We start from the raw sequence: 453930 nt of genomic DNA, 5'->3' as shown, positions 1-453930 counted from the left end.
CTGCACGAAACTGCGGTCTGCGCCGCCCTGCAGGATGTTGCCAACCACGGCCGAGTATTGCTGACGGTAGATGCGGTAGATCGCATTGCGGTTGGTACCGCCGTCGTTATAGGTGCCGACGATGCGGGTATAGTCGTCGACCGGAAGTTCGGTGAGATCGAAGGCCTTGCCATCGCCCGGGGTGTAGGTCACATTGTCATAGCTGAAAGACCCCTTGTAGATCGCGCTGCTGAGCGTGAAGTCGTCCAGCGTGGTGTTTTCGAAGTCGAACGCCTGGGCGGCCTGGCTGCCCAGCGCCAGCATGGCGGCGATGAGCGCGGGAACGAGGGTTTTTTGACGCAATTGCATGTTTCTACTCCATGTGTGAGGAGATATGAGGGATGAAACAACAGGAGAGCGTCAGAAAGCTTTGCATTGAATTTCCTGGTGGTGGGACCGGCAGGGGCTGTCCTATAGAAGACGCACGAAGACGGGGATCCGACACCTAGGAAAAACATTGTTTTTTCCAATGACCAGAAAATTCCAATAGGTCGATGAGGATTGGCCGTTCCTGGGCGGCCCGACCCCTCGGGCAAATCTGCGAAATTGATTTGCCCGACAAAGACGTAATGGCCTGCGGACGGCAGATCGTGATCCCCGGACGTTGAAATAAAAACTGCCCCTGGTGTGGACTGATCCCCATAAGTTGGACATTGATCCAACCTTTTGGGGACAGTGCAGGGGCAGTTGGCGGTGCTCAGTCCAGCAATCAGGAGAGTTTGATGTGCTGGATGAAAATTTCGCTGCTTTCCTTGTCCTTGAGCACTTGGGTGCCGGCTGCCGTGCCATCTGTCAGCCAGTATTGCTGGTTGATGCTGGCACCCTGTGTTGTATTGCTGTCTTCGGTGCTGGTGCGTACGGTGATCAGAACCTTGTTGCCTATGGTGTTGACGCTGCTCAACGCGCATTGGGCAGCGGCGCAAGCGCCGATAGCAGGGACGATGTGATTGCCGGCCACGTCAGGGAACAGGCGTTGGGTGCCATTTTTGCTGCCGTCCGATCCGTAGAGGTGCCCATCGGTGCCGGTGAATACCACACGGTCACCCGCCGCATGCAGGGATGAGCGCGTCAGATAAGCGGGAGCGCTGGAGTCGCCGGTCAGGACGATATCGGGAGAGGCCGTTTCCGCTGGCAGGACGGAGACCGTACCTGCGCTGTCCACCTTGTGAAGCAGGTTGCGGGTTTGATCATTGACCAGGAAATAGATGGCATTGGGGGTTTCTGTCAGCAGCGTGATCTGTTCACCGTTGCCGAACGTTGTCAGCGGGATGGTGCCTGCTGGCGTGCCGTTGGTTTTGTAGAGTTGTTGCGGCGCCTTGTCCTTGAGGGTTTTGACATCCGTGCCCTTGACGAAGTAAAGCTCGTCTTTAAGTGTTGCCAGGGTGTTGCCATAGTAGCCGGGGATCAGGTCGTAGGCCGGTGCCAGCAGCGTGCTTGCATCTTTCGGTGTGCCCGCCTGCGTGCCGTCTGTGGTGCCCAGGAACGTTAAGTTTCCCGGCTTGCTCCCTGTGGAGCTGTAGTTGCCATAGTAGGTCGTGGCACCTACGCGTTTCACGAAAGTGAGTGATTTGTAATCCGGGCCCAGGTCGGTCTTGGGCGTCAGGAGCAAGGTGGCATTTTCGCTGTTGTCGAGGCCGCCGTTGTCATTGAGTTTATTAGCGTATAGCTTGCTGCTGGCATAGATGAAGGTATTACCAGCAATCTCGCAGCTCGAAGGGGTGTAACTGCAGAATGGTGCCAGTGTCTTGCCGGTGTCGTTTTTCATCGTCACGGCATCAAAGTCGGTGCCATTCCTGGATTCCAGCGCCTGCGTGGCAATGGTGTACACCCAGATCCTGTCGTTCCAGATATTCGTGATCCGGAAATCGGATGAGCCCGAGCCTGCAGCAAAATCGGCGGCCAGCCGGGTCTGTGCCGGCGAGCCGTCGGATGACCAGAGCTCGCGGCCATGCGCTTCATCCGTTGCGTCAAAGTAGGCCTTGCCCTGGAAGTAATCCGTGACGGGGACTGTTTGCAGGCCGGTCGCACCAGTACTGCCATACATGACTTCATGACCTTGTGCATCCTTGAGCCATTGCACCGTTGCGTTGTCGGTATCTATGGATAGATAACCGACGAGCGCCTGGCGAAAGCCGGTGGGGCGTCCGCCGTCTGCTTTCCAGTCTCGTACCAATTGCACTTGGCTGCAGCGTATGTCGATGACGTTGTCTGTGGCGGGCAGTGCGCTCAGCGTCAGGCTGCCATCTTCGTGTACGGAGCCCAGTCCGGTATCGGCAAACTGGCATTGCAGCAGATAGCGTTGCGGTTGTGCCGGCTGGACGCTGGAGATCCGCAGGATGCTGCCGCTGCTGGCATGGGCCAGCTTTCTGGTGGCCGTGGTGTCGAAGGATTCGGTGGCAATGACTTCCTCGCCCGCAAGCTGTTGCAGCGTCATGCTGGCGCCGGCCGGTAATTGGCTGACTGACACGGAAAGGGAGGCAGTCGTGGGTTCCGGCTTGCCGCCGCCGTTGTCTCCACCGCCATCATTGTTGCCGTTATTGTCGCTGCCACTGCTGCCGCCACCGCAGGCGGCCAGCAAAACGGCCAGCGAGAGCGGCGCCAGCCGGGCAATTTTCGGAAGATAAGGAGTATTCATGGATATGGTTCCAGGAATGAAGGGAAAGGGGAAAGACTGAAGGCGTTGCCTGGATATGCCAGTACGCTGTTGATGCCAGGCATGTCTGATGCACCACGGCTTGTGGCGCATCAGGGATTTGCGAGCGTCTCAGTAGAAAGAGGCATAGCTGAAGCGGCTGCCGTCCGGGGCGGTCACGGGGACGGTCCCTTCGGGGGACCCGTCACTCAGCCAGAAAAATACGCGGTTCTCGTCGCCTTTATCGGTTTCCAGCAGATTGACAGCACGGATGAGCAGGCGGTCATTGAGTACCGCCAGCCGGGAAGTGAGGCAGGTCAACGGACATTCTGCTGCGGTGTAGGTCATGGATACTTCGGCTTTCGGGAACAGGCGCATCGTACCGGCGTCGGTGCCGTCCGTACTCCATAGGTGGTTGGTCACGCGGGTGAAGTTGGCGCCGTCATCGCTGAAGATAACGCGCTTGCCGATGGCGAACAGTTTCATGCCGTTGTATTTGTCCGATTGGGTGTTGGGCATGACGACCGAGGGGGAGATGATGGTACGGGTTCCGGCGGAGGTGCCATCACTGCGGAACAGCGCCCGGATTGGCGTGCCTGATTGGCTGTCCACGACGGCGCTGAATGCCAGGAAATCTTCCGTCGCGACGATTTCTGCGATTTTCGCCGCGTCGTAATTGGCGTAGTCTTTCAGGTCAATCACCATCTCCGTCCCTTCAGGCGTGCCATCGGTACGCCATAGCTGGCTTGCATTCATCCTGAAGTACTGATGCTGGCCGAACTTGGTGTATAGCCCTGGAAGGTCTCCGTTCCGGGTGCCGCTGCGGGCAAGCTGTTGCGTGCCTTCAGACGTGCCGTCCGTTGCATAGAGGTCATATTGGACTGGACGCGTGGTGTTCTTGTTCGTGCGATAGATCAGTTTCTCACCTAGTACGGGAGGCTCACCTTCGCTGCTGATTAACGGTATGAGGTTTTCCAGGCCGGCAGTGACTGCGCCAGTGGCGAGATCTTTGAAGTGCAAGCTCAAGAACACGCTGCCATCAGGCCGGGTACGCCGTGTCTGGAACCAGAGTTTGTCATTGGACAGCTGATAACGTGTGACGACGGCGCCAGGTATGTTTACTTCTAGCAGACTGCTGGGTACGCTGCCTGGGCTGGTCCCATCCGTCTGCCAGGCCCCGGCGGCTTCCGTATAAAGATGCGCGACTTCAGGCGCGTTGCCGGTTTGCATAGCCTCAGCATATCCATAGGTGCCGCTTGTCCAGCTGTCCTCTAGGCCGGGGATATATCGCGGTTGGGTGACGCCATCCTTATTGGTGAAGTACAGCAATTGCTGGTCGCCGTCTTGCCCCTGCGTGGCGGCGTTGCGGCGCTGGCCGGAGATCGGGTCATTGATGTGAATGAGTTGCCGTCCGCCGGCAAATCGGGAGTACGCGCCAGCGAGGTAGTTGGTCTGGATGCGCTGTCCTTGCGGGTCTAGCAGCCAGGATGCCTGAGCGGTATCCAGATTGAGACGCAGGGTGTAGCCCTGACCGACATCTGCGCGGGCCGTGGAAATCACAGTACCGACGAGGCGCACGCGTCCACAGCGTATCGTTTGTGTTGCGGTGCCTAGGTCATCCTTGAACTGCAGGCTGCCGTCATCCTGCAGCGTGCCGTTTTCGCGGTATTGCGAGAAGGCGCATTGCACCAGGTATCGCTGCGGCGCAGCCACGGAGACGGGTCCGAGTATCAGGGTGTCGCCTCCTTTGGCATCGACAGGAACTCCCTGCGGGATGCCGCTGCCTTGGATTTCCAGATCGTGTCGTGTACTGCCGCTGGCGTGGGTAATGGGCAGGATGCTGCCTGGGGGCAAGTCGCAGATTTTCAGGGTCAGTCCTGCGGCGGTATTGCTTAGGGCGCATTCCTGCGGCGCGGGCTGCGTGCCGTTGTCGCCGCCGTCGTTGTCCGTGCGCCAGGCATCATCGCCGTCACCTCCGACGCAGGCGGCCAGAACGAGGCTCATCCCGATGCTGGCGAGGAGCGGGGCAGAGAAGGGAGCTTTCACAATTATGCTTTCCGGAATATTCAGAATTTGAAGTTGAGCGACGCCGAGACATTGCGCGGCGAGCCGTAGTAGCTGGAGGCGTTGTTGGCGAAATAGACCTTGTCGAACAGGTTGCCGATGTTCAGGCCTAGCGTGGCGTGCTTGTTCAGGTCGTAGCGCGCCATCAGGTCCCAGACGGCATAGCTGCCTTGCGAGAAGTTGTAGACCTTGCCGGAGTAGTCGTTGTATGTCTGCTGCCAGGTGTGGCTTTTCCAGCGAACGCCGCCGCCCAGCGTGAGACTGTCGGTCAGCTTGTAGCTGGTGAACAGACTGAAAGTGTGTTTGGGACGGTTGAAGTCGTAGCTGGTCATGACGTCGTCGTAGGACGGCGGCACATAGGTTTGGTAGTCATATGACTTCAGGTGCAGGTAGGCGTAGCCGGCATTGATCATCCAGCGTTCGCTGATTTGTCCGGCAATGGACAGTTCCAGCCCGCTCAGCGTGGGGCCGTCGGTCGCTTCCACCGGCGTGCAGTCGCCATTCGCACTGTAGGGGTTGCGGCAGGACAGGCGTGCCGGGTCACCGTTCGAGATTACCGTCTGGTAAATGTAGGGCACGTTCCGTTCGTGCATGCGGAACAGGGCGGCCTGTAGATTCAGGTTGTCGTCGAGCAGCGCGCTTTTGACGCCGAGTTCCACGGTATTGCCTTCGCGTGGCGGCATCAGGCGGAAGCGCACGCCGTCTTCGATTTCCTTCTGGGTGACGCCGCGGACAACCTGTTGGGTTTTATAAATGCCGGTGTAGCTGAGATAGGCAGAGGTCACCGGGGTCAGTTCGTAGATCAGGCCGGCATATGGAATGAAGCGGCTGGGGTAATGAATGCTTTGCGGATAGTTGTCGAGCCCGGCGCTGCGGTCTGCGGTATAGCCTTTGACGTCCAGGCCATACTTGTGCATACGCGCGCCCAGGATGAGTGAGACGCGCTCCAGTGGCTGTATCTTGGTGCTGAGAAAGGCGCCGTATTGCTTTTCATGGTTTTCATAGATGGGGCCGTGCAGGTCAACCAGATAGTTGCCTCGGCACTTGGGCAGGGCGATACCACCGTTGTTCCAGTCGTCCAGGTTGATCGAGTCGGACTGGTTGCAGTACCAGTTCCGGTCCTCAGTGAACCAGCTCGGGTTGACGACCTTGCCTTTGTATCCATTGAAGCCGACGGCCAACTGGGCGTCGCGGCCAAACAGCTGGAACTTGCCGAGCAGGGTGACATCCAGGTTGTGCAGCGTATTGTCGGTATTGATGCGGCCGTAGCTCAGGCTGGCCGCATTGTTGACAGGGTTGTAGTAGTTCACGCCTATCATGCCGTACACACGGTCTGGCGAGGATGAGGTGTGCTGGTAGGATGCGTTCAGTTTCCAGTCGTCATTGAAATGATGGCGGGCATCGACGAACCATTGGCGAGTGTCCTGCTTGGCATAGGACCATTGCGTGGCCGAGTTGAAGTGCCGCCCTTTGTCGCGGAACAGTTCATAGACACTGTCGGTATCCGTGCGCATCGAGGAGCCGTGCGGCGTGGCATCGTCAACGTGCTTGCCAAAACCGGTGAACCCGGCCGAAACCGTGGTGTCTTCGGATAGGTCGGCCTCGAGGATGCCGTAGAACATGCGTGTCTTTTCATGGACGCGCTCCATCCAGTGATTCCCTTCCGCAGCGACGGCGACCATGCGGCCCCTGAAGCTGCCAGACTCATTGAAGGGTTGCGACAGGTCGACTTCAGCGCGGCGTTTGGCGTGCGTGCCGTAGCTCAGGCTGACCTGGCGTAGCGGTTCGTAGCCAGGGCGCTTGCGCACGAAGTTGATACTGGCTGACGGATCGCCGGTGCCGGTGGTCAGCCCGGTGGAACCCCGGATAATTTCAACGCGCTCATACAGGGCGGTATCCATGCTGGCCAGCATGTCGGCGCCGCCGAACATGCTCGCAGTGGTCGGCATGCCGTCAATCTGGAAGTTGTTGATGGCGTAGCCACGCGAATAGAAGGTGGCGCGGCCGGCGCCAGGCACGCCGAACTCCTGTACCGAGACACCAGGGGTGTTTTTCAGGATGTCCACCACCTGGAACAGGTTCTGGTCCTCGATTTGCTTCTGGGTGAAGATGCTCAGGCTTTGCGGTGTTTCCTTGATGCTCAGGTCCAGCTTGGTGGCATTGCTGGAACGGCGCACGGTGTAGTTGGTGGCGGCCTCTTCCGCCGTGGTCGGGAGGTAGGCCCCGGCTACGGTAATCGCCGACAGGGTGCGTGTTTCGTCGGTATCCTGGATGTGCGAGGTGTCCAGCCGCCGGATGAGGATGTTGGTGCCGTCTATGCTGCCGCTCAGGCCGCTGCCGGCCAGTAGTTGATCCAGTGCCTGGCGCAGACTGTAGTTGCCGTGCAGCGCGGGTGCTTGCAGCCCTGACAGCATGTCCGGCGTGTAGATCAGCTGCATGTCCGCTTGCCGTGCAAGTTCATTCAGGGCGCGGTTCAGGGGTTGGGACTCCAGGGCCAGGGCGATGGTGCCGGAGGACGCACTGTTTTGGCTCCAGGCCGGTTGCAGGGCGTCATGGGTATAGGCCAGGGTCAGCGCGACCAGAATCGGGGCCAGGGAAAACCGGAAGGAGGACAAACCCTTCTCCTAAGTGGATCGGAAAGAAAATGAGAACGCCTATGCTTTCTTAAGATGAAGACGCACGAGCGGGTCTTTCGGACACCTGGAGGGGTGATTGTTTTTTTTTATCGAAATTGAATTTCGATTTTTGGCGGGGGTTCCTGATGTGAGGTCCGGGTATGCCGGCGTATTTCCGTCAGCGGCTGCGGATTTCCAGGCCCTGGTCGGTCTGCCTCAACTGTACCGGCAGCATGCGTGGCAGCAAGTGCGCAAAGTTGTCGAAATCCTTGCTATTGAAACTGCCGCCGATACGCAACGAAGAGACGGCGGTGCTGGCGACGGTGACCTGGACGGGGGCATAGCGCTGGAATTCTTCGATGGCCTGGGTAAGTGGCGTATCTTCGAAAGTGATCCGGCCATGGCGCCAGTTGGCGATGCTTTCCGGGGCGATGCGCGAGAAGGTGAGGCGGCTTTGACCGGGGGCCAGACTGGCGCGCATGCCGGTCGTCAAGGTATCGCCAGCCGGGGTGATCCAAGGCCAGTCCGGCCACCAGGTTCGAGTGGGGGCGACGGCAACCTTGCCAGTGGCAACGGCAACGCCTGCGCGCCCTGGCGCCACGCCAGTGGTGCTGTAGCGGACGGCGAATTGCGTGCCGAGCACGGTGGCTTGCAGCACCGGGGTCCGAACGGTGAACGGGCGCGCGGGATCAGGAACAACTTCAAACCAGGCCTGGCCATCTTCGAGCACAATTTTTCTGTGCCTGGCGTAGGTGGTAGCGGTGAGGCGCGTTGCGCTGTCCAGCACGATGACGCTGCCATCGGGCAGGACGATGCGCTCCTGCTCGCCGACGCCCGTGGCATAACTGGCCTGAAACTGCGGATATTCATACTGATGCCAGATATAGCCGGCGATGGCAGTGACCAGAAAAGAGAATGCCATACAGGCGAACAGCGGACGCCGGGTGGAGGGCGTGGGCAAGAGCAGCTGGCGCAGGCGACGCATGCAGGCGGGTCGTGTTTTCCGTGGGCGTGGATGCGGTTGCGCCTGCGTGTCGGGCTCCAGATGTGCGCGGGGAATCCGGCGCAGATCCTGCATCAGGGCGGCAAGGTTGTCGTAGGCTGCCCGATGCGCGGGGGCGGCGTCCAGCCAGTCAGCCAATGCCTGCGCCTGGGCAGGGCTGAAATCCGGTTGGCTGCTTTGCAGCAGCCAGTCGGCGGCGACATCGTCGATAGCGCCAGCCTCGGGAAGTGTCGGACCAGGGTTACGGCTCATGCTGATCTCTGCATGCTTTGCAAGCCATCATGGCGCGCAAGATGTGTTTTTTTACCATGCTGCTGGAGATACCCATGCGTTGCGCGATCTCGTCATTGGAAAGATCGTCGTACAAGTGCATCCGGAAGGCCTCCTGGCAGCGTGGCGGTAGCGACCGGATGGTATTGATATAGCTTTCGGCCGCACGCTTGCGTGCCAGTATCGCCGCAGGTTCTTCATGCTGCGCCTCGCCAGCCTGCAGGTCTTCGTCATCCCAGTTGTCCAGTGGCTCTTCCGCGCGGATCTGGCGGCGGCGGGAGGCATCCGCCAGCAGATTGCGCGCGACATGGTAAAGGAGACCACGAGGGTTGCGGACTTCGGTGCCTGTCTGGGATGCATGCAGGATGCGGGTGACGCTTTCTTGGGCAATATCGTCAACGGTATGGACGTCTTCGCCTTGGCGCAGCAGAAATCGCCGCAGCTCTTGATAATAACGAAGTACAACATCAACCATGAGATTTATAGCGCCGTGACACGTGACAGACTTCAGGCTTGATGACGAGATACCGCTAACGCCCAAGAATGAAAAGAAGAATCAATTCTATTGGTGGCGATTATATGCTATTAATCTAAAGGGATTCTCCCGCTGCCGGGATGGGGCCAGGTTCCCTGAGCAGGTGCTGCTAGCGGGCCAGCGCCTCAAGCAGCGCCTGGCGGCAGGCGGCCAGTTTTGCACGCCTGGCGGATTCCCGTTGCGGGTCGGGTTCGCGGTGTGGCGTGGCCCAGATGGCATCGGGAAAGTGGGGGTCGTCGCGCCAGCGCGGGATGATGTGCCAGTGCAGGTGCGGCACCATATTGCCCAGTGCCGCCAGATTGACCTTGTCGGGCGCCAGGGTGTCCCGCAGGACGCGCTCGGCGAGCATGACCGTGTCCATCAGCTGCGCGCGCTCGGCCTCGGACAGGTCGCTCATCTCGGCGCGGTGCTGATTCCAGATGACGCGCAGATAGCCGGGGTAGCCGGGCATATCGACTTCTATCACGCGCAGGGCGTCATTGCGCCAGAGCAGGGTGCCGCCCGCCGATGAGCACAGCGGGCAGGGCGGGGAAGGGGGACAGGCGGGGCAGGCGGAAGCGGGGGCAGTCATGTCGTCAGCGTTGGGGGTCAATGTTTGAGCGCTTTTTCGAGCACGGTGACGATGTGCTGCAGCAGCGCGACACGCGCCTGGCGCTTGTCGTTGGCGGGCAGCACGCACCAGGGGGCATGTTCGGTGTGCGTGAGTTGTAGCATGTCCCTGGCGGCTTTTTCATATTGCGACCAGCGTTTGCGGTTGCGCCAGTCGTCAGGCGTGATTTTGTAGCGTTTGGCGGGGTTGTGTTCGCGTTCGTGGAAGCGGCGCAGTTGTTCGTCGCGGTTGATGGACAACCAGACCTTGATGACGATGGTGCCGTGTTCGTGCAACTGGCGCTCGAAGTCATTGATTTCCGCATAGGCGCGCCGCCTGGCGGATTCATTGATCAGGCCTTCGACACGTTCGACCAGGACGCGGCCATACCAGGTGCGATCGAACACGGTTGTGCGGCCGTTGCCGGGAATATGGCGCCAGAAACGCCACAGGTAGGGGTGCGCCAGTTCTTCGTCGGTAGGTGCGCTGATGGGGACGACTTCATAGCTGCGGGCATCCAGGGCGCGTGTGACGCGGCGGATGGAACCGCCTTTGCCGGAGGCATCCATGCCCTCCAGCGCAAGCACGAGGCTGCGCTTGCCGAACGCCGCTTCGCGGACCAGCCGGCCCAGGCGTGCCTGCCATTTGAGCAGGGTTTTTTTGTACTGTTTGCGTGACAGGCGCGGCGTGTCGGCAGGCAGGTCCAGCGTGACCGGCCGCTTGCAGGGCACGGAGGAATCGGCCGGCGGCGTGATGCGCTTGCGTGGCGGCGCCTGCAGCGCCTTGAGCACGATGCTGGCGGTTTCGATGGCGCGCACGCGTTCGTCCGCACTGGGGATCACATGCCAGGGGGCATAAGGCGTCTGGGTTGCTTCGATAGCGGCGGCGCCAATGTCGCGGATGGCCTTGAAGTTTTCGGCCACCTGCTTGTCGGTGTCCGTGACTTGCCATGCGGTCATCTTGTTGGACAACAACTCCAGGGTGCGTGCGCTCTGGGCTTCGCGCGACATATGGAACCAGAGTTTGATGATCTGCACCCCTTCGGCAGCCAGCAGGGCTTCGAAGGCGCGAATTTCGCGGATGCCGCGCAGCAGGTCCGTTGAGGTCATGTCGCTGTGGGCATACTGGCGCAGATGCGCTTCGTACCATGAACCAAAGACGATGCCGGTGCGACCGCGCGCGGGCAGGGCATTCCAGTAGCGCCACAGCGGGGGGCGCATGGCCTGTTCTTGCGTCGGCTCGCCAAAGGCGATGGTGTTGATGTGGCGCGGGTCCATCCATTCGTTGAGCTGGTTGATGGCCGCGCCCTTGCCCACCCCATCGAGCCCCGTCACGACGATCAGCAGCGAGCGCTGGTTTTCCTGCAGCCGGTCGTACTGGGCCTGGATCAGGCTGGTACGCAGCCGGGCTTCGCGTTCCTTGGCGAGCGCCTTGGGCAGCGCTGGGTCGGCTTCGGCGGCGGAAAACAGATCGTCCGCACCGCGCGTATAGGCGCGCGGCACGTTTTCCAGCAGTTCGGCTGCGCTCGGCAGGCCATCGTTTTTCTGGTTGTTGCTGCCCATGGAGGCTCCCCGGGTTTGTTTAGTTTTCAGGCTAACAGACCCGGGGCAAGCATGCCAGAGTCCTGGACGGCCGGCAGGGCGTAAAGGGGTAACGGCGTCAGGGTTGTCAGGGCGTGGGCTTCCCTTATGGGCGTGCCGCGCGCGGGCGAGATGCCATCAGTCCTGGCCGCACATCAGGCGTACCATGCGGGCGTAGATGGCGGTGGCGCCGTGCAACTGTTCCACGGCGATGGATTCGTCGATGATGTGCGCGTCCTCTTCGTTGCCGGGGCCCAGGCCGATGGTGGGGATGCCGCGCCTGCCGGCAGATTCCGAGCCATTGGTGCAGAACGGCCAACTGCCCACGATGGGTTCCCGGCCGGTCTGGCGGACGGCTTCGCGCGTCAGCCGCAACAGGCTGGAATCGGCTTCGCAACGCCAGGCGGGCAGCCAGCGGGGCGGGTTGGCATGACAGCCGGTGAAGGTGGAAACGCTGTCTTCGCTGACCTGCAGCGTGAAGCCGTCCAGGCCGTGCTGCTGCAGGTGGTGGCGGATTTGCCCGAGGACGTCGTCCAGGCTTTCGCCCACGATGGTGCGCCGGTCGAAACGGAGGGTGGCGCTCAAAGGAATCATCGAAATTGACGGATACGGGTCGGAAATGATGTCCGTGGGAACCAGCAGTGCCGGGCCCAGAACCGGATCCTGCGGCAGCGGCAGGCTTTCCAGCGCAGTCAGCGCCCGGGCGGCCGCGTGCAGCGGGTTGACGCCCATGTGGGGGTTGGCCGCGTGGGCGGGCTTGCCATGAAAACGCAGCAGGATTTCCACGCGGCCTTTCTGGCCGGCGCGTATCTGTAGTTTCGACGGTTCGCAGATCACGACGGCGCCAGGCTGGCAGGCATCCAGCACCGGTGCCAGGGCATGCCCTTCGATGACTTCTTCCAGCACGCTGGCGGATACCGCCACGCGTTGCCTGAGCCCCTGCCTTGCCGCCTGGGCGACGCCGCAGATGGCTGCGGCGACACCGCCTTTCATGTCGGTGCTGCCGCGCCCGTACAGGCGGCCGTCATGGATTTCTCCACCGAAGGGATCGAAGCGCCAATTGCCGGTGACGGGCACGACATCCATGTGACCATCGAACAGCAGGGCGATGTCGGTGCCTGCGGGGCCGACGATACCCAGCACGGAGCCGTTGGCATCGGTGCGCACTTCATCGAAGCCGGCGGCACGCATGGTGTCGGCCATCAGGCGTGCCATGCCGGCCTCCTGGCCGGACAGACTGGGAATTCTGACCATGGCTTGGGTCAGGGCTACGACGTCCATGTCCATTTTTGTGTCCATTGTTGCAAGGGGTGCGGACGGTGCCGCCCGCGCCCGGGTTAAAGGAATCAGCGGAAATCAGCGGTTCACCAGCTCGCGCGGCACGCGGTAGACCAGAATGGCGCCCAGGACCGTGAAGCTGGCAAGGAAGTACATGCCGCCATCGGTGGAGCCGGTCAGCTCCTTGATCCAGCCGATGGCGTACGGGCTGACGAAGGCGGCCAGGCCCGCAAAGGAGTTGATGCCGGCAATCCCCGCCGCAGCGCTCTTGCCATCCAGAAAGGCGGTGGGCAGGCTCCAGAACAGGGGCGAGCAGACCATGCAGCCAGCGGCAGCCACGGACAGCATGGCGACGGCCAGCATCGGGTTGTGGCTGAACAGCGTGCTGAGCGCCAGCCCGGTGCCGCCGACCAGGAACGGAATGATCATGTGCCAGCGGCGTTCGCGGCTGCGGTCGGAGTGGCGGCACACCAGGATCATCGAAATGACGGCGCAGATGTTGGGGATGGCGGTCAGCAGGCCGACATCCAGCAGGGAACTGACGCCGGTGGACCGGATGACGGACGGAATCCAGAAGGCGAGGCCTGACAGGCTGGAGACGGTGCAGTAGCAGATGAGCGCCATGTGCACCACGCGACGGTCGCGGAATAACCGCAGCAGCGAGACATGTTCGGTCTTGGTGGCGCGTTCGGCGCTCAGGTTGCCATTGAGCCGCGCCTTTTCCTCGGGGCTGAGCCAGCGGGCGTCGTCGATGCGGTCATCCAGGTACCAGAGCACAGCCACGCCAAGCAGCAGTGAAGGCACGGCTTCGATAAGGAACATCCATTGCCAGCCGGCCAGGTTGTGCGTCTCGTGGAACGCTTCCATGATCCAGCCCGATAGCGGCCCACCCAGGATGCCGGCGAACGGCACGGCGGTCATGAAGACGGCAACGATCTGGCCGCGGCGGTGGGAAGGGAACCAGTAAGTCAGGTAGAGGATGATGCCGGGATAGAAACCAGCTTCGGCTGCGCCCAGCAGGAAGCGCAGGATATAGAACTGGGTGGGCGTCTGGGTGAGCGCCATGGCGGCGGAAATCAGCCCCCAGAGCACCATGATCCGGGCCAGGGTTTTCTTGGCGCCTATCCGGTGCATCAGGACATTTCTGGGAACCTCGAAAAGAAAGTAGCCGATGAAGAAGATCCCGGCGCCCAGGCCATACACGGCTTCGCTGAATTGCAGGTCGTCGAGCATTTGCAGCTTGGCGAAGCCGACATTGACCCGGTCGAGAAAGGCCGCGATGTAGCAGGCCATCAGGAAGGGCAGCAGGCGCCAGGCGACTTTGCGGTACAGCGTGTTGTCAGTGGCGGCCGAGGTGGCTGAGGCAGCGGCAATGCCAGGCGTCGCGACGCCTCCTAGTGATTGATTCATGTGGTCTCCTTTGGTGGTGTATGTTTTTTCAGGCAAAGCGTCCCCCTGCGTGCCGAGATGGCCGCATGCCTTGTTTGTTGTTGGGGGAAGACTGGCCTGCCCGGGCGGCTCTCCTCAAAACCGTCCGGGCCGGGGGTCAGGCGTCAGTCATGCGGGCAGGGCCTCCGGTTCGATGGCGCCGCGCCGTTCGGTGATCAGGCCATAGGCCTCGGGGCGGCGGTGGCGCTCGAAGTTGAAGGTGGTGGTTTTGTAGGAACGGCACAGGTCCAGGTCGCAGCGCGCGATGGCCAGTTCGTCGCCCTTGGTGGAGCAGGCGGCGACGATTTCCCCGGAAGGGGCGATGATGCAGCTGCCGCCTATCATTTCGCAGCCTTCTTCATTGCCGGCCTTGGCCACGCCCACGACCCATGTGCCGTTCTGGTAGGCGCCGGCCTGCATCACGAGCTGGTTGTGGAACATGGAGAGGTCGTCGTGTTCCGGCGCGGGCGGATTGTGCACCGGGGTGTTGTAGCCCATCATGATCATTTCCACGCCTTGCAGGCCCATGACACGGTAGGTTTCGGACCAGCGCCTGTCGTTGCAGAGCGCCATGCCCATGATGCCGTCGAAGCCGCGCCAGACATCAAAAGACGAACCCGGTTCGAAGTAGTATTTTTCCAGGTGCTGAAAGGCGCGCCAGGGCTCGTTCTGGGCATGGCCAGGCAGGTGAACCTTGCGGTATTTGCCGATGATCTTGCCGCTCTGGTCGACCAGGATGGAGGTGTTGTAGCGACGCTTGACGCCATTTTCCACTGCCAGCTCGGCATAGCCGATATAGAAGCCGATGCGCAGCTGCGCAGCGGTTTCGAACAGGATGCGAGTTTCCGGGCCGGGCATTTCGGCTTCGTAGTAGGCGTCCATTTCGGCCTGGTCCTCCACATACCAGCGCGGAAAGAAGGTGGTCAGCGCCAGTTCGGGAAAGACGACGAGCTGGCAGCCCATGGCGTGCGCGTTGCGCAAGTGTTCGAGGAGCCGTGCGACGACGGCGCGGCGGCTGTCGGTACGGTGGATGGGGCCAAGCTGGGCGGCGGCGACATTGACGATGCGGGACATGGTGGAAGCTCCTTGCGGTTGTTTTTTTCGGTAGGTGTCAGGCTTGCGCCAGTTCAAGCAGCAGGTCGAGCAGGATGGCCGCGCCTGCGCCGATGTCCTGGTCCTGCGTGAATTCGGCGACGTTGTGCGACAGGCCGCCAACGCTGGGGACGAAAATCATGCCGGTCGGGCACATGCGCGCCAGCATCTGCGCGTCATGGCCGGCGCCGCTGGGCATGCGGCGCACGCTGTGGCCGTGGGCACGGGCGAGCGCCTCGACACGGCCGACAATCCGTTCGTCGAAGGCGACCGGTTCGAAGTCCGCCAGCACCCGGTGCGAAATGCGGATACCCTCCTGGCTTGCCAGTTCCCCGGCATAGGCCAGGCAGTCGGCGACGGCCTGGCGCAGTGCAGCGCCGTCTGTGTTGCGCAGGTCCAGCGTGAAAGTGGCGCGGTTGGCAATGACGTTGATCAGGCTGGGGTGCAACTGCATGTGGCCGACGGTGGCCAGTTGCCCGCCACCCATGCGGCTGGCCAGATCGCGGGCGAAGCAGGCCATGCGCGCGGCCGCCAGGCCGGCATCATGGCGCAGTGCCATGGGCGTGGTGCCAGCATGGTTGGACGTTCCTTCGATGCTGAACTCCAGCCAGTGGATACCCTGCACGCCGGTGACCGCACCGATGGTGATGCCTTCGTGTTCCAGCAGCGGGCCTTGTTCGATATGCAGCTCGACGAAGGCGTGGACCCGGTTGCTGCCAACCGGGGCCGGGCCGTCATAGCCGATGCGGCGTAGGTTTTCGCCGACTGTCGTGCCGTCTATGCCCACGGTATCGAGCGCCTGTTGCAGGGGCAGGCCGCCCTGGTAGACCAGGCTGCCCATCATGTCAGGGGCAAAGCGTGAGCCTTCTTCGTTGGTGAAGAAGGTCACTGCCAGCGGCCGACGTGTCCGTATGCCCGCGTCATTGAGTGCGGCGATGACTTCCAGGCCGGCCAGCACGCCCAGGTTGCCGTCATAGCGGCCCCCGGTGCGGACCGTATCTATGTGTGAGCCGGTCATGACAGGCGGGCCGTCCTCCCGCCCGCGGCGCAGGCCGGTGACGTTGCCGATGGCGTCCACCGTGATTTCCAGGCCCAGTTCGCGCATCCAGCCGGTAACCAGGTCGCGGCCCTGGCGGTCTTCCTCCGTCAGAGCGAGGCGGCACACGCCGCCACCCTCGATGGCGCCGACCTGGCCCAGCGCGGCAATGCGTGCCAGCAGGCGGGGCAGGTTGATGCGGGCTTGTGTCATACAGGTTCTCCGATTTCCGCTGGCTTGCGGCCGACGATCTGTTCATACAGCACGGGGTCGGTAGCGCCTTCACTGCCGAACAGCAGCACCCGGCTGTGCGCATCCAGGCCCAGCGCCTGGCGGGCGGCGGGGTCGGCCAGTGCCGCCAGCGCGCCAGCCAGTCCGGCGACAGCCGATTCGCCCGCGACCAGGGGAGCGTCGCCATAGGGGCTGTCGGCCAGCAGGCGCACGGTGTCCAGCGCGGCTTCGTCATCGACGGTGAGGAAGGCCTGGACGCCTGGATGAAGGATTTCCCAGGCCAGCAGCGACACTTCGCCGCAGGCCAGGCCAGCCATGACGGTATCCAGTTCACCATGCACCGCCACGGGCTTGCCCGCCTTGGCGCTCTCGAACAGGCAGGCCGCTTTGTCGGGTTCGACGACGATGAATCGGGGTCGGCGCGCGCCGAGCTGTTCCCAGAAGTGGGCGCAGACTGCCGCAGCCAGGCCGCCGACACCGCCTTGCAGGAAGACATGGGTGGGCAGGTCGCCATCCCCGTTTTGCGCCAGTTGCTGCAAGGCTTCGTCGGCCATGACGCCATAGCCTTGCATGACATCCTTGGGCACTTCCATATAGCCGGGGTAGGAGGTGTCGGACACGACGAATCGGCCCAGGCGTGCGGAATCTTCGGCCGCCTGGCGCACGGAATCGTCATAGTTGCCGGGCGTGCGTACTACCTGCGCGCCATAGCTTTCGATGGCGGCCTTGCGGCCTTCGCTGACGGTGGCATGGATATAGATGACACACTGGCAGCCGAAGCGCTCTGCGCCCCAGGCGACGGAACGGCCGTGGTTGCCGTCAGTGGCGCAGGTGACAGTAATGTCCTGGGTGGTCTCGCGATATTTTCCGGACAGCAGGTCGTCGATGCCGAGGTCGTCGCGGCCCAGGCGTTGTCCGAGTTCGCGCAGCAGCAGGCGGCTGACGGCATAGGCGCCGCCCAGTGCCTTGAAGCTGCCCAGACCGAAGCGGTGCGCTTCCTGTTTGTAGAGGAACTGGCGCACGCCGGCGGCTTGCGCCAGCCCGGCGAGATCGCGTAGCGGCGTCGGGCAGTAGCCGGGCCAGCGGCGTATCTGAGCATCGGCGCGGCGGAAGGCTTCGCCGCCGAGGATGGCTTGCTGCCTGGGGCCATAGGGCGCATCGGCGTCGAAGGCGGGGTTGAGGGTCCAGTGCAGGCGGACATCGGGCAGGATGGTGGACAAGGGAAACTCCTTTTTTATAGGTATGGTCGGGATCAGCGATGCAGGTCGCCGTAAAGGTCGTGCAGGGATTCGATGTGCTTGAGGCGCTGTCGGGCGGCGTCGCCCAGTGTGCGCGCGAGCACGGAGCACAGGTGGTTGATCAGGCTCATGGCTGCAATGTAGGAGTCGAAGACGGCTGGGCTGCGGTTCACGCAGCGCAACACGACATCGGCGCGTGCGGGCAGTTCGGTGGCGGTGGGGTCGGTCAGCACCACGACCCTGGCGCCGATGCGGCTGGCGTGTTCCACCACAGGCTTGAGCAGTGTGACGCGGCGGCGGAAGTCCATGACCAGCAGGACATCGTCGGGCCCCATGTCGGCCAGATCTTCGGCCAGGTTCAGGCCGGCACCAGGGGCCAGCGTCACGCCGTCGCGCAGTTGGGTGAGCAGCGCCCAGGCGTACTGCGCCAGCACGCGTCCGTTGCGAAAGCCGGCGATCCAGACGCGGCGCGATTGGGCCAGCAATGAAACCGTGGTTTCAACATCACGACTGTCCAGGCGTTCGAAGGTCTGCGCCAGGTTCTGCAGGTCGGTAGACAGGTGGGCGGCCAGCGCATCGCCCGATGCATCGGGCGGCCGGACCCCGGCCATTTCATAAAGAGGGGAGCCGCGTTCGGCATCATCGCGGGCCTGGGCGCGGATTTCATTGAAGTTGTCGTAGCCCAGGCGGCGGAAAAAGCGGCTGGCAGTGGCCTTGGACACGCCAGCTTTCTTGGCCAGGTCAGCGCCGGACCAGGCTGCGATATTGCCCAGGCACTCCAGCGTGACATGGGCCAGGCGCTGCTCGCTCTCGGTAAAGGTGTCCTGGAGGGACAGGATGCGTTCCTGCAAAGTGGAAGTCATGATCGCCATGCTCAAATGAAACTGTGGTTTCAGTAGAATAATTTTGTGAAATTATAGTGTCAATAAAAATTGAGCAGGCGCGACTAGGGAGTTATCCCAGGGGGCGCAAGGGGGAATCAGGCGGGAAAGTGTCTCGCAAGGCCCGGGGTGGACGCGGGCCTTGCCGTGTTGGCAGGAGACTGGGAGGACTGAAAAGAAAGGAAACGGGGTTGGCCGGGTGTGCGAGTGGCCGGCAGGTCGTCAGGCGACCAGGCGCGCCAGCTCCGCGCCCGGCTCGGCGGCGCGCATGAAGGTTTCGCCGATCAGGAAGGCTTGGACGCCGTGTTCGCGCATGCGGCGGATATCCTCGGCGCTGGCAATGCCGCTTTCAGTGACGACGCGCCTGCCTTCGGGAATGCGCGGCAGCAGGTCCAGCGTGGTCTGCAGGCTGGTTTCGAAGGTGCGCAGGTTGCGGTTATTGATACCCAGCAGGGGCGTGTGCAGTTTCAGCGCGCGCTCCAGTTCCTCGGCATCATGCACTTCGACCAGGACATCGAGGTCGAGCGCACGGGCGCAATCTTCCAGGTCGCGCATCTGCGCATCGCTGAGGGCGGCGGCGATCAGCAGCACGCAGTCGGCGCCCATGGCGCGGGCGGCCACGACCTGATAGCTGTCGATGACGAAGTCCTTGCGCAAGACGGGCAGGCTGCAAGCGGCGCGGGCCTGGCGCAGGTGGTCGTGCGAGCCCTGGAAGAATTGCACGTCGGTCAGCACCGACAGGCAGGCGGCGCCATGGGCCGCGTAGGAGCCGGCGATTTCGGCCGGGGAAAAGTTCTCGCGGATGATGCCCTTGGAGGGGGATGCCTTCTTGATTTCCGCGATGACGCCAGGCCGGCCGACCGCAATGGCGTCCTCGATGGCGCGGGCGAAGCCGCGCACGTCCTTGCGCGCCTGGGCTTCGCGCAGCAGTTCGGCTTCGCTGCGCAGTTGGCGCGAGGCGGTGACTTCTTCTTTCTTTACTTCCAGGATACGGGTAAGGATGTCGTTCATTCCTGTCGTCCTTTGCGCGTGAATGCGCAGAATTCTTCCAGTTTGGCGCGGGCCGCGCCGCTGTCCAGCACCGAACCGGCCAGGCGCAGGCCGTCCTCGATAGAGGTGGCGCGGTTGCCGGCGTAAATGGCGAGGCCGGCATTGAAGGCGACGATGTCGCGCGCGGTGCCGGGTTCATTATTCAGGGCGGACAGTACCATGTCGCGGGATTCTTCGCGGCTGGAGACGCGGATGCTGCGGTTGGACACCATGTTCAGACCGAAGTCTTCCGGGTGTATCTGGTATTCGGTCACGATATCGTCCTTGAGTTCCCCGACCAGGGTAGAAGCCCCAAGGGATGCTTCGTCCATGCCGTCCATGCCATGGACGATCAGGACGTGACGCGAGCCCAGCCGTTGCAGCACGCGGACCAGGATGCCGACCAGGTCGGGGTGGAACACGCCCATCAGCTGGTTGGCGGCCTTGGCCGGATTGGTCAGCGGCCCCAGGATATTGAAGATGGTACGCACGCCCAGTTCTTTGCGGATGGGCGCGACATTCTTCATGGCGCTATGGTGATTGGGGGCATACATGAAGCCGATGCCGGTCGCGGCCAGGCATTCGGCGACGGCAGGCGGCGGCAGGTCGATGCGAGCGCCCAGGGCTTCCAGCACGTCGGCGCTGCCTGAGGATGACGAGGCGCTGCGCCCGCCATGCTTGGCGATGGGCACGCCGGCAGCGGCGGCGACGAACATGGCCGCAGTGGAAATATTGAAGGTATTGCTGCCGTCCCCGCCGGTGCCGCACATGTCCAGCAGGTCTTGTGTGTCGGGGGCGGTGACGGGGGTGGCGAATTCGCGCATGACCTGCGCGGCAGCCGTGATTTCGCCGACGGTTTCCTTCTTCACGCGCAGGCCCATCAGCAGGGCGGCCATCATGGGCGGTGAAATTTCGCCGCGCATCAGGCTGCGCATGAGCGTGAGCATTTCATCGTGGAAGATCTCGCGGTGCTCGATGCAGCGGACCAGGGCTTCTGTCGGAGTAATGGGCATGGGTTGGCTGGCTGGCTGGTTCATGGCGGTCAGTCCTGCGTCAGGAAGTTGCGCAGCAGGGCATGGCCGTGTTCACTCAGAACCGATTCGGGATGGAACTGTACTCCGTATATCGCTAATTCTTTATGTCGGATACCCATGATTTCCCCATCTTCCGTTTCCGCCGTGATTTGCAGGCAGTCCGGCAGTGATTCGCGCTCGATGGCCAGGGAGTGATAGCGGGTGACGGTGTAGGGCGAGGGCAGGTCGCGGAAAATGTCAGTGCCGGTGTGGGTGATAGGCGAGGTCTTGCCATGCATGATCTGCTTGGCGCGGATGATCTTGCCGCCGTAGGCTGCGCCTATGGATTGATGCCCCAGGCAGACGCCCAGGATGGGAATGCGGCCGGCGAAGCGCTGGATGGCGGCAATGGAGATGCCAGCCTCGGCCGGGGAGCATGGGCCGGGCGACACGCAGATGCGCGCGGGCGCCAGGGCTTCGATTTCATCGAGCGTGATTTCGTCGTTGCGGGCGACTTTCACTTCCTCGCCCAGCTCACCGAAGTACTGGACCAGGTTGTAGGTGAACGAGTCGTAGTTGTCTATCATCAGCAGGGCCATGATGGCGATCCTTGTATCTTTGCGGTATTCGGTTGCCGGCCGGTTGCCGGAACTGGCATGGCCGGGAATGTCTGTGCAAGGTTCAGTGCTTGCCTGGGGTGGGCAAGCTTCGCCATCGGGGGACCAACGCGGGATATGCGCGCGCGCAGCCATCCTGCCGGTAAAGGCCGGGGAGGTATTGGGCTGTGGGGGCGTGTGGCACTGGGCAATCTCCTGAGCGTTGGAGCCGCCGTACCGGGAATCAGAATAAAAAAACGCCTTGTATCCACCCGAAACGGCGGCAAGGCGTGGTGTGAAACCGTAACGTCGAGCCGCTTCCTATTGGAAGCGCCACCACTGGCAAGTGAGGGACGTTGCGTAACGGTTCATGGATTCAGTCTGTTGCTTGATGAAAACCGGGCGCGGGGGCCAGCAAGGCCGCAGGCAACCCGGATAATGCGTCGATTGTAGCGGCAGCCTTGGCCGCTGTCGAGCGTGGTGGCCAAGGCTGCTGGCGGCCGTTGCCGGCAGGCCGCACTTGCTGCCTGGGCGGGCAAGTGCGGCGCCGGCCTCAGGGTTGCAGGGCCTCGGCGCGGATGCGCCAGTCGCGCAAGGCCAGCAGGGCGCGCTGCTTCTGCCATTGCGCCTGCAGGGGTTGCGATGGCGTGGCGGCAGGCAGCAGCCGGCCGTCGCTGTTCCAGTGGTAGAACTGGGGATGCGTCATGCCCACCACTGCGCCTTCGGCGCTGATGAAAATGCCGGGGCCGGCGCCGGACTCGTCGCCGATGAAGGACAGGGCAATGGGGGCAGTGGTATCGGCATACAGGTCGCGGCCGCGCTTGGCAACGCTGGTGTCTTGCAGCGAATGCGCCATCAGCGTGGCGAAAATGTCCTGGTGGCTGGCCCATTCACCAGTGTGGGGGATGCCACCCAGGCGATAGGGCTCAGGGACCCACATGATGATGGGCACGCCGTACTTGAAATTCAGCTGGCTTGCGTCGGGATAGGTGAATATCTGGCGCGTGTTGTGGTCACCGGTGGCAGCGAACAGGGTATGTTCCATGACGCCGTCGCGTTCCAGGTTGTCCAGGAACTGCCCCAGGGCATTGTTGGCGTACTGGTAGGTAGAGAGGATGGTCCGGCCATGCTCGGCATCCACTGCCATGGCAGTTCCCAGGGTATCAGGGTCCAGGACGGCCGGCTGGTAGCCCGGCGGCGAACGGAACGGCGGATGGTTGGTGGTGGTCAGCATGACCAGCATGAGCGGTTGGCCGGCTGCTTCCGCCTCGGCCACGATATCCTGCGCGTAGCGGAACATCCACTCATCATCCACGCCCCAGGTATGGGTGGTGGCCTCGGGATAGCGCTCCGTGATCGCGCTTTCGCCCAGCACCTGGTCGAAGCCCTGCTGCAATAGCGCGGTATCCAGCTTGCGCCAGCTATCCTGGCCGGCGCTCAGGAACACGGTGCGGTAGCCTGCGTCACGGTAGGCCTGGGCCACCGAGGTGGAGTAGCCGCGATAGCCGTAGCGGCTCTGCATCAGGGGGGTGACCGGGCTGTCCAGCAGCAGGCCTTCCAGGCTCTGGTAGGTGCCATGCTGGTAGGACAGCGCCTTGTCGAAGTAATCCGCCTTGCCGTGCAGCCAGGGGCGCAGGTGGCCCAGCAGGTCGTTGCGTTCCGGGTCGTCGTATTCCAGCAGGTGCCGGCCCCAGCCTTCCATGACAGCCACCAGCACATTCGGCTTGCGCGCCTGTTGCCAGGCGGCTTGCGCCGGCAGCGGCTGCAGCAGCGCCTGGTGGGCGCGTTCGGCCGCCTGTTCCGCGCCCAGGGACTCGCCTGGGGATTGCAGGCCGGCCTGTTGCAGCGCGTCTTCGAGGGATTGCAGGCCATAGAGCTTCATGCCGGCCTCGGGCGTACTGCCCATGTCCGAGGCATTGCGCTCCTTCCAGGCCATTTGCAGCGCCACCCAGCCATTGGGCACCAGGTTGTTTACCAAGGCGTCGGTGGACACGGCCATGTGCATGGTACGCAAGGGGAACGTGCCCAGGCTGCCGCGCGCCAGGCCTGCCGTCAGCAGCAGGCTGGCAATGGCCAGCGCTGCCAGGCGCCAGCCCGTGGGGCCGCCAGGCTGGCGCCTGGCCCACCAACGGGCGATGGCGACTTGCACGAAGGTCAGCAACAGAATGCCGATGACCAGCCGGATGACAGGCAGGTCGTTCCACAGTGTGCGGGAAATCGCGGCCGTGTCATCCTCGGCAAAGCCAAAGACCAGGCCGTTGATGGGGCCGTTGTAGAACTGGAAGTAGTAATAGTTGACCACCATCAGCAGGTTGATCAACAGCATGACCAGCACTTGCCAGCCGGCCAGCAGCTTTTGCCAGAAGTTGCGCAGCCGGGCTGGCATGAGGAAGGCCAGGAACAGTGGCAGGCCGAGCAGGACTGCCAGGTTCTTGACGTCGAAGCGGGCGCCCATCCAAAAGGCGCGGGTAAGGTCCTGCCCGGCAGGGTGCCATTGCACCGGCGCCTGGATCATGATCACGGCCATGCGTCCCAGCGCCAGGCCGATGACGGCCAGCACCAGTAGCATCCAGTACTGGCGGTGCAGCCGCAGCCAGGGGGTCCAGGTTTGATTTTCTTTTTTTGCGGCACGCTTGGGCGCCCTGGTGCCGGGTGATGCACTCATGCTTCAGTTTGATGACAAGTCTCGAACGGAAGCTGATTCTACCCCTTGCCCAGCACGGCGCCAGCACTGGTTTGCAACAGAAAAAGAAACCGGCGGCCTCAGTCGGCGTTGTCCAGCCCTTCCTGTACTTGTTCTGCCGCGCGCAGTACGGCGCGCGCCTTGGCTTCAGTTTCCCTCCATTCCATTTCAGGATCGGAGTCGGCAACGATGCCGGCGGCGGCCTGGACATACAGGGTGCCGTTCTTGATCACGCCGGTGCGGATGGCGATGGCGAGGTCCATTTCGCCGCCGTAGCTCAGGTAGCCGGCTGCGCCGCCATAGATGCCACGGCGCACCGGTTCCAGCTCGTCGATCAGTTCCATGGCGCGCACTTTGGGAGCGCCGGTCAGGGTGCCTGCCGGGAAGCTGGCGCGCAGCACATCCATGTTGCCTATGCCGGGGCGCAGCGTGCCGGCGACGTTGGAGACCAGGTGCATCACGTGGGAGTAGCGCTCGATGGTCATGGTGTCGGTGACGACCACGCTGCCCGGCTCGGCCACGCGGCCGATGTCATTGCGCGCGAGGTCGATGAGCATGACGTGTTCGGCGCGTTCCTTGGCATCGGCCTGCAGTTCGACGGCCAGTTCAGCATCTTCTTCGGGCGTATTGCCGCGGCGGCGGGTGCCGGCCAGCGGACGGATGGTGATGCGGCTGCCAGCCTCCAGTGGCGTAGCGGGGGGAGCGCTGGAGAAGGCGGGCACCGGCCCGGCGGACTGCGGCAGGTTTTCCTGGCGCACCAGGATTTCCGGCGAGGCGCCAACCACGTGGAAGTCGCCAAAATTCCAGAAGTACATGTATGGCGACGGATTGAGCGAGCGCAGGGCGCGGTACAGCGAAAGCGGCGCGTCGCGGAAAGGCTTGGCGATAACCTGGCCGACCTGTACCTGCATCAGGTCGCCAGCCGCGATGTATTCCTTGGCCTGGAGCACGGCCTTGAGGTAATCGGGCTTGTCGAAATCACGGCGTTCCTGGGTGCGCGTGCTGGCGTGGCTGTAGGGCACTTCGACGGGGCGGCGCAACTGGGCGCGCAGGGTCTTGAGCCGTTGCTGGGCGCGGGCGTAGGCTTCCGGCTGGGCCGGGTCGGCATAGACGATCAGATACAGTTTGCCGCTGAGGTTGTCCACGATGGCCAGTTCATCGACATGCAGCAGCATGATGTCCGGCACGCCTTCTTCCATGCCCGCCGGGAAGGGCTTGACTGCCGGGCCCAGGCGCTTTTCGATGTGGCGGATGGTGTCGTAGCCGAAATAGCCCGCCAGGCCGCCTGCGAAACGGGGCAGGCCGGGGCGCAGGGCAACCTTGAAGCGTTTCTGGTAGTCCTCGATGAATGCCAGCGGGTCGCCGGTATGGCGTTCGATGACCTGGCCGTCGCGCAGGACTTCCACCTGCTCGCCGCTGGCGCGCAGCACGGTGCGTGCCGGCAGGCCGATGAAGGAGTAGCGGCCGAAGCGCTCGCCGCCGACGACGGATTCGAGCAGGCAGCTCATGCGGCCCTGCGTGCCGCCCTGGTGCGCCAGCTTCAGGTAGAGCGATAGTGGCGTATCCAGATCGGCATGGCTTTCGGCGATCAGCGGGATGCGGTTGTAGCCTTGTGCGGCCAGGGCTTGGAATTCAATCTCGGTCATGGGGACTCTCCGTGGGATGCTGGGGAGGCCGGGCGCGCACAAAAAAGCCCGGCCTGAAGGTGGGCCGGGCGTGTGATCTTTTGCTGCGTAGGGCTGGCATACAGGAGCGCCAGCCGAGAGGTCGTCACCAACACCCGGACATGCTGCGCCACCAGCGCCAGCTGGCGCGTGCGGAACGGGATGCGGGTGCGATGAACATGGAATTCGGGTCTGGTCTTTTCTGTGGTCAGGGCTGGTTGCGGCGGGCAATCCACCCGGCGGCTTCCAGCAACGTGTCAACTATACCATCGACATCCAGCGTCTGCACATCCAGCCCTTCGTTGTAGCCGTAGCTGACGGCCAGCGCGGCGCAGCCTGCGGCGCGCGCCGCCTGGGTGTCGTTGATGGAGTCGCCGATCATGAGCGCCTCGGCCGGTGCCACGCCTGCCAGCCCGCAGGCATGCAGCAGCGGTTCGGCTTCCGGTTTCTTGCGTGCGCAGGTGTCGCCGCATACCACGATGGGGAAGTACCCATCCAGGCCCATTCGAGCCAGCAGCGGCGGGGTATAGGCCTGGGGCTTGTTGGTGACCACGGCCAGCGGCAGGCCCTGGGCGCGCATGGCATCCAGGCCGGCGATGACGCCGGGGTAGACACGGGTATCGGCGCCGTTGAGTTCGCGGTAATGCCGTTGGAAACACGCCAGCGCATGCTCGAACCCGTCGGGCAGGGGGCCTTCAAGACTGGCGTCGCCGGTCATGGCCCGCCGCACCAGGACCTGCATGCCCTTGCCGACGAAAGTCGCCAGCAGCGCCAGGGGCAGCGGCGGCAGGCCGAGGTCGGCACGCATGCCGTTGGCGGCGTTGGCGAGGTCTGGAATGGTGTCCAGCAGGGTGCCGTCCAGATCCAGCAGGACCAGCTTGATGGCGCTCATGTCAGCTTCCGGCTCAACAGGTTTGCAGGCTGCCGTCCACGCGTGCCATTTCGGCGCGCATGGCGTTGATCACGGCGGCGTAGTCGGGCTTGCCGAAAATGGCCGAGCCTGCGACGAAGGTGTCGGCACCGGCTGCGCGGATGGCGCCGATGTTGTCGACCTTGACCCCGCCGTCGATTTCCAGGGCGATTTCCTGGCCGCCCTGCGCCGTCCAGGCGTCAATGCGGGCACGCGCCTGGCGCAGCTTGGGCAGGCTGGACGGCAGGAAGGCCTGGCCGCCGAAGCCGGGGTTGACCGACATCAGCAGGACGAGGTCGAGCTTGTCCATGACATGGTCCATCCAGTCCAGCGGCGTGGCAGGGTTGAAGACCAGGCCGGCCTTGCAGCCATGGTCGCGAATCAGTGACAGCGTGCGGTCCACGTGGCGCGAACCTTCGGGGTGGAAACTGATGATATCGGCGCCCGCCTTGGCGAACATCGGGATCAGGGCATCCACCGGTTCGACCATCAGGTGCACGTCGATCGGCGCCTTGACGTGCGGGCGGATCGCTTCACAGACCAGCGGGCCGATAGTCAGGTTGGGAACGAAATGGTTGTCCATGACGTCGAAGTGGATCCAGTCCGCGCCAGCGAGCAGGACATTGCGCACTTCTTCGCCCAGGCGGGCAAAATCGGCGGACAGAATGCTGGGAGCGATGCGGGCGGGCGGCAGGGACGTTTGTTCTGGCATGATAGCGGCCTGGAAGGCAATGAATGGCGGTGCAGTGCGCCGCGCTGTAATGGCGGATCATATCTGGCGGACGGCGGCCCATTGGCCGCGATCCTGCTGTATTGCCGCCGGGCATGGCTGGGCACCGGTTTGGCCGGTGACGCCAGATGGGCCAGGCAGGCAGCCGACATTATTGCAGTTTTGGGGGGCAGGGGTCGCGTTTTGCGCCGTTCGCAGGGCGGCCGCGGCCATGTGAGGGACTAGGGGGAAGATTTTCATGCGAGACAAAACATATGACCTGACGGTGACCGTCGTGCCGCGCTATGTGCCCGAGCAATCGCAGCCGTCGGCGGACGAGTATCTGTTTGCGTATACCGTGACGATCGCCAATACCGGTACGCGCCCGGCGCAGGTGATCGCGCGCCATTGGGTGATTACCGATGCGCAGCAGCACCAGCACGAAGTGCGCGGCCTGGGCGTGGTGGGCAAGCAGCCACTGCTGGCACCGGGGGAGTCCTTCGAGTACACCAGTGCCTGCCCCTTGCGGACTCCTGCGGGAACCATGCGTGGCACGTATCATTGCGTAGGTGAGAACGGCATCCCCTTCGATGTCGCGATACCGGAATTCATGCTGGCAGTGCCCAGTACGTTACATTGACCCTGAGCCACGGCACGCGGAAAAACTTCGCGCGCCGCTGTTATGGCGGTCCTATAATTGTTCAAGAACTTACCGGGCGGTTCATGAAGCTGACGCGTTTACTTCCATTTTTGATAGGTGGCGCCGCATTGCTGGCGTCTTGTAGCACGACGGGGCCTGTGCCCGAGGGCGGCCCGCCCTCGGGGCAGCCGGCGACCGATGTGGTGACGGGCGAGGCAGCGCCTGAGGCGCGCAGCCTGTTGCCCTTGCGGGTGCCCCCCTTGTCCAGCCTGCGCGATACCACGGCACGCCGTCTCGATGGCGGCTGGACGCGCGCCGATTGGTCGGAAATGCCTGGCTGGAGCACCGAGCCCATGGACCAGGCCTGGGTGGCCTTCCTGCGCAACTGCGCCGGCCTGATGCGGCCCACCGGCGGTTCGCTGACGGCGCCAGCGCGTGCCGCGCCGCGCCCCTGGCATGCGGTGTGCGCTGCCGCCGCTGATGCTTCCAAGGCGCCGGACGCCAACGACCCCGCCGCCATTCGCCGCTTCCTGCAACAGCATTTGCAGCCCTGGCGCCTGGACGAAGGCAAGGGCGCTGCCGCCAATACCGTGACGGGCTATTACGAGCCGCTGGTGCGCGGTTCGCGCGAGCGCGGCGGCGTTTACCAATGGCCGCTGTATGCCGTGCCGGCCGATCTGCTGACGATAGACCTGGGCGCGGTCTATCCCGAACTGGCAGGTAAGCGCGTGCGCGGCAAGCTCGTCGATGGCCGCCGTGTGGTGCCCTATGACACCCGCGCCGAGATCGCCGCCGACAGCGCGCGCCAGCCGGCTGCAATTGTCTGGGTGGATGATCCTGTCGATGCCTTCTTCTTGCAGATTCAAGGCTCGGGCCGGGTGCTGCTGACCGACGGTCCGGACAAAGGCAAGACCTTGCGCCTGGCCTATGCGGATCACAACGGGCGGCCATATGCGTCGATAGGCCGCTGGCTGGCGGATCAGGGTGAGCTGACGCTGGCCCAGGCTTCGATGCAGAATATCCGGGCCTGGGCGCGCCGCAATCCGGCGCGTGTGCAGGAAATGCTCAATGCCAACCCCGCCATGGTCTTCTTCCGCGAGGAAACCATCGTCGATCCGTCCGAGGGCCCCAAGGGTGCCTATGGCATTCCGCTGACGGGGCAGCGCTCCATCGCAGTGGATACCCGCTATGTGCCGTTGGGCGCGCCGGTGTATCTTGCCACCACGCTGCCGTCGTCCAACCAGCCGCTCAACCGCCTGGTCTTCGCGCAGGATACCGGCGCGGCGATCAAGGGTGCGGCGCGGGCGGACTTCTATTGGGGCTTTGGCGACGAAGCGGGTGAACAGGCCGGCCGCATGAAGCAGCGCGGCCGCATGTGGGTGCTTTGGCCCAAGACGGCCGGGCAGCCGGCAGCACGATGATGGGCGGCATTGTTATCTGCGGCGCCGGCAATGCCGGGCTGGCAACAGCCCTGGCCCTGGCGCGCCAGGGCCAGCGTCCGGTGATTCTGGCGCCACGCCGGCCCGTGCCGCCGCCCCAGGCGGACGTCTATCATGCACGTGTCTATGCCATTTCTCCCGCCAGCCAGGCATTCCTGCAGGAATTGGGGGTCTGGGAGGCGATGGAACCCGGGCGCGTGGCACCCGTGGCCGGTATGGACATCCATGGTGATGCCGATGGCCGCCTGGACCTGCACGCCTGGCAGGCGGCACGCGACGCATTGGCCTGGATCGTCGAATCCAGCGAAATAGAGCGTGCGTTGCAGCAGGCCGTGAGAGTGTTCGGCCTGGAATGGCGCGACGAGGAAGCCGTGCGCTATGACGCCGGGGTGCTGCATACCAGCAAGGGCGCTGCCTTGCAGCCGGATCTGCTGATCGGTGCGGACGGCGCGCGCTCGCTGCTGCGGGCGCATGTTCCCGACGTCAGTTCGCGGGCCTATGGCGCCACCGGCCTGGTGGCGCACCTGGATGCCGAGTTGCCGCACGGCGGTATCGCCCGGCAGTGGTTCCGCGATGATGGCGTGCTGGCCTTGCTGCCCATGCCGGATACCGCGCAGGGGCCGCAGGTTTCGATGGTCTGGTCGATGAAGGATGAACACGCGCAGGCCATGAAAGCCTTGCCGGCGGACGAGGCCGCGCAGGCCTGGTCGCGCCGCCTGGCGCAGGCCACCGAAGGGTGCCTGGGCAACCTGGCCCTGCGCAGCGCCGTGCACGGCTTCCCTCTGACGCTGGATCGCACCGGCATGATCGGCGAGCGCCTGGCGCTGGTGGGCGATGCTGCACATCGGGTGCATCCGTTGGCCGGGCAGGGCTTGAACCTGGGCCTGGGCGATGCGCGTGAACTGGCGGCCATTGTTGGCGGCAGGGAAGATTTTCGCACCGCTGGCGACCCGCTGCTGTTGCGGCGTTATCGTCGCAGGCGGGCTGAGGCCGTGGGCGCGATGGCGCTGGCGACCGACGGCCTGCAACGCCTGTTCGATGCGCAGCCAGCGCCGCTGGCGTGGCTGCGCAACACCGGCATGTCGCTGGCAGGGCGCCTGCCAGGGGTGCAGCGCTTGTTGATCGAACAGGCGTCGCGCTAGGAATAACAGGGATGCGTCCCGGGAAGTCTCAGGAGAAACCCGTTCATGTCAGTCAATTCAATCCGGCGCTGGCGCGCCGCTGCCGCAGCCGCTTTCGTGGTCTGCATGATGGGCGTGCTGGCGCCGGCGGCCCAGGCGGCGAAGGCCACCGAGCCTGCGGTTGCCGAAGCGGCCACGATCAGCCGCCTGTTCGCGCAGCGTTTCGACGGCGTGCAACCGGACGAAGTGCGCAGCGTCGGCTATGGGCTCTATGAGGTGCGGATTGACGACAGCCTGTTCTATACCGATGCCGGCGTCAGTTACTTGATGCAGGGCTACCTGGTGGATGCGGCGACGCGCCGCAACCTGACCCAGGAACGCATGGATCAGTTGTCCGCCATTGACTTCGACCAGCTGCCGCTGGACCTGGCGATCAAGCAGGTGCATGGAGACGGCTCGCGCCGCCTGGCTGTGTTCGAAGATCCGAACTGCCGTTTTTGCAAGCAATTGCGCCAGACGCTGGCGGATATCGACAATGTGACGGTCTATGCTTTCCTGTTCCCCATTCTGTCCCAGGATTCGCATGACAAGTCGCGTGCGGTGCTGTGCGCCAAAGATCCTGGGGCGACCTGGGACGCCTGGATGCTGAAGGGAATCGCGCCCCGGGCCGAAAACTGCGATGCGCCGCTGGATCAGTTGCTGGCGCTGGGAAAGCGCCTTAATGTGCGCGGTACGCCCGCCGTTTTCTTCGAGGACGGAACGCGCGCGCCCGGTGCGCTGCCCGCCGATGAATTGCGGGCGCGTCTGGATCGCGCCCAGCAAGCCACACGCTGAACCTTCAGCTGCCCCCGCCAGATATCAGGAAGCCGAATATGTCTTTGCCACCAGTTTTTCCCGCGCAAGTCATCGCGCGATGGCTCTTGATACTGGTGTTGGTTGCCGGCGTCTATTTCTTCGGCAGCTTCCTGGTGCCGGCGCTGGCCGCGCTGATCATAGGCATCGCTTCCTGGCCCCTGTATTCACGCTGGGTGAGGGTTTGCAATGGGCGCACTGCGCTGGCGGCGACCTGCGCGCTGCTGGTCGTTATCCTGGTGTTGATCGTGCCGCTGTCGCTGGCGCTGTCCTACGCCATCCAGGAGGCAGGTAATGTCCTGGGCTGGCTGCAGGGTGCCAACCGCAACGGCCTGCCCGTGCCGGAGTGGCTGCCGGCCCTGCCGGTGGTCGGCGAGCGCTGGGCGGGCTATTGGCAGGAACACTTGGGCGAACCACATGCGCTGGGCTACTGGGTGCAGGTTCTGAGCGGGCAGCATCTGGGCAACATCTACCGCTGGGTGCTGTCGGCTACCGGCAATCTGTTCCATCTGGCGCTGACGGTACTGTTCATGCTGATCACGCTGTTTTTCGTTTACAAGGACGGGACCGCTGTCGTGGCGCAGCTGGACCTGGCCGGCGAGCGGATTTTCCCGGCGCGCTGGCAACAGTTTTCGCGCATGGTGCCGGCGACCATCGGTTCGACTGTGACCGGCATGGGGGTGATCGCCATTGGCGAAGGCGTGGTGCTGGGTATCGCGTACTGGGTGGCGGGCGTGCCGTCGCCGGTGCTGCTTGGCGTGATCACCGGTTTCATGGCCTTGATTCCTGGCGGCGCCCCGTTGTCCTTCACCTTGGTCTCGCTCTACTTGATGGCGTCTGGCGACATCGTTGCCGGCGTGGGTCTGCTGGCCTGGGGTAGTATTGAGCTGTTCATCGTGGACAAAACGTTGCGGCCGCGCCTGGTGGGCGGCCCGGTCAAGCTGCCGTTCCTGCCGACCTTCTTCGGCCTGGTGGGCGGGGTCAAGACCATGGGCTTCGTCGGTCTGTTCGTCGGGCCGGTACTGATGGCGCTGCTGGTAGCGATGTGGCGCGAATGGCTGCGCAATATCCGCGCCGAGCGGGCGCGCAAGCAACAGGGCCGGCTGCCGCAGGAGCGCGGCAAGGTCCAGGCGGAAGGGCAGGACGAAGGGATTTGACCTGTTCCGGTGTCGGGGCGGGAATTTTTCACATCGCGAGGACAGCATGAGTATCAGCATTCGCCAGAACGACAAGGACGCGCTGCGCCTGACCGCAGTCGCGGCAGGGCACGAGTTGGTGCTGGATATGCCCGCACCCCAGGGCGAGGGGCCGGATCCGCATGATTACTTCGATACCGCGCTGGGTGGCTGCAAGGCCATGACGGTGCTGCTGTATGCGCGCCGCAAGGGCTACCCGCTGGAACATGTCGCCGTGAATGTCGAGCGCGACGCCAGCCGCGAACGCGAGGGTGTCTATGGACTGTCCGTGACCCTGACGCTGCAGGGGACGCTGGACGAGGCGCAACGGCAGGACCTGCTGGCCATTGCGGACCGCTGCCCCATTCATCGCCTCATGACCCAGGCCGACATCGAAGTCAGCACGCGCCTGGGCTGAACCCCGCAGAGTTGGCTGCGCCCGGACGCGGCCCCGCAAGGCGGCCAGGCGCTTGTCGGACCTTCATGAAACATGGCGCAGGAGCATGCAGCTCCTGCGCCATGTTTCATTGCTGCAAGGCAGTCGGTCAGGCCTGCATGCCGGGCACTACCGTGGAGAAGCCTGCATCGACGTGGGTGATTTCACCCGTGATGCCGGCTGCCAGGTCGGACAACAGGAAGGCGGCGGCGTTGCCGACGTCTTCGATGGTCACGTTGCGGCGCAGCGGCGCGGTCTGTTCGACGAACTTCAGGATCGAGGAGAAGTCCTTGATGCCGCTGGCTGCCAGGGTCTTGATCGGGCCGGCGGAAATACCGTTGGCGCGGATGCCCAGCGGGCCGAGGTTGTTGGCGAGGTAGCGCACGCTGGCTTCCAGCGATGCCTTGGCCAGGCCCATGGTGTTGTAGTTCGGCACGACGCGCTCGGAACCCAGATAGGTCAGGGTGAGCAGCGAGCCGCGACGGGCTTGCAACAAGGGCAGTGCGGCCTTGGCCAGTGCCGGGAAGCTGTAGGCGGAGATGTCGTGCGCGATGCGGAAACCTTCGCGCGACAGGCCGTCAAGGAATTCGCCGGCGATGGCTTCGCGCGGCGCAAAACCGATGGAATGCACCAGACCGTCCAGGCCGTCCCAGCGCTCGCTCAGTGCCGCGATGGCGCCGTCGATGCTGGCATCCTCGGCGACGTCGCAAGGCAGCACGATATCGCTGCCGAAATCGGCGGCGAATTCCTTGACGCGGTCGGCGAAGCGGTCGCCGACATAGGTGAAGGCCAGTTCCGCGCCTTGCTGATGGCAAGCCTTGGCAATGCCGTAGGCGATGGAGCGGTTGGACAGGACGCCGGTAACGAGAATGCGCTTGCCGCTAAGAAAACCCATGTGTGTCTATCCTGAAAATTAACGAAGGCAGAAGGGCCGGGCAGGGCCGGCCGCATGGCAATCATACCGCCCGGCTTGCGCCGGGGGCGGGAAAGGCGCGCTCAACCGCGCGAATTGGTGCCGGGGATGCGCAGCTTGCGGCCGACGGCCAGGTTGCTGCCCTTGAGGTTGTTGAGGCGGCGCAGCGTGCTGACATCAGTGCCGTAGCGGCGTGCAATGGCGGACAGGGTGTCGCCCCGGCGTACCGTGTGCGAGCGCACGGTCGCAGCGCGGGAGTTGCTGGCAGCCACCGGTGCGACCGGCGCCAGCGAGGCGAACTTCACCTGGTTGCCCGGCTTGGCAGGCAGCAGCAGCGGCTGGCCGCTGGCCGTGCGCTGGCGTGCGCCCAGGCCATTGAGGCGGCGCAACTCGGCTTCGGAGATGCCGTGTTCGCGGGCGATGTCGCGCAGGGTTTCGCCGCGTTTGGGGTGGTAGGTCTTCCAGGCGCTCAGTTCACCTTTGTAGGTGTTGAGATTGGCATAGAACACCTCGACCCGGTCCAGCGGCAGGATCAGCGTCGTGCTGTCCGAGCCCGGAATGATAGGCAGGTTGTAGGACGGGTTCAGCGCACGGAATTCGTCCAGCGGCATTTCCGCCAGCTTGGCGGCGATGTCGATGTCGATATCGCGCGTTTTGGCGATGGTCGTGAAATACGGCGAATTGGGGACTTCCGGCAAGGCGATGGCGTACTGCTGGGGCATGGCCACGATGTTCTTGATGGCCTGCAGCTTGGGCAGATAGTTGCGCGTCTCGTCCGGCATGTTCAGCGACAGGTAGTCCGTCGGCTTGTTGTCGGCTTCGTTGCGGGCCATGGCGCGGCGTACCGAGCCTTCTCCCCAGTTGTACGAGGCCAGCGCCAGGTGCCAGTCGCCCTGCAGTTCGAACAGGTATTCCAGGTAATCCAGCGCTGCCCGAGTGGAGGCGATGGGGTCGCGGCGTTCGTCACGCCACCAGTCCTGTTTCAGGTTGAAGTTCTGGCCGGTGGCCGGAACGAATTGCCACAGCCCGGAGGCATGTGCGCGGGAATAGGCGTCCGGGTTGTAGGCGCTTTCGACGAACGGCAGCAGCGCCAGTTCGGTCGGCAGGCCGCGGCGGTCGATTTCATCGAGGATGTGGTACAGGTACTTGCCGGCGCGGTCTGCCATGCGCTGCACATATTCGGGGTGGGCGGCGTAGTAGTCCGTCCACTTCTGGACCAGCGGCGTATCCAGGTTGGGGATCGCGAAGCCCAGGCGGATGCGTTCCCAGGCGTCGGAGGCCGGGCGCGTCAGGTCGATGATGCGCGAGCTGTCGGCCATGCGTGCCTGGAGCAGCGTGGCGCGGTTGGATCTCTGCGGGGGCGGGGAAGAACGGGCGATCAGCAACGATACCGGGTCGTTGTCCTGGGCAGCCTGTTGTTGGGGGGCGCTGGCGCAACCGGCCAGGACTGCCAGGCACAACGGTAGGATGAATTTGATCAGGTTCATGCAGATAGGTGGCGAATTCGTTAGGCGCAGCAGGTACGGCCAAGGCCGCGCTCAGGCTGCATTCTTCCATTCACGCAAGGCGGCGAAGATGTCCACACTGTTGGAAAGCGAGCGCTGCGCCCATTGTTGGGCAGCCTGCATGACCTGGGGATCGCCAAGGCGGAGGAAGGGATTAATCTCGTATTCTAGTGCGAGCTGTGTGGGTAATGTTGGAATTCCGTGTTTTCTGAGCTCGGATGCACGATTTTTCCATTCTTTTAACGTCTGATTACCCGGATCGACGCTAGCTGCCCAGGCCAGGTTGGATAGCGTATATTCATGGGCACAGCAAACCAGGGTCTCTGGCGGCAGACCGCTGAACTTCGCCAGAGAGTCATGCATCTGGCGCGGTGTGCCTTCGAACAGACGGCCGCAGCCGGCGGAAAACAGGGTGTCGCCACAGAACAGCAGCGGCTGTCCTGCCAGTTCTCCGGCATAGGCGATATGCCCGGCGGTATGGCCGGGAACGTCCAGCACGCGCAGCGCCAGGGCCGGGTCCTCGAACACGACGCTATCGTTCTCGCGCAGCAGCACGTCACAGTGCGGCAGTTGTTCCGTTGCCGGGCCATAGACCCGGGCACCGGTGGCCTGAACCAGTTCCAGCACGCCTCCGACATGATCCGCATGGTGATGGGTGAGTAGAATGGCAGCTAGCTGAAAAGGGTGGCGTTCCAGGAAATCGAGCACAGGACGTGCTTCGCCCGGGTCCACCACGACGGCCTGGCTTGAACCGGCGGCCAGCCAGATATAGTTATCCCGCAGTGCGGGCAGCGGGATCAGCGCGCCGGGAGCGACAGCGTCGGCGGTAGGGGGCGTTGTCTGAAGAATCATGGGGATATGTTCCAGTGACTGACGAAAGCACAATCAGTAAATTGGGCGAGTGGCTGGCCACGCCGCCAGGGGAATATGTCCGCGCCTGGGAGCAGGCCCAGTTCGATGCCATGGTAGCCGATGTTTTTGGCTATCAGGCCTGGCAAGTCGGTATGCCGCAACTGGATGCGCTCAAGGATAATCGCATGCCTTTCAAGGCCTATGCCGGCCTGGTGCTGCCGGGTAAGGGAACAGGCGCATGGCAGGCGCAAATCCAGGCCGATCCGGAGGCCTTGCCATTCGATGCGCAAAGCATAGACCTGCTGGTGCTGCCGCACGTGCTTGAATTCGCCAGCCGTCCGCACGAGGTGCTGCGCGAGGTCGATCGCGTGCTGGTGCCGGAAGGGCGGGTCGTGATTTCAGGTTTCAATCCGTGGAGTCTCTGGGGATTGCGGGAGTCCATTCCCGGTATCGACCCGTGGCTGCCGCATGCCCAGGCCGCGCAGGTGTCGCTGGTGCGCCTGCGGGATTGGTTCAAGTTGCTGGGCTTCGAGGCGGAACGCGGCCGCTACGGCTGCTACGCGCCGCCGTGCCGGACGGAAACCTGGTTGCAGCGCTGGCACTTCATGGAATCGGCGGGTGAGCGCTGGTGGCCGTTCTGCGGTGCGGTCTATGCGGTATCGGCAGTCAAGAAGGTGCAGGGCGTGCGTCTGATCGGCCAGCCCTGGAAGAAAAAAAAGCGGCGTATGCCGCGTGGCGCCCGGGTGGCCGGGGCCGCCAGCATGGAGCCGGCGGTTGCGCCGCAGGCACTGCCTGCGCGTGACATGCCGGTGGACAAGGATAATCGGTGAAGGCAATGGCAGGAAATACGGCAGCATCGGCCCAGACGGCCAAGCAGGTGGAAATCTGGACCGACGGGGCCTGCAAGGGCAATCCCGGCCTGGGCGGCTGGGGCGCGCTGTTGCGCTATGGCCGGCACGAAAAGCCCATGTGCGGGGGCGAGCGGGAAACGACCAACAACCGCATGGAAATGATGGCCGTGATCCGGGCGCTGCAGGCGTTGCGCGAACCGTGCCGGGTGACCTTGCATACCGATTCGCAGTACGTCATGAAGGGCATCACGGAGTGGATGCCCAACTGGAAGCGCCGGGACTGGCGTACCGCAGACAAGAAGCCGGTCAAGAATGCAGATCTCTGGAAAATGCTCGACGAGGAAGTCGGCCGCCATGATGTGACCTGGCGTTGGGTCAAGGGGCACGCCGGGGACCCGGGTAACGAGCGTGCCGATCAGCTGGCTAACCAGGGAGTGGACTCGGTGCGCGGCACTGCCGGGCAGGCTGCTGCCGAGGCGGCGCCGACGGCTGCCGGTGACTAGCCAGGCGGCCCAGGTGCGGCGGCGGGCAATCAGCGCGGCGCCCGGCTTGTTTTACACTGATGTCTTTCCGGCAGTGCCCTGCCTGTTTCTATGAGTGAGGAGTCTTGCCCGCATGCGACTGATCGTACTGGATACCGAAACCACCGGCCTGGAACCGGCGCAAGGGCATCGCATCGTTGAAATCGGTGCCGTGGAGGTCGATAACCGCATGGTTACCGACAACTACTACCATCAATATCTGAATCCCGACCGCGACAGCGACCCCGAGGCCCTGGCGGTGCACGGCTTGACCACGGAGTTCCTGTCCGGCCATCCCCGTTTCGAGGAAGTGGCCAGGGATTTCGTGGAGTTCATCCGCGACGGCGAGCTGTTGATCCATAACGCGGCCTTCGATATCAAGTTCCTCGATGCCGAACTGCAACGGGTAGGCCTGGGCAAGGTGCGGGATTATTGCGCCAAGGTAACGGACAGCCTCATGGTGGCGCGCGAGATGCATCCGGGCAAGCGCAATTCGCTGGATGCGCTGTGCGACCGCTACGGCATTTCCAATGCGCACCGTACGCTGCACGGGGCCTTGCTGGATACTCGCCTGCTGGCGGAAGTCTGGCTGGCCATGACGCGTGGCCAGGAGTCGCTGCTGGGTGATGTCGATGCTGCGGATAACCAAGCCAGCGGCAACGCGATCCAGTTCCGCAGCGGCAGCGACGATTTCGACCCGTCCAGGCTGGCTGTCCTGCCAGCGGGCGCCGACGAGATACAGGCGCACGCGGATTACCTGGCGGCGCTGGACAAGGCGGTCAAGGGGGAGTGCGTCTGGCGGCGCTATGAACCGCAGTCCGAAGCTGCGCAGTCCTGACAGGCCGATGTGAGACCAGTGCCGATTTGTGTTTCTCTGTGCTGGCCGTCCTGTGGCGCAGGCTGGTTTGTCGGCCATGCAAGAAAAAACTTGCTGCTTCGGTGATTACGATGCTATTATTTCTTTCTCTTCGAGGTTTGAAGAAATCTGGGCGGTTAGCTCAGTGGTAGAGCACTGCCTTCACACGGCAGGGGTCACAGGTTCGAACCCTGTACCGCCCACCAGATTCATGTACGGAAACGTACGGCAGAAACCTGTATGGCATAGCCATGCAGGTTTTTTTGCGTCTGCGGCACTGTATCGGGCCATGAAGCATGGGCACGATGGTCGCGCCTGTCGAAGATACCAAAGGGATGAGCCCGTAATCGCAGCGGTTCGGCATGGAGTGGCCCAAGTGGCTGCGTTTCGCACTGGTGCTGGCCGGAAGCGGTATCCTGGCCTGTGTGCTGGTCAGATTCGCCGAGCTGCTGTGGAAGTTCGTTCTGTGCCTGATTGTGATCGGCGTGGTTTGGGTCATCGGCGCGGTCATCTGGCGCATTGTGTAAGGGCGCATCGTCTAAGCGTCTTGCCTCGGCAGGCAGGCGGAGCCTGCCCGGCTGCGCGAGGCAAGACGCCGGGCATGGTGTCGCTGTTTGACTGGTGCGTGCCGGTTGGTGGTGGATAGGTGCCGGGATAGATCCAACCTTGGCCAGGCTCTATCAGCCTCTACCGCCCTTTAGTACTCTTTACACGGCCTGAGCGCCGCCATCCACGGGCAGGGCGATACCGGTCACGTAATCGGAGGCCCTGGATGCCAGGAAGATCACGGCGCCATCCAGGTCTTGGGGATCGCCGGGCCGACCGGCGGGAATGCGGCGCTGGGTGCGTTCCAGCCAGGCCGGATCGCTGAACATGGCCGATGTCATTTCGGTCTTGAACCAGCCGGGCTCGATGGCATTGACCTGGATGCCCGCCGGTGCGAATTCGATGGCCAGGCTTTTGGTCATCTGTCGCAGGCCGCCCTTGCTGGAAGCATAAGCGACGCTTTCGGGCAGGCCGTTGGCGCTGCCATATGAACAGAAATTGATGATCTTGCCGTGTCCGGCCGTGCGCATGTGGCGCAGCGCTTCGGTGGCGCAGATGAAGCTGCCATGCGTGTTGACAGCATGGACGGCAATCCATTCCTCATCCGGGAAATCCAGCGACGGGCACTTGCGGTGGATGCCCGCCGCATTCACCAGAATATCCAGGCGGCCGTGGCGGGCGACCACTTCCTGCATCACGGCGCTGACCTGCGTGCGTTCGCGCGTGTCGCAGCGCATGGCTTGCGCACCCAGGCGGTCAGCCTGTTCCTGCAGTACGTCTGCGCGCCGGCCCAGGATGATGACAGTCGCGCCGGCGTTGCGCAGCGCGCGAGCGGCGGCTGCGCCCAGGCCGGAGCCGCCGCCGGTCACGACCGCGACCTGGCCGCTCAAATCAAAAAGTTGCTGTGCCGGGTTTGCCATGGTGATGATGTCTCCTTGTTGATGGCGCCAGTGCTGGCAGTGGGGGAAATCCACGGCCCAGACTGGTTCTGGAATGGTATTCCATTTTTGGGTGGCAAGGGGACGGGTGCCCCGGTCGCGGTGGCGGGCAGGCACGGGCAATGGCGTTGCCGCGGCAGCGTCGCTGTTGGTCCTGGCGCTGCCGGCTGGCCGCGCTGGCCGGGTTCAGTCAGGCGTGTGCAGCAGGCCGTCGATACCCATGGTGAGGCTCAGCAGCACGACCAGCAGGATGGAGAAAAGGAAGAGCTTGCGTGCCCAGGGGCCGGGGTTGCCTGGGTCGCAGGGCGCCAGCGTCAGCCTGAGCCAGTAGAGCCCGCCAGCCAGGGCCGTGACCAGGTAGAGCCAGCTGGCGGCGCTGAAAAGCGGCAGCATCAGGCTGCAGGCGGCGAAGGCGGCGGTATAGCCGATGATCTGACTGCGGGCCGAAGCGAGCCCGTATTGCAGCGGCAGCACCGGGATTCGAGCGGCGCGATAGTCTTGCGCCCGGAAGATGGCGATGGCGTAGGAGTGCGGCATTTGCCACAGGCAGAACATCAGCAGCAGCATCAGCGCACCCATGTCGAAACAGCCGCTGGCCGCACAATAGCCGATCACGGGCGGCATGGCGCCCGACAGGCTGCCGATCAGCGTGCCGTGCACGGTATTGCGCTTGCCGTAGAGGCTGTAGGCGCCGACATAGACGGCAAAACCCAGCAGTCCCAGCAGGGCGGCGAGCGTACCGCCGCCCTGGGTGCCCAGCAGCAGCAGGCCGGCCAGCCCCAGCAATGTGCCGTACAGCAGGGCGTGGCGGGGGGCGATGAGGCCGGTGACCAGGCTGCGTTGGCGCGTGCGCGTCATCGCGGCGTCGATGTCGCGGTCGATATAGTTGTTGAAGACGCAGCCCGAGGCGATCACCAGGGCCACGCCGGCCGCAGCCGCCAGCAGGGTGGCGAGGCTGGCGTGGCCGGCGGTTCCCAGGAGGAAGCCGCCGACAAAGCTGACCAGGTTGCCGGCGATGATGCCGGGTTTGGTCAACAGCAGGTATTGCCTGAACATGCGCACGGCGGGCCTTGCCTTTACATCATCATGTGGTCGTTCATGCTCCAGATGATCCAGAGCGACAGGCCGACCACGATCAGCAGAATGACTATCGTGAAGACAAAACTGGACAGGTTCCAGCCGCCTTCCGAGTGCCGGTTCATGTGCAGGAAGTACACCAGTTGCACGATGGTCTGCACGATGGCGAAACCGAAAATCAGCAGCAAGGTGGTGGAACGTTCCAGGCCGGTGGGGTACATCACCAGCGCGAACGGAATCAGCGTCAGGATGACCGCCAGGATGAAGCCGGTGTTGTACGAGCGCAGCGTGCCGTAGCTGGCGCCAGCGCTATCGGTATCAGTGTGGCCGTGTTGGGACATGATTACAGGGCTCCCGTCAGATAGACAACAGTGAAGACGCAAATCCAGACCAGATCCAGGAAGTGCCAGAACAGGCCCAGGCAGGCCAGGCGGGTCTGGTTGCGCGGCGTCAGGCCATCCATCGAGGTCTGGTGGATCAGCACGGCCAGCCAGATCAGGCCGGCGGTAACGTGCAGGCCGTGCGTGCCGACCAGACCGTAGAAAGCGCCCAGGAAGGCGCTGCGGCTGGGGCCGGCGCCTATGCTGGCCAGATGCTGGAATTCATAGATTTCCATGGCGATGAAGAGCGCGCCCAGCACGAAAGTCACGCACAGCCAGCGCAAGGCGTTGCTCTTGTCGCCACGGTGGATGGCCAGTGAGGCATAGCCGAAGGTGATGCTGGAGAACAGCAGCACGAAGGTTTCGCCCAGGACAAACTTCAGGTTGAAGATTTCCTGGCCGGTCGGGCCGCCGGCATAGGCGTTCATGAGCACGACGTAGGTGGCGAACAGGCTGCCGAACAGTACGACGTCGGACATGAGGTAGATCCACAGGCCGAAGACGGTGTTGTCGCCGTGTGCTTCGTGCCCGTGGTGGTCATGGCTGTGGCCGTGGCCTGTGTGCGGCTTGGCGTGCGCGCCGGTACTCGGGTTCAAGGTATGAGTGGACATATTCAGGCCTGGCTCGCTTGGACTTGGGATTGGGCAGCTTGGGAGTGGGCAGCTTGGTAATGGGCGTTCTCGATGCGCTCGATTTCCTTGACCGGCACGTAGTAGTCCGTGTCCTTGTCATAGGTACGCCAGATGAAGGTGATGATCGTGCCTGCCAGCCCGGCAATGGCCATCCACCAGATATGCCAGATCAATGCGAAGCACAGCGCCAGCACGAAGGCCGACATGATGAAGGGCAGGCCGCTGTTGCGGGGCATATGGATGGGCTCGTAGTGCGCGGGGCGCGCAATGCCGCCATGCTTCTTGGCTTCATGGAAGGCATCGAGCGTATCGGCGCGCGGCGTGACGGCGAAGTTGTAGAACGGCGGCGGCGAGGAAGTCGCCCATTCCAGCGTGCGTGCATTCCAGGGGTCGCCCGTCAGGTCGCGGTTCTTGTTGCGGTCGCGGATGCTGACCACCAGCTGCAGCACCATGAAGAAGATGCCCAGCGCCACGAAGCACGCGCCCACGAAGGCCACGTACAGGTAGGGTACCCAGGCGGGGTTGTCGTAGTGGTTCAGGCGGCGCGTCATGCCCATGAAGCCCAGCATGTAGAGCGGCATGAAGGCCAGGTAGAAACCGATGATCCAGCACCAGAAGGAGTAGCGGCCCAGGCGCTCGTTGAGCTTGAAGCCGAAGACCTTGGGGAACCAGTAGGCGTAGCCGGCGAAGTAGCCGAACAGCGCGCCACCGATGATGGTGTTGTGGAAGTGGGCGATCAGGAACAGGCTGTTGTGCAGCAGGAAGTCGGCGCCGGGGATGGCCAGCAGCACGCCGGTCATGCCCCCGATGGCGAAGGTGACCAGAAAGCCGATGGTCCACAGGATGGGCGTGGTGAATTCCAGCCGGCCGCGGTAGATCGTGAACAGCCAGGTGAAGATCTTCACGCCTGTCGGGACGGCGATGATCATCGTCATGATGCCGAAGAAGGCATTAACGTTGGCGCCGGACCCCATGGTGAAGAAGTGGTGCAGCCAGACGATGAACGACAGAATGCCGATGGCAACGGTCGCGCCCACCATGGACTTGTAGCCGAACAGCTTCTTGCGGGCGAAGGTTGCGGTAACTTCGGAGAACACGCCGAAGGCCGGCAGCACCAGGATATATACCTCGGGGTGGCCCCAGGCCCACACCAGGTTCGCGTACATCATGGCGTTGCCGCCAAGATCATTGGTGAAGTAGTGGGTGTCCAGATAGCGGTCCAGCGTCAGCATGGCCAGCGTTCCGGTCAGAATGGGGAAGGAGGCGATGATGATGACGCAGGTGACGAGCACGGTCCAGGTGAACACGGGCATTTTCATCAGCGTCATGCCGGGGGCGCGCATCTTGATGATGGTCACGAACAGGTTGACCCCGGTGAGCAGAGTGCCCAGACCGGATGCCTGTAGCGCCCAGATGTAGTAATCCACCCCCACGCCCGGACTGAGCTCGATGCCGGACAACGGCGGATAGGCGACCCAGCCGGTCATGGCGAATTCGCCTATGCCCAGCGACAGCATGACCAGCACCACGCCCACCACGAACAGCCAGAAGCTGAATGCGTTGAGGAAGGGGTAGGCCATGTCGCGCGCGCCAATCTGCAGCGGCACGACGATATTCATCAGGCCCACGACAAATGGCGTGGCCACGAAGAAGATCATGATCACGCCGTGGGCGGTGAAGATCTGGTCGTAGTGGTCGGGGTGCAGGAAACCTTCGCTGCCGCCATTGGCCACAGCCAGCTGGGCACGCATCATGATGGCGTCGGCAAAGCCGCGCACCAGCATGACCAGCGCCACGAAGATATACATGATGCCGATCTTCTTGTGATCGACGGAGGTGATCCATTCAGACCAGAGATAGCTCCACTTGCGCAGGTAGGTGATGCCGCCGACCACCGCCAGGCCGCCAATCAGGATGGCGATCAGGGTGATGACGACGATGGGTTCGTGTAGCGGTATATCCGCCAGGCTGAGTTTTCCTAACATGTCCGGTCTCGGTTACAGGGCATTCGGGTGCGTTTCCGGGGCGGCATGTCCGCCCTGGAGGCTATCGTGGCTGGGGGCGTCGTCCTGGGCATGGCCGTGCCCGTCTGCCGGTGCGGCGGCGTGGTGGCTCATATCGACGAACTGGCCGATGATGCGTTCGAACAGCTTGGGCTCGAGGCTGGCGTACTGCTCGATCGGGTAGCGGTAGGGCGGGTTTTCCGGGCGCTTGGCAACTTGCAGGAAACGCTCGAAATCGAAGTCTCCGCTGCCGGCGCGGGTGTGCTGCACCCACTGTTCGAATTGCTCTGGCGGCAGCGCGTGGGCGACGAAGTGCATGTCGGAGAAGCCATTGCCGCTGTAGTTGCCGGAAAATCCGCGATAGTCGCCCGGTTCGTTGGCGATCAGGTGAAGCATGGTGCGCATGCCGCCCATGGCATAAATCTGGCCGCCCAGCTGCGGGATGAAAAAGGTATTCATCGAGCTGTTGGAGGTGATTTCGAAGGCGACGGGGGTATTGGCCGGGATATACAGTTCGTTGACGGTGGCGACGCCCTGTTCCGGATAGAGGAAGATCCACTTCCAGTCCGCCGAAATGGCCTGCACGGTGATGGGCGGCACCTCCGAGTCCAGCGGCCTGTATGGATCAAGTTTGTGTGTACTTTTCCATACAACTACTGAGAGTATGCAAATAATAATGATGGGGAAGCCCCATACGACCACTTCGACTGCGGTGGAGTGTGACCATTCCGGCATATAGCGGGCCTTGGCCGAGGCGCGGTATCTCCACGCGAAGACCAGGCTGAGGATGATGGCAGGCAGGACCACGATCAGCATCAGGCCGACAGCCGTGAAGATCAGGTTGCGCTCCTCTATGCCGACCTGGCCCTTGGAGTTGATCAGTTCCCAGTCACAGCCTGACAGGCCGGCCAGCGCCAGCAAGGCTGGAAGCATGCATAGGTGTCGTATTTTCAACGGTTTCATCGTCATTTCTTGGACATGGGCGGGGACGCCGGATGAGGAGTCGCAGGCGGGGGGCCGGACGCGGACGCCGAGAGGGCGTGTCCTGGCGTGACATGCTCTATGATTGGGGCAGGCTGCAGGACCGGGCCGGACGAGGCTTGCGAGATTTGTATGTATTTATACATATAATGTATGCATACAATATTCTGCAGGATCGGAATATATCACAAACAATCACCATACGATTCGCATGAATGACAAAAGCGATGCGTCGATGGCTGCGCCTGCCTGGCTGGATGCGCTGGTCGACGGCGGCGGACCGCGCTACCTGCAGATTGCCGATGCCATTGGCACGGCGGTGGATGAAGGACGCCTGCGGCCCGGGGATCGGCTGCCACCGCAGCGGCACCTGGCCCGGCAACTCGGGCTGGATCTGACGACAGTGACGCGTGCCTATGCGGAGGCTCGCCGCCGTGGCCTGCTGGACGCGCGTGTCGGGCAGGGGTCGTTTGTGTCCCATGGCCCCGCCGACGACGGCCGGGTGGCCGACCTCAGCATGAATATTCCGCCGCCGCCGCCGGGCGACAAGCTGGAGCGCATGTTGCGCCAGGGCATGAACGACGTACTGGCGCGTGCCGATGTCGACACACTGATGACTTACCACTGGGGGGCGGGCAGCCTGGCCGACCGCGAAGCGGCGGCGGCATGGCTGGAAGCCAGCCTGGGCCGGGTGGACCCGGCGCGTATTGCGGTGGTGCCGGGGGCCCAGGTGGCGCTGGCAGGACTGGTGCTGGCGCACAGCGCCCCGGGCGATGCCGTGGCAGCCGAGGTATTGAGTTACCCCGGCCTGATGCAGGCGGTGCGGCAAAGCGGCAGGCGCATGGTGGCGGTGGCGACCGACGAGTGCGGCATGCTGCCGGACGAGCTGGAACGCGCTTGCCGCACCCAGCGTGTGCGCCTGTTGTATCTCAACCCGACGATTCAGAACCCGACCGCCATGACCATGCCGGCCGGGCGCCGCCAGGACATCCTGGCCGTGGCGCGCGCACATGGGGTCCATGTCATCGAAGACGACCCCTACAGTTTCCTGGCAACGGAACGCCCGCCTGCGCTGGCGCAGCTCGCGCCGGATATCGTGAGCCATGTGGCGACGCTGTCGAAATCATTGACGCCGGGCTTGCGCACTGCTTTCGTCGCTTTGCCGGATGCCGCCACCCAGGACGGGTTTGCGCTGGCCATGCGGGCGCTCACGCTGATGGGCGCACCGCTGATGGCGGCGTTGGCGACGCAATGGATACGCAGCGGCGTGGCGGATGCTTTCCGCGATGCCGTTGCCGCGGAAGCACGCATACGCTATGAGCTGGCGGAAGCCGTGCTGCCCTTCGCGCACCGTGAAGGACCGCGTGGCTTTCATATCTGGCAAGCTGTGCCGGCGCAATGGAGCCTGAACGGTCTGCTGGCGGCGGCCAGCGCCCATGGACTGGGCATTTGCACTTCCGAGTTTTTCACGGTGGAAGGCGTGGCGCCCAAGGCCATACGGATTTCGCTGGGTGCGGTGCCGGACCGGCGCCGACTGGAACGCGCACTCAAGGTGCTGGCGGATCTGCTGGCGCAGCAGCGCCCGGCCTTGCCAGCCGTGGTGGTGTAGGGGGGGCGGTGCAGACGGAGGGGCGGGCCGTGCGCCCGCCGGATTGTGCTCAGGGCCGTTTGACAGCGGTGACTTCGATTTCAACCAGCCAGCCGGGGTTCACCAGGCCGGCCACCTGCATGGTGGAGCGGGCATTCAGGATGGCCGGGCTGCCGCCGAAGAATTCGGCATAGCCGGCGCTGAATCCGGCGAAATCCATTTTGCCGGTCGCCGGGTCGGCAACCAGATAGGCCTGGACCTTGACGACATCCTCCAGCCCCAGTCCCAGCGCGGCAAGCTGGCTCTTGATCTTGCCCAGGACGCTGATGGTCTGGGTTTTCGTGTCGCCGAACGCAGCGGCGCTGGTAGGCGGCGCGTCCTGGTTCTGCACCGATGGCACCTGGCCGCTGAGATAGACGGTTGCCAGGCCGGGTGCGACTTCCGTGGCGGCGGCGATGGGAGATTGCGGATTGCCGGAGGCATGGCGCGTAATGCCAGTGGCGCTGGCAGGCGTATGAACCAGCGCGGCGGCAATGAGGGCGGCGGGAATCAGCTGGCGGCGGAAGTGGGCTTGCATGGATAGACCTCGTCTGAGTGGCAGGGGAAAGGGTCGGCAGCGCGCCGGCCTGCGGGCCGGCGTGCAGGGATGGGTTCAGGCCGCTTGCGCGTGGGCGTGCAGCTTGGCGATCTGTTGCCAGGCGGATTCGATGGCACCGGAGAGCCAGCCGGTCTGGTAGCTCAGGTGTTCGCCGGCAAGATAGACCCGGCCTTCCGGCTCCAGGAGCAGGGGATAGGTGGTGCGGCGTCCTTCTTCGCTCCAGTGGGCCCAGCCGCCCCGGTTGTAGGGTACGTTTTGCCAGGCAATGGAAAAGCTGTTGCGGAAGCTTTCCTGGTATTGCGGAAATATCTTCTGGCCGTTGGTCAGCGCGAAGGTGGTGCGTTCGGCCGGGTCAAGCTTGCCGATGGTTTCGGCGTTGCCGCCGAAGTTGTAGTAGCCCAGGATGATGCCTGCCGCACCCTGCCAGTTGTTCGAGGGCAGTGTAATGTTGCCTATGCCCTTGATATCGGTGCGGACGTGGCCGCCATAGATGGCGTCATCCACTTCCCAGAACCGGTTTTTCATCTGCAGGCCGATTTTGCCGGCGGGCATGTAGGGCACCGAGGCGATGGCGGCCTTGAAGGCAGCGGAAAAATCGGTGTCCAGGTCTTTCAGCACGGGCAGCGGGATCGTGCAAATGCAGTAATCGGCCTGCAGCGTTTCGGCCGTGCCGGAGCGGGTGTCCTTGACGACCACGGTGACGCCCGCATCGTTCTGGCGCAGCGATTGCACTTCCGCCTGGTAGCGGATCAGGCCGTTGAGCTGCCGTGCAAAGGCGGCGGGAATCTGGTCCATGCCCTCCAGCGGATGGAACATGGTGATCTGCTGGTTGAAGCTCTGCACCGATTGGTAGATATGCCCCAGCCTGGAACCCAGTAGTTCTGCGAAGCCCAGCGGGTCGGATGGCGTGCCAGGGCCGGGTTCGGTGCCCGCGCCCGGATTGACGGCGTAGCCACGGCCATTGGTGCCGTGATAGCGCAGGTCGTCCTTGCCCAGATAACCTTCCTGCGCCAGGTAGTCCAGCAACAACGCCTTGTCGGCGGCGGTGATTTGCTCGTCCAGCTTGCCGTCCACGATGCTTTTGGCCAGCAGTTCATTGACGTAGCCACGCATGTCCGCCTTGACCTCGCCCTGCCGCAGGCGCTGGCCTGAAAGCGCACCTGCGTTTTCATGGTAGACATAGGCAGCGTCGTTGTCGTTGACGAAAATGCCCAGCGGCACCTTGAATTCGCGCGTGTAGTACAGCGTGGAACGATGGTGGTAGGGGATGCGCATCGGCCCCAGATTGAAGAAATCTCCGCTGTCGAAGTCGCAGACAGAGGGATTGCCGGGTTCTTCGCTGCGCGTCCCTTTGCGGGCGGTGCGCGCCCGGCCGCCAGCGATGGGCCGGGCTTCCACGATCATGCAGTCATAGCCCGCCTTGCGCAGTTCGTAGGCGCTGGTCAGCCCGGCGATGCCGGCGCCCAGTATCAGCACGCGCTTGCCCTTGCCGCTGCCTTGCAGCCTGGGGGGCTGGTCGCTCTGCGATGCCAGCGTCAGGCCCCAGGCGTTCATTGTTGCCATGGCCAGGCCCAGGCCGCCCAGTGCGGCGGCACGGTAAAGAAATTCCCGGCGGGTGGGGATAGCGGAAGAAGGGGTGCGGATGCTGTCTGACATGGATTTCTGCCTTGCGGGTGGGTGAGAACTCCACATGCAAAGCAATATCCATGCCATCTTCCGGTCACTGTGGGCAGGCCCAGGGCAGGCACCAGAATGACGCAACCCGCACTGTGACGAGGCCTTGCGGCAGTGCGGGCGCGCCGCCAGGCGGCCCTGGGGTCAGGCTGCGCGCAGTAACGCCATGGGCGGGGTATTCAGGATGCGCCGTGTCCCGGCCAGGCCCAGCAAGGTGATGACCAGCGCCGCCAGCAGGGCGGTGCCGGCCAATTGCGCCCAGGGCAGCGGTACTGCCGCCATGCGGAACACGCTTTGCCCCAGCCAGCTTCCGGCACCTGCGGCGCCCATCGTGGCGGTCAGTGCGGCAATCAGTCCCAGGACCAGGAATTCGCATAGCGCGGCCAGGCGCAGTTGGCGCCGCTGGGCCCCCAGGGTACGCAGCAGCGCGGCTTCGTGGCGGCGTTGCTGCGTGCTGGCGGCCAGCGCGGCAGCCAGCACCAGTGCGCCGGCCAGCAGGCTGAAGGAAAGCACCCAGCTCACTGCGCTGCTGACACGCTCGATGATGCTGCGCACGCGTTCCAGCAGGTCATTGACGTCCAGCATGCTGACGTTGGGGAATTGTCGGGCCATGTCCGCCAAGTGGTTGTTCTGCGCTGGCGGCAGGTAATAGCTGGCGATCCAGGTATGCGGCATGCCGTCCGCGTGGGCCGGGTCCAGCAGCAGGAAGAAATTGACGCGGAAGGAGCTCCAGTCGACTTCCCGCACGCTGTCTATGGTGGCGGTGACGCTGCGCCCGCCGCTCTCCAGTGTCAGGCTGTCGCCCAGCTTCAGGCCAAAGCGTTCCATCCAGCCCTTTTCCACCGACAGGCCGGCCGCTCCGGCCTCAGGCGCCTGCCAGGCGCCGGCGACCAGCCGATTGGCCGAGGGCAGCGTGGCGCTCCAGGAAAAACGCAGTTGCTCGGCGGCGCGCTCGCGCTGTTCCGGGGTCTGGTAGAAGCTCTCAGCAAGCTCGCCGTTGATGGCAGTCAGTTTGCCTACGGCCAGCGGCAGCATTGCGACCTGGGAGGCACTGGCCTGGTCCAGGGCGGCCCGGTAATCGGGCACTTGTTCCTCCAGGACATTCAGGGCGAACCAGTTCGGTGTTTCATCCGGCAGTTCCGAACGCCATTCCTGCAACAGGGCCGGGGCGGCCACGGCCAGTATCAGCAGCGCGCACAGACCCAGGCTCAGCGCCACGGCCTGGACGGCGCTGGTGAAGCGGCGGCGGGCCAGCGACGCCAGGCCCAGGCGCAGGGCGGGGTGGATGCCGGCGGCGACACGGCGCGCCAGCCACAGGGCCAACAGCGCCAGGATGGCAGCCACCAGGGCTACGACCGCAAGGCTGATGGCAAGGATGATGGCCAGCCTGGCGCTGCCGGCCTGCATCCAGATCAGTCCCAGCGCGGTAGCCAGTGGCAGCAGGTAGAACAGGTCGAAACGGCGCACGCGGGGTGCCACGCTGCGGCGGAACACCGCCGCTGGCGGGACGTCCGCCAGCCGGGCCAGCGGCGGCAGGGCGAATCCGGCCAGGATGGCCAGGCCCATGGCGGCAGCGGCCAGCGACGGCAGGACAGGTTGTACGGTTGGCAGGGCGCCGCTGAACAGCTTGCCTGCGACTTGCCAGGCCAGGGCGGACAGCCCTTGTGTCAGTGCGATACCCAGCAGGGCGGCGGGCAGGGCCAGTGCGGCCAGCGTGCCAGCCAAGAGCTTCAGCACGTCGGCGCGCGGGGCGCCCAGTGCGCGTAGCAGCGCCACTTCATCGGTCTTGCGTTGCGCATAGCGCTGAGATGCCAGTGCGATGGCGACGCCGGCCAGCAGTGCTGCGAGCAATGCGCACAGGCGCAGGAAGGCGTTGGCGCGCTCGAAGGCGCCGCCCAGGTTTTGTTGCGCGTCTTCCAGTTCAATGAGGCGAGCGTTGTCTGGCAAGGCCTGGCTGGCCGCCCATTGCTTCCAGTCCTGCACGGCGCCGGGCGCGCCGGCCAGCAGCAGGCTGTAGCGGGCGCGGCTGCCGGGCCCCAGCAGGCCGGCGCGTTCGATGTCGGCAAGCGGGGCCAGGGCCGTGGGGGCCAGTGCGAAGACGTTGCCGCCGTCGGGCTGGCGCAGCAGTTCACCGGCAATCCGCAGATTGGCGTCGCCGATCTGCACGGTGGCGCCTATGTCGACGCCCAGTGCGGCAAGCGCGCGCGCATCCAGGTAAATTTCACCGGGCTGGGGAGCGGGGGCGGTGTGTTGCCTGCCGTCCGCGTCGCGCAGCGTGATTTCCCCGCGCAGGGGCCATTCGGGCGAGACGGCCGCCAGGTTCAGCAACTGGGCCTGTTCCTGGGCGAAGGCCATGCTGGGAAAACGCACGGCATGGGCCGTGGCGAGCGCCATTTCCCGGGCCTGGATTTCGTATTCGGCAGGGATAGGGCTGGGGGCGTTGATGCCGCCATCGCCGCCGACCAGCTCGGCGGAACCTGCGGCAATGCTGTGTTCAACCCGTAGTGCCAGGGTGGCGACCACTCCCAGCGCAACAATCGAAAGCACCAGCGCGAGCGCCAGGGTGCGCAATTCCGCCAGGCGCCATTCACGCCGGACGGTACGGAGAGCCAGGGGGAGGATATTCATGGATGTCGGGCAACAGCGGGAGTGGGACGACACGGGAAGCAGGGAACAGGCACGGCGGCGGCCTCAGGCGGCATCGACCAGGCGGCCGGCTGTAATGTGCAGGGTCTGCTGGCAGCGCTGCGCCAGTGTCAGGTCGTGTGTGACCAGCACCAGCGTCGTGCCATGCTCCTGGTTGAGACGGAACAACAGGTCGCTGACGGCGCCGCCGGTGCGGGCATCCAGGTTGCCGGTCGGTTCATCGGCAAACAGGATGCGCGGTTCGTTGACGAAGGCGCGAGCTATGGCAACGCGCTGCTGTTCTCCACCGGACAACTGTGCCGGATAGTGCCCGCGGCGGTGCGACAGGCCGACGGCATCGAGTGCGGCCTGGGCGCGTTCACGCGCGCGCGCGGCACCTTCCAGTTCCAGCGGCAGCATGACGTTTTCCTCGGCACTGAGCGCCGGCAGCAGATGGAACGATTGGAAGACGAAACCGACCAGGCGGCGGCGCAATCCCGCTCGGGCCTCTTCATCCAGGGTTTCCAGCGCGTGGCCGTCCAGGCGTATGCTGCCGCTGCTGGGAACATCCAGCCCGGCCAGCAGTCCCAGCAGGGTCGTCTTGCCGGAACCGGATGCGCCGATGATGGCGGCGCTTTCTCCGGCATGGATGCGCAGCGAGATATCCTCCAGGATATCGAGTCTGCCGGTGGGGCCTGTCACCGACTTGCTAACATTCAGGCTTTCCAAAAGTACCTGTTCCTGGGATGAACCGCTCATGCGTCGTTTCCTTTGCTTGCTGTGCCTGTGGATGGCCGCGCCTTTCGCGCATGCGGCTGATCCGGTGATTCTGGTAATGGGGGATTCCCTATCTGCTGCGCATAACATTCCTGCGGAGCAGGGCTGGGTCAGCCTGCTGTCCCAACGCCTGGCCACCGAGGCGCCGGATTGGAAGGTCGTCAATGCCAGTGTCAGCGGCGCGACCAGCGCCAATGGCAAGGCGGCATTGCCCGCGTTGCTCGAAGAGCACCACCCCGAGATACTCGTGCTGGAACTGGGCGCCAATGACGGATTGCGCGGCCAACCGTTGGCCGCGCTGGAAGGTAACCTGGCCGACATGATAGAAGATGCGCGTACGGCCGGGGCCGAAGTCCTGCTCATCGGTATCGAACTGCCGGTGAATTATGGGCCGCGCTACCGCGATGGCTTGCGCCAGGTGTATGCCGGGTTGGCGCAGCGCTACCAGACCGGCCTGGTGCCGTTCCTGCTTGAAGGGGTGGCGCTGGACTCGGCGCTGATGCAAAGCGATGGCCTGCATCCGGTGGCGGCGGCCCAGCCGCAGGTGCTGGAAAACGTGTGGCCGGCGCTGCGTGAATTGCTGCCCTGATGCTTGTACCGGCTCGCAGCGGCGCCATTCCAAACCGGATGCTAGGCGGCTGCGGGGCCTGGCCCCGGCCATGAGGCCAGCCACCATGGCGCCTGTGGGCAGGCGCCATGCCGGTAATGCCGGCGGAAATGGCGGTGTGTCCATGGTTTGTTAGGGACGCTCGGAAGCAGGCAGTATAACGGGCGGCTGGCGGGCAGCCAGCGGCCTTTTCAGGTGCTGCATTCCGCCGGATTTCAACGAATTTCAGGCCTGCTGCCGCAGCCACCAGCCCAGCCAGGCACCGACCAGGCAGAAGAGGGCGAAAATCCAGCCGGATGCGGCTCCCGCCATGATGCCTGACAACAGGGTGCCTACCGTGCAGCCCAGCGCCAGCATGCCGCCCCAACCCATCAGCAGGCCGCCCAGCGCATGGCGCAGTGCCGTGCCGGGGTGCAGTCGCACCGGCCGGAAATCTCCTGCCAGAATGGCGCTGGCAAAAGACGCCAGTACCAGGGCCGCGACAAATACCCCGTTGTTGGACAGCAGGCTTTGCTTGATGACCGTGGCGCAGCCTGCGAAGCCATCCAGTCCTTCCAGCCTGGCGGGTAGCGCGCCCAGGCTGTCGGCCAGTGTGCGGGCGATGCTGCCCAGTTCGGCCGTGACGCCCAGCGGCGCAACGCGGAAGTAGGCCATGGCGCCCAGGCCGGCAATCAGCAGGCCGCCGGCATAGGCCGGCCAGCGCCAGCTGAACAACAGGGCCAGCAGGCTTACCGGTGCGGCTGTGCCGCCGGTGGCGGCGTGATGGCGGCCCTGATTGCGCAGCAGCCAGGCGGCCAGTGCGGCCAGCAGTGTCAGTTGCAGGGCCAGCGAACCGCCGTAGCCCAGGTGATGGGGCAGCCAGATGACGGGGGCGTCGCGGATGACAGCCGCATAAAGCGGGTTCCAGGTGGCGAAGCCCAGGCCGAAGCCAGCCAACGCGCCCAGCAGGGCGAACAGTGAATGGAACGCGCCTTCGCCCAGGCGGTAAAGGTGTGCGCTGATGCAGGAGCCCGAAATGGCCATGCCCAGGCCGAAGGTTGCCGCGCCCAGCGCCAGCACCCAGCTGACCGGCCCGATATGGGCGCCCGGCGGCAGCCGTCCGGGCGCAGGCACCGGCAGGAAAGCGCCGAACACGGCGTAATAGCCCAGCAGCCCCAGTGCCAGCGCCGCAATCAGGCCCAGCAACCCGCGTGCGTCACGATGGGCCAGGTAGTCGCGCGTGATGCAATAAAAACAGAAGCGCGAGCGTTGCAGCGCGAAGCCGAAAAATGCACCAGCCAGCAGCGAGAACGCCAGCCCCCGGCCGGTGCCGGGAATGCCCTGTAACTGCCAGGCCCACCAGGCCAGCCCGCCGGCAACCAGCGTGGCCGCAGCGAGTGCCGGCAGCCGGGGGCGACGCCAGGCGGCAGGTTCCTCTGCCGTCTGGGTAGCGCCGCTGGCAGGCGGGGGATGCGTGGCCGCCGGCAGCAGGGCGGCGGGCGGCTGGGACAACACGGTCATGCTCAGGTCTGGCCCCAGATGGTGCCTGCCGGGTTCTCGATAGGTGCGCCGACGCTGTTGCCGTACTCGGTCCACGAGCCATCGTAGTTGCGCACGTCATAGCCCAGCAGCTTGCTCAGCGCAAACCAGGAATGGCTGGAGCGTTCGCCGATGCGGCAGTAGGTGATGATGGGCTTGTTGCCGTCGATGCCGACGGCGCTGTAGATCGCCTTGAGCTCCTCGACCGGCTTGAAGCTGCCGTCTTCGGCCACCAGCTTGCTCCAGGTGACATTCACGGCGCCGGGGACATGACCGGCGCGCACGGCCAGCTCGGGCACGCCGTTGGGGGCGAATATTTTGCCGCTGTACTCATCGGCGGAACGGATATCCACCAGGGCCACGTCTGCTTCCTGGCGGGCAGCGGCCAGCACATCGGCCAGGCGGGCCCGCAGGGCTGTATTGGCGGGTTTCACGCTGACGGTGCCGGCGGACGGGGTGGCGGCAGCCGTGCTCAGCGGGCGGCCTTCCGCTTCCCACTTCTTGCGGCCGCCATCAAGCAACTTGACGTTGTCGATGCCGTAGATGTCGAAGACCCACGCACCCCAGGCGGCGAACCAGTTGTTGTTGTCGCCATAGAGGATGGTGGTGGTGTCCGGGTTGATGCCGGCCTGGCGCAGCAGTGTCTGGAATTTCTCGGGGGAAGCGATATCGCGTTGCACCGTGTCGACCAGGTCAGTGTGCCAGTTGAAGTTGACGGCGCCAGGCACGTGGCCGCGTTCGTAGAGGCCGGGGTTTACGCTGACTTCCACCACGCGTACTGCGGGGTCGTTCAGGTTCTGTTCCAGCCAATCGGTGGAGACCAGATAGGGGTTGCTGGCCAGCGCAGGGGCAGAGGAAAGGGCCAGCGCAGCCAGGGCGCTGGTCCACAAGGTACGAAGTGACATGGACATCTCCGGTTGCAGTGCTAGGAAGCCAGACAGTAACTTTCTGCTTCGCGAGCCGGAAATATCTATTGGTGATGAGCAGATAACCTATTCAGGAATTAGTCAGCTTTTGGCTGCCAGCCGGCGCAGCCTGGGCAGCAGCGCCGGCCGGTGCGCGTTCAGCGTGGCGCAGAGACGGCGCGGCGTCGCATCCAGGCCAGGGCGGCCAGCAGGCCCAGCCCCAGCGCGCCGCCGCCGCTTTTGTCATCGGAACCGGGCGACGGTTCCGGGGTTTCCGTTTCACCGCCACCGTTGTCGTCGGGTTTGGACAACGCCAGGTCGATCACGACCGGGTCGTGGTCGGAGGAACTGTAGGGATCGGCGGCATAGAACGATGCCTGCTGCTGCGTGCTTTTGTATTGCAGCGAATACTGCAGTGCCGGCGGCTCATCGGCATTGATGTGCCAGGCCTGGGCTTTCAGCGCCTTGGCCGCCAGGGTCTTGTCGGCCAGCGCATGATCCAGGTAGCCCGACATGCCATTGAAGACGTAGCTGTACTCGGCGCCGTCGCCGTCACGTGCCAGCAGGTCGGCATAGCCGGCGTTGGCCAGCGCCACGATGGGGTCTTCCTTGGCGTAGCTGTTCAGGTCGCCGATGATCAGCTGGCCCGCAGTGTTGATGCCCGTGGGCTGGGTCGCGAGCCAGTCGCTCAGTGCCTTGGCGGCCTTGAGGCGTGTCGGGTTCCAGCAGCTCTGGCCATCGTTCTGGTCGGCATCGCCGTCCGTGGCATTGTTGCAGCCCTTGGATTTGAAGTGGTTCACTGCAACCGTAACCGGCAGCCCGCCGCGCACCGATTCAAAGGTTTGGGCCAGCGGCATGCGGTTCTTGTCGTCGATTTCCAGCGTGGCAACCTTGCCCGTCTCGCGAACCGTGTCATTGCGGTACATCATCGCGACCGTGATTTCGTCGGTGCCGAGGCGTTCGCTGCCGGGCTGGATGTAGCTCCAGTTGCTGCCCATGCGGCGCGTCAGCTGGCTGATGGCGCTGGTATCGTCATAGCCGTCGTTCTCGATTTCCATCAGGCCGATGATGTCGGCATCAAGCTGCTTGAGCGCAGCCACGATCTTGTCTTCCTGCCGCTGCAGTTCTTCGGCGCTCTGGGCGCCACGCGACGTGGGGAAGCCGCCGCCCTTGCCGTCGCCATTGAAGTAGTTCAGAACGTTGAAGGAAGCCACGCGCACGTCGGTGTCGCCAGCGCGCGCCGGGGCTTCGGGGCGCGGATTGCCTGCGCTGCTGAAGGAGGGCGCCTCGGCGCCCGGAATCGGCTGGATGCGCCAGGCGCTGAAGCGTTTTTCCACCACGCCGCGTACCGGGGACGTCGTGGTGTAGCCGCGCCGCAGTGTATTGGCCGCCGAGAGTTCCGGGGCCGGGTAGGGGACGGAGGCCGGATTCTGGTGGTTGTAGCCGTCATCCAGAATGATGCTGTTGCGGGTATTGGCGTCCAGCAGCGCTTGCGCGCCAGTGCCGGGAGCGACGGCGTGCGTAGGGGTTTGCAGCAGGCCGTTGCCCAGCAGGATGCTGCCATAGCGGCCCAGTTCGTAGACATTATTGACAGTCAGGCCGGGCGCCAGCTCCACCAGCATGCCTTCGTATTGGGAGTGGTCGCTGCCTTCGGGCAGCGGCAGGGCCAGCGTTTCGGCCTGGACGGCCTGGCCGGTGGCGCACACGGCGATGTCGCTGGCCAGTGTCAACTGCGTCTGTTCGTACTTTTCCTCGATCCTGCCGACCAGATGCACGCGCTGGCCTGCTGCAACCGTCTTGCCCGGGGCATAGACGAACAGCCCTTCGGAAACCCCGGGGCGGCGCAGCCGTTCGGCGTCGGCCGTCTGGATGAAGAAACCGGAAAAGCCGTTGCTGTAGGTGTAGCTTGCCGTGACGATGGCTTCTACATGGACGTTTTCCAGCGTGGCGCCGTCGGCGCGGCCTTGCAGGTCAGCAATGGCGGTGGCGGGTGCGCCGCACTGGGCCGTGGCGCCGCCGCCGGTTTCCGCCAGGTCAGGGTGCGCGCCCAGGCCGTCGAAACTGTCGACCGGGAAGGCATCCCATTGCTGGTCAACGTCGAAAACGGTGTCTGCGGCGGCATCGCCCGTCTTGATGCTGGCCTTGCGGCGCAGCGTGTTGTCTTTCGTCGATGCGCCGCTGGCGCCGGTCCAGGCGTCGGCAGGACGGAATCCGACCTGGCCGATGCGGTCGACGATATTGCCCTGGTGACTCAGGATGACGGCATCGTCGCCGTTGTAGTTCAGGCCGGCGGTCAGGTTGATGCGGCTGCCGAGGGTGTCGGCCATGTACGAGTGGGCGATGACATAAGTCGCTCCCGCTGCCAGGTTGCCGGTGGGCTTGAAGGTGGATGACACCGTCTTGGAACCGTTGGCATACACATGAACTTCATACTGGCTCAGGTCCACCACGCTGTTGCCTGAGTTGTGCAGTTCCAGCGCCTTGTTGTTGGACGAGCCTTCGACATATTCGCTGAATATCACGTCAGCGGCAGCGGGCGCGGCCATAAAGGCGGTCAGCAGGGCGGCATAGCAAGGGGCAAGGCGTCTGTGGCTCGTCATGATGGAGGGTTCCATGGCATCCTGGGAACCCGCAAAGTAAACGCCATCGGTGACAAGGACATTAAATCGCCGCAGCCCGTGGCGGCCGCATGGCGTTAACATGCTGGCACGTACCCTGGGTAGCGGGCGCCGCGCCTGGAAGCCCGCCGTGTGGCGGCCACCTGGGCCTTATCTGGAATGTTTTGATTATGCTGACCTTTTTGCTTTACCTTGTGCTCGGGGTGTTCTCCGGCGTGCTGGCCGGCCTGTTCGGCATCGGCGGCGGCCTGATTATCGTCCCGGTGCTTGTCTATAGCTTTACCGCCCAGGGGCTGGACCCGAACGTCCTGACTCACATGGCAGTCGGTACATCGCTGGCTACCATCGTATTTACCTCCATCAATTCCATCGCCGGGCACCAGAAGCGCGGCGCGATCAACTGGTACCTGGTGCGCTGGATGACAGTAGGCCTGCTGGTAGGCGCTATCCTGGGTGGCCGGGTGGCGTCGCTGCTGCCAGGAACCGACCTGCAAGTAATCATCGGGGTCTTTGCCATCTGCATGGCCATTCAGCTGTATTTCGGCCTGGGCACCAAGAACGCGGCGGGCGAGCCTTTCCGTCAGCCCAGCAAATTGTGGCTGGGCATCAGCGGTGCGGTGGTGGGGTGCGCGTCCTCGATTTTTGGCATTGGCGGCGGGTCGCTGACCGTGCCCCTGTTGTCCTGGCGTCGCCTGCCTATGCAGCAGGCGGTGGGAACATCGGCAGCCTGCGGCCTGCCCATTGCCATTTTTGGCGCCTTGTCGTTCATCTACTTCGGCTGGAGCGAGCCCAACCGGCCGCCGCACAGCTTCGGCTATATCTATCTGCCGGCCTTGGTCGGCATTGCCGTGACCAGCATGTTCTCAGCCGGTCTGGGCGTGAAGCTGGCGCACAAGCTTTCCCCGGTCATGCTGAAAAAGCTGTTCGCCGTCTTGCTGCTGTGCGTGGGCCTGAACTTCATTCTTTAAGGCGCCTGGTTGTCGCGCAGCCAGAGATCGTTCCGGAGGTATTCATTCATGCCGCATCATCCGTCACATGACACGTCGGCCCGCATGGGCGAGCCGGCGCACCGGCCCGATGGCCTGAGGCTGAGGCCGCGCCGGTCCGTGCTCTATATTTCCGGCGCCAACGAACGCGCACTGGAAAAGGCGCGTGGCCTCGATGCAGATACGCTGATATTCGACCTGGAAGACGCCGTCGCGCCTGAAACCAAGGCGCTGGCGCGCCAACGCATCGGCACGGCCTTGGCTCAGCCGCAGGGTTATGGCCATCGCGAGCGTATCGTGCGCATCAATGGCCTGGCGACGGCATGGGGCGTGGCGGATATCGAATGGCTGGCCAGCCAGGATATCGACGGTGTGCTGTTGCCCAAGGTGGAAAGCGCGGCCGCCGTGCGCGAGGCCCGCCAGGCCCTGCATGCAGCGGGTTGCCGGCAAGACCTGCCACTGTGGGCCATGGTGGAAACGCCGCTGGGCGTGTTGCGTGCCGATGCCATCGCGGAGCAGGGCGTGGCCGCGCTGGTGGCCGGAACGTCGGACCTGGCCAAGGCGCTGGATGCGCGTCCGGCGGCAGACCGCCTGCCCTTGCTGTTTGCGCTGTCGCAGATCGTGCTGGCGGCTCGAGTCTGGGGCTGTGTCGCCCTGGATGGCGTGCATGGTGACCTGGAAGACGACGCCGGGTTGGCCCAGGTCTGCCGGCAGGGCCGGGATCTTGGCTTTGATGGCAAAACCTTGATCCACCCCCGCCAGCTGGCGGCGGCCAACGAGGCCTTCAGCCCTTCGGACGAAGACGTGGCGCAGGCGCGCAGACGCGTGGCCGCCTGGGCTGAGGCCCAGGCACAAGGCCTGGGCGTAGTCGTCGTCGATGGCGTGCTGGTGGAACAACTGCATGTGGACGCCGCTGAAACGCTGCTGGCGCGCGCTGACAAGATTGCCGGGCGAGGCCCCGGCTGAACGGCATGGCGCCATCATCTGGCGCAGGCCATGAAAAAACCCCGTTCACGACCGGTGGGGCGTGAACGGGGTTTTTACTGGCTGCCCATCCTCGGCCGGCGGGCCGGATCAGGGCAGGGTAGCGGTGTATTGCCTTAGTTGACGGACACGCGCTCGACGCGGATCGTGGCCGGGTGGCTGCGCAGCAGTTCCAGCACGTCGTCGCCCACGGGGCCGTCGACGTCGGTCACGACATAGCCCAGCTGGCCCTTGGTTTGCAGCGTCTGGCTGACGATGTTCAGGCCCTTTTCCGCCAGCGTGTTGTTGAGCGCGCTGACGGCGCCCGGCGCATTGCGGTGAATGTGCAGGACGCGGGTTTCGCCGTTGGCTTCCAGGTAAGGCAGTTCGGGGAAGTTGACGGCGCCCTTGGTGGTGCCGCTGAGCCAGTAGCGCACCAGCTTTTCCGCTACTTCACGGCCGATGTTTTCCTGGGATTCCTGGGTGCTGCCGCCGATGTGCGGCGTCAGGATCACGTTGGGCAGGCCGACCAGCGGGCTTTGCAGCGGTTCGTTCGGACCCTTGGGCTCCGTCGGGAACACGTCCAGCGCCGCACCAGCGATGTGGCCGCTGACGATGGCGTCGCGCAGGGCCTGGATATCCACCACCGTGCCGCGTGAGGCGTTGATGATGATCGCGCCCTTCTTCGTGCGCGCCAGGCGCTCGGCATTGATGATGTTGGCCGTACCCGAACCGCCGGGAACGTGCAGCGTCACGACGTCCGATTCTTCCAGCAGCTGATCCAGTGACAGCGCGGCGCGGGCATTGCCCAGCGGCAGCTTGGCTTCGATGTCATGGTAGATGACGCGCATGCCCAGGCCTTCGGCCAGCGTGCTGACTTGAGAGCCGATGTTGCCGTAGCCGACGATACCCAGCGTCTTGCCCCGGGCCTCGAAGGCACCGGTTGCCGTCTTGTCCCAGTGGCCGCCATGCACGCGATCATTCTTTTCGGGAATGCGGCGCAGCAGCAGGATGGCCTCGGCCAGCACCAGTTCGGCGACCGAGCGGGTGTTGGAGAAGGGGGCGTTGAACACCGGGATGCCACGTTGGGCCGCTACATCCAGGGCGACCTGGTTGGTGCCGATGCAGAAGCAGCCGATCACGCGGATGTTGGGGAACTCGTTGAGCAGGCCTGCATCGAGGTTGGTGCGGGAGCGGATGCCGACGATGTCGGCAGTCTTCAGGGCCGCACGCAGCTCATCGGGCGGGAGCGCGATGGCATGCGAGACGATGTTGGTCAGGCCGGCCTGCTTGAACACTTCGCGGGCGCTGGGATGGATGTTTTCGAAGAGAACGATATTTGCCATGACAGACAAGAGCCTAATTGAGGAAGTGGCGGCGCGTCGGCTGGGCGCGTCGGGAAGCGATCCATTGTAATCGCTTTGCCGGCCGCATAAGGGATTCCCCTGTCGCGGGGCAAGGCCCGCGGACGTTTACTTCACGCCAGATTCCCTGCTGCACCAAGGATGTGCGGCTGCCGGCCACAGGCGGCGGCTGTTGTTTTCCTGTCGGCTCAGCGCCTGGCGACGATGCGGTCGGACGGGAAAACCAGGGAAAAAGTGCTGCCTTGGCCAGGTTTGCTTTCAATCTGGAGTTCGGCGTCGTGGCGCATGGCGATGTGCTTGGTGATGGCCAGCCCCAGTCCGGTGCCGCCGACCGCGCGCGAGCGGCCGCGGTCCACCCGGTAGAAGCGCTCGGTCAGGCGCGGGATGTGCACGGCGGCGATGCCGATGCCGGAATCGCGTACGCTGTAGCGCGCGCCGCCATCGGGCAACTGGCGCCAGGCGACATCTATGGTGCCACCGTCCGGTGTATAGCGCACGGCGTTGGTCAGCAGGTTGGTGAAGGCAGAACTCAGTTCGGTTTCCGATCCCAAAAGCGCCAGGCTGTCGTCTATCTGCCAGGAGAAGGTATGGCGGCCCGCCGATAGCCCTTCGGCCTGCAGCCTGGCGGCCTGCACCAGTTCGCTGACGGAGATCTCCTGCGGGTCTGCCGAGGGCGATGATTCCAGCGCGGACAGCGTCAGCAGATCGGCGACGATGGTTTGCATGCGCTGCGCCTGTTCGTGCATCAGGGACAGGTAGTAGTCGTGCTGCTCCGGCGGAATTGCTTCGGCCGGCAGCTCGCGCAGCGTTTCCAGGAAGCCGCTCAGCACGGTGAGCGGGGTGCGCAGTTCGTGCGAGACGTTGGCGACGAAGTCGCGCCGCGTGGTCTCGAGCTTTTCTATCTGGGTGACGTCGCGGGTGATCAGCAGGCGCTGGTCGCTCGCATAGGCCGTCAGTTGCATCATCATCAGCCGTTCCTGGCCTTCCCGCACCAGGCGCACCAGAATGGGCTCAGGCCATTCTTCCTGCTGGGCATAGGCGACGAATTCGGGTTCGCGCAGCAGGTTCAGCAGATATTGCCCGCGGTCGGCGGGCAGGCGCAGCCCCAGGTGGCGGCGCGCCATGCGGTTGCACCACTCGATGTGCAGGGTTTCGTTGAGCGTGACGGCGCCATCGGGCAATGCTTGGGCGGCGGCGATCATGCCTTGCAGCATGCGCTGGTTTTCTTCGAATTCACGGATGCGGCGGCGCTGGTAGCGGTATAGCATGGCCGCGCTGTCGTCGAGCACGCCCAGCGCATAGGGCGGCGCGCTTTCCGGGGTCTTGAGCCACTGTGAAAAGCGCTGAATCTGGCGCGCCTGGCGGAAGGTCTGCAAGCCGGCGCCGCAGGCGAACACCAGCATGCCGCTGCTGCCGCCCAGGCGCCAATGCACCAGTGCGGCAACGACAGCCCAGGCGAGCAGGGTGGCGAGCGTGCGTATCCAGATCATAGTGGCATCCATTGTCGCATTGCCGCAGCGCTGCGGGGCGCGTCAGCCCGCCGCCTGTGGCAGGCCGGGCCGGCGCTCGCCAAGGGGGGGCGGGCTCAGTTGCTGGTGATCTGGTTGGTGAAGCGGTAGCCGCTGCCGCGTACTGTTTCCACGTGCGCGTCATGGCTGGTGGGTTCAAGCGCCTTGCGCAGGCGGCGGATATGAACGTCCACCGTGCGCTCTTCGACGAACACGTGGTCGCCCCATACCTGGTCCAGCAGTTGGGCGCGTGAAAAGACGCGCTCCGGATGGGTCATGAAGAAGTGCAGCAGGCGGAATTCCGTCGGCCCGATATGCAGCGCCTTACCGTTGCCGGTCAGGCGGTGGGTGACGGGGTCCAGGCGCAGGCCGGACACGTCGATGACGTCATCGGTCAGCTGCGGTGCGCGGCGGCGCAGGACTGCCTTGATGCGCGCCATCAGTTCCTTGGGCGAGAAGGGCTTGGTGATGTAGTCGTCGGCACCGGCTTCCAGGCCGTCCACCTTGTCCTGCTCTGAGCCCTTGGCCGTCAGCATGATGATGGGCACGCTGCGGGTACGCTCGTCGGCACGCAGGCTGCGCGCCATGTTCAGCCCGGATGCGCCGGGCAGCATCCAGTCGAGCAGGATCAGGTCTGGCAGTTCGGCGCGGATCAGGGTGTGCGCCTGTTCCACATTGAAAGCGCGCAGGACCTTGTGTCCGGCGAAGGACAGATTGACGGCGATAAGCTCCTGGATGGCGGGTTCGTCTTCAACCACGAGAATAGTGCTGGACATGGCGATCAGGCAGTAGGGAAAAGGCGCCGTATGGCGCGGACGTTGCCATAATATGGCGGCAATGTTTCAGGTCTGTGACTGTCTTGTGCTTTCCTTGAGGGGCATGGCGAGAAAATCGTGTCCTGAGGTGTCAATTTGCGCCACGCTGATACTTCCGGCTGCCATGGAATCGGCTACGATATCGGGATGAGCGAAAAACAGATTTCCCCCGCACAAACGGACGCTGGCACGGCCCCGGGCGCAGCGGACCAGACCACCCACTTCGGCTTCCAGACCGTCGCCGAGCATGACAAGGCGCGGCGTGTGGCCGGCGTGTTCCATTCGGTGGCCAAGCGCTACGACATCATGAACGACATGATGTCCGTCGGCCTGCACCGTGTCTGGAAAACCTTTACCGTCGGTCGCGCTGCCATCCGTCCTGGCATGAAGGTGCTGGATATCGCGGGCGGTACTGGTGATTTGGCCCGGGCCTTCGCGCGTCGGGCGGGCCCGCAGGGCGAAGTCTGGCTGACGGACATCAATGATTCCATGCTGTCGGTCGGCCGCGACCGCATGATGGATAGCGGTCTGGTACTGCCGGTGGCGGTGTGCGACGCTGAAAAGCTGCCGTTCCCCGATGCCTATTTCGACCGCGTGAGCGTGGCCTTCGGCCTGCGCAACATGACGCACAAGGATGCGGCCCTGGCGGAAATGCACCGGGTGCTCAAACCAGGCGGCAAGCTGCTGGTGCTGGAGTTCTCGCGCGTGGCCAAACCGCTGGAACCGGCTTACGACTGGTATTCCTTCAACGTGCTGCCGCGCCTGGGCAAGGTGATTGCCAAGGACGAGGAAAGCTACCGCTATCTGGCTGAATCCATCCGCATGCACCCTGACCAGGAAACCCTGGCCCAGATGATGCGCGATGTCGGCCTGTCGCGGGTGCGCTACTTCAATCTGACCGCCGGCATCGCGGCGCTGCACGAAGGCGTGCGTCTGGACGGCTGAGTCCTGCTACCGCCTGCGCGCAGGCCTGTAACACGGTAAAACCACTTTCTGCACCCTGCCCGCAGGGGCAGCGCCAGCTTCGTTTACGCTGGAACTGCCCGCTGCTGCTGCGGCAGCGCCTGGTTGCCGGCCCCTGTTCATTGGCGCCGCCGATATGCGGGTTGGCCAGAATCAACACAGGTCTGGCAAAAAAATTAAGCTTCTAGTAAGCTTTGTCCATGTCCCCCAAAAAACGGGGGGCGGAACCGTTGCCGGCAGGCGTCGCTATGCATTACGCCTGGGTTCATCTGCTGCCGGCGCACGCCGGGTTCCGCCAGGTCGCTCGTAGGCAGCGTCTCCTTTTCTGGGGCGTGGTGGCCGGACGCAGCGTGGGGGTGTTTCAGGGGCGGCCGCATTGCGTGCGGCGCTCCAATACGGGGAAAATTGTCCATGTCTCGACGTTTTACGAAATTCTGTGCTGCCGCTGTGATCGCCCTGACCGGCGTTGCCATGGTGGGCGCTTCCTTTGACGCCGATGCGCGCCGCATGGGTGGTGGCGGCAGTTTCGGCCGCCAATCCAGCAATGTGATGAAGCAGCGCCAGGCCGTTACGCCGCCGGCAGCCAATACCGGCGCCAACAGCGCCCGTTCGGCCGCCGCACCGGCTGCCGCTGGCGCTGCAGCAGGTGCCGCCGCCACGCGCAGCGGCATGTCGCGCTTCCTGGGCCCCATCGCTGGTATCGCGGCCGGCCTGGGCCTGGCAGCCTTGCTGTCCAGCATGGGCCTGTCCGGCGCCTTGCTTGAATTCCTCTCCAGCGCCCTGCTGATCGGTCTGGTCGTGTTCGCCATCATGTTCATCGTGCGCCGCCTGCGTGGCGCCGGTGCGCGTCCTGCGATGCAAGGCGCGAGCGCCGGCGCGGGTGCCGGTACCGGTGGCCGTGGCGCCCAGCCAGCTGCGCCGATGTGGCGTGAATCCGCACAGCCCGCCGTTGCACCGGCAGCGGCTCCGGTGGCTGCCGCAGCGCCTGCTGCCGCTGCTGCTCCCGTGGACCCCAGCTGGTTCATTCCGGCGGATTTCGACACTCACGCCTTCCTGCAAAATGCCAAATCGCAGTTTGTCGCCATCCAGAAACTGTGGGACAGCGGTGACGTCGAGTCGCTGCGCGAATACCTCACGGACGATCTGCTGGCCGAACTGCGTTCGCAGATCACCGCCAATGCTGGCGGCGAAACCTCGGTGGTGCTGCTGAACGCGGAACTGCTGGGGGTCGAGCAGGTGTCCGGCGGCCACCTGGCCAGCGTGCGTTTCTCCGGCATGCTGCGCGAGGAAGCGGGCGCCGAAGCATTCCGTTTCGAAGAGGTCTGGAACCTGTTCAAGAGCGCGGACGGCGGCTGGATGCTGGCAGGTATCCAGCAGATGAACGTCGATCAGCAATCCTGATGCCGGCCTGACGCCTGCCTGCTGCTGCCTTTTCCTGCTGGCAGTGGCGCGGCGGCAGGGCGGGTCATGAAAGCCCTGGCCGGGTGATGCCTGCCAGGGCTTTTTGCCGCCTGCGCTGGGCAGGAGTGAAAGCGGGCCGGCCGCCGGTGCAGGCATGTGCAGTCAGGCCAAAGCCGTTAAACTGCTCGCTGTACCGGGATTCCCCATCAACTCCTTTCAGATTCATTCGGGCGGCAAGCCCAGGATTGTCTTCATGTTGCCAGCATTTTTGCCTCATCCTGTCGATCTGGCCGTTCGGGCGTTCAATGCCTTGACGGAGCAGGAGCCCTGGGCCCGGGAAAAACTGGCGCGTCATGCAGGCAAGCGCATTACGCTGGTTGCCGGCGGCATGCGTGCGGTATTCCTGGTGGCGCCGGACGCATGCCTGGAGTTTCTCGAAGGCGAAGATGGCGTTGCATCCGACGTCATCCTGACACTGCCGCTCGAGCGCCTGGCCTTGCCCCGCCCGGGTGTTGTCAACCCGCCGCTGGCGGAGATCATGCATATCTCGGGCGAAGCCGGTCTGGCTCAGACGCTGGCCGAACTGGCCCGGGGCCTGCGTTGGGACGCCGAGGACACCCTGGCGCGCTGGATCGGCGATGTGCCGGCCGTCCGCCTGGTTGCCGGGGCGCGCCAGCTGCATCGCGGCATGAGGGAGTTCATGTTGCGCCTGGCGGGCAATACCGCCGAATATCTTTCCGAAGAAACAGAAACCGTGCTGGGTGCTTCGCAGTGGAGGCAATGGCAGCTGGACCGCCTGCAGGCAGAGCAACAGCTCGATAGCCTGGGGGTGCGCGCCGATGCCGCATTGCGCCGCCTGGAGCGCCTGGAAGCCGCTGCCAAGCGGGGAGGCCGTCCGTGAATTCGATGTTCCGCCTCTGGCGTATCCTGTTTGTCTGCCTGCGTTACCGGCTGGATGAAATCGTATTGTCCGGCCTGCAGTTCCGCTGGGCGCGGATAGCCCTGCGCTGCGTGCGTTTCGGGCGACCGCCGCGTCAGCCCCGGGCGGTGCGCCTGCGCCTGGCGCTGGAGTCCCTGGGCCCGATTTTCGTCAAGTTCGGGCAGGTGTTGTCGACTCGCCGGGATTTGATTTCTCCGGATTTCGCCGAGGAACTGGCGCGCCTGCAGGACAACGTGCCGCCATTTCCTTCCGAGCAGGCCGTGGCTTCCATCGAAAAGGCGCTGGGCGCGCCGCCGTCGCAGCTGTTCGCGCAGTTCGAGATGACACCGGTGGCGTCGGCTTCGGTGGCGCAGGTGCACTTCGCCGTCCTGCACAATGGACGGGAAGTCGCGGTGAAGGTGTTGCGGCCAGGCATGCGCAAGGTCATAGACCAGGATCTGGGCCTGATGCGGCGCCTGGCGACGCTGCTCGAGCGCATGTCGGCCGATGCGCGCCGGCTCAAGGCGCGCGAAGTCGTGGGGGAATTCGACAAATACCTGCACGACGAGCTCGATCTGTTGCGCGAAGCCTCGAATTGCAGCCAGCTGCGCCGCAACTTCTCCGTCGATAGCGTGCGTGCCAGCCAGTTGATCGTGCCTGAGGTTTTCTGGGACTACACCTCGTCGACCGTGTTCACGATGGAGCGCATGCGCGGCATTCAGGTCAGCAAGGTCGAGGCCCTGAAGGCGGCAGGCGTGGATTTGCCTACGCTGGCCCGCACCGGCGTGGAGATTTTCTTCGCACAGGTGTTCGACGACGGCTTTTTTCATGCCGACATGCACCCGGGCAATATCTATGTTTCCGATCAGCCGGAAACCCTGGGGCGCTATATTGCGCTGGATTTCGGTATCGTCGGTTCGTTGTCCGATTTCGACAAGAACTATCTGGCGCTGAACTTCCTGGCGTTCTTCCAGCGGGATTACCGCCAGGTCGCCAAGCTGCATATCGAATCGGGCTGGGTACCGGCCGACACGCGTGAAGAAGAGCTGGAAGGCGCGGTCCGGGCGGTTTGTGAACCGCACTTCGACCGTCCGCTTGCTGAAATCTCGCTGGGGCAGGTGCTGCTGCGCCTGTTCCAGACTTCGCGGCGCTTCAACATGGAAGTGCAGCCGCAATTGGTGCTATTGCAGAAGACCTTGCTGAACGTCGAGGGCATGGGGCGCGAACTGGACCCCAACCTGGACCTCTGGAAGACGGCCAAGCCCTACCTGGAGCGCTGGATGCACCGGCGCATGGGGTGGCGCGGGCTGCGCGAGAAACTGCACCAGGAAGCCGGGCGCTGGGCACAGACGTTGCCGGAGTTGCCGCGCCTGCTGCACGAGAACCTGGCGCGCCAGAACCTGATGCCCGAACTGCTCGACGAAACCCAACGCCTGCGCAAGGCCAAGGAAACCGGCAACCGCCTGCTGGCGGTACTGACCGGCGTGCTGGCCGCGGCGCTGGCAGTCGGGCTGTGGGCGTTGACCCGCTAGGCACGACGGCACCGACACGATACGCATAGGGCTGCGGGCGCGTCTGCCCCGGCCGAACTGGACGCAAAGCATGACCATCCGTTTCGAAGCGAAAATCCTGACCCGCGAAGCCTGCATCCAGGCGGCCGGCCGTGGCGAGCTGCCCCGGCCGCTGGTCTTCACCAACGGCGTGTTCGATATCCTGCACCGTGGGCATGTCAGCTATCTGGACGAAGCCGCGCAGCTGGGCGCTACCCTGCTGGTCGCGGTGAACAGCGATGCGTCCGTGCGCATGTTGGGCAAGGGCGAGGAACGGCCGCTCAACAATCAGGACGACCGCATGGCCATGCTGGCCGCGCTGGCCAGTGTGGACCTGGTGACCTGCTTCGAGGAAAGCACGCCGCTGGCGCTGATCCAGGCTTTGCGCCCGGATATCATCGTCAAGGGGGGGGACTATGACATGGAAGTGCTGCCGGAGACGGCTGCGGTGCGCAGCTGGGGCGGCAAGGCCGTGGCGATTCCCTTTGCCCATGACCGTTCCACCACAAGGCTGGTGCAGAAAATCATGGCGGCGGCCAACAAGGGCTAGGTACGCTGTTCCCGGTCGGGACGCTTGCCATACGCCCGGCAGCCGGAAGGCAGAAAGACAAAACGCCAGCCTGGCAACAGGTTGGCGTTTTCTGGTAGGGGCTGGGGCTTGCCGTGGCGCGGCAAGCCTGGCCTCAAGGCATGGTGGTGTTCAGAACTTGAACTTGGACACCGTTGCGCCACGCAAGGGCTTGATGATGGTTTCGAACAGCGGTTCGGTTTCGAAGGTCGCTGCCGTGGTGCGCGTGATGCGACAGGCTGTCATGACCGGATGCTGGCCGACGACAGCCACCAGGCGGCCGCCGATGCGCAGTTGATACTTCAACGCGTCGGGCACGACGGGCACGGAGCCCGTCAGCAGGATGGCGTCATATTCCGTGGAACCCCAGCCGGAACGGCCGTCGCCGGTTTCAACCTTGACGTTGCCGACCTGGTTCTGTTGCAGGTTCTGCTGTGCGAAGGCAGCCAGGCGCGGGTCGATTTCCACTGACAGGACTTGTTGGCCGAGACGGCCCAGCAGCGCGGCCTGGAAGCCGGAGCCGGTGCCGATCTCGAGAATACAGTCCGTGGGCTTGAGATCCAGCGCCAGCGCCAGGCGGGCTTCGATCTTGGGGGCCAGCATGACCTGGTTGCTGTCGATGCCGTCGATGACCAGCGGGATTTCCAGGTCGGAGAAGGCCAGCGCACGCTGGGCGGCAGGTACGAACTGTTCACGGCGCAGCGCGTAGAGTGCGTCCGACAGGGTTTCGTTCAGCGCTACCCAGGGACGGATCTGCTGTTCGATCATGTTGAAGCGAGCTTGCTCGAGGGCAGGCAGGTTTGCAGCGTTCATGGCGTGATTGCGTCCAATGCAGGCGGCACGGGGTCAGCCGCGCCAGTGCGGGGAATGTGAGATACCTCCCGATTGTACCGGTTGGGATGGTGCAATGGGGAGGGCTCGTGCCTGGCCGCCGGTGTTACCACCAGGCGTGGAAGTGATGCACCGGCCCCTGGCCGTTGCCGATGCGAAGGCGGTCGGCCTGTTCCAGTGCCGTCATCAGATAGGCCTTGGCCCGGCGCGCCGCTTCGGGCACGTCGCTGGATTGCGGCAGCAATGCGGCCAGCGCGGCCGAGAGCGTGCAGCCGGTGCCGTGCGTATTGCGGGTGGCAATGCGCCGGCCGGGCAGCTCCAGCATGACGTCGCCGTCGTGCAACAGGTCCACGGTATCGTCGCCCGGCAGGTGGCCGCCCTTGAGCAGCACCCAGCGGTGGCTGCTGGTGTCCATCAGGTTGCGCAATTTTTCCGCCACGCGGCGCATGTCGCGGACATTCTCGACCGCGCTCTGTTCCAGCAGCACCCCGGCTTCCGGCAGATTGGGGGTAATGATGGTGGCCAGCGGCAGCAGGGCCTCGCGCAATGCACCTACCGCCTCGGTTTCCAGCAGCATGTCGCCACTCTTGGCAACCATGACCGGGTCCAGCACCAGGTGCGGTACTGGCCGCGCCGCCAGTTTTTCGGCGACGGTTTCCGTCACGCGGCGCTGGCCCAGCATGCCGATCTTGGCGGCGTCGATGCGCACATCGTCGAACAAGGTGTCGAGCTGTTGCCCGACGAAGGCGGGGTCCACCGGCAGAATGCCGGTCACGCCTTGCGTATTCTGCGCCGTCAGCGCGGCAATGACACCGCAGCCATAGGCGCCCAGCGCGCTCATGGCCTTGATATCGGCCAGGACGCCGGCACCGCCGGACGGATCGACGCCGGCGATGGTGAGCGCATGCGGTGCGGAGCCGGGCTGACGGGCGGGCGGGGCAGTGCGTACCATGGCTTTCAGCCTCCCTTGCGCGGCGTCAGCAGGCCTTCCGTGGGCGAGCTCGGGTCGGCGCTGTAGAACTTGCGCGGCATGCGGCCGGCCAGATAGGCGTTGCGACCAGCCTCGACGGCCAGCTGCATGGCGCGGGCCATGCGTATGGGTTCGCGTGCGCCGGCGATGGCGGTATTCATCAGGACGGCATCGCAGCCCAGTTCCATGGCCACTGTCGCATCCGAGGCCGTACCCACGCCTGCATCGACGATGACGGGAACGCGCGACTGGTCGATGATGAGGCGCAGGTTCCAGGGGTTGAGGATGCCCATGCCGGAGCCGATCAGCGAGGCCAGCGGCATGATGGCGACGCAGCCGATATCTTCCAGCATGCGTGCCTGGATGGGGTCGTCAGAACAGTAGACCATCACCTTGAAGCCATCCTTGACCAGGGTTTCGGCGGCCTTCAGGGTTTCGGGCATGTTGGGGAACAGGTTCTGCGCGTCACCCAGGACTTCCAGCTTGACCAGGTCATGGCCGTCCAGCAGTTCACGCGCCAGGCGCAGCGTGCGCACGGCATCGTCGGCGGTGTAGCAGCCGGCGGTATTGGGCAGCAGCGTGAATTGCGAAGGCGGCAGGTAGTCCAGCAGGTTGGGGGCGGATGGGTCCTGGCCGATATTGATGCGGCGGATGGCCAGGGTCACGATCTGCGCGCCACTGGCGTCGATGGCCTCGCGGGTCTGTTGGAAGTCGGCGTACTTGCCGGTGCCCACCAGCAGGCGGGAGCTGAATTCGCGTTCGCCGATGCGCAGGATGTCTTGTTCTTGCTTGCTCATGGTCGTCAGAGTGTGGTGTTTTGTCGTTGAAAGGAATAGGGAGCGCCGCCGGCTGGCCAGGGCAGGCACGGCCTCAGGCCGGCGTGATCTCCACGGTGGCTTCGCCGGCTTCGGCTGAAACCCAGGCGGCACCATCCTGGATATTGATGTTGAGCGTCATGCCCCGGCGCGCCAGGGTTGCCAGGCTGGCAGTGGCGTCGGCGGGCAGCAGGTAAACGCGCAGCTTGCCTTCGGCCTTGCGCAATTTGTTGCGCACGCCGCTCCACCAGAGCGGCGCATTGCGCCCGTAGGCATAGATGATGACCTCGTCGGCGCGGCCGCAGGCCTTCAGTATCCGGCGTTCGTCGGGTGCGCCGACTTCGATCCAGGTCTGGACGGCGCCGGTCAGGTCCAGGCGCCAGAGTTCGGGCTCGTCGGCTTCGCTCAGGCCCCGCGTGAAACGCAGGTTCTCGTCGGCATCGGCGTTCAGCGCATAGGCCAGAAGCCGGACCATCAGGCGCTCGTCGGTTTCTGATGGGTGCCGGGCCAGGGTCAGCGAATGGCTGCCGTAGTAGGCGCGGTCATTGTCGGCGACGTTGACGTCGGCTTTGTAGATGGTTGCGGACAGGGCCATGTAGGAAGCTGCGTGGAAAGTGGAAGCCGGCGCCGCGCACTGGGTACGCGGCGCGGCCAAACAGGCATTGTAGGCACAGGTGACAGGCCACGCTCGCTGCAATGCAGCAAGCGTGGCCTGGCGGGTACGCGGCAAGGCCTGCATCTGCGGCTTCCCGGGCCAGGGTGTCAGACGGTCTGGTAGATTTCTGCGCCACGTGCGCGGAATTCGACCGCCTTTTCCTGCATGCCGACCGCCAGCGCCTCCTTGCCGGCTTCCAGTCCCTGGCGCTGCGCATATTCGCGCACATCCTGGGTGATCTTCATGCTGCAGAAGTGCGGCCCGCACATGGAGCAGAAGTGTGCCACCTTCATGGAGTCCTTGGGCAGGGTTTCGTCGTGGAATTCCCGTGCGGTGTCCGGGTCCAGCCCCAGGTTGAACTGATCCTCCCAGCGGAACTCGAAGCGTGCCTTGGACAGTGCGTTGTCGCGGATGGCCGCGCCAGGGTGGCCCTTGGCGAGGTCGGCGGCGTGGGCGGCGATCTTGTAGGTGATGATGCCGTCCTTCACATCCTTTTTGTTGGGCAGGCCCAGGTGTTCCTTGGGCGTGACATAGCACAGCATGGCCGTGCCATACCAGCCGATGAGCGCCGCGCCGATTCCGGAAGTGATGTGGTCGTAGCCCGGCGCGATATCTGTCGTCAGCGGCCCCAGCGTATAGAAGGGGGCTTCATGACAGTGCTCCAGCTGCAGCTCCATGTTTTCGCGGATCATCTGCATGGGCACGTGGCCAGGGCCTTCGATCATCACCTGGACATCGTGCTTCCAGGCGATCTGCGTCAGTTCGCCCAGGGTTTTTAGTTCGGCGAACTGGGCTTCGTCATTGGCATCATAGGCCGAGCCGGGCCGCAGGCCGTCGCCCAGCGAGAAGCTGACGTCATAGGCCTTCATGATGTCGCAGATGTCTTCGAAGTGTGTGTAGAGGAAGCTTTCCTTGTGGTGCGCCAGGCACCATTTGGCCATGATCGAGCCGCCGCGCGACACGATGCCGGTCATGCGGTCGGCCGTCAGCGGAATGAAGGGCAGTCGCACGCCGGCGTGGATGGTGAAGTAATCCACGCCCTGTTCGGCCTGTTCGATCAGCGTGTCGCGGAAGATTTCCCAGGTCAGGTCTTCCGCCTTGCCGTTGACCTTCTCCAGCGCCTGGTAAATGGGCACGGTGCCGATGGGTACGGGCGAATTGCGGATGATCCATTCCCGCGTTTCGTGGATATTCTTGCCCGTGGACAAGTCCATGACCGTATCCGCACCCCAGCGGATCGCCCAGGTCATTTTCTCGACCTCCTCGCTGATGCCGGAGCTGACCGCCGAGTTGCCGATATTGGCGTTGATCTTCACCAGGAAATTGCGGCCGATGAGCATCGGTTCGATTTCGGGGTGATTGATGTTGAGCGGCAGGATGGCGCGGCCCCGGGCGATTTCGTCGCGGACGAATTCCGGCGTGATGCTCGCCGGAATGCTGGCGCCAAAACTTTGGCCGGGGTGCTGGCGCAGCAGGCGGCGGACCATTTTTTCGCCTTCCGGGCCGCTGGCGCGCAAGGTTTCGATGGTTTGTTCACGCCGCAGGTTTTCGCGGATGGCCGCAAATTCCATTTCCGGCGTGACAATGCCGCGCCGCGCGTAGTGCATCTGCGTGACGTTGGCGCCAGCCAGTGCCCGCCGGGGCGGACGTTGCAGGCCGAAGCGCATGGACGCCAGCTTGGGGTCGCGCAGGCGCTCCTGGCCGTAGGCGCTGCCGGGGCCGTCGAGCTGTTCGGTGTCGCCTCGTTCGGCGATCCAGCCTGCACGCAGGGCCGGCAGGCCCTGGCGGATGTCGATCTGCACATCTGGGTCGGTATAGGGGCCGCTGGTGTCATACACCGTCAGGGGCGGATTTTCCTCTCCGCCGAAGAGCGTCGGGGTGCGCTCCTGGGTGATTTCCCGGAACGGGACGCGGATGTCGGGCCGCGAGCCGGTCTGGTAGATCTTGCGGGATTGGGGAAGCGGTGCGATGGCTGCCGCGTCGACCTGGGCCGTGGCGGCCAGGAAGTTGGCTTTTTGATTCAAGGTGAAGCTCCATGAAGAAGGAATCGTGGAGCCGAGAGGGAAAGGATACCGGGCGCGCAGAGACGCCCGGCATACGCTCCCAGCGTCGGCATTATCCGTACTGGTACGAAGGGACTCTCTCAACAATCACGCCGCGATAAGCGGCGGGATGTACCCCTGCGTGGCGCCCAGTATAAGCGCAGCTGGCGAATCAGGGGAACCTGCATGTGCCCAAAGGCGACGTACGGATTTCCGTACGAAAAAAACCGGGTTTGTCCGGTTTTTCGGATAGTGCGCTGATGGGTAAACAGCTTTTATTATTTTTTTCAATGGGTTGGGTTTTTTTGTCAGGTCCTGGAAGTTGGCATGAAGCTTGCTAGATATCTGCGTCCGGTCACGGCCGGTATCTACAGGTGGAGAGAAAACAATGACGACACGCCATAGCGCAACCCCCACTGCCCAGCATGCAGCCGAATTGACGGGTTCCAGGAAGGAACTCGGTGCCGCGCAGCAGGGCGGCGGGGCTTCCATGCCGCCCGCACCGCCTGCCCTGGGCAAGAAACCCAAGATGAACCGGCTGACCCAGTGGATACTTATTGCCCTGGTCGTGGGTATCGTTGTCGGCTATGCCTGCCATTTGTGGGCGGGCAGCGCAGCGCAGGCCAAGGAAATCGCGGGCTACTTCGCGTTGCTGACCGAGCTGTTCATGCGCATGATCAAGATGATCATCGCCCCGCTGATTTTCGCTACCCTGGTGGCGGGCCTGGCCAGCATGGGCGACGGCCGGGCGGTGGGTCGCATCGGCGGCAAGGCGGTCGGCTGGTTCATGATGGCATCGTTCATTTCGCTGCTGCTGGGCCTGTTGTTCGCCAATTTGCTGCAGCCTGGCGCCAATGTCGGCGTGCCTTTGCCCGACGTTCACGCCAGCTCCGGGCTCAGCACCGGTTCGCTGAATCTGCATGATTTCCTGCTGCACGTGGTGCCGCGCAACTTTATCGAGGCCATGGCAAACAACGAGATCCTGCAGATCCTGGTGTTCGCCGTCTTCTTTGGCCTGGCGCTGGGCCATTTGCGCGACAAGACCTCGCTGGTGCTGGCGCAATCCATCGAAGGGCTGGTGCCTGTGATGCTGCGCGTGACGAACTATGTCATGCGCTTTGCGCCGCTGGGTGTGTTTGGCGCGGTCGCCAACATCATTACCACCGAAGGGCTGGGTATCCTGCTGGTCTACGGCCGTTTCATGCTGTGCTTTGCGATTGCGCTGGTGGCCTTGTGGATCGTGTTGATCGGCGCGGGTTTCATGGTGCTGGGCCGCGATGTCTTCCGCCTGGTGCGCGCCGTGCGCGAGCCCATGCTGCTGGGCTTTTCCACGGCATCCAGCGAAGCGGCCTACCCGCTGGTCATGGAAAAGCTGGAGGCCTTCGGGGTGCGCAAGCGCCTGATCGGCTTCGTTCTGCCGCTGGGCTATTCCTTCAACCTCGATGGTTCGATGATCTACACCACCTTCGTGGCGCTGTTCATCTCGCAGGCCTACGATATTCCGCTGTCCCTGCAGCAGCAGTTCCTGATGCTGCTGGTGCTGATGGTTTCCAGCAAGGGTATCGCCGGCGTGCCGCGCGCTTCCCTGGTGGTGGTGGCCGCCGTGCTGCCCATGTTCGGTTTGCCGGAAGCCGGAATCCTGCTGATTCTGGGGATAGACCACTTCCTGGATATGGGACGCAGTGCTACCAATGTGCTGGGCAATACGATTGCAACGGCAGTCGTGGCCAAATGGGAGCGGGGGCTGGGCGGGCCCGATGAAGCGCTGGCGGATGGCCTGGAGGACGAGGTGGCTGCCGAAGGGCTGGCGCCAGCCGGCGCGGCGGCTTCCGCCGTTGCCCACGGCGAGAGCCGGGCTGCGTGATCCGCATGCGTATGCCGGCTGTGCGTCGGCATACGTCCGATCCCGGGCTTGCGTTGGGGGCCGGCTGCGCGCTGGCCGGCAGGCCCAGGGAAGGCCAGGCATGTCCGCCGCCAGGGGCGGGTGGGAAGGCTCTGCTATGATGCCCGGAGCGTTTCCTTTCTGGATCAACCTGATGCCCGTATCCCGTTTTTTCCGCAGACTGGGGCTGTTGTTGCCGGGGATCGCGCTGTTGGCCGCGTTGGCGGGCTGGGCCGGTTATCGCCATAGCCTGGGCGTCGATCTCGATGCGTTGCAGCGCGCCGGCCAGGGCCGTCTGGCCCTGTATGCCGCCAGCCTGGAGCGGCAAATCGACAAATATGCCTTCCTGCCCGCGACACTGGCGCTAGAGCGGGATGTGAGTCTGTTGGTCGCACGCCGGCCGGTGGATACCCACGACCCCATCCTGGGGCTGGACCCTGAACCCGGTCCCGGCCCCGAACTGGCACATGCGGTCAACCGCTTCCTGGAACGCTTGAATCAACTGGCTGGTACGCGGGTCATCTATATCCTGGACAAGCAGGGGCAGGTGCAGGCCACCAGCAATTGGCAGCAAGCCGACAGTTTCCTGGGCGAAGACCTCTCCTATCGCGATTATTTCCGCGAGGCTGCCGCCGGCCGTGCCGGCCGGTTTTTCGGTGTCGGCACGACTCGTGGCGACCCCGGCTATTACCTGTCTTCCCCGCTCTATGAAGATGGCGAGGTGGCCGGCGTAGCCGTGGTCAAGGTCGGGCTGGAACAGCTGGAACAGTCCTGGAGCAAGGCAGAGGTGCCGGTGCTGGTGAGCGATGCCAACGGCATCGTCATCCTGGCCTCGACGCCAGAATGGAAATTCACGGCCTTGCGGCCGCTGTCCGATGCGGACCGCGAGCGCTTGCGCGCCAGCCTGCAGTACTTCGACCAGCCCCTGGACCCGCTGGGGCTGGGCGACGCCGGAGGGCTGCCCGGCGGCACCCACCTGGTCAGCCTGCCTGCAGCGGAACCCCGCCAGGGCGGCGCCCGGCGCGTGCCGCCCTACCTGGCCCAGGAACAGGCGCTGGACGGAACCGGCTGGACCCTGACAGTGCTGTCACCGGCTGGGCAACTGGCCTGGATGGCATGGACACGGGCGGCGCTGGCTGCCGCCGCGACCGCCCTGGTGTGCATTTTGTTGCTGCTGTGGCAGCAGCGTCGCGCCTACCTGCGCGAACGCCTGCAGGCGCGCGAGGCCCTGCAGCGTGCCCATGACGAACTGGAACTAAAGGTCGAGGAGCGCACGCGCAATCTGCGTGCGGCCCAGGATGAGTTGGTACATGCCGGCAAGATGGCGGTGATCGGCCAGTTGTCGGCGGAGCTGGCGCATGAACTGAGCCAGCCGCTGGCGGCCTTGCGCACGCTGTCGGGCAATGCGGGCCGCTTCATGGAACGGGGCGATCTGGACGCCGCGCGCGGCAACCTGGACCGTATCGGCACGCTGGTCGATACCATGGGCGGGTTGACGAGCCGGCTCAAGTTGTTTGCGCGCAAGTCCGATGGCGCGCCGCAGCCGGTGGACGTGCGCCGTACCATCGACAATGCGCTGTTCCTGCTGGAGCCGCGCCTGCGCCAGGTAGGCGCAGGCATGCGCATGATGGTCGCCGGGGGAGTGACAGCGCTGTGTGATGCCAACCGCCTGGAACAGGTGCTGGTCAACCTGATAGGCAACGCGCTGGATGCGGTTGAAGGCCATGCGTCGCCGGCGGTACGGATCAGTGCCAGGCGCGACGGCGAGCGCGTGCGCATCGAAGTGGCGGATAACGGCCCCGGTCTGCCCGAAGAAGTGCTGGCGCACCTGTTCGAACCCTTTTTCACGACCAAAGAGGCCGGACGCGGGCTGGGCCTGGGGCTGGCGATTTCTGCCGGCATCGTGCGTGATTTCGGCGGAACGCTCAGTGCGGCCGCAGCGGCGTCCGGCGGCGCGATGTTTGTCGTGGACCTGCCTGCGGCGCAGGCGATTGCAGCCAAGGAAGGTGCACTATGAAAAGCGATCTCGCGAGCGGTTCGGGCCTGGGCGTCCTGTTGGTCGAGGATGACGAGAACGTCCGCCTGGGATGCGTCCAGACGCTGCAATTGGCCGATATTGAAGTGGAGGCTGTCGCCAGTGCCGAACAGGCGCTGCGGCGCCTGGAGGCTGGCGCGACGCCTGGGCTGGTGGTGACGGACATGCGCCTGCCCGGCATGGACGGCATGGCCTTGCTGCGCCAGCTGCGCGCGCAGGACCCGGAGCTGCCGGTCATCCTGATGACCGGCCATGGCGACGTGGCCCTGGCAGTGCAGGCCATGAAGGATGGCGCGCATGACTTCATCGAGAAGCCGTTTTCGCCCGACTATCTGGTGGAGCTGGTGCGCCGTGCGCAGGAGCACCGGCGGCTGTCGCTGGAAGTGCGTGCATTGCGGGCCACGCTGCAGAATCGCGACACCATCGAGGCACGCATCCTGGGGGAATCGGAACCCATGCGACGTGTGCGCCGATTGGTGGGAGAACTGGGTGACAGCGAGGCAGACGTTCTGATCCACGGAGAAACCGGCACCGGCAAGGAACTGGTGGCGCGCTGCCTGCATGATGCTAGCGCGCGGCGACATGGTAATTTCGTTGCGATCAATTGCGGCGGCCTGCCCGAGCACCTGTTCGAAAGCGAAATCTTCGGCCATGAGGCCGGCGCCTTCACCGGGGCCGGCCGGCGCCGTATTGGCCGGATCGAACACGCCAGCGGCGGCACGCTGTTCCTCGATGAAATCGAGAGCATGCCGATGTCCATGCAGGTCAAGCTGCTGCGCGTTCTGCAGGAGCGCACGCTGGAACGGCTGGGCTCGAATACGCCGGTATTGGTGGATTGCCGGGTCATCGCCGCAACCAAGGTGGATCTGCTGGCGCTGGCGGAAAGCGGTGGCTTTCGCGCCGACCTTTATTACCGCCTGAGTGTGGCGACGCTGCCCCTGCCTCCCTTGCGCGAACGGCGCGAAGACGTCAGCATTCTGTTCGAGCACTTCGCGCTGCAGGCCGCGACGCGGCATGGACGCACGCCGCTGGCGCAGGACCCGGGCCGGCTGCGCAGCATGATGGCCTATCACTGGCCGGGCAATGTGCGCGAGCTGCGCAATGCTGCCGAACGTTGCGTACTGGGCATTGCTGCCGGTTTTCCGCCGTTTTCCGCCGATGGCGGCGCGGACGATGGCAGTACCCAGGAGCGTCCACTGGCCCAGGCCGTGGCGGAGTTCGAGCGTGCGCTGATCGTCGAGGCGCTGCGTCGGCATGACAACAACCTGACGCGCGCCAGCGCGGCCTTGCAGGTTCCCAAGACCACCCTGCACGACAAGGTACGCAAGTACGGGCTCAATCTGTCCTGATGGCTGTGGCCGGCTTTAGTTGCGGCCGGGCAGGATCAGCAAGGCGCGGAAATCATTCACGTTGGTCAGTGTCGGGCCGGTAATGACGCCATCACCCAGGCGCTCGAAGAAGCCATGGCCGTCGTTGTCGGCCAGGCAGGCCGCCGGGTCCAGGCCCAGCGTACGGGCGCGTGCCAGCGTGGCGGGCGTGATGATGGCACCCGCCACGGGTTCCTGGCCGTCTACGCCGTCGGTATCGGCAGCCAGTGCATGGATGCCGGCTTGCCCGCGCAAGGCCAGGGCAAGCGCCAGCAGGAATTCGACATTGCGGCCACCGCGTCCCTGGCCACGCAGCGTGACGGTGGTTTCGCCGCCGGACAACAGCACGCAGGGCGCGGCAAAGGGTTCCCCGTACCGGGCGCACGACAGCGCAATCCCCGCCATGGCGCGGGCCACTTCGCGGGCTTCGCCCTCGATGGCGTCACCCAGTATCCAGGCTGGTATGCCGGCTTCCCGGGCGGCCGCTGCTGCCGCCAGCAAGGCCATGCGTGGCGTGGCGACCAGGTGGGTGCTGATGGCGGGCAGGGCCGGATCGCCGGGTTTGCAGGATTCCGCGGCCTGGGATGACAGCACGTGCTGCACCGGGGCGGGAGGCTCGATGCCATAGCGCTGCAGGATGGCCTGCGCCTGTTCACAGGTGCTGGCGTCGGCAACCGTCGGGCCGGAAGCTACATCGGCAGGATCATCGCCTGGTACGTCGGAAATCAGCAGGTTGATGATCTGCGCGGGGCGGCAGGCGGCAGCCAGGCGTCCACCCTTGATGGCGGACAGGTGACGCCGCACGCAGTTGATTTCCGAAATCGAAGCGCCGCTGGCCAGCAGCGCCCGGCTGAGTGCCTGTTTGTCTGCCAGGCTGATGCCGGCCAGGGGCGCTGCCAGCAGTGCGGAACCGCCGCCCGAAAACAGACCGATGACCAGGTCGTCAGGCCCGAGTCCTGCGACCTGTGCCAGCATGCGCTGTGCAGCGGCAGCGCCGGCGTCGTCGGGAACGGGGTGGGCGGCCTCGATGATTTCTATCTGGCGGCAAGGCACGGCGTGGCCGTAGCGCGTGACCACCAGGCCTGAGAGCGGGCCATCCCAGGCCTGTTCCAGCGCGGCAGCCATGGCCGCCGAGGCTTTGCCGGCGCCGATGACCACGACGCGTCCGTCCGTGGCGCAGGCGCGCAGCCGGGCGACCAGCGGAGGGAGGCAACGTGCCGGATCGGCGGCATCGACGGCTGCGTCGAACAGCCTGCGCAGCAAATGTTCTGGCAGGTGTTCGGACAGAAACTCGGGCGGGTCGTGGCGGGTCGTCATGGCAGCGGGCCGGGCAGGCTGCCACCGCAGACCGGCTTGCCTGCGCCGGTCGGCGGCAGGCGGCGGGTTAAAGGAACAGGCGGTAGGCCGGGTTATCCGTTTCGTTGGCGTGGGGATAGTCCAGCGCTTTCAGGAATTCACGGAAGGCCTTGCGGTCGGCGCTGGGTACCTGGATACCGACCAGCACGCTGGCGGCGTCGCCGCCCTGGTTGCGGTAGTGGAACAGGCTGATGTTCCAGTCGGGTTGCATGGCGGCCAGGAATCGCATCAGGGCGCCTGGACGTTCCGGGAAGTCGAAGCGATACAGCAGTTCATCAGTGGCCTGGGTGGATTTGCCGCCCACCATGTGCCGCAAATGGGTCTTGGCCAGTTCGTTCTGGGTCAGGTCCAGGATCTCGAAGTCATGCTTGCCCAGGTTGACGGCCAGCTTCTCCGCTTCGGCGGGCGAGCTGACCTGCAGGCCGACGAACACGTGGGCGCGGTCGCTGTCTTCCATCCGGTACTTGAACTCGGTCACGGCGCGGTCACCCAGCAGCGCACAGAAGCGGCGGAAACTGCCGCGCTGCTCCGGCATGCTGACAGCGAACAGTGCTTCGCGCTGTTCGCCTATGGCGGTGCGTTCGGCAACGAAGCGCAGCCGGTCGAAGTTCATGTTCGCGCCACAGGCAATCGTGATCAGCGTTTTGTTCTTCAGCTTGTTGTCGGCTGCATACTTCTTCGCGGCAGCCAGGGCCATGGCGCCGGCGGGTTCCAGCACGCTGCGGGTTTCCGTGAAAACGTCCTTGAGCGCGGCGCAGATTTCGTCGGTATCGACGACCACGAATTCATCCACGACTTCCCGCGCAATGCGGAAGGTTTCCTGGCCCACCTGCTTGACGGCGGTGCCATCCGAGAACAGGCCGACGTCGGTCAGGTTGACCCGCTTGCCTGCCTGCACACTGCGCAGCATGGCGTCGGAATCCACGGTTTGCACGCCGATGACCTTGATCTCCGGCCGCAGCGCCTTGATATAGGCGCCTACGCCGGAAACCAGGCCGCCGCCGCCGATGGCGACGAATACCGCGTCGATGGGGCCGGGGTGCTGGTGCAGGATTTCCATCGCAACGGTGCCCTGGCCGGCGATGACGTCCGGGTCATCGAACGGGTGCACGAAGGTCAGCTTCTGTTCCTTCTCCAGCGTCAGGGCATGCTGGTAGGCGTCGGAATAGCTTTCGCCTGCCAGGACGACCTCCGCGCCATGCGCCAGGACAGCATCCACCTTGATGCGCGGCGTGGTCACCGGCATCACGATGACGGCGCGGCAGCCCAGCTTGCGCGCCGACAGGGCCACGCCCTGGGCATGGTTGCCGGCGGATGCAGCGATCACGCCACGCGACAGTGCCGCTGGCGATAGATTGGCGATCTTGTTGTAGGCGCCGCGCAGCTTGAAGCTGAAGACTTCCTGCATGTCTTCGCGCTTGAACCAGACCTTGTTCTGAATTCGCTCTGAAATCAACGGGGCATATTCCAGCGGCGTTTCGACCGCGACGTCATAGACCTTGGATGTCAGGATGCGTTTCAGATAATCGGTGTTCATGGTTTTCGGCGCTTGGGCCTGGGTGGGTTGAGAAAAATGGAATCAGGAAACCGTCCAGAGTAGCACAGCGTCCTATAAACTTCGGCTATGGAAAGCACCTTGATGTCCGCGATCAATAGCCTGTTGGAAATGTTCGCATTGCCACAGGTCGGGCTGAGCGCGATTTTCATTGTCAGCCTGGTTTCGGCGACCTTGCTGCCACTGGGGTCCGAGCCAGTCGTGTTCGGCTACCTGAGCCTGACCCCACATATGTTCTGGCCCGCGATGCTGGTGGCGACGGCCGGCAATACCATTGGTGGCGGCATTTCCTATGCCATGGGGCTGGGCGCGCGCAGGGCTTTTGTGCTCTGGCGCCGGCGCAAGCGCCTGGCGGCTGCGCAGGAAGGCCTGCCGCGAGACGGTGACAGTGATGACACCGGGGACGACGCCCAGGCGGCCGATGGCGTGGGGCAGGGCAAGGAGGGGCGCTGGGATGTGCGCGCCCGCAACTGGATGCGCCGCATCGGCCCGCCCGCCTTGCTGCTGTCCTGGCTGCCGGCTGTGGGCGACCCCCTGTGTGCCGCCGCCGGCTGGCTGCGTTTTTCCTTCTGGCCGTGCATGTTCTATATGGCGATCGGCAAGTTCCTGCGCTACGTCCTGATGACGGCCTTCCTGATGTGGGTATCGGGGCAGGCGCTGCCAGGCCTCTGATTCTGGGGGCGTGCTGGCGCCGCCTGTGCGCCGCCGAGGTTCGTGCCGGCGCGGTGCCGGGTGCGTTTGTTGCCTTGCTGCTTGTTTTCGGGGCTGCGCGGCCGCCAATCCGCCGGCAAAGGCGTATGATGAATGTTTCCCCTGGTTACAGTGGCCGTGTCCGGCCGGGCTTGATTGCACCCCGCACGCCCTGACCGTCCGCTTGCCTGTCAGTGCCTTTTCGCCCATCCTGCCACTACGCTGCTTTCCATGAAAACTGTCGTTTCCATACAGTCGCAATTGGTGTTCGGCTATGCCGGCAACAGTGCGGCAGTGCCTGTTTTGCAGTCTGCCGGACTGACCGTGTATCCGGTGCCGACTACCTTGCTGTCCAATACCCCGCATTACCCGGAATGGGCTTGTCTGCCGGTCCGGGCGGAAGACGTTCGTGCCCTGTGCGCGGGCTTGTCGCAGCGGGTGGCGGCGCAGGAACTGGACGTGGTCCTGACCGGCTGGATGGGCAGCGCCGCCATCGTGCGCGAAGTGGCGCAGTGGCTGAAGGAGCTCAAGCGTCTTCATCCCGGCCTGCTGTATGTCTGCGATCCCGTCATGGGGGATGCCCAGAAAGGCCTGTATGTCGATGCAGCCTGTGCCCAGGCCATCGCGGACGAACTGGTGCCGCTGGCGGATGTCCTCACGCCCAACACCTTTGAATTGCAGCGGCTGGTGCCCGAGCCGGCAGGCCTGGCCGGACGCATGGCGGTGCTCAGCGGTGAGCGCCAGCGCGTGGTCGTCGTCAGCAGCGTGGAAGATGACCAGGGCGGCATCATCAATGTGGTGGGCCGGGGCGGCCAGGCCTGGCAGGTACGTACGCCGCGCCTGGCGGTGGATCTCAGCGGGACGGGCGATGTCATGACGGCACGTTTCCTGGTGTCGCTGCTGCGCGGGGCGGAATTGGACCGGGCCCTGGCCGACGCTGTCAGTGGGGTATATGCCGTCATTGAACTGGCAGCGGCGACAGATGCCCATGAAATGCCCCTGACACAGGCGATGCCGGCGATTCAGACGCCGACGCGGCGCTTTCCGGCAACACCCCGGCCGTCCTGAGGCCGAGAGCGCCTGTCTGGTTATTGCGCCAGGGATGTCAGGATGGGGTAAAGCGATAGCACCAGCAGCAGTGCCATGGCCACGTTGAAACAGCGCACGGCCAAGGGGGCAGTCAGTACGGTGCGCAAGGCCGTGCCGCACCAGGCCCAGACACTGATGCAGGGCAGGTTGACCACGCCGGACAGCAAGGTGGCCTGGGCCAGGTTGGCGAAGAAATTCTGCTGCGGCACATAAGTGGCGATCGCGCCCACGACCATGATCCAGGCCTTTGGGTTGACCCACTGGAACAGCAGGGCCTCAAGCAGTGTCATGGGGCGGCCGCGCTGGTCGGCGTCGTCCATGCCGCCGGCCGTGGCGATACGCCAGGCCAGATAAAGCAGATAGGCAGCGCCTGCATAGCGCAGTACGTCATAGAACCACGGAAACCTGAGGAAGACGCTGCCCATGCCGGCGCCGACCAGGATCAGCATGCTCATCATCCCCAGGCTGATGCCCAGCATGTGCGGGATGGAGCGGCGGAAACCGAAGTTCAGGCCCGAGGCTGCCAGCATGACATTGTTGGGCCCGGGGGTAATGGATGAGGCGAACATGAACAGCGCCAGGGAGCCGGCCAGGGCCGGGGTCATCAAATCAGTGGGAAGCATGGCGTCCATGGTCAGTTTCCTGCGGGAATCTCGGAAAATCGGAAAACGGCCCGGCGGAAAAAATTCCGGCAGATGCAGCGGGCATGGCTTCCACTGTAAGCATCAATGGCGGTACAGTACCTGTACAGTTGATCAAACAGTTATCTGAACTGGCCTGGTGATATGACCATGACACTTGAGCAAGCCGAAACGCCCGTTTTTTCCTGGCGCCTGGCGCGCAACAGCAGCGTGCCGCTGGCGCAGCAGTTGGCCGACAAGGTGGCCGAACAGATCGGGCAGCGCGCCCTGCGCGTCGGGGCGCGCCTGCCGTCGATTCGCGACATGGCAGCGCTGGCGGCGGTCAGTCGTTTCACCGTGGTCGAAGCCTATGAGTTGCTGGTTGCCCATGGCTTGATTCAGTCCCGCCGAGGGGCGGGGTTCTATGTGCAGGCGCCGGCTTTGTCGGCCGATAGCGCCCAGGCGCCGGCGATGCCGTCAGCCCGCGCCGGGCTGGATGTCAGCTGGCTGTTGCGCAGCATGTTCCAGGAAGCGCCCGCAGGCGACGTGCTGCCCGGCAGCAGCGGCATGCTGCCGCCCGCATGGACCGACCCGGATATGCTGTCTGCTGCCATGCGCCGGCTGGGCCGCCTGCCGACCGGCTATCTGCTGCACTATGGCGTGCCGGAGGGCTATTTGCCGTTGCGTCAGCAGGTGGCGCGCATATTGCAGCGCGACGGCGTCGAACTCAATCCCGCCAGCAACCTGATGACGACTGGCGGTGTCACCCATGCCTTGGGGCTGGTGACGCGCTACCTGGCCCGGCCTGGTGACACCGTGCTGGTCGAGGACCCTTCCTGGTTCGTCGGCTTTGCCAACATTGCGGCCCAGGGCATCCGCCCCATCGGTGTACCGCGCAGCGTGCGCGGACTGGACCTGGCTCGGCTGGAAGAATTGGCGCAGGTGCACAAGCCGCGTTTCTTCCTGTGCAATTCCGTCGTCCACAACCCGACGGGCAACGTCATGACGGCCAGGATGGCGCATGAAATCCTGCGTTTGGCCGAGCGCTACGATTTCATGGTGGTAGAGGACGACACCTATGGCGACCTGTCCAGCGGTACGCCGGTGCGCCTGGCCGCGCTGGACAGCTTCAAGCGCGTCATTCTGGTGGGCGGTTTTTCCAAGCTCATGGCGGCCAATTTGCGGGTGGGCTATCTGGCGGCGGCGCCCGAACATGTTGCTGCACTGTGCGACTTGAAAATGCTGAGCGGCCTGAGCTCGCCGGAAATGGGTGAACGCCTGGTCTATTCGGTATTGGCCGGCGGACAATACCGGCGCCACGTCCTGCGTGCACGGGAGAAGACGGATACCGCCAGGCGCGTCAGCCATGAGCGCTTGCGTGCGCTCGGGCTGGGCCCTGGCGACCTGCCGGATGCCGGCCTGTTTCTGTGGACGGATTGCGGCGTGGACGCCGAGCGGCTGGCCATGGCAGCCGCCGACCAGGGCCTGCTGCTGGCGCCTGGCTCCCTGTTTTCTCCGGCGCAGCAGCCATCCACCCATATCCGTTTTTCCATTTCTCTGATGCAGGATGAAAAGGCCTGGCCGCGCCTGAACCGTGCGCTGGCCGCGGCCAGGGGCTGACAGGGAAAAGGGGGCGTGCGGGCCGGGAAAGTGGCTTCGGAAAGCCAAGGACTGTGCTACTGTGCGACTGAGGAATTTATTTAATTGATTGCAGGATGATTCGCCTTCCTGCCTGCTGGAGTTTCAGTATGTCTGTACCCATCAATGCCCTGTCCGACAATTTCTCCGTCGCCCCGCAATTGCAGCCTGAAGACATGGCTGCGGTGGCGGCGGCCGGTTATCGCAGTGTCATCATCAATCGTCCGGATTTCGAGGCCGGCCCCGAGCAGCCCACGGCCGAGGCCGTTGCCGCCGCCGCCCAGGCCGCGGGCTTGCAGTGCGTGTATCAGCCGGTGGTGAGCGGCGCCATGACGGCAGCGGACGTTGCCCGCTTTGCCGAATTGCTCCAGACGCTGCCGGCGCCGGTCCTGGCGTATTGCCGTACCGGCACCCGCTGTAGCGTGCTGTACCGTGCCGCCGTGGGCAATTGATTTGCGCTGGCTCAAAGAAAACTGAACAAAATCGCTTCGGACCGGATGGAATTGCCGTGCGGTGGCTGGTTTTCCGCTAGCATGAAACAGTATGATTCTCAGCTGCGCGGGCTCGCGCAACCGGGTTGCACCTTTCAATCAATACAGAACAAGGAGTAGGGTTATGTTCAAAAAGATTCTGATCCCGACCGACGGTTCCCCGCTGTCCATCCAGGCAGTCAATGCCGGTATTGCGTTTGCCCGTTCCGTCGGCGCCGAAGTTCTCGGCCTGTATGTGACGCAACCGTTCGCTGCCACGATCGGCTTCGATGGCATGGCCGCAGCCTATGCGCTGACGGATGAAAACTACGAGAAGGCCGCTGCCGAGCAGGCCGACAAGTACCTGAAGCAGATCGGTGAAGCCGCACAGGCTGCTGGCGTGCCGGTGCAACTGAAGGCCGTGACTCACTTCAACGTCGCCGAAGGCATCGCCGAAGCCGCCAAGGAACACGGCGCAGACCTGATCTTCATCGGCAGCCACGGCCGCAGCGGCCTGTCGCGCCTGTTGTTGGGCAGCGTGACCTCCAAGGTCCTGTCGCTGTCCTCGACCGCCGTGCTGGTGTACCGCGTCAAGGACGAAGACTGATCTTTCCGGTTCAGGCATGTCCGGTCTGCCAGTACAGGCCGGACATGCCCGACTGACGTGTCCGGTGACGGGCATGAGTCAAAAAATTCCCGGCTGGGTTCAGCCGGGAATTTTTTTTGCTGCAACGGTTTGTCATGGGTTATTCGCTGACCGCGCGGCTGCGGGCAAGGGCTGCCGCCAGTGACAGGGTGGCGGTCGGCCGGCAACTCGGGCCATAATGCTTGCAGGCGGGGCAGCCGAGCATGGCGCCCCGGTTTCTGGGACGCCCATTGCCAGGAAGCAACTGTCCGTGGCTGGCAGAATGGACTGGGCGGACTGCTGGCCTGGGTCCTGCACGGACCGTCTCACGCCTGAGGAGCGCGCCTTTCATGTTGTCCACCCTGACGTCCTTCTCTGCCCTGTATGTCGCCACCCTGCTGATGCTCCTGGGCACCGGCATGTTCAATACCTACATGGCGTTGCGCCTGACGGCCCAGTCTGTCAGTGAAATCTGGGTTGGTGCCTTGATCGCGGCGTATTACCTGGGCCTGGTTGGCGGTGCGCGCCTGGGCCACAAACTGATCATCCGGGTGGGGCACGTGCGGGCCTATGTGGCTTGCGCGGCAATCGCCACCGTCATGGTGCTGGCGCAAAGCCTGGGCGATTCGCTCTGGCTGTGGCTGCTGTTTCGCCTGATTTCCGGGCTTGCCATGGTGACGCAGTTCATGGCGATCGAAAGCTGGCTCAACGAACAGACGGAAAACCATCAGCGCGGCCGAGTGTTCGCTTTCTACATGCTGGTGTCCGGGTTGGGCACGGTGCTGGGCCAGGTGGCCTTGAGCGCGTATCCGGTGCTGGACCTGCGGCCGCTGACATTCGTGGCCATCTGCCTGTCCATTTGCCTGGTCCCCATCGCTCTCACGGCTCGTTCGCATCCGGCGGCGCAATTGCCCGCACCGCTCGATGTTCCTTATTTCGTGCGCAAGGTGCCCCAGGCGCTGGCTGCCATCCTGGTGTCGGGTAACCTGACGGGCGCGTTCTATGGCCTGGCGCCGGTCTACGCCGCCAAGCAGGGCATGGATACATCGCAGGCGGCGATTTTCGTGGCCATCGCCGTGGCCGCTGGCGTGCTGTTCCAGTGGCCCATGGGCTGGCTGTCCGATCGCGTTAACCGGGTGGCGCTGATCCGTGTCAATTCGATCCTGCTGACGGTCATTGTGGTGCCCATGTGGTGGGGCAGTTACCTGCCGACCATGGCGCTGATGATTCTTGCCGGCCTGGCGGGCATCCTGATGTTCACGCTGTATTCTCTCAGCACCGCGTTTGCCAATGACCACGTTGACCAGGAGCGGCGCGTGGGCCTGAGCGCGGTGCTGCTCATGGTCTACGGGCTGGGCGCCTGTATCGGCCCCTTGCTGGCCGGCGTGCTGATGGATAAAGTCGGGCCGTCCTGGTTCTTCGTGTTTGTGTCGGCATGCAGCGTATTGCTGGTGTTCATCATGAACCCGCGCCGGGTGACCAGCATGCGTCCGGCAGGCGATGCGCCGGTGCAGTTCGTTGCGACGCCTGACATTTCGCATGGTTCGCCGCTGGCCACCGCGCTGGACCCGCGCAGTACGCCCGAAGACGATGTCTATATCGAGACCGTTGCGGTGGACAATACACCGGTGACCGAGCAGGCGGGCCCGCAGCCCCAGCCTGCGGCTGAGCAAGAGGACGATGCGGCGCGGGCTGAGCCCGTGGCGGCACCTCAAGCCGAGGCTGCTAGCGATGCGTCGTCTGCTGTATCGCTGGCCGTATCTCCTGCTGCCGCGCCCGCTGCAGGTGCCGGGCAGGCTGCATCAGCGCGGCCAGAGCGCGACGATGGCGAGGGCCGCAAGGGCGACACCGGCCCAGCCGCGTAACCCTGGACGTTCGTGGAACAGCCAGGCGCCAGCCAGGGCGCCAGCGGCAATCACGCCGATATTCATGGCGGTGAAGATCAGCGCCGGGTTGTCCGGATAGGCGCGGTGGGCGCGCAGGTAGAACACAATATTGCTGAAGTTCAGCAGTCCCAGCGCCAGGCCCCAGGAGAGGTCACGTGTTTGCAGGCGTTTGCCGCGCCAGTACAGGTAGCCTGCCATGATGATGCCTGCCAGGACGAAGCAGGCCAGCAGTACCGTGGAAAAGTGGTCGTGGTGGCGCGCAACCTGCTTGAACAGTGTATCTACGCTGCCATAGGCCAGCCAGACGGCCAGCAGCAGGGCCCAACTGCCCGGCGCGTTCGCGCCTGAACGGGTTGCCGTCAGGTCGGCCGCAGCAGCGCCGCGAGCCGGCTGCATCAGGAGCAGCAAGGCCAGCAGGGCCAGCGTGATGCCCAGCATCAGGCCGGGCGTCAGGGGTTGGCCGAATAGCAGGAATGCCGCCAGCAATGGCAGGCAGACAGATAAGCGCTGGGCGGCATCGCTGCGCACGACGCCTGCATGCTTGACGGCCGCGCCCATGACCAGGAAGCCTGCGGGAAGCAGCAACCCCAGGGCCAGTAGAATGCCCCAGGGTGTCTGCAAGTTCTGCCAGCCCGACAGGCTGGGGGGCAGCCAGATGAAACACAGCAGGGATGCCAGCAGGTAGTTCACTGCAATCATCGTGGCGTGGTCACGGCCACGCCGTGCAGACACCTTGAGCAGCAGCGTGACGGCCACGCTGCTGCAAACGGCCAGGATCAGCGCGAGCATGTGGTGTGGCAGGCTTCTCGTGCCGGGGCTGGCTGCCCATTCGTGGCGCTGCCGGCGTCTTCGTGCGCATGTACGGCTCCCGGCAGTTGCGCGCTGGTACGCATGCCCAGGCGGTCGAGCAACCTGCGGTCGACATCCGTCTGCGGGTTGGGCGTGGTCAGCATCATGTCGCCGTAGAAAATGGAATTGGCACCGGCCAGGAAACACAGCGCCTGGATGCCTTCCGGCATTTTTTCCCGGCCGGCGGACAGGCGTACGCGAGTCTTGGGCATGGTAATGCGGGCCACGGCGATTGTGCGGACGAACTCGAAGGGGTCCAGTTCATCCAGGCCAGACAGCGGCGTGCCGGCAACCTGCACCAGATTGTTGATGGGCACGGATTCCGGATAGGGCGACATATTGGCCAACTGGGCGATCAGGCCGGCGCGCTCGCGGCGCGATTCGCCCAGCCCGACAATGCCGCCACAGCAGATCTTGATGCCGGCGTCGCGGACGTGCTGCAGTGTATCCAGGCGGTCCTGGTAGGTGCGCGTGGTGATGATGCGGCCATAGAACTCGGGCGCGGTATCCAGGTTGTGGTTGTAGTAATCCAGCCCGGCTTCGCTCAGTTCCTGGGCCTGTTCGGCTTCCAGCATGCCCAGGGTCATGCAGGTTTCCAGGCCCAGTCCGCGTACCGCCCGCACGATGCCGGTCAGGGCGTCCATGTGACGGGGCTTCGGCCGGCTCCAGGCCGCACCCATGCAGAAGCGGGTGGCGCCTGAGTCCTTGGCGCGCTGTGCGGCCGCGATGACGGCGTTCACGTCCATGAGTTTGTCGGCCTGCACCGGGGTGTCATAGTGGGACGATTGCGGGCAGTACGAGCAATCCTCGGCACAGCCTCCGGTTTTGATGGAGAGCAGGGTGGCCAGCTCTATCCTGGCGGGATCGAAATGTTCGCGGTGTGCTTCCTGGGCGCGGAACAGCAATTCGGGGAAAGGCAGGTCGTAGAGGGACAGAATGGCTTCCCGGCTCCAATTGCGTGCCGGCGCCAGCGCGTCGGCCTGGCGCGGCGTCAGGGGAAGGGGAACGGCAGCCGTCGTGGCCGGGGTCTGTTGGGATAGGGACATGATGACCTCCTGTAATCAGCAGATCGTAGGAGTTCGCCAAATTAAATCTCAAGCTGGATTTTTAGAGGTTTTTGGCTGCATGTTGCCGTCAATAGAATGGTTTTTGTCTTCTTATTGGTCAATTCCAGTTATCTTCGTTGATATTTTCCTCGTTGATGGCCCGGGTATTTTGTGACAAATTGTGATAATCGGCTGCTTTTTTGCGGTATTTCAGCGCTGGATCGACGGCAAAGCCTTTCGGTGCAGGACGCATGGGGCTGTCTGCCTGGGGCCGGGGCGTATAATCCCGCCATGGGCATTGTCAACATATTCGAACCTATGCACGCCAGTCTGCGTGCCGCAGGCGCTGCGCTCCGCCGGGCCACACATGCGCAGGAAACAACACCCATTCAGGGCGCCATGGTTCAGGGAGCAGGCTTGTGAGCAGGAAAATCGTCATCAATACCGAAGCAGATCTTGAAAAACTGCGCATCTCAGGGCGTCTGGCCGCTTCCGTTCTGGAAATGATCACGCCTCATGTGAAGCCTGGCGTTTCCACGGAAGCGCTGGATGATATCTGCCGTGAATACATCATCAACGAATTGCAGGCAACGCCGGCCAATATCGGCTACCACGGCTATACCAAGACGTCCTGCACCTCGGTGAACCACGTGGTTTGCCATGGCATTCCGTCGCCCACGAAGATCCTCAAGGACGGCGACATCGTCAATATCGACGTCGCGCTGATCAAGGACGGCTACTACGGCGATACCAGCCGTATGTACTTCGTTGGCAAGGTCGGCCCGCTGGGCCGCCGCCTGGTGAACGTGACCTACGAGGCAATGCGTGCGGGCATCATGGTGGTCCGTCCGGGCGCGACCCTGGGTGACGTGGGCCATGCCATCCAGACCGTGGCGCATCGCGAGGGCTTTTCCGTGGTGCGCGAGTATTGCGGGCACGGCATCGGCCGCGTCTATCACGACGAACCGCAGGTGCTGCACTATGGCAGCAAGGGCCAGGGCCTGAAACTGGTCGAGGGCATGGTGTTCACCATCGAACCGATGATCAATGCCGGCCGCGCTGGCGTGAAGGTGCTGGGCGATGGCTGGACGGTCGTGACCAAGGACCATTCGCTGTCGGCGCAGTGGGAACACATGGTGGCCGTCACCGCCGATGGCTACGAACTCTTGACCCCGTGGCCCGAAGGCACCGGCGATTATCCCGAGATTCCCCTGGTGCATACCGTCGCGGCCTGAGGCTGGCTGCGGGCGCCGAATTCTTGTCTGAGGAGACTCTTCGACGTGGCTTACGATAACAATAATGTGTTTGCGCGCATTCTGCGCGATGAATTGCCCAGCATCCGTGTCTATGAAGACGAGTACACGGTTGCATTCATGGACATCATGCCGCAGGCGCCCGGGCACGTGCTCGTGATCCCCAAGGAAGCCGCCGAGACACTGCTCGACTTGTCCGACGACGGCGCGCGCGCCGTGATCAGCACCACGCGCCACCTGGCCATTGCGGCCAAGCAGGCATTCGCACCGCAGGGCATCCTGGTGGCGCAGATGAATGGCGCCGCAGCTGGGCAAACCGTGCCGCACATCCATTTCCACGTCATTCCACGCAACGCAGGGCAAGAAGTGCTGGCCCATGCCGCCGAGAAAGGCGATATGGCGGAATTGGTGGCCAACGCGGAAAAGTTGCGCAAGGTGCTGGCCGAAATGGCCAAGGACGAGGCCTGACTTTTCGCCTGCGGCGCATGCCGCAGGCAAGGGTAAGCCGCTGCCGGTGTTTCGCCGGCAGCGGCTTTTTCATTTCAGTCCGGCTGCACGGCCTGGTACAGCGCCTGCAGCAGGTCGGATTGGGTGACGATGCCCGTGAGTTGGCCGCTGGCGTCCAGTACGGGGATATGGCGCAGACGCTGCTGGGCGAAGAGCGGTATCAGGCTGCTGATCGGGGCATCTTCGCTGGCATGGGTGACGGGCGAGGTCATGATGTCGGCGACAGTGGGGGCGTCCGGTGTCTTGGGTTTGCGCCGTCCCAGCAAGGCGCGCAGGCCGCGCGGGCCGGGCGCTGGCGTGGCGGATGCCAGCGATGAATCGGCAAAATCCGAGGCGGTGGCGATGCCCAGCAGGTGATGTCTGTCGTCAACGATAGGCAGCGCCTTGAGCTTGTTGCTGCGGATGATTTCCCAGGCTTGCGGCTGGGGGGTGTCCGGCGAAACGGCGATGGGGTCGCGGCTCATGATGTCGCGGCACAGCGTGGCGCCCAGGATGCGCTCGTAGGTGGCGTTCTCGGTGTACTCCAGTACCTGTGCCAGTTCGCTGCGGCTGATATTGAGGGCCTGGTTGTAGCGCGCCAGTGCCCGGTCCAGGTCTTCGTCGGTAAAGCGGCTGGAAGCAGGCTTGGCTGGCGAGGCAGGTTTTTTCGGCTCCATGTGGGGGTAGGCCTTGCCCGTCAGGTTGTTATAGATGGCGGCAAGGATGACCAGCAGCAGGGTGTCCGTGAAGATGGGCACCAGGGCAAACGAAATATCGGTAATGTGCGTCAGCGAGGCAAATAGCGCCACTGCTACGCCTGGAGGGTGCACGCAGCGCAGGATGAACATGGCGGCCATGGCGCCGGATACCGCCAGCGCGGTGCTGGGTACTGGCGGCAGGCCTGCATGGGCACACAGCACGCCGATGCAGGCGCCGGCCGTATTGCCCAGCACGGCGGCATAAGGTTGGGCCAGCGGGCTGCCGGGCAGCAGGAATACCAGCAGGGAGGTTGCCCCCAGCGAACCGACCATCCAATAGGTGTGCAGGTCGTCGCCAATCATCCATTGGCTGAGCTGGGAGGTGATCAGAATTGCCAGGCCGGCGCCGATGAGGGCGCGCAGACGTTCACGATTGTTGATCTGGAAGGGGGCGGGCTTGAGTGCCAGCAGCAGGCGATGCATTAAACCGGACATGATGATAAATAATAGACCGCTTCGACCCCCGCCGTGAAGAAATTCATGCCGGGCCCGAGCCGGACAGGCGCCGGATGCCGCACTAAATATCCCACCCGGGCACCGTGGTATTCATGCAGCAGTTTTCAAGGGCATGTTAAATTCTTTGAGTAATAAGAATAATTCTCATACAATTCTTGCGTTCACCTATCTTTGACCGAATGGCCAATCCCCGCTGTTGCCCCAGGGATCTGGTCGCCGGAGCCCGCCTGTGTCAGTCAAAGCCCTTACGCCCGCCGATCCTGTAGATGCCCTGTACCAAGACCACCAGGGGTGGTTGCATGGCTGGCTGCGCCGTCGTCTGGGCAATGATGCCGATGCGGCAGATCTGGTGCAGGACACCTTCCTCAGTGTGATCTGCTCAGGCAAGGCGGGGGAGATCATCGAGCCGCGCCCCTACCTCACCACGATTGCCCGTTGCCTGGTGGCGCACCGGCACCGGCGCAGGCAGCTCGAAGAGGCCTACCTGGCCGCTTTGGCCGCTTTGCCTGAAGAGATGGAAATGTCGCCGGAAACCCGGGCGCTGGCGCTGGAAACCCTGCTGCGCCTGGACCAGATGCTCGACGGCCTGCCGACCAAGGTGCGCGAGGCATTCATGCTCGTGCACCTGCAAGGGGCCTCCTACCAAGACGTGGCGCAGGCGCTGGGCGTGTCGACCAGCTCGGTCAAGCAATACCTGATGCGAGCCAACCAGCAGGCTTTCCTGGTCTTGCTGGGATGAGCGGCATGGTGTCTTCCTGGCTCACTGGTGTCGATGGCGGGCGCGAGGAAATTGCGCGTGCCGCCGCCTACTGGATGACTGAACTGATGGCCGACGATGTTTCCGCCGATACCCGGCGGCGCTGGCGGCAATGGCTGGAGGCCGATCCGGCGCATCGTGAAGCCTGGGCGCGTTTCGAGAGCCTGGGGGTCGGCTTGCGCACCCTGAATCCGGCCGCGGCGCGCCAGGGTTTGTCGACCCTGCGCGATGCCGGGCGCCGGCGGGCGTTCAAGCGTGCCGCTGTTGTGGCGGTCGGTGGCGCCAGCCTGGGTACGCTGATGCAGGTTCATGGCTGGCAAAGCCTGGTGGCGGATTACAGCACCGGTGTTGGCGAACAGCGGGTGCTGACGTTGAGCGATGGCACCCGGCTGTTGCTCAATACCGATAGTGCTGTGGACGTTGATTTCACCGCCGGGCTGCGCCTGATCCGGCTGCGTCAGGGCGAAGTGCTGATAGAAACCGGCAAGGACACGCTGGACCGCCCCATGCGGGTGGAAACGGCGCAGGGTTGGGTAGCCCCGTTGGGCACGCGGTTCATCGTCAGGCAACGCGAGGCCGATACGGTGGTAAGCGTGTTCGAGCATCGCGTCGTGTTGATGGCAGATGGCTGGTTGCGTTCCTATGTGCTGGAAGCCGGGCAGCGTGCCGTGATCCAGCCTGGCACCGGGCCGCAAGCCCGTCCGCTGAAGGACGAGGACGGTGCCTGGGCGCGCGGCGAGCTCGTGGCCGACAATGTTCGCCTGGCCGATTTCGTCGCTGAGCTGGGCCGCTACCGTCGCGGTTGGCTGCTGTGCGATCCGGCGGTCGCCGACCTGCGCCTGACCGGGCTCTTTCCCTATATGGATACGGAAAGGGTACTGACCGCCATTACCCAGGCGCTTCCCATCCGGGTACAGCGCCGCAGCCGCTACTGGCTCAAGCTGGTGCCTGCCTGATTCCGTTCGCTTGGCGTGCCGGTACCCAGGGCGGGGGACAGCGCAAGCGACCCGGGTTACTGCATTCAAGATACTATTTGTTTCAATTTCCGGGCCGGATAATCTGACCATTTCTCGTTCTCAGTCCACCTACACCATAGATGGCGCCGCATTGCGTGGTGTCTGTGAATCGGGTCGTAGAGGAATACGGAATGGAAGGAAAGCGCAGCGCTGGCCGTCAGGGAAGTCGGGTCGCCAGCCGGGGAAGGACCGGTAAGCGCGGTTTGCGTGATGCGAGCTGGAGGGCGCTGGTGCTGGCCGCCGGCTTGGCGCTGCAACTGGGGCCGGATACGGTACAAGCGCAGGACGGCAGCGTGGCGGCGGCCGGCGTGCACGAGTTCGATATTGCGCCCGGGCCGCTGTCTCAGGCGTTGCGCCAGGCGGCCAGCATTTCGGGTGAAGCCATCACCTTTGTACCGGCACTGACGGAAGGCTTGAGCAGCCCCGGCTTGCACGGTACGTATTCGACCAGCGAAGCATTCCGCCGACTGCTGCTGGGCAGCAACCTGGAGGCCCGGCGCCAGATGGACGGCACCTATGTGCTGCGCGCGCTGCCACCGCAATCCGCGGCTGGCGTGGCGAACCTGGATGCGGTGGAAGTGGTGGGCACGCCGGACGATCCCAAGGATGAGGTGTACCGGACATCACATTCGGTCAGCGTTCTGACCCGTGACGATATCGAGCGCTTTCGCGGAACGTCGGTAGGCGATATCTTCCAGGGAGTGCCTGGTGTGCTGGTCGGCGAAAACCGCAACTCGGGCGGCCTTGATGTGAACATCCGCGGCATGCAGGGCCAGGGCCGGGTGCCGGTGCTGATCGACGGTTCGCGCCAGGAAACCACGGTATACCGGGGCTACGCCGGCGTCTCGTCGCGTACCTATGTTGACCCCGACCTGATCGGCGGCGTGCGCATAGACAAGGGCCCCAGCATGGATGCGGGCGGTACGGGCGCGGTCGGCGGCCTGGTCAGCATGCGTACCCTGGAAGCCGATGACATCCTGCGTGATGGCGAATCGTTCGGGCTGCGCATGCGCGGCACCGCGATAGGCAACAACAGCGGCTCGCCGTCGGAACCGGGGCAACGTGCCGGCCTGGCGGACAGCGGCAAATACCGCATCAACTGCGTATCCGAACTGCTGTGCTCGGGCGAACATGACTTCGCCAATGCCCTGGGCCCGGAAGAAACGCTGGACCGTCCCGGCACGTTCACGCCCAAAAGCTGGGCGGGCAGCCTGGCGCTGGCCGGTCGCTTCGACAAACTGGAGCTGGTCGGGGCCATTGCGCATCGGGAACAGGGCAACTACTACGCTGGCAACCATGGCCCCAAGGCCAAAATGGAAGTCGTCGACAGCTATGACGGTGGCTTCTGGACGGAGATCATTACCGAGCGCACCGGGGCATCGCGCTTCCGTGGCGGCGAACGTGTCGTCAATAGCAACTACAAGAGCGATTCGGCATTGCTCAAAGGCAAGATCGAGCTGGCGCAAGACCAGGAGCTGAAACTCAGCTGGCTGCGCTACCGCAGCACCTACGGCGAACTGATGCCATCGCAGCTGATCTGGTACAGCGTGGTGCGACAGACCGCCAACAGCGAGGTCACGGCCAACACCTGGACCAGCCAGTACCGCTGGAACCCGGCGGCAACGGACCTGATCGACCTGCAGGCCAATCTTTGGCTGACGCGTACGCGCAGCATGAACAACAACTACTCCGATGACCTGAAATACATCGGCTCGGAAACCGAGCGCTATCGCCGCTGGGGGCTGGATGCCAGCAATACCATGCGTTTTGAATGGATGGGTGCAACGGAAATCCGTTATGGCGGCGCGCTGCAGAAAGAGCATGTCACGTCCAGTCCCGATGAGGGCAGTTCAGCCTTGCCGCAAGGCCGCCTGGGCGAGCGTACCGAATACAGCGCGTTCGCGGCGTTGAAGTACAAGCCCGTGGAAAGCGTGACGCTGGATGCCGGCCTGCGCTACACGCGCTTTCGCTCCAATGACAACAAACCGATGCTGTTGACGAGTGCCAGCACCTATTGCGTCGGCGGCGCAGCGAGCGGCGACTGCGAGGAAGTGTTCCTGACGTCCCGTGGCAGTGGCTCCGCGCCGATGATCGGGCTGACCTGGGAACCGGCCTATGGCCTGCAGTTCTATGCGCGCTATGCCGAAGCCTTGCGCATGCCCAGCCTGTTCGAGACCACGTCCGGTTTTTCCGTCAGTGCCACGCCGGACGCGAATCTCAAGCCCGAGCGTGCCGTCAGCCGCGAAGTGGGCATCAACTACATGCTGGATGGCGTGCTGACCGATAGGGATAGCCTGCGCCTGAAGCTGGCCTATTTCCGCAATCACACGCGCAACTACCTGACCCGGACCATTCCCAATACGAACGAAAACAACAGTTCGCCACTCTTTCGTCTGCGCAATATCGACAGCGTGAACGTCAATGGCGTGGAGCTGGGCGGTTCGTATGACATCGGCCCGATGTGGGTGGAATTCAGTGGCACCCGCTACAACAAGATCGAAGTCTGCCACGAAGGCAGCTATCGCAGCGAAGAGTGCACCGACTACGGCCTGGCCAACAGCTACATCAACAACATGATCCCGCCCAATTGGCACGCCAGCCTGCTGGTTGGCACCCGTCTGTTCGACGAGCGCCTGACCGTAGGGATGCGCGGGACCTTCATGGGCAAGCGCAATCCCATGCCCGAGTATGACAGCCAGGGTGTGGATACGATCTTCGCAAGGCCGGTTGCCTGGCATGCCTACAAGGTCTTCGACCTGTTCGCGTCCTATCGCTTCAACGACAACTTCAGCGTCGATTTCAACATCGACAACATTACTGACCGCTATTACCTCGACGCGCTGAGCCTGGGCCTGGTGCCCGCGCCCGGACGGACGGCGAGATTGAGCGCCACGATGCAGTTCTGAGCCACGCTGGCGTCCACCGATTTACGTCGCGGGAATCCACAAGCGAAGCAGGCTTCCACAGTGAGATTCGCGCGCACCATTCATCAAGAGGAAAATACCTATGAAATCCGGAGCAAAAAAGCTGCTGCTGGCTTTTGGCGCCGCGCTCGTGCTGTCCGCATGTGGCGGTGGTACTGACAGTGGCTACGATGGGGACAGCGATAATCCCGCAGGTGTGAATCAGCCCAAGCCTTCGATTCAGGTGCTGGCTGGTGACGAGGTCGTGCCATCTGGCAGCCCGATCCAGCTGGGCCAGACGGTCGTCCTGGATGGCAAGGCCAGCAAGGGCGGCATTATCGGTTACCAGTGGGTGCTGAACGGCAAGCCCATCAACAGCCAGGCGACGCTGAGCAATGCGGGTGATTCCGTGGCCCGCCTGCAGCCCGATGTTCCGGGGGAATACCAGGTGGCGCTGATGGTCAGCAATGGGGCGTCGTCTGCGACGGCGTCCGTCACAGTGCTGGTGGTCAATGAGGACCCGGTGGCGGTCGTGCCTGCCAGCATCGAAGCATTGCTCGGTGCCGTGCAACTCGATGGCAGCGCCAGCGTTCCGCCCATTAACGGTGATGCCCGTCAGTTGGAATATGCCTGGCGGTTGGTTGGGGTGCCGCCGGAAAGCGCGCTGCGCTCCATGGACGACGCGGAAGCAACGCGTGCCGTGGCGCGCTTCAAGGCTGACAGGGTCGGCAAATATGAATTCGAATTGACGGTCAGGTATGGCGAGCGTGTCAGTGCGCCCGCCCGCGTGACGGTGAACGTCAATGAACCCTTTAGCCGGCCGGTTGCGAAAATCACCATCCCGTCCGGGATGGACACCGTACAAATCGGCCAGGAAGTCACGATTGACGGACGGGACAGCCTGAAAGGGGCGGGTGACCACCTGGAGTATCGCTGGAAGGTCGTTGCCGGCAAGTCCGGCTTGCCGGGCAGCGCCCACGACGCGATCGTCTGGGATACGAACGAGCCCGTCCTGCACTTCCGTCCGCAGGCGGCCGGTTCGCACCGGGTGGAGCTTTTTGTTTTTGACGGGCTCTCGCGCAGTGGGGATACGCCGGTGCAGGCGTTCGTGAAGGTCATGCCGGTACCTGGACAGCCCAATATGGCGCCCATTGCCCGCATTGGTCTGGAGCAGGCGCCTGGCGGCATGGTGGAAACCGGCACGAAACTCATGTTGCAAGGTAATTTGTCCTACGACATCGACGAATATGATCCTTACCAGCTGAAGCACCATTGGGAGCTGGTGAGCGCCCCGACGGGGTCGGATACGGACGCCATAAAGGCCGCACTGGCCTCCGGCGGCAGCATGCCGATGGTTCTGTTTGATGTGAAAGGCGACTATGAAATCGCCTTGACGGTGGAGGATCAGCACGGGGCGAAATCCGAACGCCTGGTGCAGAAATTCACGGCTACCAACGGTGCCAACCGCCGTCCGTCTGCGGTGATCTACGAATCGCGCGGCAACACCAATGCTGCCGTCGGTGCCCTGGTGACGCTGGATGGATCTCAGAGTACCGATCCTGATCGCAATAAGCTGATCTACGAATGGACCCTGACCGACCGCCCTGACGGCAGCCAGGCCGAACTGAAGCCAGTGGGCAAGGACGGTGACCGCGCGCAGATCCAGGTGGACAAGGCCGGCCCTTATTCCGCTTCTCTGGTCGTGGTGGACTCCCACGGCGCACGCAGCGCACCCTGGCCCTTGACCATCTTCGCCAAGAGCCGAAACCATGCGCCGCAGGTTCGGCCGTCGCTGGGAGATCTTCAATACACCAACATCGGTTCCACCGTTTATGACGCGGAGCAGCCGCTGCTGATTGCACCGCTGATCCAGGACAAAGTGTTCAGGGTGTATGTCAATGGCGTGGAGCAACAGCACAAGCTGACGTTGTGGCACGGTTTTGCCTTGGGTGCCAATGCCGTGGACCCTGACGGCGACAAGCTCACATACCTGTGGACCATGAAGAACCAGCCCAATGGCGCCACCTGGGAGCTGGGTGAAAAGCTGTGCTCGGTGGGCGGCGACTGGACGGCTGCCAAGGGAGATTACCCGACGTGGCGCCGAGAGCAGGCCAATCTGGGCCAATGGACATGCTCGGACCTGACGCTGGCGCCGACGGTAACGGGCAACTACAGCATCGAGTTGATGGTCAGCGATGGCGTGGAAGCGACAGGGCCGTTTACCCTCAATATGAATGCGGCGACACGCGAGCAGTACCCAACCTTGCTGCTGGAAGACCGGCTGATTTCCCATCGCTGGAGCAATGCCCAGCAGCAGGCAATTGCGCAGCCTGATGCCGAAAAGGCGTTCAGGCAAGAGCTGTTCCCCTATCGTGCGACGTATGAATTGACGCCCAAGCAGGCGACCCTGCCGGTCGAGACAGGGTTGACGGCTGCGTACGGGTTCAATGAGGACGCGGTGCTGAAGACCTTCCGTCTGACGGCCAATGATCAGGACTACACCATCGTCAACCTCGAGGCCTATGACAAGGACAACATCGAGACGCCCCGTTTCGAGGGCCTGGACAACGGCATGGTGATTCGGCGCGGACAATCGGTAGAGTTCCAGTTGATCTGGCCGATCAACAACCTGCCAGGTTGCGGGACGAGCACGGGGGATCAGAAAACCTTCGTCAACAAGAACGGCCTGGTATGGAAGTTTGGGTTGAAGGAGCGTCCGGACTGGGTCTTCGAATACAACCCGGGTAACAATGTCGTCGGTACACAGGAAGCGTTCGACTTCCGGGGCAGGCCATACCAGGCTTGCGTCAAGGCGCAGTAGTGGCGCCAGCCCGGGCGAGTGCATCATGCGCCCGGGCGACAGTCGGCCCGCCTGGACTGTGGCCAGGGGGGGGGGGCGCTGTCCTCGGCAGGAAAAAAAGCCAGGGCAAGTCCTGCAAGCGTGAAAACAACAAAAATGTTGTATTTGTGCAAATATGAAAAATATTCGACACGGCGCTTGCATACGGATTTTAGTTCGTGCATAATTCAATTCTTCGCTGCTGACACAGGGCAGCCAACGAAAGAAACGAAGCGAAAGCCGAGTGGAAACGTTGGTAGAATGTAGAAGCAAATGGGGGTATAGCTCAGCTGGGAGAGCGCTTGCATGGCATGCAAGAGGTCAGCGGTTCGATCCCGCTTACCTCCACCAAAAAAGCGAAGAGGTTCTTGAAAAAGAACTTGCAGTAAATCGAAGAAATGCCATATAATCTTCGATCTGTTGTTTGGTCCTGTCCCCTTCGTCTAGAGGCCTAGGACATCACCCTTTCACGGTGAGTACAGGGGTTCGAATCCCCTAGGGGACGCCACTAATTTTGTGGTACCGCTGCGGAGCGGTAGTTCAGTTGGTTAGAATACCGGCCTGTCACGCCGGGGGTCGCGGGTTCGAGCCCCGTCCGCTCCGCCAAAAGATTCCAGAAGAAAAGCACCTTGAAAAAGGTGCTTTTTTTTCGTTCTGATGCTCGTAATTCCCCATATTTCCATGGCGCAGCCCCGGGATATCTTCGACGAGGAATGCGTGGTGACCGAGAAGGCATTCGAACTGGCACAGGTGCGTCAGGAGATTGATCGTTGGATTGGACAGAAAGAAGGCGCAGGGAGCAGTTCCAGGCGAATCTGGACAATCTGAGGGCTCAGATCGTCGCGTTACGCGAGCGGCGTGGCGAGCCTGATCGTACGGTGACGTTCACACCTATTGCGCCTTCAGGGAAATGAGCGGATGCGAGACGCCGTGCGCCAGGCCTTGCTCGAATGCAACGCTGAAGGTTGCTGGCGGCTCATTGCCTGAGTGTGTGTTCAGTTGTCTGTGACCGGCTAAGGTGCCTGGGCATCGCGCCAGCTGACTATCAGCATCACGGCAAGCCGCTCCGGGGGATGTTGTTTCCCTCGCCGCGCAGGTATTCTGTGCGTCATCCCTGTTCGCACCCGCTGGCAGGGCGACGGACGCAAGGAAATCATGCACTTTTATTCCGGCATCAGCCTGTCTGCCAGATTGACGGGCCTGTTCCTGGCCATGGCCATCGTCAATCCTGCCACGGCGCAGCAAGGGCAATACCTGGTCAAGACGGATGAAGCGACCCGCGCCCGGGTGGAGGCGATTATTGCCATGCCTACGCTGTCCGAACCTGGCTTGGACCATGGCGCAAGGCTGGCCCAGGTGTCCTCCCTGTTCCTGGGTGTTCCATACCGGGCCAATACGCTGGTGGGATCGCGTGATACCAATGAAATGCTGGTTGTGGATTTCAACCGGGTCGATTGCTTTACGTTTATTGATTACGTTGAGGCCCTGAGCCGCGCCACGGACGGCAATGACTTCCTGACCCGGCTGGCTGCTGTCCGCTACGCGAATGGCAATGTTGATTTCCGGCATCGCCGCCACTTTTTCTCCGACTGGGCGGCCGTCGAGCCGAGGAATGCCACGGATGTCACGCGTGAGGTCGGTGGCATCTATGTTTCGGTGGACAAGGTGTTGAACCGCAAGGCCGACGGCACGGAGTATCTGCCCGGCCTGGGCGAGACGCCGCGCACGATAGATTACATTCCGGCGTTTGCCATTGACGAACAGGTGCTGGCCAAGCTGCAGACTGGCGATTATGTCGGTGCCTATACCCCGCTCGATGGCCTGGATGTGACGCATGTGGGCATCGTGGTCAAGGCCGCCGGCCAGGTCTGGTTCCGCAACGCTTCGTCCGTGCAGGCCAATATGAAAGTGGTCGATGTGCCCCTGCGGGACTATATGGCGGCCAAAACCGGCATGGTGGTTCTGCGCGCGCCCTGAGTTTTATGAGTGGGGGGCTTATGGCGGTCACAGGTGGTCCATATGGCCCACAGCAGGCAACGAACGGCATGAACTCGCGCTTATGTGGAGCGCAGCACCGGGCTCATTGATATAGCCTCTTCAATGTATTCATTATCCGTATAGTTGGCATTCAGTATCTGCATGATATGGCATCCGGCGTCAGTGTATAGTCCTTGCGAATCCGGCCGCGCCTGGCTGGGCCTGTGCATCTGTTCCGTATCGAGACCGCATGTCGACGAATTTCTCCTATACCATTCATCCCGAAATCTTCCAGGACTATCCGGAATACCGGCGGGGCGTGGTCGTATTCACGGACCTGGACAATTCGCAGCCCGACGCCGGATTGACGGCCTTGCTGCGTGCCAGCGAAGCGGCATTGCGCGAGCGCATCACCGGTAATCCGGCCGAGTATCCGCAGATCGCCGCCTGGCGGGATGCCTATCGCCGGTTTGGCGCCAAGCCCTCCGAACACCGCAGCGCCATCGAAGCGCTGAGCCGCCGCGTGCTCAAGCCGGATACGCTGCCGGATATCAATCCGCTGGTGGATATCGGCAACTTGCTGTCTTTGCGTTATGTGCTGCCGGCCGGGGTGCATCCCATCGGAGCGCAATCGCAGGAGATCTGCCTGCGCAAGGCTGCGGAGGCTGACGGTTTTCTGGCCGACCCCGGCAAGGCGCCTGAAAGCATCGCCGCCGGCGAAATCGTGCTGGCTGCCGGCCAGCGCGTGCTGACGCGGCGCTGGACCTGGCGCCAGGCTGCCGATACGCGGACGCTGGCAGATACCTCATGCGTGTTTTTCGATATCGACGGTTTGCCGCCGACCAGCCGAGCTGACGTCGAAAGTGCCGTGGCGGATGTCGTGGCCCTGGTCGGCCGTTATTGTGGCGGACGTTGCGTGGGGCAAGCCGTGCTGGATGCTGCACAGCCCGCCATGCAGATAGCGCTGGACTGAGCGCGCGGCCATGAATCTGGCCTTCAATCACCTGAGCGTGTCTCAGTTGATGGCGTTGGCGGCCATACTCGAAGTGCGTAACCTGAGTCGGGCAGCAAGGCTGCTGGGCACGAGCCAGCCTGCCCTGAGCCGCCACCTGGCGCAGTTCCGCGAGGCCTTGGGCGACCCATTGATGGTTCGGCGCGGGCGCGAGTATGTACTGACTGAACGCGGGCAGGCCTTGCTGGACCCGCTGCGTGACGTCCTGGCCGGACTGGAGCGCCTGAGCTCTCCTGCCGAGTTTTCCCCTGCGCGCTGCGAGCGGCGTTTTTGCCTGGCAGGTTCCGATTATGTCGCGCAATACATCCTGCCCGGCTTGCTGCATGACCTGGCCTTGCAGGCGCCCGGCGTCAGCGTGGAGTTCCGCATCTGGCAGGCCGACCGCTATGACTGGCTTGAGGACGGCAAAGTCGATCTGGTGACGACCATGCTGGAAGACACGCCGGCCGATTATCACGGCCGGGTGCTGGGCGAGGATACTCCGGTTTGCTGCATGCGCAAGGGCCATGCGTTGGCCCGGCAGGCGCGGATATCCCAGGCGCAGTACCTTTCCTGGCCGCATGCCACGATCAGCATGGGGGGCGACAAGGACAGTTTCATCGACGCGCACCTGCGCCGCCAGCACCTGCGGCGCGACCTGAAACTGGCGGTGCCGTTCTACAGCGCCGCGCTCAGCGTCATTCAGCAAAGCGATATGTTGCTGACGCTGCCCGAACACATTGCCCGCCAATGGGCGCAGCAGGCGGATGTCTGTGCCCGGCCCCTGTCTTTCATCGAACACCGTTTCCGCTACTGGGTGGTCTGGCACAGTCGCATCCAGAGTTCACCCGAGCAGCAGTGGTTCCGGCAATTCGTGTTCGATCATTGCCGCAGTTCGCGTTTCCTCAGCCCTGGCGATGCCTGGCCGCCGAATCATACTGCCTGAATATTTTTCCCGCAGCCGGGGTATGCCTGGCTGCGGCATCCATCCCGGAATTCACCGAAAAGACCACCGTAATTGGCCAGGAGGCAAATGACATGCAAAAAGACCCGAACACCGCTTACCCCATGACAGGGGGGGATGCCCTGGTGCATAGCCTGCAAACCCATGGCGTCGATACCGTATTCGCGCTGCCCGGTGCGCAGATTTATGGCTTTACGGACGCGTTGGCGCGCAACCAGGACAGCGTGCGCACCATCGGAGCGCGTCATGAACAGACCAGCGCCTACATGGCCTTCGGTTATGCGCGCTCCAGTGGTAAGCCGGGGGTTTTCGCAGTCGTGCCCGGCCCCGGAATTCTCAACGCCAGCGCGGCGATGCTGACGGCACATGGCTGCAATGCGCCGGTGTTGGCCATCACGGGTGACGTCATGAGCGGCTTCAAGGACCGTGGCCGGGGGCAGCTGCACGAACTGCCCCGGCAGCTGGAAATCCTGCGCGACCTGGGCAAGTGGGCCGCTCATATCGAGCAACCCGCCGATACGCCCTGGCAGGTCGCGCGTGCCTTTCAGGAAATGCAGTCGGGGCGGCCGGGCGTCGTGTCGCTACAGGCTTCATGGGATTTCTTTACCCAGCCAGGGCGGGTGCGTACCCAGGCGCCGTTGCCGCTGCAGCCCAAGCCGCCGGTGGACACCGATGCCATTGCACGCGCGGCAACGCTGCTGGGCCAGGCCAAGGCCCCCATGATTTTCGTTGGATCTGGTGCCCTGGAAGCCAGTGTCGAAGTGCGCGATCTGGCGGAAACGCTGGGCGCGCCCGTCGTGAGTTTCCGTGGCGGCCGTGGCGTGGTGGGGGACGATCATCCGCTGGGTTTCACAGTGGCTTCCGGTGCTCGGCTCTGGCCGCAGACAGACGTGGCCGTTGTGATCGGCTCGCGCTTCGAGCTGTTCGATATCCGCTGGCGTCACCGCCCGGCAGGCCTGAAGCTGATCCGCATCGACATAGATCCGGCGGAAGTGCGGCGCATCAGCGCGGATGTCAGCGTGCTGGCCGATGCCGCCGAAGGGGCGGCGGCGTTGGCGGCTGAAGTGCAGCGCACCGGCACGCCGCCGCGCCGCGATGCCGAGCTGGCCGCCGCGAAGGCGGCGGCGGAACAGGATATCCAGTGCATCCAGCCGCAGCTGGATTACCTGCGCGTGATCCGCGATGTGCTGCCGCGCGACGGTTTCTTTGTCGAGGAAATTTCACAGGTCGGTTTTACGTCCATTTTCGGCTTTCCGGTCTATGAACCGCGTACCCTGGTGACATCTGGCCAGCAGGGCACGCTGGGCTTTGGTTTCCCGACGGCGCTGGGCGTGAAGGTGGCCAATCCGGGCAAGGCGGTGGTCTCCATCTGCGGGGATGGTGGTTTCATGTTCGCGGCCCAGGAACTGGCGACCGCCGTGCAGTACGGCATCAATGTCGTGACGATCGTGTTCAACAACAGTGCATTCGGTAATGTCTACCGTGACCAGCAGGAAGCTTTTGGCGGCCGTTTGCTGGGTTCGGAACTGGTGAACCCGGACTTCATGAAGTTCGCCGAATCGTTCGGCGTGCAGGCGCACCGGGTGCATGCGCCCGACGCCTTGCGTGGCGTGCTGGAACATGCATTTGCCGCTGACCGGCCGGTCCTCATTGAAGTGGTGGTGCCGCGTGGCAGTGATGCCAGCCCATGGAAATTCCTGCACCCGGACTTTTCCAAGGCAGCCATATAAAGCCATAGGCGGATTCTGGTTGTGCGGTGCGCTATCGCCGGCGGGCCGCTCAATGTACAAAGCCCTGCCAGCACAAGCTGGCAGGGCTTTGTTTTTTGCTTGTAGCCCCCGTCACGGTGTAGGCAACGGAGGCTGCAAGTCTGGCCTTACTGGGCCTGTTGCACCCAGTTCGTGACGTAGTTGTCGCAGCCGCCGGCCATGAACTGGTCCGGGGTCGTCAGGTTCTGCACCTTGAACGACTTGATGACGCCTTGTTCAGCCGTCAGCGAAACCTTGCACTTGACCAGGCGGCGTTCCGCCACATAGTTCAGGCCGCTTTCCGGATAGGGGTAGGGGCCGTCGAATTCGGGATTGCCGAAGGCTGCCAGGGGCGGGTAGTAGTCAGGGCCTTCGAATTGGTCGAAGGGCGGCTGGTAGTAGCCCGGGTCCATGAAGTAGCCCAGCGGACGGTCGTAGGTGCGGTCATACAGGCCGTACCAGGCGTAGTCGGTCGCGCCATTGGGCAGCGCCTTGGTTGCGGAAGGCTGGCCGAAGACCTTGGTGGCCGTCGCCACGGGCTTGCCTACCCAGGCTTGCGCAGAATAAGGCTCGGGGCCGCCCAGCGAAGCGCAGCCGGCGGCGAGCACGCAAACCGTGGCGGCGCCCGCGAGCTGCAGGCGTTTCTTTGCTTGATTCAGCGTATTTCCGATCATGATGAAGACTCGTGAAAGTGAATGAACAGGCTTCCGGGCGCGGCGCTCGGCCGGGCATCGGGATGGGTACGACGATACCGTCCGCAAGGACGGCGTGATGACTGCATTAGAACTGTTGCGGAAAGAATTAACTTCCATGATTTGTAAAGGATTGTGCGTCAGGATTAGCACATTTGCAAATAGGATTGCGACGCAATATTGATTTGTCGCATCTTCAGCGGGAATACCGCACTGCAGCAGGCTGTCCGCCCGTTTTCCAGTTGTTCACGAGGCTATCTCGGCAGGCCGTTTTCTCTTTTGTGCAACTAAATGGAATCAGATTCCATTTATGAATATAATTCCATAAAATTATCTGGACGCCTGCCGTGCGTGTCATTTTCCTTTCCGGCAGGAAGCAAAAAAAGGGATGGAGGCTGCATGACGGATCAAGGCAAGGCGGGGTTTGACCAGGAGGTCGACCTGCTGGTTTTCGGCGCGGGTGCGGGCGGAATGACTGCTGCGCTGGTGGGGGCACTGAGCGGGTTGGATGTCCTGCTGTGTGAAAAGACTACGCAGGTAGGGGGCAATACTTCTACCTCCGGCGGCACCACGTGGGTGCCTGGCAATTCGCAGGGCGGGCGCGTCGGGGCGCAGGACTCTCTGGAAGATGCCGCGGCCTTTCTGCGTGCCATCGTGGGGGACCGTGGCGGCGATGATGTCAGGGCTGCGTTCCTGGAGTCGGGGCGCCCGGCCATTGATGAGCTGGAACAGAAAACTGAAGTGAAGTTTGCCGCCGCCGCGGCGCATCCGGATTACCTGGATGGGCCGGGTTCGGCCTTTGGTGGGCGCGCATTGGGGCCCTTGCCCTTCGACGGCCGATTGCTGGGTGCGGATTTCGATCGTGTCCGGCCGCCGCGCCCCGAATTCATGGGCTTGGGCGGCATGATGGTGGGGCGCGCCGAACTGGCGCCGCTGCTGCAACCTTTCGCATCGCTGGGAAACCTGAAACTGACCCTGGGCATCGTCGGCCGCTATGCGCTGGACCGCCTGCGCTACCGGCGTGGCACGCGGCTGCTGATGGGCAATGCTTTGGTGGCGCGGCTGTTCTATAGCCTGCGCCAGCGCAAGGTCCCCGTGCTGTTCGAGACCCCCTTGCGCGAGCTGCTGCTCGAGCAGGGTAAGGTTGTGGGGGCCGTGGTGGATACGCCGCAAGGCCAGAAGCGTATACGCGCCCGTCGCGGGGTAGTGCTGGCTACCGGCGGCGTGGCCTGGAACGAAGCGCTGCGCAAACAGTATTTTCCGCCGGAAGTCAGCCTGGAATCCCAGGCGCCGGAAACCAATACGGGCGACGGGATTGTGCGCGCCATGCAGGCCGGGGCGGCATTTGATGATGGCCATGACAGCCCGGCCCTGTGGATGCCATGTTCCTTTATCCAGCGTGCCGATGGCACGCGTGGCATCTGGCCGCACATCCTGCTGGATCGCGCCAAGCCAGGTTTGATTGCCGTGGGTCGGGACGGCAGGCGTTTCGTCAATGAATCGGACTCCTACCATGACTTCTGCATGGGCATGCTGCGCCATGGCCTGAGCGAGGCATGGCTGGTCTGCGACGCAGATTTCATCAAGTCTTATGGGCTCGGGCTGGTCATGCCCGGTGGACGCGGGCTGGCGGAAAAGCTGCACAAGGGCTACCTGACGGAAGCCCCGACACTGGAAGCACTGGCGGCCAAGGTTGGCCTGGATGCGGACGCTTTCCGGCAGACGGTCAAGCGCTATAACGAGCAGGCGCAAACTGGGGTGGATGCCGATTTCGGTCGAGGGACCAGTGTCATGAACCGCTTCAATGGCGACGAGACGCAGCAGCCCAATCCTTGCCTGCGCCCGATCCGGGAACAGGGGCCGTACTATGCATTGCGCGTCGTCCCCATGGACCTGGCTTGCAGTGCCGGCTTGCGGGGCGATGTGAACGGCCAGGTATTGGATCAGCAGGGGCGGCCCATCGAGGGCCTGTATGCCTGCGGCAATGACCTGACTTCGCTGTTCAGGGGCACTTACCCCGGCCCCGGCACCACGATAGGCCCGGCCATGGTGTTTGCCTGGCGTATTGCCAAGCACGCCGCGCGGAAGACCTGATCATCCGGGTGCTTGCCCGTGAGCAGTAAAAAGAACCGCCAGGTTGCCTGGCGGTTCTTGGATTCAGGCCGCGTCGTGCTGCTTGCGATGAGGGCGTTGCAGATTGGCGTGGTAGCGCGCCACGTATTCGTCGAAGCTTTCCTTGCGGTCGGCTTCCAGTGCATGCTGCTCGGCCAGTGATCGGGCGGCCAGTTCCTGGTAACGCGCCTGGGTGGCGGCATCCAGCGCCTGGCTGCGCAGGGCGTCGGCGTGGGCGCGGCTGGTGCTCAGGCCATATTCGAAGAACGATGCCTGGGTGTCGCGCATGCCTGCCAGCAGGCGGGCCGATGGCGTGAGCGCCGGGTCTTCCAGCTTGGCACGCTGCATGGCGACGGCCTGGCGGTGCAACGTACTGCCGTGAACGCGGTCCAGCAGTTCTGCAGACGCCTCGACGCGGTCCAGGATGTCCTTGCCCCACTGCTGCAGGGAAACGGCTTCGCAGTTGCGTTCCAGCATCAGGCCGGGTTCGCGGCCCTGGCGCACGACCTTGGCGAAGTTCTGGCTGCTGCGCTCGCAATAACCCTGCGGCGCGAATGCCGGGCTTTCGTCCAGCGTGCAATACAGCAGGAAGGCATCCATGAATCGCATGGTGTCGGCGCTGATGCCGGCGGGCTCAAAGGGGTCAATATCCAGGCAGCGCACTTCCACATATTGCACACCGCGCTCGTCCAGGGCGGTCAGCGGTCGTTCGCAGCGTTTGGTGCTGCGCTTGAGACGGATATTCGAGTAGTACTCGTTCTCTATTTGCAGGACATTGGTGTTGAGCTGGATCCACTCGCCGTCGCGCTTGGTGCCGAAGGCCTCGTAGGCCGGCCAGGGAGTGGTCACGGCGTTGTAGAGGCGGTCCAGAAAGGTTTCCAGGTCGTTGTAGTTCAGCTTCAGCTGAGACTGGGCCTTGTTCTGGTAGCCCAGGTCGCTCATGCGCAGGCTGGTGGCATGGGGCAGGAAGCAGGTATCGGCGTCCCAGCGTTCCAGCCCGCCGTTTTGCACGGCGGGGAAGTTGCTGGCGATGGCGGGCGAGGCGCCGAACAGGTACATCAGCAGCCAGCTGGCTCGCGTAAAGTTGCGCACCAGCGCGATATAGCCTGCGTCACGTTGCTCGCGCAGGTTGGCGCCGGGCAGGTCCAGCAAGGGCCAGATCGCGTCGTCCAGCGAAAAATTGTAGTGAATGCCTGCGATGCACTGCATGGAACGGCCATAGCGCACCGCCAGGCCACGACGATAGACATGCTTGAGCATGCCGCTGTTCGAGGTGCCGTACCAGGCGATGGGAATTTCCTGGTCGGCTGGCAGGCGGGCCGGCATCGAGTGATTCCAGATCAACTCGTCGCCCAGGGCGGCATAGGTGGCGCGATGGGTGTCCAGCAACGCAGACAGGACATCGTCCGTGCGGGGGAAGGGATCGGTGATGAGTTCCAGCAGGGCTTCGGAATAATCGGTCGTGATATGCGGATGCGTCAGCGCGGCACCCAGCGCAGCAGGGTGGGGTGCCTGCGACAACTGGCCCTGTGCATTGACGCGCAAGCCTTCCTTCTCGATGCCACGTTGCGTGTTCTCAAGAATATTGCGGTGATTGTCCAGGCGTTGCAGGCGGGATAGCAGAAGATCGGTCACATCGACTCTTTTTATCGTATTCACAGGGAGCCGATTTTACGGGTTTGCTGGCCGCACGGTGCTTAATCCCTATCAGTTGAGGGTAAAAAAGCAAGGTTTGTCCGGCATGGCATGACGCAAACCGGCGGCTGATCAGTGCCGACGTGCTTGTTTCAGGCCGGCATGGCGCTATGATGCCGGGAGGCAGGCATATCGGCGCCGTGCCAGGGCGGAAGCGGATGGATCAGCCTTCTGTGCATGGCCAGCAGGATGGCAGCGCGCCTGCCATTGACGCGCAGCTTCCGGCAGGCGTTCTGCAGGTGGAAATTGACTGTGCGTTCGCTGATTCCGAGGATGACGCCGGTTTCCCAACTGGTTTTTCCATGCGCCGCCCATACCAGACACTCCTGTTCCCTGGCCGACAGGATGTTGTGTGTGACGAGTGTCATATGCCTATGTTTCCAACCTGCCGCATGACAGGAGGCGGCAGTGAGAAAGATTATTGTTACGTTGAGATGACGGGGCAAGGGACCATGCACGCATGCATAAATCCTTGCTGCCAAGGATACGCATGGCACCTTCCTCGATGATGCAGTTCTATCTGAACGCGCTGGCCCTGCTGGCGCCGACCATGGTCGTGGTGGGCGCCGGTTTTGTCTGGGGGCGGCGCAGCCTGCCGTTCGCAGGTCAGTTCATCTCCCAGTTGGTGACGCAGGTGGCGACGCCTGCGCTGGTATTCCATACGCTGATGACCAGCACGCTGGATAACGCCCTGCTGGCCGACGTCGTCTTACTTACGCTGGCCTGTATGGCGGCCGTGACACTGGTGTCCGCTGCCGGGCTGAAACTGGCCGGGCTGCCGGTGCGCAAGCTGCTGCCGACCACTAGCATGCCGAATGCGGGCAATATCGGGCTGCCGGTGTCCTACATGGCTTTTGGCGAAACCGGGCTGGCCGTGGCGGTGGCGATCTTCACTGTGTCGTCTTTCCTGCAACATACCGTCGGTTTGCGTATCTTGCCGGGGGGCGTGGCGCGTGGCGGCGCCTGGCGCAATCCGACGATGGCGCTGTGCGTGCTGGCTGTACTGCTGCGCGCGCTGGGCCTGGGCCTGCCGGACTGGTCACTGGAATCGGCGCGCCTGCTGGGCAGCCTGGCGGTACCGCTGATGCTGCTCAGCCTGGGCCATGCGTTGTCGCAGATTCCAGCTTCGGGCCTGCGTGCGGGTTCGTTGATGGCAGGCATGCGCCTGATCGGCGGCTGTGCCACGGCGCTGCTGGTGACCTGGGCCATGGGCGCGCCGCCGCTGATCGCCAATGCCGTGGTCCTGCAGATGTCCATGCCCTGCGCCGTGATGAGCTACATGTACGCACGTACTTACACGGACCGCGGTGACGAGGCCGCTGGCGCGGTTCTGGTGTCCACCGGCATATTCCTGGTATTCGCACCTATTCTGCTGTGGTTCCTGAGGGTGTAGGCCGGACGTTCTGCTATGGGCCATTCTTTTGTCGGGGAAGCGGGGCGGGAAAGTGATGCCGCGCGACAGGCTCTGCGCCAGTGGTGGTTCGTGTTCCCGTTCATACCGAATGCCCTCGTACCGTCGTAACCCTGCTTGCGGCGTGGCCGATGCGCCCCGTTCCGGGATGTCGGTGTTAGAATTCTTTCTCATCTTCATGGCGCCGATTTGCTTGATCTGCTTGCGGGCGCCCGATAAATCCCGCTAAAGAGGTCCATGTGACTCCTTCATCCGTATCTTCAAACGCCACCGGCATTGGGTCGTGCGTGGCTCAGGACCCATTGCAGGCTGCCATTCCGGCGGGTTCCGTCGGCGTGGTCCGGGCACAGAAAATCGCTTTCGATGAACCGCTGCAACTGGTCAGCGGCCAGGTGCTGCCCAGCTACGAGCTGGCCATCGAAACCTATGGCGAGCTCAATGCCGACCGTTCCAATGCTGTCCTGATCTGCCATGCGCTGAACGCCTCGCACCATGTGGCCGGCATCAATGCCGACAACCCCAAGGACGTGGGGTGGTGGGACAACATGGTAGGCCCCGGCAAGCCGGTGGATACCAACCGTTTCTTTGTCATTGGCATCAACAACCTGGGTTCCTGCTTCGGTTCCACCGGGCCTGCCAGCATCAATCCGGCGACTGGCAAGCCCTGGGGCGCGGCCTTCCCGGTGGTGACTGTCGAGGACTGGGTGCACGCGCAGGCTCGCGTGGCCGATTATCTGGGTATAGAACGCTTTGCTGCCGTGATGGGGGGCTCGCTGGGTGGCATGCAGGCGCTCAGCTGGGCCGTTACCTGCCCGGAACGGGTGGCCCATTGCGTGGTGATCGCCAGCACGCCGCGCCTGTCGGCGCAGAATATCGGCTTCAATGAAGTAGCGCGGCGCGCCATCATCACCGACCCTGATTTCCATGGCGGTGATTACTATGCCCATGGCACGGTGCCAGCGCGGGGCCTGTCGGTTGCGCGCATGGTGGGGCACATTACCTATCTGTCGGACGACGACATGGCCGAAAAATTCGGTCGGGTCCAGCGCGAGCCGGCGGCCAATGGCGATTACCACTACGGCTATGACGTGGAATTCGAGGTGGAATCCTACCTGCGCTACCAGGGCGAAAAATTCTCGCGTACCTTCGACGCGAATACCTATCTGCTGATTACCCGAGCGCTGGATTATTTCGATCCGGCGCGGCGTACCGGGGGCGACCTGGCGCGTGCGCTGGCGCCTGCCACGGCGGATTTTTTGCTGGTGTCGTTCACGACTGACTGGCGTTTCCCGCCCGAGCGTTCACGCGAGATCGTCGGCGCCTTGCTGCAGAACGACCGCTCCGTGACCTACGGTGAAATCAATGCGCCGCATGGCCATGATGCGTTCTTGCTGACGGATTCGCGCTATCACGCGCTGGTATCGGCCTATTTCGACAGGGTGGCGCGGGCATGCCGCCTGGGTGAACGCCAGGCGCCGGCGCAGGCAGGAGAACAGGCATGAGTGAAATTGTCGGCGTCAATGGCATGATCGTGCGTGGCGGCACGGCGCTGCGTCCCGATCTGGCGCGTATCGCCAGCTGGATCGAATCAGGCAGCCGCGTGCTGGACCTGGGTTGCGGGGATGGCACGCTACTGGCGGAATTGCGTGATCGCCGCCAGGTGCGCGGCCGTGGTGTGGAACTGAGCGACCAGTGCGTGATTGCTTGCGCCCGCCGTGGCGTGGACGTGATCCAGCAGAACCTGGAGGACGGCCTGGCATTGTTCGGCGACCAGGCTTTCGATACCGTGGTGCTGTCCAAGACCTTGCAGGCCATGCACAATACCGAGCATATCCTCAAGGAAATGGCGCGGGTGGCGCGCTATGGCGTGGTGTCCTTCCCCAATTTTGGCTATTGGCCCCATGGCTGGTCCATTCTGCGCGGCCGTATGCCGGTGACGGGTGAAATGCCCTACCAGTGGTACAACACGCCGAATATCCATCTTTGCACCCTGAGCGATTTCGAGGATCTGGCGCAACAGTGCGGATTGCGCATCCTGGAACGCGCCACCTTCGACCACAACCGCGAAGTACGCTGGTTGCCGAGCTGGCGCAGCACGCTGGCGGTCTATCGTTTCAGTTCGGCCGGCGCCTGAGGCGTGCGGCGGCCGGCACCAGGAGATTCCCATTCGTTTTGCCCGCCTGTTCACCAGCCGCCGAGTCGCTCCTCTTTTCCTGCTGGGCATGGCCAGCGGCCTGCCGCTGGAGCTGACCAGCAATACCCTGCAAGTCTGGCTGACGGTCGCGGGTGTATCGCTGCAGGAAATCGGCCTACTGACGCTGGCCGGTGCTGCCTACACCCTGAAGTTTCTGTGGTCACCGCTGGTGGACCGCTATGCGCCGCCCGGCCTGGGCCGCCGCCGTGGCTGGATTTTCCTGACGCAATGGTTGCTGGCGTTGGCGCTGGTCGGCATGGGCCTGCTGTCGCCCAGGGAGTCGCTGGGCACGCTGGCCCTGCTGGCCGTGATGGTGGCTTTTTTTTCCGCGACGCAGGATATCGCCTTTGATGCCTACCGGGCCGACCTGCTGCAACCCTATGAGCGTGGCGCCGGTGTGGCCCTGTCCGTTCTGGGGTACCGCCTGGCCAAGGTGGTCTCTGGCGGCCTGGCGGTGGTTGCCGCCGAAAAATGGCTGGGCTGGAACAACGTTTACATCCTGATGGGTGTTTGCATGGCGGCGCTGTCTGCCGTCACGCTGTTCGCGGTGGAACCGCAGCGCGATGTGCAGGCACCGGTATCGCTGCGCGCGGCCGTCATGGAGCCATTCCGCGAGTTTTTCGGGCGCAACGGCGCCTGGGAAATGGTGTTGTTCATCATTATCTACAAACTGGGCGATGCCTTTGCCTCGGCGCTGTCCAATACTTTCCTGATTCGCCATGGCCAGTTCAATGCCGAGACGGTCGGGTGGGTCAACAACGTCCTGGGCATTGCTGCGACGGTGGTCGGGGCGGTGCTGGGCGGTGCCTTGCTGGCGCGGCTGCGGTTGTTCCGTGCGCTGCTGCTGTTCGGCGCCCTGCAAGGCGCATCCAACCTGGGCTATGCATTGATTGCCTGGTATCCGGGCGAGCTTGCGCTGATGGTGCCGGTCGTGGCGTTCGAGAATGTCTGCAGCGGGTTGGGTACGGCGGCATTCGTGGCTTTGCTGCTGGCCGTATGCGACGCTCGCTATTCCGCCACGCAGTTTGCTTTGCTATCGGCACTGGCCGCGATCGGACGCACTTATATTGCCGGACCCTTGACGCCGCCGCTGGTAGGCTGGTTGGGCTGGCCGGGGTTTTTCCTGCTGTCCGTGGCGGTGGCGGTTCCAGGCCTGTGGCTGCTCTGGCGGCGCAAGACCGAAATAGAGCACCTGGATACGCGGCAGGACCCGGAGTCGGGTGATCCGTCCTGAGATGAAAAAATCGCCGCCAGGCCTTGTAGCCCGGCGGCGATGTTACGCATGGCGCGTTATCCGGATGGGATCAGATTTCGTCGTCAGCGTCGTGGGGCTGGCGTACCACCAGTACGTCGCAAGAGAGATTTTCCAGCAGGCTGGCGGCGATGCTGCCGATGGCCGTGCGCAGGATGCCAGTCAGGCCGTGGGTGCCGACGGCAACCAGATCCACATGGTTCTTGTAGGCGTATTCGGACAGCAGCGAGACGGAGTCGCCGATTTCAATCAGGATTTCCGGACGCTGGCCGTCCTGCAGGCCGGCGGTGTCGTCCAGGAATTCCTCGCCGGTCTGTTTGGCAGCCTGGCGGAAACCGTTGATGAGCGTCTGGGTGTGCAGCACGCCGGTCGCAGTGGGCAGTTCCAGGGCGTGATAGAGCTTGAAAGGCGTGCCTGGTAACAGGTTCACCACGGCATCGACGGCGTGGCGCGAGCCTTCGGAGAAGTCTGTGGCGACCAGCACGTTGCGGTAGGGGTGGCGCGGACGCTCCTTGACCACCAGTACCGGAACGGGAATGTGGCGCACCAGTTTTTCCACCGTGGTTCCCAGCAGCAGGCGGCCCAGGGTTTCATCCCGGGCGACGCCGGCCACGACCAGTTCGGCCTGGGTTTCTTCTGCCACTTGCAGGATGACATCCAGCGCCTTGCCCTGTTCCACGCGGACTTTGATGTCCACCCCGCTTTCGGCCAGGTCATCAAGCAGACGGCGTTCGGCCAGGCTGCGGTGATCCGGCGCCAGCTTGCGCCAGGTGGGCGTGATTAATTGCGCCGTCAGGGACGGTTCGATGACGTGCAGGGCGACCAGACGTGCCTGGCGGGACCGGGCCAGCTGGACGGCGCGGTCCAGGGCTCGGTCACAGCGGGCGCTGAGGTCGGTGGTCAGAAGGATGGTGCGCTGCGGTGCAGCGTCGGAATGGGGCATGGAATTGTCTCCGGCAAGGGGGCCAAGCTGAACACGGGCTCTTGACGATATCATGCCGCGTCGGCGCAATCCGTGTTTTGACGTGTATCAAGCGCCAGGAACGCAGGGCGCAGTTCCGGCCCTGCCGGGCGTGAAAAATGGCCGGTAGCAGGCGTGGCTTTAGTTGCCAGATAAGTGAAACAGCCCCGCACCGGTAGTTCCGGTGCGGGGCTGTCTTGGTGCTATCCAGGGTGGGAACATGATGGCGGCGCGATGGCTCTGCCCCTGTCCCTATTTCATGATGCCTGATCGGCGCGCCCGGCGATATGCCAGGCTTGGTGTGGCAAGGCCGGCAGGGCCTTGCCGGGCCAGGATCAATACAGGCCTTGCTGCAACATGGCGTCGGCGACTTTGACGAAGCCGGCGATGTTGGCGCCATCCAGGTAGTTGACCTTGCCGGTCGTGTCGCTGGTGCCGTAGCGCACGCAGTTGGCGTGGATGTCGCTCATGATGGCTTGCAGGCGGGCATCGACTTCGTCGCGGGTCCAGGCCAGGCGCATGGCGTTCTGGCTCATTTCCAGGCCGGACACAGCCACGCCGCCGGCATTGCTGGCCTTGCCGGGTGCGTACAGCACGCCAGCTTCGATGAAGGCATGGGCGGCTTCCAGCGTCGAAGGCATGTTGGCGCCTTCGGCAACGCAGATCACGCCGTTCTTGATGAGCGTGCGGGCGTCTTCGATTTCCAGCTCGTTCTGCGTGGCGCAGGGCAGAGCCACGTCGACGACCACGCCCCAGGGGCGCTGGCCGGAATGGAAGGGCAGGCCGAAGCGTTCGGCATACACCTTCAGCGGCTGGCGTTCGACGTTCTTGATGTGCATCAGCGCCTGCAGTTTTTCCGGCGTGAAGCCTTCGGCATCGAACACGAAGCCCTGGGAATCGGAAACCGTCAGTACCCGGGCGCCGAGCTGCATGGCTTTTTCCACAGCGTACTGGGCCACGTTGCCCGAACCGGAGACCGCGACGCGCAGGCCGTCGAATGACTTGCCCTGGGCTTGCAGCATGTGCTGGGCGAAGTAGACCGTGCCGTAGCCGGTGGCTTCCGGGCGGATCAGGCTGCCGCCGAAGCTCAGGCCCTTGCCGGTGAAGACCGCGCCGGTCTGGTTGGAAAGCTTTTTCATCATGCCGGCCATGAAGCCGACCTCGCGAGCGCCCACGCCCATATCGCCTGCCGGTACGTCGGTATCGGGGCCGATGTGGCGGAACAGTTCGATGACCAGGGCCTGGCAGAAGCGCATGATTTCAGCGTCCGAGCGGCCCTTGGGGTCGAAATCGGAACCGCCCTTGGCGCCACCCATCGGCAGCGTGGTCAGTGCATTCTTGAAGGTTTGCTCGAAGGCCAGGAACTTCAGGATGGAGAGGTTCACCGACGGGTGGAAGCGCATGCCGCCCTTGAAGGGGCCGACAGCGGAGCTGTGCTGGATGCGGAAACCGCGGTTCACATGGACTTCACCCTTATCGTCGGTCCAGGAGATGCGGAACTGGATGGCGCGCTCGGGTTCGACCAGGCGTTCCAGCAGGCCTTGTTCGGCGTAACGAGGGTTGGCTTGCAGGAAGGGCCAGAGACTGGAGGTTACTTCTTGCACGGCTTGCAGGAATTCCGGCTGGTGCGGATCACGACGGGCGACTTGTGCCAGAAAATCGTCCAGGCTCTTCAAGGTCTTCAAAATGCGAGCTCCCTCTTGGGTAGGCGCAACAATTTGGTGCGCAAAATGGTGCAAAACGGTGCGAGAGACGCATTCTATTACCAAAAAAGGCTTTTGCGTGAATGACTTACGATAAAAATAAATGGGGACGGATTGAAATCAAAATGCCTGTTTTGCTAAAAACAGGGACAGTCTTTTGATAAAGACTGGTGCTGCTTGTTGCTGTTCGTTTGGAAATACGGAAAACCCTGTCATGACAATGCGTTGCGGGATTTCTCGGGGGGCGTTTGCCGTGTCTGAGCGCTGGCTGGCAAGAGCACGCAGGTGCTGGCGGAGCGGGAACGGACGGGAATGGGAGGGTTTGGGGCGGGCCAGCAGCCCGGAGACGCGCCGGCGCATGCAAGCGCCGGCGGAAAAGATGGCATCAGACCAGCGAAAAGTCGTAGTCGATGGTCAAGGGAGCGTGATCGGAGAAGCGTTCGTCCTTGTAAATGGACGCGGAACGGGCTTTTGCAGCGATGCCAGGGGTTGCGACATGGTAGTCGATACGCCATCCGACATTTTTGGCCCAAGCCTGTCCCCTATTGCTCCACCAGGTGTAGCATTCATCGGTTGTCTCTGGATGCAGACGCCGGTAGACATCGACAAATCCTTTTTCATCAATGACTTGTGTCATCCACTCGCGCTCTTCCGGCAGGAAGCCGGAGTTCTTGCGGTTGCCTTTCCAGTTCTTCAGGTCGATCTCATGGTGGGCGATATTCCAGTCGCCGCAGATGATGAACTCGCGGCCGTCTGCACGGTTTTCGTGCATGAGGGCATCTAGCCATGCACCGAAATGATCCAGGAACCGGTATTTGGCCTGCTGGCGTTCGTCGCCGCTGGAACCGGAGGGCAGATAGGCGCTGATGACGCTGAATCCGGGCCAGTCGGCGCGGATGATGCGGCCTTCACGGTCGAATTCCGGCGATTCCATGCCGGCCACCACCAGTTCCGCAGGACGCGACAAATACAGGCCGACACCGCTATAGCCTTTTTTCTCGGCGGCGTGGAAATGTCCGGAGTAGCCCGAGGGATGGCGCAGTTCATCCGTCAGGTCGGCATCCTGGGCCTTGATTTCCTGCAGGCAGACGATATCGGCGCTTTGCCGGGCGAGCCAGTCGGGCAGGCCTTTGCGGAAGGCGGAGCGTATGCCGTTCAGGTTGAGCGAGGTAATGCGTAGCAAGCCGTTATCCTTTTGTGCGGGTTGAGGGGAGAGGGCATCATTGGCCCCGGGTGGGGCAGGCAAGGGTGAAGAACTTCGGCCTAAAGGCCGAAGCTTCTCCGCCACGATATAGGCGCGCCTGCGGCGCCGTATGGATATTGCCTCGCTCGACCCCGGCCTGAAGTCCGGGGCTTGCGCTTAGGCACGTGGTCAATTTAACCGATGTCGTCACGCCAGCATGGGGTTTCCCGGTGCGCCGTCATGGCATGGAAAGCGCATCCGGTCGTTGGCAAGGCCGCTGGTTGGCCGGCAAATAGGGGATAATTGCGGTTTTCATCGCCTATCGCCGGTTTTTCTATCATGAGCACGACTTTCCGCACTGATTTCGTCCGTTTCGCCCTGGAAGAGGGTGTCTTGCGCTTTGGCAGCTTTGTCACGAAGTCGGGGCGGGTCAGCCCGTATTTCTTCAATGCGGGCCTGTTCAACACCGGCCGCAGTGTGGGCCGCCTGGCGGATTTCTATGCGCAGGCGCTGGAAGCGTCGGGCCTGGGCTACGACATGCTGTTTGGCCCGGCCTACAAGGGTATTCCGCTGGCGACCGCAACTTCCGTGGCGCTGGCCAGCCGTTCGGCCGCGCGTGGCGGCGACCTGGAAGTGCCCTTCGCCTACAACCGCAAGGAAGCCAAGGACCATGGCGAAGGCGGCGTGCTGGTAGGTGCGCCCCTGGCCGGCAAGGTGGTCATCATCGACGACGTCATTACGGCGGGCACTTCGGTGCGCGAATCCGTGGCCATGATCCGTGATGCCGGTGCAGAACCGTGCGCCGTGCTGATCGCGATGGATCGTATGGAGCGCGCCGGCAGTGATGATTCCCTGGCGCCGCATTCGGCGGTAGAGGAAGTACAGCAGCGCTATGGCCTACCCGTAATCAGCATTGCGTCGCTGGAAGATATCCTGTCGGTGCTGGCCGAGCGTGGCGAGATGGAAGCTTATCGTGCCGATGTGCTGGCCTACCGTGCCCGCTATGGCGTGACGGTCTGACGCCTGTCCGGGGTGTGGGGCGCGGGTGGATATCCATTCCCGCGGCCGCCATACCGGCTGGCCGGATTTTTTGCCGCCGCCCATGGTTCACCGATCAGGCGAGCCGGGTAGATTGCAGTGCAGTGGCACAGAGGCCATGGCTATCGCGGTGTTCGCGCCGCAGCCATGGCTTTTTGCATTGCGTCTCCGGCAGATAAGTGTGGCGTAGATGCGATAGGCGAGAGTTGCAAGCGTTCTTCAACATATAATTGAGACTGATTTACATTCGTTGACACGAATATCAGGAGCTTTACGTGCCCACGCCCGATCTGTCCATGCAGGCCTTGTACCGTGAACACCACCAGTGGCTGGTGGCGTTGTTGCGGCGCAAGCTGGGGGGCAACGTGGAAAACGCGGCGGATCTCGCCCAGGATACGTTCGAGCGGTTGTTGCGCGCACCGTCGCCGTCACTGATGCAAATCAAGGAACCGCGAGCCTACCTGACGACCGTGGCGTCGCGCCTGGCGGCTCAGTACTTCCGGCGCCAGGCGCTGGAGCTGGCCTACATGGAAGCCCTGGCTGCCCAGCCGGAGCCTAGCATGCCTTCGGTGGAAGAGCAGGCGCTGGTGCTGGAAGCCCTGGCCCAGGTCAGCCGGGTTCTGGAGGGCTTGCCCGAGCGCTCCCGCGCGGTATTCCTGCTGTCGCAGCTGGATGGCTTGAGCTACCCGCAGATAGCGGAGTCCATGGGTATCAGCATCAATATCGTGCAGAAGGCGATGTCCCAGGCGCTGCGCCATTGCTATCTGGCTGTCTATGGCTGAGCGCGCGCTGTTCGACCCCAGCGATGACCGCCGCGAAGTGCCGGAAGCCGTGCTCGATCAGGCTATCCACTGGGTGACCATTCTGCAATCCGGCACGGCTGGCGAACCGGAGCGCGAGGCCTGTAGGCGCTGGCGTGCAATGAGCGCGGACCACGAATTGGCATGGCGGCGCTTGGAAGGCTTGCGTGGAGACGTACAGCGCAGCGCCGCCGGCACGCCGGCACCCATGGCGCGCCAGGTGCTGGCCGGCGGCGCGCGTGCCAATGGCCGGCGCAAGGCAGTGAAATGGATGCTGGGCTCGGCCGGTACCGGCGTGTTGGCCTGGAGCGCACTCTGGCGCATGGATGCTGGCGTGACGACCTTGATGGCGGATTACCGTACCGGCACAGGCGAGCGCGAACACATTACCTTGCCGGACGGCAGCCGCCTGGTACTCAATACCGACAGCGCTGTCGATATCGACTTCGATGGCAGTCAGCGCATGCTGTCTTTGTTGCGCGGTGAATTGCTGCTGGAGACTGCCGCGGACAACCTGGGGCGGCCGATGCTGGTGCGCGCCGGGCAGATGGATATCCAGCCGTTGGGCACGCGCTTTGCCGTGCGCCGGTTCAACAGCGGCGATGTCAGGGTGGCTGTCCGTGAAGGCGCCGTGGCTTTGCGCCATGCCACACTGGCCCAGGCCCAAGTGGTGCACGCAGGGGAGCAGGGCAGGGGGCGCCCGGCGGGCTGGGATGCGATCCGGCCGTTTGAGGATATCTGCGACTCCTGGGAAGCGGGCATGTTGGTGGTCGAGCGCATGCCGCTGGGCGAATTCGTGGATGAACTCGGACGCTATCGTCCCGGCCGGTTGCGGTGTGATCCGGCAGTGGCCGGTTTGCAGATTTCCGGGGCATTCCCCCTGGCTGATACCGATGCGGTGCTGGCCAGCGTGGCCGCCATCCTGCCGGTGTCGGTACGCAGCATGACGCCTTATTGGGTCACGCTGGTGCCGCCGTGAACGACGTCAGAGTCATTCTTATTTGTAACTCAGTGTAAATAAGCGGCAGGTTTTCTTCTTTCGCGCATCAAGCCCATCAGAAGCAGCTCCTGTGAGCTGCCACAGGGCTGATACAGAAAGGGAAGACGCAGGCATGGCGCAGAAAATTTTGCCACCGGTGATGGCGCGGGCGGTGCTGTGGGCAGCATTGGTGCCGATGCTGGGCCTGGCCAGCGGGTTTGCGCTGGCCGATCAATCGGCGGGCGCTGCGGTGGCTGTGCGGCACTATGACATCGCGCCAGGGTCGCTAGACCAGGTGCTGGGCCGTTTCGGACGTGACAGTGGCGTGCTGGTGGCGATAGATCCGGCATTGACGCAGGGCTTGAACAGCCAGGGCCTGAATGGCGAGTATGGCGAACGCGCTGCGCTGGAGCGGCTCCTGACTGGCAGCGGCCTGGAGGCCGTGGCGGCACCCCAGGGCGGCTACCGTCTGCAACGCGTGCCCATGGGCAGGAATGATGGCGTTTCAGCGCTGGCCCCCGTGCTGGTGACGGCTGAACTGGACCGCGCCGCTGCCGTCTATGAAACCCCTGGGTCCGTGGCGGTGGTCACGCGCGAACAGATGGATCGCATCCCGGCGCGCAGCATTGGCGATGTGCTGGCCGATGTACCCGGTGTTTACTCAGTAGGCTCCCGCCAGGGCGGCGGGCTGTCGGTCAACATCCGCGGCATGCAGGACTTCGGCCGTGTCAATGTCATGATAGATGGCGCCCGCCAGAATTATCAGCAGAGCGGCCATGGCAGCAATGGCTCTGCCTATATAGACCCGGAATTGCTCGCCGGCGTGGACGTGTCCAAAGGCCCCAGTTCCACCACTGGCGGCGCTGCCGTCATTGGCGGGGTCGTGAATTTCCGCACGCTGGAAGCCAATGATCTCATGGTAGCGGACGAGAGTTACGGTGGCCAGGTCACGGCGACCACCGGCAACAATGCTTTTCATTTTTCCGGCAGCGCGGCTGTCGCGGCGCGGCTGGGCGAGGATGTTGATCTGATTGCGGCAGTCAGCCGCCGCAAGCTTGGCAGCTTCGAGCCGGGCAAGCACGGCGGGCTGGCCGACGATGCCTATGCGCAGCTGATCTGGCCGGGCTATATCCTGTCGCAGGAATACTGGTCGGGCCTGGCCAAGCTGGGTTGGCAGGTGGCGCCCGGCCATCACCTGAAACTCAGCTACCTGGGTTTTGAATCGCGTCGCGACCTGAGCCGGGAAAGCAGTGCGAACAGCCGCGTGCGCCGCGATACGCTGATCGGCAATTACCGCTGGACACCGGACAATCCGCATGTCGACCTGGCCGCCGCGCTGTACTACACCCGTACCCGGAACTCGGAACAGCGCGATGGCAGTGAACAGCTGGGCTATGGCGCCTACAACGTCCGCTATCAAACCAGCACGGTGGGCGGTTCGCTGGAAAATACCGCACGCTACGACCTGGGCGATTACGCGCTGTCCTGGCGGTTGGGCAGCGAATTCTTCCATGACTGGACCGATCCCGAGGCCCAGAGCAGCGATACCTCCCTGAGCGGGCAGCAGAACTACAACTCGGTCTGGTTTACCGGCAGTACGCCGGAAGGCAAGCGCACGGTGGCCAGCCTGTTCAGCGAAGCCACGCTGTCCTACCGCGAATGGCTGGAATTGACGGCCGGCCTGCGCTATGACTGGTATGGCCTGGAAGGCAATGGCAAGATCATGATCGGTGACATTGCCAACCCGCCGGGCGTGCGGCCGGGAACCACCTACGTGTGGACGGCCTTTGGCGTGAACCGTCATGCCAGCGCGGTGTCACCCCGGTTTTCCGCTGCGTTCAAGCCCTGGGAGCCCGTGCAATTGTTCGCGAGCTTTGGCAAGGGCATGCGTCCGCCGGCGATCACCGAAACCCTCATCGGTGGCGCACACCCCGGCAACATGATGCTTTATTACCCCAATCCCGGCCTGCTCGAAGAGCGGGCGACCAACTGGGAACTGGGCAGCAACCTGATCCTGGATGGCCTGCTCACGCCGCACGATAGCTTCAAACTGAAGGCGGCCTGGTTCGAGAACAAGGTGCGCAACTACATGGCCATGGCCGTGGTGAAGTCGCCGGATGGCAAATCCGGCGAGGGCACGTTCGCGCCGCGCGCCTATGTCAACCTGGACGACCCGTTCCGTTCGCGTGGGCTGGAGCTGCAAGCGGATTACGACGCCGGTGTCGTGTTCGCCGGGGTGTCCTATACCCACATGCTTGTCTATCCCGGTGATGGCGGCTATGACCCGTTCCCGCTGGGCAGCATGGTGGGTGAAGGCAGCACCTCGCTGGGCAAGCCTGGCGACGGCAATATCGGCTACATGCTGCCGCCCAGGAAGATGGCGTCGCTGACCATTGGCACCCGCTTGTTCGAGCGCCGCCTGACGCTGGGCAGCCGGATGCGCTGGCGTTCGCCGCAACGCTACCAGATTTCCGAGCAGTTCCAGGAAATCAGCGTGGCCAATGCTGCCAACGCGCAGATCGTCGATCTGTGGGCCAGCTATGAATTCAGCAAGGCGCTGACGCTGCGCATGGCGGTGGACAACCTGACCGACCGCAACTATTCCGAGATGAGCGGTGGTTCTTATTTCCTGGCACCGGGCCGCACGATCAGCGGCACCGTGTCCGTGCGTTTCTGAGCTTGCATTGCCGCGTTCCCTGGGGCGGGCAGGCCGTGATTTCTACCGGCACCAGCCAACCCATGCAGGTTCGCAGCGCTGCCGTGTTTGCCGCTGTGCCCGGCTATGCCGCCAGCGCATCCCAATCCTTTTCCGAGAGACTGATCTGATGCCGCGACTTTCCCTAATGAGTGCAGTTCTCGTGCCGGCACTGGCCATGGCCGGCGTGGCGTATGGCAGTACCAGCCCCGCTGTCAGCGTGACGCACCTGACGTCCTTCCACTCCTCGGGCGAGGACACGACCACCGGCGACAACCCCAAGGGCTGGCCTGCCGTGGCCTATCCTTCCGCGCCTCCGGTCCTGAGCCTGGACCCGGTGCGCAAGCGCAGCTATCTGTTTGGCGGCTTCAAGGGCATGGGGCCGCTGCGCGGCCTCGAAGGGGAAATACGGAACACGATCTTCACTGCAGCCGGCCTGTACTGGCTGCAACCGTCGCCTGGCCTGTATGAGCGCCTGGAACTGGAGGCCGACCGGTTGTATGGCCTGATTCCCGGCACGCCCGTGCGTGCGCCCGACGGCAAGAGCCTGTATGGCGTCATGACCAGCGTGAAGGGCGAGGAATATGCAAACAAACCGGATCTGCTGGATGCCGACGGCAACGTGACCACGTACTACATCCTGAACTACAGCAAGGGCGTGGGCCAGGGCATCGTTTTCCAGGCGGATCCTGATGGCACGCATTTGCGAGCGGTCGAGTCCACGGTGGGGCAATTGCATACCCCCAACGGCGCACTGGTCATGGACGCAGCCGGCAATCTCTATGGCGTGGATAAAGGGCCCAAGGGCCATGGACGGATATTTTCCGTGCGCGCGGACGGCAGCTTCGGCGTGATCCATGAGTTCGGCCCCGGCCCGGATGGCAGGCGCCAGGTTGCCAATGAACTCACGCTGGGCAGTGACGGGTTGCTGTACGGCGTGACGGGCTACGACCGAGGCATGCCGTTCGATGCCGGCACGCTGGTGGCGCCCGATACGCAGGTCGGTTCGTTGTACCGCATAGACCCGGCCCGGCCGGCATCCTTCACGGTGCTGCACACCTTTACGCTGGCGGAAGGTGAAATCAATGTCGAAGACAACGTCACCAGTCACGGCAACCGCGATTATCCTTCACGGGAACCGACGCAATCCTTGTACGGCAAGCAGGTGTTCACCAGTTACGACGAAACGAGCGTCGGCCTGTCGGCCTTGATCGAAGGGCCGGATGGTTGGTTGTATGGCACGACTTCCGTGTCGCAATGCCAGTTGTATTCGCCGGCCCTGATTCCCGCAGGCACCTTCACCGTCGTCAATGCCGCGTCGCCCCTGTGCGGCCGCGCGCATAATGCGGCGCGCCAGTATGGCGCGCTGAGCTATCCCTACTATGACGGCCCCTTGCCTCATGGCGCGATCTATCGCATGCGCAAGGACGGCACCGGCTTCGAACTATTGCACCGCTTCAGCGGTACCGACGGCAGCACGCCGCGCGGCAGCCTGGCGATTGGCCAGGATGGTGCCATTTACGGCACCACGGCCAGCGGCGGAGCCAACCGGCACTGGGGCTTCTCCTATGCCGCCGATGGCCGCCTGCGACTGGATCGCAAGCCGACCTGCGAAGATTTTTGGATGGATACCTTTCGTCGGCGTTGCCTGGAAGCGGGCGCGGAAAACTATGTCTCGCTACAGCAAAGCGGCCAGGATGTCAGCAATGGCGTGCTGTACCGCATCGTGCCGGCACGCATCGGTACCGAGGCCGGGCCATTCGAGTTGCTGCACTCCTTCAAGCATGACATCGAAGGCTATCACCCGCTGGGCGTGAAGGCAGCCTCGGACGGCCGCCTGTACGGCGTGACCGGCCTGGGCGGGCAGGGCTACCAGTCGCGCAATGGCATCAATTTCCTGGCGGACGACAAAGGGGCGGTGTTCACGGTGGACCTGAACGGCAATACGCCTTCGGGCGCAGTCACGCTGGTGGCAGCCCCTGGGCAGGTAGCAGTGGGCCAGAAGGCCGAGCTGACCTGGACCAGCTTCCAGGCCAAGGACTGCCAGGCCTCCTCGTCGGATGGCAGCTGGAGCGGGCCGGTAGAGCCGCAGGGCAGCATTGACCTGGAGAAGCCGGCGGGCACTTACCGCTACCGCCTGAGCTGCACCGACAGCGTCAAGCTGACGGAAGTCTCAGCCACTGCCGTGCTTTACGTGGATACCGCTGCCAATGTGGACGACGGCAACAGCGTGGAATACGGCAATGGCGGCGCTGGCGGGATGCCGCTGGGCCTGCTGGCGCTATTACCGGTGGCCTGGGCCTGGCGCCGCCAGCGCCACACGTACTGAATTCAAACTTTCTATGTGATCCATCTCGAGGAGAGGACATGAGCTATAGCATTTCAGCGCGTCAGACCGCGCGCTTGGCCGGCGGTGCTGCCGGGCTTTTGATCGCGCTGGGCGTTTCGGCCCAGGAGCAGGCTGTCCAGCCGCATGCCATCGTCGTCTTCAGCGGCGTGGGGGTGGCGGGCGAGGCCGATCCGGGCGACAAGCCCGGCCGCTGGATGCGGATGCCGCCGACGCTGGGCCCGGATGGCAAGCTGCACGGCATGACGGCGGGCTCGAGTTATTTCAAGGACAGCCGCTGGTTCAGCGTGGCGGCCGACGGGCAGGGCTATACCGTCCGTCAGCCGGATGATGTGATCGCGATGGTGGCAGGACCGCTGGTCAGCACGGGCCAGGGGAGTGCGGGCAAATTGTTTGGCAGTACTGGTACGGCTGCATTCGAAATGGTGCCCGGCCAGGCTGCCGTCAAGCTTGAGCCTGCCACGCCGGCTGGCGAGGCATTGAAGATTTCCTCGTTATCTTCGGCCATGGCTGCCGGGGCCGATGGCTCGGTGTTCTTTGGCGGCCGTACGAGCAACACCAATCCGCAGGTGTGGCGCCGTCTTGCCGCTGGCGGCTTTGAACTGGTAGCGGACTTCGGCCGCCCGGAATATGTCGTCAGCAAGGAAATCATTCCTGGCATTTCGATGGTGGACAAGTACCTGAAGGGCGACAGCACGATTGCCCTGGTCTGGAGCGAGGCCGACCAGGCCCTGTACGGCGTGACGGAGGATGTGTCTTCCACCGGCAAGAACGGCGATGCGCAGACGGTACCGGGTGACAAGCCGGCGGGGACGATCTATCGCATCAAGGCCTCCGGATTCAAGGCAGACGGCAGCAGCCCGATAGAGATCCTGCATACTTTCGCCGCCAGTCGTGACGGCGCCGCCAAGAGCTTGACCTATCGCGCGCCTGCGCTGCTGGAAGTCGGCGAGTGGCTATACGGCACGACGACGGCCGGCACCAAGGTTGGCAATGCCAACGACAAGCAGGATGGCCGCATTTGGCGCATGCGCAAGGATTGCGTCAGCACGGCAGAGAGCAGCTGCCTGGAAATCGTGTACCGCTTCGATACGGCAGGCGTGCTGACGGCCGCCAATGGTGGCGCGCTGCCCTTGGGGCCGTTGGTCTATGCGGCTGACGGCAATGTTTACGGCACCACTTTCCAGGGCGGCAAGGATGCCACCAGCGAGCAGAATGGCCAGGGTACCCTGTTCCGCATCGCAAACCCCACCGCAGCGAAACTGGAAGATGTCGAGTTCGCCCAGTTGCATGCCTTCGACGCCAGTTCGACAGGCAGCCGGCCCAGCGGCCTGGCATTGGCGACCAAGGCAGATGGCAAGCAGACCATCGTCGGCGTGACGGAGTTCGGCGGCAACGCGTCGGATACCTATAACGCGGTGGACAATATCGGTACCGGTTTTGGCACGGTGTTTGCTTTCGAGGTCGCACTGCCTGCTGCCGCCATTACGCGCTTCCAGGCCGATGGCAGCCAGGCCGCCAAGGTGGCAGAGGGCAGCAAGGTGACGCTGGCCTGGGCTTCTTCCGGCGCCTCGGTTTGCGAGGCCGGTGGTGATTGGAGTGGTGCCCAGCAGACCGAAGGCAGTGCGCAAGTCGGGCCGCTGGCCTATCGTGCCGAGCCTTACCGTTACACGCTGGTGTGCCAGAGCGCCGATGGCGCGGCATCGCAGGAACAGGCCGTGACTGTCAGTGTCGAGCAAAAGGCTGTCACACCGGAACCTGGCGAGGAAAGTGGCGCGGGCAATGAAGGCAAGGGGGGCGGTGGCGGTTCGCTGCCATGGCAGGCCCTGGCCCTGTTGCCGCTGGCCCTGCTGCGCCAACGCCTGCGTGCTGCACGCAAGGGGACGGTGTTGCTGTAAAAGGCTGCAATCCCGTACCCGGTGACGCCGCGGCGTCACCGGGCCGCTTGTCCCACAGCAAAAAAACTCCCCGCTGGTTCAGCGGGGAGTTTTTTCATGGCGATTCAGGCCTGATCGTGTCGCGGATCGTCCAGCAGGTCTTCGCGGAACAGTTCGTACTGGCTGTCCAGGTCGCTGCGCAGGCCGCAATCCACCGTGACGGGGGTTTCCAGCGTGCAGCAGCAGGGCAGAACCTCGCTGGGGCCGACGAAGGCCAGGGGCAGCGACTCATAGGTCACGTTCCCCTGAATCAGCGTCATGCGGCACATGCCGCAATAACCGCTGCGGCACTGGTATTCAACCTCGTGACCTGTCCGTTCCAGGCCTTCCAGCAGGGTTTCTCCCTCTAGCAGATGAAAGTGCTTGTCGCGCGTAGACACCGAGGTGACGCGCGTTTTGGTACTGCTCATAGTTCAAAGTCGTTCAGGTCGTCGGCAGACACTTCGGCGTCGATCTGGCCCACCAGGTAGGAGCTCAGTTCGACTTCCTGCGGCGCCACCTGCACCGTATCGGATGCCAGCCAGGTGTTGATCCAGGGAATGGGGTTGTTCTTGGCATTCGGGAAGGCCGGCTTCAGGCCCACCGCGCTCATGCGGATATTGGTGATGTATTCCACATATTGCGCCAGGATGTCCTTGTTCAGGCCGATCATGGAACCGTCCTTGAACAGGTAATCGGCCCAGCGTTTCTCCTGTTCCGCGGCATCGCGGAACATGTCGAAGCATTGCTGCTCGACTTCACGGGCGATGGTGGCGAATTCCGGGTCGTCGTGGCCGGAGCGCATGATGTTCAGGATATGCTGCGTGCCGGTCAGGTGCAGCGCCTCGTCGCGGGCGATCAGGCGGATGATCTTGGCATTGCCTTCCATCAGCTTGCGTTCGGCGAAAGCAAAGGAACAGGCGAAACTGACGTAGAAGCGGATGGCTTCCAGGATATTGACGTTCATCAGGCACAGATAAAGCGTCTTCTTCAGCTCGCGCAGATCCACGCGCTGGGTTTCGCCATTGATGACATGTTCGCCGGCGCCCAGCTGCGAATACAGCATGGTCTGGTGGATCAGGTTGTCGTAGTAGGACGAGATATCGTTGGCCCGCAGCTTGATGTTCTCGTTGCGCACGATGTCGTCGAAGATGATCGAAGGATCATTGACGATGTTGCGGATGATGTGCGTGTACGAGCGCGAGTGGATGGTCTCGGAAAAGGCCCAGGTCTCGATCCAGGTTTCCAGCTCGGGCAGGGATACCAGCGGCAGCAGCGCGACGTTGGGGCTGCGGCCCTGGATCGAATCCAGCAGCGTCTGGTATTTCAGGTTGCTGATGAAAATGTGCTTTTCGTGCTCTGGCAGGTTCTGGTAGTCGATGCGGTCCTGCGAGATATCGACTTCTTCGGGGCGCCAGAAGAAGGACAGCTGCTTTTCGATCAATTTTTCGAAAATCGGGTACTTCTGCTGGTCATAGCGTGCGACGTTGACGGGCTGGCCGAAGAACATCGGTTCTTTCAGCTGGTCGTTATCGGTGCGGGAAAAAATACTGTAAGCCATGATGGTCAGTGTTGCTTCGGCAATACGGCGGCAGTGGCCGCGGCGCGCTGCCTGAGGGCAGCGCGAGCTGTGGGCGCGCGTCAGGCTGGCGGACGGCGCGCGACGGGCGGGCAATGGTGACAGCACCGCCCGGATGATGGCCGTCCCGGGCCGGACGGCCATCGGCTGCCGCCGCTTTGCAGGCCGGCAGCCCGGAATTTCTTGTCAGGCGGCTGGTACCAGTGTCCAGCCGCCCGGGGCCTGAAACCGGTGGTGTGCCGCCCGGCAGCATAGGTCATGCTGCCGGGCGCCGCACCCCGCTCGGCGTCAGATCTTGCAGGCGCCACCCGCGCAGGAATCGTCCTCGGCTTCTGCCTGGGCATCTGCGGCGCCGTCGCGGGTGTTGTGGTAGTACAGCGTCTTGAGACCGTACTTGTAGGCTTGCAACAGGTCCTTGAGCAGCTGCTTCATCGGCACGCGGCCGCCTTCGAAGCGTTGCGGGTCGTAGTTCGTGTTGGCCGAAATCGACTGGTCCACGAACTTCTGCATGACGCCCACGAGCTTCAGGTAGCCCTCATTGCTGGGCATCTGCCACAGCAGTTCGTACTGGTTGCGCAGGCGCGGGAAGTCCGGCACCACCTGGCGCAGGATGCCATCCTTGGATTGTTTCACCGACACCAGGCCGCGCGGCGGCTCGATGCCGTTGGTGGCATTGGCGATCTGGCTGGAAGTCTCGGAGGGCATCAGTGCGGTCAGCGTCGAATTGCGCAGGCCATACTGCTGGATGTCGCGGCGCAGCGATTCCCAGTCCAGGTGCAGCGGCTCGGTGCAGAAGGCATCCAGGTCGCGCTTGTAGGTGTCGATCGGCAGGATGCCCTTGGCATAGGTCGTTTCGTCGAACGCCTTGCAGGGGCCGTACTCGCGCGACAGTTGCATCGACGCCTTCAGCAGATAGTACTGAATGGCTTCGAAGGTGCGGTGCGTCAGGCCGATGGCGGCGGCGTCGGAATAACGCGTGCCGTTCTTGGCCAGGTAATAGGCGTAGTTGATGACGCCGACGCCCAGCGAACGGCGTTTTTCCGTGGCGTTCAGGGCTGCCTTGACCGGGTAGTCCTGGTAATCCAGCAGCGCATCCAGCGCGCGTACGGCGAGGTCGGCCAGGCCTTCCAGTTCGTCCAGCGATTCCAGGGCGCCCAGGTTGAAGGCCGACAGCGTGCACAGCGCGATTTCGCCGTCCGGGTCGTTGATGTCGTCGAGCTCACGGGTAGGCAGCGCGATCTCCATGCACAGATTGGATTGGCGCACCGGTGCCACAGCCGGATCGAAGGGGCTGTGGGTGTTGCAGTGATCGACGTTCTGGATGTAGATACGGCCGGTACCGGCGCGTTCCTGCATGACCAGCGAGAACAGTTCGGTGGCAGGCAGGCTGCGCTTGCGGATGGACGGGTCGGCTTCGTATTTCAGGTATAGGCGCTCGAATTCATCCTGGTCGGCGAAGAAGGCGTCGTACATGCCCGGCACGTCATGCGGCGAGAACAGCGTGATGTTCTGGCCCTTGATCAGGCGCTGGTACAGCAGGCGGTTGATCTGCACGCCGTAGTCCAGGTGGCGGATACGGTTCTCCTCGACGCCACGGTTGTTCTTCAATACCAGCAGCGACTCCACCTCCAGGTGCCACAGCGGGTAGAACAGGGTGGCGGCGCCACCGCGCACACCACCCTGCGAGCAGGATTTCACCGCTGCCTGGAACATCTTGTAGAACGGGATGCAGCCGGTATGCTGGGCTTCGCCGCCACGGATCTCGCTGCCGAGCGCGCGGATGCGGCCACCGTTGATGCCGATGCCGGCGCGTTGCGACACATAGCGCACGATGGCGCTGGTCGTGGCGTTGATGCTGTCCAGGCTGTCGCCACATTCGATCAGCACGCAGGAACTGAACTGGCGGGTCGGCGTGCGCACGCCGGACATGATGGGCGTGGGCAGGGAAATCTTGAAGCGCGACACGGCGTCGTAGAAGCGCTTGACGTAATCCAGGCGGGTCTCCTTGGGATACTTGGAGAACAGGCACATGGCCACCAGGATATACAGGAACTGCGGGCTCTCGTAGAGCTGCTTGGTCACGCGGTTCTGCACCAGGTACTTGCCTTCCAGCTGCTTCACGGCGGCATAGGCAAAATCCATGTCGCGCCAGTGGTCGATGTACTGGTTGAGTTCATCGAACTCGGCTTCGTCGTAATCCTTCAGCAGGTGCTCGTCGTACTTGCCCAGCGCCGTCAGCTTGCGCACGTGTTCGAGCAGGTGCGGCGGCTCGAACTGGCCGAAAGCGATCTTGCGCAGGTGGAAAATCGCCAGACGGGCGGCGAGGTACTGGTAATCGGGAGTGTCTTCCGAAATCAGGTCGGCAGCCGACTTGATGATGGTTTCATGGATATCGTCGGTGCGGATCCCGTCGTAGAACTGGATGTGGGATTTCAGCTCCACTTGCGAAACCGAGACATTGTCCAGGCCTTCGGCGGCCCAGGTAATGACACGATGAATCTTGTCGAGGTTGATTGACTCCTGGCGCCCGTCGCGCTTGGTCACTTTCATCGTCTCGTATTTCGTCATCAGGAAAACCTTTCGTCGGTAGAACAGCCCCGGCCTGCGAAGCAGCGGCAGGCGGAGCGCAATAGTTCGTCAAAATATCTGTGTTGCAGCTAACAGTGTTGCCGTGGCACCGGTGCGGTGCCTTATGTACCTGTCCACAAAAAAAAGCCCCCCTCGTTGCGCTGGCCTGCCGTTCCGGCAGCAGGCTGCCTGGTCATGGGGAAACGGCGGTACGACATCAACGGAGAGAGTCCCTTTGTTATAGACAGGCCGCATCCAACTCGCCTGAACGCCGGGTGGGGAACATGGCTCTGTCATCAGTTCACGGGAAGCGTACTCTGCCGGAAAACACAGCGCTGCGGCGTAGGTGGTGAACAGAGTCGAAGCGAGTTTATCGCGTGGCTCGGTAACTTTAAAGACTGGTTTTTCCGTGCCAAAAGATGTAGGCGAACACGGGCATGACTCGTCGAAAACCGCGTAAGCCCCATGGGTGCTGGGATTGCGCCTGGTCAGACCATTTCCTTGGCTGGGAAAATGCTCAAAGAAGGAGCAAAAAAATAATCAAAAAATAAATGGGGCTCGTGATGAAAATGACGACATCTAGGGTTTTTTTTATAGAAAAACCCATATGTAGTATTTCTTAACAGGGGCTGACGGCATTTCAATATATGAAAAATAGGGCGAAATCCGTCGGCGAACTCCTTGAGGAATGGCCTCAGCCTTGCTCTCGTTCCGACCGGCAAGCGCTGTGTTTTCGGGCCGTCAAAAGGCTGGCCAGGCCAATCGAAATGCCGGGTTTTTTCCATCTTTGCAGTGCCTTGAATACCGGTCGCGCTTGCATCATTACCGGACTCGGATGGCGATGGAAAACGGTCATGAATCCAGGCCAAGTTGCCAGCCGTATCGGATGCCTCCCTTCCGCCAGTACAACGCCTTGCCGAAGCCGGGCGCGACTCGATCGTTCAGTGTGGTGCGGTATGTCTCAGCGCTGCCTGCATCAGCGGGAGCAGGCATCAGCGGCCAGAGGTGACAAGCCTGGGCCGGGGCGTGGAGCATGCCGTCATCCCGCAGGCAAATGGGGAGAAGAGGTTGCGCATGTCTGAGCGAGTGCATGTCAGCAGTCCGGGGGACTGCTGACCTCGCGAGTTGCGCGGCCGCCCCATTTGCCTGCGGGATGACGGGTAGTTCTGGCGCAGCCAGAACCATGCGATCGCCCCGGCCCAGGCTTGTCACCTCTGGCTGCGGCTTGGCAAGGGCAGGCGCATGATTGCCTATGCGCCTGCCCTTCGCTCTTGCCGCCAGGCGACCGCCGCCGGCCCCTGGCAGTGGCGTTTTTAGCTATCGAGCTTTTCCTTCAACAGGCTATTGACCTGCTGCGGGTTCGCCTTGCCCTTGGCGGCCTTCATGATCTGGCCTACCAGCGAGTTGAACGCCTTCTGCTTCCCGGCGCGATACTCCTCGACAATCGCCGGATTGGCCGCCAGCACTTCGTCGATCATCGCGCCGATCGCACCAGAATCGCTGATCTGCTTCAGGCCGCGAGACTCGATGATCGCATCGGCATCGCCATTGCCTTCGCCGGCCCACAGCGCCGCGAAAATCTCGCGGGCGATCTTGTTGGATACCGTGCCGTCGGCAATGCGGGTTACCAGCTTGGCCAGGCTCGCGGCGCTGATCGGGCTGTCCGCAATCGTCTTCTCCTCGCGGTTCAGCGCAGCTGCCAGTTCGCCCATGATCCAGTTGGCTAGCGTCTTGGCATGGCCTTCCGGCACGGCTGCAGCGGCCTGCTCGAAATAGGCGGCGGTGTCGCGGTCTGCGCCCAGTTGGGAGGCATCATAGGCCGTCACGCCATACTGCTCCTGCAGGCGGGCCTGCAGGGCGGCGGGCAGCTCGGGCATGGCCGAGCGCACTGCCTCGATCCATTCCGGTGAAATCGCGATCGGAGGCAGGTCGGGATCGGGGAAGTAGCGGTAATCGTGCGCATCTTCCTTGCTGCGCATGCTGCGCGTTTCGTCGCGGTCGGCATCGTACAGGCGGGTTTCCTGCACCACGGTGCCGCCGTCCTCGATCAGCTCGATCTGGCGGCGCGCCTCGTAGAGGATGGCGCGTTCCAGGAAACGGAACGAGTTCACGTTCTTGATTTCAGTACGGGTGCCGAACTCCTTCTGGCCAACCGGACGCACCGACACGTTGGCGTCCACGCGGAACGAACCTTCCTGCATGTTGCCGTCGCAGATGCCCAGCCAAACTACCAGGCTATGCAGGGCGCGGGCGTAGCCCACGGCCTCGGCTGCCGAACGCATTTCTGGTTCGGAAACAATTTCCAGCAGCGGCGTACCGGCGCGGTTCAGGTCGATGCCGGTTGCAGGCGTGCCATTGGCAAACGCGAAATCATCATGCAGCGACTTGCCGGCGTCTTCTTCCAGGTGGGCGCGGGTCAGGTTGACCGTCCTGCGCTCCTCGCCCACGAAAAAGCTCAGGCTGCCGCCCTGCACCACCGGGATCTCAAACTGCGAAATCTGATAACCCTTGGGCAAGTCCGCGTAGAAATAATTCTTCCGGGCAAACACCGACAGCGGCGCGATATGCGCGCCAACGGCCAGGCCGAAACGGATGGCACGCTCCACGGCGCCATAGTTGGGCACGGGCAGGCTGCCGGGCAGCGCCATATCCACCAGGTTGGCCTGGGTATTGGGCGCGGCGCCGAAGCGGGTGCTGCTGCCAGAGAAAATTTTGGAATGGGTGGAAAGCTGGGTATGGGTTTCCAGCCCGATGACGATTTCCCAGGCCATTAGAGCGACTCCGGTTTACGTTGATGCCAATCGGTGACTTGCTGATAACGCTCGGCGATGGCCAGCAAGCGGCCGTCCTGGAAATGGTTGCCGATCAGCTGCATGCCCACGGGCAGCGGCTTGGCGCGGGTGGTATCGAAACCGCAGGGAATGGCGACGGACGGCAGGCCGGCCAGGTTCACGCCCAGCGTATAGATATCCGACAGCCAGTCGGCGCGCGGGTCATCGCTGTTCTCGCCGATGCGGCGGGCAGCCTGGGGCGAGACTGGGCCGAGGATCACATCGCACTCTTCGCGCAAGGCCTTCTGGAAGTCTTCCGCGATCAGGCGGCGCAGGCGCTGGGCCTGCAGGTAATAGGCATCGTAATAACCATGCGACAGCACATAGGTGCCCAGCAGGATGCGGCGCTGGGTTTCGGTGCCGAAACCCTCGGCGCGCGAGCGGCTGATCATGTCGTTCAGGTCGGTGAACTGCTCGGCACGGTGACCGTAGCGCACGCCGTCATAGCGGGCCAGGTTGCTGGAGGCTTCTGCCGGGGCGATCACGTAGTAGGCCGGAATGGCCAGTTCGGTGCGCGGCAATGAAATGTCCACGCGGCGGGCGCCCAGCGCTTCGAATTCGCGCAAGGCGGCTTCGATGGCATCGGCCACCTGGGGGTCCAGCCCGTCGCTGAAATATTCGCGCGGCAGGCCGATACGCAGGCCTTCCAGCGGGCGGGCGCCAGCAGCGGCCTGGGCCGCCTGGCTGGCATCGTAGTCACGCGACAGCCAGCCATCCGGGATGTCGTGGCTGGTGGCATCCTTGGCATCGAAACCGGCAATGGCGTCCAGCATCAGGTAGACGTCACGGGCGCTGCGCGCCAGCGGGCCGGCCTGATCCAGGCTGGAGCCGTAGGCGATGATGCCGAAGCGCGATACCGCACCATAGGTCGGCTTGATGCCGCTGACGCCGCACAGCGCGGCCGGCTGGCGTACTGAGCCGCCGGTATCCGTGCCGGTGGCGGCAGGCACCAGGCCCGCCGCCACGGCGGCGGCCGAACCACCCGACGAACCGCCGGGGACGGCATCCTGATCCCAGGGGTTGCGTACCGGGCCGAAGGCCGAGTTCTCGTTGGCCGAGCCCATGGCGAATTCGTCGCAGTTGAGCTTGCCCAGCGAGACTGTGCCGGCTGCCAGCAGCTTCTCGACCACGGTGGCGTCGAAGGGGCTGACGTAATTGGCCAGCATGCGGCTGCCGGCTGTCGTGCGCCAGCCCTGGGTGACGAAAGTATCCTTGTGGGCGATGGGCACACCGGTCAGCGGGCCGGCCTGGCCGGCGGCGATGCGGGCATCGGCGGCACGGGCCTGGGCCAGGGTCAGGTCGGCATCGACATGCAGGAAAGCGTTGAGGGTGTCGGTGCGGCCGATGGCGTCCAGCGCACTCTGGGCCAGTTCGGCGGCGCTGACCTGGCGCTGGTCCAGGGCCAGGCGCAGGCCGGCAATGCCGTCGAACCCGGCATGGAGGGGAGATTGGGACATGATTATTCGATCACCTTGGGAACCAGGAACAGGCCGTCGGCCGCTGCGGGAGCGTTGGCCATCAGGGCGTCGCGCTCCGCCGGCGTGGCCGGGGCTGCGGTGACGGCATCTTCGCGCAGGCGGGCCACGACTTCGCCATTCACCGCCAGCGGGTGGGCCAGCGGTTCCACGCCGCTGGTATCGGCCTGGCCGAGCTGCGTATAGATATCCAGCAGACGGTTGAGTTCATCCTGGGTGCGGGCAGTCTGCTCCGGGGTCAGGGCGATGCGGGCCAGCCGGGCGATGCGTGCCACGTCTTGTTGATTGAGCGCCATAATTCTCTGCAGCGACGGGGGGGCGAAAAACGCCGGCCCGGACTGTCTGTCAAGGAAGTTGGAAGAAAATGAGCCCGACAAGAAGTAAGAAAGTCGCAAAACTCTTTGCTTCTTAAAGGGCGTGCGAAAATTATAAGTTATGATTCATGATCCATTCGGCCTGGCCAGGATGGCGTGCCCGTGTGCGTGTCCGCCCGACGCCGATCTGGTCTCCTTGCGGCGCCATGACTGACAGCTGGCGTCCGTTTCCCGTTTTCCCCCGCAATCCTGCTAGCTGAGTTCCCATGTTCGGATTCTTGCGCAGTTATTTTTCCAGCGATATGGCGATCGACCTGGGTACCGCCAACACGCTGATTTATGTTCGTGGCAAAGGTATCGTGCTCGATGAGCCTTCCGTTGTCGCCATCCGCCATGAGGGCGGCCCTCACGGCAAGAAGATTATCCAGGCAGTGGGCCAGGAAGCCAAGCAGATGCTGGGCCGTGTGCCCGGCAACATCGAGGCGATCCGGCCCATGAAGGACGGCGTGATTGCCGACTTCACCGTTACCGAGCAAATGCTCAAGCAGTTCATTCGCATGGTGCATCCCCGCAACATGCTGGCGCCCAGCCCGCGTATCATCGTGTGCGTTCCCTGCGGTTCCACGCAGGTCGAGCGCCGCGCGATCCGCGAGTCTGCCCAGGGCGCAGGCGCAAGCCAGGTGTTCCTCATCGAGGAACCCATGGCTGCCGCCATCGGCGCGGGCCTGAATGTGTCCGATGCCAGCGGCTCCATGGTCGTTGACATCGGCGGCGGCACCACCGAGGTAGCCGTGATCTCGCTGGGCGGCATGGTCTACAAGGGCTCCGTGCGCGTCGGCGGCGACAAGTTCGATGAAGCCATCGTGACTTACATCCGCCGCAACTACGGCATGCTGATCGGCGACCCGACGGCCGAGCTGATCAAAAAAGAAATCGGTTCTGCTTTCCCTGGCTCCGAAGTCCGCGAAATCGAGGTCAAGGGCCGCAATCTGGCCGAAGGCGTGCCGCGCAGTTTCACGGTATCTTCCAACGAGATCCTTGAATCGCTGACCGACCCGCTCAACCAGATCGTATCGGCCGTCAAGGTGGCGCTGGAAAACACGCCTCCGGAACTTGGCGCCGATATTACCGACAAAGGTATCGTGCTGACTGGCGGCGGGGCTCTGTTGCGCGATCTGGATCGCTTGCTGCAGGAAGAAACCGGCCTGCCGGTCGTGGTGGCCGAGGACCCGCTGACTTGCGTGGTGCGTGGCTGCGGCGATGCGCTGGAGCACCTTGAAAAGCTCGGCGCGATCTTCGTTAACGAATAATCCTGGCCTGACGTGCGGGCCGGGTCGGTTTCTGGCCTGATATGCAACACGCTCCTGCACCGCGCCTGTTCAAGCATGCGCCGTCGCTCGAAACCCGGATGATAGCCCTGGCGCTGTTGGCGCTGGCGCTGCTGGTGGCGGACGCCCAATGGCGTCCGGCGCTCGAACCGGTGCGCCAGGGCCTGAGCCTGGCCATCTATCCTTTCCAGCGTGCGGTACTGTTGCCGCGCGACCTGGTGCGTTCGGTCAATGATTGGCTCAATGCGGCGGCACTGGTACGTTCCGAGAACGAGTTGCTGCAGCGCCAGCGCATCGAACTGGCTCAGATTTCCACGCATGCGGCCCAGCTCGCGGCGGAAAATGCGCAGTTGCGGCGCCTTCTGGGCGTTGGCGACCGCCCGGCAGGGCGGGGCGCTGTGGTCGTGCAGGTCATGTACGAGCCCTTGAGCGTCTACAACCGCCGGCTGGTATTCGATAAAGGCGCCTCCAGCGGCATTGCTGCCGGCATGCCTGTCATCGACGAAGGCGGCGTGGTTGGGCAGATCGTTCGCACCACGCCCATGACCTCCGAGGCCGCGTTGCTTACCGACGAAGGGGTGTCCATTCCCGTGCAGTCTCTGCGCAATGGCTTGCGCCTGATTGCATTTGGCGGCAAATCGCCTGGCAAGGTGGAAGTCCGCTACCTGTCCGCTGATGACGACATTACCGAAGGCGACATCCTTGTCACCAGCGGCCTGGGGGGCTTTTTCCCGGCGGGCCTGCCAGTGGCGCGCATCGAACGGGTGGAGCGGGATACCGAGTCCGGCTTTGCCAGCGCCGTTGGCGAACCCTTGTCGCATCCCGAGCGCTACCGGCACTTCCTGGTGCTGCTCGATGGCGAGGCGGCGGCCCAGCCGGATGGCGCGACACCTGAGGAGACGCCATGAGCACCCGGCGCGAAGAGGCTGCGCTGCGCTCGCGGGCGCGCTCCGGCAAACCACCAGTGCCGCGCTCGCGGATTGTCGAGGACGACATCCTGGTGCCGGCGCGGGGCTGGTTTGTCTGGGTGACGCTTATTGGCTTCTGGCTGCTTTCCCTGTTGCCCTGGCGCGCCTGGCCAAGTTCGCCGGACTTGCTGCTGCTTGCCCTGGCCTTCTGGGCCGTGCACGAGCCTGCGCGGGTAGGGATGCTGGTCGCCTTCGTCTTTGGCATCCTGATGGATGTGCACGATACCGTGCTGCTGGGGCAGCATGCCCTGATCTATGTGCTGGTAGTCTACGGCGCGCAGGCCCTGCATCGCCGCCTGCAACGGTTCGACCTGTTGCGGCAGGCGCTGCATATGCTGCCCATTTTCGTGGCCGCCACCTTGCTGGGGCTGATGGTTTCCGCCTGGCTGATGGGCGCCTGGCCGGGCTGGGTCTGGCTGCAGGGCGCCGTGCTGACCGGCGTATTGTGGCCAGTGCTGGGTTGGGTGCTGCTGTTGCCGCAGCGCCGTATTGACGATACCGACGGCACGGTGCGCTGACCCCCGCCATGTTCGAGTTCAAGCACACATCCAAGCAGCTGAAAGAGCGCTTCGGCCTGCGCGTGCTGGTGGCAGGCGTCTTCATCCTGGTGCTGTTCGGCATTCTGGTCTGGCGTTTCTATTACCTCCAGGTGGTGCGCTATGACAATCTGTCGGCACGCGCCGAAAGCAACCGTATCTCGGTGGCGCCGATTACACCCAGGCGCGGCGAAATACGTGACCGCAATGGCGAGGTGCTGGCGCGCAACTACCGCAGCTACACGCTGGAGGTCGTGCCTGCCCACGCCGGGGATATCGACAAGATGCTCGATGACCTGGGGGCCGTGGTGCATATCGGTGAATCGGAGCGGCGGCGTTTCAAACGCCGCGTCGGCGAAAGCGGGCGCTATACCAGCATTGTCCTGCGCAATAACCTGAACGATACCGAGGCTGCCTGGTTTGCCGCGCAGTCCTTCCGTTTTCCTGGCGTGGAAATCAAGGCGCGCTGGGTGCGCGAGTATCCCTTTGGTGAAGTGGCGGCCCATGTGATCGGTTATGTCGGCCGGCTGTCGGAGCAGGATTTTGCCAACCTCGAAGAGCGCGGCCAGTTGGGCAACTACCGCGGTACAGATGTCATTGGCAAAAAAGGCCTGGAAAAAACCTGGGAAGAAGCACTGCACGGCCGTACCGGGATAGAGGAAGTGGAAGTCACGGCGCGCGGCCGGCCGGTACGGGTGCTGCGCCGGACCATGCCCGAGCCGGGACGCAATTTGTATCTGTCCCTGGACATCCACCTGCAGAAGGTGGCCGAAGATGCATTCGAAGGCCGTCGGGGCGCGCTGGTGGCGATAGAACCCGAGACCGGCGACGTGCTGGCATTTGTCTCGCAGCCTTCTTTCGACCCGAACCTGTTCATCGACGGAATAGACGTGGCCAACTGGCGCCGCCTGAACGAGTCGCCGGACCGGCCGCTCATCAATCGCCCGCTGTTCGGCACCTATCCCATTGGTTCGACCTATAAGCCGTTCGTGGCGCTTGCGGCGCTGGAAATGGGCAAGCGCAAGGCTTCGGACCGCATGTTCGACCCCGGCTACTACGAATTCGGCGGCCAGCGCTTCCGCAATGCCGGTTCGGCCGCCTACGGCTCCATCGACATGACGCGCGCGCTGATTGTGTCCTCGGATACCTACTTCTATTCGCTGGGGCCGGAGATCGGCGTGGATGCCTTGCATGATTTCATGCAGCCCTTCGGTTTTGGCCGCCTGACCGGCATTGACCTGGATGGAGAAAAAGCCGGGGTGTTGCCGTCACGCGAGTGGAAGCGGCGCGCCTACCGCGACCCGGCTCAGCAGCGCTGGTACGCTGGCGAAACCGTGTCCATCGCAGTGGGGCAGGGCTATAACTCCTTCACCCTGCTGCAACTGGCGCAGGCCACGGCCGTGCTGGCCAATGGCGGCAAGTACATGACGCCCAGGCTGGTGCAGGCGCTGCAGAATGCAGCCACCGGCCTGTTGCAGCAATTGCCCAACAAGCCGGAACACGAACTCGGCCTGAAGCCCGAAAACGTGGACGTCATACGCAAGGCCATGGTCGAGACGGTACGGGCCGGCACGGCGCGTTCGGCATTCGCCAATACGCCCTACCAGGCTGGCGGCAAGACCGGGACGGCGCAGGTATTCAGCCTGCGCGGCACCAAGTACCGTGCCGAAGCCATTGACGAGCGCTTGCGCGACCACGGGGTCTTCATTGCCTTTGCGCCGGCGGAAAAGCCAGCCATCGCAGTGGCCGTCCTGGTGGAAAACGGCGGCTGGGGCGGACGTTCTGCGGCGCCCATTGCCCGCAAGGTGCTGGATTACTGGTTGGTGGAGCGCCCGGCGCTGGAGCGCGAGGCCGCCGAAGCCCAGGCCCGGACGGTGCAGTCTGCCGATGTGGCTGCGCCGTCAGCTTCTGCTGGCGACGCTGCCGGGGCGGCTGCTGTTTCCCCGGCCGGCGGCAAGACGCAAGGACAAGGGAGCCGCGGATGAAACGTTTCCTGGCCGGTGTCCGGTATATGTTCAGCGTGCTGGATTGGCCGTTGCTGATGATCCTGTGCATGATGGCGGCGCTGGGCCTGATTGTCATGCATTCGGCGGTGGGTAGCACGGATTGGCGTTTTGCCGACCAGGCGCGCAACTTCCTGATCGCTTTTTGCGCGATGTGGGTGGTTGCCATGGTGCCCCCGCCACAGCTGATGCGTTTTGCGGTGCCGGCCTATATGGTTGGCGTGGCGCTGCTGATGGCGGTCGAACTGTTCGGCGAAACCAGCCTGGGAGCGCAGCGCTGGCTGAATCTCGGTTTCATCCGGGTGCAGCCGTCGGAAATGATGAAAATCGCCGTGCCGCTGATGCTGGCCTGGCATTTCCACCGTGGCGATGGCGTCCTGCGGGCGCGCGACATGTTGCTGGCAGGCTTGCTGCTGCTGGTGCCGTTCCTGCTGATCGTGAAGCAGCCCGACCTGGGCACGGCGCTGCTGGTCTTTGCCGCCGGTTTCTGCGCCATCTATTTTGCCGGGCTCTCGTTCCGCCTGCTGGCCCCTGTGCTGATCGTCGGTGTGCTGGCGCTGGGAGCGCTGATCTACAACGAACCCTATCTGTGCGAGCCGGAAGTCGATTGGGTGGTTCTGCATGATTACCAGAAGCACCGGGTCTGCACCCTGCTCAATCCCGGCTCAGATCCGCTGGGCCGGGGCTTTCATACTATTCAGTCCATGGTTGCGGTGGGTTCGGGCGGCCTCTATGGCAAGGGTTATATGCGCGGTACGCAGACCCACCTGGATTTCATTCCGGAACGGACGACGGACTTCGTCTTTGCGGTTTATGCCGAAGAATTCGGCATGTACGGCGGCATCCTGCTGCTGGTGCTGTACGGCTTGCTGATTGCGCGCTGCCTGGTTATCGCAAGCGGCGCCGCCACGCACTTCGGCCGCCTGATGGCGGGGGCGCTGGCGATGATGTTTTGCGCCTATGTCTTCGTCAATATCGGCATGGTGACGGGGATACTGCCCGTGGTGGGTGTTCCCTTGCCCTTCATGAGCTATGGCGGAACGGCACTGGTTACGCTGGGTGTGGCCTGCGGCATCATGATGAGTATTGCGCGCTACCGGCCGCCCAGGGATTAGCGGCGGCAGGCGGGGGATGCGTCAGGCGGGCAACAGGCTGGGGGTATTGCCGTAAAGGCCCAGCAATAGTTTCTCGACCGGGCGCGGCAGCGCCAGCTGTTCCAGCGTGCTGATATCGAACCAGCGGCAATCGGCAGGCGCGTCGCAGGGCTGCGCCAATTCGGCCAGGCAGGGTTGCGCCAGCAGCCGGTAATGGGTGAAGACATGTGAAAAGGGTGCCAGCGTGACGAAGTCGGCCGGCACGGCGCCGCACAGGGCTTGCAGGGCATGTACCGGGGCTTCGCCGCTGCCGAATTCAGGCAGGCTCCACAGGCCGCCCCAGATGCCGCGCTGCGGCCGCTGCTGCAGAAGCAAGCGATCACCGCAACGAATAAGCAGCATGGACGTGCTTTTCTCGGGAATGGCCTTGCGCGCCTTGGGGGTGGGCAGCTCCAGCTGGCGCCCGGTTTTCAGGGCGACGCAGCCGCTTGCCAGCGGACATTGGCTACAGGAGGGCGTGCCGCGCGTACAGACGGTGGCGCCGAGATCCATCAGCCCCTGGGTGTAGGCCGGCATGCCGGCATCATGCATGCCGGTGCCCGGCAGTGCGGCATCGGCAAGGTCCCAGAGCCGCTTTTCCGTTTCGCGTTTCGACGGGTCGCCATCAATACCGAAATAGCGGGCAAAGACGCGCTTGACGTTGCCGTCGAGGATGGCGGCACGGCGGTCCCAGGAAAAGGCAGCAATCGCTGCTGCGGTTGAACGCCCGATGCCTGGAAGGGTTTCGATATCGGCAGGGTTCCGGGGGAATTGCCCATTCCATTCGGCTGCAATGGTTTGCGCGCAGCGATGCAGGTTGCGCGCCCGGGCGTAGTAGCCCAGCCCCGCCCAATAGGGCATCACTTCTTCCTGGTCGGCGGCGGCAAGCGCAGCAATATCGGGAAAGCGGGAGAGAAAACGCACGTAGTAGCCCAGGACAGTACTGACCTGGGTTTGCTGCAGCATGATTTCGGAGAGCCAGACCCGGTACGGGTCGCGGGTCTGCTGCCAGGGCAGGCCGTGGCGGCCGGCCCTGGCCTGCCATTCGATGATACGGGGCGCGATATCCATGGCAGGGATTATCGCACCGGCCCGGGCTGGCTGGATACTGCTGCCAGCCCGGACTCCCGCTCAGGCCTGGGCCTGGGCTTCGGGGAAGGTGCCGACCAGGCCACCGTCCTTGCGCCAGATCACCACTGTCGCGGGGCGCGGGCGCGTGGCCTTGGCGCCGTCCGGCCAGGTGGAAATGGCGGTGGGAGCGGCTTGCGACTCGGCAACGCCAGCGCCTTCGCCGGGGTGCTGGATATTGATGAACAGATACTTCATGTCCGGCGTCCAGGTCACGCCTGTGACCTCGCAGCCCTTGGGGCCGACCATGAAGCGGCGGATTTCCTTGGAGACCGGGTCGGCCACCAGCATTTGGTTGTTGCCCTGGCCTTCGTAGTCGCCGCTATTGTCATAGCTGCCATCGGTCTGGATCCACAGCAGGCCGCGTGGGTCGAATGCCAGGCCGTCCGGGCTGTTGAAGGTGTTGTCCTTGGTAATGTTGGCCGAACCGGCGCGCAGATCACCTTCCGGGTAGACATTGGGGTTGCCGGCCAGTACGAAAATGTCCCATTCGAAGCTCAGGTTGGCGGGGTCGCCGCCGGCTTCGCGCCAGCGCACGATCTGGCCGTACTTGTTGCCGTCGCGCGGATTGGCGTCGTTGGCTTCCGGGTGCAGCGGGCCGCCCGGATAGCGTTCCTTGCCATTGCCGCGCGAGCTGTTGTTGGTCAGCGTGACATAGGCCTCGCGGGTGTCGGGGTGCACAGCCACCCACTCGGGTCGGTCCATGGGGGTGGCGCCTACGGCGTCGGCGGCCTGGCGCGTCTTGATCAGCAGCTCACCCATGTCGTTATTGAACAGGTCGCCCAGGCGTTTGCCGTCGAGTGTCGGGGTGTCCAGCGTCAGCGGGATCCAGCGGCCCACACCGGCGAAGTCGCCGCTGGTGTCGCCGTTGTCGAAGATCGCCACGTACAGCGTGCCTTCGTGCAGCAGCCGGTGGTTCAGTTCCGGCGTGGCGGGGTCGTACTTGCCGCTGGAGACGAACTTGTAGATGTATTCGCTGACCTGGTCATCGCCCATATAGACGACGACGCGCTTGTCGTCCGCCAGGGTGATGGCGGCGTTTTCATGCTTGAAGCGGCCCAGCGCGGTCAGTTTCTTGGGAGCGGAAGAGGGGTCGAAGGGGTTGATTTCCACCACCCAGCCGAAGCGGTTGGCTTCGTTGGGTTCTTCGCTCCAATCGAAGCGCGAATCATGTGTGTCCCATTTGTAGGAGCTGCTGGAGGTCTTGCCACTGCCCTTGTAGCGCTGCAGGTGGGATTTCTGTTCTTCATCGACGTAATCGACGGCGTTGGCGTCCTTGTTGCCCACGCCGAAGTAGTCGGTGAAGTTTTCCTCACAGGTCAGGTAGGTGTTCCAGAACGTATGGCCGTTGCCGCAGTTGCCGTAGGTGCCGTAGGCGTAGCGGCCTTCCGGGTCGGCGTTGGTCTTGGCCAGACGGCTGCCGGCGGCGGGGCCGACCAGCTGCATCAGCGTGGTGGCATTGACACTGCGGTTGTAGCGCGAATCCAGCACCATTTCCCAGTTGCCCTGGCCATTGAGGCGGATGTGCTTGACCGAGGCGCCCTGGGCATGTTGCGATTTGCGCACCCAGTCCAGGTTCCAGCCAGCCTTGCCTGGCTCTATGCCTTTGGGGAAGAAGAAGTGCGGGGTGATGTATTCGTGGTTGGTGACCAGCAGGCCTTCCGTACTGCTACCCGAAATGCTGTTGCTGCCGTCGATCGGGAAGAAGTGCATGCCATCATGGTTGTAGCCGATCTGCAGTGACTGCGCGGTGCCGCCGTCGCTGGCATCACCCTTGAATATGGGCGAGTAGACGTGCAGGGGATCGCCCCAGCGCGTGATGACGGCGCTGGCGTAGCCGTCCGGCAGGGTGATGGCGTCGGCGGTGTTGTGGGGAATGCCCTTGAACGCCTTGATTTGTTCGGCATCCAGCTTGGGCAGGGTCGAGCCGTCCGTGTCGCCGCCGCCATGATTGTCGTCGTCTTTGTCGCTGCTGCTGCCACAGGCTGCCAGGGTGCTGCCGAAAAAGCCGACGGCACCCATGCCCAGGCCGGTTTTCAGGAAGCCACGGCGAGCTTGGGCGATGCTGACTACCTCGTTGAATGAGCGGGCTTTGGAAGGGTTGGACGGGATATCGTCGAGATCGAGTTCGTTCATTCGGAAATCATCCTTGGCGTGCGGGTGGAGAACAGCGGCAAGTGAAATGCCGCGCAGGCCGCATGATGCGTGTCCGATATGACTCGTCAGTGACGAAGCGTTATCTGATTGTCATGTCTAGCAATGAGAATGATTTGTTTATTTGATTGGGTGGGCAGCGTCAGGCGGGGCCGAGTGCGACTGCCGCAGGGTGACAGGCTGCGGAAGGTGGGCGGCGGGCCGGAGCCGGGCCGCCGCCGGCGCTTCAGAACCGGGTGCTGCGGGTGACCGACCAGCGTGCCGCTAGGGCGCATAGCGCGGCGGTGATGACGATGGCCGGCAGAAGATCCGCCACGGCGGGCAGCTGCAGGGTAATGGTGGTGTTGTAGCTTTGCGCCAGGCGCGTCAAGGCGCCGTTCATCGGGCGCAGGGCAAACACGGCGAAGACGATTGCCAGCAGCGAAGCCAGCAGGCCGCTCAGTGCACCCTGGTACAGGAACGGTCGGCGCACGAAGGATTCCGTGGCGCCGACCAGCCTGGCCACGGCGATTTCCTCGCGCTGGGTCAGGGCCTGCATGCGAACGGTATTGAACACGGTGGCTAGCACTACCAGGCCAACGGCGATGGCCAGCAGCAGCAGGGCGATGCGGGCAGTGCTGGCCAGGGCCTCCAGTCGTTGCATCCAGTCGCTGTCGAGCTGGACGCGGTCCACGCCAGGCCAGGACTGCCACTGCTGGGCCAGCTGCGTGGCCGTTTCGGTGGCCTGCGGGCCAGCGGCAAAGGTGACCGTGATGGCATCCGGCAAGGGGTTGTCGGGCAGTACCGCCAGCGCATCGCGCCAGCCAGGGGTACGCTGCAGTGCAGCCAGTGCATTTTCCTTGGGCACCAGCCGTGCAGACTGGATCTCGGCACCGTTTTCACTGCGCACGCGTTCCAGCGTTTTGGTGCTGGCATCGCGTGGCGTGCCTACCTGCATGAAGACAGTGACTTCCGGTGTGACGGAAAGATCTCGGGTAACTGGTCGGGCAGCGTCGAGGATGGCCGCGCCCAGCAAGGGCAGGCACAGTGCCAGCGCCATGATGCACAGATTGGCCAGCGACGAGAAAGGCTGGCGCGCCAGCCGCTGCAAGGCGATGCTCAGGGCGTAGCGGTGTTGTCGCAGCAGGCTTTTCATGGGCGGGCCTCCATGCGGCCGGCGTCGCGGAAGCGTCCCCCGGCTTCCAGTACCAGCTTGCGGCTGGCATAGTGCGCCATCAGGGCTTCGTCATGGGAGGCGATCAGCAGGGTCACGCCGACACGATTGAAATCCCGGAAGACGTTCATGATGCGGCGCGCATTGTCCTGGTCGAGGTTGGCAGTGGGTTCGTCGGCGATCAGGATGGCGGGCCGGTTGACGATGGCGCGCGCAATGGCCAGGCGTTGCTGCTCGCCACCGGACAGTGCGATGGGATTGAGCATTTCCTTGTTGGACAGGCCGACTTTCTCCATGGCAGCGCGGGCCCGTGCGGCGGCCTGCGTGCGCGGCAGCCCCATGACAGCCAGCGGCAGCATGACGTTTTCGAAGGCGCTGCGGTCGTACAGCAAGTGGGTGTCCTGCAGGATCACTCCGACGGCGCGGCGCAGGTAGGGGCGCGCGCGGGCCGGCAATGATTGCAACTGCTGTCCGCTGACGATGATGCGCCCGCGGCTGGCGTCTTCCAGTCCGCCCACCAGTTTCAGCAGTGTCGATTTGCCCGCGCCGGACGGGCCGGACACAAAGACGAATTCACCCGCCGTGACGTGAAAGCTGACGTCGGCCAGGATATTGGCGCCTTGTCCGTAGGATTTGAATACGTGCTGGAATTCGATCATGTCATGCCTGGTGCAGGCGGACGCGTAATAAAGCGGACGCAGGGTTGATTAATGATTCTACTCACAGCCGCGCCAGAGTTAAAGGTGCGCCGCAGGAGGGCAGGCTGCGCCGGAAGGGGGCGGACAGTGCGGTTCGGACTGCCCGGCGGCCGCTGGCGTGCAATGGCCTGCCGAGCGATTTGCCTGGCGGCCTTGCAGGTCCTTGAAATGATGGGGAATCCACGCAGCGCCGGGTGATTGCCAATATGTCCGTATCGGGCCGTGCAGGCCATCAGGGTGAAATTTGATATGGAACAAATGGTATCAGCGCAGCCGTTCGTATGATGCCACTGTTGCCGGAATGCCGCGTCCGGGAAACGAGTTGCGCCGCCAGTGCTTCGCGGCCCGTCAGCCGTATGCCGGTGCTGTTCCCGTTGCGGTCTTGCGGTCTGTTGTCTGCCTGGAATCCTTGTTCCATGGAACGGCCTGGTGGCAAAGAATTGTTGCAACCGCACATCGCTGCCCTGGCGTCTTGATGTGAGTCAAGGCTCAGGTTTGCGTTCCATGATTGAATGTTCGATAATTTCAGTAAATACAGAAATCAGTGTAACAAGAGATTAAAAAGGACCTCCGTATGCAGGAGCTCAGCCCGCAGATTCAACGCTTCATTCTCCATTTTGGTGAGATGGGCAGCCGCTGGGGGGTCAACCGCACCGTCGGCCAGATTTACGCATTGCTGTTCCTGGCGCCCGACCCGTTGTGCGCGGACGACATTGGTGATGCGCTGGGTTTTTCCCGTTCCAACGTCAGCATGGGCTTGAAAGAGCTGCAGTCCTGGCGGCTGGTGAAACTGGTGCACAAAGTAGGAGACAGGCGCGATTTCTTCGAGTCGCCCAAGGATGTCTGGGAAATTTTCCGCATCCTGGTGGAGGAAAAGCGCAAACGCGAAATTGATCCGACCATGTCATTGCTGCGCGATGCTTTGCTGGAACCGCCTGCGGACGGCAAAGAAGCCTACGCGCAGCAGCGCATGACGGAAATGCTGGAACTGATCGAACTGTCTACCGGCTGGTTCGATGAGGTCCACCGGCTGCCGCCGGAAACTCTTGAGAGCCTGATGCGCCTGGGAAGCCGGGTGCAGAAGGTTCTCGGCCTTGCCGGAAAACTGAGTGGAAAAGCACGCGCGAGTTGACATCATGCACACCCTTTTAATTACGGCTGCCCCGCAGGCGACCCGGACCCGGGCCTCGGCAGCTACCTGTAGCCGGGCCCGCATGCAAGAAGAGGCCGGCCATGTTTGAATTCGACGTCGTAGGTCTGTCGCGCCTGCAGTTCGCCGCGACGGCGCTTTTCCACTTCATCTTTGTGCCATTGACGCTCGGGCTGTCGTTCCTGCTCGCCATCATGGAAACGATCTACTTCGTTTCCGGCAAGGATATCTGGCGTCGCATGACTCTGTTCTGGGGCACGCTGTTCGGTATCAACTTCGCCATTGGCGTCGGCACCGGCGTGGTCATGGAATTCCAGTTCGGCATGAACTGGTCCTACTACAGCCACTACGTGGGCGATATCTTCGGGGCGCCGCTGGCGATCGAAGGTCTGATGGCATTCTTCCTTGAAGCGACCTTCATCGGCCTGTTCTTCTTCGGCTGGAACCGCATGTCGAAGCGCGCCCACTTGATCGTGACCTGGCTGGTCGCGCTGGGCACGAACTTCTCCGCATTGTGGATTCTGGTGGCCAACGGCTGGATGCAGTATCCGGTGGGCGCCATCTTCAATCCCGACACCATGCGCATGGAGATGACCAGCTTCGTCGAGGTCATCCTCAATCCGGTGGCACAGGCCAAGTTCCTGCACACGGTCATTGCCGGCTACATCACCGGTTCCATGTTCCTCGTGGCCGTCAGCGCCTGGTATCTGCTGCGCCGCCGCAACGTCGACCTGGCCAAACGTTCCATCCTGGTCGGTTCGGCCTTCGGCATGCTGGTGTCGCTGGGTTCCATCACGCTGGGCGACGAAAGCGGCTATCTGATCGGCGAACACCAGCAAATGAAGATTGCTGCGCTGGAAGCCATGTGGGAAACCGAACCCGCGCCTGCGCCCTTCAATGTGATTGCCATCCCCAACCAGGCGGAAATGAAGAACGACTTCGCCATTCAGATTCCCTGGGTCATGGGCCTGATCGGCACGCGTTCGTTCACCGAAGTCATGCCTGGCATCCATGAGCTGATCGAGCGCGCCGAAGGCCGCGTGGCAGAGGGCATCAAGGCCTACTCCGCGCTGGAAGCCGTGCGTGCCAATCCTGCTGATATCGAAGCCAAGACCTACTTCACCGAGAACTGGCGCAACCTGGGCTATGGCCTGTTGCTGAAGAAGTACCGCGACGACATCGCCAACGCCACGCCTGAAGAAGTCGCCATGGCTGCCCGCGATACCCTGCCGGATGTCTGGCCGCTGTTCTACGGCTTCCGCATCATGGTTGCGCTGGGCTTCTACTTCCTGATCTTCTTCTCGATCATGTTCTGGCTGAGCGTGAAGAACCGGGTTGGCGCCATGACGCCGGGCCGCCTGAAGTTCCTGATGTGGAACATCTTCACCCCCTGGGTGGCGATTGAGTGCGGCTGGTTCGTGGCCGAGTATGGCCGCCAGCCCTGGGTGATCGACGGCATCCTGCCGACCGCCTACGCCGCCTCGGCGCTGAGCGTGACGCAGCTGTCCATCAGCCTGGCGATCTACGTGACGCTGTATGTAACGCTGTTCATCATTGGCACCAAGGTCATGTTGCACGCGATCCGCAAGGGCCCGGATTACTACGCGCCCGTCATCGCCAACAGCAAGCCTGACACGGCAGCCGGACGGGGCGTCAAGCCCGCGGTCCAGCATTGAACTCGGAGCACGGAAATGGAAAACTCCCTGATACTGCTTGACTATCCAACCCTGCGTGTCATCTGGTGGCTGCTGCTGGGCATCCTGCTGATCGGCTTCACCATCATGGACGGCTTCGACCTCGGGGTGGCATCGCTGCTGCCCGTCATCGGCCGCACTGACGAAGAGCGCCGCATCATGATCAACCTGGTCGGCCCGGTATGGGAAGGCAACCAGGTATGGCTGATCACCGGGGGCGGCGCGATCTTCGCCGCCTGGCCGGCGCTGTATGCAGCCTCGTTCTCGGGGCTGTATCTGGCCATGATGCTGTTGCTGCTGGCGCTGATCACGCGTCCGGCCGGCTTCAAGTACCGCAGCAAGTTCGAAAACACCAAGTGGCGCAATACCTGGGACGGCGTGTTGACGTTCTCGGGCGTCGTGGCACCGGTAGTGTTCGGCGTCGCCTTCGGCAACGTCATCCTGGGCCTGCCGTTTGCCATCGAACCCAATACCCTGCGTCCGCTGTACCACGGCAGCTTCTTCGCGCTGTTCTCGCCGTTCGCACTGATGTGCGGTGTGCTCAGCCTGATGATGCACGTTACCCATGGCGCCACGCTGCTGGCCTGGCGTACCGTGGACCCGGTGGCCTCGCGTGCCCGCAAGCTGGGCATCTGGACCGGCGTGCTGGTGGCCGTGCTGTTCGTGGTTGGCGGCTTCTGGGTGGCTAACATGGATGGCCATATCGTGACCTCCGCGCTGAGCGTCGACGGCCCGTCCAACCCTGCCGGCAAGACGGTGGCGCTGGAGCAAGGCGCCTGGCTGCAGAACTTCGAAACCTGGCCCCTGATGTGGATTGCTCCTGTGGTGGGTGTGGCGGCTGCGCTACTGGCCAGCCTGCTGCTGGTGGTGCGTCGTCCGATGCTGGCCTTCCTGTCGTCGTGCGCCAGTATTGCCGGTATCATCCTGACTGTCGGCTTTGCGCTGTTCCCCTTCCTGCTGCCTTCGTCCGTGCAACCGGGCATCGGCCTGACGGTCTGGGATGCATCGTCCAGCCATCTGACGCTGTGGGTCATGCTGATCGCCACGATTATTTTCCTGCCCATGGTGCTGGCCTACACGTCCTACGTGTACCGTGTCATGCGTGGCAAGGTGTCGGCAGCGACGCTGTCCGAAACCACCAATACCTATTAAAGGAGTCTGTCCATGTGGTATCTCACCTGGTTACTCGGATTGGCGCTGGCATGCGCGTTTACAGTCGGTTGCGGCCTCTGGTACGAAGTGCACCAGAAGGACCTGGATGGCGCCGACCCCGGCGGCGTCGGACCTGCCGTCAAGCGTAGCTGAACATGGCGGGCGTCGAGCACGATCCTTCGGCAGTCCTGCTGAAGCTGCCGCGCGAGCAATCGAGCTGGCTTTCGGGCTTGGCGCGCCAAGCCCGCGGCGCCCTCGGGCTGGCAGTGGCTGCGCCACTGCTTGCCGGGGCGCTGTTGGTTTTCCAGGCCTGGCTGTTGGCCAGCGTGCTGGACAAGGCGATAGTCCAGGGGGCGGGGCGTGAAGCCCTGTTGCCGGGCATCGCTGCCATCGCCGCGTTGATTGTCGTGCGCGCCATCCTGACATGGGTCGGTGAGCGCGCCGGCATACGCGCTGCAGAACGCATCAAGGTACTGGTACGCCAGTCCCTGTTTGCCGATATGTTGTCCCGTGGTCCGCAATGGACGCGCGGGCAGGCTTCAGGCTCGCTGGCCAGCGTGATGGTCGAGCAGGTCGAGGCCTTTGACGGCTTTTTCTCCCGTTATCTGCCGACCATGGTGTCGGGAACCTTCCTGCCGGTGGCTTTTGCCATCGTCGTGCTGCCGGTCGATTACGTCGCCGGACTGCTGCTGTTGCTGACTGCGCCGCTGATCCCCGTGTTCATGGCTCTGGTGGGCTGGGGCGCGGAAGCCGCGAGCCGCCGTCACCTGGAAGCATTCGCACGCCTGTCCGGCTTCTTCGCCGACCGCCTGCGCGGCCTGTCCACCCTGAAGCTGTATGGCAGGGCGCGCGCGGAGGCCGAAGCGGTACAGGAAGCCAGCGAAACCCTGCGTGGCAAGACCATGTCGGTGCTGCGCATTGCGTTCCTTTCGTCCGCCACGCTGGAGTTCTTCGCTGCGCTGGGCGTGGCGGGCGTGGCGCTTTATGTCGGCCTGACCTATCTGGGTTTCGTGACAATCCGCTCGGATATCCTGACCCTGCAGGCTGGCATGTTCTGCCTGCTGATGGCGCCGGAAGTCTATAACCCGCTGCGCCAGTTTGCCGCGCATTACCATGACCGTGCCGCTGCGCGTGCGGCAGTGGCGGAAATCGCGGCCATCTATGAAAACCTGCCGGCTGTCAGCGCGGACAGCGCCGCCACGCCGGGGGCCGGCCAGGGTGGTGTGCCTGATCCGGCTTCCGGCCAGCCAGCCCAGGGGGCGGCCGGCCTGATCATGCGGCAACTGGAGGTCCGTGCGCCGGGCCGTGAAGCGCCGTTGCTGCAGGGCTGTGACCTGAGCGTAGCCCCGGGGGAACGCATTGCCCTGATGGGCGACAGCGGCATTGGCAAATCCTCGCTGCTGGAAACACTGGCCGGGCTGCGTCCGGCTGCGGCAGGCGACATTCTGCTGGATGGCCAGATGCTGGCGCAATGGCAGCCAGCGGCGCTGCGCCGCCGCATCGCCCTGATCGGCCAGCATCCCTACCTGCACCAGGACAGCATTGCCGGCAACCTGCGCCTGGCTGCGCCCCAGGCCAGCCACAGCGAACTGCTGGCGGCGGCGGCCCAGGCCGGCATGGACGATTTCCTGGCGGAGCTGCCCCAAGGGCTGGATACCCGCCTGGGCCAGCGCGGCTATGGCCTGTCGGGCGGCCAGGCACAGCGCGTGGCCCTGGCCCGCCTGTTCCTGCGCGATCCCGGCCTGATCCTGCTGGATGAGCCCACCGCGCACCTGGATGGCGTCACCCGTGACCGGGTCATGGATGCCATCCTGGCGTTTGCTCGCGGCCGCACCTTGTTGGTTGCCACGCACGATATCGACGTCGCCCGGCGTCTGGACCGCATCTGGCGGTTCGGCACTGACGGCCGTCTGCAGGAAGTCTCGCCGGAGGCGCTGGCATCCCTGCAGGGCGAGATGACGGAATCCCTGGAGGTGCGCTCATGAAGTCCCTGTGGCGCCTGCTTAGTCCCATGTATCGCCAGCGCCGCGACGGCCTGCTGGTGGCGCTGTTGCTGACCATCGTCGCGCTGCTTGCCGGCGTCGGCCTGTTGGGTGTGTCCGGTTGGTTCCTCACTGGCGCCGCCCTGGCGGGCGCTGGCGCGGCGTTCAATCTGTTCGCGCCCTCGGCGCTGGTGCGAGGCTTTTCCTTTATCCGCATTCTGGCGCGCTATGGCGAACGGCTGACCGGCCACGACGCGACGCTCAAATTACTGGCGGACCTGCGCGGCAACATCTTTCGCCGCCTGCTGAAGCTGGACCCGGCGCAACTGGCGCGCTATCGCGATGGCGACCTGGTGGCGCGTCTGACCGGCGACGTCGACGCGCTGGATACCGTCTATCTGTTTGCAATCGCGCCCATCATCACCGCCTTGTGCGTGGGCGGCATCCTGGTTGCCGTTCTCGGCGCCTGGGTGCCTGCGGCTGCGCTGGTGCTGCTGGCCGGCATTCTGCTTGCCACGCTGGTGGTGCCGGCTTGGCTGGCGCGCAGTGCCAGGCGTCCGGGCGCCGTCGTGCAACAGACCTCAGCCGCGTTGCGGGATGGCGTGCTGGAAGCCGTGCAGGCGCACGCCGACCTGCTGGCGCTGGATGCCGCTGAAGAGGCGCGCAAGGCCTTTGCCGCCAATTGCCTGGAGGCGGCCGTGGCGCGTGAGCGCCAGGCTGCCATTGGCTCGGCGGGCCAGCTGGTGTTGCAGGCCGTGGCCGGACTATGCGTTGTGGCAGTGCTTTATTTTGGTATCGAACCCCTGCGAGCCGGTACGGTAAGCGGCCCGGTGTTGGCCGGTATGGTGCTGGCCGTACTGGGCGTGTTCGAGGTCATTGGCCCCATCATGCGCGGGGCCTCGCGCCTGGGCGCTGCCGCCGCTGCCGCGCGCCGCATCGAGGCGCTGGCGGAAGAGCCGCCACAGATCGTCGACCCCGCTCATCCGGTGGCCTTGCCGCAACAGGGCGAGGTTGTCTTCGACAAGGTATTTTATGCCTATGGCAAGGCCGGCGACGAACGTGGTGGCGACGTCCTGCGCGGGCTGGACTTGCGCCTGAGGCCTGGCGAATTGGTGGCGGTGGTTGGCGCCAGCGGCGCCGGGAAATCGACCTTGCTGAGCTTGCTGCTGCGCCTGGCCGACCCGCGCCAGGGCACCGTGAGTTTTGGCGGCGTGGCGCTGAGCGATACCCGTCAGGAAGAGGTGCACGCCAGGGTGGCCTTGCTGTCGCAGAACGAACCGGTATTCCTGGGCACCATACGCAGCAATCTGCAGATCGGTGCGCCAGAGGCGGACGATGACACGCTGTGGCGTGCGCTGGACGATGCGCGGCTGGGCGATTTCGTGCGTACGCTGCCCGATGGCCTGGATACCTGGACGGGTGAAACTGGCCGTACCCTTTCGGCAGGGCAGGCACGCCGGTTGTGCCTGGCGCGTGCTTTGCTTTCGCCCGCACAGGTGCTGGCGCTGGATGAACCGACGCAGGGCCTGGACGCCGAAGCCGAACGCGCCTTCCTGTCGGACCTGGCCAGCGCGGCCAGGGGGCGAGCCGTGCTGCTCGTGACCCATGCGCGCCTGCCCGAAGGCGCGGCAGACCGTGTCCTGGAGCTGCGCGATGGTGTCCTGCTTCCGCTGATGCCGCGCTGATCTTGCCGGACGGCCAGCCTGCAGGTGGCCGCCGGCAAGATCAGCTTGAACACTCCCGACTGCCGGCAGCCATGCTACCGGCATCCCTGCGGCCTGCGCACCACTGTTGCTAAGTGGTACGGCGCCGGTAGTCATGTCATGTCCAGAGGGTTATAGTGGCGCAGTCCTGAGTTTTTCTATCAGTTTTTCCTTTTGTGACAGCAACATGCAAACCGATCTTGAGATCCTGATTCGTCGGACGATACGCAGCGTGCCGAACTGGCCCAAACCCGGCGTGACGTTCAGGGATATCACGCCGGTCCTGCAGGATCCGCGCACCTTTCGTATCCTGATCGACCTCTTCGTATACCGCTACATGCGCCAGCGTCTGGATCTGGTGGCAGGGGTGGATGCGCGTGGCTTTATCGTGGGCAGCGTGCTGGCCTATGAACTGAATCTGGGTTTCGTGCCGGTGCGCAAGAAAGGCAAGCTGCCTTTCGAAACACTGTCGGAAGACTATTCGCTGGAATACGGCAATGCCACTGTCGAAATCCACGCAGATGCGGTCAAGACAGGGCAGCGCGTGTTGCTGGTGGACGACCTGATCGCCACGGGCGGCACCATGCTGGCTGCGATCAAGCTGCTGCAACGCATGGGCGCGAACGTGGTCGAAGCCGCTGGCATCATCGACCTGCCGGAGTTGGGCGGTTCGCGTTCCATTGCCGGGACCGGTACGCCGCTCTATACGGTCTGTTCGTTCAACGAAGATTCGGTCTGACGAAGTTCAGTCTGACCAAGACCGGGCACGCGTTGTGCGTGCCCTTGTCCTGAGGCAGCAGCGCCGTGCTACAAGAAGAAGATATCCGATACCGAGCGCTTGCTGCCCGGTGCATCGTTGCCATCTGGGTTCAGTGCCTGTTGCAGGAAGGTGAGGAACGCCTTGGTTTTGGCGGGCAGTACCCGGGAAGGCAGCAGCGCGTAGAGCGGCAGTTTGTCCATTTCCCAGTCCGGCAGGATGCGCACCAGATGCTTGGCCTCCAGGCGCTGTGACAGGTTCAGGTGTGGCAGTTGCAACACCGGCAGGCGCGTGATGCCCAGGCCGCATTCGGCCAGGCGCAGCAGCATCGCGATATTGTTGACGGCGATGGGGCCGTGCACTTCCACCTGTTCCTGCTCCTCCCCGCGTGACAGGTGCCAGACGGCCTTGTCGGGGTTCTGGTCGGGCCGCAGGCACACATGCTTGCTGAGGTCGGACGGATGGCGCGGATAGCCATGGCGGGCCAGGTATTCCGCTGACGCGTAGAGCTGGTGCGGCATCGAATGGATGTGATGCAGAACCAGGTCGGAGTCAGGCTGCGGGCCCATGCGCAGGATCAGGTCATAGGGATTGCTGATGCTGTCGACCGAGACGATGTTCATGTCGAACTCGAATTCCAGGCGCGGATAGGCCTGACGCAGCGAGGGCAGCAGGTCGGGTAGCAGCAGCGTTCCCAGGCTGACCGGCATGGAAATATGCAGCAGGCCTTGGGGTTGCGACAGCTGGCCGAGGATCTGCTCATGCGCGATGCGCGCTTCGTCGATCAGGTAGCGGCAGCGCTGGTAATACAGGTCGCCGGCTTCGGTCAGCTCGATGCGGCGCGTGCTGCGGTTGAGCAGCTTCAGGCCCAGGACCTTTTCCAACTCGGTAATGCGGCGCGACAGCGTGGATGTCGGGATGCCCAGGGCCTCGCCGGCGCGGGAAAAGCTTTTGCGCCGGGCGACCTCGACGAACAGCGCGATGTCATTGAGCGGGATGTTCGGCAGGTCGGCAGGGCGTTCCATATCTTTCTGGGAGACCGGTGCGTCAGAAAATCCTAATTGACGAGCACCATGTTGTCGCGGTGTATCAATTCGGGTGAAGTGGCTTCTTCTCCCAGGATATCAGCAATGCGGGAGGACGGCTGGCGCAGCAGGCGCCGCGCGTCGGAGGCATTGTAGTTGACCAGGCCGCGAGCGATTTCGCGGCCGGACTCATCGACGCAGGCCACTGCATCGCCACGTTCGAACTCGCCTTGCGCGCGGATGACGCCGATGGGCAGCAGGCTTTTGCCTTCCTGCTCGACGGCGCGGGCGGCGCCGCGGTCCAGCACCAGCCGGCCGCGCAGGCGCAGGTGGTCGGCCAGCCATTGCTTGCGTGATGACAGCGACTGCGCGCTGGCATGCAGTTCAGTGCCTATGCATTCCCCGCTGGCCAGGCGGATCAGTACGTCGTTTTCCCGGCCGGAAGCAATCAAGGTATGGGCGCCGCTATGGGCGGCGCGTTTGGCCGCCAGGATTTTGGTCAGCATGCCGCCGGTGCCGACGTTGCTGCCCGCGCCGCCGGCCATGGCCTCGAGCTCGGGTGAACCGGCTTCCGCATGGGAAATGAAGCGTGCATCGGGGTTCTTGCGCGGGTCGGCGGAATACAGGCCGCGCTGGTCCGTCAGGATGATCAGCGCATCCGCGTCGATCAGGTGGGTCACGAGCGCGCCCAGCGTATCGTTGTCGCCCACGCGGATTTCATCGGTCACGACGGTGTCGTTTTCGTTGATGATGGGAACGACGCCCAGGCGCAGCAGCTCGAACAGGGTGGAGCGTGCATTCAGGTAACGGGTGCGGTCCGCCAGGTCTTCGTGGGTCAGCAGAATCTGCGCGGTCCGCAGCCCATGGCGGGCAAATGCGGCTTCATAGGCCTGGGCCAGGCCCATCTGGCCCACAGCCGCCGCTGCTTGCAGTTCATGCATGACTTTGGGACGCTGCAGCCAGCCCAGCCGTGCCAGGCCTTCCGCAATGGCGCCGCTGGACACCAGCACCACCTGCTTGCCGGCAGCATGCAGCGCGGCGATCTGGCGGGCCCAATTGCCCAGCGCGGTCAGGTCGAGGCCGCGGCCTTCGTTGGTGACCAGTGACGAACCCACCTTGACCACCAGGCGGTCGGCGGAGGCAATAACGGAAACAGGAGCGGAAGCCATGGAAGCAGCAGCGCAACAGCGTAGAAGATGGATGGCGGAAAACCCCGGCGTGTATTCACAGGCCGGGGAGGGCAAGCAATGATTATGACTTATCGTGGCGTGGCCGGGGGCTCGTCAGTGCTGGCGCTGTCGTCGGCGGGCGACGGCGTGTCGGACAGCTGGCGGGCTTCGTCAAAGCGCGGGTCGGATTCGACATAGGTGCCTTCCGCACGGGCCTGGGCTTCGTCAGCCTCGCGGCGCGTCTGGTCGACGTAGTCCTGCAGTGCCCACAGCAGTGCCTGCACGCCATCGCCAGTCAGCGCGGAAATGCCGTAGACCGGGCCTTCCCAACCCAGCTCGCGCACGAACGCGTCGCGCAGCGCATCCGGGTCGGCATGCATGTCCAGCTTGTTGAGCACCAGCCAGCGCGGCTTGGCATACAGTTCGGGGTCGTAGCGGCGCAGTTCTTCCACGATGGCGCGGGCGTCGGCCACGGCCTGGGGCAGCGGGTCGATGTCCGGATCGGGGGAGGACACATCCACCAGATGCAGCAGCACGCGCGTGCGGGCCAGGTGACGCAGGAAGCGGTGGCCCAGGCCGGCGCCTTCCGAAGCCCCTTCGATCAGGCCGGGAATATCGGCCACGACGAAGCTGCGCGATTCAGAGGTGCGCACGACCCCCAGATTGGGGTGCAGCGTGGTGAACGGGTAATCCGCGATCTTCGGGCGGGCGTTGGAAACGCGCGTAATGAAGGTGGATTTACCGGCATTGGGCAGGCCCAGCAGGCCGACGTCGGCCAGCACCTTCAGTTCCAGGCGCAGGCGGCGTTGTTCGCCTTCCTTGCCATAGGTGAACTGGCGCGGTGCGCGGTTCACGCTGGACTTGAAGTGCAGGTTGCCCAGGCCGCCCTGGCCGCCTTCGGCCAGCGTGACGCGCTTGTCATGGTGGTCCAGGTCGAAGAGCTGTTCACCAGTATCGGCATCGTAGAACACCGTGCCGACCGGCACGCGCAGCACGATGTCTGGCGCAGCGGCGCCATACTGGTCGGAGCCACGGCCGTTCTCGCCGTTCTTGGCGCGGTGCAGGCGGCTGTAGCGGTAATCTATCAGTGTATTGATATTGCGGTCGGCGATGGCATAAATGCTGCCGCCGCGTCCCCCATCGCCGCCGTTGGGGCCGCCGAAGGGGATGAATTTTTCACGGCGGAAACTGGCCACGCCGTTGCCGCCTTTGCCGGCGATGACCTCAATGGTCGCTTCATCTACGAATTTCATGATTGCGGGGCCTTGGAGAGGCGATAGTGGGGAAAATTCCCAGAGAAGAAATGCAAAGTCCCCGCCAGCGACGAGCGCTGCGCAGGGACCGGGCCCGTGGCTGGCACGGGAAGCGCCGGCGGTTCACACCGCCAGGCGCCGGCATCCGTCGATGCGTCGTGGCTTATTCAGCCGCGACGATGGAGACGGTAGCCTTGTTCAGCTTGCCCTTGACGCCGAATTCGACAACGCCGTCGGCCAGTGCGAACAGGGTGTGATCCTTGCCCAGGCCCACGTTGACGCCCGGGTGGAAGCGGGTGCCGCGCTGGCGCACGATGATGGCGCCGGCGGAGATGGCTTGACCGCCATAAACCTTGACGCCAAGTCGTTTAGCTTCTGAGTCGCGGCCGTTGCGAGTTGAGCCGCCGCCCTTTTTCTGTGCCATGTCTGGCTCCTGATATTCAAATTCCCGCCGCAAGCGCCTGGCTGCGCCGGGAATGGGTTGCTTGCAAGAAACGTGACCTTACCGGAGAGCCTGTATGGCTCAGGCGGAGATCGTCTCGATGCGGATCTCGGTGTAGTTCTGGCGATGGCCTTGATGCTTCTGGTAGTGCTTGCGGCGACGCAGCTTGAAGATCTTGACCTTGTCGTGACGACCGTGCGCAAGAACCGTTGCCTTGACCACTGCACCAGCGACGACCGGCGTGCCAACCTTCAGCGACTCGCCTTCGCCCACGGACAGAACTTGATCCAGGGTGATTTCTTGCCCGATGTCTGCAGGTATCTGTTCTACCTTGAGTTTTTCGCCAGCAGCAACACGATATTGCTTGCCGCCGGTTTTTATGACCGCGTACATGGGATGAACCTCGTAAAAATGGAACGACAGAATGTCGAACTCCCGATTATATCTTGCTAATTGTTTGATCGTCAAAGGGAAAGTCGGGAAAGCCCTGGGTCGGCGAGTGTGGATGCAGGTATGGAAGCGGCATCTCGCGTACTTTCCGTGGAAAGCAGCGGGGTATGACTGTGTTCATCCCTTGCCTCGGCAAGGAGGTGTTGTCGCATCCACGCGACGGCAGGTATCCTGCCAGGCACAATGGGGCAGGGCCAGGAGGATGCCGTCTGGCGTGTCTATCGGGCGCTGCGCTCCAGGCCGGCTGGCATGGCTAATGCCAGACATGTTCCAGCGTCTGGGCTTCCAGCAGACGTTGGGCCCAGCGGTGCAGGCGGGTCTGGTCGGCTTGTTGCAGGCGCGCCAGGTCTGCGTCAGACAATGGGCCGAAGCGTGTTTCCAGTAGGGCACGCAACAAACCCGCCATGCCTTCGTTGCGTCCTTGTTTCAGTCCTTGCTGCAACCCTTTGCGGATGCCGATGCGTTCGACGCTGCTGATGTAAGCCATGTTTCGTTCTTCCTCGAAGCTTGCCAGGGATTGCCAGAAATCATCGTCCAGCTCGGGCGGCAGGGCCAGGATGCCGTCGATGAACAGGAACAGTTGGCGGATGCGCCGGGCCTGCCAGCCATATTGGTACAGCTGGCGCACCAACTGCTTTTTTTCTTTCAGCAGCGTCTGCGGCGTCGAACGCCTGGCGGCGGCGAGTTCGGCAAGGACGACGAGGGCAAACGGGTTGTCTGGCGCCAGCGCCAGCAGTGCCTGCTCTCGCCCGGCCCAGTCCTGCAAATGTACCACCGGTACCCGGTAGCTCAGACTCAGAAAATCCTGACCTTCCTGGGCGTAACCCTGCGGCGCGTAGTGATAGTGCAGGTAGGACGTTTGCCGCGGGCTACGGGTGACGATGGCAAATTGCAGGATGAGGCTATCGGGGAATGTCTCCTGAAGCCGGGCGAAGTAGGTGTACATGCGCCGGGCAAAGTGGCTGGCCAGGCGTTGTTGGATTTCCAGGTGCAGCAGCATCAGCGCGGGAGCGCCGCTACGCAGGCGGACACGCACGAGTTTGTCCAGGTAGCGGCGGTAGCGACGGCGGCCAGGAGCCAGGGCGCGCAATTCCTTGTCAAGGAAGTCCGGCGGGCAGGACCAGTCGATAGCCGCATGCAGGCGCGGCCAGAAAAGGGCAACGCACGGAGCCAGCAGGGCTTCGAGGGCGTCTTTCCAGTGTCCATCGAAATCGGTGGCTTGGGTATCGTCTGCCGACATGACGGGCATGGCTGTTTCATGGCCGTATGGCGTCTCGGGAGCCCGTAGCATCAGGTTGGGAAAAGGTAGCACCTGGTAGCGCAAGAGCGGCCGTCGTGGCGGGGTTGCCTGTGCCGGATGGTGGTCTGTCGAGTGAGCAGGCGGCAGCTCGGGCAGCGCTTGCCGGAGGGGCGAAGTGCACGAGGGGAAGAGGGGGGGCATGGCTGAGATCATGCGCTCTCCTGGCTGGACGAACAGGCATAGCCTACGCCCGGGCGCGGATGAGTGGCGTCATGGCGGGCTCAAAAGAGCACACCCTCAGACCTGCACCGGCCCGTTGTTTCTCCTGATCCCTGGCCAGCGGCGGACGGCTTGGCCAAATTGCGCCAGCTCGCGGCGGCGGGCAGGATACCGTGGGCATGCTGGATTTTCGGCCCGGTGGGAGGCGCCGTACCCCTGGAGGGCCAAGGGTATTCAGCAGGCTCGGAGTGACAGGGCAGCCATCAAATGATAGCTATAATTGTTCTCGATTTTGTTTGGTGCGGGCCGTGCGGGCAGGCGCTGGATTTCCTTTTTTTGCTCACGAGATAGCTATGTCTGCGGGTCGCTGCTTTTCAATCTATGGTGCCAGGGTGTTGCTTGGCGGTTTGCTGGGTGGTCTGGCGGGAAGTGCTTGGGCGCAATCGGCGGCAGTGCAAAATCCGGCCCCAGCACCGCTTCCGGCCTTGGCCGTCCGTGCCCTGGAGGCCGTCGAAGTGCTGGGCACGGCAGAGGAAACGCTCAAGCAGGCGCCGGGGGTATCCATCATCACCGCCGAGGATATCGCCGAGAACCCGCCCAGCAATGACCTGGCGGATATCATCCGCCGCCAGCCAGGCGTCAATCTGACCGGCAACTCCACCAGCGGCCAGCGCGGCAATAGCCGCCAGATCGACATCCGTGGCATGGGGCCGGAAAACACGCTCATTCTGATCGACGGCAGGCCCGTCAGCAGCCGCACCTCGGTGCGCTATGGCTGGCGTGGCGAACGCGACACGCGCGGCGACACCAATTGGGTGCCGGTCGATGCCGTCGAACGCATTGAAGTGCTCCGCGGCCCGGCCGCAGCGCGCTATGGCAATGGGGCGGCAGGCGGTGTGGTGAACATCATTACCAAGGGCATCCCGGAAACCCTGCAAGGTTCGCTGACGCTGTACGCCAACCAGCCGGAAGCCTCCAAGGACGGCGACACGCGCCGGGCCAGCTTCGGCTTGGCCGGGCCGATTTCCGAGACCCTGGGCTTTCGCCTGAACGGCAACATCGCCAAGACCGATTCCGATGCCTGGGATATCAACCGTGGCCATGCGTCCACGCGTACCGGTTTCCATGAAAATACCTTCCCGGCCGGGCGCGAAGGCGTGCGCAACCGCGACGCCGCTGGCCGCCTGACCTGGAAACCGGTGCAGGGCCACACCATCGAGTTCGATGCGGCCTTCAGCCGCCAGGGCAATATCTATACCGGCGACACGCAGAACACCAACAACTACATGCATGGCAACCCGACCCTGGAAGACCTGACCAAGCTGGTCGAGGAAAACCTGGGGGCGGAAACCAATATCCTGTACCGCGAGACCTATGCGCTGACGCATCGGGGCGATTACGATTTCGGCACCTCGCACGTCTACGCGCAGTATGAAAAAACGCGCAACAAGCGCCTGAAGGAAGGTCTGGCCGGAGGTACCGAAGGCTTGTTCTCTTCTGGTGAATTCGGCCAGGCCGTGCTGCGCGCCTATAGCCTGCATGGCGAAACCAGCCTGCCGGGGCATGTGCTCGGCCGCCAGCAGGTACTCACCCTGGGGATGGAATGGGTACGTAACGAACTGGACGACGCCAACTCCATGACGCAGGGCTTCATGGGTGGCGCCCAGGTGCCCGGTGCTGTGTCCATGGGGCGCGCCAGCAAGACGGCAGCCAATACGTTCTCAGTGTTTGCCGAGGACAATATCGAATTGACGGCGGACACCATCCTAACGCCGGGTGTGCGCTACGACCATCACAGCGTGACGGGCAGCAACTGGAGCCCGTCGCTGAACCTGTCGCACCTGATCACCGATCGCTTCACCATCAAGGCTGGCATCGCACGCGCCTACAAGACGCCGAACCTGTACCAGACCAATGACAATTATCTGCTCTACAGCAATGGTAATGGGTGCTGGGGCGCCGGCGGCCCCTGCTATCTGCAGGGCAATCCCGACCTGAAGGCGGAAACCAGCGTCAACAAGGAACTGGGGGTGGAGTACCAGGGCGATGCCCTGCAGGCCGGGCTGACCTACTTCCGCAACGATTACCGCGACAAGATCGAAGCAGGCATGGTGCCCGCAGGTGGCACGCAGGGAACGTCGGCGAACATCTTCCGCTGGGAAAATGTGCCCAAGGCGGTAGTCGAGGGCCTGGAAGGCAATTTGGGCTACACCTTCACGCCGTCCGTATCGCTGAGCAACAACTTTACCGTCATGTTGACGAGCAAGAACAAAACCACGGGCGAAGTGTTGTCCGTCATTCCGAAGTACACCTTGAATTCACGCCTGGACTGGCGCGTGAGTAACAGCCTGGGGCTTAATGCCACGCTGACCTGGTACGGCAAGCAAAAGCCCAAGAAATACGATTACCACGGCAAGCCGCTGACGGGCGAAGCCACGGAGTCGCTGTCGCCCTATGCGCTGTTTGGCCTGGGGGCGAACTATCGCGTGTCGCGCCATCTGTCCGTGACGGCGGGCGTCAGCAACCTGTTTGACAAGCGCCTGTACCGGCGCGGCAATGCCGTTACGGTGAATTCCCCGGTGGGTAATCTCACGGGCGCCGGGGCGGCCACGTATAACGAACCCGGGCGGGCATACTACCTGTCGGTAACGTCTTCGTTCTGATGCCTTGAGCACGGCCAAAGCGCCAGCCTCGGCCTTCAGGCCGAGGCTGGCGAGGCATTCCCCAGACGGGCTCAGCCTGGGCCGGCGGTTTGCCTGCCTTGCAGGCGCATGCCCAGCAGCATCAGGCTCAGGCTGATCGCAGCAGCCACCACAGCCATGGCCATGCCTTGGCCGATGGTGCCCTGTTCAAACTGACGCCAGACGAAGATGGATACGGTCTGCACCCCGGCGGGAGCCAGCAGCAAGGAGGTCACCAGTTCTCGCGATGCCACGGCGAACACCATCAGCATGGCCGCCACCAGACTGGGCAGCGCCAGCGGCAGCGTGACATGCCGCAAACTGCGCATGACCCCGGCGCCGTGCACGCGTGCGGCGGCTTCCAGGCTGGCGTCTATCTGTGCCAGGGCCGCAGACACATAGCGCACGGGGTAGGGCAGCAGCAGGCAGGTGTAGGACAGCAGCAGAATCACCCAGGTGCCGTAGGGCGTGACTGGCCAGAAGGATTGGTTCCAGGCCAGGATCAGGCCGACACCGACCACCACGCCAGGCAGTGAAGCGGGCAGCAGTGACAGCGCGTCTATCCAGCCGGCGGCGCGTATGCGCTGGCCGTGCACGCACCAGGCCGAGGCAAAACCGACCAGGCCTGCCAGCAGAGCCGTGCCGACTGCCAGCGACAGGCTGGTGGACAAGGCTTGCAGTGGTTCTCCGCCTTGCTCCAGCAGGGCGCTGAAGTGGTCCAGGCTGAAGTTTTGCAGGCTGAGCCCGCCGGATAGCGTGCGTGTCAGCGCAGAGGCCAGCATGGAAGCAATGGGCACGGCGACCGCCAGCAAACTGATCAGCGTGAACAGCAGCAGCACTGGCACGCGCCATGGCCCGAGCTCGCGGCGCGCGGATTCCACCGGTTTGCCGTTGGTCGTTTCGAAACGCCGGCCCGCCAGCATGGCGCGCTGCAAAGCGTAGGCCAGCAGCGCCAGGGAAACCAGCAGCAGCGCCAGCATGGCCGCGCCCGACAAGTCTATGGGCCAGTCCGACAGGCGCCTTTCGATGGCAGTGGTCAGCACCAGAAAACCTGCCTGGCTGCCCAAGGCCGCCGGGACACCGTATTCCTCGATGGCCAGCGTGAACGTCAGCAGCATGCAGGCGGCCAGCGCGGGTAGCGCCAGCGGCAGCGTGATGCGGAAGAATGCGCGCCAGGGCGTGGCGCCACAGACGCGGCCGACATCGGCCAGTCGGCCGCCCGCTGCCGCGAGGCTGCGGGACACCGCGAAATACACCACTGGAAACGTGCCCAGCGCCATGATGAGGATGATCCCCGTTGGCGAAAACAGCAGGGCGCCCAGATGCAGGCCAGTCAGTTGCATGAGATAGCCGCCGGGCTGTAGTGCCATCATCCAGGATAGCGCGGCAATATAGGGCGGCAGCAGGAAAGGCACGAGGAACAGCAGGTCCCAGAGGCGCGCACAGGGCAGGCGGAACAGGCCGCGCAGCGCACCCAGCGGCGCACCGATCAGCGTGCTGGCCAGCATGACGCCCAGCCCCAGGCGCAGGGTGTTGCCCAGCAATGGCGCGACGTTTTCCTGGCCCAGCACCGGCAGGATATTGCTGAACGCACCGTGCAGGGAAGCTTCGCCCAGATGTGGAAATATCGCCTGCAGAACGATAAAACAGATAGGCAATGCCACCAGCACGGCCAGGGCCGCGAGAGTGAGCATTGCCAGCATGGACATGCCGCGCATGATCTCTCCAGTTCCGGCGCGGCCAGCGGCCGCTGCCGGAGACGACAATCAGAAATCAGCGTTGGCCGAACAGGGTGCTGAAGCGTTGCAGCACATCGGCGCGCAAGGTGCTCGAGCCGCCGTCAGCGGCAGCGGGCAGCAGCGTCAGCTCCTGGAACAGCGGGCGGCTGGCGGCCACATCCTGACGGGCCGGCATGAGCCAGGCCTCGGCCACGGCAGCCTGGCCTTCCGGCGATAGCACGTAGTCGATGAACTGGCGCGCAGCTTCGGGGCGCTTGCTTTCCTTCAGGATCATCATCGGGCGCGGCGCGATCACCGTACCGCTGGCGGGGAAAATCACCTTGATGGATTCGCCCTTGGTGATGCCGGCATAGGACACGTAATCCACGCCGCCGAACACGGCGGCCTTGGCGCCTTGCAGCACCGGCGTGAGCGCCTGGGCGTTGGGGCCGGAGACGGTCATGCCGTTATTGCGCAGCGAAGCCAGCAGCTCCCAGGCCTGGTCGCCACGGGCGGCGTACAGGCCCAGGATCAGATCCAGCGTGGCGCCGGACAGGGCCGGGTCAGGCATGGTGACCAGATCCTTGTACTCCGGTGTGGCCAGATCACTCCAATCCTTGGGTTCGGGCTTGCCGCTCTGGGTATTCCAGACAATGCCCAGCGCCGAAATGCCTTGAGCCACGTAGTAGGGCGTCTTGAAGGTGGCGGGTACTTCCGCGGCGTTCGGGCTTTCATAGGCCTGCAGCCAGCCACGTTGTTCCAGGTCTTGGGCAGTATCCCAAGAAGCGGAAATCAGTACGTCGGCACGCGGGTTGGCGGCTTCGGCCTCCAGTCGTGCCATGACCTTGCCGGTTGTTGCCTGGAAAACATCGACCTTGATGCCGCTTTGCTGCTCGAAGCCGGCAGCAAGTTTCTTGATCAGGCTGCCGGGCCCGGCGGTATAGACCGTCAGGCTGCGTTCGCCTTGCTGGGCGTGGGCCGTCGAAACAAATGCGGGCATGAGGGAAAGGGCCAGGATAGGCAGTAGCAAACGGGAAACAAAAGAGTGTGTCATGGTTATCTTGCAATCAGGTTACAGGAGGATGTCTTCGTGGACATTGCCGGCCGACAGGCGCACGATGCGGTGCGCCAGCGTGTGGGCTTCCTGGGGGTCATGGGTGACATAGACGGCTGTGGTTCCCAGGCGCCGCAACAGCGTCGCCAGCTCGGCGGACAGGCTTTCGCGCAAGTCGCGGTCCAGGTTGGAGAGCGGCTCATCAAAAAGCAGCACCTGGGGGCGCGCCACGATGGCGCGCGCCAGGGCGACACGCTGTTGCTGGCCGCCGGACAGATCGGCGGGGCGGCGCTTGCCGTAGCCTTGCAGGCCAACAAGTTGCAGCGCTTCTTCCACGCGCCCGCGCTGTTCGGCCTTGGGCACGCCGCGCATTTGCAGCGGAAAGGCAATATTGCCCGCGACCGTCATGTGCGGCCACAGCGCGTAATCCTGGAACACCATGCCCAGGTCGCGCTGTTCGGGGGGCAACGTCCGGCGCGCCTCATGCACCACGCGTTCGCCAAAGCGGATGCTGCCGGCGTCCGGTTGCAGCAACCCGGCCAGCGACTTGAGCAAAGTGCTCTTGCCGCAGCCAGATGGCCCCAGCAGGGCCAGGATGGTGCCTGCCGGGATATCCAGGTCTATGCCGTTGAGCACCGTGTTGCCGCCGAAAGCATGGCGCAACTGGCGGATGCCGATGGCGACGCCGTGGCGCGGCGCGCTGGCGTGGGAAGCGTGGGGGGCGTGGGAAGGGGACATCAGAAGCTGTGGCGCATGCCGATATTCAGGCCGAACTGGTTCGCCCCTGGGTTGACGTTTTCGCCGAATTTGCCGCCGATCACGCTCAGCGACGAGTCATGGCGGTTCAGGGCATAGGCGCCGGTTGCGTAAAACGTCGTGCGTTTGGACGCCTGATAATCGGCGCCCAGCACGAACAGCCAGGGCTTTTGATCCTTGCCCGCCTGTTGCGCGGCAGGGCAGGCGGCGGCATTCAGGTTGTCGCAGGTCGTGCCATCCAGGTAGTACAGCGCCAGCGACAGCGTGGCCGGCTTGCTCATTTGATAGCTGGCGCCGGCCCAGTACATATTGCTGGTGTAGTTCTGCGTGGTGAGTTCTTGCTTCAGCCAGCGGTAGCCGCCGTAAACCTGGAAGGCGCCGGTCTTGTACGACAGGCCGGCGGCAAGGCGCTGTTCGCGGTTATTGCTGTCGGCATTGAGGCCGGGTTTGTTGGCGTGTTTGACGTGATACAGCACGGCGGCATCCAGGCCGTCCTGCTGATACCGCACCCCGGCGCTATACATGCGGCCGACCTTGGAATCTTCAGCGTCCTGATCGTTATTCCAGCCGAAGCTGTAGAGCGCGCCCAGACTGAATGCGCCGAATTTGCCGGTGTATTTCAGGGCGTTGTCGGCGCGATCCGAGAAGGCGCCATCGACACGCTTGGCGGAGTAATTGCCATTGCCGAAAGGGTTGTACTTGCTGATCCAGTCGATCATCAAGGTATTCTGGCGGCCGGCCATCAATTGCCCCCAGGATTTGTCGGATAGCCCGATATAGGCCTGGCGTCCGAACAGGCGGCCGCCTTGCAGCAGGGTGCCGTCGGAGACGTCGAAGCCGCTTTCCAGCGTATAAATGGCATTCAGCCCGCCGCCCAGATCTTCGCTGCCCTTGATGCCCCAGCGTGACCCGCTCAGGCCGCCGGAAATCATATTGGGCTTGTTGGTTGGCCCAGGGCCGTTGGACAGCTTTTCCACGGCCACATCAATCGTGCCGTAAAGCGTGACGGAAGAAGGGGAGGCCTGTGCGGAAGCAGAGCCGAAAGGCAGCGCGCAAAGCGGCAGGGCGCAACAAAGCAGACCCGCGCGCAGGCGGGGGAACGGCATCGACATATTGTTATCCTCTTTGGGACTTGAATAAGAGACGCCAGCGTAAGGGGCGGGCATGACAGCGCCATGACCAAGAGAAAAGTCGGGCGGCGCGCAGAGTGAACGCAGCCTGGCGGCAACAAATACGGGAAAAAGACACACTGCCGCACGAATGCGCCGCCTTCTGCTAGAATTATTGTCTTCTTTCCTGCTGCGGTACGTTGGCAGCACGGTCAAATGCGGGTGTAGTTCAATGGTAGAACGGCAGCTTCCCAAGCTGCATACGAGGGTTCGATTCCCTTCACCCGCTCCAAGTAGTTTCAAAACTCCAGCACCAAATTGCTTGCGCATCCTCTGCGCTTGTTTCCATGGCCTTCATGCGCTCACCGACTGATGGCAATGCCGGTCTGCCGTGGCAGCAGGGACGATACGGTAAAGGTCAAAAGGGGCAGAAGAGGCACGTGTCACCGAGGCTCAGGCCAAGTGCTTGGGATTGAATGAATCGTAACGCTGGTGTCAGCAACCGGTCCGTCTCTGGGCGGCATGCGCTACATGCTCGGGCGGTGCATATCGGTGGGCCGTTGGCAATGAGGCGCCAAGAATGTACTGTAGGGAATAAATACTTGATATTTTTAACTAATTGATCAGATATGGTAGTTTATATAAAATTAAATATCATATCTGAGTGGTAAATTTTATGCGGCCCTCTACACAGAAACGCTCTGGCGCACAGGTTGCCTTGCCTCTGCCTGTCGAACGCGCACTGCAGCGTATGGGGCAGGACATCTCCATGGCACGTCGCCTGCGACGCTTGAGCCAAGAGGACTTGGCACTGCGCATCGGCACATCGTTGAGCACAGTCAGGCGCATGGAGAATGGCTATCCTGGCACAGCCCTGCACACTTTTCTACGCGCCTTGCAGGTGCTTGGCCGCCTGGATGCTGTGGTCAAGGCAATGTCCATGGAGAACGATGCGCTGGGTATGGATCTGGTGCGCGAGCAATTACCGCAAAGGGTCAGAACATCTTCAGGAAACAAGCGGCAAGCCAGCCAGTCTGTCGCGGCCAGCGAAGGCAGCACCCGTGTTGGCTCCGATGATCTGGAGGGCTTCTGATGGCAATGAACCATTCATCCAGACGCGGTGATCTGGAAGTGCATCTAGGGTCCGGTGGACAGATTGTGAGGCTATTTCAGGCGGGACGCCGAACAGGCGAGGGCGATCTGGATTGAGGTGGCGCAGGCCGTGGCGAATTGGCGGGCAGTGGCACGGGGATTGGGCATGCGTGCTACAGACTTGTTGGACTTCGAATCGGCCTTTTTCCTGGACAGCGGCACAGGGACATAAGACGGCGCGGGTTGCGTAGCAAGTACTGAGTAAGCCGGGTATCAAAAAAATTTCAGTTTGGCCTCGAGTCGGTCAGGATCTCAAGAGAGACGCTGGCGACGTTTGCATCGCCCCGGAATGATGGCACCATGAATACCGGAGAGTGTTCATGCCACCCTTCACCGCCATTCCCCACCCTTTCTTTCCAGCGCACGCAACACGCTCGCCAGCTTCTTGACGGCGATTTCCATTTCGCCCGGCGTATGCGCCGCAAACCCGGTCAGGAACCCGGCCTGGTGCTGTGCGGAAGCGTGCAGGGCGGTCAGGCCCAGCAGGTCTATGCCAGCCCGGCGTGCGGTGGCGACGGCCTCGGCTTCCGGGATGTCCTGGGTCAGCAGGCACGGCATTTGCATGCCGCCGTCGGGGATGCGGGGTTCCAGGAAGCTGCCAAGGTGTTCGCGCACCAGCCGCGCCAGGACATCGCGCCGCTCGGCATAGACGGCCCGCATCGTGCGGACATGGGCGCCGAAATGCCCGCCGTCTATGAAACGCGCCAGGGTCAGTTGGGGGATGGGGGCGCTGTGCCCGTCCAGCAGGGTGCGGGCCACGCTCATGGGGGCGACGAGCTGCGGCGGCAGGACCATGTAGCCGATGCGCAGGCCGGGAAACAGTGATTTGCTGAAGGTGCCGATGTAGATCGTGCGTTCATGCGGGTCCAGTCCTTGCACGCAGGCCGTGGGTTTGCCGACGTAATGGAATTCGCTGTCGTAGTCGTCTTCGATGATCCAGGCCTGTTCGCGCTGAGCCCAGTCGATGATGGACAGGCGCCGTTCCAGTGCCAGTGTCGTGCCGGTAGGAAACTGGTGTGAGGGCGTGAGGAATACCGCCAGGGCCGGTGCTTCCGCCGACGCGGCTGGTTTCAGGTATTCCGTCCGCATGCCTTCGGCATCCAGGGGCACAGGTATGCAGGTCAGGCCCGCAGCATCGAAGGCCTTGCGGGCGCCGTGGTAGACCGGGTCTTCAATGTAGATGCGGTCACCGGCATCGAGCAGAACATTGGCGCATAGGGTCAGGGCCTGTTGGGAGCTGGTCAGTACCAGCACGCGGTCCGCCGAGGCGTGCGCCCCGCGTTCAAGATTGACGTAGTCGGCAATGGCCTGGCGCAGTGCTTCCATGCCTTGCGGCGGGCTGTGCAGCAGGATGCTGGTGCCATATTCCTTGATGACCTGACGCTGCAGGCGTTCCCAGGTATGCAGCGGAAAGTTGCGTGTTTCCGGTACGCCGGGGGCAAATGCTCGCGGTGCGACGAAATCGCGCAGGCCGCCGCCTTCCAGCATGGCACAGCCGCGCCGGCTTAGGCGCAGCAAGGGGCTGTGCACGGCAGCCTGCTGCGTACGCTGGCGGCCGGGCCGGCGTTGTATCTGCGCCGAGACGAACGTGCCGCTGCCCACCCGCCGTTCGATGAAGCCCTCGGTTTGCAGCTGGCTATAGGCTTCCTCTACCGTGCCGCGTGAAACGCCCAGCGAACGGGCCAGCAGGCGCGATGCGGGCAGGGGGCGGCCGGCTTCCAGCGCACCGTCGAGTATCAGTTGCCGTATCGCCCGGCGGATGCGGGCATGTAGCGGCAAGGCGTTGTGCGCAGGGTCGGCGATCCACGCTTTGACGGATTCGAGTTGGGCGTGCTTGAACAATTGGTCTATATGTCTTTGAAAAAGTGGTCAGGTTTTATGGGCCATTTCAGATATATAAATCAGTCATGAGTCTGGAGCAATCGCATGTACCTCAGGAGCCACAGTCAAGCCATGTCGGAATCAACAGGAACTCAAACTCGGCACGATCAGCATGGCCGCTATCCGCAGGCCGCCACCGTCGAAGACTTTCGCCAGAATATCGCTGACGTGCAGGCCCGTATTGCGGCCGCCTGCCGACGCGCGGGACGTGAGCCCGCCAGCGTCCGCCTGCTGCCGGTCAGCAAAACCAAGCCCGAATCCAGCCTGCGCCTGGCCTATGCCGCCGGTTGCCGCCTGCTGGGGGAAAACAAGGTCCAGGAGGCCTACGGCAAGTGGGAAGCCATGCAGGATCTGACCGACCTGCGCTGGTCGGTGATCGGCCACCTGCAAACCAACAAGGCCAGGCTGGTGGCACGCTTTGCAAGCGAGTTCCAGGCCCTGGACAGCCTGCGCCTGGCGGAAGCGCTGGACAAGCGTTTGCAGGCAGAAGGACGGTCGCTGGATGTGTTTGTCCAGGTGAATACCTCCGGCGAGGAAAGCAAGTACGGCCTGGCGCCGGAAGATGTCGAAGGTTTCGTCAAACAGTTGCCTGCGTTTTCCGCGTTGCGGGTGCGTGGCCTGATGACCCTGGCACTGTTTTCCGCCGAAGCCGAGCGCGTGCGCCAATGCTTCATCCTGTTGCGCAATCTGCGCGACAGACTGAGGCAGAGCGCGCCGGCAGGGATAGACCTGGCGGAACTGTCCATGGGCATGTCAGGCGACTTCGAAATCGCCATTGAGGAGGGGGCCACGGTGGTGCGCGTGGGCCAGGCCATCTTCGGTGCCCGTCCCTTGCCGGACAGCTATTACTGGCCGTCGGCCAATGCCGCTGCCGATGGCACGGCCCAGGCCGCAGCAGGGGATCCCTCATGAAAACCGTCATTGCCATTCGTCACGTCCATTTCGAGGACCTGGGCACGCTGGAGCCCGTGTTGCGGTCCCGGGGGTATGCCATCCGCTATGTCGATGCCGCACGCGATGACCTGAGCCTGCTGGAGGGCGAAACCTCGGATCTGCTGGTGTTGCTGGGCGGCCCGATTGGCGCCTTTGATGAACTGATGTATCCGTGCATCAGCCAGGAACTGGCGCTGGTGCGTGCGCGCCTGACGTCGGGTCGGCCGCTGCTGGGTATCTGCCTGGGGGCGCAACTGATCGCCCGCGCCTTGGGGGCGGATGTCGTGTCCATGGGGGCGAAGGAGATCGGCTTCGCACCGCTGAGCCTGACTTCCGAAGGGGAAGATTCGCCGCTGGCAGCGCTGGCGGGCGTGCCCGTGCTGCATTGGCATGGCGACCGTTTTGATATTCCCGCCGGTGCTGTCCGATTGGCGGAAACTGGCACCTGCGCCAACCAGGCATTTGCGTGGGGGAGTAATGTGCTGGCGCTGCAATGCCATCTGGAGGCCGATCCGCGCCGGCTTGAATCCTGGCTGCTCGGGCACGCTTGTGAACTGGCTCAGGCGGGCGTGGACCCCCGCCGCTTGCGCGCCGATGCACAGGCATTGCTGACACGCCTGCCGCAAGCCGCGACTGCCGTGTTCCGGCGCTGGCTGGATGGCATCGCCACCGGGCCGGAGCGCGAACCGTCATGAATCCACTGCCGATAGATGTGGTCTCCGTACAATCTCAGGTGGTCTATGGCCGCGTGGGCAATAGTGTGGCCGTTCCCACCCTTGAAGCCCTGGGGCTGTCCGTGGCGGCGGTGCCGACCGTGCTGTTCAGCAATACGCCGCATTATCCGAGCATGCATGGCGGTGCGGTGCCGGTGGAATGGTTCGCAGGCTATCTGCACGATCTTGCGGCGCGTGGCGCGCTGCATGCCTTGCGCGCGGTGCTGGTTGGCTATCTGGGCGGGCCGGCACAGGCCGGCGCGCTGGTGGGCTGGCTGGCAGAACGGCTGCGCCAGCAGCCGGGCGTGCGCATTGTGGTAGACCCGGTGCTTGGCGACCACGACCATGGTATCTATGTCGATACCGGTCTGGTGGAAGAGTACCGCCGCGACATCTTGCCGCTGGCCGACGGGCTGACGCCGAACGGATTTGAACTGGCCCAGCTGACCGGCCTGCCCGTGAGCAATACCGATGATGTCATCGCTGCCGCGCGTACCCTGTTGACAGGGCGGACCGAATGGGTTGCCGTGACCAGTGCTGCACCTGATTCCTGCGCCAGCGATGAGATGCAGGTGGTATTGGTGACCCGCGCGCAGGCCGAAGTCATCACGCATCCGCGCGTAGCGCTTGCGCCCAAGGGAACCGGCGATATGTTCTGTGCTGCCCTGACCGGCCATTGGCTCAATGGTGCCAGCCTGCCTGAAGCCGCGGCCATGGCGTGTGCTCAATTGGTCCAGGTTTTGCGCCGTACCAGCCGTGCGCAGTGCGACGAGCTGCTGTTGCCGCCGGTCTGCCGCCAGGGGGCGGCGCATGGTTTGGGGCAGGGGCCGGAGCAGGGTTCGGCACATTGTTCGATGCATGAGGTGGCGCAAGAATCGACACATGAAGCGGCGCATGATTCAGCGCAGGAAGCGCCCGCGCCGGCGTTTCTGCGCCACTTCACCTATCAGATCTGCGACTGAGCCGGAGGCAAGGCCATGGGGCGGATAGCAGCCACGTTCGAGCGTTTGCGCGCGCAGTCCCGCAAGGCTCTGATTTCCTCAGTCACGGCAGGTTATCCGCATGCCGATATCACGCCGGCGCTGATGCATGTATTGGTCGAGGCCGGTGCGGATATTATCGAGTTGGGCATGCCGTCATCGGCACTGCCGGCCCGTGGTGCGTCTTTGCATGCTCTCTCGTCTCATTCCGCGGGAAATGGCGGCCCGGCCCGGCCGCAGGCTGCCGGGCTACAGCAGTTGTTGGAGCAGGTCGCACAGTTTCGGCTGTCCGATAGCTCTACGCCGGTCGTGCTGTCAGGCACTGCGCAGAGCATCGAAGGTGGCGGGGGCTTGCGCCATCCGGTGGCGTTTGCAGAATCGGCGGCCGTTGCCGGGTTGGACGGCGTGCTGGCCTTCGACCCGTCGCCCGCCTTGTCGCACGCCCTGGCGCGGCCCTTGCGGCGCTGCGGCCTGGACTGGATTGCCAGCCTGGCGCCTACGGTAACGGATGATGACATCCGCCAGCTGGCAGCTTGCACCAGCGGCTATGTCCATGGACGCTTCTTTCCGGACGGGATAGATGCTCAACCTGCTGGCCAGGCACGGGACTGCATATGGCGCATCCGCCGCCATATTGCCATTCCCCTCGGGCTGGCCGCCGGTATCGGGGATATGCATACAGCCCGCCGGGCCGCCAGCATGGCCGATGCGTTGATTGTCGGCCCATGGCTGGCCGCACGCCTGGCGGACAAACCCGCTGCTGCCGCGCTGGCCGCGGCCAGTGATCTTTTTCGGGAGCTTCGCGGCCAGCTGGATCAGGACATTCCCAGCGTGCCACGTATCTCCAAACATGCACCTTTCCGACGATAGGACTTTCATCATGTACGACCCATCCCTGACTCTTGCCGAATTCGACCCCGAACTTGCCGCCGCCGTGCAGCGCGAAGAGCGCCGCCAGGAGGACCATGTTGAGCTGATTGCTTCCGAAAACTATGCCAGCCCGCTGGTCATGGCGATCCAGAATTCAGTGTTTACCAACAAATATGCCGAGGGCTACCCCGGCAAGCGCTACTACAGTGGCTGTGAGAACGTGGATGTGGCCGAGAGCCTGGCCATCGAGCGCCTCAAGTTGCTGTTCGACTGTGATTATGCCAACGTCCAGCCTCATGCCGGCGCGCAGGCCAATGCCGCTGTGTTCCTGGCGCTGGCACAGCCCGGTGATACGGTCATGGGCATGAATCTGGCCCAGGGCGGCCACCTGACCCATGGCAACCCGTCGAATTTTTCTGGCCGGCATTACAAGATCGTGCCTTATGGCCTGGATACGGAAACTGGCTTGATCGACTATGACGAGATGGAACGCATTGCGCTGGCTACCCGGCCCAAAATGCTGATCGGGGGCTTTTCTGCCTATTCGCGCTACAAGGATTGGGCGCGCATGCGCGCCATTGCCGACAAGGTGGGGGCCATCTTCTGGGTGGACATGGCGCACGTTGCCGGCCTGGTTGCTGCAGGCGAATATCCGAACCCGCTGCCGCACGCCCATGTGGTGACCAGCACCACTCACAAAACCATGCGCGGCCCGCGCGGCGGCATTATTCTTGCCAAAGGCCAGGATGAAGATTTCTACCGCAAGCTCAATTCCGCCGTCTTCCCCGGTGTTCAGGGCGGCCCGCTGATGCACGTGATCGCAGCCAAGGCCATCGCCTTCAAGGAAGCCCTGCAACCGGCGTTCAAGACCTATCAGCGCCAGGTCGTGACCAACGCCCGCGCCATGGCAGCTGTGCTGATGCAGCGCGGCTACCGCATTGTTTCTGGCGGTACCGACAACCACCTGATGCTGATCGACCTGTCGAGCAAACCCTACACCGGCAAGGACGCCGATGCCGCCCTGAGCGATGCCTACATCACGGCGAACAAGAACTCAGTGCCCAATGATCCGCGCTCGCCTTTTGTGACGTCGGGGCTGCGCATCGGCACTCCGGCAGTGACGACGCGCGGTTTCGGCGTGGCCGAATGTGAGCAGCTTGCAGGTTGGTTGTGCGATGTGCTGGATGCCCTGGAAACAGGGCGCCTGGATTCGGTGGTGGCGCAGGTGCGCGAGCAAGTTGTGGCGCTCTGCCGCAGGCATCCCGTGTATCGCTGACACGGCGCCAGGCAGTACTGGCGCGGCGCCTGCAGATCAGGCAAACGCCGCGCCGGTGTTCCACTGGGGTTGCTAACCCAGGCTGCGCCGGATATCCCGGGCCAGCTGCGCGCATTGCACCGGGTTGATGCTTGAAATGGTGATGCGCAGCCCCTGGACGGGATCATCCACCGAGAAACTCCTGCCTTGGCGTACCAGCCAGCCCCGGCGGGCCAGGTCCAGCGCAACCGCCTGGTCGTCCGTCTCCAGGGGGAGCCAGAGGTTGAGGCCGTCGCCGCCGGGCAGGAATGCCACGCCTTCCTTGTGCAAGGCCTGTTCCAGCGCCTGGCGTCGCTGGCGGTAGTCCGCCCGAGCGCAGGCCAGCAGGCTGGCGGTTTCAGCTTGTGTGATGATGGTTTCGACGATGTCCTGCAACAGATGGCTGACCCAGTTCGTGCCGGAAGTCAGCCGCAGGCGCAATTGCCGTGAGGTGGCGCTGTCGCTGGCGATGGCCGCCATGCGGATATCCGGCCCCAGCGCTTTGGTGAATGAACGGATCACGGCCCAGCGCGCCGCATCCTTCGGAATGACGGAGTGATAGGCGGCATCGGACAATAGTGCAAAGTGATCGTCCACAATGACCAGCACGTTGGGATGCCGGGCCAGTACACGGGAGATGGCGCGGGCGCGCTTTTCGCTCAGGCTGCAACCGGTGGGGTTGTGCGCCCGCGGAGTCAGAATGACCGCCCGTGCGCCTTTTTCCAGGGCGGTTTCCAGTTCGCCGGCCATCATGCCTTCGGTATCGACGGGAACGCCGGTTGGCTGGAGTCCCAGGGTGCGCAAGGTATGGATGCTGCTCAGGAAGCAGGGATTTTCGACAGCGACCTTGTCGCCAGCGACCAGATAGGAAATCAGCAGTCTTTCAATGGCGTCGACGGCGCCATGCGCCAGGTCGATCTCGAAGCCCTGTGGCGGGCAATCCGGCGCCATCCACTGCTGTAAGTGTTGTTTCAGGCCAGGGTTGACGGAAGGTTCTCCATAGAGCCTGGGCTGGTAGGGCTTGCGCTGCAAGGCTGCGGCGACATCAGGCAGCCAGTCGAGATTGGGGTTGCCACTGGCCAGGTCGGTCAGCGGAGAGCCTGCCAGTGTGCCTTCCTGTTCGCCAGGGTCGTACTGGTTGCGGATGATCGTGCCGAGACGGCCATGGGTGGATGCGATACCTGCCACGACCAGCCGGCGGTAGGCCGCAGCCACCGTATTTCTGCCTATGCCCAGCTCCGCTGCCAGATCCCGGACCGGCGGCAGGGAATCACCGGGGCGCAGTTGTTGCGATTGCGCCAGGGCGCGCACGCAGTCGAAGAGTTCCGCGGCGGTCTTGCCTTGTATAGCCATATCGTTCCGTGACAAAGATCTGTTCCAGACAGGCCAGAACTCATATTGGCCCGCCAGGCTGAAAGACTGGATTTTGCCATAGCCCGGTCTGGGGCAATGGCTCAGGGAACTGGCTTGTGGAGGCGCGGGTTGGAATCGAACCAACCTGAATGGATTTGCAATCCATCGCATGGCCACTTTGCTACCGCGCCGTGTTTTGTCATGGTACAAAACATATTATGATCCGTGTCAAAGATTTGGGCAAGCGTTTTTTCAACATCATCGCGGCCAGCAGGCGACGGAACACAGCGCTTTCCCGTTTTAGAACCCTTTCCCCTCGACAGGACATGTCATGCCGTTCCACTTTCCCATCGTCATCATCGACGAAGACTTCCGTTCAGAAAACACCTCGGGCCTGGGCATACGCGCACTGGCGCAGGCGATCCAGTCCGAAGGGTTCGATGCCCTTGGCGTCACCAGCTACCATGACCTCAGCCAGTTCGCCCAGCAACAGAGCCGGGCCAGTACGTTCATCCTGTCCATAGATGATGAAGAATTCACACAGGACGCTGAAACCGCCCCGGCGCTGCAGAACATCCGTACATTCATTCGCGAAGTGCGGCGGCGCAATGTGGATGTGCCGATCTATGTGTACGGAGAAACGAAAACAGCGCGCCACATGCCGAACGACATCCTGCGCGAACTGCACGGTGTCTTGCACATGTTCGAGGACACGCCGGAATTCGTTGCACGCCATCTGATCCGCGAGGCGAAAAACTATCTCAACGGCATCAAGCCGCCATTCCTGAAGGCCTTGCTGGACTATGCGGAAGACGGCTCCTATTCCTGGCACTGTCCCGGACACTCCGGCGGCGTGGCCTTCTTGAAGAGTCCGGTGGGACAGGTGTTCCATCAGTTTTTCGGGGAGAACATGCTGCGTGCGGATGTTTGCAATGCGGTGGAGGAACTGGGCCAGTTGCTCGATCACAATGGCGCCATCGGCGCCAGTGAGCGCAATGCGGCGCGCATCTTCAACGCCGACCACTGCTTTTTTGTGACCAACGGCACCAGTACGAGCAACAAGATTGTCTGGCAGCATGCGGTGGCGCCTGGCGATGTCGTGGTCGTGGACAGGAATTGCCATAAGTCCATCCTGCACAGCATTGTGCTGACCGGCGCGATTCCGGTTTTCCTGCGTCCCACGCGCAACCATCTGGGCATCATCGGCCCGATTCCGCGCGAGGCGTTCTCCCCGGCAGCCATCAAGGCCAGGATGCGTGCGCATCCCTTGCTGGCCGGCATGGACACGGATGCGGTCACGCCGCGTGTGCTGGTGCTGACGCAGTCCACCTATGACGGCATCATGTACGACACCGAGGTCATCAAGTCCGCGCTGGATGGCTATGTCGAGGCATTGCATTTCGACGAGGCCTGGATTCCCCATGCGGCCTTTCATCCGTTCTACAGCACGTATCACGCCATGGGCAAGAAACGCGCACGGCCGGTCAGTTCCGTGGTGTATTCCACGCAATCGACTCACAAGCTCCTGGCCGGCATCAGCCAGGCCAGCCATATCCTGGTGCAGGATGCGGCGAATCCGCGTTTTGATCGACACCTGTTCAACGAGGCGTATCTCATGCATACGTCCACATCGCCGCAGTACGCCATCATTGCCAGCTGCGACGTGGCTGCGGCCATGATGGAGCCGCCGGGCGGCCAGACGCTCGTCGAGGAAAGTATCGCCGAAGCGCTGGATTTTCGTCGTGCCATGCGCCAGGTGGGCGAGCAGTTTGCTGCCGGGGACTGGTGGTTCAAGGTGTGGGGACCGGCGACGCTGGAAATGGAGGGCATGGGCAGCGCGCAGGACTGGGTATTGTCCAGCGACGGCCAGGAAGCGCCGTGGCACGGTTTTGGCGGGATAGCGGCGGGCTTCAATATGCTCGACCCGATCAAGGCTACCATCGTGACGCCGGGACTGAGTCTGGACGGGCGTTTTGACACCACCGGGATACCTGCGCCCATCGTGACCAAGTTCCTGGCAGAGCACGGCGTGATCATCGAAAAGACCGGGCTCTACAGCTTCTTCATCATGTTCACCATCGGCATTACCAAAGGCCGCTGGAATTCCCTGGTAACGGCCTTGCAGCAGTTCAAGGACGACTATGCCCGCAATGTGCCGATGTGGCGCATCTTGCCGGATTTCTGCCAGAAATATCCTTGCTACGAAGAAATGGGTTTGCGCGACCTCTGCGAACATGTCCATGCCATTTATGCGAGCCACGATATTGCGCGTCTGACGACCGGCATGTACCTGGAAGAAGCGGTTCCGGCGATGAAGCCCAGCGAAGCCTATGCGCATATCGCCACGCACCGGACAGAACGGGTGGAAATCGACCAGCTGGAAGGCCGCATCACGACCAGCCTGATTACGCCTTACCCGCCAGGAATCCCCTTGTTGATTCCTGGCGAGGTTTTCAATCGGACGATTGTCGAGTATCTACGGTTCTCTCGCGAACTGCACCGTCTGGCGCCGGGCTTTGGCACCGATATCCACGGTTTTGTGGAAGTGAAGGATGCTGCTGGCCAGATGCGTTATTTCGTGGATTGCGTGGCCTGAGCGCAGAGGCAGCAAGGGGCGGTGGGCGTTGGCAAGCCTCACCGCCTGGCGGCGCGTCCGCCCAGAATGCCAGCAAGCACACTCAGCAGTCGCGCTGACTGCTGATCCGTGCCGACAGTGATACGCAGGAATTGCCCTATCCGTTCCTGGGGGAAATGGCGCACCAGGATTCTTGCCTCGCGCAACTGGCCGGCCAGCCAGGCGGCATCGTGCTTCGGATGCCGGACAAACAGGAAGTTCGTACAGGAAGGCAGCACGTCGAAGCCCAGGCCGGCGAGCTGCCTCGCCAATTTTTCCCGGGTGGCGATGACGGCTTTGCGTGTTTGTTCGAAATAGGTCAGGTCTTCGAAGGCGGCAATGGCTCCCTGCTGGGCCAGACGTCCCAACGGATAGGAATTGAAGCTGTCCTTCACGCTTTTCAAGGCGCTGATCAAGCCTTCCTGGCCGATGGCAAAACCCACGCGCAGGCCTGCGAGCGCGCGCGATTTCGACAGGGTCTGGACGATCAGCAGGTTGGGGTGCTGCGCCACCAGGCCGACTGCCGAATGGCCACCGAAATCGACATAGGCTTCATCCACCAGCACCACGCGCATGGGGTTGATGGCGAGCAGATACCGGATCGCGTCCAGCGTGAGGCCCTCCCCGGTCGGGGCATTGGGGTTGGCAATCACGATGCCTGCGATAGTGCCATCGGCACGGGCCTGTACGGCAAAGTTCTCCAGGCTGATGCGCAGCGACGGGTCGACCGCCACCAAGCCGGGTGGAATGCCGAACAACTGGCAATAGACTTTATAGAAGCCATAGGTGATGTCCGGGATCAGCAGCCTGGCGTTGCCGTGGCGGAAAAAGGCGTTGAACGCGTGGGCCAGGACTTCATCTGAACCATTGCCAACGAAAACCTGGCCTCGCGCAACGCCGTAAAAAGAGGCGATCGTGGCGCACAGCATCTCGGATTCCGGGTCCGGGTAGCGCGCCAGGTTGCGGTTCGCTTCATCGCAGATGCTGTCTATGACGCGGGGTGAGGGCGGGTACGGGTTCTCGTTGGTATTGAGCTTGAGGAGCCCGCTGTCCAGCGGCTGTTCGCCGGGTTGGTAGGGACGCAAATCACGGATCAGCGGGCTGATGAAAGACGAGTTTTCCATGGTCATGCCTGCCTGCGTTCGAAATCCTGGAGATAGGCGATCAGGGCATCGACACCCTCATCGGTCATGGCGTTGTAGAGGCTGGCGCGCATGCCGCCTACCGAGTTGTGTCCCCTGAGCTGAAGCAGTCCGCGCCGGGCTGCGCCATCGAGAAACGCCTCGTCGCGCTGTGCGTCGGCCAGCGTAAAGGGGACGTTCATCCACGAGCGCACAGCCGGATCGACCCGATTGATATAGAAATCGCTGGCGTCCAGGGCAGCATACAGCTTGGCTGCCTGCCGCTGATTGCGTACTTCCAGCGCCGCCAGGCCGCTCAGGTCTCCTTCACGCTGACGCAGCATCCAGTCCACCATCAGGCCGACCAGATAAATGCCCCATGTCGGCGGGGTGTTGTACATGGATTGGTTGCGCGCCACCAGCTCGTAATTGAACGCGCTGGGACAAATGGGCAAGGCCCGGCCGAGCAAGGCCTCGCGCACGAAGACCAGTGTCAGGCCCGCCGGCCCCAGGTTCTTTTGCGCCCCGGCAAACGCCATGCCTATCCGGCGCCAGTCAAAGCGCCTGGAAGCAATATCGGAGGAGCAGTCCACGACCAGCGGCACGTCGGCGCCCAGCGCGGCCAGATCCGGCAGTTCCTGGAACTGCACGCCCTGGATGGTCTCGTTGCTGCACAGGTGCACATAAGCCGCGTCAGGGCTGATATTCCAGCTTGCCGCTGGTGGAATGCAGGTATGGCCAGAGGCTTTGCCGTTGGCGGCGATACGTGTGGCGCTGGCGTAGCGGCCGGCTTCTTCATAGGACTTTCTGCTCCAGCTGCCGGTCAATACGAAATCGAGAACGCCGCCTTGTGAAAGGTTCAGCGGTGCAATGGCGTTCTCGCCGATGCCGCCGCCTTGCAGGAACAGGATGTGAAAGTCGGGCGGTACATCCAGCAGCGTGCGCAGCCCGGAGACCGCATGCTCGTAGATGGCGATGAACTCCGGGCCGCGATGGCTCATTTCCATCACGCTCATGCCACTGCCGTGCCAATTCGGCAATTCGTCAGCAGCCTGCTGGAGGACTTCTGCGGGCAGTGTTGCCGGGCCGGGGCCGAAATTGAAGGGGCGCTGCTGTGTTGTCATGGTTTCCGCTCAAAGGGTGTCACCCGTCGGGGTGGTGGGCAGGCGCGGACCGGATCAAGGCGACGTGCCTGTGTAAAAAGAAGGTGCTGCCAGAGCCGCCGTGCGGCGCGCCTGGCGCTGCGCATGGCCGATGATGTGTGCTGATGGGATGGCATTTTTCAGGCCGCCATTTTGTCACGTGTCATTATATATTATGTACCGGTACAATAATGATTGTCTGAAAATCTGCCTGTGTCGTCCATGCGATGTCCGTTTCCGTCCTTTTGCAGCATCTCCTGCCTTTGCGCCTGTTGACGCGCGTGGTCGGCCGCCTGGCGCAGAATCGCCATCCCCTGGTCGCGCAGGCGCTGATCCGGTCTTTCATGTGGCGGCATGGCGTCAGCCTGAAAGAGGCTTGCCGCCATGCGCCGGCCGACTACCCGAGCTTCAACGATTTCTTCGCCAGGAAATTGCGTCCTAGCGCACGTCCTGTTGCCAGGGCCAGCTGGGTCAGTCCCGCCGACGGCACGGTGAGTCAGCTGGGCTGGATAGGTGCCGGGCGAATGATCCTCGCCAAGCAGCGGGCCTATGGTGTCGGCGAACTGCTGGCCGATGCGGCATTGGCTCGTCATTTCGAAGGCGGACGCTTTACCACTGTGTACCTGAGCCCGCGTGATTACCACCGTGTCCACATGCCATGTGCCGGGCGCTTGTTGGGCATGCGCCATGTGCCTGGTACGCTCTTTTCAGTGCGGCCGGATATCGTGCGCGGCATGGATGGCCTGTTGGCCCGCAATGAACGGCTCATCTGCTGGTTCGAGCATCCGCAGCATGGAATATTCGCCATGGTGCTGGTCGGCGCAGCCATCGTCGGCAGCATCTCCACCGTTTGGCACGGCTTGGTCACCCAGCCGGGCCGGGGGCCGATACGCCAATGGGATTACCAGGATGGCGAGCCTGCTCCCAAGTTGGTGCAAGGGGCGGAAATGGGGCATTTCCAGTTGGGTTCGACTGTTGTCGTATTGATGCCGCAGACTGCGCTGGGCTTTCATCCGGGCTGGCAGGAAGGACAAAAAGTGCGCCAGGGCCAGGCCATGAGCAATATGTAAAACGCAGCGGGCCTGCCGCACGGGTTCCGACAATTGCCGGTGCCGGGCTATGCTTGGTTCCCCTCTCATGACGAGTCATCGCTATGTCTGAACACCACCAGTTCCTGTGTCCGCGCGACATGCACCTGCCACCGCCGGACTGGCGCGCGCTGCAAGCCCGCTTGCTGGCGGGCGGGTATGTGCTGGAGCCGCGTGGCGCGATGATTCCCCGTCCTGCTCTGTTGAACCTGAGTTTCGCGCTGGCGGCCCTGAATGCCGGGTCGTACCAGTATGACGAGCGCCAGCGCACGACCGGCGATGTGCTGGCGCAGTATGTGCGGGCCGGCTATCTGCCGGCGGACCTGCCGATTCGGCATGACGCGACGATAGAAGAAACGCAGGCCTTGCTGGCCAGCCGGGGCATCGAGTTGGCACGCCTGTATTCGGATGATGAAGGCAGTGACTGGCACAGCGCGCAGTATTGCCTGGGGCCGGCAGCCCGGCCCTGGCTCAGTCAGGAAGTGCAGGCTGCCCATGATGCGCAGCCCGCCGATTTCCCATTGATGCTGTTGGCTTACGACGGCCCGGCACCCGCAGTGGCCGTTGGGGAAAACCTGGGCAATCCCTGTTTGCCCGGCACGCAGGAAGCATTGGCTAGCCTGCCTCCGTTCGATTCGCCGGCCGATTTCATCGGTGCAGCCTACGATGATCCTGCGGCGCAGTGGTATTGCACGGCCAACGGACGCAGCTATCGCATCCTGGAGCTGGATTGGCAATACAGCCTGGCGATGGGGTTTCGCATGGTGCGGCTGGCAGGGCTGGATCAGTCCAGCGCCGAGGGGATGGCGGCCATGATCGGCCAGCTGGTGGGTGTGCCGATGGTATGCAGCCATCGGCATTTGTAATCATGAATGAAGAAAAGGCGGCGGCTGGCCCGGATGCCGTCGATGGTATCCGGGCCAGCGCGCGTCAAGGCTGTATCGGCGGGAAGTAGGTCAGGGTCTGGCCCAGCCCCCAGAGCAGCAGCAGAACCAGCGGAATGTGGACCAGCAACTGCACGAAGGTGAAGCCGATCAGGTCGCGGGCCTTCAGGCCGAGCACGCCCAGCAATGGCAGCATGTAGAACGGATTGATGAGGTTGGGCAGCGCTTCGGCAGCGTTGTAGATCTGTACTGTCCAGCCCAGGTGGTACTGGAGCTCGTTGGCGACCTGCATGACGTAGGGCGCTTCGATAATCCATTTTCCACCACCCGATGGAATGAAGAAGCCCAGCACGGCGGAGTATGCGCTCATCAACACCGCAAAGGTGTCATGCGAAGCGATCTTCATGAAAAAGGCGGAGATGTGGTGGGCGATGGTTTCGCCACCGCTGCCGGGCACCTGCGTCATGATCGCTGCAATGGAGCCATAGAGCGGGAACTGGATCAGCACGCCGGTGGTGGTGGGTACGGCGCGGGCCACTGCATCCAGGAAGCTGCGCGGCCGCCAGTGCAGCAGGGCGCCGGCCATGATGAACATGAGGTTATAGGTATTCAACCCGGATATCGCCAGGATGGCGGGCTTTGACGCGAATTCCTGCAGCAGCCAGCCGGCGGCCAGGGCGACTAGCAGGATGATGAGCAGCGGGCTGTGCTCCAGCCATTCGCCCGGGCGCGTGGGCTTGTGCGCCTCGGGCATCGAGAAGGCCGGGTCTATGCCGCAGTCCTGCGCGCTGCGCGCCGAGGCGGCGCTGGGAGCGGTGAGATAGGCAATGATGAGCGACGCGATGATGAGCACTAGCAGCATCAGGCCCGATTGCCACAGGAAAATGGTTTCCGTGAAGGGGATGACGCCGGTGATGGCCAGGATGGATGGCGGCAGGCTGCCAGGGTTGGCCTGCAACTGGGCGGCGGATGAGGAGATGCCCAGCGCCCAGACGGCGCCCAGCCCGAGATAGGCGGCAGCACCAGCAGCACGGTAATCCATCTTCAGGTCGGCGCGCCTAGCCATGGCACGGACCAGCAGGCCGCCGAATACCAGGCTCAGGCCCCAGTTGAGCAGCGAGGCCAGCATGGAAATCAGCGCTACCCAGCCGACGGCCGAACGGCCATTGCGCGGCAGCTTGGCCAGCATGTCGATCAGGCGCGACGCCGGGCTCGATGTGGCGACCACATAGCCGCCAATGACGACAAAGGCCATTTGCATGGTAAACGGGATCAGGCTCCAGTAGCCGTCGCCAAAGGCCTTGGCGGTGGCAGCCGGCGTGGCGCCTATGGCCAGTGCGGCGATGGCGACCAGCAGAACGCCTATGGTTGCGAACACCCACGAGTCTGGAAACCATCGTTCCGCCCAGGCCGCGCAGCGCATGGCGAAACGGGCCGAGCGGCTTTCCTGCAGAGTGCTTGTTGTCATCTCCTGCTACCCCTATTGATTTGTGGTCTTGATTTTGAGGAATGCTGCCCGGCCATCAGCCTGGTGGGCGCCAGCCAGGGCAGTGCAGGATAGTCTAGCCGCAGGACACGGCGCCGCACAGACGGAATATGCATAAATACTGCATTACCGCGGGTATATAGGGATACGTGCGTCTGCAAGCGGGCCTGTGGCGCCGTGGATGCCCGGCTCAGCGTGGGCTTTGCCCGTCGTTGGAGAGGGTGGTCAGAAAGTGCTCGACCAGCAGGTTGGAACGCCTGCCCTTGCGGGTGGCGATGGCCAGCGGAACGGTGAATTGCATGCGTTCGGGCTGCAGGGCCACCATCAGGCCTTTTTCGACCCAGGTGGCGGCATAGTGGCAGGGCAAAAAGCCGATGTATTCGCCCGTGAGGATCAGGAAGGCGATACCTTCGCGGTCGGTAGCGCGCGCGACGCAATTGAGATCCTGGTGCAGCCGCAAGGCTTCGGCGGTCATGCGATAACCCGGGGCCACGGTACCGGCCTGTTGGATCTGCGCCAGCGTCGCCTGGCCGCCGGTTTGCGCCAATGGATGCAGATGACTGCAGTAGAGCAGGGAAATTTCGTCATAGAGCGGCAAGTACTCCAGTCCGGAAAGTGGCGTGATATCGGGCAGGGCGCCGATGTGCAGACGTCCGTCGAGCAGGCCGCGCTCGATGTCGCCGGGCGTGCTCATGCTGATGTTGATGCGGATGCCGTCGCTCTGGCGACGCAGGTCGCGCAGTGTGTTGGTGATGCGGGTGCGGGTCTGGGTCACGAGGTTGTTCATCAATCCCAGGTTCAGTTCGCCGCGCAGATGGTTGTGCAGCTGGTTGACTTCGCGCCGGAAGTCTTCGATGGATGCCAGCAGGGCCTCGCTGGCCCTAAGGATTTCCCTACCCTGGTCAGTCAGGGCAAACCCGGCACGGCCGCGTTGGCACAAGCGCATGCCCAGGCGCTTTTCCAGGTCTGACATATGCTGGCTGATGGCCGAGCGAGTGATGCCCAGCGCGCTTTCTGCGGCGGCGAAGCCTCCATATTCGGCCACGGTGCGGAAAACCAGCAGCATGCGTAGATCGAAATCCGTGACCTGGGCCAAAAAGTTCTTTTCCATTCAGGTTAGAAAACCGATAAGTATTGTTGAGAACATTTGTATTTTACTCATCTAACCTGCTGGGCATAATGAGTCGCATCCTTCCTTACAACAAAGGGGTATCGCGATGAATTTGCAGACATTTTCCCCATCCGAGACGGAGACGGGCCTGAACTTGAAGGCGCATTGGATGCCGTTCAGTTCCAACAGGAATTTCCAGAAGGACCCACGCCTGATCATTGCGGCATCCGGCCATTGGCTGATCGACGCCACGGGCCGCAAGGTGTTCGATGGCCTGTCCGGCCTCTGGACTTGCGGCGCCGGCCATAGTCGGACGGAAATCCAGGAAGCGGTCGCCCAGCAACTGGGCACGCTGGATTATGCGCCGGCCTTCCAGTTCAGCCATCCGCTGGCTTTTCAGCTGGCGGAGAAAGTGGCCGAGCTGACACCGGGCCAGCTGAACCATGTGTTCTTCACCAATTCGGGTTCCGAATGTGCGGATACTGCCGTGAAACTGGCACGTGCCTATTGGCGTATTCGTGGCCAGGCTTCCAAGACGAAAATGATAGGCCGTGCGCGCGGATACCACGGGGTGAACGTCGCAGGCACCAGCCTGGGGGGCATAGGTGGCAATCGCAAGATGTTCGGTGTGTTGATGGATGCGGACCACCTGCCGCACACCTTGCAGGCCGGTTGCGAATTCACGCGCGGTCAGGCCGAGACTGGCGGTGTGGCATTGGCCAACGATTTGCTGCGCCTGATCGAGCTGCATGATGCGTCGAATATCGCCGCCGTGATAGTCGAGCCTATGTCCGGGTCGGCCGGCGTGCTGGTTCCGCCGCAAGGCTATCTGCAACGCCTGCGCGAAATCTGCGACCAGCATAATATCCTGCTGATTTTCGACGAAGTGATCACCGGTTTCGGCCGCATGGGCCGCACGACTGGTGCGGAATACTTCGGCGTGACGCCGGACATCATGACGGTCGCCAAGCAACTGACCAATGGTGCCATCCCGATGGGCGCCGTGATCGCCAGCGATGCTATCTATGACACTTTCATGGGGCAGGACATCGGCGAGCATCTGGTCGAGTTCGGCCATGGCTACACCTACTCTGCGCATCCGGTGGCTTGCGCGGCGGGGCTGGCCACGCTGGAACTGCTGGAACGCGAAAGCCTGATCGAGCGCGCTGCCGCGCTGGCACCGCACTTCGAACAGGCGCTGCATGGTCTCAAGGGCACCCGTCATGTGATAGACATCCGCAATTGCGGATTGGCTGGCGCCTTGCAACTGGCGCCCCGCGACGGCGATCCCGCCATCCGTCCGTTCGAGGCCGGGCTGGCGCTGTGGCGCAAAGGGTTTTATGTGCGCTTCGGTGGCGACACCCTGCAGTTCGGGCCGCCCTTTAGCGCCACGCCTGCCGAGCTCGACAGCCTGTTCAATGCTGTGGGTGAAGTCCTCAACCAGGTGCCTTGAGTTCCTTGAGTTTCTTGGGGCTCCTGGGCTTTTACCAGGCGCTCACGCAGCAAGACCATGCGCGGACGGGCCAGGCCCGCCTGCGCGGCCGGGCAGCCCGGGCCATAGGCCATTCAGGGGCGGCTCGGACACAACAACGCAATAACAAGCAATTTCCAAGATTCAGCCTAGGAGACAATAGTATGTCGATCATTCCGCATCTGATTGATGGCGTTCGGGTTCAGGGGGGCGGCCGCCAGGCGGATGTCTATAATCCTTCGACAGGCGAGGTCACCGGGCAGGTGGCGCTGGCCGACGCCGCAACGCTGCAGCAGGCCATTGCTTCGGCCAGCGCCGCTTTTCCCGCATGGCGCAATACGCCGCCGGCGCGCCGGGCCCAGGTGCTGTTTCGTTTCAAGCAACTGCTGGAGCAGCACCAGGACGAAATCTCGCTGCTGATCAGCCAGGAGCATGGCAAGACGATCGAAGACGCGGCAGGCGAGCTCAAGCGTGGCATAGAAAACGTTGAATATGCCTGCGCCGCGCCGGAATTGCTCAAGGGCGAATACAACCGCAATGTCGGCCCCGCCATCGACGCATGGAGCGATTTCCAGCCGCTGGGTGTCGTGGCCGGCATCACACCATTCAACTTCCCGGCCATGGTGCCGCTTTGGATGTATCCGCTGGCCATCGCCTGCGGCAATACCTTCATTCTCAAGCCGTCGGAGCGTGATCCCAGCTCGACATTGCGCATTGCCGAACTGTTCCTGGAAGCGGGCCTGCCCACGGGGGTGCTCAATGTGGTGAACGGCGACAAGGAAGCCGTGGACGGGCTGATCGCCGCGCCCGAGGTCAAGGCCCTGAGCTTTGTCGGTTCCACGCCGATTGCCGAGTACATCTATGCCGAAGGCTGCCGCCATGGCAAACGGGTGCAGGCGCTGGGTGGCGCGAAGAATCACGCCGTGCTGCTGCCGGACGCGGATCTCGACAACGCCGTCAATGCCTTGATGGGCGCCGCCTACGGTTCCTGCGGCGAGCGTTGCATGGCGATATCGGTCGCCGTGTGCGTGGGCGATGCGGTCGCGGATGCGCTGGTGGAAAAACTGGTGCCCAAGATCCAGGCGCTCAGGATAGGGGCAGGGACGACCTGCGGGCTGGACATGGGACCGCTGGTGACGGCGGCAGCGCGCGACCGGGTGCGAGGCTATATCGACGCCGGGGTACAGGCTGGGGCGAAGCTGGTGGTGGATGGCCGCAATCTGAAGGTGGGAGGTTATGAGTCGGGTTTCTTTGTTGGCGGCACGCTGTTTGATCACGTCAGGCCAGACATGAGCATCTATACCGATGAAATTTTCGGGCCGGTGCTGTGCATTGTGCGGGTCGATAGCCTGGAAGCCGCCATGCAGCTCATCAATGAGCATGAGTATGGCAATGGCACCTGCATCTTCACGCGCGACGGCGAAGCGGCGCGTTTGTTCTGCGACGAAATCGAAGTCGGGATGGTTGGGGTCAACGTGCCCTTGCCCGTACCGGTTGCGTATCACAGCTTCGGCGGCTGGAAGCGTTCGCTCTTTGGCGATCTGCATGCCTATGGCCCCGATGGCGTGCGCTTTTATACGCGCCGCAAGGCCATTACCCAGCGCTGGCCGCAGCGCGCCAGCCACGAGGCCTCACAGTTCGCATTCCCCAGCCTCTAGGAAAAACCAAAAACAGGCATGGCCCGCAGGTCATGCCTGTTTTCGTTATGGGAGGTGCACCGGAACACACGGTAGTGCAGTCGCAGTGAACAAAAGGAGAAAAGGCCTGCAAGGCCTTGGCGAGACAACAAATGATGGCGGCAATCCACCTTATCAATCATGCGCCGCCGCACGGCGGGCAGCGTTCCGGCGGTATTACCGTACCGTTGCCGTATTCACGCGGGACGTGGCCCTGTCGATGCACACAGGAGACAAGAATATGTCAAAAGTCATTTTGGCTTCGCAGCTCAACAAGGGAGGCAATGCGTCCCTGGCGCCAGGACTGAAGCAGCGCCACGTCACGATGCTGTCCATTGCCGGCGTGATCGGTGCCGGCTTGTTCGTCGGTTCTGGCCATGCAATCGCGTCCGCCGGGCCGGCGGTGCTGCTGGCCTATCTGATTGCCGGCACTCTGGTGGTTCTGGTGATGCGCATGCTCGGCGAAATGGCGGTCGCCGCGCCGGATACCGGCTCGTTTTCCACCTACGCCGATCGCTCCATCGGGCGCTGGGCCGGCTTTACCATTGGTTGGCTGTACTGGTGGTTCTGGGTGCTGGTGATTCCGCTGGAGGCCATCGCGGCGGCAGCCATCCTGCATGCCTGGTTCCCGGTAGTTGATACCTGGGTGTTCGCCCTGGCCGTGACCACCTTGCTGACGGTGACAAACCTGTTCAGCGTGGCGCGCTATGGCGAGTTCGAATTCTGGTTTGCGCTGCTCAAGGTGCTGGCCATCATCGCCTTTATCGTGCTGGGCGCCATGGCGCTGGCAGGCGGATTGCCGGATCACCGCGCCAGCGGGCTGGCCACGCTGATGGCGACTACCGGCGGCTTCATGCCCAACGGCGCGGCGGCTGTGCTGGGCGCTTTGCTGACGACCATGTTCAGTTTCATGGGCACGGAAATCGTGACCATTGCCGCAGCCGAGTCTCGCGACCCGGCGCGCCAGATCACGCGTGCGACCAATTCGGTGATCTGGCGCATTGGCCTGTTCTACCTGGTGTCCATCTTCATTGTGGTTTCCATCGTGCCCTGGAACGACCCGACGCTGCTGCAGGTCGGGTCCTATCAGCGTGCCCTGGAACTGCTCAACATCCCGCATGCCAAACTGATTGTGGACCTGGTGGTGCTGGTGGCCGTGGCCAGTTGCCTGAACTCCGCCATCTACACCTCGTCGCGCATGGTGTTTTCGCTGGCGCGCCGTGGCGATGCGCCGGAAGCGCTGCAAAGGACCAGCGTGAACCATGTGCCCCGGGCGGCGGTGCTGGCGAGCACGGCGGTCGGTTTTCTGACGACCATCGTCAATTACTTCATGCCTGAGAAGGTCTTCACGTTCCTGCTGGCTTCGTCTGGCGCTGTCGCCTTGCTGGTGTATCTGGTCATTGCGGTTTCACAGTTGCGGATGCGGCGTCAGTTGATCGCCGGCGGCCATCCGATCGAATTCCGCATGTGGCTGTATCCCTGGCTGACCTGGGCGGTGATTGGTTTCATCGTGCTGGCGCTGGGCATCATGCTGACCCTCGAAAAACATCGCAATGAGGTGCTGGCGACGGCATTGCTGACGGTCATGATCGTGGCATTGGGTGTTTGGAACGCCCGCCGCAGCAGGGCAAGGGATGCCCACCACGGCGTCACGGCAGCACGACCCGCAGGATCGGTGGTGTAACGCTGGCCGCTGGCGCTGTCAGGCCTGCTAGGCGGGTGCCAGCCTACCACTCGGGCCGGTCCGTTCCAGGCGGAACGGAGGGCCTGTCGTAACCGGCAGGCGTGCGCAACAGTTGCGCGCTGGGACGTATGGCGCGCAGCAGCCCGAAACCGGAGGGCACGCTGTCCAGCCACGGGGTGTCGTCTGGTTTTTCCGCCGCCAGTCCATGTTCGACACGCCCCAGGCTGCGCAGCCATTGGCCGGTCTGGGCCAGGGATACCTCGACATGCCAGCTGCCGCCTTCCTGTTGCTGGCGCCATAGCGCGCAAGCCGCGCCGAAGGCCATCAGGAAGCCGCTGGCCTGGTCAAGAATCTGCATGGGAAGCGCGCGCGGTTTGCCGTCGCCCTCAGCGGCGCCTTCTGCGTGGTTGAAACCCATGGCGGTCTGGACCAGCGAATCAAAGCCGCGCCGCTGGCTCCAAGGGCCCTGGGAGCCATAGGCAGTCAGCGACACCGCCACAATGCCGGGACGGCGGTGCGCCAGCGCTGCCGGTGAAAAGCCGAGATCCGCCAGCCCGCCGGGCCGGTAGCCCTGCGAGAAAACATGTGTGTCACCGATGAGCCGCCACAAGGCGTTGCGTCCGTTTTCGGTGCGCAGGTCGAGGTGGACAGAGCGCTTGCCACGGCTGGTCTCGGCGATGGCTGCGATATTCGGTAGCTGCGGCGAATTGACCAGCATCACGTCAGCGCCAAAGGACGCCAGCGCGCGTCCGCCAACCGGGCCGGCCAGGATGCGTGTCAGGTCCAGCGTGCGCACGCCTGATAGCGGACGCTCATTCTGGGCCAGCGCCGGCAGCGTCCGGGGTGGTGCATCGCCAATGCGGGTGATGCTCAGCAGCGGCTGGGCGCTGATGGCTTGGCCTTGCGGCGAAGCGTCCCATTGGTCGAAGCTGCGCAGCGCCGTCGCCACCAGCCCGCGTTCAGCGGTGGCACGTTCGAAGTCCAGCGCGCGCCAGTTCAACATGGCGCGTTCGGCGTCCGCGCGCGTGGCCGTGTCCGGGTTCAGGCCCAGCAGGCGCAGGGCGCCGTCGCGATGATGGCGGAAGTTGGTATGCACGCGGACATGGCCATCGGCGCAGCGGTACAGGCCGGCGAAGGGGTCCCACAGGTCTGGCGCGGTGCCGTCCAGTGAAAACCAGCCGGTGCACTCCACGGCGGCATGCGTCATGTCTACCGCAACGTTCTGCCGGGGGACGCCTCGCGCATGCCCCAGTTCACAGGCGGCAAGCGCGGCGGCTGCAATACTGGCCTGGGCGGCAGCGCCTACTGCGAAAGAGGACGGGAAGACCGGGTCGCGGCCGGTCAGGGAAATGCGCTCCAGTGCGTCGGATGGCAGACCACTCAATTGCCACAGTGCGTTCAAGGCGGCTCGGGAATTCATTGGCAGACTCCTGGCGGATGGTCGTCCGGCAACAGTAAGCAAGCCTGGCCGGCACTGGTTGGGAAATGGCGTCACGGGCAGGAAAACAAACGCGCCACGTGGCTGCGCCGTTTAATTTACCAGGGGTGGTTGCGCCGAAGGGCGGCGTGGTCGGCCATCCTGCTGAGAGGCCATCTGCAGTGCACCAATGATCAGCGCTTGCATGCTGAGATCGAATTCCTCATGCAGGGCGGCATCACTGGCTAGCAGCCCAGTGCTGGAGCCTGCCGGGCAGGCGTAGACGGTGTCGGCCAGCGCGATGCAGTGGTAGGCCACGGTGGACAGCAGCCACCCTGCGGTTTCGGTAGGGATGGCGTAGGCGCTGGCGACCTGGGCGTGGTGATCCAGGATCCGGGCCAGCATGGCTGGTGTTTTCTGGTCATGGCGGGTCAGATAGCCCGCCAGGCCGGGGTTCTGGTGCACGAGTTGGCGCAGGGAGCGCGCAAATTCGGCCAGATAGTCAGCCAGGCCGGCGGTATTTGCCATGCAGGGAGCAGGCATGCGCCACTGGCCGAAGATGGCATCGGCGACAACCTGCTTGAGCACGTCGAGGTTGGAGACGTATTTGTACAGGGCCACGTGGCTGACGCCAAGACGTGCGGCCACACCGGTGAAGGTGATCAGCGGCAGCGTCATTTCCATGCCGGCTTGGGCAATGCGTGCCAGGGTGATCGTGGGCGGCCGGCCGCGTGGTGGGGAAGCACTGGTCATGGGTGTCTTGAGTGGAGAAAGGCTCGCGGTAGCGGCATGGTAAGCCAGCAGCGAAATATTTTCATTTCCATTGCGCAGTACAATTAGTTTACTATGGTGTAACTAATTATCGAATCCATGCAAGGAAAGCGGTCATGACGACATTGAATCAGACGCCCGGGAAAGCGTCGGGCATGCTCAGCACACCGGACCACGACCGTGGTTTGATCCATACGACAGCGCGGGTCGAGGCGCTGGAGCGCCCTACGCCAGGCGTGGTGCGCATCCGTGCGCGACTGGAAGAATCCCGGCTCAGTCCTGAGTGGCAACTGCCCAATGTCGCGATCCGGTTGAGGCTGGGCAGCGATTATGACGATGCGTCGCGAGTCTATACCTTGCGCACTTTCGCTGCGGATAGCGCCACGATGGTGTTTGACGTAGTGGTGCACGGCTACAGCAGTCCGATGATGCGCTGGGTGGCGGATTTGCAGCCTGGCAGTTGCTTCGCGCTCAGCGGCCCGCGGCCGCACTTCCTGATTCCGGCGGTGGATGGCCGTCCGGTCGCCTTGTTCCTGGATGCTACCGCCATTCCCGCGCTGTATGCGCTGTTGAGCCAGCGCCCGACGGGCTTGCACGGTGTGGGCTGGGTGGCTACGCCGGATGTCGCCGCCTTTGCCGAGCTGCCTGTCATTGCGGGACTGGACCTGCAACATGTGAATGAACAGGGGGTTGGCGCGGGGGGCGTGCTGGCTCGGCGTGCCCGTGAATTGCCAGACCCCGGACGCTATGTTGTGTGGGGAGCAGGTGAGCGTGACGAAATGCGGGCCATCCGCCAGCATTTCAGCGCGGCCGGTCTGAGCAAGAGCGAGATAGCCATTGCCGGGTACTGGACGCGTGGCGTCAGCAATACGGAACTGGACGAGCGGCGCCGGCGCAACTATGAAAAAATCGTGGCGGCGGGTGGCAGCCTGGCGGACGTGGATGATCTTGCCGTAGGGGCCTGAGGGCCGACTGCAAGCCGCAGGGCAGCCGTCGGGATTGTGCGCAGTGGGCCGGGTTCGGTAGCATGGCGGTTTTCGTGCGTAAGGGCTGCCGTGTTGCTGCCGTGATGCGGTGGCGCTCCGGGCGCGGGCCGCCAGGGTGGCGGGCAGGCCAGGGAACAGGACCATGAATGAAGTGACCGCCAGCAACGGGCTGGTGACTCGGTGCTTGATGCGCACCGAATTGCCGGCGCTCTGGACCATAGACCGCCGCGAACGGGTCGATGAGGTATATGCCGTGGTGGATGGGCAATTGACGCTGCGCCGCGAGTTTTACGATACGCGGGGTTGGCCGGAAGGCGAACCGGAAAGCCAGGCGCCGCTGCTATTGGCTTGCTTTGACCGTGGCGGGATATTCCGTGGCGTGTTCGATGGGGGGCGCCTGGTGGCCGCCAGCGTGCTCGATAGCGCACCAGTGGCGGATTGGCCGTCGCTGCGGCAGATGGCTTTTCTGCATGTCAGCCATGACAGGCGCGGGCTGGGGCTGGCCTCTATGCTGTATGACCGTTGTATGGAAGATGTCCATTCACTTGGCGGGTCAGGCCTGTATATCTCGGCAACCTCCACGCGCCGGACGGTGGATTTCTACCGTGCCAAGGGTGCTCGGCTGGCTGCTCGCCCGGACCGGCATCTGCATGGCCTGGAGCCGGACGATATTCATTTGATCCATGACCTGGCGGCCATGCCGCCACGGTCGTGAATTGACACGCTGCGCGGACGGTTGCCCATGAACCGGACTTTCGAGCTGGAAACCTTGCGCATGCAGCTGGCGCAGCCCGGCCAGCAGCGGCAGGCCCTGCATTTGCGCCTGCAGCGCGCTTTGCGCGCGCTGATCCTGGATGGCGCCCTGGCACCTGGGGTGAAGTTGCCGGCCACGCGGGTGCTGGCGGAGTCCCTGGGCGTGTCGCGCGAGACGGTGGAAAACGCCTATGTCCAGCTACAGCGTGATGGCTTCATTGCGCGACGCGGCGGTTCGGGAAGCTATGTGTCTGCAACGCTGGGTACCGAATTGCGTGGCGCGGCGCCGCGTCGGACGCGGCGGTCGGGGGCGTTGGCATCCGGTGCCGCAGGCGTGGCGGGGCTGAGCCGGCGGGGCCAGGACTTTCTGCAGGGCGGCGGCGTGCAGGATACGCGCGCCATCCAGGCGTTTGCCACGGGCTTGCCGGAAACGCGCAGTTTCCCGACCTCAACCTGGGAACGCCTGCAGCGCCAGGCCTTGCGTGAACATCGCGGCAGCCTCTTGCTGCATGGTGATCCGCAAGGTGAAGCGCCGCTGCGCGAAGCGATCGCGGCTTACCTGAACCTGGAGCGCGGAGCCAGGGTAGCGCCGGCGCAGATCATCGTGCTGAGCAGCACGCGGCAGGCGCTTTACCTTTGCGCGCAGGTGCTGGCCGACGCGGGGCAGTCCATCCTGATGGAAGACCCGGGCTATTTTGGCGCCCGCCAGGCCTTTGTTGCCGCACAGACCCGGGTCGTTCCCATTGCGGTGGATGGGCAGGGGCTTCGGACAGACCTGCTGCACGCGGACAGCAGTGGCGCCAATGCCGTGTACGTGACGCCGTCTCACCAGTACCCGACTGGTGCCACCTTGCCACTGGAACGCCGGCTGGATCTGATCAATTGGGCGGCCGGTAATGGCAAGTGGATCATCGAGGATGACTACGACAGCGAATTCCATTACGACGGGCTGCCTACCGCCTGCGTGCAGGGGCTGGACCGCCATGACCGCACCTTGTATGTCGGTACGTTCAGCAAGACGCTGTACCCGGGATTGCGCATGGGCTACATGGCCGTGCCCGAGGCGCTGGTCGGCGCATTTGTGAATGCGCGCAGCATCATGGACGGCCATACGCCGCAAATCCTGCAGCTGACGCTGGCGCGTTTCATGGAAGATGGTTACTACAACACGCATGTGCGGGCCATGCGCAAGCTCTATGCGGCACGGCGGGAAGTCATGCTGGAGGCCATAGGCAGGCACCTGGGCGATGTGGCCGTGGCGGCGCGGCCAGCTGGCGGCCTGCAGGTGCCCTGCTTCCTGTTGCCGGACTGGCAGGAGGCCGAGACTATCCGGCGCGCGGCCGAGGCCGGCATCCGCCTGCCCGGACTCAGCCGTCTGTACCGGGGACAGGCGCCGCGCGAAGGATGGTTGCTGGGCTATGCCGCGCTGACCGACAACGAAATCCGCGAGGCTATGGGAAGGCTGGCCGCAGCGCTGCGGCCTGTGCGGGGGTAGTCTGAGTCAGTCGGATGATCAATGGGTCGGGCTGGTCGCACGGGGGCGCAGCCGGCCGTGGATCAAGGCATGGGCGCCCAGCCCCGCCAGCAGTCCCCAGAAGGCGCCGCCCACGCCCAGCAGCGTGATGTTGGCGGCTGTCGCCAGGAAGGTAATCAGCGCGGTTTCGCGGGTCCGGGCATCAGACATGGCATGCGCGAGGCTGCCACCTATGGTTCCCAGCAGCGCCAGCCCTGCCAGCGTAGTGATGAACGCCTTGGGCAGAATCATGAAGAGCGTGGCTAGTGTTACGCCGAAGGTTCCGACCAGGATGTAGAACACTCCGCAGGCCAGGCCGGCGATATAGCGCTTGCGCGGGTCGGGATGGGCATCGGGGCCGGTACAGATGGCGGCGGTAATGGCGGCTACATTGAAGGCGTGGGCGCCGAAGGGAGCCATCAGCAGCGAACCCAGGCCGGTCACGCCGAGGATGGGATTGGCGCTGGTCTTGAAGCCGTCATTGCGCAGTACCAGCATGCCGGGCATATATTGTCCGGTCAACGTGATGGTGAACAGAGGCAGGGCCACGCCCAGCAGCGCATGCAGCGAAAACTGCGGGGTTTGGAAGACCGGCATGGCCAGGCTCAGGTGGATCGCAGAGAAATCCACGCGTTGTTGTGCGATCAGCATGGCCAGACCGACCAGCAGGATGCCCAAGACCGCGAAGCGCGAGGTATAGCGCTTGAGTATGGCATAGGCGATGACCATGGTGATGACCAGCCGCGGGTCGGCGCTGGCGCCGCCAAAAGCATTCACACCGAATTGCAGCAGGATGCCGGCCAGCAGCCCGGCGGCGATGCCGGCGGGAATCATGCGGACCAGCTTTTCGAAAGCGCCTGAGAGGCCCAGCAACATGAAGCCCAGCGCCGACAACATGTAGGCGCCTACGACTTCGCCGTAAGGGGTGAAGGGCATGACGGTGGCCAGGAACGCGGCGCCGGGGGTAGACCAGGCCGTAATGATGGGTTCGCGGTAGCGCCAGCTGAGCAGAATGCCCGTGACGCCGACGCCGATGGACACGGCCCATACCCAGGACGCGGTCTGTGCGGGCGTCAGGCCGGCCAGGCCCGCGGCCTGGAACACCAGCACGAAGGTGCCGCCATAGTTCACGAGGACGGATACCAGGGCGGCGATGCAAAGCGGAAAGAAATCAGCAGTTCGGAGACTGGCGGACGGTGTATTCATGGGCGATACCCAAAGCAGTAGGAGATGTTGCAGAGGCGGTGGCAGGCGGCCTGCACGGTGGCGGCCAGGTGGCCGGCGGCAGGTTTGCTGCTGGCGGAACTCGCATTCTAGGAGGGCAATGGCCTGTATTTACGTACCACATCCAACTCAATTTTCAGTCCACTTTTCCCATCCTTGCCGCGCCGTTCAGGGTAAGGACTGTGGCGCCCGGGACGCCAGGCTCTGCTGCGCTCAGGCACGGCTGGCGGGCCGCGGCAGCGGAGAGGTGTTGCAAGGGCGGTGCGCAGGCATTTCCGTGCGCCCACGGCGCCGGAGTGGGCATATACTTAGTCGGATAAGGATGGATCAGCGTGGCGCAGGTATTTCTGGCGCCGGGTGCTGACTGCCCATGACGTATCCGTTCCGCCCCTGTTCAATTCCGCATGCCTTCGTTGCAACGGCTCAGGCCGCATTGCCGATCCGCCTGCAGATTTCCTGATGCGCCGCAACCATGAAACCGATCAATAAATCCCACAAGCTTGCTCACGTTCTCTACGACATCCGCGGCCCCATCATGGAACGAGCCCGGCAGATGGAAGACGAAGGGCAGAAGATCATCAAGCTGAATATCGGCAACCTGGCCGTGTTCGGTTTCGATGCCCCCGAAGAGGTGCAGCAGGACATGATCCGCAATCTGCCCAATTCGGCCGGCTATTCGGACAGCAAGGGGATTTTCGCCGCCCGCAAGGCGGTAATGCACTATACCCAGCAACAGGGCATCAAAGGCGTGACGCTGGAAGATGTCTACCTGGGCAATGGTGCATCGGACCTGATCGCGATGGCGACCAATGCCTTGCTCGACGATGGCGATGAATTGCTGTTGCCCGCGCCGGATTACCCGCTGTGGACGGCAGTGACCAGCCTGTCGGGCGGCACCCCCGTGCATTATCTCTGTGATGAAAGCAAGGGCTGGATTCCCGATCTGGACGATATCCGCAGCAAGATCACGCCGCGCACCAAGGGCATCGTCGTCATCAATCCGAACAACCCGACCGGCGTGCTGTACCCGGACTACGTGCTGCAAGCCATTGTCGAGCTGGCGCGCGAGCATGGCCTGGTAATTCTGGCGGATGAGGTCTATGACAAGGTACTGTATGACGACAACAAGCATACGGCGCTGGCCAGCCTGTCCACCGATGTCCTGACGCTGACCTTCAACTCCTTGTCCAAGAGCTACCGCGCCTGCGGTTATCGTGCCGGCTGGATGGTTGTTTCGGGCGACAAGCAGAACGCCCGCGATTACATCGAAGGGCTGAACATGCTGGCCAATATGCGGTTGTGCTCGAATGTGCCGGGGCAGTGGGCCATCCAGACGGCGTTGGGCGGCTATCAGAGCATCAACGATCTGGTGTGCGAAGGCGGGCGCCTGCGCCGCCAGCGCGACCTGGCCTATGAAATGCTGACCGCGATTCCCGGCGTGAGCTGCGTCAAGCCACAGGCGGCACTGTATATGTTCCCGCGCCTGGACCCGGACATTTATCCGATCAAGGACGACAGGCAGTTCTTCCTGGAGCTGCTGGAAGCCACACGCGTCATGCTGGTTCAGGGCACGGGTTTCAACTGGCCGGCGCCGGATCACTTCCGCATGGTTTTCCTGCCGCATGAGCCGGACCTGAAGGAAGCCATTACCCGCATTGCGGATTTCCTGGGCAAATATCGCGCCCGGGTGGCGCAGCAGAAAGTCCAGGCAACGGGAGGCGCAGTGGCGCCGTCCGGCAAGAAAAAGGCCGCCGAAGTGGCGCCTGCAGTGACCGAAGCCAGCGCCTGAGCCGCCTGGCGCCAGGGCAGCATAGCGGCGGAAGCGGGTTGCCGCGCTGCCCTCAGCCTGTCGTGGCAGGGTTCAGCGTAGCGTGAGGAAATGCTGCCCGAACGCGTCCACGCTGGCCCAGTCGGTGAAGACGACGGGGGCTGACGCGGATGTCGGCCCTTGGGTCAGCCACATGATGAAGCGGATCATGGTCCGGTCCAGCGGGCCGTAGCTGGCGTAATCGAGACGGCCGGCGAATACGCCGGCCAGCGGTGGCTGCCAGCCGGAACGCTCGATGAACTTGCGCATATAGGGGCTGCCTTCCGGCGTATCCTTGCCCGGCTTGCGCGCGACCAGATTGACGGTGAAAAACGCAGCAGGCCGGCTTTCCAGCAGCGCGCGATGCTGCTCGATGAAACGGAATACGGGTGGGCGATGCTTGCCGTAGCGGATGCTGGCACCAATGAGCAGACGGTCGAAATTCTGGACGTGCGCAAACGCCGGGTCATCCGGCTGGTCCAGCGAAGCCAGCGTGACTTCATGCCCGGCCGCCTCCATGGCAGCCTGCAGGCGGGCACATATCGTGCGGGTATGACCGTCGACGGTCGAATAGAAAATGGCGATGCGTTCCATGGCGGCAATGTACTGCATCCGCCGCCATGCGTGGCCCCGCAGGGCTCAGATGACGCGATCGGTGCGCACGATTTCACGCAGGGCGCTGCTATCGAGCACATAGAGCGAGGCGCGCTGGCTGCGGATGAAACCCTGGCGTCGCCACTTGGCCAGTAGCCGGCTCAGTGTTTCGGGGCGCATGCCCAGTTTGGTGGCGATTTGCGCCCAGGACAGCGGCAGTTGGATGCGGGCGTCGTCGCTTTGCGGTTTGCCGAAACGCAGGATGTAATCCGCCAGGCGCTGTTCCGCGGTGCTGGACGTCAGCCAGTCGATCTGCTCCGTGTGGTGACGCAGGAGCCGGGCGCCGTGCTCGATGACGCTGAGTGCCAGCGCTGGTGCGGCAAGACAGGCTTTGCGCAGCGCGCCGGCTTCCAGCAGGCAGCCGTTGCCGGTGGTCACGGCACGGATGGTATGCCAGTGCAGGGGGGGCTGGGCAAACAGCGAGTGCAGGCCGATGAAGGCCCCGGGCGAGATGTGTCCGAAGATTTTTTCCTCGCCTTCCTGGGTATAGCGCAAGCCTTGCAACTGGCCTTCGAAGACCAGCATGCATGTGTTGCAGGGGTCGCCATGGCTGAAGATTTCCTGCCCGGGCTGGAAGTTCAGGTCGCGGCAATGGCTGGCCAGGGCCTTGAAAGTGTTCTCGTCCAGGGCGAGAAACCATGGATGCTGGCGCAATCGTGCCGCCATGGCGGGTGCCGCAGCCTGGCACTTGACAAACGTCATTTCAGAAATCGGGTCCGGTTGGTTAACATTAAAAGCACTGATTCTTATTTCTGATTTTACGACTGGAATCGCTCGCGGGTGGCATGGCCAGGTCATCAGCGCGGGGTTCTTTCCCAGGAAACACAGCAAACAGTTCCGGCAGCCAGATTGTCTGCCGGGCCGGACGCGCACGGGGTGATCCTCCGGCGTCCAGGCCCGGCCGCCGGCCTGGCGCGGCGGAGCCGTGCGCCCGGATTTTTTCAGTACTCACCGCATTCATCGACGATCATGATACAGACACCCTTGAAATCACCGCTGCGCGAGGCGCTGTGCGCCACCATCGCGGCTGGCGCGGCAATTTACTGGCCTGCCGCGCAGGCGCAGGTCAGCACCTTGGAAGCCGTTACCGTGCAGGGCGACGCAGGCGATCCGAACTGGCAGAAGCTGCGTCGCAGCGAATCACGGGTACGTGCGATCGGCAGCGAACCGGAAACGGTGACACTGGAAACGCTGCCGTCGCAGCATACCTCCGTGGTGACACGCGATGAACTGGATATGGTGAGCGCGATGAACACGCTGGACGTGCTTGAGCGCGTGCCTGGCGTCACGATTTCCAGGACCGGCAGCCTGGACGGCACCATTGTGCTGCGCGGCATGGACAGCAGCGGCTTCCGGGTCCCCATGTTCATCAATGGCGATCGTTTCCGCGGGCGGCCGGCCTTCCAGTTCATGATGGTGGGGCCGACGGAACTCGAACGCGTGGAAGTCATCCGTGGCCCGGCTTCCATCCGCTATGGCAGCGACGGCCTGTCGGGCATGGTGAACTTCGTGACGCGCAAACCCAAGGGGACGCTGGGCGATACCTTTACCTTCCAGGGCGGGCAGGCTGAAGCGACCTACCGTTCCAACGGCAACGGGCTGCAGGGCAGCGTCAGCCTGGAAGCGGCGGGCAACAATTTCGACTTCATGGCCTACGTGACGGGCCGGCGCGCGCAGGACTACAAGACGCCGGCGGGTGATATCGCCAACAGTCACTACAAGACGGCCGGCGGCGGGTTTGTCGCGGGCTACATGCCCAATGCGCGCGAGCGCTATGAGTTCGGTTACCGCTACGGCGAAATCCGCGATGGCACGTCCAATGCCAGCACGACGGAAACGGCCTGGAGCCGCCGTGATCCGCTCAGCATCCATCAGTTGCGGCTGGGCTACGAGGGCACTTATGACGACTGGCTGTTCAGCCGTATGGATGCCAGCCTGTACCTGAATTTCTTCGAGTCCAAATTGCCGGCTACCACGGTCAGCAACAACGGCAACACCATCCGCACCCAGACCAGCAACGTGCGCGGGCCGAATATTTTTGGTGGCCACATCACCTTCGAAACACCGAAGAATGCCTACGGCATGGATGCAGCCTTTGGCGTGGATTTCGCGCATGATCACTGGCTGGGCAACAAAACCCGGGTGCAGGTGACAGACGTGGCTGCAGGCACGACGACGGACACTGGCTATCAGCTGACGGGCCGCTCCATGACCCAGAGCAACGTCGGGATGTTCGTGCTGGGCAACTGGGAAGCGCGTCAGGGCTGGACCTTGAATGCCGGCGGCCGTTTCGATTACTACCGTTCCGACGTGGAGATCGCCTTCCTGGAAAACGAAGCGCTGCGCCCTTTGTTCGAAGATGCGAAGAACAGCAGTACGCACGCCTGGACCGGCAGTGTGGGAACCTCGTACTTTCTGACGGACGTGGTGGAATTGACCGCCAGCTACGGGTCGGGGTTCCGCATGCCCTGGCACTCGCAGATGTTCAGTTCGGGCTGGAACGCCAACACCGACACCTACACGATTCCGAATCCGGGCCTGAAACCTGAGTATTCCAATACCGGTGAAATCGGCCTGCGCCTGCATATGACCAAGGCATTCGTGGATTTTGCCGCCTTCGATGCCCGCTATCGCAACTTCCTGGAGACAGTGCAGACCACCTACGAAGGTTCGCTGGCCAACCAGACCCGCAACGTGGGCAGGGCGCGTATCAAGGGTTTCGAACTGGCCGGCAAATGGCAGATCGACCCGCAGGTCAACCTGCATGGCAGCGTGGCCTACGTGCACGGCACCAACCGTCGTACGGACGTTCCGCTGGCTGGCCTGGCGCCCTGGAGCGGTTCAGCCGGCGTGCAGTACGTCGGCGCCAACGAGGCATGGGCGGTCACGGGTGAAGTGCAGTACGCCAAGGGCCAGAACCGCTGGAATCCGGCCAGCGAATACCGCACGGCAGGCTACGCGCTGGTCAATCTGTACGCACAGCTGCAGCTGGACCGCCTGGGGCTTAGTCCGGCGCGCAATACCCAGCTGGTGTTCGGCATCACCAACCTGTTCGACAAGGAATACCGTTCGGCCAGTACCAGCTCTGTCGTGAGCCGGCCGATGTCTGCACTCAATCCGCTGGTGTCGCCGGGCCGCAGCTTCAACCTCACGCTGCGTACCAGCTTCTGATCGCGATGAACGTCATCATGCCAGGCATCCTTCCGTGTGCGAGTCGTGCCAAGATCGGCCGGCAGGTGCTGGCCTGGCTGGCGCTGGCCCTGCTGCCCCTGCCGCCGGTCCTGGCCGGCACCGGGGCGGGGCCTGGCCAGGCAGGCATCGACCTGCAGGATATGCTGGGCCAGCCGGTGGCGTTGGCGGGGCCGGTGCAGCGTGCCGTTACCCTGCCCATGCCTGCGGGGTCCATGTTTCTGTCGCTGGCGGGTGACGCTCGCCGGTTGGCCGGCATGCATCCAGATGCGCATGCGTTCATGCAGCAAGGCCTGCTGGCACGGATATTCCCGGATAGCGGCCGGATTCGCGCAGATGTGACGCGTTCAGGTTTCGTGCCGAATGTAGAAACCCTGCTGCAGATTGAACCCGATCTGGTCTGGCAATGGGGCCATATGGGCGACGACCTGATTGCCCCATTGCGCAATGCCGGCTTGCCGGTGGCTGCGCTGTTGTATGGCGACGAAGCCCGCACGCGGGAATGGATCCGATTGATGGGGCAGGCGCTGGGCCAGGAGGATCGTGCCGCCGCGCAACTGGCCTGGCGCGCGGCGGTCGAACACGGCATCCGTGCCGTGACTGCCGCCATCGCACCGGCGCAGCGGCCGCGCGTCATGATGTTTTCGCGCTATGCACCGCAGTATGCGGTGGGCGGCGGCAGTGGCAATTTTCAGTTCGATGTCGAACTGGCTGGCGGCCGCAATGTCGCAGCCGGTATCGGCAATGCCAACATCGTCAACGTGGAGCAGATCCTGGCATGGAACCCGGAGGTCATTCTGCTCAACAATTTCGAACCGGGGCTGACGCCCGATACCATTTATGCCGATCCCATGCTGGCCGAATTGGAGGCGGTACGGCAGCGACGGGTCTACAAGATACCGGCGGCGGGATACCGCTGGGACCCGCCCAGCCAGGAGTCGCCGCTGTACTGGCAATGGCTCAGCCTGATCCTGCAGCCGGCGCATTTCGACTGGCCCTTGCGCGCGAATATCCGCACTCAGTTGCAGCAGTTGTATGGCTATGACGCGACGGAGGACGATCTCGATGCCGTGTTGCATCTGGCGGAGAACCGCGGTTCGCAGGGCTATGAAAGGTTCTCAAGATGAAGCATGAAAGAGCGTCAGGTGTTGCTGGCCTGTGGGCCTGGCTGCTGCTGTCCGGCCTGTTGCTGGCCATGGTGATGCTGGCGCTGGCAACCGGCCGCTATGCGCTGTCGCTGGACCAGATTGCGACCATGCTGGCCGAGCCGGTCCTGCCGGAAAAATGGTTGCCGCTGTTGCCGGACATTACCGACATGCAGCGCCGCGTCCTGTGGCAGGTGCGCCTGCCACGCATCCTGATGGCGGTGCTGGTCGGGGGCAGCCTGGCATTGTGCGGCGCGGCCCTGCAGGGGGCTTTCCGCAACCCGCTGGTCGGGCCGCAGGTGCTGGGTATTTCTTCGGGGGCGGCGCTGGGCGGCTGCCTGGCGATACTCCTGTTCACGTCTTTGCCGCTCATCATGGGGGGCGCATTTGCCGGGGGGCTGCTGGCGGTTGTGGCGGTCTACTACATGGGGCGTTCGCAGGGGCGCACGACGATGCTGATGCTGGTGCTGTCCGGTGTGGTCTGCAGCGCGTTCTTCGCTGCGCTGATCTCGCTGGCGACTTACTTCGCCGATCCCAACGATTCCCTGCCGGCCATTGTGTTCTGGCTGATGGGCAGTTTCGCCACGGCATCCTACTTCAAGCTTGGCGTCATTCTGCTGCCGGTGCTGGCAGGCAGCCTGCTGCTGTATGCCTTGCGTTTTCGCATCAATGTCCTGTCGCTGGGCGACGAGCAGGCCAGTGCGCAGGGGGTGGCGGTGGAACCCTTGCGCTGGGGCCTGCTGGCCTGTGTCACCTTGGTGGTGTCGGCCAGCGTCGCGGTGTCCGGAACCGTGGGCTGGGTCGGTCTGGTGGTGCCGCATTTCGCGCGCATGCTGGTCGGCCCGGATCATCGGGTACTGCTGCCGGCATCCGCGCTGGTCGGCGCCGTCTATATGGTGGCCGTGGATACCCTGGCACGCAGCATCAGCAGCGCGGAAATTCCGCTGGGCGTGATGACGGCCTTGATCGGTGCACCGGTATTTGCATGGCTGCTGCGCCGCACGCACGCACGAGGATGGCGTCATGATTGAAGTCCGAGATCTCGATGTCAGGGCAGGCGGCAACGGCCGCTGCCTGTTGAGCGGCCTAAGCCTGGACGTTGCGGCCGGGCAGGTAATGGCGGTGCTGGGCCCCAACGGGCGCGGCAAGACCACTTTGCTGCGCACGTTGCTCGGGCTGTTGCCTGCGGCTGTGGGCAAGGTGCGCCTGGGCGGCCATGCCGCCTACGTTCCCCAGCAGGGTGAATCCACGTTCCCCTATCCGGTGCTCAGCATGGTGGCCATGGGGCGGGCGCGTCATCTGCGCTGGTGGCAGTCGCCGGGCCGGGAAGATATGAGCGTGGCACAGGCCTGCCTGGAAGCCGTGGGGCTGGGCGGGCTGGCAGGGCGCAGCTTCCATGAGCTGAGCGGCGGGCAGAAGCAGCTGGTGCACATTGCGCGCGCGATGGCGAGCGCCAGCCCTATCGTCGTGCTCGACGAACCCATGGCGGCGCTGGACCTGCGCAATCAGGACCTGGTGCTGGGCATCCTGGCGCGGCTGGCGCGCGAGCAGCGCTTGTGCATTGTTTTTTCCACCCACAGCCCACAGCATGCCCTGCATATCGCCGACCAGACCTTGCTGCTTTATCCGGACGCCTGCGAGGCCGGGCCGACGCAACAGGTGTGCGAGGCCGAGCGGCTGGGGCGTGTCTACCAGATGCCGGTGGCGCTGGGCGAGGCGCAGGATGCCTCGGGGCGTCCGGTACGGGGAGTGATCCCCTTGTTCCAGGGAGCATGAACATGAAACGCGTGGCTTATCTCAACAGCCGGCAGGGCAGCGGGCCGGAAGCGCTGACCGGAGGGGACGCTCCGCAGGCGGCCAATGTCTATCTGTATGACCTCGAAGTGGAGCCGGACCGGCAACTGGCGGACTGGGATGCGCTGTTGTTGCCCGCCCATGCCGACCAGCGTTTCCTGGCGACCCTGCGGCGGCCCCTGGAACGATGGTTGCTGGCAGGCGGCACGATGGTCATCAACGGCCATATCGGCCATCCGTTCCTGCGCTGGTTGCAGCCTTTCGAAGTTCAGCCCTGTCCCGGGCTGGCCGGTTTGCAGGTGCATCGCCACGCCATGCATCCGGTTTTCGAGGGTGTCGAGGCCGAGCATCTGACCTACCGCCGTGGCGTGGCCGGCTTCTATGCCCGGGGGGCCAATCCGCCGCCGCCGGATGCTCGGGTGATCAATACCCTGGGACCGGATCACCAGCCCATAGACTGGTTGCTGCAACTGCCTGGCGGCGGGAGGCTGCTGGTGCATTCGGGCAATGACCTCTGGATGTATGCCCATGGGCAGGATTCGGCAGCGCGTATCGTGCCGCAGCTGTTCGCCTGGCTGAATCAAGGAGACGCTGCATGAGCGCGCCTGTCATTGCGGCACTGGATGCCGGCACCTACTACCACCACCGCACGTTCCAGACGCCCGGCTTGGCCGCTTGCCTGGATTACACCGTATATGTCCGTGAACTGGACGCCGCAGCGCTGGCGGGTTGCGACACTTTTATCGTTTCCTGCGCATCGCCGGTTGACCAGCTGGTGAGCCGGCGCAGCCTGTTCCGGGATTTCCTGCAGCAGGGGCGCACACTGGTGGTCATGGGAGGCAACGGCGCGGAGCAATGGCTCGATGGCGTGCGGCACGTGCCCAGCCCGGTCAATTTCTGGTGGTGGAAAGAGCCTGGGGCTGACTCCGGACTGCGCCTGGTGGCGCCGGAACATGATCTTTTCCAGTGCCTCACCCTGGCCGATGCCACCTGGCACCAGCATGGCGCCTATGAGCCGCCGCCAGGGGTTCGGTCACTCATAGACAAGGTGGGTGCGGGGTCAGTGCTGTATGACGACCGGCAGTCTACGCCTGGCCGCCTGATCCTGACATCGCTGGACCCGATGTACCACCACGGCAGCCATTTCATGCCGGCGACCACGCGCTTTCTGCATGCTTTCCTGCCCTGGCTCAAGCGCCAGCAGCCTGCCGGGCGCATCTGAGTTTCCCTGTGGATTGTTTGCCCTGTCGGGCCCGGGCAGACCGTTGGCGCGTTGATTCGCAGCCTGGACCGCCTTGCGTCCGACGCTGGGCGGCAGCAGTCTGACGCCGGCGTTGTGCCTACTGCCATTCGTAATTTTCCCTCGTTTCCCTTCTCTGTTTTTTTCTGGATTTTCCATGCAGACCACTTCTCCGTTTTCCGATACTTTTCCCTGCCGCCACACCGTACAGGTGCAAGGCGAAGAAGGCGTCATCAACATTCCATTTGATGCGGTCGCTGCCTATCACGGCCATGGTGCGTTGGCGATGCTGGCAGTGACCTACATGGGCATGCATGGCGCGCTGGCACGGCTGCCGGGCGACCTGCCTCGGCGCAATGAACTGAGCGTGCTGAGCGGCCATCCCGGCCCTGGCGTGCGGGATGCTTTCGAGTTCATCACGCGTGCCGCGACGCGCGGCTGTTATCAGGTCGATACTGCCTTGCCCTGGGCACGTTACAGCCAGGATGGTTCGCGTTCCTACAGTTTCGTGTTGACCTGCCGCGAGCAGTCGGTACGCGCCGTTCTCCGCGCTGGCGTGCTGCCGCCGGCCTTCTTCCAACTGCTGTCCTCACGGCGCCAGGAGGATGCCGAGCCATTTCGCCTGTTGCGCCGGCAACTGGCACACCAAATGCTGGATGCCGAGCCTGAGGCGCTGTTCGACTACACCGTCTCTGACGTGGAGGTGCCGCTGCCAGCTTGATGGGGCCTTGTTTTCGCCTGATCCGACAGGCTCGGACACGCCGGACGCGTTTGCAGGAATATGCTGGGTTTTGTTTCATATGGTTTCATGTTGGTCAAAAGCTGATATACCCGTTGAACCATAATGAAGCTGCTTTGGCGGCTAGGCGGCTGCCAGGCGCATCATGTTTTTTCGCTTTCGCCCACAGCGGTGGAAGGTTGCCATGCCGTATCGAACGGGTGCCCAGGCGCCCGTTCCCGCATCAATGTTCGTCCTTCGCCATTGCGCCCGCAGGCCGGCCGCAAAGGTGAAGTCAACCGCATGTTCCGAGGACCTGCGGCAGCGTTCCATGCCTACTATCCGGTGAGTCGACCATGACTGATGTGAAAAAGACAGGTGTTTCGGCCAAGCAGCTTTCCTTGCTGGGCTTCTTCTCCATCACCGCCTCCATGGTGATGGCTCCGTATGAATATCCAACCTTCGCGACTTCCGGCTTCAGCCTGGTATTTTTCCTGGTGCTGGGTGGCTTGCTGTGGTTCATTCCGGTCGGGCTGTGTTCGGCCGAAATGGCGACAGTCAAGGGCTGGGAAGAGGGCGGGGTCTTCACCTGGGTTTCCAACACCCTGGGTGAGAAATGGGGCTTTGCGGCAATCGTGTTCGGCTATTTGCAGATAGCGGTCGGCTTTGTGACGATGCTGTATTTCGTCCTGGGCGCCCTGTCATATATTCTGGCCTGGCCGGCCCTGAACCAGGACCCGGTAACCAAGACCATCGGTGCGCTGGTGATCCTTTGGGTATTGGCCATCACGCAGTTTGGCGGCACCAAGTACACGGCGACCATCGCCAAGGTGGGTTTCTTTGGTGGGATATTGCTGCCGGTATTCATCCTGGTGTGCCTGGCGATCAGCTACCTGATGAGTGGCGCGCCACTGCAGATCGAGTTCACCGCCAAGACCTTCTTTCCCGACCTGACCAAGATCGGAACGCTGGTGGTGTTCGTCGCCTTCATCCTGAGCTACATGGGCGTCGAGGCTTCCGCCACGCACGTCAATGAAATGGCCAATCCCGGCCGTGACTACCCGCTGGCCATCTTCGTCCTGATGATCGCGGCCATCCTGTTGAGCTCTATCGGTGGCCTGGCCGTGGCGGCCGTGATCCCGCTGGACAAGATCAATCTGTCGGCTGGCGTGGTCCAGACGTTCGAGGTTCTGATCCTGCACCATGGCCCGAACCTGGAGTGGGCGGTGCGCGGGGTGTCCGCCTTGCTGGTGCTGGGTGTGCTGGCGGAAATTGCTTCCTGGATCGTTGGGCCGTCGCGTGGCCTGTTCGTTGCGGCGCAACGAGGCATCCTGCCGTCTGTGCTGGCCAAGGTGAACAAGAACCAGGTGCCGGTCAATCTGGTGATTGCGCAGCTGTTGATCTCCACGGTGGCGGTGATCGTGCTGACCAACGTCGGCGGTGGCAACAACATGTCCTTCCTGGTGGCAATGGCCTTGACGGTGGTGATCTACCTCAGCAGCTATTTCATGCTGTTCCTTGCCTATATCCACCTGGTGCGCAAGCAGGAAGACCTGCCACGTGGCTTCTCCATTCCGGGCAGCAAGGGCTTGAAGCTGGCCATTGCCGTTGTCGGTTTCCTGGTGTCGGCCTTTGCCTTCGTGATCTCCTTCGTGCCGCCCAGCACGCTGCCGACGGCAGAAGATGGCCGGGTCTACGTCTGGCTGCTCGCGGTCAGCTTCATCGTGGTGTTCCTGGTTCCCTTCATCATCTACGCCCTGCATGACAAGCGCGGCAAGAAGCTCAATGTGAGACTGGTGCCGGTCACGACCGAGAACGCGCCGTCCGGGCACTTCTTCATTCGCCCGCGCGCTCGCGCTACCCACCATCTGGTCGTGGACAATACGCAGCATAGCGATCCGAAGGCTTGACCGGTGGGGGTCCGAGCGGTCTCAACCGCACGGAAATGAACGCAGCCACTGCTTCCCGTCAGGGTGGCAGTGGCTGTTTTTCATGGGCGGTTCACCGGTAAGTTCGGCCTGCGTGTGAATGGCTGCTCCTGGCGCTTCGCCCGCTCAGCTTTCCGCCAGGGCGGGTTGTTGCCAGCTGGCGGGCTTGAAGATGGGTTCGCGGGCCAGCAGGCGCACGCCTTCCGGGGTGCTTTCCAGCAGGCGGCGTTCGCCGTCTTCGGCCAGCAGTTCCAGCTGGTAGCCCGCCGTGGCTGGCAGGCGGCTGGCGATTTCCTCGATCGCGGCACGTGACCAGGAGGCGGAAGATTCAAAATGCCCCAGCAGCTTGCCGTGCTGCTGAATGATGAGGCGGTAGGTTGGCATATCGGCTCCTGGAAGCGGTTTATCGGCGAGAGTGGGAGGACTGCCCAGGTGATCCAGGGGGCCGGACGCGATCGCCGGCCTCGGTGGATGCCGCTATGGCCATTCCGCTGCATGGGCAGGCCTGCCTGCGGGAACGCATGGTCGCGTGGGCAACGCGATCTTCAGGCATTGTTAAGAACCGTTATTCCGTCTAAGGACGGCACAAGGGTTCCTATAAAATCATCTTGTGCCAAATTATATATTGTCATAGGTCAAAATGAATATTACGGGCAACACCGTCACCAGCATTTTCGAAAGCATACGTCTGCAGGTGCTGGCCGGCGATTTGCCCCCCGGACAGGTGCTGCCGCCGGTACGTGACCTGGCCGTGACGCTGGGCGTCAACCGCAATACCGTCGCTGCGGTCTACAAGCGGCTTGCCGCCGCTGGCCTGGCCACGGCGCATGGGCGGCGCGGCACGGTGATACGCGGGCAACTCGATGCCGGCGAGCAGGAAGGCTGGATGGCAGGCACACCGCTGGTCGATTTCGCCAGCGGCAATCCCAACCCGGCATGGTTGCCGGACATCAATCAAGCCCTGGCTCGCCGCCCCTATGTGCCTCAGCTTTATGGGGCAGCGCCGATACAGGCTGATCTGGCGGCTTATGGCCGGAAATGGCTGGGGCCGGATTGCCCCGGCGAATACGCCCTGGATGTGACTCATGGCGCCGTTGATGCGATAGAGCGTTTGCTGGCGGCCTATCTGGTGCCGGGCGATAAAGTCGCAGTGGAAGACCCCTGTTTCCTCAGCAGTATCAATACGCTGCGCATCGCCGGTTTTCAGGCCATGGGGGTCGGGATGGATAGCGAGGGCATGTCCCCGGCCGCGCTGGAACATGCCCTGGAGCAGGGGGCACAGGCTGTCATCGTGACGCCGCGCGCGCACAACCCCACTGGGTGCAGCCTGACGTGCGGCAGGGCGCAGGCCCTGCGCAGCGTGCTGGAGCGCTACCCTCATGTCCTGGTCATCGTAGACGATCATTTCGCCTTGCTGGCGTATACCCGTTACCGGCAGCTGATTCCGGCCAGCAGCATGCATTGGGCGCTGGTGCGGTCGGTATCGAAGGCGCTGGGGCCGGACCTGAGGCTGGCGCTGGTGGCCAGTGACCTGCAGACCTCGCAACGTCTGCGACTGCGCCTGGCGCCGGGCACGGGTTGGGTCAGTCATCTGCTGCAGGAGGCGGCCAGCGCCTGCCTGCAAGTGCCGGCACTGGCAGGCCGCATGGGCCTGGCGACGCAGGAATACTGCTACCGCCGCAATATCCTCAAGCAGGCGCTGGAAGCTCAGGGCGTGGCCGTGGCGCAACCGGTGGATGGCCTGAATCTCTGGCTGCCCCTGCCGGGCGAGGCTGCCCAGCCATATGCGTCGCGGCTGGCCTGCCACGGTTGGCTGGTGCGCAGCGGCGAGGTATTTGGCGTGCAGGCCCCGGCCTGTGGCCTGCGGGTGACGATTTCAACGCTGAGGGACGATCAGGTCGAGCGCTTCGCCGCCGATGTCGGCAAGGTGCTGCAAGGTCGCCACTGACCGGCGGGCCGCCGGCGTGGCGGGCTTCCTGCGCCTAGGCCGGCGCGATCATGTCGTGCAGGCGGCGGCACAGACTTGCCAGTTCCGCTGCCGGGGCGTCGGCGAGTCCCTGGTTGCGCAGTTGTTCCTGCAGGGCCACGCTGGCCTCAGCCAGTGCCTGGTTATCGACCACTGCCAGTCCGCCACTGATCCGGTGCAGGTTTTGCAGCACCTGAGGCAGGTCCTGCGCCTGTATATTGTGCTCCAGTTGGAGCAGGTCCGCTGTCATGGTGTCGCGGAACAGGGCACGGTATTTTTCCGGAACCGGTGCGATAGCGACATCATCCATGGCCGGCGTGCATGCGCTGGCCGGCGGCGAAGCCGGAGGGGACGGCTGGGTAGGCGTCGGAGGGGCCGCTGGAGCGGCGGTGCCGACCGCAGCGGGGCAAAGCCGGGCCAGTTGCTGATAGAGCGCATCCAGCGCAATGGGCTTGACCAGCCAGGTGTTCATGCCGCTTTGCATGCAGTTCCTGCCGTCGTTGCGGGTGGCGTTGGCGGTGATGCCGATGATGGGTTGCTGCACGCCCATGGCACGCAGCGCCCGGCTCAGTTCATAGCCGTTCATGCGCGGCATATTGACGTCCGTGAGAACGACATCGTGCGCTTGCCGGCGCCAGAGTTCCAGTGCCGCAGCGCCATCATCCGCCATACTGACACGACAGCCCAGTTGTTCCAGCTGATTGGCCAGCGTGGCCTGGTTGATGGGGTTGTCGTCGGCGATCAGGACGTGCAGCGCCAGCTGGCGCGATGGTTGGGCTGGCGTGTCTTCCGCCAGATGCCCGCCTAGCCGGGCCAGGCCCATGGCAATATCGTCTACGCTGCAGGCGTCGATGGCAGGATGGGTGCCGTTGCCATCGGCAGGCGCCAGGCTCATATAGCGCTGTTCCCAGCCGGGCGGGCATTCCTGTGCAGGCATCTGTACTTCGAGTAGCCAGGTATGCTCATCGGGCGGCGGCAATGGTGTGCCAGCTGCGCTGGCCTGCGCGCCCCAGCGTTCCAGCCAGCACGCCAGATTGTGCGTCAATTCCGGGCGCGCAGTGCGCAGCAGTATGCGCAGGCCGTCGAGTGCCGGCACGGCGGGTGGTGTGGCGTCGCAACGCTGCAGGGGCAGCGTCAATGAGAACTGGCTGCCCAGTCCGGGCTCGCTGGTCACATGGATGTGGCCATCCATCAGGTGTACCAGCCTTTCGCAGATCGACAGGCCCAGGCCGGCGCCACGTATGGTGTGCCGGTTGGTCTCGGCCATGTAGAACGGGGTGAACAGTTGGGGCAGGGCTTCTGGCGGGATGCCTATGCCGGTATCTGCGACCTGGAATCGGACGGTGCAGTGGCTTTCGTCCTGGCTGGCCAGGCCCAGGCGCACAATGATCTGGCCGGCGGCGGTGAACTTGATGGCGTTGCTGACCAGGTTGGAAAGTACCTGGCGGATGCGGATGGCATCGCCTTCCAGCATATCCGGCACCTGGGGATCAATCAGGCAGAACAGCAGCAGCTGCTTCTGTTGCGCCATGCCGGCATAGGAGCCGACGCATTCCTGCACCAGGCGGCGCGGGCAGAAGGGGGATGGTTCCAGTTGCAGCTGATTGGCCTCGATTTTGCTGATATCCAGGATATCGCTGATCTGCTCCATCAGTAGCTGAGACGCCTTCTGAATGCGTGCCACATGTTGCCGTTGCACCGTATCGAGTGAGGTCAGGGATAATAGTTCCAGTGTGCCGAGCACGCCGTAGAGCGGCGTGCGGATTTCATGGCTCATGGTCGACAGAAAGACGGTTTTTGCCTCGCTGGCTTCATCTGCCGCCTGTTTGGCGCGCTCCAGTGCCCGTTGTTCCTCAGCGCGGGCCGTAATATCGGTGAAGGCGCACAACACGACATCCTGTTGACGGTAACGCGTAGGCGTATAGGAAACATGCAGGCTGCGGCCGCTGGGCAGTTCCACCTGTTCGATTTCGCCTGGTTTGCGGGCTTCCAGTACCTGATGCCGTTCGGCCTGGCTGGTCCACTTCGGATGGGTGGCATCGGGCTCCAGCTCTAGCCATTGCAGCGCTGCCTTCGAGGCGAAGACAATGCTGCCGTCTGACTGGCTGAGCAGGCACAGGGCGACCGGTGCGGTCGCCACCAGTTCGCGGTTGAACTTTTCGCTTTCTTCAAGCGCATTCTGGGCTTGCTGCGCCGGGTCGATGATGCTGCGCTGATACCAGCGCAGGTAGCCTATCGCCCATAGCAGGCACAGCAGTAGAAGCAGACTGGCAGTCACCGGCATCCACATGTTTTCGGCGACGAAACTGCCGTATTCGATCCGGAAGCAACCCGTCCAGTCGCCGGGCTGGCTGTGCAAGCACAGCACCAGCCCTTCGGCGGTCAGCTGGAAGCCGTCATGGTCCATGGGAGGCGGTTCGCCGCTGCCCAGCAGAATACCTTGCCTGGCATTGGACAGCCAGAACAGATATGGCGGTGTTTCATGGTGTGCGCTGCTGGCAGTCAACAGCCGCTGGTGATTCCAGAGAGACACCATGTAGTGTTCGCCAGGGCCAGCTGAGCCGCCGGGCCAGGCGGCGCTAGGCAGCCCAGCCGGCAGGAATGCGAGCATTTTATGGGGCGCGCCGGGGAAGGGAAACCAGCGCACGCCGGAACTGGTCGGCGGCGAGCCTCGCAGTCGCTCTGCCTGCGGGTTCGACAGGTACTGCTGGGCAACCTGGCGGATTTGCTCGAGCTGCCGAGGCGAAAGCGGTTCCGGCGCATTGGCGGCATCGACGGCAGGAACGGTGATCAGCGCCCGGCCGCTGGCATCGAGTAGCAGCAGGTTGGTCGAGGGATAGTAGGAAAATGTCCAGAACGAGCTGTAGTTCGAGGCCAGGTGGGATGCCAGCGCGGTATAGGCCTGGCGTAGCCTGGCGTCCGCCTGGTCGGGCAGGTTGCCGCGCAACAGGGAAAAGGCCGGTCCGGCTTCCGGCAGGTATTCCATGTGCATCGGCGTGGCGGGGCGCCTGAGCGAGGGTTGCGGGTCCAGCAGGGACAGGACCCGCGTGTTTTCATCCTGTAGCTGACGCAGGAATTGTTCCTGCTCGCGCACGTAGGAGATGGTCGTGGTGAAGTCCGACGTCAGGGCTGCGCGTTCCTGCTCCAGAACCAGTTGCGATCCCATGGCGAGTACGCAGCTCAGGATCAGCACCAGCATGCTGGCGCCAAAAATCGCGGTGCTTTGGCGCAGGAATAGCCTGCGGATGGTATGGAGAGACGGCTGGGACATGAATGATCAGGCCAAGGAGGTGACCGGCTTCCCCGGCGGCAGGCCCGTATGCAGGCAGCCGGCAGCTGTCACGCCGTCCGCGCCAGGGTAATGTCATCAAATAAAAGAAAATTCTGATGCAATCACAGCCTATCTGGCAGGCGAAGTCAAGGACGCGCTGTCGCAGAACGCCCGCAGCGCACCGGTGTAGCCATTGTGCGGCAGGGGCTGCCCCAAGGGCGCGGTTTCAACGGAACAGGCCAGCGTGGACGCAGAACTCGATGAGCGCCTGGTCGCTGGGCATATCCAGTTTCCGCATGGCCGAGCGCTTCTGGTTGCTGATTGTCTTGATGCTGCGGTTGAGCTTGTGGGCGATGGTAGTCAGCGAATGCCCGGCGATGAACAGGCGCAGAACCTCAAGCTCCTTGGGGGACAGCAGGGTGGTGGCGCGGGTGCGGAGTGTGGCGACGGAGGTATCTTCGCTGGCAGCCTGCTCCGCTTCCGGTGTGGCAGCGTGGCCATCGCGCAGGTAGCGCTTCCCCAGGTAGAGGCAATCCAGGGCTTCGAGCAGGTCGTGCGGTTGATCGGATTTCAGGATGACGCCGCTGACGCCGGCACGGTATAGCGACGCGATGATAGGGGGGCTGGATATCATCGTGACCACGAGCAGACGAGTGGAGGGGAAGTTGCGCACCAGGTAACCGATGAAGCTCAGGCCATCGCCATAATGCGCATCTCCGGGCATGGAGAAATCGGTAACCACGATATCCGGGCGGGACTGGGTCATATGCTGCACCAGCGCCGTCGGGGTTTCCAGACAGCCGGAAAGTTCAAACCGGGGATCGTCCGCAATCAGATTGCTGAGGCCCGCCAGGACGAGAGGATGATCATCTGCAAAGGCAATGCTTAGTTTTTTCATCGCGGTTTCCCTTGTCCTGCTGGTTCTGGTTCATTGGCGCAGCAGTGCTCTTCAATCTTTCAGGCGCTCGTCCATGAGTGCCTGGGTTTCGGCTACCAGGCTGCCCAGGTTGGTGCGGGTGCCGGGGGTGAGCCCGAGCTGCCTGATGGCGGTTTCATGGGCCTGGAACAACTGTGCAAGCCCGTTCTGGCGCAGCGCAATCAAAATGCCGTGAACTCGGTGCAGCAACCAGGTGACCCGGGTTGCATCACCGGCAGTGCAGGCCTGGGATAGCGCCAGGGTGTCTTCAGACATGGTATCGCGGAACAGGGATTGGTAATTGCCGGGGATCAGGCTCAATTCACTCAGAATGGTTTTCTGGCTGTCCGGTGTCAGCGTGGCTGGTGCTGTCGTTGCGAGAATTCCCGGCGCCGGGCCGTCCACTCCGGGCGTTGCGGCACGCTGCAGGCCATCTGCAATGGCCATCGGATCAGCCGTTGGCAGACTCAGATTGACCGCTGCGCCGGCTGCGTCCGGCATGCCTGCCGTGGCGTAGGTGCCGGCGAATTCTGCCGGACGGTGCGCGCGTGGCATGAGCACATCCAGCAGAATGCCGTGGCTCCGCGTGGCCTCAGGCAGCGGGGTGCCCTGTGCCGGTCGGGCCTGGGCGCCGAATTTATCCAGCCATGCGCTGATGTTGGCGCTCAGTTCCGCGTGAGGGCTGCGCACGCAGACCTGCAGGCCATCCAGTCTGGGGGCTGCCCTGATTGCTGCCGCAGCGGTGGGCGCAGGGGCCAGCGGCAGGGTGAGCGTCAAGACAAAGCTGCTGCCGAGGCCCGCTTCGCTGGTCACGCGGATGTCCGCCTGCATGAGCCGGGCCAGACGGGCGTTGACGGCCAGGTTCAGGCTACTGCCGTGGACAGGCAGGGGGTGGTCGGCGGGGGCCTGGAAGGTAGATGCCAATTCCTGCAAGGCATCGGGCGGGATGCCTGCTCCGCTGTCGCTGATTTGCAGTACCAGCGTTGCATGATCCGTGTCGGCAGGGCGCGCATGCAGGCGGGCGATGATATGGCCGGCAGGGGTGAGCTGCATCGCGTTGTGCAGAAAGTTGTGGATGATCTGCTGCAAGCGGGTGGCATCGCCCTTGACGCCTGGGGGCACGGCAATATCCACATGGGCAAACAGCAGCACGCCTTTCTGCCGGGCTTGCGGCTGATGTTCAGCGATGCAGTCCTGCAGTAGCCGGTGAGGGTCCAGAGGCGCATTCGCCAGGGACACCGCACCGCTATCCATCCGGTGAATTTCCTGCAGGTTGCAGAGAAAGCGCGATAGCTCGTCCGTGGTTTGCCTGATGCATGCTACGGATTGCCGCAAGGCGTCGGGCCGGACCAGGGAGAGAATAGCCAGCGCTTCATTCAGGTTGTGTAGCGGGGCGTCCAGTTCGTTGCGGATGGCAGCCAGGAAGCGCCTGTGGGTTTGCAGGGCCACCCCTGCCTGGTGGCGCGCTGCACGCAAGTTGTCCTGGCAGCGCAGCAGCGGCGCCTGGTCGTGCAGCACGCATAGCCAGGCTTCCTGGCCGGCGTGCCGGATTGGCATATAGCTGGCCTGCAGGCGCCGGCCGCACCAGTCCACCTGTTGGATAGGCAGCAGTCCGGCGGCGTCCAACGGAAGGCCGGGGTCATCGGGCAGCGGCAAGGGCGGAGGCAAGGGTGAGGGCAGGGAGGCAGGCAGGCCCTGTTGCAGCCAGGCCTGAGCCAGCGGATTGGCGTAAAGCAGGCGGCCATGATGGCGGTTGGCGATGCAGATGGCAGCCTGTGGTTGGGCCAGCAGCGCCTGGTTCAGTTGCGCGTGCTCACTGGCCTGGACGGCGGCATGCCGGGCAGGCGTGAGGACCCGCCGCTGATGCCAGCGCAAGGCAAGCCAGGTGGCAATAAGCGCCAGGACCAATAGCGCGGCCAGCGAGTAGCCCAGCCAGCCGTGTCCGCGCAGCAGTTCACGGTATGGAACCAGGACGGCGGCATGGCTGGTGCCATGGCGGCCCAGCGAAAAGACGGCACCCCTGGCGCTCAGGCGGAAACCCGGCGCAGCGGCTTCGGGCAGCGGCGCTGCGTCGTTGGCCAGCGTTTGCCCTTGCAGTGTCAGCGACAAGATGCCTGCTGTGGTTTCTGCGGAAAGGAAGCGGCTGATCCTGGACAGGGGCGCGGCAAAAAAACGGGGCGGCGTCTTACTGTCTGGCCAGAGATGTGGCGGCAGGTTGATGCGGGCCAGTCCGGCGATGAGGTCCGGGGATTCCGGCAGCCGGAACCAGAGCACGCCTGCCGCAGGCGACGCCGGGATGGTGGCGGCGTCGATGCCGGTGACGAAGGTCAGCACGGCGGCCCGCTGCGACGCCGGCAGGGTGCGCGATATGCCCTGGGGCTGGCTGCTGGTGGGCAGCCCCAGACTGTTGCCCGTTGTCCTGTCATTGAAGAGCAGGTAGGGGCCGGCTTCACTCATGCCCGACCAGTAGGCAGCATAGAAATCCGTCAGGAAATTGCCGATGGCGTACCACTGGTTGCCAGCGGGTTCGCCATTTTCCTCGCAGGTGCTGGCCGTGCCGCAGATGAGCGCATACGGCAGGTCGGCTGTATTCTGCCGGGCCTGGTAGACGCGCACGGAACTGTCCGGTGGCGATATCTGCGTGCCAGCTTCGGACAGGTGGCTGAAAGGCAGCCTGGACAGCCTTCGGCTGCTGGCGTCCAGCGCGAGCAAAAACTGCTTCTGGGCATCAAAATAGCGCGCCAGGCGGGCAAACTCGGCGTCCAGCTGCTGTTGCCGTGCACCCAGAGCGTGCTGGGCGCTCCAGGCCAGCAACAACGTCGCCAGCACGATGAACGGTGCCAGCACGGCCAGCACGATAGTCAGCCGGGAAGGGGCGGGTGGATGGCCGGTCATATCGGGCACGCGTGGCGAAGTCATGGGCGCTTGATATGGCGGGTGCCGTTTAGAGTTGGAATTCCTGATCCTGGCGGGGAACGCAGGCGTTCCAGCCGAGCTCGCGTTCTATGCGGACTCGCAGGGCATCGGCGGCCTCCGGTTCGCCATGGACGATGAAAACGCGTTGCGGCGCTCTGCGGAAACCGGACAGCCAGCGCATCAGCTCATTGCTGTCCGCATGCGCCGACAGCATGGGCAATTCGGCGACTTCCGCCCGTACCGGTACCCAATTGCCGTGTATCTTCACTTCCCGCGCCCCTTGCAGCAGTTTGCGGCCGCGCGTGCCGGCGGCCTGGAAGCCGGAAAAGAGTATGGTGTTGCGGTGGTCGTGGGCAAAGGCTGCCAGGTGGTGCAGGACACGGCCGCCGGTGGCCATGCCGCTGGCCGAAATAATGACCTTGGGATAGCGGTTGGCGGACAGCGCCTTGGATTCTTCCACGTCGCGTACATAGGCAATGGCCTGGCAGGCGGCTTCATACTCGCCATCGTCCAGCTTGTGTTCGGCAGGATGGGCGTGCAGCAATTGCGTGGCGTTGCCTGCCATCGGGCTGTCCAGGTAGGCGGGAATGTTCTGCAGCCGCCCCGCCTGCCGCAATTGCCATAGGTAGTAGATCAGCGACTGGGCGCGGCCGACGGCGAACGCCGGGATCACTACCGTGCCGCCCCGTTTCGCCGTGCGTTCGATGATGTCGCCCAGCAGGGCGACGGGGTCTGCCTCATCATGGACACGGTCGCCATAGGTGGATTCAATGACGATATAGTCTGCAGCCGGCACGGGTTCGGGGTCATGCAGGACCGGATCGTCGTAGCGCCCGAGGTCACCGGAAAAAACGATGCTGCGCCCGCCTATGTCGATCTGCGCGCTGGCCGCGCCCAGGATGTGGCCGGCGCGGCGCATCAGCAGCGTGGCGCCGCCGGGCAGATCCACCGGGCTGTGCCAGGCGACGGACTGCATGGCGGTGATGGCACGGTCCGCATCGCGCACGCGATAGAGTGGCTCTGCCACGGCATGGCGCGAAAAGCCTTTGCGATTGGCATATTCCGCATCCTTTTCCTGCAGGTGGGCGCTGTCGCGCAAGATCAGGGCAGCGACATCACGCGTGGCGTCGGTAGCATAGATGGGGCCGCGAAACCCTTCGCGAACCAGGCGGGGCAGATAGCCAGAATGATCCAGGTGCGCGTGGGTCAGTACGACAGCATTGATATCACTGGCCGCGATGGGCAGTCCTTCCCAGTTCAGCTCGCGCAGATTCTTCAGCCCCTGGAACAGTCCGCAGTCAATTAGCAAGCGGGTATTGCCATGCGTGAGCAGATGTTTCGAGCCCGTGACGGTGCCTGCGCCGCCCAGAGAAGTCAATGAAAGCATGATTGCGGCCCCTGTCATTGAACGTATGAGCTTATGGCTGCACTGAAAAACAGCCGGCTTGCCTGTCATGATACTCTGCCGCGCATGGAACCCGCCTGGCCGGACGAGCAGCGGCAGGGCCCCGTCGGCCGCCCGCAGGCGCGCTGATGCGGGCTATCCGGGGGGCAAGGCGCGGTGTGCTTGGACATATAATCAATGCATGCCTGTTATCCGGGTTCCAGATTTTTCCGAACGCCTGCGCGTGTTGCGGGCGGAGTCAAACAGGCGAATCTCCAGGAGATTGCGTTGAGGCGCATGGGTATTACGATGAAGTGTCTGACCGGGGCGGCGTTGAGCGCCAGCCTGGCTGCGTGTGGAACGCTGTCATCCGGGGACGACGCGGCATCTTCAAAGCAAGCAACAACTGTCTCGTACCAGAGTCCTTATGACGGCACGAGCTGGGAATTGGTGCGCTGGGCATCTGCGGATGGCAAAGTGCGCGATATCCCCGTGCGCGTTGGGATGAACCGGGCACTGACGCTCGAATTCGCACGCGATGATATCTCGCAGGCCGGCCGCGTGAGCGGCTTTGCGGGTTGCAATCGCTATTTCGGCAGCTATCGCTACGATGGCCTGTCTGCGCTCAGCATAGATGAGCTCGGTTCCACCCGCATGGCCTGCAACCCCGAGGCCATGGTGCTGGAAGCCGATTTCCTGCATGGCCTGGCATCCATCGTATCGGCGGCGCCCGAACCCGTCGCGCAACCGCGCCATCTGGTGCTGGTGCTCGATGATGGCGATGTGCTGTCCTTCTCGCGGCGTTCCGGCAACATGCAGGAAACCGGCAATAAGCGGCAGATCTACCTGGACGACCGCAAGGTGCCTTGTACCGGTGTTGCGCCGCAGACTTGCTACCGAGTACGCGACAGCAAGGATTCGCCCTGGCAGCTTTTCTATGGCGAGATCGCCGGTTTTGATTTCCAGCCAGGCACGTCTTACCTGCTGCGCATCAATGAAATCCAGGTCGACCAGCCGCCTGCGGACGCGCCGTCTGTGCGCTGGGTGCTCGATGGCGTGCTGGAACAGCGCTCCGTCGTTGAGTAAAGTTATTTCCACCTGCTGGTGCGGCGCCTGCCGGGCCAGCAGGCTTGTCCCGCAGTCCTGAAGTCCTGAATGCCGCCATGTCTGCAGCCGTCACCAATATTGCCGCCTACCTGTTTGTTTCCCTCAATGATCTGCCCAGCCTGCGCGAACGGCTGTTGCAGCAGGCGGTCGCCCTGTCGCTCAAGGGCACGGTGCTGCTGGCCGAAGAAGGGATCAACCTTTTCCTGGCCGGCCAGGCGGAGGACATCGAAAGCTGGCTGGCCGCCTTGCGCGCCGACCCGCGCTTTGCGCCGCTGGAAGTTAAATACAGCCTGTCCGAAGACGTGCCGTTCAAGCGCATGAAGGTGCGCATCAAACGGGAAATCATCCGCATGGACGAGCCGGCCATCCGGCCTGAAGGCGGGCGGGCGCCGGCGGTTGCGCCGCGTACCCTGGCACGCTGGCTGGAGCAGGGCAGCGACGATGCTGGACGCCCGGTCGTCATGTTGGATACGCGCAATGCATTTGAAGTTGATGCGGGTACCTTCGAGGGCGCGCTGGATTGGCGCATAGACCGCTTTACCCAGTTTCCCCAGGCCGTCCAGGCGCACAAGGACGAGCTGAAAGGCAAGACCGTGGTGAGTTTCTGCACGGGTGGCATTCGCTGCGAAAAAGCGGCGATCTACATGGCCGAGCAAGGTGTGGAGAATATCTTTCAGCTTGACGGCGGTATCCTCAAATACTTCGAGGACACCGGGGGCGTGGGCTATCGCGGTACCTGTTTCGTCTTTGACGAACGCGAAACGCTGGACCCCGCGTTGCAGCCCAGCCCGCTGGTGCATCACGCAAGCAACTGAACGAAGACGGCTGAACGCAACCGACCGGGTTTGTGATTTCGCAGCCAGCTTCCGCAACAACGAACAAGCCCCGCAGCATGGCAATGCTGCGGGGCTTGTCTGCTTCCTCTGGCACGCTGGCCGCGCAAGCGGCCAGTGGGACATCAGCCTACACGCATGCCGGGCTGCGCACCGGGCCAGGGCTCGAGGATGTAGAGTCCGGCATCCACCTTGTCGTCGGCGTGGCTGGCTGCCAGCACCATGCCTTCCGACACGCCGAACTTCATCTTGCGCGGCGCCAGGTTGGCAACCAGTACGGTTAGCTTGCCGACCAGCTGTTCAGGTTCGTAGGCCGACTGAATGCCGGAGAATACGTTGCGATGGCGCCCTTCGCCCGCGTCCAGCGTCAGCTGTAGCAGCTTGGTGGAGCCTTCGACGCGCTTGCATTCGACGATACGCGCAATGCGCAGGTCTATCTTGGCGAAATCGTCGATCTTGATGGTGTCGGCAATGGGTTCGCCGCCTGGCACGACCACCGGCGCTGCGGGCGGTTCGAACAGCTGGTCCAGCATTTCAGGCGCGACGCGCTGCATCAGGTGCTTGAACGGGGCCACGTTGCGCGGCAGCTCGCCGGCGTCCGTCCAGACAAAACCGCGATCCAGGCCGAACAGCTCGCTGGCCACGCGTTGCGACAGTTCCGGGAGGATGGGGCTCAGCATGACAGTCAGGGCCTTGAAGCCGGCCAGGGCGCGCGAGCAGATATCCTGCAGGGCGGCCTGGCGTTCGGCATCGGCTTCTTGCCAGTTCTTGGCCAGCACCCAGGGCTGGGCGGTATCGAATTCCTGGTTGATGCGGTCGGCCAGTGCCATGGCTTCGCGGATGGCGCGGCCATACTCGCGCACCTCCAGGTCGGCGCGCATCTGTTCGGCTGCCGCCTGCAGGCTGGCGGACAGTTCGGCCTCGTCGCCACGGTAGGCCAGCTGGCCGTCGAAATGGCGGGCGATGAAGTTGGCGGCGCGGCTGGCGATATTGATGTATTTGCCGATCAGGTCGCTGTTGACGCGGGCGATGAAGTCTTCGGGATTGAAGTCTATGTCTTCGACCTTGCTGTTCAGCTTGGCGGCAATGTAATAGCGCAGCCATTCGGCATTCATGCCGATCTGCAGGTAGCGCAGCGGGGAAATGCCGGTGCCGCGGCTCTTGGACATCTTTTCGCCGCTGACGGTTATGAAACCGTGCACGTTCAGTTGATCCGGCGTCTTGCGGCCGGCGAACTTCAACATGGCCGGCCAGAACAGCGCGTGGAAATAAACAATGTCCTTGCCGATGAAGTGGATCTGTTCAGTGTTGCCGGCAGGGTCCAGCAGCGCGTCGAAATCCAGGCCCTGCTTGGCGCAATAGGCCTTGAGCGACGCCAGGTAGCCCACTGGCGCATCCAGCCAGACATAGAAGTACTTGCCCGGCGCATCGGGAATCTCGATACCGAAGTAGGGGGCGTCGCGGGAAATATCCCAGTCGGCCAGGCCGCTTTCTTCTTCGCCGCTGCCGCCCAGCCATTCACGCGTCTTGGCCAGCACTTCGGCCTGCAGGTGGCGTGCGCCGTGGGCATTGCTGCCGGTGGTCCATTGCTTGAGGAATTCCACGCAGCGCGGGTCGGAGAGCTTGAAGAAGAAATGTTCGGATTGCTTGAGCACCGGGCGTGCACCGCTCAGTGTCGAATACGGGTCGATGAGTTCGGTCGGGCTGTAGACGGCGCTACAGACTTCGCAGGCATCGCCATATTGGTCTGGCGCCTTGCAGCGCGGGCAGCCGCCCTTGATGTAGCGGTCCGGCAGGAACATGCCTTTGACCGGGTCGTAGAATTGTTCGATGGTGCGCGTCTCTACCAGGCCGGCGTCACGCAGGCTGCGGTATATCTGTTGCGACAGTTCGACGTTCTCACGCGAATCCGTGCTGTGCCAGTGGTCGAAACGGATATGGAAGCCGTTCAGGTACATCGGACGCTCGGCGGCATAGCGCGCCACCAGTTCCTGCGGTGTGATGCCTTCGCTTTCAGCCTTCAGCATGATGGGCGCGCCGTGGACGTCGTCAGCGCCGACAAAGTGCACCGTGTGTCCCGACATTCGCATCGCCCGCACCCAGATATCGGCCTGGATGTATTCCATGATGTGGCCCACGTGGAAGGAGCCGTTGGCGTAGGGCAGGGCAGTCGTAACGAACAGTGTGCGAGACATGGCAACTATAGAAAGGTTGTAGGAAGGCCGATTGCGAGGAACCGGTCAGGCCATTTTAGGGCCTGGCGGCGCTTTGTGCCGCGACGTCCCCCAAAGCATGCGGTCATTCCCCTGTCATTGAAAAAATCAATCAGTGGGATAGAATTAATTCACTTTTCATATCTGAAAAGAAAAGGCACTATATGCCTGCAAGAACGGTACCGGCAACGGTGCCGCCGTGTTCAACCCAGACAACAGGATTATCACCATGTCTCTTATCAATACCCAGATCAAACCGTTCAAGGCTCAGGCGTACCAAAATGGCAAGTTCATCGAAGTCAGCGACGCATCGCTGACCGGCAAGTGGTCGGTTGTGGTGTTTTATCCTGCCGACTTCACCTTCGTGTGCCCGACCGAGCTGGAAGACCTGGCCGATCATTACGAAGAATTCAAGAAGCTGGGCGTCGAAGTCTACAGCGTGTCGACCGACACCCACTTCGCGCACAAGGCATGGCACGACACCTCGGACGCCATCAAGAAAGTGCAATACGTGATGGTCGGTGACCCCACCGCCACCCTGGCTCGCAACTTCGACGTGCTGATCGAAGAAGAAGGCCTGGCCCTGCGCGGCACCTTCCTGATCAACCCGGAAGGCCAGATCAAACTGTGCGAAATCCATGACAACGGCATCGGCCGCGACGCCAGCGAGCTGCTGCGCAAGGTCAAGGCTGCCCAGTACGTCGCCAGCCACCCGGGCGAAGTCTGCCCCGCCAAGTGGAAGGAAGGCGAAGCCACGCTGACCCCCTCGCTGGACCTGGTCGGCAAGATCTAATCTCCAAGCAAAGAGCCGGAGAGAAAACGGTCCGCGCCCGATGACGGGGCGGGCCGCGGGGGCCGGCTTGGTGGCCAGCCCCCGGCCAGGGCAGCGGTGCTGTCCCGGCAACAGAGGTGTCATGCCCACAAGGCATGCTGCCACGAATACACATCACTGAATACCGGAGCTTCTCATGTCGTTGGATGCCAACCTCAAGAATCAATTGAAAGCCTATCTGGAACGTGTCACGCAGCCGGTAGAGCTCGTTGCGTCGCTTGACGATGGCGCCAAGTCCAAGGAGCTGCGTGAACTGCTGCAGGAAATCGCAGCGCTGTCCGATCGCGTGAGCTTTGTCGAGCGCGACGAGGCCGGTGTGCGCAAACCGTCCTTCAGCGTCAATCGCCCTGGCGAGAATATCGGCATTCGTTTCGCCGCTATCCCCATGGGTCACGAATTCACCTCGCTGGTGCTTGCCCTGTTGCAGGTCGGCGGCCATCCGATCAAATTCGAGCCGGAAGTCGTCGAGCAGATCCGCAACCTCGATGGCGAGTACCTGTTTGAAACCTATATGTCGCTGAGCTGCCAGAACTGCCCGGACGTGGTCCAGGCGCTCAACGCGATGGCAGTCATCAACCCGCGTATCCGCAACGTTGTCATCGACGGCGCGCTGTTCCAGGATGAAGTCGAGCAGCGCCAGATCATGGCCGTGCCGACCGTCTACCTGAATGGCGAAGTGTTCGGCCAGGGCCGTTCCTCGGTCGAGGAAATCCTGGCCAAGCTCGATAGCGGCGCGGCAGCGCGCAAGGCTGCCCAGCTCGACGCCAAGGATGCCTTCGACGTGCTGGTCGTCGGTGGTGGCCCGGCCGGTGCCGCAGCGGCGGTCTATGCGGCTCGCAAGGGTATCCGCACGGGCGTGGTGGCCGAGCGTTTTGGCGGCCAGGTGCTCGACACCATGGCAATCGAGAACTTCATCTCGGTGCCTCATACCGAAGGCCCGCGCTTTGCCGCGGCGCTGGAAGAGCACGTCAAGTCGTATGACGTGGACATCATGAACCTGCAGCGCGTCGTTGCGCTGGAGGAAGGCGATGGTCTGCTGTCGGTCAAGCTGGAAAGCGGTGCAGAATTGCGCAGCCGTTCGGTCATTCTGGCGACGGGTGCGCGCTGGCGCGAAATCAACGTGCCGGGTGAGCGCGAATACCGCAACCATGGCGTGGCCTACTGCCCGCACTGCGACGGCCCGCTGTTCAAGGGCAAGCGCGTCGCGGTGATTGGCGGCGGCAACTCCGGCGTGGAAGCGGCCATCGACCTGGCCGGTGTGGTCGGCCACGTCACGCTGATCGAATTCGGCGAAGCGCTGCGTGCCGATGCCGTGCTGCAACGCAAGCTCTACAGCCTGCCGAACGTCGAAGTCATCCTGCATGCGCAGACCACGGAAATCGTGGGTGACGGCCAGAAGGTCAACGGCCTGGTCTATACCGATCGCAAGAGCGGAGAAAGCCGCAAGGTCGAGCTGGCTGGTGTGTTTATCCAGATCGGCCTGGTGCCCAACAGCGAATGGCTCAAGGGCACGCTGAATCTCTCCAAGCATGGCGAGATCGAAGTGGATACGCGTGGCGCAACCTCGCTGCCCGGCGTATTCGCTGCCGGCGACGTGACGACGGTGCCCTACAAGCAGATCATCATCGCTGCGGGTGAAGGTGCCAAGGCAGCTCTGGGCGCATTCGACTACCTGATCCGCCAGCCGGCGGCAGGCGAGGCGGAAGTGACTGCCTGAGCCGTTACGATGGCAACGGGATAACGTCGCCAGATTCAAACGCCGCAGTTGTGGCGTTCCCGCACAAGCCAGCGCATTGTTTTGCGCTGGCTTGTGTCATTTTTGCCATGGTTTTTGCATTCCTTGACCTGTGCTGCGCCCTGGCTGCAAGCGTCTTGATCAGCGCCTGACTTGTTGAAAGAGCGTATCATTCCTATTTGTGCCCGGGATGGGCGACAGGCAGGCTGGTTTGCATGCATGAGGCATAGATGGAACTCAGGGATTTGACGCGCTCCACGCGCCGGATACGCCGTCTGCTGCTGGCCAATATCGCATTGTCCGCAGTGGCCTGGTTATCGGGTATGGTGGAGTACGGGTTGCTGACAGACCTGGATAATCAGGTTTTTGCCAGCCATGCCCAGGCCCTCGACGCGGCCACGGCCAATGCAATGCGGCAGGGAACCGTAGGCCTGTTGCAGATTGGCCTGTTTATTGCATTGATAGTGATGATCGGCCGCTGGATCTATTTCGCCAACCGCAATGCGAATGCGCTGACAGCAGAAAACCTGCGCTATTCGCCAGCATGGGCGGTGGGGTGCTATTTCGTGCCTATCGTCAATCTCTGGAAGCCCTATCAGGCCATGAAGGAGATCTGGCAGGCCAGCGCGGTGCCAGACGCCTGGCAGACAGCGCGTGTGCCTGCGGTATTGCATTGGTGGTGGCTGTTCTGGTTGCTGGCCTGCGTGCTGGGCAATGCAGCGTATCAATTGGGGCAGCGTGCGGAAACGCTGCCCGCCTTGATGCAGGCAAACCTGATGATGCAGGTTTCAGATCTGATGGACATCCCGTTGTGTATTGCCGGATTGATCCTGATTCAGCGCATTGCGGGCCTGCAACAGGCACGGATGCCTGCTCGCACAAGGGGTGCGTCAGGGATAGCCTGAGTGGCGTACCAGACATCGGTCAGCGCGGCGATGTCCGGCTGGCAATGTTGCACTGGAAGCAGGCCACCATCCCATATGCGCGGGTAGCTATCGGGCAGCTATCGAAAGGCAGCGCATGCGGCGCTGGGTGGCAGGAAGGGGAGAAGCGAGCTTACCAGGGCAAGCTCACGTTGGTCATGCTGTCAGGGCAGGTCGCGGACCTGCACGTCGATGATGTCGTCCTTGCCGGACTTGTTGCCGTAGGGGCGGCGGGGCTGTTGCCAGGCCTGCGCTTGCGGGCTGCGGCCGGCACTGCGTTGCTGCCAGTAGGCTTTCACGCCGAAGGGGCGGCCGCGCAGGCGGGCCCAGACGTAAAGGATGCCTACGGCAATGGCGCTGGAGATCATGAACACCAACGCCATGAACAGGCCAACCAGTCCCAGTGTGAACAGGAGGACGTAGCGGAAGAAGCGTGCGATAGTATCGGTCATGGTATAGGACTGAGGGCTGGCGTGGCGGAAAGTTCCCGTTGCAAGGTAAATCGGCGTAAACGCTGGCCGATCCGCTATTCTTTAGGGTACGTACCGGATTTTTCCGGCAGCATCTGAAGTTACACCACTAAGAGCCATAGTGACATGAGTTTGACGATACAGCAAATCCGCGCCGCGTTGCATGAAGTTGTTGATCCGGCGACGGAATTGCCCCTGGATCATGAATTGAAAGACCAGGCCGTGCAGGTCGAGGGTGAGCGCGTATCCGTCAGTCTGGAATTGGGATATCCGGCGCCTGGCGCCAATGAACTGTTGCGCGCCGAGGCGCAAGCTGCGCTGCGTCGCGCTGGTGCGGCAGAGGCGCAGGTGACCCTGGGCTGGCGCGTACGTACTCATATGGTGCATCGAGGCCTGAAGCCCCTGCCCAATGTGCGCAACATCATTGCGGTGGCGTCGGGCAAGGGGGGGGTCGGTAAAAGCACCACGACTGTCAATATCGCGTTGGCGCTGGCCGCCCAGGGCGCGCGTGTCGGCGTGTTGGATGCGGATATCTATGGCCCCAGTGTGCCGGCACTGCTGGCGCTGGAAGGCAAGCCCGGCAGCAGCGACGGCAAGACCATGGACCCCTTGATCGGTTATGGCGTGCAGGCCAATTCGATCGGCCTGCTGATTGCCGCCGATGCGCCGGCCATCTGGCGCGGCGCGATGGTGGTGCAGGCGCTGGATCAACTGCTGAACCAGACCAACTGGTCAGACCTGGATTATCTTTTTGTCGATATGCCGCCTGGCACCGGCGACATCGCGCTCAGCATGGCGCAGAAAATGCCGGTGACGGGCGCGGTGGTTGTCACCACGCCGCAGGATCTGGCCTTGCTGGATGTGCGCCGTGGCGTGCGCATGTTTGAAAAGGTCGACGTGCCAGTCCTGGGCGTGGTGGAAAACATGTCCGTGCACATCTGCTCCAAATGCGGCCACGCCGAGCACATTTTCGGCGAAGGCGGCGGCCAGGCGCTGGCGGAACAATTCGAACTGCCGTTCCTGGGCAGCCTGCCGCTGGCCCTGGATATACGCCAGGACGCCGATGCCGGGCGCCCCAGCGTGGTGGCCGCGCCGCAGGGGCCGGCCGCTGTCATTTACCAACAGATCGCTCAACGTATCGCCGCGAGCATTGCCAGGCTGCCGCGTGACCGTTCCATGAAAATTCCTACTGTCGTGGTCAAGGGAGCTTGAGCGATGCGTTTTGCGGCCAGACTGACGTGTGCCAGCCTGTTCTCCCTGCTTTGCACCCAGGCCTGGGCCAGGCCCGAGGTGACCATAGATCCCGGCGGTCTGCCGCCAACGGTACTTGGCATTATTCATGAAGCCGTCGATGCGATTGCGCGCCTGGATGATGACGAAGATGGCGGCGAGGCTTCACGCCTGCGGCGCCGTGCACGTGAAGCTGTTCTGTCGGCACTGGCCACACAGGGGTATTTCAGTCCGGTGGTAACGCTGGAAGCAGGGCAGGACGTTGTCGGGGAAACCTGGGACATCGTGATCCAGCCGGGCAAGCGTGCGACAGTGGCCAGCGTGGACATCCGCTTCGAAGGCCGCATCCTCGGTGAAGACTACGAAGATCGCCGGGCCGCTCTGACGGACGCCTGGAAACTGCCGGAAGGCCAGGTGTTCATCAATAACGACTGGAGCAAGGCCAAGACCTCATTGCTGGAAAGTGTGTCGGCCAAGGATTTCTATCGTGCGCGCCTGGCACACACGAGCGCGGACGTCGATCCCCTGACCGCCCGCGTGGCGCTGAATGTGCTGGTGGACAGCGGCCCCCGGGTGCGCCTGGGCGAGCTGCACATCGAGGGTCTCAAGCGCGTACCGGAGCGCCTGGTGACGCGTTATGTGGAATATCCGCCGCTTGCGCTCTATGAGCGGGCGGAGTTTGAGAACTGGCAACAGGAATTGCAGGAAACCAATCTGTTCCGTGGCGCGTTCGTGATGCCGGGGCAGGATGGCGAAACCGATACGCTTGCAGAAGATGCACCGCCTTCGGGCTTGCCCGAGGATGTCATTGTTCCGGTGAACGTCTCGGTGGCCGAGGCAGCTGCGCGGCAAGTGGCTGTCGGGCTGGGCCTGGATGATGATGTGGGCCTGCGCTTCGAGACACTGTACAAGCAGAATGTCGTGCTTGGCCATCCCGTCAGCATGGAAACCGGCATCGGCCTGGACCGCAAGCGTCAGCGTGCCTTTCTGGACTTCTATCTGCCGCCGACGGCGCAGGGCCAGAAAGACAGTATCGGGCTGCTGGTGAAGCACTCGGATATCGAAGGCCTGGACGTGACCCGTTATGCACTGGGTGCGACGCGTACCCGCACACGTTTTGGCAAGGGCGATAATCCGGTCGAATACGAAACGCGCTTCGGCATGTTGCTGGCGCATGACCGGGTGAAGATCGGCGATACCGAGGCGGAAGATCTGCCGACCTTCACTGGTACGGCGGGCTGGACTCGCATAGATGTCAATGACAAATATGATCCGCGCAAGGGTAATGTCATCGACCTTCAAGGCGGTGTGGGCCTGACACTGGATGATGCCAAACCTTATACACGGGCGTCCATGCGTCTGCAGCAGTGGTGGCCGATCGGGCCGCGTGATGTGCTGACTGTCCGTGGAGAAGCGGGCAAGGTCTGGTCTCAGCGTCGTACCCGGGTTCCGGATGATTTCGGTTTCCGTACGGGTGGCGCGCGTACTGTGCGTGGCTATCGCTACATGTCTATCGGCGCAGAGTCGCATGGCGCGACCGTGGGCGGTGCCGCGATGGCGGTGGCCAGCATCGAGTACATGCACTTTTTCACCGACATCTTGGGCATGAGCGTGTTTTTCGACGCGGGTGACGTGAGCGATTCCTTCCGCGACATGAACATGAAACTGGGGTATGGCGTGGGCGGCGTGGTGCGCACGCCCGCCGGTCCGATTTCCCTGGACCTGGCCTATGGCCAGGAAGATCGTGACCTGAGACTGCACTTTTCGCTGGGGATAGCATTTTGAAGAAGCGACGTTCATTCCTGCGCCGCCTGTTGTGGTGGGGGCTGCCCACCGTGGTGTTGCTGGTCGCGCTGGCGACTTCGCTGGTTGCCTGGGTGCTGCTGACCCAGGCAGGCACGCGCGCGGCTTTGCGCATGGTGGCGTCGCAGCTGGACGGCAAGGTGGAAGCGATTGAAGGCGACATCTGGCACGGCGTGAAGATTGGACGGTTGGTCTTGAGCCTGCCGGGCGTCGATGTGGATGCCAGCGACCTGGTCTTGCGTGGTGAATGGCGCTTCCTGATGGAAAAGCAGGTCTGGGTGCGCGAGCTGTCTGCCAGCAAATTGAGCGTGGCCTTGTCGGATACCGGGGAAGAAGAACCGCCCAAGGAAGGGCCGGTGGTGGTGGACCTGCCGGTAGGTATACGCGTGGATAAACTGGCCCTGGGTGAGTTCGTGCTGACCCAGGACGGCACGCCCTTGCCCGTAACGGTCAAGGGGTTGCAGGCCAGCATTGCAGCTGCTGATGAGGCGCAGTTGCGCCTGGGCAACGTGGAAATCGGCCATGACATGGCGGACGCCTGGATTTCCGGCGAAGTCCGCCTGGAGAAACTGGCCGAGCCCTGGCCCATGGACGTGGCGCTGAGCGTGCATGCCAAAGGACGGGGGGATGATTCTCCTGTGTGCCTGAAGGCATTGCCTGGCCGTCCGGCCGACGCGGCTTGCGAAGCTCAGGCCAGCCTGCAGTTGCACGGTTCGCTGGAACAGCTGGCGGTGGCATTGCAAGGCAATGCGCCGGGCCTGGCAATGGACGCCAAGACAGAACTGGCCTTGCAGGCGGCGTTCCCGTTGCGCGATGCCGCCGTGGCGCTGACACTGGCCGACGGGTCGTCCGCCACCCTGAATGTCGAGCTGGACAGGGATGCCGGCAACGCGGTGCAGCGTGATCGTTTGCGCGGCGAGTTACAGGCACGCCGCCTGGATCTCGGTCTGCTGTCGGGGGGCGCAGTGCCGCCGGGCGTGCTCACCATGAACGGCAGTTTCGACGTGATGCTGCGTGACCAGAGCTGGCCGGAATGGCTGGACCTGAAATTGGATATCGCCGATGCCAGCCGCTGGAATGGCCAGCCCTTGAGCGGGAAAGTCGTGGCGCGGGCGGAGTTTCCGTGGTCCGAGGCACAACAGGCGCCGGACTGGATGCAGGCGCGGGCCAGCGGCGTGGATATTGCGCTGGCACTGGGCACGGACCGGCTGAGCCTGGCCGGCGGCTGGGGCACGCCGCAGGCGGAAATGAAGCTGGATGCGGCGTTGTCGCAGCTGGCCAATTGGTGGCCGGGCCTGCCGGGTGCAGTACAGGCCAAAGGGACAGTTGGCGGAACGGTGGGCGCACATCGCGCCCGGCTGGAGGCCAACTACGCCTTGGGCGACCGCAAGAGTACGACGCTGGGTGAAGCGCCGGTCCAGGCCAAGGTCGACCTGGAGGGCGGGTGGGGCAGCGGGCGCGGTTTCCAGCCAACGTTGACGGGCTGGCGCGGCACCTTGCGCAGCCTGGACGTCAGCCATGCCGGTCTGGGGGCTGCGCTGCAGCGCCCCATGGACGTGGCATTCATGCCGGATGCCAGCGCCAGCCAGTGGCAGTGGCAGGTCGGCGCGACCGCGCTGCGCCTGGGCCTGCCGCGCCGGCAGGCGCTGGAACTGGAAAGCCTGGGCGCACGTGGTGGCGGCGCTCGCTGGCAGACAGCGGGCCGTATCAATGCCCTGGCGCTGAATCGCGACTGGATCATGTCGGTGCTCAGCCTGGCTGAGGTCAAGGACGAGCCGGAAGCCCTGGGGCTGCTGCGCAACCTGGTGCTGGACGGCGCCTGGGATCTGCGCTTCGACCGTGCCCTGGGCGGGCATGTATCCATTAACCGCCGTTCCGGGGATATTGCTCTGCCCGGTGGTGGCGGCAAGACCGTGGGCCTGGAGGCCCTGGGCGTGACCGTGGACCTGGTTCCGGGACGCGGCCATGACAGCCAGGCGCGTGCCAGCCTGGTGCTGGGCAGCAAGCTGCTGGGTGGTGTGCAGGCCAATGCCGACACGACCCTCAGCGCGCGTAACGGCGTGCCCGGCCTGGACCCGGAAGCGCGCATCAATGCTGCGCTGCGCACCGACAAACTCGACCTGTCGTGGGTCAATATGTTTGCCGGTGATGCTCAGGAAGTGCATGGCGAACTGACGGCCAACCTGACGGCGCAAGGCTCGCTGGCGGGCCCCTGGAATTTACAGGGGGGCGTGAATGGCCAGAAGCTGCGCATCGTGCGTATCGACGATGGCATCCGGCTGCTGGACGGCACCTTGTCGCTGCGCATCGAAAACGACGTGGTCATTCTGGATAGCCTGCGCTTCCCGGCTGTGCTGCGCGTGACGCCGCCCGAGTGGCGCACACGTACCTGGATCACCGAAGAGGCTGACGCACAGAACGGTTTCCTCAATGTATCCGGACGCTGGCGCCTGACGGATTCGTCCGGCAAGCTGCAGGTCGAGCTGCATCGCTACCCGATCGTGCAGCGTAATGACCGCTATGCCATGTTCTCCGGCAAGATCGACGTCGAGGCGGCCTTGCCCAAGGTGGATATCACGGGCAAGATCGTGGCCGACGCGGGCTGGGTCAGCGCCGATATGCTGTCGGCCGTGCCCACGCTGGATGACGATGTGCACGTCATGACGACGCAGGCGGCGCCGCATGTGGAAAGCGAAGATGGGCTGGACATGTCCATGGACCTGGTCGTGGACCTGGGGCCGCGCTTCTACCTGACGGGCATGGGCATAGACTCCGGCCTGACGGGTTCGCTGCGCCTGATGATGAAAAATGGCCAGCTGTCGGCTGCCGGTACCTTGCGCACCCGCGGGGGGCGTTTCGAGGCCTATGGCCAGAGACTGCAACTGACGCGCGGCAACATCACGTTCCAGGGCATGCTGGACAATCCGCTGCTGGATATCGAGGCCTTGCGGCGCGGCGAAACGGTGGAGGCCGGCGTGAAGGTGACCGGTACCGCGCAGCGGCCGCGCATCACCCTGGTGTCCTATCCGAACGTCAGCGAGGTTGAAAAGCTGTCATGGCTGATCCTGGGACGCGGCCCGGACCAGAGCGGCAACGATACGGCCTTGCTGCTGGCCGTCGGCGCCTCGCTATTCAGTGGCGGCACGCCCATGTACAAGCAGCTGGGTCTGGATGACGTCGGCATCAAATCGGGCGCCATGGGGACGGCCGGTAGCCTGCTACCGGATACCACTGTCGCCAGCCAGGCTTCGGGTAACGACGATAGCGTCGAGAACCAGTTTCTGGTCGCCAGCAAGCGCTTCTCGGATGGATTGACACTGACGGTCGAGCAGGCTCTGTCCGGTTCGGGGTTGGTGGCGCGCTTGAGCTACTGGATTTCCCGCCGCCTGTCGGCTGACCTGCGGGCCGGTGAAGTCAATGGCCTGGGCCTGACCTACCGCCGCATCTACCAGGAATGAGCATAGGGGCGCCGGTGAACCGACTGGCGCCCGCCCGTTCCCTTGCATTGCGTCCAGCAGAGGCAGCCGCAGGATGAGCCGGCCGTTTGCATAAAAGGGATGTTTCCGGGCTGCCGGCGCGGTCGGCAGTCGCTACAATGCGAGGTTCATCAAGGAGCACGACAGAATGAGCATCAAGAGCGACCGCTGGATTCGCGAACAGGCCACGCAGGGGATGATCGAACCCTACGAGCCGGGCCAGGTACGCGAGCAGGATGGCAAGCGTATCGTGAGCTACGGGACCAGCAGCTATGGCTATGATGTGCGCTGTGCCAACGAGTTCAAGATATTTACCAATATCAATTCCACGATCGTCGACCCCAAGTCGTTCGACGAACGTTCGCTGGTGGACTTCAAGGGAGATGTCTGCATCATTCCGCCGAATTCCTTTGCGCTGGCCCGTACCATGGAGTATTTCCGCATTCCGCGCAATGTGCTGACCATCTGCCTGGGCAAGAGCACCTATGCACGCTGCGGCATCATCGTCAACGTGACGCCGCTGGAACCCGAGTGGGAAGGCCACGTGACGCTGGAATTCTCCAACACCACGCCGCTGCCAGCCAAGATTTATGCCGGCGAGGGCTGCGCGCAGTTCCTGTTCCTGGAAAGCGACGAAGTCTGTGAAGTGTCCTATCGCGACCGCGGCGGCAAGTATCTGGGCCAGCGTGGTGTGACCCTGCCGCGTACTTGAGCGCAGGTTTGCCGGGGTGTCAAGGCGCAGAGCGACTTTCTCCCCGTTGACGGACGCCTGCCTGGCGCCCGTTATCGTGCCTGATTCCCCGCCGGGGCAGGCCGTACCGTTTCCCGCCGCCATCGTCTCCCGAAAGAGGCGATGGCATTTTTCCAAAGAGTGTGTCGGTAACATGCGACGCCTGGGATGAAATCCCGGCGGGCTTCATCCGCCAGCCGTCTTGAAGCTGTACACTCGCCCCGTTTTTTCCTGTGGCCGGGAGCGCCCGATGAAATTCCGTTTTCCCATTTTCATCATTGATGAAGACTATCGCTCCGAGAATGTTTCGGGGCTTGGTGTGCGAGCCCTTGCCGAAGCCATAGAGGCTGAAGGCGTCGAGGTCATCGGCGTGACCAGCTACGGCGATCTGAGTTCGTTTGCCCAGCAGCAGAGCCGCGCCAGCGCATTCATTCTGTCCATCGACGATGAGGAATTCGACGTCGATTCTCCCGAGGATGTTGCCAGCGCCATCAAGAATCTGCGCTCGTTCATCGGCGAGCTGCGCTTTCGCAATGCCGAGATTCCCATTTATCTCTACGGCGAAACGCGTACCTCCGAACACATCCCGAACGATATCCTGCGGGAACTGCACGGCTTCATCCACATGTTCGAGGATACGCCGGAGTTCGTGGCGCGCCACATCATTCGCGAAGCCCGCTCCTATGTCGAGAGCCTGGCGCCGCCGTTCTTCCGCGAACTGGTGGATTACGCCCAGGACGGCTCCTATTCCTGGCACTGTCCCGGGCACTCCGGCGGCGTGGCTTTCCTGAAGAGCCCGGTGGGTCAAATGTTCCACCAGTTCTTCGGCGAGAACATGCTGCGCGCCGACGTCTGCAACGCCGTGGACGAACTGGGCCAGTTGCTGGACCACACCGGGCCGATCGCGGAGTCCGAGCGCAATGCGGCGCGGATATTCCATGCCGATCACTGTTTCTTCATCACCAACGGCACTTCCACTTCCAACAAGGTGGTGTGGCACGCGAATGTGGCGGCCGGCGACGTGGTGGTGGTGGACCGCAACTGTCACAAGTCCATCCTGCACGCCATTACGATGACGGGCGCGATTCCCGTGTTCCTGCGGCCCTCGCGCAATCACCTTGGCATCATCGGGCCCATCCCGCTGGAAGAGTTCCACCCCGACAACATCCGCAGGAAAATCGAGGCCAATCCCTTTGCCCGAGAAGCGGTCAACAAGCGCCCGCGCATCCTGACGCTGACGCAGAGCACCTATGACGGGGTGATCTATAACGTCGAAATGATCAAGGAAGTGCTGGGCAACGAAATCGACACGCTGCATTTCGACGAAGCCTGGCTGCCGCATGCCGCCTTCCACGAGTTCTACCGCGACATGCACGCCATTGGCCCGGATCGTCCGCGTACCGAGAACGCCATGGTGTATGCCACGCACTCCACGCATAAGCTGCTGGCAGGCCTGTCGCAGGCCTCGCAGATCATCGTGCAGGAGTCGCAGACCCGCACGCTGGACCGCAACCTGTTCAACGAGGCCTACCTGATGCACACCTCGACCTCGCCGCAGTACGCGATCATCGCGTCCTGCGACGTGGCGGCGGCAATGATGGAGCCGCCCGGGGGCACTGCTCTGGTCGAGGAAAGCATTCGCGAAGCGATGGATTTCCGCCGCGCCATGCGCAAGGTGGCATCCGAATATGGCAAGAACGACTGGTGGTTCAAGGTCTGGGGACCCAACCGCCTGGCCTCCGAAGGCATGGGCAACCGCGACGACTGGATACTGGAATCCGGCGCCGCATGGCACGGTTTCGGCGATCTGGCGCCGGGCTTCAATATGCTCGACCCCATCAAGGCCACCATCGTTACGCCGGGCCTGGATATTTCCGGCCGTTTTGATGAAACCGGCATCCCGGCGGTCATCGTGTCGCGCTATCTGGCCGAGCACGGCGTGGTGGTCGAGAAGACGGGCCTGTACTCGTTCTTCATCCTGTTCACCATCGGCATTACCAAGGGCCGCTGGAATACGCTGCTGACCGCGTTGCAGCAGTTCAAGGACGATTACGACCGCAACCAGCCGCTGTGGCGCGCCATGCCGGACTTCTGCCGCAACCATCCGCGCTACGAGCGCCTGGGCGTGCGCGACCTGTGCCAGCAGATCCACGTGGCCTATCGTGCGGGCGACATCGCCCGCCTGACCACGGAAGTCTATCTGAGCGATATGGAACCCGCGCTCAAGCCGTCTGACGCCTTTGCCCGCATGGCACACCGCGAGATCGAGCGCGTGGAGCTGAGCGAGCTGGAAGGCCGTGTCACGGGCGTGCTGCTGACGCCGTATCCGCCGGGCATCCCTCTGTTGATCCCGGGCGAGCGCTTCAACCGTACCATTGTTGATTACCTGTTCTTTTCGCAGGAATTCAATGCCCGCTTCCCTGGCTTCGGCGTCGATATCCACGGCCTGGGTTCCGAAGTGCGTGAAGACGGCTCGGTGCGTTATTACGTGGATTGCATCCGGGAACGCGAGTGACGGCAAACAGTGGCACGGCCCAGGCCGGCGCTGGCCTGGGCCGGCTGCAGTACGACGTAGCAGTACTGGGTGCCGGCGCGGCCGGCATGATGTGTGCGGCCGTGGCGGCGCAGCGCGGCCGGCGCGTGGTCCTGATCGACCATGCTGCCCGGCTTGCCGAGAAAATACGCATCTCCGGCGGCGGGCGCTGCAACTTCACCAACCTGGGGGCTGGGCCGTCCAATTATCTGTCGGCCAACCCGGCATTCTGCCGTTCCGCCCTGGCCGGTTATACCCCGCAGGATTTCCTGGGCTTGTTGCGGCAGCACCGGATCAGTTGGCATGAGAAGCACAAGGGCCAGCTGTTCTGCGACGATAGCAGTGAAGACATCATCCGCATGCTGCGCGCCGAGTGCGATAAAGGCGGCGTGCGCTGGCGCATGGAAACCCGCGTCGATGCGGTGCGTGCCGATGGCGAGGGCTATGCCCTGGATACCAGCGCCGGGGTGATTACCGCGCACAGGGTGGTCGTGGCGACCGGCGGCATGGCCATTCCCCAGCTTGGCGCCACGGATTTCGGCCTGAAACTGGCGCGCCAGTGGGGCCTGAAGATCATCGAGCCGCGTCCGGCGCTGGTGCCGCTGGTGTTCGACGCCGCAGACTGGAAGCCTTATGCCGCACTGTCCGGTGTTGCGGTGGAGGTCGGCATTGCCACGGGTGCAGCGAAGCGGGGCGGTGGGGCGTTCCTGGAGGACCTGTTGTTTACGCATCGGGGCCTGTCGGGACCGGCCGTGCTGCAGATTTCCAGCTTCTGGGAACCGGGCCAGCCGATTTGTATCGACTTGGCGCCTGCCCTGGATATGGAGGCAGAGCTGTTGCGTGCCAAGCCGGGCAGCCGCCAGCAACTGGGGACGGTGCTGGCGCAGCTCTGGCCACGGCGCCTGGCCGAACACTGGTTGTCGGCGCAAGGCAATATGCCTGACGCGTTCTCGGCACGCCTGGCGGATGTGCCTGATCGCCTATTGCGCCAGCTGGCGCAGACTATTCAGGCGTGGCAGCTGGTGCCCTCCGGGACGGCAGGCTACAAGAAAGCCGAAGTGATGCGCGGCGGCGTGGATACCCGGGAGCTGAACCAGAAGACCATGGAAGCCCGGCGCGCGCCGGGGCTGCATTTCATCGGTGAAGCCGTCGATGTCACCGGCTGGCTGGGCGGCTACAACTTCCAATGGGCCTGGGCCTCCGGCGTGGCCTGCGGCAAGGCAGTTTGAACCTGGGTGCGCAGCCTGGCTGCGCACCCAGCGGGTAGCTTTATGCATGTGACGCATGCGCGGCGGCATCTGGGCACCTGCGTCGGTTCACTCTCTCCACCTCCCCACAGTTCATATCTCCGTATGTACGTGTCGCTGCATCCGCATGCGTGCGGCAGGCCTGTGTTTCGGCGAGTACGGCGGGTGGCGACAGGTGGGAGCAGGGCGGCAGGGATCGGCAGACCGGGCAGGGCGTAACCCCCAACAGGGCGCATGCGGGTGCCCGAAGGTAAAGACATGTCAGTTATTAGGCAGACTGGCCATGCTTGAATTTCTAAATGAAAAATATTATTATTAGCAAACAGCTTTCCGATAGCCAATCCGTTCTTGCAGGAATGCCCATGTTGCCAGATTTCATTGCCTTTGAGCCTAGCCGTACCGAGCGCTGTCCGCTCGATCCCTGGCGCCGCCTGACGGAGCGGGGCGACCGGGCACTGGCGCGTGGCGATGGCCATTCGGCCATGACGCAATACCGCGCGGCGCTCAGTCTGGCCGATGCATGTTTCCCCCATATTGCAGACGCAGAGGCGGGCGCATCGGCGTTGTTTGCTTCCCACCGCAATCTGGCCCGCCTGTATGAAACCCTGGGCCACATGGACATGCAGATCGAACACGTCTGCGTCGCCTATGAAATCCTGGCGCAGGCCGCACATGATGGCGCGCTGGCGCCCGGCTGGCGTGAAGCCTCGGGGCGCTGGGGGCGGCATGCCAGGGGCATGCTGGCAGAACTGCTGGGCCGATTTCCCGGGCACGAGCGCCTGCAGGCCTTGACCCTGCACTGATTAGGGCCGTCTAGGCCAATTTCCTGTTGATCGCGTATGCTTAGAGGGTATGCGGATGCCCTCCCGCAGGTTGGGGAGGGTGGACGTTATGCCCCGGATTCTGCCATCATTGCGGTGGCAAGAAGAGCAACGTTGCTGTAGTCCTGGAAGGGCGCGCTGCGCCTGTCCGTCCGGCTGCAGCAGTACAACAGGAGAATTCAATGGCTTATACCCTTCCCCCCCTTCCCTATGCCTATGATGCGCTGGAGCCGCACATCGACACGGAAACGATGCAGATCCACCATACCAAGCATCACCAGACCTACATCAACAACGTGAATGCTGCGCTGGAAGGGGCCGGCATCGCCGAGCAACCCGTGGAAGACCTGCTGCGCAACTTCGCCAGCCTGCCGCAAGCCGTGCAGGGTGCCGTGCGCAACAACGGTGGCGGCCATGCCAACCACTCGCTGTTCTGGACCGTCATGTCCCCGAACGGTGGCGGCGAGCCGACGGGCAAGCTGGCTGACGCGATCAAAAACGAACTGGGTGGCTTCGAAGCCTTCAAGGAAGCCTTCATCAAGGCTGCACTGACCCGCTTCGGCAGCGGCTGGGCCTGGCTGACCGTGGACAAGGCCGGCAAGCTGGCAGTCGAAAGCAGCGCCAACCAGGATAGCCCCCTGATCGACGGCCGTACTCCCATCCTGGGCCTGGACGTCTGGGAGCACGCTTATTACCTGAAGTACCAGAACCGTCGTCCCGAGTACATCGGCGCGTTCTTCAACGTGGTGAACTGGGCCGAAGTGTCCCGCCGCTACGAAGCCGCACTGGCTGGCTGATAGGCATGCGCCTGCGCCCGCGTGGGCGCTTGCGCAGCCGGGAATGCATTCCCAAGCGCCATGCCCGGCTGCCATGCCGGGCATGGCTTTTTCTTGCCGGCGCGGCAGGCCTATCCTGTATGATCGCGGCTTGATTTCACGATTTCCGCCGAGAGGTCACTAACCATGAACATACCTGACGACAGGCGCTATGCCGCCACCCATGAATGGATTCTGCGCGATGGCGATAGCTGTATCGTGGGGATCTCCGATCCCGCGCAAGACCAGCTGGGCGATGTGGTGTATGTGGGCGATGTGCCGGTAGGGCAGACGCTGCAGGCCGGCCAGGTGGCTGGCGTGGTGGAGTCGGTAAAGGCTGCTTCCGATATCCATGCCCCGGTCGCGGGCCGTGTCGTGGCCTTCAATGAAGACCTGGCTGACGATCCCTCGGGGCTTAACAGCGATCCTTATACGACCTGGATTTTCCGTATCGTACCGGATGCCTTCGACGATATTGACACCCTGCTGGATGCAGGCGCCTATTCGAGCGTGGCCAACGGCTGAACCCGGTTCCGGGCCGGGCCGCGGCCTGCGGCCACGCTGGAGCGGTATAAAAAAGCCCGATCACATGATCGGGCTTTTTGCATGATGCCGTCATGGACGGCAACGCATGGCTTTACTGTTGCGGAACGACCTGCTCTTCCTCGAAGCGGAATTCTTCCAGTTCGGGAGCGCTGCCCTGGGAAATCTCGGGCGAATCGAAGCCGCTGGCCAGCATGCCGAACAACAGCGGGATCATGAAGGGTGGGACTTCATCGCCGTTGATGACCAGGCTGCCGTTCTCGAAGGTAATGTAGCCGGTGTACTTGCCGTCGTCGGTCAATGTCAGGGCGCCTTCCTCGACCAGGCTTTCCATGGCGGCCGGCAGCGTGGCTTCCACTTGTTCCTTGGCGGTATCAGCAGGCATGCCGTCGATCATCAGGAAGCGCTGATAGCTCTCGGCCACCATGTTCTTGTCCAGCGTCAGCGTTGCGTGAACGCGCTTGATGATTTCCGGGCCAGGCTGGTTCAGCTTGGCAGGCGCAGCCGTGTCCACAGCCAGGTCCAGCGTGGATTTGCCTGCGGTATTGGTGGTGTCCAGCGTGACGAGCAATTGCGGCGCCTGGCTGAGCAAGCCGATCAGGTTGTCCTGGATGCCGGGCATGGTCAGGATTTGGCTCGGGTCGCTGATGGTACGCAGCTTGCCACTTTCCATCAGGTCTTCGTAGGCCTTGTAGAGGCCTTGCAGGGCAGCGCCGTCCAGGCGGTTGAGACGAGCGTCCAGCACCACGTCGCCGAAGTCCTGCTGGCCGATGTTGATGCCGTTGACGGAATAGACGGCATTGGCGTTGAAGGCGGTCTTGCCTTCTTCGGCAACACCGGAAGTCACGCCGATGCGCTTGATCGAGATCTTGCGGTCAGAGTTGTTGTCGATATTGTCGATGAGGAAGTCGTCGATCGACAGGGAGCTGGTGCCCACGCCGATGTCAAAGGCGCTGCGCTCGGTCTTGGCAACGAAGTCCATTTTGCCGAACGACAGGCGGAAGGGGTTCTCGCCTTCGAGATCATTGACGGTCAGGCCAGCGCTGCCGCCCTTGGCATCCCATTCCTGGCCGTCGGTCGAGGCCGTGCCTTCGAGGTTGAGGCCAGCGAAGTCAATGGAGACTTCTTCGGTGCTGTGCTTGGCCGGGGAGATCTTCCAGTCGAAGGCGATGGTCTGGCCGAAACCAATGCGGGTGTAGCCGATGAACGGTTCCTTGTCGCCGAAGAATGCCTTGGCCTTGGCGGCGTTGGGATCATTGGCATCCACGGTGGTCTTGCTGAAGGCCAGCGCCGGCGCGAACATGCCGTGGCTCAGGGCCGCCCAGGGCAGCGGGCCGTGGCTGATGGCGTCGTGCAGGACCAGGGAACCTTCTTCGCCACGAATGCCGACGCGGTAGCGCGCTTCGCTGGAGAAGATGCCACGTTCGTAGCTGACCTTCTCGAGGTAGGGCGGCGTGTCGATGCCATTGAGCGCAAACTCCGATGCCAGGCGGCTATTCAGGCGCGTGATCTGGGTATCCACCATCTTTTCGATCTTGGTGCCGAGATACCAGGAGCTGCCGACATAGGCGACAGCCAGTACGCCGACGACGGCGATGGCAATGGGGGTTTTCTTCATGGTCGAAGGGATTCCTAGTTGCGAGGTTTGATGACTGGGTGGCTGTCAGGCGGCTGCCGGTGATGTCTTGCGCTCGTAAACGACAAAGTCGTATTCATAGCCATTTTCAGTTTGCCGTTCACTGCGAGATGTTTCCATCCACTCATCCCCAGGCAGTTGGGGAAAGTAGGCATCGCCTTCGATGCTGGCATGAACTTCTGTGGCGACAACGCGTCGGGCAAGGGGCAGGGCTAACCGATAGATTTGTGCGCCGCCGATGATATAGGGCGATGCCTCGGCAGTGCAAGCCGCCAGGGCCGCTTCCAGTGACGGATAGACGCTGGCGCCGGCCGCTTCGTAACAAGAGTTACGGCTTATCACAATATTCAGCCTGCCGGGCAGGGGCCGCCCCAGGGATTCCCAGGTATTGCGCCCCATGATGACCGGGTGGCCCAGCGTGGAACGCTTGAAGTGCGCCAGGTCGCCCGGTAGCCGCCAGGGCAGTGTGTTGTCGCGGCCTATCACACGATTGGCGGCATAGGCGACGATCAGATCGGGGGCAGCGAGCTTGGCGGACATCAGTACGTCTCGTTGGGGTAGTGGAAGGGCGCCGTGCTGGGCGGAGGTGGCTGGCGGGCAGCATGTGCTGCCCGCCAGCGCTGCGAAGGCAGGAGCGCCGTGCTCAGACGGCAACGGCGCCCTTGATGTGCGGGTGGCTCTGGTAATCGACGATGCTGAAGTCTTCCAGCGCATAGTCGAACAGGCTATCGGGCTTGCGCAGGATTTCCAGGCGCGGGTACGGGTAGGGTTCGCGCGACAGTTGCAGCGCGACCTGCTCTTCGTGATTGCTGTAGATATGGCAATCGCCGCCAGTCCAGATGAAATCTCCGGGTTGCAGGCCGGTCTGCTGGGCCACCATATGGGTGAGTAGCGCGTAGCTGGCGATATTGAACGGCACGCCCAGGAAAATATCCGCGCTGCGCTGGTAAAGCTGGCAAGACAGGCGTCCGTCGGCGACATAGAACTGGAACAGTGCGTGGCAGGGCGGCAGCGCCATGTTCTGGATTTCCGCGACGTTCCAGGCAGAGACGATCATGCGCCGTGAATCGGGCGTGGAACGGATTTGCTCGAGCACCTGGCTGATCTGGTCGATGTGGCCGCCGTCCGGCGTGGGCCAAGAACGCCACTGTACGCCGTAGATCGGGCCGAGGTTGCCATCGGCGTCGGCCCATTCATTCCAGATGCTGACCCCACGTTCTTGCAGCCAGCGGACATTGTTGTCGCCGCGCAGGAACCAGAGCAGCTCAAGAATGATGCTCTTGGTGTGAAGCTTCTTGGTGGTGATCAGGGGAAAGCCCTGCGACAGGTCGAAGCGCATCTGATAGCCGAAGACCGAACGCGTGCCGGTACCGGTGCGATCCGTCTTGATCGTGCCATTTTCATGGACGTGGCGCAGGAAGTCTTCGTACTGGCGCATGATCTCAATTGTCCTCGGGATGGGTTTCGACGATATCCAGCGACCAGCTCAATTCGGCGGTCTTGCCAAGCATGGCGGAGGCCGAGCAATACTTGTCATGTGACAGGCTGACGGCACGCTCCACCGCTGTGCGCGGCAAATTGCGGCCGGTCACGGTGAAATGGAAGTTGATGCGGGTGAACACCTTGGGGTCGGTGTCGGCGCGGTCGGCCTGCAGCGCAACCCGGCAGCCGCTGATGGCATGGCGGCCGCGCTTGAGGATCAGCACGACGTCATAGGATGCGCAGCCGCCGGCACCCGCCAGCAGCAGCTCCATGGGACGCGGAGCCAGATTGTTGCCGCCGCCTTCGGGCGCGCCATCCATGGTGGTGACGTGGCCGCTACCCGTGCGCGCCACAAAAAGCATGCCGTCGGGGCCGCCCCAGTCGATGGTGCATTCCATGATGATGAACCTTGTCAGCGAGTGTGGTGTGATGGCGACATCATAACCTTGGGGCGATGTCTGGTATAGATACGGGTCTTGATGCAACGCGCAAGCCGGGAAAACCCGGCAGGGATGCTGACCGGAAAGCGAGTGGCCCGGATGCTGCAATTCACGTCCGGGAAAGCACCGGTGCGGGTTTTCAGGGTTATCCCTCTTGTGGTTTCGGCGCGGGACACAAAATTTTTTTCGAGGAAAAATGCTGCATTGCAGCGAATTTTGGAAATAAGCTTTTGCAATCAAACGTTAGTGGGCTGGATAGAGTTCTTGCGTTGCACCAAAAACTGTTTTAATATTCAACCCATGGATGCCACAGATGAAGCGGCGCGGTGAAAACCCCGGTTCATTCAGGGCAGGTGCTACAGGGAAAGTCCCTAGTGCTTGCAAGGCCTGAAAGGCATGCCACGGTTGTCTCCTCCACCCTCCTCCTTTGGTGGATTTGGCCCGAGATTGCAAAATCTCGGGCCTTTTTTTTGTTTTTTCAGCGCAGGGCATGGCATTTCCGGTCGCTCAGGGCCGACCCTGGTCTGGCCTGGTGGCAATCAGCTTGGGCGGTGGCAGGGGCTGGCTTACATGCGTTTGCCAAAAACCGGCCGAATAGCGGCTTTTTTGCTCATATTGGTGATGTATGCCCTGGGCAGGCGCAGTAGAATGAGCCGCCATCGCCATTCCTCATCAAGGGGCGATGGTTTTGATACGCAGGCGCCGGATGGCGCATGCGGGCATGGGCTTCTGTGTCTATTTGTGCGTGATGTTGCGCAAATGCAACTGCGCGGGAACCAGTTTGCAGCATTAACTTCAAATGTTGCTCTGGGTGCTTATCGGGGGACTGTGTGACCTGGCTATCCATTTGTGTCGTGGCATTCGTGGTCGGAGGGCTGATTGTGGCTTCCGAGCGCTGGCATGGCGCATTTACCGGTGATGCGGATCTCAACAAGCCGCAAGCTTCCCACAGCCGTGCCACGCCGCGGGTCGGTGGTCTGGCGGTGCTGGCAGGTTCTTTGGCAGGCCTGCTGGTGTTGGGGCCGGGCAACATGACCTTAGGCTGGCTCTGGCCGGCGCTGTTTGTCTCCGCGTTGCCGGTTTTTGTCGCCGGCCTGCTGGAAGACATCACCAAGGATATCGGCGCCAGCAAGCGCTTGCTGGCAGCGTTCCTGTCGGCGGCCATCGCCTGGTGGCTGCTGGGCGGCGTCAGCCGCGTCGGTATCGGCTGGGCCGACGTCATTCTTTCTTATTGGCCGGTATCGCTGGTGTTCACCATGTTCGCCGTCGGGGGCTGCACGCATGCGCTCAATATCGTAGATGGCATGAACGGCCTGGCAGGCATGGTGGCCACACTGATCGCCGTGTCGCTGGCACTGGTGGCGCTGCAGGTGGGCGATATGCCCATTTCGATGATCGCGGCGGCGCTGGCTTCCGCCACGCTGGGCTTTCTGGTCTGGAATTTCCCGTTCGGCCGAGTCTTCCTTGGGGATGGCGGCGCCTATTTCCTGGGTTTCATGCTGGCCGAATTGGCCGTCCTGCTGGTGGTTCGGAATCCGTCCGTATCGCCGTTCTATGCGCTGGCCGTGTTGTTCTATCCCATTTTCGAGACAATTTTCTCGATCTGGCGCCGCCGCTTCAAGCGCGGCGTCCCGGTGGACCAGCCGGATGCCCTGCACTTGCACCAGCTGGTGTTCCGCAGGCTGGTGCGCTCCACCTTTAGCCGGCACCGTCGCCAGGAAGTGCCGGCTTTCTGCAACGCCATGACTTCACCCTATCTGTGGGTGCTGACACTGGTGGTGCTGGCGCCTGCCACGCTCTGGTGGGATAACGCCTGGGCCTTGTGCGGCGGGATGCTGGCATTTGCGGGTGCGTATATCTGGCTGTATTCCCGCCTGGTGTCCTGGCGCCGTCCGCGCTGGCTGCTGTTGCCCTCGGCTTCGCGCCAGCGGCGTTGAATCACATATTGAAAAGCTTGCCGCATGCGCGGCAGGGAGGATGATCTTGGTACTGAATGAAGTGAAGTTGGCCGTTGTCGGCCTGGGTTACGTTGGTCTGCCGCTGGCCGTCGAATTCGGCAAGAAGCGCCCGGTCATTGGTTTCGATATCAATGCGGCGCGCATTGCCGAACTGAAGCAGGGCAAGGACCACACGCTGGAAGTCAGCGATGCGGAACTGGCCGAGGCTGCCCAGCTGCGTTTTTCCGCCGATAAGTCGGAACTGGCCCAGGCCAACGTCTACATCGTGACGGTGCCGACGCCGATCGACGATTACAAGCGCCCGGACCTGACGCCGCTGATCAAGGCGAGCGAAACGATAGGCGGGGTGCTCAAGCGCGGCGATATCGTGATCTACGAATCGACGGTCTATCCTGGCGCGACGGAAGAAGACTGCGTGCCGGTGCTGGAACGAGTGTCGGGCCTGAAGTTCGGCACGGACTTCCATGCGGGCTACAGCCCCGAGCGCATCAACCCGGGCGACAAGCAGCACCGTGTCAGCACCATCAAGAAAGTGACCTCTGGCTCGAACCCGGAAGTGGCGGAGCTGGTGGACCAGCTGTATGGCTCGATCATTGTGGCGGGCACGCACAAGGCGCCGAGCATCCGCGTGGCGGAAGCGGCCAAGGTCATCGAAAATACGCAGCGCGACGTGAACATCGCGCTGATCAACGAACTGGCGCTGATCTTCAACCGCATGGGCATTGATACCGAAGCGGTGCTGCAGGCGGCGGGCACGAAGTGGAATTTCCTGCCGTTCCGCCCGGGCCTGGTGGGCGGCCACTGCATTGGCGTGGACCCTTACTACCTGACGCACAAGGCGCAGGCCATCGGCTACCACCCGGAAATCATCCTGGCGGGCCGTCGCCTGAACGACGACATGGGCCGCTATGTGGTGTCGCAACTGGTCAAGGCGATGATGAAGCGCCGCATCCAGGTGCAGGGTGCACGCGTACTGATCATGGGCCTGACCTTCAAGGAAAACTGCCCGGACCTGCGCAACACGCGCGTGGTGGACATCGTCAAGGAACTCAAGGACTACAACGTCGACGTGGACGTGTACGATCCCTGGGTGGACCCGGCCGAGGCGCAGCATGAATACGGCATCACGCTGGTGGCGCAGCCGGCTGCTGGCGAATACGATGGCATCATCCTGGCCGTGTCGCATCACCAGTTCGTGGAAATGGGCGCCGCCGCCATCCGCAAGCTGGGCAAGCCCGAACATGTTCTGTATGACTTGAAGTACGTGTTGTCCGCGGACGACTCCGATCTTCGCTTGTAAGAGGTATTCATGACCCGTTTCGAATCCGTACAGGCAGCGCTGAAGCAGTCGCCCCGTACCTGGCTGGTGACCGGCTCTGCCGGCTTCATTGGTTCCAACCTGCTGGAAAAACTCCTGAAGCTCGACCAGACCGTGGTCGGGCTGGACAACTTCTCCACTGGCTACCAGCGCAACCTGGACGAAGTCCAGTCGCGTGTGACGCCGGCACAGTGGGCGCGGTTCCAGTTTATCGAGGGCGATATCCGCGACCTCGAAACCTGCCAGCGCGCCATGGCTGGCGTCAACCACGTCCTGCACCAGGCTGCCCTGGGTTCGGTGCCGCGTTCGCTGGCCGACCCGGCGACCACCAATGCGGTGAATATTTCGGGTTTCCTGAACATGCTGATCGCGGCCAAGGAAGCGGGCGTGGCCAGCTTCGTATACGCGGCTTCCAGCTCAACCTACGGCGACCATCCGGGCCTGCCGAAGGTCGAAGACCTGATCGGGCGCCCCTTGTCTCCCTACGCGGTGACCAAGTACGTCAATGAGCTATATGCCGATGTTTTCGGCCGCGCCTACGGCGTGAAGAGCGTGGGCCTGCGCTATTTCAATGTCTTCGGCCCGCGCCAGGACCCGGACGGCGCCTATGCCGCGGTCATTCCGAAGTGGGTGGCCTCGATGATCCGCGACGAAGATCTGTTCATCAATGGCGACGGCGAAACCAGCCGTGACTTCTGTTTCGTGGACAATGCCGTCCAGGCCAACATCCTGGCGGCTGTCTCCGAAGGCGACAGCCTGAATCAGGTCTACAACGTGGCCGTCAATGCACGGACCTCGCTTAACGAACTGGTGGAAATCCTGCGCGGTGCGCTGCAGCGCAACGGCGTGGAATACACCAAGGCGCCGGTGCACCGGGATTTCCGTGCGGGCGACGTGCGGCATTCACAGGCAGATATCGGCAAGGCGCAGCGCCTGCTGGGCTACGAGCCCACGGCAACCATCCGCGAAGGCGTGGAGCTTGCCATGCCCTGGTACATCAGCTTTCTCAGCTGATCCAGGCGCGGTAGCGGGGAATCCCCATTTTGCCTCGGCTCCGTCATCGCTTGCACCCGGATCATCTCCGGGTGCTCAAAGGCGCCTCCCGGGTAGCGTTCTTCCTGCTCCTGGGCAAGGCCATGGGCGCCTTCAAGGAAATGGCCGTCGCCTATCGCTATGGCGTCAGCGCGGCGGTCGATGCCTATCAGTTCACCATGACCATGGCGACATGGCTGCCGGTGACACTCGTGGGTGTGCTGTCCGTCGTCCTGATTCCCGTACTGGTGCAGGGCAGGCGGGGTAGTCTGGAAGAGCGGCGCCTGTTCATCCGGGAAATGTCGGGTTGGGGCGCCATGCTGGGCCTGATTCTGGCGGCGTTGACCTGGGTGCTGTGGCCCTGGGTGCTGTCAGTGGCGGGGCAGGGGCTGTCGGCGTCTACACGGGCGCTTTCCGAAGATTTGATCGTGGGCTTTGCTCCCATTGCTGCGCTGACGGTCTGGTCAGGCCTGAGCGCGGCGCGCCTGCGGGCCTACGAACGGCACGTCAACACCCTGCTGGATGGCGTTCCCGCCATGCTGCTGCTGGCGTGCGTGCTCATACTGGCACCGGCTGTCGATGACGTGCGCCCTCTGATGTGGGGCTCGCTGCTGGGTTTCATCCTGCAGGCCGTTTGGCTGTCCTGGCTGGCGACGCGTGCGGATGGCGTCCGGGCCTTGCCCTCGCTGGGGCGCTCCTCGCCGCGCTGGCATGGCATCATGGAGGCAGCTGGCGTGATGCTGGTCGGCCAGGTGGCGATGAGCTTCGTCGGTCCGATAGATCAGTACACGGCGGCCAACCTGGGGCAGAATGCCAATGCCACCCTGGGCTATGCCGCCCGGCTGCTGGCCTTGATATTGGGCATAGGCGCGGTTTCCGTGGGGCGTGCGGCGCTGCCGGTGCTGGCGGATATCCAGAACCGGGGCGACGGCGCGCAAGCCCGGACGATGGCGCTGAAATGGTCCCTGGCCATGATCGCCGCCGGCCTTGTGGCCGTGCTGCTGGGCTGGCTGCTGGCTCCCTGGGGAGTGCGCCTGTTGTTCGAGCGCGGCGCGTTTACCGCCGAAGACACTGTTATCGTGACGGAAGTCTTCCGCTGGGGCCTGCTGCAGCTGCCATTCTATTTTGGCGTGCTGGTCCTGGTGCAGCTCCTGGCCAGCCAGCGCCGCTATCGCATCATGGCGGCCATTGCCGTTGCCAATTTTGCGGTCAAGGCGGTGATGAATACCGTGCTGGCGCCAGTCATGGGAGTGGCCGGCATCATGCTGGCCACGGTCATGATGTATGCCAGTTCCTTTACCTGTTATGCCATAGTCGCCTGGCGTAGCTCTCCGTCCTCAGGGACGGCAGGGCAGGCCGGGCCGCCACGGAGTCGTCCATGAACCGGAACGCGAACGATACGCTGACGGCGGGCGGCGCGAGCCAAGCGCGTCGCCTGCTGATCTTCATTCATTCCCTGCGCGGCGGTGGCGCCGAACGGGTTGCCGCCGACCTTGCCGCCCAATGGGCCCGGCGCGGCTGGCAGGTGACGGTCGTTACCCAGACCGATACCGTGGATGACGCCTATCCGCTGCAGTTGGGCGTCAGGCGCGAAGTCCTGGGAACGGCAGGCATGAGCGGCGGCGGCTGGAACGGCATGGTGGCCAACGTGCGCCGCCTGCGCCGCCTGCGCCGCCTGTTGCAAGACCGCAAGCCGGACATCGTGCTGGGCATGATGCGCACTTCTTCCATTCTCGCGATCCTGGCTGCCCGTGGCCTGCCGTGCCGGGTTGTGGCAACCGAGCATACGCATCCACCGGCTCAGCCCATCAGCCGCTTCTGGCGCTGGCTGCGGCGGCGCAGCTATCCCCAGGCCAGCCGGGTGGTGGCCTTGACCCGCACCACGGCGAATTGGCTGGAAGGCAATATTCCCGGCACCCGGACTGCCGTCATCCCCAACCCGGTGCAATGGCCGCTGACAGATATGTCGCCCTGGGTGGAGCCGCCTGCTGCCGGGCGCAAGGTCCTGCTGGCCGTGGGGCGCCTGCACTACCTGAAAGGTTTTGATCTCCTGCTGGAGGCGTTTGCGCGTGTGGCAGCCCGGCACCCTGACTGGGACCTCTGGATCGCAGGCGAAGGTTCCGAGCGCACGGCACTGGATCTGGCCATCGAGAAGCATGGCTTGCAGGGCCGGGTACAACTGCCCGGCCGGGTCGGCAATATCGGCGACTGGTACCAGCGTGCCGATCTCTATGTGCTGAGTTCGCGCGTGGAAGGCCTGTCCAACACGCTGTTGGAGGCCATGGCCAGCGGCTGCCCGGTCGTGGCATGCGATTGCGACACGGGGCCGCGTGAAATTATCGAGAACGATGTCGATGGCGTACTGGTGCAGCCTGCGGGCGACAGCGCCGCCCTGGCGGCCGCGCTCGATACCCTGATGCCGGATGAGGCGCGCCGGGCGCGGTTGGCCCAGGCGGGCCTGGCGGTGCGCGAGCGCTTTTCCGTGGAAAGCGTGTTGGGTCGTTGGGAACACCTGTTCGAAGAGATCAGCGCCGAGCCGCTGCGGCCGCCACGATGAAAATCCTGTTTCTGCTGAGTTCCATGCATGGCGGCGGCGCCGAGCGTGTCGCGGCCACGCTGGCCAATGCCTGGGCCGCCAGGGGCGATGATGTCGTTCTGATGCCAACCTATTCCGGGCGCGGTGAATGTGTGTACGAAGTGGCCGGCAATGTGCGCATGGTCTGGCTGGCGGATTTGCGCGGCGCGTCCAGCGGACCGCTGCGCAGCCCGAAGCGCCTGTGCGCGCTGCGGCGTTTCATCCGCCGCGAGCGGCCGGATGTCATTGTGTCTTTCCTGACCAACGTCAACATAGCCGCCGTCCTGGCCAATTTTGGCCGGCGGATTCCGCTGATTGTGTGCGAGCGCACGCATCCCGCTGCCGGACACAATATCGGCAAGATGCTGGCGCGGGCGCGGCGCTGGTGCTACCCGCGTGCCAGTGCCGTTGCGGTGCAGACCGAAGCGGCGGCGCAGTGGGTGCGCGACAGCCTGCCCGGCGTGCGGCGCCTGGCCATCATGCCGAACCCCTTGCCGGACGCGTTGTTGCGTCGTCCGTTGCCCCTGCATCCTGAAACCCGCACAACGGAAGTGCATACCCTGATGGCCATGGGCCGCCTGACTCGCGCCAAGCGTTTCGATCTCCTGATCGACGCCTTCGCACGGCTGGCGCCGCGCTATCCGGACTGGCGTTTGCGTATCTGGGGCGAAGGGCCGTTGCGGCCTGCGCTGCAGGAGCAGGTGGAGCGCCTGGGTCTGGCAGCGCGTGTCGAACTGGCCGGACGTACGGCGCAGCCCTGGGATGCTCTCGCCGATGGCGATGCCTTCGTCCTCAGTTCGGAGGTGGAAGGTTTCCCCAATGCCCTGCTGGAAGCCATGGCGCTGGGCTTGCCCTGTGTCGCCTTTGATTGCCCGGCAGGGCCTGCGGAAATGACGCGGCAGGGCGAAGATGGGCTGCTGGTGCCGGCGGGCGATGAAGTAGCGTTGGAAGAGGCGCTGGCACGCGTCATGGCGGATGCCGCGCTCAGGGATGAGCTGGGCCTGCGCGGCGCGCGCCAGGTGCGCGAACGCTACAGCCTGGAGGCGGTGCTGTCCCGCTGGGATGCGCTGTTCGCCGAGCTGGGTGTCGTGGCGCAACCCTAGGGGCGCAGGCGTCCGCATGCAGCCAGTCGGACGACAAGGAGTGAAATCAATGAGTGAACGAAGCGAAGGCGCGACAGTGCATGGCGCCGCTGCAGATGGAAAATTGCGTGTCACGCACATCATCGGCGGCCTGGGCCAGGGCGGCGCCGAAGCGGTACTGTTGCGCCTGGTGGCGGCCAGTGCGTCGCGTTGCCAGCATACCGTGATCTCCCTGTCCGATGAGGGTGTCTATGGCGCGCCCTTGCGTGAGGCCGGCGCCGAGGTGATCGCGCTGGGTGCATCGCGTGGCGGCGGCATGTGGCGAGCTTTCCGGCAATTGCGCCAGCTGTTGCGCAACCTGCGCCCGGATGCGGTGCAGACCTGGATGTATCACGGCAATGTCATCGGTGGCCTGGCGGCACGCAGCGTGGGCCTGAACAATGTTGCCTGGGGCATACGCAACGCGGGCGTTAGCCTGGAAAAAAGCAGCCGCCTGGCGCGCCTGACATTCCGGCTGGGCGCGTGGTGCTCGGGCTGGTTGCCGCGCTTGATCGTATGTTGCGCGCAGGATGCACGCGTGCGCCATGAACAGGCGGGATATGTCGCTGAAAAGCTGGTGACCGTCCCCAACGGTTACGATCTGGCAAGATTCACGCGTGATCCGGCGGGGCGTGAGCGCCTGCGGCGCGAATGGAAGGTGGACGCGGATACCTGGCTGTTCGGATGTGTGGCTCGCTGGGACCCGCTCAAGGACCACACCAATCTGCTGGAAGCTTTTGCCCGGTTGCGGCGTGACCACCCGGAGGCGCCCTTGCGCTGTGTGCTGGTGGGGCGCGACATGGATGCCGCCAATACCGCGCTGGCGTCGCTGTTGCAACGCCTGCAACTGACGGACAGCGTGATTCTTGCCGGCCCGAGCCAGGATATTCCAGCGGTGATGAGCGCCCTGGATACGCATGTGCTGTCCAGCCTGGCAGAAGGATTTCCCAATGTGGTGGCGGAAGCCATGGCTTGCGGTACGTTGGTGGTAGCCACGGATGTGGGGGATGCCGCCGATATCGTCGGGGACGCAGGCTGGATCGTGCCGGCCAGGGATGCCGATGCGTTGGCTCAGGGCATGGCGCAGGCCTGGCAGACTGATGGCGAAGGGCGGGCGGAGCGCGGGCGTGCCAGTGTGACGGCGCGCTTTGGCCTGGAGCGCATGGCGCAGCGCTATGAAGCGATCTGGGAGGGCCTGCGCGCCCGCCTGGGGCTGTCGGCATTGCGGTGCCAGGCGCTGGGGCAGCCTGTGCCTGCACGGCGGCCGCGCCGCCTGATGTATGTGGTCAATAATCCGGCATTCTTCCTGTCGCACCGCCTGCCGCTGGCGCAGGCCGCACTGGCCAATGGCGACGAAGTGCACCTGGCCACCATGCCCGGGACTAGCGTAGCGGAAGTGCTGTCCCATGGGTTGGTGCACCATAGCCTGCCCATGACGCGCAGCGGTGGCAACCCCTTGCAGGAACTCCGCACCCTATGGTCGCTGTGGCGGCTGTTTCTGCGCGTGCGTCCGGACGTTGTTCACCTGGTCACCATCAAGCCCGTGCTGTACGGCGGCATCGCCGCCAGGTTCGCCGGAGTGCCCGGCGTGGTTGCGGCGATTTCCGGCCTGGGTTTCCTGTTTACCGGGCAGGCCTCGCAGCGCAGCTGGATGCGGCGCGTGGCCTTGCAGCTTTATCGCTGGGCGTTGGGCCACCGCAATAGCCGAGTGATCTTCCAGAACGAAGAAGACCGCGACGCCTTGCTGCAGGCGGGAGCCGTGCGGCCGGAACAAGTGGTGATGATCCGAGGTTCCGGTGTCGACCTGGACCGCTACCCAGCCTTGCCTGAACCTCCGGCCCCGGTGCGGGTCGTGATGGCGGCGCGCCTGCTGCGTGATAAAGGGGTAGAGGAATATGTTGCCGCCGCCAGGCAATCGAAGGCAGCGGGGGGGACGATGCAATGGTTGCTGGCGGGCCAGCCCGATCCAGGCAATCCGGCTTCGGCCACCGAAACCGATGTCGCGGCCTGGCGGGCCGAAGGCGCGGTGGAAGTACTGGGCGAGCGCCACGATATCGCAGCCTTGTATGCGTCGGCACATATCGTGGCCCTGCCGTCCTACCGGGAGGGCTTGCCCAAGTCGCTGGTAGAGGCTGCGGCCTGCGGCCGGGCGGTGGTGACCACCGATGTGGCGGGTTGTCGGGATGCCATTACGCCGGGAGTGACGGGTGTGCTGGTCCCTGTGCGCGACGCCGGTGCGTTGATGCAGGCCGTGCAGGCACTTGCCGCCGATGATGCCCGCCGTCAGGAAATGGGTCGGCAGGGCCGCCTGCTGGCACAAGCCGAATTCGATATCCGCAAGGTGATCCAGGCGCACCTTGCGATTTATGATGTCGTGTCGCCCCGCCGCCTGGCGACGCCCGCCGCCTAGACGGGCATGGAGGGGGCCCGGCTGCCGGGCCCCCTATCCGTACTTACTGAGCCTTGCTGAAGAACAGGCGGTAGATCAGGCCGCCGATGACACCACCGGCCAGTGGCACCAGCCAGAAGACCCACAGTTGCTCTATGGCCCAGGTGCCCTGGAACAGGGCGACGCCGGTGCTGCGTGCGGGGTTCACTGAGGTGTTGCTGACAGGCACGCTGATCAGGTGGATCAGTGTCAGGGCCAGGCCGATGGCCAGCGGCGCGAAGCCGGCGGCAGCGGCCTTGTCCGTAACGCCCATGATGATCAGCAGGAAGAACGCAGTCAGGATCAGCTCAGCGATCACGACGGCCTGCAGTGAGTAGTGGTCGGGTGAATGATCGCCATAGCCGTTGGATGCGAAACCGCTGGCGGTGGCGTCGAAGCCTGCCTTGCCGCTGGCGATCAGGTACAGCGCCGCGCCGGCCAGCAGGCCGCCGATGACCTGGGCGATGATGTAGGGAATGACTTCGCCGCACTTGAAACGGCCGCCGGCCCAGAGGCCCAGGGTGACGGCGGGGTTGAAGTGGCCGCCGGAAATGTGGCCGACGGCGTAGGCCATGGTCAGCACGGTCAGGCCAAAGGCCAGGGCGACGCCGGCAAAACCGATGCCGAGTTCAGGGTAGGCTGCCGCGAGGATGGCGCTGCCGCAACCACCGAAAACCAGCCAGAAAGTGCCGAAGAGTTCGGCACCCAGACGCTTGAACATAGTTGACTCCTGCAAGGAAGAATATCGAAGAACTTCGATGCAGATGATAGGGATGTGCGTTAGCTGGTGGATGCAGGCAGGTGTCAACGACTGAAAAGAAAAACGCAACAAATGTCAGGAATTACGCGTAATTTCCTTTAATGCACCATGGGTGGGCGAAATGCGTACGGCAGGCGGCCTGGACCGCCTGCCTGGGGATCAGTGTCCGGTTCGGGCTTGGCGGCGACGCAGGCGCGCAATACCCAGCCCGACCAGCAGCAAGGCGATGATGGCCAGAATGGGCGTGTTGCCGGTGCGGACATAGGGCGTCAGGCCACTGCGGCCCTGGACCGAGCCATACAGGGTGCCGACAGCAGCGGTAGGCAGGCTGGTTTGCACTTGGCCGTGTTCGTCGACGATGGCCGTGGCGCCGGTGTTGGTGGCACGCAGCATGGGCCTGGCGGTTTCCTGGGCGCGCAGGCGCGACATCTGCAGGTGCTGGCGCAGGGCCCAACTGCTGCCGAACCAGCCGAGATTACTGAAGTTCGCCAGCAGCGTGGCGCCGCCGCGTACGGCAGGCAGCAGTTCTTCGCCGAAAACGTCTTCGTAGCAGATATTGGCGGCGACGAACTGGTCGTGCGCTGGGAAGGGCGGCTGGGAAATATCACCACGATTGAAGTCGCCCAAGGGCATTTCCATCATGTCGACGAACCAGCGGAACCCGGAAGGAATGAACTCCCCGAAGGGCACCAAATGCTGCTTGTCGTAGTGTTCGTCCGGCGTGCCGGCATAAAGGGCCTGGAGGTCGGTGCCGCCATGCAGCGCGACGATGCTATTGGTGTAGCGGTCAGGCGGCCCGGAATACAATGGAACGCCCATCAGCACCACGGCATTGTGGCTGTCGGCCAGGTCGCGCCATTGCTCCCAGAAGGCCATGGGCAACTGGTGCTGGAACAGCGGGATCATGGTTTCCGGCAGCAATACCAGGTCTGCGCCTTGCTCGCTTTCGAGTGCGGCGGTACTCATCTGCAAGTGGGTTTGCAGCGCATTGACGATATGGATGGGATCGAACTTGATGTCCTGTCCGATATTGCCTTGTACCAGGGCAACGCGCAATGGCTCGCCTTCGGCGACGCTCCAGTCAGTGCGTGCCAGCAGCACGCCTGCCAGGGCGGCGGTCAGCGCCAGCCCCAGCGCCGGCAGGCGCCGCGCAGTGGTCTGGATACCGGTGGGTAGCCAGACCAGCAGGGCGGCGCTGGAAAATGCCGCCCAGAATGCAACGGTGTAGGCACCCCCGAGGATGGCCCAACCAGCATAGGGACCGTCCACTTGTGCGTAGGCGGCATTTAGCCAGGGAAAGCCGGTGAACAACGTGCCGCGCAGCCATTCCGCACCCGTCCAGGCGGCGCTCCAGGCCAGGATCGCGGGCAAGCCCAGGCCTGCAGGTGCGAGCCAGCGCGCAACGAGTGCGGCCAGGCCAAAGTAGAGCGCCATGACCGCTGCCAGTGCGACGACGGCAATGACGGCCAGCGCCGCGGGTATGCCGCCATAGGTATGCAGGCTGATGAAGATCCAGTAGGTGCCCAGCGCGAAAAAGAAAATGCCGAACAGCCAGGCGTCGCGAGCGGCGCGCCATGGGCTTGGGGCAAGCAGCGTGTGTCGTGCCAGCAGACCCAGGCCCAGCCATTGGGCGCCTGGCAGCAACCACGCTGGCAGGGGGCCGGGGGCGAAGGCCAGGGCATAGAGCAGGGCGCCGGCCAGGAGCCAGGGCAGGCGGTTCAGAGGAGCGTCCGGGTGCCGGGAACGGTTCATCGTGGTCAGCAATGGATAATCAGGGTACGGGCAAGCACAGGGCGCGGTGCCATCAGCAGGGTTGCAGCGGATGCCGGCAGCGGTTGGGGCGCGCTGCTGGCAGGAAAGCCTGGCCGGAAGTGTAGCCTGCTGGCGCTGCGCTGACGCACACGAAAACGGCTGCCGGACAGACGTTCGGCAGCCGTGGCGGGTACCGCCGGGCAGGCGCCGGGCGCTGCCTCAGCGTGCTTCCTTGTTTTCGGGGGCGACCGGCGGCGCGGCCTGGCGCGACACGCGCAGCCACAGGGCGCGGCGGGCATCGGCGCGCAGCACCTCGAACAGCAGGTCCCCGTGGCTGTGGCGGTCGCCACGGCGGGGAATGCGGTCCAGTTCGTCGGCCAGCCAGCCGCCGACGGTGTCATAGTCATCGGTAGGCAGGTCGGCATGGAGGGCTTCGTTGAAATCCTCGATTTCCGTCGTGGCCTCGATGCGCCAGGAGCTGGCGCTTTCCGGGAAGATGGTGGGCGTATCGGCATCGAATTCGTCTTCGATATTGCCGACGATTTCTTCCAGCACGTCTTCCATGGTGACCAGGCCGGAGATTCCGCCATGTTCGTCGATGATCAGCGCCAGGTGGCTGCGCTTGTTGCGGAAATCCCGCAGCAGCACGGTCAGGGGCTTGGATTCGGGAATGAAGATGGCCGGGCGCAGCAGGCTGCGCACATCCAGTTCCGGTTCGCGGATCCAGCGCAGCAAGTCCTTGGCCATCAGGATACCGATGATGTTTTCCTTGTCGTCTTCATAGACGGGAAAACGGGAGTGGGTCGTTTCCTGGACAGCGCTCAGCATTGCCGGGATGGGCGTGGCAATGTCCAGCATGTCGATGCGCGAGCGCGGCACCATGACATCACCAGCCGTCAACTCGGAGACTTCCAGCACGCCATTGAGCATGGAAAGCGTGTCGGGGTCCAGCAGCTGGTGTTCTTGTGCGGCGGCGATCAGCGCCTTGACGTCCTCCAGGCTGTCCAGCTCGATATGCTGGCGCGAAAACAGCCTGTGGAACAGGGATTTTGAGGAGGTGGATTTGCGTTCCGAATGGTCGGAACTGGTTGCAGGATAAGGGTCTGACATCGTCCTGAGGACTGATTATGGGAAAACCAGCATAACCCAATAAAAGCGGGGATATGTGGCGATTTAAGGGTAAATACGAGGTAACACTAAAATATTTACCAGAAATTGCAGCTTTGCGCCAGACGCGGCTGGCAGCAGGGACGGCGCCCCGTCAGGGGACGCCGGGCCGTTTTCAGCGCGGTGCGTAGGGATCTGGCAGGCCCATGCGGCCGAGGATACGGGTTTCCAGCGCTTCCATGCGCTCGGCCTCGTCCTCGTCGATATGGTCATAGCCCAGCGCGTGCAAGGCGCCGTGCACGGTCAGGTGGGCGGCGTGGGCCAGGAAGGGCTTGCCTTGTTCCGCCGCCTCGCGGTCCAGCACTTCCAGGCAGATGACGATGTCGCCGTGCGCCGTCCCTTCGGGGTCGGTGCCATATTCGAAGGTCAGCACATTCGTGGCGTAATCGCGCTGGCGAAACTCGAGGTTGAGGGCATGGCCTTCTTCCGCGTCGACAAAGCGCAAGGTCAGGCTGGCGGCCTGGAACTCGGGCGCACCGATTTCGCCAGCGGCGCCAGCGGCAGCGGCTTCCTGCAGGGCCATCTGCAACCAGCGCCGCAGCCGCCAGCGCGGCAGGCGGGATTCAGGAACGGCGTATTGCACGGCCAGGGACAGCGCCGGCGTCGCCGCACGGCTGGGGGAGGGAGTGGCGGAACGCGTCATGGCAGCTTCAGGCGTTTTCCGCGTCATGGCGTTCATAGGCGTCGACGATGCGGGCCACCAGCGGGTGGCGCACGACGTCGCGGCTGGTGAACTGGGTGGTAGCGATGCCCTTGACCTCCGACAGCACACCGACAGCGTGAGCCAGCCCGCTGCGCTGCCCCTTGGGCAGATCGACCTGACTGGGGTCGCCGGTAATGACGGCCTTGCTGCCGAAACCGATGCGCGTCAGGAACATTTTCATCTGTTCCGGCGTTGTGTTCTGGGCTTCATCGAGGATCACGAAGGCATGGTTGAGCGTGCGTCCGCGCATATAGGCCAGCGGTGCAATTTCGATGGTGTGCTTTTCGAACAGGCGCTGTACTTTCTCGAAGCCCATCAGGTCGTAGAGCGCGTCATATAGCGGTCGCAGGTAGGGGTCGACCTTCTGTGTCAGGTCGCCGGGCAGAAAGCCCAGGCGTTCGCCGGCCTCGACGGCAGGACGAGTCAGGATCAGGCGCTGCACGGTATCGCGCTCCAGCGCGTCGATGGCGCAGGCCACGGCCAGCCAGGTCTTGCCTGTTCCTGCCGGGCCGATGCCGAACGTGATGTCGTGCTTGAGGATGTTATCCAGGTATTCGCGCTGGCGCGGCGTGCGCGGGCGCAGGTCGGTGCGCCGGGTGCGCAGTGCGATGCTGCCGCTGGCGTCATCCACCGGGGGCAGGTCGGCCGGGTCGAAGTCCTGGCTGGCGCGGGCGCGGCTGGCACCCAGCTCGACCAGTTCCAGTTGCACGTCATCGACCGTCAGCGCCTGCTGCGCGGCACGCTGGTGCAGGCGCTGCAGCGCCTGGGCGGCGATGCCGGCATCCTTGCCGCTGATGCTGACGCGATTGCCGCGCCGCGAAAGTGTGGCATCCAGACCATTGGCGATCTGCTTCAGGTTCTCGTCCAGCGGGCCCAGCAGGTTGGCCAGGTGCGTGTTGTCGCCTTCCAGAACGATATCGGTGACGGCGTGCTTGGTGTTGTGTTGTTCACTCATTAATGGATTCTGCCATGACTGCAGGCTGGATGTCCGAATCGCGCAGCGCGATGCGGCCACGCAGGGAGTTGGTATTGGCGTGGGTGATGAGTACATCGACCATCTGCCCGATGAGGCGTTGCGGCGCGGGGAAGTTGACGGTACGGTTGTTTTCCGTGCGCGCCATCAGCTCATTCGGATCGCGTCGGGACACGCCTTCGACCAGCACGCGCTGGGTTGTGCCAACCATGGCGGCACTGATGGCGCCAGCCTGTTCGTTGATCAAGGCCTGCAGGCGTTGCAGCCGCTTGAGCTTGACGTCCTGCGGCGTATCGTCGCTGAGGTCGGCGGCCGGGGTGCCGGGACGCCGCGAATAGACGAAGGAAAATGAGGTGTCGAAACCGACGTCGGCGATCAGCTTCATGGTTTTCTCGAAATCTTCTTCGGTCTCGCCAGGGAAGCCGACGATGAAGTCCGACGACAGCGTCAACCCCGGACGGGCGGCGCGCAGCCGGCGCACGATGGACTTGAATTCCAGCGAGGTATAGCCGCGTTTCATGGCCGCCAGCACCCGGTCGCTACCCGCCTGCACCGGGAGGTGCAGGAAGGGCACCAGCTTGGGCAGGTTGCCGTGCGCTGCGATCAGGCGGGGCGTCATTTCCTTGGGGTGCGAGGTGGTGTAGCGGATGCGCTCGATGCCGGGGATTTCGTGCACGTATTCCAGCAGCAGTGCGAAATCGGCGATTTCATCGGTATCGCCCATGGCGCCACGGTAGGCGTTCACGTTCTGCCCCAGCAAGGTGACTTCGCGTACGCCCTGGTCGGCCAGGTCGGCGATTTCCACCAGCACGTCATCGAAGGGACGAGAGACCTCTGCGCCGCGCGTATAAGGCACGACGCAGAAGCTACAGTACTTGCTACAGCCTTCCATGATGGAGACGAAGGCGGTCGGGCCGTCGATGCGGGCGGGCGGCATGGAATCGAATTTTTCGATTTCCGGGAAGCTGATGTCCACCTGCGAACGGCCTTCCTCGCGCCGGCGCGCGATCAGGTCAGGCAGGCGATGCAGCGTTTGCGGGCCGAACACGACATCGACATAGGGCGCGCGCGCCACGATGGCGTCGCCTTCCTGGCTGGCGACACAGCCTCCCACGCCGATGATGAGTTCCGGCTTGGTTTGCTTCAGGTGTTTGACGCGGCCCAGGTCGGAAAAGACTTTTTCCTGCGCCTTTTCGCGCACCGAACAGGTATTGAACAGGATGACATCAGCCTGTTCCGGGTCGTCGGTCAGTTCCAGGCCTTCGTTTTCACGCAGAACATCGGCCATCTTGTCCGAGTCGTACTCGTTCATTTGACAGCCGAAGGTGCGGATGTACAGCTTGCGCGTCGAGCCATCCGTGGCAGCGAACTGGGCCAGGGTCTGGGCGGTATCGGGAATGGGAGCAGGCGCGGCCGGCTCGATGCCGGTGCGACGGAGTGTGGTTTCTTTCATGGGCGGTGCCGTGACGGGTGTTTATCCCGGGGGCAAGAGAAAAATGGAGGGTAGCCGGGGATTTTAACTTGCCGGGCAAGGGGTGATTGGCAAGTGTGGCAAAAAGGGGAGTTTTTGCTGTATGAGCCTGCGCCTGTCCAAACCGGCCTTGCTGCGCATCGCGCGGATGATCCGCCGGGCAGAACAGCGCCGGCGTGCCGGTAATGCTTGCGTGGGGGCGCAGGAAAATACCGGTTCCGCCGGGATGGGCTGCGACAGCCTCGGGAAAGGTTGTCGCAGCCAGCCTGGAATCAGGCGGCCTTGGGGCGCCAGCCGAAGCGGGCCAGCGGCATCATGGCGATGATGATGGCCACGACAGCCGTGACGGCAACGTAGTGCGCCGGGGCCAGCGGGTCTTTTTGCAGCCACAGCTGGGTCAGCACCGGGGTGAGGCCGCCGAAGATGGCATAGGCCACGTTATAGGCGAAGCTCAGGCCCGAGAAACGGATGGCCGGCGGGAAGGTGTGAGTGGAGGCGATGGGCGTCGTGGCAATGGCGCCGCAGAACAGGCCCATGAGGCCGTACAGCAGGATCAGGCTGGTGGCGTCGATACCCGGCAGGCTAAGGTAGAACCAGTACGAGGTGATGATCAGGCCACCCCAGCTGATGATCATGCTGGCACGAATACTGACGCGGTCGCACAGCCAGCCGAAGAACACGCAGCCCAGCGTGAGCATCAGCGTGGCGGCGCAGTTGGCCTGCAGGGCCAGCGGGCGTGGAATTTGATAGCGCGCCTGCAGCAGCGTGGGCGTCATCAGGATCAGTACGACGACAGCGGTCGATAGCGACCACGTCAGGCCGGCGGTGATCATGCAGGCCTTGCGGTGTTCGCGCATCACGGTCTTGACCGGCATTTCAGTCGCCAGCATGCGCTTGGCGGCCAGTTCCTTGAAAATCGGCGTTTCGCCCAGGAAGCGGCGCAGGTAGACCGAGATCAGGCCGAAGATCCCGCCCAGGATGAACGGAATGCGCCAGGCGAATTCATTGACCTCTTCCGGGCTGTAAATGGTGGAAATGGCAATGGACATGATGCTCCCCAGCAGGATGCCGCCAGTGATGCCGGATGTCAGCGCACCAACGCCGAAGCCATAGTGCTGGCGGGGAACGTGTTCGGCAACAAAGACCCATGCGCCGGGCATTTCACCGCCGATGGCAGCGCCCTGGAGTACGCGCATTAGCAACAGGATCAGCGGTGCGGCAATGCCGATATCGGCAAAGGTGGGGGTCAGGCCGATAACCAGCGTAGGCAGGGACATCAGGAAGATGGACAGTGCGAACATGCGCTTGCGGCCCAGGCGGTCGCCGAAGTGGGCGATGATGATGCCTCCCAGCGGGCGGGCCAGGTAGCCCGCGGCGAAAATGCCCAGCGTTTGTAACTGGGACAGCCATTCCGGCATTTCCGGCGGGAAAAACAGGTGCCCGATGGTGAGGGCGAAGAAGACAAAAATGACGAAGTCGTAGAACTCCAGCGTACCGCCCAGGGCGGACAGCGCGAGTGTTTTGTAGTCTTCCCGGTTAAGGGGGCGTTGGCTTGAATCAGGCGGGTTGGTCGAGGCGGAAGTCATGAAAGGTGCTGCAAGTCTGCATCCGTAGAAATGAAAGGGGGACGCAGCGGGCGTCCCGGGTGTTTTGTGTTGTCGGCGCTGTCGCAATGAGCGACGGTAATGCCATGGGCAACATCGTAGCGTATGGACAATAAATCATTTTCATCTCCAGGACACGGCGTCAACTGGGATGCGCATGCAAAAAAACGCCGCCCCTGGGGGCGGCGTTCCTGTTTTCCTGCGTCTACCGGGGCTCAGCCTTCGATAACGTCCGCAGGATTTTCTTCCTTGACCGGCTTGACCAGGTCTTCGCGCTTGACGCCCAGCCACATGGCGATGGAGGCGGCGACGAACACCGAGGAGTAGATGCCGAACCAGATACCGATGGTCAGGGCCAGCGAGAAGTAGTGCAGCGACGGGCCGCCGAAGAAGAACATGGCCAGCACCATCATCTGCGTCGAACCGTGGGTAATGATGGTCCGCGAGATGGTCTGGGTGATGGCGCTGTTGATGACTTCCTTGACGTCGGACTTGCGCTGTTTGCGGAAGTTTTCGCGGATCCGGTCCATGATGACCACGGATTCGTTGACCGAATAGCCCAGTACGGCCAGGACGCCGGCCAGCACGGGCAGCGAAAACTCCCACTGGAAGAACGCAAAGAAGCCCAGGATGATGACCACGTCGTGCAGGTTGGCGATCACGCCGGCGACGGCGAACTTCCATTCGAAGCGGAAGCCCAGGTACACCATGATGCCCAGCACCACGACCAGCAGGGCCATCAGGCCGTTTTCCACCAGTTCCCGGCCCACCTGCGGGCCGACGAATTCCACGCGCCGCAGTTCGACCGAGGGGTCGGCTGCCTGCAGGGCCGCCAGCACGGTCTCGCTTTGCGTGGCCGAGGTTTGCCCTTCGGACAGCGGCAGGCGGATCATGACGTCACGCGAAGTGCCGAAGTTCTGTACCTGGAAGTCGGTGTAGCCCAGACCGGAGACGGTCTTGCGTACGTCGTCCAGCGGTGCGCTCTGCGTGTAGGCCACCTCCAGCACGGTTCCACCAGTGAACTCGATGGAAAGGTGGAAGCCCTTGGTAACAATGAAGAAGACCGCCGCCACGAAGGTGATCAGACTGATCAGGTTCAGCACCAATGCATGGCGCATGAACGGGATGGTACGGTGTATACGGAAAAATTCCATGATGCGTCTCAGTCCTTACCGGGTTTCCAGATGGTGCCGATAGATATCTTGGTGGCCTTGCGGTGCAGGTGGCCGTACCAGAGATTGACCAGCGCGCGCACGCCGACCACCGACGAGAACATCGACGTCAGAATGCCCAGGCAGTGCACGACGGCAAAGCCGCGTACCGGGCCCGTGCCGAACGCCAGCAGCGCCAGGCCGACGATCAGCGTGGTCAGGTTGGAGTCCAGGATGGTGCCCCAGGCACGCTCGAAGCCCAGGTTGATGGCCTGTTGCGGCGTGGCTCCGTTGCGCAGTTCTTCACGTATCCGCTCGTTGATCAGCACGTTGGCGTCGATCGCCATGCCCAGCGTCAGCGCGATGGCGGCGATGCCCGGCAGGGTAAGGGTGGCCTGCAGCATGGATAGCAGCGCCAGCAGCAGCAGCACGTTGAACACCAGGCCGATGGTCGAGAAAATGCCGATCAGGTGGTAGTACAGAATGATGAAGACGGCGATGGCCAGGAAACCGTACAGCGTGGCATTGAAGCCTTGCGCGATGTTTTCGGCACCCAGGCTCGGGCCGATGGTGCGCTCTTCGATGATTTCCATCGGCGCGGCCAGCGCGCCGGCGCGCAGCAGCAGCGAAATGTCAGCGGCTTCTTCGGGGCCCATGCTGCCGGAAATCTGTACCTGACCGCCAGGGATTTCGGTGCGGATTACCGGCGCCGTCACCACTTCGCCCTTGCCTTTCTCGAACAGCAGAATGGCCATGCGCTTGTCGATGTTGTCGCGGGTGATGTCGCGGAAGATACGCGCGCCCTTGGCGTCCAGCGTCAGGTGCACGGCAGGCAGCTGGGTTTGCTGGTCGCGGCCGGGCTGGGCGTCCTGCAGGTTTTCGCCGGTCAGCAGGACCTGGCGGCGTACCAGCAGGGGACGGCCTTCGCGGTCTTCGTAGCGTTCCAGGCCGAAGGGCACGCGGCCGGCAGCCAGGGCCGATTGCGCTGCAGGGGAGTCGTCCACGAGACGGATTTCCAGCGTGGCGGTACGGCCCAGCAGTTCCTTGGCTCGTGCCACGTCCTGTACGCCCGGCAGTTGGACGACGATACGGTCGCCACCTTGCTGCTGGATGATGGGTTCGGCTACGCCCAGCTCGTTGATACGGTTGTGCAGCGTGGTGATGTTCTGGCGCAGCGCATTGGTCTGGACCGCGCTGATGGCCGTCGGGCTCAGCACGCCGGTCAGCAGTACCGGATCATTGGGGTTGTCGCTGAATTCGAGGTCGGTCAGGCGGCCGCGCAAGGTTGTCAGGGCGCGGTCGCGGGTAGTCTCATCGGCAAAACGCAGGGTGACGCTGTGGCCGGTGCGTTCGACGCTGGCCGCGCTGATTTTCTGGTCGCGCAGGATGCTGCGCACGTCACCAGCCAGCGAGTCGTAGCGGGCATTGAGCGCGCCGTTCATGTCGACCTGCAGCAGGAAGTGCACGCCGCCTCGCAGGTCCAGGCCCAGGAACATGGGGTGGGCGCCGAGTGCACTCAGCCATTGCGGCGAGGCCGACAGCAGGTTGAGGGCGACGGTATAGGAGGGATTCTCAGGGTCGGGGTTCAGCGTGCGGTCCAGCAGGTCGCGGGCCTGCAGCTGAATATCGGTATTGGCGAAACGGGCGCGTACCGTGCCTATCGTGCCGCTCTGCTCGAAACTGATTCCGGTCGACTCCAGACCGGCGTCCCGCAACACATTTTCCACCCGGGTCAGCGTGCCCTGGTCGACGCGCATCGTGGCCCGTGCGCTGGATATCTGGACGGCGGGAGATTCACCGAAGAAGTTGGGCAGGGTATAGAGCAGGCCAATCACCAGCGCGACGGCGACGGTGATGTACTTCCATATTGGGTAGCGGTTCATTGCCGGTCTGTCTTGAAAAGTCGGATATGGCCCCGGATGGGACCATATCGGCGGGTATGACGCTTACAGGGCCTTGATGGTTCCCTTGGGCAGCACGGTGGTGACTGCGGTCTTCTGCAGCAGGATTTCCACCGGCTTGTCGGCCAGTTCAGCCACTTCCACGGCGACGTAGGCGTCGGTCACGCGGGTGACCTTGCCGAGGATGCCGCCGGCGGTCATGACTTCATCGCCCTTGGACAGCGCGGCAACGAGGTTGCGGTGTTCTTTCTGGCGCTTCATCTGCGGACGGATCATCAGGAAATAGAGGATCACGAACATCAGAATGATGGGCAGCATTCCCATCAGGGCGCCACCGGTGTCTCCGCCGGTTGCGGCTTGGGCCAGGATCAGGCCGGTCGTTTCAGTTGCGAGCATGAATTCTCCCGTTGATGTTTAGTTATAGGTGTTTGAAAAAGCACCGGCAACATGCCGGCGAGTGGAATTCGAACCGTTTATTGTAGCGGTACGCGAAGACAAGGGTATGGCGGCGCCGCATGCCTGGGCGGCATGCGGCGATTCAAAGGTGTTTGCCCTGGGTTTCCATGACAGTTTCAGTCCACGCCGCGGGCGCGGTCGGCAGCGAATTGCTCGCGCCAGGCCTGGAACGTGCCGGCTGCGATCGCGTCGCGCATCTCCTGCATGATCTGCAGGTAGAAGTGCAGGTTGTGCAGCGTGTTCAGGCGGGCGCCGGTGATTTCGTTGGCGCGTTGCAGGTGGTGCAGGTAGGCGCGCGAGAACTGGCGGCAGGTATGGCAGGCGCAGTGCATATCCAGCGGGCGGGTATCGTCGCGGTAGCGCGCATTGCGGATCTTCACGTCGCCATGGCGCGTGAACAGCCAGCCATTGCGGGCATTGCGCGTGGGCATGACGCAGTCGAACATGTCGACCCCGTTGGCCACGCCTTCCACCAGGTCTTCTGGCGTGCCAACGCCCATCAGGTAACGTGGCTTGTCCTGCGGCATGCGCGGCGCGACGTGCTGCAGGATGCGGATCATCTCTGCCTTGGGTTCACCCACCGACAGGCCGCCGATGGCATAGCCATGGAATCCGATATCGGTCAGGCCGGCCAGTGATTCATCGCGCAGGGATTCGTACATGCCGCCCTGTACGATGCCGAACAGGGCGTTGGGGTTTTCCAGCTGGTCGAAGGCATCGCGCGAGCGCCGGGCCCAGCGTAAGGACATGCGCATGGACGTGGCGGCTTCATCGACCGTGGCTGGGCGGCCCTTGATTTCATAGGGCGTGCATTCGTCGAACACCATGGCGATGTCGGAGTTCAGGCCGCGCTGGATGCGCATGGATTCCTCCGGCGTCAGGAATAGCCTGGCGCCGTCGATGGGCGACGCAAAGCGTACGCCTTCTTCGGTGATCTTGCGCATGCCTTGCAGGCTGAATACCTGGAAGCCGCCAGAGTCGGTCAGGATGGGGCGCTGCCACTGCATGAAACCATGCAGGCCGCCATGCTTTTGCATGATTTCCACGCCAGGACGCAGCCACAGGTGGAAGGTATTGCCCAGCACGATCTGCGCGCCGATTTCTTCCAGTTCGTGGGGCAGCATGGCCTTGACGCTGCCATAGGTGCCCACGGGCATGAAAATGGGGGTCTCGACCACGCCGTGGTTCAGGGTCATGCGGCCGCGTCGGGCCAGGCCGTCGGTGGCCAGCAGTTCGAAATTCAGTCCGGTCATGGGGTCACGCTGCGGGGGATTCGATGAACATGGCGTCGCCATAGCTGAAGAAACGGTAGCGCTCGGCAACCGCATGGGCGTAGGCGCGCTTGATGGGTTCCACGCCGGCCAGCGCCGAAACCAGCATCAGCAGGGTCGATTGCGGCAGGTGGAAGTTGGTGATCAAGGCATCAATATAGTGGAAGCGGTAGCCTGGCGTGATGAACAGGCGGGTATCCCCCGTCATGGCCTGCCCTGGCGGCGTGGCTGTGCCATTGAGCTGCGCTGCCGCCGATTCCAGGGCGCGCACGCTGGTCGTGCCGACGGCGATCACGCGGCCGCCTGCGGCACGGGCCTGGGCGATGGCTTCCAGCGTGGCGGCCGGCACGGTATAGCGCTCGGCGTGCATCACGTGGTCTTCAAGACGTTCGGCCCGCACCGGCTGGAACGTGCCTGCGCCCACATGCAGTGTGACGAAGGCGCGCGCCACGCCCTGGGCCGCCAGTCGATCCAGCATTGCTTCATCGAAGTGCAGCCCGGCGGTGGGTGCGGCCACCGCGCCGGGTTCGCGCGCATAGACGGTCTGATAGCGGCTGTCGTCCTCTGCGTCGGGGCTGTGCTCGATATAGGGCGGCAGGGGCGTGGAACCGTGCTGGTCGAGCAGGCTCAGGGCATCTTCAGGAAAGCGCAGGTGGAACAGGGCGCCGTCGCGTCCCAGTACCTCGGCGTCGAAGGCATCGGCCAGGCGAATGCCGCTGCCGGGCTTGGGGGATTTGCTCGAGCGGATATGCGCCAGGACTTCCGTGCCGCTGAGTATGCGCTCGACCAAAACTTCTATCTTGCCGCCACTGTGCTTGATGCCGAACAGGCGTGCCTTGATGACACGGGTGTCGTTGAAGACCAGCAGGTCGGCAGGGTGCAGCAGCGCCGGTAACTGGCTGAAATGCATGTCGTGCAGCTGGGCCTGCGGATCCAGCCGCAAGAGCCGGCTGGCATCGCGCCGGGCTGCGGGGGTTTGCGCAATCAGTTCCGGGGGCAGCGTATAGTCGTAATCGGAAAGCAACAAGGGTGTGGACACAGGACGGACGAATATCTGGCGCGCAGGGCGCGGTGGGCCGGCGCAACAAGCCGGCAGGTCGCTGCATTTTAGACGCTGCGTGCCAGGTTTGTGGGGCAGGTCCGGTTTTGGTTATGCTGGCGCAGGCGTGGCCCGTTGCCGTGTTGCTTCCAGCGGCGGGCCGGGTGTGGCAGGCATGCGGCAAGGCAGCGGTACGACAGCGGGAAGAATATGGCGTCAGTAGCAAGAAAATGGGCAGGGCAGGTGGCGGGCAAGCGGATGGCGGCGTGGATGCTGCTGGCCCTGGCCTGCCTGGGCGCGCCGGTGCAGGCGGCGCTCAAGGGCGTGCCGGCCGAAGTCGACAGCGCATGGCGGGCGACGGGCCTGCCGGAAGAGTCACTGTCGTTGGTGGTGCGCGAACTCGCCGGCAAGGAATTGGTGCACATCAACGGTGAAGTGCCGCGCAACCCGGCTTCCGTCATGAAGTTGGTGACTACCTGGGCGGCCTTGTCCGAGCTGGGGCCGGCGCATACCTGGCGCACGGCCCTGCTGACCGAACCCGGCGCGCGTCCCGATGAGCAGGGCCGCTTGCCTGGCGCTCTTTATCTGCGCGCCTCGGGTGACCCCTTGTTCGATATACGCGACCTTTGGGCGCTGCTGCGCGAACTGCGCCTGCGCGGCGTACAGCATATCGGCCAGGTGGTGGTGGACCGTAGTGTTTTCGGGCCGGTGCAGATAGATCCCGGCGCGTTCGACGGCGCCGGGGATCGTCCCTATAACGCCAGCCCCGATGCCCTGGTGGTCGGGTTCGGTGCGTCGCGGCTGTTGTTCCTGCCCGATGCGCCTGCGCGCAAATGGCGTGCAACGATGGACCCGCCGTTGCCGGGCGTGCGCCTGGAAGGCGAGGTGGAATGGAGCGATGTCCGCTGCCCGGGTGCGCCGGTCGTGCGTACCGAGCCGGTGATTCACCAGGACGGCATCGTGCTGAAGCTGAGCGGCAAGGTGGCAGGGTCTTGCGGCGAATTCAGCCTGTATCGGCTGGCGCTGGGGCAGGTCGATTTTGCCCAGCGTACTTTCGAGTATCTCTGGCGCTCCATGGGCGGGACGTTTGGCGGGCAATGGCGCGATGGCCAAGTGCCGCCGGATGCGGTGCTGCTGGCCCAGCATGAGTCGCCGCCGCTGTCGGATGTGATCCGGGTCATCAATAAACGCAGCAACAACGTCATGGCGCGCATGGTGCTGCTGGCGCTGGGCGTCGAGCGTGGCCGCGGACCGGCGACGGTGTCAGGCAGCGGCCAGGTGGCACAGGCCGTGCTGGCGCGCCAGGGGCTGGCCATGCCGGAGCTGGTGCTGGACAACGGCGCCGGGCTGTCTCGCCAGGCGGCCGTTTCGGCAGATAGCCTGGCATCCCTGCTGGATGTGGCCTGGCGTTCTCCGTGGATGCCGGAATTCCTGTCTTCGCTGGCGATTGTGGGCGTGGATGGCACGGTCAGGCGGCGTTTGCAGAACAAGCCGGCGCAGGGCCGGGCACACTTGAAGACAGGGTCGTTGCGGGATGTGCGTGCAATTGCGGGCTATGTGTCCGGCGCCAGCGGCAAGCGCTACATCGTCGTCAGCATCGTCAATCATGCCGAGGCGGACAAGGTGCGCGCATTCGACGACGCGTTGGTGGCCTGGCTCGCCGAGCGGTGAATGCCGGGCGTTCGCTTATTACCCCTGGCGGGCGTGAGGGCAGGATAGAGGGCGGATAGGGCAGGGTTAAGGGCTTGCTTGCTGGTGGCGGCAGCCCTGGCAGCGTGGCGGGCGCAATGCCGAAAAAGGTGTTTTTCGAGGCGCGGGCCGGGGCAGGCTACATTTAGTTCTTGCCAGTCGCCTGCCCTTCCGTTATAGATGCGAGCGCAGATATACGGAGATATTTCATGGCACTTTACGAAGTCCGCCACCCGCTGATTCGTCACAAGCTCGGGTTGATGCGGCGAGCCGATTTGAGCACCAAGAGTTTTCGCGAGCTTTCACAAGAGGTCGCCGCCCTGCTGACCTACGAGGCTTCGCGGGATATGCCGCTGGAAGCGCATGAAGTCCAGGGATGGTGTGGCGCCGTCAGCGTGGAAAAACTGGCTGGCAAAAAAGTGACGGTCGTGCCTATCCTGCGTGCCGGTATCGGCATGCTGGATGGCGTGCTGACACTGATCCCGGGTGCGCGCGTGAGCGCCGTCGGGGTGGCGCGCAACGAGGAAACGCTGGAAGCCCATACCTACCTGGAAAAGCTTGCCAGCGACATGGACCAGCGCCTGGCGCTGATCATAGACCCGATGCTGGCGACGGGCGGTTCCATGGTGGCGACCATCGACCTGCTCAAGCGCGCTGGCTGCCGCGACATTCGCGCGCTGGTTCTGGTGGCTGCGCCCGCCGGTATCGAAAAAGTGCAATCACGCCATCCGGACGTGGATATCTATACGGCATCCATAGACCAGGGCCTCAATGAGCACGGTTACATCGTGCCCGGCCTGGGTGACGCCGGCGACCGCATTTTCGGTACGCAGCAGAAAAGCAGCTGATCCGGCAACGGCAGCAACCGCAGGCGGCAAGGTCCGCCTGCCGAAACAGCGTGGTGAAGTCGGTGGAGAATGTTGGCTTCGGGCTTCGGGCTTCGGGCTTCGGGCTTCGGGCTTCGGGCTTCAGCGGCAGGCGTCGGCTTCAGGTGGCAGGAACCAGCGAGGCTGGCGTCTGTATCGCTTTGGGTGTGCTGTCCAGCAGTTCGCCGAACCAGTGGTGGGTCGTTGCCAGGGCTGCCACTTCGCCGATGATTAGCAAGGCAGGCGCATGAATGGCGTGTCGCTGGGCATCCTGCGCCAGGCGTGCCAGGGTCGTGGGCAGCACGCGCTGCCCGGGTAGCGACCCATTTTCTATCAGGGCACAGGGCGTGTTTGCCGCACGGCCATGGGCCTGCAATTGCTGGCTCAGGGTGTCCAGCTGGCCGACGCCCATGTAGAACGCCAGGGTCTGGTGTTCTGCCGCCAGCGCGCGCCAATCGAGCGTATCTTCCGACTTGGCGCAATGCGCCGTGATCAGGCGCACGGACTGCGCGTGGTCACGATGGGTCAGGGGGATGCCGCTATAGGCCGCACAGGCCAGCGCGGCGGTAATGCCCGGCACGATTTCGTAGGGGATGCCGTCGGCACGCAAAGCGCTGATTTCCTCGCCCCCACGCCCGAAAATGAAAGCATCCCCGCCTTTCAGGCGCACGACTTTGCGGCCGGCGACGGCGTGTTCGCGCATCAAGGCGTGGATATTCTCCTGGGTGGCATCATGGTTGCCGCCCAGGCGCTTGCCAACGGAAATGCGGGTGGCGTCGCGTCGCGCCAGCGACAGGATCTCATCACTCACCAGCCGGTCGTACAGGATGACGTCGGCTTCATTCAGGGCACGCAGGGCCTTGAGCGTCAGGAGCCCGGGGTCGCCTGGTCCGGCGCCTACCAGCGTGACACTGCCCGGCAGCGGCGGGTATTCCTGTGCCAGCGCTTGCTGCAAGGCCTGTTCGGCGGCTTGCGGGCGAGCCTGGCGCAGCAGGGCAGCCACCGGGCCGTCCAGCAGCCAATCATAGAACTGGCGCCGGCGCCGCAGGTCGGGCAGGCGCGCACGGATGCTGATACGCCGCTTGGCGGCCAGGCTGGCGAGCGGGCCCAGGGAGTGGTCCAGCAGGCTTTCCAGGCGCTCGCGGATGCGGCGGGCCAGCACCGGCGCCGTGCCGCCAGATGAAATGGCGATCTGTATGGGGTCGCGGTTGATGACGGACGGCACCTGGAAACTGCAGCGTTGCGGATCGTCGACGACATTGGTGAAGATGTGGTGCTGCTCGCCTGCTGCCGCGACGGCTGCATTCAATGCGACATCGTCGGTGGCGGCAATGATCAGCCAGTTGCCGGCCACCCAGCCCGGTTCGAAGTGGCCGTCTATGTGGCGCAGCCTGCCCTGGTCGCGCAGTGCGCGCAGTGCTGGCGTCAATGCGGGGGCGCCCAGGGTGATTGCCGCGCCGGCGTCCAGCAAGGCGAGCGTTTTACGCTCGGCGACATCGCCTCCGCCCACGACCAGAACGGCGCGGTTGCGTAAGTCGGCAAAAATTGGAAACAACGGCATGGCGGCAGGCATGGCAGAAAGGGCAGCTTATTTTGGCATCGACGCTCCACTGCTGGAATGATTGAAAACTCATGACTTAATGACTTATCGGCATATGGGCGGCAGCGCGATTGCCTGGGGCGATACAGACCTGGCAGTCTGTTTTTCGAGGCGGTATCCGGCCTGAAAGCGGCGGTACGGCGCGTTTGAAACAATTTGTCTGACTTGGCCTGAACTATGGCTTGCCGCAGCGCTTTGCGCTGCTATCATGACGACATGGGCCGTTTTGACGGCGCCTGTCCGCGGTGTCTACGCTTTGCGGCGGATGTTGCCTGGCAGCGCTGGAGGATGGCTGGAACATGTATTTTCATCCGTCAGTCATGGCGGCATTTCATCGCCGCGCCCTGTGGGGCGCGTTTTCCAGGAGCAGAATCCATGTCTCGTAAATCCGCGGAATCCACCAGGGACGTCCTGATCGACAACGTGAAGTCCACGTTGCATGATGCTGAAGCGCTGTTGCGTGAAGCGGCTGCCAGCAGTGGCGAGAAAGCCGCCGAGCTGCGCGAGCGGGCCTTGGTTTCCCTCAAGCGCACCCGAGAAGCCGTGCATGACGCACAGGACGCCATCGTGACGCAAGGCCGTCGCGCTGCGCGCGCCACCGATGACTATGTGCACGACAAGCCCTGGCAGGCCATTGCTGCCGCCGGCGTGGTGGGCCTGTTGCTGGGCTTGGTAATCGGCCGTCGCTGACTGGCGTAGCCGGCCAGACGCTACCGGGAAATCCGTATGAACCTGAAAGACTCTCTTACCGCCTTGGGTGCGACCGTTCTGGAGGCGTTCAGGACGCGTCTGGAACTGTTCGGTCTCGAGCTCGCGGAAGCGCGCCTGCGGCTGGTCAAGCTGCTGGGCATGTTCTTCGTCGCGGTTTTTCTGTTGGCGCTGGCTGTCCTGCTATTTTCGCTCTGGTTCGCCATGTTGTTCTGGCAGACTGAGTACCGCTACATCGCATTGGGGGCGCTGGCCGGCGTTTACGCGCTGATCGGCCTGTTCCTGCTATACCGGCTGCGGCACGACCTGGTGCATGGTGAATCTCCTTTTGCCGCGACCCTGGAAGAGCTGCGCCGTGACGCAGACATGCTCAAGCATCTGCGCAGTGAAGTCGACGCGGCAGGCCAGGCGCTCGAGCGGCAATCCCTGCAATCTGGCCGGGAGGATCGTCCGTGAGCAAGAAAATGTCGGACCGCCAGATGAAGATCGCTCTCCTGCGTACGCAGGCATCTGTCGAGCGTGAATTGTTGCTGCAATATGCTGCCTCGGCGCGGGATAACGTCTCGCGCGTGACCAGCTGGGGCGGCAAGGTCGGTGGCAGCGGGATCATCGGCAGTGTGTTCCGTATTTGGACGCTGGCCTTGCGTCATCCGGTGATTACGTCGACGGCATCGGCGTGGCTGTTGCGCGGCAAGCGTTCGCGCTGGCTGCGGCTGGGCGGCGTGGCCGTCGTGGCCTGGCGTGTCTTCAGCATGCTGGGCGGGCGTCGTTAAGCAAGCTCCTGCCCTGGCCTGACGGCGTCTGGCGCTGTTTGCCGCTGGCTGGGCAGGGGTGTTTCCGTCAATTGCGTCAACTGCCGTACAGCACGATTTGCCCGGCCTGAGCGGGAAACTTGCTGTAATATAGAACGATTATCTTTTAGTCCTTTTTTCCCCTGGCCTTGATCGTTCGGTGGATGGACGCCTGCGTGTGCGGGCGCTGGTCCCGGTATCCGGAATAATGACGGAAATTCTATGAAGAAACTGCTGGTAGCGCTGCTGGGCGCGGCGTTTTGCGCGGGGGCCCAGGCTGCCCCGGAACGTATTGTGTCGCTGGGTGGCACGGTGACCGAGATCATCTATGACCTGGGCCATGGCGACAGTGTCGTGGCCAGTGATATCTCCAGCATCTACCCACCAGCCGTGCAGTCCCTGCCGCGTGTCGGCTACTACCGTACCGCACCGGTGGAAGGCATTGCCGCCATGCAGCCGGACTTGATTCTGGCTTCGGAACAGGCCGGTCCGCAGCAAACCTTCAAGCGCCTGAGTGATCTGGGCATCAAGGTCGTGCAGGTTTCCGACGGCCACTCCATTGAATCCCTGTTCGAGCGCATTGACAGCGTGGCAGATGCGCTGGACGATCAAGCGGCCGGCAAGGCTCTGGCCGAGAAAATTCGCACGGATCTCGATGCCAGCCTGGCACTGCCGGAAACGCCCCTGTCCGCCCTGTTCATCATGGTGCGCACCAGCAAGCCTTCCGGGGCGGGCAATGGCACGGCGGTCAATGAGGTCCTGAAGCTGGCCGGCCTGAAGAATGCCATGGCGGAGCAGCAAGGATACAAGACGCTGTCGGCCGAAGGCGTCATCCAGCTTGCGCCCGAGATGATCGTGACCACCACGATGTCACTGGAAGCCGTGGGCGGCATGGAAAAATTTCTGCAGTTGCCTGGCGTCTCTGCGACTCCTGCCGCCAAGGCTGGCCGGGTGCTTGCACTCGACGACCTGTTGATCATGGGTATGGGGCCGCGTTTGCCCGAGGCCGTTCGCAGTCTCAAGGAAGCAGCCGCCAAACCGGCTACCGGCAGCAGCAGCGGTTCCTGACGTGGCACTGAGTTCAAGCCGTTCCCAGCGTGTCGGGCTGCTGGGGTTGACTGCATTTACCCTGTTGATTGCCTTACTGGCCGCAGTTTCCGGGGCTGTCGAGATTCCCCTGATGCGGATTCCGGCGCTGCTGGCCGGAACCCAGGCGCCGGAGGAAACCCTGTGGCGCAATGTGCTGCTGGATATCCGCCTGCCTCGGGTGCTGTTCGCCTTGCTGGCGGGAGCGGCGCTGGCCGTATCCGGCGCGGTGATGCAGGCGCTGTTCCGCAATCCGCTGGCCGAGCCTGGCCTGGTCGGTATTTCAGCCGGCGGCTCCCTGGGGGCTGTCGGGGCCATTGTGCTGACCAATGGCGGGTTCTGGGTGCTGGCGCCTTCGGCCTTTGTCGGCAGCCTGCTGGCGACCATGCTGGCCTATATGCTGGGCCGCCGCTTTCCCGGCGTTGCCGGTTTGTTGCTGGCAGGGATCGCGATCAACGCGGTCGCAGGCAGCATCATCGGTATCTTCACATTCATTGCCACGGATACCCAACTGCGCGATCTGACTTTCTGGAGCATGGGCAGTCTGGCTGCGGCAGACTGGAAGCTGCTGTCCTATCTCGCGCCATGGCTGGTGATCGTAGGCGCCTGGATGCTGTTCCAGTGGCGGGCGCTCAATGCCTTGCTGCTGGGCGAGCGCGAAGCGCAGCATCTGGGCTATGCATTGAAATCCATCCGCCGCCGCCTGGTCGTGGGCACGGCGCTGATCGTCGGTCCGCTGGTTGCCGTCACGGGCGGCATCGCGTTTGTTGGGCTGGTCGTGCCGCACTTGATCCGGCTGACCTTCGGTGCCGACCACCGCTGGCTGCTGCCGGGGTCGGTCGTGGCCGGTGGCCTGGGCTTGACGCTGGCCGACTGGGTTTCTCGCATTGCGGTGATTCCGGCGGAGCTGCCCATCGGCTTGGTGACCAGCCTTATCGGCGGTCCGTTCTTCCTGTGGCTGCTGGCCCGTCGCAAGGGGCTGACATGAGCCTGAGTGCAAATACGATCGCGGTTTCCCGGCGGACGCGTGAAATCCTGTCGGATGTTTCGCTGGATCTGCTGTCGGGCAGTGTTGTCGCGCTGCTGGGCGCCAACGGGGCAGGCAAATCCACCTTGCTGGGCGCTTTGGCCAATGAACTGTCCTACCAGCGTGGGCAGGTGACGCTGGATGGCACCGAGCTGGAGGAAGTCGGACACCATGGCCTGGCCCGCCGCCGCGCGGTATTGCCGCAGCATTCGTCGCTGTCCTTCGATATGCCGGTGGATCAGGTTGTCGCCATGGGGGCCTATCCGTTCCCCGAAGTCGAGCCAGCCGTGGTGGAAGCGGAGATTCGCCGGGCGTTGGCCTGTGTCGAATGCGAAGCCTTCCTGGGCCGGCGCTATGGTGAACTATCGGGAGGGGAGCAGCAGCGCGTGCAGAGCGCCCGGGTGCTGCTGCAATGCCTGGTTGGCCGTACCGCAGGTGATGCGCGCTATCTGATGCTGGATGAACCTACCGCAAGCCTGGACCCGCGTCACCAGCAAGGCCTGCTGCGCGCCGTCACGCAACTGGCGGCAACCGAACGTCTCGGGGTGCTGGCCATCCTGCATGATGTCAATCTGGCGGCGCGCTGGTGCGACCGCATCGCGCTGCTGGCGCAAGGCCGGCTGATCGCCTGTGGTGCGCCGGCGGAGGTGCTGACGGAAGCCAACCTGGCCGAAGTCTACGACATGCCGGTGCGCGTCCTGCCGCATCCGCTGGCGCCGAAACGTCCGCTGGTTTGCTTCGACCTGGATTGAAGACCAGGTCCATGCCGCCCCTACTGGCGGCATGAGCCCGGGCGTGGGCAGGGCGAGCCGGTGCCCCCGTCGCGGTGGTGCTGTTACAGCCCCAGTGTTTCCCACATGGCGTCGACCCGTTCTTGCACCGACTTGTCCATGGTGATGGGGCGGCCCCATTCCCGGCTGGTTTCTCCAGGCCACTTGTTGGTGGCGTCGAAACCCATCTTGCCTCCCAGGCCCGAAACAGGCGAGGCAAAGTCCAGGTAGTCGATGGGCGTGTTTTCCACTGGCACGGCATCGCGCACGGGGTCCATGCGCGTCGTCATGGCCCAGACCACTTCCTTCCAGTCGCGGATGTTGATGTCCTCGTCGACCACGATGATGAACTTCGTATACATGAACTGGCGCAGGATGCTCCAGATACCGAACATGACGCGCTTGGCATGGCCTGCATACTGCTTGCGGATCGAAACGATGGCCAGGCGGTAGCTGCAGCCCTCGGGCGGCAGGTAGAAATCGGTGATTTCCGGCAACTGCCGGCGCAATAGCGGCACGAACACTTCATTGAGCGCCACGCCGAGCACGGCCGGTTCGTCTGGCGGCTTGCCGGTGTAGGTTGTGTGATAGATCGGATCGCGGCGCATGGTAATGCGATCCACGGTAAAGACCGGGAACCAGTCCTGCTCGTTGTAATAGCCGGTGTGGTCGCCATAGGGGCCTTCCAGCGCCATCTCATAGCCGCTGTCGGGCGGTGGCGGAGCGCCTTCGGGCACCTGCGGCGCAATGGCGCGCGGGTCGCTGCTGGGCAGCAGATGGCCTTCCAGAATGATTTCCGCGCGTGCCGGCACCGACAGCTTGCTGCCCAGTGCCGACGCCACTTCGGTACGCCCGCCGCGCAGCAGTCCGGCGAACTGGTATTCCGACAGGCTGTCGGGCACCGGGGTCACGGCACCCAGGATGGTGGCAGGGTCGGCGCCCAGCGCCACGGCGACCGGGAAAGGTTGTCCTGGATTGGCCAGTTGGTGGTCGCGGAAGTCCAGCGCGCCGCCACGGTGCGACAGCCAGCGCATGATGAGCTTGTTGCGTCCTAGCAATTGCTGGCGGTAGATGCCCAGGTTCTGGCGCTTGGCGCGCGGCCCCTGGGTGATGACCAGGCCCCAGGTCAGCAGCGGCGCGGCATCGCCGGGCCAGCAGTGCTGCAGGGGCAGGTTGTTGAGGTCGACATCATTGCCTTCCAGCACGATTTCCTGGCAGGCCGGGCTGCGTACATTGCTTGGGCGCATATCCCAGAGCGCAGCCTTGAGCATGCCGACCTTGGCAAAAGTATCGCGCAGGTCGCGTGGCGGTTCGGGTTCGCGCAGCGAAGCCAGCAGTTCGCCGGTTTCACGCAGCGCCGACACGTCTTCCGCGCCCATGCCCCATGCCACGCGCTGGGGCGTGCCGAACAGATTGGCCAGTACCGGCATGGCAGCCTTGCTGCCGTTGTGGCGCGCATTTTCGAACAGTAGCGCCGGTCCGCCCTGGCGCAGGATGCGGTCGCCGATTTCGGTCATTTCCAGGTGGGTGGAAACTGGTGCGCTGATGCGCCGCAGCGCATCGCGCTGTTCGAGCTGGGCAATGAAATCCCTGAGGTCGCGATACTTCAAGATGACTCCCGATGGAACGAAGCCGAATGTAAAAAACGTTTCTCGCCGTCACCCATGGCCGTTCCGGGCAGGGAGTCCGGGGGAAAGAGGTTAACATCCAGGCTTGATTTGCATGTCATGCATATTATTAATGGAGTTTAACCATGTCCGCAGATCCTGAATCCGGGAGCTGGCGGCGGTATGCGAAGAGCGCGTATGGTTCTCTGGGGGCACTCACCCGTGTCGGCACCCGTTATCTGGGGCTGGGTGTGCTGGTCGCCGGCCTGTTGACCGCCCTGTTGCCGGATGTCCGCCAGCAGATGGTACGTATCCAGCAGGCGGTATTGGCGGAAATCTATCCGCTGGAATCCGAATCCTTTGCTCATTCCCCGGCCCAGGCATTGGGCCAGAGCGTGGCCTCAGCCGGCAGCAGCCAAGGGCTGGCGGCGCTGAACCATGTCTCCCTGCCGCTAGACATCATGCGCGAGCTGGGCGTCAGCGTCGGGCAGGTGGATGCGCTGCGCAGCTATATCGCACGTAAGTACCGCGTTGCCTACGATGCCACCGGCGGCGTCGTTGCGACCAGTTTCCGGGTAGGCCACGAAAAGGAACTGGACCCCTTGCTCCTGCTGGCCGTGATTGCCATTGAATCCCGCTACAACCCGCTGGCCGAAAGCTCGGTTGGTGCCCAGGGCCTGATGCAGGTCATGACGCGGGTGCACCGCGACAAGCTCGACCCCTACGGTGGACCTTCGCAAGCGCTCAATCCCGTCGTGAACATCAACGTGGGCAGCATGATCCTGTCCGACTGTATCCGCCGCCGTGGTTCGGTGCAGGGCGGCCTGGCCTGTTATGTGGGGGCCACCGGCCCTTCGGATGGCGGCTATGGCGCACGCGTACTGGCCGAACGCCGCCGCCTGGCGCTGGCGGCCGGCATTCCGCTGGTGCGCTGACCCAAGGCGACGGCGCAGGCAGAAAGCGATGCAGGGAAAAACTGCCGGCTTTCCCCGCTGTCAGCACACTCAAGCAGGCTGACAGCCGGGGCGGGTGTTGCCTGGCAGGCTCAACGGCCCAGCATCGTGCCGATGCGGGCGACCGCTTCTTCCAGCTTTTCGGTTGCCGTCGCGTAGGAAAAGCGCATGGCACGTGCGCCATGCGTCGGGCCGAAGTCGTGCCCGGGGACGGCGGCAATGCCGGCTTCATCGAGCAGCCGCCGCGAGAAGGCCGCGCTGTCGCTGGCATGGGCGCTGATATCCGCGAAGATATAGAAAGCGCCATCAGGCCGGGCGTCCACCCGCAGGCCCAGGCGTTCGAAGGCGGGCAGCAGGAAGTCGCGCCGCGCCTTGAAGATTTCCCGGCGCGCTTCGAAAATTTCCAGCGATGCCGGCTCGAAGCAGGCCAGGGCTGCGTATTGCGACAAGGCGGGCGGGCAGATCATCAGGTTGGATGCCAGTTTCTCCACCACTGCTACCAGCGGCTGCGGCACGATCATCCAGCCCAGGCGCCAGCCGGTCATGTGGAAGTATTTGGAAAAGCTGTTCAGGATGATCAGGTCATCGTCCAGCGACAAGGCCGAACGCGGTGCTGCTTCATAGGACAACCCCAGGTAGATCTCATCGACAATAGACAGCCCGCCACGGGTGCGCACGGCCTGCAGCAGTTCGGCCAGCGCGGCGCGTGGAATGGACGTGCCGGTGGGGTTGCTGGGCGAAGCCACGAGGATGCCGCGTGTTTTCGGCCCCCAGTTGGCAGCGACGCTGGCAGCGGAAAGCTGGTAGCGCTCCGACGCATGGCAGGGAATGAGGCGCGAGACGCCGCCAGCGCTGCTGATGAAATTGCGGTTGGCGGGGTAGCAGGGGTCCGGCATCAGGATTTCATCGCCGGGATTGATGAGCGTCAGCGCGGCCAGCAGCAAGGCACCTGAGGCGCCCTGGGTGACGACGACGCGTGCGGGATCGACCGGCGCGCCCAGTTGCTCACCGTAATAACGAGCGATGGCTTCGCGCAGGGCCGGGATGCCCAGTGTCGGCGTGTAGCCGCTGCGGCCGTCGCGCGCAGCACGCATCAGCGCATCGAGCACGGGTTCGGGGGCAGTGAAATCGGGCTCGCCTATGCCCAGGCTGATGATATCCGCGCCGGCAGCCTGGCGCGCCAGGGCCTGCTTGAAAATTTCCATGGCCTGGAACGGCTGGATATCCAGGGTGCGCTGCGCGGGAGAGGGGGATGACATGTGGGTCCTGAACGGAAGAATCGGATCAGCTGCCAGCCAGGGGGCCGGCATAAAAGGACGATTGTAGTGAGCCGCGGCGGGTCTGGCCAACCTGGCAAGGGCAGCCGTGCAGGGGGAAAGTGGCGCAATGCGGCGCTTTCCGCGTTAAGGGGCTAGAATGAGCCCCCGTATATCCCTATCATCAACACGGTTTTCGGATTCGCCATGGTTAACGATACTCTGCGTCAGACCGCGCTCGACTATCACGAGAAAGGTCGTCCCGGCAAATTGTCGGTTGTGCCGACCAAGCAATTGAGCAATCAGCGGGACATGGCCCTGGCCTATTCGCCCGGCGTGGCGGTTCCCTGTGAGGAAATCGTGGCTGATCCCGCCAACGCGTTCCGTTTCACCGGCAAAGGCAACCTGGTCGGCGTCATCACCAATGGTTCGGCGGTGCTGGGCCTGGGCAATATCGGCGCGCTGGCCTCCAAGCCGGTCATGGAAGGCAAGGCGGTCCTGTTCAAGAAGTTCGCCGGCATTGATGTATTCGACATCGAAATCAATGAGTCCGATCCGCAAAAGCTGATCGACATCATCGCCAGCCTCGAACCTACCTTCGGTGGCATCAACCTTGAGGATATCAAGGCGCCGGAGTGTTTCACCGTCGAACGCACGCTGCGCGAACGCATGAACATCCCGGTGTTCCACGACGACCAGCACGGCACGGCCATTTGCGTGGCGGCCGCAATCATCAACGGCCTGCGCGTGGTCGACAAAGATATCAAGGACATCAAGCTGGTAGCTTCCGGCGCCGGTGCTGCGGCGCTGGCCTGCCTGGACCTGCTGGTCGAGCTGGGCTTGCCGCGCGAGCACATCTGGGTGACGGACATCGAAGGCGTGGTCTACACCGGTCGCACCGTGCTGATGGATGACAACAAGGCGCGCTATGCGCAGGATACCGAAGCCCGCAAGCTGGCCGACGTGATCGGCGGTGCGGATGTGTTCCTGGGAGCATCGGCCGGTGGTGTGCTCAAGCCCGATATGGTCAAGGTTATGGCTGCGCGTCCGCTGATCCTGGCGCTGGCCAATCCGCAGCCGGAAATCCTGCCCGAGGATGCCCATGCGGTGCGTGATGATGTGGTGATCGCCACCGGGCGCTCGGATTACCCCAACCAGGTCAATAACGTCCTGTGCTTCCCCTACATCTTCCGGGGGGCGCTGGATGTGGGCGCGACCACAATCACCCTGGACATGGAAAAGGCGGCAGTCTACGCCATTGCCGACCTGGCCAAGGAAGAGCAGGATGAAACGGTGGCGGCAGCCTATGGTTCCTACGGTACCTCGTTCGGCCCTGAATACTTCATTCCCAAGCCTTTTGATCCGCGCTTGTTGGTACGCATTGCGCCTGCCGTGGCGCGTGCCGCCATGGACGGCGGTGTGGCGCGGCGCCCGATTGCCGACATGGACAGCTACGTGGCGCAGCTGCAGCAGTTCGTCTATCACTCCGGCGCCTTCATGCGCCCGGCTTTTGCAGAGGCCAAGCGCCTGGTGGCAGAGGGCGGCAAGACCCGCATCGTGTTTGCCGAAGGCGAGGACGAACGCGTGCTGCGCGCCGTGCAGGTGGTGGTCGATGAAAAACTGGCCAAGCCCATCCTGATCGGCCGTCCCAATGTGCTGGCCAGCCGCATTGAAAAATTCGGCCTGCGCCTGCGTCTGGGCGTGGACGTCGAAGTGACCAATCCGGAGTTCGATGAGCGTTTCAACCGCTACTGGAGCACCTATTGGGAGATCATGAGCCGGCGCGGCATTTCCAAGGAAATGGCGCGCGTGGAAATGCGTCGCCGCCTGACGCTGATCGGTGCCATGATGGTGCACCTGGGCGATGCCGACGGCATGGTTTGCGGCACGGTCGGTTCTTATGGCAACCATCTGCAGCTGATTGACGAAGTCATCGGCAAGCGTCCGGGCGCCAAGACCTATGCGGCCATGAACATCCTGCTGCTGGAGTCGCGTGCGCTGGCGCTGGTGGATACGCACGTCAACGATGATCCCACCGCCGAGCAGATCGCCGAGTTCACCATGGCGGCTGCCGAAGAGATGCGTCGCCTGAAGCTTGTGCCCAAGGTGGCGCTGCTGTCGCGCTCCAACTTCGGCGGTGGCGGTGCGCGGTCCGGCGAGAAAATGCGTGAAGCCCTGGCGCTGTTGCGCGAACGTGCGCCGGAACTGGAAGTGGATGGCGAAATGCATGGTGATTGCGCGCTTGACGAGAGCCTGCGCCTGCGCATTCTGCCTTCCTCGACGCTGTCGGGCGAAGCGAATCTGCTGGTATGCCCCAACGTCGATGCCGGCAATATTGCCTACAACCTGCTGAAGACGGCCGCGGGCGGCAATATTGCCATCGGCCCCTTCCTGCTGGGCGCCAATGCGCCGGTGCATGTGCTGACCTCCAGCTCGACCGTGCGGCGCATCGTCAACATGACCGCGCTGACAGTCGTGGACGCCAACAGCGGCCGCTGATGCGTTCTCCTTGACCAGAGCTGCCGTGGCCGGTTATCCGCCAGCCAGGCGGGTCTGCTGGTTCCCTCTGCCCGACGGCGCCACTTCCAGAACGGAAGTGGCGCCGTTTTTGCATGCCGAAGGTGTTTCTGGCGGGAACCATGGCGGCGCGACAGGGTCTGGATAGGCAATGATGGATCGCGTTGTGACAACGAAATGCACGGGAAATGAAACGGCGGGAAAAAAATCCGGTATTCTTCGCCCGCGCGGTCCGGTGCAGCTTTGTCAGCCTGTCGCATCCGGCGCTTTGTCCGCCTTGCTCGTCGCAGTGCAGGATGGGTGGGGCAAGCCGGGGCAGCCGTGTCTCCAGGTGAGGCAGGCAGGAGGCTCGTCCCCCGCGTATTGCCGGGAAAACCCGGGAATTGATTGGATTACGCTATGCCGATACGATGCGGCCTAGCGAGACTGTTACTGCGTTGTTCAGGGAGACGCAAACATGAGTTCGACCCCTTCAAACGGTCTGGCGCAGGCGCTGCAGCGCGGGGGTGCCATTGATCTGGGCAAGGCGGATGCCGCCGGCCTGGAGGCCGCCGCGTCCGCACAGGGCCTGGGTTTCTTTGTTGCCGACTGCGACCGCGCGCGCAGTCGTTCGGCTGTGCTGCGTGCCATTGCCAAGGCTGTGGATTTCCCGGTCTTCTTCGGCAATGACATGGACAGTCTCTATGACTGCCTGACGGATACGGTGCAAGAGCAGCGCCAGGGCGTGCTGTTGTATTTGCGCCGCCTGCATTCGGGCGATCCGGCGCTGGAAGGCGACGCGCGCGAAATCCAGACCGTCTGCGAAAACGTGGCCGAAGCCGTGGCGGATACCGGCAAAGTCTTCGCTTTCGTGATTGAGCACGCCGGGCGCCATCCCGACCCCGAGCCGGGACGATCGCAGTCCTGGAGCGCGCAGGCCGGCGGTGACGAAGAATAAGCCTGTGTGGCGGGCCGGGTCGTACAACCAGACGCTGGTCCGCGTGGTTTCCTTTTTCAATAAATGTCAGGTTCCTGTCCCTGCGGCCTGGCCAGCGTTACAATAGCGTGAAAGGCACTGTCCGAGGGCAGTGCCGCTTCGGGTTCATCTTTTTCCTGTCCGTATCATGCTCCGTCAACGCACCATCAAAAATGTCGTACGCACCGCTGGCGTTGGCCTGCATTCAGGCCTGCGGGTAGAGCTCGTCATGCGTCCGGCGGCACCTGATACCGGCATCGTCTTCCATCGCGTAGACCTGCCGGAAGTGGTCGATCTGCCGGCTCAGGCCGATCAGGTCGGTGATACCCGCCTGGCATCCGTGCTGCAGCAGGGCAATGTGCGCGTTTCCACCGTGGAGCACATCATGTCGGCGCTGGCCGGCCTGGGGATAGACAATATCCATATCGACCTGACGGCCGAAGAAGTGCCCATCATGGACGGCAGTGCCGGTACCTTCGTCTACCTGCTGCGCTCGGCTGGTATCGAGGAACAGAAAGCGCCCAAGAAGTTCCTGCGCGTGCTCAAGACCGTCGAAGTGCGCGAAGGCGAAGGCCGCAATGAAAAATGGGCGCGCCTGGAACCCTACAACGGTTTCTCCATGTCGTTTTCCATCGACTTCCATCACCCGGCCATCGACGCAACGGCGGGGTTCGCGGAAATCGACTTCGCTACCCATTCCTACACGCGCGAGATCGCCCGTGCGCGCACCTTCGGTTTCGTCAACGATGTGGAAGCCCTGCGTGCCGTCGGCCTGGCGCGGGGCGGCAGCCTGGACAATGCCATCGTGATGGACGAGTACCGTGTGCTCAACAACGATGGCCTGCGTTATGACGACGAGTTCGTCAAACACAAGATCCTGGACGCCATTGGCGATCTTTACCTGATCGGCAAGCCGCTGATGGCGCGCTATGTGGCCTGCAAGTCGGGTCATGCACTGAACAACCGTATTTCCCGCGCCCTGCTGGAGCAGCAGGATGCCTGGGAAATCGTTACTTTCGAAGAAGAGCCAGCGGAAAGTGCGCCTGTATTCCAGCGCGCCTGGAAGCTGGCCTGATTGCCCTGTTGCGGCGGCGTGTCCCAGCCTCGGGGCGGCTGCCTTGAAGCCTGATAGGCCAGGCGCGAACGGGTGCCGGAAACACACTGCCCCTGTTGCTGGATCTTGATCAGCCACAGGGGCAGTTTTTTTGCGGGGCAGATGTGCTGGACACGCGTGTCCAGCCGCCGCTGCTGGCCTGCGAGGGAGAGATCAGTTGGTGGAATCGTCTGATTTCTCTGGCGCATGGTGGCGCAGTAGGCGAGCGACGGCATCGGCCAGCGGGCCGGGCTGTAAATCCTGGTGCAGTTCGGAAAAAGCCTGCAGCGCAGAGGCGTCCAGCGGGCGGGCCATGGGCTTGGGCCGTTGCCATTGAGACTTCAATTGTCGCAAATCTGCTTGAATCCTGATGCTAATTTCTGTAAGGTTCCAGCCTTGAGCGCAGAGCGTCCTGCTGATAGAGGGCGCCAATTGCCGTAGTTTTGCCGCGTGGGCGGCACTGGGAACTGCCAGCAACAGACGGTTCTGTTCGGCGCGCGCAACCTCACAGACCGCCCCCAGGGCGGTCGGCAGTATCTTTTGCAGCGCCTCCTGTATCTGGATGTGGTGCTTGGCGACGGCCATGATGCTGGAGCCGCCAGGGCTGGCATCCAGCCAATGTTGTATCCGGCTGTCGGTCGTGCGGGAACGCATGTTCTTGGCGGTGGTCATACAGTGGCTGCAAGGTTCAAGGGAAGTCTTTAATGAAGATCATGATAGTTCACCGCAGCGGCGGTGAGGTGACGCGGCGGGTGCTGGGCGGCCTTCCCGTGACACTGCTGCTGATGGCCGGACTGGTGGCGGCCGCGGCACTGGGCGCGCTGGGCATGCGCTACTGGGACGTGCGCGGGGGCGTACCGCGTGAAGGTATCATGCCGCCCGAACAAGTGTTGCGGGATTCCGCATTTTTGCGTGACAACGTCGGCATGCTTGCCGGCAAGGTCGGCGATCTTCAGGCGCGCCTGGCGACGCTCGACGGCCTGGGCAGGCGCCTGGCCAACCGCGCTGGCCTGCGTGTGCCGGAAGGTGAGTTCCATGCCGCTGCCAGTGGCGGCGCCCTGAGCCCGGTCGATGGCGTCATGGATGATACCGATGGCGCGGCGACGGTGCCGCGCTACAGCGCAGAGGACATCGGCCGCCTGCTGGATGAACTGCAGCGCAAGCTGGAAGAGCAGTCCGGCATGTATACGGTGCTCGATGCCGCGCTCACGCGGCAGGGCGCGGACAAGGCACGGCTGCCTACGCGCCAGCCGCTGGCTGAGAAATATCCCTACCTGTCTTCATCCTATGGCTGGCGCCGTAACCCGGTAACTGGCCGCATGTCCATGCACGAAGGCCTGGATTTTGCCGCGCCTCCTGGTACCCCCATTGTGGCGGCATCGGGCGGTGTGGTGGTCGAGTCGCGCTATCACAATGCCTATGGCAACCTGGTGGAAATCGACCACGGCGACGGCCTGATCACGCGTTACGCGCATGCGCGCAAGCTGCTGGTGAAAACCGGCGACCTCGTCGCACCGGGCCAGCCCATCGCGGAAGTTGGCTCGACCGGGCGCTCCACCGGCCCCCATTTGCATTTCGAAGTGCGGATGGCGGGACAGGCGCTGGACCCCAAGCTGTTCCTGGCTGCGAATGCATCTCAAAGCACTTTGGCGGGTATTTTGGACGAAGCCGGGAATAAGTCGGCCCGACTGCGTTAAACTGGGCTGTTTCCTTGTGCGGCGAGTCCGCTAACTGTGTCCCCACTCGCATGCTTTCTCTGCTGAAAAAAATCGTTGGCAGCCGCAATGATCGGCTGCTCAAGCAGTACCGGCGCCAGGTGGCGCAAATCAATGCGCTGGAAGATTCCATCAAGGCGCTGTCCGATGAAGCGCTGGCGGCCAAAACGCCGGAATTCAAGAAGCGCCTGGCCGATGGCGCCAAGCTGGATGACCTGTTGCCTGAGGCTTTTGCCGTGGTGCGCGAAGTCGGTCGCCGTGTCTTTGGCATGCGCCACTTCGACGTCCAGTTGATGGGTGGCATGGCCCTGCATGATGGCAAGATCGCCGAAATGCGCACTGGCGAAGGCAAGACGCTGATGGCGACCTTGCCGGTCTACCTCAATGCGTTGGCAGGCCAGGGCGTACACGTCGTGACGGTCAATGACTACCTGGCGCGGCGCGATGCGGCCCAGATGTCGCGCCTCTACAATTTCCTTGGCCTGACCGTGGGCGTTGTCGTGCCCCAGCAGGATAACGAGGAAAAGCGCGCCGCCTATCGTGCCGACATCACCTACGGCACGAACAATGAATTCGGTTTCGACTACCTGCGCGACAATATGGAATATCGCGCCGACGACAAGCGTCAGCGCAAGCTGTTCTTCGCCATCGTCGACGAAGTCGATTCCATTCTGATCGACGAAGCCCGGACTCCGCTGATCATTTCCGGTCCGGCCGAAGACCATACCCAGATGTATGTGGGCATGAACGCCGTGCCGCCGTTGCTCAAGCGCATGGCATCCGAGCCCAAGCCGCACGAGCCGGAACCCGAAGGCGACTTCTGGGTGGACGAAAAGAGCCACCAGGTCTACCTGTCCGAAAGCGGTCACGAACATTCTGAACAGATCCTGGCGCGCCTGGGCCTGCTGCCGGAAGGTGAATCGCTGTACGACCCGCGTCATATCACGCTGATGCACCACTTGATGGCAGCATTGCGTGCGCACAACCTGTTCCACCGCGACCAGCACTATGTGGTGCAGGACGGCGAAGTGGTCATCGTTGATGAGTTCACCGGCCGCCTGATGGTAGGCCGGCGCTGGTCCGACGGCCTGCACCAGGCGGTCGAGGCCAAGGAAGGCGTGAAGATCCAGAACGAGAACCAGACGCTGGCCTCGATCACCTTCCAGAACTACTTCCGCATGTACGACAAGCTGGGCGGCATGACGGGCACGGCAGATACCGAAGCCTACGAGTTCCAGCAGATCTATGGCCTGGAAACGGTGATCATTCCGACCAACCGGCCGATGGTTCGCAAGGATCAGAACGATCAGGTCTTCAAGACCAACGAAGAAAAGTACAACGCCATCATCGCGGATATCCGCGATTGCCATGAGCGCGGCCAGCCCGTGCTGGTCGGTACGACCAGCATTGAAAACTCCGAGCTGATTTCCGAGCGCCTGAAGGCCGCCGGCCTGCCGCACAGCGTGCTGAACGCCAAGCAGCACGCCCGCGAAGCAGAAATCGTTGCTGAAGCCGGCAAGCCGGGCCACATCACCATTGCCACCAACATGGCGGGTCGTGGTACCGATATCGTGTTGGGTGGCAGCATCGAGAAGCAGATCGGCCTGATCCAGCTGGATGACAGCCTGCCCGAAGCCGCCAAGGCTGAGCAGATTGCTGCCGTGCGCACCGAATGGGAGCCGCTCAACCGCCAGGTGAAGGAAGCCGGCGGCCTGCGTATCATCGGTACTGAACGCCATGAATCGCGCCGTATCGACAACCAGCTGCGTGGCCGTGCCGGCCGCCAGGGTGATCCGGGTTCCTCGCGTTTCTACCTGTCGCTGGAAGATCCGCTGATGCGCATCTTCGCCGGTGAGCGCGTGCGCGCCATCATGGAACGCCTGCGCCTGCCGGAAGGTGAGCCCATCGAGGCCGGAATGGTGTCGCGTTCCATCGAAACCGCGCAGCGCAAGGTCGAAGCGCGCAACTTCGATATCCGCAAGCAGCTGCTGGAGTACGACGACGTCGCCAACGACCAGCGCAAGGTGATCTACGCCCAGCGCAATGAAGTGCTGGAATCGGACTCCCTGACCGAGATGGTCGATAACCTGCGTGACGCCACGTTCCAGGAACTGGTCGCCCAGTATGTGCCGCATGGCACTCTGGAAGAGCAATGGAACATCACAGGCCTGCAGAACGTGCTGGAAGCCGAATGGCAGTTGCAATTGCCGCTGGCGGAAAAGCTCGAGAAGCAGGCTGACTACGGCGAGGAAGAGATCCTGGCTGACGTCCTGGAAGCGGCCCGTGCGGTGTACCACGGCAAGATTGAACGCGTGGGCGCCGAAAGCTGGGGCCAGTTCGAGCGTTCCATCCTGTTGCAGGCCATGGATATGCAATGGCGTGTTCACCTTTCGGCGCTGGATCACCTGCGCCAGGGGATTCACCTGCGCGGTTATGCGCAGAAGAATCCGAAGCAGGAATACAAGCGCGAAGCCTTCGAACTGTTCTCAGACATGCTGGACCGCGTGCGCAATGAAGTCGTCAAGGTATTGATGACGGTGCGTATCCAGTCGCCGGAACAGGCCGAGCAGGTCGTTCAGACCGAGCCGGATGCCCAGGTGCGCAATGCGCAATACGAGGCTGGCGGCGAAAAGGTCGACGAGGCTGCCGCTGCTGGTGCGGATGTGCCTGTGGTGGGCCGCAACGATCCATGCCCTTGTGGCAGTGGCAAGAAATACAAGCAGTGCCACGGCAAGCTGGCCTGAGTCGGCTAAAGGCTGGCAGGCTGCACTGACAGCCCTTCGTAGCAGGGGCTATCGGATAAGGGGCGTGAAATAGGCAATGGCCTGTTTCACGCCTTTTTGTTTTCGGGCCGTGTCTGAATGCAGGTGTCAGGACGGCAGGAGGCAAGCCTGCGATTGGGTACAAGTTTGCCGCCTACGCGAGGGCTGGCGCTCAGTCATGACCTGGTATTCAAGACCCTGTTTACGCGGCAGTTGCACTTGTTCTCCGAATTGATCAATACAGTGTGCGACCGCTACCCCCAGTGGCCTTTGCGCAATATGTTCTACTTGGCCCGGATGCTTTCGGATCAGCTCTCGGCAGGCCAGAAATATCAATCACTTAAACCTGCTGTCAGTATCAGCTTGTTGGTACGGAAATTTGGCGCAGCATCCGCAGACAGTCAACGTTGCCTGTCCGAGGCCAGCGTGACCAAACTGGAGCAATGGACCGAGCAGTTGTTCGACGCAGCGACCCAGCAAGACCTCTTCCGTTAGGCTTGCTGGCCGCCGGAAGGCTTGGGCGGGTCAGGGGCCGCGTGTGAGCCTCAGACCAGGAAGATGGTTGCCAGGCCCAGGAAGATGAAAAAGCCGAGACTGTCGGTCGCGAAAGTCAGTAGCACAGAAGAGCCCAGGGCCGGGTCCTTGCCGAAGCGAGCACGGACCATGGGGACCAGCACCCCTACGCCTGCGCCCACCAGCATATTGCAGACCATGGCGCCCATCATGACGAGGGCAATGGATATTTCGCCGGAGATGAACCAGGCGAAGCCCCCGGCGACCAGGCTGCCGCACAGCCCGACCAGCAATGTGACGCTGAGTTCTTTCTTGATCAGCCGCCAGACGTTGTCTGGCGTAACGCGCCCGACCGCCAGCGCGCGGATGATCATGGTCATGGTCTGATTGCCCGAGTTGCCACCGATCCCGGCGACGATGGACATGAGGAAGGCCAGGATGACGATGTGGCTGACGGTATCTTCAAAGCGCGAGGCAACAATGGAAGCGATGGCGGCGGTACAGAGGTTGAGCAGCAGCCAGGGCGCCCGGTTGCGCATGGCGGCGCGCATGGGGGCGAAGATGTCTTCTTCCTGCATCCCGGCGCGTGACAGGGCTTGTTCATCGGAATCTTCGCGGATCACGTCCACGACATCCGCGATGGTCACGCGGCCGATGAGTCTGCCTTGTTCATCCGTGACGGGGGCGGACACCAGATCGTAGCGTTCGAAGGCGCCGGCGGCGTCGGCATCGGAATCGGTCGGGCTGAGCGCCAGGAAATCCGGGCTCATGACGTCGCGCACATCGGTTTCAGGTTCCGAGACCAGCAGTCGCGTCAGCGGCAGCGTGCCTTGCAGGCGGTCCTGGCGGTCGACGACGAAGATCTGGTCGGTATGGTCGGGCAGTTCGCCCAGGCGGCGCAGGTAGCGCAGGACGACCTCCAGGGTGACGTCTTCGCGCACGCGCACCATCTCGAAGTCCATGATGGCGCCGACACTGTCCTCGGGGTAGCCCATGGCCGTCAGCAGACGCGCGCGTTCCTCGTCGGTCAGTCCCTTCTGGACTTCCGCGACGACATCCGGCGGCAGGTCGGGCGCGATATCCGCCAGTTCGTCGGCATCCATGTCGCTGGTGGCGGCCACCAGGTCCTGGCGGTCCATCGCCTCAATCAGCGATTCACGCACCCAGTCGTCGACTTCCAGCAGCACGTCCGCATCGTGGCTGTGATCCACCAGGCTCCAGATGATCTGGCGTTCATCCTTGGGCAGGGACTCAAGGATGAAGGCGATATCAGCCGGATGCAGCTGATCCACCAGCAGCTTGATTTCCGCATCGTGCTGCCGGTGCAGCAGGTTTTCCATCAGGCCGGCGCGGTCGTTCTCGGCGTATTGGCGATGGGCCAGTTCGGAAACCAGTTGCTGCCGGCGCAGCAAATCCTGTACCTGGCGCAGGGCGAGCTGGGCGTCTTCCGGGTCCAGGCGGCGCGGTGCGGGGGGAGTACTGGAGGCGATCGTCATCAATGGGTTCCTGCTACGCGGGTTCAGGCCGTGGGCAGCTTGCGTTTCTTGCCAGCTTCATCCATGGCGACATAGGTTAACGTCGCTTCGGTGACCTTGACGATATCGCCGATGAGGCGTCGTTGTGCGAAAACATCGACGCGCACGGTCACCGAGGTTGTGCCGACACGGGTGATCTCGGCATAGAAGGCGAGCAGGTCGCCCACGCCCACAGGCTGGCGGAATTGCATGGCGTTGACCGCCACGGTGCCAACGCGGCCTTGGGCCAGCTGGGCCGCCACAATGGCGCCAGCCACGTCGATATGGGACATGATCCAGCCGCCGAAAACATCGCCGTAGTAATTGGCGTCGGCCGGCATGGGAACGACGCGCAGGGTGGCGTGCTTGCCTTCGGGCCAGTCGGGCAGGGTTTCCACGCCGGGATTGGGCGCCGCCGGTTGCTGGGAGGGGGTGATGCTCATGATGCCTGAAGTCCTTGTCGACTCAATTGAGAAAAATGGTGGCGATTATGCAGGAAAGGCCAGTCTCGGGCGAGCGCTGTGCACGGGCCGGGACAGGCCGGATGCTGTTTCTGGAAAACAGTGCCAGCTGCCATGCCAGGGCATGCGCCACCTTCGCTGTCCTGTCCGCAGGACTCCGGCGGCGTAGCGGGAAAACCATGATGATAGCCCCCATGAGGCCTTTGGGGCGAGGGTTGGTATGTTGGCAGCGTGTTTCGGTAATACGGCGAGGATGGGAAAGGGGGTGCAGGGTCCGGGCCGGTGGTAGGCCCGGAAGGGGCAGCGGGGGAGACGGACCAAGACATCGGTTCCGACCCCGGGGCGCCTGGCGCATCACAGGATCAGGCCTGGCCCCGGGGCTCAGGCCGCGGGGCTGTTGTGCGGGCGCAGCTCAGGTCGGCTCGGCTTGAGCCAGGCGTTGCTGTGCCAGGCCCACCCAGGCCGAGGCGCCGACGGGAATGAGTTCGTCGTTGAAGTCATAGCTGTCGTTATGCAGCAGACAGGGGCCTTCGCCGTGGCCTTCGCTGCGGTGGCTGCCGTCGCCGGAGCCCAGCCAGAAGTAGCAGCCAGGCCGCACCCTCAGCATGTAGGCGAAATCTTCCGACGCCATGGACGGCCGCACCGCGTCATTGACATGTGCTGCGCCAGCGACGCTTTTGAGTGCCTGGGCGCAGAATGCGGCTTCGCCGGGGTCGTTGATGGTGGCCGGATAGGTGCGGTGGAATTTCAATCGCCCGACGCAATTGAATGCAGCGGCGATCTGTTCCGTGATGGTTTGCATGCGCTGCTCGACCATGTCTGTCATGCTGTCGGCGTAGGTGCGCACGGTGCCGCTTACCACGGCATGCGTGGGAATGATATTGTCCGCGCTGCCGGTATGGATCTGGGTAATGCTCAGCACGGCAGTATCCAGCGGATTGCGGTTGCGCGAGATGATGGTCTGCAGGGCCTGGGCGATCTGCACGGCAGGCATGATCGGGTCCACGCCCAGGTGCGGCATGGCGGCATGGGTGCCCTTGCCGTCGATGTGAATCTGGAACTCGGCGCAAGAGGCCATGATGGGGCCGGCGCACACGCCGAATTCGCCAGCGGGCAGGCCCGGCCAGTTATGCATGCCGAAGACCGCTTCGACCGGAAAACGCTCGAACAGGCCGTCTTCTATCATGCGCCGGGCGCCGGCGCCGCCTTCTTCGGCAGGTTGGAAAATGACGTGCACGACGCCGTCGAAGTCACGCGTCTGCGCCAGGTAGCGCGTGGCTGCCAGCAGCATGGTGGTATGACCGTCGTGGCCGCAGGCATGCATACGGCCGGCGTAGGTGCTGGCGTGGCCGAACTGGTTGGCTTCCTGCATGGGCAGGGCGTCGATATCGGCGCGCAGGCCGATGGCGCGGGTGCTATTGCCGCGTTTGCCGCGGATGGTGCCCACCACGCCAGTGCCGGCGAGGCCGCTGGTGGTTTCTACGCCCCATTGTTGCAGCAGTGACTGGATCAACGCCGAGGTGCGCTTTTCTTCGTAGCTCAGTTCCGGATGGGCATGGATGTCCCGGCGGATATCGCGGAATTCACCGTGCCAGTCTTTTAGCTCGGGAATGATGTTCATGGCAGTTCCTGGTTGCATGCGCCGGGCCCGCTGGCCGGGCTGGCATGGTCGAGATGGGGGGCGACAAGCGCCTGCAGGCTGCGCGCGACGGCTTTGTTCCCAGCTACGATATTACCGCTACGGGCCCAGGGTTCGCGTCCGTACATATCGTCGGCCAGCCCGCCGGCTTCACGCACCAGCAGCGTGCCGGCAGCGACATCCCAGGGCGCCAGGCCCATTTCCCAGTAACCGTCGAAGCGGCCGCAAGCCGTCCAGGCCAGGTCCAGCGCGGCCGCGCCGATGCGGCGGATGCCGCGGGTCGAGTGGATGGCGTCGTGCAGCATCGGCATGTACTGCGCTTCAAAGGAGAAGTCGCGGAACGGGAAGCCGGTCGCCAGTACCGATTGATCCAGTGATGGCGAACGCGACACACTGATGCGGCGGCCATTGAGCCATGCGCCTATGCCCTGCACGGCCGTGAACAGCTCTTCGCGATTGGGGTCGTAGACCACGGCGACGATAGGGTTCTCCTGGCCGTCGCTGCTGACGTCGTCGTGCGCGACCAGGGCGATGGAGACGGCATAGTGAGGAATGCCGTGCAGGTAGTTGGTCGTGCCGTCCAGCGGGTCTATGCACCAGGTGGCCTTGCCCTCGGGACGGCCACCGGTTTCCTCGGCGACGATGCCGAAGTCGGGCGTGCGTTCACGCAGCACGCTGATGATCGCCTCTTCGGCCTCGCGGTCGGCCTGGGACACCAGGTCGTTCTGCGCCTTGTGGTCGATCACCAGATCGCCGCGGCGGTGTGAATACGCCTGCAGGATGGCGGCGCCCGCATGGGCGGCGCTGACGGCGGTATCTATGGCTTCGCTCAGGGCGCGCAGCGAGAGGAGATCCGGCAGGTCGGGAAAGGAGGTCTTCATGCTTCGCTCATCCAGGAGAAACAGGCCAGCGCGGTCGCTGGCAGTAATATTCATTATTCCATGCAGGAGTCTATCTCTTTTACATGTCTTCTTCGTATCAAGCATTGAAGCCGGCCCGGCCGGACCTGGATTCCGCCGGGCTGCCCTATAGCCCTGACTATGGCGATATCTATCACGCGGCGCAAGGGTCCCTGGCGCAGGCGCGTCATGTGTTTCTGGCTGGCAACAGCCTGCCCGGGCGCTGGGCCGGGCGTGAGCGCTTCGCCGTATGTGAAACGGGTTTCGGCCTGGGGGGCAATTTCCTGGCGTTATGGCAGGCTTGGCGTGCCGACCCGTCCCGTTGTCGCCGCCTGCATGTGGTGTCGCTTGAAGCCCATCCGTTTACACGCGAGGGCCTGTTGGCCATGTGGCGTGCCAGCCTGGCTCCCGAATTGCAGGATCTGGCCGCCCAGTTGCACGCACAATGGCCGGATCCGCTGCCCGGTTTGCACCGGCTGGAGTTCGAGGGTGGCGCGCTGACGCTGACACTGGGTTTCGGGCAGGCGCTGGAATTGGCGCCGCGCCTGGAGGCGCGGGTGGATGCCTATTTCTTCGATGGATTTTCCCCGGCGCGCAACCCGGAAATGTGGTCGCCCCACCTGTTCCGCCGGCTGGCGCGCATGGCCGCGCCAGATGCAACCCTGGCAACCTGGTGCAGCGCCGGGCATGTGCGCCGGGCCATGGAAGATGCGGGTTTCCTGGTGGAGCGCAAACCTGGCCTGCATGGCAAGCGGCATATGGTGGCCGGGGTGCGGAGAACATTGCGCACACCTGGCAAGGCACGCTTGCCGCAGGCCCATGGCGGACCGCGTACCGCACTGGTGATCGGGGGCGGCCCGGCGGGTGCCGGCATGGCCCATGCCCTGGCGTTGCGGGGCTGGCAGGTGACGGTAGTGGACCCGATGGCCGTGCGGGATGGAGGTGTGCATCAGGGGCACACCGCAGCGGCCTGTGTGCCCCTGATTGCGCGCGACGACAACCCGCGCGCCAGGCTGGCGCGTGCCGGCAACCTGCGCACCTGGGCGCGCTGGTCTGCATTGGCGGGAGACGCTGCGCCTTTGCGTTGCGGCGCCTTGCAGATGCAGCGCCTGGAAGGGCGGGCTGGTGATCCCAGGGACGCGCTGGCTGCGCTGGACTTCCCGGCGGATTGGGTGCGCTGGATGGAGCAGGACGAAGCCAGTGAGTGCGCTGGTCTGCACCTGAGTCAGGGCGGGGTGTATTTCGCCTCCGGTATGTTGGTGCGCCCGCCGCAACTGCTGGGCGCGTTGCTGGCATTCCCGGGTATCCGGCACGTGCAGGCCAGTGTTGCGGCTTTGCGGCATGGCACCGACGGCTGGCAGGCGCAGGATGCTGCCGGGCAGGTGCTGGCAGTGGGGGCGGTGCTGATAATGACGAGCGCGGTGGCATCATGGCCATTGCTGCAACAAACCGGCCTGCCTGCTGACGCGGCCCCCCGGCTGGCCACCGTGCAAGCGACGGGGGGCGCGATTGCTTCCTGGCCGTCTGGCCGCCTGGCCGGCGGGCCATCCTGCGTGCTGGGGGCCGAGGGCTATGTGCTGCCCGCGCTTGCTGGCCGCTGCGTGTTGGGCAGCACCTATGAAGAAGACAAAACGACCTGGACCCAAACGGCTCGGCGTCTGGCCATCGCAGAAAAAATGCCGGCGATGCTGGCTGATGCCGGCCTGGCGACGACAGACGGAGCAGAAGACTGGTGGGGGGGAGATTGGGCTGGCTGGCGTGCGGTCGTACCAGGGCGCTTGCCGGTACTCGGTCCCGTGCCGCAATTGCCGGATGCCTGGGTAGCGACTGCGTTTGGTTCCCGGGGCTTCTCCTGGGCCGCGCTGGCTGGCGATGTGGTGGCGGCCAGCCTGGAAGGCGAGCCCCTGCCGTTGGAGCGGGACCTGCTGGAAGCCATACGGCCTTAGGCGGCGCATTGATGCGCGGATGCGTGACGCTATGGGCAGGCGTGATCAGGGCGGAATGGCGCAGGAGGATGTGCCGGCCAATGGGAGGGCTGACGGGGGGGCTGATGGGGGCGATCGGCGTTGCATACCGATGCAGGGGATGGCGGCCATAGCGGCGGTCACGAAGTGACGTAGCGGATGGAAGCAGTTTTATTGCCGATTGCCAGGATTGCAGGCGGCGCCTTGGGTTGGGGTGTCGGTGCCAGCAATATCCGGGCCGGCAGTCAGACTGCAAGATAAAAGCCTGACGAAAGTAACAAAATGTGTTTTCGGGCTGAATGTGGCGATTTGCCGCAGCGGATATAGATGGGCAGCCCTTAGTGCAAGAGATCGCTAGCCTTTTCCCCGTATCGGGACGGCACAAAAGCGGCAGGCGGACTGAAAAAAGGGCAGGATTTTAGTTCGAAAATCCAGGAGTGAGTTTATTTCGCCGCGCAAATCCGTCAGAATACTGACTTTTGAAGCTATTTAGGCCTTCGGGCGAATGGTCGGGCGTGCGGAATCCCTCCCGGGGAGGCCGCGCGTGGCCGTTTGCGCGTGGCCGGGGGATGCTCAGTGCCGTCAACGTACGACTCCGTCCATACGATACAACTGGATCATCTCGAACCCAGTCAGTCTTCTGCCAATCGCATCGAATTCGATGCGGGTGCGGGAAGCGTGCTGGTGATCGAGCCGCATGCACCGGGCGTATTCCGTCTGCGTGCCGGGCCGCAGGAAAAAATTACCGGCGACAAGCCGCGCACCCAGCGTGCGCGAGCCGTGGCGGAAATGCTGCTGGCGCGTGAAGAAGCGGTGGGCGAAATGGAAGTCCATACCGACAGTGATGCCGGTATCTGGCGCTTGCAGCAAGGTGAGGTCGAGCTGGAAGTGGCTCATCACCCGTGGCGGCTGGTGCTGCGCCGTGGCGACCGCGTCCTGCTGAGCGCAGATTCAGCGCAGCAGGGCAGCTGGCACGGTGCTGCCGGTGAGGATGAACCTTACTGGGCGCTGGCCTTTGGCCTGGAGCCTGGCGAAGCCGTCTATGGCCTGGGCGAAACCGCTGGCGACCTGGATCGTCGTGGCGAAACCATCGTTTCAGACGACCCTTCGCACCGTTCCCTGCCGCTGGCGTGGAGCGTGCGCGGCTGGGGCGTCTACGTCAACGGTGTTGAACGCATCGTGCACGCCGTGGGCGACAGCGAATTCCCCGACGACTATCGCATTGGCGTAGACAGCGGCGTTCTGGACCTGTTCCTGTTCGCGGGCGAACCGGGCGAAATCCTCAACCAGTACACCCAGCTGACGGGCCGCGCTGGCCAGCCTAGCCTGTGGGCCATGGGAACCTGGCTGCAAACGCCGGAAAACCTGTCGGTGACGGAAGCCGCTGAACTGGCGGCGGAATTCCGCGAGCACGGCTTGGGCCTGGACGTTGTTCAACTGCCCGAGCCGGCCGCGTGTCTGGTGCGCGAGGGCAAGCTGAACCTGGAATGGGACGCGCAGCGCTTCCCTGATCCGAAGCAAGCCCTTGCGCTCTTCAAGCAGCGCGATCTGCACGTCAGCGCCAGCGTATTTCCGGGCGTCCTGGCCGGTTCCGAAGCCTTCACTGAACTGGAAGACCGCGGCTGGCTGCTGGCCGAAGAATCCGGCGACGCCAAGGTATTTCCTGGCATCGCTGCGACCAACGGACAGGCCTATGCCTTGCTGGACCTGACCAACAAGGACGTCTACGCGCAATGGCGCGACCGTCACCACCAGTTATTCCAGGACGGACTGGAAGCGCCTTATTGCAGCGTGCCCGCCAACCTGGAAGATGGCCTGGTCTCGCGTGGCGACGACAGCGGCGCGGCCTTGCGCACCCTGTACCCGCTGCTGGCGCGCCGCTCCTTGTTTGATGCTGTCGCCGGACACAAAATCCCGCCGGAAGGCGTGGTGCCGGGCAGCGACCTGTTCCCGGCAGCGCAACGCCTGCCGTGGCAAGCTGCGCCCGAAGTTCCCAATAATTGGGCCGGCTTGGCATTCAGCCTGCGCACTGCGCTGGCTCTGGGTGACAGTGCCGTACCATTGCAAATGCATGCGCTGGGCAACGTGCGTGCGCCGCTCGATGCCGTCACGCCCGAGCTTTACATTCGTTGGCTCACCGCACTGACCTTCTCCGGCAACTTCATCTTCCAGGGCGTGCAGGGCCTGCTGCCTTGGCAATTCGGTGAAGAAGCCGAAGCGGCCGCCCAAGTCTGGATGCGCTGGCGCTACCGGCTCATCCCCTACGTGCTGGGGGCCATCGAAGACGCCGCGCGTACCGGCTTGCCGGTACAGCGCTCCATGGCGCTGTCGTTCCCGAACGACGAACGTGCGCAGCAATGGCAAACCCAGTACCTGCTGGGCCCGGCCCTGCTGGTAGCGCCCATCCTCGAAGCCGGCAAGACCCAGACCGTCTACCTGCCCGAAGGCGAAGCCTGGTGGGATCTGAACACCGGCTGGCGCTACGAAGGCGGCACCGTCATTACGATGGAATGCGGCCTGGACCAGTATCCCGTCTTCGGCCGCGAAGGCCACATGCTCTGTCTGGGGCCGGCAACGCTGCACACGGGCGAATTCAACTCCGCCCGCCTGCTTGACGAAGTCTGGATGTTCGGCATGCCGGTCAACAACCCGGTCGTCATGCGCAACAAAATCCGCGTCATGCAAATGCAGGGGTCGAGCTACATCAAGGGCCTGGAAGGCCTGCGCATCCTGCCGTCGCAAGGCCTTGAGGTCAAGCGCCGCGGGGCAGAAGTGCGAATCTCGCGGGCACGCTAAGGCTGCAGAGTGGATTGGGCGGGCTGAGACCGGAGCGTTATGGCAACCGACAGCCTGCCTGCCAATCCTGTGTGGGCCTGATGCTGCGAGACGAAAAGGGGCGTTAGTCTGAACCTCCCTTTTTTGCATTTTTGCCGCTGATTTTTGACACAAGGCGATGTTTGCGTCATAATTTACAGCTTCACCAGTTTTTGAACGCTGGTGAAGCCCGGCAGTAAAAGGGTCTTTAGCTCAGTCGGTAGAGCAGCGGACTTTTAATCCGTTGGTCGAGGGTTCGAGTCCCTCAGGACCCACCAGAATTTATGTTTTAGATCAAAGGCTTGCTGATTCGTCAGCAGGCCTTTTTTCTTTGCCTCGGTACAAAAGTTGCGCTGCGGTACAGTTTCGGTACAGTGACCCTACGCAGACACTGTACTGAAGCACCATGGCCACCCTTGTAAAAACACCCTCTGGCACATGGAAAGCCGTCATCCGTCGCACCGGCTTTCCCACCACCATCAAGACATTCCGCCTGAAGCGCGATGCGGAAGATTGGGCACGGCGCACCGAAGATGAAATGGTGCGCGGCCTGTTCATCCAGCGTGCGCCTGCCGAGCGGCAAACCTTCGCCACCGCCATGCGGCGCTACCTGGACGAAGTGACGCCCACCAAGCGGCCCATGACGCAGAATGCCGAGCGCAAGCGCTCGACGGCTTTGGTCAATTTCTTTGGCAAGTATTCGCTGGCAGCGATTACGCCCGACATGGTGGCGACTTTCCGCGACCGGCGTTTGTCGGGCGAAGACCGCTGTGTGGAGGGTGTGCCGCAGCCTCGCGCCTCTAACACAGTGCGTTTGGAGCTGGCACTGATGGGGCATTTATATAACGTCGCCATCAAGGAATGGGGCTTGGGGCTGGCCTACAACCCGGTAGCCAATGTGCGCCGTCCATCGCCGGGAGCCGGGCGTAACCGGCGGTTGTCGCCTGCGGAAGAAACTGCACTCTTGGAAGCTGTGGACGCGCATTCGAACCCCATGCTGCGCTGGATCGTGCGTATCGCCATTGAAACCGGCATGCGCTCGTCTGAAATCACGTCATTGAAGCGTTCGCAGGTCGATCTGTCGCGCCGGGTCGGGCGGTTGTTGGAAACCAAGAACACCCAGCCGCGCACTGTGCCGCTGACTGCACAGGCGGCGCAGGTGTTCCGTGAGGCCCTGACGCATCCCGTGCGTCCGCTGGACACCGACCTGATTTTCTACGGTGAACCGGGCAAGGACGGCAAACGCAGGCCATACAACTTCAACAAGGTCTGGCTTGGCATCAAGGCGCGTTTGGGTATTGAGGGGCTGCGCTTTCACGACCTGCGGCATGAAGCGGTCAGCCGTTTGGTGGAAGCGGGATTGAGCGATCAGGAAGTGGCGGCGATCAGTGGCCACAAATCCATGCAGATGCTCAAGCGTTACACCCACTTGCGGGCCGAGGATTTGGTGGACAAACTGGACGCGATCAAGCCGCGCAAGGTGCGGGCGTGATGGGGATGGGGCGGCATGTCGTCATGTCGCCCTGGTTGAATGAAAGGAATAGGGCTGTGCAGATTCCGTGCCATCCAGGGGAAATCTTGCGTGAAGACGTGATAGCCGCGCTGGGTTTGTCAGTGGCCGATGCCGCCTGCCGCTTTGGTGTCGAGGTTTCCGCGTTGCAGGCCGTACTGGACGGCAGGGTGGCGGTGGATGCTGACTTGGCGCGGCGGTTGGAAAAAGCGGGGTTCAGTACCGCCAGAGCGTGGCTGGCGATGCAGGCCAATCATGATCGGCGGCGCAAGCAGCAGTGTGCGTAGAGCGCAGGCGCTCAGAGTTTGGCGATGACTTCCTCAGGCTTGGCGTTGCAGGCCCGGCACCAATCCAGAAACTCCACCAGATCAATGTACTGTTCGCCGCGTTCCACCTTGGAAACGTAGCTTTGCCCACGGCCCAATTTTTGGGCAAGCTCCACCTGCGTGAGATTCGCGTGTTTGCGAGTCTCACGGAGCAGGTTGCGGATTGCCTCGTAGGCGGGACCATAAAGCATCTTTCGATGCTATAGTCCGCTTTTGAATATTCGAATTTAGACTATTTATGCTGTCCGGTTGCGGTGATGCCATGTCACCTGGGCCGGATCAAGGTAGGGAAAATGAACACCAAGCTCATCGTCATTCTTGTGGCCGCCGTGGTGGCGGTAACTGTTGTCGTGATCAACATAGGCGGCGGCGAAACCGACAGCAAGCCGTCCGCAGAAGGCCGTGCGCTGCCCGCAACCAAAGGCTTTACTCACACGACTCCGCATAACAGCGCCCAGAACAAAGGATTCTGAGTGAATGCCTGGAATCTCTCTGGTACAGGTTCCAGGCATCCCGTCGAATTGACTGGCGCGTCAGCGGTCGCGTACTGCCTTGGCCATTAAAACTCGCATCTGTTCGGCGAGGGCCTGCATTTCACGCAACAGCGCTTCGGGGTTGATCTCCGGGGCACTATCTTTGCCATCTGCGGCAAGCCACTCCTTCAACTGGCTGCCTGCCTGATTCACCTCTGCGCCGACCCTGACCAGTTCAGCGATGACATCGCTGTCTAGGATGGAGGGAATGGGTGTGTTCAAACCTAAAGCGCGCAACATACCAGAATAGGATTTGTCAGATCGGGCAGCACGCTGTGCAATGACTGCCTTTTCCTCTGGCGCAAGGTACACGTCCACGCAATTGCCTCTTGGGCGTCCGCCGCGTTTCTTTTTTGGTGCGTCTGTTTTTGGTTTATTCATCACGTTCTCCTGTGGTTAAGTTGAAAGAGCGGTAGCTCTCGTTCGCCTCGCAGAGCAAGGCCTGTTGAGCGGCCAGCGAATCAGGAAGGTGTTGGATCGGGTGCAGGCCTCGCCTGTACCGGTGCAACACATATCTTGCCGTCACTTTTCACGCGAACATGTGCGATTCTTTGGCTGGGCTGGCTGAAATCGCGCATGTTCGCGTTCCCTCGCATTCCGTCGCGATGAATCGCATTGCCTCGCGTTCTTTCGCACATCGTCGCGTTTTGATCGCATACGCAAGGTGTTTTTCAGGGCCTGCTTGGTTTGACGCCTGTCGTGCAGCGGTACTGATGCCTTGGTCGTCATGCAGGAGGGCGATCCGAAGGCGGGCCGGTGGAGTCCCGGACAGCAGATTGCGATGCGTTGCCACTCAACATCTGCTTTATCTGCGCAAGGTGTGCTGTGGCAATGCTGCTGTCAGTCGATTTTGGGGCTGCTGCAGCGTTCTTTCTGCTGTCGTCATGGGCAGGTAACTGTTTGCCGAGATAAGGCCTGAAATCGCCCTTTTGGTGCTTTTTGATCAGCCCGCGCAGGAATTGCATCGGCGTGGTCTTGATGGTGCCAGGCTTGCGCATCGCTCCCGCGACTTCGTCCAGCAGCAACTGCGCGTCGCCTTGCGCAATGCCATGCAGCAAAACGGCTGCCTCTGCGGCTTCACCTGCGTTGAACGGCTCCGGCATCATCAACCGTCTGTTATCCACAGCTTGTTCCGGTACTACATCTTCAATAGATAGTTCAGTTGGTAGTTCATGGGGTGACACAGCTATGTCACCCCCCCGGTGACATAGCTGTGTCACCCCGCCCCTGACAATTTGACGGGGGGAGGGTGACAAATTGACAGGGGGGTATGGATCGTTTTCAGAGGGCTTGTTTTCAGACGGCTCAACCAATAACTGATAACTGTTAGAAGTTTGGCCAGCGTTTTTATCGCGCCAGCGTGCCTCGATCTTCAGCCATCCATTGGCCTCAAATCGCTTCAAAGTGCGCTGCACCGTGCGTTCCGACACGCAGCATTGCTCGGCCAGTAAGCGAATGCTGGGAAAGCAAGCTCCCTTGTTATCCATCATCTTCACCAGTACCAGCAGGATCAGTTTTTCGACGGGCTTGATGCGCAATGACAAAGCCCAGTCAAACCTGGTGAACATCAGGCACCTGCCTGGCTGAGATAACTGGCGATGTCGGCCGTGCGGAAATACACCCTGCGCCCGATCTTCACGCGGGCCTGTCGGATTTGCAGCGCATAGGGCTGCGACGTGCGCAGCGCCACCCGCAAACCGTCCGGGCTGCGGTGCAGCAGCTCTGCCAGTTGCGGCAGGCTCAGCAACGGGCCGTACATTTGGTTCAGGTTGGTTTCCAGCGCCTGGGTGCTGTGTGGGGTATTCACATTCGACTCCTTCCAAAAGAATTCAGTAGGTACTAAAGTTATTCGAAACTTCAGACCTTGAAAGGATTGAAATATGACAGCGGGGTTGACAGGACTGGGCTGAGCAAAGATATGGCACCAAAAGGGAAAAATCAGATCGTGGTGTGGGACGGCTGCCCGGAGCTGGTGAGGGCGGCGGTGGTGGCGTTTGAGCAGGCCTGCACGCCGTCATACACCATGGCGTCGCGGCGGTATTCGATCTGGAGCAAGGTGCGCGAGTATCTGGATACGCCGGTGGCGCAGGCTTTGGATGCCTTGGGACAGCCGGAGCTGCTTGATAGGCCGTTTTCGCGTTGGTTGGAGATGGGATTGGAGCGCGGGGAGCGTAAGCGCCTGTGGCCGCTGAGCATGCAGCATAGGGACATGGTGCACAGCGCATTACCGAAGCAGCAGCCGCATGATCCGCATTTGACGGCATTGTTGGAGACGCTATACGAGGTCGGGGTATTTGTGTCGTTGCGCCGGGCGCGTAAGTCAGTGGGCGTCAAACCTGAAAAAGCCGCTGAGGTCGTCAATCATTGCCGCAAGATATCGCCGGATTATCCGTTTTGTGAGCTGTGCTGGCGAAAGACGATGCGCGCGGTGGTGGAAGCGTTAGAGAATGGCAAACGTAAAGGCAATGCGTGGAAGTTCAGTGGACGGTTCTGCGCCAAGCACAATCCTTCAGACCCCACGTCACGCTACCGCGTGGACCATCGGTATCGACAACGGTTTCAGGATGAAGTGAAACGGCAGCTGGCGTTGGTAACTCGTAAGGAACAGCCTTGGGAACAGGTGCAGGATGAAGCGGCGGTGCGGATCCAAGCGTTTGTTTTGGTGCGGGTGCCAAGGAGGACGCGGGCGGATGAGATAAGGGAGATGGCGCAGCTGGGGGCTTCTAGGCGGGAGATTTCGGAGCGGTTTGGTGTTAGTCGGCAGGCGGTTTATAAGGTTTTGGTGAAAAATATTTAGAATATTGATGGCTAGCAAACGGCTAGGCGCGGCCTCTCATTAGTTTTAATTTGAAAAAATTATGAAATCCTCTGTACTAGTATTTCTCGTCTGGCGCAGCGTATAAAAGTGAATGTGCTGTCTTGCATGCAACGTACTCAATAACGCATGAATAACAGTGATACAAAAATATTAGGCGCGCTTCTTTGAATGCTAAAAAGAGAGTGGACTCAAATGCTTGTCGAAAAATTTTAATATCGAAATAAAAAAACAGGACTTGTTTTTAGAAATGACTGAAATTAACTATAAAATGGCTGCTCTGATGGTATTCTTGGTGGTTTTGGCTGGCTGCTCATATACAGGGGAACCAACGTCAATTGAGCAGGGCTCTCAAGTTGGAGGCACAGGAAATGTGCAGTTTTCGCATGAACTACTTGGAGAAAAGAAACATTTGCTTACAATAACAGCAGCCCCAGGCTTGCTGGAGACCGAAGGATCAATTGCTCAAAGAATTCATATTTTTGCGCACAAATTTGCTGCAAAAACCTGCCCATCCTCATTTGATTTCATCAATGATCCCAATTTCTCGCAGTCGATCGCAGGTGGTTTTATGAAACGAACTCGAACGTATACTTTCATTTGCAAAGACTAGTTGGATAGGGATGCTGCGTTAGTTTGATTCTCGAGTCGGTAGAATAAGGAGGTGTTAGGAGAATATGGAATTTACAAAAAAAAACCGAAAAAAAGTCGAAGCATTGCTTGCTATTTGCAAGAAAATGCAAGGTCAGTATATTCCGGCACACCATGGCCCTGGCAGTTGGGCAACTACATACTCAACTCAGTTCATTGACGCAGCGTGCAGTCTCTATTTGGTTTTGAAAAGATCTGGTTCACATTCCCCGCTCTACGATTTGGCGAGATTTTTCCGAGAGTCTGGCATTCAATCATGCCGTGGAGCTAATTTCAGTTCGGATCGAATTGAGTATTTATATAATTCGCATCTTCACTACAGGTTAGAAAGTCTAAAAAAGACTATCAAACCAGTGCATCAAAGAACAAATTGCCCTTACTGTGATAAGCAAGTTGTAGACTTGGTTCAGCATATAAGTCAAGCGCACTCAGATAGTTGGAGCAACTTTGCATTGAAAAATAATGTTGATTTAAAAGGTAAGACTCGATGCAGGGGTTGTGGTTGCTTCTTAAAAAAAATGGAGGGGCACGAGGAAAAATGTCTCAAAACTTTGGCAAAAACCAGCTAGCAAGGTAAGCGTTCGCCGAACCCACCCTTGATCGCAGGGCAAGGGCACAAGAGGATACTTGTCCATTAAAAATAGGTGGAGAAGTATGCACTTTGATGAGCAGGTGTTGGCTGGGCCGAGGCGTCGACGCAGCTACACGAAACAATACAAGGCAGAGCTGGCCGCGCAATGCCTGCAGCCGCATGTGTCGATCGCGCTGGCCAATGGCCTGAATGCCAATCTGCTGCGCCGCTGGGTCGAAGAGTACAAGCGGTCCCGAGCTGACGAGATGTCCCAAGGATCGTTGCGAACGGCGGCATGACCCGACAGGTCAACGGCCTTCATTGAACTGCAACCCGCATTGCATGGCGTTGAAGACCGACATCGCGCAGTGCAGGCGGCGGCAGATCACCATCGAACTACCGTCGAGCCAAGGCCCGATCTGACTGCACTGGCACGCCGAACACGCCGACCGTCTGGCCGTGTGCCTGAAGGTAGTGTTGACATGATCCGCATCGACCATATCTGTCTGGGCGTGGATCCGGTGGACATGCGCAGTGGCATGGATAGATTGCTGATGCAGGTAGTGTCGGTGTTCGGTCGTGCCCAGCTGCATCACGCGTACCTGTTCGCCAACCGTCGAGGCACACGTCTGAAGGTGCTGATCCACGATGGCTTCGGCGTCTGGATGGCGGTACGCCGCTTGCACCAGGGCCAGTTCGCGTGGCCGACGCTGGGCAGTCACGTGAACCTGTCTGTGGAACAGGCACGCGCTCTGGTGGTCGGTCTGCCGCTACCTCGGTCACAATAGATGTCCGTCATGGTCGTGAGCAGAAGTGTGTCTGGTATTTCTCCTCGGTACACTTACGGTACACCCATCCGTTTTCGCCACTTCCCAAAAACTCCGCTAACCTACTGTCACCAAACTACTTTCCCCTCCCATCACCTCCGCATCCCTACACCCCATTCCCCTAGGCACTACCTTTCCATCGCAAACTTTTAATCCGTTGGTCGAGGGTTCGAGTCCCTCAGGACCCACCAATATTTTCAAGCACTTAGGCCAATCCTTCGGGGTTGGCCTTTTGCTTTTCTGGGTCTGTGTAAGCGTTTTGTAAACAGATTTTGATGTTGGGGCCGTAAGCCACGGCTTTAATCCTGAGTTAGCAGATCGGCAGCTTAACTGGGATGCTGACCTTGGTATGCATTCAAGATGTAGGGGAGGCGTCCCTCACACCTCAGAAGAGGTCGTTGCCTACGATTCGGAAGTTTTGCGGATGTAGTAGGTGGGGTGTCTTGCTCTTCACATGAATATCTTCTTGTGCCGCACGTACTGCCTTCTATCGTGAGCGATTATGGCGGTATGCTCGTCGGCGTTGCCAAGTTCGAATCGAACCTTTCATAAGACAAATTCATGCTTTCGCTGTGGTTCGAAAATGGTCGTTTATCAGCGTCTGCTTTCGGCCATGACCCGACATTCGCTCCACGGGCACAATGGAGCCAACAGCGGTCCTTCGTCAATCTGAATAGGCTTCACTAATGGTTCATCTCGAACGGTCTGTGGCAACGTTGCGCATCATGGGTGACGAACTAGTGCCTGAGGAAATTTCGAGGCTACTCAGTGCAATGCCGACGTCAGCTCATGTGAAAGGGCCGCAGATTCCTTCGAGCCCATCGGGCCGCATTGGCACGAAGAAATCTGGCATGTGGCGTCTAAGGGCGAAGGAGACCGAGCCAGAAGACTTGGATGGTCAGGTCTCGGAGTTGCTTGGTCAAGTCACGTCGGACCTAGCGGTTTAGGGTGACATCGTGACTCGGTTTCGTGTTGACCTGTTCTGCGGATGGTTCATGGACAATAATAGCAAGGGCGTGGAGCTTTCACCCGAGAACACGCTTGCACCAGCGCAGCGCGGCATCAAGTTGTCGTTTGACACCTACGGGCCGGAAGCTTCGGATGGCCTTGAGCGTGTGTCGCAGACTTAGGTTAACCCGCCATGCCGGCAATTGAAAGAACGCTAAGCCCGCTTTAGGGCGGTTACCCCCTACAGGCTCGACCTTTACCAGACAATCGTGGTAAATCTGACAAACCGTGTAAACCGTGGACGCCATTCATCTCACCATAGGAGCAGTCGCCAAGCGTGCGGGTATCACTGTACGTACTCTGCATCATTACGACCATATCGGATTGGTATGCCCCAGTGCTCGAAGCGAGTCGGGGTATCGCCTCTACAGTGCCAACGACATCGAGCGATTGCATGCCGTTCAGTCCCTCAAACAACTAGGACTCAGCCTCGAAGCGATTGCGGCAACATTGACTGGAGGTGAAGTCACACCTCAAGTGTTACTGCGTCGCCAGGTAGAAGATGCTACGCGCAAGCTGGTGGAAATCCAGGAGCTCAAAGAAAAGCTGCTGTTTCTGGAGCACGCTGTCTCTCGCCAAAACGCATCGGCCGGTGATTTGCTCGACGGCATTCGCCTCCTTGAGACTCATCAGTTGTACCTTCCCTCAGAGGACGTACGGCGGCTGCTTGCGCGCTGGCGTCGCGCCAAGGCCCGATGGCAGCCAGTTGCCGGAAAATTGCTTGCATGCCGAAGCGGCGCTGTTCCGGTCGATGCAGCGCAAACGCAGTTGCTCGCACAACGGTGGATGAACATCGCAATGTCTGTTTTCGGAGGACGGCTGGGCGCCATCCTTGATTGGGCGCGAATGCATCGGGAAGCGCCTGAGACGGCGCGGCACGCTGGACTTGAGCCAGAGCTCATGCAATACCTTGAACAAGCCATCGAGTTGCGCCTGGAAGCATTGCGCCGTCATCTCTCGCCAGACGAACTTAACAGACTGGATGGCTCTACAGGGCCTGAGTGGGAGACATTTGCGGCTCAAGGAGAGAGGCTGCTCGCCAATAGAGTCTCTCCAAAGACAAAGGCTGCGCGCGAGTTGGTGGCGCGATATCGCGAACTCTCGCTTAGAACCGTAGCGCAGGATATGTCGCTTGCGGTCAAGCTGAAGCAGGCCTATACCTCGGAGCCCATATTGGCGCTCGGTCACTTTGTTGGTCCACAGCTGAGGGCATACCTCGAAGCTGCTGCCTCTTGACCCTGACGTTACGTCAGGCCTGAAAGTACTCCTTTCGTTGAACTAACAACAGGAGTATTCCAATGAAATTCACTGGCTGTCCAAGCCCCTCGGCCATGCGTGTCGCCACTTCACGAGCAGCGCACCAGATTCTCGAAGACGACCTGGTATTCAAGGACCCCTTCGCCATAGCGTCTTTGGGAAGTGCCAATGCTGCATCACTGATGCGCGAACCAATGGTGCAAAACGATGTCCCGTCACGCTCCATGCGGGCGGGCATCGTAGCCCGCTCACGATTCGCGGAAGACCATTTGCTGAAAGCCATTGCCAACGGGACTGTGCAATACGGCGTAGTCGGGGCAGGTCTGGATACATGGGCACTGCGCAGTGCGTCCACGCTTCCTGCCGTCACCACGTTTGAACTGGACCAGCCTTCAATGCAGAAATGGAAGACAGACCTTTATACAGACAACGGATGGGCTCAGCCCGCAAGCCTGCGCTATGTAGCCACCGATTTGCGGGAGATGACCAGTGTTGATGGTCTTCTCGCAGGTGGAGCAGACCTTGCCAAGCCTGTCAGCCTGTCTGTGCTGGGGGTGCTCGTCTACCTTTGCAACGATGTGGTTGAGCGCGAGATTGCTGCGTTACAGCAACTTGCTCCAGGCTCCACCGTTACGCTGGACTACCGCCTGGATGAGGCCCAACTGCATCCTGTGGAGCGAGTCATGATGCAGTTCACGGCCAGCATGATGGCTGCGGGAGGCGAGCCGTGGCAATCATCTTGCACGCCGGAGCGCATGCGTGAACTGCTGTCATTTGCGGGCTTTGAAGTCGATGAAGACTTGGGGCCGGCAGAACTCAACGCCCGCTATTTCGCGGGCCGCAGAGATGGCTTGCAGATTGCAGGCGGCGGCTTCCGTTATCTGAGTGCGGTCAAGCGATAGACTGACCAAGATCATCTGTACAGTTTGCGTGCAGATGCTACCCCACAATCGTTGTGGAGGACTGCACCTCACTAAAGTGCCTGGTTCACTGGCGCGGGTGCAGCCTTCCAATTGACCGGTCATTTCCGCCCACATGTTCATTCGTGTTGCCACCCTTGAGGACGCGGCATATTTGCCGCGAATCGAAAAGTCCGCCAGCGAGCTCTATCGAGCTATCCCCCATTTGGATTGGCTGGCAGCTGGCCAGGTCATCGCGCGGGCTGAACATGAGCGGCTCATTCTCAAGAGAAGCGTTTGGGTCGCTGAGACATCGCAGGACAACCTGGTCGGATTTTTGAATGCCGAAGTTTTGAATCATGAGCTTCACATTTGGGAGCTTTCTGTTCATGGCGATTGGCAACGACAAGGTGTTGGCACGGGACTGCTTCGCAGCGCTTACCAATATGCGGTGGAGACCGGCTTGGCTGCGCTGACGCTGACGACTTTTAAAGATGTTCCGTGGTGTGCGCCGGCGTATGCAAAATTCGGGTTCAAACCCGTGATGAACCCCGTCCTGCATCTTCGAGATGCGCTGAATGCCGAGGCTGCTCACGGCCTCCCAGTCGAGCGGCGAGTGGCAATGCGTTTGCCCATAACGAGGCCAGAACAATAACTTGGACGTAGGCAGTCTTCATGCCGGAGGCGGCTTAGTTCACCATGAATGCCCACAGTGGTACAGACTTAAAGCATTAACGTGACAGCGGCTGTGGAGGTTCCTGCAACTCCCACACCGGTGCCGCTGTTTGGCGAACTGTGGGAGCGGCTGCTGTTGTCGGTGATGGTGCTGGGCTTTGCAGCGCTCGGCCTGTACATGCGCCGCTAGTGATGGCGTGACGATTGCAATGCAGCGGAAGCTGCGCCTATAGCTGGCGGTAATTGATGGCCGCTGGCTTTTTAGAGCACTAGGGAGTCATGTCCTTGGTGCTTTTTTGTGGGCGCCGGGTACGGGCTGAATGACCGCTTTGGTGCAAGACGAACTTCCGGTTTGGGTCGTTAGCAGACAGTGCGGTTGATATGTGCCTTCGGTACACTCCCGGTACACCCATCCGTTTTCACCGCTTCCCCAAAACTCCGCTAACCTACTGTCACCAAACTACTTTCCCCTCCCATCACCTCCGCACCCCTGCACCCCATTCCCCCAAGCACTGCCTTTCCATCACAAACTTTTAATCCGTTGGTCGAGGGTTCGAGTCCCTCAGGACCCACCAGAATATGAAGGGCCTACGCACGCTGTGCGTAGGCCCTTTTTGTTTTTGCTTTGAGCGTATGGTGAGCGGCGGCGTCTCGTGTGTGTTTTAAGATGATTGGCCGCCGATGGCGTCAATGGGATGGAATCGGCTCCACGGTTAGTCTCACGCCAGCGGCACGTGCCAGCTTGAGCACTGTGTCGTATCGTGGCTTTGCACCAGGCGCCAGTGCTTTGTACAGGCTTTCACGGCCTAGTCCTGCATCTTGAGCCATTTTTGTCATGCCGCGTGCCTTGGCCACATCTGCGAGTGCAGCCAGAAAGAGCGCCGGTTCATTCTCTTCCAGGGCGGCAGACAGATAGGCTGCAATCGCTTCTTCGTTGTCGAGGTATTCCGCAGCATCGAACGGGACGGTTTTGATGGCGGTCATGATTGTTCCTCTTGAATTTTTTTCCACATCCTGATGGCAGTCGCGATGTCTTTCTGTTGGGTGGACTTGTCGCCACCATGAAGCAGGAGATAAACCACGCGCCCTTCTCGGGCGTAGTAGACACGGTAGCCTGGGCCGAAATCAATCCGCATTTCTTAGACGCCGTCGCCAATAGGTTTGATGTCACCAAAGTTTCCCAAGCTGGCATTCCTGATGCGAGCGAGGATCTTGGCTTTGCCCATCACATCTTTGAGGCTTGAAAGCCACCGGCCAAACTCTTCGGTGAGGTTGATCGTGTTCATGGCTAAGATAGTATCCGAACGGATACGCTTTATCAAGGTATGGGCTTGCAGTGATGCCGCCTGGTCGTGTGAGAGCGAATCTTTGGTAGCACGCTGTCTTCATCCATATCAGGTTCGACGGGCTTGATACGCAATGACCAAGCTCATTCAAACCTGGCGAACATCAGGCAGCAGCTTGACTGAGATAGCTGGCAATGTCGGCAGTGCGGAAATACACCCCTGCGCCCGATCTTCACGCGGGCCTGCCGGATTTGCAGCGCATAGGGTTGCGACGTACGAAGTGCCACCCGCAAGCCGTCCGGGCTGTGATGCAGCAGCTCTGCCAACTGCGGCAGGCCCACCAGAATACGAAGGGGCCTACGCAAACCATGCATAGGCCCTTCTTGTTTTCCATCCACTCGTTGACCGCACTTTTCAGTGCATCGAATCCGGATGCGAACTCACCCATAAAATCCGTGCATCCTCTTGACCTCCGGATATGCAGGCGTGGCCCATGTTGCTGTCGAAATAGCAGGCGTCGCCCGGTTGCAGGGTCAGCGGGGCGTAGCAATCGGTGTGGATGACGATTGTGCCGGAGAGTACGTAGAGAAATTCCTCGCCATCGTGGCGCAGCAATTCGGAGAAGGCTTTCGAGTCGTGCACTTTGATGGTGGTGACCAGGGGTAGGAATTGTTTGTCCGCCAGGTCGCTGTGCAGGATTTCGTAGCCATATTGTGGTGTGTCGTGCGTGACGCCTTCGCCGCGCCGGGTGACGCTGCGGCGCCATAAGGCCGTGGGTTTGCGGTCGTCCGGCTGAAACAGTGCACCGACGTTGATGTCCAGTCCCCGCGCCAGGGCGGCGATTTTTTCATAGGTCGGCGAGAGTTGGCCGTTCTCGATCTTCGACAGGGCCGATGCGGAGATGCCAGAGCGTTCACTGAGCTGTTGCAAGGTCAACCCGGCTTGCTTGCGCAGTTGGCGCAGTTTGTCCGCCAGTACGTTGACCACCTCTTCGGTAGCAACCATGTTTGTCTCCTGTATATCAGGACTTTCTTTTCCTGTGGAAAACCCTAAAGGCGATTTTTTTAGTATCGGAATAATATTTCTTATACGAAATATTTTTTAAGAAAGTACAGGTTTTATCTGTACGACGATGGTAGTCATATGCAAATCCTTGATCAAGCGCTGACTGAGCGCTGTTTACCTTTCGATCGGCTGCTTGCAGCCATCAAGGCCAAGTTCATCGAAGGGTGTTATGCCCCGCTCAGGAACATTTACTGGCAGGACGACCAGACAAGGCAGGCCACAAGTCTGCTGCTTATGCCAGGCGCCAAAAGCCGGCAACAACTAGTCTCTGCACCGCCGGGCTGATACGCCCCACGCGCTTTACATCACAAGGAATTTTCGTCATGACGGTCCAACAAACCGCCGCCACGCCCGGCAAACGCGCATCGGCCAAACGGGTTCTGCTTGCCAGCCTGACCGGCAGCTCCATCGAGTGGTTCGATTACTTTTTGTACGGCACCACCGCTGCCCTGGTTTTCAATAAGCTGTTTTTCCCGAATTTCGACCCGGTCGTCGGCCTTATGCTGTCGTACCTGTCGTTTGCGCTGACGTTTTTCATTCGTCCCTTGGGCGGCCTGATTTTTGCGCATATCGGCGATCGCATCGGGCGCAAGAAAACGCTGGTTATTACACTCTCACTGATGGGTGGCGCGACGGTCGGGATTGGCCTGTTGCCTGGCTATGACTATATAGGCGTGTGGGCGCCTATCCTGCTGGTGTTGTTGCGCCTGATCCAGGGGCTGGGTATTGGTGGCGAATGGGGGGGCGCCTTGTTGCTTGCCTACGAATATGCCGCACCCAACCGTCGCGGTCTGTTTGGCAGCGTGCCGCAAATGGGGGTGACCATCGGCATGTTGCTGGCCACGCTGGCCATGACCCTGATGAGCCTGTTGCCTGATGACCAGTTCATGAGCTGGGGCTGGCGTGTGCCGTTCCTGGCCAGTGCAGGCCTGGTGTTCCTGGGCCTGTGGGTGCGCAATGGCATAGATGAAACGCCGGATTTCCAGAAAGCCAAGGAAGAAGGTCAGGTGGCCAAGATGCCGCTGGTCGAAACCCTGCGCGACCACTGGCGCGAGGTGCTGATCGCCATCGGCGCCAAGGTGGTGGAGACCGCACCGTTCTACCTGTTCTCGACCTTCGTCGTGAGTTATGCCACCGGTGGCCTCAAGTACGATCGTTTCGACGTGCTCAATGCGGTCACCATCGCTACCCTGATTACCACGTTCTGCATACCGCTGATGGGCCTGCTGTCCGATTATGTGGGCCGCGTGAAGGTGTTCATGGTTGGCGCGCTGGCGATGGCCTTGTTCGCAGTGCCTTACTTCATGCTGCTGGATATGCGTTCGAATACGGCCCTGATTATTGCGACGGTCGTGGCTCTCGGCTTGATCTGGGCGCCCATTACGGCGGTGCTCGGTACCATGTTCTCCGAAATTTTTGCCACCCGCGTGCGCTATACCGGCATTACGCTGGGCTACCAGATCGGCGCAGCCGTTGCCGGTGGTACGGCACCGCTGATCGCTACCTGGCTGCTGGATATATACGATGGCTCGTGGGTGCCCGTCGCGGTTTACATTATTGTGGCGGCATTGATTTCGATGGCGGCGGTTTCCACCGTCAGGCTTCGCCGGGTGGAGTGATCGGACTGCCAGGTGTGTTCGACAGGCCTGCGCGTTATGACGCCGGCCTGTCGCCATCAGAAAAGGGCCTGCAGGCATTCATGCCTGCAGGCCCTTTTGCATATTGCCAGGATGAAGGGGAAGACTTACCGCTTTTCCCCGACATCAATCCGGTTGCCATCCGGATCAGCAAACACGAATGCGCGCTGGCCGTAGTCCTTGTCGCTCAGGGATTTGATGATGCGCACCCTTGCGCTTACGCACAGTTGGTAGAGCGCGTCGATATCATCGACGAACATGTGCAGCGCATTCATGCGGGTGGCAAGGTGCTCACGATTCTGGCTGAGATGGATTTCGGCGGCATCTTTTTTCAGCACCACGAAACCGACAGGATCGCCGTTTTCGAAGGTTTTCTGAAACCCGAGAACGCCCGAGTAAAAGGCCAGCGCTGCCTGGATATTACGGACGGGCAGGCATGGCGCGGTACGGCCGAAAGTGATGGACTGAATGATGGATGGGTTCATCGCAAGTTCCCAACAAATAACGGCAGGGGCGGCGATGCGCTTGCCAGGTCAGGAGCGGTGTCCTATCAGATTGGAAAAGTAGCATACCTCTGGCCCGAGAAAAAGGGCATGAACGAGTCAGGCCCGTTCCCGGCTCCTGACCAGCAGGTCACCCAGGCTGGTCATCAAGATGATGCCCGCGCCCGCAATGACGGTGGTGCCGATGACCACGGGGAAATCGCCGTCCAGGGCCGAGGAGATGGCCAGGCGGCCCAGGCCGTCTATGCCGAAGATGGTTTCGGTGACGATGGCGCCGCCCAGCAGTGTGCCGATTTCCAGGGCACCCAGCGTGATGATGGGGTTGAGGGCGGCGCTCAGTGCGTGGCGGAAATGCACGCTGTTTTCACCCACGCCTTTGGCACGTGCGGTGCGGATATAGTCGTGGCCGAGTACGTCCAGAACGGCTCCTCGGATAACTCGCTGGAAGACGCCCACCTGCACCAGAACCAGTGTGGCCCAAGGTAGGGCCAGGTGCCGCGCCCATTGCCATGGATTGTCGGTGAGCGCGACGTAGCCCGAGGAAGGAAACAGGGGCCAACCGGCTTCGGTCAGCAGATAGAAAAATACGTACGACAGCAGGATGCCCGAAAGCAGGACGGGGATAGACATGAAGATGCAGGCCAGCACGCCAGTCAGCTGATCTTGCCAGCGCCCCTGATGGCGCGCCGCCCAGACTCCCCATAGGGTGGAGAGGATGAACCAGATCAGTGCAGCGCCCAGCACCAGGGAAAGGGTGGCGGGTAGTTTTTCCAGGATAAGGTCGGTGACGGGGGCCTGTTTGCGGAAGGAATAGCCCAGTGCCGGGGGCCAGTTCATGAGGCCCATGGGGGCGCCTTGAATATCCGGCCCGCGGTAGAAGTAATGCCAGAGCTGTTGCCACCAGGGTTCGTTCAGCCGCAGCGCATTGGCGATGCTGTCTATGGATTCCTGCGTGGCGTTGTGCGGGGCCAGCATGGCGGCCGGGTTGCGGTAGGCCAGCCGGGTAAGGAAAAAGCTGGCGGCCAGCAACGCCAGCAGGGTGAACAGGGCCTGGAGCAGGGAGCGCAAGAGACGGGCAAGCATGGTGGAGGCATTCACTGGGATGATGGCGCAGGATCAGAATTAGGATCGCGCGGAGTTCGGGTCCAGCCAGGTACGCGTGCCGGCTGCAATGAGATTGGCACCGGCGACGGCCAGAAAAAGCATCAGCCCGGGGCCCAGCAATAGCCATGGCTGAATCTGATAGAGGCCGGAACGCTGGGCGTCGGCAATCATGTTGCCCAGGCTGGGCATGGGGGCTGCAATGCCGACGCCCAGGAAGGATAAGGTGGCTTCGGCGACGATGTTGACCGGAAGTTGCACGGCCCAGAAAACGGCAAGTTTTGGGGCCAGGATGGGCAGGATATCGCGCAACAGGATGGTGGCAGTGTCCGCGCCGGAAACTTGTGCCGCTTCTACCAGCGGGCCATGGCGCAGGGTCTGTACGATGCTGCGGACCAGCCTGGCGAAGTAGATCCACGAGAAGAGCGCAATCACCAGGATGACCAGCACTTCCGGCGCCAAGACAGGCCTGCCTGCCGCGTCGCGGTTAAGTGTGATCAGCGCCAGCGCCATCAGCACAAACGGGAAGGCGAGGACAACATCCATGATCCTGTCTAGCAGCTTGCCGCGCCAGTCACGGAACCAGCCTGCCAGCAAGCCCAGTAGCGTGCCGATGACGAGAGCCAGTGTGGTGGCTGGTATGCCGACCAGTAACGATACCCTGGCACCGTAAAGGATGCGTACCAGGACATCCCGTCCCAGGCCGTCCGTTCCCAGCAGGAATTCTTTGCCGGGCCCGACAGGCAGGCCCATTTCATCGAGGCCGGTTGCACGGAATTGCTCGGTAGGGCCATGGCCTGTCAGCGCGGCGATAAGGGGGGCGGCGAGGGCACCTGCAATGACCACGCCGAAAAGCAGCAGGCCGCTTGTCAGGGCAATGTTGCCGGTGCGCCAGGCGCGCCGTGGACGGAGAAATGATCGGCCTGTCGAATGTTGTTGCTGCCGATCAGGCAAAGAGAGTGATTCAGGCATAGCACAGAGCGGGTGCGGCAGATGGACTGACAATCGGTATCAGGGCAGCCGTTGGCAGCGGCGCACTGGCCGCAGGCGGGGGGCGCAAACGTTGGCCCGGGATGGCGGCCAGAAGCTGGCGGGTGTAGGCGTGGGCAGGCTGGGCGAAAATGGAGGCGACGGCGCCGTGTTCCACCAGCACGCCATGCTGTAGTACGCCGACCCGGTCGCAGAAACGGGCCACAACGCCCAGGTCATGTGTGATGAATAGCAGGGACAGGCCGGTTTCACGGCGTAGCTGCAGCAGGAGCTGGAGGATTTCCGCCTGCGTTGTGATGTCCAGTGCGGAAACGGGTTCGTCGGCGATGATCAGGCGGGGTTGCAGCGCCAGTGCACGGGCAATGGCAACGCGCTGGCGCTGCCCGCCGGATAGCTGGACAGGCAGGCGTTGCGCCAGCGCAGGGTCCAGACGTACTGCCTGCAGGAGCCGTTCGATTTCCCGGGCGGGTTGGGCGACGCCACGGCGCCGCAGGATTTCTGCAAGCATTGCGCCAATGCGACGATGTGGATTCAGGCTGGCATAAGGATCCTGGAATACCACCTGGATGGCATGGCGTGTTGCAGGGGGATAGGGAACCTGCAAGGCGGTTCTCTGCAGGGTCATGGTGCCATGATCCGGCCGATCCAGCCCAGCAATCAATCTTCCCAATGTTGTTTTGCCTGAGCCGCTTTCGCCCACCAGTCCGAAGATTTCTCCTTCGGCTATCTCCAGGTTGATATCTGACAGCACCGGGCGCTCGCCAAAACTGCGTGTCAGCCCCTGGACGTGCAGCAGTGGTGCTGCAGCGGGCCGGCTCAGGGTATCGCAGGCCGATGTGCCGGGCAGGGCGCCATGAGCGAGCCCGGCCGCATGCAGCAGGCGGCGTGAATACGGATGCCGGGGCTGGGCCAGCAATTGTTCCGTACTGCCGCTTTCAACGATTTTCCCTTCCTGCATGACGGCAATGCGGTCGGCGATGTCAGAGACGACCGCCAGGTCATGGCTGACGAAAATCACCGCCAGGCCGTGTCGTCGCTGCAAGTCTTTGAGCAGGGCCAGGATTTGCGCCTGTACGGTGACATCCAGTGCGGTGGTGGGTTCGTCAGCAATCAGCAGGGCCGGTTCCAGCGCCAGTGCCATGGCGATCATCACACGCTGGCGCATGCCGCCAGAGAATTGTCGGGGCAGGTCGTCCAGGCGGTGTGCAGCGTCGCGTATGCCGACTTCGGTCAGCAGTTCGGTCACACGCTGGCGCAAGGCGCGCCGTCCTGGGTATGGCCTGGGCGTGTGCACCAGAATGGCTTCGGCCAGCTGTTCATAGACCGTTTGGTAGGGATGCAGGTTGCTTTGAGGGTCCTGGAAAACGTAGCCAATGCGTGCGCCGCGCAGGCGGCGCAGTTCCCGGTCTGACAGGCGCAACAGGTCCTGGCCTTCGAACAGCACTGCGCCTGATACCTGTGCCTGTCGTGAAGCCAGGCCTGTCGCCGCCAGCAAGGAAATGCTTTTGCCAGAGCCGGATTCTCCCACCAGGGCCAGGGTTTCGCCGCGCCGCACATGCAGCGAGACACCACTCACCACGGGCTGGGATGCGTTGCCAAACCCGACGTGCAATTGCCGGATCTCGAACAATGTGTCGTGCGGGAAGCTGGCCTCGCTGGCGCCGGTATGGCTGTATTCATCCATCGGTGTTGTTTCCGGTTCAGGGTTGTAGGGCGACATTGGTAATGTCCGCCTGTACCGAGAGTGAGGACCAGTGCCAGTTGGTCACGCGCTTGGAGCTAAGGGAAATCTTGCGTTTCTCGATCAGTGGAATCCAGGGCAGGTCGGTCGAGACCAGCTGGTCGGCCTGGGTCCATATCGGGCCGGGGTTGTCTGATACATAGGCCTGGGCGGCCAGTTTGTTCAATTCAAGGTTGGAGTAGCAGATCGCATGCACATTGCCGGTGCCGCAAGGCGCAGCGTCAGAATTCAGCCAACCGCCCAGCAGCATGCGGGTGCTGGGGCCTTGCCAGTCCGGGGCGAATTGGCTGCCCAATGAAATGTCCCAGCGGCTCTTGGGGTCCTGGATATGGGCATACCATTGCGTGGGTGGAATGGCGATCAGGTTGATGTTGATCCCCGCGCGTGCGGCATCTTCCTTGACGGTCAGGGCGATGGCTTCGAACTGGGCGGTGCTGCGGTAGATGGCATCCAGCGTCAGGCCGTCCGGGTAGCCTGCCTCGGCCAGCAATTGGCGCGCCTTGGCGGGGTCGCCTTGATGCTCGGGCGTGGGGTAGGGGTCGAAGGGTTCGTGGCCCAGGATGGTGGAGGTGATGATTTGCGTCAGGGGAACAGCGGCGATCGGCCCGCCCTGGGTTTGCACAATGTGCGCGCGGTTGACGGCATATGTCAGTGCCTGGCGCACTCGCAGGTCGCGCAGTGCCGTGGCGCCAGGAGTCTGGGCTTGCGGTCTGGCGTTGAAGGTGATGAAGTTTGCGGAGCCTGAGTTGGTGGCGTGCAACTGCGGGCTTTTCTCGCGTACGTAGCGGGCGATGGTCGCGCGTGGCGGCACTTCCAGGTACAGCGTCAGGTCAGCTTCACCGGTCGCGATCTTCTGGACGATGGTTTCTTCGTTGTTGGTGGTGAAATCCACCACAATGCTGTCTACCCACGCATGGCGTGCCGGGTCCAGTTTGCCGTCGTAATGGGGGGAGCGTTGCAACACCAGTTCTTTGCCCTGCGTGTAGCGATCGACATAGTAGGGGCCGCTGGACGGGAAGTTCTTGCGGAATTCGATAGAGTCAGGAAAGTATTTCGAGGCAATTTCGCGCGGCAGGGGCGTGACGAAATTCATCGAGAGGATATTCAGAAAATCGTAGTTCTTGGTGTCGGAACGCAGTTGCAGCGTGTAATCGTCCAGCGCCTTGACGCCGGGAATGTCGTGGGCATCCAGGAAGGCTTGCGATGCGCCGAGATCGCCGGTTGGTACCTTGGCGTATGCCTGGCAATATTCGCTGAATCCGGAAAATGCCAGGTTGAAGTAATTGACCGCGGCAACCTGTTTGTTGGGGTCGCAGAAGCGCTTGATGGCATAGACGAAGTCTTCGGCCTTGATTTCCCGGTCGGTTGGCCCGGAGTAGCGGACACCCTGGCGCAACTTGAAGGTATAGGTCTTTCCATCGTCTGAAACCTGCCAGGATTCCGCCAGGTCCGGGACCAGGGTTGTGTCGTCTTTCAGGCTGACGGGTGAGCCGGCGTAGGTGACCAATTGCCGGGTGGTGGCGCGCAGAATGGTCCATGAGTCAATGCTGTATCCGGTCAGCGGGTCGAAAGCATCGAGGTCGGCGTTGAGCGACGCTATGCGCAAGGTACCACCGCGTTGCGGGTTATCAGCCATGGCCTGCTGCGGCGCGAAGGCGGCAGCCAGGGCGAGACTGGCCAGCGCAGCCCTGAACATCGGATACGGCATGGAGGGATCCTCTTGAAAACTTTGCTGTTTTGGATGAAGCATTATGAGTCGGTCGTTAGCTGTGGCCTTCGACTTTGTCGGCATTTGCTAATGGCCAGGCTTCATTCGGCGCGTCTCGCATCAACGGGTCAAGCGTTGCAGGAAGCGGCAATGCGAGCGAGGCGAACCGGGATGCCTCGCGCATGACAGTGCGCCAGCCACAGGCCAGGAAGGCGGGCTGGCGGTCGGTGTGACCTTGGCGGGATGGCTGCGTTTCTAGAACATCAGCCCGGCATGGGGGGAACGTGGCGTGTGAAAGAGTCGTGCAAGCTGGTCCAGGGTGTCCGGTGCGGTTGTATGCAGTCGTTGTGCCGCTGCCAGTTCATGGGCGCCATGCGCGCCGAATGCCAGCGATGCCAGGTCTGCAACAGCGATCCGTGCCTGCGGCGCAGCAACGACGCGAGCCACGCCTTGCGGTGAGATGCGCCAAGGCCCGTTGTTCTCCGGGAACAGTTCATCCTCAATGGCCAGGACGATGGCGTTGGCGTCACCATAGGTTCTTGCCGTCAGCAGTGTGGCGACATCCAGTGGCCGTATCCAGCTTTCGTCACGGCGCAGGGAAGTCTCCAATACGCGTTGGTCGCGCAGCAACAGGGGCAAAGGGTCATCCACGGGGCGGGAGTTGAAGATCACTCGCTGCACGATGTCCAAGGAAAAAAGATAGCCGATCAAGGCGCGCCAGGCTTCGTCATCAGCGGCATAAAGATCGTCGACGATGATGCTGCGGCTGGCGGACATCAACCAGTTGTCATTGGGGGCGACATGGAAGCGAAGAAAGCCGCGTTCGTCGTCCTCTGCGCCAAAAACGGCTGCGTGAAAGGGGGTGCTACCGTGCCGTGCACGGAAAGCCTGCATGGCCCACCACGCGTCCCAGCGCACCAGGCCTGCGGCTCGTGTGGGGGGGTGTGCTGCGGCAATGCGGCGCAGCAAAGGAAAGGCTGTGCTCGGATCGACCGGGCGCACTCCTGTGCGCGGCAAGGCGATGGCGGGGTGTGCCTGAGCCAGGTCGAGTTCCTGGCGTACGGACCACGAAGCCACGCCATAGCCGTAGCGGCCATACAGGCCGGCATTGGAGGCGCGCAGTCCTGCCACGGCATAGCCTGTGTCACGGGCCTGTCGCAATTGCTGTGTGAGTAGCTGGCGTGCAATGCCACGCCGGGTCGCCGTGGCGGTGACGCCGACGTGGGTGACGCTCAGGTGGCGTATCTGTGCGCCGCCCGGTACGGTAATGGCAGAGTCATAGCCATTGGTGACGCCCAGCAGCGTTGCGCCATCGAATGCGCCCAGCATTCTGCCATGCGCGAGATACGCGGTTTCCATGTCGGGTTCGATACTGCCCAGATCAGGCAGGGCCAACATGGCCTGGCGGAAGCAGGCAAAGCCGTTGCGACGTTCTGCCTCGCTATCCAGCGGACGGACCGTCACAGGGGGAAAAAAAGCATCCATGGTTCACTGCGCCTTGGGCGGTTCCGTGTAGACCCTGGGCTTGGGCCAGCTTCTGCCCAGGCGTGCCTGCCCGATTTCACGTGCACGATAGGAGACCGGGTCGTGCACCGAATGCGTTCGCGCATTGCGCCAGAAATGATCCAGCCCATGCCGGTTTGCCGTCGAGCGGCCGCCGGTCACTTCATAAATGCGGGAAGTCACTTCAAGCACAACGTCGTTGGCCACGACTTTGGCCTGGTCCACCAGGATTGCCAGCTGTCCCCATGCCTCCGCGCTCAGCGCGGCGCCAGCGAAAAGGGCTTGCTGATAGCTGACGGTGGCTTTGTCCGCCAGCGCTACGCCTGCCTCGATGGCCGCGGAAAAACGGCCGAGAATGGCAAGGTTGTACGGGTCTTCCAGGGCGCTCGATACACCTGATTCAGGCCAGGGGCGGCCATGATGTCGCACATAGGATTCAGCGGCTTTCAGTGCACCTTCGGCGATGCCCAGATAGAAGTGCGCGAAAATGATCTGGCTGAACAGGGGGCGCAAGCCATCACGCTGGTTGGCATCAGCCGGCCAATGATCCAGTCCGGATAGCCTTTCGTGCTCGAACAACTCGACCCGCTCGAAGGTGACTGATCCGGAGGCGGTGAGGCGCTGGCCCAGATTGTCCCAGTCGTCGCCGAAGGTGATGCCTGGGCGATTGGTCGGAATCTGGTAATGCACACGCTTGCCCTGGTCCCACAGGCTGACGGTAATGATCTGGGAAATGGCTGTGCCCGTGGCAAATGTGCGTTTGCCTGAAATGAAGCGGCGGTCGCCATCGCGCTCGATTTCGGCCCATTGATCTCGCGGGTTCGAAACGCCGCCCTGGAACCAGCCGTCTTGCGCGACGTGGCGTACGGTGTCTTCCCATTGTTCAGGCGTGCCGAGTATCCAGGTCCAGACGCCATTTGAATAATGGTAGGCGAGCAACTGGCCGATGGAGCCGTCGGCTTCCGAGATGATGCGGACGATTTCCATGGCTTGCAGCAGGCTGGCGCCTGCGCCGCCCAGTGCACGCGGGACGGCCAGACCCAGCAGTCCTTCACCACGCAACAGTTCAATTTCTGCGTGGGGGTCCTGGTTGGCCTTGTCCCTGGTGATGATGGTGCGCGCCAGTTCATCGGCCACAGTACGGGCACGTTGTTGCCAGCGTGAGAAGTCCGCTGCCGGGATTCCCTGGTACAGCGTGGCGGCGGTGGATTCTGCCAAGGCAGTCTCGAATGACATGAAGGTTTCCTTTGCGTTCAGTTCAGTGGGCGGGTGCGGGCTCGGTGGGTGCGGCCAGCAGGCCTTCGGCGCGCAGCAGTGATGCAGCGCCTTCGCCGAAATGCCAGGCTTCTTCCAGGTGCGGCTGGCCCGAGAGCACGAAGTGGTCGAAACCCGCTTGGTGGTATTCGCGTATCAGTGCGGCGACCTGTGCATGGCTGCCAACCAGTGCCGTGCCGGCACCGCCGCGCACCAGGCCGTAGCCTGACCAGAGGCCGGGGTAAATCTCCAGTTCACGGGCCGAGCGCGGAATGCTGGTGCGAGCGTGATGCAAGGCTGACATTTGCTGTTGTGCGACCGATTCCGATTGCGCCAGCAAGCTTTGCGCAGCCTTGATACTGTCTTCAGACAGACCGGAAAGCAGCCGATCGGCGACGGCCCAGGCCTCGGCTTCGGTATCGCGGGAAATGACATGCAGGCGGATGCCGAAGCGCAATTGCCGGCCCCGCTGCGCGGCGGCAGCCCGCAAGCGTGCCACCCGGGCGGCTTCGACAGCAGGGGGCTGGCCCCAGAACAGCTGGACATCGGCATGTGCGATGGCCACGGCTTCAGCTGCCGGGCTGGCACCACCGAAGAAAATTGGCGGCAGCCCGTAAGGGGACGTCTCGATGCGGGCATCACGGATGTCATAGTGCTGTCCGGCGTAGGAGAACGGCGCGCCAGGCGAGGCCGAGGTGACGCCGCGCAGGACATCCAGGAATTCATGGGTACGGGCGTAACGGGCATCGTGATCCAGGTGGTCGCCAAAGCGTGCCTGTTCGAAACGGTCTCCGCCTGTCACGACGTTGAGCAGCAGGCGTCCGCCTGTCAGACGCTGGAAGGTGGCTGCCTGATGGGCGACCAGCGTCGGGGAAATCAGCCCTGGGCGGAAGGCCACCAGGAACTTCAGCCGTTCCGTTTCACGTGAGAGCGCGGCGGTCGTAATCCAGGCATCCTCGCACCAGGTGCCCGTGGGGGTCAGGACAGCATGGAATGGCTGGGCTTCGGCCGCACGCGCCACATCTGTGAGATAAGCCAGGGTCGGTGCGCGGAAGCTGCCGCTGGCCCCCACGACATGACTGTCATTGCCCGAACCGGTCAGTCCCCGGCTGTCGCCGTTGGTCGGCAGGTACCAGTGCAGATGGATATTGCCGCTCATGCTGGTTCCCTGGCTGCGCTTGCGCGATAGTCCTGCGCCAGGACGGACGGGCCTTGCAGCAGGGCACGAAATGCTGCGCCGGGATGGTCGTCGCCCAGTCTGTCGGTGCCTATGAGGCGGCCACGCAAGGTACGTCCGTGGCCTGGCAGTGTCAGGCGGCCGCGGGCGCGCAATTCAGGAATGACATATTCGATAAAGTCCTCGAATGATCCAGGGCTGATGGCATAGGCGATGTTGAAGCCATCCACGCCTGCTTCTTCGGCCAGCTGTTCGAGCTGGTCGGCAATCTGTGCGCCGGTGCCTACCAGTTTGGGGTGGATACCGCCAACGCCGATGTATTCGGCGATGTCGCGTACAGTCCAGCGCCGGCTTGCGTCCTTGGCCGTCAGGCCACGCAGGGCCGAGCGCCCTGCATTGGTTTCGATATATTCCAGTGGATGGTCCAGGTCGTATTGCGACCAGTCCACGCCCGTCCATGCGGAAAATAGCGCCAGTGCGGCTTCCAGGCTGGTATGGCTCAGATATTCCTGGTACTTTGCCTGGGCGGCTTCAGCGCTTGCTGCCGGGATGGCCACGATGGCCGTGATGAACTTGATGCTGTCAGGCCGGCGGCCCAGCTCGACGGCCCTGGCGCGAATCGCATCCACGGATGTTCGTATCTGTATCGGACTGGTTCCGCCAAGGAAGACGACCTCGGCATTGCGGGCAGCGAATTCCCTGCCTCTTGCCGAGGTGCCTGCCTGGAAAATCAACGGTGTGCGTTGTGGCGATGGCGCACTGACATGGGCATCCGGTACCTGGAAATAGCGCCCGGCATGTTCGATGGGATGCACGCGTGCGGGGTCGATGTAACGACCATGGGTGCGGTCGCGCAACAGGGCTTCGTCTTCCCAGGAGCCTTCCCAGAGCTTGTAGCAGACTTCCAGGAATTCCTGCGCCAGATCGTAGCGTTCGTCATGTTCGATCTGCCGGGGCAGGCCCAGGTTTCGGGCTGCACTTTCAAGCACGGATGTCACGACGTTCCAGGCCACTCGGCCCTGGGTCAGGTGATCCAGCGTGGAGAACTTGCGGGCCAGGGCATAGGGCTGTTCATAGGTGGTGGAGACGGTGACGCCAAAACCCAGCCGTCGGGTCACACCTGCCATCGCGGCGACCAGCACCAGCGGGTCATTGAGGGGTTGCTGCGCAGCGGTGCGCAGGGCGGCGTCTGGCGTGCCGCCATAAACGTCGATAGGGCCCAGCGCATCGGCAATGAACAGATTATCGAAGCCGCCCTCGTCGAGCAGTTTTGCAAGATGAGTCCAGTAGGACAGTCTGATGTACTCATGCGAGCGGTCGTCGGGGTGACGCCAGACACCGGCCGAAACGTGGCCCGGCACGGTCATGGCGAAGCCGTTGAGAATGAGGGGTTTGGGAGTGGAGCTCATCAGTCGGCCTCAGCGGTAGTAGTCGGGTTCCGGGTAGCGGCCGTTGAGCGCCCAGTCGCCTACCTCCAGCAGCTTGTAATGAATGGGGTCGTGCAGGGTATGGGTACGTACGTTGCGCCAGTAGCGGTCGAAACCGTATTTGCGTGCGGCTGCGCGGGCGCCCATCAGTTCGAAAATGCGGGAGGTGACTTCCAGTGCGGCTTCGTGGGCCGCCACCTTGGCCTGATAGGCAAGGATGGCCAGCTCACCGCGTTCAATTTCGGTCAGCGCCGGCCCCCGGGCGATAGCAGCATCTGCCTGGGCGCCAGCGGCATCGGCCAGGGCGGTGGCAGCTGCCAGCTGCACAGAGAGGCGGCCAAAACGGTCGACGATCAGCGGGTCCGCCGCCGCATGTTCGTGGCCGGATGTGACCCAGGGACGGCTTTCCTGCCGGATGTATTGGCGCGCGGCATGCAGGGCGCCCTGGGCCGTGCCGATATAGAGTTCGGCAAAGGAGAGTTGAATGATCGGAACATGTACGGTTACGTGCGGCGGAAGTTTCTGGGTTTCCGGGTAGTGGTTCACCAGATCCGATCGGGCCACACGGACATTTTCCAGGCGGGCGCTGCCGCTGACGGTCTGGCGCTGGCCGATGGCATTCCAGTCTCCGCCGAAGCTCAGGCCGGGGCTGGGGTTATCGACGATGAACTGGCCCAGGTGGTGTGAGACATCCTGTCCGTCCACGGTCGCGCCCGGGGCGAAGCGCACCCAGACCTGCAGGGTGTCGGCCACGGCTGCGCCTGAAGTAAAAGGCTTGCTGCCGTTGATCGCATAGCCATCGCCGGTATTGCTGGCTTGCAGCAGCGGCGGATAGGCTGCCTGGGCGATTCCTGCATGAAACCAGCCATGCTGCAGAAAACCGGTCAGGCGTTTACGGCGTAAACCGGGGTTGTTGTGGCCTAGACCGATGCGTGAGCCGAACAGGTGATAGGTGAGAATTTGCGCGATGGATGTGTCGGCCTGAGCCAGTCGACGGATGACGCGCAGTATTTGGCTATCTGTGGCGCCGCCGCCGCCCAGTTTTGCCGGGATGGCGATGGTCAGCAGGCCGGCGTCGCGCAGCAGCGCGATTTCCGCAACCGGATCATGGCCGGCAGCGTCGCGTTCGACGGCTGTTTTTTCCAGTTCGGCAGCTACCTGGCCCGCCTGGTCCAGCCAGATTGCCAGACGGTCCACTGCCTTGGATTCTTCCTGTGCTTCCACTAGGCTCATTGCATCAGTCCTTTGCTAGGCTTGCAGGCCGGTTTGAGGCCGTTGCCAGCCGGTGAGAGGGATGGTGCGTGGCGGGCAGGTCATTGTTCCGGGCGGCGCCGTCCACGCGGGGAGTCGGGGGATGGGATGCGCTTGCAAGACGGCTGCGCAATGTGCCGCTACCGGTATCCGGACGGATACGACCCAGGCGGCGCAATTCAGGAATGACGTGCTCGATGAAGTCTGTGTACGAACCCGGACTGACCAGATGCAGCAAATTGATGCCGTCCAGTCCGGTGTCATCCAGCCATTGGTCTAGCGCCAGGGCGACGGTCTTGCCGCTGCCGACGAACAGGCGGGAGCGGCCCAGGCCGTCTGCGGGGGCGAGTGCATCCCGCAAGGTCCATTCGCGGCCGGATTCTTCCGGGGTGAACAGATTCAGCAGGCCGCGCCCGGATTGCGTATCCAGCTGCCGGATGGGGATTTCCGGGCCGTAGGACGAGAAGTCGATATTGGTGGACGCGGCATAGTGAACGACTGCGCCCTGGAAATCGAAATATTCCCGATACTGTTCCAGCTTTTGCTGCGCCTGTTCGTCGGTGGCACCCGTGACAACAGCGACGGATGTGACAAACTGGATGGCATCTGGTGCGCGGCCCTCGGCAGTGGCCAGCGCCTTGGTACGGGCGATATTGCGGCGCAGTGCGTCATCATTGGCGCCGACGACGAAGATGACTTCGGCGTGTCGCGCCGCGAAGGCGACACCCCTGGGCGAACCGCCAGCCTGCATCAGCACCGGCACGCGCTGGGGGCTGGGTTCACTGATGTACGGCCCCGGTACGCGGAAGAATCTGCCTTCGTGGTTGATGGCGTGCACGCGCGTCGGGTCGGTGTATAGCCCATCAGGATGCGCCGGGCTGCCTTTATCACGGACGACGGCGCCATCTTCCCATGAGGCCAGCCAGAGCTTATAGGCGACCTCCAGGAACTCCTCGGCGCGCTCATAACGCAGGTCGTGATCAAGTTGCGTGCCCAGGCCCAGGTTGCGTGCGGCGCTTTCCAGCTGCGAAGTCACGACATTCCAACCGATCCGCCCGTTCGTGGCGTGATCCAGCGTGGTGAATTTGCGAGCCAGCAGCCAGGGATGTTCATAGGTCGTGGATACCGTGATCGTTATGCCCAGCTGTTCAGTGACGGCAGCGATTCCCGAAGCCACCAGCAGCGGGTCGGTCAGTGGCGACTGCACGCCGCGCTCCAGCGATGCTGCGGCATTGCCGCCATAGGTATCCAGCAAGCCCAGTGCATCGGCAATGAAGAGGTTGTCAAAGCCGGAGCCGTCCAACAGCCGGCCCAGGGTCTGCCAGTAATCCAGTTCGGCATGCCGGTAGTGCTGGTCTTCAGGGTGGCGCCACAGCCCATAGGCGACATGGCTGGCGGCGTTCATCGTGAAGGCGTTCAACAGAATGGGCTTTTTGCCCGGGCGGGGCGGAGGTCTGGAATTCATGCGGACACTTTCTCTGCGTAGGAAGGGAACACGGTGGCCTGGGGGCGGGCGTGTTCGCCGGGAATCGCGGCAAGCAGGGCGCGGGTGTAGTCCGAGCAGGGCGCGCGCAGGAGCTGGGCGGTTGCTGCGGTTTCCACGATGCGGCCGTGCTGCATGACGGCAATGCGGTCGGCGACCTGCGCGGCAACGCGCAGATCATGGGTAATGAACAACATGGCCAATCCCAGTTCGCGCTGCAGTTCGTCGAGCAGCGTGAGAACCTGGGCCTGCACCGATACATCGAGCGCCGAGACGGGTTCGTCGGCGACCAGAACCCGCGGGCGCAACATCAAGGCCCGGGCCAGGCCGATGCGTTGGCGTTGGCCGCCGGAAAAGGCGCCCGGGCGCCGGTCGGCGGCGGCAGGGTTCAGGCCTATCCGGGACAGCAGTTGCTGCATACGCTGTTCCGCTTCTGCGCGTGTCACGCCCAGTTGAAGCAGGGGTTCGGTAAGAATCCGCCGAATGCTGTGACGCGGATTGAGGGAAGCCTGAGGGTCCTGGAAAACCATTTGCACGGCAGGGCGCCGTTCGCGGGTGAAAAGATCGCGGGCTGTCGCAATCGGCTGGCCGTCCAGCAGGAAGTTGCCCGCATCGCGTTCGGCCAGGCCAGTAATGATGTTGCCGAGCGTGGATTTACCCGAACCGCTTTCGCCGACCAGGGCGACGGTCTCCCCGGCATGCAGTTGCAGATCCACGCCGAGCAGGGCCTGCGTGACACGCCGGGGCGCTCCCCAGAACCGGCGCTCGGCATGTGTTTTTTGGATGCCGGCCAGTGTCAGTACCTGGGGCGCAGGCGCTTGCGGCGGCGGGCGCAAGGCAGCCAGCCGAGGGACGGCGGCCAGCAGGCGGCGCGTGTACTCATGACGGGGCTGCTGCAGTACGGTTTTGGCCCGGCCGGCCTCAACGATGCAGCCATGTTGCATCACGATGATGCGGTCGGCAATTTCCCGGACGATACCGAAATCATGCGTGATGAACAGGACGGCCAGACCCTGGCTTTTTCTCAGTGCCAGGATGATGCGCAGAATTTCGGCCTGCGTGGTGACGTCCAGCGCAGTGGTGGGTTCGTCAGCAATCAGCAGTTCGGGCTGGCAGGCGATGGCAATCGCAATGGCGATACGCTGACGCTGGCCGCCTGACAATTCGTGTGGATAGCGCCTGCCCAGCGTTTCCGGTTCGGGCAAGCGCATGGCGCGCAACAGGGCAGCGATGGTATCCGGTGGCGCTGGCAGGCCATGTGCCTGCAGGGCTTCAGCCAGCTGATGACCGATGCTCAACAGTGGATTGAGCGCATTCATCGGTTCCTGGAAGACGTAGCCGATATGGGCGCCTCGCAATCGGCGCAATCCGGCTTCTTTGAGGCTCAGGATGTCCTGGCCCGAGAAATGCAATCGGCCGGCGGTAACGCGTAGCGCGGGGTGAGGCAAGAGGCCGGCGATTGCCGAGGCCAGTACGGATTTGCCCGAGCCGCTTTCCCCTACCAGGCATAGCACTTCGCCACGTTGCAGGGTCAGGCTGGCACCGCTGACTGCCAGGGGACGATCCGCGCCATCGGGCAGAGAGATATCCAGGCCTTCTATTTCGAGCAAGGCGCAGGGGCGGAGGGTTTGCGGTACATGGCCGGGTGCAGGGGGTGTTGTCATGCTTGCCCTCGCCGGGAGTCGGGGTGTAGCCAGCGCTCCAGGCCATCACCGACCAGGTTGAAAGCCAGCACCGTGAAGAAAATGGCAAAGCCGGGCAAGGTTGGCAGCCACCAGTTCACACTGAAAGCGGTGCGGCCCGAGCCGAGCAGAAACCCCCAGGAAATGGCATCCCGGCTGCCCAGCCCGAGAAAGCTGATGCTGGATTCAATCATGATGGCGCTGGCTACCATCAGCGAAGCCTGGATGACAACTTGCGGCAGGACATTGGGCAATACGTGCAACAAGGCAATGCGCGTTTGCGACAGGCCGCCGAGACGCGCCGCACGCACCCAGTCCAGGCGTCGCAAGGCCAGCGTTTCCGCACGCACGACACGCGCCACCGAAGGCCAGGAAATCAGCGCAATGGCAAAAATGACGTCACGAGGCGTGGCGGAAAGAATGGCGACGATGAGCAAGGTGAGCAGAAAGCCAGGAATCGTCTGGACGAATTCCGTCAGGCGCATCAGCAGCGCATCTGTTTTTCCTCCCAGATACCCGGCCGCCAGGCCCACGATGACGCCTGTGCTGGTAGCGATGGCCATGACGCCGAAAGCGACGGCCAGCGTGGCGCGCGCCCCATGGACCAGGCCGGCCGCGAGGTTGCGGCCCAGCATGTCTGTGCCGGCAGGAAATCCCGGCGATAGGGGCGGCAGGTTGGGGCGGCCGGCCATGCGCCACGGGTTGCCCGGGTACAGCCAGTCGGCGCAGAGGACGAAAAACAAAAGCAAGGCCAGGATGGCCAGCCCGAACAGCGGGGCTGGGCGCAGCATGGGGTGCAGCGATCGGGTCGTCGTCATGCGCCTGCCCTCAGGTTCACGCGCGGGTCAATCAGCTGGTAGGCGATATCCGCCAGCAGATTCACGACAATCACGCCCAGCGAAGACAGCATGAACACGGCCAGCAGCACGTTGTAATCGCGAGCCATCAATGCGTCGAAGGCCAGGCGTCCCATGCCGGGCCAGGCAAAGACGGTTTCCACCAGCACCGACCCGCCGATCAGGTGGCCGGCCTGTAGCGCGGCGATGGTCAGGATGGGTAGCAGGGCATTGCGCAACAAGTGGTCGCGCCAGATGAGTGATGGCGCCATGCCCTTGGCCCTGGCGGTGCGGATGAACTCTTTACCGGAGACTTGCAGCAATGCGGCGCGGCTGACACGGGCTTGAATGGACATGTAATACAGGCCCAGCGTCAGCACCGGCAGCGTCATGTGGGCGAGAAGATCCCGCAGTGACGGCCAGAACCCATGAACCCCCGGGTCCAGCATGCCGTAGGAAGGCAACCAGCCCAGATTGACGGCAAAGATGATGATCAGCATCAGGCCGATCCAGAACATGGGCATGGCAAAGAACATGACGGATAGCGCCGTGATGCCGCTATCCAGCCACGAACCCGGACGGCGGGCAGCCAGCGCGCCCAGGCCAATGCCTGCCAGCAAGGAGAGGATGAAAGCGCATGTGGTCAGCAGCAGCGTCGCTGGCACCCGTTCCAGCACGATATCCAGGACGGGTTGGCGGTCGCGGTACGAAAGCCCGAAATCCAGACTGAGTACGGCCTTCAGATAACGGAACAATTGGACGGCAATGGGTTGATCCAGGCCGAGGTCACGGCGGATCTCCTCGACGAAGGCTGCGTCATTGGCGCCGGAATCGCCGGCCAGCAGCAAAGCCGGGTCGCCAGGTGCCAGGCGGATCAGGACGAAGCTGACGATAATGACGGCCAGCAGCGTCAGCGCAGCCTGGGCCAGGCGCTGCGCGATCAGGGCAGGATTGGCCGCCAGGAAAATCCGCTTGCCCAGGCGGGAGGATGCCTGTGCGCTGGGGGTCATGGTTCAAGCCAGACATCGGCAAAGTTGTCATCCGTGCCCAGCGCTGTCGAAATCAATGCATGCACCCGATTGCGGTGCAGGGTCGGGAAGATGATGTCGTGGGTCCAGACCAGGGGTACGTCCCGGGACAGGATCTGCTGTACGCGGGAGTAGATGCGCTGGCGTTCGGCTGGATTGGCATCGTGCGCGCCCTGATCCAGCAGGGCATCGACCTCTGGATTCGAGTATCCGTTGACGTTGGCGCCTGTCGTGCCGGCGTTGTCGCCGATGACGGTCTTGTAGCCATAGGAAATGCCGATGGCAGGATCCGGCGTGGTGTAAACGAAATTCTGCGCCAGGTCGTAGTCAAAGTGCACCAGTCGCTGGAACCAACCCGCCACATCGGTGGAGACGATGTCCACTTTGATTCCGACTCCCGTCAGTGCTTCACGCAGGTATTCGGCCTGGCGTGCCCACAGTTCGCCGTAAGGCAGGGGAACCAGTCTCAAGGTGAAGCGCGTGCCGTCGGCACGAACCGGATAGCCGGCTTCGTCCAGCAAGGTGGTGGCGCGGGCCGGATCGTAGGGATAACGGGTTTCGACGTCCTCGTCCTTATAGGCTGAGAGGCGTGAGAATGGGCCGTTTATCGGCTTGCCGAAGCCCGCGAAAATGGTCTCTATGATGAAGTTGCGGTCTATGGCGTGGTTGATCGCCTGCCGCACTTTCAGATTGGCCAGTTCGGGCGTGCGATTATTGATATGCACATACCCGACAGGCTGCAGGTATTCCCAGCCGTCCTCGCGCAATGTCACGCCAGGCAATGCCTGCAGGCGTGCGACGTCGAAGCTTTCTATGTCACCTGAGCGAAGCACATCCACCTTGCCGGTTTCGAAGGCAATGGCACGGGAATTGGCGTCGGGAATGATATGAAAAACAATGTTGTCCAGATATGGCTTGCCCGCATCCCAATAGGATTCATTGCGTGCCAGCCGAATGTGGCTGCCGCGTTTCCACTCCACCAGTTTGAAGGGGCCGGTTCCGATGAATTCAGCATTTGCCGGCGCGTTGCGATAGTCAGTCACGCCGACATACTTGTGGGCGGGAACGATGGGGACGTTAAGAGAATGAATGAAGGCGGGATAGGCCTGTTTCAAGCTGAAAACGACGGTCAGCTCATCGGGGGTTTCTATGCGCTCTATTTCGTTGCGAAGGTCGCGGGAGCGCGCATGCTGGGCGGGCAGGAATTCCCCCAGGCTGAAGGCGACATCCCGGGAGGTAAACGGTTGGCCGTCATGCCATTTGACGCCCGGGCGCAGCGTAAAGGTATAAACCCGGCCATCCGCAGAAACCGTCCATGCACTGGCCAACCGGGGAATGGGTGTGACGCCCTGTTGGGCATAGCCGAGCAGCGAGTCATAAATTTTGTTGCCGACAAAGGTTGCCGGCCCCAGGCGGTTGATGCCGGGGTTCAGGGATACCGGTTCGGGCTGCACGATCAGATTCAGTGTGCCGCCATGATGCGTTTCCTGGGCGTTGGACTGAGGGGTGCCCAGCATCAGTCCCACAACACTGAGGTGCAGCGCCAGCATACAGGCCATGCGGGTGCGGACCAGGCAGGCATGCAGCAGGTTGAGGAGAAGAAAGCGGGAGGAAGATGCGGTATGCATGGCGGCCGCCACGTAGGCAAGGAGCAATCGGACAGGAGATTGTCGGATTGCCCGGGCCGCAGCCAAACGATAGAAAACTCATATCTATCTGCATGATTGCCCGGCTGGTGATGCCGCTTCGTCACGCCAGGAGCAGGCGAACACCGCGTGATGGCGGCTTGCCTGTGCCCTGGACCGCTATTCTGGCCGTATCGTCAAGACTGCGCGCAATGGCAGCCAGCCATGCTGGCCGTCAGGATCAGCGGGTGGCTTCCGTCGCAATGCTTTCTGCCGTTGCCGCCTGAGGTGCCGCTGGTTGCTTCTCTTTCTGCCCGGGCAAGGCGAAGATCATGTCGAATGCCAGGGTGAAGAGGAAGGTGTAGAAGAGGAAGAACAGTAGCAGCGCGGCTTCCATTTTGACGGCTTCCCAGAGGCCGACGTGATACCAGCCCATATAAAGCGGGATGGTGAACAGGAACAGGCCGCCTTCGAAGGCGATGGCGTGGACGGAGCGCAAGGCCAGGCTGCGGGAACTGCGGTGCGTGCGGCGTTCCCAGGCTTCGAATAGCGTGTTGAAAATGTAGTTCCAGGCCACGGCTATGGCGGATACCGCCGCGGCTACGGGCAGCGAATCATGCGCCGGACCGCCGCTGAGCAGGCTCAGCAAAAGCGTGGATGCCGCGATGGCGATGACTTCGAAGGTGGCGACGTAGATAATGCGGCGGGTAAGCGGTTTGAGATATATCATTTTCGGCTCGCGAGACAGGGCATCTCGTTTCGGTAGAGCCGGTCCGTCCCGGGTCTTTCAAGAAATTGGGCACTGTACTCGCAGTATTTGCGATGAAGGATGTACACGCCATACCGGCCACGGTTTCCGCCGGCGCCTGTCATCATAGCCCGCCGGGCAGGGCGAGGCAATTTCCCGCGTTGCGCCATTGCCATGTCAGCGGCCGTGCTATTTGTTGCCGTGTTGTTCCATGCGCTCCGAGGGGGCGGCTATTTTGAGAGAGGTTATTTTTATGCAGGATCGTGTCAGCGTAGGGGCCGTGACGGAGGCAGAAGGGCGATGCCCTCGCGGTCTTCCTGCAGCAGAGGCATCTGCGCAGTGGGATGCCGCCGGGCAGGCACTGCGCACCGGCCGTTTGCTGTTGCGGCCCTGGCGCGATAGCGATCTGGAGCCGTTTGCTGCCTTGAACGCAGATCCGCAGGTCATGCGTTTTTTTCCGGCAGTACTGCAACGCCATGAAAGCGATGCGCTGGCAGCGCGGCTGCGCCAGCAGTTCGATAGCCAGGGTTATGGCATATGGGCCGTGGAGGTGCCGGGGCAGGCTGGTTTCATCGGTTTTGTCGGACTTGCGGAGCCTCGTTTCGATGCGCCTTTCACCCCGTGCGTGGAACTGGCCTGGCGCCTGGCGCGTGATTGGTGGGGCCAGGGGCTGGCACCCGAGGCTGCTGCCGCCGTACGCGATTATGCGTTCGGTACGTTGGCGTTGAAAGAAGTGGTGGCGTATACTTTGCGGGAGAACCACCCATCGCGCCGGGTTATGGAAAAGCTGGGCATGACCCGGGATGCAGCGGAGGATTTCGACCATCCCTTGCTGCCTGTCGGGCATCCCATGCGCAGGCATGTGCTGTATCGCTTGCGCGCCCGCCCGTAGGCAAGGCGGGCTGGGCGGCAGCCTCGGTGCGCTGCCCGTTGCGGCGGCGGTGCTATCCGATAGGGCGTATGCGTAGCTTGCCATCCTGCCAATGGCCGTTTTCCAGCTGAACGCTCAACTGTTCCGGCGGGTATTTGAAAAAGTGCAGGAAGGTAGCGGCGTTTTCGCCTTGCATGCCCAGGAGTTCAATGGAGCTCTGGTCGATGACGATCTGGCAGTCGAAATGCGGCAGCGGCGTGTGCAGAACCTGGATAATGGCCTTGTGGTTCCAGAAGGGATGTTCGAAGCCGCGCACGTTGGAACGGTCCAGGTAGAAGCCGGGGTAGCTGCCGTTGTCCAGGCCGGCTTCCAGGCATTCACCCTGGCGGTTGGTCAGCCGTATGCGCAGGCGGCTGTCCGGGCTGAGCCGGCCGCTGGCGGTGATTTCCAGCGCGTGGAGGTCGGACCAGGATTGACAGGCCAGCGTGCCGCTGGTGGCGTCATGCCAGGACAGTTCCTGCCCCGCTTCTGCGGCCCAGGGGCTCAGGTCCGGCAGCCGTTGCACGATATGCCAATGGTCGTCACGCCGACGCAGCGACAGTTCGCGCGGCAGCGTCATGGCACCGCGTGCCGGGTGGGCCGGGGTGGCGTTGCAGTACAGCCAATTGTTCATCCAGGCCATGCCCAGCACGCGCCCCGGTGTATTGGCGAAGGTTTGCAGGGCATAGAAGTCCTGTCCTGCGTCCAGCAGGCGGGTGGCCTGGTCCTGTGCGGTGAAACCCAGGCCATCGAAATGGCCGACAAAATACTGCACGGTGCTGCCGCCCGTAGGCGCGCCGGGATTGATGGACAGGAACAGGACCCAGCGGCTGCTGCCGCCTTCGACAGGCAGTTCGACCAGGTCCGGGCATTCGTAGTCCAGGCCGAGCAGGCCGGCATGGCCGAAGCTGCCCGTATGGCGCCAGTCGCGCAGGTTGGTGGAGTGATAGAAGCCGATTTCATGGCGGCGCGCATGGGCAACCACCATGACCCAGCGCTGGATCGGGTCATGCCAGAACACCTTCGGGTCGCGGAACGAGGCCGATTGTTCGTCCAGTACCGGGTTGCCTTTATACAGGGCCAGCCGTGGTGATTGTGTCTGCACATGGGCCAGTTCCTGAACCTGCCGACCGGGGCCTGCTCGGGTGAATAGCGCCGCCATGCCCCCCTGGCCGTCCGGGAAGAGTCCCGAGGTATTGGCGCCATCCCAGACCATGGAGCCGCTGAATGCCTGGCCCCTGGCATCGGGAAAGAGCGCCAGCGCCTGTTCCTGCCAGTGGATCAGGTCGCGGCTGGTGGCATGGCCCCAGTGGACATTGCCCGATACCGGGGCGCCGGGGTTGTGCTGGTAATAGAGATGGTAGATGCCATCGGCCAGGATCAGGCCGTTGGGGTCATTCATGAAGCCGTTGGCAGGGCTGTAGTGGATGACAGGTCGATAGCGGGCGTCAGGCACGGCTGCGCCGCGCTGGCTGCGGGGGGAGATAAGGTCTATGGCTGGCGTCATGGTGCGATCCGCGGGACTGATTCCAGGCAGCAAAGACAGAAAGGGGCGGCATCCGCCGGAGTGAACGGATGCCGCCGTTGCAATGCCGCGCCAGGCGAGGCATTGCGGCGCAACAGATCAGCCTTGGCCGCGCTGAATGACTTTCAGGCCCAGGCTGGCGTCATAGCCATGGATTTCCTTGACGTCGAGCTTGCGCATGAACTCGATGACGTCGCTCGTGATGAGCTGGCCCGGTACCAGGATGGGGAAGCCGGGGGGGTAGGGAATCACGAAATTGGCCGACACCACGTTCGCGCCGGAAGCCAGCAGCTGGTCGATTTCCGGGCCGTTCAACGCCAGGTACGCGCATTGCTCGTCATCGTAGGCGTCGAAGAATGCCGTTCGGATGTCGCCATGGAGGGTAGTGCTGTCCGCCTGGTCGCGATAGCGTGAGTCGAAGGCGCTGAAGTTGGGCAGGTGCGGCACGTCCTCGATCAGCGATTTCACGCGCTGTTCGAAGCGGGCGCGTTCTGCCGGGTCGGCCAGGTGCTTTTCCAGCTCGATCGAAATTTCAATCAGTACGCGCAACAGCATGGCGATGTCGCTGCGCGTGTTGTTGATGTTCGATTGCAGCAGGATGCTGTTGCGAGACGTCTTGTTGACCTGGATGCTGTACTTGTCGGCCAGCAGCTTCTTGAAGGACGTGCCGTCGAAGCCGGCGGTGCCGCACAGCAGCGTCAGCCGCGTGGGGTCGAGCAGGAATTCATCCTGGCGGATGGCTTGCGCCGCGTCGGCCCAGGATAGGTCGTGTGCGGTGTATTCGTTGATGCCGGTGTCGCGGTATTCCGCCGGAACCAGGTTTTCGTTGGTCAGGATGCGGAAATACTTGGAGATCAGCGGGTGGTGGTTGACCGCGCGGCGGATGGACAGCGCGATCTGGATCGCGTTGGTCACCAGGCCGTAGCCTTCCAGTTCCATCTGGCGGCGAGCCAGGTCGAGCGTGGCGATGATCTGCTGGTTGGGGCTGGTGGTCGAATGCGTGAAGATGGCTTCGCGGAAGCGGCCCTTGACCTTTTCGTGCAATACGTCATGCGCCAGCACGATGGAGCCCTGGCGCAGCGCCGACATGGATTTGTGCACGGAGTTGGTCTGGTAGACACGCAGCAGCACTTTGTCGGGGTCCGGGACCAGGCGCGTTGCCAGCAGGCGGGCGTCGTCGGGGTTGTCGCCGAGTTCCTCGCGTTGCCGGGCGTAGGCCGTGCGCGCTGCGTCGCTCTGCAGGTGTTCGGTCAGCGCAGCGGCCGCACCCATGGCGGTGCGCTGGCGCAGCAGCGGCGACCAGTGGGCGAAACCGAACCAGGCTTCGTCCCACAGGAAGATGAGGTCGGGCTTGATCGCCAGGCATTCTTCCATGACGCGGCGGACGTTGTATACGTGGCCGTCGAAGGTGCAGTTGGTCAGGTCGACCATCTTTACCTTGTCCAGCTGTCCTTCCGCCTTCAGGGTCAGCAGCGCGCGCTTGATCGTTGCCAGCGGCACGGCGCCATACATGGAATATTCCGTCAGCGGGTAGGCTTCCACGTAATAAGGCTGGGCACCGCTCAGCACGCAACCATAGTGGTGCGATTTATGGCAATTGCGGTCGATGATCACGATGTCGCCGGGCGCCAGCAGGGCCTGCAGCACAATCTTATTGCTGGTGGACGTGCCGTTCGTGACGAAGTAGGCTTCCTGGGCGCCGAAGGCACGGGCGGCCTTTTCCTGGGCTACCTTGATGTTGCCGGTGGGTTCGAGCAGGCTGTCCAGCCCGCCGGTGGTTGCCGAACTTTCCGCCAGGAACAGGTTGGTGCCGTAGAACTCGGCCATGTCGCGGATCCAGTTCGATTTGAAGATGGACTTGCCGCGGGCGATGGGCAGTGCATGGAAGGTGGAGATCGGGCGCTGAGCGTAGCGCTTCAGGTTGTCGAAGAACGGCGTGCTGAAGCGGTCGCGTATGCCTTCCAGTATGGACAGGTGCAGTTCCAGCGCTTCTTCCACCTGATAGAAAATACGGCGGAAAGTCAGGTTGCTGGCATCGGCAGCCAGTTTTTCCACCGAGCGGTCGCTGAGCAGGTAGATATCCAGCTCCGGGCGGATGCGGTGGATCAGTGTGGCCAGCCGCTGGGCGTATTCTTCTTCGTCGTTGCCCAGGTCCATGGAAACGGATGCCTGGATGGCGGCAACGATGGGGTTCTCAGCAGCGCCCTTGGCGCCGAAGCCTTCATAGAGAACGACCGCATTGATGTGGTGGTTCAGGATGACGGCCGTCAGCGCGTCTTCGGCATTGCCGGTGACCACCACGTCATAAATGAACTCATCCTCGGGGCGGCGTACGGCGCGCGACTCCTGGACGATATGCGGCCAGCGCGAAGGCGCATGCGGCACCACGCTCAGGACTTCGAAATAGGGGCGGTGGCTGTTGCTGCTCAGCGAGGGGGGCAGGCGGTCGGCCGGGCTGCTGCTGTCGCTTTCGCCGTGTTCGGCCAGGTCCGGGTCTTGCGCGTATTTTTGCGCAATGATGGAGGTGGCGGTGCTCTGGGTGAGTTTCAGCAGGCCCTTGATGTCCTGCTCGGCCAGCAAGTGCGCGAGGGTGTCGAGGACGCCCGAACCGGGGTAGGCAAAGTATTTTTCCGTCTGCGTGATCTTTGCCAGCAGATCGGAGAATTTGTCAGTGTCCAGCGCCTGGCCTGGTTCGCTATGGGCCAGGCTGCGCGCCTGGGCCAGCAGTTCCAGCCAGAGATCGGAACGCAGGGAAGGTGCGGCCATCAGGCTGCCCAGATTGAAGTCCTTTTGCTCGGGTACTGTCATTGCTACTTCCTTTGCTCAAAGGTGGGTGTGACGGGTGGGGCTGCCTAGACATGCCCACATGTCCTGCGGGTAGCCTGGGCAGGGAAAAACAGCACATGCAATGAGATGGAGCAGTTCGCCACGAACGGCAGGCTGGCGACAGTCCGCTGCCGACCGGTCGTTGCGGGATGTACGTGTTCTAGTCCATTTCGCAGCTTGGCTTCAAGCTATTCTGTTTCATTATGTTAGGAATCGCTGTAAAAGACTGCGTCTGCGCAAGTGGCGCGCTTGTCGCCCATGGCGCATGGACAGCCGCATTGTTGCTGCCTGCTCAAGGCTGATGACTTTAGAGTAATGCAGGGTCACATGCTTGTCATTGACGCTGGATAAGCTGGCGATCTAACCGGCTTTTCCCGTCGTTACATCCGGAGTAATCATGATTATCAGACAAGTTTCCTACGTGGCCGCGACCTTGCTGGCAGGCCTGGCATTCGGGGCCCAGGCCGAGACGCTGGTGCTGTATACCAGCCAGCCCAATGCGGATGCGCAATCGACGGTCGATCTGTTCAGCAAGGCCAATCCCGACATCAAGGTGGAATGGGTGCGCGACGGCACCACGCAGCTGATGGCGCGCCTGGAAGCGGAAATCAGCGCCGGCGCCGTGAAGCCGGATGTCCTGCTGATCGCAGACAGCGTCACTATGGAATCGCTCAAGCAGCGTGACCTGCTGCAAGCCTACCTGAGCCCCGAACGCAAGGCGTATGACGGCGCGCTCTACGACGCGGATGGCCACTATTACGGCACCAAGCTGATTACCACCGGTATTGCCCATCACAGCCAGGCCGCCGTCAAGCCCGAAAGCTGGCAGGATCTGCTGGACCCCAGGCTCAAGGGGCAGGTGTCCATGCCCAGCCCGCTGTATTCCGGCGCCGCGTTGATCCATCTGGCCAGCATTACCGAGACCCCGGGGCTGGGCTGGGAATACTATGAAAAGCTCAAGGCCAATGATGTCAGTGCCCAGGGGGGTAATGGCGCGGTATTGAAGGCAATCGCCAGCGGTACCAAGCCCTATGGCATGTTGGTGGACTACATGGCCATCCGGGAAAAGGCCAAGGGCGCGCCTATCGAATTCGTTTTCCCCCAGGAGGGCGTGAGCATCGTGACCGAGCCGGTAGGCATCCTGAAGTCGGCGGCGCATCCCGAGGCGGCGCGCCGCTTCGTCGATTTCGTGCTGTCCCAGGCTGGCCAGGAACTGGTGCGTGAGCAAGGCTATGTGCCGGCGCTGGAATCGGTGTCCGTGCCCGAGGGCTTCCCGGCGCGCAGCGAGATCAAGCTGCTGCCGTTCGATGCCGGGCAAGCGCTGCGTGATGCAGAAAGCAACAAGCGTCGTTTTGGTGAGTTGTTCGGTACCAAGTAAGCGTGGTGCCGCATGACGGCGTCAACCGCCCGGCGCAATTGCCGGGCGCATAGAGTGGCCTGCGCCGTTGCGGCATGGCCGGGGACCGTTCCGGCGCAAGACGCGGGAACGGTCTTGGCGTATGGGATCGGCGCGGCGACGCTGGCGGCAAATTGCCGCAGTGAAGGTTGCCGCCATTGTGTGCCTGGCGGGCATGTCGCCTGGGGGCGCCATGGGCCGGTCCGGCAAGAGGGGATACACCCGTGTCTGAAATATCAAGAAATCTGGGAACCATGCCCATGCCGTCAGGCATGCCGGGCCTGCCCGCGCCATTGACGTGGTGGCGTGCCGAATGGTTGGCCTATGCGCTGCTGGGGCTGGTGGCCCTGCTTGGCCTGCTGCCGAGTGTGCGCCTGGTTTGGGAGGCGGCGGCCGGCATGGCGGCGGGCAGCGAGGGCGCCCTGGTACGCGTGCTGTCCGAGCCCGGCACCTGGCGGGCATTGTTCAATAGTTTTTATACCGGTGTGCTGGGCACCGTCATCGCCGTGATCCTGGGCGCGGGCTTCGCCTGGATGGTGGTGTTGACTGACGTCAAGCGGAAATCCTGGTGGGTCTTCCTGTTCATGCTGCCCATGATGATTCCGCCGCAGGTGACGGCCCTGGCCTGGTTGCAACTATTCGGGCCGTCCAGCGCCCTGTTGCAGACGCTGGGACTGGCGCCTGCGATGGGCAGTCCCCAGCCCTTGTATTCGGCCGAAGGCATCGCCCTCTTGCTGGGCGTGCAGCATGCGCCGCTGGTATTCCTGGCATTGCGCGCCAGCCTGCTGACGCTGCCGGGCGATCTTTGCGAGGCGGCGCGGCTGGCAGGCGCTTCGCAGGCCCAGGTGCTGCGGGGCATCATCCTGCCGCTGGCGCGTCCTGGCCTGGTTGCCGGTGCCGCCATGGCATTCGTGTCGGCGCTGGGCAACTTCGGTATCCCCGCCATGCTGGGTATTCCCGCTGGCTATTATGTCCTGCCGACACTGATTTACCAGAAGATGGCCAGTTTCGGTCCGTCCATGTTGCAGCAGGTGGCTGCGTTGTCCATGCTGGTGGGGGGGCTTGCCGTCGCCGGCGTGTGGCTGCAGGGGCGCTTGCAGGCGCGGGCATCCTATCGCCTGATCGGTTCCGGACGGCGGATGGCGGTGATCGTGCTGGGCCGCAAGCGCCACTTGGCTGAAGCAGGCATGGCGCTGGTGCTGGCCCTGATCCTGGTGGCTCCGCTGGGGGCTTTGCTGGCTGCGTCGCTGGTGCCGGCCATGGGCGTGCCGCTGAATTGGGACACCGTGACCGGGTCCGCCTATGTGGAAATGCTCACGCGGCAGGGAACGACCTGGCGTGCCGCCTGGAACAGCAGTCTGCTGGCGGGCGGGGCGGCGCTGGCCTTGATGGCGTTGAGCCTGCCGCTGGCCTGGCTGATGGCGCGGCAGCCGGGGCGCTGGACGCGCCTGCTGGAAGCGATTGTCGAAATTCCCTATGCCTTGCCGGGAACCGTACTGGCCGTGGCCTGCATCCTGTTGTTCGCCCGTCCCTTGCCCTGGATCGAAGTCAGTCTGTACGGCACGCTGGGAATCATCTTTTTTGCCTATCTGGCGCGCTTCCTGACGGTGGCGCTCAAGCCGGTGCAGGCGGGTATGCGCCAGCTCGACCCCGCACTGGAAGAAGCCGCCCGGCTGGCGGGTGCCGGTCCATTGCGGCGCCTGTGGGACATGCTGCTGCCCTTGCTGGCGCCATCGGCATTCGCCGGCGCGCTGCTGGTGTTCCTGACGGCGGTCAATGAGCTGACAGTGTCTGCGCTGCTCTGGAGTGCCGGAACGGAAACATTGGGCGTGCTGATCTTCAACTTCAGCGAAAGTGGCGACAACGTTCTGGCGTCGGCGGTGTCCGTGGCCATCGTGGCCGGTGTCGCATTATTGATGGCGGCCTTATCTTTATTGGGTGGACGTTTGCCCCCGGGAGTCATTCCATGGCGGAATTGATGTTGTCCATGGTGTCGCGCAGCTATGGCAGCGCGACTGTCGTGGATGGTTTGAGTCTTTGCATTCCCCAGGGGGCGTTTGTGGCCTTGCTGGGCCCCAGCGGCTGCGGCAAGACGACGACGCTGCGCATGGTCGCCGGCTTCGAGAATCCGGATGCCGGTGAGATCCGTCTGGGCAACCGGGTGCTGGCCGGCCCCCAGGGTTGCGTGCCGCCCGAACAGCGCGGCATGGGCATGGTGTTCCAATCCTATGCGCTCTGGCCCCATCTGACGGTGGCCGAAAATGTCGGCTATCCGTTGAAACTGCGCGGCGTGCGTGGTGCGGCCTACGAGGCCAGGGTACGCGAAGCGCTGGAATTGGTTCATCTGGATGGCCGTGCGCAGGCGGCGTCCCAGGACCTCAGCGGCGGCCAGCGCCAGCGCGTTGCGCTGGCACGCTGCCTGGTGGCCGAACCCGAGGTGATCCTGCTGGATGAACCGTTGGCCAATCTTGACCGTCACTTGCGAGCCTCGATGGAGGATACCTTCCGCGAATTTCATCGCCGGACCGGCAGCACGTTTGTCTATGTGACCCATGATCAGGCCGAAGCGATGTCTCTCGCGGATTATGTGGCGGTGATGAATCGTGGCCAGCTGGTGCAGTGGGCCACGCCCCAGGAACTCTACGCTCGTCCCCGGAGTGAATGGCTGGCAGGCTTCGTCGGGCAGGGCAGTGTCCTGCGCGTGCCCCGGTCCGAAGCTGGCCGGGTGCTGGCGGGAACGGACTTGGCGCAGGCATTGGCGGCAGGTGGCGCGTATCCGGTGCTGCTGCGTCCGCAGCATGTGCGGTTGCACCAGCGTCCCGCGCAGTGGGGGGAGCTGGCAGGGCAGGTAGAGGATTGCGTGTTTCGCGGCGAGCGCTATGAAGTGCAGTTGGTGCTGGCTGGCGGGCAGCGGTTGCTGGCGTACCACGAGGCTGGCCTGGCTGTCGGGGATGTGGTGGCGGCCGAGTTGCGGCAGGCCTGGGGACTGGAGCAGGGATGACAGGCATACCATTGGCGCAGGGCCTGGCTGGCGAGCCGGGCCGGACGTTCTATTTCATGCGGCATGGGCAAACTGCGTTCAATGCGGCTGGCGCGATCTGCGGCAGGCTGGAGCCCCCGCTGGATGCCGTCGGCAGGCAACAGGCCCAGGACGCCGGCGCGCGGCTGGCTGGCCTGCCGTTCGATTGCGTGGCGGTCAGCCCGCAACTGCGGGCCTGGCAAACGGCCTTACTCGCCGTGCCCCAGTCCGCGCCCCTGGTGTTCGACGGCCTGCGTGAACGGGACTGGGGTGACCTGGAGGGCCGGCCGCTGGCGGAACAATGCGCCTATCGCGATACGCCGCCCGGGGGGGAGCCTTGGGATGATTTCCTGGCGCGGGTGCTGGATGCCTTGCGGCAACTGCTGGCTGCTCACGAGCAGCCGCTGGTGATTGCTCATTCCGGTGTCTGGCGGGCCATGCGTACACTTGCGACCGGCGCGCCGGAAGGCCCGCGCATCGCCAATGCCGCACCCGCTATGGTGGTACTCTCCGGTGGCCTGTTGGCTGGCACCACGATGGTGCCAGCGCAGGGCGGGCAACGGCCTGGCGCAGCGTGCAGCAACGCCACGCCGGCGGCTCAAGGATGCCGGGATATTCCGGTGTTCTATCTTTAATTGTTTGAAATTATTGGTTTTTCATGATTTATGGGCAGGCGTGGCGCAGGCTGCGCCTGGTCTGAATCCGGGTTGGGATGTTGTCTTAAACCAACAATAATCCTGTTCCTGTGCTGTTTTCCGCGGGGGAACGTAGCCGAATGCAGCGATTTTTGATGCAATAGCTACAACTTCCCTTAGCGGAGTTAGGGGAGCGGTAGGCCGACAAACGGATACGCTGCTCTTGTCACTCAAATATTCGGAGATTTCTTAAATGAAAAAGACTCTGCTTGCCGCCGCTCTGCTTGCTGGCTTTGCTGGTTCCGCTCAAGCGGCGAACTCGGTTACCCTGTACGGTATCGTTGACACCGGCCTGTCCTATCAATACGTCAAGACCAAGGATGCTGCGGGTGACACCCACTCCACCAACCAATTCGGTCTGCGTGACGGTGCTCAGAGCGGCAGCCGTTGGGGCCTGCGTGGCACGGAAGATCTGGGTGACGGCCTGCGCGCTGTCTTCACGCTGGAAAGCGGCTTCAACTCCAACAACGGCAAGTCTGGTCAAGGTGGCCGTCTGTTCGGTCGTCAAGCTACCATCGGTCTGGCCAGCGATGCCTGGGGTCAAATCGACTTCGGTCGCCAAATCACCACCGTTAACAAGTACGTTGGCGGCATCGTGAACTTCGGCAGCATCTACGCTCCGGTGAACGGCACGTTCTTCTCCACCGGCGATACCACGCGCTACGACAACCAAATCCAATACCGCAGCCCCAGCTTCGGCGGCATTGAATTCGGCGTTGGCTACTCGTTCAACAACGACGGCGTCAGCCCGGGCAACAGCTCCGCTTCCGGTGCCAAGAACTCCGATTTCGATCGTGAACTGAACGCCGCCATCAAGTACGCCAACGGCCCCCTGGCTGTTGCCGTCGGTTACGACCAGATCTACCTGAAGAAGGCTGATCCGGGCAAGGACCCCAAGGCCCTGATCGTTGGCGCTTCGTATGACTTCGAAGTCGTGGCTCTGCAACTGGGCTACCAACACGTCAAGCACGGCGCTCCGTTCGCAGACCTTAACAGCAGCAACCCCGGTCTGCTGGATGCTGACAGCGTGAACTCCTACCTGGTCGGCGTTGGTGCTCCTCTGGGCGCCAACGGCAACATCTACGGCCAATGGAGCCTGTCGGATGCCAAGGACAAGGAGAAGAAGTCCAACGCGTTCACCGTCGGCTACACCTACGACCTGTCCAAGCGTACCAACCTGTACGTCTACGGCAACTACACGCAAGACTACCTGTACATCAAGGACCAAAAGGCTGCTCAAGCCGGTATCGGTCTGCGTCACCGCTTCTAATCACGACATCCGCCTCCGGCAGGTCATCTGACCTGCTGGCGGTGGTTGCAACCGGCAGTAATGTCGGTGAGTGACAAGCGAATGAAAGCCGCCCTTCGGGGGCGGCTTTTTTTTCGTCATTTTTCTATAGTTTTGTCTTTTTCATTTCTCTGTTATCTGGTTTTCGGGGAAGAAAGCAGGGGCGATGGTGCGCTGCGCCAGAGAAACATTGTGTGTAATTGAAAATGGTTCGCTTTAACCAGATATGCGCGGTGATAGGGGTTTAAAGGGCGCTGTAAGGCGCTCGAATGCTACAATAGGAAAGTTTGCATATAGGCGGGTCGGTTATGAATCTGCAACAATATTTTCCCGTACTGCTCTTCATTCTGGTGGCGACAGGCATCGGTTTCGCGCTGATTGGAGCAGGCTCCCTTTTGGGGCCGAGGCGCCCTGATGCGGAAAAGCTTTCACCCTATGAGTGCGGCTTTGAAACGTTCGATGACGCGCGTATGCGTTTCGATATCCGCTATTACCTGGTTGCCATTCTTTTCATCCTCTTCGACCTTGAAATTGCGTTCCTGTTCCCGTGGGCCATGGCCCAGGGCGCGGTAGGCCTGGTTGGCTTCTGGACGGTCATGGTCTTCCTGGCGGTGCTCACCGTCGGTTTTATCTACGAATGGAAAAAGGGAGCGCTGGACTGGGAGTAATCCCGGAACGGTTTTCCTGACGAGGCAATCATGGCGATAGACGGCATACTCAAGCAGGGTTTTATTACCACCAGCGCCGATAAGGTCCTGAACTGGGCCAAGACGGGCTCCATGTGGCCCATGACTTTCGGTCTGGCCTGTTGTGCGGTCGAGATGATGCACGCCGGTGCGGCGCGTTACGATCTCGACCAATTCGGCATTATCTTCCGTCCCAGTCCGCGCCAATCCGATCTGATGATCGTGGCTGGCACGCTGTGCAACAAGATGGCGCCGGCGCTGCGCAAGGTCTATGACCAGATGCCGGAGCCGCGCTGGGTGCTCTCCATGGGCTCCTGTGCCAACGGCGGTGGCTATTACCACTACTCGTATTCGGTGGTGCGGGGCTGTGATCGCATTGTGCCGGTCGATATCTACGTGCCGGGCTGTCCGCCCACCGCGGAAGCGCTGGTCTACGGCCTGCTGCAAATGCAGGGCAAGATCCGCCGCACCAATACCATTGCGCGCTGAGTCATGGCGCAACACAAGACTGACATCCAGGATTGAATGACATGACCAGGCTGGAAACCCTGAAACATAACCTGCTCCAGGCATTTGGCGAAGACGCCGCGCTGACCGAAGCGCTGGGCGAGCTGACGCTGGAGCTTCCTGCAACGCAATGGACGGCTGGCTGTGCCCGGCTGCGCGACGAAGCGTCGTTGCGTTTCGAGACTTGCATCGACCTCACTGGTGTCGATTACCTGACCTACGGCGTGGGCAAGGTGGGCGAGCCCTCCGGCGAGTCCTTCCCGGCACGCTTCGCGGTGGTGATCCATCTGTTGTCGGTCACGCACAACTGGCGTTTGCGCGTGCGTGCCTGGCTCGAGTCTGACGAATTTCCCGTGATCGACTCGCTGACCGACGTGTGGCCTGCCGTGGGCTGGCCCGAGCGCGAAGCGTTCGATATGTTCGGCATCGTTTTCGAAGGCCACAACGACCTGCGCCGCATCCTGACCGACTACGGCTTCATTGGTCACCCGTTCCGCAAGGATTTCCCGCTGTCCGGCCACGTCGAAATGCGTTACGACGAAGCCGAAAAGCGCGTGGTCTATCAGCCTGTCACCATCGAGACGCGTGAAATCACGCCGCGCATCGTTCGTGAAGATGCATACGGAATAGGGCGGTAAGCATGTCCGAAATCAAGAACTACACCCTGAACTTCGGCCCTCAGCACCCGGCCGCGCACGGCGTGCTGCGCCTGGTGCTGGAACTGGATGGCGAAGTCATCCAGCGCGCCGATCCGCACATCGGCCTGCTGCACCGCGGCACTGAAAAGCTGGCCGAATACAAGACCTATCTCCAGGCGCTGCCCTACATGGATCGCCTGGATTACGTCTCCATGATGTGCAACGAGCACGCCTACTGCATGGCGATCGAACGCATGCTGGGTATCGAGCCGCCGCTGCGCGCCCAGTACATCCGTGTGATGTTCGATGAAATCACGCGCATCCTGAATCACCTGATGTCGGTCGGGACGCACGCGCTGGACGTGGGCGCCATGGCCGTCATGCTGTATGCCTTCCGTGAGCGCGAAGACCTGATGGACTGCTACGAAGCTGTCTCGGGCGCCCGTATGCACGCGGCTTATTACCGCCCTGGTGGCGTGTACCGAGACCTGCCGGACAGCATGCCGCTGAACGAAGGCACCAGCAAGTACCGTACCGAAAAGGAACTGCGCGCGCTGAACGAAACGCGCGAGGGTTCGCTGCTGGATTTCATCGAAGCTTTCACCAATCGTTTCCCCGCCTGTGTGGACGAGTACGAAGCGCTGCTGACTGATAACCGTATCTGGAAGCAGCGCCTGGTGGGCATTGGCGTGGTTGATCCCGAGCGTGCCAAGGCCCTGGGCTTCACCGGCCCGATGCTGCGCGGTTCCGGCGTGGTGTGGGATCTGCGCAAGTTCCAGCCCTATGAAGTCTACGACCTGCTGGATTTCGATATTCCCGTGGGCGTCAACGGCGACTGCTATGACCGTTACCTGGTGCGCGTGAACGAAATGCGCCAGAGCAATCGCATCATCAAGCAGTGCGTCGAGTGGCTGCGCAACAATCCCGGTCCCGTCATGGTGGACAACCACAAGGTTGCACCGCCCAAGCGCACCGGCATGAAGAGCAGCATGGAAGAGCTGATTCACCATTTCAAGCTCTTCTCGGAAGGCTTCCACGTGCCGCCTGGCGAAGTCTATGCGTCAGTGGAACACCCCAAGGGCGAATTTGGCGTGCATGTGGTTTCTGACGGGGCCAACAAGCCTTACCGCCTGAAAATCCGCGCGCCCGGATTCACGCACTTGCAGGCGCTGGACGAGATGTCGCGCGGCCACATGCTGGCCGATGCCGTAACCATCATCGGTACGCAGGACATCGTGTTCGGGGAAATCGACCGCTGAGCGGCCGGTTTTCTCCCTTTACATACACGGATTCAAAATTATGCTGCTTTCCGAACAGGCATATCAGAAGATCGACAGGGAACTGGCCAAGTACCCTGGCGACCAGAGGCAGTCTGCCATCATGGCGGCCCTGGGCATTGCGCAAGTTGAGAAGGGCTGGGTGTCGGCCGAGGTCATCGAGGACGTCGCGGAATATATCGGCGTGCCTCCCATCGCCGTCCAGGAAGTCGCGACTTTCTACAACATGTTCGACGTGCGCCCGGTCGGGCGCATCAAGGTGACGGTGTGCACCAACCTGCCCTGTGCCCTGCGCGGCGGCGAGCAGGCCGCCGAAGTCGTGCAGCGCAAGCTGGGTGTGGGCCTGGGCGAAACGACGCCGGACGGCATGTTCACCGTGGTTGAAGGTGAGTGCATGGGCGCCTGTGGTGATGCCCCCGTGATGCTGGTCAACAACCGGCACATGTGCGTGCGCATGTCCGAAGAGCGCCTGGATGCCATGCTGGACAGCCTCAAGGCGGAAGCAGCGAAACTGCAAGGAGAATCGGCATGACGACGATGCTCGAACAACCGTTGGCGGCGCTGGACCTCAGCCGATTTTCCCAAGGCCTGGAGCCTGATCCGCTGGGCGACCTGAGCCAGTCCATGTGTTTCCATGGCCGTCACATCGAACCGCAGATCCTGGCGGGCATCGACGGTAGCAACTGGCACCTGGAAGATTACGTCAAGCGCGGCGGCTACGAAGCCCTGCGCAAGGTGCTGACCTCCGGCATGAAGCCGGAAGACGTGATTGCCGAAGTCAAGGCCTCGGGTCTGCGCGGCCGCGGCGGTGCAGGCTTCCCCACCGGCCTGAAGTGGAGCTTCATGCCGCGCACTTTTCCGGGCCAGAAGTACCTGGTCTGCAATTCGGACGAGGGCGAGCCGGGGACGTTCAAGGACCGCGACATCCTGCGCTTCAACCCGCACGTGGTGATCGAGGGCATGGCCATTGCCGCTTATGCAATGGGCATCAGCGCCGGCTACAACTATATCCACGGTGAGATCTTCGAAGTGTACGAACGCTTCGAGGCGGCGCTGGAAGAGGCCCGCAAGGCAGGCTTCCTGGGCGACAACATCCTGGGTTCCGGCTTCAACTTCCAGTTGAATGCTTTCCACGGCTACGGCGCCTACATTTGCGGCGAGGAAACTGCGCTGCTTGAATCGCTGGAAGGCAAGAAAGGCCAGCCGCGCTTCAAACCGCCTTTCCCGGCCAGTTTCGGTCTGTACGGCAAGCCGACGACCATCAACAACACCGAGACTTTCGCGGCGGTGCCCTGGATCATCCGCAATGGTGGTCAAGCCTATCTGGAAGTCGGCAAGCCCAACAACGGTGGCACCAAGATCTATTCGATCTCTGGCGACATCGAGCGCCCGGGTTGCTATGAAATCCCGATGGGCACCCCGTTCAGCAAACTGCTGGAGCTGGCGGGTGGCGTCAGCGGTGGCCGCAAGCTGAAGGCGGTGATCCCCGGCGGTTCGAGCGCGCCCGTGCTGCCGGCCGACATCATGATGGAATGCACCATGGACTATGACAGCATTTCCAAGGCCGGCTCCATGCTGGGCTCGGGCGCTGTCATCGTCATGGACGAGCGCCGCTGCATGGTGAAGTCGCTGCTGCGTCTGTCGTACTTCTACCATGAAGAAAGTTGCGGCCAGTGCACGCCCTGCCGCGAAGGCACGGGCTGGCTGTACCGGATCGTCAAGCGTATCTATAACGGCGAGGGCCGTCCCGAGGATCTGGAACTGCTCGATAGCGTGGCAGGCAACATCATGGGCCGCACCATCTGCGCCCTGGGTGACGCCGCAGCCATGCCGGTGCGTGCTTTCCTGAAGCACTACCGGCACGAGTTCATGCACTACATCGAGCACAAGCGGGGCGTTGTTGCCCCGTATCTGTGAGACAGAGGATTCAAAATGGTTGAATTGACCATAGACGGCCGGGTCGTCGAGGTGCCGGAAGGCAGCATGGTGATGCACGCTGCCCACAAGCTGGGCGTGTACGTTCCGCATTTCTGCTATCACAAGAAACTGTCCATCGCGGCCAACTGCCGTATGTGTCTGGTCGAAGTGGAAAAGGCGCCCAAGGCTTTACCGGCCTGCGCGACGCCTGCCACCAACGGCATGGTGGTGCATACCAGTTCGGAGCGTGCTGTCGCGGCTCAGAAGAGCGTGATGGAGTTTCTGCTGATCAATCACCCGCTGGATTGCCCGATCTGTGACCAGGGTGGAGAATGCCAGCTGCAGGATCTGGCGGTAGGCTACGGTGGCTCATCTTCGCGCTACAACGAAGAAAAGCGTGTGGTGTTCCACAAGGACCTCGGTCCGCTGGTGTCGGCTGAAGAAATGAGCCGCTGCATCCATTGCACCCGCTGCGTGCGCTTCGGCCAGGAAATTGCCGGCGTGATGGAGCTGGGCATGATCAAGCGCGGCGAGCACTCCGAGATCACCACGTTTGTGGGCCGTTCGATCGAGTCCGAACTCTCCGGCAACATGATCGACCTCTGTCCTGTCGGCGCGCTGACTTCCAAGCCGTTCCGCTACCAGGCCCGTACCTGGGAACTGGCCCGCCGCCGCGCCGTCAGCCCGCACGACAGCGTGGGTGCGAACCTGGTGGTTCAGGTCAAGGACAACAAGGTCCTGCGTGTCGTTCCGTTCGAGAACGATGCCGTCAACGAATGCTGGATCAGCGACCGTGACCGCTTCTCCTACGAAGGCCTGAACGTCGAAGACCGCCTGACGGTGCCGATGCTCAAGAGCTGTGATGGCCGCTGGCGCGAGATTTCCTGGGCGGAAGCCCTGGAAGCCGTGGCGGAAGGCTTGGGCCGCGTGCGCGAAAGCCATGGCGGCAACGACATCGGCCTGCTGGCGTCCGAAAACGCCACGGTCGAGGAATACGCGCTGCTGGCCCGCCTGGGCCGTGCGCTGGGTTCCGAGAATATCGACTTCCGCCTGCGCCAGACCGACGCTGGGCTGGATGCTGCCCTGGAGGGCACGCCCTGGCTGGGCATGCCCATCACCGATCTGGATAACCGCGATGTTGTCCTGGTGGTAGGTTCTTTCCTGCGCAAGGACCATCCGCTGTTCGCGCAGCGCCTGCGTCAGGCCGCCAAGCGTGGCACCAAGGTCATCCTGGTGGACAGCGCTGCCGATGATCCTCTGCTGCCGGTGGCCGCGCGCATCACCGTGGCGCCGTCCGAGCTGCCGCGCGCGCTGGCCGAAATCGCCGTGGCGCTGGCTGCGGCCAAGGAAACCGCCGTGCCTGCCGCCTTTGCCGGTGTGCAGGCGGGCGCAGCAGCCCAGGCCATCGCCGCACTGCTGGCAGGTTCGCAACAGGGCGCCGTGCTGTTGGGCAATCTGGCGGTGAATTCGCCCGATGCCACGCTGCTGGCTGCCAATGCGCAATGGATTGCCGACAACAGCGGTGCAACGCTGGGCCATCTGACGGCCGGTGGCAACACGGTAGGCGGTTACCTGGCGGGCGCCGTGCCCGGCGTCGGCGGCAAGAACGCCGCCGCCATGCTGGCCGAGCCGATGCGCGCCTATGTGGTGCTGCACGCCGAACCGCAGCTGGATGCCGACAATGCGCCTCAGGCGCTGGCAGCACTGCGCGGCTCGCAGTTCACCGTGGCGCTGACGTCCTATCGCAGCGCTGCCGAAAGCTGGGCCGACATCATGCTGCCGGTGGCGCCGTTCACCGAAACCTCCGGTACCTACGTCAACGCGGCCGGCCTGGCGCAAAGCTTCAAGGGCACGACGGCGCCCCTGGGCCAGGCCCGTCCGGCCTGGAAGGTGCTGCGTGTGCTGGGCAACGTGCTCAAGCTGGCTGGTTTCGACGACGAAACTTCCGAGTCCGTGCGCGACACGGCCCTGGCTGGCGACATCCCGGCTCGCTTGTCGAATCGCGTCAAGGCTGAACCCGGCCTGCCGGCTGTTCGCGCCGAAGGCACGTTGGAACGCCTGGCCGAGCTGCCTATCTTCCGTACCGACGCCATTGTGCGTCGTGCCGAATCGTTGCAGGCAGCGGCCGCTTCACGCGCGCCCAAGGCTCGCATGAACGCAGCTACGCTGGAACGCCTGGGCCTGGAAGAGGGTGCCAAGGTCCGTGTGCGTTCAGCCCATGGCGAAGCGGAGCTGACGGCTGCGCGTGATGACAAGGTGGCTGATGGCGCCGTGCGCGTCGCTGCCGGTTTCGAACAGACGGCGGCGCTGGGCAGCGCCTTCGGTGCAATTTCGGTGGAGCGTGTCTGACATGAGCTGGCTCGATGTGATCAATAGCCACGGTGAGGCTCTGCTGGGCCCGACCGCCTGGCTGGTGGTGTGGACGGTGATCAAGATTGTCGTGATCGCGCTGCCCATCATTATTTGCGTGGCGTTCCTGACCTACTGGGAACGCAAGATGATCGGCTTCATGCACGTGCGCCGTGGACCGAACCGTGTCGGTCCGCGCGGGCTGCTGCAGCCGTTCGCCGACGTGTTCAAGCTGCTGACCAAGGAAGTCGTGGTTCCCAGCCAGGCCAACAAGGTGCTGTTCATCGTGGCGCCTGTCGTGGTGCTGATGCCGGCGCTGGCGGCCTGGGCGGTGATTCCCTTTGGTCCTGAAACCGTGCTGGCCAATGTGAACGCCGGCCTGCTGTATGTCATGGCGATCACTTCGCTGGGCGTTTACGGCGTGATCGTGGCCGGCTGGGCATCCAACTCCAAGTACGCGCTGCTGGCGGCAATGCGTGCCTCGGCGCAGATGCTGTCCTATGAACTGGCCATCAGCTTCGTCTTGCTGGTCGTGGTGCTGGTGTCCGGCAGCATGAACATGTCCGAGATCGTGAACGTGCAATTGCGCGGCACCTTCGCCGGCATGGGCCTGACGTTCCTGTCGTGGAACTGGCTGCCGCTGCTGCCGCTGTTCGTCATCTACATCATCTGTATGGTGGCTGAAACCAACCGCCACCCGTTTGACGTGGTGGAAGGCGAATCGGAGATCGTGGCCGGCCACATGGTCGAGTACTCGGGCATGGCCTTCGCGCTGTTCTTCCTGGGCGAATACGCCAACATGATCTTCCTGTCGGCGATGGCGTCGATCATGTTCCTGGGCGGCTGGTCCGCACCGCTGGACTTCGCGCCGTTTACCTGGGTGCCAGGCTGGCTCTGGCTGGCTTTGAAGACGTTTGTCGTAGTGTCCCTTTTCATCTGGTTCCGTGCGTCGTTCCCGCGTTACCGCTATGACCACATCATGCGCCTGGGCTGGAAGATCTTCATCCCGCTGACCGGTGTGTGGCTGGTGGTGGTGGCGATCTGGATGCAGACGCCCTGGAATATCTGGAACTGAAGCGGACGAGCAGAGGCAAGATATGGAAGCGATCAAGGATTTCTTCGGCAGCCTGATGCTGTCGGAACTGCTCAAGGGCATGCGCCTGACCGGCAGGTACTTTTTCCGGCGCAAGATCACGTTGCGCTACCCGTTTGAGAAAACGCCGGCTTCGCCGCGTTTCCGTGGCCTGCACGCCTTGCGCCGCTACCCCAATGGGGAAGAGCGCTGCATCGCCTGCAAGCTGTGCGAAGCAGTCTGTCCGGCCATGGCGATCACGATCGAATCGGGCGAACGCGACGACGGCACGCGCCGTACCACGCGTTACGACATCGACCTGACCAAGTGCATTTTCTGTGGCTTCTGCGAAGAGAGCTGCCCGGTGGATTCCATCGTCGAAACGCATATCCATGAATACCATGGTGAAAAGCGCGGCGACCTGTACTTCACCAAGGACATGCTGCTGGCCGTGGGCGACCGCTATGAAAATGAAATCGCCAAACGGCGCGCGGCCGACGCGCCCTATCGTTGATAACGGGGTAGCTGGCTCATGATCTTCTCTACCATTCTCTTTTACGTCGTTGCGGCCATCCTGGTCATCGCGGCTGTGCGCGTGATTACCGCGAGCAGCCCGGTCACTGCGGTGCTGCACCTGATCCTGGCGTTCTTCAACGCCGCCATGCTGTGGGTGCTGATCGGCGCCGAGTTCCTCGGGCTGCTGCTGGTTGTGGTGTACGTGGGCGCCGTCATGGTGCTGTTCCTGTTCGTCGTGATGATGCTGGACATCAAGCTCGACATGCTGCGCGCCGGTGCGCGCAACTACATGTTCATCGGCGGCATCGTCGGCCTGGTCATGGTGCTGGAAATGGCATTCGTGCTGTGGGCAACCTGGGGCGGCGTCGGCGAAATGCCGGTGCAGCCGGGCGATTACAACAACACCCGCGTGCTGGGTGAACTGATGTATACGAAGTATGTCTTTGGCGTGGAAGTCGGCGCCGTGCTGCTGCTGGTCGGCATGATCAGCGCCATCGCGCTGACGCTGCGCCGCCGTACCGACGTGCGCTACAACGATCCGTCCGGTGCCGTGAAGGTCAAGGCCAAGGACCGCTTCCGTATCGTCAACGTCAAGCCTCAGCGCGATGTGGCGCCTGAGGCACCGGCAGCCGAGGCAGCTGGCGAAGGAGAAAAACAATGACACTCACTCTGGCGCACTATCTGGTGCTGGGGGCCATCCTCTTCGCCATCGGCGTTTTCGGGATGTTCCTGAACCGGCGCAATCTCATCATTCTGCTGATGTCCATGGAGCTGATGCTGCTTGCCGTGAACATGAACTTCGTCGCCTTCTCTTCCTGGATGGGCGATGCGGCGGGGCAGGTCTTCGTGTTCTTCATTCTCACGGTGGCGGCTGCCGAAGCCGCGATTGGTCTGGCGATCCTGGTGTTGCTGTTCCGTAACCTGAACACGATCAACGTCGACGATCTTGATCGCCTGAAAGGCTGATGGGGCCCGGAATCATGTCTGAAACCAATTTTTATCTGCTCATTGCGCTGGCTCCGCTGGTCGGCGCCATCCTGTCCGGCCTGTTCGGCACTGGCTTCCTGGGCCGTCCGGTCGGGCGTCGGGCAGCGCATTGCATCACGATTCTGGGCGTGGCGATCTCGGCCATCGGCTCGGTGTTCGTGCTGCGTGACGTACTCAATGGCCATACTTTCGACGGCACGGTCTATACCTGGACGCTGATCGGTACCACCAAGCTGGAAATCGGCTTCCTGATCGACTCGTTGTCGGCCATGATGATGGTGGTCGTGACCTCGGTGTCGCTGATGGTGCACATCTACACCATCGGCTACATGGCCGACGATCCCGGTTACCAGCGTTTCTTCTCGTACATTTCGCTGTTCACCTTCTCGATGCTGATGCTGGTCATGTCCAACAACATGGTTCAGCTGTTCTTCGGCTGGGAAGCGGTGGGCCTGGTGTCCTATCTGCTGATCGGCTTCTGGTACACGCGTCCGACGGCGATCTTCGCCAACATGAAGGCCTTCCTGATCAACCGTGTCGGCGACTTCGGCTTCGTGCTGGGCATCGGCCTGCTGTTTGCCTACACCGGCACCATGCACTACGGCGAAGTCTTCGCCCAGGCCGACAAGCTGGACGCGCTGCAACTGCCGGGCACTGACTGGCAACTGCTGACGGTGGCATGTATCTGTCTGTTCATCGGCGCCATGGGTAAATCGGCGCAGGTGCCGCTGCACGCCTGGCTGCCTGACTCGATGGAAGGCCCGACTCCGATTTCCGCGCTGATTCACGCGGCCACCATGGTGACCGCCGGTATCTTCATGGTGTCGCGTTTCTCGCCGCTGTTCGAACTGTCGGATACGGCGCTGTCGCTGATGATCGTGGTGGGCGGCATCGGTGCGCTGTTCCTCGGCATCCTGGGCATCATCCAGAACGATATCAAGCGCGTCGTGGCCTATTCCACGCTGTCGCAGCTGGGCTACATGACGGTGGCGCTGGGGGCTTCGGCCTACTCGGTGGCCGTGCTGCACCTGCTGACGCACGCCTTCTTCAAGGCCCTGCTGTTCCTGGGTGCTGGTTCCGTCATCATCGGCATGCACCATGATCAGGACATCCGCAACATGGGCGGCCTGCGCAAGTACATGCCCATCACCTGGATCACCTTCCTGATCGGTACGCTGGCGCTGGTCGGCACGCCGTTCTTCTCGGGTTTCTACTCCAAGGAAAACCTGATCGAGGCCGCGCATGCCGCCAACGTCTGGGGCGCGGACTTCGCCTACTGGGCGGTGCTGATCGGCGTGTTCGTCACTTCGCTGTACTCGTTCCGCGTCTACTTCCTGGTTTTCCACGGCAAGGAGCGCTTCCCTGAGCACGGCCATGACGCGCACGGCCATGGCCACGACGACCATGGACATGACGATCACGGCCATCATGGCGGCAAGCCGCATGAGTCGCCCTGGGTGGTCACGCTGCCGCTGATCCTGCTGGCCATTCCGTCGATCATCATCGGTGCACTGGTAGTTGATCCCATGCTGTTCGGCTCGTTCTTCGACGGTGTCATCACGGTGCTGCCGCAACACCCGGCCATGGCCGACATTGCTTCGACCTGGCACGGCTGGGTGGCCTACGGCCTGCATGCGTTCCAGACCTTGCCGTTCTGGCTGGTGGTCGCTGGCGCCGTCATTGCCTGGTACTGCTACCTGATCAATCCCAAGGTGCCTGCCGCCATCCACGCCCGCATGGGTTGGCTGCTGCGTATCCTGGAGAACAAGTACTACGTCGACTGGTTCAACGAGCAGGTCATCGCCCGTGGCGCTCGTGCGCTGGGTCGCGGCCTGTGGCGCTACGGTGACCGCGGCCTGATCGACGGCCTGGTCAACGGCAGCGCCCGCATGGTGGGCTGGATCGCCGCCGTCAGCCGCAAGGTACAGACCGGCTACATCTATCACTATGCGTTTGCCATGATCATCGGTGTGATGGTTCTGGTGACCTTCTATGTGCTGATTTACAAATGATGGCTAGCGACATGGTATCTACAACATTCCCCTGGCTGACATGGGCCATCTTCACGCCCATCGTTTTCGGCGTGCTGGTCCTGGCGCTCGGACGCGATTCCGCGCCTGGCCGCACCCGCTGGCTGTCGCTGATCGGCGCCATCGTCAGCTTCCTGGTCACCATTCCGCTGTACACGCGTTTTGATGCCACCACCGCCAACATGCAGTTCGTCGAGAAATCGAGCTGGATCGAGGCGCTCGGCGTGGATTACCACCTGGGTGTTGACGGCATCTCGGTGTGGTTCGTGCTGTTGACTGCCTTCATCACCATCATCGTGGTGGTGGCGGGCTGGGAAGTCATCACCAAGCGCGTCGCTCAGTACATGGCGGCGTTCCTGATCCTCTCCGGCCTGATGATTGGTGTCTTCGCGGCGCTGGACGGCCTGCTGTTCTACATCTTCTTCGAAGCCACGCTGATTCCGATGTACATCATCGTCGGTGTCTGGGGCGGCCCGAACCGTGTGTACGCAGCGTTCAAGTTCTTCCTCTACACCCTGATGGGCTCGCTGCTTACGCTGGTGGCCTTTATCTACCTGTGGAGTGTCACGGGAACCTTCGATATCGCCACCTGGCAGCAACAGCCGCTGGGCATGACGCCGCAGATCCTGATCTTCCTGGCGCTGCTGGCTGCATTCGCGGTCAAGGTGCCGATGTGGCCGGTGCACACCTGGCTGCCGGATGCCCACGTGGAAGCGCCTACCGGTGGTTCCGTGGTGCTGGCCGCGATCATGCTGAAGCTGGGCGCCTATGGTTTCCTGCGCTTCTCGCTGCCCATCGCGCCGGATGCTGCGCATGAGCTGTCCTGGCTGATGATCACGCTGTCGCTGATTGCAGTGATCTATATCGGTCTGGTGGCAATCATCCAGGCGGACATGAAGAAACTGGTGGCTTATTCGTCCGTTGCCCACATGGGTTTCGTGACGCTGGGCTTCTTTATCTTCAATACCGCCGGCATGGAAGGCGCCATCGTCCAGATGATCTCGCACGGTTTCGTGGCGGGCGCAATGTTCCTCTGTATCGGTGTGCTGTATGACCGCGTGCACAGCCGCGAGATTTCGGCTTACGGTGGTGTGGTCAACACCATGCCCAAGTTCGCCACCTTCTTCATCCTGTTCTCGATGGCCAATAGCGGCCTGCCGGCCACTAGCGGTTTCGTCGGTGAGTTCATGGTGATCATGGGCGCTGTCGAATACAACTTCTGGATCGGCCTGCTGACGGCTACGGCCTTGATCCTGGGCGCAGCCTATTCGCTCTGGATGACCAAGCGCGTGGTGCTGGGCGATATCGCCAATGACAACGTGCGCAAGCTGAAGGACCTGTGCAGCCGCGAATTCCTGATGCTGAGCATCCTGGCTATCGCGGTGCTGTTCATGGGTATCTATCCGAAGCCCTTTGTCGATCTCATCCACGTCTCGGTCGATGCGCTGCTGCAGCACGTTGCCATCTCGAAACTGTAAGGCTGGACCATCATGCAATCTTCGTTCAACTTTACCCTTGCGCTGCCGGAGATCATCCTGCTGATAGGCGGCATGGCGATCCTGCTGCTGGACGCCGTCCGCAATGATCCCCTGCGCCGCATGACGCACACCCTTAGCCTTGTGCTGCTGCTGGTGCTGACGGTTGTCTCGCTGGTGCAGTGGTCTGATGGCGTGCGCGGCTCCACCTTCTCCGGCATGTTCGTGCTGGACCCGCTGGCGCACTTGCTGAAGGTCGCGTCTTACATCGCCGTGGCGGTCAGCCTGATCTACGGCCGTGCCTATGCGCAGGCCCGCGACATGATGACCCGTGGCGGCGAGATCTACGTGTTGTCGCTGTTTGCGCTGCTGGGCCAGATGGTCATGATCTCGGCCGGCAACCTGATGTCCATGTACCTGGGCCTCGAATTGATGTCCCTGGCGTTGTACGCGCTCATCGCACTGCGCCGCGACCACGTGGTGGCCACCGAGGCGGCGATGAAGTACTTCGTGCTTGGCGCGCTGGCTTCCGGTTTCCTGCTGTACGGCATGTCCATGGTGTACGGTGCGACCGGCAAGCTCGACCTCGGCGAAATCGCCGCAGTGCTGCGTGCGGGCGACTTCCAGCACATGGCCCTGGTGTTCGGCGTGGTGTTCGTGGTGGCCGGCCTGGCATTCAAGCTGGGCGTGGTGCCCTTCCATATGTGGGTGCCCGACGTTTATCAGGGTTCGCCCACGGCCTCGACCCTGCTGCTGGGTGCTGCACCCAAGTTGGCCGCCTTTGCCATCACGCTGCGCCTGCTGGTGGAAGGCCTGCATGCGCTGGCTGCCGACTGGCAGAGCATGCTCATGATCATGGCCGTGTTGTCGCTGGCCATCGGTAACCTGACCGCGATCATGCAGACCAGCTTCAAGCGCATGCTGGCGTATTCGAGTATTTCCCACATGGGTTTCGTCATCCTGGGCCTGCTTTCGGGCGTGGTGGACGGCAACCCGGGCGCGGCAGGTTCGGCCTACGGTGCTGCCTTGTTCTACATGCTGGTCTATGTGCTGACGACGCTGGGCGGTTTCGGCGTGGTCATGCTGATGTCGCGCGAAGGCTTCGAATGCGACAGCATCAGCGATCTGAAGGGCCTGAACAAGCGCAGCCCGTTGTATGCGCTGGTCCTGCTGCTGTTGATGTTCTCGCTGGCTGGCATCCCGCCGCTGGTTGGCTTCTATGCCAAGCTGGCCGTGCTGCAAGCGGTGGTGCAGGCTGGCCACTTGTGGCTGGCCATCCTTGCGGTGCTGTTCTCGCTGATCGGCGCGTTCTACTACATCCGCGTGGTCAAGGTGGTGTACTTCGACGAACCGGAAGAAAATGCGCCGACGATCAAGGCCGGCTGTCTGCCGCGCGCGGTGATGGCGATCAACGCTGCACTGCTCCTGCTGCTGGGCATCCAGGAAAACGGCATCATCCAGCTTTCGGTGGACGTGATCCGCGCTTCGCTGGCATTCTGATCGCTTGATTCCAGTGAAAAACGCCGGCCCAGGGCCGGCGTTTTTTTTGTCTCTGTTTTTGTGTCGGGCAACGAGAGGCGATTAACGTGGGTGAATCACCAGGTCGATGATCAGGCCGGTAGCGATGGTGATCAGCACATAATCCGCACCCACTTTGACCCAGCGTTGGCCGTGGCCCGGCGCTGGCAGGTTGTAACGTTCAGGCTGGCTGACGTAGTACCTGCGGCCCTGGTACGGTTGGGGCAGGGTGTCGCCCTTGCGATAGCGGTCATCCGGGCCGGCGCCATGCCTGGCCTGGCTGGGATGCTGCTGAGCGGCTGGTGTGGTGTGGTTTCTGGATGGTGCTGCTTTCCGGCCCGTCTCATGGCTTTGCTGGGGCCTGGCCTGGTTGTTATTGCCGGGTGAGGATGACGGGCGCTGATTGTGCGTCTGCGGCTGGTTCTGGGTGGACGGGCGGTTCGGAGAGGATTGAGGATTGTCGCGTCGTTCTTGCTGGGCGTTATCCCGGAGGCCCTCTTGCGAAGGTTGGGCGCTGGCAGTCAGGTTGAAGGCTACCGCGGAGATGCCCAGCAGGGTCGAAATAATGACAGAGGTAGTTTTATTGCGGCTCGCCATGATGGAGCTCCTTTCAGGTAGGCAGCGGAGGAATCCGTGGATACCAGTGTGTGCCTGCGCTTTGCATGGGCCGTGGAGATTTCATGGAGAAGTTCGGGGTACGTGTAATAAATTGCGTCTTCTTACCGGCAATATTGATAAATGTTCGCAATTTGATTTACCGCAAGCGGCGGCATTTGCGACCATTTACAGGCGACAGCGGGGAGGCTGACAATGCTTGGGCGCAGCGGTGTTTGCCGTTGCCGCTTGCTGAACAGGAGAAAGCAATGAAACGTCTGGAAGGTAAGGTCGCCATCGTCACCGGCGCTGCAGTCGGTATCGGGCGCGCCATCGCGCTGCGCCTCGCACAGGAAGGCGCCAAGGTCGCCGTGACGGATGTGCAGGACGGCGCCGAAGTCGTGGACACCATCAGCAAGCTGGGCGGGCTGGCCAAGTTCTGGCGTGTAGACACCACGGATGAGGCCTCGGTTGCCGAATCCTTCATCGAAGTGGCCGAGTATTTTGGCCGCATCGACATTCTGGTGAACAATGCCGGTATTTCCGGCGTGAACAAGCCCACGCATGAAATCACGGAAGCGGAATGGGACCGCGTCATGGACGTCAACGTCAAGGGTGTATTTTTCTGCACCAAGCATGCGGTGCCGACCATGCAGGAGCAGGGTGGCGGCAGCATCATCAATCTGTCTTCCATCTATGGCCTGGTCGGCGCAGCAGACCTGCCGCCCTATCACGCCTCCAAAGGCGCGGTGCGCCTGATGAGCAAGAACGACGCCTTGCTGTATGCCCGTGACCACATCCGCGTGAACTCGGTGCATCCGGGCTTCATCTGGACGCCGCTGGTCGAGGATCTGGCCAACAATTCGCCGGCGGGACCGGCGGCCTTCCGTGCCGAACTGGATGCACGCCATCCGTTGGGCTATGTCGGCGACCCGGACGATATCGCCTGGGGCGTGGTGTACCTGGCTTCCGACGAGGCCAAGTTCGTGACCGGCAGCGAGTTGGTGATCGACGGCGGCTATACCGCCAGGTAATCGCGTACCGATTGCTGCCTGTCGCTTGGTACGCAGCGTCGGACGGCGCATGCCGTCCGCTTCCAGCGCCAGGCGCCTCAGCGGGCGCGGCGTACCATGGCGATGTGGTCTATCCCGGCTTCCTGGAAAGGGGCGCCTTCCGCCTGGAAGCCGTGCCGTTCGTAAAACGGCCGGGCATGGCATTGCGCATGCAGTACCAGCGTGGTGTGCCCTTGGCGCAGGCCGGCATCGACCAGTGCCTCGAGCAGCAGCCCACCCAACCCGGTACCCCGCGCCGGGCGGAGCACGGCCATGCGGCCGATATGGCCGTCGGGCAGCAGGCGGCCGGTGCCCAGCGCAATGCCATGTGCATCGTAGGCGACGGCATGCAGGCATAGTGGGTCCATGTCGTCGAGCTCGATTTCCGGCGGCACGCCTTGTTCATCGACAAAGACTTCGAAGCGAATGGGGGTGGCATCAGCGCGCAGTGCTTCCCAATTGCCCAGGCGCAGCTGGGTGGAGGGAGGCGTGGCAGGCGTAAGCGTGTCGGGCATGGTCGGTTTTGTGGGGGGCAATGACGGGCCGGCGCCGCCGGGCGGGGCCGACGGCACAGGGGCACGGTCGGCAGGACTCAGCTGGCGAACCAGTTCAGCACGCCATCCAGGCCGGTGTAGTTCAGGGCGTGGCTGGCCTGTTGCTGCACCACAGGCTTGGCGCGGTAGGCGACCGAAATACCTGCCAGCTTCATCATTTGCAGGTCGTTGGCGCCATCGCCGATGACGATCGCCTGGCTGGTCTGTGCGCCATGGCTGGCGGCGAACTGTTGCACCAGGCGGGCCTTGGCCTGGGCATCGACGATATCGCCCAGCACGCGGCCGGTGAGTATGCCGCTGTCGTTGACTTCCAGCGTATTGGCATGGGCCGCATCCAGCTGCAGGCGCTGGCGCAGGCGTTCCGTGAAGAAGGTGAATCCTCCGGAAACCAGCAGAATCTTCAGGCCGGCGGCACGGGCCGATTCCACCAGGCGTTCGGCGCCAGGGTTGAGTTTGAGGCGGTCGGCATAGACTTCTTCGAGTGCCGTGGCCGCCACACCTTGCAAGAGCGCGACCCGGCGGCGCAGGCTTTCCGTGAAATCCTTGATTTCACCGCGCATGGCAGCCTCGGTGATGGCAGCCACTTCTGGCTTGCGGCCGACGGCATCGGCAATTTCGTCGATGCACTCGATATTGATCAGCGTGGAATCCATGTCCATGGCCAGCACGCGGTAATCGGACAGCTTGGCCTGGCCCGGCACATAGGCATAGTCCATGTGGCGGCTGGCGCACCAATCAGCCAGTTCCTTGCGGCTGGCTTCGTCGCCGGCCACGCCGGTCAAGCGGGCTGCGGTCGTGCTGATGCGGCGCACGCCATTGGCACAGGCCAGCGCGGCCGCCTGTTCGATACGGTCGGCAGACAGGTCGGGAGATTGCAGGATGAGATGGATGCTGGAATCAGTCATGGCTTTCGGGCCGGCACCAGTAGGCGCGGGCGGGGCGGGTAAGAGCCGCAGCACCTGGGGTAGCGGTGCTGCGTGCGTGGATTTGGCCAGCAGGCATCATAGCCGGTTGCCGCAAAAACAGGATATCCCGGCGGCAATGGCCTGCTTCCTGCCGGTGGTTTGCTGCCCGCATCAACCCAGCGCGCGCAGCAGGCCACGTACGGCGTCGATGCGCGCGGCAATGTCGGGCTTGGATATCTCCATGCGCAGCTTGTCCGGGCCGCTCAGGCGGATGTGGCGCTGCTTCTGAACCAGTTCGATCAGGCGTACCGGATCGACCCGGGTATCGGTGCGGAAATGCAGCAATGCCTGCGTTTCGCTGGCGTCTATCTTCTGGATGCCCAGGGCTTCGGCGCGCAGGCGCAGTCGGTGGCTGGCGAGCAGCGTCTTGGCGGCTTCCGGCAACGGGCCGAAGCGGTCGATCAGCTCTTCCTGAAGGCCCAGCAGGGTGTCGTCGTCAGGCGCGTGCGACAGGCGCTTGTAGAGCGCCAGGCGGGCGTGCACGTCGGGGCAGTAATCGGACGGCAGCAGTGCCGGCGCATGCAGGTTGATTTCGCAACCGGCGTGCAGGTCGGCATCCAGGTCGGGTTCCTTGCCGGATTTAAGCGCGCGCACGGCGGCGTTGAGCATGTCCGAATACAAGGAGAAGCCAATCTCCTGGATATTGCCCGATTGCGATTCGCCCAGGACTTCGCCGGCGCCACGGATTTCCAGGTCATGCATGGCCAGGTAGAAGCCGGAACCCAACTCTTCCATGGCCTGGATCGCTTCCAGGCGCTTCTTCGCGTTGCTGGTGATGGCGTCCTCGCCCGGGGTCAGCAGGTAGGCGTAGGCCTGGTGGTGCGAGCGGCCGACGCGGCCGCGCAACTGGTGCAGCTGGGCCAGGCCGAAGCGGTCGGCGCGGTGGATGATGATGGTGTTGGCGCTGGGAACGTCGATCCCGGTTTCGATGATGGTCGTGCACAGCAGCACGTTGTAGCGCTGCTGGTAGAAGCCCTTCATGACCTGTTCCAGTTCGCGCTCGGGCATCTGTCCGTGCGCCACGGCGATGCGGGCCTCGGGAACCAGTTCTTCAAGCCGTGCACGGCGGTTGTGTATGGTTTCCACTTCGTTGTGCAGGAAATAGGCCTGACCGCCACGCTTGAGTTCGCGCAGCAGCGCTTCGCGGATGGTGCTGCCGTCCTCGCGGCGCACGAAGGTCTTGATCGCCAGGCGCTTCTGCGGTGCGGTGGCGATGACAGAGAAGTCGCGTATGCCTTCGAGCGACATGCCCAGCGTGCGCGGGATAGGCGTTGCGGTGAGGGTGAGGACATCCACTTCCGCGCGCAGCGCCTTGAGCGCTTCTTTCTGGCGCACGCCGAAACGGTGCTCTTCGTCGATGATCACCAGGCCCAGGCGTTTGAAACGCACATCCTTGGACAGGATCTTGTGGGTGCCGATGACGATATCTATGGTGCCGTCGTTGATGCCGCCGATGGCGCTGGTGATTTCCTTGGCGGAGCGAAAGCGCGACAGTTCCACGACCTTGACCGGCCATTCCGCGAAGCGGTCGGAGAAGGTCTGGGCATGTTGTTCCGCCAGCAGTGTGGTCGGGCACAGCAGGGCGACCTGCTTGCCATTGGCCACGGCGATGAATGCAGCGCGCAGGGCGACTTCGGTCTTGCCGAAGCCGACATCGCCGCACACCAGGCGGTCCATCGGCCGGCCGGAAGTCATGTCGTCGATGACGGCTTCGATGGCAGCGGCCTGGTCCGGGGTTTCGTCGAAACCGAAACCCTGGGCGAAGGTGCCGTAGTCGGACGGAGACAGCTCGAAGGCGTAACCCTGGCGGGCAGCGCGCCGCGCATAGAGGTCCAGGAGCTCGGCGGCGCTGTCGCGCACTTGTTTGGCCGCCTTGCGCCGGGCTTTTTCCCATTGGCCCGAGCCCAGTTGGTGCAGCGGCGCGGATTCCGGGTCGGCGCCGCTGTAGCGGGCGATCAGATGCAACTGCGACACCGGTACATACAGCGTGCTGCCCTGCGCGTATTCCAGATGCAGGAATTCCATCTGGCCTTCGCCCAGGTCCATGCTGGCCAGTCCGCGGTAGCGTGCAATGCCGTGCTGCAGGTGTACCACAGGGTCGCCTTCGCGCAGCTCGGCCAGGTCGCGTACCATGGCCTCGACGTTGCTGGCCTGTTCCTGGGCACGGCGCGGCCGGCGCAGGCTGCCGCCGCTATCCGGGTAGAGATCGTTTTCGGTCAGGAAGACCGTGCCGTCGGCATGCCGGATGAAGCCTGCCGTCAGCGGTGCTGTCGCGAGTATGAACCGGCCGTCCGCAACCCTGGCGGCAGGCAGGCTGTCGGCCTGTTCGTGCGGCGCCAGGCCGTGCTCCTGCAGCATGAGCAGCAGAGTTTCGCGGCGACCGGCGGAATCGGCGCACAGGACGACGCGCCGGGCTGCGCTGTCGCTGGCGCCCTTCAGGCCGTGGATGCACAGGCGCAGGCGCGCCAGCGGGTCTTCGGCGCGGCGCGCAATGGCGACATCGGGTGGCGCGGTGAAGTCCGGGTTGGGGGTATCGGTCAGCGCCAGGCGCGGCAGCTGGCGCAGATGGCCAAACAGGACTTCCTGGTTCATGAAAAGGCGGTCGGGCGGCAGCAGCGGCCGCTCGCGATCGCTTTTCAGGAATTGGTAGCGGCTCTGGGTGTCGCGGGCGAAGCCCTGGATGGTGTTGTCGATATCGCCGTGCGTGACCGCCAGCGTACCGGCAGGCAGGTAGTCGAACAGCGTGGCGGTTTCGTCGAAGAACAGCGGCAGGTAGTATTCGACGCCGGCAAAGGCGATGCCGTTGCCGATATCGCGGTAGGGCAGTGCGCGGCTGGGGTCGCCTTCGAATTCTTCGCGAAAGCGTGCGCGAAAGCGCGTGCGTGCGTCTTCGTCCAGCGGAAACTCGCGGCCGGGCAGCAGTTCGATCTCGCGCACGGGGTAGAGTGTGCGTTGCGTATCGACATCGAAGCTGCGCAGCGATTCGATTTCATCGTCGAACAGGTCAATGCGGTAGGGCACCGCCGACCCCATGGGAAAGAGGTCGATGATGCCGCCGCGCAGGCTGAATTCTCCCGGCGCGCTGACCTGCGTGACATGGCTGTAGTTGGCCAGGACCAGCTGGGCGCGCAGCGCGGCCTCATCGAGCTTGTCGCCCTTGCGGAAGGAAAAGGTATAGGCTGCCAGGAACGAGGGTGGCGCGAGCCGGTAGAGCGCGGTGGTGACAGGGACGGTAAGAATGTCTACCTGGCCCTGCATCAGCGCATGCAGCGTTTTGAGACGCTCGGAAATGAGATCCTGGTGCGGCGAGAATCCATCGTAGGGCAGGGTTTCCCAATCCGGCAGCTGGCGCACCCGGCGTTCCGGCGCGAACAGGCGGATTTCCTCGGCCAGGCGCTGGGCTTGCAGGGGCTCGGCGCACAGGATCAGCATGGGCTGGCCGGCGCGCTCCGAGAGTTCCGCCAGCCAGCAGGCATCGCCGGAGCCGTGCGGGCGCGGCTGGGCATGGCGCAGGCCGGGTTTCAGGGCGGCAAGGACGCTGGCGGTGGCCGGCGATTCGGGCAGCAGCGAGGCGCTGGAAGTGGTGGTGGATTCAGGCATGAGGACTCTGATTATAAAATCCCTGGCATGACAGAGAAACTGATTGCGATCGTTCCCGCCGCCGGGGTCGGGAAACGCGCCAGCCGGCATGATGGCGATGTGCCGAAACAATACCGCCAACTACGCGGCGAACCCGTGCTGCGCCTGGCGGTGCAGGCCTTGCTGGCGGATGCACGGGTGAGCCAGGTGCGGGTCGCGGTGGCGCCCGGCGACGGCTGGGCAGCCGAAGCGCTGGCCGGCCTGCCCAGGGTCGAGTGCCGTCCTTGCGGCGGCGTCGAACGCGCCGATACCGTGGCCAATGCGCTCGCCGATGCGGCGTTGCATGCCGGCCTGGGCGAGCGCGACTGGGTTTTGGTGCATGATGCCGCCAGGCCGGGCCTGCCGGTGCAGGCCCTGGCACGCCTGATAGACGCCTGCCTGGCCGATGCCTGTGGCGGCCTGCTGGCCCTGCCGGCGGCAGATACCGTCAAGCAGGGCCGAGAAAGGGTGGCACGCACTCTGCCTCGTGATGAAATATGGCTGGCGCAGACGCCGCAGATGTTTCGTGCCGGTCTGCTGCGCCAGGCGCTGGCCGAAGCACGCGCCGCTGGCGTGGCCGTCACGGATGAGGCCAGCGCAATGGAGGCGGCGGGACATGCGCCGTTGCTGGTAAGAGGGTCGCCGCGTAATGCCAAGCTGACCTGGAGCGAAGATTTTGAATGGATGGAGAATTGGGGATGAGTATTCCGTTTCGCGTGGGCCAGGGGTTTGACGTACATGCGCTGGTCGAGGGCCGCCCGCTGATCATCGGTGGCGTGACGATTCCGCATACGCATGGTCTGGCCGGGCATTCGGATGCCGACGTGTTGCTGCACGCCGTGACCGATGCTGTACTGGGCGCGGCGGGCCTGGGTGATATCGGCCGGCATTTTCCCGATACCGATCCGGCATTCAAGGGAGCGGACAGCCGCGTGCTGTTGCGCGAGGCGTTTGCGCGGGTACGTGCCGCTGGCTGGGAAGTCGTCAACGTGGATGCGACGGTACATGCCCAGGCGCCGAAGATAGGCCCGCATGCCGCGGCGATGGTGGCCAATATCGCTGCTGATCTCGCCCTTGAGGCTGGCGCCGTGAATGTGAAGGCCAAGACCAACGAGCATCTGGGTTACCTGGGCCGCAAGGAAGGGATTGCGGCCACGACGGTGGCTCTGCTGGCACGCCGCCAGAACTGAGGCCAGGCGTGGTGCGCGGTCCGGCTGCGCAGGCTGTCCGGGTCAGCCGCCGATGGGACGGTTGCAGACGCTGGGTTCGTCGGTCAGCAGTGCATCCAGCACGCGCAGCACTTCTTCCGGGTTGCGGCCTACCTTCAGGCTGTTGACCGAAATGTGCTGGATCACGTTGTCCGGGTCGACGATCAGGGTGGCGCGCAGTGCCACGCCCTGGCTGCGTTCGCGGATGCCCAGCTGGTCGATCAGGGAACCGGACGTATCGGCGAACTGGTGATGCTGGATGCGCGCCAGTTCGTTTTGTTCGCGGCGCCAGGCCAGCTTGACGTGTTCATTGTCGCTGGAGCCGCCCAGCAGGATGGCATCGCGTTCTTCGAAGGCTTCGGCCAGGGCATCGAAGCCGACGATTTCCGTCGGGCAGACCGAAGAAAAGTCCTTGGGGTAGAAATAGATGACTTTCCACTTGCCGGGAAAGGTGCTTTCGGTGATGTCTTCGAAGGCCGAAACGCCGTTTTCCTCCGCCAGGGTAAAGCCAGGCTTGACGCCGATAATGCGAAACGAGTCGAGTTTGTCGCCGATGGTTTTCATCAAAATCTCCCAGGAGTCCCAAAGCGTCAGGATGACGCTCGCTGGAAGCATTCTACGCGAGAGCCAGGGCTGGAGATAAGAGCGTGCCGGGGGGGGCGTCAGCTTTGCTGGGGGCGTGGCAGTTCGATGCGGACCAGCAGGCCCGAGGGGTCGTTTTGCAACAGGTTCAGGCGTCCGCCGATCTGGCTCAGCAAGCGTTCGACGATGGACAACCCCAGGCCGGCCCCGCTGACGCCGGTGCGCGCGCTTTCGCCGCGCGAGAACGGGCGCAGCATCTTGGCGCTATCGGAAAGCGGTATGCCTGGGCCCTGGTCGGAAACGTCGATGCGCAGCCATTTGCCCTGTACGCTGGCGGACAGGTTGATATGGGCCCGGCCGTCACCGGACAGGCCATAGCGCCTGGCGTTCTCGATGAGGTTGGTGATGATGCGCTTGAGGTCGAAATCCGAGATGCGGGCGTAAAGATCTGGGGCGATATCCGCTTGCAGGGTACCGCCCAGCGCTTCGGTATGGCTGCGTTCGCGCTGGTAGATTTCGTGCAGTACGTCCGAGACGAAAGTGACTTCCTGGCCGGATGTGCCGGCAGGGCGGGCGTAATCCATGAGCTGGCCGATACAGCGTTCGATCTGGCCGAGATCCTGGTCGATATTCTGCAGCGTATCTTCAGACACTCCGCTCATTTCGATTTCCAGGCGCAGCCGCGCCAGCGGCGTACGCAGGTCATGAGAGAGGCCGGCCAGCATCAGTTCCCGGTCTTCTTCGCTCTGGCGCAACTCATGCGCCATGCGGTTGAAGCTGGCATTGATGCGGCGCAGTTCTTCCGGGCCGCCTTCGGGCAGCGGCAAAGGAGTGGAGCCACGCGATAGTTCCTGCACGGCCTTGGCCAGGCGTGACAGCGGGCGGTTGACGAAGCCCACACTGATGGCTGCACCTATCAGCGAGAGGATGAGCGCGGTCACCCCCCAGCCTATCCATTCCATCCCGCCTGTCAGGCCGAACTGGTCGCGTTCGAAGACCAGCCAGTAATCCTCATCGTCGATGCGGAAACTGACCCAGATACCGGAGATATTGTTGACGGAACTGGCCAGGCGGATGTCTTCGCCCTGGCGGCTGCGGATCAGCGTGGCGACGCGAGTCCAGTAATCGTCGTGCGGCAGCGCCTGGATATCGTCCTGCTCGGTGCGGGGATAGACCTGCAAGCCTTCATTGGTTGCCAGGTCCAGCAGCAGCCGGCTGCGGGAATCCGGCGCTGAATAGATCAGCGCGGCGCGGGTGATATTGACGGAAGTGACGACTCGCTGCGCCATCTGGTAGGCGCGCGGGCCGATTTCCATGCTGAAGAAGACTTGCAGCCAGGCCAGCAGGCTGGCGATCATCAGCGTGCTGAGTAGCAGGAATGTGCGTCCGAACAGCCCGAGACGGAACAGTCGCGTCCAGCGGGACTGTTCGGCGTGGCGGGCAGTTGGTCGGTTCGGTGCCTGAGTGTCAGTTGCCGCCATCGGGGACGAAGACGTAGCCCAGGCCCCAGACCGTCTGGATGAAGACGGGCTTGGAAGGATTCGGCTCGATCAGCTTGCGCAGGCGCGAAATCTGCACGTCCAGGCTGCGGTCGAAGGCTTCGTATTCGCGGCCACGGGCCAGTTCCATCAGTTTGTCGCGCGACAGTGGTACCTTGGGATGGCGTGCGAAAACTTTCAGGACCGAGAACTCGCCCGTGGTGATGGGCACGGTTTCGCCGTTGCGCATCAGGGTGCGGGTGGAGAGATTCAGGGTATAGGGACCGAATGCGACGGACTCGTTTTCCTGGCTGGGCGCGCCGGGATGCTCTTCGGCGCCACGGCGGCGCAGGATCGCATTGATGCGGGCCAGCAGTTCACGCGGGTTGAACGGCTTGGACAGGTAGTCGTCAGCACCCATTTCCAGGCCCAGGATGCGGTCGATTTCTTCCGCCTTGGCCGTCAGGATGATGATAGGCGTATTGTCATGCGCGCCACGCAGCCGGCGACAGATCGAAAGACCATCTTCCCCGGGCAGCATCAGGTCGAGCACCAGCAGGTCGAAATGCTCACGTTGCCACAGGCGCGCCATCTCCTTGGAATCTTCAGCCACAAAAACATTGAAGCCTTGTTCCGAAAGGTAACGGCGCAGCAGGTCGCGCAGACGGGGATCGTCATCGACGACCAGCAGTTTGCGAGGAGTTGGAGGCGTTTGTGGTGTAGGCATGGCGTAAATGTAACAGCGGGCTAAAAGGGGGCCAAAGGGGCTTACTTAACGTTACACAAGTGTAAGTTTCGCCACAAGTGGCAGCTCAGCATATCCTTCTGTAGAGCGCTCGGCGCGCCAGTAGTTCCTTGCCTGCTCCTGTTCCGGACGGATGTCAGGGTCAGTGGCCTGCCCGGCGTGACGATTCCATCTGCCCGTTTCCGGGCTGCATTCCTTACAATCCTGGAATGGACATCAATCTGATCAGTTTTGAAACCTCGGGGCCGCGTTGCAGCGTGGCATTGCTGCGCGCTTCTGCTGGGGCCATCCGTAGTATAGCGACGCGCAGCCATGATGGGGGACAGGATCATGGGCAGCAGATACTGCCTCTGGCCAGCAGCCTGCTGCGCGATGCCGGCCTGACGGTGGCCAGCCTGCATGGCGTGGCTTTCGGGCAGGGGCCTGGCGGCTTTACCGGCTTGCGCGTGGCTTGCGGCGTGGCGCAGGGCGTCGCCTACACGCTGGACGTGCCAGTGCTGCCGGTGGTGTCCAATCTGGCAGTGGCTGCAGCAAGCAGCGCTGCACCAGGACAACTGGTAATGACGGCGCTGGATGCACGCATGGATGAGGTCTATCTGGCGGTCTACCGCGCGCCGGCGCAGGCTGGTGCCGCCTGGCAGGAATTGCTGGCGCCGCAGCTGGTTGCCGCAGCCGACGCCGTGCCCTGGGTGGAAAGCCTGTTGCCGGGCTGGCAAGCCAGCCACGGCGCTGGTGTCGCTGCGCCGTTGTGGGCTGGTGATGGATGGCGGCTGACCCAGGCTGGTGTCAGGTTCGCGCCGGAATTGCTGGCTTTGCGCCCAGAGGCGGAAATCGTGGCGCGGCTGGGCCTGGAAGCCTTGCTGCGCGGCGAGGGGCGGCCGGCGCCCGAAGCCATGCCGCTATACGTGCGGGATAAAGTGGCTTTCACGACGGCCGAGCGCGCCAAGGGCGATGGCGGCAATCCCAGGGCGTCCGCACCTATTTATGTGCAGGCCATGGGTGCCGCGCATTTGGACAGCGTGGTCGATCTCGAGGCCCAGGTACAACTGCATCCGTGGACGCGCCGCAATTTCGAGGATGCGCTGGCTGCCGGCTATGACGCCTGGGTGCTGTGCGAAGGCGATGCCGTCGTTGGCTTCTATATCGCCATGCTGGCGCCGGATGTCTCGCATTTGCTGGCCGTGGCCGTTGCGCCCGAGCGCCAGCGCCGTGGATGGGGCTGGCGTCTGCTGGAGCATTTTTCGCAGCGCGCCGCCGAGGCGGGGCTGGAAGGCTTGCTGCTTGAAGTTCGGCCGTCCAATACCGGGGCGTTGGCGCTGTACCGCCGTTTCGGTTTCGAGCAGATCGGTGTGCGCAAGGGCTATTACGAAGCGGGCACGGAACGGGAGGACGCCTGGGTATTCCAGAAGCGCCTGCCAGTGGCTGCAGGGAGCCAGGCGTGAGCGAGCCGCAGGTGTCCGTATCGTCCATGCAGCGCCTTTGGCTCAAGGAAATGGGCGTTGGGCGCTGGCTGTTGCCCGAGCCGCCGCGCCGTCCGGCACCGCCGGCCGATGCGGGCGTGCAGGTGGCGACGGCAGCCGCTGCGCCGTCCGGCCCGGCCGAAGCCCGCCGGCCTGCGGACGACGCCAGCGGCCAGGTACGTCGCAGCGGTGCTGGCGATGCGCTGGCTCTGCTGGCTGCCGGTCGCGACAGGCAGGCGGGCCGTCCGGCCGCTGCGCGCCCTGGTGCGCCTGCGGCAGTGTCCCTGGCGCAGGCGCCACAAGCCGGACAGTCCGTGGCCCAGGCGCCGGCGCAAAGAGTGGATCAGCCGGGCGGTGAGCCTGTCGTGATGGCGGAGCGTGGGCCGCTGGCCCAGGATATGGAGGGTCTGCGCGAGCAGGTGCTGGCCTGTACCGCCTGCGATCTATGCAAGACGCGGCGCCAGGCAGTATTTGGCGACGGCGCTTTCCCGGCACGCTGGATGGTGATCGGCGAAGCGCCCGGGGAGCAGGAAGACCGCCAGGGTTCGCCGTTTGTCGGGCGGGCCGGGCAATTGCTGGATTCCATGTTGGCCGCCGTCGACCTGCAACGCGGGCGCGAGGTTTTCATTGCCAACGTGATCAAGTGCCGGCCACCAGCGAACCGCAATCCCAGGCCGGAAGAAATCGCCGCGTGCAGTCCTTATCTGATGAAGCAGATTGAGCTGATCAAGCCTGAAGGCATTCTGGTGCTGGGGCGCTTTGCCGCCCACACGTTATTGCAGACTGAGGCTTCCATTGGCAATCTGCGCGGCCGTGTACACGCCTGGCGCGATGGCAGTGGCAGGGATATTCCGCTGGTGGTCAGCTATCACCCGGCCTATCTGTTGCGCAGCCCTCATGCCAAGGCAGCAGCCTGGCAAGACTTGCGGCTGGCGGTGGCGCAGGCGCCGCAGGGCTGATTTTCCGGCCCAGGCGTCAAGTGCCGCAGCGACGGGCGTGGCCCGTCGGCTGCTCGCTTGCCTGAGGCCGCTTACTTCAGCGCCTGCCCGTGTCCGGTCTGCCCAATCTGGGCTTCCAGGCTGGGGTCGCGGTGCAGCATCAGCTTGCAGGTCACGATGATCAGGGTCATCAGGCCGAACACGGCCAGGCCGAAGATGGTGATGATGGTGTTGATGTGCAGTTCCATCTTGAGCAGCAGGGTGTACAGCGCCACCATGAACAGGATATTGATCTGTTCATTGAAGTTCTGCACGGCAATGGAGTGCCCCGCAGACAGCAGTACGTGGCCCCGGTGTTGCAGCAGCGCATTCATCGGCACGACGAAGTAGCCGGCGGCCGCCCCGATCAGGAACAGCAGGGTGTAGACCGTGTAGGTAGCGCTGACCATGGGCATGCACAGCACCAGCAGCCCCATGACAGCGCCCAGCGGCAGGACGACCAGGGATTTTTGCAGCGGCAGGCGGCCGGCCAGAATCGCGCCCACGACCGTGCCGAACGCGGAAATGCCCATCAGCACCGAAGCCTGGTCCAGTCGCAGGCCCAGGTGGGCGTGGCCCCATTCGATGACGATCAGCTGCAGCGTGGCGCCAGCCCCCCAGAACAGCGTAGTGATGGCCAGGGAAATGCGGCCCAGCTTGTCGAGCCAGAGGATGCCCACGTAGCCGAAGAAGGTGCGCAGCAGTACCGAGATCTGCCGGGGTTGCTTGGGATAGTAGTAGCCGGTGTGGGGGATCAGCAGATTGCAGATCGCAGCGCCGACATAAATGAAGACAATACAGAAGATGGCCGCTTCAGCCGGCGTGGACAGGAAGCTGCCCAGGGGCGTTTGGGTCAGCAGCAGGCTGGAAACATGCGGCGAAATCAGCGCGCCGCCCAGCACTGTGCCGATGATGATGGACGTCACGGTCAGGCCTTCGATCCAGCTGTTGCCCTTGACCAGGAGCGAGGGGGGCAGCATTTCTGTGACGATGCCGTATTTGGCCGGAGAGTAGGCGGCGGCACCGATGCCGACCAGGGCGTAGGCGCCACAGATCAGCCAGGTTTGCTGCACGGACGACATGCCGAAACAGGTATAGGCCAGCATGATGATGCAGCCCAGTGTCTTGAGGGCGTTGGTCATCAGCATGACCCGGCCTTTGGGAACGGAGTCCGCAAAAGCCCCGACGAAAGCGGCCAGCAGGACGTATGCCAGGGCAAACCACCATTTCAGCATTGGCGCCATCCAGTCGGGGCCGGACAGTTCCTGGATGAGCGCGAGGGCGGCAATGAAAAGCGCGTTGTCGGCCAGCGATGACAAAGCCTGCGCGGCCATGACCAGATAAAAGCCTCTTTTCAAGCAGCTGCTCCCGGATGTGTAAGGTATTGGTGCCAATGAACGTCAAAGTGTAAACAAATGCCGGTTTGCCTGGAGGCTGTTTTTTTTGCCAGGGGGGCATTACCGTCCGTTCGGTGGGGGAGTATAGCCCCCATGAAGCGTACGGGTTTTACGTGACGTGCGCGCAAGGGCCGCGCCTGGGGGCTGGATAGGGGGGATCGGGGCAGGGCCGGCGGGCGTAATAATCCGGTAAAAGAGCGTAAATGTACCGTGATGGGTGAGAATTGAATCTGGTGGCGCAAGGCGCTGCGTTATCATTGCAGATTGATTCCACGGGCTTGCCGCTGCAAGGCGTTGCGAGGGTCCGCTGGAGAGAACAATGACCTGCTTCTGGCTTTCCTACCGTGCGTCTTACGCAGATCAAGCTTGCTGGCTTCAAATCCTTCGTTGACCCGACAGTGATACCGGTGCCCAGCCAACTGGTGGGCGTCGTCGGGCCGAATGGCTGTGGCAAATCCAATATCATCGACGCGGTGCGTTGGGTGCTGGGCGAGACGCGTGCTTCCGAGTTGCGCGGCGAGTCCATGCAGGACGTGATTTTCAATGGCTCGGGCCAGCGCCGCCCGGCCGGCCGGGCGTCGGTGGAATTGGTGTTCAGCAATGATGCCGGCCGCGCAGTGGGCCAATGGAGCACCTACGCCGAAATCGCGGTGCGCCGCGTGCTGACCCGCGATGGCGCCAGCAGTTATTTCATCAATAACCAGCAGGTGCGCAGGCGCGACATCCATGATCTGTTCCTGGGCACGGGCCTGGGGGCGCGTGGCTATGCCATCATCGGGCAGGGCATGATCAACCGGCTGATCGAAGCCAAGCCGGAAGAGTTGCGGGTCTATCTCGAGGAAGCCGCAGGCGTGTCGCGCTACAAAGAGCGCCGCCGCGAGACCGAGAACCGCCTGTCCGATACCCGCGAGAACCTCACCCGGGTCGAGGATATCCGCCGCGAACTCGATACCCAGCTGGAAAAGCTCGAGGCCCAGGCTGAAGTGGCGCGGCATTATCGTGCGTTGCAGGAAGACGGCGAGCGCAAACAGACCTTTCTCTGGTACGTCCGGGAGCAGGCGGCGCGTGACGAGCAACGTGCCCGTGCCCGCGAGACGGAACAGGCGCAAAACGAGCTGGAGGCGGCAGTTGCCGCCTTGCGTGCCGGGGAAACCGATCTGGAAAGCCGGCGCCAGGCCCATTACGCCGCCAGTGATGCGGTACATGCGGCGCAAGGCAAGATGTACGAAGCCAATGCGCAGGTCAGTACGCTGGAAGCGGAAATCCGCCATGTCGTGGATTCACGCAATCGCCTGCAAGGTCGGCAAGCGCAATTGCAGGCTCAGATGGAAGAGTGGCTGTCTCAGCGCGAGCACTGTGAAAGTCAGATCACGGCCACGGAAGACGAGCTGGAGGCCGGCGCTGCCTTGACCGAGGAAGCGCAGATTGCCGCCGCACAGGCCCAGGATGAACTGCCGGATATCGAGCGGCGGGTGCGTGACGCGGCGGTCCGGCGCGAAGTTCTGCGCACTGAATTGTCCAAGCTGGAACAACAACTGGCCCTGTCGGCGCAATCGCAACGCGACGCCGACCGCCAGTTGCAGGATCTGGCACTGCGCCGGGAAAGGCTGGAGCAGGAGTCACGCGGCCTGGAGCGGCCGGACCCGCAGCGCCTGGAGCAATTGCGCGGCGAATGCGAGGTGCTTGAAGGCAGCCTGGAAGAAGCGCAGGCAGTGTTGGCCGAGCTCGAAGTGCGCCTGCCCGAGGCCGATTCGGCGCGGATACAGGCGCAGGCTGCAGCGCAGCACGAAGCCCAGGCGCTGGCGCGCCTGGAGGCCCGTCACGCGGCTTTGGGCAAGTTGCAGGAAGATGTGGAAAAGCAGGGCACGTTGGCGCCCTGGCTCGCCAAGCACGAGCTGGAGAGCCTGCCGCGGCTGTGGCGTGAACTGAAGGTGGCGCCGGGTTGGGAAACGGCACTGGAGGCCAGCCTGCGCGAGCGCATGGCGGCCTTGCCCGTCAGTCGTTTGGACTGGGTGCGTGCTTTTGTGAATGACCCACCACCGGCGCGGCTGGCGTTCTATCAGTTGCCGGGCTCGCCGGTAGCGCCGGCGAGCCCGGCTGGCTTCACCGCGCTGTCGTCGCTGCTGCAGTTGTCCGACCCTATCCTGCGCTCCTTGTTGCAGGATTGGCTGCAGGGCGTTTTTACGGCCGAAGATATGGAGCAGGCGCTGGCGCGGCGCGGCAGCCTGCCGCCTGGCGCCGTGCTGGTGCTGCGCAGCGGCCATATGGTCGATGCGCATGGTGTGCGCTTTTATGCCGCCGATTCCGAGCAGGCCGGGATGCTTGCGCGGCGCCAGGAACTGGAAAACCTGCAGAAGGAAGCGCGTGCGCAGCGCCTGCTGGCGGATGCCGCCAAGGATCGCGTGGCCCAGGCAGAGGCGGCTTGGCGGCAAGTTGGCGAAGCCATGGCCCCGGCGCGGCAGCGCGTTGCAGAGGTAACGCGCCGCCTGCACGACGTGCAGCTTGAACATACCCGCATGCAGCAATTGGCGGCGCAATCCGGCGAGCGTGCTGCACGCCTGCAGGAAGACCTCGAGGAAATCGCTGCATTGCAGGAAGAGTGGCGCGGCGCCCGGGCGGAAGCGGAAGAGCGCTTTGAACGCCTGGATGAGGAACTGGGCGAGCAGCAGTCACGCTATGCCGACCTGGAAATTGCCGATGAAGCCCTGGTCGCCAGTGCGGATGCCGCGCGATCCAGGTTGCGCGATCTGGACCGGCGCGCGCAGGAAGCGCAATTTGCAGAGAAAGGCCTGAAGGCGCGGCTGGATGAACTGCGCCGCAATCTGCAACTGGCCATCGAGCAGGTGCGGCGGGCCGGCGTGGAGCAGGAACAGTTGCAACAGGATCTGGCCGTGCTGGATGCTTCGGCGGCACAGGCTGGCCTGCAGGATGCGCTGGAAATGCGGGCGGCGGCCGAGGAAGAGCTGACCCGGGCGCGCATCGAGTTGGACAACCTGGCTGCCATGCTGCGTTCCGCCGATGAGCAGCGCATGGTGCGCGAGCGGGCACTGGACCCGTTGCGCGAAAAAATTACGGCGCTGCAACTGCAGGAACAGGCTGCGCGCCTGGCGGTGGAGCAATTCGCCGAACAGCTGGATGCGCGCCAGCTGGTGCGCGAGGCGCTGGCCCGCGAACTTGATGAATTACCGCCGGATTGGCGCAAGGGCAGCTGGCTCCAAAGCGAGGTGCAACGCATTTCCAGGCAGGTCGACAGCCTGGGCGCGGTCAACCTGGCGGCGCTGGAAGAATTGATGACAGCCCGCGAACGCAAGACCTTCCTGGACTCCCAGCATGCTGATCTGCTGGAGGCCATAGAGACCCTGGAGGACGCCATCCGCCGCATCGACCGTGAAACCCGGCAGTTGCTGCAGGAAACTTTCAATATCGTGAATGGTCACTTTGGAGAGTTGTTCCCGCGTCTGTTCGGCGGCGGCGAGGCCAGGCTCACCATGACCGGCGACGAGATTCTCGATGCCGGCATCCAGGTGATGGCGCAGCCGCCGGGCAAGCGCAACAGTACGATCCACCTGTTGTCAGGTGGTGAAAAGGCGCTGACGGCGACGGCGCTGGTGTTCGCGTTGTTCAAGCTGAATCCGGCGCCGTTCTGCCTGCTCGATGAGGTCGACGCGCCGCTGGACGATGCCAACACCGAGCGCTATGCCAATCTGGTCAGCAGCATGAGCGACCAGACACAGTTTCTTTTTATTTCTCACAATAAGATCGCAATGCAGATGGCAAAGCAGTTGGTCGGCGTTACCATGCAGGAACAGGGGGTATCGCGCATTGTGGCAGTGGATATCGACCTGGCGGCCAAGTGGGCTGATGGGGCGGCGTAGCACGCAGGCGCGTGGGCCGGCGTTTGCCGGCAAACGGGGCGGGAATGGAAATCGTCCGGCAAGGGCGCTGGATGCAGGATAGACGCCGGAACAGGCGTGGAGTATGGAATGAGTGATTTGCAGATTGGTTTGATCATCCTGGGGCTGGTGCTGATTGGGGTGCTGCTTGCCTTCAACTGGTGGCAGGACCGCCGTGTGCGCCGCCGCATGCAGCAGCAATTCCAGCCTCCGGCGCACGACCCGCTGCTGGATGCGGATCAGGCCGCTCGCGCCCAGGCTGGTGCAGCGCCCACGGCCGACCCCACGCTGGGGCAGAGCGCTGCCGCGCCGGTCGCGGAACGCCGTGAACCAGGGCTGGGCGGAGATACTCCGGCGCCTGCCACCCCGGCCACCGAATCCGCACCTGCGGCGCCAGTAACGGCACGTGGTGCAGCTGACGTGCCGGCAGATCGGGCAACCGAGGCACTGATTTCCATTGAATTCGCTGCACCAGTGGCGGGAGCCGACCTGCTGGGCGCTGCCCATCCCTTGCGCCAGCAGGCCCGCAAGCCCCTGCGTTTCTTTGCTTTTTCCGCTCAAGGCACCCTGCGCCAGCACCTGACCACCCAGGATTCCTACACCTCCGTGCATATCGCCGTGCAACTGGCCAATCGGGCGGGCGCCATCAGTCCGGCGGAATGGCTGCAGATCTGGTCGCGTGCCCAGGAGATCGCCAAGCGCTGCAATGGCAAGCTGTACGGCCCGGAGCAAGTGGCCGTTCTGGAGCAGGCGGCGCAGCTGGACCGCGTGGCGGCCGCACTGGATGCAGAATTGAGCGTTACCCTGGCGCTGACGGAGCCGCGTCCGGCAGCCGAAGTGCTGGCCGTGGCCCATGAGCTGGGCTTCCAGTCCACTGGCGGCGTCCTGGCCTGGCTGTCCGAGCAGGGGTTGGTGCGTTTCACGCTGGCGCGCGGCGACGGCGCGCTGTTCGAGATGGGGCAGGCGCCGTTGGCTCACCTGAGCCTGTTGCTCGACGTGCCGCGCAGTCCGGCTGACGAGCACGCATTCGGCCGCATGGTGAAGGTCGGCCGCGACCTGGCGCTGCGCCTGGATGCCCATTTGATCGACGACAGCGGCAGGCCGCTGGCCGAGGGTGCCGAGCAGGTCATAGACCAGCAGTTGGTGCGGCTGTACGGCCAACTGGACAAGGCAGGCCTGACGGCCGGTAGTGCGAGGGCGTTGAGGGTGTTTTCGTGAGTTCAGGTTTGACGTTGGAAGCGGCCCGGGAACGGGCCGGGGCATTGCGCAGGGAAATTGAAGGCCACAACCACCGGTATTACGTGCTGGATGATCCCAGTGTGCCGGACGCTGTCTATGACGGCCAGATGCGCGAGCTGGAAGCGCTGGAGGCCGAGTGGGAGGAATTGCGTACGCCGGATTCCCCGACGCAGCGTGTCGGGGCCACGCCATCCTCGGCGTTCGGCAGCGTGCGCCATGCCGTCCCCATGTTGTCGCTGGGCAATGCCTTCAATCGGGAAGAAGTCGAAGCGTTTGACCGTCGTGTCACCGATACCCTGCGTGATGCAGGCCAGTTGGGCCTGGCGGAAGCAGCGGAATATTTCTGCGAGATGAAGTTCGACGGGCTGGCCATCAGCTTGCGCTATGAAAACGGCGTGCTGGTGCAGGCCGCGACGCGCGGCGACGGCTATGAAGGCGAGGATGTCACGCATAACGTCCGTACCATCCGTGCGATCCCCTTGCGTTTGCAGGCATCTGGCCGGGCTGTGCCCGAGGTGCTGGAAGTGCGTGGCGAGGTCCTGATGTTCCGGGAAGATTTCGAGCGCCTGAATCTGGCCCAGCAGGCCCGTAACGAGAAAGTCTTCGTCAATCCGCGCAATGCGGCGGCCGGCAGCCTGCGGCAGCTGGATTCCACGATTACCGCCAAGCGCAATCTGCGTTTCTACGCCTACGGATGGGGAGAATACCGCGCAGGGCAGGATGGTGTGGCGCCGGCAGGCGGCAGCGGTGATCTGTTTGCTGCTGCGTCTGCGGAGGCTGCGGCCCAAGATGCCGCCTTGCCCGCCCGCACGCATAGCGGCATGCTGGCCTGGCTGGCTGAACTGGGTTTGCCGGTCAACAGCAAGTACAACCGGGTTGCACGCGGTGTCGATGGGCTGATGGCCTTCTATAACGAGGTCGGCGCGACGCGTGCCGGGCTCAAGTACGACATCGACGGCGTGGTCTACAAGGTGGATAGCCTGCGTAGCCAGCAGACGCTGGGGTTCGTGGCGCGCGCGCCGCGTTTTGCACTGGCCCATAAATTTCCGGCCGAAGAGGCGCAGACCCGCTTGCTGGATATCGAGGTACAGGTGGGCCGTACTGGCGCCATCACGCCAGTGGCGCGCCTGGCGCCGGTATTCGTCGGTGGCGTGACGGTGACCAATGCCACGCTGCACAACGAAGATGAAATCCGCCGCAAGGATGTGATGATCGGCGATACGGTGATCGTGCGCCGCGCAGGGGACGTGATTCCCGAAGTGGTGCGCCCGTTGCCAGAGCTGCGACCGGCCGATGCGCGTGCATTTGTCATGCCGACGCATTGTCCGATCTGCGGTTCGGCCATCGAGCGGCCCGAGGACGAAACCATCGCACGCTGTTCCGGCGGCCTGTTCTGCGCTGCGCAGCGCAAGCAGTCCCTCTGGCACGCTGCCAGCCGCAAGGCGCTGGATATCGGCGGGTTGGGAGAGAAGCTGATAGAGCAGCTGGTGGACGATGGCCGGGTGCATTCCCTGGCGGATCTGTTCGACTTGCGTGCCGAGCTGCTGGCGTCCTATGACCGCATGGGAGCGAAGTCGGCGGCCAATCTGGTCGCTGCCATAGAGGCTGCACGTCGCCCCACGCTGGGCCGGCTGATTTATGCGCTGGGTATCCGCCATGTGGGTGAAACCACGGCGCGGGACCTGGCAAGGCATTTCGGCAGCATGGAAGCGCTGGCCGATGCCGATCTCGAGGCCTTGCAGCGTGCACCCGACGTCGGTCCGGTGGTGGCGGCGTCCGTGCGGCGTTTCTTCGACGAACCGCATAACCGCGAAGTGCTTGAAGCGCTCAAACGTCATGGCGTCGAGCCGCAGCCGGAAGTGGCGCCGGCTTCGACCGGCTTGACTGGCAAGACATTCGTGCTGACCGGCACGTTTCCACGCTGGACACGCGAGGAAGCCTCGCAACGCATTATCGCGGCTGGCGGCAAGGTGAGCGGCTCGGTGTCGCGCAAGACTTCGTTCGTGGTGGCCGGCGTGGAAGCGGGCAGCAAGTTGACCAAGGCCAGGGAACTGGGGGTCACGGTGCTGGACGAAGACGAGTTGCGTGCCATGCTGGGCGAGCCCTGAGCGGCTTGCCGCCAGGCGGTGTGGCCGGATATTTCCTGTGGCGCACCGCCGTGCTTCCGGCGGCGCGTTGCCGGACGATCGGTTTTTTCTATGGCACTTTGGAATGTGTTGAGCGGTTTTGGCCGCCACGCGCCGGATTTACTGAATATGATCAAGGTCCGGGGATGGTCCCCGGCGGGCAAGGAGTTGAAATGAAACGCATCGCGGCTTTATTCAGCGTGCTGTTGAGCGCGCTGTTTCTCAGTGGTTGTGGCTACAACGCCATTCAGGCGGCCGATGAAAAGGTCAGCGCGGCCTGGTCGGAAGTCCTGAACCAGTATCAGCGCCGTGCCGATCTGATTCCGAATCTGGTCAATACGGTGCAGGGCTACGCAACACACGAGCGCCAGGTGCTGACCGAAGTGACGCAGGCGCGTTCGAAAGTGGGTTCCATGCAGGTCACGCCGGAAATGCTGGAAGATCCGGAACAGTTGGCGCGCTTCCAGGCGGCGCAGTCGCAACTGAGCTCGTCGTTGTCGCGTTTGCTGGTGGTGGCTGAAAACTATCCTGAGCTGAAGGCGGATGCCGCGTTCCGCGATCTGCAGGCGCAGCTCGATGGCACGGAAAATCGTATCACCGTGGCGCGCAACCGGTATGTGCAGGCGGTCCAGGATTACAACGTATTGGTGCGCCAGTTCCCGGCTGTCATTACTGCCAAGATGTTTGGCTACAAGACCAAGGCCAATTTCAGCGTAGAAAACGAGGCCGATATCTCGCGCGCGCCCGTCGTCAACTTCGGCACGGGCAACGCGCCGGCGGCAGGAGCCGCACAGTGATGCAGCGGCCATGCGCAGGCGCGGGCCGGACGTCGGGCACAGGGATGATGCCTGCGCCCGACGGCGTCCTGCACCCGCGCATGGCAGACGCAGGCGTGCCGGACCGCAAAGCGGGCCGGCACGCCCTGCAACACTGCCTGGCCTTGCTGGTCTTGTTGTGCACCGTCCTGTTGCCCGTCCCTGGTTGGTCGCAGGATATCGCCATTCCGCAGCTTAGTGGCCGCGTGCTGGACCGGACGGCTACGCTGAATGCGGAGCAGCAGCGCCAGCTCACCGAAAAACTGGCTGCGCTGGAGCAGGAAAGCGGTGCGCAGATTGCCGTGCTGATCGTTCCCACGACCGGAGATGACAGTATTGAACAGTATGCCGTGCGGGCATTTGAAACCTGGAAGCTGGGGCGCAAGGATGTCGATGACGGCATACTGGTGGTGGTTGCCAAAGACGATCGCGCCATGCGCATCGAAGTGGGCTACGGGCTGGAAGGCGTGGTGACGGATACCCGTGCCAGCCGCATCATCCGTGAACAGATGGCGCCGCGTTTCGCCCAGGGGGATTTCGCCGGTGGGCTGCATGGCGCCGTGGAGCAGCTGGCGCTGCTGGTACGTACCGGCGAGTTGCCTGCGCCGCAGGGGCAGCCTTCTGGCGAGTCCTCTGACAGCAGTGGTGAATCCTGGGGCGTGGGCCTGCTCGAAAGCCTGGTGCTTCTGGTCATCCTGGTATTCAAGGCCGTGCCCGGTCCCATTGCAGGTGTGGCCATCTTCTTTCTGACCGGCAGCATCTGGCTGGGCATTGGCGCTGCCGTGCAGGTCATGGTGCTCAACCAGTTGTTGCATCGTGTGCAGGGGACCGCAGTGCGCCGCGGCGGTTCGTCCCGTGGCGGGTTTTCTTCGGGCAGTTGGGGCGGCCGATCCTCGGGGTCCAGCCGTGGCGGCGGGTTTCGGGGCGGCGGTGGCCGTAGCGGAGGTGGCGGTGCATCCGGTCGTTGGTAAGTGCCTGAGGGCCGTCGGTTGGAGCAACCTGCATGGTCGCTGGTTGAGGTCGCGCCATTTTCCGCCAGCCGTGCTCAAGCAGCTCGAACAGCGAATTAGCGAGAGTGAAACCCGCCATGCCGGAGAACTGGTGCTGGCCGTCGAGCAGGCCTTGCCTGATTCCCAGCCCGATAGCCTGGCGCGGGCGCTGGAGGTCTTCGGCCGCCTGCGGGTCTGGGATACGCCACGGCGCACCGGCGTGCTGCTTTATCTGTGCCTGGGCGACCACAGCATAGAACTGGTGGCCGATCGGGGCGTGAACGTGGCCAAGGAAGATTGGGCCATGCTGTGCGCCAGCCTGCAAGCCTATCTGGCGCGCGGAGAGTTCGCGGCCGGCCTGGAAATGGCGATTGCCGGTATAGAAACCCGGCTTGAATACTGCTGCCCGATATCGGACCGTGAAGACAGCGAAGGCCTGCCGAACGCCCCGGTCGTGCTCTGAGCGCGGCTGAAGGCTGCGGTCTTGGCAGCCCCGACTCATGCGGTTGTGCCTTGCCTGTCCCTTGTTGACGTTCCTATGAAAACACCCGGTTGCAGCCAGGGCCGCAACCGGGTGTGCAGTCAAACCGCGACTGGAATCAGTTTTCCTGAATCTTTGCCTTTTCCACCAGGTCCTGCTGGTACTTGGAGAGGGCCTGCTGGCGCAGCATCTGTTCGATCTGCGGGCGCACTTGTTCCAGCGGCGGGAAGGCCACCGGGCGCACGTCTTCCAGTTCGATGATGTGCCAGCCGAAGTCGCTCTTGACCGGCGCGGCGCTCATCTGGCCCTTTTGCAAGGCGGTCACGGCGTCAGCGAAGGGCTTCACATAGTTGGTTGCGGCACCCCAGCCCAGATCACCGCCACGCTGGGCGCTGCCCGGGTCACGCGAGTATTTCTTGGCCAGGTCGGCGAAGCTGCTCTTCTTGTCCTTCAGCTGCTTCTGGACGTCCTGTGCAGTTTTCTCGTCTTCCACCAGGATGTGACGAACCTTGTATTCCTGCTGGTTGCCCTGTTCGGCCTTGACCTTGTCGTACTCGGCCTGGATGGCGGAGTCGGAAACCGGGTTCTTTTCCAGGTAGTCGTCCATCAGGCCGCGCACCAGAATGCCCTGACGAGCCAGTTCGATTTCGGTGACGATTTCAGGCTTGCTGCCGACCTTGGCGCTTTCGGCCGCTTGCACCAGCACCTGGCGATTGATCAATTCCTGCTTGACCTGTTCGCGCAGCTGCGGCGAATCCGTGGCGCCCTGGTCGACCAGCAAGGAGATGAATTGGTCGAAGTCTTTCTGGGAGATGGGTTTCCCGTTGACGGTCGCGATGTTCTGGGCGTAGATCGGCGCCGAAATGGCGGCTGCTGCGAGCAGTACGGCAAAGCGTTTCATGAAGATCCTTTCAGGAGGCCTGCGTTTCCAGCGCAAGCGCGTGGATAGGGTGCGGAATCAAATCGCGTAGGCGATCATACACGAGGCGATGGCGCGCCACATGGGAAAGCCCGGTAAAACCTGCCGCTGCGATTTTTACCCGCAAATGCTTGGCGCCGCCCTGAGCGCCGGCATGTCCGGCGTGCAGGTGCGACTCATCGAGTATGACCAGGCTGGAAGGATGCAGTTCCTGCAAACGTTCAGTCAGTACTGCCTGAAGTGTTTCAAAATCCGCCATCTCAATAATTCTCGTCATTGGCGGCGCCCTTGCCATTGTCCTGCATATGGCGGCCCAGCCAGATGGATTGGATGACGACAAAGACCAGCATCAGGATCATCAGGCCGAAGACCTTGAAGTTGACCCACTGTTCTTCTGAGAAATGGCCGGAAAATGCCACGTACAGGTTGAGTGCGCCGGCTACCAGGAAGAACAGTATCCAGCTGGCGTTCATCTTTTCCCAGGCGTGGTCGGGCATGGATACCTTTTCCCCAAGCAGCTTCTTCAGCAGGTTCTGGCCCCGCAGCAGCCGGGCGCCCAGCAGGGCGGCGGCGAATAGCCAATACAGCGCCGTGGGTTTCCACTTGATGAAGGCCGGGTCGTTCAGCCAGAGGGTGGCGCCGCCAAATACCACGATGATGCCTAGCGTGAGCCATTGCATCATTTCGATGGGTTGGCGCCGGACGCGCATCCAGAGGATTTGCAGCACGGCTGCGGCGACGGCCACGGCGGTTGCTACCTGGATGTCGGCAAAGCGGTAGGCGACGAAAAACAGCAGCAGGGGGAACAGGTCGAACAGGAATTTTTTCATGCTGGGGCGCGCGCGTTCAGGGCTCGCGGTTTTCGGGTTCGAAGGTCAGGGCAAGGGAATTGATGCAATAGCGCCTGCCAGTCGGTGGCGGGCCATCGGGAAAGACATGCCCCAGGTGGGCATCGCAGATATTGCAGAGCACCTCGGTGCGTACCATGCCATGGCTGGTGTCGACTTCTTCGCGCACATATTCCGGCACGATGGGGTCGAAATAGCTGGGCCAGCCACAGCCGGCGTCGAACTTGGTGTCCGAGGCGAACAGGGCTGTGCCGCAACAGACGCAGCGGTAGATGCCGGGCGTGGCGGTATCCCAGTAGCGGCCCGTGAAGGCGCGTTCGGTGGCCTTGCGGCGGGTGACGGCAAATTCCTCGGGGCTGAGCTGCTCGCGCCACTCTTCCTCGGTTTTATGGACTTTCTGCATAAACAGTGCGTGATCGGCCTGGTAGTTTAAAGACTAATGAAAGGCTTTGGGAGACGCTTGGTGCATAATCGCCCCTCATGTTAATCGAGTTTGAAAACGTCGGCGTCGAAACCCCCTCGGGCTGTGTGCTGGACGGCATCGGCATTGCGCTGTCCGAGCGTCGCATTGGTATTGCCGGGCCCAATGGCGCAGGCAAGAGTACGTTTGCGCGCCTGCTCAACGGCTTGCGCATGCCGACGCGTGGCCAGGTGCGGGTCGACGGGCTGGATACCCGCAGGCAGACCGCGCAGGTACGCCAGCGCGTAGGCTTCATGTTCCAGAATCCTGAAAACCAGATCGTATTTCCGGTCGTCAGCGAAGACCTGGCATTCAGCCTGCGTGCGGCCGGGCTGGATGCCGCAGCGCGCCAGGCGCGTATCGAAGCGCAACTGGCCGATCTCGGCATTGCGCATTTGCTCGAACGGCCTGCCCATGCGCTTTCCGGGGGGGAGCGGCAATTGGTGGCGCTGGCGGCCGTGCTGTTGATGCAGCCGGCACTGCTGGTGTTCGACGAACCGACCACTCAGCTGGATTTGCGGCACCGCAATCGTTTCGAAAGCCTGCTGGCGCGTTTGCCGCAGCAGGCCGTGGTTGTCAGCCATGACCTGGATCTGCTGGCGGGCTGCGATCGTGTCCTGGTCATAGAGGCCGGCCGGGTGGCTGCCGACGATACGCCAGCGGCGGCGCTGTCCTGGTATCGGCGGCATTGTGGCTGAGACGGGCCATGAGTAAACCCAAGGCTGGCATCGGGTCGTGCCATGAGAACGGAGGGCGGGCATGATGCTGTCGCTGTATGTGCCGGGTGACAGCTGGCTGCATCGCCTGCCTGCCGGCTGGAAGCTGGCGCTCTTGTGCCTGGCAGGGCTGGTGGTTTATGTCATCACCCAACCGTTGGCCCTGGCGGTGGCGCTGGTTTTGTCAGCCATCCTGCTGTGGCGTTCGGGGGCGGGCTGGGTGCGTATCTGGCGCCAGGGGCGGGCGTTGCTGAGCCTGATTCTGTTGCTGTGCCTGTTCATGGCGATATTCGATAGCGCTGCGCGGGCAGGTATTGCCGCGCTGCGGGTGGGCGCCGTCTGCATGTTGGGCATGGCGGTCACTTTCACCACGCGCAGCGGGGATTTGCTGCGCGTGGTGGAGCGCCTGCTGCAGCCCTTGCAGCGGCGTGGCTGGGTGGACGCTGGCCGGGTGGCGTTGGCCATCGGGCTGGTGTTGCGTTTTGTACCGGAAATCCTGCGCCAATACGGCGAATTGCGCGAGGCCCAGCAGGCACGGGGGCTGAAGGCCAATGCCGTGGCGTTGCTGGTGCCGCTGATCGTGCGCACCTTGCGGCGGGCCGAGGAAATATCCGATGCCATCGACGCCAGGGACGGCGGCGGACGGCAACACTGAGGCCGCAGCTGGCCTGGCTGGCAGCCGCCGTCCGGTACGACCTGTCTGTGTTGCGGGTTCTTCACTAAAATGCGCCAGCCGGCAGGCGCTTGCCGGAATCACGGAGAAACAGTTGTGCTGAAGACCAAAGATCTTGTCCTGGTGGCGCTTTTTGCCGCCATCATCATCGTGCTGGGCGTCATGCCGCCCATCGCCTTGCCATTGGTTCCAGTGCCTTTGACCCTGCAGACGCTGGGGGTGATGCTGGCTGGCCTGATGCTGGGGCCGTGGCGCGGCCTGATGGCGGTGGTGCTTTATCTATTGCTGGCCGCAGCCGGCCTGCCTGTCCTGACCGGCGGGCGTGGTGGCCTGGGCGCGTTCATGGGGCCCAGCGGCGGCTTCCTGCTGGGCATGCTGGCGGGCAGCTGGGTCGTGGGCTACCTGGCGAGACGTGCCGCCTATCATCAGAAGGAACTGCTGCATGCGGTCTCGGGCTATGCGCTGTCGGCCTTCATCGGTGGCGTGTTGGTGGTCTACCTGTTCGGCGTGCCGGGCATGGCGCTGGCCTTGAATATGAGCCTGCAGCAGGCGCTGATGGCAGCCCTGATGTTCCTGCCCGGTGACATCATCAAGGTGCTGATTGCTGCCTGGCTGACGTTCCGCGTGCGGCGCATCTATCCGCTGTAAGCAGGCTGTTTGCATATGGCTGGGGTTCAGACCCCCAGCTGCTGCATCAGGTTTTCCTGGCGCGAAGCGAGTTCCGCAGCCGGGAAGTGGTCGACGATCATGCCGTTTTCCATCACGTAGAATCGGTCGGCCAGGTAGGAGGCAAAGGGGAAGTTCTGTTCGATGAGCAGAATGCTGTAGCCCCGCCGCTTGAGCGCCGCAATGCTGTCCGCCATGGCTTCGATGATGACGGGAGCCAGGCCTTCGGAAACTTCGTCGAGCAGGAGCAGGTTGGCCTGGGTGCGCAGGATGCGCGCCAGTGCCAGCATCTGCTGTTCGCCGCCCGATAGCCGGGTGCCGGGCGTATGGCGGCGTGCCTCAAGATTGGGGAACAGCTGATAGATGTCCTGCAAAGGCATGGCCTGGCCGCCGGGCACTGGTGTTTCGGGCGGCAGCATCAGGTTTTCCTCGCAACTCAGGCTGGCGAAAATGCCGCGCTCTTCCGGGCAGTAGCCTGCGCCCAGGCGGACAATACGGTGTGGCGGCAGCGCAATGGCCTCGGTGCCGTTGACCAGTACCGAGCCGCTGCGCCGTACGTCCAGTCCCATGATGGCGCGCAGTGTCGTGGTGCGGCCCGCGCCGTTGCGGCCCAGCAAGGCCACGGCCTCCCCGCGCGGGACGGTCAGGTCGACGCCGCGCAGCACATGGACATTGCCGTACCAGGCATGCAGGTCTTTCAGAACAAGGGCAGGACTGTCGGTCATGATGATTCCAGGGGTGGCGTCAGGCCCGGCGCGCCATCTGCCAATCATAGACGGAAACGGTGATGCTCAAGCATGGCAGGGCGGGTCGTCACCGGCCGATGGCAGCGCGCAGGCTCCTGCCGCAGAGGCGGTTCAGGCAGTGGTCTTTTCCTTGAAGTCGCACAGGTCCGAAACGCCGCACTGGGGGCATTTCGGCTTGCGTGCGACGCAGACGTAGCGGCCATGCAGGATCAGCCAGTGGTGGGCGTCCTGCTTGTACTTGCGCGGGACGACACGTTCCAGCCGTTGCTCCACCGCGACGACATCTTTGCCGGGTGCCAGGCCGGTGCGGTTGGAGACGCGGAAAATATGGGTGTCGACAGCAATGGTGGGCATGCCGAATGCGGTATTGAGCACGACATTGGCGGTCTTGCGTCCCACGCCGGGCAGGGATTCCAGCACGGCGCGGTCGGGCGGCACCTCACCGCCGAAGCGTTCCTGCAGGATGCGGCTGGTGGCCACGGCATTCTTGGCCTTGGTGCGGTAGAGCCCGATGGTCTTGATGTACTCGGCCAGTCCTTCTTCGCCCAGCGCCACCAGCCCGGCGGCCGTGCCATGCTCTGGAAAGAAGCGCCGTGTGGCGATATTGACGGATTTGTCCGTGGCTTGGGCGGACAGCAGCACGGCAATCAGCAATTGAAAGTTGCTGCTGTATTCCAGTTCGGTGGTGGGATGAGGATTGGCGGCCTGGAAGCGGGCGAACATCTCCTCGCGCTGGGCCTGGTTCATGGCGTGTCGCCGCCTGGTGCAGCCGGTGCTGCGCGGCGGGCGCGGGCGCGAGCCAGAACATCGGCAATGACGGCGCGTTTGCGGGTATCGGCGCTGGCGCCACCAACGGGTGCAGGCGTACCGGAAGGCGCATTGGCCGTTGCAGCGGCGGCCAGGGGAATCGGCGGCAGCGCCGGCGCCTGCTGGCTGGCCTGGCGCAGGCGCTGCCGCCGGCTCTGGCTGGCTTGATGGCGTTGGCGCGCGATATCGGCGTCGCCGCGCTGCCAGTCTCGGCCGGCAGGCACCATGGCGATGCAATCGACCGGACAGGCCGGCAGACAGAGCTCACAGCCGGTGCACCAGTCTTCCAGCACCGTGTGCATGCGCTTGTTGGCGCCGACGATGGCATCGACCGGACAGGCGGTGATGCACAGCGTACAGCCGATGCAGTGCTTTTCTTCGATGACGGCCAGGTGGAAACCGTTGAACTCGCCACAGGACGGGTCCAAGGGCAGGGCCGGACGGTCCAGCAGGCTGGCCAGGGCGTCGACGCCTGCGGTTCCGCCGGGTGGGCAGCGGTTGATTTCCGCGTCGCCAGCGGCGATGGCATCGGCATACGGACGGCAGCCGTCATACCCGCATTGCGTGCATTGGGTTTGCGGCAACAGGGCGTCGATACGGAGGGCCAGCCGGGGGCCGGACAGGGGATCGGACATAAGCGGGACGGAAAGGACAAGGACCAGAACAGATAGGGCCACAAAGAAAAACGGGGCTGGCGCCCGATGACGCCAGCAGGATTACCAGTAGTTTTCGACGGCGAGGTTGCCGGCATTGCCCCGCCGGCCGGGCGCGAAACCGCGTGCGGAGAGCAGTTTGCGGGTGTCGGCGACCATATCCGGGTTGCCGCACAGCATGATGCGGGAACGGGCCGGGTCCAGGGTGACGCCGGCAAGCTGTTCCAGACGGCCATCCTCGAACAGGTGCGTCAGCCGCGCCTGGGGATGGTTGCCATAGGCTTCCCGCGTGGGCAGAGGCAGATAGATCAACTGGCCTTGATGGCGGCGCGCCAGGGCTTCGATTTCCTCGCGGTAGGCCAGTTCCGCGACTTCGCGAACGCCATGGGCCAGGATGACGCGGGGGAAGCGCTGCCATAGCGCCGGGTCGCGCAGCATGGACAGATAGGCGGACAGGCCGGTGCCGGACGCCACCAGCCATATGTCTTCGCCGTCGACGAAGCGCTCCAGCGTCAGGAAGCCAAAGACCGTGCGGTCGATATACAGGCTGGCGCCGGGCGCAAGCTGGGCCAGACGCGTGCTGAAATCGCCTTCGGGCACGACGACGGAGTAGAACTCCAGTTCCGCTTCGTCGGGGGCGGACACCATGGAATAGGCGCGCCAGATCGTGGGTGCTGCGTCATCGGCGGATTCCTCGGGCAACCCCAGGCGGGCGAACTGGCCCGGCTGGAAACTGAAACCCTCAGGACGGCTGACCCGCACGGAAAACAATTTGCCCGGCATCCATTCGGTGCGGGACAGCAAGGTTTGCCGGGTGTATTTGTCAGCGTCGGTGCTCATGGCTTTCCTGGTTGGCCAACGCCTGGAATACGCCAGGGTCAGCGTTCCAGGTATTGAAGTTTATCGGTCTTGCCGTTCCAGTCTTCGGCGTCTGGCAAGGGGTCCTTGGCCCGGCTGATGCTGGTAAAGACCGGGGCCAGTTCAGCGTTCAGTTCAATGAACGCCTGCTGGTCCTCGGGCACGTCTTCCTCGGCGAAAATGGCATTGGCTGGGCACTCTGGAATACAGACGGCACAGTCGATACACTCGTCCGGGTCGATGACCAGGAAATTGGGGCCTTCACGGAAGCAATCGACAGGACATACGTCAACGCAATCGGTGAATTTGCATTTGATGCAGTTTTCGGTAACGACGTGAGTCATGCTGGCAGATGCGCTCTGGGCGCGTAAAGTATCGGCAAATAGGGCACAATTTTAACGAATTGTGGCCGTAGCAGCCGTAATTACCCCTACCTGCACATGGTACTTGTGCTAATGTTGAGAAAAATTCTCATGCAGCCATGATTATTAAATCTTTACTCGATACCGACTTATACAAATTTACTATGATGCAAGTCGTCCTGCATCATTTCCCCGCCGCTCAGGTCGAGTATCGCTACAAGTGCCGCACCCAGGGCGTGGACCTCGTTCCGTACCTCGACGAAATTCGCGACGAAGTGCGCGCGCTGTGCGCGCTGCGCTTCACGGACGACGAGCTGGCCTACCTCAGCGGCCTGCGCTTCATCAAGAGCGACTTCGTCGATTTCCTCGGCCTGTTCCATCTGCCCGAGCGTTGCATCCACATCGAAAAGGGCGAGCAGCCCGGCGAAATTGCCATCACCGTGCGTGGCCCGTGGCTGCATACCATCCTGTTTGAAATTCCGGTTCTGGCGATTGTCAATGAAGTGTATTTTCGCAACACTCGGCAGCAACCGGACTGGGAAGAAGGCCGGCAGCGGCTGAAAGACAAGATCCAGCTGGTCCGCCAGGCCTCCGATCTCGAGCATTTCCGCCTGGCGGATTACGGCACCCGGCGCCGGTTTTCCCGTACCTGGCACGAAGAAGTCCTGCAGACCTTGCAGGCCGGCCTGGGCAAGCATCTGGTCGGCACCAGCAACGTCGACCTGGCCATGCGCAACGGCTTGATTCCGCTGGGCACCATGGCGCACGAATACCTGCAGGCATGTCAGGCGCTGGGGCCGCGCCTGCGTGATTCCCAGGTGTTCGCCCTGGAAATGTGGGCGCGCGAGTACCGCGGAGACCTGGGCATCGCCCTGTCGGACGTCTACGGGCTGGAAGCTTTCCTGCGCGACTTCGACATGTATTTCTGCAAGCTTTTCGATGGCGCGCGCCATGATTCCGGCGATCCCTTCGAGTGGGGTGAACGGCTGCTGGCGCACTACCAGGCCAACCGGGTCGATCCTCGCGACAAAACACTGGTATTTTCGGATTCACTGGATTTTCCCAAGGCCATCGAGCTGGCCCGTCGCTTCGAAGGGCGCTGCAAGGTATCGTTCGGCATAGGTACCAACCTGACCAACGACCTGGGCTATGCGCCATTGCAGATCGTCATGAAAATGGTGCGCTGCAATGGCCAGCCGGTGGCAAAGGTCTCTGATGCACCGGAAAAAACCATGTGCGATGATCCTGCCTATCTGGCGTACCTGCGCCAGGTATTCAATCTGCCGCCGGTCTGATTTGGCCAGGCCGGTTTTTATTTAGGAAGCAAAAAATGTCGGAAATCAAACGATTCAACGTGGGCAAGCGCCTGTCGGATATGGCTGTTTACAACGGCGTGGCCTATCTGGCCGGTCAAGTGCCGGATGACACGACCAAGGACATCGTCGGCCAGACGAAGGAAGTCCTGGCGATCATCGACGGCCTGCTCAAGGAAGCCGGCACCGACAAGTCGCGCATCCTGTACGCCCAGGTTTTCGTTGCCAACATGAAGGAATTCGATGGCATGAACCAGGCCTGGGACGAATGGGTCGCCGGTATCCAGGCGCCTCCGCGTGCCACGATCGAAGCCCGCCTGGCCAATCCGGACGTCAAGGTGGAAATCGTTGTTACGGCTGCGCTGCAGTAATTGAACGATTGCGCGGGTCTTGCCGGTAATAGCGGCTCAGCTGCTCGTACCAGGCCGGCATGGCCTGCGCCAGACGCAGGGGGTCGACGAAAAAGACCTCCGAACTGACCGCGAAGAATTCTGCTTCGTCGGTTGCCGCATAAGGGTCCAGCGGCAGGTCCTCGTACCAGGGGTCTGCCTCCGGGCTGTCAGGATCGACATCCGGCGGCAGCGTTGCTTCAATATCTTCGAGTTGGCAGCGCAGGGTTTCCAGGGCTTCATCCAGAATCTGCCGCCAGCGGCGCGGCGCGAGTCCTGCATGCCCCTCGAGCAGCGGCGTGCCATCGGCATCGCCGGCATAGAGGTCGAGCTTGTGCGCGAACTCATGGATCACCACATTGAAACCCGGGCTGCCCGGGTCGACGGTATCGTCCCAAGACAGCAGCACCGGCCCGCCGTCCCAGGCCTGGCCAGCCGCTTCTTCCATATATTCGTGCACCACGCCGAAGACATCGGCATCCTGGCGCGGGATGAGAAAACCGCTGGGATAAACGATGATTTCATCCCAACCCGCATAAAGTTCCACCGGCAAGTGCAGGATGGGCAGGCAGGCCTGTGCTGCGATGGTCAGCCGGATGCGGTTGTCTATCACCATGCCCTGCGCACCATTGATGGTTTTGCTGGCCAGCAGCCAGGCCGTGCGTTGCAGCAAGAGCGTGCGTTCAGTGTCGTCGAGCGCGGCGAGGTAGGGCGCGGCGCGCAACGTTGCCTCCCAGAGGTCGGCTGGAATCCTGGCCTGCATGCGTTCGGTGGCGCTGCGGGAGGCGCCGGAACCTGTCAACCAGCGGAACATATCGGCTTGCGTCCTGGGTCAGGGAGTTCGTTGGGCGGGTGACTGCAGCGGTGCAGGGGCTGCACCGCCAGGGTGAATTGTTGCATGCTCAGGCCCCTTGGCGTCACTGGCGTGCCATGATGGTGCATATGCCGTTTTCTCGTTTGAATGTCGATTCGGGCTGGTGTAGAGTGTCTGCTCCGATATTGGCCCGCGGTGTTCGCGGGCTTTTCGTGTTATCAGCCGCGATGGCGCTTTATGAAGTTATCTGACGATCCGCCCGCCGATTCACTGTCCGATGCCGCATGGCAGGAGCGCGTTTGCGCCGGTCTGGACGAAGCTGGACGCGAACTGGTGCTGCGTGCCAGGGACTGGGCGTTGCCGCATCTGCAGGGAGAAATCGCGATTTCCGGCGAGCCGGTGGAACACCATGCCGCCGGGGCCGCGCGCATCCTGGCCGATTTGCAGACTGACGCGGAAGTGCGCGCGGCGGCGTTGCTGGGCGCTATTCCTGAAACCAGCGCGACCCGTGACGAAATGGTCATCAAGGCCTTCGGTCCGGCCATTGGCCGCCTGGTGCAGGGCAGCCGGGCGTTGCTGAAACTGACGGCTGCCACGCGTGATTCCAGCGACAGCGCCGCCGACAGCGGCGCGCAGAAGGAAATGCTGCGCAAGATGCTGCTGGCCATGGCCGCAGACCTGCGCATCGTGCTGATGCGGCTGGCTTCGCGCTACCAGACATTGCGCTGGCATGCGGCCGCCAAGCAGCCCTGCACGCGCGAGTTCGCTCGCGAAACGCTGGATATCTACACGCCGCTGGCCAACCGCCTGGGCATCTGGCAAATCAAATGGGAAATGGAAGACCTGGCCTTCCGCTTTCTCGACAGCGACAAATACAAGGAAATCGCGCGGCTGCTGGAAGAAAAACGCACCGAGCGCGAGGCTTTCATCCGCAATGCCATTGAGCGCATCCGCGAGGCGCTGGCAGCGGCGGGCCTGGATGCCGATATCAGCGGCAGGCCCAAGCATATCTACAGCATCTGGAACAAGATGCGCATCAAGCGGCTGGCGTTCTCGCAGCTCTATGACCTGCGCGCACTGCGCGTGATCGTCGAGGACGAGCGGGCCTGCTATACCGCGCTTGGCGTGGTGCAGGCGCTCTGGTCGCCGCTGACGGATGAATTCGACGATTACATTTCGCGTCCCAAGCCCAATGGCTACCGCTCGCTGCATACGGTGCTGCTCGATAAGGATGGACGGCCCTTCGAAGTGCAGATCCGTACCCGCGAAATGCATAACCATGCCGAGTTCGGCATGGCGGCGCACTGGCACTACAAAGAGGCCGGCAAGCGTGGCGGCCAGGTTGCAGCTTCCAGTGCGGAAGACCGGCAAGTGTCCTGGCTGCGCCAGCTGCTGGCCTGGAATGCCGACGTCTCGGCAGGCGGTCCGGGGGCGCAGGATGAGGCCGGCAAGAGCGGTGGTCGCATTTATGTAATGACGCCGCAGGCGCGGGTGATAGAGCTGCCGGAGGGCGCCACACCGGTGGATTTCGCCTATAGCCTGCACACCGACCTTGGCCACCGTTGCCGTGGCGCGCGCGTCAACGGGCAGATGGTGCCTTTGCTCACGCGGCTGTCGACGGGCCAGACGGTGGAAATTATCGCGGCCAAGTCTGGCGGGCCATCCCGGGACTGGCTTAATCCGCAACTGGGCTACCTGGCCAGTTCCCGGGCGCGCAGCAAGGTTCGGCTGTGGTTCAACGCCATCGAACTGCAGCAGCGCATTACGCAGGGCCAGGCGCTGGTGGAAAAGGAATTGCAACGCCTGGGCAAGACGGCGGTGAACCTGGAACAGCTGGCGCAGCAGCATGGTTTTGCCAAGGCTGACGACCTCTATATCGCGGTGGCCAAGGACGAGTTCAGCCTGCGCCATCTCGAAGCGGGCTTCAATGGCCCGGTTGAACGCGACGAGCCCGGCATGGTGGCCAGCGGCAAGTCCACCCAGATGGCCGGCGGGAAGACCGGCGTGCTGGTCGTGGGGGTCGATTCCCTGATGACGCAATTGGCGCGCTGCTGCCGGCCTGCGCCGCCCGATGCCATCCGCGGTTTCGTGACGCGTGGCCGGGGCGTGTCCATCCATCGCGACGATTGCCACAGTTTCGCGGCATTGGCGGCGCGCCATCCTGAGCGTGTGATTGACGTGGCCTGGGGCGGCCGCGCCGACGACGCACGCTATCCGGTGGACATCAGCGTGCGCGCGCAGGACCGCTCAGGCCTGTTGCGCGATATTTCCGAAGCCTTTGCCAAGCTGCGGCTCAATGTCATCGGTGTGAACACTCAGAGCAGGCAATCCCTGGCGCACATGATCTTCACGGTAGAGGTCATTGACGGCGAACAGCTGGGGCGTGCTGTTCATGTGCTGGGTGAAGTCCCGGGCGTATTGTCGGTGCAGCGCCGCTGATTCTGCCCGGAAAAACCAGGGCCGCGTCCCTTGCTGGCGCGACCCTGGCGGCCCTGGTGGCTGCGCGTGCCGCGACGGCCTCAGGCCAGGCCGTGCTGCTGCACCAGGATGTGCGACTGCATGCCGCCATCGACGGGCACATTGACGCCGCGCATCCAGACCGAGCCGCTGCTCAGCAGGAAGGCCACGACAGGCGCGATATCCGAAGGACGGCCGGGGCGGTCCATGGTTTTCATGTCTTCTTCGGCTCGCGCGCCTAGGGTTTCGATGAAATCTCCCAGAATGGGCGTATCGACTGGCCCGGGGCTGACTGCATTCATGCGTATCCCGCGATCGCGCCAGGTCCAGCGGTTCTGCATGGTCCAGGCGATCAGGGCTTCCTTGGAAAAGAAATAACTGCGTGCGCCGCTGATGTCTTGCTGCTGGCAGAAGTCGGCGACGCCATCGAAATCCAGCGCTTCGCTGGCGCGGATGGCAGGAATGGCTTCGGGCCAGCCAATACCGGCCAGCGAGGCCAGGTTGACGATCGCGGCATTCTGCGCCAGCTTGGGCAGCACGCCTTGCGTCAGGTATTTCAGGCCCACCAGATTGACACGCAGCACCTGTTCGGCTGGCCGGGTGGGCGGCAGGCCGGCGATATTGGCCAGACCATCAAGCTGGGCGGGCAACTGCGCCAGCAGCGCGTCGATGGAAGCGCGGTCGCCCAGATCAGCCTGGATGAACTGCGCGACATCCACCTTGGGCGGGTTGATGTCCACACCAATGACGCGTGCCCCCTGGGCGGTAGCGACTTTGGCGGTTTCCGCGCCGATGCCGGACGAGACGCCTGTGATCACTAGGGTTTTATCTTGCAGCATAACGGTTCCTTTTGACAGACTCCCGCATGCCAGCCCGGGGCTGGCAGGGAATGCCAGGGCCGGACGAAGGGCCGGACTGGCTCAGGGTGCAGCGAGGCTGCACGAGAAGCAGGCCGCGCTTCGCAGGAAGCCGCGGCCTGGGCAAGGCTGGCGGGCGGGGGCCGGTTCCGCAGCGCCTGGCAGAAGGCCAGACGTGCCGGGACGGCCGAGCCTGCAATACCTTAGAAAGGATAATGGCGCGGCGCGGTCTGCACCGTGATCCAGCGCAATTCGGTGAAGGCTTCGATGCCGGCTTTGCCGCCGAAACGGCCATAGCCGGAATTCTTCACGCCGCCAAAGGGCATCTGTGCTTCGTCGTGCACCGTCGGGCCGTTGATATGGCAGATGCCGGCTTCGATGCGGGCAGCGATCTGCCAGGCGCGGGCGATGTCGCGGCTGAAGATGGCCGACGACAGGCCGAATTCATTGTCGTTGGCGATGGCGATGGCTTCTTCGTCGCCATTGACGCGCACGATGGCCTTGACCGGGCCGAAGGTTTCTTCGCTGTAGATGCCCATTTCCGGCGTGACGTGATCCAGCAGCGTGGCGGGAATCAGGGTGCTGTCGGCCTTGCCGCCGCATACCAGCTTGGCGCCCTTGGCCAGCGCATCGTCGACCAGTGCATTGCAGCGGTCCACGGTGCTTTGGTCAACCACGGAGCCAAGGACTGCCGGGCCTTTGCGCGGGTCGCCCAGCGGCAGGGATTGCGCCTTGGCAGCCAGGCGCGCGACGAATTCGTCGCCAATGGCGTTATCCACGATGATGCGTTCGGTGGACATGCAGATCTGCCCTGAATTGGCGAACGCGCCGAAACTGGCGGCCTGCACGGCGGCGTCGATATCGGCATCGGCCAGCACCAGGAAGGGCGCCTTGCCGCCCAGTTCCAGCACGGCGGGCTTGAGATACTTGGCGCAGGTTTGCGCGATGATGCGGCCCACCCGGGTGGAGCCGGTGAAGTTCACGCGGCGTACGGCCGGATGGGCGACGATGGCTTCCACTACCGCGCCGGCATCGGCAGGGGCGTTGGTGACGAAGTTGACTACGCCGTCCGGCAGGCCGGCTTCCTGCAGCGCCTCGATGATCAGGCCATGGGTGGCGGGGCTCAGTTCCGAGCCTTTCAGGATGACGGTATTGCCGCAGGCCAGCGGCGTGGCAATGGCACGCACCGCCAGGATGATGGGGGCGTTCCAGGGGGCAATGCCCAGCACGACGCCGGCAGGTTGACGCACGGCCATGGCAAGGCTGCCAGGAACATTGGAAGGAATCAGCTCGCCGTTGATCTGCGTGGTCAGGGAGGCGGCTTCCTGCAGCATGCCGGCAGCCAGGTGGACGTTGAAGCCGGCCCACATGGCCGAAGCGCCGGTTTCGCTGGCCATGGCGCGGGCGAAGGCTTCGCCCTTGGCTTCCAGGGACACGGCCGCTTTCAGCAGCAGGTCGCGGCGTTCGCCCGGACCCATGGCAGCCCAGGCAGGGAAGGCGCGGGCAGCGGCTTCGGCAGCGGCATGGGCGTCGTCGGCGGTGGCGGCGGGCGCGCGCGTGGCAACGCTGCCGTCCAGCGGGTTGCGGCGCTCGAAGGTGGCACCGTTGGCGGCGCTGCGGCGCTGGCCGCCAATCAGCATCTGGATGTCAGTGGTCATGGCTTGTTCCTTTCCTTGTGTGGGCAGAGGCCCGCCGCTTGCGGGCCGGCCGACTGTTTTGTCTCGCGTATTGAATGGCGCTCGCGGCGGCCTGTCCGGCCGCCTGCCTGGCTGCGCTTTGCCTATCGTAGACCGGAGGCGCCATGCCTGCTTGCCTGAAAGCGCAGTGACGGTTTGCCTGATGAGGCAAGAAGATCAGTGTTTTCCCTTGGTTGGCTCGACCCACGGCGCTTCATGGCGTTTTATGCCTGCTCCGGTCAGGGGCGGTGGAGTATGGCGCGCCAGTGGGGAATAATTGGGGGGATAATGACAGTCCAGCCGGATGCCCATACAGGGCATCCATCCAGATCCGGGAGTTTCGTCATGGCGTCCAGTCCGCTTGCCAGTCGCTCAGGAACGTCGCTGTTGCCGGCCGCGCCAGGCCAGGCAACGCCCACTGCCGCGCACGCGCAACGCCCGTCAGGGGCGGGGACGGTGTTGAGCACGGATGGCCTGCATGCAGCCGAAACGGCGCCGGCCTGGACGGAATGGATGGGCCAACTGTTCCATGGCATTGAATCCGATCTTTATGGCGACGCCAGTTTCGATGGCCGCGTAGCCACGGCCTGCGCCGGCGACGTCGTGCTGACACGGCTGCAGGCCAACCGCCACCGGGTGCGGCGGCGCGGCAGCGCCAGTTGCCGTCCCGACGCGGATTACCTGAAAATCGTCGCGCCCTGGCAGGGTGAGGCTCAGGTGGAGCAGGAAGGGCGCCTGGCTCGGGTGCGCCCCGGTGGGTGGGCGGTCTACGACATGACACGCAGCTATTGCGTGTCCAACCCCCAGTATTCCGATCATCTGATTGTCATGGTGCCGCGCGCCGCGCTGGCCGAACGAGGTTTGGCGCTGGCGCCCCTGATGGGGCGGGGCACGGGCGGCAGCGGCATTGCGCGGGTCGCGCTGGAAGCCATGCGTAGTACCTACCAGGAACTGCAGCACATGGCGCCTGGCACGGCCAGTGGCGCAGGCGCGGCAATCGCCGAGCTGGTGCGCCTGTCGTTGCTGGAAATGAGCGGCGAGCAGACCGCTGTCAGCCGCCAGGAAGCTTTCCGGGATAGTGTGCGGGAATACATCGGACGCCACTTGCGCGACCCGGGACTGACGCTGGATCAGATCGCCCTGGCGTTCGGTTGCAGCAAGCGACATTTGCACCATGCCTTTGCCGGTGCGGAGCAGTCTATCGCGCACTACATCATGCAGCGCCGCTTGCAGGCCTGCATGCGGGATTTGCGTGATCCGGCCATGGCGGGGCAGACCATCACGGATATTGCCTTTGCCTGGGGATTCAGCAATGGCGCGCATTTCAGCCGCGTCTTCCGTGACCACAGCGGGCTGTCCCCGACGGATTTCCGGCGCCAGGCCATGTTGTCCTGAGGCTCGCGGGCGGCCCCGCCGGGGCCGCGCCACTGCATGAAAGGGTATCCTGGCGGCCTGTGTGGGCCTGTTCCGGGACGGACGCGCTACAGGTCGGTTCAGCTCGGGTAAAATGCCCGATTGCTTATCGGATCCCGCCTTGTCTGGCGGGATATTGTTAGAGGCGGGAGAATCCTGGTGAAACCTTACGATCTGCCGGACGCTGCTGGGCACTTCGGCCCATTTGGTGGCGTTTTCGCAGCGGAAACCCTGCGTTTTGCGCTGGACGAATTGACCGCGGCGTACGAGCACTACCGCAAAGACCCGGAATTCCTCAAGGAGTTCCAGAACGAACTGGCGCATTTCGTCGGTCGTCCCACGCCGGTCTATCATGCGCGGCGCTGGTCGGAACAGCTGGGCGGAGCGCAGATCTGGTTCAAGCGCGAGGATCTCAACCATACCGGTGCGCATAAGGTCAACAACTGCATCGGCCAGGCCCTGCTGGCCAACCGCATGGGCAAGCGCCGCGTGATCGCCGAAACCGGCGCCGGCCAGCACGGCGTTGCCACGGCCACCGTTGCGGCGCGCTATGGCATGGAATGCGTGGTCTACATGGGCAGCGAGGATGTGCGCCGCCAGGCTTCCAACGTCTACCGCATGAAGCTGCTGGGCGCCACGGTCGTTCCAGTCGAGTCTGGCACGCGTACGCTCAAGGACGCGCTCAACGAGGCCATGCGCGACTGGGCCACCAACGTCGACAACACCTTCTATATCATCGGCACGGCTGCCGGCCCGCATCCCTATCCGATGCTGGTACGGGATTTCCAGACCGTTATTGGCAAGGAATGCCGCGAACAGATGCCGCGTGATGCCGGCCGCCAGCCGGATGTCGTGGTGGCGGCGGTGGGCGGCGGCTCGAACGCCATCGGCATTTTCCATCCGTACATCAACGATGCTGCCGTGCAACTGGTCGGTGTCGAAGCTGCCGGCGACGGCCTGAACAGCGGCCGCCATGCGGCATCGCTGGCGCGTGGCTCGGTTGGCGTCCTGCACGGCAACCGTACCTATGTCCTGCAGGACGAGGATGGCCAGGTGCTGGGGACGCATTCGGTATCTGCAGGCCTTGACTATCCGGGCGTCGGGCCGGAACATGCCTGGCTCAAGGACAGCGGCCGCGCCAGCTACGTTGCCGTCGACGACAACGCGGCATTGCAGGCCTTCCATGACTGCTGTCGCATCGAGGGCATCATGCCCGCGCTGGAATCGTCACACGCCATAGCGCATGCCGTGGCATTGGCGCCGACCCTGCCCAGCGACAAGATTATCCTCGTCAATCTCTCGGGCCGAGGTGACAAGGACATGCATACCGTTGCCGAACGCGGCGGTATTGAACTGTGACGGATCAAACCATGCAGAGCAATTCGCGTATCGACCGGGCCTTTGCCCGGACCCGGGAAGCCGGCCGTGCGGCCTTGATTCCCTACATTCCCGCAGGCGATCCGGATGCGGCCAGCATTCCGGCCCTGATGCACGCACTGGTTGATGCCGGTGCCGATGTCATTGAACTGGGCGTGCCGTTCTCCGACCCCACGGCCGATGGCCCGGTCATACAGCTGGCGGCCGAGCGAGCCATCGCCCAGGGCGTTGGCTTGCGCCGCACGCTGGAAATGGTTGCCGAGTTTCGTCAGCGTGACCAGGAAACCCCAGTCGTACTGATGGGTTACGCCAATCCCATCGAACGCATGGGCGAGGCTGAATTCGTCCGCCAGGCGAAGGCGGCCGGCGTGGACGGCGTGTTGACGGTAGACTATCCCGCCGAAGAAATCGGCGAACTGGCGCAGTCGCTGGAAACGGCAGGCATTGCGCCTATCTTCCTCTTGGCGCCGACTTCCACCGAAGAACGCATCCGCTCGGTCGCGCGGGTGGCTCGGGGGTATGTCTATTATGTTTCGCTGCGCGGTGTGACGGGCGCCGGCGGCCTGGATGTGGCGGAAGTCGAATCCAGGCTGTCGCAGATCCGTCGCGACGTGCAGATTCCCATTGGTGTCGGCTTTGGTATCCGCGATGCGGCCACCGCCAGTCGCATCGGCAGTTTTGCCGATGCCGTGGTGATCGGCACCAAGATTATCGAGGTCATGCAGCAGGCGCTGCGTGACCATGCTGGCGATACGCAGGCGGCCATCCAGGCCGTCGCCGACTGGCTGCGCGGCATCCGTCGCGCGCTGGACACCGCCCGTCACTGAAACCTTCATTCCGGATCAACCGAATATGAGCTGGATCGAGAAAATCCTTCCCCCACGCCTGACCAAATCCCAGGACTCCGGCGCCCGCCGGGTGCCGGAAGGGCTGTGGGTCAAATGTCCGTCTTGCGAGGCGGTTCTCTACAACGAAGACCTGGCCGCAAACCTGAACGTCTGCCCCAAGTGCGATCACCACATGCGCATTGGTGCACGTGCCCGCATTGATTCCCTGCTGGATCTGGGCGGTCGCATGGAAATCGGCCAGAACACGCGTTCGGTGGACACGCTGAAGTTCAAGGACAGCCGGAAGTATCCGGACCGTCTCCAGGAAGCGATGAAGCAGACGGGTGAAACCGATGCGCTGATCGTGATGAGCGGCAGCATCCACGGCGTGGCTGCGGTGCTGGCCTGCTTCGAGTTCTCTTTCATGGCCGGCTCCATGGGCTCGGTGGTGGGTGAGCGCTTCGCGCGTGGCGTGCAGGCGGCGCTGGACCAGCGTACCCCGTTCATCTGCGTGGCGACCTCGGGCGGCGCCCGCATGCAGGAAAGCCTGCTGTCGCTGATGCAGATGGCCAAGACCAACGCCATGCTGACGCGCCTGTCGCAGGCCGGTCTGCCGTTCATCAGCGTCCTGACCGATCCGACCATGGGTGGCGTATCCGCCAGCTTCGCCTTCATGGGCGACGTGGTGATTGCCGAACCCAAGGCCCTGATCGGTTTTGCCGGCCCGCGTGTGATCGAACAAACCGTGCGCGAGAAATTGCCGGAAGGCTTCCAGCGCGCGGAATTCCTGATGCAGAAGGGCGCCATCGACCGCGTGGTCGATCGTCGCCACCTGAAGCAGGAGCTGGCAGACCTGCTTAGCCTGCTGACGGGTGTTGCGGTGACAGACAAGGCCTGATTCCTCTTCTGGACCGGCAGGGGCGGTACTGCCAGCGATGGCGATGCCGCCCTTTGTTTTTAGGCCGGCAGAAGGGCGCGCTGCCACAAAATGTTTCGTTTTTGAAAAAGCTTTGATCTCAAGGCATGATCCAGCATCTGTTGGTTTCGTTGGCCTTGTGGTTTGATAAGGGTTTTACGCACGCGGAATTTTCGCGCCAGACAAGGCGCCTTGCGTGTATGGCTCCAGTATTGAGTGGAAGTTAGGGAGAAATCATGCAGATTAAGCAAGCTTTGGCGCATCGGCTGCGCTATGCATTGGCAGCCCTGCCAATGGCTTTCCTGAGCTGTGCTCCGTCGGCCCAGGCCGCCGAAGGCGGGCTGGGTCTACGTGCGGGGATGGGCTCGGAAGCCTATCGCGCCGAGGTGTTCTATCAGACCGAGCCGTTCTGGTCCTATGAGTTGGGCGGCAATTGGGGCAAACTGACGCTCGACGGCGAGTTCGGCGTGGCTTACTGGAAGGCGCGCCACAACGACGAATCCGGCAATGCCTGGCAATTCACTGCGACGCCCATGTTGCGCTGGTGGATGACGCCCACCCTCTATCTGGAAGGTGGCGTGGGCCCCAGCGTGTTCAGCACCACGCATGTGGCCGGCAAGCAGATCAGCACGGCATTCCAGTTCGCGGACCAGATCGGTATCGGCTTCCGGCCGTCGCGTTCCCACGATATCAGCCTGCGCTTCGCCCATTATTCGAACGCCAGTATCAAGCGTCCCAATCCCGGGCTGAACTCGCTGCAACTCAATTACGTTTACCGTTTCTGAGTGCCTTGCTGCGGCCTGCAGGCCGGAGAATGAAAATCCCTCGGCAAGCCATGCTTGCCGAGGGATTTTTTATGGCTGGTGCTGCCCGCGCGGCCCCCGCAGGGGCCGCAGCGTGGCTCAACCGGCGTGAGGGGCGTCCGCGTCAGCGGTTTCCACTTGCTGCAGGGCAACAGGTGCCGGCGCGGCAGCAGCCGTCTTGCGCGGGCGGCCCAGCTTGACGGGGGGCGCAGCGCTGGCTGCCGGCGTGACGGCATCGTGGCGGGTCTCGACCCACTGCAGGCCTGCGGCGGCGATGACGGATTCCAGGGGCTGAGCCTGACCGTTGGCGCTACCGTGGCTGCCAGCGGCAGCACGCACCTGGATGGCTTGCTCGACCACCGTTTCGATGTTGCTGACGGTGCTTGCAACCGGTTCAGCGGTTTGTGCTGCCTGTTCCGCCTGTGCTGCTTCTGCCATTTCTACCGTTTGTGCGGCGGGTGTGGCGACTGCTGCTGCCGTGTTTTCGGCTTGTACGGCCTGCACCGGCGCCTGTTCCACCTGTACGGCGGGCTCGGCTTGTTCCGGCTGCGCGGCCTGGGCCGCGTTGGTCGTTGCTACGGCATCGGCAGCCTGCTGTTCCGCGGGTTGCGCAGCCGTGATTTCCACTACGACGGCCGCATCGTCAGAGGCGCTGATGCTGCCTTCGGCGGTGGTGGCGGTAGCGCTGGTCTCGGCAGTTTCCACGGCTGCAGCCAGCGTTTCCTGCGTGGCAGATGCCTGTTCCGGTGCTACGGTGGCGTCGGCCTGAACCGGCTGGGCTGCCGCTTCCTGGGGTTCAGCAAGGCTTGCAAGGGCTTCGGCAGCCGCCGGTTCCTGTGCGGCTTGTACGGCTTCTTGCGCCTGTGCCGGCGTGGTGCTGACAGCGGCGGGTGCAGCGGCTTCGGCAGCGGGGCTGGCGTCGTCGGCTAGCGTCGTTGCGGGCGCTTCAGCGGCAGGGGTGATTGCCGGAGCAACGGCCTGGGCTTCCGAGGCTTCTGCGCTCTGTACGGTAGCGGCAATGGCGGCAACGGCAGCGACCGGTGTGGCTGCGCTGGTTTCGTCATCGGCTGCTGCCTGGACGGAGCTGCCATCTTCGTTGCTGTTTTCGCCATCAAGCTGCGTGCCGTTCTCGTCGCCGGTCTGACGGCGGCCACGACGGCTGCGGCGACGGCGGCGCTTGCGTTCCGGATCGGCTTCACCGTTGTCGTCAGCGCCGTCCTGGCGCAGTGCATCCAGGTCCTGGCTGTCATCGACCTGGTCCAGGGATTGCGCGGCGGCTACCGGCGCGGCCTGCGGTATGCCGGCTTCCGCCGTGGCGTTGGCGGCAATGCCGGCGGCGGCCACGGGCAGGACGCTGGCGTTCGTGTCCGTCGTCTGGACGTCGCCGTTCAGGGCGAGATCTTCACGGCGGCCACCACGGCTGCGGCTGCGGCGGTTGCGGGAGTTGCGCGGGCTGCCGTCTTCACCTTCGGCGGCGGCGGGCACGGGGGCCTGGGCATCTTGGTGACGGGTGGCGACCTGGTGCTGGCGCACGGCATCGCGGGCATCCGCGTTGCGGGGCGTGCGCGGCTGGCGGCGTTCCTGTTGCTGGCTGGCAGCGGTACTGCCGGCTTCTGTGGTTTCCGGAGCGCGGCGTTCGCTGCCATTGCGGCGATTATTGCGCTGGCGTTCGCCGTTTTGCTGGCGCGAATCCGACTGGCGGCGCGAGGATGCGCCTTCCGGACGAGCGCCGGCGGGCTTGGCGCTGGCCGGCTGCGCGGCAGGCTTGCTTTCCGCCGTGCTGCCGCCGAACCAGGCGGCAATACGCTTGAACAGGCCGGCAATGCCGCCGGCAGCGCTGTCGCTGGTACCTGCGGCAGCGGCGGCAGGACGCGGCGTATGCAGCGGTGCGGGAGTTTCCGGCGTCACACCCTTGACCAGGGCTTCCTGGCGCGGCTTGGTGTTTTCTTCGCGAGCCTTCCAGACCGAGACTTCGGCGGCGGCTTCAGCCAACGTGAAGCTGGGCTTGGTTTCTTCCAGGCGCGGATCGTCGTGACGCAGGCGCTCCAGGCTGTGGTGCGGCGTTTCCAGGTTCTTGTTCGGAATCAGGATGACGTTGACCTTGAGGCGTGCCTCAAGCTTGGCGATATCGCCGCGTTTTTCGTTGAGCAGGAAGGTGGCGACATCCACCGGCACCTGTGCATGCACGGCGGCGGTGTTGTCCTTCATGGCTTCTTCCTGGATCAGGCGCAGGATGTGCAGCGCGCTGGATTCCGCGTCGCGGATCACGCCGGTGCCGTTGCAGCGCGGGCAGGTGATGTGCGAGCCTTCGTTCAGGGCCGGGCGCAGGCGCTGGCGCGACAGTTCCATCAGGCCGAAGCGCGAAATCTTGCCCATTTGCACGCGGGCACGGTCGAAACGGAGGGCATCGCGCAGGCGCTGTTCGACGGCGCGCTGGTTCTTGCTGTCCTCCATGTCGATGAAGTCGATCACGATCAGGCCGCCCAGGTCGCGCAGGCGCAGCTGACGGGCCACTTCGTCGGCGGCTTCGAGGTTGGTGCGCAGCGCGGTTTCCTCGATGTCGGCGCCACGCGTGGAGCGGGCCGAGTTGACGTCGACGGCGACCAGGGCTTCGGTATGGTCGATGACCACCGCGCCGCCGGAGGGCAGTTCCACCGTGCGGGCGTAGGCGGTTTCGATCTGGTGTTCGATCTGGAAGCGCGAGAACAGCGGGATATCGTCACGATACCGCTTGACGCGGTTGACGTTGTCCGGCATCACGACGCTCATGAAAGCCGTGGCCTGATCGGCGATGTCGTCGGTGTCGATGAGGATTTCACCGATATCTGGCGAGAAATAATCGCGGATGGCGCGGATGACCAGGCTGGATTCCAGGTAGATCAGCACCGGCGCAGCGTTGTCACGCGCGGCGGTGTCGATGGCATCCCAGAGCTGCTGCAGGTAGGAGAGGTCCCACTGCAATTCTTCCACACTGCGACCGATGCCGGCAGTGCGGGCGATGACGCTCATGCCTTGCGGAATGTTGAGCTGGTCCATCGCGTCGCGCAGTTCCTGGCGCTCTTCGCCCTCGACGCGGCGCGAAACGCCACCGCCACGCGGGTTGTTGGGCATCAGGACCAGATGGCGGCCAGCCAGCGAAATGAAGGTGGTCAACGCGGCACCCTTGTTGCCGCGTTCTTCCTTCTCGACCTGGACGATGATTTCCTGGCCTTCGGTCAGGGCATCCTGGATGCGGGCGCTGCGAACTTCAACGCCGTCCTTGAAGTAGCTGCGCGCGACTTCCTTGAACGGCAGGAAGCCATGGCGCTCTTCGCCGTAATTGACGAAGCAGGCTTCCAGGCCTGGTTCGATACGGGTGATGACGCCCTTGTAGATATTGCCTTTGCGTTGCTCGCGGCCGGCAGTCTCAATGTCTAGGTCGATGAGCTTTTGCCCGTCGACGATGGCAACGCGCAGTTCTTCCTGGTGCGTTGCATTGAACAGCATGCGCTTCATGAGTGATGTTCTCCGTTGTATGGCGAGCCGAAATCGACTCGTCACCTCGGGTCACTGGCGCAGCGGGCTGAAACGGGGGGCAGGCGGCGCCGTGCGAACGGCAACCGCTCTTGGCGGTCAGGCCGGCACGGCACGCCTTGTTGGGGCGCGGGGTTCTGTTAGCAGTCGGGAGGTCAGGGGCACAATGGTATGTGTTGACGGATGGCGGTTGCTTTGGAACACAACAGCCTCCATTTCTAGAATGGCGGCTGGTGCAGGAAATGACGACTTGTTTTGCCTTTTCGCTTCAGGACGCATACGGATGCAACGGGCGCTCGTGCAGGGGTAGCCTTGTCGGCTTTTCCGAGCGGCGCCTCGGTTGGATCGGCGACCATGTGACCCCAAGGAGCGCCTGCTCTGGCAGTACAATGTTTTCACCGACGGAGACGCGGTTTCGTATCTCTACGTCGAGTGGCGGCAGGCACACCTTTTTTAGGGTGAAACGATTATATGCCGCTTTTCGCAATGCGCAAACAAATATAAATAATGTCAGAATCACCAGTGGTACGCCTCGTCGAGGTGACCGAAGAACATGCGGGCCAGCGTCTGGATAACTTTCTTTTGCGCATGTGCAAAGGGGTGCCGAAAAGCCATATCTACAAGGCCATACGCGGCGGCCAGGTACGCATCAACAAGGGCCGTTGCAGCGCTGACAGCCGCCTGGAACCGGGCGACACCGTGCGCATTCCGCCCTTTCGCCTGCCGGCCGAAACGGCCCAGGCGCCGGTGCCGGGCTGCGAGTTTCCCATCGTCTATGAAGATGACGCGCTGCTGGTGGTCGACAAGCCGGCAGGGGTGGCGGTGCATGGCGGCAGCGGCGTTTCCTTTGGCGTCATCGAACAACTGCGCGCCGCGCGGCCGCAGGCGCGGTTCCTGGAGCTCGCCCACCGCCTGGACCGCGATACCTCGGGCCTGTTGCTGGTGGCGAAAAAACGCAGCGCGCTGCTGGGGTTGCACGAAATGTTCCGCGAAGGGCGGGGGCGCAAGCATTATTTCGCGCTGGTGCACGGCGATTGGGTCAACGGCCGCCAGCATATCCGCCTGCCTTTGCTGAAATGGCTGACGCGTACCGGTGAGCGCCGCGTGCGGGTCGATGAGCAGGAAGGTCAGGCCGCCCATACCATCATCAGCCTGGAGCGCCGCTATGGCGAGGTCTCCCTGGTGGATGCGGAACTGCGCACCGGACGCACGCACCAGATCCGGGTGCACCTTTCGGCAAGTGGCTTTCCCATCGTGGGCGACGACAAATATGGCGACGAGGCAGCCGACGCGGCGCTCGTGGCCAAGGGCTTCCGACGCATGTTCCTGCATGCTCACCGGCTGGAGATTCCCCATCCGGTGAGCGGCGAAGCCCTGCGCCTGGTAGCGCAATTGCCACCAGAATGTGAGAATCTCCTTCTTGTGCTGGACAAGGCGTCCGGTACGGGCGGTGCGCCTGCCCAAGGCCAGCCTCGCCGCACCGGGAAATATTGAGGAGCAGCTGCATGCAGTATTCAGTCGTTGTGTTTGATTGGGATGGAACCTTGATGGATTCCACGCCCAGTATCGTTACGGCCATTCAGAATGCCTGCCGGGACCTGGACCTGCCGGTGCCGGCAGCATCCAGCGCGAGCTGGGTCATCGGCCTGTCGCTGGACGCGGCGCTGACGAAAGTGGTGCCCGACCTGCCGCCATCGCTGCTGCCTCGTTTCATTGAACGCTACCGTATCCATTACCTGTTGCGGGATCCTGATCTGCGCCTGTTCGATGGCATTCCCGACCTGTTGTCCGAGTGGGGCAAGCAGGGGGTGCGGCTGGCCGTGGCGACTGGCAAGAGCCGGGCCGGGCTGGATCGCGTGATTCGCGGTTTCGGCCTGGAAGGGGTGTTCGAGGCGACCCGCTGCGCTGACGAAACCCATAGCAAGCCGCATCCGGCGATGTTGCATGAGCTGATGGAAGAACTGATGGTGCCCGCCGAGGAGGTGCTGATGATCGGGGATACCTCCCATGACATGCGCATGGCGAACAACGCCGGGGTGCATGGCCTGGGGGTGACCTATGGTGCACATCCGCTGCCGGAACTGCTGGCAGGCGAGCCGCTGCATGTGGTCGATAGCGTGACCGCCATGCGTGAATGGGTGCAGCCGCGCCTGCGCGGCTGAAGCAGAGGCATCTATGTCAGTTGTTTCCGCCGCGCGGGCCGGCGTGGGTGCCGCTTCGCCCGCCATGCGCGGCATTCTCTGCCTGCTGTGCGGCATATTTTTCCTGACAATCAGTGATTCCCTGGCGAAATGGCTGGGCGGCACCTACGCGCCGGTGCAACTGCTGTTCCTGCGCGGCTCATTGGCGGTGCCTATCATGCTGGTGCTGATCCTGGCGCTGGCCGGGCGGCCTGCCCTGCGCACGCGCTATCCGGGCCTGCACCTGTTTCGCGGCTTCCTGAATGTAGTGTCGGCCAGTTTTTTCTACTACGGGCTGACACAACTGCCGCTGGCGGAAAATACGGCCATCGCCTTTTCTGCGCCGCTGTTCGTTACCTTGCTGTCGGTGCTTTACCTGAAGGAACAGGTGGACGGCAGGCGCTGGGCCGCAGTGATCGCTGGCTTTGCCGGGGTGATGATTGTCGTGCAGCCGGGCGGGCCTGCGTTCCAGCCGGCTGCGCTGTTCCCGCTGGCGACCGCCTTCGGCTATGCCGTCATGATGGTGAGCGCGCGTGGCATTGGGCGCGAGGAAGGGCTGCTGACCACCATGTTCTATATCGCGTTGGCGCAGGTCATCGTCGCCGGCGCGGTCGTGGCCTGGTTCTGGCAACCCATCAACCAGGAAATCCACTGGCTGGGGCTGACGGGCATGGCCATCTGCAGCACGGCCGGGTTGGGCTTGATCACGCAGGCGTTCCGCATTGCGCCGGCATCGGTGGTAGCGCCGTTCGACTACAGCGGCTTGCTGTGGGCAGGTATTTTCGGCTGGCTGTTCTGGGATGAGGTGCCGGGCTGGATCGCCTGCCTGGGAGCGGCGCTGATTGCCGCCAGCGGTATCTATATTGCATGGCGCGAATCCCGGGCCGGTGGACGCCAGGACGCGCAGACCACTTGACGGTGGCGGCCTGTCAGGCCGATGACAGCCGGAATCTGCGATAGTCTGCCAAGGAAGAGGGGCGGCTCCGCCCGCATCGGGTCGGCAGGGAAAACAACAACAGCATGGAGAAAAACATGGCCGGGCAGTGGCAGGATGACGAAGCGGGACTGAATTTCTGGAAAGACCTATCACCGTCCAGCATCGTCGCCGGCGCGGTTGCCGTCCTGGTGGGGTTCGCCAGCTCGGCCGTTATCGTGTTCGAGGCTGCCCGCGCCAGCGGCTATGACGAAGCCGGCATTGCCTCCTGGATGTGGGCCCTGTGTCTGGGGTGCGGCCTGACGGGTGTTGGCCTGTCATTGCGCTACCGGCAGCCGGTGGTGACTGCGTGGTCCACGCCGGGGGCCGCCTTGCTGGCAACGACTTCCGGCCTGACACCGGAACTGGCTTCGGGGGCCTTCGTCATTTGCGGTGCCCTGATCTTCATCTGCGGCGTGACGCGCTGGTTCGAACGAGCCATGTCGCGCATTCCCCTGTCCCTGGCTGCTGCCATGCTGGCAGGCGTGCTGCTGCGGTTCGGCATGGACCTGTTTCTTTCCATGAACAGTGCCTTGACCCTGGTGGGCCTGATGTTCCTGGCCTTCTTCATCGTCAGGCGCATCCTGCCGCGCTATGTCATCCTGGTGGTGCTGCTGGTGGGAGGCATCTGCGCCGGCCTGCAGGGCGATCTGCACTGGGAGAAGGTCAGCCTGACGCTGGCAATGCCGCAATGGACCACGCCCGCCTTCAGTCTGTCGACCGCCATCGGGGTGGCATTGCCGCTGTTCATGGTGACCATGGCGTCGCAATACGTGCCTGGCATCGCCACACAGCGTGCTTCCGGCTACGACGTGCCGATTTCTCCGCAGGTCAGCTGGACCGGGCTGGCGACCCTGCTGCTGGCGCCTTTTGGTGGCTATGCCATCGGCCTGGCCGCCATTACCGCTGCCATCTGCATGGGCACTGATGCCCATCCGGACCCGCGCCGCCGCTATACCGCCGCTGTGGCATCAGGGGTGTTCTATCTGGTGGTGGCCCTGCTTGGGGCGACGGTCGTTTCTTTCCTGGCGGCCCTGCCCCGGGAAATGGTGCTGGCGGTGGCCGGGCTGGCGCTGCTGGGCACCATGGGCAACAGCCTGTCGCTGGCCATGCGTGATGAATTCCGCAGGGATGCGGCCATGGTGACCTTCCTGGCCACGGCTTCTGGTGTGACGCTGTTCGGGATAGGGTCGGCGTTCTGGGGATTGGTGGGTGGCGGCCTGGTCATGCTGCTGAACGGTCAGCGGCGGGTTTGATCCGCCGCTGACCGGGCCCGTGCCGGGCAGGGATCGCCCGGCGATGGGGCTTATGCCACCGTGGCTGGGGTGGCGACCAGACAATCCGGCCGGCGGTGGAACCATGGACGGGCGGCTTCCAGCTGGCTGGCCAGGCTGAATAACAAGGCTTCTCCGCCCAGTGCGGCGGCAAATTGCACGCCAATGGGCAGTCCGTCTTCATTCCAGTACAGCGGAACCGACATGGCCGGCTGGCCGCTGGCATTGAAATAGGGCAGGAACGCGGTGTATTTCAGCGTGGCGCTGCGGTGCGCGACATATTCCTTGTCTGCGGCATAGCGGCCCAGCTCGACCGGCGGCTCCGTCAGGGTTGGGGTCAGCAGGACATCGTATTGGCCCATCAGGCGTCCCAGATGGCGCCCGATGCTGTGCATCATGCTGACCGAATCGAAATATTCGACGGCGGAATGGCTGCGGGCAAACTCGACGGCGCTGAAGACAGATAGTTCCAGGTCATCATGGGTGGCGTGGCGTCCCAGCGCCTGCTCGCGGGCGCGGATGGCGGAGGCCATGCCGGAGGCGACGATCAGGCGCATGGCGTGACCGAAACGTTCATAGTCGATTGCCGCCGGGAAGTCGGTGGGTTCGACTTGATGGCCCAGCGAGGCGCAAAGCGCGGCGGCATCCTCGGCGGCAGCCAGGCAGTCGGGATGGACGGGTTCGCCGGAAGGCGAGCGGGTGATCAGGCCGATGCGCAGTTTTCCGGGAGGCTGGCCGGCTGCCTTGAGGAAGGAGCCGCTGAAAGGCGGCGCGGCATAGGGCGTGCCTGCGTCCATGCCATGGCTGAAGTCCAGCATGGCGGCGCTGTCGCGCACCGAACGCGAAATGACGTTGTCGCCCGCCAGCCCGCCCCAGCCCTCGCCCCCAGTGGGGCCGGTGGGGTTGCGCATGCGCGAAGGCTTGAAGCCGAACAGGCCGCAGGCCGAGGCCGGGATACGCAGCGAACCGCCGCCATCGCCACCATGGGCTACCGGCACGATGCCTGCGGCGACAGCCACGGCCGAGCCGCCGCTGGAGCCGCCGCCGGATCGGTTCAGATCCCAGGGATTGCGGGTCGGACCGCCATAGGCAAGGGCTTCGGTGGTGCAATTGGCCCCGAATTCGGGTGTGGTAGTGGTACCGAAAATAACCAGTCCGGCACGGCGGTAGCGTGCCACCAGTTCCGAATCCTCGGTAGAGCGTTCGCCCTGGAAAAAGCGAGAGCCGTTGCCCAGCGGCAGGCCGGCAGCCGTTGCCGACAGGTCTTTCAGCAGGAAGGGGACGCCATAGAACGGGCCATTAGGGCTGGCCTGGCCTATGCTGTCGCGCCCAGCCTGGGCGTCGTAATAGGCGATGCAATTGAGTGCCGGGTTGAGCGCCTTGACCCGGGCGATGGCTTCCTGCAGCAGTTCTTCGGCAGACACTTCGGCCCGCCTGACGGCTGTGGCGAGGTCAATGCCATCACAATATTCGTATGTATCCATGAGTCGGGAGTAAACGGAATTGGGGGCGGAAAGAGGCAGGCCGCCAGCCTGGCGGCCTGGGTGGGGGTTATTGCTCGACGGGGACGATCTGGCCGTTTTCGAAGCGGGCCAGCAGCACCTTGCCGTCATTCTGGTTATTGCTGTCCCACTGGATGGGGCCCAGCAGCGTTTCGGATCCATCGAGCATCGCCAGGCCCTTCTGGATATCCGCCGCGCGGTTGCCGCCGCCCCGGCGCGCCGCTTCCACGATGGCTTCGACTGCGGCGAAGGCTGCCGCGTCAAATGCGCTGGCCTCGGTGCCGTACTTCTGCTTGAAGGCGGCTTCGAAGGCAGCATGGCGCGGGTCGGAGCCGGCGGCCCAGTTGGTCGGGAAGATGACGCCTTCCGCAGCGTTGCCGGCCAGTTCGGCGAACTTGGGAACACCTTGTCCCATGTTCACGACAAGTTGGCCTTCTATGCCCAGCTCTTTGACCTGGCGTGCAATGATGGAGCCTTCGGTGTAGTAGCCATGAACCAGCAGAACGTCGGGGTTCTGCTTGCGGATATTGGTCAGCTGCGCCTTGAAGTCGGTTTCGCCGCGGTTGTATTCTTCGTATGCCACGACTTCACCGCCCAGTGAACGGATCAGGTCGGCCGCACCCTTGGTGGGCGGCTTGCCGTAATCGGAGTTTTCGGCCAGGAAAGCGAAGCGGCGCTTGCCGTGTTCCGTGAAGAAATGCTCCATGGCCTTGGCATCGAGCTGATTGTCGGTCACATTGACGCGCCAGACATAGCCGTATCCCTGGTTGGTGATGGTCGGCGAGCCGGCCACGCCCACGACCAGCGGAATCTTGGATTTTTCATTTTCCCGTGAGAATGCAATGGTGACGAGGCTGGCGGACGAGCCTGCGATGACATCGACATTGCGTTGGGAAATCAGCTTCTTGGCTGCGTTGATGCCGGCCGTGGGATCGCTTTTGTCGTCTTCCGCGAAGATTTCTATGGCCTGGCCGTTAACGCCGCCTTCCGCATTGATCAGGTCTATGGCCAGGCGCGTGCCCTTGTAGTGGGCTTCGCCGTAGGCGGCACCCGGGCCGGTAATGGATTCGATGAAGCCCAGGCGCATGGCCTGCGGGCTGCTGTCGGCGCCCGCCGTGCCGCTGGTGCTCGCAGCCGGTTGCGAGGCCTGGGTGTCGTTGCGGTTGCAGGCGCTCAGTCCGACCGCGAGCAGGACGGCGGCCAGGATGCCCAGGCGCAGTTTGGGTTGATGATGTTGCATGTCTCTCTCCTTGTTATCAAGATAGGTGCCCGCGCAGCGCGGCGTGCGATGACGCGGGCTTATGCCTGCTTAACTGATCCTGCTTAATCTTCTATGCCCAGATAGGCCTTCCTGACGGTATCGCTGGCCAGCAGCGCGGCGGCGCTATCGGCGCCGACGATATGGCCGGTTTCCATGAGGTAACCGCGCTGGGCGGTCTGCAAGGCCAGGGTGACGTTCTGTTCCACCAGAAAAATCGTGGTGCCAGCCTGATGGATTTCCTTGAGTTTTTCCATCAGTTCAACCACGACCAGCGGCGCCAGTCCCAGCGAGGGTTCATCCAGCAGCAGCAGGCGCGGGCGGCTCATCAGTGCGCGGCCGATCGCCACCATCTGCTGTTCACCGCCGCTCATGGTGCCGGCGCGTTGCTGCCAGCGTTCCTTGAGGCGCGGGAACTGCGCGACGATCCGTTCCAGATCAGTCTCGATGTCGTCCTTGGAGGCGTTGCGGATCTGCGCGCCTATCATGAGATTCTCGGCGACGGTGAAGTCCGGGAACACGCGTCGGCCCTCGGGCACGATGCTGATACCGCTGCGCACGATGGACTCGGTCGATTGGCCGGCCAGGCTCTTGCCGTCGAATTCGATGTTGCCCTGGCTGGGCCGCACCAGGCCCAGGATGGCCTTCAGCATGGTGCTTTTGCCCGCGCCGTTCGCGCCGATCAGGGTAACGAACTCGCCAGCGGCAATTTCCAGGGAGCAGCCCTTCAGGGCTTCGATATGGTCATATCGGGCACTGAGATTGTTTAGTTTCAGCATGCTTGTTTTGCTCCTTCGCCCAGATAGGCGGCGATGACCTGAGGGTCCTGCTGGACGGCCTCCGGGGTGCCATCGGCGATTTTGGTGCCGTAGTTCAGGACGACGATATGGCTGCACAGCTCCATGACGAGCCGGATGTCGTGCTCGATGAGCACCACCGTGTAGCCCTTGTCGTGCAGCCGGCGCACCAGCGCCTTGAGCGCGATGCGTTCCTGCAGGTTGAGGCCGGCAGCGGGTTCGTCGAGCAGGATGATGCGCGGGTCGGTCGCCAGGGCGCGGGCGATATCCAGCTGGCGCTGGTCGCCATAGGGCAGGTTGCCTGCCAGTTCATCGGCCTTGCCGGCCAGGCCGACATCTTCCAATAGCGCCAGCGCATGCTGGCGGGTGGCTGCGCGCTCCCGGCGTTCCCCTGGCGTGCGCAGCACGGAGGCGAACACGCCGGCGCGGGTGCGGGCCTGGCGGCCGATCATGACGTTCTCCACCAGCGTCAGTTCCGGAAATACCATGACGTGCTGGAAGGTACGGGCTACGCCCAGGCGGTTGATCTGGTGCAGCGAGAGCCTGCTGATCTCGTGCTCGCCGAAATGCACCGAGCCGCTGGTCGGGGTATAGATGCCGCTGACGACATTGAACAGCGAGGTCTTGCCTGCGCCATTGGGGCCGATCAGGCCGGTCACGGTGCCGGGCTGGATGGTGAACGAGACATCGGTGAGTGCCCGGACGCCGCCGAAGGCCAGGCTGACATTATTGACGGTCAACATCTTATTTTGCCTCCCGGCTGCTAATGCGCTGTATCAGTGAAATCAGGCCTTTGGGCATGAAAAGTATGACCAGGGCCAGCATGAGGCCGTAGACCAGCACGTTGTATTCGCCGAATTCCTGCGCGTATTCCTCCATGATGGTCAGCGAGAATGCACCCAGCAAAGCGCCCGGCAGACTGCCTATGCCGCCGACGAAGGCCATGATCAGGAACAGGATCGACACGTTGGTCCCCAGGCGGTCGGGGTCGATGAAGCCGTCGTAGTGGGCCAGTAAGGTGCCGGCGAATGCCGCGAAAAGAACGCTGATGGTGAAGGACAGGACCTTGTAGCGGAATACCGGGATGCCCAGCGACTGTGCGGCCAGTTCATTGTTGGCGATGGCCTGCAGGGCGTCGCCAGTGCGGGAGGCCACGATGCGGTGCAGGATCAGCAGGCCCAGGGCCATGATGATGAGCACGTAGTAGTAATAGCCCAGGCCGCCGTCGAGCTCGAAGCCCCAGAACTCGGGCGCGGGGATGGCCGTCAGGCCGGAGGGGCCGCCGGTGATCGTTGCGTTCTTGATCAGCGTCTGGATGATGACGGCCACGGCGATACTGGCCAGCGCCAGGTAATGCCCGCTGGTGCGCAGCACAATCATGCCTACCAGTGCGCCGACCAGGCCGGTGGCAGCGGTAGCGCCGAGCGCGGCCAGCAGGTAGGGCACGCCGGCCTTGGCCAGGATGCCGGAGATATAGGCCGCCAGGCCGAAGAAGGCCGCATGGCCCAGCGAAATCTGCCCGGTGCAGCCGACGAACAGGGTCAGGCCCATGACCACGATGGCGTAGGTGGCCGCGCGTATCGACAAGTGGGTGATGAATGGATCGTTGAGCAGCGCGGGCAGCAGCAACAGCAGGATGGCCGCGAGGGCGGCAAGGTATTTGCGATTCATGGCAGGCGTGCTCCGCTCAGACTTTTTTCACGACTTTCTTGCCCAGGATGCCGTTGGGCTTGAGCAGGATGATCAGCAGCAGGATCGAAAAGGACACCATGTCCTTGTAGGCGGAGCTGAGCGCCAGCGTACCGAACTGCTCGATGATGCCCAGGGCGTAGCCACCGAACACCGCGCCCGATACCAGGCCCAGGCCGCCCAGCAGGGCGGCGGTAAAGCCCTTGAGCATGATGAGGTTGCCCATGTCGAAGCTGAGTACGGCAATGGGAGCGTAGACGACGCCGGCCACTGTTCCCAGCAGTGCACTGAGCGCGTAGGTGAAGCAGTTGATGCGGGAGACGTTGATGCCCATCATGCGCGCCGTGGTCTTGTCCTGCGCGACGGCGCGCGCCGACAGCCCGATCTTGGTTTTCGTGAACAGCCAGTACAGCGCGGCCATCATGATCAGGCTCACGGCGATGATGAGCAGATATTGCATGCCTATCTGCACGCCGCCGATGTCGATCACCTTGTCGCTGAACGGCGGGAAGCGGTAGGCCGAGGAACCGAAAATGAGCTGGGCTGCGCTGCGCAGCAGGATGAACAGCGCGACGGTCATCATGAACAGGGTGAGCGGGCTGGCGTTCTCGATGCGCCGCAGGAAAACGCGTTCCAGCGCCGCGCCCAGCGCCAGTGCGGAAGCCATGGCGCAAGGCAGCGCCAGCCAGATGGGCAGGCCGGCATCCACATGAAAGACATAGCCCATGAAGGCGCCTGCCATGAACAGTTCGCCCTGGGCGAAATTGATGAGGTCCATGCCGCGATAGACCAGGGTGATGCCCAAGGCAATGAGCGCGTAGGTGCTGCCTACGGATAATCCATAGAGCAGCTGTTGCAGAAACTCTGTCATTCAGTTTGTCTCCGAAGGGGAAGCGGGCATCCCGCGAGGGTATGGATCCGCCGTGTTTTATGTTTTGTGACAGCTAGCGTATCCAATGGTGGTATAAAAAAGAAGTGCTTAATTTTTTAGGTATTGATGCATTAAATGCATATCAGGGGGTGGCATGGAGTTGCGGCATTTGCGTCATTTCGTCGTGGCGGCGCAGCAGGAGAATATTGCTTCCGCTGCCCGCATCCTGTGCATGGTGCAGCCTGCGCTGACACGCTCCATCCAATCCCTGGAGGACAGCGTGGGCGTGCGGCTGTTCGTGCGGCATGCGCGGGGCGTCAAGCTCACGCCGGCGGGGCAGCAGTTCTACCAGGACGCCGTACGCATCCTGCAGCAGACGGCGCAGGCCTGTAACAACGCTATCCAGGCCAGCGAAGGCGTGCTGGGCAACCTGCGCCTTGGGGTCAGCCCGCAGCACGTCTGGCTGCCCCTGATACGAAGCATGTTGGCCCGCTTCCGGAATGACCATCCCCAGGTCACGCTGGCGCTGAACATGCTGCAATCGGGCGGTCAGCTCGACGCCATCCGCCGCGGGGAACTGGACGCGGGGTTCATGTTCATGCGTCCCAGGGAGGATCCGGCGCTGTCGGGCATCCTGATCCACGAGGAAAGCCTGGTGCTGGCCGTACCGGAGAACTCGCCTTATGCCAGTGCGCCGCCAGCGCGCCTGTGCGAACTGTCCGGCGAGGCCTATATCGGTACACCCAAGGAATCATCGCTGCACTTCAATGATTACGTGGAAAGCGAATACCGGCGCCTGAATTTCAAGCCCAGGGTGGTCCAGATGGGCAACAACTTCCTGGTCATGCTGGGGCTGGTGGCGGCGGGCATGGGCATTGCCATCGTGCCCGGCGTGAGCCGGGTCATGCATCCTCACGGGATCGTGTTCCACAAGGTGCCCGACCTCGATACGCAGCTCGATCTAGAGCTGGTCTGGCGCACGGATGATGATTCCCCGGTGCTGGCGCGCTTTCTGGACGTGGCCTATGCGGCTGAGCGTCCAGTGCCGGCCGGGCCGGGGGGCGTCGGGGAGCAGGTCTAGCGCAGGGCTTGCAGGACTGCCGCAGTTTCTGCATCCGGCAGGCCGTCGCTGCGCGCCGGTCGATAGTGCATCTGGAACGCAGCAATGGTTTTTATCGTTGCTTCGTCGAAGTTGCCGGTGCGTTCGATACCGTAGCCGACGCGGGTCAGGTTTTCCTGGAACCAGGCGGCATCGGGTACGCCCTTGGCTTCGAAGGCCAGGCGGAAATCGGCGGCCAGCGCTTCGTCGTACCAGCGGCCCAGGCCGGCTGCGGCCAGGCGCTTCCAGGGAAAGAGAGGGCCGGGGTCCTGTTTGCGGGTAGGGGCGATATCACTGTGGGCCACGATGTTTCGTGGCTCGACGCCGTGGCGCTGGGCAATGTCCTGGACCAGCGCGATGATGGCCTGGATCTGGGCTTCACTGAAAGGGTGGGGCCAGGCACGGCCGCCGCGGCCGTCGTCGACCCATCCGGGATTGACGATTTCTATGCCGATGGAACTGGCATTCAGCCAGGTGTAGCCGTACCAGCTGCTGGGGCCCGCATGCCAGGCGGCACGGTTTTCGTCCACCAGGGCATAGACCTTGCCCGGCAGCTCGTCGCTGACCAGATAGTGGCTGCTGACCTTGCCCTGGCTCAGCAGTTGCAGCGAACGGGCGCGGTCGGAAGCGGTGTAGTGCAGCACGATGAAGCGCACGCGGCTGCTCTGGCTGGCAGCCTGCAGGCTGTCGTCCAGCGTGTAGGGCCGTGATGGCGCCGTCGCGCAGCCTGCCAGCGCCAGTGCGTAGAGCAATCCCGCTAGGCCATGGCGGCGCAGGCGCAGCCATGGAAGGATGCGGGCTTGCGGGGCGGAAAGGCGGAGGCTGCGCATGAGGGTCATTTTCCGTGGGCCAGGAAAAGGAACAGGGTCGGGTGCTTGCCCAGCTCGGGCGGCGGGTTCTTGCGCCATTCGGCGATGGTGCGCGTGCACACCCATTCATCGCCGGTGGTCAGGGCGCGGGCCAGGCACAGCCGGGTGTCGGGTCTCAGGGTTTGCAGCAGCGCATCCACCATGGCGGCATTGCGGTACGGTGTTTCAATGAAGAGCTGTGTTTGTGACAGTTGGGCCGAGGTGCGTTCCCATTGTTGCAGCGAGCGTGCGCGCGAGGGGGCGTCCTTGGGAGGATAGCCATGAAAAACGAATTGCTGGCCATTCAACCCGCTGGCCATCAGGCCGAGCAGCAGCGAGGAAGGGCCGACCCAGGGGCGCACCCTGAGACCCAGCTCATGGGCCACGCGGGCGGCATTGGCGCCAGGGTCGGCCACGGCCGGGCAGCCGGCTTCCGATACCAGCCCGATTTCGCCGCCGGCCTGGAAGGGCTTGAGCCAGCGGGTGATGGTTGCCGCGTCGGTCGAGGCGTCGATGGCGTGTATCGTGATGTCGCGCAAGGGTTTTTCCGCGCCGACCAGTTTCAGGAAGGCGCGGGCGGTCTTGGCGTTCTCGGCGATATAGGTATCCAGGCGCGCCGCCAGCGCGCGCGTGTCTTCGGGCAGCCAGGCGGACAGGGGGGCATCTTCGCCCAGGCCGACCGGAATCAGGTGCAGGGTGCCGCTGGTGTTCATGCCGCGGCTCCCTGAGTGGCCGACAGGCCGAAGTGCCGCAGCATGCGGCTGAGCGCGATGAGCGGCAGGCCGATGATTGCCGTGGGGTCGTCGCTGCGCATGCGTTCCATCAGCGTAATGCCCAGGCTTTCCGCCTTGGCGCTGCCGGCTGTATCGAAGGGCTGGTCAGCAAGCAGGTAAGCGGTGATTTCTGCATCGTCCAGCTGACGGAAATGGCACTCGGTGATGATGTCGTCGTGCAGGACGGTATGGCCATCGGTCACCGCCAGCGCGGAATGAAAAGTAACGATTTGCCCGGACAGGCGGCGCAACTGTTCCAGCGCCTTGTCGAAACTGCCGGGTTTGCCGATGGGGTCGTTGCCCAGTGTTGCAACCTGGTCCGAGCCGATGACAATGCTGCCGGGCCGCTGGCGCGCCACCGCCTGGGCCTTGGCGATGGACAGGCGCAGGGCCAGCGCGGCCGGCATTTCGCCGGGCTGTGGCGTTTCGTCCACATCGGGTGAAATGCTTTCGAAAGGCAGGGCAAGCCGTTCCAGCATGCCCCGGCGGTAGCGGGACGACGAGGCGAGGATCAGCTGCGGATGTGGGGAAGAGGCTGGCAGGGAGGAGGGCATATGCGAGTCTGGAATTGACGGTCAATCTGCAATCACGGTATTATCGCCCGTTTCGCTATGTTTTGTTCCGTAGCGGCTTTCCGCTTTGCCGGGGGTTTTACCGATTCCGGTGATGCCGGAGGTTCGGCCGGGGGCGTCTTTTTTGTGCGCCAGCCGGGATCCTGACGGGGCAAGCGTAACAAGCATGCGGCGGATCAAGCAGGTAACGCATTCGCTTCGAGGGGCTGGACATGGGTGCTGTCGTCGATATTTTCGCGTTTGTGCGTACACGCCGCCAGACCCGGGGCGAGCAGCCCCTGGCGCGCTTCACGCGCCTGGTGTCGGATTTGCCGGAACAGCCCCAGGGCGAGGCCGGCATGGTGCGCTGGCAGGCTGAAGGTGTTGCCGGCCGCCACGGTGAATCGTTGTTGCGCCTGCGGGCGCAGGCGCAGCCAGTCGTGATGTGCCAACGCTGTTTGGTGCCGTTTGTCTGGCCGGTCGATGTCGATACGCTGTTGCAGCCTGTCGCCGACGAGGCCCGGCTTGAAGGTGACGCCGAGTCGGATGATTCCGGCGATGACGGCGAAGAGGATGAGCCAGAGAAAATTTTGGGTTCGTCGCGCTTCGATCTGCTGGAGCAGGTCGAGGATGAGTTGATTTTGAGTATTCCCTACGCGCCCCGGCACGATGTCTGCCCGGACGCGTCGGCGGCGGGTGCCGGGGATGAGCAGGAAGCGCCCGCAGCAAAACGGCCTTCACCTTTCGCGGTGCTGGCCAAACTGAAAAAGTAAAGTGCCCTTGCCGGGGTGTCCGGCGAGGGGTTAGCGGTTAATCAGGCCGGCTTGTCGTACAATCCGTTCCGTTTTCCAGGAGTCCATCATGGCTGTTCAACAAAACAAAAAGAGTCCGTCCAAGCGCAACATGCACCGTTCGCATGATTTCCTCACGAATCCGCCGACGGCGATCGAGCCCAACACGGGCGAAATCCACCTGCGCCACCACATCAGCCCCAACGGCGTGTATCGTGGCCGCAAGGTGCTGAAGACCAAGAACGACGAGTAATTGACGGTCTGCGGTCTGATGCAAAAACACGCCCGGCGATACTCGCCGGGCTGTCGAACAAATAGCTGGCGATTGTGATACGCATCGCGATAGATTGCATGGGTGGCGATTTCGGCCTGCCCGTCACGGTACCGTCTGCGCTGGATTTTGCCAGCAGGTTCGCTGATGTCCATTTGCTGCTGGTCGGGCAGCCTGGCGCCGTATCTGCTGCATTGGCGGCTGATGCGCGTTCGCGCGTGCTCGCCGACAGGGTGGAAGTCGTGCCTGCCACGGAAGTCGTGGCGATGGACGATCCCGTCGAAGTGGCCTTGCGCCGCAAAAAAGACTCCTCCATGCGCGTGGCCGCCCAGGCTGTCAAGGATGGGCGGGCGGATGCCTGTGTGTCCGCCGGCAATACCGGCGCCTGGATGGCGATTACGCGCTATGTGCTGAAAACCCTGGACGGCATTGACCGGCCAGCGATCGCGACGTCCATTCCCAACCAGTTGGGTGGGGCGACGATCATGCTGGACCTGGGCGCCAACGTCGACTGTTCCGCCGAGCACCTGCTGCAATTCGGCATCATGGGCGCCGCCCTGGCACAGGGGCGCGATGCGTCTGCACGTCCTAGCGTGGGCTTGCTGAACATCGGCGAGGAAATCATCAAGGGTAATGATGTCGTGAAGCACGCCGCCGTGCTGCTGCGCGACAGCCCGCTGAATTTCTACGGCAATGTCGAAGGCAATGACATCTTCAAGGGCACGGTGGACGTCGTGGTCTGCGATGGCTTTGTCGGCAATGCCGTGCTCAAGGCCATGGAAGGCATTGCCAAGATGCTGGGCAGCATGATCCGCGAGGAATTCCAGCGCAATGCCTATTCCATGATGTCGGGAATGATCGCCAAGCCGGTGCTCAATCGTTTCAAGGATAGGATGGATCATCGTCATTACAATGGCGCAGCATTGCTGGGCTTGCGGGGCGTGGTCATCAAAAGCCACGGCTCGGCAGATAGCTATGCTTTCGGCTTTGCGCTGCAGCGCGCGCGCGACGCGGTCGCGAAAGGCGTGCTGGAACGTACCGCATCCTATATTGCGCAGATGACGCAGCAGGGTGGCGAGTCCCTGGAAACGCCTACTTAATGGAAAAGCTATGCAATATGCCGTGATCGCCGGGACGGGCAGTTTCCTGCCGCCGCGCAGTGTTTCCAACGATGAGCTGGCCGCCGACCTGGCTGCGCGCGGCGTGGAAACCTCCGATGAGTGGATTGTGACGCGTACAGGCATACGGCAGCGTCACCTGGCCGAACGCGGCGTGCGCACCAGCGAGCTGGCGACACGCGCGGCATTTGCTGCGCTGGAGAATGCCGGCGCCAAGGCGGAAGAGGTCGATCTCATCATTCTGGCCACCTCCACACCGGATTTCGTTTTTCCCAGCACCGCTTGCCTGGTTCAGGCCAATATCGGTGCGGCCAATGCCGCCGCCTTCGATGTGCAGGCGGTCTGCAGTGGTTTCGTGTACGCACTGAGCACGGCGGATGCCTTCATCCGCGCGGGCCGTGCGCGTTGCGCGCTGGTCATCGGTGCTGAGGTGTTTTCCAGCATCCTTGACTGGAGCGATCGTGGCACTTGCGTGCTGTTTGGCGACGGTGCCGGTGCTGTCGTGCTGCGTGCGGCCGAACAGCCTGGCGTGCTGGCCGCCCACCTGCAGGCTGATGGTTCGCAGAGCAAGATTCTATGCGCGGCGGGTAACGTCGCCTATGGTGAAGTCTTTGGCGATCCCTTCCTGCGCATGGACGGGCAGGCGGTATTCAAGCAGGCCGTCACGGTGCTGGACCGTTCCGCACGCATCGTCTGCGAGCAGGCTGGCATCAGCCTTGCCGATATCGACTGGATGGTGCCGCACCAGGCCAATGTCCGCATCCTGACCATGCTGGCGCGCAAACTGGGCGTGCCGCTGGAACGGGTGGTCGTGACGCTGGACAAGCACGCCAATACCTCTGCCGCCAGCGTGCCGCTGGCCCTGGATACCGCGCGCCGCGATGGCCGCATCCAGCCTGGCCAGCATGTGCTGCTGCAAGGCGTGGGTGGCGGTTTCACCTGGGGCTCGGTGCTGGTGCGCATGTAATTGCCCCCAGACATCATCAAACAGGAGACGCATTGATGAAACTCGCGTTCGTCTTTCCGGGCCAGGGCTCGCAATCAGTAGGCATGCTCGATGCCTGGGCCGGGCAGGCCGATGTGGCTGCCGTGCTCGCCGAAGCCAATGCAGCGCTGGGTGAAGACCTGGCCGCGCTGATCGCCCAGGGGCCTGCGGAACAACTCAACCTGACGACCAATACCCAGCCCGCCATGCTGGTGGCTGCTGTTGCAGCCTACCGCGCCTGGCGCGCGGCGGGTGGCGCGCAGGGCGCCGTGATGGCAGGCCATAGCCTGGGCGAGTATTCTGCGCTGGTCGCGGCGGGCGCTCTGTCGCTGGCCGATGCCGTGCCGCTGGTGCGTGTGCGCGCCAATGCCATGCAGCAGGCCGTGCCGGTGGGCGAGGGCGGCATGGCCGCCATTCTCGGCCTGGACGACGATACCGTGCGTGCCGTCTGCCGTGACGTAGCCCAGGGCGAAGTGGTCGAAGCCGTGAATTTCAATGCGCCTGCGCAAGTCGTGATCGCTGGCCACAAAGGCGCGGTCGAGCGTGCCTGCGCAGGTGCCAAGGCAGCTGGCGCCAAGCGTGCGCTGCCATTGCCGGTCTCTGCACCGTTCCATTCCAGCTTGCTGCGCCCGGCCGCCGATGTGCTGGCGCAGGCGCTGGCGGGCGTAGCGGTCAATGCACCTGAAGTGCCTGTCATCAATAACGTCGATGTGGCCGTGGAAACGTCCCCGGACGCCATCCGCGACGCGCTGGTACGCCAGGCCTGGCATCCGGTGCGCTGGGTGGAAACGATCCAGGCCTTCCGCGCCCAGGGCGTGACCCATATCGTCGAATTCGGGCCGGGCAAGGTACTGACCGGCCTGGTGCGCCGCATCGAACCGGAAATCACTGCCCTGTCGGTAGCTGACCCTGCCTCGCTGGAAGCGGCCCTGGCCGCGCTGGCAGGCGCCTGAGGATCAAGGAACGAATTATGGAACTGCAGGACAAGATTGCACTGGTGACGGGGGCTTCCCGTGGTATCGGCCGCGCCGTGGCGCTGGAGCTGGCGGCACGCGGGGCGACGGTCATTGGTACGGCGACTTCCGAATCGGGCGCGCAGGACATCAGCGCAGCGCTGGCAGCCCAGGGCGGCCGCGGCGTAGTGCTCAATGTCAATGACCCCGCCGCCTGCACGGCGCTGGTCGACGAGCTGGCGGCCCAGGGCGGCCCGCACATCCTGGTCAACAACGCGGGCATTACCCGCGACATGCTGGCCATGCGCATGAAGGACGAAGATTGGGATGCCGTGCTGGCAACCAATCTCACCGCGGTGTTCCGCATGTCGCGCGCCGTCATGCGCCCCATGATGAAGGCCCGCTGGGGCCGTATCATCAACATCACGTCGGTCGTTGGCGCCAGCGGCAATGCCGGTCAGGCCAACTATGCCGCCGCCAAGGCTGGTGTTGCCGGCATGGCCCGGGCGCTGGCCCGCGAGCTGGGCAGCCGTGGAATCACGGTAAACTGCGTTGCGCCGGGTTTCATCGAAACTGACATGACGCGTGCGCTGGGCGAAAATCAGACCAGCGCGCTGTTGTCACAGATTCCCCTGGGCCGCCTCGGCGATCCGGCGGATATCGCTCATGCGGTGGCCTTCCTGGCCGGACCGCAGGCAGGTTACATTACGGGCAGCACGCTGCACGTGAACGGTGGCATGTATATGCAGTAATGCCGCTGTGCCAGCCGCCTGGCGGCCCTGAAACAGGGCTGCGGAAGGCTGGTGCTTTTCAGAGGCGTACGCCGCGCAGCGGGCAATTGCGCGTGTACATGTTTTTTTTGTCACGGCCGGTGTTTGAAAATTTTCACGCTTGGCTATAATTCGCGGGATTTTTCCCCATTTGGAGATCTGCATGGAAAGCATCGAACAGCGCGTCAAGAAGATCGTCGCTGAACAACTTGGCGTCAACGAAGCCGAGGTCAAGAACGAATCTTCCTTCCTTGACGACCTCGGTGCCGATTCGCTCGACATGGTCGAATTGGTCATGGCGCTGGAAGACGAATTCGAAACCGAGATCCCCGACGAAGAGGCGGAGAAGATCACCAACGTTCAGCAAGCCATCGACTACGTCAGCGCTAACCTGAAGTCGTAATTCTTGTTGTCTGTTCTAGGTAACGGGCGCGCCTGGCGCGCCCGTCCGTCAGGCGGTTACTGAAGACTAGCGACGTATTCCGATCGACCGGTCATCCTGGCTGATACGGCATTTGTCGTGGTCTGCAGGCCGCCTTTTCTTTGTCTGTTTTAGGAGTCACCCGTGAAGCGACGTGTCGTGATTACAGGCCTGGGTATCGTCAGCCCCGTCGGCAACGACATCGCTACGGCATGGGACAACATCGTCAACGGACGGTCCGGGATCGGGCGCATTACCCGCTTCGATCCGTCTGGTCTGACGGCCCAGATCGCCGGCGAAGTAAAAGATTTTGATGTCACGCAATACATTCCCTCCAAGGAAGCGCGCCAGATGGATACCTTCATCCATTACGGCGTGGCTGCAGGGGTGCAGGCGTGGCAAGATAGCGGGCTGGAAATTACCGAAGCCAATGCAGACCGTGTCGGCGTCATCGTCGGTTCGGGTATTGGCGGCCTGCCCCGTATCGAAGAAACCCAGACGGAGTATCTGGAGCGCGGCGCGCGCCGTATTTCCCCGTTCTTCGTGCCGGCTTCGCTGATCAACCTCATTTCCGGCCAGCTGTCCATCCGTTTCGGCATGCGTGGGCCGAGCTATGCCGTGGTTTCGGCGTGTACGACCGGTCTGCACAGCATCGGTGATGCTGCCCGCCTGATCGAATACGGCGATGCCGACGTGATGCTGGCTGGGGGGGCGGAATCCACCGTGTCGCCGCTGGGCATCGGTGGCTTTGCCGCCATGCGTGCCCTGTCGCTGCGCAATGATGATCCGGCAACGGCATCGCGTCCCTGGGACCGCGACCGCGACGGTTTCGTTCTGGGCGAAGGTGCAGGCGTGCTGGTGCTGGAAGAATACGAACATGCGCGCAAGCGCGGTGCCCGTATCTACGGCGAATTCGCTGGCTATGGCATGAGTTCCGACGCGCATCACATCACTGCCCCGAACCGCGAGGGGCCGGCCCGTGGCGTGCAGAACGCGTTGCGCAACGGCGGCATCAACGCCGAAGACGTGAGCTACGTGAATGCGCATGGTACTTCGACGCCGCTGGGCGACAAGAACGAAACCGAAGCGCTGAAACTGGCCTTTGGCGATCATGCGCACAAGCTCGTCATCAATTCCACCAAATCCATGACCGGCCACTTGCTGGGAGCGGCAGGTGGCATTGAAGCCGTGTTCACGACCCTGGCCGTCTACAACCAGGTTTCGCCTCCGACCATCAACCTGTTCAACCAGGATCCCGAATGCGATCTGGATTACTGCGCCAACCAGGCGCGTGACCTCAAGATCGACGTGGCCCTGTCGAACTCCTTCGGTTTCGGTGGCACCAACGGCTCTATGGTTGTCCGCAAGGTCTGATACCGTGGATTCCGCCGGACAGGGCGTGCTGCTGGTCGTGCCCGGTGGCTCCAGGCGCCGCCGGGTGCTGGTTCTGGCCATGAGCCTGGCGGCAGGCGCATGCCTGGCGCTATTTCTGTCCTGGTGGATGGCGGACATCCGGCTGGCTTTGCTGGCTGGCCTGTCCGCCATGCTTTTGATGGCCTGGCGCGAGTACCATCTGGTAGCGCGCCAGGGCATGCTGCGCGTCGATGCCCAGGGCCGCGTCAGCCTGGCCACTGCCTCGGGTTGGCAACCGGCTCGGTACTGGTCGGCTCAGGCCTCGCCTGCTTGCCTGGCGCTGCGGCTGGAAGTGCCGCAAGGCGTGCGGAACATAACGATCTGGCGCGATGCCGTCGAGCCGGCAGGCTGGCGGCGCCTGAATCTGCTGGCGGTGCGCCAGCGGTCCAATGCGGGCGAGCCGCGTCAGGGAGGGACTGCATGAGTGAAAAAGAGGTCGATAGCGCCCTGGTCGCAAGGGTGCAGCAAGGCGACAAGACTGCGTTTGATCTGTTGGTGCGCAAGTACCAGCGCAAGATCATGCGTTTGCTGTCGCGCATGATCCGCGACCCGGCAGACCTGGAAGACGTCGCGCAGGAAACTTTCATCAAGGCCTACCGCGCCTTGGGCCAGTTCCGTGGCGAAAGCGCTTTCTATACCTGGCTGTATCGTATTGCCATCAATACCGCGCGCAATTGGCTGTCGGCTTCCGGTCGGCGTCCCAGCGGCAGCGGCATGGTGGAAAACGAGGACGGTGAAACTTTTAGCGAAACCGACAACCTAAGCGATATCAGCACACCAGAATCGGTGCTGGCCAGCCGCGAAATTGCCGCGACGGTCAATGCAGTGATCGAGGAACTGCCGGAAGAGCTGCGTACGGCTATCGTGCTGAGGGAAATAGAAGGGATGAGCTACGATGAAATTGCTCAGACCATGAATTGCCCCATTGGGACGGTAAGGTCGCGGATTTTCCGCGCGCGGGAGGCGATCGCCGCCCGCTTGCGTCCGTTGCTGGATACGGACCAGGAACGACGCTGGTAAGGAGCTATCATGCAGTCAAGTACGCGAAGGCAAGAGGCCGAGGCGGATGTCCTGTCACGCGAACAGGCATTGTCCGCCTTCATGGACGGCGAAGGCGCGGATGCCTGGCCGCTGGATCTGGACACCCCCAAGGGGCGTCAGGATTGGGATACCTATCATCTGATTGGCGATGTGCTGCGCAGCCCGGGCCTGTCTATTCAGGTTTCGGAGAAGTGGCGCGTGCGTCTGGCCGGCGCACTCGAAGCGGAGCCCACACTGATGGCGCCGCGCCGGGGTGGTCGCGCCTGGCGTTTCGGTCTGTCCGGGCTGGCCGTGGCGGCGGCGGTGGCATCGGTGGCCTGGGTGGCGCAACCTTATTTTTCCACCGGCACGTCTCCCGCGCCGGTGCTGGCTGACGGCCGCAACACGGAAGCGCCTGCGCTGCTCGAGTACGTCGATGCGCATCGTGAACTGGCAAACCCGGGTTCCGGTATCCGCCAGGTGTCGTTCGACGGCGGCCTGTGAGGCGGCCCATGTTCGGACTGTCTACCACCGGAGGACAAACAGGCTTGCCGCCGTCGTGGCGGCGCGGCCTGGCGGCCCTGGGTGCATTGGGCCTGATGGGCGCCCTGACCCTGGCCGGCGCGGTGCAGGCAGCGCCTGCGTTGCCGCTGACCCTCAGCGATGACGAAGCCAAGGCGCTGCTGGAACATGTGCAGGCGGCGGCCAGGGATGCCGACTACAGTGGCATTGTGGTCTACCAGCAGGGCCAGGCGCTGCAGTCGTCCCTGCTTGCGCACATCATGGATGGCACTGGTGAGCGCGAGCGCATGTACGCGCTGGATGGCGAACCCAGGGAATACCTGCGCCACAACGACGAAGTCAGCTACATTCTGCCGCAGCGCAAGCTGGTCAAGCAGGAAACCGGGAAATCCGGGCGCTTTCCGTCCTTGTTGCAAGGTGAGGCGGCCAAGCTGCTGCAGCATTACGTCGTGCGTGTCGATGACACTGGGCTGGCCCGCATTGCCGGCAGGCCGTGCCAGGTGGCGTACATCGAACCCAAGGACAACTACCGCTACGCCCATCGGGTCTGCATAGACCAGGCGACCGGCCTGCTGCTCAAGGCGCAGATCATCGGCCAGGATGGCCAGGTGCTGGAGCAATATGCCTTTGCGGCGCTGGATACCGGCGCCGACGTCGATCCCGCCCGCCTGCGTGGCGGTTCTGCCGAGCCTGACTGGGAAGTTCAGGAAAGCCACATGGCGCCTGCCGATCTGGCGAGCCAGGGTTGGCGTATCACGCCGCCGCCGGGCTTTGTTCCGGTGATGCAAGTGCAAAGAAATTTAAACCACCGTGAAACTGTTAGCCAGTTGGTGCTGTCAGATGGGTTGGCGGCTTTCTCGGTGTTCATCGAGCCACTGCAGTCCTCGCAACGGACCGGACGTCCGGTCCGAGAGCAGGCGCAGCGGGGCGCAACGCATATCCATGGCGTGCGCATAGCCGATTACTGGCTGACGGCAGTGGGTGAAGTGCCTGCTGATGCGCTGGCGCACGTGGTCGACGCAGTGGAGTACGTGCCGGGCGCGCCGCAGTAAAAGACCTTGCCCAGATAAAAACTGGGTTTCTCATTGCACAGGAATGAGCATGGAGCAGAAGGCTATTATGCGTAGTGATTCTTTCATGACCGGACTATTCCGTTCTGCCGCTTTCAAGGCGGTGACCGTGGCCCTGGCGGCGTGTATGTCGCTGGGCGCACAGCAGGCGGTGGCGCAGACGCGCACACTGGATGGCCTGCCGGATTTCACCCCCATCGTGGAAAAGACCGAAGGCTCGGTCGTCAACATCCGCACCACTGCCACCGTGCAGGCGCGCGGCGGCATGCCCGGTTTCGGCGGCGAAGACCCCTATGAAATGTTCCGCTGGTTCTTCGGGCCGGACATGGTGCCGCCCGGCGCCGGCCGCCGCCCCGGTCCTGGCGCTGGCGCCGCGCCGGCCGAGCCCCGTACCGTGCCGCGCGGCATCGGTTCCGGGTTCATCGTGTCCGACGATGGCTATATCCTCACCAACAATCATGTGGTGGAAGGCGCGACCGATATTTTCGTGACCTTCACCGACGGACGCGAGGTCAAGGCGCGCCTGATCGGGGCCGATGCGCGCACTGACGTGGCCGTGATCAAGGTCGACGACCAGAAAGACCTGCAGCCCCTGGCCATTGGTGATTCCAACAAGCTGCGCAAAGGCCAATGGGTGCTGGCCATCGGCTCACCCTTTGGCCTGGAGTCGACCGTCACATCCGGTATCGTGAGCGCCATCGGCCGCGAAACCGGGGATTACCTGCCGTTCATCCAGACTGATGTGGCCGTCAATCCCGGTAACTCCGGCGGTCCGCTGATCAACCTGGATGGCGAGGCCGTGGGCATCAATTCGCAGATCGTCACGCGTAGCGGCGGTTTCATCGGCATCTCTCTGGCCATTCCCATTGACGAGGCCATGCGTGTTGCCGACCAGCTCAAGTCCAATGGCCGGGTGGTGCGGGGCCGTATCGGCGTCCAGATTTCCGAAGTCAGCAAGGACGTGGCCGATGCCATTGGCCTGCCCAATGCCCAGGGCGCCCTGGTCAGCATGGTTGAGGAAAAGGGGCCCGCGGAAGCCGCTGGCGTACAGCCTGGTGATGTGATCGTCCGTTTCAATGACCATGAAATCAAGCGCTGGTCCGACCTGCCGCGCCTGGTCGGTGATACCAAGCCTGATACCAAGGCGCCGCTGGAAGTGTGGCGCAAGGGCAAGAAGATGACGCTCAACGTGCGCATCGGCGAAATCCCGGCAGAAGAGGGTGCGGCCGTGGCCCAGGCGCCTGCCAGCGCCAACGCCAATGTGCTGGGCCTGGCCGTGGCGCCGCTGGATGCCGAGGCACGTGCCGCGCTCAAGGTGGCCGGCGGGGTTGTGGTGCGCCGCGCCGAAGGTGTGGCGGCAGCCGCGGGCATCCGTGAAGGCGATGTGTTGCTGACGCTCAACACCCAGGATATCAGCGCGCCGGATCAGTTCAACAAGCTGGTTTCGGAGCTTAAACCGGGCAGCCGCGTGGCCCTGTTGGTGCGCCGTGATGACATCAGCCTGTGGGTGACGCTGGAACTGCCCGCGAAGTAAGAGCAAAACCCGCTAAAATGGCTGGTTGCCGCAAAAAGGGGCGCGTCGCGCCCCTTTTTGCTATCACGGCTAATTCCCGGCCGGGCGGCGAATGTCCGCCCCTTGGGCATCTGCCGGCCTGTTCCCGCCTTTTTCATGACGGTTTATGCAGCATATCCGCAATTTCTCCATCATTGCCCACATCGACCACGGTAAATCCACGCTGGCGGATCGCCTGATCCAGCGCTGCGGCGGTCTGCAGGACCGGGAGATGTCGTCGCAGGTGCTCGATTCCATGGATCTTGAGCGCGAGCGTGGCATCACCATCAAGGCGCAGACAGCCGCGCTGACCTACAAGGCTGGCGACGGCCAGGTCTACCAGCTCAACCTGATCGACACCCCGGGGCACGTTGACTTCTCCTACGAGGTCAGCCGCTCGCTGTCCGCCTGCGAGGGCGCGCTGCTGGTGGTTGATGCATCGCAAGGGGTGGAAGCGCAGACGGTCGCCAACTGCTACACCGCCATCGAGCTGGGCGTAGAAGTGCTGCCGGTGCTCAATAAAATGGACTTGCCGCAGGCAGATCCGGAAAGCGCCCGCTCGGAAATCGAGGATGTCATCGGCATCGACGCCTCTCAGGCAGTGCTGGCCAGCGCCAAGAGCGGCATGGGCATAGACGACATCCTGGAGATGGTGGTGGCCAAGGTGCCGCCGCCGCGAGGCAGCGTGGACGAGCCTTTGCAGGCATTGATCATCGACTCCTGGTTCGACAATTACGTCGGGGTCGTGATGTTGGTACGTATCGTCAACGGTGTCCTGCGTACCAAGGACAAAATTCTGTTGATGGCAACGGGTTATACCCACCTGTGTGAACAGGTCGGGGTGTTTACGCCCAAGTCGGTCAAGCGCGATAGCCTGTCGGCAGGCGAGGTTGGTTTCATTATTGCCGGCATCAAGGAGCTGGAACACGCCAAGGTAGGGGATACCGTGACGCTGGCGGGCAAGCCTGCTGCCAGTGCGCTGCCGGGTTTCAAGGAAGTCCAGCCGCAGGTGTTCTCCGGCCTGTATCCGGTCGAATCCAGCGAATATGACCAGCTGCGCGATGCGCTGGAGAAACTCAAGCTCAACGACGCTGCGCTGATGTTCGAGCCGGAAGTTTCCCAGGCGTTGGGCTTCGGTTTCCGTTGCGGCTTCCTTGGCCTGCTGCACATGGAAATCGTGCAGGAGCGCCTGGAGCGCGAGTTCGACATGGATATCATCACCACCGCGCCGTCGGTGGTGTACGAGGTGATGCAGCGCGACGGCGAGATGCTGATGGTCGAAAGCCCATCGCGCATGCCGGAAGTGGGCAAGATCGAAGATATTCGCGAGCCTATCGTGAAAGTGACGCTGTTCATGCCGCAGGAGTACGTGGGGCCGGTCATGACGTTGTGCAACCAGAAGCGCGGCGCCCAGGTCAACATGAGCTACCACGGCAAGCAGGTGCACCTGGTCTACGAAATCCCGCTGGCGGAAATCGTGCTGGACTTCTTCGACCGCCTGAAGTCGGTCTCGCGCGGTTACGCGTCGATGGATTACGAGTTCGTGGAATATCGCTCGGCGGACGTGGTCAAGGTTGACCTGCTGATCAACAGCGACCGGGTAGATGCCTTGTCCATGATCGTTCACCGCAGCAATGCGCGTTTCCGGGCGCGCGAGGTGGTTTCCAAGATGCGCGAACTGATCCCGCGCCAAATGTATGATGTGGCCATTCAGGCGGCGATCGGCGCGGAAATCATTGCGCGCGAGAACGTCAAGGCGCTGCGCAAGAACGTGCTGGCGAAGTGCTATGGTGGCGACATCACGCGCAAGAAGAAGCTGCTCGAGAAACAGAAGGCGGGCAAGAAGCGCATGAAGCAGGTCGGCACGGTGGAAATCCCGCAGGAGGCGTTCCTGGCCATTCTGCAGGTTGAGGATAAATAAGGTTGGAACGCGGATGAGCTGGAATTTCGCCCTGATATTGTTTCTGCTGCTGGTATTGACGGGGGCCGTCAAGATCATCGACCGGGTGTGGTTGAGGAAAGCCAGGGCAGCGCGTGCCGAAGCGGAGATCCAGCGCCAGCTCAAGGAAGGCGTGCTGGATGCCGATTCCGCCGAGGAGCGTTCGCGCGCGCTGCGCAACAAGATGAACCGTGCCCCCTGGTGGGTGGAATATGCGGTCAGCTTTTTCCCGGTCATCCTGTTTGTCTTCGTCTTGCGTTCGTTCATTGTCGAGCCGTTCCGCATTCCGTCGGGCTCGATGCTGCCGACCCTGCAATCCGGCGACCTGATCCTTGTGAACAAGTTCAGCTACGGCATACGTCTGCCGGTACTGGACAAGAAGGTCATCCCGCTGGGTGACCCGCAACGCGGTGACGTCGTGGTATTCCGCTATCCGGTGGAGCCGCAGACCGATTACATCAAGCGCATCGTCGGCCTGCCTGGCGATGAAGTTGCCTATATCAACCAGACCTTGCTGATCAACGGCAAGGTCGTGCCCCATGTGCGCGATGGCGATTATTACGATCCTGAGCGCATGGCTTATGGGGCCCGTTATCTAGAAACGCTGGGCGAGCGCAAGCATGACATCCTGCTCAATGAGAATGCCATGCCGAATCTGAGCCCGATCTGGCGTTTCCCGCATTTCGACCAGTGCCGCTATGGCCGCGAAGGCGTGCGTTGCATCGTGCCGGAAGGGAATTATTTTGTGTTGGGCGATAACCGCGACAATAGCCTGGACAGCCGCTATTGGGGGTTCGTGCCCGATGAAAACCTGGTTGGCCGCGCATTCTTCATCTGGATGAATTTCCGCGAGCCCAGCCGTATCGGCGGATTTAAATAAGACAATGACCCCTTTGCGTTTGCTGGAACAGCGCATAGACCATAAGTTTACGGACCCGGCCCTGCTGGATCAGGCCGTGACGCACCGCAGCCATAGTGGCAAGCACAACGAGCGCCTGGAATTTCTTGGTGATTCCGTGCTGAACTTTGTGGTGGCGGACTTGCTGTATCAGCGTTATGAACGGCTGGATGAAGGCGACCTGTCGCGCATCCGTGCCAATCTTGTCAAGCAGTCGGCACTGGCGGATATCGCCCAGACCCTGGCGCTGTCGGAATTCCTGCGCCTGGGTGAAGGCGAACTGAAGAGTGGCGGCTATCGCCGTCCTTCGATTCTGGCCGATGCGCTCGAAGCCATTTTCGGTGCCGTGTTCCTGGATTCGGGCTTCGATGAAGCCCGCCGGGTCATCCGGCGCCTGTACGAACCGGTGCTGGAAAGCGTCGATCCGCACACGCTGGGCAAGGATGCCAAGACGCTGCTGCAGGAATTCCTGCAAGGGCGCAAGCTGCCGTTGCCGGTCTATACGGTGCTGGCCATCCACGGCGCGGCGCATGACCAGCAGTTCGAACTGCAGTGCTCGATCGCGCCATTGAATATCCAGGTGACGGCGGCAGGCGGCAGTCGCCGGGCAGCCGAACAGCTGGCGGCAGCCGAAGCGCTGGTCCAGGCGCAGCGCGCCTGTCCGGCACCGCTGCGCGGCAAGGCCGCCAAGAAATCCTCGCAGTCGGCGCTGACCGTCGCGGTTGAACAGGAGCGCATGAAGCGCAAGGGCACATGAACAGCGAGCACAACAAAGATTCAGGCGTACCGGACGGTGCGGCAGACCCGGCGCAGGCGCTGCCGGCAGAGGATAGCGTGGACACCGATTACCGCTGTGGCTTCGTCGCGCTGGTGGGGCGTCCCAATGTCGGGAAATCAACCCTGTCGAACGCGCTGATAGGCGCTAAGCTTTCCATCGTGTCGCGCAAGGCGCAAACGACGCGCCATCGCATCCAAGGGGTGCTGACGCGCGACGATGCCCAATTCGTTTTCGTCGATACCCCCGGTTTCCAGACCCGCCATGGCGGCGCCATGAACCGCATGATGAACCGTGTCGTGACTCAGGCACTGGCCGATGTCGATGTGGTGGTGCATGTGGTCGAGGCGGGCAAATGGTCCGAAGGCGACGCCAAGCTGCTGCCGCTGCTGCCCAAGGGCAAGCGCGTCATCCTGGCGGTCAACAAGGTTGACTTGCTGAAGCAGCGCAATGAGCTGTTCCCCTTCGTGGCCAAGCTCACCGCGCAGTATCCCTATGATGCCGTGGTGCCGGTCAGCGCGGCCAAGGACAAGCAGCTGGACGTCTTGCTGACGGAAATCGCTGCTGGCCTGCCACAAGGCGAAGCCATGTTCGAGCCGGATACGCTGACAGACCGGCCGATGCGTTTCATTGCCGCCGAACTGATCCGCGAAAAGATTTTCCGCCTGGTAGGCGACGAGCTGCCCTACGGCTGCACCGTCGTGATCGAGCAGTGGGAAGAAAACGAAAACGGCGGCGTGCGCATTGCGGCGTGTGTGGTGGTCGAGCGTGAAAGCCATCGTCCCATCCTGCTGGGTGCGGGCGGCCAGCACATGAAGCGCATCGCCACCGAAGCACGCCAGGATATTTCCAAGCTGCTGGAGCAGCCGGTGTTCCTTGAAATCTATATCAAGGTGCGCAAGGGCTGGTCCGAGCGTGAAAGCGCGCTGCGCGATCTGGGATATGAATAAACGCGCACGGCGCGTCAATGATGTCATTGCCTACCTGCTGCATGCGACAGCATGGCGGGAAACCTCGCTGATCGTCCAGGCATTCAGCCGCGATCACGGTTGCGTGGCGCTGGTTGCCAAGGGCGCCAAGCGCCCGTATTCCACCTTGCGCCCGGTGTTGCATACTTTCCAACCGCTGCTGCTTTCCTGGAGCGGGGCAGGAGAGGTCAAGACGCTGGTGCGCGCCGACATTGCCGGGCTCATGCCATTGTCTGGCGCCGCGCTGATGTCGGCCTGGTACATGAACGAGCTGCTGTTGCGGCTCCTGCCGCGTGAAGATGCCTACCCGGAAGTCTTCGATGCCTATGAAGCCGCGTTGCGGCAGCTGGCCAGCGGCGGCCCGGCCGTAGCGGCCTTGCGCCACTTCGAATGGATTTTGCTACGTGAAACCGGTTACGGCCTGGATGAAGCCGAGCCCGATTTTTCCGCGCTGGACAATGAGCCGGGCCTGCGAGCCCGCTTGCGTGAACGCCTGGCAGAACACCTGGCAGGCCGCCAACTCGCGACACGCCGGGTGCTGGTAGACCTGCAGCGCTGGCTGGCGCAGAACCAGCCGGGCGGTTGAACCAGGGCCGCAGGCCGAGCCAGTGCTGTGGTCAGATGCCACGTGGCGCTAGTCTGGGCCGCGTTTTTCCTTGCTGTCATTTTCCCCAATTAAGTTGACTTGCCTGTGCTGATGGGCAGGCGTACGCCTGCGCGCAACGCTGGCGCGGGAGCAGATGGGCAGATAGGCGGCAGGTCTTTGTGCTGGATCTATATCTGTGGAATAGAAACTACAGACTTCTTATGGTTTCTTGTTTGACCAAGGCTTTCATGTAAGAATCGAAAGAGAATGGTTCTTAATGTTTTTTCTTTTATCTTGGCATGATTCCCATGAGCTTGGGTTTGAATGATGCCAGAATATTCCTTGAGCGAGACTTCTTCCCATGCTTCATCACGCCAAATTCCGGCCCAGCCGGATAGCTGCCGCGCTATGCCTGCTGTCTGTGTTGCCTGTGTCGCAAGCACAGCAGACCACTCCGGTTCAACCCTCGCGGGAACTGGAAGCCGTTACAGTGATAGGAACTGCGGCAGAAGAGCAGAAAGAAGCGCTGGGCGTATCGGTGATCACGGCCGCGGAACTGGAAAAGCGGCCGCCGGCATCCGACCTGGCGGAGATCCTGCGCCGTGAGCCAGGGGTGAACCTGACCGGCAGCGCGGCTTCCGGTATGCGCGGCAACCGTCGTCAACTTGACATCCGTGGCATGGGACCGGACAACACCATGGTGCTGATTGATGGCCGTCCGGCCAATTCGCGCAATGCTTCGCGCCAGGGCTGGACGGGCGAGCGTGACACGGATGGCGATACCGGCTGGGTTCCGCCGGAAGCCATCGAGCGCGTGGAAATCCTGCGCGGCCCGGCAGCGGCACGCTATGGGTCTGGCGCCATGGGCGGCGTGGTCAATATCATTACCAAGAAGCCGACGGACGAGTTCCACGGTTCGGTGACGACGTATAACGACTGGCACCAGGATTCCGACGAAGGCAATAGCCGGCGTGTGAATTTCTTGCTGTCTGGTCCGGCTGCCGACAAGCTGGGATTTCGCCTCTATGGTGGCTATGCCAAGACGAGTCCTGACGATCTGAATATCAACGAAGGACATGGCGCTTATACGGCAAACGGCATTACCGGTGCGGCAGGCAAGACTGGGAAGCGGGATAAGTTTGTTAATGGCGAACTGGTACTGGATATTGATAGCCGCCAATCGCTGGAACTGGACCTTGGCTTCAGTCGCAAGAGTGATCTGTACTCCGGCGATACGCAGAATCTCAATGGTTACGAAACTGGCTCGGGCGGAACCTTTACCCCTGTCAATGAACTCTGGGGGAGTGAAACCACCATTGTTTATCGGACGGATCTGGGCCTGACGCACAAGGGCACCTGGGATTGGGGGGTATCCAATATTGGTCTGAGTTATGGCTATACCCGCAATTCGCGCGATGCTGAAGGGCTGTTCGGAGGGCCGGAAGGGGCCTTCCTGGGTGAAGGCCAATCGCCGCAAGGTCGCTATGACAGCCGCTTCAAGGAGTGACGGCTGGATGGGGATGTCAGCTTGCCGCTGGATATCGGTGGGATCGAGCAGATGTTGACACTAGGCGGAGAATTCAAGCGCGAGTCGCTGGATGATCCTGGCAGTCTGAGGGCCCTGGCGCTGGGGTCGCGTGACTTCGAACCCGTTGGTGTGCCTGGGCGCGATGGAGACTCCAAGGTGGCCTACAACAGCTTTGCCATCTGGGCCGAAGACAATATTCGGGTTACAGAGGCATTCACACTGACGCCCACGGTGCGTTTCAATCATCACCAGGAGTTTGGCAACAATGTGAGTCCTGGCCTGACGGCTTCCTATGCGATCAATGATGTCTGGACGGTTCGTGGTGGGATTGCCCGGGCCTACAAGACGCCTAATCTGTATCAAGCGAATCCCAATTACCTGCTTTACAGCCGGGGCAATGGTTGCCGTGGGAATATGAGCTCGCAGGGCGGATGCTACCTGCAGGGCAATGCGGACTTGAAGAGCGAAACCAGCATTAACAAGGAAATCGGTTTTGCCTATGATGATGGCATTTTCAATGCCAGCCTGGCCTATTTCCGCAACGATTACAAGAATAAGATCGTTGCAGGTGTTGATCCCATCGGACAAGTCGAGTTGGGTACCCAGAATCCTTATCTGCTGCAATGGGTGAACACGCCCAAGGCTGAAGTTTCCGGGCTGGAAGGCAATGTCTTCATTCCGTTTACGGAAGCAGTTTCTTGGAATACAAACTTCACCTACATGATTTCGTCCAAGGACAAGACCTACAACCAGCCCCTGAGTATTATTCCCAAGTACACCGTAAATTCCTGGCTGGATTGGGCCGTGAATGAGCGTTTGTCGCTGCAAGCGAACTTGACCTGGTATGGCAAGCAGGAGCCGGCGACCTTTGATGTCCGGCGCGGTACCGATGTCGCTATCGGTCCTGGCCTGAATCCCTATGCGCTGGTCGGTGTCAATGGCGGCTATGAAATCAGCAAGAATTTCAGTGTGCGTCTGGGGATCAATAACCTGTTCAACAAGAAGCTGTATCGCCAGGGTCTGAATTACGGTACTGGCAATACGTTGATCGAAGGTGCAGGGGCCCGCACCTATAACGAACACGGTCGTTCCTACTTCCTGAATCTGACGGCTCGTTTCTGATCGCTGCCTGTCCTTCTGGTTCTGTCGTTGCGCTGGCAACGGCACGACCAGGCGGATAATTGGAAAATGCCGCATGACAGCCGATTCCGGCATCATGCGGCATTTTTTTCAGCATCAGCTGTTGCGAGGCACACAAGTGTTCCAGCATGTGCTGGAATGCTGGCGCTGCACCTGGAAAGCATCCAGGCGCAGCGCATTCAGGTTCAGCTGCGGCGTGCCGTCAACCATTGCTCCGGCGCCAGGGGGGCAGCGGCGACGCGGACTTCGCCCAGCTGGCCGAAGAAGCCGTCGGTCCGTTCGCCTTCCCAGCTGCCTGCGCCTATGACCCAGGGCAGGGTGGCGCCGGCCGAGGCCAGGCCGCTGGCGTTGCCGGAATTGCGCAGCACTGGGGCACCTTCGATATACATGGTGCTTTCCTTGGTGGTCGGGTCAGCGACGATGGCAATGTGCACCCAGGTGTCGGCCATGATTTCACCCGACCAGCTGGCCTGGGGCGAACGGCTGCCCGATTGGGCCGTGACCACTTCCCATTGGATTTCCCTCAGGCTGGACACGGCGAACAGCAGCGGTGGCGATTCCGGATCGCCACCGGAGAAGCCGGGCACCGAGCCGCGCATGCCATCGCGCGTCATGATGTTCATCCAGGCATGCAGGCTGGAGTTCCAGTCCTTGTCGAGCTTCACGAAGGCTTCGATGGTGTAGCCGCTATCGGCGAATTCCATGGCGTTGAGCGCCGCGCTGGTATCGGTCAGGAAGTAGCTCAGGCGGCCATCGCGCTTGCTGGTATTGAGGAAACGCACGGAACCCGGGGCTGCCGACAGGTGGTGGCGATCGTCGGACCACACCATGTCTTCCAGCCGTGCCGAGGTCACGCCGCGTTCGGCATTCAGGGCGGCACGGTGGAGCGGGTTGGCGCCGGTTTCGTCGGCAATGACATGATTGGCCGGTACCGGCGTGCCTGCGCTGCCGCCGAAGAAGCGCCAGTGGGCGACCGTCGAGGCCACGTGCGCGTAATCGTCGCTGTCCGCAGGCGCACGGGGTTCAACCACTTCCGGTTCGGTGTAGCCATCCAGGATCAGGGCGCTGGTCTGGGCCACGATGGCGGCGCGCTTGCCGGGGCCGGCGATGAACGACTTGTTGAAGCCGGAGAAGCGCTCCGCGAAGTTCATCTGGATGGTCAGGCGTTCGTTGTTGCCGGTCAGTACGGCCTGGTCGAAGCGGGTCAGCGTATCGGCTGGTTTTTGCACGACCCAGGGCGAGAACGACAGGATGTCTATCAGGTTGTGGGTGAGGTCGAATTCATACAGGCGCATCAGGCCATTGCCGCCCTGGTAGGCCATCTGGTAATCCACGACCATCAGTTCGACGTTATGGCCGAAGTCGTTCACCTTGGTCAGGTGGGCCGCACCATGGTGGTGGCCGTTGAGCGTCAGGAAAATCTGGTCGTTGTCGCGGATCAGCTTTTCCCAGAGCATCAGGCCATAGGACGTTTCCAGCGGGCTGACGCCGTCGCGGTCGATATTGAGCAACTGGTGGTTGACCAGAATGACGGGTACCGTGGGATGTTTGGCAATGACCTGGCGAGCCCATTCGATACCGGCATCGGAAATTCGCCACGATAGCGACAACACCATGAACTGCTGCCCTTCGGCTTCGAAGATGTGATATTCGTGGAAGCCGCTGCTGTCGCGGGCGCCGAAGGTCGACTGCCATTTGGCGCGTGTCGGGCCGAACCACTGCAGGTAGGGTTCCTCGGCCAGGTCGCGCTGGGCATCGGTGCCGCTTGCCTGGCTGCTGGCATCCACATAGCCACGGTCACTCAGGACGTCATGGTTGCCGGCCAGGATGGAGTAAGGCACTTTGCCGGTTTCCAGCACGCGCATGGCCTGATCCGCCACTTTCCACTGGTCGGGCTTGCGGACCTGATCCACGACATCGCCCAGGTGGGCCACGAATGAGATGCCCAGCTCGCGCGCGTGTTCGGCAATCCAGTAGGTCTGGGCCATGAAGGGCTCGCTGCCGAATTTGCGGCTGTACTGGCTGTTTTCGTCAGGCGTGGCGTAGCGCGAATAGAACTGGGTGTCGGGCAGGACGGCCAGCGCGAATCGCGAAGCGCCCTCCGGCGTCGGGGCGACGTTGCCGGAATCATCGTCGCTGCTGCTGCCACAGGCCGTCAGCAAGACCGAGCCGCCCAGCGGCAGCAGGCTGGCAGCCAGGCTGCCGCGCAGCAGGCGCCGGCGTGAAGAGTCGGCCGGGGCCAGGACGGGAACGGAACGATCGGAAGGGGAAGAAGACATGATGCAGTAAAAGGTCCAACCAGTGAAGAAAGACCTGTTTGTACTTTTTTCTCATGTCAGCACGGTGACTACGGTGCTTTGTACAGCACGGGCGTCAGGCCACGCCGTTGCATCCGTGCTTGCGAAAGCCCGGACGGGTGCCCAGGCGTGTGAAATAGTCTTGTACGGCGGGCAGTTCAGGGTGGGCGCAAGGCGTGGCGAACCAGCGGTTGACGGACAGGCCGATGGCGATATCCGCCAGGCTGAAATCGGCGCCGGCGACAAAGGCCCGGGTTTTTTCCAGGCGGGCGTCGAGAATGCGCATGAAACCATGCCAGGCATCCAGCGAAGCCTGGATCTGCGCGGGGTCGGCGTGGTTGGGGGATAGTCGCACCAGCGCCATGAAGGCATAGCTCCAGGACCGGTTCAGATCGGATGCCTGCCAGTCCAGCCATTGGTCGACGCGCGCCCGCGCGTGGGCAGGTTGCGGATAGAGAGCGTTGCCATCATAGCGATTGGCGAGGTAGCGCAGGATGCTGTTTGATTCCCATAGCACGAAGTCGCCATCGCGCAGCACAGGCACCATGGCGTTCGGGTTGAGCGCCAGGAATTCCGGCGCATGGGTATCGCGAAACCCGCTGCCCCAGTCTTCCTGCTGCCAGGCCAGCCCGAGCTCGTCGCAGGCCCACATGACTTTGCGGACATTGATGGAGGAACGTTTTCCGAGGATGGTCAGCATGGCAGAAAGGCGGTAAGGTGGGTGGGGCGGGAATGGCGGACGGTTTGTCATGACAGCTTACCGCGTGCCCGCGTCAGCTGTCATGGCCGTTGTGGCTGCGGCCGTCATGGCAGGAGTGCCGGCAGGCGATGAGGGCGCCTAGAACCGCGTCAGTTCCTGGCGCCGCTCGATAATGCGCGATACCAGCCCGTAGCTGATGGCCTCGGTGGCGGGCATCCAGAGATCACGTTCGATATCCTCGCGCACGCGCTCCAGTGGCTGGCCGGTCTGGCGCGCGATGACGGCAGCGATACGTTCACGCGCCTTGATGATTTCCCTGGCCTGCAATGCCATGTCGCTGGCGCGTCCGCCGGCGCCACCGCTGGGCTGGTGTATCAGGAAACGGGTCTGGGGCAGGCAGACGCGGCGCTCCAGCGGCGCGCTCAGGTACAGGTGGGTCGCGGCGCTGCCGACCCAGCCCGTGCCTATCATGTTCACTGGCGAGTCGATGAAACGTACTACGTCATGGATGGCGTCGCCGGATTCCAGGTGGCCGCCGGGCGATGACACAATCATGTCTATGGGAGCGGAGGATTCGGCGTCCAGCGCCAGCAGCCGGCGCACAGTTTCCGCGGCGACGATATCCGTAATGGTGCCGAACACCAGTACGGTTCGGGCGCGGAAGGCCTTTTCTTCCAGGAAGGCGCTGTTCTGGCTGCCGGGAGCCGGGGCGGGAGTGTCTGTTTCACTGGCAAATGTATGTTGGGGGTACATGCGGAATAACTCCTTTGCGTGTTAAGTTTGCCTAGCTAGACGAATGAGCGCCTATGAACGTGACACCGACTTCCATTCATCCCCTGGCCAGTGACGCGGCGTTGCGCCGGCGCCTGCTGGCGCTGGCCCGGCGTTGGGTCGGGCATGGCGCCGATGCCGAGGATCTGGTGCAGGATGCCTATCTGCGCACGGCGCAGGGAGGCCTGCCGGAAACCGAGGCAGGGCGTGAGGCCTGGCTGGTGACCGTGTTGCAGCGCCTGTGCATCGACGCCTGGCGCCGGCAGGGCCGCTACCAGGCCATCCTGGCGCGTGACCCACTGATTCCCATGGATGAAGCGCCGGAACCGGCGGCGCAGGCGGATCAGGCCCGCCGGGTCGAACAGGCGCTGGCCTTGTTGATACAGACCCTGTCGGCTGGCGCCGTGGCGGCAGTTTTGCTCTATGAGGTATTCGGCTTCGGGCATGCGGAACTGGGTGCCCTGTCTGGCCGCAGCGAGGCGGCGTCGCGCCAGCAGATGCATCGCTGGCTGCAGCGGCTGCGCGGTCGCTGCGCACCCAGCGGCGGGGCGGCAGCCGTCGCAATGGCCGATGAAGAGGAACACAGCGAGTTGTTCCTGCTTTGCAGCCAGGCGCTGGCGCAGCGTGATCCTTTCAATCTTATCGCCATCCTGCGTACGGCCCAGCCGCAGATGCTGGGGGCGGCGCCGCAGCGAGTCGACAGCGCAGGTGCGGCCCAGGCGCTGGGGCTGGCTGCAAGTTGCGCAGCCGGCCTGAGCCAGGGGATGGTTCAGGCCAGGGCATATCGGGTCGATACGCTATTGGCGCTCCTGGCGGGCAGCCTGACGGGCTGGGCGTGGCAGCCTGCCGCTCTGGCCTACGCCGGGGATGCCGAGGATATCGCCTGCATGGCGTGAATCAAAGGCTTGGAAGTCGGCCTCGTCACCGGCCTGCTTCGCCAGCCCCCGGCGGGCGCTGGTGCAATTGGGGGCGGCAAGGCCTTTTCGCCTCAAGGCGGCAGGGGTGTCAGAGGACTTCGCGGCGCAATTCGGGGAAAACCTTGGAGACCTTGTCCAGCAGGTAGTCGCCATAGATGCCGTTGAAGGCATGGACATTGGCGCGGTCCCAGCGCTCGGCGCTGTCATCCTGGGCAGGGGCATCGGCCAGGCCTTCGATACGTTGCACCCGTGCGAAGAAATTCGGGTCGAAAAACAGCGGGAAGGACAGGCGGTCATGGCCCGAGGTATTGCGTTTGACGCGGTGCGGCGTGGATTTGTAGAGCCCGCCCGTCATGCGGTCCAGCATGTCGCCGATATTGCAGACGAAGGCGCCGGCCACTGGCGGCGCGTCTATCCAGCCTCCGGGCGTGCGTACTTCCAGCCCGCCGATATGGTCCTGCAGCAGGATGGTCAGCAAACCGTAGTCGGTATGTTCGCCCACGCCCCACTGCACATCCAGCCCTTCGGGCACGGCTTGCGATGGATAGTTGAAAATGCGGAACAGGATCAGCGGATCTGCCGTGTAGCGGTCATGGAAGTAGCTGGCCGGCAGGTCCAGGCTGAGTGCGATGCCTTCCATCAGTTGATGGCCCAGCTGGGTTGTGGCGGCCATGTATTCGAGGATGGTTGCGCGCAGGCCGGGAACGTCCGGGAACAGGTTGGCGCCATGCACGGGCGTGCCGGCCTGTACCAGCGGATGGTCGGCGGCGAGCTCGGTGCCCAGGTACAGGCCTTCCTTCCAGTCGGGGCGTCCGGAGGTCAGTTCGCCGCCCAGCGGGAAGTAGCCGCGCCAGGCGCGGCCGCCCAGCGCCATGCGCCACTGCAGCTTGGTGGTTTCGTCAAGATTGAAGAAATCATGGCTCAGGCGTTCCAGGCGGCTGATCAGTTCCGGGCTGACGCCATGGCCGTTGACATAGAAAAAACCATGCTCGCGGCAGGCTGCGCGTATCTGTTGGGCGACGCGGGTGCGGCCGTCTGCATCGTCCGGGGCGCGCAGCGCCGCGACGTCGATGATGGGCAGGCCGGTGGAGGCGGGAGAGGCGTTCGGGGTCGTCATGGCGGGTCTCGGACGGGTAATCAGGCGGCAGGCTGGGCGTTGGGCGTGGCGAAGGGAGAACGGATGT

392 protein-coding genes, 7 tRNA genes, 2 pseudogenes and 1 riboswitch (2 of these 402 only partly in view) are annotated in these 453930 nt (G+C 63.0%); of the genes and pseudogenes, 216 read left to right on the top strand and 185 right to left on the bottom strand.

The window, feature by feature from the left end; all coding sequences use genetic code 11:
• From ACEW7X_RS15240 to rpe, 21 genes are all read right to left on the bottom strand, one after another.
• On the bottom strand, positions 1–348 hold the start of the coding sequence (locus ACEW7X_RS15240) for a factor H binding protein domain-containing protein (protein ID WP_253595076.1). It extends 441 nt beyond the left edge of the window; the window shows 348 of its 789 coding nt (coding positions 1–348); its start codon is at positions 346–348; the stop codon falls past the left edge of the window.
• Positions 349–748: 400 nt separating this feature from the next.
• The gene (locus ACEW7X_RS15235; protein WP_420177391.1) at positions 749–2674 is read right to left on the bottom strand and encodes a hypothetical protein; all 1926 of its coding nucleotides are present in this window, start codon (positions 2672–2674) and stop codon (positions 749–751) included.
• A gap of 129 nt (positions 2675–2803) precedes the next feature.
• Positions 2804–4675 (bottom strand): hypothetical protein, encoded by a 1872-nt coding sequence (locus ACEW7X_RS15230; protein ID WP_068367430.1) that lies wholly within the window; start codon positions 4673–4675, stop codon positions 2804–2806.
• A gap of 62 nt (positions 4676–4737) precedes the next feature.
• The gene (locus ACEW7X_RS15225) at positions 4738–7350 is read right to left on the bottom strand and encodes a TonB-dependent siderophore receptor (RefSeq protein ID WP_068367429.1); all 2613 of its coding nucleotides are present in this window, start codon (positions 7348–7350) and stop codon (positions 4738–4740) included.
• A gap of 178 nt (positions 7351–7528) precedes the next feature.
• Positions 7529–8605, bottom strand: coding sequence for a FecR family protein (locus tag ACEW7X_RS15220; RefSeq protein WP_130486476.1), 1077 nt, complete (start codon positions 8603–8605; stop codon positions 7529–7531).
• Positions 8595–9164 carry an RNA polymerase sigma factor gene (locus ACEW7X_RS15215; protein WP_420177390.1) on the bottom strand — a complete coding sequence of 190 codons (570 nt, stop codon included), beginning with the start codon at positions 9162–9164 and terminating at the stop codon, positions 8595–8597. The genes ACEW7X_RS15220 and ACEW7X_RS15215 overlap by 11 nt, the downstream gene beginning before the upstream one ends.
• A 103-nt stretch (positions 9165–9267) precedes the next feature.
• The gene (locus ACEW7X_RS15210; protein ID WP_068367421.1) at positions 9268–9729 is read right to left on the bottom strand and encodes an HIT family protein; all 462 of its coding nucleotides are present in this window, start codon (positions 9727–9729) and stop codon (positions 9268–9270) included.
• Between the two features lie 17 nt (positions 9730–9746).
• Entirely contained in the window at positions 9747–11309 is a 1563-nt protein-coding gene (pap, locus tag ACEW7X_RS15205; RefSeq protein WP_134838893.1) for a polyphosphate:AMP phosphotransferase, read from the bottom strand.
• A 156-nt stretch (positions 11310–11465) separates the two neighbouring features.
• The gene (locus ACEW7X_RS15200) at positions 11466–12614 is read right to left on the bottom strand and encodes a YgeY family selenium metabolism-linked hydrolase (RefSeq protein WP_420177389.1); all 1149 of its coding nucleotides are present in this window, start codon (positions 12612–12614) and stop codon (positions 11466–11468) included.
• Positions 12615–12683: 69 nt separating this feature from the next.
• Complete coding sequence (locus ACEW7X_RS15195; protein WP_420177388.1) at positions 12684–14015, bottom strand: MFS transporter; 1332 nt, start codon at positions 14013–14015, stop codon at positions 12684–12686.
• 147 nt (positions 14016–14162) lie between these two features.
• Positions 14163–15107: an N-carbamoyl-D-amino-acid hydrolase gene (locus ACEW7X_RS15190; protein WP_127775266.1), complete on the bottom strand. Its 945-nt coding sequence runs from the start codon at positions 15105–15107 to the stop codon at positions 14163–14165.
• A gap of 37 nt (positions 15108–15144) precedes the next feature.
• Positions 15145–16374, bottom strand: a complete 1230-nt coding sequence (locus ACEW7X_RS15185; protein ID WP_127775265.1) for a M20 family metallo-hydrolase — start codon at positions 16372–16374, stop codon at positions 15145–15147.
• A complete protein-coding gene (locus ACEW7X_RS15180) occupies positions 16371–17612 on the bottom strand; it encodes a diaminopropionate ammonia-lyase (protein ID WP_420177387.1) in 1242 nt (413 codons plus the stop codon). Before ACEW7X_RS15180 ends, ACEW7X_RS15185 begins: the two co-directional genes overlap by 4 nt.
• Positions 17613–17644: 32 nt before the next feature.
• Positions 17645–18493, bottom strand: coding sequence for a MurR/RpiR family transcriptional regulator (locus ACEW7X_RS15175; RefSeq protein WP_068367825.1), 849 nt, complete (start codon positions 18491–18493; stop codon positions 17645–17647).
• A gap of 240 nt (positions 18494–18733) precedes the next feature.
• Entirely contained in the window at positions 18734–19522 is a 789-nt protein-coding gene (gene trpC / locus ACEW7X_RS15170; protein WP_068367410.1) for an indole-3-glycerol phosphate synthase TrpC, read from the bottom strand.
• Positions 19519–20553, bottom strand: coding sequence for an anthranilate phosphoribosyltransferase (gene trpD / locus ACEW7X_RS15165; RefSeq protein WP_127775702.1), 1035 nt, complete (start codon positions 20551–20553; stop codon positions 19519–19521). Before trpD ends, trpC begins: the two co-directional genes overlap by 4 nt.
• A 29-nt stretch (positions 20554–20582) precedes the next feature.
• Complete coding sequence (locus tag ACEW7X_RS15160; RefSeq protein ID WP_068367821.1) at positions 20583–21152, bottom strand: anthranilate synthase component II; 570 nt, start codon at positions 21150–21152, stop codon at positions 20583–20585.
• Positions 21153–21702: 550 nt separating this feature from the next.
• Positions 21703–23814: an LTA synthase family protein gene (locus ACEW7X_RS15155; RefSeq protein ID WP_253099947.1), complete on the bottom strand. Its 2112-nt coding sequence runs from the start codon at positions 23812–23814 to the stop codon at positions 21703–21705.
• Positions 23815–23912: 98 nt separating this feature from the next.
• Positions 23913–25478: an anthranilate synthase component I family protein gene (locus ACEW7X_RS15150; protein ID WP_068367405.1), complete on the bottom strand. Its 1566-nt coding sequence runs from the start codon at positions 25476–25478 to the stop codon at positions 23913–23915.
• Between the two features lie 226 nt (positions 25479–25704).
• On the bottom strand, positions 25705–26388 hold the full coding sequence (locus ACEW7X_RS15145; protein WP_130486483.1) for a phosphoglycolate phosphatase: 684 nt from the start codon (positions 26386–26388) through the stop codon (positions 25705–25707).
• A 13-nt stretch (positions 26389–26401) separates the two neighbouring features.
• Positions 26402–27100, bottom strand: a complete 699-nt coding sequence (rpe, locus tag ACEW7X_RS15140) for a ribulose-phosphate 3-epimerase (RefSeq protein WP_253100126.1) — start codon at positions 27098–27100, stop codon at positions 26402–26404.
• Positions 27101–27374: 274 nt separating this feature from the next.
• Between rpe and apaG the strand changes: the two genes are divergently transcribed.
• From apaG to ACEW7X_RS15110, 6 genes are all read left to right on the top strand, one after another.
• Positions 27375–27755: a Co2+/Mg2+ efflux protein ApaG gene (gene apaG, locus ACEW7X_RS15135; RefSeq protein ID WP_068367399.1), complete on the top strand. Its 381-nt coding sequence runs from the start codon at positions 27375–27377 to the stop codon at positions 27753–27755.
• Between the two features lie 83 nt (positions 27756–27838).
• Entirely contained in the window at positions 27839–29176 is a 1338-nt protein-coding gene (locus ACEW7X_RS15130; protein ID WP_420177386.1) for a murein transglycosylase A, read from the top strand.
• The gene (locus tag ACEW7X_RS15125; protein WP_068367819.1) at positions 29173–30336 is read left to right on the top strand and encodes an FAD-dependent monooxygenase; all 1164 of its coding nucleotides are present in this window, start codon (positions 29173–29175) and stop codon (positions 30334–30336) included. Before ACEW7X_RS15130 ends, ACEW7X_RS15125 begins: the two co-directional genes overlap by 4 nt.
• A gap of 45 nt (positions 30337–30381) precedes the next feature.
• Positions 30382–31149 (top strand): DsbC family protein, encoded by a 768-nt coding sequence (locus ACEW7X_RS15120; protein ID WP_068367395.1) that lies wholly within the window; start codon positions 30382–30384, stop codon positions 31147–31149.
• Positions 31150–31187: 38 nt separating this feature from the next.
• Positions 31188–32324 (top strand): AI-2E family transporter, encoded by a 1137-nt coding sequence (locus ACEW7X_RS15115; protein WP_127775255.1) that lies wholly within the window; start codon positions 31188–31190, stop codon positions 32322–32324.
• Between the two features lie 46 nt (positions 32325–32370).
• Positions 32371–32760, top strand: a complete 390-nt coding sequence (locus ACEW7X_RS15110) for an OsmC family protein (RefSeq protein WP_420177385.1) — start codon at positions 32371–32373, stop codon at positions 32758–32760.
• A 127-nt stretch (positions 32761–32887) separates the two neighbouring features.
• Here the strand turns inward: ACEW7X_RS15110 and fabI are convergent, their stop codons facing one another.
• From fabI to gloB, 3 genes are all read right to left on the bottom strand, one after another.
• The gene (fabI, locus tag ACEW7X_RS15105; RefSeq protein ID WP_134838886.1) at positions 32888–33673 is read right to left on the bottom strand and encodes an enoyl-ACP reductase FabI; all 786 of its coding nucleotides are present in this window, start codon (positions 33671–33673) and stop codon (positions 32888–32890) included.
• A 101-nt stretch (positions 33674–33774) separates the two neighbouring features.
• On the bottom strand, positions 33775–35178 hold the full coding sequence (locus tag ACEW7X_RS15100; RefSeq protein ID WP_068367389.1) for a LysM peptidoglycan-binding domain-containing protein: 1404 nt from the start codon (positions 35176–35178) through the stop codon (positions 33775–33777).
• Positions 35179–35229: 51 nt separating this feature from the next.
• The gene (gene gloB, locus ACEW7X_RS15095; RefSeq protein WP_134838885.1) at positions 35230–36048 is read right to left on the bottom strand and encodes a hydroxyacylglutathione hydrolase; all 819 of its coding nucleotides are present in this window, start codon (positions 36046–36048) and stop codon (positions 35230–35232) included.
• A 14-nt stretch (positions 36049–36062) separates the two neighbouring features.
• Here gloB and ACEW7X_RS15090 point away from each other — a divergent pair, with 14 nt between their 5' ends.
• From ACEW7X_RS15090 to ACEW7X_RS15070, 5 genes are all read left to right on the top strand, one after another.
• The gene (locus tag ACEW7X_RS15090; RefSeq protein ID WP_127775250.1) at positions 36063–36878 is read left to right on the top strand and encodes a class I SAM-dependent methyltransferase; all 816 of its coding nucleotides are present in this window, start codon (positions 36063–36065) and stop codon (positions 36876–36878) included.
• 5 nt (positions 36879–36883) lie between these two features.
• Positions 36884–37402 (top strand): ribonuclease HI, encoded by a 519-nt coding sequence (gene rnhA, locus ACEW7X_RS15085; RefSeq protein ID WP_134838884.1) that lies wholly within the window; start codon positions 36884–36886, stop codon positions 37400–37402.
• Between the two features lie 112 nt (positions 37403–37514).
• Positions 37515–38258, top strand: coding sequence for a DNA polymerase III subunit epsilon (gene dnaQ, locus ACEW7X_RS15080; RefSeq protein ID WP_068367381.1), 744 nt, complete (start codon positions 37515–37517; stop codon positions 38256–38258).
• A 149-nt stretch (positions 38259–38407) separates the two neighbouring features.
• Positions 38408–38482: transfer RNA gene (locus ACEW7X_RS15075), tRNA-Val, on the top strand.
• A 156-nt stretch (positions 38483–38638) separates the two neighbouring features.
• Positions 38639–38803, top strand: a complete 165-nt coding sequence (locus ACEW7X_RS15070) for a hypothetical protein (RefSeq protein WP_167731919.1) — start codon at positions 38639–38641, stop codon at positions 38801–38803.
• 180 nt (positions 38804–38983) lie between these two features.
• Here the strand turns inward: ACEW7X_RS15070 and ACEW7X_RS15065 are convergent, their stop codons facing one another.
• The 6 genes from ACEW7X_RS15065 to cyoA form a co-directional block, all read right to left on the bottom strand.
• A complete protein-coding gene (locus tag ACEW7X_RS15065) occupies positions 38984–39742 on the bottom strand; it encodes a glucose 1-dehydrogenase (RefSeq protein WP_134838883.1) in 759 nt (252 codons plus the stop codon).
• 204 nt (positions 39743–39946) lie between these two features.
• The gene (gene cyoE, locus ACEW7X_RS15060; protein WP_068367377.1) at positions 39947–40816 is read right to left on the bottom strand and encodes a heme o synthase; all 870 of its coding nucleotides are present in this window, start codon (positions 40814–40816) and stop codon (positions 39947–39949) included.
• 20 nt (positions 40817–40836) lie between these two features.
• Positions 40837–41178: a cytochrome o ubiquinol oxidase subunit IV gene (gene cyoD / locus ACEW7X_RS15055; protein WP_068367375.1), complete on the bottom strand. Its 342-nt coding sequence runs from the start codon at positions 41176–41178 to the stop codon at positions 40837–40839.
• A 2-nt stretch (positions 41179–41180) separates the two neighbouring features.
• The gene (gene cyoC / locus ACEW7X_RS15050) at positions 41181–41828 is read right to left on the bottom strand and encodes a cytochrome o ubiquinol oxidase subunit III (protein WP_068367373.1); all 648 of its coding nucleotides are present in this window, start codon (positions 41826–41828) and stop codon (positions 41181–41183) included.
• Between the two features lie 2 nt (positions 41829–41830).
• A complete protein-coding gene (cyoB, locus tag ACEW7X_RS15045) occupies positions 41831–43834 on the bottom strand; it encodes a cytochrome o ubiquinol oxidase subunit I (RefSeq protein ID WP_068367370.1) in 2004 nt (667 codons plus the stop codon).
• 12 nt (positions 43835–43846) lie between these two features.
• Entirely contained in the window at positions 43847–44815 is a 969-nt protein-coding gene (gene cyoA, locus ACEW7X_RS15040; RefSeq protein ID WP_130486487.1) for a ubiquinol oxidase subunit II, read from the bottom strand.
• Positions 44816–45044: 229 nt separating this feature from the next.
• Here cyoA and ACEW7X_RS15035 point away from each other — a divergent pair, with 229 nt between their 5' ends.
• Positions 45045–46442 (top strand): PLP-dependent aminotransferase family protein, encoded by a 1398-nt coding sequence (locus ACEW7X_RS15035; protein ID WP_068367366.1) that lies wholly within the window; start codon positions 45045–45047, stop codon positions 46440–46442.
• 49 nt (positions 46443–46491) lie between these two features.
• On the opposite strand, the gene ACEW7X_RS15030 is transcribed toward ACEW7X_RS15035, so the two are convergent.
• The 4 genes from ACEW7X_RS15030 to ACEW7X_RS15015 form a co-directional block, all read right to left on the bottom strand.
• On the bottom strand, positions 46492–46998 hold the full coding sequence (locus tag ACEW7X_RS15030) for a RidA family protein (RefSeq protein WP_127775244.1): 507 nt from the start codon (positions 46996–46998) through the stop codon (positions 46492–46494).
• Positions 46999–47073: 75 nt separating this feature from the next.
• A complete protein-coding gene (locus tag ACEW7X_RS15025; RefSeq protein WP_068367362.1) occupies positions 47074–48675 on the bottom strand; it encodes a flavin monoamine oxidase family protein in 1602 nt (533 codons plus the stop codon).
• Between the two features lie 162 nt (positions 48676–48837).
• The gene (locus ACEW7X_RS15020) at positions 48838–51321 is read right to left on the bottom strand and encodes an ABC transporter permease (RefSeq protein WP_420177384.1); all 2484 of its coding nucleotides are present in this window, start codon (positions 51319–51321) and stop codon (positions 48838–48840) included.
• Positions 51322–51384: 63 nt separating this feature from the next.
• Positions 51385–52077 (bottom strand): ABC transporter ATP-binding protein, encoded by a 693-nt coding sequence (locus tag ACEW7X_RS15015; RefSeq protein ID WP_068367358.1) that lies wholly within the window; start codon positions 52075–52077, stop codon positions 51385–51387.
• Here ACEW7X_RS15015 and ACEW7X_RS15010 point away from each other — a divergent pair.
• Complete coding sequence (locus ACEW7X_RS15010) at positions 52076–52684, top strand: arylesterase (RefSeq protein WP_134838879.1); 609 nt, start codon at positions 52076–52078, stop codon at positions 52682–52684. The two genes, ACEW7X_RS15015 and ACEW7X_RS15010, sit on opposite strands and share 2 nt — an antisense overlap.
• A 243-nt stretch (positions 52685–52927) precedes the next feature.
• On the opposite strand, the gene ACEW7X_RS15005 is transcribed toward ACEW7X_RS15010, so the two are convergent.
• The 3 genes from ACEW7X_RS15005 to ACEW7X_RS14995 all read right to left on the bottom strand — a co-directional run bounded on the left by ACEW7X_RS15005 (position 52928) and on the right by ACEW7X_RS14995 (position 57725).
• On the bottom strand, positions 52928–54202 hold the full coding sequence (locus tag ACEW7X_RS15005) for a YeeE/YedE family protein (RefSeq protein WP_420177383.1): 1275 nt from the start codon (positions 54200–54202) through the stop codon (positions 52928–52930).
• A gap of 2 nt (positions 54203–54204) precedes the next feature.
• Positions 54205–55125, bottom strand: coding sequence for a sulfurtransferase (locus ACEW7X_RS15000; protein ID WP_068367815.1), 921 nt, complete (start codon positions 55123–55125; stop codon positions 54205–54207).
• A gap of 158 nt (positions 55126–55283) precedes the next feature.
• A complete protein-coding gene (locus tag ACEW7X_RS14995) occupies positions 55284–57725 on the bottom strand; it encodes an ExeM/NucH family extracellular endonuclease (protein WP_420177382.1) in 2442 nt (813 codons plus the stop codon).
• A gap of 188 nt (positions 57726–57913) precedes the next feature.
• Between ACEW7X_RS14995 and ACEW7X_RS14990 the strand changes: the two genes are divergently transcribed.
• Together ACEW7X_RS14990 and ACEW7X_RS14985 are read left to right on the top strand one after the other, a co-directional pair.
• Positions 57914–58711 (top strand): sulfite exporter TauE/SafE family protein, encoded by a 798-nt coding sequence (locus ACEW7X_RS14990; RefSeq protein WP_202969506.1) that lies wholly within the window; start codon positions 57914–57916, stop codon positions 58709–58711.
• 84 nt (positions 58712–58795) lie between these two features.
• Positions 58796–59695: an HpcH/HpaI aldolase/citrate lyase family protein gene (locus ACEW7X_RS14985; protein ID WP_420177935.1), complete on the top strand. Its 900-nt coding sequence runs from the start codon at positions 58796–58798 to the stop codon at positions 59693–59695.
• A gap of 134 nt (positions 59696–59829) precedes the next feature.
• Here ACEW7X_RS14985 and serA read toward each other — a convergent pair whose 3' ends face one another.
• The 3 genes from serA to phoB all read right to left on the bottom strand — a co-directional run bounded on the left by serA (position 59830) and on the right by phoB (position 63340).
• The gene (gene serA, locus ACEW7X_RS14980) at positions 59830–61038 is read right to left on the bottom strand and encodes a phosphoglycerate dehydrogenase (protein ID WP_068367354.1); all 1209 of its coding nucleotides are present in this window, start codon (positions 61036–61038) and stop codon (positions 59830–59832) included.
• A 206-nt stretch (positions 61039–61244) separates the two neighbouring features.
• A complete protein-coding gene (phoR, locus tag ACEW7X_RS14975; RefSeq protein WP_130486754.1) occupies positions 61245–62546 on the bottom strand; it encodes a phosphate regulon sensor histidine kinase PhoR in 1302 nt (433 codons plus the stop codon).
• Positions 62547–62641: 95 nt separating this feature from the next.
• A complete protein-coding gene (phoB, locus tag ACEW7X_RS14970) occupies positions 62642–63340 on the bottom strand; it encodes a phosphate regulon transcriptional regulator PhoB (protein WP_068367350.1) in 699 nt (232 codons plus the stop codon).
• Between the two features lie 186 nt (positions 63341–63526).
• Here phoB and ubiE point away from each other — a divergent pair, with 186 nt between their 5' ends.
• The 5 genes from ubiE (at position 63527) to rfaE2 (ending at position 68762) form a co-directional block, all read left to right on the top strand.
• The gene (ubiE, locus tag ACEW7X_RS14965) at positions 63527–64324 is read left to right on the top strand and encodes a bifunctional demethylmenaquinone methyltransferase/2-methoxy-6-polyprenyl-1,4-benzoquinol methylase UbiE (RefSeq protein WP_068367349.1); all 798 of its coding nucleotides are present in this window, start codon (positions 63527–63529) and stop codon (positions 64322–64324) included.
• 429 nt (positions 64325–64753) lie between these two features.
• The gene (locus ACEW7X_RS14960; RefSeq protein ID WP_420177381.1) at positions 64754–65743 is read left to right on the top strand and encodes a Tim44 domain-containing protein; all 990 of its coding nucleotides are present in this window, start codon (positions 64754–64756) and stop codon (positions 65741–65743) included.
• Positions 65744–65996: 253 nt separating this feature from the next.
• Positions 65997–66644 (top strand): ubiquinone biosynthesis accessory factor UbiJ, encoded by a 648-nt coding sequence (locus ACEW7X_RS14955; protein ID WP_420177380.1) that lies wholly within the window; start codon positions 65997–65999, stop codon positions 66642–66644.
• A complete protein-coding gene (gene ubiB, locus ACEW7X_RS14950) occupies positions 66641–68194 on the top strand; it encodes a ubiquinone biosynthesis regulatory protein kinase UbiB (protein WP_068367345.1) in 1554 nt (517 codons plus the stop codon). The genes ACEW7X_RS14955 and ubiB overlap by 4 nt, the downstream gene beginning before the upstream one ends.
• Positions 68195–68264: 70 nt before the next feature.
• Positions 68265–68762 (top strand): D-glycero-beta-D-manno-heptose 1-phosphate adenylyltransferase, encoded by a 498-nt coding sequence (gene rfaE2, locus ACEW7X_RS14945; protein ID WP_068367343.1) that lies wholly within the window; start codon positions 68265–68267, stop codon positions 68760–68762.
• Between the two features lie 150 nt (positions 68763–68912).
• On the opposite strand, the gene ACEW7X_RS14940 is transcribed toward rfaE2, so the two are convergent.
• The 5 genes from ACEW7X_RS14940 to thiC all read right to left on the bottom strand — a co-directional run bounded on the left by ACEW7X_RS14940 (position 68913) and on the right by thiC (position 74075).
• Positions 68913–69593, bottom strand: a complete 681-nt coding sequence (locus ACEW7X_RS14940; RefSeq protein ID WP_068367340.1) for a protein-L-isoaspartate O-methyltransferase family protein — start codon at positions 69591–69593, stop codon at positions 68913–68915.
• Positions 69594–69717: 124 nt separating this feature from the next.
• Entirely contained in the window at positions 69718–70563 is an 846-nt protein-coding gene (thiD, locus tag ACEW7X_RS14935; RefSeq protein ID WP_420177379.1) for a bifunctional hydroxymethylpyrimidine kinase/phosphomethylpyrimidine kinase, read from the bottom strand.
• Positions 70564–70568: 5 nt separating this feature from the next.
• Positions 70569–71378: a thiazole synthase gene (locus tag ACEW7X_RS14930; RefSeq protein ID WP_068367336.1), complete on the bottom strand. Its 810-nt coding sequence runs from the start codon at positions 71376–71378 to the stop codon at positions 70569–70571.
• A 73-nt stretch (positions 71379–71451) separates the two neighbouring features.
• On the bottom strand, positions 71452–71991 hold the full coding sequence (locus ACEW7X_RS14925) for a YaeQ family protein (protein ID WP_134838873.1): 540 nt from the start codon (positions 71989–71991) through the stop codon (positions 71452–71454).
• Between the two features lie 167 nt (positions 71992–72158).
• A complete protein-coding gene (gene thiC, locus ACEW7X_RS14920) occupies positions 72159–74075 on the bottom strand; it encodes a phosphomethylpyrimidine synthase ThiC (RefSeq protein ID WP_420177378.1) in 1917 nt (638 codons plus the stop codon).
• A gap of 508 nt (positions 74076–74583) precedes the next feature.
• Here thiC and ACEW7X_RS14915 point away from each other — a divergent pair.
• The 3 genes from ACEW7X_RS14915 to ACEW7X_RS14905 all read left to right on the top strand — a co-directional run bounded on the left by ACEW7X_RS14915 (position 74584) and on the right by ACEW7X_RS14905 (position 79359).
• The gene (locus tag ACEW7X_RS14915; protein ID WP_415358798.1) at positions 74584–75957 is read left to right on the top strand and encodes a dicarboxylate/amino acid:cation symporter; all 1374 of its coding nucleotides are present in this window, start codon (positions 74584–74586) and stop codon (positions 75955–75957) included.
• Positions 75958–76129: 172 nt separating this feature from the next.
• The gene (locus ACEW7X_RS14910; protein WP_068367801.1) at positions 76130–77992 is read left to right on the top strand and encodes an ATP-binding protein; all 1863 of its coding nucleotides are present in this window, start codon (positions 76130–76132) and stop codon (positions 77990–77992) included.
• Positions 77989–79359, top strand: a complete 1371-nt coding sequence (locus tag ACEW7X_RS14905) for a sigma-54-dependent transcriptional regulator (RefSeq protein WP_420177377.1) — start codon at positions 77989–77991, stop codon at positions 79357–79359. The genes ACEW7X_RS14910 and ACEW7X_RS14905 overlap by 4 nt, the downstream gene beginning before the upstream one ends.
• Positions 79360–79374: 15 nt before the next feature.
• On the opposite strand, the gene ACEW7X_RS14900 is transcribed toward ACEW7X_RS14905, so the two are convergent.
• Both ACEW7X_RS14900 and ilvA read right to left on the bottom strand, forming a co-directional pair.
• The gene (locus ACEW7X_RS14900) at positions 79375–80694 is read right to left on the bottom strand and encodes a glycerate kinase type-2 family protein (protein ID WP_420177376.1); all 1320 of its coding nucleotides are present in this window, start codon (positions 80692–80694) and stop codon (positions 79375–79377) included.
• 67 nt (positions 80695–80761) lie between these two features.
• The gene (gene ilvA / locus ACEW7X_RS14895; RefSeq protein WP_068367328.1) at positions 80762–82270 is read right to left on the bottom strand and encodes a threonine ammonia-lyase, biosynthetic; all 1509 of its coding nucleotides are present in this window, start codon (positions 82268–82270) and stop codon (positions 80762–80764) included.
• An 87-nt stretch (positions 82271–82357) separates the two neighbouring features.
• Between ilvA and ACEW7X_RS14890 the strand changes: the two genes are divergently transcribed.
• Together ACEW7X_RS14890 and pdxY are read left to right on the top strand one after the other, a co-directional pair.
• On the top strand, positions 82358–82960 hold the full coding sequence (locus ACEW7X_RS14890; protein WP_420177375.1) for a YqaA family protein: 603 nt from the start codon (positions 82358–82360) through the stop codon (positions 82958–82960).
• Between the two features lie 249 nt (positions 82961–83209).
• Positions 83210–84046 (top strand): pyridoxal kinase, encoded by an 837-nt coding sequence (gene pdxY / locus ACEW7X_RS14885; RefSeq protein WP_068367324.1) that lies wholly within the window; start codon positions 83210–83212, stop codon positions 84044–84046.
• 20 nt (positions 84047–84066) lie between these two features.
• Here pdxY and ACEW7X_RS14880 read toward each other — a convergent pair whose 3' ends face one another.
• Entirely contained in the window at positions 84067–84699 is a 633-nt protein-coding gene (locus tag ACEW7X_RS14880) for a LysE family translocator (RefSeq protein ID WP_420177374.1), read from the bottom strand.
• A 159-nt stretch (positions 84700–84858) separates the two neighbouring features.
• Between ACEW7X_RS14880 and ACEW7X_RS14875 the strand changes: the two genes are divergently transcribed.
• The 4 genes from ACEW7X_RS14875 (at position 84859) to ACEW7X_RS14860 (ending at position 89285) form a co-directional block, all read left to right on the top strand.
• A complete protein-coding gene (locus tag ACEW7X_RS14875; RefSeq protein ID WP_420177373.1) occupies positions 84859–86307 on the top strand; it encodes a PLP-dependent aminotransferase family protein in 1449 nt (482 codons plus the stop codon).
• Between the two features lie 128 nt (positions 86308–86435).
• Positions 86436–86777, top strand: coding sequence for a TIGR01244 family sulfur transferase (locus ACEW7X_RS14870; RefSeq protein WP_068367320.1), 342 nt, complete (start codon positions 86436–86438; stop codon positions 86775–86777).
• Positions 86778–86940: 163 nt separating this feature from the next.
• Entirely contained in the window at positions 86941–87402 is a 462-nt protein-coding gene (locus ACEW7X_RS14865; protein ID WP_068367318.1) for a universal stress protein, read from the top strand.
• A gap of 368 nt (positions 87403–87770) precedes the next feature.
• The gene (locus ACEW7X_RS14860) at positions 87771–89285 is read left to right on the top strand and encodes an MFS transporter (protein ID WP_068367317.1); all 1515 of its coding nucleotides are present in this window, start codon (positions 87771–87773) and stop codon (positions 89283–89285) included.
• Here the strand turns inward: ACEW7X_RS14860 and ACEW7X_RS14855 are convergent.
• The 3 genes from ACEW7X_RS14855 to ACEW7X_RS14845 all read right to left on the bottom strand — a co-directional run bounded on the left by ACEW7X_RS14855 (position 89223) and on the right by ACEW7X_RS14845 (position 91454).
• Positions 89223–90095 (bottom strand): EamA family transporter, encoded by an 873-nt coding sequence (locus ACEW7X_RS14855; RefSeq protein ID WP_420177372.1) that lies wholly within the window; start codon positions 90093–90095, stop codon positions 89223–89225. The genes ACEW7X_RS14860 and ACEW7X_RS14855 overlap by 63 nt on opposite strands.
• The gene (bioB, locus tag ACEW7X_RS14850) at positions 90083–91201 is read right to left on the bottom strand and encodes a biotin synthase BioB (protein ID WP_127775221.1); all 1119 of its coding nucleotides are present in this window, start codon (positions 91199–91201) and stop codon (positions 90083–90085) included. Before bioB ends, ACEW7X_RS14855 begins: the two co-directional genes overlap by 13 nt.
• 118 nt (positions 91202–91319) lie before the next feature.
• The gene (locus ACEW7X_RS14845; protein WP_264622981.1) at positions 91320–91454 is read right to left on the bottom strand and encodes a hypothetical protein; all 135 of its coding nucleotides are present in this window, start codon (positions 91452–91454) and stop codon (positions 91320–91322) included.
• 166 nt (positions 91455–91620) lie between these two features.
• Here ACEW7X_RS14845 and map point away from each other — a divergent pair, with 166 nt between their 5' ends.
• Together map and ACEW7X_RS14835 are read left to right on the top strand one after the other, a co-directional pair.
• Positions 91621–92436: a type I methionyl aminopeptidase gene (gene map / locus ACEW7X_RS14840; protein ID WP_068367313.1), complete on the top strand. Its 816-nt coding sequence runs from the start codon at positions 91621–91623 to the stop codon at positions 92434–92436.
• 45 nt (positions 92437–92481) lie between these two features.
• Positions 92482–92922 carry an HIT family protein gene (locus tag ACEW7X_RS14835; protein WP_068367311.1) on the top strand — a complete coding sequence of 147 codons (441 nt, stop codon included), beginning with the start codon at positions 92482–92484 and terminating at the stop codon, positions 92920–92922.
• Between the two features lie 74 nt (positions 92923–92996).
• On the opposite strand, the gene ACEW7X_RS14830 is transcribed toward ACEW7X_RS14835, so the two are convergent.
• Positions 92997–94133 (bottom strand): HPP family protein, encoded by a 1137-nt coding sequence (locus tag ACEW7X_RS14830; RefSeq protein WP_068367308.1) that lies wholly within the window; start codon positions 94131–94133, stop codon positions 92997–92999.
• 250 nt (positions 94134–94383) lie between these two features.
• Here ACEW7X_RS14830 and ACEW7X_RS14825 point away from each other — a divergent pair, with 250 nt between their 5' ends.
• The 11 genes from ACEW7X_RS14825 (at position 94384) to ACEW7X_RS14775 (ending at position 107331) form a co-directional block, all read left to right on the top strand.
• Positions 94384–94893 carry a sigma-70 family RNA polymerase sigma factor gene (locus tag ACEW7X_RS14825; protein ID WP_130486501.1) on the top strand — a complete coding sequence of 170 codons (510 nt, stop codon included), beginning with the start codon at positions 94384–94386 and terminating at the stop codon, positions 94891–94893.
• 5 nt (positions 94894–94898) lie between these two features.
• Complete coding sequence (locus tag ACEW7X_RS14820; protein ID WP_165389944.1) at positions 94899–95867, top strand: FecR domain-containing protein; 969 nt, start codon at positions 94899–94901, stop codon at positions 95865–95867.
• Positions 95868–96058: 191 nt separating this feature from the next.
• Positions 96059–98833 (top strand): TonB-dependent receptor domain-containing protein, encoded by a 2775-nt coding sequence (locus ACEW7X_RS14815; protein WP_420177371.1) that lies wholly within the window; start codon positions 96059–96061, stop codon positions 98831–98833.
• 100 nt (positions 98834–98933) lie between these two features.
• Positions 98934–101651, top strand: a complete 2718-nt coding sequence (locus ACEW7X_RS14810) for a PKD domain-containing protein (protein WP_420177370.1) — start codon at positions 98934–98936, stop codon at positions 101649–101651.
• 293 nt (positions 101652–101944) lie between these two features.
• A tRNA-Ala gene (locus tag ACEW7X_RS14805) sits at positions 101945–102020 on the top strand.
• A gap of 81 nt (positions 102021–102101) precedes the next feature.
• Positions 102102–102177 (top strand) — tRNA-Glu (locus tag ACEW7X_RS14800).
• A 21-nt stretch (positions 102178–102198) separates the two neighbouring features.
• Positions 102199–102275 (top strand) — tRNA-Asp (locus ACEW7X_RS14795).
• A gap of 549 nt (positions 102276–102824) precedes the next feature.
• Positions 102825–103646, top strand: a complete 822-nt coding sequence (locus tag ACEW7X_RS14790; protein ID WP_420177369.1) for a DUF1460 domain-containing protein — start codon at positions 102825–102827, stop codon at positions 103644–103646.
• Positions 103647–103896: 250 nt separating this feature from the next.
• Positions 103897–104619: a B3/4 domain-containing protein gene (locus tag ACEW7X_RS14785; RefSeq protein ID WP_068367298.1), complete on the top strand. Its 723-nt coding sequence runs from the start codon at positions 103897–103899 to the stop codon at positions 104617–104619.
• Positions 104620–104629: 10 nt separating this feature from the next.
• The gene (locus ACEW7X_RS14780) at positions 104630–105583 is read left to right on the top strand and encodes a LysR family transcriptional regulator (protein WP_068367296.1); all 954 of its coding nucleotides are present in this window, start codon (positions 104630–104632) and stop codon (positions 105581–105583) included.
• Between the two features lie 92 nt (positions 105584–105675).
• The gene (locus ACEW7X_RS14775) at positions 105676–107331 is read left to right on the top strand and encodes a thiamine pyrophosphate-dependent enzyme (RefSeq protein WP_202969505.1); all 1656 of its coding nucleotides are present in this window, start codon (positions 105676–105678) and stop codon (positions 107329–107331) included.
• 146 nt (positions 107332–107477) lie between these two features.
• Here ACEW7X_RS14775 and ACEW7X_RS14770 read toward each other — a convergent pair whose 3' ends face one another.
• Entirely contained in the window at positions 107478–108023 is a 546-nt protein-coding gene (locus tag ACEW7X_RS14770; protein WP_068367294.1) for a hypothetical protein, read from the bottom strand.
• Positions 108024–108440: 417 nt separating this feature from the next.
• Between ACEW7X_RS14770 and ACEW7X_RS14765 the strand changes: the two genes are divergently transcribed.
• Positions 108441–110135 (top strand): FAD-binding protein, encoded by a 1695-nt coding sequence (locus ACEW7X_RS14765; RefSeq protein ID WP_068367292.1) that lies wholly within the window; start codon positions 108441–108443, stop codon positions 110133–110135.
• 63 nt (positions 110136–110198) lie between these two features.
• On the opposite strand, the gene gshA is transcribed toward ACEW7X_RS14765, so the two are convergent.
• Entirely contained in the window at positions 110199–111788 is a 1590-nt protein-coding gene (gene gshA / locus ACEW7X_RS14760) for a glutamate--cysteine ligase (RefSeq protein ID WP_068367290.1), read from the bottom strand.
• A gap of 152 nt (positions 111789–111940) precedes the next feature.
• Entirely contained in the window at positions 111941–112216 is a 276-nt protein-coding gene (locus ACEW7X_RS14755; RefSeq protein ID WP_127775209.1) for a helix-turn-helix domain-containing protein, read from the bottom strand.
• Between the two features lie 122 nt (positions 112217–112338).
• On the opposite strand from ACEW7X_RS14755, the gene ACEW7X_RS14750 reads away from it, so the two are divergent.
• From ACEW7X_RS14750 to ACEW7X_RS14735, 4 genes are all read left to right on the top strand, one after another.
• Positions 112339–113241, top strand: coding sequence for an AEC family transporter (locus ACEW7X_RS14750; protein ID WP_130486506.1), 903 nt, complete (start codon positions 112339–112341; stop codon positions 113239–113241).
• A 189-nt stretch (positions 113242–113430) separates the two neighbouring features.
• Positions 113431–113509, top strand: a riboswitch (SAM riboswitch).
• A 25-nt stretch (positions 113510–113534) separates the two neighbouring features.
• Positions 113535–114761, top strand: a complete 1227-nt coding sequence (metX, locus tag ACEW7X_RS14745; protein ID WP_068367795.1) for a homoserine O-succinyltransferase MetX — start codon at positions 113535–113537, stop codon at positions 114759–114761.
• Positions 114758–115393, top strand: coding sequence for a methionine biosynthesis protein MetW (gene metW, locus ACEW7X_RS14740; RefSeq protein ID WP_240733266.1), 636 nt, complete (start codon positions 114758–114760; stop codon positions 115391–115393). Before metX ends, metW begins: the two co-directional genes overlap by 4 nt.
• An 88-nt stretch (positions 115394–115481) precedes the next feature.
• Entirely contained in the window at positions 115482–116687 is a 1206-nt protein-coding gene (locus ACEW7X_RS14735; RefSeq protein ID WP_083969366.1) for an AmpG family muropeptide MFS transporter, read from the top strand.
• A 70-nt stretch (positions 116688–116757) separates the two neighbouring features.
• On the opposite strand, the gene ACEW7X_RS14730 is transcribed toward ACEW7X_RS14735, so the two are convergent.
• From ACEW7X_RS14730 to ACEW7X_RS14720, 3 genes are all read right to left on the bottom strand, one after another.
• Positions 116758–117648: a universal stress protein gene (locus ACEW7X_RS14730; RefSeq protein ID WP_420177368.1), complete on the bottom strand. Its 891-nt coding sequence runs from the start codon at positions 117646–117648 to the stop codon at positions 116758–116760.
• 353 nt (positions 117649–118001) lie between these two features.
• On the bottom strand, positions 118002–119351 hold the full coding sequence (gdhA, locus tag ACEW7X_RS14725) for an NADP-specific glutamate dehydrogenase (RefSeq protein ID WP_193755138.1): 1350 nt from the start codon (positions 119349–119351) through the stop codon (positions 118002–118004).
• A gap of 403 nt (positions 119352–119754) precedes the next feature.
• Positions 119755–120552: an exodeoxyribonuclease III gene (locus ACEW7X_RS14720; RefSeq protein ID WP_127775205.1), complete on the bottom strand. Its 798-nt coding sequence runs from the start codon at positions 120550–120552 to the stop codon at positions 119755–119757.
• Between the two features lie 339 nt (positions 120553–120891).
• On the opposite strand from ACEW7X_RS14720, the gene pyrE reads away from it, so the two are divergent.
• The 6 genes from pyrE (at position 120892) to ACEW7X_RS14690 (ending at position 130309) form a co-directional block, all read left to right on the top strand.
• Positions 120892–121572, top strand: a complete 681-nt coding sequence (pyrE, locus tag ACEW7X_RS14715) for an orotate phosphoribosyltransferase (protein ID WP_068367278.1) — start codon at positions 120892–120894, stop codon at positions 121570–121572.
• Positions 121573–121886: 314 nt separating this feature from the next.
• Positions 121887–122372, top strand: a complete 486-nt coding sequence (locus ACEW7X_RS14710) for a sigma-70 family RNA polymerase sigma factor (RefSeq protein WP_068367789.1) — start codon at positions 121887–121889, stop codon at positions 122370–122372.
• Positions 122365–123369 carry a FecR domain-containing protein gene (locus ACEW7X_RS14705; RefSeq protein ID WP_083969365.1) on the top strand — a complete coding sequence of 335 codons (1005 nt, stop codon included), beginning with the start codon at positions 122365–122367 and terminating at the stop codon, positions 123367–123369. Before ACEW7X_RS14710 ends, ACEW7X_RS14705 begins: the two co-directional genes overlap by 8 nt.
• Before the next feature lie 133 nt (positions 123370–123502).
• Positions 123503–126046: a TonB-dependent hemoglobin/transferrin/lactoferrin family receptor gene (locus tag ACEW7X_RS14700; RefSeq protein WP_420177367.1), complete on the top strand. Its 2544-nt coding sequence runs from the start codon at positions 123503–123505 to the stop codon at positions 126044–126046.
• Between the two features lie 166 nt (positions 126047–126212).
• A complete protein-coding gene (locus ACEW7X_RS14695; protein ID WP_130486509.1) occupies positions 126213–128393 on the top strand; it encodes a choice-of-anchor tandem repeat GloVer-containing protein in 2181 nt (726 codons plus the stop codon).
• 38 nt (positions 128394–128431) lie between these two features.
• Positions 128432–130309 carry a hypothetical protein gene (locus tag ACEW7X_RS14690; protein WP_068367272.1) on the top strand — a complete coding sequence of 626 codons (1878 nt, stop codon included), beginning with the start codon at positions 128432–128434 and terminating at the stop codon, positions 130307–130309.
• A 104-nt stretch (positions 130310–130413) separates the two neighbouring features.
• Here ACEW7X_RS14690 and yfaE read toward each other — a convergent pair whose 3' ends face one another.
• The 7 genes from yfaE to gatC all read right to left on the bottom strand — a co-directional run bounded on the left by yfaE (position 130414) and on the right by gatC (position 139076).
• On the bottom strand, positions 130414–130758 hold the full coding sequence (yfaE, locus tag ACEW7X_RS14685; RefSeq protein ID WP_068367271.1) for a class I ribonucleotide reductase maintenance protein YfaE: 345 nt from the start codon (positions 130756–130758) through the stop codon (positions 130414–130416).
• Entirely contained in the window at positions 130755–131888 is a 1134-nt protein-coding gene (gene nrdB / locus ACEW7X_RS14680; protein ID WP_068367785.1) for a class Ia ribonucleoside-diphosphate reductase subunit beta, read from the bottom strand. Before nrdB ends, yfaE begins: the two co-directional genes overlap by 4 nt.
• A gap of 306 nt (positions 131889–132194) precedes the next feature.
• On the bottom strand, positions 132195–134474 hold the full coding sequence (gene nrdA, locus ACEW7X_RS14675; protein WP_068367269.1) for a class 1a ribonucleoside-diphosphate reductase subunit alpha: 2280 nt from the start codon (positions 134472–134474) through the stop codon (positions 132195–132197).
• Positions 134475–134962: 488 nt separating this feature from the next.
• On the bottom strand, positions 134963–135343 hold the full coding sequence (locus ACEW7X_RS14670) for a hypothetical protein (protein WP_134838860.1): 381 nt from the start codon (positions 135341–135343) through the stop codon (positions 134963–134965).
• 444 nt (positions 135344–135787) lie between these two features.
• Positions 135788–137245, bottom strand: coding sequence for an Asp-tRNA(Asn)/Glu-tRNA(Gln) amidotransferase subunit GatB (gene gatB, locus ACEW7X_RS14665; protein ID WP_420177366.1), 1458 nt, complete (start codon positions 137243–137245; stop codon positions 135788–135790).
• Positions 137245–138762 carry an Asp-tRNA(Asn)/Glu-tRNA(Gln) amidotransferase subunit GatA gene (gene gatA / locus ACEW7X_RS14660; protein WP_068367265.1) on the bottom strand — a complete coding sequence of 506 codons (1518 nt, stop codon included), beginning with the start codon at positions 138760–138762 and terminating at the stop codon, positions 137245–137247. Before gatA ends, gatB begins: the two co-directional genes overlap by 1 nt.
• 2 nt (positions 138763–138764) lie before the next feature.
• On the bottom strand, positions 138765–139076 hold the full coding sequence (gatC, locus tag ACEW7X_RS14655) for an Asp-tRNA(Asn)/Glu-tRNA(Gln) amidotransferase subunit GatC (protein ID WP_068367263.1): 312 nt from the start codon (positions 139074–139076) through the stop codon (positions 138765–138767).
• 284 nt (positions 139077–139360) lie between these two features.
• On the opposite strand from gatC, the gene ACEW7X_RS14650 reads away from it, so the two are divergent.
• From ACEW7X_RS14650 to rodA, 5 genes are read left to right on the top strand one after another with little or no spacing between them, the layout of a single operon-like run.
• The gene (locus ACEW7X_RS14650) at positions 139361–140404 is read left to right on the top strand and encodes a rod shape-determining protein (RefSeq protein WP_068367261.1); all 1044 of its coding nucleotides are present in this window, start codon (positions 139361–139363) and stop codon (positions 140402–140404) included.
• 41 nt (positions 140405–140445) lie between these two features.
• Positions 140446–141330, top strand: a complete 885-nt coding sequence (gene mreC / locus ACEW7X_RS14645) for a rod shape-determining protein MreC (RefSeq protein ID WP_068367257.1) — start codon at positions 140446–140448, stop codon at positions 141328–141330.
• A complete protein-coding gene (mreD, locus tag ACEW7X_RS14640; RefSeq protein ID WP_083969364.1) occupies positions 141327–141908 on the top strand; it encodes a rod shape-determining protein MreD in 582 nt (193 codons plus the stop codon). The genes mreC and mreD overlap by 4 nt, the downstream gene beginning before the upstream one ends.
• Before the next feature lie 8 nt (positions 141909–141916).
• Complete coding sequence (gene mrdA / locus ACEW7X_RS14635) at positions 141917–143911, top strand: penicillin-binding protein 2 (RefSeq protein ID WP_083969363.1); 1995 nt, start codon at positions 141917–141919, stop codon at positions 143909–143911.
• Positions 143908–145044, top strand: coding sequence for a rod shape-determining protein RodA (gene rodA, locus ACEW7X_RS14630; RefSeq protein WP_068367255.1), 1137 nt, complete (start codon positions 143908–143910; stop codon positions 145042–145044). Before mrdA ends, rodA begins: the two co-directional genes overlap by 4 nt.
• 21 nt (positions 145045–145065) lie before the next feature.
• Here the strand turns inward: rodA and mutY are convergent, their stop codons facing one another.
• The 4 genes from mutY to ACEW7X_RS14610 all read right to left on the bottom strand — a co-directional run bounded on the left by mutY (position 145066) and on the right by ACEW7X_RS14610 (position 150156).
• Positions 145066–146133, bottom strand: coding sequence for an A/G-specific adenine glycosylase (gene mutY / locus ACEW7X_RS14625; protein ID WP_339138903.1), 1068 nt, complete (start codon positions 146131–146133; stop codon positions 145066–145068).
• A 60-nt stretch (positions 146134–146193) separates the two neighbouring features.
• The gene (locus ACEW7X_RS14620; protein WP_339138904.1) at positions 146194–148326 is read right to left on the bottom strand and encodes a PhoX family phosphatase; all 2133 of its coding nucleotides are present in this window, start codon (positions 148324–148326) and stop codon (positions 146194–146196) included.
• A gap of 244 nt (positions 148327–148570) precedes the next feature.
• On the bottom strand, positions 148571–149479 hold the full coding sequence (locus tag ACEW7X_RS14615) for a cell division protein FtsX (protein ID WP_420177365.1): 909 nt from the start codon (positions 149477–149479) through the stop codon (positions 148571–148573).
• Positions 149476–150156 (bottom strand): cell division ATP-binding protein FtsE, encoded by a 681-nt coding sequence (locus tag ACEW7X_RS14610; RefSeq protein WP_253099840.1) that lies wholly within the window; start codon positions 150154–150156, stop codon positions 149476–149478. The genes ACEW7X_RS14615 and ACEW7X_RS14610 overlap by 4 nt, the downstream gene beginning before the upstream one ends.
• Before the next feature lie 613 nt (positions 150157–150769).
• Here ACEW7X_RS14610 and ACEW7X_RS14605 point away from each other — a divergent pair.
• The 7 genes from ACEW7X_RS14605 (at position 150770) to ACEW7X_RS14575 (ending at position 158615) form a co-directional block, all read left to right on the top strand.
• Complete coding sequence (locus tag ACEW7X_RS14605; RefSeq protein ID WP_068367245.1) at positions 150770–151327, top strand: GbsR/MarR family transcriptional regulator; 558 nt, start codon at positions 150770–150772, stop codon at positions 151325–151327.
• 101 nt (positions 151328–151428) lie between these two features.
• Positions 151429–153021 (top strand): cytochrome ubiquinol oxidase subunit I, encoded by a 1593-nt coding sequence (locus ACEW7X_RS14600; protein ID WP_068367243.1) that lies wholly within the window; start codon positions 151429–151431, stop codon positions 153019–153021.
• Positions 153022–153036: 15 nt separating this feature from the next.
• Positions 153037–154191 carry a cytochrome d ubiquinol oxidase subunit II gene (gene cydB / locus ACEW7X_RS14595; protein WP_253099837.1) on the top strand — a complete coding sequence of 385 codons (1155 nt, stop codon included), beginning with the start codon at positions 153037–153039 and terminating at the stop codon, positions 154189–154191.
• A 12-nt stretch (positions 154192–154203) separates the two neighbouring features.
• Positions 154204–154344, top strand: a complete 141-nt coding sequence (gene cydX / locus ACEW7X_RS14590; RefSeq protein ID WP_068367239.1) for a cytochrome bd-I oxidase subunit CydX — start codon at positions 154204–154206, stop codon at positions 154342–154344.
• A gap of 2 nt (positions 154345–154346) precedes the next feature.
• On the top strand, positions 154347–156176 hold the full coding sequence (gene cydD, locus ACEW7X_RS14585) for a thiol reductant ABC exporter subunit CydD (RefSeq protein ID WP_257740079.1): 1830 nt from the start codon (positions 154347–154349) through the stop codon (positions 156174–156176).
• Positions 156173–157858 carry a thiol reductant ABC exporter subunit CydC gene (gene cydC / locus ACEW7X_RS14580; RefSeq protein ID WP_134838854.1) on the top strand — a complete coding sequence of 562 codons (1686 nt, stop codon included), beginning with the start codon at positions 156173–156175 and terminating at the stop codon, positions 157856–157858. Before cydD ends, cydC begins: the two co-directional genes overlap by 4 nt.
• Before the next feature lie 205 nt (positions 157859–158063).
• Positions 158064–158615 (top strand): adenine phosphoribosyltransferase, encoded by a 552-nt coding sequence (locus ACEW7X_RS14575; protein ID WP_068367235.1) that lies wholly within the window; start codon positions 158064–158066, stop codon positions 158613–158615.
• 68 nt (positions 158616–158683) lie between these two features.
• Here the strand turns inward: ACEW7X_RS14575 and ACEW7X_RS14570 are convergent, their stop codons facing one another.
• The 6 genes from ACEW7X_RS14570 to ACEW7X_RS14545 form a co-directional block, all read right to left on the bottom strand.
• Entirely contained in the window at positions 158684–159658 is a 975-nt protein-coding gene (locus tag ACEW7X_RS14570; RefSeq protein ID WP_068367233.1) for a LysR family transcriptional regulator, read from the bottom strand.
• A gap of 32 nt (positions 159659–159690) precedes the next feature.
• The gene (gene proB, locus ACEW7X_RS14565) at positions 159691–160827 is read right to left on the bottom strand and encodes a glutamate 5-kinase (protein ID WP_068367232.1); all 1137 of its coding nucleotides are present in this window, start codon (positions 160825–160827) and stop codon (positions 159691–159693) included.
• Between the two features lie 89 nt (positions 160828–160916).
• Positions 160917–162080, bottom strand: a complete 1164-nt coding sequence (gene obgE, locus ACEW7X_RS14560; RefSeq protein WP_068367230.1) for a GTPase ObgE — start codon at positions 162078–162080, stop codon at positions 160917–160919.
• A gap of 163 nt (positions 162081–162243) precedes the next feature.
• On the bottom strand, positions 162244–162504 hold the full coding sequence (gene rpmA, locus ACEW7X_RS14555; protein WP_068367228.1) for a 50S ribosomal protein L27: 261 nt from the start codon (positions 162502–162504) through the stop codon (positions 162244–162246).
• A 99-nt stretch (positions 162505–162603) separates the two neighbouring features.
• The gene (gene rplU / locus ACEW7X_RS14550) at positions 162604–162915 is read right to left on the bottom strand and encodes a 50S ribosomal protein L21 (protein WP_068367227.1); all 312 of its coding nucleotides are present in this window, start codon (positions 162913–162915) and stop codon (positions 162604–162606) included.
• Positions 162916–163225: 310 nt separating this feature from the next.
• Positions 163226–164221 (bottom strand): hypothetical protein, encoded by a 996-nt coding sequence (locus ACEW7X_RS14545; protein WP_130486517.1) that lies wholly within the window; start codon positions 164219–164221, stop codon positions 163226–163228.
• Positions 164222–164784: 563 nt separating this feature from the next.
• On the opposite strand from ACEW7X_RS14545, the gene ACEW7X_RS14540 reads away from it, so the two are divergent.
• Positions 164785–167094, top strand: a complete 2310-nt coding sequence (locus tag ACEW7X_RS14540; protein WP_420177364.1) for a TonB-dependent siderophore receptor — start codon at positions 164785–164787, stop codon at positions 167092–167094.
• A 71-nt stretch (positions 167095–167165) separates the two neighbouring features.
• Here ACEW7X_RS14540 and ACEW7X_RS14535 read toward each other — a convergent pair whose 3' ends face one another.
• From ACEW7X_RS14535 to ACEW7X_RS14520, 4 genes are all read right to left on the bottom strand, one after another.
• Entirely contained in the window at positions 167166–168830 is a 1665-nt protein-coding gene (locus tag ACEW7X_RS14535) for an ABC transporter permease (protein WP_253595160.1), read from the bottom strand.
• A 55-nt stretch (positions 168831–168885) separates the two neighbouring features.
• Positions 168886–169830, bottom strand: coding sequence for an ABC transporter substrate-binding protein (locus ACEW7X_RS14530; RefSeq protein WP_253595369.1), 945 nt, complete (start codon positions 169828–169830; stop codon positions 168886–168888).
• A 72-nt stretch (positions 169831–169902) separates the two neighbouring features.
• Positions 169903–170622, bottom strand: coding sequence for an ABC transporter ATP-binding protein (locus tag ACEW7X_RS14525; protein WP_257740072.1), 720 nt, complete (start codon positions 170620–170622; stop codon positions 169903–169905).
• Entirely contained in the window at positions 170622–171752 is a 1131-nt protein-coding gene (locus tag ACEW7X_RS14520) for a porin (protein ID WP_253595165.1), read from the bottom strand. Before ACEW7X_RS14520 ends, ACEW7X_RS14525 begins: the two co-directional genes overlap by 1 nt.
• A 215-nt stretch (positions 171753–171967) precedes the next feature.
• On the opposite strand from ACEW7X_RS14520, the gene ACEW7X_RS14515 reads away from it, so the two are divergent.
• Both ACEW7X_RS14515 and ACEW7X_RS14510 read left to right on the top strand, forming a co-directional pair.
• Positions 171968–172041, top strand: a tRNA-Gly gene (locus tag ACEW7X_RS14515).
• Between the two features lie 477 nt (positions 172042–172518).
• Positions 172519–172842 (top strand): helix-turn-helix domain-containing protein, encoded by a 324-nt coding sequence (locus ACEW7X_RS14510; RefSeq protein WP_238591287.1) that lies wholly within the window; start codon positions 172519–172521, stop codon positions 172840–172842.
• 389 nt (positions 172843–173231) lie between these two features.
• Here ACEW7X_RS14510 and ACEW7X_RS14505 read toward each other — a convergent pair whose 3' ends face one another.
• Positions 173232–174743 (bottom strand): PLP-dependent aminotransferase family protein, encoded by a 1512-nt coding sequence (locus ACEW7X_RS14505; RefSeq protein WP_068367212.1) that lies wholly within the window; start codon positions 174741–174743, stop codon positions 173232–173234.
• A gap of 111 nt (positions 174744–174854) precedes the next feature.
• On the opposite strand from ACEW7X_RS14505, the gene ACEW7X_RS14500 reads away from it, so the two are divergent.
• The 5 genes and pseudogenes from ACEW7X_RS14500 (at position 174855) to glyA (ending at position 179554) form a co-directional block, all read left to right on the top strand.
• Positions 174855–175694, top strand: a complete 840-nt coding sequence (locus tag ACEW7X_RS14500) for a YggS family pyridoxal phosphate-dependent enzyme (RefSeq protein WP_420177363.1) — start codon at positions 174855–174857, stop codon at positions 175692–175694.
• Positions 175691–176410: a glutamine amidotransferase gene (locus ACEW7X_RS14495; protein ID WP_420177362.1), complete on the top strand. Its 720-nt coding sequence runs from the start codon at positions 175691–175693 to the stop codon at positions 176408–176410. The genes ACEW7X_RS14500 and ACEW7X_RS14495 overlap by 4 nt, the downstream gene beginning before the upstream one ends.
• Positions 176407–177210: pseudogene (pdxK, locus tag ACEW7X_RS14490) on the top strand (pyridoxine/pyridoxal/pyridoxamine kinase); the annotation flags it as partial. The gene ACEW7X_RS14495 and the pseudogene pdxK, both read left to right, overlap by 4 nt.
• Positions 177211–177405: 195 nt before the next feature.
• On the top strand, positions 177406–178278 hold the full coding sequence (locus tag ACEW7X_RS14485) for a tryptophan synthase subunit alpha (RefSeq protein ID WP_420177361.1): 873 nt from the start codon (positions 177406–177408) through the stop codon (positions 178276–178278).
• A gap of 10 nt (positions 178279–178288) precedes the next feature.
• Positions 178289–179554 (top strand): serine hydroxymethyltransferase, encoded by a 1266-nt coding sequence (gene glyA / locus ACEW7X_RS14480; protein ID WP_420177360.1) that lies wholly within the window; start codon positions 178289–178291, stop codon positions 179552–179554.
• Positions 179555–179626: 72 nt separating this feature from the next.
• Here glyA and ptsJ (ACEW7X_RS14475) read toward each other — a convergent pair whose 3' ends face one another.
• Together ptsJ (ACEW7X_RS14475) and ACEW7X_RS14470 are read right to left on the bottom strand one after the other, a co-directional pair.
• Positions 179627–180925 carry a transcriptional regulator PtsJ gene (gene ptsJ, locus ACEW7X_RS14475; protein ID WP_068367203.1) on the bottom strand — a complete coding sequence of 433 codons (1299 nt, stop codon included), beginning with the start codon at positions 180923–180925 and terminating at the stop codon, positions 179627–179629.
• A 117-nt stretch (positions 180926–181042) separates the two neighbouring features.
• Positions 181043–181116: transfer RNA gene (locus ACEW7X_RS14470), tRNA-Cys, on the bottom strand.
• 140 nt (positions 181117–181256) lie between these two features.
• On the opposite strand from ACEW7X_RS14470, the gene ACEW7X_RS14465 reads away from it, so the two are divergent.
• Positions 181257–183521 (top strand): arginine/lysine/ornithine decarboxylase, encoded by a 2265-nt coding sequence (locus ACEW7X_RS14465; RefSeq protein WP_127775169.1) that lies wholly within the window; start codon positions 181257–181259, stop codon positions 183519–183521.
• A 38-nt stretch (positions 183522–183559) separates the two neighbouring features.
• On the opposite strand, the gene hisC is transcribed toward ACEW7X_RS14465, so the two are convergent.
• Together hisC and serC are read right to left on the bottom strand one after the other, a co-directional pair.
• On the bottom strand, positions 183560–184663 hold the full coding sequence (gene hisC, locus ACEW7X_RS14460; protein ID WP_415358790.1) for a histidinol-phosphate transaminase: 1104 nt from the start codon (positions 184661–184663) through the stop codon (positions 183560–183562).
• Between the two features lie 2 nt (positions 184664–184665).
• Entirely contained in the window at positions 184666–185784 is a 1119-nt protein-coding gene (gene serC, locus ACEW7X_RS14455) for a 3-phosphoserine/phosphohydroxythreonine transaminase (protein ID WP_278857595.1), read from the bottom strand.
• Between the two features lie 245 nt (positions 185785–186029).
• Here serC and asd point away from each other — a divergent pair, with 245 nt between their 5' ends.
• Together asd and ACEW7X_RS14445 are read left to right on the top strand one after the other, a co-directional pair.
• On the top strand, positions 186030–186872 hold the full coding sequence (gene asd, locus ACEW7X_RS14450) for an archaetidylserine decarboxylase (protein WP_420177359.1): 843 nt from the start codon (positions 186030–186032) through the stop codon (positions 186870–186872).
• 83 nt (positions 186873–186955) lie between these two features.
• Positions 186956–187756 carry a hypothetical protein gene (locus ACEW7X_RS14445; RefSeq protein ID WP_420177358.1) on the top strand — a complete coding sequence of 267 codons (801 nt, stop codon included), beginning with the start codon at positions 186956–186958 and terminating at the stop codon, positions 187754–187756.
• Positions 187757–187820: 64 nt separating this feature from the next.
• Here the strand turns inward: ACEW7X_RS14445 and ACEW7X_RS14440 are convergent, their stop codons facing one another.
• Positions 187821–189242 carry a short-chain fatty acid transporter gene (locus ACEW7X_RS14440; protein WP_127775165.1) on the bottom strand — a complete coding sequence of 474 codons (1422 nt, stop codon included), beginning with the start codon at positions 189240–189242 and terminating at the stop codon, positions 187821–187823.
• 208 nt (positions 189243–189450) lie between these two features.
• Entirely contained in the window at positions 189451–190371 is a 921-nt protein-coding gene (locus ACEW7X_RS14435) for a LysR family transcriptional regulator (protein WP_068367183.1), read from the bottom strand.
• Between the two features lie 106 nt (positions 190372–190477).
• Between ACEW7X_RS14435 and ACEW7X_RS14430 the strand changes: the two genes are divergently transcribed.
• The 3 genes from ACEW7X_RS14430 (at position 190478) to gabP (ending at position 195202) form a co-directional block, all read left to right on the top strand.
• The gene (locus ACEW7X_RS14430; protein WP_420177357.1) at positions 190478–191824 is read left to right on the top strand and encodes an aspartate aminotransferase family protein; all 1347 of its coding nucleotides are present in this window, start codon (positions 190478–190480) and stop codon (positions 191822–191824) included.
• A gap of 182 nt (positions 191825–192006) precedes the next feature.
• Positions 192007–193500, top strand: coding sequence for a CoA-acylating methylmalonate-semialdehyde dehydrogenase (locus ACEW7X_RS14425; protein WP_420177356.1), 1494 nt, complete (start codon positions 192007–192009; stop codon positions 193498–193500).
• A 259-nt stretch (positions 193501–193759) separates the two neighbouring features.
• Positions 193760–195202: a GABA permease gene (gene gabP, locus ACEW7X_RS14420; protein WP_420177355.1), complete on the top strand. Its 1443-nt coding sequence runs from the start codon at positions 193760–193762 to the stop codon at positions 195200–195202.
• 43 nt (positions 195203–195245) lie between these two features.
• Here gabP and ACEW7X_RS14415 read toward each other — a convergent pair whose 3' ends face one another.
• Entirely contained in the window at positions 195246–196622 is a 1377-nt protein-coding gene (locus ACEW7X_RS14415; RefSeq protein WP_420177354.1) for a CoA transferase, read from the bottom strand.
• Positions 196623–196733: 111 nt separating this feature from the next.
• Positions 196734–197372, bottom strand: a complete 639-nt coding sequence (locus tag ACEW7X_RS14410; protein WP_420177353.1) for a TetR/AcrR family transcriptional regulator — start codon at positions 197370–197372, stop codon at positions 196734–196736.
• Between the two features lie 134 nt (positions 197373–197506).
• Between ACEW7X_RS14410 and ACEW7X_RS14405 the strand changes: the two genes are divergently transcribed.
• The 3 genes from ACEW7X_RS14405 to ACEW7X_RS14395 all read left to right on the top strand — a co-directional run bounded on the left by ACEW7X_RS14405 (position 197507) and on the right by ACEW7X_RS14395 (position 200624).
• Positions 197507–198355, top strand: a complete 849-nt coding sequence (locus ACEW7X_RS14405; RefSeq protein WP_420177352.1) for a siderophore-interacting protein — start codon at positions 197507–197509, stop codon at positions 198353–198355.
• 163 nt (positions 198356–198518) lie between these two features.
• Positions 198519–199091 (top strand): GNAT family N-acetyltransferase, encoded by a 573-nt coding sequence (locus tag ACEW7X_RS14400; protein WP_068367171.1) that lies wholly within the window; start codon positions 198519–198521, stop codon positions 199089–199091.
• 27 nt (positions 199092–199118) lie between these two features.
• Complete coding sequence (locus tag ACEW7X_RS14395) at positions 199119–200624, top strand: PLP-dependent aminotransferase family protein (RefSeq protein ID WP_420177351.1); 1506 nt, start codon at positions 199119–199121, stop codon at positions 200622–200624.
• Positions 200625–200642: 18 nt separating this feature from the next.
• Here ACEW7X_RS14395 and ACEW7X_RS14390 read toward each other — a convergent pair whose 3' ends face one another.
• Positions 200643–201848, bottom strand: a complete 1206-nt coding sequence (locus ACEW7X_RS14390; RefSeq protein ID WP_420177350.1) for a benzoate/H(+) symporter BenE family transporter — start codon at positions 201846–201848, stop codon at positions 200643–200645.
• Between the two features lie 490 nt (positions 201849–202338).
• Here ACEW7X_RS14390 and ACEW7X_RS14385 point away from each other — a divergent pair, with 490 nt between their 5' ends.
• Entirely contained in the window at positions 202339–203655 is a 1317-nt protein-coding gene (locus ACEW7X_RS14385; protein WP_257740063.1) for a pyridoxal phosphate-dependent aminotransferase, read from the top strand.
• A gap of 72 nt (positions 203656–203727) precedes the next feature.
• Here the strand turns inward: ACEW7X_RS14385 and hemG are convergent, their stop codons facing one another.
• Together hemG and ACEW7X_RS14375 are read right to left on the bottom strand one after the other, a co-directional pair.
• Positions 203728–204285 carry a menaquinone-dependent protoporphyrinogen IX dehydrogenase gene (gene hemG, locus ACEW7X_RS14380; RefSeq protein ID WP_238591286.1) on the bottom strand — a complete coding sequence of 186 codons (558 nt, stop codon included), beginning with the start codon at positions 204283–204285 and terminating at the stop codon, positions 203728–203730.
• 27 nt (positions 204286–204312) lie between these two features.
• Complete coding sequence (locus tag ACEW7X_RS14375; protein ID WP_068367162.1) at positions 204313–205029, bottom strand: Crp/Fnr family transcriptional regulator; 717 nt, start codon at positions 205027–205029, stop codon at positions 204313–204315.
• A gap of 282 nt (positions 205030–205311) precedes the next feature.
• Here ACEW7X_RS14375 and ACEW7X_RS14370 point away from each other — a divergent pair, with 282 nt between their 5' ends.
• From ACEW7X_RS14370 to gadC, 8 genes are all read left to right on the top strand, one after another.
• Positions 205312–207498, top strand: coding sequence for a TonB-dependent receptor (locus ACEW7X_RS14370; protein WP_253099785.1), 2187 nt, complete (start codon positions 205312–205314; stop codon positions 207496–207498).
• Between the two features lie 17 nt (positions 207499–207515).
• Positions 207516–208643: an ABC transporter substrate-binding protein gene (locus ACEW7X_RS14365; protein WP_127775154.1), complete on the top strand. Its 1128-nt coding sequence runs from the start codon at positions 207516–207518 to the stop codon at positions 208641–208643.
• Entirely contained in the window at positions 208640–209692 is a 1053-nt protein-coding gene (locus ACEW7X_RS14360) for a FecCD family ABC transporter permease (RefSeq protein ID WP_253099782.1), read from the top strand. The genes ACEW7X_RS14365 and ACEW7X_RS14360 overlap by 4 nt, the downstream gene beginning before the upstream one ends.
• On the top strand, positions 209685–210437 hold the full coding sequence (locus ACEW7X_RS14355; RefSeq protein WP_130486537.1) for an ABC transporter ATP-binding protein: 753 nt from the start codon (positions 209685–209687) through the stop codon (positions 210435–210437). The genes ACEW7X_RS14360 and ACEW7X_RS14355 overlap by 8 nt, the downstream gene beginning before the upstream one ends.
• A gap of 2 nt (positions 210438–210439) precedes the next feature.
• A complete protein-coding gene (locus ACEW7X_RS14350; protein ID WP_130486538.1) occupies positions 210440–211054 on the top strand; it encodes a hypothetical protein in 615 nt (204 codons plus the stop codon).
• Positions 211051–211677: a hypothetical protein gene (locus ACEW7X_RS14345; protein WP_068367149.1), complete on the top strand. Its 627-nt coding sequence runs from the start codon at positions 211051–211053 to the stop codon at positions 211675–211677. Before ACEW7X_RS14350 ends, ACEW7X_RS14345 begins: the two co-directional genes overlap by 4 nt.
• A gap of 175 nt (positions 211678–211852) precedes the next feature.
• On the top strand, positions 211853–212416 hold the full coding sequence (locus ACEW7X_RS14340) for a hypothetical protein (RefSeq protein ID WP_130486539.1): 564 nt from the start codon (positions 211853–211855) through the stop codon (positions 212414–212416).
• A gap of 353 nt (positions 212417–212769) precedes the next feature.
• Positions 212770–214323: a glutamate:gamma-aminobutyrate antiporter gene (gene gadC, locus ACEW7X_RS14335; RefSeq protein ID WP_130486540.1), complete on the top strand. Its 1554-nt coding sequence runs from the start codon at positions 212770–212772 to the stop codon at positions 214321–214323.
• A gap of 144 nt (positions 214324–214467) precedes the next feature.
• On the opposite strand, the gene ACEW7X_RS14330 is transcribed toward gadC, so the two are convergent.
• A complete protein-coding gene (locus tag ACEW7X_RS14330) occupies positions 214468–214725 on the bottom strand; it encodes a cytoplasmic protein (protein WP_127775148.1) in 258 nt (85 codons plus the stop codon).
• 256 nt (positions 214726–214981) lie between these two features.
• On the opposite strand from ACEW7X_RS14330, the gene ptsJ (ACEW7X_RS14325) reads away from it, so the two are divergent.
• Positions 214982–216289, top strand: a complete 1308-nt coding sequence (gene ptsJ, locus ACEW7X_RS14325) for a transcriptional regulator PtsJ (protein WP_068367134.1) — start codon at positions 214982–214984, stop codon at positions 216287–216289.
• A 34-nt stretch (positions 216290–216323) separates the two neighbouring features.
• On the opposite strand, the gene ACEW7X_RS14320 is transcribed toward ptsJ (ACEW7X_RS14325), so the two are convergent.
• The 4 genes from ACEW7X_RS14320 to ACEW7X_RS14305 form a co-directional block, all read right to left on the bottom strand.
• Complete coding sequence (locus ACEW7X_RS14320; RefSeq protein ID WP_420177349.1) at positions 216324–219578, bottom strand: ATP-binding protein; 3255 nt, start codon at positions 219576–219578, stop codon at positions 216324–216326.
• A 226-nt stretch (positions 219579–219804) separates the two neighbouring features.
• Positions 219805–220476, bottom strand: coding sequence for a response regulator (locus tag ACEW7X_RS14315; RefSeq protein WP_068367130.1), 672 nt, complete (start codon positions 220474–220476; stop codon positions 219805–219807).
• 51 nt (positions 220477–220527) lie between these two features.
• On the bottom strand, positions 220528–223413 hold the full coding sequence (locus ACEW7X_RS14310) for a sensor histidine kinase (RefSeq protein ID WP_130486543.1): 2886 nt from the start codon (positions 223411–223413) through the stop codon (positions 220528–220530).
• Positions 223414–223438: 25 nt separating this feature from the next.
• On the bottom strand, positions 223439–224797 hold the full coding sequence (locus tag ACEW7X_RS14305; RefSeq protein WP_130486544.1) for an MBL fold metallo-hydrolase RNA specificity domain-containing protein: 1359 nt from the start codon (positions 224795–224797) through the stop codon (positions 223439–223441).
• 294 nt (positions 224798–225091) lie between these two features.
• Between ACEW7X_RS14305 and ACEW7X_RS14300 the strand changes: the two genes are divergently transcribed.
• Together ACEW7X_RS14300 and ACEW7X_RS14295 are read left to right on the top strand one after the other, a co-directional pair.
• On the top strand, positions 225092–225880 hold the full coding sequence (locus ACEW7X_RS14300) for an META and DUF4377 domain-containing protein (RefSeq protein ID WP_167731913.1): 789 nt from the start codon (positions 225092–225094) through the stop codon (positions 225878–225880).
• A 77-nt stretch (positions 225881–225957) separates the two neighbouring features.
• Complete coding sequence (locus ACEW7X_RS14295) at positions 225958–226716, top strand: sulfurtransferase (RefSeq protein ID WP_068367123.1); 759 nt, start codon at positions 225958–225960, stop codon at positions 226714–226716.
• A 143-nt stretch (positions 226717–226859) separates the two neighbouring features.
• Here the strand turns inward: ACEW7X_RS14295 and metG are convergent, their stop codons facing one another.
• Positions 226860–228929 carry a methionine--tRNA ligase gene (gene metG, locus ACEW7X_RS14290; RefSeq protein ID WP_068367121.1) on the bottom strand — a complete coding sequence of 690 codons (2070 nt, stop codon included), beginning with the start codon at positions 228927–228929 and terminating at the stop codon, positions 226860–226862.
• Between the two features lie 247 nt (positions 228930–229176).
• Here metG and ahpC point away from each other — a divergent pair, with 247 nt between their 5' ends.
• From ahpC to ACEW7X_RS14275, 3 genes are all read left to right on the top strand, one after another.
• Positions 229177–229740 (top strand): alkyl hydroperoxide reductase subunit C, encoded by a 564-nt coding sequence (gene ahpC / locus ACEW7X_RS14285; RefSeq protein WP_068367119.1) that lies wholly within the window; start codon positions 229177–229179, stop codon positions 229738–229740.
• Between the two features lie 175 nt (positions 229741–229915).
• A complete protein-coding gene (gene ahpF, locus ACEW7X_RS14280; RefSeq protein ID WP_068367117.1) occupies positions 229916–231496 on the top strand; it encodes an alkyl hydroperoxide reductase subunit F in 1581 nt (526 codons plus the stop codon).
• A 248-nt stretch (positions 231497–231744) separates the two neighbouring features.
• Positions 231745–232419 (top strand): DUF4328 domain-containing protein, encoded by a 675-nt coding sequence (locus tag ACEW7X_RS14275; protein WP_420177348.1) that lies wholly within the window; start codon positions 231745–231747, stop codon positions 232417–232419.
• A gap of 182 nt (positions 232420–232601) precedes the next feature.
• Here ACEW7X_RS14275 and ACEW7X_RS14270 read toward each other — a convergent pair whose 3' ends face one another.
• Positions 232602–232889, bottom strand: coding sequence for a hypothetical protein (locus ACEW7X_RS14270; protein WP_068367114.1), 288 nt, complete (start codon positions 232887–232889; stop codon positions 232602–232604).
• Positions 232890–233033: 144 nt separating this feature from the next.
• On the opposite strand from ACEW7X_RS14270, the gene apbC reads away from it, so the two are divergent.
• The 9 genes from apbC (at position 233034) to gcvH (ending at position 246087) form a co-directional block, all read left to right on the top strand.
• Positions 233034–234119 carry an iron-sulfur cluster carrier protein ApbC gene (gene apbC, locus ACEW7X_RS14265; protein WP_068367112.1) on the top strand — a complete coding sequence of 362 codons (1086 nt, stop codon included), beginning with the start codon at positions 233034–233036 and terminating at the stop codon, positions 234117–234119.
• Positions 234120–234122: 3 nt separating this feature from the next.
• Positions 234123–235922 carry an autotransporter assembly complex protein TamA gene (locus tag ACEW7X_RS14260; RefSeq protein ID WP_068367110.1) on the top strand — a complete coding sequence of 600 codons (1800 nt, stop codon included), beginning with the start codon at positions 234123–234125 and terminating at the stop codon, positions 235920–235922.
• A complete protein-coding gene (locus ACEW7X_RS14255) occupies positions 235919–239398 on the top strand; it encodes a translocation/assembly module TamB domain-containing protein (RefSeq protein WP_420177347.1) in 3480 nt (1159 codons plus the stop codon). Before ACEW7X_RS14260 ends, ACEW7X_RS14255 begins: the two co-directional genes overlap by 4 nt.
• 166 nt (positions 239399–239564) lie before the next feature.
• A complete protein-coding gene (dcd, locus tag ACEW7X_RS14250) occupies positions 239565–240128 on the top strand; it encodes a dCTP deaminase (protein ID WP_068367106.1) in 564 nt (187 codons plus the stop codon).
• Between the two features lie 268 nt (positions 240129–240396).
• Entirely contained in the window at positions 240397–242661 is a 2265-nt protein-coding gene (locus ACEW7X_RS14245) for an arginine/lysine/ornithine decarboxylase (RefSeq protein WP_068367104.1), read from the top strand.
• A gap of 86 nt (positions 242662–242747) precedes the next feature.
• A complete protein-coding gene (locus ACEW7X_RS14240) occupies positions 242748–243908 on the top strand; it encodes an aminoacetone oxidase family FAD-binding enzyme (protein ID WP_253099825.1) in 1161 nt (386 codons plus the stop codon).
• A gap of 380 nt (positions 243909–244288) precedes the next feature.
• Complete coding sequence (locus tag ACEW7X_RS14235) at positions 244289–244729, top strand: hypothetical protein (protein WP_420177346.1); 441 nt, start codon at positions 244289–244291, stop codon at positions 244727–244729.
• Between the two features lie 200 nt (positions 244730–244929).
• Positions 244930–245544 carry a superoxide dismutase gene (locus tag ACEW7X_RS14230; protein ID WP_068367098.1) on the top strand — a complete coding sequence of 205 codons (615 nt, stop codon included), beginning with the start codon at positions 244930–244932 and terminating at the stop codon, positions 245542–245544.
• A 165-nt stretch (positions 245545–245709) separates the two neighbouring features.
• On the top strand, positions 245710–246087 hold the full coding sequence (gene gcvH, locus ACEW7X_RS14225; RefSeq protein ID WP_068367096.1) for a glycine cleavage system protein GcvH: 378 nt from the start codon (positions 245710–245712) through the stop codon (positions 246085–246087).
• Positions 246088–246199: 112 nt separating this feature from the next.
• Here gcvH and ACEW7X_RS14220 read toward each other — a convergent pair whose 3' ends face one another.
• From ACEW7X_RS14220 to ACEW7X_RS14205, 4 genes are all read right to left on the bottom strand, one after another.
• Positions 246200–247723: a YdgA family protein gene (locus tag ACEW7X_RS14220; RefSeq protein WP_257740051.1), complete on the bottom strand. Its 1524-nt coding sequence runs from the start codon at positions 247721–247723 to the stop codon at positions 246200–246202.
• Between the two features lie 45 nt (positions 247724–247768).
• Positions 247769–248281, bottom strand: a complete 513-nt coding sequence (locus ACEW7X_RS14215; protein ID WP_068367093.1) for a dihydrofolate reductase — start codon at positions 248279–248281, stop codon at positions 247769–247771.
• 103 nt (positions 248282–248384) lie between these two features.
• Positions 248385–249179, bottom strand: a complete 795-nt coding sequence (locus ACEW7X_RS14210; protein ID WP_068367091.1) for a thymidylate synthase — start codon at positions 249177–249179, stop codon at positions 248385–248387.
• Between the two features lie 4 nt (positions 249180–249183).
• A complete protein-coding gene (locus tag ACEW7X_RS14205; RefSeq protein ID WP_068367090.1) occupies positions 249184–249621 on the bottom strand; it encodes an OsmC family protein in 438 nt (145 codons plus the stop codon).
• A 78-nt stretch (positions 249622–249699) separates the two neighbouring features.
• Between ACEW7X_RS14205 and ACEW7X_RS14200 the strand changes: the two genes are divergently transcribed.
• The 9 genes and pseudogenes from ACEW7X_RS14200 (at position 249700) to ACEW7X_RS14160 (ending at position 260077) form a co-directional block, all read left to right on the top strand.
• The gene (locus ACEW7X_RS14200) at positions 249700–249993 is read left to right on the top strand and encodes a hypothetical protein (RefSeq protein WP_257740048.1); all 294 of its coding nucleotides are present in this window, start codon (positions 249700–249702) and stop codon (positions 249991–249993) included.
• 500 nt (positions 249994–250493) lie between these two features.
• Entirely contained in the window at positions 250494–251600 is a 1107-nt protein-coding gene (locus ACEW7X_RS14195) for an MraY family glycosyltransferase (protein ID WP_068367087.1), read from the top strand.
• Between the two features lie 46 nt (positions 251601–251646).
• Complete coding sequence (gene tviB / locus ACEW7X_RS14190; RefSeq protein ID WP_420177345.1) at positions 251647–252921, top strand: Vi polysaccharide biosynthesis UDP-N-acetylglucosamine C-6 dehydrogenase TviB; 1275 nt, start codon at positions 251647–251649, stop codon at positions 252919–252921.
• Positions 252922–252930: 9 nt separating this feature from the next.
• Positions 252931–253953 carry an SDR family oxidoreductase gene (locus ACEW7X_RS14185; RefSeq protein ID WP_134838827.1) on the top strand — a complete coding sequence of 341 codons (1023 nt, stop codon included), beginning with the start codon at positions 252931–252933 and terminating at the stop codon, positions 253951–253953.
• A 20-nt stretch (positions 253954–253973) separates the two neighbouring features.
• The gene (gene murJ, locus ACEW7X_RS14180; RefSeq protein ID WP_420177934.1) at positions 253974–255353 is read left to right on the top strand and encodes a murein biosynthesis integral membrane protein MurJ; all 1380 of its coding nucleotides are present in this window, start codon (positions 253974–253976) and stop codon (positions 255351–255353) included.
• The gene (locus tag ACEW7X_RS14175; protein ID WP_134838826.1) at positions 255350–256528 is read left to right on the top strand and encodes a glycosyltransferase family 4 protein; all 1179 of its coding nucleotides are present in this window, start codon (positions 255350–255352) and stop codon (positions 256526–256528) included. Before murJ ends, ACEW7X_RS14175 begins: the two co-directional genes overlap by 4 nt.
• On the top strand, positions 256525–257649 hold the full coding sequence (locus ACEW7X_RS14170) for a glycosyltransferase family 4 protein (protein WP_420177344.1): 1125 nt from the start codon (positions 256525–256527) through the stop codon (positions 257647–257649). Before ACEW7X_RS14175 ends, ACEW7X_RS14170 begins: the two co-directional genes overlap by 4 nt.
• Positions 257537–258703: pseudogene (locus ACEW7X_RS14165) on the top strand (glycosyltransferase); the annotation flags it as partial. The gene ACEW7X_RS14170 and the pseudogene ACEW7X_RS14165, both read left to right, overlap by 113 nt.
• A 240-nt stretch (positions 258704–258943) precedes the next feature.
• Positions 258944–260077 (top strand): glycosyltransferase family 4 protein, encoded by a 1134-nt coding sequence (locus tag ACEW7X_RS14160; RefSeq protein WP_420177933.1) that lies wholly within the window; start codon positions 258944–258946, stop codon positions 260075–260077.
• Between the two features lie 43 nt (positions 260078–260120).
• On the opposite strand, the gene aqpZ is transcribed toward ACEW7X_RS14160, so the two are convergent.
• The 12 genes from aqpZ to queA form a co-directional block, all read right to left on the bottom strand.
• Complete coding sequence (aqpZ, locus tag ACEW7X_RS14155; RefSeq protein WP_068367071.1) at positions 260121–260816, bottom strand: aquaporin Z; 696 nt, start codon at positions 260814–260816, stop codon at positions 260121–260123.
• A gap of 198 nt (positions 260817–261014) precedes the next feature.
• Positions 261015–262607, bottom strand: coding sequence for an apolipoprotein N-acyltransferase (gene lnt, locus ACEW7X_RS14150; RefSeq protein WP_068367769.1), 1593 nt, complete (start codon positions 262605–262607; stop codon positions 261015–261017).
• 219 nt (positions 262608–262826) lie between these two features.
• Positions 262827–263717, bottom strand: coding sequence for an HlyC/CorC family transporter (locus ACEW7X_RS14145; protein WP_068367069.1), 891 nt, complete (start codon positions 263715–263717; stop codon positions 262827–262829).
• A 172-nt stretch (positions 263718–263889) separates the two neighbouring features.
• Positions 263890–264417: an rRNA maturation RNase YbeY gene (gene ybeY / locus ACEW7X_RS14140; RefSeq protein ID WP_068367065.1), complete on the bottom strand. Its 528-nt coding sequence runs from the start codon at positions 264415–264417 to the stop codon at positions 263890–263892.
• A gap of 7 nt (positions 264418–264424) precedes the next feature.
• Positions 264425–265432: a PhoH family protein gene (locus ACEW7X_RS14135; RefSeq protein WP_420177343.1), complete on the bottom strand. Its 1008-nt coding sequence runs from the start codon at positions 265430–265432 to the stop codon at positions 264425–264427.
• Positions 265425–266903 (bottom strand): tRNA (N6-isopentenyl adenosine(37)-C2)-methylthiotransferase MiaB, encoded by a 1479-nt coding sequence (gene miaB, locus ACEW7X_RS14130; RefSeq protein WP_068367061.1) that lies wholly within the window; start codon positions 266901–266903, stop codon positions 265425–265427. Before miaB ends, ACEW7X_RS14135 begins: the two co-directional genes overlap by 8 nt.
• Positions 266904–267193: 290 nt before the next feature.
• On the bottom strand, positions 267194–268507 hold the full coding sequence (locus tag ACEW7X_RS14125; protein WP_134838824.1) for an MFS transporter: 1314 nt from the start codon (positions 268505–268507) through the stop codon (positions 267194–267196).
• Positions 268508–268740: 233 nt separating this feature from the next.
• On the bottom strand, positions 268741–269679 hold the full coding sequence (gene secF / locus ACEW7X_RS14120) for a protein translocase subunit SecF (RefSeq protein ID WP_068367055.1): 939 nt from the start codon (positions 269677–269679) through the stop codon (positions 268741–268743).
• An 8-nt stretch (positions 269680–269687) separates the two neighbouring features.
• Positions 269688–271559 carry a protein translocase subunit SecD gene (gene secD / locus ACEW7X_RS14115; protein ID WP_253099738.1) on the bottom strand — a complete coding sequence of 624 codons (1872 nt, stop codon included), beginning with the start codon at positions 271557–271559 and terminating at the stop codon, positions 269688–269690.
• Between the two features lie 63 nt (positions 271560–271622).
• Complete coding sequence (gene yajC / locus ACEW7X_RS14110) at positions 271623–271973, bottom strand: preprotein translocase subunit YajC (RefSeq protein ID WP_420177342.1); 351 nt, start codon at positions 271971–271973, stop codon at positions 271623–271625.
• A gap of 176 nt (positions 271974–272149) precedes the next feature.
• Positions 272150–273286 carry a tRNA guanosine(34) transglycosylase Tgt gene (gene tgt, locus ACEW7X_RS14105; protein ID WP_415359157.1) on the bottom strand — a complete coding sequence of 379 codons (1137 nt, stop codon included), beginning with the start codon at positions 273284–273286 and terminating at the stop codon, positions 272150–272152.
• A gap of 4 nt (positions 273287–273290) precedes the next feature.
• The gene (queA, locus tag ACEW7X_RS14100; protein WP_415359156.1) at positions 273291–274343 is read right to left on the bottom strand and encodes a tRNA preQ1(34) S-adenosylmethionine ribosyltransferase-isomerase QueA; all 1053 of its coding nucleotides are present in this window, start codon (positions 274341–274343) and stop codon (positions 273291–273293) included.
• 210 nt (positions 274344–274553) lie between these two features.
• On the opposite strand from queA, the gene dacB reads away from it, so the two are divergent.
• Together dacB and upp are read left to right on the top strand one after the other, a co-directional pair.
• Positions 274554–276014, top strand: a complete 1461-nt coding sequence (dacB, locus tag ACEW7X_RS14095) for a D-alanyl-D-alanine carboxypeptidase/D-alanyl-D-alanine endopeptidase (RefSeq protein WP_420177341.1) — start codon at positions 274554–274556, stop codon at positions 276012–276014.
• A gap of 227 nt (positions 276015–276241) precedes the next feature.
• Positions 276242–276880 carry a uracil phosphoribosyltransferase gene (upp, locus tag ACEW7X_RS14090; RefSeq protein WP_253099731.1) on the top strand — a complete coding sequence of 213 codons (639 nt, stop codon included), beginning with the start codon at positions 276242–276244 and terminating at the stop codon, positions 276878–276880.
• A gap of 139 nt (positions 276881–277019) precedes the next feature.
• Here the strand turns inward: upp and cysG are convergent, their stop codons facing one another.
• Positions 277020–278459, bottom strand: coding sequence for a siroheme synthase CysG (gene cysG, locus ACEW7X_RS14085; RefSeq protein WP_420177340.1), 1440 nt, complete (start codon positions 278457–278459; stop codon positions 277020–277022).
• A 414-nt stretch (positions 278460–278873) separates the two neighbouring features.
• Here cysG and ACEW7X_RS14080 point away from each other — a divergent pair, with 414 nt between their 5' ends.
• The 6 genes from ACEW7X_RS14080 to ACEW7X_RS14055 all read left to right on the top strand — a co-directional run bounded on the left by ACEW7X_RS14080 (position 278874) and on the right by ACEW7X_RS14055 (position 282862).
• Positions 278874–279188, top strand: coding sequence for a DUF883 family protein (locus ACEW7X_RS14080; protein WP_068367037.1), 315 nt, complete (start codon positions 278874–278876; stop codon positions 279186–279188).
• Between the two features lie 36 nt (positions 279189–279224).
• A complete protein-coding gene (locus ACEW7X_RS14075; RefSeq protein WP_068367036.1) occupies positions 279225–279662 on the top strand; it encodes a phage holin family protein in 438 nt (145 codons plus the stop codon).
• Positions 279659–279979: a hypothetical protein gene (locus tag ACEW7X_RS14070; protein ID WP_130486560.1), complete on the top strand. Its 321-nt coding sequence runs from the start codon at positions 279659–279661 to the stop codon at positions 279977–279979. Before ACEW7X_RS14075 ends, ACEW7X_RS14070 begins: the two co-directional genes overlap by 4 nt.
• A gap of 240 nt (positions 279980–280219) precedes the next feature.
• The gene (locus ACEW7X_RS14065; RefSeq protein WP_134838820.1) at positions 280220–281065 is read left to right on the top strand and encodes a heme/hemin ABC transporter substrate-binding protein; all 846 of its coding nucleotides are present in this window, start codon (positions 280220–280222) and stop codon (positions 281063–281065) included.
• A gap of 112 nt (positions 281066–281177) precedes the next feature.
• The gene (locus ACEW7X_RS14060) at positions 281178–282071 is read left to right on the top strand and encodes an iron chelate uptake ABC transporter family permease subunit (protein ID WP_240733360.1); all 894 of its coding nucleotides are present in this window, start codon (positions 281178–281180) and stop codon (positions 282069–282071) included.
• Positions 282068–282862, top strand: a complete 795-nt coding sequence (locus tag ACEW7X_RS14055; protein WP_420177339.1) for a heme ABC transporter ATP-binding protein — start codon at positions 282068–282070, stop codon at positions 282860–282862. Before ACEW7X_RS14060 ends, ACEW7X_RS14055 begins: the two co-directional genes overlap by 4 nt.
• Positions 282863–282945: 83 nt before the next feature.
• Here ACEW7X_RS14055 and ACEW7X_RS14050 read toward each other — a convergent pair whose 3' ends face one another.
• Positions 282946–284490, bottom strand: coding sequence for a UbiD family decarboxylase (locus ACEW7X_RS14050; RefSeq protein ID WP_253595257.1), 1545 nt, complete (start codon positions 284488–284490; stop codon positions 282946–282948).
• Positions 284491–284633: 143 nt separating this feature from the next.
• Between ACEW7X_RS14050 and ACEW7X_RS14045 the strand changes: the two genes are divergently transcribed.
• Positions 284634–285422 (top strand): lytic transglycosylase domain-containing protein, encoded by a 789-nt coding sequence (locus ACEW7X_RS14045; RefSeq protein ID WP_068367022.1) that lies wholly within the window; start codon positions 284634–284636, stop codon positions 285420–285422.
• Between the two features lie 110 nt (positions 285423–285532).
• Here ACEW7X_RS14045 and ACEW7X_RS14040 read toward each other — a convergent pair whose 3' ends face one another.
• Complete coding sequence (locus ACEW7X_RS14040) at positions 285533–286699, bottom strand: pyridoxal phosphate-dependent aminotransferase (protein WP_420177338.1); 1167 nt, start codon at positions 286697–286699, stop codon at positions 285533–285535.
• A 204-nt stretch (positions 286700–286903) separates the two neighbouring features.
• Between ACEW7X_RS14040 and ACEW7X_RS14035 the strand changes: the two genes are divergently transcribed.
• The 3 genes from ACEW7X_RS14035 (at position 286904) to lpxC (ending at position 291243) form a co-directional block, all read left to right on the top strand.
• Complete coding sequence (locus tag ACEW7X_RS14035; protein ID WP_068367008.1) at positions 286904–289195, top strand: NADP-dependent malic enzyme; 2292 nt, start codon at positions 286904–286906, stop codon at positions 289193–289195.
• A 475-nt stretch (positions 289196–289670) separates the two neighbouring features.
• Complete coding sequence (locus ACEW7X_RS14030; RefSeq protein ID WP_068367006.1) at positions 289671–290150, top strand: barstar family protein; 480 nt, start codon at positions 289671–289673, stop codon at positions 290148–290150.
• A 166-nt stretch (positions 290151–290316) separates the two neighbouring features.
• Positions 290317–291243: a UDP-3-O-acyl-N-acetylglucosamine deacetylase gene (gene lpxC, locus ACEW7X_RS14025; RefSeq protein ID WP_068367004.1), complete on the top strand. Its 927-nt coding sequence runs from the start codon at positions 290317–290319 to the stop codon at positions 291241–291243.
• A 192-nt stretch (positions 291244–291435) separates the two neighbouring features.
• On the opposite strand, the gene ACEW7X_RS14020 is transcribed toward lpxC, so the two are convergent.
• Positions 291436–291846 carry a DciA family protein gene (locus ACEW7X_RS14020; RefSeq protein ID WP_167731911.1) on the bottom strand — a complete coding sequence of 137 codons (411 nt, stop codon included), beginning with the start codon at positions 291844–291846 and terminating at the stop codon, positions 291436–291438.
• 128 nt (positions 291847–291974) lie between these two features.
• Between ACEW7X_RS14020 and ACEW7X_RS14015 the strand changes: the two genes are divergently transcribed.
• The 3 genes from ACEW7X_RS14015 (at position 291975) to ACEW7X_RS14005 (ending at position 296233) form a co-directional block, all read left to right on the top strand.
• Positions 291975–292958 (top strand): M23 family metallopeptidase, encoded by a 984-nt coding sequence (locus ACEW7X_RS14015; RefSeq protein ID WP_068367763.1) that lies wholly within the window; start codon positions 291975–291977, stop codon positions 292956–292958.
• A 50-nt stretch (positions 292959–293008) separates the two neighbouring features.
• Positions 293009–295720 carry a preprotein translocase subunit SecA gene (gene secA / locus ACEW7X_RS14010; protein ID WP_130486564.1) on the top strand — a complete coding sequence of 904 codons (2712 nt, stop codon included), beginning with the start codon at positions 293009–293011 and terminating at the stop codon, positions 295718–295720.
• A 153-nt stretch (positions 295721–295873) separates the two neighbouring features.
• Positions 295874–296233, top strand: coding sequence for a hypothetical protein (locus tag ACEW7X_RS14005; protein WP_127775109.1), 360 nt, complete (start codon positions 295874–295876; stop codon positions 296231–296233).
• Positions 296234–296283: 50 nt separating this feature from the next.
• Here the strand turns inward: ACEW7X_RS14005 and mgtE are convergent, their stop codons facing one another.
• The 4 genes from mgtE to ACEW7X_RS13985 all read right to left on the bottom strand — a co-directional run bounded on the left by mgtE (position 296284) and on the right by ACEW7X_RS13985 (position 300746).
• Complete coding sequence (mgtE, locus tag ACEW7X_RS14000) at positions 296284–297747, bottom strand: magnesium transporter (RefSeq protein ID WP_068366999.1); 1464 nt, start codon at positions 297745–297747, stop codon at positions 296284–296286.
• 23 nt (positions 297748–297770) lie between these two features.
• Positions 297771–298208: an acyl-CoA thioesterase gene (locus ACEW7X_RS13995; RefSeq protein WP_083969357.1), complete on the bottom strand. Its 438-nt coding sequence runs from the start codon at positions 298206–298208 to the stop codon at positions 297771–297773.
• A 430-nt stretch (positions 298209–298638) separates the two neighbouring features.
• On the bottom strand, positions 298639–299847 hold the full coding sequence (locus ACEW7X_RS13990) for a M20 aminoacylase family protein (protein ID WP_068366997.1): 1209 nt from the start codon (positions 299845–299847) through the stop codon (positions 298639–298641).
• Positions 299844–300746, bottom strand: coding sequence for an inositol monophosphatase family protein (locus tag ACEW7X_RS13985; protein ID WP_068367759.1), 903 nt, complete (start codon positions 300744–300746; stop codon positions 299844–299846). Before ACEW7X_RS13985 ends, ACEW7X_RS13990 begins: the two co-directional genes overlap by 4 nt.
• Positions 300747–300829: 83 nt before the next feature.
• Here ACEW7X_RS13985 and mnmD point away from each other — a divergent pair, with 83 nt between their 5' ends.
• The 5 genes from mnmD (at position 300830) to ACEW7X_RS13960 (ending at position 307339) form a co-directional block, all read left to right on the top strand.
• A complete protein-coding gene (gene mnmD / locus ACEW7X_RS13980) occupies positions 300830–302710 on the top strand; it encodes a tRNA (5-methylaminomethyl-2-thiouridine)(34)-methyltransferase MnmD (RefSeq protein WP_339138937.1) in 1881 nt (626 codons plus the stop codon).
• Positions 302711–303304: 594 nt separating this feature from the next.
• Positions 303305–305524: a glycoside hydrolase family 31 protein gene (locus tag ACEW7X_RS13975; protein WP_068366993.1), complete on the top strand. Its 2220-nt coding sequence runs from the start codon at positions 303305–303307 to the stop codon at positions 305522–305524.
• Between the two features lie 220 nt (positions 305525–305744).
• A tRNA-Lys gene (locus ACEW7X_RS13970) sits at positions 305745–305820 on the top strand.
• Between the two features lie 128 nt (positions 305821–305948).
• Positions 305949–307034 carry an integrase gene (locus tag ACEW7X_RS13965; protein ID WP_420177337.1) on the top strand — a complete coding sequence of 362 codons (1086 nt, stop codon included), beginning with the start codon at positions 305949–305951 and terminating at the stop codon, positions 307032–307034.
• 23 nt (positions 307035–307057) lie between these two features.
• Positions 307058–307339, top strand: a complete 282-nt coding sequence (locus ACEW7X_RS13960) for a HigA family addiction module antitoxin (RefSeq protein ID WP_420177336.1) — start codon at positions 307058–307060, stop codon at positions 307337–307339.
• Positions 307340–307350: 11 nt separating this feature from the next.
• On the opposite strand, the gene ACEW7X_RS13955 is transcribed toward ACEW7X_RS13960, so the two are convergent.
• Complete coding sequence (locus tag ACEW7X_RS13955; protein ID WP_420177335.1) at positions 307351–307569, bottom strand: helix-turn-helix transcriptional regulator; 219 nt, start codon at positions 307567–307569, stop codon at positions 307351–307353.
• 102 nt (positions 307570–307671) lie between these two features.
• On the opposite strand from ACEW7X_RS13955, the gene ACEW7X_RS13950 reads away from it, so the two are divergent.
• Positions 307672–307851, top strand: coding sequence for a hypothetical protein (locus ACEW7X_RS13950; RefSeq protein WP_420177334.1), 180 nt, complete (start codon positions 307672–307674; stop codon positions 307849–307851).
• A gap of 60 nt (positions 307852–307911) precedes the next feature.
• On the opposite strand, the gene ACEW7X_RS13945 is transcribed toward ACEW7X_RS13950, so the two are convergent.
• From ACEW7X_RS13945 to ACEW7X_RS13935, 3 genes are all read right to left on the bottom strand, one after another.
• A complete protein-coding gene (locus ACEW7X_RS13945; protein ID WP_420177333.1) occupies positions 307912–308292 on the bottom strand; it encodes a plasmid mobilization protein in 381 nt (126 codons plus the stop codon).
• Positions 308293–308636: 344 nt separating this feature from the next.
• The gene (locus ACEW7X_RS13940) at positions 308637–309479 is read right to left on the bottom strand and encodes a helix-turn-helix domain-containing protein (protein WP_420177332.1); all 843 of its coding nucleotides are present in this window, start codon (positions 309477–309479) and stop codon (positions 308637–308639) included.
• Positions 309479–309718, bottom strand: a complete 240-nt coding sequence (locus ACEW7X_RS13935) for a DNA-binding protein (RefSeq protein ID WP_415359154.1) — start codon at positions 309716–309718, stop codon at positions 309479–309481. The genes ACEW7X_RS13940 and ACEW7X_RS13935 overlap by 1 nt, the downstream gene beginning before the upstream one ends.
• Positions 309719–309775: 57 nt before the next feature.
• On the opposite strand from ACEW7X_RS13935, the gene ACEW7X_RS13930 reads away from it, so the two are divergent.
• The 10 genes from ACEW7X_RS13930 to ACEW7X_RS13885 all read left to right on the top strand — a co-directional run bounded on the left by ACEW7X_RS13930 (position 309776) and on the right by ACEW7X_RS13885 (position 316804).
• On the top strand, positions 309776–310708 hold the full coding sequence (locus ACEW7X_RS13930) for a helix-turn-helix domain-containing protein (protein ID WP_420177331.1): 933 nt from the start codon (positions 309776–309778) through the stop codon (positions 310706–310708).
• Positions 310709–310925: 217 nt separating this feature from the next.
• Positions 310926–311339 (top strand): hypothetical protein, encoded by a 414-nt coding sequence (locus tag ACEW7X_RS13925; RefSeq protein WP_420177329.1) that lies wholly within the window; start codon positions 310926–310928, stop codon positions 311337–311339.
• 692 nt (positions 311340–312031) lie between these two features.
• Complete coding sequence (locus ACEW7X_RS13920) at positions 312032–312247, top strand: transposase (RefSeq protein ID WP_420177328.1); 216 nt, start codon at positions 312032–312034, stop codon at positions 312245–312247.
• A gap of 183 nt (positions 312248–312430) precedes the next feature.
• A complete protein-coding gene (tnpB, locus tag ACEW7X_RS13915) occupies positions 312431–312736 on the top strand; it encodes an IS66 family insertion sequence element accessory protein TnpB (protein ID WP_420177327.1) in 306 nt (101 codons plus the stop codon).
• A 725-nt stretch (positions 312737–313461) separates the two neighbouring features.
• Positions 313462–313722, top strand: a complete 261-nt coding sequence (locus tag ACEW7X_RS13910; RefSeq protein ID WP_420177326.1) for a DUF4279 domain-containing protein — start codon at positions 313462–313464, stop codon at positions 313720–313722.
• A gap of 48 nt (positions 313723–313770) precedes the next feature.
• A complete protein-coding gene (locus tag ACEW7X_RS13905) occupies positions 313771–313905 on the top strand; it encodes a hypothetical protein (RefSeq protein ID WP_257740035.1) in 135 nt (44 codons plus the stop codon).
• Between the two features lie 115 nt (positions 313906–314020).
• Positions 314021–315019, top strand: a complete 999-nt coding sequence (locus ACEW7X_RS13900; protein ID WP_071535909.1) for a MerR family transcriptional regulator — start codon at positions 314021–314023, stop codon at positions 315017–315019.
• A 62-nt stretch (positions 315020–315081) separates the two neighbouring features.
• Positions 315082–315942, top strand: coding sequence for a class I SAM-dependent methyltransferase (locus tag ACEW7X_RS13895; protein WP_068366966.1), 861 nt, complete (start codon positions 315082–315084; stop codon positions 315940–315942).
• A gap of 133 nt (positions 315943–316075) precedes the next feature.
• Complete coding sequence (locus ACEW7X_RS13890) at positions 316076–316594, top strand: GNAT family N-acetyltransferase (protein WP_035271806.1); 519 nt, start codon at positions 316076–316078, stop codon at positions 316592–316594.
• Positions 316595–316675: 81 nt separating this feature from the next.
• Positions 316676–316804: a hypothetical protein gene (locus ACEW7X_RS13885; RefSeq protein ID WP_257740034.1), complete on the top strand. Its 129-nt coding sequence runs from the start codon at positions 316676–316678 to the stop codon at positions 316802–316804.
• 497 nt (positions 316805–317301) lie between these two features.
• Here the strand turns inward: ACEW7X_RS13885 and ACEW7X_RS13880 are convergent, their stop codons facing one another.
• From ACEW7X_RS13880 to ACEW7X_RS13865, 4 genes are all read right to left on the bottom strand, one after another.
• Positions 317302–317598: an addiction module antidote protein gene (locus ACEW7X_RS13880; protein ID WP_068366953.1), complete on the bottom strand. Its 297-nt coding sequence runs from the start codon at positions 317596–317598 to the stop codon at positions 317302–317304.
• The gene (locus tag ACEW7X_RS13875; protein ID WP_341461455.1) at positions 317595–317750 is read right to left on the bottom strand and encodes a type II toxin-antitoxin system RelE/ParE family toxin; all 156 of its coding nucleotides are present in this window, start codon (positions 317748–317750) and stop codon (positions 317595–317597) included. The genes ACEW7X_RS13880 and ACEW7X_RS13875 overlap by 4 nt, the downstream gene beginning before the upstream one ends.
• A gap of 3 nt (positions 317751–317753) precedes the next feature.
• On the bottom strand, positions 317754–317900 hold the full coding sequence (locus ACEW7X_RS13870; protein WP_420177325.1) for a hypothetical protein: 147 nt from the start codon (positions 317898–317900) through the stop codon (positions 317754–317756).
• Positions 317901–318314: 414 nt separating this feature from the next.
• Positions 318315–318905, bottom strand: coding sequence for a helix-turn-helix domain-containing protein (locus tag ACEW7X_RS13865; protein WP_068366948.1), 591 nt, complete (start codon positions 318903–318905; stop codon positions 318315–318317).
• A gap of 138 nt (positions 318906–319043) precedes the next feature.
• Between ACEW7X_RS13865 and ACEW7X_RS13860 the strand changes: the two genes are divergently transcribed.
• A complete protein-coding gene (locus tag ACEW7X_RS13860; protein WP_420177324.1) occupies positions 319044–319250 on the top strand; it encodes a hypothetical protein in 207 nt (68 codons plus the stop codon).
• Positions 319251–319288: 38 nt separating this feature from the next.
• Positions 319289–320584 (top strand): MFS transporter, encoded by a 1296-nt coding sequence (locus ACEW7X_RS13855; RefSeq protein ID WP_068366945.1) that lies wholly within the window; start codon positions 319289–319291, stop codon positions 320582–320584.
• Positions 320585–320709: 125 nt separating this feature from the next.
• On the opposite strand, the gene ACEW7X_RS13850 is transcribed toward ACEW7X_RS13855, so the two are convergent.
• The 16 genes from ACEW7X_RS13850 to ACEW7X_RS13775 all read right to left on the bottom strand — a co-directional run bounded on the left by ACEW7X_RS13850 (position 320710) and on the right by ACEW7X_RS13775 (position 340641).
• Positions 320710–321087, bottom strand: a complete 378-nt coding sequence (locus tag ACEW7X_RS13850) for a glyoxalase superfamily protein (protein WP_068366943.1) — start codon at positions 321085–321087, stop codon at positions 320710–320712.
• Between the two features lie 117 nt (positions 321088–321204).
• Positions 321205–322188: an ABC transporter permease gene (locus ACEW7X_RS13845; RefSeq protein WP_068367753.1), complete on the bottom strand. Its 984-nt coding sequence runs from the start codon at positions 322186–322188 to the stop codon at positions 321205–321207.
• Between the two features lie 39 nt (positions 322189–322227).
• The gene (locus ACEW7X_RS13840) at positions 322228–323178 is read right to left on the bottom strand and encodes an ABC transporter permease (protein ID WP_083969354.1); all 951 of its coding nucleotides are present in this window, start codon (positions 323176–323178) and stop codon (positions 322228–322230) included.
• Complete coding sequence (locus ACEW7X_RS13835; protein WP_202969503.1) at positions 323171–324916, bottom strand: dipeptide ABC transporter ATP-binding protein; 1746 nt, start codon at positions 324914–324916, stop codon at positions 323171–323173. The genes ACEW7X_RS13840 and ACEW7X_RS13835 overlap by 8 nt, the downstream gene beginning before the upstream one ends.
• Positions 324897–326645 (bottom strand): ABC transporter substrate-binding protein, encoded by a 1749-nt coding sequence (locus tag ACEW7X_RS13830; RefSeq protein WP_068366937.1) that lies wholly within the window; start codon positions 326643–326645, stop codon positions 324897–324899. Before ACEW7X_RS13830 ends, ACEW7X_RS13835 begins: the two co-directional genes overlap by 20 nt.
• A 255-nt stretch (positions 326646–326900) precedes the next feature.
• A complete protein-coding gene (locus ACEW7X_RS13825; RefSeq protein WP_068366935.1) occupies positions 326901–328130 on the bottom strand; it encodes a GNAT family N-acetyltransferase in 1230 nt (409 codons plus the stop codon).
• A 3-nt stretch (positions 328131–328133) separates the two neighbouring features.
• On the bottom strand, positions 328134–329384 hold the full coding sequence (locus tag ACEW7X_RS13820; protein ID WP_068366932.1) for an acyl-CoA dehydrogenase family protein: 1251 nt from the start codon (positions 329382–329384) through the stop codon (positions 328134–328136).
• Positions 329385–329406: 22 nt separating this feature from the next.
• A complete protein-coding gene (locus ACEW7X_RS13815) occupies positions 329407–330561 on the bottom strand; it encodes an LLM class flavin-dependent oxidoreductase (protein ID WP_068366930.1) in 1155 nt (384 codons plus the stop codon).
• Positions 330558–331988 (bottom strand): LLM class flavin-dependent oxidoreductase, encoded by a 1431-nt coding sequence (locus tag ACEW7X_RS13810; RefSeq protein ID WP_420177323.1) that lies wholly within the window; start codon positions 331986–331988, stop codon positions 330558–330560. The genes ACEW7X_RS13815 and ACEW7X_RS13810 overlap by 4 nt, the downstream gene beginning before the upstream one ends.
• A gap of 9 nt (positions 331989–331997) precedes the next feature.
• Entirely contained in the window at positions 331998–333239 is a 1242-nt protein-coding gene (locus ACEW7X_RS13805; RefSeq protein ID WP_068366926.1) for an acyl-CoA dehydrogenase family protein, read from the bottom strand.
• 4 nt (positions 333240–333243) lie between these two features.
• Positions 333244–334722, bottom strand: coding sequence for an NtaA/DmoA family FMN-dependent monooxygenase (locus tag ACEW7X_RS13800; protein WP_068366924.1), 1479 nt, complete (start codon positions 334720–334722; stop codon positions 333244–333246).
• Positions 334719–336404, bottom strand: coding sequence for a dipeptide ABC transporter ATP-binding protein (locus ACEW7X_RS13795; RefSeq protein WP_257740029.1), 1686 nt, complete (start codon positions 336402–336404; stop codon positions 334719–334721). Before ACEW7X_RS13795 ends, ACEW7X_RS13800 begins: the two co-directional genes overlap by 4 nt.
• Positions 336401–337240: an ABC transporter permease gene (locus tag ACEW7X_RS13790; protein WP_068366920.1), complete on the bottom strand. Its 840-nt coding sequence runs from the start codon at positions 337238–337240 to the stop codon at positions 336401–336403. The genes ACEW7X_RS13795 and ACEW7X_RS13790 overlap by 4 nt, the downstream gene beginning before the upstream one ends.
• Positions 337237–338268 carry an ABC transporter permease gene (locus ACEW7X_RS13785; protein ID WP_083969352.1) on the bottom strand — a complete coding sequence of 344 codons (1032 nt, stop codon included), beginning with the start codon at positions 338266–338268 and terminating at the stop codon, positions 337237–337239. The genes ACEW7X_RS13790 and ACEW7X_RS13785 overlap by 4 nt, the downstream gene beginning before the upstream one ends.
• A complete protein-coding gene (locus tag ACEW7X_RS13780; protein ID WP_420177322.1) occupies positions 338265–339914 on the bottom strand; it encodes an ABC transporter substrate-binding protein in 1650 nt (549 codons plus the stop codon). Before ACEW7X_RS13780 ends, ACEW7X_RS13785 begins: the two co-directional genes overlap by 4 nt.
• A gap of 238 nt (positions 339915–340152) precedes the next feature.
• Positions 340153–340641, bottom strand: a complete 489-nt coding sequence (locus ACEW7X_RS13775; protein ID WP_420177321.1) for a PACE efflux transporter — start codon at positions 340639–340641, stop codon at positions 340153–340155.
• A 271-nt stretch (positions 340642–340912) separates the two neighbouring features.
• Between ACEW7X_RS13775 and ACEW7X_RS13770 the strand changes: the two genes are divergently transcribed.
• Positions 340913–341551 (top strand): GNAT family N-acetyltransferase, encoded by a 639-nt coding sequence (locus ACEW7X_RS13770; RefSeq protein WP_083969351.1) that lies wholly within the window; start codon positions 340913–340915, stop codon positions 341549–341551.
• Positions 341552–341603: 52 nt separating this feature from the next.
• Here ACEW7X_RS13770 and ACEW7X_RS13765 read toward each other — a convergent pair whose 3' ends face one another.
• Positions 341604–343076: a glycoside hydrolase family 32 protein gene (locus tag ACEW7X_RS13765; RefSeq protein ID WP_127775088.1), complete on the bottom strand. Its 1473-nt coding sequence runs from the start codon at positions 343074–343076 to the stop codon at positions 341604–341606.
• Between the two features lie 117 nt (positions 343077–343193).
• Positions 343194–345902: an aminotransferase class I/II-fold pyridoxal phosphate-dependent enzyme gene (locus ACEW7X_RS13760; RefSeq protein WP_240733259.1), complete on the bottom strand. Its 2709-nt coding sequence runs from the start codon at positions 345900–345902 to the stop codon at positions 343194–343196.
• Between the two features lie 415 nt (positions 345903–346317).
• Here ACEW7X_RS13760 and ACEW7X_RS13755 point away from each other — a divergent pair, with 415 nt between their 5' ends.
• The 19 genes from ACEW7X_RS13755 to nuoN all read left to right on the top strand — a co-directional run bounded on the left by ACEW7X_RS13755 (position 346318) and on the right by nuoN (position 367272).
• Positions 346318–347298: an ABC transporter substrate-binding protein gene (locus ACEW7X_RS13755; RefSeq protein ID WP_068366912.1), complete on the top strand. Its 981-nt coding sequence runs from the start codon at positions 346318–346320 to the stop codon at positions 347296–347298.
• Positions 347299–347570: 272 nt separating this feature from the next.
• Positions 347571–349295: an ABC transporter permease gene (locus ACEW7X_RS13750; protein ID WP_420177320.1), complete on the top strand. Its 1725-nt coding sequence runs from the start codon at positions 347571–347573 to the stop codon at positions 349293–349295.
• Positions 349283–350317, top strand: a complete 1035-nt coding sequence (locus tag ACEW7X_RS13745) for an ABC transporter ATP-binding protein (protein WP_420177319.1) — start codon at positions 349283–349285, stop codon at positions 350315–350317. The genes ACEW7X_RS13750 and ACEW7X_RS13745 overlap by 13 nt, the downstream gene beginning before the upstream one ends.
• Entirely contained in the window at positions 350314–350970 is a 657-nt protein-coding gene (locus ACEW7X_RS13740) for a histidine phosphatase family protein (protein WP_420177318.1), read from the top strand. The genes ACEW7X_RS13745 and ACEW7X_RS13740 overlap by 4 nt, the downstream gene beginning before the upstream one ends.
• A 253-nt stretch (positions 350971–351223) precedes the next feature.
• Positions 351224–352300: a porin gene (locus tag ACEW7X_RS13735; RefSeq protein WP_420177317.1), complete on the top strand. Its 1077-nt coding sequence runs from the start codon at positions 351224–351226 to the stop codon at positions 352298–352300.
• 326 nt (positions 352301–352626) lie between these two features.
• Positions 352627–352986 (top strand): NADH-quinone oxidoreductase subunit A, encoded by a 360-nt coding sequence (locus tag ACEW7X_RS13730; RefSeq protein WP_068366904.1) that lies wholly within the window; start codon positions 352627–352629, stop codon positions 352984–352986.
• Between the two features lie 30 nt (positions 352987–353016).
• Complete coding sequence (locus tag ACEW7X_RS13725) at positions 353017–353493, top strand: NuoB/complex I 20 kDa subunit family protein (protein ID WP_068366901.1); 477 nt, start codon at positions 353017–353019, stop codon at positions 353491–353493.
• Between the two features lie 41 nt (positions 353494–353534).
• A complete protein-coding gene (locus ACEW7X_RS13720; protein WP_068366899.1) occupies positions 353535–354149 on the top strand; it encodes an NADH-quinone oxidoreductase subunit C in 615 nt (204 codons plus the stop codon).
• A 2-nt stretch (positions 354150–354151) separates the two neighbouring features.
• The gene (locus ACEW7X_RS13715) at positions 354152–355408 is read left to right on the top strand and encodes an NADH-quinone oxidoreductase subunit D (RefSeq protein WP_068366897.1); all 1257 of its coding nucleotides are present in this window, start codon (positions 354152–354154) and stop codon (positions 355406–355408) included.
• Between the two features lie 40 nt (positions 355409–355448).
• On the top strand, positions 355449–355958 hold the full coding sequence (gene nuoE, locus ACEW7X_RS13710) for an NADH-quinone oxidoreductase subunit NuoE (protein WP_127775082.1): 510 nt from the start codon (positions 355449–355451) through the stop codon (positions 355956–355958).
• Between the two features lie 20 nt (positions 355959–355978).
• Positions 355979–357343: an NADH-quinone oxidoreductase subunit NuoF gene (gene nuoF, locus ACEW7X_RS13705; protein WP_130486767.1), complete on the top strand. Its 1365-nt coding sequence runs from the start codon at positions 355979–355981 to the stop codon at positions 357341–357343.
• Positions 357344–357358: 15 nt separating this feature from the next.
• Entirely contained in the window at positions 357359–359692 is a 2334-nt protein-coding gene (gene nuoG, locus ACEW7X_RS13700; protein ID WP_253595290.1) for an NADH-quinone oxidoreductase subunit NuoG, read from the top strand.
• Position 359693: 1 nt separating this feature from the next.
• Positions 359694–360767 carry an NADH-quinone oxidoreductase subunit NuoH gene (gene nuoH, locus ACEW7X_RS13695; protein ID WP_278856117.1) on the top strand — a complete coding sequence of 358 codons (1074 nt, stop codon included), beginning with the start codon at positions 359694–359696 and terminating at the stop codon, positions 360765–360767.
• Between the two features lie 22 nt (positions 360768–360789).
• Positions 360790–361278 (top strand): NADH-quinone oxidoreductase subunit NuoI, encoded by a 489-nt coding sequence (nuoI, locus tag ACEW7X_RS13690; protein WP_068366889.1) that lies wholly within the window; start codon positions 360790–360792, stop codon positions 361276–361278.
• An 18-nt stretch (positions 361279–361296) separates the two neighbouring features.
• Positions 361297–361941 (top strand): NADH-quinone oxidoreductase subunit J, encoded by a 645-nt coding sequence (locus tag ACEW7X_RS13685; protein ID WP_420177316.1) that lies wholly within the window; start codon positions 361297–361299, stop codon positions 361939–361941.
• Positions 361938–362246, top strand: coding sequence for an NADH-quinone oxidoreductase subunit NuoK (nuoK, locus tag ACEW7X_RS13680; protein WP_068366885.1), 309 nt, complete (start codon positions 361938–361940; stop codon positions 362244–362246). The genes ACEW7X_RS13685 and nuoK overlap by 4 nt, the downstream gene beginning before the upstream one ends.
• A gap of 14 nt (positions 362247–362260) precedes the next feature.
• Complete coding sequence (gene nuoL / locus ACEW7X_RS13675; RefSeq protein ID WP_165389949.1) at positions 362261–364279, top strand: NADH-quinone oxidoreductase subunit L; 2019 nt, start codon at positions 362261–362263, stop codon at positions 364277–364279.
• Complete coding sequence (locus tag ACEW7X_RS13670; RefSeq protein ID WP_068366883.1) at positions 364276–365775, top strand: NADH-quinone oxidoreductase subunit M; 1500 nt, start codon at positions 364276–364278, stop codon at positions 365773–365775. Before nuoL ends, ACEW7X_RS13670 begins: the two co-directional genes overlap by 4 nt.
• A gap of 9 nt (positions 365776–365784) precedes the next feature.
• Complete coding sequence (gene nuoN, locus ACEW7X_RS13665; protein WP_068366881.1) at positions 365785–367272, top strand: NADH-quinone oxidoreductase subunit NuoN; 1488 nt, start codon at positions 365785–365787, stop codon at positions 367270–367272.
• A gap of 81 nt (positions 367273–367353) precedes the next feature.
• On the opposite strand, the gene ACEW7X_RS13660 is transcribed toward nuoN, so the two are convergent.
• Positions 367354–367887 (bottom strand): RcnB family protein, encoded by a 534-nt coding sequence (locus ACEW7X_RS13660; RefSeq protein ID WP_257740022.1) that lies wholly within the window; start codon positions 367885–367887, stop codon positions 367354–367356.
• Positions 367888–368153: 266 nt separating this feature from the next.
• Here ACEW7X_RS13660 and ACEW7X_RS13655 point away from each other — a divergent pair, with 266 nt between their 5' ends.
• A complete protein-coding gene (locus tag ACEW7X_RS13655; RefSeq protein WP_130486591.1) occupies positions 368154–368918 on the top strand; it encodes an SDR family NAD(P)-dependent oxidoreductase in 765 nt (254 codons plus the stop codon).
• A 77-nt stretch (positions 368919–368995) separates the two neighbouring features.
• Here the strand turns inward: ACEW7X_RS13655 and ACEW7X_RS13650 are convergent, their stop codons facing one another.
• The 3 genes from ACEW7X_RS13650 to mfd all read right to left on the bottom strand — a co-directional run bounded on the left by ACEW7X_RS13650 (position 368996) and on the right by mfd (position 374055).
• Entirely contained in the window at positions 368996–369451 is a 456-nt protein-coding gene (locus ACEW7X_RS13650; protein WP_420177315.1) for a GNAT family N-acetyltransferase, read from the bottom strand.
• 77 nt (positions 369452–369528) lie between these two features.
• Positions 369529–370395 carry a phosphoserine phosphatase SerB gene (gene serB / locus ACEW7X_RS13645; protein WP_420177314.1) on the bottom strand — a complete coding sequence of 289 codons (867 nt, stop codon included), beginning with the start codon at positions 370393–370395 and terminating at the stop codon, positions 369529–369531.
• Positions 370396–370566: 171 nt separating this feature from the next.
• Complete coding sequence (mfd, locus tag ACEW7X_RS13640; RefSeq protein ID WP_420177313.1) at positions 370567–374055, bottom strand: transcription-repair coupling factor; 3489 nt, start codon at positions 374053–374055, stop codon at positions 370567–370569.
• A gap of 27 nt (positions 374056–374082) precedes the next feature.
• Here mfd and ispD point away from each other — a divergent pair, with 27 nt between their 5' ends.
• Positions 374083–374775 carry a 2-C-methyl-D-erythritol 4-phosphate cytidylyltransferase gene (gene ispD / locus ACEW7X_RS13635; protein WP_068366870.1) on the top strand — a complete coding sequence of 231 codons (693 nt, stop codon included), beginning with the start codon at positions 374083–374085 and terminating at the stop codon, positions 374773–374775.
• Positions 374772–375263: a 2-C-methyl-D-erythritol 2,4-cyclodiphosphate synthase gene (gene ispF / locus ACEW7X_RS13630; RefSeq protein WP_068366868.1), complete on the top strand. Its 492-nt coding sequence runs from the start codon at positions 374772–374774 to the stop codon at positions 375261–375263. Before ispD ends, ispF begins: the two co-directional genes overlap by 4 nt.
• 42 nt (positions 375264–375305) lie before the next feature.
• On the opposite strand, the gene ACEW7X_RS13625 is transcribed toward ispF, so the two are convergent.
• From ACEW7X_RS13625 to ompR, 3 genes are all read right to left on the bottom strand, one after another.
• Positions 375306–375845, bottom strand: coding sequence for a redoxin domain-containing protein (locus ACEW7X_RS13625; RefSeq protein WP_068367738.1), 540 nt, complete (start codon positions 375843–375845; stop codon positions 375306–375308).
• A gap of 98 nt (positions 375846–375943) precedes the next feature.
• On the bottom strand, positions 375944–377221 hold the full coding sequence (locus ACEW7X_RS13620) for a sensor histidine kinase (protein WP_238591296.1): 1278 nt from the start codon (positions 377219–377221) through the stop codon (positions 375944–375946).
• A gap of 109 nt (positions 377222–377330) precedes the next feature.
• Entirely contained in the window at positions 377331–378068 is a 738-nt protein-coding gene (gene ompR, locus ACEW7X_RS13615) for a two-component system response regulator OmpR (protein ID WP_068366864.1), read from the bottom strand.
• A gap of 227 nt (positions 378069–378295) precedes the next feature.
• On the opposite strand from ompR, the gene tsaB reads away from it, so the two are divergent.
• Both tsaB and ACEW7X_RS13605 read left to right on the top strand, forming a co-directional pair.
• A complete protein-coding gene (gene tsaB, locus ACEW7X_RS13610) occupies positions 378296–379528 on the top strand; it encodes a tRNA (adenosine(37)-N6)-threonylcarbamoyltransferase complex dimerization subunit type 1 TsaB (RefSeq protein ID WP_253595298.1) in 1233 nt (410 codons plus the stop codon).
• Positions 379480–380505, top strand: a complete 1026-nt coding sequence (locus ACEW7X_RS13605) for a uracil-DNA glycosylase (RefSeq protein WP_416054044.1) — start codon at positions 379480–379482, stop codon at positions 380503–380505. Before tsaB ends, ACEW7X_RS13605 begins: the two co-directional genes overlap by 49 nt.
• A gap of 71 nt (positions 380506–380576) precedes the next feature.
• On the opposite strand, the gene lplT is transcribed toward ACEW7X_RS13605, so the two are convergent.
• Positions 380577–381881, bottom strand: a complete 1305-nt coding sequence (gene lplT, locus ACEW7X_RS13600) for a lysophospholipid transporter LplT (protein WP_068366858.1) — start codon at positions 381879–381881, stop codon at positions 380577–380579.
• Between the two features lie 383 nt (positions 381882–382264).
• Here lplT and smc point away from each other — a divergent pair, with 383 nt between their 5' ends.
• From smc to ACEW7X_RS13570, 6 genes are all read left to right on the top strand, one after another.
• Positions 382265–385795 carry a chromosome segregation protein SMC gene (gene smc / locus ACEW7X_RS13595; protein ID WP_420177311.1) on the top strand — a complete coding sequence of 1177 codons (3531 nt, stop codon included), beginning with the start codon at positions 382265–382267 and terminating at the stop codon, positions 385793–385795.
• Positions 385796–385903: 108 nt separating this feature from the next.
• Positions 385904–387031 carry a cell division protein ZipA C-terminal FtsZ-binding domain-containing protein gene (locus ACEW7X_RS13590; protein ID WP_068366854.1) on the top strand — a complete coding sequence of 376 codons (1128 nt, stop codon included), beginning with the start codon at positions 385904–385906 and terminating at the stop codon, positions 387029–387031.
• The gene (ligA, locus tag ACEW7X_RS13585) at positions 387028–389160 is read left to right on the top strand and encodes an NAD-dependent DNA ligase LigA (RefSeq protein ID WP_068366852.1); all 2133 of its coding nucleotides are present in this window, start codon (positions 387028–387030) and stop codon (positions 389158–389160) included. The genes ACEW7X_RS13590 and ligA overlap by 4 nt, the downstream gene beginning before the upstream one ends.
• A 191-nt stretch (positions 389161–389351) precedes the next feature.
• Entirely contained in the window at positions 389352–389975 is a 624-nt protein-coding gene (locus ACEW7X_RS13580) for a LemA family protein (RefSeq protein WP_127775066.1), read from the top strand.
• Positions 389976–390019: 44 nt separating this feature from the next.
• Positions 390020–390964, top strand: coding sequence for a TPM domain-containing protein (locus tag ACEW7X_RS13575; RefSeq protein ID WP_420177310.1), 945 nt, complete (start codon positions 390020–390022; stop codon positions 390962–390964).
• Positions 390945–391445, top strand: coding sequence for a TPM domain-containing protein (locus tag ACEW7X_RS13570; protein ID WP_238591277.1), 501 nt, complete (start codon positions 390945–390947; stop codon positions 391443–391445). Before ACEW7X_RS13575 ends, ACEW7X_RS13570 begins: the two co-directional genes overlap by 20 nt.
• Before the next feature lie 136 nt (positions 391446–391581).
• On the opposite strand, the gene ACEW7X_RS13565 is transcribed toward ACEW7X_RS13570, so the two are convergent.
• From ACEW7X_RS13565 to msrB, 4 genes are read right to left on the bottom strand one after another with little or no spacing between them, the layout of a single operon-like run.
• Positions 391582–392364, bottom strand: coding sequence for a peptidylprolyl isomerase (locus ACEW7X_RS13565; protein WP_068366849.1), 783 nt, complete (start codon positions 392362–392364; stop codon positions 391582–391584).
• Positions 392365–392374: 10 nt separating this feature from the next.
• A complete protein-coding gene (locus tag ACEW7X_RS13560; RefSeq protein WP_253099675.1) occupies positions 392375–392659 on the bottom strand; it encodes a BolA family protein in 285 nt (94 codons plus the stop codon).
• On the bottom strand, positions 392643–393212 hold the full coding sequence (locus tag ACEW7X_RS13555; RefSeq protein WP_068366845.1) for a septation protein A: 570 nt from the start codon (positions 393210–393212) through the stop codon (positions 392643–392645). Before ACEW7X_RS13555 ends, ACEW7X_RS13560 begins: the two co-directional genes overlap by 17 nt.
• A gap of 16 nt (positions 393213–393228) precedes the next feature.
• Positions 393229–393633 carry a peptide-methionine (R)-S-oxide reductase MsrB gene (msrB, locus tag ACEW7X_RS13550; protein ID WP_068366843.1) on the bottom strand — a complete coding sequence of 135 codons (405 nt, stop codon included), beginning with the start codon at positions 393631–393633 and terminating at the stop codon, positions 393229–393231.
• Between the two features lie 77 nt (positions 393634–393710).
• Between msrB and ACEW7X_RS13545 the strand changes: the two genes are divergently transcribed.
• The 3 genes from ACEW7X_RS13545 (at position 393711) to ACEW7X_RS13535 (ending at position 395727) form a co-directional block, all read left to right on the top strand.
• On the top strand, positions 393711–394388 hold the full coding sequence (locus ACEW7X_RS13545) for an energy-coupling factor ABC transporter ATP-binding protein (protein ID WP_068366841.1): 678 nt from the start codon (positions 393711–393713) through the stop codon (positions 394386–394388).
• A 61-nt stretch (positions 394389–394449) separates the two neighbouring features.
• Positions 394450–395061 carry an energy-coupling factor transporter transmembrane component T family protein gene (locus ACEW7X_RS13540; RefSeq protein WP_068366839.1) on the top strand — a complete coding sequence of 204 codons (612 nt, stop codon included), beginning with the start codon at positions 394450–394452 and terminating at the stop codon, positions 395059–395061.
• Positions 395062–395178: 117 nt separating this feature from the next.
• Positions 395179–395727 (top strand): biotin transporter BioY, encoded by a 549-nt coding sequence (locus ACEW7X_RS13535; protein WP_068367732.1) that lies wholly within the window; start codon positions 395179–395181, stop codon positions 395725–395727.
• 26 nt (positions 395728–395753) lie between these two features.
• On the opposite strand, the gene ACEW7X_RS13530 is transcribed toward ACEW7X_RS13535, so the two are convergent.
• From ACEW7X_RS13530 to fdxA, 5 genes are all read right to left on the bottom strand, one after another.
• Positions 395754–396470, bottom strand: a complete 717-nt coding sequence (locus ACEW7X_RS13530; RefSeq protein WP_068366837.1) for an ABC transporter ATP-binding protein — start codon at positions 396468–396470, stop codon at positions 395754–395756.
• Positions 396471–396602: 132 nt separating this feature from the next.
• Complete coding sequence (nth, locus tag ACEW7X_RS13525; RefSeq protein WP_068366835.1) at positions 396603–397238, bottom strand: endonuclease III; 636 nt, start codon at positions 397236–397238, stop codon at positions 396603–396605.
• Entirely contained in the window at positions 397235–397933 is a 699-nt protein-coding gene (gene rsxB, locus ACEW7X_RS13520) for an electron transport complex subunit RsxB (protein WP_083969350.1), read from the bottom strand. The genes nth and rsxB overlap by 4 nt, the downstream gene beginning before the upstream one ends.
• A gap of 81 nt (positions 397934–398014) precedes the next feature.
• A complete protein-coding gene (locus ACEW7X_RS13515; RefSeq protein WP_130486594.1) occupies positions 398015–398791 on the bottom strand; it encodes a ferredoxin--NADP reductase in 777 nt (258 codons plus the stop codon).
• 38 nt (positions 398792–398829) lie between these two features.
• A complete protein-coding gene (fdxA, locus tag ACEW7X_RS13510; RefSeq protein WP_068366831.1) occupies positions 398830–399153 on the bottom strand; it encodes a ferredoxin FdxA in 324 nt (107 codons plus the stop codon).
• 137 nt (positions 399154–399290) lie between these two features.
• Here fdxA and pncB point away from each other — a divergent pair, with 137 nt between their 5' ends.
• Both pncB and ACEW7X_RS13500 read left to right on the top strand, forming a co-directional pair.
• Positions 399291–400466 carry a nicotinate phosphoribosyltransferase gene (gene pncB / locus ACEW7X_RS13505; RefSeq protein WP_068366829.1) on the top strand — a complete coding sequence of 392 codons (1176 nt, stop codon included), beginning with the start codon at positions 399291–399293 and terminating at the stop codon, positions 400464–400466.
• A 35-nt stretch (positions 400467–400501) separates the two neighbouring features.
• Positions 400502–400855 carry a RidA family protein gene (locus ACEW7X_RS13500; protein ID WP_068366827.1) on the top strand — a complete coding sequence of 118 codons (354 nt, stop codon included), beginning with the start codon at positions 400502–400504 and terminating at the stop codon, positions 400853–400855.
• Here ACEW7X_RS13500 and ACEW7X_RS13495 read toward each other — a convergent pair.
• Positions 400836–401687 carry a zinc-dependent peptidase gene (locus ACEW7X_RS13495; protein WP_068366825.1) on the bottom strand — a complete coding sequence of 284 codons (852 nt, stop codon included), beginning with the start codon at positions 401685–401687 and terminating at the stop codon, positions 400836–400838. The two genes, ACEW7X_RS13500 and ACEW7X_RS13495, sit on opposite strands and share 20 nt — an antisense overlap.
• Before the next feature lie 237 nt (positions 401688–401924).
• On the opposite strand from ACEW7X_RS13495, the gene ACEW7X_RS13490 reads away from it, so the two are divergent.
• The gene (locus ACEW7X_RS13490) at positions 401925–404126 is read left to right on the top strand and encodes a RelA/SpoT family protein (protein WP_068366823.1); all 2202 of its coding nucleotides are present in this window, start codon (positions 401925–401927) and stop codon (positions 404124–404126) included.
• A gap of 80 nt (positions 404127–404206) precedes the next feature.
• On the opposite strand, the gene ACEW7X_RS13485 is transcribed toward ACEW7X_RS13490, so the two are convergent.
• Positions 404207–404983, bottom strand: coding sequence for a coniferyl-alcohol dehydrogenase (locus tag ACEW7X_RS13485; RefSeq protein ID WP_134838793.1), 777 nt, complete (start codon positions 404981–404983; stop codon positions 404207–404209).
• Positions 404984–405204: 221 nt separating this feature from the next.
• A complete protein-coding gene (locus ACEW7X_RS13480; protein WP_068366819.1) occupies positions 405205–406659 on the bottom strand; it encodes an aldehyde dehydrogenase in 1455 nt (484 codons plus the stop codon).
• Between the two features lie 363 nt (positions 406660–407022).
• Here ACEW7X_RS13480 and ACEW7X_RS13475 point away from each other — a divergent pair, with 363 nt between their 5' ends.
• The 5 genes from ACEW7X_RS13475 (at position 407023) to ACEW7X_RS13455 (ending at position 411995) form a co-directional block, all read left to right on the top strand.
• Positions 407023–408072, top strand: coding sequence for a helix-turn-helix domain-containing protein (locus ACEW7X_RS13475; RefSeq protein WP_083969349.1), 1050 nt, complete (start codon positions 407023–407025; stop codon positions 408070–408072).
• Between the two features lie 177 nt (positions 408073–408249).
• Positions 408250–409449, top strand: coding sequence for a tryptophan synthase subunit beta (gene trpB, locus ACEW7X_RS13470; protein ID WP_068366818.1), 1200 nt, complete (start codon positions 408250–408252; stop codon positions 409447–409449).
• Between the two features lie 11 nt (positions 409450–409460).
• The gene (gene trpA / locus ACEW7X_RS13465) at positions 409461–410294 is read left to right on the top strand and encodes a tryptophan synthase subunit alpha (protein ID WP_068366816.1); all 834 of its coding nucleotides are present in this window, start codon (positions 409461–409463) and stop codon (positions 410292–410294) included.
• A gap of 25 nt (positions 410295–410319) precedes the next feature.
• Complete coding sequence (gene accD / locus ACEW7X_RS13460) at positions 410320–411192, top strand: acetyl-CoA carboxylase, carboxyltransferase subunit beta (protein ID WP_127775052.1); 873 nt, start codon at positions 410320–410322, stop codon at positions 411190–411192.
• 254 nt (positions 411193–411446) lie between these two features.
• Entirely contained in the window at positions 411447–411995 is a 549-nt protein-coding gene (locus tag ACEW7X_RS13455) for an acyloxyacyl hydrolase (protein WP_420177309.1), read from the top strand.
• 117 nt (positions 411996–412112) lie between these two features.
• Here the strand turns inward: ACEW7X_RS13455 and ACEW7X_RS13450 are convergent, their stop codons facing one another.
• Positions 412113–415508 carry an Rne/Rng family ribonuclease gene (locus ACEW7X_RS13450; RefSeq protein ID WP_068366810.1) on the bottom strand — a complete coding sequence of 1132 codons (3396 nt, stop codon included), beginning with the start codon at positions 415506–415508 and terminating at the stop codon, positions 412113–412115.
• Between the two features lie 525 nt (positions 415509–416033).
• On the opposite strand from ACEW7X_RS13450, the gene ACEW7X_RS13445 reads away from it, so the two are divergent.
• The 4 genes from ACEW7X_RS13445 to ACEW7X_RS13430 all read left to right on the top strand — a co-directional run bounded on the left by ACEW7X_RS13445 (position 416034) and on the right by ACEW7X_RS13430 (position 419935).
• Positions 416034–417020 carry an RluA family pseudouridine synthase gene (locus tag ACEW7X_RS13445; protein ID WP_127775050.1) on the top strand — a complete coding sequence of 329 codons (987 nt, stop codon included), beginning with the start codon at positions 416034–416036 and terminating at the stop codon, positions 417018–417020.
• Positions 417021–417031: 11 nt separating this feature from the next.
• Complete coding sequence (locus ACEW7X_RS13440) at positions 417032–417688, top strand: HAD-IA family hydrolase (RefSeq protein WP_068366808.1); 657 nt, start codon at positions 417032–417034, stop codon at positions 417686–417688.
• Positions 417689–417701: 13 nt separating this feature from the next.
• Complete coding sequence (locus ACEW7X_RS13435) at positions 417702–418622, top strand: DMT family transporter (protein WP_130486597.1); 921 nt, start codon at positions 417702–417704, stop codon at positions 418620–418622.
• Between the two features lie 104 nt (positions 418623–418726).
• Entirely contained in the window at positions 418727–419935 is a 1209-nt protein-coding gene (locus ACEW7X_RS13430; protein ID WP_420177308.1) for a benzoate/H(+) symporter BenE family transporter, read from the top strand.
• Positions 419936–419985: 50 nt separating this feature from the next.
• Here ACEW7X_RS13430 and ACEW7X_RS13425 read toward each other — a convergent pair whose 3' ends face one another.
• The 6 genes from ACEW7X_RS13425 to ACEW7X_RS13400 all read right to left on the bottom strand — a co-directional run bounded on the left by ACEW7X_RS13425 (position 419986) and on the right by ACEW7X_RS13400 (position 426070).
• Entirely contained in the window at positions 419986–421437 is a 1452-nt protein-coding gene (locus tag ACEW7X_RS13425; protein ID WP_420177307.1) for an amidase, read from the bottom strand.
• Positions 421438–421504: 67 nt separating this feature from the next.
• Complete coding sequence (locus ACEW7X_RS13420; RefSeq protein WP_420177306.1) at positions 421505–422695, bottom strand: ABC transporter substrate-binding protein; 1191 nt, start codon at positions 422693–422695, stop codon at positions 421505–421507.
• Positions 422696–422778: 83 nt separating this feature from the next.
• Positions 422779–423492, bottom strand: coding sequence for an ABC transporter ATP-binding protein (locus ACEW7X_RS13415; RefSeq protein WP_420177305.1), 714 nt, complete (start codon positions 423490–423492; stop codon positions 422779–422781).
• On the bottom strand, positions 423486–424253 hold the full coding sequence (locus ACEW7X_RS13410) for an ABC transporter ATP-binding protein (RefSeq protein ID WP_068366796.1): 768 nt from the start codon (positions 424251–424253) through the stop codon (positions 423486–423488). Before ACEW7X_RS13410 ends, ACEW7X_RS13415 begins: the two co-directional genes overlap by 7 nt.
• Position 424254: 1 nt before the next feature.
• Complete coding sequence (locus tag ACEW7X_RS13405; protein ID WP_127775046.1) at positions 424255–425181, bottom strand: branched-chain amino acid ABC transporter permease; 927 nt, start codon at positions 425179–425181, stop codon at positions 424255–424257.
• Positions 425182–425197: 16 nt separating this feature from the next.
• Entirely contained in the window at positions 425198–426070 is an 873-nt protein-coding gene (locus ACEW7X_RS13400; RefSeq protein WP_068366792.1) for a branched-chain amino acid ABC transporter permease, read from the bottom strand.
• A 169-nt stretch (positions 426071–426239) separates the two neighbouring features.
• Between ACEW7X_RS13400 and ACEW7X_RS13395 the strand changes: the two genes are divergently transcribed.
• On the top strand, positions 426240–427151 hold the full coding sequence (locus ACEW7X_RS13395) for a LysR family transcriptional regulator (protein ID WP_420177304.1): 912 nt from the start codon (positions 426240–426242) through the stop codon (positions 427149–427151).
• Here the strand turns inward: ACEW7X_RS13395 and ACEW7X_RS13390 are convergent.
• Genes ACEW7X_RS13390 through ACEW7X_RS13375 form a run of 4 tightly spaced genes read right to left on the bottom strand, consistent with a single transcriptional unit; the run spans position 427148 to position 429530 of the window.
• The gene (locus tag ACEW7X_RS13390) at positions 427148–427999 is read right to left on the bottom strand and encodes an N-acetylmuramoyl-L-alanine amidase (RefSeq protein ID WP_420177303.1); all 852 of its coding nucleotides are present in this window, start codon (positions 427997–427999) and stop codon (positions 427148–427150) included. The two genes, ACEW7X_RS13395 and ACEW7X_RS13390, sit on opposite strands and share 4 nt — an antisense overlap.
• 5 nt (positions 428000–428004) lie before the next feature.
• Positions 428005–428730, bottom strand: coding sequence for an SAM-dependent methyltransferase (locus ACEW7X_RS13385; protein ID WP_068366788.1), 726 nt, complete (start codon positions 428728–428730; stop codon positions 428005–428007).
• Positions 428727–429332, bottom strand: a complete 606-nt coding sequence (locus ACEW7X_RS13380) for a Maf family nucleotide pyrophosphatase (RefSeq protein WP_372726476.1) — start codon at positions 429330–429332, stop codon at positions 428727–428729. The genes ACEW7X_RS13385 and ACEW7X_RS13380 overlap by 4 nt, the downstream gene beginning before the upstream one ends.
• Before the next feature lie 33 nt (positions 429333–429365).
• Complete coding sequence (locus tag ACEW7X_RS13375; protein WP_420177302.1) at positions 429366–429530, bottom strand: hypothetical protein; 165 nt, start codon at positions 429528–429530, stop codon at positions 429366–429368.
• A gap of 44 nt (positions 429531–429574) precedes the next feature.
• Here ACEW7X_RS13375 and ACEW7X_RS13370 point away from each other — a divergent pair, with 44 nt between their 5' ends.
• The 18 genes from ACEW7X_RS13370 to recO all read left to right on the top strand — a co-directional run bounded on the left by ACEW7X_RS13370 (position 429575) and on the right by recO (position 445393).
• Complete coding sequence (locus ACEW7X_RS13370) at positions 429575–430114, top strand: YceD family protein (RefSeq protein WP_253099639.1); 540 nt, start codon at positions 429575–429577, stop codon at positions 430112–430114.
• Positions 430115–430202: 88 nt separating this feature from the next.
• Positions 430203–430385, top strand: a complete 183-nt coding sequence (gene rpmF, locus ACEW7X_RS13365) for a 50S ribosomal protein L32 (protein WP_068366782.1) — start codon at positions 430203–430205, stop codon at positions 430383–430385.
• A 74-nt stretch (positions 430386–430459) separates the two neighbouring features.
• Positions 430460–431503, top strand: a complete 1044-nt coding sequence (gene plsX / locus ACEW7X_RS13360) for a phosphate acyltransferase PlsX (RefSeq protein ID WP_420177301.1) — start codon at positions 430460–430462, stop codon at positions 431501–431503.
• 10 nt (positions 431504–431513) lie between these two features.
• A complete protein-coding gene (locus tag ACEW7X_RS13355; RefSeq protein WP_278857685.1) occupies positions 431514–432488 on the top strand; it encodes a beta-ketoacyl-ACP synthase III in 975 nt (324 codons plus the stop codon).
• A 35-nt stretch (positions 432489–432523) separates the two neighbouring features.
• A complete protein-coding gene (gene fabD, locus ACEW7X_RS13350) occupies positions 432524–433459 on the top strand; it encodes an ACP S-malonyltransferase (RefSeq protein WP_420177300.1) in 936 nt (311 codons plus the stop codon).
• Between the two features lie 17 nt (positions 433460–433476).
• Entirely contained in the window at positions 433477–434211 is a 735-nt protein-coding gene (gene fabG / locus ACEW7X_RS13345; RefSeq protein ID WP_127775039.1) for a 3-oxoacyl-ACP reductase FabG, read from the top strand.
• Between the two features lie 181 nt (positions 434212–434392).
• Entirely contained in the window at positions 434393–434632 is a 240-nt protein-coding gene (gene acpP, locus ACEW7X_RS13340) for an acyl carrier protein (RefSeq protein ID WP_068366772.1), read from the top strand.
• 162 nt (positions 434633–434794) lie between these two features.
• Complete coding sequence (gene fabF / locus ACEW7X_RS13335; protein ID WP_068366770.1) at positions 434795–436024, top strand: beta-ketoacyl-ACP synthase II; 1230 nt, start codon at positions 434795–434797, stop codon at positions 436022–436024.
• A complete protein-coding gene (locus ACEW7X_RS13330) occupies positions 436008–436487 on the top strand; it encodes a protein YgfX (protein ID WP_127775037.1) in 480 nt (159 codons plus the stop codon). Before fabF ends, ACEW7X_RS13330 begins: the two co-directional genes overlap by 17 nt.
• The gene (rpoE, locus tag ACEW7X_RS13325) at positions 436484–437083 is read left to right on the top strand and encodes an RNA polymerase sigma factor RpoE (RefSeq protein WP_068366767.1); all 600 of its coding nucleotides are present in this window, start codon (positions 436484–436486) and stop codon (positions 437081–437083) included. The genes ACEW7X_RS13330 and rpoE overlap by 4 nt, the downstream gene beginning before the upstream one ends.
• A gap of 9 nt (positions 437084–437092) precedes the next feature.
• Entirely contained in the window at positions 437093–437587 is a 495-nt protein-coding gene (locus tag ACEW7X_RS13320) for a sigma-E factor negative regulatory protein (RefSeq protein ID WP_068366765.1), read from the top strand.
• A gap of 8 nt (positions 437588–437595) precedes the next feature.
• Positions 437596–438657, top strand: a complete 1062-nt coding sequence (locus ACEW7X_RS13315) for a MucB/RseB C-terminal domain-containing protein (RefSeq protein ID WP_130486602.1) — start codon at positions 437596–437598, stop codon at positions 438655–438657.
• 67 nt (positions 438658–438724) lie between these two features.
• Positions 438725–440209: a DegQ family serine endoprotease gene (locus ACEW7X_RS13310; RefSeq protein ID WP_420177299.1), complete on the top strand. Its 1485-nt coding sequence runs from the start codon at positions 438725–438727 to the stop codon at positions 440207–440209.
• 145 nt (positions 440210–440354) lie between these two features.
• Positions 440355–442148, top strand: coding sequence for a translation elongation factor 4 (lepA, locus tag ACEW7X_RS13305; protein WP_068366763.1), 1794 nt, complete (start codon positions 440355–440357; stop codon positions 442146–442148).
• Positions 442149–442161: 13 nt separating this feature from the next.
• Complete coding sequence (gene lepB / locus ACEW7X_RS13300) at positions 442162–443046, top strand: signal peptidase I (protein WP_068366761.1); 885 nt, start codon at positions 442162–442164, stop codon at positions 443044–443046.
• Between the two features lie 4 nt (positions 443047–443050).
• Entirely contained in the window at positions 443051–443821 is a 771-nt protein-coding gene (gene rnc, locus ACEW7X_RS13295; protein ID WP_068366760.1) for a ribonuclease III, read from the top strand.
• Positions 443822–443898: 77 nt separating this feature from the next.
• A complete protein-coding gene (era, locus tag ACEW7X_RS13290; RefSeq protein WP_068367721.1) occupies positions 443899–444789 on the top strand; it encodes a GTPase Era in 891 nt (296 codons plus the stop codon).
• The gene (gene recO / locus ACEW7X_RS13285; protein WP_068366757.1) at positions 444782–445393 is read left to right on the top strand and encodes a DNA repair protein RecO; all 612 of its coding nucleotides are present in this window, start codon (positions 444782–444784) and stop codon (positions 445391–445393) included. Before era ends, recO begins: the two co-directional genes overlap by 8 nt.
• Before the next feature lie 188 nt (positions 445394–445581).
• Here the strand turns inward: recO and ACEW7X_RS13280 are convergent, their stop codons facing one another.
• On the bottom strand, positions 445582–445836 hold the full coding sequence (locus ACEW7X_RS13280; protein WP_165389915.1) for a hypothetical protein: 255 nt from the start codon (positions 445834–445836) through the stop codon (positions 445582–445584).
• 47 nt (positions 445837–445883) lie between these two features.
• Here ACEW7X_RS13280 and ACEW7X_RS13275 point away from each other — a divergent pair, with 47 nt between their 5' ends.
• Together ACEW7X_RS13275 and ACEW7X_RS13270 are read left to right on the top strand one after the other, a co-directional pair.
• Positions 445884–446900, top strand: coding sequence for a TonB-dependent receptor plug domain-containing protein (locus ACEW7X_RS13275; protein WP_420177298.1), 1017 nt, complete (start codon positions 445884–445886; stop codon positions 446898–446900).
• A gap of 51 nt (positions 446901–446951) precedes the next feature.
• Entirely contained in the window at positions 446952–448043 is a 1092-nt protein-coding gene (locus tag ACEW7X_RS13270) for a TonB-dependent receptor domain-containing protein (protein ID WP_420177297.1), read from the top strand.
• A 203-nt stretch (positions 448044–448246) separates the two neighbouring features.
• Here ACEW7X_RS13270 and ACEW7X_RS13265 read toward each other — a convergent pair whose 3' ends face one another.
• From ACEW7X_RS13265 to ACEW7X_RS13255, 3 genes are all read right to left on the bottom strand, one after another.
• Positions 448247–450340 carry a LamG-like jellyroll fold domain-containing protein gene (locus ACEW7X_RS13265; protein ID WP_130486604.1) on the bottom strand — a complete coding sequence of 698 codons (2094 nt, stop codon included), beginning with the start codon at positions 450338–450340 and terminating at the stop codon, positions 448247–448249.
• Positions 450341–450434: 94 nt separating this feature from the next.
• Positions 450435–451058: a glutathione S-transferase family protein gene (locus ACEW7X_RS13260; protein ID WP_068366739.1), complete on the bottom strand. Its 624-nt coding sequence runs from the start codon at positions 451056–451058 to the stop codon at positions 450435–450437.
• A 138-nt stretch (positions 451059–451196) separates the two neighbouring features.
• The gene (locus tag ACEW7X_RS13255) at positions 451197–451811 is read right to left on the bottom strand and encodes an ATP-dependent Clp protease proteolytic subunit (RefSeq protein ID WP_068366737.1); all 615 of its coding nucleotides are present in this window, start codon (positions 451809–451811) and stop codon (positions 451197–451199) included.
• Positions 451812–451864: 53 nt separating this feature from the next.
• On the opposite strand from ACEW7X_RS13255, the gene ACEW7X_RS13250 reads away from it, so the two are divergent.
• Positions 451865–452725 (top strand): RNA polymerase sigma factor, encoded by an 861-nt coding sequence (locus ACEW7X_RS13250; RefSeq protein WP_068366735.1) that lies wholly within the window; start codon positions 451865–451867, stop codon positions 452723–452725.
• A 109-nt stretch (positions 452726–452834) separates the two neighbouring features.
• On the opposite strand, the gene ACEW7X_RS13245 is transcribed toward ACEW7X_RS13250, so the two are convergent.
• Both ACEW7X_RS13245 and ACEW7X_RS13240 read right to left on the bottom strand, forming a co-directional pair.
• Entirely contained in the window at positions 452835–453863 is a 1029-nt protein-coding gene (locus ACEW7X_RS13245; protein ID WP_068366733.1) for an isopenicillin N synthase family dioxygenase, read from the bottom strand.
• Positions 453864–453883: 20 nt separating this feature from the next.
• Positions 453884–453930, bottom strand: the final stretch of a protein-coding gene (locus ACEW7X_RS13240; RefSeq protein ID WP_274519705.1) for an amino acid ABC transporter ATP-binding protein. The gene runs 718 nt beyond the window's last position; 47 of the gene's 765 nt are visible here — the last part of the coding sequence; its start codon lies beyond the right edge, outside the window — the gene reads right to left on this strand; its stop codon occupies positions 453884–453886.

Source organism: Kerstersia gyiorum (genome assembly GCF_048595715.1).
Lineage (GTDB): Bacteria > Pseudomonadota > Gammaproteobacteria > Burkholderiales > Burkholderiaceae_B > Kerstersia > Kerstersia gyiorum.
The sequence above is the reverse complement of the archived record's forward strand: the minus strand, read 5'-3'. Positions and strand labels throughout refer to the sequence as shown.

What these genes read in the sequence shown, in the direction of transcription:
- ACEW7X_RS14435 (WP_068367183.1), bottom strand. Translation starts at nt 190,371, where the DNA reads ATGGAAAAGAACTTTTTGGCCCAGGTCACGGATTTCGATCTACGCATG.
- ACEW7X_RS14750 (WP_130486506.1), top strand. Translation starts at nt 112,339, where the DNA reads ATGGCACCTTCCTCGATGATGCAGTTCTATCTGAACGCGCTGGCCCTG.
- gcvH (WP_068367096.1), top strand. Translation starts at nt 245,710, where the DNA reads ATGAACATACCTGACGACAGGCGCTATGCCGCCACCCATGAATGGATT.
- ACEW7X_RS14170 (WP_420177344.1), top strand. Translation starts at nt 256,525, where the DNA reads ATGAAAATCCTGTTTCTGCTGAGTTCCATGCATGGCGGCGGCGCCGAG.
- ACEW7X_RS14880 (WP_420177374.1), bottom strand. Translation starts at nt 84,699, where the DNA reads ATGGACGCCATGCTTCCCACTGATTTGATGACCCCGGCCCTGGCCGGC.
- serB (WP_420177314.1), bottom strand. Translation starts at nt 370,395, where the DNA reads ATGACTGATTCCAGCATCCATCTCATCCTGCAATCTCCCGACCTGTCT.
- ACEW7X_RS13590 (WP_068366854.1), top strand. Translation starts at nt 385,904, where the DNA reads ATGAGTGATTTGCAGATTGGTTTGATCATCCTGGGGCTGGTGCTGATT.
- ACEW7X_RS13620 (WP_238591296.1), bottom strand. Translation starts at nt 377,221, where the DNA reads ATGATCGCCAGCCTGCTGGCCTGGCTGCAAGTCTTCTTCAGCATGGAA.
- ACEW7X_RS14365 (WP_127775154.1), top strand. Translation starts at nt 207,516, where the DNA reads ATGCCAGGCATCCTTCCGTGTGCGAGTCGTGCCAAGATCGGCCGGCAG.
- ACEW7X_RS14485 (WP_420177361.1), top strand. Translation starts at nt 177,406, where the DNA reads ATGGGGCGGATAGCAGCCACGTTCGAGCGTTTGCGCGCGCAGTCCCGC.
- aqpZ (WP_068367071.1), bottom strand. Translation starts at nt 260,816, where the DNA reads ATGTTCAAGCGTCTGGGTGCCGAACTCTTCGGCACTTTCTGGCTGGTT.
- ACEW7X_RS14020 (WP_167731911.1), bottom strand. Translation starts at nt 291,846, where the DNA reads ATGGCCGTCGCCAAGCACCACATCCAGATACAGGAGGCGCTGCAAAAG.
- ACEW7X_RS13895 (WP_068366966.1), top strand. Translation starts at nt 315,082, where the DNA reads ATGAAATTCACTGGCTGTCCAAGCCCCTCGGCCATGCGTGTCGCCACT.
- ACEW7X_RS13735 (WP_420177317.1), top strand. Translation starts at nt 351,224, where the DNA reads ATGAAAAAGACTCTGCTTGCCGCCGCTCTGCTTGCTGGCTTTGCTGGT.
- ACEW7X_RS13485 (WP_134838793.1), bottom strand. Translation starts at nt 404,983, where the DNA reads ATGCTGCAAGATAAAACCCTAGTGATCACAGGCGTCTCGTCCGGCATC.
- ACEW7X_RS15100 (WP_068367389.1), bottom strand. Translation starts at nt 35,178, where the DNA reads ATGAACCTGATCAAATTCATCCTACCGTTGTGCCTGGCAGTCCTGGCC.
- ACEW7X_RS13450 (WP_068366810.1), bottom strand. Translation starts at nt 415,508, where the DNA reads ATGAAGCGCATGCTGTTCAATGCAACGCACCAGGAAGAACTGCGCGTT.
- ACEW7X_RS15115 (WP_127775255.1), top strand. Translation starts at nt 31,188, where the DNA reads ATGTCTTTGCCACCAGTTTTTCCCGCGCAAGTCATCGCGCGATGGCTC.
- ACEW7X_RS14710 (WP_068367789.1), top strand. Translation starts at nt 121,887, where the DNA reads ATGCAGGCCTTGTACCGTGAACACCACCAGTGGCTGGTGGCGTTGTTG.
- secA (WP_130486564.1), top strand. Translation starts at nt 293,009, where the DNA reads ATGCTTTCTCTGCTGAAAAAAATCGTTGGCAGCCGCAATGATCGGCTG.
- ilvA (WP_068367328.1), bottom strand. Translation starts at nt 82,270, where the DNA reads ATGAACACCGATTATCTGAAACGCATCCTGACATCCAAGGTCTATGAC.
- ACEW7X_RS14940 (WP_068367340.1), bottom strand. Translation starts at nt 69,593, where the DNA reads ATGAACGCTGCAAACCTGCCTGCCCTCGAGCAAGCTCGCTTCAACATG.
- ACEW7X_RS14015 (WP_068367763.1), top strand. Translation starts at nt 291,975, where the DNA reads ATGATAGTTCACCGCAGCGGCGGTGAGGTGACGCGGCGGGTGCTGGGC.
- ACEW7X_RS14430 (WP_420177357.1), top strand. Translation starts at nt 190,478, where the DNA reads ATGAATTTGCAGACATTTTCCCCATCCGAGACGGAGACGGGCCTGAAC.
- ACEW7X_RS13445 (WP_127775050.1), top strand. Translation starts at nt 416,034, where the DNA reads ATGTCAGAATCACCAGTGGTACGCCTCGTCGAGGTGACCGAAGAACAT.
- ACEW7X_RS14545 (WP_130486517.1), bottom strand. Translation starts at nt 164,221, where the DNA reads ATGCCCGTCATGTCGGCAGACGATACCCAAGCCACCGATTTCGATGGA.
- ACEW7X_RS14495 (WP_420177362.1), top strand. Translation starts at nt 175,691, where the DNA reads ATGAAAACCGTCATTGCCATTCGTCACGTCCATTTCGAGGACCTGGGC.
- ACEW7X_RS14855 (WP_420177372.1), bottom strand. Translation starts at nt 90,095, where the DNA reads ATGCTCGCGCTGATCCTGGCCGTTTGCAGCAGCGTGGCCGTCACGCTG.
- ACEW7X_RS13955 (WP_420177335.1), bottom strand. Translation starts at nt 307,569, where the DNA reads ATGCTTTATGGTCCCGCCTACGAGGCAATCCGCAACCTGCTCCGTGAG.
- ACEW7X_RS14300 (WP_167731913.1), top strand. Translation starts at nt 225,092, where the DNA reads ATGGGTATTACGATGAAGTGTCTGACCGGGGCGGCGTTGAGCGCCAGC.
- ACEW7X_RS14820 (WP_165389944.1), top strand. Translation starts at nt 94,899, where the DNA reads ATGGTGTCTTCCTGGCTCACTGGTGTCGATGGCGGGCGCGAGGAAATT.
- ACEW7X_RS15175 (WP_068367825.1), bottom strand. Translation starts at nt 18,493, where the DNA reads ATGACTTCCACTTTGCAGGAACGCATCCTGTCCCTCCAGGACACCTTT.
- ACEW7X_RS14520 (WP_253595165.1), bottom strand. Translation starts at nt 171,752, where the DNA reads ATGTCGATGCCGTTCCCCCGCCTGCGCGCGGGTCTGCTTTGTTGCGCC.
- ACEW7X_RS15000 (WP_068367815.1), bottom strand. Translation starts at nt 55,125, where the DNA reads ATGTCACTTCGTACCTTGTGGACCAGCGCCCTGGCTGCGCTGGCCCTT.
- ACEW7X_RS14035 (WP_068367008.1), top strand. Translation starts at nt 286,904, where the DNA reads ATGGTTAACGATACTCTGCGTCAGACCGCGCTCGACTATCACGAGAAA.
- ACEW7X_RS15150 (WP_068367405.1), bottom strand. Translation starts at nt 25,478, where the DNA reads ATGACCGAGATTGAATTCCAAGCCCTGGCCGCACAAGGCTACAACCGC.
- ACEW7X_RS13810 (WP_420177323.1), bottom strand. Translation starts at nt 331,988, where the DNA reads ATGAGCTCCACTCCCAAACCCCTCATTCTCAACGGCTTCGCCATGACC.
- ACEW7X_RS15010 (WP_134838879.1), top strand. Translation starts at nt 52,076, where the DNA reads ATGCGTCGTTTCCTTTGCTTGCTGTGCCTGTGGATGGCCGCGCCTTTC.
- ACEW7X_RS14915 (WP_415358798.1), top strand. Translation starts at nt 74,584, where the DNA reads ATGCCGCCCGCACCGCCTGCCCTGGGCAAGAAACCCAAGATGAACCGG.
- ACEW7X_RS13755 (WP_068366912.1), top strand. Translation starts at nt 346,318, where the DNA reads ATGATTATCAGACAAGTTTCCTACGTGGCCGCGACCTTGCTGGCAGGC.
- rpmF (WP_068366782.1), top strand. Translation starts at nt 430,203, where the DNA reads ATGGCTGTTCAACAAAACAAAAAGAGTCCGTCCAAGCGCAACATGCAC.
- ACEW7X_RS13815 (WP_068366930.1), bottom strand. Translation starts at nt 330,561, where the DNA reads ATGAGCGGCAATATCCATCTGCACTGGTACCTGCCGACCAACGGCGAC.
- ACEW7X_RS15220 (WP_130486476.1), bottom strand. Translation starts at nt 8,605, where the DNA reads ATGAGCCGTAACCCTGGTCCGACACTTCCCGAGGCTGGCGCTATCGAC.
- nuoG (WP_253595290.1), top strand. Translation starts at nt 357,359, where the DNA reads ATGGTTGAATTGACCATAGACGGCCGGGTCGTCGAGGTGCCGGAAGGC.
- recO (WP_068366757.1), top strand. Translation starts at nt 444,782, where the DNA reads ATGAATAAACGCGCACGGCGCGTCAATGATGTCATTGCCTACCTGCTG.
- ACEW7X_RS15070 (WP_167731919.1), top strand. Translation starts at nt 38,639, where the DNA reads ATGGAGTGGCCCAAGTGGCTGCGTTTCGCACTGGTGCTGGCCGGAAGC.
- rnhA (WP_134838884.1), top strand. Translation starts at nt 36,884, where the DNA reads ATGGCAGGAAATACGGCAGCATCGGCCCAGACGGCCAAGCAGGTGGAA.
- lnt (WP_068367769.1), bottom strand. Translation starts at nt 262,607, where the DNA reads ATGAACCGTTCCCGGCACCCGGACGCTCCTCTGAACCGCCTGCCCTGG.
- nuoL (WP_165389949.1), top strand. Translation starts at nt 362,261, where the DNA reads ATGTCTGAAACCAATTTTTATCTGCTCATTGCGCTGGCTCCGCTGGTC.
- ACEW7X_RS13730 (WP_068366904.1), top strand. Translation starts at nt 352,627, where the DNA reads ATGAATCTGCAACAATATTTTCCCGTACTGCTCTTCATTCTGGTGGCG.
- ACEW7X_RS15015 (WP_068367358.1), bottom strand. Translation starts at nt 52,077, where the DNA reads ATGAGCGGTTCATCCCAGGAACAGGTACTTTTGGAAAGCCTGAATGTT.
- ACEW7X_RS15025 (WP_068367362.1), bottom strand. Translation starts at nt 48,675, where the DNA reads ATGTCAGACAGCATCCGCACCCCTTCTTCCGCTATCCCCACCCGCCGG.
- miaB (WP_068367061.1), bottom strand. Translation starts at nt 266,903, where the DNA reads ATGAAAGAAACCACACTCCGTCGCACCGGCATCGAGCCGGCCGCGCCT.
- ACEW7X_RS13625 (WP_068367738.1), bottom strand. Translation starts at nt 375,845, where the DNA reads ATGAAAACCATCGGCGACAAACTCGACTCGTTTCGCATTATCGGCGTC.
- ACEW7X_RS14995 (WP_420177382.1), bottom strand. Translation starts at nt 57,725, where the DNA reads ATGACGAGCCACAGACGCCTTGCCCCTTGCTATGCCGCCCTGCTGACC.
- dnaQ (WP_068367381.1), top strand. Translation starts at nt 37,515, where the DNA reads ATGCGACTGATCGTACTGGATACCGAAACCACCGGCCTGGAACCGGCG.
- lepB (WP_068366761.1), top strand. Translation starts at nt 442,162, where the DNA reads ATGAGCTGGAATTTCGCCCTGATATTGTTTCTGCTGCTGGTATTGACG.
- gatB (WP_420177366.1), bottom strand. Translation starts at nt 137,245, where the DNA reads ATGGCCTGGGAAATCGTCATCGGGCTGGAAACCCATACCCAGCTTTCC.
- ACEW7X_RS14985 (WP_420177935.1), top strand. Translation starts at nt 58,796, where the DNA reads ATGGGCGAGCCGGCGCACCGGCCCGATGGCCTGAGGCTGAGGCCGCGC.
- ACEW7X_RS13545 (WP_068366841.1), top strand. Translation starts at nt 393,711, where the DNA reads ATGTTAATCGAGTTTGAAAACGTCGGCGTCGAAACCCCCTCGGGCTGT.
- metG (WP_068367121.1), bottom strand. Translation starts at nt 228,929, where the DNA reads ATGTCTCGCACACTGTTCGTTACGACTGCCCTGCCCTACGCCAACGGC.
- ACEW7X_RS13435 (WP_130486597.1), top strand. Translation starts at nt 417,702, where the DNA reads ATGTCAGTTGTTTCCGCCGCGCGGGCCGGCGTGGGTGCCGCTTCGCCC.
- ACEW7X_RS14340 (WP_130486539.1), top strand. Translation starts at nt 211,853, where the DNA reads ATGCAGACCACTTCTCCGTTTTCCGATACTTTTCCCTGCCGCCACACC.
- ACEW7X_RS15120 (WP_068367395.1), top strand. Translation starts at nt 30,382, where the DNA reads ATGTCAGTCAATTCAATCCGGCGCTGGCGCGCCGCTGCCGCAGCCGCT.
- ACEW7X_RS15190 (WP_127775266.1), bottom strand. Translation starts at nt 15,107, where the DNA reads ATGTCCCGCATCGTCAATGTCGCCGCCGCCCAGCTTGGCCCCATCCAC.
- dcd (WP_068367106.1), top strand. Translation starts at nt 239,565, where the DNA reads ATGAGCATCAAGAGCGACCGCTGGATTCGCGAACAGGCCACGCAGGGG.
- ACEW7X_RS13370 (WP_253099639.1), top strand. Translation starts at nt 429,575, where the DNA reads ATGGGTGCTGTCGTCGATATTTTCGCGTTTGTGCGTACACGCCGCCAG.
- ACEW7X_RS14605 (WP_068367245.1), top strand. Translation starts at nt 150,770, where the DNA reads ATGCAGGAGCTCAGCCCGCAGATTCAACGCTTCATTCTCCATTTTGGT.
- ACEW7X_RS13830 (WP_068366937.1), bottom strand. Translation starts at nt 326,645, where the DNA reads ATGCCGTATCCGATGTTCAGGGCTGCGCTGGCCAGTCTCGCCCTGGCT.
- nrdB (WP_068367785.1), bottom strand. Translation starts at nt 131,888, where the DNA reads ATGGCTTACAGTATTTTTTCCCGCACCGATAACGACCAGCTGAAAGAA.
- obgE (WP_068367230.1), bottom strand. Translation starts at nt 162,080, where the DNA reads ATGAAATTCGTAGATGAAGCGACCATTGAGGTCATCGCCGGCAAAGGC.
- ACEW7X_RS15030 (WP_127775244.1), bottom strand. Translation starts at nt 46,998, where the DNA reads ATGCAAGCCCACTTCCGCCGCCAGCTGATTCCCGCCGCCCTCATTGCC.
- ACEW7X_RS13425 (WP_420177307.1), bottom strand. Translation starts at nt 421,437, where the DNA reads ATGGATACATACGAATATTGTGATGGCATTGACCTCGCCACAGCCGTC.
- nuoI (WP_068366889.1), top strand. Translation starts at nt 360,790, where the DNA reads ATGGAAGCGATCAAGGATTTCTTCGGCAGCCTGATGCTGTCGGAACTG.
- ACEW7X_RS13865 (WP_068366948.1), bottom strand. Translation starts at nt 318,905, where the DNA reads ATGGTTGCTACCGAAGAGGTGGTCAACGTACTGGCGGACAAACTGCGC.
- ACEW7X_RS14465 (WP_127775169.1), top strand. Translation starts at nt 181,257, where the DNA reads ATGCCGTTCCACTTTCCCATCGTCATCATCGACGAAGACTTCCGTTCA.
- hisC (WP_415358790.1), bottom strand. Translation starts at nt 184,663, where the DNA reads ATGGAAAACTCGTCTTTCATCAGCCCGCTGATCCGTGATTTGCGTCCC.
- mrdA (WP_083969363.1), top strand. Translation starts at nt 141,917, where the DNA reads ATGTTCGAGTTCAAGCACACATCCAAGCAGCTGAAAGAGCGCTTCGGC.
- ACEW7X_RS13820 (WP_068366932.1), bottom strand. Translation starts at nt 329,384, where the DNA reads ATGTCATTCGAGACTGCCTTGGCAGAATCCACCGCCGCCACGCTGTAC.
- ACEW7X_RS13320 (WP_068366765.1), top strand. Translation starts at nt 437,093, where the DNA reads ATGCAGTCAAGTACGCGAAGGCAAGAGGCCGAGGCGGATGTCCTGTCA.
- ACEW7X_RS14440 (WP_127775165.1), bottom strand. Translation starts at nt 189,242, where the DNA reads ATGACAACAAGCACTCTGCAGGAAAGCCGCTCGGCCCGTTTCGCCATG.
- ACEW7X_RS14870 (WP_068367320.1), top strand. Translation starts at nt 86,436, where the DNA reads ATGTCTGTACCCATCAATGCCCTGTCCGACAATTTCTCCGTCGCCCCG.
- ACEW7X_RS14830 (WP_068367308.1), bottom strand. Translation starts at nt 94,133, where the DNA reads ATGTCCGGTTTAATGCATCGCCTGCTGCTGGCACTCAAGCCCGCCCCC.
- gadC (WP_130486540.1), top strand. Translation starts at nt 212,770, where the DNA reads ATGACTGATGTGAAAAAGACAGGTGTTTCGGCCAAGCAGCTTTCCTTG.
- ACEW7X_RS13945 (WP_420177333.1), bottom strand. Translation starts at nt 308,292, where the DNA reads ATGAATAAACCAAAAACAGACGCACCAAAAAAGAAACGCGGCGGACGC.
- ACEW7X_RS15200 (WP_420177389.1), bottom strand. Translation starts at nt 12,614, where the DNA reads ATGGACATGGACGTCGTAGCCCTGACCCAAGCCATGGTCAGAATTCCC.
- ACEW7X_RS13490 (WP_068366823.1), top strand. Translation starts at nt 401,925, where the DNA reads ATGAAGTTATCTGACGATCCGCCCGCCGATTCACTGTCCGATGCCGCA.
- ACEW7X_RS13840 (WP_083969354.1), bottom strand. Translation starts at nt 323,178, where the DNA reads ATGCCTGAATCACTCTCTTTGCCTGATCGGCAGCAACAACATTCGACA.
- cyoE (WP_068367377.1), bottom strand. Translation starts at nt 40,816, where the DNA reads ATGTTCAGGCAATACCTGCTGTTGACCAAACCCGGCATCATCGCCGGC.
- ACEW7X_RS15230 (WP_068367430.1), bottom strand. Translation starts at nt 4,675, where the DNA reads ATGAGCCTCGTTCTGGCCGCCTGCGTCGGAGGTGACGGCGATGATGCC.
- ACEW7X_RS13385 (WP_068366788.1), bottom strand. Translation starts at nt 428,730, where the DNA reads ATGAACACCAGCGGCACCCTGCACCTGATTCCGGTCGGCCTGGGCGAA.
- ahpF (WP_068367117.1), top strand. Translation starts at nt 229,916, where the DNA reads ATGTCGTTGGATGCCAACCTCAAGAATCAATTGAAAGCCTATCTGGAA.
- ACEW7X_RS14065 (WP_134838820.1), top strand. Translation starts at nt 280,220, where the DNA reads ATGAAGAAACTGCTGGTAGCGCTGCTGGGCGCGGCGTTTTGCGCGGGG.
- ACEW7X_RS13555 (WP_068366845.1), bottom strand. Translation starts at nt 393,212, where the DNA reads ATGAAAAAATTCCTGTTCGACCTGTTCCCCCTGCTGCTGTTTTTCGTC.
- ACEW7X_RS13500 (WP_068366827.1), top strand. Translation starts at nt 400,502, where the DNA reads ATGTCGGAAATCAAACGATTCAACGTGGGCAAGCGCCTGTCGGATATG.
- pap (WP_134838893.1), bottom strand. Translation starts at nt 11,309, where the DNA reads ATGGGCAGCAACAACCAGAAAAACGATGGCCTGCCGAGCGCAGCCGAA.
- ACEW7X_RS15035 (WP_068367366.1), top strand. Translation starts at nt 45,045, where the DNA reads ATGAATGACAAAAGCGATGCGTCGATGGCTGCGCCTGCCTGGCTGGAT.
- ACEW7X_RS13890 (WP_035271806.1), top strand. Translation starts at nt 316,076, where the DNA reads ATGTTCATTCGTGTTGCCACCCTTGAGGACGCGGCATATTTGCCGCGA.
- ACEW7X_RS15065 (WP_134838883.1), bottom strand. Translation starts at nt 39,742, where the DNA reads ATGGCAAACCCGGCACAGCAACTTTTTGATTTGAGCGGCCAGGTCGCG.
- ACEW7X_RS13575 (WP_420177310.1), top strand. Translation starts at nt 390,020, where the DNA reads ATGATGCCTGCGCCCGACGGCGTCCTGCACCCGCGCATGGCAGACGCA.
- ACEW7X_RS13720 (WP_068366899.1), top strand. Translation starts at nt 353,535, where the DNA reads ATGACCAGGCTGGAAACCCTGAAACATAACCTGCTCCAGGCATTTGGC.
- ACEW7X_RS14700 (WP_420177367.1), top strand. Translation starts at nt 123,503, where the DNA reads ATGGCGCAGAAAATTTTGCCACCGGTGATGGCGCGGGCGGTGCTGTGG.
- pyrE (WP_068367278.1), top strand. Translation starts at nt 120,892, where the DNA reads ATGAGCACGACTTTCCGCACTGATTTCGTCCGTTTCGCCCTGGAAGAG.
- ACEW7X_RS13415 (WP_420177305.1), bottom strand. Translation starts at nt 423,492, where the DNA reads ATGCTGAAACTAAACAATCTCAGTGCCCGATATGACCATATCGAAGCC.
- ACEW7X_RS14615 (WP_420177365.1), bottom strand. Translation starts at nt 149,479, where the DNA reads ATGAAAAGCCTGCTGCGACAACACCGCTACGCCCTGAGCATCGCCTTG.
- ACEW7X_RS13770 (WP_083969351.1), top strand. Translation starts at nt 340,913, where the DNA reads ATGCAGGATCGTGTCAGCGTAGGGGCCGTGACGGAGGCAGAAGGGCGA.
- ACEW7X_RS13920 (WP_420177328.1), top strand. Translation starts at nt 312,032, where the DNA reads ATGCACTTTGATGAGCAGGTGTTGGCTGGGCCGAGGCGTCGACGCAGC.
- ACEW7X_RS14030 (WP_068367006.1), top strand. Translation starts at nt 289,671, where the DNA reads ATGAGTTCGACCCCTTCAAACGGTCTGGCGCAGGCGCTGCAGCGCGGG.
- cysG (WP_420177340.1), bottom strand. Translation starts at nt 278,459, where the DNA reads ATGCCGTTGTTTCCAATTTTTGCCGACTTACGCAACCGCGCCGTTCTG.
- ACEW7X_RS13950 (WP_420177334.1), top strand. Translation starts at nt 307,672, where the DNA reads ATGAACACCAAGCTCATCGTCATTCTTGTGGCCGCCGTGGTGGCGGTA.
- ACEW7X_RS13910 (WP_420177326.1), top strand. Translation starts at nt 313,462, where the DNA reads ATGGTTCATCTCGAACGGTCTGTGGCAACGTTGCGCATCATGGGTGAC.
- gloB (WP_134838885.1), bottom strand. Translation starts at nt 36,048, where the DNA reads ATGATTCTTCAGACAACGCCCCCTACCGCCGACGCTGTCGCTCCCGGC.
- ACEW7X_RS14215 (WP_068367093.1), bottom strand. Translation starts at nt 248,281, where the DNA reads ATGTCCGCCAAGCTCGCTGCCCCCGATCTGATCGTCGCCTATGCCGCC.
- ptsJ (WP_068367134.1), top strand. Translation starts at nt 214,982, where the DNA reads ATGAATATTACGGGCAACACCGTCACCAGCATTTTCGAAAGCATACGT.
- ACEW7X_RS14405 (WP_420177352.1), top strand. Translation starts at nt 197,507, where the DNA reads ATGACGACATTGAATCAGACGCCCGGGAAAGCGTCGGGCATGCTCAGC.
- ACEW7X_RS13405 (WP_127775046.1), bottom strand. Translation starts at nt 425,181, where the DNA reads ATGAATCGCAAATACCTTGCCGCCCTCGCGGCCATCCTGCTGTTGCTG.
- ACEW7X_RS13990 (WP_068366997.1), bottom strand. Translation starts at nt 299,847, where the DNA reads ATGAACATCATTCCCGAGCTAAAAGACTGGCACGGTGAATTCCGCGAT.
- ACEW7X_RS14145 (WP_068367069.1), bottom strand. Translation starts at nt 263,717, where the DNA reads ATGTCAGACCCTTATCCTGCAACCAGTTCCGACCATTCGGAACGCAAA.
- ACEW7X_RS13765 (WP_127775088.1), bottom strand. Translation starts at nt 343,076, where the DNA reads ATGACGCCAGCCATAGACCTTATCTCCCCCCGCAGCCAGCGCGGCGCA.
- ACEW7X_RS13985 (WP_068367759.1), bottom strand. Translation starts at nt 300,746, where the DNA reads ATGAAGACCTCCTTTCCCGACCTGCCGGATCTCCTCTCGCTGCGCGCC.
- phoB (WP_068367350.1), bottom strand. Translation starts at nt 63,340, where the DNA reads ATGTCCAGCACTATTCTCGTGGTTGAAGACGAACCCGCCATCCAGGAG.
- ACEW7X_RS14600 (WP_068367243.1), top strand. Translation starts at nt 151,429, where the DNA reads ATGTTTGAATTCGACGTCGTAGGTCTGTCGCGCCTGCAGTTCGCCGCG.
- rpoE (WP_068366767.1), top strand. Translation starts at nt 436,484, where the DNA reads ATGAGTGAAAAAGAGGTCGATAGCGCCCTGGTCGCAAGGGTGCAGCAA.
- fabG (WP_127775039.1), top strand. Translation starts at nt 433,477, where the DNA reads ATGGAACTGCAGGACAAGATTGCACTGGTGACGGGGGCTTCCCGTGGT.
- acpP (WP_068366772.1), top strand. Translation starts at nt 434,393, where the DNA reads ATGGAAAGCATCGAACAGCGCGTCAAGAAGATCGTCGCTGAACAACTT.
- ACEW7X_RS14220 (WP_257740051.1), bottom strand. Translation starts at nt 247,723, where the DNA reads ATGAAGAAAACCCCCATTGCCATCGCCGTCGTCGGCGTACTGGCTGTC.
- ACEW7X_RS14055 (WP_420177339.1), top strand. Translation starts at nt 282,068, where the DNA reads ATGAGCCTGAGTGCAAATACGATCGCGGTTTCCCGGCGGACGCGTGAA.
- ACEW7X_RS14410 (WP_420177353.1), bottom strand. Translation starts at nt 197,372, where the DNA reads ATGACCAGTGCTTCCCCACCACGCGGCCGGCCGCCCACGATCACCCTG.
- ACEW7X_RS14530 (WP_253595369.1), bottom strand. Translation starts at nt 169,830, where the DNA reads ATGCCCGCATTTGTTTCGACGGCCCACGCCCAGCAAGGCGAACGCAGC.
- ACEW7X_RS14775 (WP_202969505.1), top strand. Translation starts at nt 105,676, where the DNA reads ATGCAAAAAGACCCGAACACCGCTTACCCCATGACAGGGGGGGATGCC.
- ACEW7X_RS14415 (WP_420177354.1), bottom strand. Translation starts at nt 196,622, where the DNA reads ATGAATTCCCGAGCCGCCTTGAACGCACTGTGGCAATTGAGTGGTCTG.
- tnpB (WP_420177327.1), top strand. Translation starts at nt 312,431, where the DNA reads ATGATCCGCATCGACCATATCTGTCTGGGCGTGGATCCGGTGGACATG.
- ACEW7X_RS14910 (WP_068367801.1), top strand. Translation starts at nt 76,130, where the DNA reads ATGCCCGTATCCCGTTTTTTCCGCAGACTGGGGCTGTTGTTGCCGGGG.
- ACEW7X_RS13800 (WP_068366924.1), bottom strand. Translation starts at nt 334,722, where the DNA reads ATGAATTCCAGACCTCCGCCCCGCCCGGGCAAAAAGCCCATTCTGTTG.
- gatC (WP_068367263.1), bottom strand. Translation starts at nt 139,076, where the DNA reads ATGGCGCTCAATCAACAAGACGTGGCACGCATCGCCCGGCTGGCCCGC.
- ACEW7X_RS15210 (WP_068367421.1), bottom strand. Translation starts at nt 9,729, where the DNA reads ATGACTGCCCCCGCTTCCGCCTGCCCCGCCTGTCCCCCTTCCCCGCCC.
- yajC (WP_420177342.1), bottom strand. Translation starts at nt 271,973, where the DNA reads ATGCTCGCAACTGAAACGACCGGCCTGATCCTGGCCCAAGCCGCAACC.
- msrB (WP_068366843.1), bottom strand. Translation starts at nt 393,633, where the DNA reads ATGCAGAAAGTCCATAAAACCGAGGAAGAGTGGCGCGAGCAGCTCAGC.
- ACEW7X_RS13685 (WP_420177316.1), top strand. Translation starts at nt 361,297, where the DNA reads ATGATCTTCTCTACCATTCTCTTTTACGTCGTTGCGGCCATCCTGGTC.
- ACEW7X_RS13315 (WP_130486602.1), top strand. Translation starts at nt 437,596, where the DNA reads ATGTTCGGACTGTCTACCACCGGAGGACAAACAGGCTTGCCGCCGTCG.
- ACEW7X_RS13745 (WP_420177319.1), top strand. Translation starts at nt 349,283, where the DNA reads ATGGCGGAATTGATGTTGTCCATGGTGTCGCGCAGCTATGGCAGCGCG.
- ACEW7X_RS13440 (WP_068366808.1), top strand. Translation starts at nt 417,032, where the DNA reads ATGCAGTATTCAGTCGTTGTGTTTGATTGGGATGGAACCTTGATGGAT.
- yfaE (WP_068367271.1), bottom strand. Translation starts at nt 130,758, where the DNA reads ATGAGCAGTACCAAAACGCGCGTCACCTCGGTGTCTACGCGCGACAAG.
- ACEW7X_RS14960 (WP_420177381.1), top strand. Translation starts at nt 64,754, where the DNA reads ATGTCTCGACGTTTTACGAAATTCTGTGCTGCCGCTGTGATCGCCCTG.
- ACEW7X_RS14315 (WP_068367130.1), bottom strand. Translation starts at nt 220,476, where the DNA reads ATGAAAAAACTAAGCATTGCCTTTGCAGATGATCATCCTCTCGTCCTG.
- phoR (WP_130486754.1), bottom strand. Translation starts at nt 62,546, where the DNA reads ATGATCTGGATACGCACGCTCGCCACCCTGCTCGCCTGGGCTGTCGTT.
- ACEW7X_RS14865 (WP_068367318.1), top strand. Translation starts at nt 86,941, where the DNA reads ATGTTCAAAAAGATTCTGATCCCGACCGACGGTTCCCCGCTGTCCATC.
- ACEW7X_RS14990 (WP_202969506.1), top strand. Translation starts at nt 57,914, where the DNA reads ATGCTGACCTTTTTGCTTTACCTTGTGCTCGGGGTGTTCTCCGGCGTG.
- ACEW7X_RS13670 (WP_068366883.1), top strand. Translation starts at nt 364,276, where the DNA reads ATGATGGCTAGCGACATGGTATCTACAACATTCCCCTGGCTGACATGG.
- serC (WP_278857595.1), bottom strand. Translation starts at nt 185,784, where the DNA reads ATGACAACACAGCAGCGCCCCTTCAATTTCGGCCCCGGCCCGGCAACA.
- ACEW7X_RS13475 (WP_083969349.1), top strand. Translation starts at nt 407,023, where the DNA reads ATGGCGTCCAGTCCGCTTGCCAGTCGCTCAGGAACGTCGCTGTTGCCG.
- ACEW7X_RS13265 (WP_130486604.1), bottom strand. Translation starts at nt 450,340, where the DNA reads ATGTCTTCTTCCCCTTCCGATCGTTCCGTTCCCGTCCTGGCCCCGGCC.
- ACEW7X_RS14500 (WP_420177363.1), top strand. Translation starts at nt 174,855, where the DNA reads ATGTCGGAATCAACAGGAACTCAAACTCGGCACGATCAGCATGGCCGC.
- ACEW7X_RS14245 (WP_068367104.1), top strand. Translation starts at nt 240,397, where the DNA reads ATGAAATTCCGTTTTCCCATTTTCATCATTGATGAAGACTATCGCTCC.
- bioB (WP_127775221.1), bottom strand. Translation starts at nt 91,201, where the DNA reads ATGTCCCTATCCCAACAGACCCCGGCCACGACGGCTGCCGTTCCCCTT.
- trpD (WP_127775702.1), bottom strand. Translation starts at nt 20,553, where the DNA reads ATGCCCATTACTCCGACAGAAGCCCTGGTCCGCTGCATCGAGCACCGC.
- cydC (WP_134838854.1), top strand. Translation starts at nt 156,173, where the DNA reads ATGAAGTCCCTGTGGCGCCTGCTTAGTCCCATGTATCGCCAGCGCCGC.
- ACEW7X_RS13245 (WP_068366733.1), bottom strand. Translation starts at nt 453,863, where the DNA reads ATGACGACCCCGAACGCCTCTCCCGCCTCCACCGGCCTGCCCATCATC.
- fabI (WP_134838886.1), bottom strand. Translation starts at nt 33,673, where the DNA reads ATGGGTTTTCTTAGCGGCAAGCGCATTCTCGTTACCGGCGTCCTGTCC.
- ACEW7X_RS14260 (WP_068367110.1), top strand. Translation starts at nt 234,123, where the DNA reads ATGCGTTTTGCGGCCAGACTGACGTGTGCCAGCCTGTTCTCCCTGCTT.
- ACEW7X_RS13400 (WP_068366792.1), bottom strand. Translation starts at nt 426,070, where the DNA reads ATGACAGAGTTTCTGCAACAGCTGCTCTATGGATTATCCGTAGGCAGC.
- apaG (WP_068367399.1), top strand. Translation starts at nt 27,375, where the DNA reads ATGCGAGACAAAACATATGACCTGACGGTGACCGTCGTGCCGCGCTAT.
- ACEW7X_RS13905 (WP_257740035.1), top strand. Translation starts at nt 313,771, where the DNA reads ATGGACAATAATAGCAAGGGCGTGGAGCTTTCACCCGAGAACACGCTT.
- ACEW7X_RS13430 (WP_420177308.1), top strand. Translation starts at nt 418,727, where the DNA reads ATGGAGAAAAACATGGCCGGGCAGTGGCAGGATGACGAAGCGGGACTG.
- secF (WP_068367055.1), bottom strand. Translation starts at nt 269,679, where the DNA reads ATGGAATTTTTCCGTATACACCGTACCATCCCGTTCATGCGCCATGCA.
- ACEW7X_RS13410 (WP_068366796.1), bottom strand. Translation starts at nt 424,253, where the DNA reads ATGTTGACCGTCAATAATGTCAGCCTGGCCTTCGGCGGCGTCCGGGCA.
- ACEW7X_RS14790 (WP_420177369.1), top strand. Translation starts at nt 102,825, where the DNA reads ATGCACTTTTATTCCGGCATCAGCCTGTCTGCCAGATTGACGGGCCTG.
- rodA (WP_068367255.1), top strand. Translation starts at nt 143,908, where the DNA reads ATGAAACGTTTCCTGGCCGGTGTCCGGTATATGTTCAGCGTGCTGGAT.
- ispD (WP_068366870.1), top strand. Translation starts at nt 374,083, where the DNA reads ATGACAGAGAAACTGATTGCGATCGTTCCCGCCGCCGGGGTCGGGAAA.
- ACEW7X_RS13855 (WP_068366945.1), top strand. Translation starts at nt 319,289, where the DNA reads ATGACGGTCCAACAAACCGCCGCCACGCCCGGCAAACGCGCATCGGCC.
- ACEW7X_RS14205 (WP_068367090.1), bottom strand. Translation starts at nt 249,621, where the DNA reads ATGGAATGCACCATCGACTGGGGCGGCCCCGACGGCATGCTTTTTGTG.
- ACEW7X_RS13650 (WP_420177315.1), bottom strand. Translation starts at nt 369,451, where the DNA reads ATGCCCGACACGCTTACGCCTGCCACGCCTCCCTCCACCCAGCTGCGC.
- rplU (WP_068367227.1), bottom strand. Translation starts at nt 162,915, where the DNA reads ATGTACGCGGTCATAAAAACCGGCGGCAAGCAATATCGTGTTGCTGCT.
- ACEW7X_RS13880 (WP_068366953.1), bottom strand. Translation starts at nt 317,598, where the DNA reads ATGACCGCCATCAAAACCGTCCCGTTCGATGCTGCGGAATACCTCGAC.
- ACEW7X_RS15155 (WP_253099947.1), bottom strand. Translation starts at nt 23,814, where the DNA reads ATGAGTGCATCACCCGGCACCAGGGCGCCCAAGCGTGCCGCAAAAAAA.
- ACEW7X_RS14310 (WP_130486543.1), bottom strand. Translation starts at nt 223,413, where the DNA reads ATGACTTCGCCACGCGTGCCCGATATGACCGGCCATCCACCCGCCCCT.
- rfaE2 (WP_068367343.1), top strand. Translation starts at nt 68,265, where the DNA reads ATGACCATCCGTTTCGAAGCGAAAATCCTGACCCGCGAAGCCTGCATC.
- pdxY (WP_068367324.1), top strand. Translation starts at nt 83,210, where the DNA reads ATGAAAACTGTCGTTTCCATACAGTCGCAATTGGTGTTCGGCTATGCC.
- ACEW7X_RS14320 (WP_420177349.1), bottom strand. Translation starts at nt 219,578, where the DNA reads ATGTCCCAGCCGTCTCTCCATACCATCCGCAGGCTATTCCTGCGCCAA.
- fabD (WP_420177300.1), top strand. Translation starts at nt 432,524, where the DNA reads ATGAAACTCGCGTTCGTCTTTCCGGGCCAGGGCTCGCAATCAGTAGGC.
- ACEW7X_RS13725 (WP_068366901.1), top strand. Translation starts at nt 353,017, where the DNA reads ATGGCGATAGACGGCATACTCAAGCAGGGTTTTATTACCACCAGCGCC.
- ACEW7X_RS14875 (WP_420177373.1), top strand. Translation starts at nt 84,859, where the DNA reads ATGACACTTGAGCAAGCCGAAACGCCCGTTTTTTCCTGGCGCCTGGCG.
- ACEW7X_RS14355 (WP_130486537.1), top strand. Translation starts at nt 209,685, where the DNA reads ATGATTGAAGTCCGAGATCTCGATGTCAGGGCAGGCGGCAACGGCCGC.
- ACEW7X_RS14125 (WP_134838824.1), bottom strand. Translation starts at nt 268,507, where the DNA reads ATGACTTCCGCCTCGACCAACCCGCCTGATTCAAGCCAACGCCCCCTT.
- ACEW7X_RS14780 (WP_068367296.1), top strand. Translation starts at nt 104,630, where the DNA reads ATGAATCTGGCCTTCAATCACCTGAGCGTGTCTCAGTTGATGGCGTTG.
- ACEW7X_RS13870 (WP_420177325.1), bottom strand. Translation starts at nt 317,900, where the DNA reads ATGAACACGATCAACCTCACCGAAGAGTTTGGCCGGTGGCTTTCAAGC.
- cydD (WP_257740079.1), top strand. Translation starts at nt 154,347, where the DNA reads ATGGCGGGCGTCGAGCACGATCCTTCGGCAGTCCTGCTGAAGCTGCCG.
- ACEW7X_RS14845 (WP_264622981.1), bottom strand. Translation starts at nt 91,454, where the DNA reads ATGCGTCCTGCACCGAAAGGCTTTGCCGTCGATCCAGCGCTGAAATAC.
- dacB (WP_420177341.1), top strand. Translation starts at nt 274,554, where the DNA reads ATGGCGTCAGTAGCAAGAAAATGGGCAGGGCAGGTGGCGGGCAAGCGG.
- ACEW7X_RS14390 (WP_420177350.1), bottom strand. Translation starts at nt 201,848, where the DNA reads ATGAATACACCGTCCGCCAGTCTCCGAACTGCTGATTTCTTTCCGCTT.
- ACEW7X_RS13530 (WP_068366837.1), bottom strand. Translation starts at nt 396,470, where the DNA reads ATGACCGACAGTCCTGCCCTTGTTCTGAAAGACCTGCATGCCTGGTAC.
- mutY (WP_339138903.1), bottom strand. Translation starts at nt 146,133, where the DNA reads ATGGATATCGCGCCCCGTATCATCGAATGGCAGGCCAGGGCCGGCCGC.
- ACEW7X_RS14040 (WP_420177338.1), bottom strand. Translation starts at nt 286,699, where the DNA reads ATGTCATCCCCCTCTCCCGCGCAGCGCACCCTGGATATCCAGCCGTTC.
- ACEW7X_RS13515 (WP_130486594.1), bottom strand. Translation starts at nt 398,791, where the DNA reads ATGAGCACCGACGCTGACAAATACACCCGGCAAACCTTGCTGTCCCGC.
- mgtE (WP_068366999.1), bottom strand. Translation starts at nt 297,747, where the DNA reads ATGACGATCGCCTCCAGTACTCCCCCCGCACCGCGCCGCCTGGACCCG.
- ACEW7X_RS13750 (WP_420177320.1), top strand. Translation starts at nt 347,571, where the DNA reads ATGCCCATGCCGTCAGGCATGCCGGGCCTGCCCGCGCCATTGACGTGG.
- thiD (WP_420177379.1), bottom strand. Translation starts at nt 70,563, where the DNA reads ATGGTACGCACTGCCCCGCCCGCCCGTCAGCCCGGCTCCGCACCGCAT.
- fdxA (WP_068366831.1), bottom strand. Translation starts at nt 399,153, where the DNA reads ATGACTCACGTCGTTACCGAAAACTGCATCAAATGCAAATTCACCGAT.
- ACEW7X_RS14570 (WP_068367233.1), bottom strand. Translation starts at nt 159,658, where the DNA reads ATGGAACGCCCTGCCGACCTGCCGAACATCCCGCTCAATGACATCGCG.
- ACEW7X_RS13825 (WP_068366935.1), bottom strand. Translation starts at nt 328,130, where the DNA reads ATGGATGCTTTTTTTCCCCCTGTGACGGTCCGTCCGCTGGATAGCGAG.
- ACEW7X_RS14785 (WP_068367298.1), top strand. Translation starts at nt 103,897, where the DNA reads ATGTCGACGAATTTCTCCTATACCATTCATCCCGAAATCTTCCAGGAC.
- ACEW7X_RS13660 (WP_257740022.1), bottom strand. Translation starts at nt 367,887, where the DNA reads ATGGCGAGCCGCAATAAAACTACCTCTGTCATTATTTCGACCCTGCTG.
- cyoA (WP_130486487.1), bottom strand. Translation starts at nt 44,815, where the DNA reads ATGAAACCGTTGAAAATACGACACCTATGCATGCTTCCAGCCTTGCTG.
- serA (WP_068367354.1), bottom strand. Translation starts at nt 61,038, where the DNA reads ATGGCAAATATCGTTCTCTTCGAAAACATCCATCCCAGCGCCCGCGAA.
- ACEW7X_RS14425 (WP_420177356.1), top strand. Translation starts at nt 192,007, where the DNA reads ATGTCGATCATTCCGCATCTGATTGATGGCGTTCGGGTTCAGGGGGGC.
- tgt (WP_415359157.1), bottom strand. Translation starts at nt 273,286, where the DNA reads ATGACCGGACTGAATTTCGAACTGCTGGCCACCGACGGCCTGGCCCGA.
- proB (WP_068367232.1), bottom strand. Translation starts at nt 160,827, where the DNA reads ATGGCTTCCGCTCCTGTTTCCGTTATTGCCTCCGCCGACCGCCTGGTG.
- ACEW7X_RS15125 (WP_068367819.1), top strand. Translation starts at nt 29,173, where the DNA reads ATGATGGGCGGCATTGTTATCTGCGGCGCCGGCAATGCCGGGCTGGCA.
- ACEW7X_RS13420 (WP_420177306.1), bottom strand. Translation starts at nt 422,695, where the DNA reads ATGCAACATCATCAACCCAAACTGCGCCTGGGCATCCTGGCCGCCGTC.
- ACEW7X_RS14375 (WP_068367162.1), bottom strand. Translation starts at nt 205,029, where the DNA reads ATGACGTTTGTCAAGTGCCAGGCTGCGGCACCCGCCATGGCGGCACGA.
- ubiE (WP_068367349.1), top strand. Translation starts at nt 63,527, where the DNA reads ATGAGCGAAAAACAGATTTCCCCCGCACAAACGGACGCTGGCACGGCC.
- ACEW7X_RS14770 (WP_068367294.1), bottom strand. Translation starts at nt 108,023, where the DNA reads ATGATCGGAAATACGCTGAATCAAGCAAAGAAACGCCTGCAGCTCGCG.
- ACEW7X_RS14210 (WP_068367091.1), bottom strand. Translation starts at nt 249,179, where the DNA reads ATGCGCCAGTACGAAGACTTCCTGCGCCACGTCCATGAAAATGGCACG.
- ACEW7X_RS13260 (WP_068366739.1), bottom strand. Translation starts at nt 451,058, where the DNA reads ATGCTGACCATCCTCGGAAAACGTTCCTCCATCAATGTCCGCAAAGTC.
- ACEW7X_RS13565 (WP_068366849.1), bottom strand. Translation starts at nt 392,364, where the DNA reads ATGAAACGCTTTGCCGTACTGCTCGCAGCAGCCGCCATTTCGGCGCCG.
- ACEW7X_RS13965 (WP_420177337.1), top strand. Translation starts at nt 305,949, where the DNA reads ATGGCCACCCTTGTAAAAACACCCTCTGGCACATGGAAAGCCGTCATC.
- ACEW7X_RS14240 (WP_253099825.1), top strand. Translation starts at nt 242,748, where the DNA reads ATGATGTGTGCGGCCGTGGCGGCGCAGCGCGGCCGGCGCGTGGTCCTG.
- ACEW7X_RS14650 (WP_068367261.1), top strand. Translation starts at nt 139,361, where the DNA reads ATGTTCGGATTCTTGCGCAGTTATTTTTCCAGCGATATGGCGATCGAC.
- ACEW7X_RS13795 (WP_257740029.1), bottom strand. Translation starts at nt 336,404, where the DNA reads ATGACAACACCCCCTGCACCCGGCCATGTACCGCAAACCCTCCGCCCC.
- upp (WP_253099731.1), top strand. Translation starts at nt 276,242, where the DNA reads ATGGCACTTTACGAAGTCCGCCACCCGCTGATTCGTCACAAGCTCGGG.
- ACEW7X_RS13995 (WP_083969357.1), bottom strand. Translation starts at nt 298,208, where the DNA reads ATGAGCATCACCCCCTCCCAGCAACCGGCGGCGCCCAATCCCGGCGTG.
- ACEW7X_RS15145 (WP_130486483.1), bottom strand. Translation starts at nt 26,388, where the DNA reads ATGAGCGCCATCAAGCTGGTCCTGCTGGATCTGGACGGCACCCTGCTG.
- ACEW7X_RS15110 (WP_420177385.1), top strand. Translation starts at nt 32,371, where the DNA reads ATGAGTATCAGCATTCGCCAGAACGACAAGGACGCGCTGCGCCTGACC.
- cyoD (WP_068367375.1), bottom strand. Translation starts at nt 41,178, where the DNA reads ATGTCCCAACACGGCCACACTGATACCGATAGCGCTGGCGCCAGCTAC.
- ACEW7X_RS15130 (WP_420177386.1), top strand. Translation starts at nt 27,839, where the DNA reads ATGAAGCTGACGCGTTTACTTCCATTTTTGATAGGTGGCGCCGCATTG.
- ACEW7X_RS14160 (WP_420177933.1), top strand. Translation starts at nt 258,944, where the DNA reads ATGTATGTGGTCAATAATCCGGCATTCTTCCTGTCGCACCGCCTGCCG.
- ACEW7X_RS15235 (WP_420177391.1), bottom strand. Translation starts at nt 2,674, where the DNA reads ATGAATACTCCTTATCTTCCGAAAATTGCCCGGCTGGCGCCGCTCTCG.
- ACEW7X_RS14525 (WP_257740072.1), bottom strand. Translation starts at nt 170,622, where the DNA reads ATGTCCCCTTCCCACGCCCCCCACGCTTCCCACGCCAGCGCGCCGCGC.
- ACEW7X_RS14135 (WP_420177343.1), bottom strand. Translation starts at nt 265,432, where the DNA reads ATGAGTGAACAACACAACACCAAGCACGCCGTCACCGATATCGTTCTG.
- ACEW7X_RS13715 (WP_068366897.1), top strand. Translation starts at nt 354,152, where the DNA reads ATGTCCGAAATCAAGAACTACACCCTGAACTTCGGCCCTCAGCACCCG.
- ACEW7X_RS14730 (WP_420177368.1), bottom strand. Translation starts at nt 117,648, where the DNA reads ATGCCCCATTCCGACGCTGCACCGCAGCGCACCATCCTTCTGACCACC.
- ACEW7X_RS13270 (WP_420177297.1), top strand. Translation starts at nt 446,952, where the DNA reads ATGTTGACACTAGGCGGAGAATTCAAGCGCGAGTCGCTGGATGATCCT.
- apbC (WP_068367112.1), top strand. Translation starts at nt 233,034, where the DNA reads ATGAGTTTGACGATACAGCAAATCCGCGCCGCGTTGCATGAAGTTGTT.
- mnmD (WP_339138937.1), top strand. Translation starts at nt 300,830, where the DNA reads ATGTCTTCTTCGTATCAAGCATTGAAGCCGGCCCGGCCGGACCTGGAT.
- nuoE (WP_127775082.1), top strand. Translation starts at nt 355,449, where the DNA reads ATGCTGCTTTCCGAACAGGCATATCAGAAGATCGACAGGGAACTGGCC.
- metW (WP_240733266.1), top strand. Translation starts at nt 114,758, where the DNA reads ATGAGTGAAATTGTCGGCGTCAATGGCATGATCGTGCGTGGCGGCACG.
- ACEW7X_RS13560 (WP_253099675.1), bottom strand. Translation starts at nt 392,659, where the DNA reads ATGACGAGAATTATTGAGATGGCGGATTTTGAAACACTTCAGGCAGTA.
- tsaB (WP_253595298.1), top strand. Translation starts at nt 378,296, where the DNA reads ATGGACATCAATCTGATCAGTTTTGAAACCTCGGGGCCGCGTTGCAGC.
- nuoH (WP_278856117.1), top strand. Translation starts at nt 359,694, where the DNA reads ATGAGCTGGCTCGATGTGATCAATAGCCACGGTGAGGCTCTGCTGGGC.
- ACEW7X_RS14235 (WP_420177346.1), top strand. Translation starts at nt 244,289, where the DNA reads ATGTTGCCAGATTTCATTGCCTTTGAGCCTAGCCGTACCGAGCGCTGT.
- ACEW7X_RS13875 (WP_341461455.1), bottom strand. Translation starts at nt 317,750, where the DNA reads ATGCGGATTGATTTCGGCCCAGGCTACCGTGTCTACTACGCCCGAGAA.
- cyoC (WP_068367373.1), bottom strand. Translation starts at nt 41,828, where the DNA reads ATGTCCACTCATACCTTGAACCCGAGTACCGGCGCGCACGCCAAGCCG.
- ACEW7X_RS14765 (WP_068367292.1), top strand. Translation starts at nt 108,441, where the DNA reads ATGACGGATCAAGGCAAGGCGGGGTTTGACCAGGAGGTCGACCTGCTG.
- rsxB (WP_083969350.1), bottom strand. Translation starts at nt 397,933, where the DNA reads ATGTCCGATCCCCTGTCCGGCCCCCGGCTGGCCCTCCGTATCGACGCC.
- ACEW7X_RS13845 (WP_068367753.1), bottom strand. Translation starts at nt 322,188, where the DNA reads ATGCTTGCCCGTCTCTTGCGCTCCCTGCTCCAGGCCCTGTTCACCCTG.
- ACEW7X_RS14080 (WP_068367037.1), top strand. Translation starts at nt 278,874, where the DNA reads ATGTCTCGTAAATCCGCGGAATCCACCAGGGACGTCCTGATCGACAAC.
- ACEW7X_RS13760 (WP_240733259.1), bottom strand. Translation starts at nt 345,902, where the DNA reads ATGACAGTACCCGAGCAAAAGGACTTCAATCTGGGCAGCCTGATGGCC.
- glyA (WP_420177360.1), top strand. Translation starts at nt 178,289, where the DNA reads ATGTACGACCCATCCCTGACTCTTGCCGAATTCGACCCCGAACTTGCC.
- ompR (WP_068366864.1), bottom strand. Translation starts at nt 378,068, where the DNA reads ATGCCTACACCACAAACGCCTCCAACTCCTCGCAAACTGCTGGTCGTC.
- pncB (WP_068366829.1), top strand. Translation starts at nt 399,291, where the DNA reads ATGATTATTAAATCTTTACTCGATACCGACTTATACAAATTTACTATG.
- ACEW7X_RS13355 (WP_278857685.1), top strand. Translation starts at nt 431,514, where the DNA reads ATGCAATATGCCGTGATCGCCGGGACGGGCAGTTTCCTGCCGCCGCGC.
- ACEW7X_RS14185 (WP_134838827.1), top strand. Translation starts at nt 252,931, where the DNA reads ATGACCCGTTTCGAATCCGTACAGGCAGCGCTGAAGCAGTCGCCCCGT.
- ACEW7X_RS13850 (WP_068366943.1), bottom strand. Translation starts at nt 321,087, where the DNA reads ATGAACCCATCCATCATTCAGTCCATCACTTTCGGCCGTACCGCGCCA.
- mfd (WP_420177313.1), bottom strand. Translation starts at nt 374,055, where the DNA reads ATGCCTGAATCCACCACCACTTCCAGCGCCTCGCTGCTGCCCGAATCG.
- ACEW7X_RS14690 (WP_068367272.1), top strand. Translation starts at nt 128,432, where the DNA reads ATGAGCTATAGCATTTCAGCGCGTCAGACCGCGCGCTTGGCCGGCGGT.
- ACEW7X_RS14815 (WP_420177371.1), top strand. Translation starts at nt 96,059, where the DNA reads ATGGAAGGAAAGCGCAGCGCTGGCCGTCAGGGAAGTCGGGTCGCCAGC.
- ACEW7X_RS13860 (WP_420177324.1), top strand. Translation starts at nt 319,044, where the DNA reads ATGCAAATCCTTGATCAAGCGCTGACTGAGCGCTGTTTACCTTTCGAT.
- ACEW7X_RS13580 (WP_127775066.1), top strand. Translation starts at nt 389,352, where the DNA reads ATGAAACGCATCGCGGCTTTATTCAGCGTGCTGTTGAGCGCGCTGTTT.
- ACEW7X_RS14395 (WP_420177351.1), top strand. Translation starts at nt 199,119, where the DNA reads ATGAACCGGACTTTCGAGCTGGAAACCTTGCGCATGCAGCTGGCGCAG.
- ACEW7X_RS14575 (WP_068367235.1), top strand. Translation starts at nt 158,064, where the DNA reads ATGCAAACCGATCTTGAGATCCTGATTCGTCGGACGATACGCAGCGTG.
- ACEW7X_RS14510 (WP_238591287.1), top strand. Translation starts at nt 172,519, where the DNA reads ATGGCACGTCGCCTGCGACGCTTGAGCCAAGAGGACTTGGCACTGCGC.
- ACEW7X_RS13540 (WP_068366839.1), top strand. Translation starts at nt 394,450, where the DNA reads ATGATGCTGTCGCTGTATGTGCCGGGTGACAGCTGGCTGCATCGCCTG.
- ACEW7X_RS13310 (WP_420177299.1), top strand. Translation starts at nt 438,725, where the DNA reads ATGCGTAGTGATTCTTTCATGACCGGACTATTCCGTTCTGCCGCTTTC.
- ACEW7X_RS15185 (WP_127775265.1), bottom strand. Translation starts at nt 16,374, where the DNA reads ATGACACAAGCCCGCATCAACCTGCCCCGCCTGCTGGCACGCATTGCC.
- ACEW7X_RS13960 (WP_420177336.1), top strand. Translation starts at nt 307,058, where the DNA reads ATGTCGCCCTGGTTGAATGAAAGGAATAGGGCTGTGCAGATTCCGTGC.
- ACEW7X_RS14695 (WP_130486509.1), top strand. Translation starts at nt 126,213, where the DNA reads ATGAGTGCAGTTCTCGTGCCGGCACTGGCCATGGCCGGCGTGGCGTAT.
- ACEW7X_RS14175 (WP_134838826.1), top strand. Translation starts at nt 255,350, where the DNA reads ATGAACCGGAACGCGAACGATACGCTGACGGCGGGCGGCGCGAGCCAA.
- ACEW7X_RS13790 (WP_068366920.1), bottom strand. Translation starts at nt 337,240, where the DNA reads ATGACGACGACCCGATCGCTGCACCCCATGCTGCGCCCAGCCCCGCTG.
- nrdA (WP_068367269.1), bottom strand. Translation starts at nt 134,474, where the DNA reads ATGACGAAATACGAGACGATGAAAGTGACCAAGCGCGACGGGCGCCAG.
- ispF (WP_068366868.1), top strand. Translation starts at nt 374,772, where the DNA reads ATGAGTATTCCGTTTCGCGTGGGCCAGGGGTTTGACGTACATGCGCTG.
- trpC (WP_068367410.1), bottom strand. Translation starts at nt 19,522, where the DNA reads ATGAACGACATCCTTACCCGTATCCTGGAAGTAAAGAAAGAAGAAGTC.
- asd (WP_420177359.1), top strand. Translation starts at nt 186,030, where the DNA reads ATGTCCGTTTCCGTCCTTTTGCAGCATCTCCTGCCTTTGCGCCTGTTG.
- mreC (WP_068367257.1), top strand. Translation starts at nt 140,446, where the DNA reads ATGCAACACGCTCCTGCACCGCGCCTGTTCAAGCATGCGCCGTCGCTC.
- cyoB (WP_068367370.1), bottom strand. Translation starts at nt 43,834, where the DNA reads ATGTTAGGAAAACTCAGCCTGGCGGATATACCGCTACACGAACCCATC.
- hemG (WP_238591286.1), bottom strand. Translation starts at nt 204,285, where the DNA reads ATGCAGTACATTGCCGCCATGGAACGCATCGCCATTTTCTATTCGACC.
- ACEW7X_RS13495 (WP_068366825.1), bottom strand. Translation starts at nt 401,687, where the DNA reads ATGTTCCGCTGGTTGACAGGTTCCGGCGCCTCCCGCAGCGCCACCGAA.
- ACEW7X_RS14445 (WP_420177358.1), top strand. Translation starts at nt 186,956, where the DNA reads ATGTCTGAACACCACCAGTTCCTGTGTCCGCGCGACATGCACCTGCCA.
- ACEW7X_RS14345 (WP_068367149.1), top strand. Translation starts at nt 211,051, where the DNA reads ATGAGCGCGCCTGTCATTGCGGCACTGGATGCCGGCACCTACTACCAC.
- ACEW7X_RS14230 (WP_068367098.1), top strand. Translation starts at nt 244,930, where the DNA reads ATGGCTTATACCCTTCCCCCCCTTCCCTATGCCTATGATGCGCTGGAG.
- cydB (WP_253099837.1), top strand. Translation starts at nt 153,037, where the DNA reads ATGGAAAACTCCCTGATACTGCTTGACTATCCAACCCTGCGTGTCATC.
- ACEW7X_RS14350 (WP_130486538.1), top strand. Translation starts at nt 210,440, where the DNA reads ATGAAACGCGTGGCTTATCTCAACAGCCGGCAGGGCAGCGGGCCGGAA.
- ACEW7X_RS13835 (WP_202969503.1), bottom strand. Translation starts at nt 324,916, where the DNA reads ATGTCGCCCTACAACCCTGAACCGGAAACAACACCGATGGATGAATAC.
- ptsJ (WP_068367203.1), bottom strand. Translation starts at nt 180,925, where the DNA reads ATGGCTATACAAGGCAAGACCGCCGCGGAACTCTTCGACTGCGTGCGC.
- ACEW7X_RS14385 (WP_257740063.1), top strand. Translation starts at nt 202,339, where the DNA reads ATGAAACCGATCAATAAATCCCACAAGCTTGCTCACGTTCTCTACGAC.
- ACEW7X_RS14045 (WP_068367022.1), top strand. Translation starts at nt 284,634, where the DNA reads ATGTCCGCAGATCCTGAATCCGGGAGCTGGCGGCGGTATGCGAAGAGC.
- ACEW7X_RS13250 (WP_068366735.1), top strand. Translation starts at nt 451,865, where the DNA reads ATGAACGTGACACCGACTTCCATTCATCCCCTGGCCAGTGACGCGGCG.
- cydX (WP_068367239.1), top strand. Translation starts at nt 154,204, where the DNA reads ATGTGGTATCTCACCTGGTTACTCGGATTGGCGCTGGCATGCGCGTTT.
- ACEW7X_RS14360 (WP_253099782.1), top strand. Translation starts at nt 208,640, where the DNA reads ATGAAGCATGAAAGAGCGTCAGGTGTTGCTGGCCTGTGGGCCTGGCTG.
- ACEW7X_RS14735 (WP_083969366.1), top strand. Translation starts at nt 115,482, where the DNA reads ATGGCCAGCGGCCTGCCGCTGGAGCTGACCAGCAATACCCTGCAAGTC.
- rnc (WP_068366760.1), top strand. Translation starts at nt 443,051, where the DNA reads ATGACCCCTTTGCGTTTGCTGGAACAGCGCATAGACCATAAGTTTACG.
- ACEW7X_RS14860 (WP_068367317.1), top strand. Translation starts at nt 87,771, where the DNA reads ATGTTGTCCACCCTGACGTCCTTCTCTGCCCTGTATGTCGCCACCCTG.
- ACEW7X_RS15005 (WP_420177383.1), bottom strand. Translation starts at nt 54,202, where the DNA reads ATGACCGTGTTGTCCCAGCCGCCCGCCGCCCTGCTGCCGGCGGCCACG.
- ACEW7X_RS14705 (WP_083969365.1), top strand. Translation starts at nt 122,365, where the DNA reads ATGGCTGAGCGCGCGCTGTTCGACCCCAGCGATGACCGCCGCGAAGTG.
- ACEW7X_RS14610 (WP_253099840.1), bottom strand. Translation starts at nt 150,156, where the DNA reads ATGATCGAATTCCAGCACGTATTCAAATCCTACGGACAAGGCGCCAAT.
- ACEW7X_RS13255 (WP_068366737.1), bottom strand. Translation starts at nt 451,811, where the DNA reads ATGTACCCCCAACATACATTTGCCAGTGAAACAGACACTCCCGCCCCG.
- ACEW7X_RS14275 (WP_420177348.1), top strand. Translation starts at nt 231,745, where the DNA reads ATGGAACTCAGGGATTTGACGCGCTCCACGCGCCGGATACGCCGTCTG.
- ACEW7X_RS14540 (WP_420177364.1), top strand. Translation starts at nt 164,785, where the DNA reads ATGTCTGCGGGTCGCTGCTTTTCAATCTATGGTGCCAGGGTGTTGCTT.
- ACEW7X_RS13940 (WP_420177332.1), bottom strand. Translation starts at nt 309,479, where the DNA reads ATGTTCACCAGGTTTGACTGGGCTTTGTCATTGCGCATCAAGCCCGTC.
- lpxC (WP_068367004.1), top strand. Translation starts at nt 290,317, where the DNA reads ATGCTCCGTCAACGCACCATCAAAAATGTCGTACGCACCGCTGGCGTT.
- ACEW7X_RS14620 (WP_339138904.1), bottom strand. Translation starts at nt 148,326, where the DNA reads ATGAACGAACTCGATCTCGACGATATCCCGTCCAACCCTTCCAAAGCC.
- trpA (WP_068366816.1), top strand. Translation starts at nt 409,461, where the DNA reads ATGCAGAGCAATTCGCGTATCGACCGGGCCTTTGCCCGGACCCGGGAA.
- ACEW7X_RS14330 (WP_127775148.1), bottom strand. Translation starts at nt 214,725, where the DNA reads ATGCCAACCTACCGCCTCATCATTCAGCAGCACGGCAAGCTGCTGGGG.
- ACEW7X_RS13805 (WP_068366926.1), bottom strand. Translation starts at nt 333,239, where the DNA reads ATGAGCCTAGTGGAAGCACAGGAAGAATCCAAGGCAGTGGACCGTCTG.
- ACEW7X_RS14955 (WP_420177380.1), top strand. Translation starts at nt 65,997, where the DNA reads ATGTTGCCAGCATTTTTGCCTCATCCTGTCGATCTGGCCGTTCGGGCG.
- gatA (WP_068367265.1), bottom strand. Translation starts at nt 138,762, where the DNA reads ATGTCCCAATCTCCCCTCCATGCCGGGTTCGACGGCATTGCCGGCCTG.
- ACEW7X_RS14305 (WP_130486544.1), bottom strand. Translation starts at nt 224,797, where the DNA reads ATGCTTTCATTGACTTCTCTGGGCGGCGCAGGCACCGTCACGGGCTCG.
- ACEW7X_RS14075 (WP_068367036.1), top strand. Translation starts at nt 279,225, where the DNA reads ATGAACCTGAAAGACTCTCTTACCGCCTTGGGTGCGACCGTTCTGGAG.
- ACEW7X_RS13775 (WP_420177321.1), bottom strand. Translation starts at nt 340,641, where the DNA reads ATGATATATCTCAAACCGCTTACCCGCCGCATTATCTACGTCGCCACC.
- ACEW7X_RS14925 (WP_134838873.1), bottom strand. Translation starts at nt 71,991, where the DNA reads ATGGCCCTGTCCGCAACCATCTACAAAGCCGACGTCAACGTCGCCGAC.
- ACEW7X_RS13740 (WP_420177318.1), top strand. Translation starts at nt 350,314, where the DNA reads ATGACAGGCATACCATTGGCGCAGGGCCTGGCTGGCGAGCCGGGCCGG.
- ahpC (WP_068367119.1), top strand. Translation starts at nt 229,177, where the DNA reads ATGTCTCTTATCAATACCCAGATCAAACCGTTCAAGGCTCAGGCGTAC.
- ACEW7X_RS14900 (WP_420177376.1), bottom strand. Translation starts at nt 80,694, where the DNA reads ATGACGACCCGCCACGACCCGCCCGAGTTTCTGTCCGAACACCTGCCA.
- ACEW7X_RS15160 (WP_068367821.1), bottom strand. Translation starts at nt 21,152, where the DNA reads ATGGCCCTGCTGATGATAGACAACTACGACTCGTTCACCTACAACCTG.
- ACEW7X_RS15195 (WP_420177388.1), bottom strand. Translation starts at nt 14,015, where the DNA reads ATGAATCAATCACTAGGAGGCGTCGCGACGCCTGGCATTGCCGCTGCC.
- ACEW7X_RS14810 (WP_420177370.1), top strand. Translation starts at nt 98,934, where the DNA reads ATGAAATCCGGAGCAAAAAAGCTGCTGCTGGCTTTTGGCGCCGCGCTC.
- ACEW7X_RS14535 (WP_253595160.1), bottom strand. Translation starts at nt 168,830, where the DNA reads ATGCGCGGCATGTCCATGCTGGCAATGCTCACTCTCGCGGCCCTGGCC.
- ACEW7X_RS13375 (WP_420177302.1), bottom strand. Translation starts at nt 429,530, where the DNA reads ATGCTTGTTACGCTTGCCCCGTCAGGATCCCGGCTGGCGCACAAAAAA.
- secD (WP_253099738.1), bottom strand. Translation starts at nt 271,559, where the DNA reads ATGAACCGCTACCCAATATGGAAGTACATCACCGTCGCCGTCGCGCTG.
- ACEW7X_RS13655 (WP_130486591.1), top strand. Translation starts at nt 368,154, where the DNA reads ATGAAACGTCTGGAAGGTAAGGTCGCCATCGTCACCGGCGCTGCAGTC.
- ACEW7X_RS13390 (WP_420177303.1), bottom strand. Translation starts at nt 427,999, where the DNA reads ATGCGCAGCCTCCGCCTTTCCGCCCCGCAAGCCCGCATCCTTCCATGG.
- ACEW7X_RS14295 (WP_068367123.1), top strand. Translation starts at nt 225,958, where the DNA reads ATGTCTGCAGCCGTCACCAATATTGCCGCCTACCTGTTTGTTTCCCTC.
- ybeY (WP_068367065.1), bottom strand. Translation starts at nt 264,417, where the DNA reads ATGACGCGTTCCGCCACTCCCTCCCCCAGCCGTGCGGCGACGCCGGCG.
- ACEW7X_RS14270 (WP_068367114.1), bottom strand. Translation starts at nt 232,889, where the DNA reads ATGACCGATACTATCGCACGCTTCTTCCGCTACGTCCTCCTGTTCACA.
- ACEW7X_RS14890 (WP_420177375.1), top strand. Translation starts at nt 82,358, where the DNA reads ATGGAAAGCACCTTGATGTCCGCGATCAATAGCCTGTTGGAAATGTTC.
- mreD (WP_083969364.1), top strand. Translation starts at nt 141,327, where the DNA reads ATGAGCACCCGGCGCGAAGAGGCTGCGCTGCGCTCGCGGGCGCGCTCC.
- ACEW7X_RS14060 (WP_240733360.1), top strand. Translation starts at nt 281,178, where the DNA reads ATGCGGATTCCGGCGCTGCTGGCCGGAACCCAGGCGCCGGAGGAAACC.
- ACEW7X_RS13480 (WP_068366819.1), bottom strand. Translation starts at nt 406,659, where the DNA reads ATGACCACTGACATCCAGATGCTGATTGGCGGCCAGCGCCGCAGCGCC.
- ACEW7X_RS15020 (WP_420177384.1), bottom strand. Translation starts at nt 51,321, where the DNA reads ATGAATATCCTCCCCCTGGCTCTCCGTACCGTCCGGCGTGAATGGCGC.
- ACEW7X_RS14930 (WP_068367336.1), bottom strand. Translation starts at nt 71,378, where the DNA reads ATGAGCAAGCAAGAACAAGACATCCTGCGCATCGGCGAACGCGAATTC.
- rpmA (WP_068367228.1), bottom strand. Translation starts at nt 162,504, where the DNA reads ATGGCACAGAAAAAGGGCGGCGGCTCAACTCGCAACGGCCGCGACTCA.
- ACEW7X_RS14905 (WP_420177377.1), top strand. Translation starts at nt 77,989, where the DNA reads ATGAAAAGCGATCTCGCGAGCGGTTCGGGCCTGGGCGTCCTGTTGGTC.
- nth (WP_068366835.1), bottom strand. Translation starts at nt 397,238, where the DNA reads ATGAACCAGGCCCAGCGCGAGGAGATGTTCGCCCGCTTCCAGGCCGCC.
- nuoK (WP_068366885.1), top strand. Translation starts at nt 361,938, where the DNA reads ATGACACTCACTCTGGCGCACTATCTGGTGCTGGGGGCCATCCTCTTC.
- gabP (WP_420177355.1), top strand. Translation starts at nt 193,760, where the DNA reads ATGTCAAAAGTCATTTTGGCTTCGCAGCTCAACAAGGGAGGCAATGCG.
- lepA (WP_068366763.1), top strand. Translation starts at nt 440,355, where the DNA reads ATGCAGCATATCCGCAATTTCTCCATCATTGCCCACATCGACCACGGT.
- ACEW7X_RS14755 (WP_127775209.1), bottom strand. Translation starts at nt 112,216, where the DNA reads ATGACACTCGTCACACACAACATCCTGTCGGCCAGGGAACAGGAGTGT.
- ACEW7X_RS13785 (WP_083969352.1), bottom strand. Translation starts at nt 338,268, where the DNA reads ATGACCCCCAGCGCACAGGCATCCTCCCGCCTGGGCAAGCGGATTTTC.
- accD (WP_127775052.1), top strand. Translation starts at nt 410,320, where the DNA reads ATGAGCTGGATCGAGAAAATCCTTCCCCCACGCCTGACCAAATCCCAG.
- ACEW7X_RS13455 (WP_420177309.1), top strand. Translation starts at nt 411,447, where the DNA reads ATGCAGATTAAGCAAGCTTTGGCGCATCGGCTGCGCTATGCATTGGCA.
- ACEW7X_RS13780 (WP_420177322.1), bottom strand. Translation starts at nt 339,914, where the DNA reads ATGCATACCGCATCTTCCTCCCGCTTTCTTCTCCTCAACCTGCTGCAT.
- ACEW7X_RS14400 (WP_068367171.1), top strand. Translation starts at nt 198,519, where the DNA reads ATGAATGAAGTGACCGCCAGCAACGGGCTGGTGACTCGGTGCTTGATG.